Consider the following 451,590-nt stretch of genomic DNA (forward strand, 5'->3'; position numbering starts at 1 on the left):
CGTGAGGCGGTCGGCCTGGTTGAGCGCAACGACCACCACCTCAGCGCGACCCGCGAGGGGCCGCAGAAACCCCTCGTGGAGGGCGGCGTCCGCGTACTTCTGCGGGTCGACCACCCAGACCAGCAGGTCGGCGCGCTGCACCAGGCGCTCCGCGCGCATCCGGTGCTCGGTCACTATCGAGTCGTGGTCGGGCAGGTCCAGCAGCACCAGCCCGGTCGTGTCCCCGGCCGGTGTCCGACGGCGGAAGGGCCCGCGCCCGCCGCCGGTCTCGACGGGCTCGGCCTCCGCAGGCTCCGCGCCGACCTCGTGCCGCCGGCTGACCTCGAGCCAGTCGAGGAGGGGGTCGGCGCCCTCCCCCCAGACGGCGGCCATCGGGTGCGACGTCGTCGGTCGCCGTACGCCCGGCTGGGCGATCGCGACGCCCGCCACCGCGTTCAGGACGGACGACTTGCCCGACCCCGTCGACCCCGCCAGCGCGACCACCGTGTGCTCGGCCGACAGCCCGCCGCGCTCGCGCGCCCGGTCCACGACGGCACGGGCCTCGTCAAGGAGGGCGGGCTCGATCCGGCCCTCCGCTGCCTCGACAGCGGTGGCGAGGGCCGTGGTCCGGTCACCCAGGTCGAGCCGGCTCACCGGTCGCCCTCACCGAACAGCCGCTTCCAGAAGCCCTTCCTGGCCGGCTCCTCCGCCAGGTCGGTGCGGCCCTTCGCCAGGTTCTCGCCCGCCGGCCGGGCGTGCACGCCGCGCAGCCCGCTGCTCGGGGTGAGGTCCTCTGCTCCGGCGCCGGGAGCCGTCTCCGCGGCCCGCACCCGGGCACGGCGCTCCGCCGAGGCAGCTGAGGCGACGGCGTCGGCCGCGGCGCGCAGGCGGTCCCCGCCCGCCTCCGCCGAGCCGAGCGCGTCCAGCTGCGCCGTGTACCGCGCGGCCTGCCCGTCCATGACCGCCTGGATGCGGGCGCGCAGCCGGTCGCGTGCCTGCACGGCGAGCCGGCGCACGGCGTCCTCGCCGAACACCGCCTCCAGCACGCGCTGGGCCAGCACCGCCGAGCCGCCCGCGATGCCGACCTCGACACCGGTCAGCCCGCCGGTCGAGGCGAACACGAAGACCATCAGCGCGACGCCGAGACCGTTCACGCCCAGCGAGAGCGCACGCGCGGTGCCGCGCTTGGCCGAGCCCTGCTCGCGTACGAGCTCCAGGACGTCGCCCTGCCAGCCGCGGATCTGGCCGGTCACCTCGCCGCGCAGCGCCGCGGGCGTGCGCGACAGCTCCAGACCCTCCAGGAGCGCCGCACCGGCGGTGTCCCCCCGCCAGCCCTGGTAGGACCGCTCGGCGGCCTCCTCGGCGGCGTCCAGCACCACGGACTCCAGGCCGTGGGCGATCGCCTGCTCGACCTGGGGCGCCGCCTTGGGCTTGCCCCGGAAGAACCCGGCCACCGCGTCCCGGAACCGGCCGATGCCCTCCTCGACCGCGCGGAAGAACTCGCCGGTGCCCACGAAGTCCTGCCAGCGGGCGAGCACCTCGCCGCGCAGCAGCGCACCGTCCGACGTCGCCGCCGTCACCTGCGCCACCGCGTCCGCATACGCGCGGTCGACGACGTGGCGCAGCCGGACGTCCGCCGCCTGCTGCTCGTCGGCGGCGTCGGCGAGGCTGCCGGCCCGCACGACCAGGGAGTCCACCACGCCGTCGCGGGTGGCCGCGATGACGCGACCGCGGGCCTCCGCGTCACCGCCCAGCCCGGTGAGCCAGCGGGAGACGTCCGAGACGCCCTCCTCCGGCAGCATGCCGTCGACCAGCTCTGCCTCGGGGATGACGAACAGCGGGCTGTCGGCCAGGCCGTGCTCGACCATCATGTCGCGCAGGTCGTCGGCAGTGGCCTCCGCCCCGGGGTCCACGCGGTCCAGCACCATCGCCACCTGCGCCTTGCGCCCGGCGGCCTGCAGCAGCAGGTCCCACGGCACCGCGTCGGCGTACCGGGCCGACGTCGTGACGAACAGCCACAGGTCAGCCGCCCCGAGCAGCTGCGCAGCGAGCTCCCGGTTGGCCGTGTCGACCGAGTCGATGTCTGGCGCGTCCAGCAGGGCGAGGCCCTTCGGCAGCGAGTCGCTGGGCACGAGACGCAGGGTGCGGCTCGGCTCGGCCGGCGTGGCTCCGCCGGGCGTCCCGCCGCCGGGTGTGCTCCCCGGCGAGGGGACCTGCGCGGTGTCCTGCGCTGCCGCGGTCCCCGTGCCGCCCGACGTCGTCACCCGTGCCAGGCCCTGCAGCACCCGGTCCGTGGAGAACCAGCGCGCGTCCAGCGGGTGGTGCACCAGCACCGGCGCCCTGGTGGTGGGCCGCAGCACACCCGGCTGCGTCACCCGCTCCCCCAGGATCGAGTTCACGAGCGTCGACTTGCCAGCCCCCGTCGACCCGCCGACGACCACGAGCAGCGGCGCCTTCTGCGACCGCAGCCGCGGCAGCAGGTAGTCGTCGAGCTGGTCCGTGGCCCGACGTAGCTCCGTGCGCGCCGTCTCCGCACCCGAGGTCTCCAACGGCAGCCGCAGCGCGCCGAGCCGGGCACGCAGCACTTCCAGCGCGCCGGTCAGGCCGGACCCGTCGCCCGGCTCGGCCGGCTCGGAGCCGGCCGCCAGATCCGGTGCGCCAGGTGCGGCGTCGTCGGGCTGTTCGGTCATGCCGCACAGTCTGCCGCAACCACCCTGGTCAGGCGCGGCCGTGCGGCAAAGAGGTCAGCCGCCGAGGCGGGCACGCAGCCACTCGAGCGCCGCGTGCGCGACCTCGCGCTGTACGGCGCGGCCGTGCGGCAGGCCCGGCAGGGGCGGCCGCATCGACTCGAGCACGAGCGCTCCGGCCGTGACGGTCACGGCGCAGGTGAGCGCCTCCGGGTCGACGTCGGGCAGGGGGTGGCGGTCCATGACCGCCTCGGGGGGCGGGGCGCCGTCGACCCGCAGGTACGGCAGCAGCAGCACGACGTCGAGGTACGACGCGCCGTGGGACGGCATGAACCAGTCGACCGCGTGGGCACTGGTCGCGTCCCAGCCGTGGTCGGTGATCAGGATCGACTCCCGGCGCAGCGCGCCGTGCACCAGGCTGGTGCCCGACATGGCCTCTCCCGCATAGGTGGCGATCTCGGCGAGATGCTCGACCTTGTCGGACAGCCAGGGTGTGAAGACCGACAGACCGGGCGGCCGCATGGCCGCGATGGTGGCCCACGCGTTCGCGTCGATGAGGTCGAGCACGTCGGGCAGGTTCGCCGGCGCCTCGCTGGTGCCGATCTGGATGGCGAGCTCGACCGCTGCGGCGAGGTCCGCCTCGTCCCATGGGTCGTGCGGCGGGCGGATGGGTTCGTTGCGGTACCCGAGGACGACCCAGCGTCCGGCCCCTGGCAGCACCTCGTCGACGAACCACTCCCGCGGGAGGGTCGGGATGTCGTCGGGCAGCGCGGAAATGGAGACCGCCTCTGCGGCCATCCGGTCCTGCGTCAGCGGGGCCTCCGGCCCCACCGCGCGCACGATCGACCGGCCCGCCGCCGTCTGGAGCACCTCGAGGGTGCCGGACGACTCGGTCCCGCTCATCGGAGCGGACCCGATCACACGTCCGCCCATGGTCTCGCTCACGCGGGAACGGACAGAGGGGGGGAGATCGGACCACGCCGGCCGCCGGACAGCACTCATGGCCGGAGTGTGCCCAACGGAAGTTCACCCTGCAAACCACAAACAGTGGTGGCGACCTGCGACGGGTCAGAAGCCCAGGCGAGTCTGCAGCCAGGACACCGCGGTCCGGGCCAGCCGGTGCTGGTAGGAACGCAGCTCGGGCAGGTCGAAGGACGGTGGGTCCATCGAGGCTTTCAGGTAGTGGCCGGCGAGCACCGCGATCCAGCAGGTCACGGCGTCCGGCTCCGTCCCGGGCGGCAGCCCGTACCTGCGCAGCGTTGCCTCTGGCGGCGGGCCGTCGTTGGTCCGCACGTGCATCAGCATCGAGACCAGGTCGAGGTACGGCGCACCCACGCTACCCCGGATCCAGTCGGTGATCAGCGGCTTCTCCCCCGGCACAGCGGGAAGCAGGACGTTCTGCACGCGGAGCGTGCCGTGCTGCAGACTCTTGCCCGCTATCGCCTCAGGGGCGTGCGACGCGATCTCCGCGAGGCCTTCCAGCCGGCCGGCCAGCCAGGGTGAGTGCTGCGCGAGTCCAGCGGGTCGCTTGTCGGCGAGGGTCGCCCAGGAGTTCGAGGGAAACTCGCTCTCCTCGGGGACGAACATCGGGTCGTCGGGCGCCTCGACCTCCCCGACCGAACGCACCACCCTGACCAGCGTGGCGACGTCGTCCTCCGGCCAGGTGAGGTCGATCGGCCGTACCTTGTCGCGCATCGAGTAGCCGACGGCCACCCAGGTGCCGAGGTTCGGCAGGATCTCGTCGAGCGACCACAGCAGCTCCGGGTGGGGCACCGCGGCCGGCAGCAGGGGCGAGAGCGCGATCTCCTGCCGTAGCGACTTCAGCGGGCCGGGCTGCTCCGTGCCGAGCGCCTTGATGAACACGTTGCCCTTCGACGTCTGCACCTGGAACAGCGCGCCAGGGAGCACCCCGGAGTCACCTGGATATCCGGCGGCGAGCACGCGGGCTCCGAGCAGGTTGGTGATGCGGGCGCGCAACGGGGGCGGAAGGTCACGCCACCCGGGTCGTAGGGCAGGGCTCACTGCGGCAGTGTGTCGAACATGTCCCGATGCGGCAAGGATGACCTTTTTGGTCGTAGGTCTTCGCGACGAAAGAGGGCTGTGATCGGCGTTTGGAACGCCGGCCGCAGCCCTCTTCCGTGATCGGTCGCGACGTCAGTCGCGCGTCAGCTTGCGGTACGTCACCCGGTGCGGGCGCGCGGCGTCCGCGCCGAGGCGCTCGATCTTGTTGGCCTCGTACGACTCGAAGTTGCCCTCGAACCAGTACCAGTTCGCGGGGTTCTCCTCCGTGCCCTCGTAGGCCAGGATGTGGGTCACCACGCGGTCGAGGAACCACCGGTCGTGCGAGACCACGACGGCGCAGCCGGGGAACTCCAGCAGGGCGTTCTCCAGGGAGCCGAGGGTCTCGACGTCGAGGTCGTTGGTGGGCTCGTCGAGCAGCAGCAGGTTGCCGCCCTGCTTGAGCGTCAGCGCGAGGTTGAGGCGGTTGCGCTCACCACCGGACAGGACGCCGGCAGGCTTCTGCTGGTCCGGACCCTTGAACCCGAACGAAGCGACATAGGCGCGCGACGGGATCTCGACGTTGCCGACCTTGATGTAGTCGAGCCCGTCCGACACGACCTCCCACAGCGTCTTCTTCGGGTCGATGCCGCCACGCGACTGGTCGACGTAGGAGATCGAGACGGTGTCGCCGATCTTGAGCTCGCCGCCGTCGAGCGGCTCCAGGCCCACGATCGTCTTGAACAGCGTGGTCTTACCGACACCGTTCGGGCCGATGACACCGACGATGCCGTTGCGCGGCAGCGTGAACGACAGACCGTCGATGAGCACGCGGTCGTCGAAGCCCTTCTGCAGGTTCTCGGCCTCCAGCACCAGCGAGCCCATGCGCGGGCCTGCGGGAATCTGGATCTCCTCGAAGTCGAGCTTCTTCGTCCGCTCGGCCTCCGCTGCCATCTCCTCGTAGCGGGCCAGCCGCGCCTTGGACTTGACCTGGCGGCCCTTGGCGTTGGACCGGACCCACTCCAGCTCCTCCTTGAGGCGCTTGGAGAGCTTGGCGTCCTTCTTGCCCTGGACGGCCAGACGCGCCTGCTTCTTCTCGAGGTACGTCGAGTAGTTGCCCTCGTAGGGGTAGAGACGACCCCGGTCGATCTCGCAGATCCACTCGGCGACGTGGTCGAGGAAGTACCGGTCGTGCGTCACGGCGAGGACGGCGCCCGCGTAGCCGGCGAGGTGCTGTTCGAGCCAGAGCACCGACTCGGCGTCGAGGTGGTTGGTGGGCTCGTCGAGGAGCAGCAGGTCGGGCTTCTCCAGGAGCAGCTTGCAGAGCGCGACGCGGCGGCGCTCACCACCGGAGAGCACCGTGACGTCGGCGTCCGGCGGCGGGCAGCGGAGCGCGTCCATCGCCTGCTCGAGCTGGGAGTCGAGGTCCCACGCGTCGGCGGCGTCGATGTCCTCCTGCAGCGTGCCCATCTCGGCGAGCAGCGCGTCGAAGTCGGCGTCGGGCTCTGCCATGAGGGCGGAGATCTCGTCGAACCGGGCCTTCTTGGCCAGGATCGGGCCGACCGCCTCCTGGACGTTGCCGAGGACCGTCTTCTCCTCGTTCAGCGGCGGCTCCTGCTGGAGGATGCCCACCGAGAAGCCGGGCGACAGCCGCGCCTCGCCGTTGCTCGGCGTGTCCAGTCCGGCCATGATCTTGAGGATCGTGGACTTACCCGCACCGTTCGGCCCGACGACGCCGATCTTCGCGCCGGGCAGGAAGTTCAGCGACACATCATCGAGGATGACCTTGTCGCCGTGCGCCTTACGCGCTTTATACATGGAGTAGATGTACTCAGCCACTGCCTGTGTTCCACCGTTCACAGTAGGTACTTCGGATGGGGGCGCTCACACGGCGCGGGTGCCAGGGTGTCCGCGCCGGGATTCCCCAGCACCCGCGGACCGCAGAGCACGACTGGGCCAAGCCTACGCGTTCACCAGCTCGGGGGTCCGGGAGCCGGCCTCCGCGCCGTGGTCGGTCTCGTCACGCGGAGCGTCGACCCCGAACGGGTCGGCGGCACCCGGACGTACCGCGGCCAGTCCGCCGCCACCTCCTGGGGCGCCAGGGACCCCCTCTGGCACCGTGTCGTGGTGCACCGTTCGCGAGAACTCCACCTGGCCACGGGTGGCGTCCACGCCGACCGCCGTCGCGTTGATCACCAGGCCCGTCCGCTGCGCGCCGTCGGGGCCGGTCCACTCGTCGACCTCGAGACGGCCGGTGACCACCACCGGTACGCCCTTGCGCACCGACCTGATCACGTTCAGCGCGGCGGTGCGCCAGGCCTTGACCGTGAACCACAGCGTCGCGCCGTCGGTCCAGTCGCCGCTCTCGTTCAGGTAGCGCCGGGTGCTGGCCACGCGGAACGTGGTCCACTCCAGGTCCTTTGCCACGTCCTTCGAGACGTGCAGCGCGGGGGTGTTGCCGGCGAAGCCCGACACGGTCACCGTGACGTCGTTCATAGAGCCCTCCTGGGTTCACGGACCGGCCCCAGCGGCCGGTCCGTACCCAGCATCAGGCGCGAACGGTGCCCAGGTCCGTGAGCCGGACGGAACCTGTGGACGTAGCCCTGATCGAGCCGCCTGTGGTCGCGTTCTCCTCCAGGCGGAGCGGTGCGGCGGGTCCGTCGTCGCGCGCACTCTGTGCGAGCTCACGCACCGCACGGTGCTCGTCGAGCAGCCGCTGGGTGGGCGCGCCGAGGGTCTGCTGCAGCACTCTCTCGAGCGCGGCCCGGCCCGACGCGATGATGCCCTGCGCCCGCCGCGAGGCAAGGGCGCGTCGCATCTGCATCGCCACGAGGAACACCACGAGCGCGGTCACCGCCGCCACGACGGCGAGCACCCCGAGCACCGTCGTCCAGGTCTCCCCTGCCGGCAGCACCCCCATCGACGCCAGCACCGTCGCGATGCCGAGCAGCACGGCGACCAGCACCGCCCCGAGCGCGAGCCGGCGGGTGAGGCGTTGCGTCGTCGGGCCCCTGGTGTCGAGGGTGACGCCCTGCAGCGCGGTCCCCACCGCCGTCGCGACCTCCTGGGTGCTCGCCACGCTCGCCGCCAGCGACCGCTGCCAGCCGTGCTTGAGCGACTCACCCGAGCCGGTGAGCCACCGTGACCTGGACAGGGCTATCGAGTCTGGGTCGGGGCTGCGGAACTCCGGTGACCCGTACCCGTTGCGTACTGCGGCGCCGACCTGCGCGGCGACCGACTCCAGCCCGGCTGCCCGCGCCAGCGCGTCCACCTCGCGCTCGAGCACCGTGTCGATGTGCCACGGCACCTCGGCCGGCGTCTGGCTCAGCAGGAGGGTCGCCGCGGCGTCGAGCTCGCCAGCGGCCCGGCCCGCCGAGACCGACCGGCGCGCCACCGTCTGCTCGAGAAGCCCGCGCAGGTCCGCGATGCCGATGTCCGTCTTGGTCGACGCAGCGACCACCGGGACGTTGTCCAGCCCGTCGTCGCGCAGCAGCCGCTTGACGTCGTTGACCAGGTTGTCGCGCTGACCCACCGGGACGGTGTCGATCTGGTTGAGCACCACGACCGTGGACGCCTGCATGCCCGACGAATCGCGCAGGTAGCCCGTGTGCAGGGCGTCGTCGGCATACTTCTGCGGGTCCACCACCCACACGAGGAGGTCGACGAGCGGCAGCACCTTGTCCACGACCTCCCGGTGCCCCGGGGCGACGGAGTCGTGGTCGGGCAGGTCCAGCAGCACCAGTCCAGAGAGGCTCGCCTCGTCGGCCGCGTCGAGCTCGCTGGCTCGCGTGATCCGGCGCTCGCGCTCCACGCCGAGCCAGTCGAGCAGCGTCCCGGCGTCGTCGCTCCACGAGCAGGCCGTGACCTTGGCCGTGGTGGGTCGCTTGACGCCGACGTCGGCGAACGTGAGGCGGGAGATCTTGTTGAACGTGCTCGACTTCCCCGAACCGGTGCCGCCTGCGAGCGCCACGACGGTGTGGTCGACCCCGAGGGCGAGCCGTTCGCGCACACCGGCGACGGAGCTGGCGACCTTGCCGAAGACTGCGTCGTCGAGGCGTGATCCGGCGATCTGGAGCGCCCGGCCGAGGTCCTCGGTGCGTGCGCTCAGTGTCGCGTCATGGCTCGTCATGTCAGCCTCCTGAGCTCGGCCAGCCGCACGCGGAGCGGAGCGGCCGCGTCGTCGGCTAAGGCGGGGACGTCAAGGGCACTCTGGACAGAACGGGCCTCTTCCGCAACCGCTAGCGCTACCTTGTCGGCAATTTCGCCCTGTAGCTCCTCGATGGCTTCGCTCGCAGCCTCGCCGAGCACCCGGTCGACGAGCCGTGCGGAGTCGTCGTTCCCGAGCGCGGTGGCCAGCAGGAGGGTCGCGAGGCCGGCGTCGCCGAACGCCTTGCGGGCCCCCACCGCCCGCGCCGGCGCATCGGGTTCGGTGCCCTCGGTGGCTGACCCGTCCATGCGCGCGACGAGGTCGTCGGCCAACCGGGACCACTCGGTGGCTTGCGCCTGCCCCCAGGCGAGGCGCTCCGCGGCACGGTCGGTGCTGTCCGGCAGGATCGTCTCTCCTGCGGGCGGTGCGCCGGGCCCTGCGAGGACGGCCCGCAGGCTCTCCTCCGTGCGGACCCCTGACGCGACGAGGGCACGGGCAGCGGTGGCCTCGACCTCCTCGCGCAGCCCGGCGAGCGCAGCCTCCCGGTTCTTGCCCGCGCGCTTGGTCGTCCGCGCGATGCCGTCGCGGACCGTGACCCTGGAGATGTGCTTGGTGCTGGCCAGCTCGGCGAACCGTGCGGCCACCGTGCCCTCGCCCGCCGCGCCGGACAGCACGGCGGTGCGTGCCGCCAGCTGCTCGTCCGGGACGACCGAGTCGATGGCGTTGCGCAGGTCGAACGCGGTGGTTCCCTGCTCCTCCACCGCGGCGACCAGGCCCATCACCCAATCGGGGAGCGCGCCGAGCGCGCCCTTGAGCGTGCGCAGGATGATCGTGCGCGACCGCTCCGGTCCGGCCATCAGGCCGAGCCAGCGCTGGATGGGTTCCACCAGCTTGGGCTCCAGCAGGCCCTCGTGCGGCCCGACGTCGGGCACGATGAACAGCGGGACGTCCTTCATGCCCCGCTCTTTCATGCGCGAGTTGAGGTCCGCGCGGACCGTCGCCAGGTTCTCCTTCGGCACCCGGTTGAGCACCATCGCGACGCTCGCGCCGCGCTCCTTCGCGCGGTCCAGCGCCTGCCAGGGCAGGGCGTCGCCGTAGCGGGCCGCGGTGGTGACGAACAGCCAGAGGTCTGCCGCCTCGAGCAGCTGGTGCGCCGTGGAGCGGTTCTCGAGCAGGAACGAGTCGAGGTCGGGCGCGTCCATCAGCGCGGTGCCGCGCGGTACGCCCTCATGCTTGACGAGCCGGGCCAGCTCGGTGACCGGGCCGGACGTGAGCGTGTCGACGTCGCGCGGATGGACGCCCACCACTGGCTCGCGGGTGGTGGGGCGCAGCACCCCTGCCTCGGAGACTTCCTCGCGCAGCAGACTGTTGAACAGCGTGGACTTGCCGGCTCCGGTGGAGCCCGCCAGCACGACGACGGCGGGGCTGGACAGCTCGGCGAGGCGCGGCAGCAGGTGCTCGTCGAGCTGCGCCAAGAGACGCATCCGGGAGGCTTCGGCCTCTTCGGCACTGTCGATGGGAAGGGGCAAGGTCGCGGCGGCGACGTCGCGACGCAGATCTCGTACGACGTCGTGCACCGTGAAGCCGAGCTGCTCCGCAACGTTCGGGTCCACACCACCCCGACGGCCGAGCACTGCGGAGCGTGTTCCTGGAGTCACGGCTTCATCCTGATAGGTCAAGATCGTTCTGCCAACCGTGCCGCGCGGTTTGGTGGGCAGAAACACAGGTGTCGGTCGACCCGCCGGAGTGAGCTACGCACACTCCCAAGCGGCAGTTTGGTGCCCCCGGCAGGATTCGAACCCGCGACCTAGTCATTAGAAGGGACCCGCTCTATCCAACTGAGCTACGGAGGCAAGTGGTGCCGAGTTTAGCCTAGGTGAAGCAGGCCTTGACCATGCCAAACAGAGAACGACCCGCACAACAGCGGAGCTGCGCGAGTCGACGTGCCCTAGAACCCTTGCCCTTCCCCACACCCGTGCATATGGTCATGTTTCCGACTTCCATCGATTGAGGTGTCAAAGATGACCAAAGATCTTCAGAAGTTGAGTCGCCGTCACCTGCTCCAGGCCGCCGGAGCAGCCGCGCTCGCCGTGACGTCCGGTGCCACCGTCGCGTCAGCCGCCATACCGGCCGCCGTCCCGACCAGCCAGGGCGCACGCCCCGTGCCGCCCGGCAAGATCGGGTTCGGCCTGTATACGGTGCGCGCGATGCTGGCGGAGGACCCCGAAGGAACCCTCGCGATGCTCGCCCAGGCGGGCTACAGCGAGATCGAGCCGGCGTACGACTACGGCAACCGAACCCCCACCCAGTTCCGGGCGATCGCGGATGACAACGGGCTCCGCGTCATCGGCAGCCACCACAACCCGAGCGACTTCCGCGGCGATCAGGCCGAGGTGACCCTCGAGCGGGCGGTGACACTCGGCCAGCAGTACGTCGGGGTGTCCTACATGGACGGCGCGCAGACGGCGGACGGCTACCGCCGGATGGCCGACGAGATGAACCAGTGGGGCGAGGTGGCGCAGAGCTACGGGCTGCGCTGGTACGCACACCTGCACGACAACGAGTTCCACACGGACCCGGTGACGGGGGAGATCTTGTTCGACATCTGGCTCGACCGCACGGACCAGCAGCTGGTCTGGTTCGAGATGGACCTCTACTGGATCCTCCGGGCCGGCGTGGACCCGGGACCGTACCTTGATGCCTACGAGAGGCGGTTCCCGCTTCTCCACCTGAAGGACGGGACGCCTACCGAAGGCATCGAGACCGATCTCGGCGACGGCACCGTCGACTTCCCGGGGATCCTCTCCCACCTGCGGCACCCGGGCGCGCACAGCTACATCATCGAGCGCGACGAGCAGCCGCATCCCGTACGGACAGCCAACGTCTCGTACGACTATCTCCGCAGCGTGCGCTTCACACCATTGCCGTAACACGGTTGCCGTCACCCAGCTGGCCACGACCCCTCGGCATCCTCAAGGGTGTCGAGGAGCCGTGGCCAGCTTCCGAAAGTAGTCGCTCGCGAAGTCGGCCAGCCGCTGGGCCGCGACGGAGAAGTAGGTGTCCGCGCGCCGGACCAGCGCCAGGCTGCGGTGACAGTCGGGCACGTCCAGACGCAGCATCTCGCCTGGGCTGTGCGGGTCGGCAGCACGGGCCATCGCGGGGACCAGCCCGACGCCGAGGCCCGCACTGATCAGGTATCCCGTGGCGCCGGGCTCGTCGCTCTCGCAGACGTAGCGCGGTGGTATCCCCGCCTCGGCGAACAACCGGTCCGCCATCGCCCGGGGCCAGTAGCCGGGCCGGGTCGTGACGAACGGTTCGCCCGCCAGGTCGTCCATGCGCACGCACTCCCGTCTCGCGAGCCGGTGCCCCGCCGGCACCGCGAGCATGACCCGCTCGCGGGCCAGCTCCCGCGTGGTCAGCTCAAGACCGGTCAGTGGCTGAGAGGCGAGGCAGAGGTCGACGTCGCCGGCCCGCAGCTGGCTCGCCATGGTCGCGGCGGAGGACTGGTAGAGCCGGAAGTCGGCGCCGGGGTGCGCGCCACGGAACTCGCTCATCAGCCCGGTGAGCGTCAGCAGGGTCTCCGCTGCGACGGCGATGTTGCCGTGCTCAAGGCCTGCGGCGTCGGTGAGTTCGCGGCGCGCGTCGTCCACCTCGCGGAGGATGTGGTCGACGCGGCGGAGAAACCCCGCGCCGAACCTGTTCAGCCGCAGCCCACGGCCTGCCCTGTCGAACAGCGGCACGCCGAGATCGTCCTCCAGCACGCCCCCGGCTGGATGACGTCGAGATCTGGCGCTTCGTGGCGGACCTGCACCATCCGATCCACCTGCACCTGGTGAACTTCCGCGTGCTGTCCCGCGGCGGGCACGAACCCGGACCGTACGACGCGGGCCTCAAGGACACGGTCGACCTGCGGCCGGGCGAGGCGGTCGAGGTCATCGCCCGGTTCGACGGCTACCGCGGCCGGTACATGTACCACTGCCACAACGTCGAGCACGAGGACATGGGCATGATGGGCGACTTCGAGGTCGTCTGACTCCCGCCGCGCATCAGGCGTCCTCCAGGGTCCCGAGCTGCTGCTGCTCCGCCCGGTCGAGCCGATCCAGGAGATGCTCGCGCGCCTCGTCCACCTTTCGGTCGAGCACGAGCGCGAGGAACACCTGGTGGTGGTTCCGCAGCTCGACCGTGTCGTAGTGCGAGGACGCGACCACCTGCGCGATGGCAAGCTGCAGCTTGGTGAGCAGCCGTTCGTAGAACTCGGTCAGATCCGCCGAGCCGGTGATCGCCACCGTCGCCACATGGCAGGCGATGTCGGCCCGTGCCACGCCCGGCCGGTCGTCGGCGTCGACGGCGGTCACGAGCTGTTCGGTGGCGCTGACGAGCGGCGCGAGCGCGGCATCACCGACCCGGGCCGCCGCCTCCACGCCCCCGACCTCGAGCAGGCGCCGGGCGATGTAGATCTCGCGGATCGCCTGCGCGCTGATCCGCGTGACGTGCAGGATGCGGGTCTTCGGGCTGCGGGTCAGCAGACCTTCGCCGACGAGGGTGCTGAGCACCTCCCGCATGGTGGGGCGGGAGATGCCGATGTCGCGGGCCATGGCCTCCTCGGTGACGAGGTCACCAGGCCGGAGCGTGCCGTCGAGCATCTGGCTGCGCAGGATCTGCAGGCTCTGTTCGGCGACGGTCTCCCGGCGCAGCTTCATGGCGTCCCCCACCTCCAAAGGATCGCATACGGCTACTGCTCTCCGGGCCTCCGCGGCGCGACGACCGGCTCGTACGCTGCGTCGACGTGGAACCGTTCCGGCCGGAACTCGGCAAAGGCCGGAACCTGCTCACCGTAGATCTCCGAGGCGACGCCGTCGCCCAGGTAGGGCGCGAGGGTGACGCCGCTGTGCGTCGCGACGACGTACAGCCACGGCACCCGCGCGGTCCGGCCGACGATCGTCCGCCCGTCACCGGGCAGCGCCCGCTGTCCGACCACCAGTCGCTCGATCCGGGCGCCCTCTGCCCCTGGGAGGACGTCGCGCAGCCTGCGCAGGAACTCCTCCGCGAGCGGCGACGCCGGTCCGGGCACGTCGGTCGGGTCGGCGGTGGTGTCGAGGTCGAGCGCCTGCAGCAGCAGGCGTCCGCCGCCGGCCGGCCGGACGTTGAGCCACGGGCTGGTGACGAGCCGGTCCAGGCGGACGGGTACCGGTCCGGTCTCCGCGAGGTACCCGACGGTGGGATCCCCTGGCGACGCGAACGTCTGCATCGGCACGTCGGCGCCCGCGAGCGCCGCCAGCTCACCGGTCCAGCGTCCGACGGCGGAGACGATCGTGCTCCCGGCGAGCAGCGTCCCGTCGTCGAGCAGCACCTCACCGCCCCCCGAGGCCGACGGCCGTAGGCCGGTCACCGTGGCGCCGGTCAGCACCCTGACCCCCGCTGCGCGTGCCCGGCCGAGCATGTGGGCGAGATAGAGCGTCGGGTACGCGTAGGCCTCTCGCGTGAAGTGCACGATCAGCTGGGCGGCGTCGGGCACGCGCACGTCGGGCAGCAGGGCGGCCGCGCGTTCGTGCGTGACCACCTCCGCCCCGTAGCCGAGCTCGGTCAGTCGGGCGAGCCGGCCGGCGAGGTGGTCCCTGTGGGTGTCGTCGACGGCGATCTCGACGTGCCCACCCGTGCCGAGCCACGACCCCCGGCCGGTCGCCAGGTTGCCGGCGGACATCGCGCGGTGGGCCTCGAGGCCCGCCAGGTTGAGGTCGTAATAAGGCTGCGGTTCCTTGCCGTTGGCATTGACCCAGGCGTAGGAGGTGCTAGTTGTCCCGCCCCCTGGCGCGCCCTGGTCCACGACCGTGACGGACGCCCCGCGCTCCGCGAGCCGGGCGGCGATGCTCACCCCGACGACGCCGGCACCGATGACCACTGTCTGCATGCGCCTACCTCTCGTCACAAGACCCTGCTGATGAAGTTCTGCGTGCGCGGGTGCTGGGGGTTGACCAGCACCTCCTGCGGCGTCCCCGCCTCGACCACCACGCCGTCGTCCATGAAGACGACGGAGTCGGCGACCTCGCGGGCGAAGCCGATCTCGTGGGTGACGACGACCATCGTCATGCCCGACCGGGCGAGGTCCTTCATGACCTCGAGGACCTCGCCGACGAGCTCCGGATCGAGCGCCGAGGTGGGCTCGTCGAAGAGCATGAGCCGCGGCTCCATCGCGAGCGCCCGTGCGATGGCGACCCGCTGCTGCTGGCCCCCGGAGAGCGTCGAGGGGTAGGCGTCGCGCTTGTCGACCAGGCCTACCCGGTCGAGCAGTGTCTCGGCCCGCTCCCGGACCTGGTCCCGTGGCTGCCGCAGGACGCCGATCGGCGCCTCCATGATGTTCTGCAGCACGGTCATGTGCGGGAACAGGTTGAAGCGCTGGAAGACCATGCCGATCCGGGCCCGCATGGCGGCGATCTCGTGCTCCCGCAGCTCGTACAGCTTGTTCTGCGCGCGCCGGTAGCCCACAAGCTCTCCGTCGACGGAGAGCTGGCCCGCGCTGAGGGTCTCGAGGTGGTTGATGAGCCGGAGGAAGGTCGACTTGCCCGAGCCCGAGGGGCCGAGCAGCGTCATCACCTCGCCGGAGCGCACGTCGAGCGTGATGCCCTTGAGCACCTCCAGGCTGCCGAACGACTTGTGGACGTTCTTGGCGCGCACCATGTAGCCGGACTCGGCCGCGCTCGCGTCGACGGTGGTCATGAGGCCGTCCCCCGTCCGTAGTACCGCTCGACGTAGTGCTGTCCCACGGTGAGGACAGAGGTGACCAGCAGGTACCAGATCGAGGCGGTGATCAGCAGTGGCACCGTCAGGAAGTTCTCCGAGTAGATGAGCTGCGCCGAGTACAGGAGCTCGGGGAACGCGAGGACGCTCACGAGCGACGTGGACTTCAGCATCGAGATGGTGTTGTTGGCCATCGGCGGCACGATCACCCGCATCGCCTGCGGCAGGACGATCCGCCGCAGGATCCGTGCGCGCTTCATCCCCAGCGCCTGCGACGCCTCGATCTGTCCCTTGTCGACGGCTTCGACGCCGGCCCGGACGATCTCGCCCATGTACGCGCCCTCGTTCAGGCCGAGGCCGAGGATGGCGGCGGCCACGGGCGTGATGAGGAGGTTGGTGTCGAACGCGACGAGCTCCGGCCCGAACGGGATGCCGACGGAGAGCCGCGGGTACAGGGCAGAGATGTACCCCCAGAAGAGCAGCTGGACGAACACCGGGGTGCCCCGGAAGAACCAGGTGTAGGCCATGGAGACGGACCAGAGCATCGGGTTGCGGGAGAGCCGCATGACCGCCAGCACGACGCCGAGGACGATCCCCACGCCCATGGCCAGGACCGTGAGCCAGAGCGTCGCCAGGAGCCCGTTCAGGATCCGCGACGAGAAGAAGTACGCCGCGACGACCGGCCATCCATAGTTCTGGTTGGTCACCAGGGAGCTGACCAGCATCGCGACGAGCACCCCGACGACCACGTAGCTGACCCAGCGCCAGGGATGGCGCAGCTTGACGACCTCGAGCGTCTCGACGTCGTCGCTCGACGTCGCGAGGGTGGCGCTCGTCATTCGACCGCCCCGTTGAGCTCGGACTGCTCGACGGCGATGTCGCTCAGGCCCCAGCGCTCGAGGACCTCGCCGTAGGTGCCGTCCTGGATCAGGACGTCGACGGCGCCGCGGACGGGCTCGGCGAGCGCGCTGTCCTTCGGGAAGGCGACGCCGCCCGGGTTCGGGTTGCGCAGCAGCGGCCCGGCGGCCTCGAACCCGTCGTTCTTCGTCTCCGCGTCGAGCACCGGCGGGGCGTCGGCCATGACGCCGTCGATCCGGTTGCTCTGCAGCGCGAGGATCGCCTGGGCGACGTCCTGGTACGCGCTCGATGTCGGTGGCGCCTCGCCGGCGTCCTCGCAGCGTTCGGTGTGTGCCGGGAGGAACGTGTTCTGCTGCAGGCTGCCCCGAACGACCCCGACCCGCGCGTCGCAGGCCAGCTCCGGCGTGAGGCCGAGCGGGTTGCCCTCGTCGACGAGGACGAGCGTCCCGTTCCAGTAGTAGGTGGCGAAGTCGACCACTGCCTCGCGCTCGACGGTGTCCCCGATGGAGGACATCGCCATGTCGACGTCGCCCGCCTGGAGCGCGGGGATGATCGCGTCGAACGACGTCGGCACGAACTCGATCTCGAGGCCGAGCACACCGCCGATGGCATGGGCGAGGTCGGGGTCGAGGCCCACGATCGTGCCGTCGGCCTGCGTGCTCTCGAAGGGCGGGTACGACGGCGTGATCGCCATGCGGATCACGCCCGCGTCCCGGACCTCCACAGGGACGGACTCTGCCAACTTCTCGTCGACGACGTGGCCGCCCGCTGAGGGCGCCGCGGCGGCCGGGTCGCCACCACCGGTGACGCCGTCCTCGTTCGTCGGCACCATCGCCGAGCACGCGGACAAGGTCAGCACGCCGGCGAGCGCCAGGGCGCTGACGGTGGACTTGCGTCGAATGGCGGACATCGAGATCCCCCTCTGCTTGGCTGTCTGACAGTCTTACAGTGGTGGCATGTCTCACCCGGGTCAAGGTCAAACGTTGTAAAACCCTTGTTACGGCTGAGGTGGTTCCGTGGCTCAACGGCCGCCGCCCGACCAGTGTCAGAGACGCCACGTAGCCTTCCCGCATGCCCTCCGGAACGATCGAGCTCTCCCCCGCAGCCGCGCGCCGGCTTCGCCTGCGCACGCAGGGCCTCACCTTGCCCGACGGCGGCGCGGGCACCCCGGACCTGTCCCCCGCCGACGTCGTCCGCCGGATGGTCTCGCTCCAGGGACAGGACCTGCCGGCCGTGCTGCGGGCGATCGCCGTCCGGTCCCGTCAGGGCACCACACTGGACGACGTCCGTGCCGCGTTCGACGCCGGCGAGCTCGTGCGCGGGTGGACCCAGCGCGGCACCCTCTTCGCGACCACGCCTGGCGACCTCGCTGCGCTCCTCTCGCTGACGGGCGAGCGGATGCTCCGGACTGGCCGGAAGACCCGCGAGACCGAGGGCCTGGACGACGACGTAGTAGCCCGTGCCGAGGAGGTCGCGCGGGAGGCGCTCGACGCGTCACCCGCCGACGGCGGCGTCTCGCGCACCGCGATGATCGACCTGTGGCAGCGGGCCGGGGTGCCCATCGAGGGACAGCGTGGCTATCACCTGATCGCCACCCTCGGGGTCAAGGGAGTGCTGCACTGGGGTCCGTTCGCGGGGGCGCAGCAGCTGATGGTCGAGTCACCGGACGCCAGGCTCGGCGACGTCCCGGCCGAGGAACCGGGCGTGGCGCTGCGCCGCATCGCGCGCTCCTACTTCGCCAGCCGCGGACCCGCAACCCCCGAGGATCTCGCGTGGTGGCTCGGCCTGCCCAAGGTGCCGGTGCGCACCGCCGTCGCCGAGCTGCGTGCGGAACAGCCGGAGGCTGTCGTCGAGGTGCTCGTCGACGGGAAGGTCATGCTCGTCGGGCAGGGAGCGAGCGACCTGGGCGCCGACTCGGCGCCCGGCCCCTGCACCGATCTCGCCGAACCGTCCGGCGTGGTGCTCGTGCCGGGGTTCGACGAGATCGTCCTGGGCTACCAGGACCGCGAGCTGGTCGCGGACTCCGAGGCGATGCGCACCGTCGTCCCGTTCGTCAACGGGATCTTCCGCCCGGCAGTCCTGCTGGACGGGCGCGTGGTCGGGACGTGGCGCCGCGCACCCAAGTCGGGCGAGGCACCGTTCGAGCTCGTGCCGGGGATCCAGCCAGATACCCGCGCCGTGATCGAGGCTGCAGTGGCTGCCTGGCCCCTGGGCTGACGTTCGCGACCGTCACTGCTGACGACCGTACGCACGCACGGCGAGTGGGCAGAACACCACGAAGAGCGCCGCGCACCAGATGAGCGTCGTGGCGATGGTGTCGCCGACAGGAGTGCCGTTGAGCAGAGCCCGGCAGGCGTCCATGACATGGGTGACAGGGTTGATCTCCGCCCAGGACCGCAGCCAGCCGGGCAGGGTCTCGACGGGAGCGGCGAGGCTGGTGCCGAGCTGCAACGGCAGGAAGCTGATGAAGCTGATCGCCAGGACGGTCTCGGCGCTCCTGACCAGGACACCGACGAGCACGGTGACCCAGCTCAGGCAGAAACCGAACAGGATGGCAAGGCCGGCCGCGGCGAGGGCGCCGGTGAGCCCGCCGTGCACGCGGAAGCCGAGCAGCGCGCCGATGGCGAAGAGGATGGCGACGGCGAGCAGGTAGCGGACGATGTCGGCGAGCACGGAGCCGAGCAGTGGCGCGAGGCGGCTGATCGGCAGGCTCCGGAACCGGTCGGTCACACCGTTCTTGAGGTCGAGGTTGATGGCACTGCCGGTCGAGACCATCCCGGCGAGCCCAGCACCCATGACGAGGATGCCGGGGAAGAGGTACTGGAGGTAGGCGGTCGTGGAACCGGCGACCGACCCGCCGAACAGGTACACGAACAGCACCATGAACAGGGCCGGAGTAACCACCCCGTTGATGATGGGGCCGGGGTTGCGGGTCGTCTTGGCGAGGCTGCGGCCGGCGAGCACGAGGCTGTGGCGGAGCCACGGGAGCGGTCGGGTGGGCGGCTGTTCGGTGGTGGGCGCAGCGGCGGGGGCAGTGGTGGTCATCAGGCGGCCTTCGTTGATTCGGCGGCGTTCTCGGTGGCGGTGGTCGGTGCTCCGGTCAGGGCGAGGAACACCTCGTCGAGGCTGGGCAGGCGCAAGGACAGCTCCGAGACGCCGATGCGCTGCTCGCGCAGCCGTGCGGCGATCTCGAAGAAGGCCTCGTCACCGGTCACCGGCACGACGAGCTCGTGCCGGGTGGAACGCTCCGGCGCCTGGCCCGCGACGCCTGCCAGGACGGCGGCGGCCGCGTCTGTGTCGGTCGGGTCGTTCGGCCGCACGGTGATGGTCTGCCCACCGACCTGGCTCTTGAGCTCGGCGGGGGTGCCGGATGCGATGACCCGGCCGTGGTCGATGACGGCGATGGCATCGGCGAGGGCGTCGGCCTCCTCGAGGTACTGGGTGGTCAGGAGGACCGTGACGCCGTCGGCGCTCAGCCCCCGGATCATCTGCCACAGCTCGTCCCGCTTGCCCGGGTCCAGCCCGACCGAGGGCTCGTCGAGAAAAACCACCTCGGGCCGCCCGACGAGGCTCGCCGCCAGGTCGAGGCGTCGCCGCATGCCGCCGGAGTAGCCGGCCACCGGCCTCTTCGCCGCGTCCTCCAGCCCGAAGCGGGCCAGCAGATCCCCGGCGCGCCGGGCCGCCTGCGTCCGGGGCAGGTCGAGCAGCCGGCCGATCATGACGAGGTTCGCCGAGCCGGTCAGCTCCTCGTCGACACTGGTGTGCTGGCCCGACAGCGCGATCCGCCGTCGAACCTGTCCCGGCTGCCGCACGACGTCGAACCCTGCCACCGACGCCGATCCGCTGTCAGGGCGCAGCAGGGTCGCCAGGATCCGGATCACTGTGGTCTTGCCCGCCCCGTTGGGCCCCAACAGGCTCAGCACCTGGCCGCGCGGGACGGCCAGGCCGACGCCGTCGAGCGCGGCGACCTTGCCGAATCTCTTGGTCAACCCTTCGGCCTCGAACCCATGCTCTGACATCGACAGCACCCTTCGTCTCGGATTCAGATGATGTGATCATCTGAATTTCCACAGTATCTTAACGACACGAGGTCGAGGAAGGGAGCCGCGATGGTCCGGCTGACTCGGGTCCAGCAGCAGGAGCGCACTCGCGCGGCGGTGCTCGCCGCGGCGCGCGAGGAGTTCGTAGAGCAGGGTTATGCCCTGGCGAAGATCGACCGGATCGCCGACCGAGCCGAGCTGACGCGCGGTGCGGTCTACTCGAACTTTCCGGGCAAGCGCGCGCTGTACCTGGCGGTGCTCGTCGAGATGGTCCGGAGCGCCGGGACACAGGGGGCGCCGGAGGCGCCGGGATCTCTCGCCGAGGCGCTGGGCGCGTTCGCCCGGACGTGGCTGGAGCGCCTGCCGCTGGCCGACGACACGGCCTCCGGCGGCCGCCTGCAGCTGCGCTCGCTCGTGGGCGTCGTCGACGACCGGGGCCGGACCGTGCTGGCACAGCTCGCCCGGCTGGAGGCGCTGCTGCTCGCCATCGGGCTGGAGTCCTGCGAGCCTGACCGCGGGCGCAGGCCGGATGGTCAGCCGGCGCGCCGGGTGCGGCTGGCCGAGCTGGTGCTGACGATGCTGGGTGGCTCGGGTCTGCTGGCCGAGCTGGCGCCGGGGTTCGGCGACCCGTTCGACCGGGCGCGCGCATGCGAGCATCTGGCCGGGATCGATCTGGCCGACACGTGGGCGCCGTCGTACCTGCCCCACGTCGAGCCCGCCGAGCCGGTTCAGGACGAGTGGACCCCGCCCACGGGGCTGGTGGACCAGATCATGGGCGGCCCGGTCGATCTCGGCGCCGACGGCCTGGTCACGGTGCTGGGCGCCCACCGGCTGGGTGCCGCCGAGGAGACCGTTCGTTCGATCCGACCCGGCGAACGGGCCACGCTGGTTGTCGTCACGAGCGATCCTGCCGAGACCGGGAATCTCGTGCGGCTCAGGGTCAGCGACCTCGCCGGTGCCCTGCGCCGCGTGTTCGGCCCCGAGGCCTGGCAGCACGTTCGGCTGGTGATCGACGACGATGCGGTAGCGGCGTCGGCCATCGGACTTGCCGGCGTCGACGACGACACCCAGGCAGCCGTACGCGTCCAGGGCGGCGCGATCACCGCCCGAGCCCAGGGGCTGGGCGCTGCGCACGCGGCGGCGACGGCCGGCGCAGGTACGGGTGCGAAGCGGGGAACGCGGTCCGGGAGAGCCACGGCGTGAGCTAGTGCCGACGCTACGCCGCCGCCGCGCCGCAGGTCGGCCTACACCGTCGAGGTCGTCGATCTGGCCGCGGCCGGCGACTACCTACGCGACGAGGGCGTAGAGCTCCGGCGGTCCGCGGACGGTCGGCCCTTCATCCCGGCCAAGGCCGCCTTCGGGGCTGCGATCGTCCTCGCACAGGCCAGGCGAGCTACGCGAAGTAGGCGGCGCTCTCCGCATCCGCCGGGTAGTACGACTCGATAGCTACCTCGTCCAGCGTGATGTCCATCGGGGTGCCGAACGTGGTGATCGTCGAGAAGAGCCGCAGCTCGCGCCCGTCGATGCGAATGATCATCGGGATGACAACGTCGGACTCCGGCTCGATCGATCCACCCGCCTCGTCTTCGGCGCCCGGCGCCAGCAGCTCTTCGTAGAGCGCCGTCAGCTCGGCGTCGGGGAAGGCGGCGAGCTGGCGCCTGACCCGGGAGCGGAACACCGCTCGCACGTCGGCGAGATTGACGACCAGCGGTGCAAGCCCTCGCGGGTCAAGCCCCAACCGCACCAGGTTGACCGGCGGCCGCAGCAGGTCGGGCGCGACGCCGGCGAAGAACCGGTCGACGGCGCGGTTGGTGATCAGGATGTTCCACCGGCGGTCGAAGACCAGCGCAGGATACGGCTCGTGCGCGCGGAGCACCCTTCCGACTGCGTCCCGGGCGGCCGAGAGCGCGTCGCCGTCGAGCGGGCGCTCGGTGTACCGGGGCGCGAAGCCGGCAGCGAGCAGCAGCCGGTTCCGGTCCCGCAGCGGTACGTCGAGCTGGTCCGCGAGCCGGAGGACCATGTCGGCGCTCGGCCTGGACCTGCCCGTCTCGACCAGGCTGACATGGCGGGCCGAGACGTCGGCGGCAATCGCGAGATCGAGCTGGCTGAGCCGACGACGGTGCCGCCACTGCCGCAACAGCTCCCCCACGGTTCCCATGGCAGCGAGTGTCGCTCAACGTGCGACCGAGCGCCATGAACTCCCAGTTCATCGACAATCACCGCAGTCACGGAAACACTGCCGTCATGACCACAAAAAGCACGAGCACAGACAACAGGAGCATCGTCGCGGCCGCGTTCGGGGGACTCGTCGACACGGGGGACGTAGCCTCGGTCGAGCAGGTGCTGAGCGACGGATTCGTCCACCACCGGCCGGACTCGACCTCATCGACCAAGGCGGAATGGCTCGTCTCGATTCGGGCGTCGCTGGAGAACATCGCGGGCATGCAGGTCGAGATCAAGCACATGTTGGCCGACGGCGACCACGTCATGCTGCACTCGCGGCGGCGGCTTCCCTCCGGGCCGGAGATCACGGTCGTCGACATCATGCGGTTCGAGGACGGGCTGATCGCGGAGGCGTGGGAGACCATCGAGCCCGCCGCCGAGGCGGCGGGCCACCTGGAGTGGTGGGCAGCCGGGCACCGCTGACCGCATTGCCCCCGCAACCACATCGGCTCAGGAGCGGTCTGCTCGAAGGCGCGTCAAGATGGAGCATGCTCCTCGCCGAGGTCGCCGCCACGTCCGACGCCGTCGCCGCCACGCGCTCGCGCCTGGCCAAGCGGGCGGCCATCGCTGACCTGCTGCGCCGCACGGCCGCTCGTGGCCCTGCAGCAGGTGATCCACCGGCAGGCGACCTGGCCACAGCCGGCGAAGAGATCGCGGCCGACATCGAGATCGTCGTCGCCTACCTCGCCGGTGCGCTGCGACAGCGGCGCACCGGTCTCGGCTGGGCCGCGCTGCGCGACCTCCCGCCGCCGGTCACCGAGCCGACGCTCACCGTGCAGGACGTCGACGCGGCGTTCGCCGAGATGGCGGCACTCGAAGGCACCGGGTCCGCGCAGGCCCGCGCCTCCGCCGCCGCCGTGCTCTTCGGCACCGCGACCGAGCGCGAACAGGCTCTTCTACGCGGCCTCGTCGCGGGCGAGCTGCGGCAGGGCGCCCTGGACTCGGTGGTCGTCGACGCCGTCGCCGAGGCCGCAGGCACCCCGGCCGACGCCGTCCGCCGGGCCGTCATGATGCGCGGCGCGACCGGCCCGGTGGCGAGCGCCGTGCTCCTCGCCGACGACCCGGTCGCCGAGCTCGCGACGTTCACGCTCGAGGTCGGACGGCCCGTCCGGCCCATGCTCGCCCAGTCCGCACCGGATATCGCTGCCGCCTTCGAGAAGCTCGGCTCCCCTGGCGAACCGACCGAGCTGTGCGTCGACGTCAAGCTCGACGGCATCCGCATCCAGGTGCACCGGCTCGGCGACGACGTGCGCGTCGTCACGCGCTCGCTGGACGACATCACCGACCGCGTACCGGAGATCGTCGAGGCCGTGCGAGCGCTCCCCTCCGACCGGATGGTGCTCGACGGCGAGGCGCTCGCCGTCGGGCCCGACGGCGTACCCCGGCCCTTCCAGGAGACCGCGGCACGGTCGGCGACCCGGGAGACGACGCCCGAGGCGGAGCTGGCGGCCCAGCTCCAGCTCTCCCCGTTCTTCTTCGACGTGCTGCACGCCGACGGGCGCGACCTGGTCGATGCCACGCTCCGCGAGCGCCTCGGGGTGCTCGACGAGGTCGCGGCACCTCGGGCGGTGCGCCGGCTGCTGACCTCGGACCCTGATGCCGCCGCCGAGTTCTTCGCGGGCGCGCTGCGCGAGGGCCAGGAGGGTGTGGTGGTGAAGTCGCTCGACGCGCCGTACGCGGCCGGACGGCGGGGTGCGGGCTGGGTCAAGGTCAAGCCGCGCCAGACGCTCGATCTCGTGGTGCTGGCGGTCGAGCGGGGCTCGGGCCGCCGGCAGGGCTGGCTGTCGAACATCCACCTCGGTGCGCGCGATCCTGAGGGCGGTTTCGTGATGCTGGGGAAGACCTTCAAAGGGATGACCGACGAGATGCTGGAGTGGCAGACGGCGCGCTTCACCGATCTCATGACGGACGACGACGGCTGGGTCGTGACCGTTCGCCCCGAGCAGGTCGTGGAGATCGCCTTCGACGGGCTGCAGCGCTCCACCCGCTACCCGGGCGGGCTGGCCCTGCGTTTCGCGCGGGTGCTGCGCTACCGCGACGACAAGAGCGCGGCGGAGGCGGACACGATCGAGACGGTCCGGACGCTCGCGGGTTTCTAGCCCGTGCCGCACGGGCAGTGACACGGCCCGCCGGCTGAGCCCTGACCGGTGACCGCGCGGGCGCCGCCGTGCCGCGACCGGGGCTTGGCACCCGCGCCGCTTCTCCGTAGGTTATGACCGGCTCGTGGCGTTTCCGGTGGCGCGAGACCAGCACTGTTCCGATCCGCGCGATGGTGAGCGAGGGAGCCGCATGAGCGACGTCCGGCAGGTCCGCGGGTGGTTCGACGGCACAGCGTTCCGGCAGGATCTCCGGGCGGCGTGGCTCGACGCGTCGATCGCGCTCCTCATCACCCTGGCGATCTTCGCGTGGCTCACGTGGCGCGTGCACGCGGGGACGTCGCCGACGATCGACGTCATACCCACCTTTGCCGACGGCGCCGGCGTCTACTGGATGTACTGGATGAGCCAGGCGTTCGGCTGGTCCGGCCTGCTCTGGGCGTGGATCACCGTGCTGCTCGGCCTGGTGCGCTCCAGCCGTCCGCAGCCGTGGCTCCCGCTGACGCCCGCGACCGTCGAGCGGCTGCACCGCACCACCAGCCTGACGACGATCGTGCTGATGTTCGCGCACGCGTTCTGGTTCTTCGCCGAGGAGGTGCGCGGCAACGCGGAGGGGCTCGACCCCGTCGGCCGGGTCTGGTCCGCGTTCCTCAACGTGTTCGTCCCGGGGGTCTACCCGAGCGGCACCGGCGTGATCGCGATCCTCATCGGTCTGCTGGCCCTGTACCTCTCGATCCCGTTGGGCCTGGCCTATTACGCACGGCGGCGGATCGGCCCCCGGGCCTGGCGGGTGCTGCACTCCTCGATCATCGTCGTCTATGTGCTGAGCGTCTGGCACACGCTCCTGTACGGCACGAACGTCTGGTTCGACGGCTGGTTCCGCACCACGATGTGGCTGCTGCAGCTACCCGTCGCCGCGTTGCTGCTGGTCCGGCTGCTCGCACCGGCGTACAAGCCGGCCCGCGGCGCCCTGGAGACGGCCGGCCGCTGGGCCGCTCGCACTGCCGTGGCGGCCACGGTCGTCGTCCTGCTGGCCGTCGCGGCGACCGGACGCGACGGCGGCCGGACCCCCGGCGTCGACGGCGCCCCGCTCAACGTCACCACCGTCATGGTCTGGACCGGCCTTGCCGTGTTCGTCGTCGTCGTGAGCGTCGCGGTTGCACGGGCCCACCGCGTGGCCGCACGGCAGCGCGCCGTGCGCGCGTCGGCCGACGCCGGCTGAGTCCGTACCGATCGCCGGAACCAGACGGATTTCATCCAGGACATATCTCGACAGACACGCACATATCCGGCAAAGATTGGGCCGAACCAACCGACCTGTACCCGACCCAGACGGGCACACGATGAGCTCGACCACGATGGACGGTATCGCCGGCACCGGTGACACCGTCAGCGGTGATCCCGCCCACCGCCCCTTGAAGCTCGACGACCCGGCGACGGTCACGTCCGTCGCCGGGCTGATCGCGTCGCACGACGCGGGCGCCGGGCACGCACGGCTTCGCGAGGAGTGGGGCGACCTCGCTCCCGTCGAGCTGGAGCCCGGCGCACGCGCCTGGCTCGTGACGGAGTACCGGACCATCGTCGCGATGGCCAGGGACCAGTTCCCTCTCACGACCACGACCGGTGCGTGGAGCGGGCACGAGCACCGGACCCCGTCCCCGGAATCGGCCCTGCTCCGACCGCTGGCGGCGGCCGACCGCCCGACGGTGGAACAGGTGGACGGGAGCGTGCACGGCAGGCTCCGCGCCCCGCTCGACGAGGTGCTCGGCGTGATCGACGATGCCGACGTCGCCAGGACCACGCGCCTCAGGTGCGACGAGCTCATCGACGGGTTCGCCGCGACCGGTGTGGCCGACCTGGTGCGCGAGTACGTGGCGCAGGTGCCGCACCTGACGCTCGGCGCGGTCCTCGGGTTCGACGCCGGGACCGCGCAGCAGGTGTTCGAGGCCGCCACGCGCCGGGCCGCGGAGCGGGACGCCGCGTCTGCGGTGCACGAGGTGAGCTTCCTGCTCTCCGGGCAGACGGTGGCCCGCAGGCCGGACGGCACGCCGACCCCGGCAGGCCGGCTCGCGCGGCACGCCGCCTATGAGAGCACGGCGGAGGCGGCGCTCAGCCTCCTGTCGCTCACCGCCACCGCGGCGCTCGGTCTACGGGCCTGGCTGGCCCAGACGCTCTACCTCTCCCTGACCGACGAGCAGTTCGCCAGGCGGCTCGCCGGCGGACGGCTCGGCACCGACGAAGCCCTCGACGAGGTGCTGTGGACCGCGTCGCCGGTGAGCACGCTGGCACCGCGGATCGCCATCGAGGACTTCCTGCTCGACGGCAAGCTCGTGCAGCGTGGGGACGCAGTGCTGCTCGCGGTCGGTGCGGTCGGCTCGGACCCGAGCATCCGCGGCGAGAACCCCTGGGACGGGTCAGGCAGCAGGGCCCACCTCACGTTCGGGGTCGGCGCCCACGCGTGCCCTGCGCCGCACCTGGCCAGGCTGATCGTCCGGACGGCGGCAGAGACGTTGCACCGCCGCCTCACGCCACAGCTCGCGCTGACGGTGGACGAGCTCCGGTGGGCACCCGACTTCCGTTTTCGCCTGCTGGAGACGCTCCCGGTCGTCTTCCGCCCCGAGCAGCACCCCCCGCCGTTCGTCCCGTGAATCTCGCGGACGCCGCGCGACCCGCCACGCCGATCGCTAGAGAAGGGACACCGTGAGCCGTACTACGCGAGCCTCCAAGGTTCTCAACACCGTCTTCGCCCCCGTCATCCGAGGGCGCGAGGACCCCACGACAGCCTGGGCGAAGTCCGTCGCCCAGGTCGAGAGGGAAGCAGGTACGCAGGACCGGGCGTTCGCCGACGGCCTCGGCGTCGTGTTCGCGAGCATCGCCGCCGAGCCCCGCCTGACGCCGCTCGGCTGGACCTTCGTGCTCAACTCGATCAAGGACCGGTACGCCAACCGGCTGCGCATCAACAGCCTGCTGGCCGAGCGCCCCGAGATCGCCGACGAGCCCATCACCGACCCGGTGTTCGTGCTGGGTCTGCCGCGCACCGCGACCACACTCACCCATCGGGTGCTCGCCGCGTCCCCGGCCCATCGCGGCCCGCTCATGTGGGAGATGTCCTACACCGGTCTCGAGGACCCGGCCGTCGCAGCGCGCGAGATCAAGAAGTTCGACCAGGGCAGCCAGCTCGTCACCGGCCTGTTCGCGCCGGGGCTGAAGCACATGCACCCGAGCCGCGCCGAGCAGCCGGAGGAGTCGATGATGCTCCTGCCGCACGGCACCTACTGGGCGCTGCTGCACGGCGCCATCCCGTCCTACCGCGGCTGGTACGCGCGGCGCAGCGCGACGGAACTGGCCCGCGACTACGCGTACCTGAAGCAGGGCCTGCAGGTGCTGCAGCACGGACGTGAGCACAAGCGCTGGATCGTCAAGTACCCCGGACACCTCAAGGACATGGCGGCGATCAAGGAGGTGTTCCCGGACGCCACCTTCGTGTGGACGCACCGCGATCCGGCCACCGTCCTCGGCTCGACCTGCAGTCTCGTCGAGACGATGTGGGCGATGTACCAGAAGGACCCCGACCCGCTGGAGGTCGGGCAGCTCGTGCTGGACACCATGGTCACGTGGGTGAACAGCGCGCTGGAGTCGCGGCTCAGCCTGCCGCCGTCGGCCATCGTCGACGTGCCGTACCACACGCTGAGCGCCGACCCGCATGCGGAGGTGCCGCGGCTGTACTCGGCGATCGGGGCGACGTGGTCGAAGAGTGACGAGGCGCAGCTCGACCAGGTGCTCGCCCGGCCTGCGGGGATGCGGCCGCACCAGTACGACATGACGCGCTACGGGCTGCAGCCGGATCAGGTCGAGGAATCGTTCGCGGCCTACCTGCGCCTGCTGAACACCTTCGACGAGCTGGACGCGGAGCCGAAGGCCGAGATGTGACGTCGGCCGGCTCCGGCCGGCTCACCGGAAGGCGGTCGGCGACGACTCCCGCAGCAGCCGCGCGTACGGGTGCTGCGGGTCGTCGAAGACGGTCGCCGCCGGTCCCGACGCGACGATCCGGCCCTCCTGCAGCACCGCGAGATCGTCGCTCATGTGCAGCGCGACCCCGAGGTCGTGGGTGATGAGGAGATAGGCGAGGTTCCGCTCACGCTGGAGCCGGTCGAGCAGGTCGAGCACCTGGGCCTGGACCGACACGTCGAGCGCCGAGACGGGCTCGTCGAGGATCAGCACCCGGGGGTCGGCCGCGAGCGCCCGCGCGACGGAGACCCGCTGGCGCTGCCCGCCGGACAGGTGGAGCGGCCGGCGCGTGGCCACGGCCGGGTCGAGACCAACGGTGTCCAGCAGCTCCGTGATCTCGGCGCGTACTGGTCCTGGCCGGACCGTCCGGCCGCGGGTGAGGGCGTCCGCGAGGACGGCGCCGACGGTCCAGCGTGGGTCGAAGGAGCTGAGCGCATCCTGGAACACCGCACTGACGAGCGAGCGGCGCGGACGCCGTCGGGCCTCCGGGAGCCGGCTCCACGGCTCGCCGAGCAGGGTGACCTCGCCGGCGTCGGGCCGTTCGAGCCCGAGGAGGAGCCGTGCGGTGGTGGACTTGCCGGAGCCGGACTCGCCGACCAGGCCAAGGGTCCGGCCTGCGCGGAGGACGAACGACACGTCGTCGGCGGCGACGATCTCTCGCCCGCCCACATGGAACGTCCGGGCCAGCCCCGATGCCTCCAGCAGCGCATCGTCGAGCGCAGGCCTGGTCGCTTCAGGAGCGGCCGTGCCGCTGCTGCTCCTCTCGTCGACGGAGGCGGCAGCCGGGGCCGGGGCGACCGGCGCCGAGGCCGGGGCCGACAGCGGGGCGCCCCGGGGGCGGCCGGCCGGGACGGCGGCCACGAGCTTGCGGGTGTAGGCGTGCCGGGGGCGTTCGAACACCTCGGCCGGTGTCCCCTCCTCGACCACGACGCCGTCGGTCATGACGAGCACCCGGTCGGCGATGCCCCGCACGACCGACAGGTCGTGGCTGATGAGCAGCACGCCGGTGCCGTCGTCGCGCAGCTGACCCAGCAGCCGGAGCACGCCGGCCTGGACCGGCTGGTCGAGCGCCGTGGTCGGCTCGTCGGCGATGACGAGCTCCGGTTCGCCCGCGATGCCGGAGGCGATGAGGGCGCGCTGGCGTTGCCCGCCGGAGAGCTGGCCGGGGCGCTGGCGCGCGCGCAGCTCGGCGTCGGGCAGGCCGACGCGGTCGAGGAGCTCGAGGGTGCGCGCGTGCCGCCCGGCGGCGTCGAGGCCGGTGTGCAGGGCGAGCGTGTCGCCGATCTCCCGGCCGACGGGGCGCAGCGGGTCGAGGGAGACGAGAGCGTCCTGCGCGATCAGGCCGACGGTGCCGCCGCGCAGCCTGCGCAGGGCGCGCCCGGACAGCGCCAGCACGTCCTGCCCGGCAACCGTCAGCTCAGCGGCCGAGACCCGAGCGCCCTCCCCCGCGAGGCCGACGATGCTGCGCGCGGTGACGCTCTTGCCCGAGCCGGACTCGCCGACGATCGCCACGCACTCGCCGGCCGCCACGTGGAAGCTGACGCCGTCGACGACGCGACGCTCGCCACGGCGACCCCCGCCGCGCCGCTCGGGGAACGCGACGACCAGGTCCCGCACGTTCAGCACGCGCTGCGTGGGCACCGACCCGGTCGGCTCCGGCCCTCCCGGCTGCCCGGTCATCCGGCGCTCCTGTTCCGCTTCTGGATACCGCGCCCGATGACGGTGGCAGCGGCGGCACTGGCGACGATCGCGAGGCCGGGGAAGAACGTCATCCACCAGAAGTTCGCGATGTAGGTGCGACCGGCGGCGAGCATCGCGCCCCACTCCGCGGCGGGCGGTACGGCGCCCAGGCCGAGGTAGCTCAGGGACGACACCCAGATGATCGCCTGCCCGAGCCCGAGGGTCGCGAGCACGAACAGCGCGGCGGTCACGTTCGGCAGCACGTGGCGGGTCACGATCCAGAGCCTGCCGCGCCCCAGCACACGCGCAGCCTCGACGAACTCGGCGGCCGCCGTGCGCCGCACCTGGGAGCGGATGATCCGCGCGTACCCGGGCGCGGTGGCCAGGCCGACGGCGATGGTCGAGCTCAGCACGCCCGGCCCCGTGACGACGATGAACAGCAACGCGAGCAGCAGACCGGGGAACGCGAAGAGCACCTCGACCACCCGGGTCGTGCCGAAGTCGAGCCAGCGCGGCCCGAGCCCGGCGAGGAAGCCGAGGACGATCGCCAGGCCGATGCCGATCGCCGTCGCCAGGGCGCCGATCAGGAGCGACTCGGATGCGCCGTGGACCACGCGGGTGTAGATGTCGCGGCCGGACTCGTCGGTCCCGAACAGGTGCGCGGGAGACGGGGCCTCGAAGGCGTCGGCGGGCGAGGTCGCGAGCGGGTCGCCAGGGGCGAGCAGGCCCGGCCAGAGCGCCGCGACGAGGAGGAGGACCAGGACCACGCCCGCGAGCGCCTCGCCGACGGTGGGCCGGAACGCCGGGGCGCCGACGACGGCGGAGCGCGGGCCGCTCATTGCGTCACCGCCCGTCCGCGCGGGTCGATGGCCCGGTCGGCGAGGTCGGTGACCAGCGTCATGACCGTGTAGGCGAGCGCGACGACGAGCACGATGCCGGTCACCAGGGTGACGTCGCGCAGCTGGACCGCCGACAGGAGGCTGCGGCCGAGGCCCTGGCGGGCGAATACGGCTTCGACGACGACCGCGCCGCTGATCAGCGACCCGAACGCCCAGCCGGAGAGTCCGACGGCGGGGATCGCAGCGTGCCGCAGCGTGTGCCGCCAGAAGATGCGGACCTCGCTCTCGCCGCGGGCTCGGGCGGTGGTGACGAACGGCGACTCCATGGCGGTCAGGAGGGACTCGCGCATGACCTGGCCGAGGAACCCGGCCAGCGGGATCGCCAGGGTGAGCGCCGGCAGCACGATGCCGAGCGGGCCCGGCACGCTGACCGGGGGCAGGACGCCGAGGGTGAGGCTGAAGAACAGGATCAGGACCGTCGCGAGCCAGAAGTGCGGCACGGCGGCCGCCACCAGCTCGAGCCCTGAGCCGATGGCCCAGGCGACCCGCCCGCCCCGTACGCTCCAGGCGGCCAGGGCGCACGCGAGCGCCCAGGCGAGCGCGAGGGAGCAGAGGGCGAGGGTGAGGGTGGCTCCGAACTGCTCACCGATCGCCGTCGCGACCGGCTTGTGCAGCGAGTACGACTGCCCGAGGTCGCCGGTCAGCAGGCGTCCGAGGTAGGTGAGGTACTGCACCACGAGCGGCTGGTCGAGGCCGTACTCCCGGCGGACCTGCTCGAGCGCCTCGGGTCCCGCCTGGGAACCGGGTCCCCCGAGGATCGCCTGGGCGGGGTCGCCAGGGATGAGCCGGAGCGCGAAGAACGTGATGGTCGCGGCGGCCCAGAGCACGAACACGACCCCACCCGCACGCAGGAGGAGCCAGCGCCGGTTGCCCGGCGCCGGTCTCCTGCGTGCCCCGGTGGTGGGGACGGGAAGGGTCAAGACGCCAGCCAGGCCCCGGCGAACGTCGGCGTCGACACCGTGGGCATCGCCCGCAGACCCTGCACGGTCGACGAGTAGAGGAAGTGGTTCTGCTGGTCGTACAGCGGCAGGATGTAGTAGCCCTCGAGGATGATTCGCTGGGCCTGCTCGTACAGGCTCTCGCGGTCGTCGGGGTTGCTCGTGGTGGAGGCCCTGGTGAGCAGGTCGTCGACCGCGGGGTCGTCCACCTGCGCGAGGTTCGCGAAGTAGCCGCTCGGCGCGGGCTCGATGCTGGCGGAGTGGTAGAGGATCCGCAGCACGTCGGGGCCGACCTTCGTGTACGGGGCGCTCACGAGGTCGTAGTCGTTCTCGGCGAGCGCGCCGTACCAGCTGGACAGGTCGAGCGGGTGGAGCGTGACCTCGAAGCCTGCCGTCCTCGCGTCCGCCTGGATCTGCTCGAACAGGGACTGCTCGGCGGGGATGGACTGGTTGGTGCTCACGGGGAAGTCGAGCGTGAGGCGCTTGCCGTCCTTGATGCGGTAGCCGTCGGCGTCCCGCTCGGCCCAGCCCGCCTCGTCCAGGAGGCTCGCCGCGGCGTCGGTGTCGACGGAGAACAGCTCGGGCAGGCCCAGGCCGAGCGGCTCGACGCTGGACAGCGGCGAGTACGAGCGCTCGGCGGTGCCGAAGAACAGGCCCTCGATGCCGTCGTCCACGTTCACCGAGCGGATGAACGCCTCGCGGACGCGCTCGTCGTCGAACGGCGCCTTGCTCGAGTTGAGCTCGATCCGGTTGGCGGCGCCGGGGCGGGGCGCGTCGAGCTCTTCGATCGCCTCGTCCGAGGCGGCCGACTGGATGGTGTCGGGCTGCGCGTTGTCGATGACCTGCACCTCACCGGACTGGAGCGCGGCGTAGCGGCTCGCGGAGTCGGGGATGAACCGCCACACGATCGAGTCGAGGTACGGGAGGCCGGTGCCTTCGGCGTCGGCGGGCACATCGGCCGGCGGCGAGCTGTAGTCGTCGTTCCGGACGAGCGTCACCGACTCCTGGCGCTCCCACCCGTCGACGACGAAGGGGCCGGTGCCGACCGGTGCGGCGCAGTTCTCGTCCTGGCTGCGCTCCAAGGCCTTCGGTGACTCCATGGCCACCCAGACCTGCGAGAGCGACTCCAGCAGCGCGCTGTCGGGAGCGCTCAGCTCCAGCCGGACCGTGTGGTCGTCGACGGCCACGACGTCCTTGACCTTCGCCAGGGCGAGGTAGCCCGTCGACGACGCCGTCGCGGGGTCCTGCACGTGCGCGATGTTGGCGGCCACGGCCTCGGCGTCGAACGGCGTGCCGTCGGTGAACGTGACGTCCTCACGCAGGGAGAACTCCCAGCTGAGCCCGTCGTCGCCCTCCTGCCACTCGGTGGCGAGCCACGGGATGACCTCGCCGTCGTCGGAGAGCGAGACGAGCGACTCGAGGTACTGGGTGGCGATGAGCGCCTGCGGATAGTTGCCGCCGACGTGGGGGTCGAGGCACGAGGGTTCCGCGTCGCCCGAGGCATAGGTGAGGGTTCCGCCTGCGACGGGCTCGCTGGAGGGCTCACCTGTCGTTCCTCCCTCGGGAGAGCAGGCGGCGAGCAAGAGGGCGACCGCGGCCGTGACGACGACGGCGGCACGCGGACGGGAGTACCGGCGCGAAGGCATGGCTACGTGTGCATCCTGTCTGGAAGGCTGTACGGAACGACTCCGTTCATGCTCCCAAACCCGCTGTGCCTGCGGCGATATTCCGCCCGCTGGCCCCACGTGAGGCGCACCACACCCAGGGCGTTCGGTCAGGCTGCGGAATAGCGCTCGGAAGCCCGCGTCTCAGAACGTGTCTGTGAACTTGGCATGTGACCTTGCTTGGTTCGATGTCAGAGTCTCGGTCTAGCGTTCTGGGTATGGCTCGGCACACCGCTTTCCGGTTCTGTCTCGACCCGACGGTCGAGCAGTCGGTGGCGCTCGCCCGCCATGCAGGGGCGGCGAGGTTTGCTTTCAACCAGTGTCTGCGGCTGCACCTGGACGCCCGCGACCACCGCCGGGCCCTCGTTCGTCGCGGTGCTGACGCGGAGGCCGTGGACCGGGCCCGGGATGGGGTGCCGTGGTCACGGTTCAGCCTGATCAACGCATACAACTCCTGGAAGCGGTCCGAGGCGGCCGGACGACGCTTCCTGGTCACGAGTGACGGGGTCGCCGAGGTGGAGGTGACCGGGCTGGTCTGGCGCGGTGAGGTGTCCTCGCAGGTGTCCGAGGAAGCCGCCGTCGACCTCGGCCGCGGCCTGGCCGCGTGGATCGACTCCCGGTCCGGGAAGCGTAAGGGCCGCCCGGTAAGGCACCCTCGCTTCAAGAAGAAGAGTCCGACTGGTGGGTCGTTCCGGATGCGGAACAAGACCACCAGCGGGCGTGCGTCGATCCAGGTCGGGACCGGCGTCCATCTGCGGTCGGTGAGCCTGCCGAGACTCGGCAGCATCCGGGTTCGCGAGGACACCCGTCGCCTGCGCCGGATGATCACCACCGGTCGCGCCCGGATCCTGCAGGCCACCATCACCCGCGGCGTCCGCCACTGGTGGGTATCGATCACCGTCGAGGCGGCCGACCTGCACCCCGCCGTCCAGCACCCACCCGTCCAGTCGACGACACGACGGGGTGGGTCGGCGTCGACCGCGGGCTGCATGCCCTGGTCGTCGCGGGCACCCGGGACGGGACCGAGACCCTGCGCGTCCAGGCGCCGAAAGTCCTGGCCGCGGGGTTGCGTCGGCAGCGGCGTCTGGCACGCTCCGTCTCGCGCAAGAAGCGCGGGTCGGCGAGCCGCCGCAAGGCCAGCAGACGTCTGGCGAAGCATCATGTCCGGGTGCGGGACACTCGGCAGCACTTCCTGCACCAGGTCTCCAACCAGCTGGTCAAGACTCACGACCGGCTGGTGCTGGAAGACCTGAACATCACCGGCATCATGTCCAACCGCCGGCTCGCCCGGGCCGTCGGTGACGCCGCGTGGGGTGAGCTGGCCCGCCAGCTCACCTACAAACAGCACTGGCGTGGTGGGCAGGTCATGGTCGCGGACCGGTGGTTCGCCTCCTCGAAGACCTGCTCGTCCTGCGGGCAGATCACGTCCGACCTCACCCTCAGCGACCGCATGTACACGTGCGGTCGCTGCGGGCATGTCATGGACCGTGACCTGAACGCTGCCGCCAACCTCGCCGCCTGGGCCGAGGATCACACCCCACCGCAGCGAGCGGTGCGGGGAGTGGTGAAGCCCGGGTCGGGGACCGTCAAGCAGCCGGCCCCGTGAACAAAGCTTGCCGACGGGACGGCACTGACCCACACACCCGTGTGCGTGAAACCAGCCCGGACGACGCAGGAACCCCAGCTCAGACCGTACCCGCGGCCTGAACCAAAGGACGCCCGAGAAGGGCGGTGCCTGCGAACACCACAGTTCACAGACACGCTGTCAGTAGCTGTTCGGCGCCTGGACGGACTGCCAGTGCCACGGCTCGGGGTTGCGCCCGGACGGCTCCGCGAACGGCGGGTGCACCCAGCCGTAGGCCTCCGCGTTGGCCTTGAGCCACTCGTACTGGGCGGACCCGAACGCCTGCACGCCCCCGCCGATGTCGATCGCCAGGCCCGTGCCGTGGTTGGAGCACCCTGGCGGGGCGGCGGTCTTGGACGACGGGTCGTACAGCGACTCCTGCTGCGCGTAGGTGCGGTAGGAGGAGTTGATGGTCATGCTCACGCCGAACTCGGCCGCGTACGCCTCGTTCAGCTCGGCCAGGCCGCCGACGACGTCCGCCCGCACGTAGTGGCCAGGCGAGAACGGGATCGACGCCAGTTCCGACGACGACAGGTGGCCGTTCTCCGCGGTCCACACCTGGTCGGGTTCCGGGCAGGTACCGGCCGTGGTGTCCGTGCCGGCAGTGCCGGCGTCCGCTCCGGTGTCCGGGTCGCCGGCGGCGGCGTCCGCCGGGTCCTCGGCGGCCTCCGCCTCGACCTCCACCGCTTCGTCCGGCGTCGTGGCCAGCACCGTGGCGGTGGCGTCCTCGACCTGGGCGGTCGTGGTGGCCAGCGCGGTGGCCAGCTTCCCGGCCTGGGCGAGAAGCTCTGGCACTGCGCTCCCCTGGGCGGCCGCGCCATCCTGGGGTGGCGCCGACGCGGCGGTCCCGGTCGCGGCAGTCTGAGCGGCTGCCGCCTTCTCCAGGAGCGCGCCCGCCTGGGCGTCCAGGTCGGCAGCCTGGTCCAGCGCCGCGCGCAGGCCCTCCAGGTCCGGCACACCGGCGCTCTGCGCCGACTCCGCAACGGCCTGCTCGCCCACGGCCACGCTCTCCCGCAGCCCGGCCCGCGCGTCCTCCAGCCCTGTCATGGCTCGTTCGAGCCGGAGCTGTCGGCCCGACTCGACCACCAGCCGGGTCGCCTCCCGCAGGGCGTCGGCTGCCGCTCGGGCGTCGGCGCGCAGCGTGCCCACCTGGCCCAGCAGTGCGGTGGCCTGTTGCTCCGTGCCCGACGGCGACCAGGTCGCCCCATCCAGCGCCGTCATCAACCGCCGGGCGTCGTCGAGAGCCGTGTCGAGTGCCTGGCGTTCCGCCTTCGGAGCGGCCTGCCCGTCCGGCCCCTCGAGGACGCTCTGCGCCGCCTTCACCTCGACGGCCAGCTGCTCACGGAGCGTCGCGGCGTCGTCGGCGGCCGCCTGCGCGTCCACCACGGCGGACGACGACTCGGCGGCCACCGGGGCCGGGTCGAAGAGCCCGAGCGCGTACGCACCACCGGACACCGACCCCAGGCCGAGGACGACGGCGACGACGACCCACCGCGTGCGCCTGCCGCGACGGGCCCGGCGCTCGGCAGCCCGCCTGGCGCGCGGCGAGGACGGCGCCTGGTGCGGCGTCGGTAGCTCCGGCCACAGCGGCGTCTCGGTGAGCACCGAAGAAATCTACGCCTCTTGCTGGTGCGAGAAGGTCTCGGAACGGGTGAAATTCCGGCCCGGGGCGCGGCCGACCCGTTCCGAGAAGCCGGGTCAACCCTTCCGCCCGATCGTGACGCACCGCTCGGACTCACCATAGGCAGTCCACGCGCCGACGTTGCCGGCGTTGTCGACGCCGCGAGCCGACCAGCACGTCGTCGATCCCTGCGGACTCGTGACGTCGGCGGTGTCGCCCGGTAGGACGACATAGTCGCCGAAGGTGTCCTCATGGACCCGCTTCTGCCGGTAACGGAGCTCCACCCGGGCGACTCCGCTCGGACGGAAGTAGACGTCACCATCGTCGGACGCCGACGCCACCACCGTGTAGTCCGGATCCGACGCGTGCCCTGGCATGCCGCTGATCCACTCGGCGCCGATGCTGAAACCGTCCACCCGCGGAGCGCGGCCGTCCATCGGCTCGGTCTCCACCGGCGATGCGATCGAGGTCAGATCCACGGCTCGCACGTCATCGGCGGTGTCGACATAGGCGACCGTCGTACCGGCGTCGTCCAGATCAAACTCCGGCGGGTTGGTGTTGGCTTCGGAAGGAACAGCGAGCGCCCCGCTGACGCCGCCGAAGACCCCTTCTGCTGCCGTGCCGTACCCGTAGTCGTACGAGAACTCGCCCACCACGAGACCAGGACCGAGCTGCACCGGAACGCGAGTCGACACCCCACCGGCGCGCTCGAGGACCGCGTAGTCGAGGTAGATCTCCTCGAGGTCGAGCAACATCCCGCCTTCGCGACACGCCACCATCGTGAAGCGTTCGTCCGCGTCATGGACGATGGCGAAGCGGTCGCGCCACGCCGGGCAGATGTCCGGCCGCTGCTCGAGGACCCCGCCGGTCACGATGTCGTACCGCGTCAGGGTGAACTGGTCGTCCAGCACGACGACGTCGTCACCAGCGACAGCGACTCCCCGGCTGTCCCCTTCGAACGAGGCCGGGACCGTGAGCGTGTCCGTCGCCGTGGTGACGGGCTGCACGACCGCGGACGACCCCTGGCGCACGGCCAGGTACTGGCCGCCGGCACCGAGAGTCGTACCCGTCGAGGTGCTCCGGCTCCCACCGCCGTCACGCGCCCAGGCGATCAGGTCCGTGTCGCCCTGGTCGATCTGTACGACGTCGACCTCTGCCGCAACCAGCTCGCCGGCGAGCGGCGACCCACCGAGCTCCGAGCTCCACACCGCCGCCGGGTCCGCGCGGTCACGCCAGATGACCTGCGTCCCGGACGCGGACCGGACCTCGACGAAGAGGTAGTCGTCGGTCAGCGCGACCTCTGTCGGGGTACCGAAGGTGCTGACCTCTTCGGCGGTGACGATGACGGTGCTCGGTTCGGGGTCGGCCTGTGCGGGCCCACGGGGAGAGCCCCACCGGGTGAAATGGGACATTCCACTCCCTTTCGGCGGGACCGCCGGCCGTGCCGACCGCCCGACGGGAACTCTCCCCGTCGCCCCCTCGTTCTCACCCCGCCGGGCAGCGCCTCCGCCCCCAGCGGTGATGGCCCGCGGCATATACTCGCCGCGTTCGGACGCCCTATCTCGCGAGGAGCACCGATGACCGAGCCGATGCCGCTTCAACCGCCCGCCCCCGCCGCCGAGCCCCTCGTGCTCAGCGCACCCGACCCGGTCCAGCCCGTCGCAGCGACCCAGGCGCCCAAGATGGCGCCCAAGGTGGATCCCGCCGCGGCGCCCGCGCTCGACCAGAAGGTCAGCACCTACCTCGACGGGCTCCTCAGCGCCGACACCAAGAGCCCCGAGTTCGCCAAGCGCGCCGACGACGTGCGCACCATGGGCGACCACGACATCCGGCAGGCCGCCGACTCCAGCAACCGGCTGCTCGCCACGCCCGTCCGGGCGCTCAAGGAGGGCGGCCTGGCCGACGGCTCCAAGGTGGGCCAGACCCTCCTGGAGCTGCGCCGCACCGTCGAGGACCTGGACCCGTCCGAGGCGAGTGTGGGACGCAAGTTCCTCGGCGTCATCCCGTTCGGCGACAAGATCCAGGACTACTTCCGCCGGTACGAGTCCGCGCAGGGTCAGCTCAACGCCATCATCCAGTCGCTCTACAACGGGCAGGACGAGCTCCGCAAGGACAACGCGGCCCTCAACCTGGAGAAGCAGAACCTCTGGGACACGATGGCGCGCCTCAACCAGTACATCTACGTGGCCGAGCGGCTCGACGCCCAGCTCGCCACGAAGATCGCCGAGCTCCAGATCGCCGAGCCCGAACGGGCGAAGGCGCTGTCCGAGGACGTCCTGTTCTACGTGCGCCAGAAGCACCAGGACCTGCTCACGCAGCTCGCGGTCTCGATCCAGGGGTACCTCGCGATCGACATCATCATCAAGAACAACATCGAGCTCACCAAGGGCGTCGACCGCGCGACCACCACGACGGTCTCCGCGCTGCGCACCGCCGTGATCGTGGCGCAGGCGCTCGCGAACCAGAAGCTCGTGCTGGACCAGATCGGCGCCCTGAACACCACGACGTCGAACATGATCGCCTCGACCTCCAAGATGCTCGCCGACCAGTCCGCGACCATCCAGGAGCAGGCCGCCAGCTCGACCGTCGGCATCGAGCAGCTGCAGGAGGCGTTCGCGAACATCTACGCCACGATGGACTCCATCAGCGACTTCAAGGTCCGGGCGCTCGACTCGATGTCGCAGACCATCGGCGTGCTGCAGACCGAGACCACCAAGGCCTCTGAGTACGTGGAGCGGGCACGGCGCACCAACACCGACGGCGTGGCGAGCGGTTCTCTCGACCTCAACAACCCGTGACGGCGGGCTCGGAGGCAGGCATGAGCTGGTGGCGGCGACTCTTCGGCGGCGGGCGCGCCGAGGAGGTGGAGCACACCGTCACGATCCCGGCGCCGCCGACGACCGAGCAGATCGTGACGTCGGTCGACGCGGTGCTGGAGCGCGCGTCCGGCAAGGCCCCCGCAGCGGTGACCGCCCGCGTGCAGCGCGTGGCCGAGACCGTGCACGAGATGGCGCCGCGCCTGGACCGGCTCGGCGCCGGCTCCCAGCAGGCCCATACCGTGGTCGCCACCGCGACCAGCTACCTGCCCGAGGCCGTCGATGCCTACCTGCGCCTCCCTCGTGACTTCGCAGACCGGCGGGTGGTGGACCGCGGCAAGACGTCGCTCATGATCCTGTGTGACCAGCTCGACCTGCTCGGCGCCACCATCGACAAGATCTCCGACGCCGTCTCGCGTGCCGACGCCGTCGCCCTCGTCGCGCACGGCCGGTTCCTCGAGGAGAAGTTCGGCACGTCGGGCCTGACGCTCCCCGGCGCGGGCCCCGGCGCCCTCGCACCCCCCGGGTCGACGGGCCCCGAGACCGGGCCGGGTCACCGGCCCCTGGAGGCCCCGTGAGCACGACGGCGTTCGCCGCAGCCCTCGACGCCCTGGCCGCGGCAGGCTCAGCGGCCGGAGTGAACGGCCCGGCCGCGCGCACCGAGGGTGAACGGCTGGCCGCCGCGGTCGCAGAGTCGTCCCCCGGCGCGCCGGCCGACTGGATCGCCGCGACCGCCCGCCCGGCGTCGGGCAGCCTGCAGCCGTTCTTCGACGCCGCGGTGAGCGCCCGCCGCTGGCGTTCGGCCCCGACCGACCTGCTCGACGCCCTCGTCACCAACGGCTCACCCCACGCACAGCAGTACGCAGAAGCCCTGGCCGCCGTCGTGGACGCCGCTGCGGCCCTTGGTGACCCGAGCATCAGCGCGATCGCAGCGGCAGAGGGCACCAAGGCAGTCCACCGCGGCGCGGCAGCAGGCCGCGACAGGGCTCCAACCGCCCTGCCAACCACCCACCCCGCCTTGACGCGGCCAACCCAGCCAAGCGCCCAACCGGCTTTCCCCACCGGAGAAGGCGACGGGACAGGAGAGGCCGACCCGGAACCAGAGAAGACCCTGGAGCAGCTCCTAGAAGAGCTCGACGCACTCATCGGACTAGGACGAGTCAAGGACGAGATCCGCCGCCAGACCGAGCTGCTCCGCATCGAGCGCCTGCGCGGCGAGGCGGGCCTGAGCGCGCCGACGCTGACGCGCCACCTGGTGTTCGTCGGCAACCCGGGCACCGGCAAGACGACGGTGGGCCGGCTCGTCGCCGGGATCTACCGGGCGCTGGGGCTGCTGGACAAGGGGCACCTCGTGGAGGTCGACCGGTCCGAGCTGGTGGCCGGCTACCTTGGCCAGACCGCAGAGAAGACGACGGCGGTCGTGGAGCGCGCCCTCGGTGGCGTGCTGTTCATCGACGAGGCGTACGCCCTTGCCGAGGACCAGTACGGCCGCGAGGCCGTCGACACCCTGGTGAAGGACATGGAGGACCACCGCGACGACCTCGTGGTCGTCGTGGCGGGCTACCCCGGCCCGATGGCCCGGTTCATCGGCACCAACCCGGGTCTGGAGAGCCGGTTCGCCCGCACCATCACGTTCGAGGACTACTCCGCCGACGAGCTGCGGCAGATCTTCGGGTCCATGGCCCGGGCCGCCGACTTCGAGCCGGAGCCGGCCGCGCTGGAGCGGTTCGACCGCCTGGCGGCCGACCAGGCCCGCGGGGAAGGCTTCGGCAACGGGCGGTGGGCACGCAATGTGCTGGATTCCGCAATTGCCCGGCACGCCTGGCGTTTGCGGGACGTTGAACGACCGACGCTCGACCAGCTGCGCACGCTGGTCCCGGAAGACCTGGAGGATGTCGTGGACATCGGGACTGACAGCGAGGCCACCACGTGACCGCACCGCTGACGACGACGACCCCTGGCGTGCCCGAGCCGGACCTCGTGGCCGGCGCCGCACCGGCACCAACCACCCCGGGCTCCCGGTTCGCGGCGGGCCTCGCCACCACGCCGGGGCGGCTGGCCCTTGCCACCACCGTGGCCGTGGTGGCGTGCCTGCTGCTGGGCGTGACCGGCTTCCTCGCGGGCAACGGCCAGTCAGCAGCCCTGCGCGACGCACAGCGCGACGCGGCCCAGCTGGTGGGCACGCAGGAGCTGCGCAACGACCTGGTGTCCGCCGACGCGACGGCGACCAACGCGTTCCTCGTGGGCGGGCTGGAGCCCACGGAGGCGCGCGCCCGCTACGAGGCGAGCCTGTCCGAGGCCGCGCAGGCCGTCCCGTCGCTGGCCGCGACCGCACGGGGCGACGGAGAAGCGGCGGACCTCGCCGCGGTGTCCGACTCGGTGCAGCGCTACGCCGGCCTGGTCGAGTCGGCCCGGGCGAACAACCGGCAGGGCTTCCCCGTCGGCGCGGCCTACCTGGACCAGGCGTCGTCGGCGCTGCGCGACGAGGTGCTGCCGACGATCGACGAGGTGGCGGTCTCGACGTCCCAGCGGGTCGACGCCGACATGGGTTCGGTCTCGCTCGCCCAGGCGCTGCTGCTGTTCGTGCTGCTGGCACTGGTGGCGCTGGGCGCCGTCCAGCTCTGGCTCGCGCGGCGTACGCACCGGGTCCTGAACACCGGGCTGGCGGCCGCGAGCGTCGCTCTCCTGGTCGGCGGCGTGGTGGCGACGGCCGCAGTGCTGGGCGGCAACGGCGTGGCCCGGTCGGTCGCGAGCGGCCCGTACGCGGCGACCGTCGCGACGTCGGAGGCCCTGTCGCTGGCTACGGACGCCAAGTCGATGGAGTCGTTCACGCTGATCAAGCGCGGCTCGGGCGGCGAGTTCGAGGAGTCGTACCAGGCGTCGATCGCCGGAGCGCGGGACCTGCTGGGCGAGGCTGAGGACGCGACGGCCGGCGGCTCCGGCGCCACCGACTCCCTGGCGCTCCTGGACGCGTGGGACGAGAAGCACACCGAGATCCGCGCGCTGGACGACGGCAACGACTGGGAAGCCGCCGTCGAGGCCGCGACGTCCCGGGCCGACGACTCGGCGGGCGCTGCCTTCGCCGCGTTCTCCGACCGGGCCCACACCGAGGTCGAGGCCACGAGCAAGGATGCGGTGGACCGGCTCGGCTCAGCGGCGACCACCGCGCAGGTCGCCGCCTGGATCGCCCTCGTGCTCGGCGTCGCGGGGGCCGTTGCCGCCGCCGCCGGGATGAACGTCCGTCTGAAGGAGTACCGATGAGCACGCGTGCAGCCCGCAGACCGATCGTCACAGCCCTCGTCGCGCTCGCCCTGGTCGGCACGACGGCGGCGTGTGCGCCCGAGACGACCACGCACCTGCTCACCGGCGCGGCCGGGATGGGCTCGACGACGCAGGAGTCCGTGCAGGAGTCCGCCCCGCAGGCGCCGAGCGGCGCCGCGGCGTCCGGGACCGCCACAGCGGCCCAGGACTGCGGTGACGGGCAGCCTGCGGTCGCGTCGCTGGACCCCGGCGGCAGCCCGGAGGTGACGTCCGGCTCCACGATGGCCGACATCCGCGAGCGTGGCTTCCTCCGCGTGGCCGTCTCTGCGGACACCCTGCTCATGGGGTCCCGTGACCCGTTCACGAGCGACATCGAGGGCTTCGACATCGACGTGGCCCACCAGGTGGCGGACGCGATCTTCGGCGACCCTGACAAGATCCAGTTCCGCGTGATCACGTCGGGCGACCGCGAGACCGTCCTGGCCGACCACGAGGTCGACATCGTCGTGCGGGCCTTCACCATCAACTGCGAGCGCTGGGAGAACATCGCGTTCTCGGCGGAGTACTACCACGCGGGCCAGAAGCTGCTGGTCCCGTCGACGTCGGACGTCGCGGGCGTCGACGACCTCTCCGGGCAGCGGGTCTGCGCGCCGGAGGGCACCACGACCCTGGAGCGGCTCGGCGAGTGGGAGGGCGTCGAGGCGGTGCCTGCCGCCACCCACACGACGTGCCTCGTCCTGTTCCAGCAGGGCGCGGTGGACGCCATCACCGGCGACGACACGGTCCTCGCAGGCTTCGCCGCCCAGGACCCGTACGCGAAGGTCGTCGGCGACCCCGTGAGCGACGAGCCCTACGGCGTCGGCATCCCCGCCGACCAGCTGGACATGGTCCGGTTCGTGAACGGCGTGCTGGAGGACATGGTCGACGGCGGTCAGTGGGAGCAGTCCTACGAGCGCTGGCTGGGTGAGGCGCTCGGCCCCGCGCCCTCGGCGCCCAAGCCGGTGTACGGGCGGACGCCGTGAGCAGAGCCCAACGCGCACCGGCGCCGCCCGGCGCCCTTGGCGTGGCGGCCGAGCCCGCTGCCCTCCTGACCTACCTGTCCGACCTCCAGGCGTGGCTCGACGCGCGCCGCGCCGACCTGGACCGGCTGGACGCCACGGCCCGCCACTCCGGCGAGAACGCCGTGACGGCCGACGTCGTGCTGGCCCTTACCCTGTGGCAGGCGGTGCGCACCCGCACGGACGAGCTGGTCACGGTGTGGGACTCCGGCCGAGCGGACGCCGTCGCGCGCGAGCGCATGTCCCAGCTGATCTGGGGCCGCCTCGGCGGCGACCCCGCCACGTCGCTGCTGTCCCTCGTCGACGCGGCGCGCCTGTGCGACGCCCAGGCCGACCAGCTCGCCACCCGCCTCTCGTTCGACCCGCACGCCGCCGACGTCACCGCCCGCCTGCGGGCCCTGGCCGGCGGCATCGTCCGGGCGGAGGACGCCGCCCACGCGTCCGCCGACACCGAGGACGACGCCGTCGTCGCCCGCCTGCGCGACCGGCTCGCCCGTCTCAAGTCCGACGCCGCCCGCGGAGCCGACATCACCGGGCCGCTCGGTGCGCTCGAGGACGACGTCGCCCGCACCGAGCGGGACCTCATCGTGGCGACCGCCCGGCGCCGGTCGCTCGCCAAGGACAGGGAGCGCGCCGTCGCGCTGCGCACCACCCTGGCGGACCGGACCCCCGTGCTCACCCAGGTGGCGGAACGCTGCCGCAGGGAGATCACCGACCCGCCGCGGCTCGCGATCCCTGACGTGACCCGACTCGGTGACGTCCCCGACGAGCCCGACCGGCTCACGACCTACGTCCAGCGGCTGGGCGCCGTCGAACGTGCCATGGAGCGGGTGGAGGACGCCTACACCGCCCCCCTGCGCGAACGCGCCGAGCTGCGCTACCGCGTCAAGAACCTGATGACGAAGGCCCAGGGCAACGGCCGGGCCGCGTCGTCCACCGTGAAGGCGGGCGAGGACGAGGCGCGCGAAGCGCTGGACGCCGCGCCCTGCGACCTCGCCATGGCACGGCACTTCACCGAGCAGCTCGAGATGCTCGTGCGCGATCTTCCGAAGGGGAACCGATGACGACACAGGCGTGCGCCGAGCCGGGCTGCCGCGGCACTATCGAGGACGGCTACTGCAACGTGTGCGGGGCGCCCGCCGGCGGCAACCCCGCAGGCGGTGCGCTCGCGGCCGTCGCGGCCTCGTGGGGGGCCGACGACACGACGGTGCGCGCCTCCGGCGGGCTGCCCGGGGCCATGGAGCAGCCCTCCACCGGGCGCACCAGCTCGTCCCGCCTCGCGTCGACGGCGCTGGGCTCCGCGCGCGTGGCGCCAGGCACCTACCAGACCCGACGGGTGGGCACCGGCTCGACGCGGCTGCGCGGGCACCGGCTCGGCGCCGGCCTCACCACGGTGCCGCACACCCCGGTGGCCGACCCGCTGCAGGCTGTCATGGCCACGCCGGAGCTCGCGGAGAGCAAGCGGTACTGCCCCACGTGCGGGCAGCCCGTCGGACGGACCAGGGAGGGCGTGCCCGGCCGCATCGCCGGGTTCTGCGGCCACTGCGGCGCACGGTACGACTTCGCCCCGGCGCTCAAGGCAGGTGACCTCGTGGCCCGCCAGTACGAGGTGGTCGGCTGCCTCGCCCACGGCGGCCTCGGCTGGATCTACCTGGCCCGCGACCGCAACGTCAGCGGCCGCTGGGTGGTCCTCAAGGGCCTGCTCAACTCGGGTGACAAGGAAGCCTACGAGGCCGCCGTCGCCGAGCGCCAGTACCTCGCGGAGGTCGAGCACCCGCTGATCGTCGAGATCTTCAACTTCGTGCTCCACGAGGGCCTCGGCTACACCGTCATGGAGTTCGTGGGCGGCAAGTCCCTCAAGGACGTGCTCAAGGAGCGCCGCGACCTGGGTGCTGGGCAGGCACGGCCGCTGCCGGTCGACCAGGCGATCGCGTACATCCTCGAGGTGCTGCCGGCGTTCAGCTACCTGCACGACCGCGGCCTGCTCTACTGCGACTTCAAGCCGGACAACATCATCGCCCAGGGCGACGGCGTCAAGCTGATCGACATGGGCGGCGTGCGCCGCGTCGACGACCTCCAGTCCGCGATCTACGGCACCATCGGCTACCAGGCCCCGGAGGTCGCCGAGATCGGGCCGTCCGTCGCGTCCGACATCTTCACGCTCGGCCGCACCCTTGCCTCCCTCGTGCTGGACTTCCGCGGCAACACCACGGTGTACCAGGCGTCCTTCCCGCCGGTCGCCGAGACGCCCGTCTTCCAGAAGTACGACTCGTTCTACCGCTGGCTGGCCAAGGCGTGCGCGCCCGAGCCCGCCGACCGGTTCGCGTCGGTCGACGAGGCCCGCGTCCAGCTCCTCGGAGTGCTCCGCGAGGTCGTCGCCACCGACAAGGGCCCCGGGTACACGGCAACGACGTCGGCGGAGTCCGTCCTGTTCGGCGTGCCGCCGCTCGACGGCGCCGAGGGTGCCCTCGGCTGGCACGAGCTGCCCCTGCTGAAGGTGGACTCCACCGACCCGATGGCGTCCTGGCTGGCCGGGGTGAACGTCGCCGACCCGACCGCCCGCATGGTGGCGCTCGCCGGCGCCGCGGAGGCCACCGTCGAGGTGCGGCTCGCCCTGGCGCGCGCCGCCATCGAGGCCGACGACATCGACCGGCTGCGCGCCACCGTCGCACAGATCCTCGAGCACGACCCCTGGGAGTGGCGCGCCGCCTGGATGGAGGGCCTCGGGCACCTCTCGACCGGCGACCCGGCCACGGCCCGCGCGTCCTTCAACGCCGTCTACGGGCAGGTCCCCGGCGAGCCGGCACCGAAGCTCGCGCTCGCCACCGTCTGCGAGGTCTCGGACGAACCCGGCGTCGCGGAGCAGCTGTACAGCACCATCGCGCGAGCCGACGCCAACTACACCGGTGCCGCAGCGTTCGGCCTCGCGCGCGTCCGGTCGTCGGGCGGCGACCTCGACGGCGCCCTCGGCGCCCTCGACCTGGTGGGCCCCACCCGAGGCTCCTTCCCCGACGCCCGCCTGCGGCGGGCCAGGCTCCTGGTCGGCGCACGGCGCACCCTTGTCGACCTGTCCGACGCCGTCGCGGGGCTCGACGCCGCCCACGTGCCCGACCGTCCCAGGGCCGCCGTCACCGTCGACGCCCTCTCCGGCGCGCTCGGCCTGGTCACACGCGGCGGACCCGACCCGGGCGTGCGGGTGGCCGGAGCTGAGGCCACCGAGCCGGAGCTGCGGGACCGCCTCGAGGTCGCCCTGCGCGACCTCGCCCACCTCACCGACGACCGCTCGGAGCGCGTAGCGCTCGTCGACCGGGCAAACTCCGTACGGCGGTGGACGATGCGTTGAGCGGTACGCCCGACCTGGAGTCCGGCGCAACGAGAACCGCCGAACGGTGAACCGATCCTGGTGATCCGCTGAAAGACAGTCGCGGGGTGCGAGCCCTGACGGACGCAAGGAGACCGACCCAGACATGAGTGCCGACGACAGTAGCCTCGCCCGCTGCCCGAACTGCGGAGAGAACGCGGCGCCCCGCGCCAGATTCTGCGAGAACTGCGGCACGCCGCTGCCCGGCGCCGAAGGGACCCTGCCCACAGAGGTCACCCTCCAGCCGGCTCCCACCGTCGTGGACCCCGACCCCGCCACGGGCGACTCCTCTGCGCGCCGGTCCTGCGCCGCCTGCGGCGGCACCATCGCACCGGACGGGTACTGCGCCGACTGCGGCACGCCCGGCCAGTCCGAGCGGGACCACTTCGAGGAGCGCCCGGCCGACTGGGTCGCCGGCGTCTGCGACCGCGGCGTGCGGCACGCCCGCAACGAGGACGCGATGGCGCTCGCCGCCGGTGGCACCTTCGCTGCCCTCGTGGTGTGCGACGGCGTGTCGAGCGCACCCGACTCCGACGTCGCGTCGCTCGCAGCGAGCCGGGCCGCGCGAGACGTGCTCGTGGCCTACGGGCCGGAGGGGTCGAGCTCCGTCGAGGGCGCGACCAGCCGCCGCATCGCCGGGTGGACCGACGCCATGGTCGCCGCCTCGCGCGCGGCGGGCCAGGCCGTGCGGGGCGCGGCGGAACAGCTCGCCGCGACGAAGGGGAAGGACGTGACGGACGACCCGCCGTCGTGCACCTTCGTGGCAGCGGTCGTGGACCAGGGCCTCGTCGTCGCCGGCTGGCTGGGCGACTCCCGCGTGTACTGGCTGCCGGACTCCGGCCAGGCGGAGCAGCTCAGCGTCGACGACTCGTGGGCCCAGGAGATGATCGCGGCGGGCGTGCCGCGGGCGCAGGCGGAGACGTCGCCGCAGGCGCACGCCATCACGCGGTGGCTCGGCCCGGACGCCCCGGACACCGACGCCCGCTGCGCCGCGACGGTCCCTTCGGGGCCGGGCTGGCTGCTGGTCTGCTCCGACGGCCTGTGGAACTACTGCTCCGACGCGCACGAGATGAGTGATCTCGTGCAGCGGTTCGCCGGCTCCGGCGACCCGCACACCACGGCCGCGGCGCTCGTGCGCTGGGCCAACGCACAGGGCGGGCGGGACAACATCACCGCAGCGCTCGCCCGTGTCTCCCCCACTGTCACCGAGCAGCGATAGCCTGCCGTTACCGAGAGGAGCCACCGTGGCCGAGTTCTCCGCCGAGGTCTTCCAGAACGAGTTCCTGTCCGACGGCGCCACCGACGTGCACGCAGTCGTGTCCGTGACCTGCACGGGCGCCGGAACCACCCAGCGCGCAGCCCCCGGTGCGGACGCGGGCTCGGGCGGCGTCGCCGAGATCGTCGCCGTCGACACCTCCGGGTCCATGCAGGGCCGCAACATGGAGGCCGCCAAGCATGCCGCGGCGGTGGCCGTCGACCAGATCCCTGACGGCACGCTGTTCGCGATCATCGGCGGCTCGCACGTGGCGTCCCGGATCTTCCCGTACCCCAATGCGCGGGTACCGATGGTGGCCATGGAGCCCGGCGCCCGCGCCGAGGCAAAGCGGGCCATCTCCACCATGGCGGCGGGCGGCGGCACCGCCATCTCGTCCTGGCTCCGCCTCGCCGACGACCTGTTCGCCACGGTCCCGGTGGCCCAGAAGCACCTGATCCTGCTGACGGACGGCAAGAACGAGTCCGAGCCGTCCGCGCACCTGAACCAGATGATCGCGGACGTCACCGGACACTTCCAGTGCGACGCCCGGGGCGTCGGGGACCGCTGGGTGGTCGAGGAGCTGCGCAAGATCTCGACCGCCCTGCTCGGCACCGTCGACCTCATCGCCCGGCCGGAGGACATCGCCGACGACTTCGCCGCCCTGGTGCGCAAGTCCATGGCCCGGGGTGTCGCAGCGGTGGACCTCCGCGTGTGGGCCCCGCAGGGGTCGCAGGTCCTGTTCGTCAGGCAGGTCGCACCGGAGGTCGACGACCTCACCGGCCGCCGGACCGAGGTGAACGCCCTGACCAGCGCGTACCCGACGGGCGCGTGGGCCGACGAGACCCGCGAGTACCACGTGGCGGTCCGCGTGCCCTCGAAGCCGGTGGGCTCCGAGCAGCTCGCGGCCCGGGTCCAGGTCGCCGTCGGGGCCGACGTGGCGGCATCTGGCCTGGTCAAGGCCAAGTGGTCGGACGACTCCACGCTCACCGCCCGGATCAGCCCCGAGGTGGCGCACTACACGGGCCAGGCAGAGCTTGCCTCGGCCATCCAGGAGGGCCTGGCAGCCAAGGCCGCCGGTGACGAGGCGACAGCGACCGTGAAGCTCGGCCGCGCCGTCCAGCTCGCCGCCGAGACCGGCAACGACGACGCCACCTCGCGTCTGCGCAAGATCGTGGAGGTGGAGAACGTGGAGGAGGGCACCGTGCGGCTCAAGCGGAATACCGCCAAGCTGGACGAGATGGCACTCGACACCGCATCCACCAAGACGACCCGGGTACGGCGCGCATGACGGTCACCTGCCCGGAAGGCCACGTCAGCCAGGCAACGGACTACTGCGACGTGTGCGGCACGCCGATCCCGGCTGCGCCGTCGGTGGGCGAGCCCGCGCAACCGGCGGGGGAGCCTGCCGAGGCCTCGTCCGCCGAGGCGTCGACCGGCGGGCCGGTGACCTGCCCCAACTGTGGCGACCTCTCCCCCGCCGGCTCGCTGTTCTGCGAGAACTGCGGGTACGACTTCACCACCGGCACGCCGGCCGCGCCCGCGCCACCGCCGCCGTCCGTCCTGGACCTTGGTCCTGCCCCGCCGGCTGGACCAGCCCCGTCGGCGGGAACGCCCGCAGCCCCTCCGTCGTCGAGCGTGCCCGCTCCGGTGTCTCGCCCCGCGGCACCAGCGCAGGGCTCGGGTCTCGACGGGCTCGACCAGCGGTCGGGTGGGACGGCGCCGCCGTCGTCGGGCGGTGCGCCCGCGCCGTCGTCGGGCAGCGCACCCGCGCCGGCGCCGGGCGGTGGCGGCCTCACCGCGCCTCCGGTGCCGGGCGACGACACCTGGGTGGCGGAGATCTGGGTCGATCCCGACTGGTACGCGCACGAGCGGCCCGAGGACCCGATGCCGTCGGCCGGCCTGCCCGGCCTGGTCACGCTGCGGCAGCGCAGCCTCCTGGTGGGGCGGCCGTCGCAGTCCCGCGGCATCCGGCCCGACGTCGACTGCGGCAGCGATCCCGGAGTGTCCCGGCGTCACTGCCAGCTGACCACCGACGGACTGCGCTGGTGGGTCGAGGACCTCGGGTCGTCGAACGGCACCTTCGTGGCCGCGACGGGCGACCCGCTGCCGGACACCCCGCTCACCCAGGGCGTCCGCAAGGAGATCGAGGAGGGAGACCGGATCTTCATCGGCGCCTGGACGCGACTGGTCATCCGCAAGGCACTCCCGGGTGAGGCGTAGCTGTGCTGTTCCGGGAGGTTCTTCGGTAGCGGCTGGCTTGCGGTTCGTGTGCAGGACCCCCGGCTGCGCGTCTCGTGGAACGCTCCGGGGGTGCCGACCCGCACGCGGCGCGTCTGGGGCGCTGTGGGGTTGTCGAACCGCAGACTGCACGTGACGTGGGCCGCCCGGGGTGTCCGGGGTGTCGAACCGCAACTTACGCGTCCGGCGGGCCGATCCGGAGGGCCGAACCGCAACCTACGCGTCCGGCGGGCCGATCCGGAGGGCCGAACCGCAACCTACGCGTCCGGCGGGCCGATCCGGGGTGTCGAACCGCAACCTACGCGTCCGGGTAGGGCACCAGCCGAAGGTTACGAGTCCATACGGGGTCCGATGGACGTGTTCCTTGCGGCTCGGCCCCGTCAGTGACTCGTAACCTGCGGCTCGGCGCCGCGAGCGACTCGTAACCTGCGGCTCGGCGCTCCCGGACGACCAACGTCGCGCGTAGGTTGCGGCTCGGCGCCCCCTGGAGCGTTCACCAGGCGTGCAAGTTGCGGTTCGGCCCCAGCCCCAGCCCCAGCCCCAGCGAACAGTCTCCCTTCGGTGCCGAATAAAGCCGTGCGCCATCCGAGTGTTACCTGGGAGGCTCAAGGCACACCGCGGTGACGTCCGTCCGGTCCCATACCGGGCGGTGGACAGGGTCCGGCCAGACCCTCGTCGGGAGACCGACATCCAGCGTCACGAAAGGCACTCACGTGCATACCGAGTACGACCTGGCGCTCTCGCTTCACCGGGACCGCCTCCGCGACGCCGAGGAATTTCGGCGTTCACGCATGCTCCGTCAGGAGCGGAAGCGACGCAAGGCCGAGGCCGGCGCCGCACACCGGACCGGCGACCGCGTCAAGGCACCCGCCCTGCGCGCACGTTCGGCATGACCCCCACGAACGCCGGAGCAGAGCGCGAGTCCCGCACCCGCTCTGCTCCGGCGCCGTCCGTTCGGCGCCCGGCGCCGTCCGTTCAGTGGCCCACGTCACGGCGTTGAGCAAGAAACACAGGAATCCGTCTCGCGAGAGGCGGCAAAGCCCGGAATGGTGCCGCAGATCACCACTGTCCACCTTGCGCGGGATTTCCGAAATCTGGGATGATGTAACACGACGGAAACAGTGTGGGACACCAGCCGCGACCCGGCCGGTGAGCTCCCCCGGCACCGTCCATCTCTCCCCACCCCTCGGAAGGAACCCCAGACATGCATGCCCAGACCGCGTACTACATCGGCCGCGCCCAGGTTGCTGAGATCGCGCGTCGCGCGGAGATCGCCGGTGCGCAGGAGCGCGCACTGCGTGAGCGCCCCGAGCGCCACACCAACAAGCGCGTCAAGCGACTCCGCCTGATCTGACCGACAGCTGACCGGCCCGGAGCAGCACCTCCGGCGTCGAACATCCTGGCCCTTCCTCGGACGACTCCGGTCGCCCTGCGGGAGGGCCTTTCCGTTGCCCACGCGGCACGACCGGGGCCGGATCTCCTGTGCTGCGCCGGGCCGCCGTGCCCCGCGTACCACGGCCCGCGTCATCCCCTCGGCGCCGGACGGAATAGGCTGAGCGGCGTGAGCCTTCCCAACCCCAACGAGCGCATCGTCTGGATCGACTGCGAGATGACGGGCCTGGACCTGCGCGCTGACGCGCTCGTCGAGGTCGCGGCGATCGTCACGGACTCCGACCTCAACGTCCTGGGCACCGGTGTCGATGTCCTCGTGAAACCTCCGGCCGAGGCCCTGGCGCAGATGAACGACTTCGTGCGCGCCATGCACACCACGTCCGGCCTGCTCGACGAGCTCGACGGGGGGCTGACCCTCCAGGAGGCGCAGGAGCAGATCCTTGCCTACGTCCGCGAGTGGGTGCCCGAACCCCGCAAGGCACCACTGGCCGGCAACTCCGTCGGCACGGACAAGACCTTCCTCGACCTGCACATGCCCGAGCTGGTGGAGCACCTGCACTACCGGATCGTCGACGTGTCGTCGATCAAGGAGCTGGCCCGCCGCTGGTATCCGCGCGTCTACTTCGCGTCGCCGAAGAAGGGCGGCGGGCACCGCGCGCTGGCCGACATCCTCGAGTCGATCGACGAGCTGCGCTACTACCGCGAGGTCCTGTTCCCCGCTCAGCCCGGCCCGGATACGGCGACCGCGCGCGCCGCGGCGGGGCGGGTAGCCGAGACGTCCGTCACGAAGCAGCTCGCCCCGTAGTTTTCAGTTCGGTCGGGGGCCTCCGACCATGTATGCTTTTCGACGGTCGCCGGTCCAGATCGGCGAGCATGGTGGGCGTAGCTCAGCTGGTAGAGCATCGCGTTGTGGTCGCGAGGGCCGCGGGTTCAAGTCCCGTCGCTCACCCCGATGAAAGAGGTCCGGACCTCGACCAAGAATTCGTTCTTGGTCGAGGTCCGGACCTCTTTCCCGTTGCACCGGCAGGTGCGCGGGAGGCACCTGGAGAACCCGGTTCTGGTCTCCACCCTGCGAGGAAGAGACCGCGTGGGTCAGCCGAGCAGCTTGACCACCGCGTCGGCGAGCTTGCCCTCGACACCCGACCCGTACTTCATCCACAGCGACGGCTCGGTGAGCTCCAGCTCGATGACCATGGGCACGCCGTCGTCGCCGGAGACCAGGTCGACGCGCGCGTAGGTGAGGTCCGCCCCGGTGGCCTCCCTGGCCACGGCGAGCGCACGCCGCGCCACCTCGACCTGGGCCGGCGTGGCTTCGAAGGCGGACATCTCCTCGGCGGCGTACAGCTCCTCCGAGTCCTCGGCCGGGCCGGTGAGCAGCGCGTTCTTGCGCACCGCGTGGGTGAGCTCACCGTCGATGAAGATCAGGCAGGTCTCGCCCGCCGTGTCCACGGAGGTGACGTAGGGCTGGATCATGACCCAGCGGCCCTCGTCGAGCAGCCGGACGGCGTGCATGATGGCGCGCCCACGCGACTCGGCCGAGACGGGCTGGTACCGGCCGGTGTCCCGCGCGCCGGCGCTGACGACCGGCTTGACCACGAAGTCACCGAACGCCGGCATGCGGGTGTGCACGGCGCGCTTGGACAGGTGCCGCGCGGGGTCGAGCCAGATCGTCGGGATCACCGGGATGCCCGCGGCGTCGAGCTCGCGCAGGTACCGCTTGTCGGTGTTCCACTCGATGACGTCCGCCGAGTTGGCCACCTTGGGCAGGGCGCGCGCCCACGCGAGGAACTCGTCGTGGCGCGGCGAGTAGTCCCAGGTGGAGCGGACCAGGACGAGGTCGTACCCCGACCAGTCCACTGCGGGGTCGTCCCACACCGCCGGCTCGGCGGTCACGCCGCGCTCGGCCAGCGCCGCGATCAGCGGCACGTCGTCCTTGTGGAGGTCGGGCAGCTGGGAGCAGGTCGCGAGGGCTACACGGGCGTTGGTCACGCACCGAGACTATCGCCGACCGCCTCCCCGGCGTCCCGGCCTGACGATCCGCGAAACGCGGCGTCCGTCACACTGCCGGTTCGCGCCCGGGCTCGTCCTCGACGGCGTCCTCGACCACGCCCTGGACGTCGGCGGCGCCCGGGTCCGCCGCAGCGGCGTCGGCGGCCCGGCGCAGCGCGCCGAGGATCCCGTCGGCGGTGAGCGACCCGACGACGTCGCCGGACTCCCCCACGACAGGCACCCGGCCCATCGCCGCTCCGGGCAGCGCCGCCACCGCCTCGAACGCGTCGGTGAGGCGCGCGCCGAGCCGTACGGGCGCCGGTGCGGGCTGGACTATCCGGTCCGCGCTCTCCAGATCGCTCGGCTCGACGCGGGCGAGGGCGAGCATGCGCGAGGCGGACCCGTCGCCGATGAAGTCCCGGACCCGTTCCGACGCCGGGTGCGCCAGCACCGCGAGCGGGCTCGCCACCTGCTCGAGCCGTCCGCCGCGCGACAGCACGGCGATCCGGTCACCGAGCCGCGCCGCCTCGTCGATGTCGTGCGTGACGAGGATCACGGTGGTCCCCGTCTCGACCTGGATCCGGGCGAACTCCGTCTGCAGGTGCCTGCGGAACTCAGGGTCGACGGCGCCGAACGGCTCGTCCATCAGCAGCACCGGTGGGTCCGTGGCCAGGGCCCTGGCCACACCGATGCGCTGCCGTTCGCCGCCGGACAGCTCGTGCGGGTACCGCTTCGCGTAGGTCGCGGCGGGCAGACCCACCAGGTCCAGGAGCTCGGTGACGCGCGCACGCGTGCGCCTGCGGTCCCAGCCGAGCAGGGCAGGCACCGTCGAGATGTTCGCCTCGACCGTGCGGTGCGGGAACAGCCCGACGTTCTGGATCACGTACCCGATCCGGCGGCGCAGGACCACTGGATCGGCGGCCGTCACGTCCTCGCCGTTCAGCAGGATGCGGCCCGACGTGGGCTCCACCAGCCGGTTCACCATGCGCAGCGTCGTGGACTTGCCGCAGCCCGACGGTCCGACCAGTGCGAGCACCTCGTGCTCGTGGACGGCGAGGCTCAGCCCCTCCACGGCGACGGTGCCGTCTCCGTACGCCTTGCGAACGGAATCCAGCTCGATCACGGTTCGGGCAGCCATGTCTCCGAACCTACCGGGTCACGCACGGTAGGTTCGGAGGCATGCCCGGCAATCCCTGGTTCTCCTGGTCCTACGTGGTGGACAACGCAGCGCTGCTGTGGCAGCGCACCGTCGAGCACGCAGGGCTCACCATCGAGGCCGTCGCGATCTCCGCCGCCATCGCCGTCCCGCTGGGCGTCCTGATCTCCCGGTCCCGGTGGCTGTCCGGGCCGGTGCTCGGCACGGTCGCCGTCCTGTACACGGTGCCGTCCCTGGCCCTGTTCGCGATCCTGGCGCCGCTGCTCGGGATCGGCCGCACACCCGTGCTGGTCGGCCTGGTGGTCTACGCGCTGCTCATCATCCTGCGCAACACGGTGGCCGGGCTGGCGACCGTGGACCCCGCCGTCATCGACGCAGCTCGCGGGCTGGGCTACGGGCCGGGCCGACTGCTCGTCCAGGTCGCCATGCCGAGCGCGCTGCCCAGCATCATCGCCGGCCTGCGGCTGGCCACCGTGTCCACCGTCGCGCTGGTGACCGTCGGCGTCATCGTCGGATACGGCGGCCTGGGGCAGCTCATGTTCCAGGGCTTCCGCAACAACTTCTACCGGGCCGAGATCATGACTGCCACGCTGGCGACGATCCTGCTCGCCCTGGTGCTCGACCTCGCCCTCTGGGCGGCCGGCAGAGCCGTGACCCCCTGGCTCCGCAGGAGGGCCCAATGAGCGCCACCACCGGCGTCGTCGACGAAGCCATCGTGTGGCTCAACGACCCGCTGACCTGGACCGAGCCCGGCGGGGTGCTGGAGCTGACCGGCGAGCACCTGCTCATGACCGCGGCAGCCACCGCGGCGGCCGCTGCCGTGGCGATCCCGCTCGGCGCCTGGCTGGGGCACAGCGGGCGAGGCGCCGGCCTCGTCGTCTGGCTCACCAACGCCTCCCGTGCACTGCCGACGCTCGGCATCATCCTGCTCCTCGCCGCCGGTGGGCTGTTCGGCAACACCGCCACCGTCATCGCCGCCGCGTTCTTCGCCGTGCCGGTGCTGCTTGTCAACACCTACGAGGGCGTGCGCGGCGCCGACCCCGACGCCCGCGACGCCGCCCGTGGCATGGGCATGAGCGGCGGCCGCATCCTGCTGCAGGTCGAGCTGCCGCTCGCCACCACGCTCGTCTCCGCCGGGTTGCGGACCACCATCGTGCAGGTCGTCGCCACCATCCCGCTCGCGGCGCTCGCCGGGGGAGGTGGACTGGGTCAGATCATCGCGTTCGGCATGGGCACCCAGCGGTACGGCGAGGTGCTCGCCGGGGGCGTGCTGGTCGCGGGCCTGTGCCTCCTGATCGACGCCGTGCTGGCCATCGGGCAGCGCCTGGCGACGCCGGCCCCGCTGCGCGTCGGCGCGCGCTAGCTGCGTCGGGCGCGCGCGGCGGCGTCGGTCCCGGACGGCAGCGTCAGGCGCGGACGGCGGCGACGGCGGCGTCGAACAGGTCGACGGGGTCAGCCGTACCGCCCGACTCGCGCCAGGCCTCGACGGCGATGTCGAGACATGCGAGCGCCGCGGCGATCACGGCGCGGGCGCGTGGGTCCACCGTGGCGGCGGGGGCGATGCCGAGACGGCGCTCTACGTCGGGGGCCAACAGCTCCTGCCAGCGCAGATGCTTCTCGAGATGCCGCGCGCGGAGTGACGGTGCGTCGGCGTACATGCCGGCGATCTGCAGCTCGGTCGCCGCGTCGGTGTCGGGGCCCTGCAAGGTCATGAGCGCTGCGCGCAGCGCCTCCCAGGCCGTCTCGGTCGCGGGGCGCGCCTCGAGCGCGTCGCGCACCCGGAGCCCGAGCGCCTCCAGGTCCCCGAGGACGACGTCCTCCTTGCTCCCGAAGTAGTGGAAGAACGACCGCCGGGATATTCCGGCGGCCGCCGCGATCTGGTCCACGGTGGTCGCATCGAAGCCCTGCTCGGCGAACAGTCGCAGCGCCGTGTCCGTGATCTCGGCGTGGACGGCCCTGCGCGTTCGCTCACGCAGGGTCGGGGTCCCAGGCGTCGCGTCCATGGGGCGATCCTACCCTCGGTGCGAATGCTTGCACCTAGTGCAACATTCTGCCTACAGTGCAGCATGGCCGACATCGACTTCACCGCGCAGACCACCATCGTCACCGGCGCCAGCTCCGGGATCGGGACCGCCTTCGCACGAGCCCTCGCGCAGCGCGGGTCCGACGTGATCCTGGTCGCCCGCCGCCTCGACCGCCTCCAAGAGCTCGCGAGCGAGCTCGAACGCGAGCACGGTGTGCGCGCCACCCCTGTCGCGCTGGACCTCAGCGAGCGCGGCGCCGGCCAGGCCCTCGCCAGGGAGGTCGCGGCGCGCGGCCTCGCCGTCACCGGCCTCGTCAACAACGCGGGCTTCGGCACCGACGGCCCGTTCCACGAGGAGGACCCCGACCGCCTGCAGGAGGAGATCGCCGTCGACGTGGCGAACCTCGTCGACCTCTCCCGCGCGTTCATCGAGCCCCTGCGGCAGTCCGGGCGCGGCATCCTGGTCAACGTCGCGAGCATGGCCGCCTACCTGCCCGGGCCCGACATGGCCGTCTACTCGGCCGCCAAGGCCTTCGTCCTGAGCTTCACCGAGGCGCTGTGGTACGAGTCGCGGTCGAGCGGGCTGCGCGTGCTGTCGCTCGCCCCCGGCCTGACCCGCACCGAGTTCTTCGACGACCTGGCGGGCGGCGCCTACGACGGCAGGTACCAGACACCCGAGCAGGTCGTCGAGACGGGCCTGCGCTCGCTGGACCGCGGCAACCGCCGGCCCAGCATCGTCTCGGGCCGGGGCAACGCGATCGCCGTGGAGCTCGGGCGCTTCTTCACCCGACGTCGCGCCGTGCTGCTCTCCGGCGCGTTCGGCGCCCGCTCGCGCAACGCCGCCGCGGTGCCCGCTCCGACGCCGGCTCCGGCGGGCCGACAAATGTAACGACCTTCTCACGAGCGGGTTTATCTCTTGCCATAGCCCGCTCGCCGGGGTCGAATGGGACCGATCAAAGCCGTAGAACAGTTGTACGTCACCCACGTTCGGAGACATTCGATGAAGTTCCCCCGTACGCATGTGTCCTTGCCCAGGGCGCTCGGCGCCGCGGCAGCCGTCGTCAGCCTCTCCCTCCTGACCGCCTGCGGCGAACCGGGCTCGGCCGGTGGGGGCGGCGGCGGTACCGCGACCAGCGGCGAGAGCGTTGCCGCGTGCGAGGCGGTCCCCGGCGACGAGCTCGTGGTGCTCGAGGACGACAAGCAGCTGCAGACCGTCGACAACATCATCCCGGCGGTCAACGCGGCGGCCGTGGAGGGTGACGACACCCTGATCCCGCTCCTCGACACGGTCTCGGCGGCTCTCGACACCGACACCCTCATCGGCCTGAACAAGGCGGTGGACGTCGAGCGCCGCACCTCGAAGGAGGTCGCGGAGGAGTTCGTGGCCGACGCGGGCCTCGACGAACCCGAGCAGAGCGGCAGCGGCAAGATCGTCATCGGCGCCGCCGACTTCGCGGAGAGCGCCACGCTCGGCACGATCTACGCGACGGTGCTGAACTCGGCCGGCTACGAGGCAGAGGTCACCACCATCGGTAACCGCGAGGCCTACCTCCCCGCCCTGGAGAAGGGCGACCAGGTCCAGGTGATCCCGGAGTACGTGGGCACTCTGACGGAGTTCATCAACAAGGACGTCAACGGGGCCGAGGCCGCCGCGGTGGCCAGCAGCGACCTCGACGCCACCGTCGAGGCGCTGACCGGTCTGGGCGAGGAGATCGGCCTCGTGTTCGGCGAGCCCTCCCCCGCACAGGACCAGAACGCGTTCGCCGTGACCAAGGCTTTCGCCGACGAGCACGGTGTCGCCACGCTCAGCGAGCTCGCCGAGGCCTGTGGCGGCCTCGTGCTCGGCGGGCCGCCGGAGTGCACGGAGCGCCCGTTCTGCCAGCCGGGCCTCGAGGAGACCTACGGCCTGGAGTTCGCGGAGTTCCGTTCGCTCGACGCCGGCGGCCCGCTGACCAAGTCGGCGCTGCAGCAGGGCGAGGCCACCCTCGGCCTGGTCTTCAGCTCGGACGGCTCGCTCACCCCGTCGGAGTAGCCACCCGTCGAGTGCTGGATATTTGCGCTGAAGAGACGCTCGGCAGCGCAGATATCCAGCACTCGACGTCCGGTCAGAGGCCGTAGGACTCCAGGAAGCGGAGCCATACCTCGCTGACCGTCGGGTACGCGGGGACCGCGTGCCACAACCGGTCCAGCGGCACCTCGCCGACGACGGCGATGGTCGCTGCGTGCAACATCTCCCCGGCATCGGGGCCCACGAAGGTGGCGCCGACGAGAACCCGCCGCTGCGTGTCGACCAGCACCTGGGCCCGGCCCGAGTAGCCGGGCGACTCCACGCTCGCACCGGCCACCCAGGACAGGTCGTACGACACGGCCTCGACGGGCAGCCCCGCCGCGCGGGCCTGGCGCTCCGTCGGCCCCACCCAGCTCACCTGCGGCCGGGTGAACACCACCTGCACCCGGGCGGTGTGGTCGGCGGTCGCCGCGTACCGTGACCAGGCCTTGCCCTCCTGCCCGACGGCGGGCTCCGGGTCGCCGCTCGTGGGGCTGCGGTCCCCCACCTCCGTGCCGTACCGCGCGGCCACCACGTCCCCGACGACACGCGCCTGGTACTTGCCCTGGTGGGTGGTCGGCGCACGGCCCGTCACGTCACCGCATGCGTACAGCCAGCCGCCCGGGACGCCGCTGACCTGCATGGACTCGTCGACGACCAGGGCCCCGCCGCGGCCGAGCGCCGACCCGTCCAGGCCCACGCTCTCCACGCCGAGGTCGCCCGTGCGTGGCACGCGGCCGGTCGCCACAAGGATCTCGGCCGCGGTGATCTTCCCGCCGTCGGACAGGGTGACGGTCACCGGACCCGGCGCGCCGCCCTCGAGCCCTGCACCGGGCCGCTCGACGGACTTGACGTCGACGCCGGTACGGACGTCGACGCCCAGCCCGCTCAGCGAGTCGGCGACCATCTCACCGGCGAACGGCTCGGCGCCCGACAGGAGCCCACCGCGCGACAGCAGTGTCACCTGCGCGCCGAGGTCCGCGTACGCGTTCGCCATCTCGACGCCGACCACGCCGCCGCCGACGACCACCAGCGACTCGGGGACCGCGTCCGCCGACGTCGCCTCGCGGCTCGACCAGGGCGACGCCTCCGCCACCCCCGGGGTGTCCGGCAGCACCGGCACGCTGCCGGTCGCGACGATCACCGCGTGCCGAGCCCGGAGCAGGCGGGTCACCGGGGTCTGACCGGTCTCGGCCTCCCCGAGGCCGCTCTCGGAGCTGACCGCGCTCTCCGGCACCGTGACCTCGACGAGCCGCTCGCCGGCCAGCCGGCCGTGCCCGCGTACCGGCGTCAGCCCGGCGCCCTCGACCCAGGAGACCTGGCCGGCGTCGTCCCAGCCGCTGGTGATCTCGTCGCGCCGGGCGAGGACGGCGGCGACGTCGGGCGCACCCGGGTCCCGCAGGCCGGGCGTCTCACGCGCGAGAGCGCGGACCGCACCCGCACGCAGCAGCACCTTGGACGGCATACAGGCCCAGTACGAGCACTCACCGCCCAGCAGCTCGGACTCGACCAGGGCCACGGACAGTCCGGTGCGCGAGGCGCGGTCAGCCGCGTTCTCGCCCACCGCCCCTCCGCCGATCACAACGACGTCGAACGTCTCTTCAGAAAGGCTCATGCCGTCATCGTGGCCCCCCGGCGGACCAACCGCCAGGGGGCCCGGCGGGTCAGGCCAGACCGGCCTTGCGCAGCGCGTCCGCCATCGCGGTGTCAGCGGGTGCCGGGCGCCCACGGCCGCCCTGGCCCTGACCGCCCTGACCGCGCCCGTTCCGGCCGCGGTTCTCGCCGCCGCCCTGGCGTCCGCCGCGCTGACCACCGCCGCCCTGACCGTCCGGCCGGGAGCCCTGTCCGCCGGCGCGGGAACCGCCGGACGTCCGACCGCCGGTGCCCGCGCCGATCTCGTCGTCCAGGCGCAGCGTGAGGGCTACCCGCTTCCGCTGCAGGTCCACGTCCATCACCTTGACCTTGACGATGTCCCCGGACTTCACCACTTCCCGCGGGTCGCTGACGAAGTTCTTGGACATCGCCGAGACGTGCACGAGCCCGTCCTGGTGCACCCCGATGTCCACGAAGGCCCCGAACGCGGCGACGTTCGTGACCTGGCCTTCGAGCACCATGCCTGGCACCAGGTCGCCGAGCGTCTCGACACCCTCGGCGAAGGACGCGGTGGTGAATGCCGGGCGCGGGTCGCGGCCGGGCTTCTCCAGCTCGGTGAAGATGTCGGTGACGGTGGGCAGCCCGAACGTCTCGTCGACGAAGTCGGTGGGCCGCAGGGTACGCAGGGCACCGCCGTTGCCGATCAGCGCCTGCACGTCGGCGCCCGACGCCGTCACGATGCGCCGCGCCAGCGGGTACGCCTCAGGGTGCACCGACGACGAGTCCAGCGGTTCTGCGCCGCCCGAGACCTTCAGGAAGCCCGCGCACTGCTCGAACGCCTTGGGCCCGAGCCGCGGCACCTTCTTCAGCCCCGCGCGCGACGAGTACGGCCCGTTGGCGTCGCGGAACGACACGATGTTCTCCGCGAGCGTCGACGTGATGCCCGAGACGCGCGACAGCAGCGGCACGGAGGCGGTGTTGAGGTCGACCCCCACACCGTTCACGCAGTCCTCCACCACGGCGTCCAGCGACCGCGACAGCTTGGTCTCGGTGATGTCGTGCTGGTACTGGCCGACGCCGATCGACTTGGGGTCGATCTTCACGAGCTCGGCGAGCGGGTCCTGCAGCCGGCGCGCGATGGAGACAGCACCCCGGATGGACACATCGAGGTCGGGCAGCTCCGCGCTCGCATACGCGGAGGCCGAGTACACCGACGCCCCTGCCTCGGACACGATGGCCTTGGTCAGGTTGAGCTCCGGCGCCTTCTTCATGAGGTCGGCGGCCAGGCGCTCGGTCTCGCGCGACCCCGTCCCGTTGCCGATCGCCACGAGGTCGACGTCGTGCTTCTTGGCGAGCTTCGCCAGCGTGGCGAGCGACTCGTCCCAGCGGTTCGCCGGCACGTGGGGGTAGATCGTCGCGTGCTCGACGACCTTGCCCGTCGCGTCCACCACGGCGACCTTCACGCCCGTGCGCAGCCCCGGGTCGAGGCCCATCGTCGCCCGCGTGCCTGCGGGCGCCGCGAGCAGCAGGTCGCGCAGGTTGGCCGCGAACACGCGCACGGCCTCGTCCTCGGCCTCCGAGCGCAGCCGCAGCCGCACGTCGATACCGAGGTGCACCAGGATCTTGGTGCGCCACGCCCAGCGGACCGCGTCGTTGAGCCAGCGGTCGGCGGGACGCCCCTGGTTCGCGATGCCGAACTGGTGCGCGATCGTGGCCTCGTACGACGTCGGCACGCCGGCCTCGATGCCCTCCTCCGGCTCGATCGTCAGGTCCAGCACGTCCTCCTTCTCGCCCCGGAAGAGGGCGAGCACCCGGTGCGACGGCAGGCTGGACAGTGCCTCGGCGAACTCGAAGTAGTCGGAGAACTTGGCGCCCTTGTCCTGGGCGCCGTCGCGGACGGCGGACAGCATGCGCCCGCGCTTCCAGAGCCGCTCACGCAGCGTGCCGATCAGGTCGGCGTCCTCGCCCATGCGCTCCACGAGGATCGCGCGGGCGCCGTCGAGCGCCGCGGCGGTGTCGGCGACACCCTTGTCGGCGTCGACGTACGGGCCGGCGGCCGTCGCGGGGTCGAGCGACGGGTCGTCGAGCAGCGCGAGGGCGAGCGGCTCCAGGCCGGCCTCACGCGCGACCTGCGCCTTGGTGCGCCGCTTCGGCTTGTACGGGAGGTAGATGTCCTCCAGGCGCGACTTGGTCTCCGCCGACAGGATCTGAGCACGCAGCTCGTCCGTGAGCTTGCCCTGCTCCTCGACCGACGACAGGATCGCCGCGCGCCGTTCCTCCAGCTCGCGCAGGTACCGCAGCCGCTCCTCGAGGGTGCGCAGCTGCGCGTCGTCGAGCGTGCCAGTGACCTCCTTGCGGTAGCGGGCGATGAACGGCACCGTGGCGCCGCCGTCGAGCAGGTCGACCGCCGCCGTCACCTGCCCTTCCCGAACACCCAGCTCCTCGGCGATCCGCCGGTTGATACTTGCCACTTGTCCCTTACCTCACTTCTAGAAGGTCGGGACAGATTGTGCCTGCCGCCACTGACACTTGTCGCATCAAGCGGTGCGTGTTCGCGTGCAAGTCCGAGGCGGGTCGCCACACAAACGGGTCAAACCCAGCGCAGGCACCCGCAGGAACCCCGAGGAGGAACCACAGTGCAGCGTCGCCACTCCGCCCCTCGCGCCTCCCACCGCCGGACGACGGCGCTCGCGGCGGTGGTCGGGACAGCGGCTCTCGCCGTGACAGCCTGCTCCGGCCTCGACCCCGCCGAGGGCCTGGAACGGTCGGACGCGGAGCGCCACGTCGTGAATCTCGCCGACGCCTCCGCGAGCGCCGACGCTGTCGCCGCTACCGAGGACCTTGGCCTCCTCGCGCTGCGCGCGACCGCCGCGCCGGAGGAGAACGCCGTGGTCTCTCCTGCGTCGCTCGCCTTCGCCCTTGCACTGCTCGCCGAGGGTGCGCGTGGCGAGACCGCTGCCTCGCTGGACGCAGCGCTCGGTGCCTCCGGCGAGGACCGCACCGCCGCGTACAACGCCCTCCAGGGTGCGCTGGCGGCCCACGACGGCGACCCGGGCGTCGTGCAGGACGACGAGCTCCCCGACCGCCCGGTGCTGCACCTGGCGAACCAGGCGGTGCTCGACGACGAGCTCACGGCCGAGCAGGACTACCTCGACGCACTCGCATCCGCGTTCGATGCCGGTGTCCAGCGCACCGACCTGGGCAGCGGCGAGGGCAAGCAGGTCCTGGACGCCTGGGTCGACCACCACACGGGTGGCCTGATCGAGGAGTCGGCCATCCAGCCCGACCCCGCGCTGCGCCTGGTGCTGCAGAACGCGATCCTGCTCGCGGCGCGCTGGGAGACGCCGTTCCAGGAGCACGCCACGAGCGACGAGGACTTCACCGGGCCGGCCGGCACGAAGCCCACCGAGATGCTGCACGGCGCGCAGCCCTGGGCCTACGCGGAGAATGGCGGGTGGGCCGCCGTCCGACTGCCCTATGTCGACGCGTTCAACGCGGACGTGCTCCTGCCCCCTGCGGGCACGGACCCGGCGGAGGTCTCGCCCGAGATCCTGACCGCCCTCATCGATGCCCTCGGAACCGCCGGGCCGCGGACCGTCGAGCTCGCCATGCCGACCCTGGAGCTGGAACCGCCCATCCTGGACCTCGCTCCCGCGCTGGCGGAGGCCGGGCTGGGCGGCCTCTACGCCGGCCCGGACCTGTCCGGCATCACGACCACGGAGCCGCTGGAGGTGAGCCAGGCGTTCCAGCAGGCCTACCTGAGCCTGGACGAGGAGGGCACCGTCGCGGCCGCCGTGACTGAGATCGGCCTCGAGGCCAGCGCGGCCATGCCGACCGAGCCAGCGGTCCGGATGACCGTCGACCGCCCCTACCTGGTCCGGATCGCCCACACGGAGACCGGCCTCCCCCTGTTCCTTGCGGCAGTGCGCAGCCCGCAGCACTGACCTCGCCGGTCGGCGGGGTGCGGGCGCCGTCGACCATTGACCCGAGCATCCGGTGCCCAGTAGCGTGCGCGCAAAACGGGTGAAACCGCATTCCGCGCGGCAGGATCCCCCGAGCACGAGGAGGTGCTCCGTGGCGTTGTCGTTCCTCGACCGCGAGCACACGGTAGCCAAGCCCGGTTACAGCAGGTGGCTCATCCCCCCGGCAGCGCTCGCCATCCACCTGTGCATCGGCCAGGCGTATGCCACCAGCGTCTACAAGAACGCCCTGGTCAACCACTTCGAGTCGAGCCTGACGGCGATCGGCGTCATCTTCTCCATCGCCATCGTCATGCTCGGCCTGTCGGCGGCGGTGCTCGGCACCTGGGTGGAACGCGCCGGACCCCGCGCGGCCATGTTCGCGTCCGCCTGCTTCTGGGCCTCCGGGTTCCTGATCGGCGCGCTCGGCATCGCGACGTCGCAGCTGTGGCTGGTCTACCTCGGGTACGGCTTCTTCGGCGGGATCGGGCTCGGGATCGGCTACATCTCGCCGGTGTCCACGCTGATCAAGTGGTTCCCCGACCGCCCCGGCCTGGCCACCGGCATGGCGATCATGGGGTTCGGCGGTGGTGCGCTCGTCGCCTCGCCCCTGTCCCGCCAGCTCATGGCCTTCTACGACAGCGGCTACGACCCGTCCGATCCCACCTCCGTAGCCTCCGGCAGCGCCGTCACCTCGCTCTTCGTCACCCTCGGCATCGGGTACTTCCTCGTGATGATGCTCGGCGTGTTCACGGTGAAGGTCCCGCCGCCCGGCTGGACGCCCGCCGGTTTCGACGCCGGTGCGGTGGCGGCCAAGCCCATGGTGTCGGCCGCCGACGTCTCGGCGGCGAACGCCATCAGGACCCCGCAGTTCTGGTTCCTCTGGATCGTCCTGTTCTGCAACGTGACGGCGGGCATCGGCATCCTGGAGCAGGCCGCACCGATGATCCAGGACTTCTTCCGGAGCGGCGGCATGTCCTCGGTCGCGCCGACGACGGCGGCCGGTTTCGTCGCGTTCCTGTCCCTGTTCAACATGGCCGGCCGCTTCGTGTGGTCGTCGACGTCGGACTACATCGGCCGCAAGCCGACGTACGTCATGTACCTGGGCGTCGGGATGGTGCTGTACGTGCTCCTGGCCACCGTGGGACACCTGTCCACCATGATCTTCGTGCTCGTCGCCGCCGTGATCATCTCCTTCTACGGCGGCGGGTTCGCCACAGCGCCCGCCTACCTGCGCGACCTGTTCGGCACGTTCCAGGTGGGGGCCATCCACGGCCGCCTGCTCACCGCCTGGTCCGCCGCCGGCATCGCGGGCCCGCTGATCATCAACGGGTTCCTCGACGCGCAGGGGACGCCGGGTGAGCTCGTCGCTGCCGACTACCGGCCCGCGTTGTTCACCATGGTCGGCGTGCTCGCGGTCGGGTTCCTGGCCAACATCCTGATCCGGCCGGTCGCGGCTCGGTTCCACGAGGCGCCCCGCCGTGCCGACGCGTTCACCGAAGGGAAGGTGTGACCATGCCGGAGCAGACCCTGGAGCCGGGCGCGCAGCCCGAGCCGGCCTCGAACCAGGTCGCGCGGCTCGTCGTCACCTGGCTGGTGGTGACAGTGCCGCTTGCCTACGGGCTCTTCCAGACGGTCAGGAGCGTCATCCCGCTCTTCGCGGGCTGACCGCCGCCTGCACCCGACGGTCACCTGGCTCACCTCGCGCCCGACTCCAGCGCGCCGCGCACCTCCGCGAGCACGCGAGCGAGGTGCGCCAGGTCGCCGTCGGGCACGCCTGTGCCGCCCAGCACCGCCGCCACCTCGCGGTCGAGGGTCGGCAGCACCTCGTCCAGGACCTGCCGACCGTCCGGAGTGAGGGCGAGCAGCGAGGAGCGGCCGTCCTCGGGGTTGGCGTGCCGACGCACCAGACCGTCGCGCACCTGGCGCTCGACCCCCTTGCTCGCCGCGCCGACGGTGATGCCGAGACGCCGGACCACGTCCGAGACCCGGCAGCCCGGAACGTCCGCGATCGCGCGGAGCAGGTCGAGCCGGCCGAGCCCGTGGCCGTGCCGCTCGCGCAACCGGGCGTCCAGCAGGGTATAGAGCCGCACCTCGACGCGGACCAGATCGTCGAGCAGCCGGGCGTGCTCGAACCCCGCGCCCGCCGGAATAGATTCCCTAGAATCTTGTTTGGCTTCCATGGAATCTATCCTCGGGCATGGAGGAGAAACATGGACCAGAGATCGCTCGCCGAGCTCCGCAACTTCTACGCGTCGTTCGGTCTGCTGCCGCTACCGGACGGCACCAACGTGTCGGAGACCGCCCTCGGTGGCGTCCCGGCCCTGGAGGTCGCGGTGCCCTCGGCCGACGCCGACGCCGGCACGCTGCTCTACCTGCACGGCGGCGGCTACGTGATCGGGACCGCCCGCACCGGCGTCCCCCTCACCGCTGCGCTCGCCGCTGGTACAGGGCTGCGCGCGCTCTCGCTCGACTACCGCCTCGCCCCCGAGCACGTGTTCCCCGCTGCGGTGGACGACGCGCTGGCCGCCTACCGAGCACTGGTCGACGACACCGACCCGGCGCGCGTCGTCCTCGCCGGCGACTCTGCCGGCGGCGGCCTCGCCCTGGCGACGCTCCTGGCCGCCCGCGACGCCGGGCTCCCGCAGCCCGCCGGGGTGGTCACCTTCTCCGGCTGGTTCGACCTGACCCTGTCCGGCGCCAGCCTCACCGGCAAGGAGAGCGTGGACCCCGTCTTCGACGCCGCTGACATCCGTGAGTACGCCGACGCGTACCTGCCGGACGGAGCCGGCGCCGGGGGCCTTCTCGCGAGTCCCCTGCTGGCCGACCTGCGCGGCCTGCCGCCGCTCCTGCTCCAGGTCGGATCGCACGAGGTGCTGCTCGACGACTCGACGGGCCTCGCCGCCCGCGCCGCTGCCGCGGACGTCGAGGTCGCCCTGGAGGTCTACCCGGGCAGCGCGCACGTGTTCCAGCACCAGCACGCGACGGAGCCGACGGCGGCGCGAGCCCTGGCCCGTGCGGCGGCGTTCCTCGTACACCGGCTCGAGCAGGACCCCGGTCCGGCGGATCAGACCACCCGGTCCGCCCACGTGTAGACGTTCATCGAGTCGCCACGCACGAAGCCGAGCAGGGTCAGACCGCACTCGTCGGCGAGGTCCACGGCCAGCGTGGACGGCGCCGAGATGGCGGACAGCACCGGGATACCGGCCCGCGCGGCCTTCTGCACCAGCTCGAACGACGCCCGCCCGCTGACCTGGAGGATCGTCCCGGCAGCGGGCAGTGCGCCGTCGCGCAGCGCCGCACCGACCACCTTGTCGACGGCGTTGTGCCGGCCGACGTCCTCGCGGACGTACAGGGGCTCGCCGTCGGCGGTGAACAGACCCGCTGCGTGCAGGCCGCCCGTCCGGTCGAAGGCGCGCTGGCGCTCGCGCAGCAGGTCGGGCAGTGCGGCGATCACATCCGAGCCGACGGTGACCGGGTCACGCGCGACCGGCCAGCGAAGCCCGGCCCGCACCTCCACGACGGTGTCCGACCCGCAGACCCCGCAAGCGCTGGTCGTTGCGAATGCCCGCTGCCGCGGGGGCTCGACGCCGCACGCGAGCGCCACCTCGACGGTGTTGTCCTCGTCGGGGCACAACCGCATGCCCACGATGTCCTCCGGCGCCGCCACTGCGCCCTCGGAGACCAGCCAGCCGGCCACGAGGTCGAAGTCGTGCCCCGGCGTCCGCATGGTCACGGTCAGCGCTTCGCTGGCCGACGACGGGCTGCCGCCCGACATCGCACCGATCACCGCCGCCGGTCCACCGGCCGGTCCCGCACCGCCGCCGGCTGCCGGCCCACGGGCCGGTCCCGCACCGACGAACGCCGCCGACCCACCGGTCGGACCCGTACCGACGACCAGCCGGACCATGAGCGGTTCCTCGACGGCAAGCGTGTCCGGGCGTGCCGTACGCGCGCCGTCGCGGACGCGGACGACGCGCCGTCGGTCGGTGACGACTCCCATGCCGCCAGTCTCCCACCCGCAGCGGCCGAAATGTCCATGCCGTGAGTCTGGTCCCGGCACTGGCTGGCTCCGGGCTCCGGGCTCCGGGCTCCGGGCTCCGGGCTCCGGGCTCCGGGCCTAGCTCTAGCTCTAGCTCTAGCTCAAGGCCTGGGCCTGGGCCTGGGCCTGCACCCCACCCCACCCCACCCCGGCCCACCCCACCCCACCCCGGCCCGGCCACCTGGCACCCGCCGACTGCAGAGTTGGTGCACCGCAAGGTTTCGAGTGCAGAGATCGTCGCGGTTGTGACCTCTGAGACCGCAACCAACTCTGCAGTCGGCGCAGGTGGCCGCAACCAACTCTGCACTCGGCGCGCCGACCCTTCCTCACCCCCAGCATCAGCCCGGGCCACCAGCTTCGCCCACCCCGGACTGCCCGAATCTGGCCCGCCATTGTGCCCACCGACGACCACAGTCACCCGCCACCGCCAACCACCACCCACCGATACCCGCCAACCGCCAACCACAGAGCGCCGACTGCAGAGTTAGTGCGCCTCCCGCAGACCGAGTGCAGACATGGTTGCGGTCAGAGGCCATGCATCCGCTACGAAGTCTGCAGTCGGCGCGGGTGACCGCAACCAACTCTGCACTCGGCGCACCGGCCAGCTCCGTGGTGACTCCAGGGCCAGCCCGCCCCAACCTGCCGGCCCGCCCCAACCGCCCACCACCCACCACCCAGCACCCAGCACCCAGCACCCCACACGTGCTCGCACCAGCACCGACCGATATGTCCAGGCCCTCCACACGGGGTGAAGTCCGGCGTAGGGTCGAACCGTGACAGACGTGAGCGACGAAGCCCGCACCGAGACCCCCGAGCAGACCCTGCGCGTCGGCCCGCCGAAGACCAGCGCCGCCGGCGTTCCTGGGGTGGTGCACGGACTCGCGCACGTCTTCGACGAGGCGGGCGTGGCGCGCGGCCTGCGCACGCTCCCCCTGATCAACCAGCACCGCGGCTTCGACTGCCCCGGGTGCGCCTGGCCGGAGCCCGGCAAGCCGCACCTCGCGGAGTTCTGCGAGAACGGCGCCAAGGCGGTCGCAGAGGAGTCCACCCGCAAGCGCGCGGACGCGGCGTTCTTCGCCGAGCACCCGATCTCCGAGCTGGCGACCTGGACCGACCACCGGCTGGGCAAGTCCGGGCGCCTCACGGAGCCGATGCTGCGCGAGGAGGGCTCCGACCACTACCGCCCGGTGCCCTGGGACGAGGCCATGGACCTGGTCGCCACCGAGCTGCGCGGCCTCGACTCGCCGGACCAGGCCGCGTTCTACACCTCCGGTCGCACCAGCAACGAGGCGGCGTTCCTCTATCAGCTCCTCGCCCGCAAGCTGGGCACGAACAACCTGCCGGACTGCTCGAACATGTGCCACGAGTCGTCGGGCAGCGCGCTGACCGAGACGCTGGGCATCGGCAAGGGCAGCGTGTCCCTCGAGGACATCACCGACCACGCGGACCTGATCGTCGTCGTCGGGCAGAATCCGGGGACCAACCACCCGCGGATGCTCACGGCGCTCGAGGAGGCCAAGGACCGCGGGGCGCGGATCGTCGCGATCAACCCCCTGCCCGAGGCCGGCCTGCAGACCTTCAAGAACCCGCAGCGGGTGCGCGGCGTGGTCGGGCAGGGCACCAAGCTCGCCGACCGGTTCCTCCAGATCCGCCTCGCCGGCGACCTCGCCCTGTTCCAGGCGGTCAACCGCCTGCTCCTGGAGGCGGACGACGACGCCCGCACCGCCGGGCACCCTGGCGTGCTGGACCACGAGTTCATCGCGGAGCACACCTCGGGGTTCCCCGAGGCCGCTGCCGCGTGGCGCGCGGTGGACCGCGCCGACGTCGAACTGGCCACCGGGCTGGAGTGGTCCGAGATCGAGGACTTCGTGGGCGACGTCCTGGCCGCCGAGAAGGTCATCGTCTGCTGGGCGATGGGCCTGACCCAGCACAAGCAGGCCGTAGCGACCATCCGCGAGGTCGTGAGCTTCCTGCTGCTGCGGGGGAACGTCGGCCGACCTGGCGCGGGCGCCTGCCCCGTGCGAGGGCACAGCAACGTGCAGGGCGACCGCACCATGGGCATCTGGGAGCGTCCCACCGAGGGGTTCCTCGATGCGCTGGCCACCGAGTTCGACTTCGAGCCGCCGCGCGCCCCCGGGCTCGACGTCGTCGACACCGTCAGGGCCCTGCGCGACGGACATCTCCGGGTCTTCATGGCCGTGGGCGGCAACTTCGCCGCTGCCACGCCCGACAGCGCGGTCACCGAGGCCGCCCTGCGGGAGGTACCGCTCACGGTGCACGTCTCGACCAAGCTCAACCGCTCGCACGTCCTGCCAGGCAAGCGGTCGCTGGTCCTGCCGTGCCTCGGCCGCACCGAGCGGGACCTCACGGGCGGCCGCGAGCAGGTGGTGACCGTCGAGGACTCGATGAGCGTGGTGCACACGTCACGAGGACAGCTGGCCCCGGCGTCGGGCCACCTGCGCAGCGAGACGGCCATCCTCTGCGACCTGGCCCGGCGCGCGCTCGGGCCAGAGGACGAGACGCCGTGGGAGGAGTTCGCCGACGACTACTCGCGCATCCGGGACTCGATCTCCCGCGTGATCCCCGGCTTCGAGGACTTCGAGCGGCGGGTGGCGGAGCCCGGCGGGTTCGTGCTGCCGCACCCGCCGCGCGACGCCCGCCTGTTCCCGACGGCGACCGGCAAGGCCAACTTCACGGTGAACGAGCTCGAGGTGGTCCACGTGCCGGAGGGCCGCCTGCTGCTGCAGACGGTCCGCTCCCACGACCAGTTCAACACCACCGTCTACGGCCTCGACGACCGGTACCGCGGGGTGAAGGGCGGGCGGCGCGTCGTGTTCGTGCGCCCGGAGGACCTGACGGCGCTCGGTCTCGCCGACGGCGACACGGTGGACCTGGTCAGCGAGTGGTCCGGGCGGGACGGGAGCACGGAGGAACGCCGGGCCCCCGGGTTCCGCATCATCGCGTTCCCGACGGCGCGCGGGTGCGCCGCCGCGTACTTCCCGGAGACCAACGTGCTGGTGCCGCTGGACCACACGGCCGAGGGCAGCAACACCCCGGCTTCCAAGTCGGTGGTCATCCGCCTCGAGCCCGCCGGCTGAGTACTGGCTATCTGCGGGTCTGGGCGCCGCAGACCAACACAGACCAAGCACCCGACGGGGGTCAGGTGAGGCGGAAGATCGGCCAGGCCAGCTCCGTGCGCCAGGCCGCCCGGTCCGGGGTGTCCGACGGGGCCACCAGGTAGGTCTCGTGGACCGGGCCGTCCACCGCCAGGGCGTGGTCGACCACCCACGCGCCGAGCCGGCCGTAGGTGACGTCGATGTCGTCGTGTCCGCCGTGGTGAACGACGGTCGCGAGCTCAGCGGCCGGCAGCTCGACCGGCCGCACCCGCCCCCGCTCGGGTGGGTCCGCCACAGGCCGGTACACGAGCACGGACCCGCGCCCGTCGCTGAACAGCTCGTTCGCGTAGTGCCCGCCCGGCGGCCCGAGCCGCTCGTGGCCGACCACGGCGGCGTCCAGCTCGGTCATGGCCGCCGCGTACCAGTCCAGGACGTCCCCCTGCTCGACCACGCCCGTGATCCCAGCGACCACGCGCGCCGGCGCTGAGCGCAGCGCCACCTCGGGCGGTGTGCCAGGGGTGAGCAGCTGCCGCAACGAGGCGACGGCGCCCCGCGTCCGGTCGAGCTCCGCCTCGAGCCGCCGCAGGTGTCCGGCAACGAGCTCGGACCGTGTCGCTGCGTCGGGCGTGGCCAGGATCTGCCGCACCTCCGCCAGCGGTACGTCGAGCTCGCGCAGCCGGTGGATCACCTGGGCGGGCGGGATCTGCGCGCTCGTGTAGTACCGGTAGCCGCTTGCCGGATCCACCCGCTCGGGCTCCAGCAGTCGGGACTCGTGGTAGCGGCGCAGGGTCCGCACGCTCAGGTGGGTGAGCTCGGCGAACTCACCGATGGTCAGGCCTCGGGTCACCGCACCACTGTGCACCCTCCCGCCGGGGGAGACTCCACGAACGCGCGCAGGCGTTGACTCTCTCCCTGCGGGAGGCCCCAGCGTGGGGCCATGCACACCTCCGACAACGCCGGCCCGCCGGCCGTGACCATCAGCGACCGCCTCGACGGTCGCCGCGCCCTCGTGACCGGCGCCAGCAAGGGCACCGGCGCCGCCATCGCAGCGCGGCTGCGCGAGGCAGGCGCGACGGTGCTGGGCGTCGCGCGCTCCGCACCCGACCCGCATCCCGGCCCGCTCGGCTTCGTCGCGGCCGACCTGACCTCGCCCGACGGGGTCGACCTGGTGGCCGCGCACGTGGCCGAGCATCTCGGCGGCGTCGACATCCTGGTGCACACGCTCGGCGGGTCCCGGTCGCCGTCGGGCGGCTTCGCGGCCCTCACCGACGAGCACTGGGCCGACGAGCTGGGCCTCAACCTGCTCTCGGCGGTCCGGCTCGACCGTGCGCTGGTTTCCGGCATGAGCGCGATGCGCCGCGGGACCGTGGTGCACGTCTCGTCCATCCAGCGCCGGCAGCCGCTGCACGCGGCCACGCTCGGCTACGCCGCCGCCAAGGCCGCGCTGACCACGTACAGCAAGGGCCTGGCCAACGAGGTGGGGCCCCACGGCGTCCGGGTCAACGTGGTCTCCCCCGGTTTCATCCGGTCGTCGGGCGCCGACGGCCTCGTCGAGCGCCTGTCGACCGGTCAGGGCATCACCCGCGACGAGGCCCTCGGCCAGGTCATGGACTCGCTCGGTGGCATCCCGCTCGGGCGCCCGAGCGAGCCCGCCGAGGTCGCGGAGCTCGTCGCGTTCCTCGTCGGCGACCGCTCGGCGGCCATCACGGGGGCCGAGCACACGATCGACGGCGGGACGGTCCCGACGGTCGGCTGACGACGCCGTCCGACACAAGGAGAGGAAGACAGTCATGAACGCAGCACAGGAAGGCACCACCCGGAGCGACGCCACCGAGGGCAGTGCGCTGCCCGACGTCGTCGCCGCGCACCTCGCCGCGCACGAGGCCCGCGACGCCGACCGGGAGCTGGTCTGCTACGCCGACGACGCCGTCGTCAGCGACGACGGGCAGACCTATCGCGGCCGTGCCGAGATCCGTGCCTGGCTCAGCCGCGCGGCCGGCGAGTACACCTACACCAGCACCCTCACCGGCGTCCGCCAGGAGGACGCCGACCACTGGACGGCCGTACGACACCTCGAGGGCGACTTCCCCGGCGGCGTCGTCGACCTGCGCTACCGCTACACGCTCGCCGCCGGCCGGATCACGAGCCTCGTCATCGCCCCGTGACACGCGTCGAGTGCTGGATGTTCGTCCTCGAGACGGCTTCGGGAGGGCAGATATCCAGCACTCGACGGTGTCACCTCACCGGGTCAGTGCGCGGTCGCCTTCTCCGCGCCCGCGCCCGTGAGGGAGCGGACCTCCATCTCCGCGTACTTCTCCGGGTGCGAGCGCTCCTTGCTCAGGTACGTGCCGACGATGCCGAGCACGAACGCGAGCGGGATCGTCACGATGCCCGGGTTGTCGAGCGGGAAGAAGTGGAAGTCGATGCTCGGATCGCTGATCATCGACGTGCTGAGCCCGGTGACCGGGTCGGCGGGCTTGCCCGACACGACCGGCGAGAAGATGATCAGCAGGATCGTCGAGCTCAGGCCGCCGTAGATGCTCCACAGCGCGCCGGAGGTGTTGAACCGCTTCCAGAACAGCGAGTAGATGATCGTGGGCAGGTTCGCCGACGCCGCCACACAGAAGGCCAGCGCCACGAGGAACGCGATGTTCTGCCCGTTGGCGAAGATCCCGCCGACGATCGCGACGATACCGATCACCACGACCGTCCAGCGGGCCACCTTGACCTCGCCGTCCGGCGCCACCTGGCCCTTCTTGATGATCGAGGCGTAGATGTCGTGGGAGAAGCTCGCCGCAGCGGTGATCGTGAGGCCGGCCACCACGGCGAGGATGGTCGCGAACGCGACGGCCGCGATGATGCCGAGCAGGATCTCGCCGCCGAGCTCGAAAGCGAGCAGCGGTGCGGCGGAGTTGGCCCCGCCCGGCGCCGCCAGGATCGCCTCCGGCCCGACCAGGGCCGCGGCACCGTAACCGAGCACCAGGGTGAACAGGTAGAAGATACCGATCAGCCAGATCGCCACGACCACGGACTTCCGGGCCTCCTTGGCCGACGGCACCGTGTAGAAGCGCATGAGCACGTGCGGCAGACCCGCGGTACCGAGCACCAGGGCCAGGGCAAGGGAGAGGAAGTCGAGCTGCGACAGCGCCGTGGCGCCGTACTGCAGACCCGGCTCGAGGATGGCCTCGCCGTTCTCGCCGGCCATGTCCACGGCGCCCTGCATGACGCCCGACAGGTTGAAGTCGAAGAGGGCGAGCACCCAGACGGTCATGACTGCCGCGCCGGCGATGAGCAGCGTGGCCTTGATGATCTGCACCCATGTGGTGCCCTTCATGCCGCCCACCAGCACGTACAGGATCATGAGGGCACCGACCACCGCGATGACGACACCCTGGCCGGCCTTGTCGGTGATGCCGAGCAGGAGCGCGACCAGACCGCCCGCACCCGCCATCTGGGCCAGCAGGTAGAAGAAGACCACGGCGAGCGTCGAGATCGCTGCGGCCAGGCGGATCGGGCGCTGCTTCAGCCGGAACGACAGCACGTCCGCCATCGTGAACTTGCCGGTGTTCCGCAGCAGCTCTGCGACCAGCAGCAGCGCCACGAGCCAGGCCACGAGGAAGCCGATCGAGTACAGGAAGCCGTCGTACCCGTTGACGGCGATGGCGCCCGCGATGCCGAGAAAGCTGGCGGCGGACAGGTAGTCACCCGCGATCGCGGTGCCGTTCTGCGTGCCCGTGAAGTTGCGGCCGCCGGCGTAGAAGTCCGCGGCGCTCTTGTTCTGCCGGGACACCCGGAAGACCACGATCAGGGTGACCACGACGAACGCCGCGAAGATGCCGATGTTGATCCAGATGTTGCCGACGTTGGTGGCCGCCGCTGCCATGACGGTCCCGTTCACAGCTGGCCCTCCTCGATCTCTTCGCGCATGGCCTGCGCGCGGGCGTCGAACTTGTTGTTCGCCCACCGCGCGTAGAGCGTGGTGATCACGAACGTGGACACGAACTGCAGGAGCCCGAAGATCAGGCCGACCGTGAACGTCCCACCGACCCGGATGCTCATGAACTCGTGCGCGTAGGTGCTCAGGACCGCATACAGCAGATACCACACGAGGAACAGCGCGGTCATCGGGAAGACGAAGTTCCGGAAGGCCTTGCGCAGGCTCTGGAACTCGTCCGATCTCTCGACGCGTTGGTAATCGGTTTCAACTGGCCCTGGGGCCGGTACGTCACTCATGACGCCTCCATTGGCTCATGGGGACACGCGCAGCGCCCGCGACCCGGTGCGCCCTTCGCACCGCGACCAATGTTCCGCATCTCGCATGCCCGAGGCAAATAAATCTCCCGGCGGTTTTCCGACTTGACCAAGTCGTTACATTCCGCGAGAGCCGGGTGCAAGAAACCGGGGTCGCCGCAGGTCAGCGGCCCGTAGGCCGCTCGTCAGCCGGCCCGTCAGCGGCCCGTCAGCCGCTCGTCAGCGGCCCTCGGGCGCCCGTCCGCCGCCTGTCAGCGGCGGAGGTACGCCAGGTCCGCGATGGCGCGCCCGGCGTCCCGCGCCTTGCGCTCGAACCCGGTCAGGACCCGCCGCTCGAAGCGGGGAGCCACGTTCCCGGCACCGTGCACGTTGGTGAGCTCGGCGTCCGCCTCCAGCACCTCGATCATCTGCTCTGCGTACTCGGCCCAGTCGGTGGCAAGACGCAGCGTCCCGCCCGGTCGCAGGACGCGGGCCGCGAGCGCCGCGAACTCCGCGGTGACGAGGCGGCGCTTGTGGTGGCGGGCCTTGTGCCAGGGGTCGGGGAAGAAGACCCAGAGCTCGTCCACGGTACCTGGCGTCATCGTGGTCTCCAGCAGCTCCGCCGCGTTGGCCTGCACGAGGCGGAGGTTGGGCAGTCCTTCCTGGCCGAGGGCTGCGCCGGCCCGCTCGGCGCGCGCGATCGTGTGCGCGAGCCCGGGCTGGTAGACCTCGACGGCGAGGTAGTCCCGCCCGGGGTCGGTGGTGGCTGCTTCGACGACGGCGTCGCCGAGACCGGAGCCGACCTCCACGACCAGCGGTGCCCGGCGACCGAAGACGGACTCCGGGTCGAGCACGAAACCCGGGTCCACCGAGGTGCGCGCGATCGCCCGCGGCACGTCCACGAGGTACGTGGAGTGGAGCTCGGTCCACATCCGCTTCTGCTTGTCCGTGAGCCTGCCGGACCGGCGCACGAACGAGACCGGCTTGGTCCGGAACCCCGAGAGCTCGGGGCGGTCGGCGGCGTCGGGTCGGGGCGAAACGGGGTGGCTCACACCGAAGAGCGTACGAGGTGCCGGCGGCGCATTGCGTATCCGCAAGGATTCGGGCCTCGCCGCGCACCCCGGTGGCCGCACCCGGCAGGCTGGGCGCAGACGCCGGACCACGAGCGAACCCAGGAGCCGAGCATGCGCGCCATCGCACCACCCATCGATCTACCCCTTGACGTATGGCAGTCGTACCATACGGGCATGGGGCTGAAGCGGACCACCGTCTATCTCGACGAGAACGACCTGCGCGACCTCAAGATCGCCGCCGCACGCCGCGGTGTCAGCGAGGCCGAGATCATACGTGAGGGTGTGCGGCACGCGCTTCTCCGCAACCGCGTGTGGGACGAGCCGGTCAGGTTCCCGACGGTCTCGAGCGGCGATCCGACGTTTGCCTCCCGGTCGGACGAGATCCTCAGGTCGATGCGTTCGGAGCCCGGCTCCGAATGATCGTCGTGGCCGACACCTCAGGGATCATCGCCTCGATCGACACCGACGCTCCCGAGCACGCCGGCGCGCGCAGGGTGCTCGACCGCGCGAGCGCCGTCCTCGTTCCGCCGGTCGTCCTTGCGGAGCTCGACCATCTCGTCACGGGACGGTTCGGCCGTCGTGTCGCGGGGACGCTGCTGGACACGATCATCCGGCAGACCGCGTCAGGACGATTCATCGTCACTCAGCTCGCCGCCGAGAACCTGCGCGCTGCGCGCGCCGTGCAGACCCAGTACGACGATCTCGATCTTGACCTCGCCGACGCCGTCATCGCCGTCACCGCCGGGGATTACTCCACGAACGCGATCCTGACCCTCGACCGTCGGACCTTCCGGACCATCCGCCCGCTCACCGAGGAGAAGGCGTTCCGCGTTCTCCCGGACGACAGCTGAGCGAGGACCCATGGCCGATCGCAATGCCTGCTCGCGCGTCGAGCTGGACGGCCGCCGGATCGTCGTCGACCTGTCCGACGCCGACCTGGCGCGGCTCACCGCGACGGCGCTCGGACGCGGCGTGGACGGGACCCGGCTCGTCCACGAGTGGATCCGGCGCGGGCTGCGTGGCGACGACGCCTGGGCCCCGCCGGACGAGCGGCCCGGCCGGGCGAACCGAGTGGACCGAGTAAACCGGGACATCGAGGTCGCGCAGCAGTCCGAGAGCCTCTTCACGGACCTGCTCGGCGGCCCGTACGACCCCGGCTGAGCCGCCCTCAGACCAGGTCGACCTCTGCTTCGAGCATGGCGACGGCCTCGGCCGGTTCGAGGTCCCTGACCAGGACCCGAAGGGTCAGACCGTCGGCCAGGGCGAGCAGCCGCCGGGCCTTCGCCAGGGCCGCCTGCTCCGGCGCGGCCTGCTCCGGCGCCGTCTGCTCCGGCCCGGCCAGGCCTGCGCCCCCGCCCGAGGCCTCACGAGCGGCGCGGATCAGCCGCACGCACTCCTCCTCGGCACCTCGCCGCGCCTCGGCCAGCACCTGGCGGACGGCGGCGTGGTTGATCGACTTCGCCACGTAGGCGTACCAGACGCTGACGCCCATGCGGCCGCCGTCGTCCTGGGGAATCTGCTGGCTCACGACGTGCAGCAGCCGGTCGCGCGGCGCGGCGTCGGCGGTCTCGAGGTAGCCGCCGTACGCGCTCTGGACGAGCGCGGTGCAGCCCGCGAGGACGAGGGACTCCTTGGTGCCGAAGTAGTGCTGGATCCGGCCCATCGAGACGCCGGCCTCCGCGGCCACGTGGCGCAGGCTGACGCCCTCGATCCCGTGCTGGGCGATCACCAGCCACAGCGCGAAGACGATCTGCTGGCGGCGCTCTTCGTGGTCGACGACTCTCGGCATGCGCACAGCGTAGCAATACAGTCGCATCGCAACCTGTTACGATGCGACTGTATTGCAACAACGTCACCCACCCCGAGAGGAACCTCGATGCGCGAGAACAAGACCGGGCGCAAGCCCCGCCGGTGGCCGATCGTGCTGCTCGCCGCCGTCGCCGCGGTCTCCACCAGCGGACTGCTGCTGCTCGTCGCGACCGGCGGGCCGGGCGTCGGCCACTTCCGCACGCCGGAGGCCCGCCTGGCCTACGAGGACGCGTACGCCGAGGCGTTCGGCCAACTGCCCGACCCCACCGAGACCCACGACGTCGAGACGAGCTTCGGCACGGTACGCGTCTACTCCTGGGTCGCGGAGGGGCAGCCCGACGCCGCCCCCGTCGTCCTGCTGCCCGGCCGGTCGGCCGCCGTCCCGATGTGGGCCGACAACCTGCCGCACTACCTCGAGCACCGCACGGTGTACGCGTTCGACGTCCTCGGCGACACGGGCCTGTCCGAGCAGACCGTCCCGCTGCGCGACATCGGCGACGCCGCCCAGTGGGTCGACGAGGCCATGGCCGGCCTGAGCATCGAGCGCGCCCACCTCGTGGGCCACTCGCAGGGCGGCGGGCTGGCCGCCGCCGTCGCGGTGCGCCACCCGGAGCGTCTGGCCAGCCTGACCCTGATCGAGCCGATCCTCACCCTTGGCACGCTGCCGCTCTCGGTGGTGCTCGCGAGCATCCCGGTCTCGCTGCCCTTCCTGCCGGAGTCCTGGCGGGAGGCGGGACTCAATGCGATCGGCGGCGTCGAGGACGAAGAGGTCGACCCGAACGACCCTCTCGCCAGGATGATCAACCTCGGCGCCGAGAGCTACAACTCGTCCGGACTGCCCAACCCCAGCCAGCTGACCGACGCCGAGCTGAAGGACCTGCCGATGCCGGTCTACGTGGCGATCGCGAGCGACTCGTCGCTGGCGGGCGGCGAGGCCGCAGCCGAGAAGGCACAGCTGATCCCCGACGCCCAGGTCAAGATCTGGCCCGACACCACGCACTCGCTCCCCATGCAGGTCGCCCGGCCTCTTGACACCGAGCTGGAGACGTTCTGGTCGGCGCACCCCTGAGGCCAGGCCGGGCTCCCGGGTCACCAGGTCTCGGCGAGCCGCTCCACCACCCAGTAGAGCGCGACCGCGACGATCCCCGCCGTCGCCGCCCCGAGCACCCACCGGGCGGTCCGCGGGGCCCGCACGCGGAGCACTACCAGGAGCGGGAACACCACGGCGATGATCCCGAGCTGCACCGCCTCGATGCCCACGTTGAACGACAGCAGCGACCACAGCAGCGTCCACGACCACGCAGCGGAGATGCCGAGCGCACCGGCGAACCCGACGCCGTGCACCAGCCCGAAGGCGAACACGACGGGCAGCCGCCACCGGTCCCAGGCCGTCAGAGCGCCCCGCTCTCCCGCGTCGACCCGCCAGCGCAGACCGTCGCGTACGGTGCCCGACGGCGGAGCGGCCCGCCCTCGCCAGATCAGGTACAGGTCCACTGCCGCCACCACCGCGATGGACGCCGCGATCACCGGTTCGACCACCGCAGCGGGCACCGAGACCACGCCGAGGGCCGCGAGCAGGAAGGTCACCGAGTGCGCGACCGTGAAGGCAGTGGCGGTCCAGACGATGTCGCGCAGCCTGCGGGCACCGATCAGCAGCGCCAGCAGGAACAGCACGTGGTCCAGCCCGAACAGCAGGTGCTCGCCGCCCAGCACGAAGAACTCGCCCACCTGCTTGAGCAGGCGGTTCTCCCCCGTGGTGAGGGTCGGCGACGCCGCAGTGAGCACGGCGGAGCCGTCCTCCTCGTCGAGCGTGTACCGGATGATCGTCTCGGTGGAGTGCACGAACGACTCGGCGTCCGGGAAGAGGGCGCTGGACACCTCGTGCACGCCCTCCGGCTCGCCCGCGCAGGCGAACGAGTAGGTCAGGGACGCGTAGGGGCGCTCACCGCGCTCCACGATGTCGGCGGCGGACAGCGTCGGGGCGCACGGCTCGCCGTCGTAGGTGACGGCGAACCGGTCGGTGACGTACCCGTCCACGGCCCGCTCGTGCCGGTCGAGCTGCACGAGCTGGTCGTCCCGGCCCGTCGCCTCGTACGCCTCGGACCGCAGCCACGCGGACTTCATCAGCAGGTCGTACTCGAGGTCGAGCACTGCCGTGACGTCCGCCGTCGTGCCGCCGTCCGACGCCGGGATCACCTCCGCGTAGACGTCGCTGGTGGCGTCGTGGGCCCACGCGGTCTGCCCGACGGCGGGGCTGCTCAGCACTGCGAGCAGCCCCGCCAGGGCCACGGTGCGTCCGAACCTCAACGACGCGCCGTGGTGAAGTACGCCGGCGAAGCCGTCGTGGTGCCGCCCCCGGAGGTGCGGGCCGTGACGAACCAGGCGTAGGTGCGGTCCGGCTTGAGACCGTCCCACCGGACCGAGGCGACCTCACCCGAGGTCACCGTGTCCTCGCCGATCTGGTGCACCGGGTCGTACAGGACCACGGACTCGGTGCTGAAGGACGTGGTGCGGGAGGTCAGGTCGACCGGCAGCACCATGTTGTCCTCGAGGCCGTTGTACCGCTGGTCCTCGTCGTACTCCGTCGCGCCGAACTCGCCGAGCAGCGGCGAGTAGGTGTCGATGGACACCTCGCCGCGGTCGACGTCGAACTGGAGCATGCGGAAGAACGAGGCACCGAACCGGAGCCGGTCTGCCGGGTCGTACCCACCGAGCTCGGTGAGGCCGAGCTGGTCCGCGGACACCGTGTAGAACTGGTAGTCCGCGAGCAGCTCGACCACGCCACCGCCGATGTCGCCGATCACGGGCGGGCGCACGTTGGTGCCCACGCCGTGCCGGTGCCCGGCCAGGACCATGAACACGTTCGGGTTGTCCTTGACGAGCAGGTTGTACAGCAGCGGCCCGTCCGACCCGCCGAAGTTCGCCCCGCGCCCGTCGGGCGACGTTGACGGCTCCAGGTAGTCGTGCGTGAGCAGGATCCCGTTGCGGTCGGAGTAGCGGTCGAAGATCGACGCTGCCCACTCGGCCTCGTCCCTGGTCACACCGTAGGACAGGCCCACGACCACGAAGTCGAGGCCACCGGCCGAGAACAGGTCGTAGTGGTTCTCGTTCGAGCCCGGCTTCATGGAGCCGCCGTAGGACGCGTTCTCCCAGCCCTCTGCGAGCTCCTTGTAACGGTCCGGCCCGAAGTGCTGGTCGAACAGCTCTGGGTTGGTCCCCGACTGGTTGTCGTGGTTGCCCGCGACGACGCCGTTCGGGATACCCGCCGCGTCGATCCGGCCCTGGGCCTCCGACGCGAACTCGAACTCGCCCGCCACCTGCTCCTCGAGCTCCGGCGAGAGCGACCGGATGTTGTTCTCGATGATGTCGCCGGTGTGCGCGACGTACGCGATCTTGCGTTCCTCGGCGTTGTCGACGATCCAGTCCATGACGCCCGTGTAGGCCTTGCCCCACACGGCCCGCTCCTCAGCGGTCTCCTGCTCGACGGCGCCCTCTGCCAGGTACTGCGTGTCCGTGTAGTGGACCATCGAGAAGTCGTAGTCGTCAGGGTTCGCGAACCGGTCGCCGTCGCCGGCGTCCATGTCGTCCGCGAAGGGGTCCTCGCCCGTGACCATGGCGTGGACCTTGCCGCGGTCCACGTAGTCGCGGGTCACGGAGCCCTCGAGCACCGTGCGGCCGTCGACGGCGCCGCGCGCCGAGGCGACGACGTCCCAGGCGGACGTGTCCGGGTTCCAGGCCCGGAGGCTGACCAGGCGCGCCGGGTCGGCGGTGCCCTCCCAGCGCAGCACCGGCGCCTCGACCTTGCCGCGGACCGGCACGTCGAACCGCTGGTAGGTCACGTCGCTCGACGTCGGCGAGTCCGCGGACCTGCCGTCGCCGGGCTCCAGCGCCCCGGTGCTCAGCTTCTGCTGGCCGGGCACGCGCAGGCCGGTCGGCACATCGTCGCTCTCGCCCTGCCAGGCGTTGGTCGGGGTGAGGATCTCGGCGCTGGAGAAGGTGGTGGTGACCTTGCCGCCGTCCGGCTCCGCGACCTTGGCGCTCAGCGTCGCCGTGCGGCCCACGTCCGAGGCGCCCGACGCCGGTGCGACGTCGGCGGGCACGTCCGGGATCCCCGCGCTGACGAAGGGGATCTCGTGGGTCACCTGGTTGCCGAGGCCGTCGGTCGCGGAGACCGCCAGGGTGTGGTCGCCGGCAGAGAGGCCTGGACCGACCGGGTCGCCGACGGCGATCTCCTCGCCGTCGAGCGTGATGTCAGGGCCCTGCACCACACCGGAAGCGTCGTCGACGGAGACCTCGAGCGGCACGCTCGAGGTGAGCCGGTCGCCGCCGGCGGGGGTGGCCGTGACGAGCTCCGGGCCGGTGTTGTCCGTGAACAGCGCCCGGTGGGCGGTCTCGCCCGTGGTGGAGGTGGCGGAGAGCTCGTGCTCGCCGTCGGGCAGCGTGGCCGTGTCGACCTGCGCGAGCAGGCCGCGCGCCGGAGCGTCGACGTGGAACACCAGGTCGACCTCGACCTCGGGGTTCACGTTGCTCCCGCAGTTGCCGTCCCCGATGTTGTGGCTCGCGCGCATGCTGACGTGCGTCGCCGTGCCCTCGGCAGGGGTGAGCACGGGGTCCGTCAGCGTGTAGTCGTCGCGGTTGTCGCCGCACGAGCTCCCGTACAGCGTGCCCGCGACCAGGTCGATCCGGTTCCAGCCGGCCAGGAGCCACTCGTTCGGCACCGTGATCTCGGCCCGCTCGGACACGTAGTCCCGGTCGTCCATGGTGAGCTTGTGCCCGTTGATCTGCAGGTACGAGTGGTAGCGCGCCTCCATCGAGTTGGACCCGACGTCGAACGCGAGCACGGCGTCCCCCGCACCCAGCGACTCGTGCAGGGTGACCGCCGGGGCGTCGACGGTGTAGGTGAGGGCGACCTCGCGCAGGCCGTCACCGCTCCCGCAGTTCCCGTCGCCCATGGCGTAGGAGTCGGCGATGTCGTGGCCGGTGACCGTGGCGCCGTCGAGCTCGAGGTCCAGGCCGGAGATGGTGAAGTCGTCACGGTTGGTGCCGCACGACGACGCGTAGTCGCCCGTGACGACCTCGATCGTGTTCTCGCCCGGGACGAGCAGGCTCGCCGGGATCGTGACGTCGACGCGCTCGTTCGCCCAGTCGCCGCCGAGCTCGACGCGCGACCCGTTGACCAGGAGGAAGTTGTGGTAGGCGTCGTCGATCGAGTTGGAGCCGACGTCGAACGAGAACGTGGCCGCGCCGTTGCCGAGAGTGGGCAGCGCCGCCGGCTCCTCGCCGTCGAGCAGGAGCTCTGCGACCCCGCCGTCCTCGCCCGCCGGGCGGGCGGCGGCGACGGCCACCGTGCCGTTGGTGAGGGTGCCGTCGGCCGGGGTGAGGCGGGGCGCACCGGTCGGCGCGTTGTTCACGCGGACCGTGTGTGCCGTCGTGTCGCCCGACGTGGTGCGTGCCTCGATCGTGTGCTCGCCGTTGGCCAGCGTCGTGGTGTCGAGGTCGGCGCTGAGGCCTGTGGTGCCCTGCGGGTCGCCCTGCAGGAAGAACGACAGCTCGGCGCGGCGCAGCAGCGTCGAGTTGGTGCCGCAGCTGCCGTCGCCGAACGCGTAGGTGTACTCGTTCTCCTCGCCGTCGGCCATCTCGCCGAGCGGCTCCAGCGTGAAGTCGGACAGCACGAAGTCGTCGTGGTTGGCGCCGCAGCTCGTCTCGAACGTCCCTGCGACCACCTCGACGGTGTTCTCGCCGGTCACGAGGTACTCGTTGGGGATCTCCAGCTCGACGCGCTCGTTCACGGCGTCGGGCAGGTGGATCGGCTCCGACCCGTTGACGGACACGTAGTTCTGGTAGCGCGCCTCGGTCGAGTTGCTTCCGACGTCGTAGCCGAGGATCGACGTGCCGAGCGTCTCGGTGGCGCCGGGCACGTCGGTGCCGTCGACGGTGAGGCTCTCGACGTCGTCGCCGGGCGCGACGGGCACTGCCGCGACCGCTGCGGTGCCCTCGAGGAACTCGCCGTCGGCGGGCGTGAGGATCGGGCCGTCCGACGCCGGTGCCGCCGGCTCGCGCGGTGCCGTCGCGGGCGTGCTCCCCGCAGGGCGCTCGGTGTCCGCGGGGGCGGCGGACGACGACGTCGCGACCCACCCCGTCATGACGAGCGTGGCCGCCGTGACCGCTGCGACGAGACCGGCTTGCTGCCGACCTCGCTGTTTCCTGATGGCTGGCCGCATGGCCGTCCTCTCTGTGGTCCGACAAAGCTGTGGTCCGTCAAAAGCTGTGGTCCGTCAAGCTGGGCGGCGCTGAGCACGCCCGGAGGTCAACCTGACCTGGGCTGATGAACGGAACGGGAGCATCAGGCAACCTCCGGACAAACTGGAAGGAACCTGGATGAGTTGCCTGGTCAGGGGGCCGGGCGGAGCGGGTGAAGTTTGCTCACGCCGGGCCGGGACCTGGGCTGGGACCCGGGTGGATCCGGGAACGACGAAGGCCCCCACCGTGGTGGGGGCCTTCGTCAGGGTTGTGCGCCATCTAGGACTTGAACCTAGAACCCGCTGATTAAGAGTCAGCTGCTCTGCCAATTGAGCTAATGGCGCCTGCGACGGAAAGATTACCAGGGCCTGGACCCTCTGGCGCACCTTTTTGCTCCGCCTCGCGACTGCCCTCGGCACCGCCCCGAGAGGGGGGTGCTGAACCGCCGCGTTGGTGCGCCATCTAGGACTTGAACCTAGAACCCGCTGATTAAGAGTCAGCTGCTCTGCCAATTGAGCTAATGGCGCGCAACGGAGTGAAACACTACCAGGACCAGCAACGTCACCGGTAACCGAACGCGCGGCCCGGAGCTGTGAACTGCGCGACAGCCCGACCGGCCACGTCCCCGGCTACAGGTACAGCCCGGTCGCGCCGTCCGCCTCGTCGCGCTCGGCCACGCCGTGCACGTCGCGCTCCCGCAGGAGCACGTAGTCCCGGCCCGCGAGGTCGACCTCCGCACGCTCCTCCGGGTCGTACAGGACACGGTCGCCCACGTCGACCTGCCGCACGTGCTCGCCCTTGGCCACGACGGTCGCCCACGCGAGCCGCTTGGGCCCGACGGCGGTCGCCGGAATCACCAGGCCGGCCGTCGACTGCCGCTCCGCCGAGTCCGTCTCGGGCTCGACCAGCAGCCGGTCGTGCAGCATGCGGATCGGGAGGGTGCCTGGCTTGGTCGCGGAATCAGGTACAGCAGGAGTACTCACGGGTCCAACGCTACGCGACTCGGCGGGGCGGATTACCTGGGCCCGGCGGTCTGCGCACGAGAAGATACCGTTACCGGCATGACCACTCGTCTCGAATCCGGGGACAAGGCTCCCGACTTCAACCTGCCCACCGCCGACGGCGCCACCGTCCGCCTCGCCGACCTGGCGAGCGGCACCGACAAGGGCGTCATCGTGTACTTCTACCCTGCCGCTGCGACGCCCGGCTGCACCAAGGAGGCCTGCGACTTCCGGGACTCCCTCGCCTCGCTGCAGGGCGCCGGCTACGCCGTCGTCGGCATCTCCCCCGACAAGGTGGCGAAGCTGGCGAAGTTCGCGGACGCCGAGGCGCTGACCTTCCCGCTCGCGTCCGACGAGGACCACGCGACGCTGGAGGCGTACGGCGCCTGGGGCGAGAAGCAGAACTACGGCAAGACGTACGTGGGCGTCATCCGCTCCACGTTCGTGGTGAACCCCGACCTGACCGTGGCCGAGTCCTTCTACAACGTCAAGGCGACCGGACACGTGGCCCGGATCCGCAAGGTCCTCGGGCTTGACTGAGCCGACGATGAGCTCGCCCGCCGACCTGCTCGACCTCGACTCCGAGCTGAGCGACGCCGAGCTGGCCACGCGCGACCGGGTGCGCGAGTTCGTGGACCGGCGGGTCCGGCCGGACATCGCCCGCTGGTTCGCCGACGCGCACTTCCCGCGCGAGCTCGTTCCCGAGCTCGGTGAGCTGGGCCTGCTCGGCATGCACCTGGAGGGGTACGGCTGCGCCGGGCGGTCCGCCGTCGAGTACGGGCTGGCGGTACAGGAGCTGGAGGCGGGCGACTCCGGCATCCGCACCTTCGTGTCCGTGCAGGGCTCGCTGGCGATGTCGGCGATCCACAAGCACGGTTCCGAGGCCCAGAAGCAGCGGTGGCTGCCCGGCATGGCGACCGGCGAGGTGGTCGGCTGCTTCGGGCTCACGGAGCCGGGGGCGGGCTCCGACCCGGCGAGCATGACCACGCGTGCCCGGTTCGAGCCCGGCAGCGAGGGCGGCGACGCCGGCGGCGAGTGGGTCCTGGACGGCGCCAAGCGGTGGATCGGCATGGCCTCGTTCGCTGACCTCGCGATCATCTGGGCCAAGGTCGCCGAGCCGTCCGAGCGCGGCGGCGTGCGGGACAGGGTGCGCGGGTTCATCGTGCCGACGTCGGCGGAGGGGTTCACGGCCGTCCCGATCGAACCGAAGCTGTCGATGCGGGCGTCGGTGCAGTGCGACATCGCGCTCGAGGGCGTCCGGGTGCCCGCTGACGCCCTCCTGCCGGAGCATCCCGGCCTCGCGGGGCCGTTCGCCTGCCTGGACGAGGCCCGGTACGGCATCGTGTGGGGCACCGTCGGCGCAGCGCGCGACGCGTTCGAGGCCGCGCTGGCCTATGCCAAGGGGCGCGAGCAGTTCGGCACGCCGATCGCGGGCTTCCAGCTCACCCAGGCCAAGCTCGTGGACATGGCGCTGGAGATCACCAAGGCGCAGCTCCTCGCGCTGCGCCTCGGCCGGCTCAAGGACGCCGGGCGCCTGGAGGGGCACATGATCTCGGCGGGCAAGCTGAACAACGCGCGCATCGCCATCGAGGTCTGCCGGGAGGCACGCACCGTCCTCGGCGGCAACGGCGTCACGCTGGACCACTCGCCCATGCGGCACGCGAACAACCTGGAGTCCGTGCGCACCTACGAGGGCACGGACGAGGTGCACACCCTGGTGCTGGGCAGGCACATCACGGGACTCGCCGCATTCCGCTGACCTGCCCGCAAGCCCGTAGACTGACCGCCGCGCGCGAGTGGCGTAATTGGCAGCCGCGCCAGGTTTAGGTCCTGGTGTCTTCGGACGTGCGGGTTCGAGTCCCGCCTCGCGCACCCTGCGGACATCGCTGGTCAACGGGAGCCCGGCCTGTCGGCCGGGCTCCCGTTCGTCCCACCGCCGGCGGTGCTGGAAGGTCCGCCTCGACCATGCGATCTGGCATGCTCCAGGGCGCTGAACCATGCCTGACTGCATTCTGGAAGCGGACCTTCGCGCCGGACCGCGGCCGGTGCTCTGCGCGCGTCAGTTCTGCTGTGCGGCGAGGTCCTTCTTCACGGCCTCCATGTCGAGACCGCGCACGGCCTCGACGACCTCGGCGAGGCCCTTGGCGGGCAGCGCGCCCGCCTGACGGAAGACCAGCACGCCGTCGCGGAACGCCATCAGCGTGGGGATCGACGTGACCTGCGCGGCGGAGGAGATGCCGGGGTTGGCATCCGTGTCGACCTTGGCGTGCACGATGTCGGTGTTCTTGTCCGAGGATGCCTCGAAGACAGGTCCGAACATCTTGCACGGCGGGCACCAGGTGGCCCAGAAGTCGACGAGGACGATCTCGCTGTCGCTGACGGTCTTCTCGAACGTGGCGTCGGTGATGTCGACGGTGGCCATATCTAGTTTCCTCTCGTTGGACGTCTCCTTGGTGAAGCACAGCGGCGCCCTCTGCTATTCCACGCCCGGCGCGGGGTGCGGCACCGCTCGGCCCGACCTGGTAGAACGGACCCGTGACGGACACTGCCGACTACCCATCCGACGACGACTTCTACCGCGACCCCTCCCAGGTGTCGGGGTGGCTCACCGACGAGGACCTCGCGGTCGTGCGGGCGCAGCTTCCGCTCGTGTACGTCGACGCCGTCCCGGTCCGGGTCGACGACTCGGGCGACGTGGTCGCCGTCGGGCTGCTCCTGCGGGCGAACACGCAGGGCACGATGACGCGCGCGCTGGTCTCGGGGCGCGTCATGTACCACGAGCGGATCCGGGACGCGCTGCTGCGGCACATCGAGAAGGACCTCGGCCCGGTGGCGCTGCCGCAGGTCCCGCCGTCCCCGCAGCCGTTCACCGTGGCCGAGTACTTCCCGACCCCGGGTATCACGCCGTTCCACGACCCGCGCCAGCACGCGGTCTCGCTCGCCTACGTGGTGCCCGTCACGGGCGACTGCCGCCCGCAGCAGAACGCCCTGGACCTCGCCTGGCTGACGCCGGAGGAGGCGTGCGCCGACGACGTGCAGGCCGAGATGATGAACGGCCAGGGCATGCTCATCAAGCAGGCGATGGGGCACGTAGGCCGACTTCCGTGAGGTAGCTCCCGAGCCGACTGGACGTCGCGGGCCCGGTGGTGGGCCGGCGTCCCCCGCACGGGGGACCGGAACCGTTCGCTCGGGTGATGGATGCGGCCATGCGGCGGCCGAGAGTGGAGACATGCCACTTCGTCGCGTGACACTGCCTCTTCTCGGTTCCGTCGCCCTGCTCGCCGTCGCCGCCGTCAGCCTCCTCGGCGGTCACAACGTCCTCGCCGACGCCTCCGACAACGTCGGTCAACCGTTGCTGTTCCTGGGCGAGACGTTCGCCGACGTGTGGTGCGTGGTGGCCGGTGCCGCCCTGCTCCTCGGTGCGCTCGTCCTGCTCGCTCCACCCGGGTCCTGGCCTGAACGCCAGCGGGTCCGCCTGCTGGTGTCGCTGGCCGTGGTCGCCCTGCTCACGCTCGACCACACCATCATCATGGTGTCCGGCTACCTGCCGATGTTCCTCGTGCGCCTGGTGACCGAGGGGCCGGAGACCGCTGCAGTCCTGGTCTCACCGGGGCTGGGTGTGCAGATCCTCACCCTGGCTGGTGCAGCCGCGCTGTTCCTCGCCGCTCGCGACGAGCAGGCTCTCCGGCCCGCGGACGCGACGTCCGAATCGCTCGACCAGGCCACCCGGGCCACCCGGCGATGGGTCCTGGTCGCCATCGAGGCGCCGGTGCTCTACGCCCTGAGCCGGGTCCTGATGGCGCTGCACGTGCCGGGGTTCCGCTCCCCCGAGTTCACCGACGAGCTGCTGCTCGCCGGCCTGGGGCTCGGGGCCGCCGCCTGTGGCGGAGCCGTCCTCACCTGGGGCCTCATGGCCCCCTGGGGCGAACGCTTTCCCCGGTGGATGATCGGTCTGGCCGGGAAGCCCGTCCCGATCAAGATGGCGGTCGTCCCCGCGCTGGTGGTCGCGATGCTGGTCCTGTGCGCCAGCCGGGCGATCCTGGTCGGTGGCTTCGCCTCGGGGGAAGAGAACTGGGCCAACCAGCTAGAGCTCCCACTGATCCTCCTGCCGCAGCTGTTGTGGCCGGTGTGGTCGGTGGCCCTTGCCAAGGCGGCACTGGCCTACGAACGGCGCCGGCGCATCTCGGAGATGCTCCCGTGAGCACGGTTCCCGCCGCGGCCGATACCCGGACCGACGGTCCATCAGCTCAGGTCCAGCACCGGCCAGTCCTCCAGGTCCGCCCGCATGCGGCGGTCGTGGGTGGCCACCACCACGGCGCACGGCGTGACCTGCAGGGCACGGGTCAGCTCGTCGACGAGGTCGATCGACAGGTGGTTCGTCGGCTCGTCCAGCAGCAGCAGGTGCGGTGCGTGCAGCAGTGCGCGCGCCAGCTCGAACCGGCGCCGCTGCCCTGCGGACAGCTCGGCGAGCGGCCGGTCCAGGTCCTCCTCGCTGAGCAGGCCGAGCCCCGCGACGGGCACCACGTGGTCCGGGTCCAGCTCCCCGGAGGAGAGCAGCCGCAGCGCCTCGTCGGCGTAGGTCTCGAAGCCGGTCCGCAGGCGCGCCTTGCCCGTGATGGGCAGGCTCTCCTGCCCCACGACGCCGATGCGCGCACCCGGCGCGAGCGACCGGCTTCCCCGGTCCAGCTCCAGGGTTCCGGCCAGCGCCCCGAGCAGCGTCGACTTGCCGGTGCCGTTCGGCCCGACGATGAGGAGCCGGCCCGACGGCGGGATCGCTATCCGGGTGCCCGGCAGGTCCACGCGGGCGCCGCCGTCGTCCCCGACCCGCGGCGAGCGGACCTCCACGACCGGTTGGCTCGGGTCCCAGCCAGGGGACATCGCAGGCAGGTCGGGGAAGCCGAGCTCCACCGGCGGCACCGGCACCTCGATGGCCTCCGCCTCGAGCTTCTGGACGAGCCGGTCGGCGGCCTTGACGTGGATGCGGGCGTGCGTGGCACGGCGGTGTTTCTGCGAGCCCTTCTCGGGGCGCCACTCGTCGGACAGCCCCTCGTACGACTCGTCCAGCCGCTCCGCGAGCGCCGCCGCCCGCTTGCGCTCGGCGCGGTAGCGCTGCCGCCAGCGGTGCAGCGACTGGTTCTTCGCGAACCGGTAGGCCAGGTAGCCCGGCTGCCCGTACAGCACCGGCTTGCCGTCCCAGGAGGGGTCGAGGTCGAGGATCGCCGTGGCGACGTCGTCCAGCAGCTCACGGTCGTGGGTGACCAGCACGACGCCGCCGCGCCATGCGACGAGCTCGCCCGTGAGGAACTCGATGGCGGAGTCGTCCAGGTGGTTGGTGGGCTCGTCGAGCAGGAGCAGGTCGGACCGCTCCGCCAGGCGGCACGCGAGGCGGACCCGGAACCGCTCCCCCACGCTGAGCTGGTCGAGCCGGCGGGCAGGGTCGCGCGGGGCGCCCAGCCGCGTGAGGGCGACCTCGACGCGCCGGTCGGCGTCCCAGGCGGCGAGGTGCTCGGCCAGCGAGAGGGTGCGCTCCAGCACCGCGAGGTCGCCCGACCCGTGGTCGAACGCGGCGGCAGCGGCCTCCAGCTCGGCGGCCGCCGCCCGCAGACCGTCGAGGGTTCCGGCGACGACGTCGCCGATGGTCTGCCCTGGCGTGGGGTGCAGCTCCTGCTCGACGAGGGCGACGGTGCCCTGCCGGCGCACCGCGCCAGACCGTGGCTGCAGGTCGCCCGCCAGGAGGTGCAGGAACGTGGACTTGCCGGACCCGTTCTCCCCCACGACGCCGAGCCGCGTGCCGTCGTTCACGGTGACGCTCACCCCGGCCAGCACGTCCCGCCCCGGGTACGCGAAGGCTAGGTCCTGGGCGACGAGGTGCATCCGCCAAGCCTACGGGCCGTTCGGGACCGGGCGGTCAAGGCAAGGGCGGTGCCCGACGCCGGGCGGCGTCGGGCACCGGGGGGAAGCTGTGGGTACGCAGCGGGGGGATCCAGGGGCGGATGTACTACGTACCCACAGCGAGGTGCTCAGGCAGGGGTCTCCGTCCGACGGGTCACGGCGGGGTACCTGATGTTCTCGACCATCTCCTGGATCTCGTGCGACGGAGGCTTGGTCGCCAGCGACACGACGACCGTGACCACCAGGTTCACGACCGCCCCGATGGCGCCGATGCCCTCGGGGCTCACCCCGAGGATGTGGTCGTTGGCCTGCGTGCCGAACACCTCGAGCGTGTAGATCATGTAGGTCGAGGTGAAGACGAGGCCCGCGAGCATGCCGGAGACTGCTCCCGCCGCGTTCGTCCTCTTCCAGAAGATCCCGAGCAGCAGGATCGGGAAGAAGGTGGACGCGGCGAGCCCGAAGGCGAAGGCGACCACCTGGGCCACGAACGCCGGCGGGTTGATGCCGAAGTAGATCGAGACCAGGACGGCCACTCCCATGGCGATCCGGCTGACGAGCAGTCGGCGGCTCTCCGAGGCGTTCTTGTCCAGGTACCGGAAGTACAGGTCGTGGGACGCCGACGACGAGATGACCAGAAGAAGGCCGGCCGCCGTCGACATGGCGGCCGCGAGGCCACCTGCCGCGACGAGCCCGACGATCGGCGCGGGGAGACCCGCGATCTCCGGGCTGGCGAGCACCAGGATGTCGTTGTTGATGATCAGGTCGGCACCAGAGGTCGGGTCGTTGCTGACCGTACCGATCGTGTCGACCCCGTCGCCGACGGTGACCAGCCCGGTCGCCATCCAGTTCTGCACCCAGGACGGCAGGGCGTCCACGGCGGCGCCCTGCACGCCCGAGAGCAGGTTGAGCTTGGTGAACGCGCCGACGGCCGGGGCCGTCGTGTAGAGCATGCCGATGAAGATCAGCGCCCACAGGGCCGAGTAGCGCGCCCCGCGGACCGTCTTGGTCGTGTAGAACCGGATGATCACGTGCGGCAGGCCGGCGGTGCCGATCATGAGCGACAGGGTCACCAGGAAGACGTCGATCTGCGGGCGGGCGGTGAACGCCTCCGTGTACACCGGCAGCCCGAACTCGGCGCCGATCCGGTTCAGCTCGGCCAGGATCTCGCCGAAGGAGACCTGCGGGACCGGGAAGCCGGTCATCGTGTGCGCGACGGCCCAGGCCGGGATCAGGTAGGCGGTGATCAGCACCGTGTACTGGGCCACCTGGGTCCAGGTGATGCCCTTCATGCCGCCGAACACCGCGTACGCGAAGATGACGGTCGCCGCGATAGCGACCCCGGCCCCCTGCTCCACCTGGAGGAACCGGGAGAAGACGATGCCGCCGCCCGCCATCTGCCCCACCACGTAGGTGAACGACACGATGATGGCGACGACGGCGGACACCGACCGCACCGTCTCGGAGAACCGGTCGCCGACGAACTCGGGGACCGTGAACTTGCCCCACTTGCGCAGGTATGGCGCGAGGAGCAGGGCGAGCAGCACGAAGCCGCCCGTCCAGCCCATCAGGTAGATGGAGCCGTCCGACCCCAGGAAGGCGATGAGGCCGGCCATCGAGATGAAGGACGCAGCGGACATCCAGTCCGCCGCGACGGCCGCACCGTTCGCGACCGCGGGGATGTTCTGCTCGGCGACGAAGAAGCCCTTGGTCTCCTTCACCCGGCTGCGCCAGGCGATGAAGATGTACAGCGCGAACGACGCCCCGACGAAGATGAGCGCCCAGGTCTGGATGTCACTCATGACCGGCTCCCGTCGTCGTTGCGCTCGCTGACGCCGTACTGGTCGTCAAGCTTGTCCATGCGCAGGGCGTAGATGAGGATCAGCAGGATGAAGGTGTAGATCGAACCCTGCTGCGCGAACCAGAAGCCGAGGGGGAAGCCGCCGACCACGATCTCGTTGAGCTGCTCGACGAACAGGATCCCTGCGCCGAACGAGACCACGAACCAGACGACGAGCAGCGCCACCATCAGGCGGAGGTTCTTCTTCCAGTAGTCCTTGCGCCAGCCGTTCTCCGGCAGCGCGGCTCCCCCGCCGCCCGACGGTGGTGCACCACCGGGGGGACTCTCGTTCGTGTCGGCCATTTCTCGACGCTCCTTTGCGTGTCGTGGTGCGACCCCGGCGGCAGCCCCAGCTGCACTGCCGGGACGCGCTGTGGTGCGGATCACAGTCGCCCCCTGAGCCTGAGCCAAGGGCAGACACCCCCGCGGCGCAAGAGCCGACCGGCCGGACGGCGGCAGCGACCCCGCGAGCGGTCGCTCTGGGCGGCGAACGGTGCCTGGCAACTTCACCCGACCGCTCGGGAGACGTTCTTGACCGTTCGTGGAGCTCGACCGGCCGTTCGGCAGAGCGGAGCCCTGGCGGGGTCCCCGGAGGCGCCCGACAGCCCTACGATCGCCCTATGTCCTCGACGTCGAGCACTTCCGGTACCGCCGTGCGCCGCGCGTTCCATCCCGGCAGTCTGGCGATGGCGATCGGAGGGCTGTGCGTCATGATCGGGTCGGTCCTGCCCTGGATCAGTACGCCGCTGGGGCACATCCCCGGCCACGCGAGCTACCTCGGCTGGGCGACGATGGCCGTGGCTCCCCTCGCGTTCGCCGGCGCGGTGCTGCCGTTCCGACGGGTAGCCATCGGTCACTGCCTCGTCGTCGCGGTACCGGGAGCGGTCGCCGTCGTGTGGAGCGTCGTGCAGATGGTGCAGGTCAGCGTGACCACCGACTCCTGGGGCAAGATGTGGCCGGGCATGGGCCTGGTGATGATCGCCGGCGGCACGGTGATCATGCTGCGCACCGCCTGGCGCCTGCGCCGGGCGGACGCCGCTTAGTCTCGTCCCATGGAGCACGACGACGACGACGTCGACGAGCACGACACCCCGGCCGAGGTCGACGCGACGTTTCGCACGTTGCGACGCGTCGCGATCACCCACTTCGTGCTGTTCCTCGCCGCTGTGATGGGGGTTCCCGCCCTGTCGCTCACGCTCGACTGGTGGTCGGGCGGGCGCCTGGCCGGCGGGATGAGCCCCGGCTTCGCCATGGCGGCGTTCGGGCTGTACGCGTTCTTCCTGGTGATCGGGCTGGCGGCGGCCACGCTCTCGTCGGCGGTCGAGGCGCGCATGCTCGGCGGCAGGAACGACGAGGACGACGAGTACGCGGGCGACGGCTACCCGAGCGAGGGCGAGTTCCCGTGACGGCCACCAGTGCCGGCACGCTGGCGATCCTCATCGCGGCCGTCGCCCTGGTCACGCTGGTCATGCGGCCGCGCGGCGTCTCCACCGTGGACTTCTACCTGGCCGGGCAGCGGGTCGGCGTGGCCACGAACGCGCTGGCCATCTGCGGGGACTACTTCTCCGCCGCGTCGTTCCTCGGTGTCGCGGCCGCTGTCTACGTCTCCGGACTCGACGGAGTCTGGTACGCGGTCGGGTTCGCCGCGGGATTCGTGCCGGTGCTGCTGTTCGTCGCCGCGCCGCTGCGCCGGTTCGGCGAGTTCTCGATCCCCGACTTCCTGGGGCGGCGGCTGGCGTCCGAACGCGTGCGCCTCGTCGCCGTCGGTGTGGTCCAGATCGTCATCCTGTCCTACCTGGTGCCGCAGGCGGTGGGCAGCGGCATCACGTGGCAGCTCCTGGTGGGGCACGGCCTGCCCGGCCTCTCCGCGTACGCGACGGGCGTGGTGCTCTCGACGGCGGTGGTGGCGGCGCTCGTCGCGTTCGGCGGCATGCGCGGCACCACGTGGACCCAGGCCATCCAGTTCCTCCTGCTGCTCGGCGCCCTAGTCTGGCTCGCCGTCGCCGTCGCCGGGTCGGGGTTCCACTACTCCGAGGCGGTCGCCGACCTGTCCGCCGAACCGCTGGCCAACCCGGTGCACGACGACGCGGGGTGGCACCTGCAGCCGGAGAGCAACCAGCTCGACCCGACGGAGCCCGCGACGTTCGGCCAGCCCGGCGCCGCCTACGGACCGCTGGCGCAGTTCGCCCTGATCCTGACGCTCGTCATGGGCACCGCCGGCCTGCCACACGTCATGAACCGGTACTTCACCAGCCCCACCGGCACGGCGGCCCGCACGACGACGGTGTGGGTGCTCGGCCTGGCCGGGCTGTTCTACGCCCTCGCCGTCATGCTCGGCACCGCCGCCCGGCAGCAGATCGCCGCGGCCGTCGAGCACAACCCCTGGCTCGAGGAGCTCACCGTCGACGGCGTGCTGCGCATACCGGAGCACGCCCTGCCCGTGCTGGGCCGCATCTACGGCGGCGACTCAGGGCTCGCCGTCGTCGCCGCCGGAGCCCTGGTCGCCGTGATGTCCACGATCGCGGGCCTCCTGCTCGCTGCCGCCGCGTCGTGGGGGCACGACGTCTACGAGCGGCACATCAACCCGCGCGCGACCCAGCGCCAGGCCGTCTGGGCGGGCCGCACGAGCACCGTGGTCGCGGCCATCGCGGCCGGCGCGCTCGCCATCGCCATGCAGCCGGAGGACATCACGCCCGGCGTCCCTTCGATCGTCGCAGCCATGGTGACCTGGTCGTTCGCCATCGCCGGGTCGGCGCTGACGCCCGTGTTCGTGCTGGCGATCTGGTGGCGCGGCACGACGGCGGCCGGAGCCACCGCCGGCATGGTGGTCGGCGGCCTGGTGTCGGTGACCATGTTCGTGGTGGGTGCCCTGCCGATCGGACCCGGTCTCGGGGAGATGCTGATGACCCCCACCCTCGTGGCGGCACCGCTGGCCGCGCTGGTGACGTGGCTCGTGTCACGGGCGACGACCCCGCCGGACGACGTCGAACGGCAGTGGCTGGTGCTGCACGGCACCGCCGCGGACCGGCACGCCGAACGACTGGCGCGGCTCACCCTCGCGAGCGCCGGGTCGAAGCCACGCCGGCGCGGCCGCTGGACCCGGCGCACGGGAGGACGAGATGCGGACAGGTAGCGCTCTCCTTGCCGGCACCATCGGCGTCACCTGGGCGGTGGTGTACCTGGTGACCCAGGTGTTCGTGTCGCCGCCGCTCGGGGTGGGCACCACCGTGGCAGCGGGGACGGTGGCGTCGGTGCTGCTCGTTTTCGGTTATCCCTCCGCGCTGCGCGGACCGCGCGGGGCCGGGACCCTCCGGCGGTGGTCCCGGTCGCGGGGCGGGCCCGACACCCGGCCGGGGCCAGAGGAGCGCGGCCTCGGGGGCCGCGGCGTCGAGCGCTCCCGGCGTCGGATCGTGGCAGGCGGACGCCGCATGCCGCTCCGCTCCGGCCTGACCGCCGACGCCGCGCGCCGCACCGCCGAGCTGCTGCGCCCGCTGCTCGGCGGCGACGCCGTGGTGATCACCGACCGGGAGCTGAACCTGGCCTTCGTCGGGCCCGGCTCCGACCACCACAAGGCGGGCGGACCTGTGCGGGCCACCACCGTGCGGAGCGCCATCGCCAAGGGGCGCACCGTCGTGTCCCGCCGTGCGTCGAGCATGGGGTGCGACGACCCGGACTGCCCGCTGCGCAGCGGTGTCGTCGTGCCGCTCGTCGTGGGCTCTCGCGTGGTGGGCACCATCGGCGTGTTCCGCACGCACGACCAGCCGACGCCCCGGGACCAGGTCGAGGACATGGCGAGCATCCTGTCGCTGCACCTCGAGCTCGCCGAGGCGGACCGCGAGCGCAAGCTGGCCTCGGACGCCCGGCTGGACGCCCTGCGGGCCCAGATCAACCCGCACTTCCTGTTCAACATCCTGAACACGATCGCGTCGAAGTCGCGGACGGACCCGGACGAGTCGCGCCAGCTCCTGCTGCGCCTGTCGGACTTCTTCCGGTATGCCGTGCGGCAGGAGGGGCAGCTCGCGGAGTTCGCGCAGGAGTACTTCTTCGTGCGCACGTACCTGTCGCTGGAACAGGCCCGGTTCGGGGACCGCCTGCGCGTGCGGTACGACATCGACCCGCAGGTCCTCACGGCGCACGTTCCGGTGCTGACCATCCAGCCGCTGGTCGAGAACGCCGTGAAGCACGGCCTGGCGGACAAGGTGGAGGGTGGCACGGTCACGCTGAGGGCCCGCGTGGACCCCCTGACGCGCACGACGTCGATCCGGGTGACCGACGACGGCGTCGGCATGACCGCGGACGTGCTCGACGGGCTCGGGACCGGTGCCGGCGCGGCGCGTGCGACCGAGGGCGCGAGCGGCGAGGAGGGCGCCCGCGGCGGCGTGGGCCTGCAGAACATCTCCGAGCGGCTCACCACGCTGTTCGGCGAGCGGTTCACCCTGGACATCCAGTCGACGGCGGGCGAGGGAACGGTCGTGGAGGTGCGGGTCCCGCTACGCTGACCGGATGCGCCCCCGCGCCCTGATCGTCGACGATGAGGCCCCGGCCCGTACCGAGCTGCGCTATCTGCTGGAGGAGCTCGGGCAGGTCCAGGTGGTCGGTGAGGCCGCGAACGGTGAGGAGGCACTCCTCCTCCTGCGGTCCCTTCCCTATGACCTGGTGCTGCTGGACATCCGTATGCCCGGCGGCAGCGGCCTCGAGGTCGCTGCCGCGCTGCGCGACCTGCCGCATCCGCCCAAGGTCATCTTCACCACTGCCTACCCTGACCACGCCGTCGAGGCCTTCGACCTCGCCGCGGCGGACTACCTGGTCAAGCCGTTCGACTCCGATCGCCTGTGCCGTGCGGTGGCGCGCGCGCTGGAGCACTCGGGCACCGACGACGCGCAGGAGAGCCCGTCGGGGTCGGGCAGCCCGGCCGGCACGGGGTCGGGCAGCTCGCCGAACGGTGGCTCTGCGGGACGGCGCGGCGACGAGCCGGAGCCGCTCGCCCGGGTCCCCGTCCAGCGCGACGGCCGCACGGTGCTGGTGGACCAGTCGGCGATCGTGTACGCGAGCGCCGCGCGCGGCTACTCGTACCTCAAGCTGGCCGACGAGCGCCTGCTGGTCACCTTCTCCCTGAACGAGCTGGAGCGGCGGTTGCACGGGCACTTCTTCCGGTCCCACCGGTCGTACCTGGTGAACCTGAACCATGTGCGCGAGCTGGTCCCGGACTTCAAGGGCGCGCTCGTGGTGGTCATGAACGACCGGCAGCGCAGCCGGGTCGAGGTGTCCCGCCGTCAGGCCCGCGAGCTGCGCAGGCGGCTGGGCGTCTGACCACGCGGTCGCGGCACGGTCGCGGCGCGGTCTCTCGCCGGGGCGGCCGGGCGGACGATCACGCCCACACCAGGTCTGGTTGGATGTACCGGTGAGTAGTGCTCGAGTTCTGGTCTGGCCTGCTGTCCTGGCCGACGCCGCCTGCGTCCTGGTCTTCGCGGTCGTCGGCATCGCGTCGCACGAAGGATCGATGCCTGCCGCCCTCGGCCGCGTGGTGTGGCCGTTCGCGCTGGCCGCCGTGCTCGGCTGGGTCCTGACCCGCGCCTGGCGCGAACCGACCCGTATCTGGCCGACCGGCGTGCTCATCTGGCTCGTGACCGTGCTCGGCGGGCTGCTGCTGCGCGGCGTATCGGGCCAGGGCCTGGCGTGGACGTTTGCACTGGTCACGACACTGTTTCTCGCCCTGGCCATGCTCGGCTGGCGCGGCGTGGTGGCGGCTCTGCGCCGCGGCCGGACGCGCAACCCCGCCTGAGGGCCCCTGGCACACCAAGGGACCGAACTGAGCGAGTTCGGTCGCATGGGATGAGATCGGTCGGTTGACCGACCGATCTCATCCCATCGGACCGAACTCAGCGGGATCGGTCCCCTGGGTCAGTGGGAGCCGGTGCCCAGGACCTCGAGGATCACGGGCGCCAGCGCGCGGAACGCCTTGCCCCGGTGCGAGATCGCGTTCTTCTCCTCCGGGTCGAGCTCCGCGGCGGTCCGACGGCGACCGCCGTCGGCGTCCGCATCGCCGCCTGCCCCGGGCGCCCCGGGCGCGGTCCCGTCCGGCACACTCCCGTCCGGCGCAGTCTCGTCCGGGACCAGGATCGGGTCGTACCCGAATCCGTTGCTCCCGCGCGGCGCGGTCGCCAGTACGCCCCGCATCTCACCGATCCGCACCTCCTCGCGCCCGTCCGGCGTGACCAGGGCGGCTGCGCACACGAACCCGGCCTGGCGGTGCTCGGGGCGCACGTCCCCGAGCTGGCCGAGCAGCAGGTCAAGGTTCGCCACGTCGTCACCGTGCTTGCCTGCCCAGCGCGCGGAGAAGATCCCGGGGGCGCCGCCCAGCACGTCCACGGCCAGCCCCGAGTCGTCGGCGACCGCGGGCAGCCCGGTCGCCGCGCACACCGCCCGCGCCTTGATGAGCGCGTTCTCCGCGAACGTCACGCCGTCCTCGACCGGCTCGGGCGCGCCGACCTCGCCCGAGGTGACCAGGCCGCCGTCGGGCAGCTCCAGACCGGCCGCGGCAAGGATCGCCCGCAGCTCACCGACCTTCTTGGCGTTGTGCGTCGCGAGAACGATCCGGGCGGCGGCCGGCACCATCGAGGAGTCCATGCCCCGATCATGCCAGCCGCCGCCCACCCAGAAGGTCCTCAGGCAGACGCACCCACGAGGGCCGGCTCCGGCTGCCCGACGGCGGCGTCCGCGACCGGCTCCCCACCGGCCGCACGCTGGTCCTCGTCGGCCGCACCGTCCAGGTAGTGCCGGCTCATGGTCCGGTACTGGCGGCTGGCGAGCGCCGCCGCCGTGAGGCCCAGGCCGAGCACCGCGAGGAGCATGAGCACCAGAGCGATCCCCCGGGCGGGCCCGGTACCGAACCAGCCGCCGATCAGGTTCGCGCCGGCGCCGTCGGTCATGAACGGCTGGAACACGAACTCGGTGAGCGGGCTGATGAGGAACGCCGTCAGCGGCGCCGCCACCATCTCGACGCTGTGCGCGAACCCGACCACCCGCCCCTGGCGCTCGTACGGCACCACCTTCTGCAGCACCGTCTGCTCGGCCGCCTCAGCGAAGGGCATCACGAACAGGTACACCGCGAACCCGGTCACCAGCAGCACCACGCTGTGCTGGATCGGCAGGACGAACGTGGCCGCCCACATGGTCAGGTTGACGACGAGCAGCGTCCGCAGCGGGTTGCGCCCCACGCCACGCTTGGCGACGACGAGCCCGCCCAGGATCATGAACACACTGATCCCGCCCCATGCGAACCCCCAGGCCTGGACCGACATCAGCGACAGCCCGTACGGGTCGGCCAGCGCCATCAGGCCGCCGCCGAGCAGGTTGTTCAGCAGCGTGAAGCCGATCAGCGCCCACATGCCGGGGATCTGGCTCACCAGCCGAAGTGTCCCGCGCAGGTCGACCTTCTTGGGCTCGCCCGCGGCCGCTGCCTCCGCGAGAGACTCCGGCACCTGCAGACGGTGCAGGTGCACGACGGCGGCGGCCAGCACGACCACCGCGATGATCAGCACGCCGAGCATCCCGCTCGACGCGACCAGCAGCCCGCTGATCACCGACGTCACGAGGTGGGAGATGCCCGACGTCGTGCCGACCAGACCGTTGGCCCGGTCGCGGCGCGACTCGTCGAACAGTGCCGTGACGACGGTCGTCATCGCGATGCCGCGCACGTTGCCTGCCATGACGCCGGCCATCACGAGCAGCACGAGCGCCCAGAGCCGGACGTTCGCCGGTTCGGTCCAGACCGCGGCAGGCGTGGTCACGTAGAGCCCGAGCGCCGCCGCATAGAACGCCAGCGACACGGCCGCCGACGCCTGCATCACGGTCTTCTTGCGGTGGTGGTCCACCAGCGACCCGAACCACACACCGGTCGAGACCATCGCGACCAGGAAGATGCCGGAGATGACACCGGCAGCGAAGACCGATCCGGTCTCCAGGTACACCCAGAACGTGACCGCGAACCAGACGGTGAAGTTGACCACCGACACCAGGCTCACGTTCACCAGGAGGTGCGCGAAGGTACGCACCTCGGGGTCCTGCATGCGCAGCCTCGCCACGCCGTCCGACGCCGTCTGTGTCTCGTTCGCGCTCATCTCTCTGCTCCTCGAAGCTCCCGGGTCCTTGTGAACCCTCGATCACTTCACTACGATCTTCGTAGTGATCATGAAGGGATGACGGAGCGGGCCGCGGGGATTCATCGGTCCGGCGCCGACGAGTTTTCCGGGGCCGGGAACGTCAGTCGGTCAGGAAGCAAAGGGCCCGAGCACGGCGAGGGCACCGGACGGGAGGGCACGATGAAGCGGGCGAGCGGCAAGTCCACCTGTCCGGTGAACTTCGGGCTGGAGGCGTTCGGCGACCCGTGGTCCCTGCTCGTGGTCCGCGACGTCGTCTATTTCGGCAAGCACACGTTCAACGAGTTCCTGGGGTCCGACGAGGCCATCTCGCCGAGCGTGCTCTCCGCCCGCCTCGACTCGCTGACCGACGCCGGGATCCTGCGCCGGTCCGCCGACCCCGCGGACCGGCGTCGCGTGCGCTACGACCTCACCGAGCGTGGCCTCGGCTTGATCCCGGTCCTGGTCGAGATCGCCGAGTGGAGCGCGACCCACGACCCCGACACAGGCGCTCCGGCGGACTGGATCGCCCTCGTCCGCGACAACAAGGCGGAGATGCTCCGCCGCTACGCCGACACCGTGCGCGACGGCGGCAGCGTGTTCGTCGGCGAGAACAGCGTCCTCGCGCAGGTCCAGGCTGCGCAGGCCGGGCCGGCGCAGGCCCGGCCACCGCAGGCTCAGACGGCGCACGCAGTGCCACAGCCCGCCTGAGCCACGCGGCCTCGCTCAGAGCTCCTTGGCGAGCGCTTCCTGCTGGATCTTGGCGAGCTCAGCCGTGCCGCCGACGGCGAGGTCGAGCAGCGAGTCGAGCTCGGCGCGGTCGAACGGCGCGTGCTCTGCGGTGCCCTGCACCTCGATGAACGTGCCTGAGCCGGTGACCACCACGTTCATGTCGGTCTCCGCTCGCACGTCCTCCACGTAGGGCAGGTCGAGCATCGGGGTGCCGTCGATGATGCCGACGGACACGGCGGCCACCGAGTCGGCGAGCACCTGCTTGCCACCCTTGATGTGCCCGTGCCGCCGGCCCCACGCGATCGCGTCGACGAGGGCCACGTACGCGCCGGTGATCGCGGCGGTGCGCGTGCCGCCGTCGGCCTGGAGCACGTCGCAGTCCAGCACGATGGAGTTCTCGCCGAGCGCGCTCATGTCGACGACGGCGCGCAGCGAACGGCCGATGAGCCGCGAGATCTCGTGCGTACGGCCACCGATCTTGCCCTTCACGGACTCACGCGCGCTGCGCTCGTTGGTGGCGCGCGGCAGCATCGCGTACTCGGCGGTGACCCAGCCCTCGCCGGAGCCCTTGCGCCAGCGCGGCACGCCCTCGGTGAACGACGCGACGCACAGCACGCGGGTGCGCCCGAACTCCACGAGGACCGATCCCTCGGCCTCGTCGAGCCATCCCCGGGTGATCTTCACGGAGCGGAGCTGGTCGGTGGCGCGCCCGTCGGCGCGGACGATCGTGTTGGTGCTGGAGGTCATGCGACCACCCTAACGACCCGCCCGATCTGCCGGACGTCCGGTCGCCCGGGTGACCCGAGCGCCCGACACGTCACAGCTCGTAGAGCGTGCCCGGTTCCGCGACGTCGACCGGGCCGGCGAACGTCCCGCGCGCCTCCGCCAGGGAGTCGGCGGGGTCGTTCCACACGGGCAGGTGCGTGAGCAGCAGCCGGCGCGCACCGGCGTCGGTCGCCACCTGGCCCGCGCGGCGGCCGGTGAGGTGGATGCCTGGCTCGACGCCGTCGTCGCGGCCCTCGAGGAACGCGGCCTCGCTGAGCAGCAGGTCCACGTCGCGTGCCAGCTCCACCACGGACTCGCACGCATCGGTGTCACCCGTGTACGCAAGGGTCGCAGTGCCGCCCGACGCCGACGGGCCGGTCACCCGCACGCCGTACGTCTCGACCGGGTGGAACACGCGGTGCGGCTCGATGGTCAGCGGCCCGATCGTGACCGACGGGTACTCAGCCCACGACCGGAAGTCGAAGTCGTTCTCCATGGACTCCCCCTCGCTCAGCCCGTAGGACAGCGCGACGTGCCGCTCGGCGGTCGACGGACCGAAGACCGGCAGGGGGGTGTCCCGAGGGCCCGTCCGCAGCGAACCGCGCTCGGGGTGGTACCGCAGGTACACGTACAGACCCGAGAGGTCTGCGCAGTGGTCGGGATGCAGGTGCGAGATCGACACGGCGTCGAGCTCCATGGGGTCCATGAACCGCTGCAGGGCGCCGAACGCGCCGTTGCCGAGGTCGAGCAGGACGTTCCAGTCGCGAGCCTCGTGGCCCGCGGCGGCGGCTTCCGCTGCCGGCACCCGCACCACGTACGACGAAGCGGGCGTCGCGGGCCCGGGGAACGAACCGGAGACCCCGATCGGGATCAGGCGCATCAGACGGCCTCCACGAGGGACACCTCGGGGCCGAGGAACCGGCCGGCGAGCTGCCCGAAGGGCGCTGGGTCACCGGTGGTCAGGAACCGGTGCACCGGCGCACCGGCGTCGGGCGCGCGCTCCAAGTCGTGGGCCACCAGGGTGCGGTACACGTCCTTCGCGGTCTCGTCGGCGCTGGACACCAGCGTGACCTCCTCGCCCATGACGTAGGAGATGGCGCCCGCGAGCAGCGGGTAGTGCGTGCAGCCCAGCACCAGCGTGTCGACCCCGGCGGCCTTCACCGGGTCGAGGTACTCGTGCGCGAACTTCTGCACCTCGGGGCCGGACGTCCTGCCCTCTTCGACGAAGCGCACGAACTCCGGGCAGGCCTGGCTGGTGATCGTCAGGCCGGGGGTGACGTGGAAGGCGTCGTCGTACGCACGGGACTGCACGGTGGTGCGCGTGCCGATGACACCGATCCGGCCCGTCCGCGTGGCGGTCACCGCGGCGCGGGCGGCGGGCAGGATGACCTCGACCACGGGGATGCCGTGCCGCTGCGTGTACCGTTCGCGGGCGTCGCGCATCATCGCCGACGACGCCGTGTTGCACGCGATGACCAGCATCTTCACGCCATCGGCCACGAGCCGGTCCATGGCGTCCAGCGCCATGGCGCGCACTGCGGCGATCGGCTTGGGTCCGTAAGGGCTGTTGACGGTGTCGCCGAGGTACCTGACCTGCTCGTTGGGCAGCTGGTCAAGGATGGCCCGCGCGACCGTGAGGCCGCCGAGGCCGGAGTCGAAGATCCCGATGGGCGCGTCGTTCACGGGGTGAAGCCTAGCGACGACAACGTAGGGTCACCCTTGCTCGTGAGCCGTGCCACGCGTGACGCGCGACACGTTCCGGCAGGTCAGCGCATCGACCGACGTCACTCGGAGGCAGCAGCCGGGCCGGGCGGACGCCGCCCACGCAGCTCCCCGAGCATCACGTCCATCAGGGTCTCCTGTGCGTACCCCGCTGCGACGAACACCCCGGACCAGAAGCGCCGGGCCGCGCGCCCGTCGGTCGCCACGGGGATCTCGCGGCCGGCCTGCCGGTCCCACATGATCTCGTCGGTGAGCTGCATGACCTGGTCGTCCGACTTCAGGCCGAGCCGCTCGGCGATCACGAGCCGCACGTCGGTGAGCGCCCCCGCGAACTGCTCGGCGTCCTCGCGCGGCACCCGCACCGGCGGCGGAGCGCCGTGCCGGCCCAGCGGGGAGGGGGCGTCCTCGCCCGTCGGCAGGTCGAGCAGCGCGGCGAACGCCTCGAGGCGGTCCACCTTCGCCTGGGCCACGTCGTTCTGCGTGAGCCGGCGGAACTCGTCGGCCATCTCGGCGTCGTCCTTGCTCGCGTCCGGCAGGAGCCGCCGCGCCGCAGGGTCCGTCGGGATGCGTCCGACACCGGTGACGCCCGTGAGCCGTGCCAGGTCGGCGTCGGTCAGCTCGTCCGGGGCGAGCAGGCCGTTGGCCCACGCCTGCCCCTTGCCGGGGCCGGGATGCGTCGAGAACCCGAGCTCGCCGATGTCGGGGAGCAGGTCCAGGCCGGCCTCGTCGCGCAGCATGTCCGCGACGTCGCGCGCCACCCGGGCCAGGACGACCCGTTCCACCGGCTCGAACCTGGCCTCGTAGCCCCGCCGCATGGCGCGGAACGGAGTCATGCGGCTCCTCGCGCGCCCGACTCCTGCAGCGTCGCCCACAGGCCGAACCCGTGCATCGCCTGCACGTCCACCTCCATGCGTTCGCGTCCGCCGCTGGACACGACCGCCCGACCGTCCTTGTGCACCTGGGTCATGAGCCGCTCCGCCTTGACGCGCGGGTACCCGAAGTAGCTCTCGAAGACGTACGTCACGTACGACATCAGGTTCACGGGGTCGTTCCAGACGATCGTCACCCACGGGTCGGCAACCCCCGAGGCGATGTCCACCTCGGTGTCCTCCTCGACGGCCGTCCCGGCTGACCCCATGGGCTTGAGCAGCGGCGGTGGGGAAGAAGTCACAGGTCTCACTCTAGGCGGTTTCGTCCCTCCCCTGGACACCCTTGTCCGCAATTTTCGCGAAGTTGTCGCCGGGCTGTGACCTGCGTCAATCGAGGAGGTCGTCGAGGCGCAGGTCCACCGTCGGGATCGCCGGGTCGCCGTCGGACAGCCTGCGTGCGCCACGCGGCAGCTCGGCGCGCACCATACCGTGGTTGATCGCCGCGTTCGCCACCCCGTAGGGGCCCACCCAGCGCGAGTCGACGGCGCCGTCGACCACCATCGGGGCGAGCAGCGGGCGCAGGTCGTCGCTCTGCGGCGTCCACTCGGCCACCGCGGTGTCCGGGCCCGTCACCATGATCTCCTCGACGGCGTGCCCGTCGCGCCCGTACCGTCGCGCGGCGGCCTTGCGACCGCCCACCGACGCCTTGTTGGCCGACGCCTTCGCCACCGGCTGGAGCACGCCCGACGAGTCGGCTCGCGCTACGAGCTTGTAGACCATGCCGCAGGTCGGCGCACCCGACCCGGTCACGACCGACGTCCCGACGCCGTACACGTCCACCGGCGCGGCGGCCAGGGACGCTATCGCGTACTCGTCGAGGTCGGACGTGACGACGATCTTCGTGTCCCGGGCGCCGAGCTCGTCGAGCTGCTTGCGCACCTCCTGCGCCAGACCGCCGAGGTCACCGGAGTCGAGGCGCACGGCGCCCAGCCCGGTGCCCGCCACCTCGACGGCGGTCGCCACGCCGTGCCGCACGTCGTACGTGTCGACCAGCAGCGTGGTGCCGGGGCCCAGCGAGGCGACCTGCGAGGCGAAGGCGTCCCGCTCGGTGTCGTGCAGCAGCGTGAAGGAGTGCGCGGCGGTGCCGATCGTGTCCAGCCCGTACCGCATCCCGGCCTCGAGGTTGGACGTGCCGGCGAAGCCACCGATCACGGCGGCCCGGGCCGCCGCGACGGCGGCCTGCTCGCTCGCCCTGCGCGAGCCCATCTCCAGCACGGGACGTCCGCCCGCCGCGCTGGTCATGCGCGACGCCGCAGAGGCCACCGCCGAGTCGTAGTTCAGGATCGACAGGATCAGGGTCTCCAGCAGGACGGCCTCGGCGAACGTGCCCTCGACCTGCAGCACGGGCGAGCCGGGGAAGAACACCTCGCCCTCGACGTAGCCCTGGATGGTGCCGGAGAACCGGTAGTTCGCGAGGTAGTCGAGGGTCCGGCGGTCCACGATGCCGTTCTCCTCGAGGTACGCCAGCTCCGCGTCCTCGAACACGAAGTGTGGCAGCGCTTCCAGGACACGGCCGGTCCCCGCCAGGACGCCGTAGCGGCGACCCGGTGGTAGGCGCCGGGTGAACACCTCGAACACGCAGTGCCGATGCGCCGTGCCGTCCGCGAGCGCCGCCTGGAGCATGGTCAGCTCATAGCGGTCGGTCAGGAGCGCGACCGACGGGCGTACCGCCGGCAGGGGTGCTGCAGGGAGCGGCTGCGGTTCTTCGACACCGTTGTCGAACGCAGGCCACGAGTCTGTGAGCGAGGCGCCGATGCCCCGAAGCTCGTCGGTCATGCACTCACGGTAGGCCAGTGCGGCCAGCTGGGGGACGTGAACAGGGTCATGGCAGCCTCTTGTCTCAACATGCGGATCGTCGTGCTCCTGAAAACTTCTTCGGTCCGGGCTACTTCTGGCCGACGAACCAGCGTCGGACCTGGGCCACGCGTGCCGCGAGCTGGTCGGCGGTCGCGAGCGGCACCTCGGGCCCTCCGCACGTGCGGCGCAGCTCGGTGTGGACCATGCCGTGCGGCTGGCCGCTGCGCTTGGCCCACGCCGAGACGAGCTTGGACAGCTCCTTGCGCAGCTCGGCCGCGCGGCGGTGCTCCTGTTCCGACCGCTCGTTCTCGACGTCGCGGGCCGACGGCGCTCCCCCGCGGGCCTTGAGGTGGTCCGCCTGCCGTTGGCGCAGCAGGGTCGCCACCTGGTCGGGCTCCAGGAGCCCTGGCAGGCCGAGGAAGTCGAGCTCCTCCGCGGAGCCGGGGTCGGCGCTCGTGCCGAACTCGCCGCCGTCGAAGAGGACGCGGTCGAACGTGGCCTGCGCGTCCAGCGCCTGGAACGAGCCGAGCAGCTCGCTCGACGCCTTCTCCTCCTTGTTCGCCTCCGCGACCAGCGCGGCCTCCGGGTCGTACTCGATGCCCTGCTCCTCGGCCGTGCGCGGCCGGTCGAGCGCGTGGTCGCGCTCCTGCTCCATCGAGTTGGCCAGGTTCAGCAGCGGTGCGACGCTCGGCAGGAAGATCGACGCCGTCTCGCCCCGCTTGCGGGCCCGCACGAACCGGCCGATCGCCTGTGCGAAGTACAGCGGCGTGGAGGCGCTCGTCGCGTAGACGCCCACGGCGAGGCGCGGCACGTCGACACCCTCCGACACCATCCGCACCGCCACCATCCAGCGGTCCTCGCTCTGCGCGAACTCCTCGATGCGGCCGGACGCGCCCTCGTCGTCGGACAGGACGACGGTGGGGCGCTTGCCCGTGATGTCCTGCAGGTGGGTGGCGTAGGCGCGCGCGTTGTCCTGGTCGGTGGCGATGACCAGGCCGCCGGCGTCCGGGACCGTGCGGCGCACCTCGGCGAGGCGCTTGTCCGCCGCCGAGAGCACCGACGGGATCCACTGCCCCTCCGGGTCGAGCGCGGTGCGCCAGGCCTGCCCGGTCATGTCCTTGGTCATGGCCTCGCCGAGGCGGGCGCTGACCTCGTCGCCCATCTTGGTGCGCCAGCGCATGTCGCCCGCGTAGGACATGAACAGGACGGGCCGGACCACGTGGTCGCGCAGGGCCTCGCCGTAGCCGTAGGTGTAGTCGGCCTTCGAGCGGCGGATGCCCTCTGCGTCGGCCTCGTACTCCACGAACGGGATCGCTGACGTGTCGCTGCGGAACGGGGTGCCGGTGAGCGCCAGGCGGCGGTCCGCCACCTCGAACGCCTCGCGGACGGCGTCGCCCCAGCTCAGGGCGTCGCCACCGTGGTGGACCTCGTCGAGGATCACCAGGGTGCGTGCGGCCTCCGTGCGGGCGCGGTGCAGCGCCGGCTTGGCGGCGACCTGGGCATAGGTGAGCGCGACGCCGTCGTAGTGGGAGCCGTGCCTGCCCTGCGAGTTCTTGAAGTGCGGGTCGATGCGGATACCGACGCGGGCTGCGGCGTCGGCCCACTGGGTCTTCAGGTGCTCGGTGGGCGCCACGACCGTGACCCGTCGGACCACGCCCTGCTCGAGGAGCTCGGTGGCGATGCGGAGCGCGAACGTCGTCTTGCCAGCGCCGGGGGTGGCGACGGCCAGGAAGTCCCGCGGGTTCTTCTCGCGGTACAGCTCAAGGGCCTCCGCCTGCCAGGCGCGCAGACTCGACGCCGTGCCCCAGGGGGCGCGACGTGGAAAGGCAGGGCTGAGCGACGAAGCGGCCGCAGACGACGGTGTGTGGGGCAGCTGCTGCGGCTGGCTCGTCACTTCGAAGAGTCGCCCTCGCCGCCGTCCTGCGGTTCACGGAGGCCCTCGTAGATCTCCTTGCACCGGGGGCACACCGGGAACTTCTTCGGGTCCCGGCCCGGGACCCAGACCTTGCCGCAGAGCGCGATCACGGGCTTGCCGCTCATGGCGGACTGCATGATCTTCTCCTTGCGCACGTAGTGCGCAAAGCGTTCGTGGTCACCGGGTTCGGTCTCGTCCCGGGTCTCCTCGCGCTCGAGGACGCTCGTACCGCCCTGCGTACTGGGCTCGTCCTGCGGGTTCGAGAGTGGTTCGGTCATGGCGAGAAGTCTACGCGGGACCACCGACGCTCACTCCGACGGGACACGCCCTGAGGTCTGTCCCGGGGCAGGTCCGGGGCCCTTCCCGGGGATCAGGGCGCGGAATGGCTTGCGGTGGTGTCGGTGACCACAGATATAACTGACGCATGTCACATCCCCACCCCGAGAGGAGCCTCACTCTGCCCGACGACGGCGCCGCCTCCCCAGCCGACCTCGCCGACACCCTGTCCACCACTCTCTCCACCGACCTGACCGACGACCTGGCGGACGATCTGGCGGACGACCTGGCCCGAGACCTGTCGGACGGCCTGCCCGAGCCCGACTGGCCCGACTTCGGTGACAACGACGAGGCCGCCCGCCGTGCGGTGGCCGCGGTGGCCGCCATGCTCGGCCGCCCCATCCCGGAGCGCCCCAAGGACCCCCGCTCGTCGAGCGAGTGGCTCGCCCGTCAGTGGGACGTCGAGGAGAGTGCGCTGGTCAACGTCTCGCGCGACATGTCGCGCACGTTGCAGCGGCTGCACGCCTACGCGCTCCAGCGCTGGGTCGAGCGGCACCCGGACGACGTCGCGGTGTTCGGCCCCGGCGGAGCGCCGCAGCGCGCCGCCCTCGATCTCGGCAACGGCACCTCCGTGAGCGTGCCCGCCGTGGCCACCGTCCTGTTCCGCGCCGGGTCCGCGTACGAGACGCCGGTGGCCGTTGAGGTGGCCTACCGGTACGGGACGCCCACGGTCACCGCCTTCACCCCGCCGGGCGGCCTCGCCCTCGCCGAGCAGGTGCTCGCTGACCTGACCCGCACGCTGGAGGTCGACCACCCGTACCGCGGTGGTGTCCTGTCCGCACGGGCGCCGAGCGGCTCCGTCGAGCTGACGCCGGTCAAGCACACAGTGCAGGTGCGCGGCGACGTCGTGCTGCCCGCCGAGCTGTGGCACGAGGTCGACCTGTTCTGCTCCAGCGTCACCACGCGCCGCGACGCCCTGCGCGCACTCGGTCACACGACGTCGCGCGGCCTGCTGCTCGCCGGCAAGCCCGGGGTCGGCAAGACCAAGCTCACCCGGGTGATCGCGACGGAGCTCGCGGGACCGCTCACGGTCGTGCTCGTCACGGCAGAGGTGCTGCGCACCTGGATGACCGAGCTCTACGAGGAGATCCGCGGCCTTGGCCCCTGCCTGGTGGTGCTGGAGGAGATCGACTCGGTGGCGTCGAAGGGCTCGCGCGGCGAGACCTCGTTCGCCGAGTTCCTCGACGCTCTCGACGGCACCCGCAGCTCCGACGACGTGCTGACCGTCGCCACCACGAACGACCCCGACTCCCTCGACCCGGCCGTGAAGCGGCCCGGCCGCTTCGACACGATCATCGAGGTGCCGCCGCCGGACCAGGCAGGGCGCACGGAGATCCTGCGGTTGTTCCTGCCCCCGGACTCCGCCGTCGACGTCGCCCAGGTGGCCTCCTACCTGGACGGCGCCACGGGCGCGGACCTGCGCGAGGTCGCCCGCCGCTCGATCCTCGAGCACGGCCCGGAAGGCCTGACGACGGACCGGGTCACCGACGTCGCGACGTCGGGCCGGTGGAAGCCCGCGCCGGTGGCGGGCAACTACCTCTGATCCGCTAGAGCCCTTGCCAGTCGGGCTTGCCCGCGTAGGTCTGGCGGTAGTAGTCGGCGAGCTGGAGCCGGGAGGCCGCAGCGTCGTCCACCAGGACCGTGGCATGCGGGTGCATCTGCATGATCGTGGCGGGCCACATCGCCGAGATCGGTCCCTCCACCAGCTGGTGGACCGCCTCGGCCTTGGCCCGCCCCGACGCCAGCAGCACCAGGTGCCGTGCCGACATGACCGTCGCCAGCCCCTGGGTCAGACAGTGCCGCGGCACGTCCTCGACCGACCCGCCGAAGAACCGCGCGTTGTCCTCACGGGTCTGCTTCGTCAGCGTCTTGATCCGGGTCCGTGACGCGAGCGAGGAACCCGGCTCGTTGAACGCGATGTGCCCGTCCGTACCGATACCCAGCAGCTGCAGGTCCACACCCCCCGCGTCCGTGATCGCCGCCTCGTACGCCGCGCACGCCGCCGGGAGGTCCGCCGCCAGACCGTCCGGGCCCTGCACCGCACCCGGGGCGATGTCGACCCGCGCGGCGAACTCCTTCTCGATCACGGTGCGGTACCGCTCGGGATGGGCAGCGGGCAGGCCCACGTACTCGTCGAGCATGAACGCCCGCGCCCGCGCGAACGACAACCCCTCCTCGGCATGACGGCGAGCCAGCTCGTCGTACACCGCGAGCGGTGAGGACCCGGTCGCCAGCCCCAGCACCGCCCCGGGCCGGGCCACCAACAGCTCCTGCACAGCATCCGCCGCCAACCGCGCGAGCTCACCCGCCGGGGCAATCACAACCTCCATCAGCTTCTCCTTCCCAGGACCGCCGCGCCCACCGCGGCGACCGGAACGTGGGTCGGCGCGAGCTGCACGCGGTCCGCCAGCTTGAGCGACCCGAGGAACGGCGACACCTTGGCCTGCTCCCGCAGCGCGTCCTGCACGGCGTCCAGGAGCTCTGTACCGAGCTGTGCCACGCCTCCGCCGAGCACCACGTGGCGCACGTCGGTGGTCAGCACGAGCAGCCGTACCGCCGAGGCCGTGGCATCGGCGAACCGGTCCTTCACGGCTATCGCCTCCTGGTCACCCCTGCGGGCGGCCTCGAACAGCTCCACCGGCGCAGGCTTGCCGTGCCGGGACGGCCACGCCGCCTCCAGCGCCTTGCCCGACGCGAACCGCTCCAGGCAGCCGCGCTGACCGCACGTGCACTCCGGCCCCAGCGGGTCGACGGGGATGTGCCCGATCTCGCCCGCCGCACCGCTCACGCCGCGGCGCAGCTGCCCCTCGAGCACGAGGCCTGACGCGAGCCCGGTGCCGAGCGCCAGGAACGCCAGGTCCTCGTGCTCCGGTTCGCCACCCGCGCGCTCCAGCACGTGCGCCGCGCCGACGGCGGCCACGTTGAGGTCGTTCTCGACCACCACGGGCACCCCGCCCAGCTCGGCGGACAGCAGCTCGGCGAGCGGCAGCTCGTCGTCGTGCACACCGAGGTTGACCGCGTGCTTCACCGTGCCGGAGCGGTGGTCGACGATGCCGGGGATACCCAGCCCCACGCCGGCCACGTCCCCGAGCTCCACGCCTCCGGACGCGACGACGTCACGCACCGCCTGCGCCGCACCCGCCACGAGCCCGTCGGCGCCGTGCACCGTCGTCCGGCGCACCGTACCGACTACCTCGCCCTCCGGGTCGAGGAGCGCGCCGAGGATCTTCGTCCCGCCGATGTCGAGGCCGACCGTGTACGCGGGCTCCCGCCCCGTCTCGGACCGGGCGCTCCCCTTCCGCTTGCCGACCTTTCCCATCCCGACCTTTCGCTTGCTGGGTTCGCCCTGGTCGGACGCACCCGTACCGGACCTGCTGTCCATCAGCCCTTCACCGCGCCGGAAACCAGGCCACCGGTCATCCTGCCCTGCACGATCAGGAAGAAGATCACCGCGGGGATCGCGATGAGCACCGACGCCGCCATGACCGCACCCCAGTTGGTGGCCTGGGTGGCCTGCACGAACGTGCGCAGCCAGAGCGGCAGGGTCATCGCCTCGGGCCGCTGCATGATCACCAGCGCCGTGACGAACTCGTTCCACGCCTGGATGAAGGCGAACACGCCGGTGGCGACCAGCCCAGGGGCGAGCAGCGGGAAGGTGACCCGCCAGAACGCACCGGCCCGGGAGCACCCGTCGATCATCGCCGCCTCCTCCAGCTCCTTGGGTACACCGTTGACGAAGCCACGCAACGTCCAGATGGTGAACGGCAGGACTCCCGCCGCGTACACGAGCGTCAGACCGATGATCGTGTTGAGCAGCTGCCAGCCGTCGATGATCCGGAACAACGAGATGATCATCGCCTCTCCGGGGATCATCTGGACAACGAGGACCATGACGATGAACGTCCGGCGGCCCTTGAACTGGAACCGGGTGAGGGCGAGCGCGGCCACGAACCCGACGACCACAGCGATCACCAGTGTCAGGAACGTGACACCGATCGAGTTCAGCACGGCGGGCGGGAACGGCGCTCGCGCGTTGAAGATCGCCGCGCGGTAGTTGTCCAGCGTGAACACGTCCGGCGTCGGGAAGAACGCGAGGTTCTCGCCCCGGATCCGGTTGTTCGGCAGGAACGACGTGCTGACCATCCAGTACACCGGGAACGCGGAGAACACGAAGACGGCGATGGCGAGGGCACCGAACCCGGTGTCGGCGAGTCGCTTGCGGATGTTGATCACAGCTCTTCCTCCCGCAGCGTGCGCCGCACATAGGGGTAGGCGATGGCCAGCATCACGATCACGAAGATGACGCCGATCGCGCTCGCCAGGCCGTAGTGCCCCTGGGCCATGCCCGTCTGGTAGATGTAGACGCCGATCGTGCTGGTCAGTTCGCGGTCACCGCCGATGTCCTGCAGCACGAAGACCTGCGTGAAGAGCTTCAGGTCCCAGATCATCGACAGCACCACGAGCACCGTGACGATGGTGCGCACGTAGGGCAGCTGGATGAGCCGGAAGCGCTGGAACGCGCTCGCGCCGTCGAGCTGTGCGGCCTCGATGACCTCTTCCGGGATCTGCGTCAGGCCCGCGTACAGCGTGAACGCGACGAACGGCACGGCGCCCCACACGACGATGCACGCCACGATCACGAAGAAGGACAACGGGTCGAGCAGCCAGGAGTAGCCGAACCACCGGTCCCCGGTGATCGCGGTGAGCACATTGTTGATCACGCCGTACTGCGTGTCGAAGAGCCAGCCCCACACCGTCGTCGCCGCCAGCGACGGCATGGCCCAGGCCAGCAGCAGGCCTACCGACATGAGGAGCCGCAGGCCCTTGCCGACCCGCATCATGAGCAGGGCCACGAGCATGCCGAGCACGATCGTGACGGCCACCAGCACGACCATGAGCACGAAGCTGCGGGCCAGCACGGTCCAGAAGCCGTCGACGTCGGTCAGGATCGTCGTGTAGTTGTCGAGCCCGACCCACGTGGCGGGCTGGCCCATCAGCTGGGCCCGCTCGTACTCCTGGAACGACATCAGGACCAGGCGGACGAGGGGGAAGCCGGTCAGCACGCCGAGGATGACCATGGCGGCCGAGAGCAGGAGCCACGGCAGGAAGGGCTTCCGGGTCGGCTGCCGGATCTCTTGGCGGGGTGTCTTCGGAGGCGCGGGAAGGTCCGCGAGAAGGCTCATGTCGTCGTCCTCAGGGATCGGGCGGTGGCGCGCCCAGCGGGCAGTGGTGTCCCGTCCCGCCCGGGCTTTCTGGGGTCGCACCGGGCGGGACGGGAAGTAGTGCTGACTTGGCGATCAGCTGTTGAGGATCTCCTCGATGTCCGCGTCGAGCTGCTCGGCCACGGTCTTCACGTCCTCGCCGGAGGCGATCTTCGTGAAGGCGCTCTGCAGCAGCATCTTCGACTCGACGTCTGCCCACTTCGGGGAGGCGGGGGTCAGCTTGGCGTTGGCGGCTGCCTCAGCGGCGGCCTTGCCGATCGAGTTGCTCTGGTCGACCTTCTCGAAGAGCGAGGTCTTGGCCGGGAAGAGGCCGATGCCCGCGAGGATCGACTGGTACTCGTCGCTGAGCAGGATCTCGTAGGCGCTCATCGCGAGGTCCGGACGGGCCGACTTCTGCGCGATGGCGATGTTCGAGCCGCCGGCGAACACCTGCGCGGCGCCGCCGTCCTTGCCGGGCAGGGCCAGACCCTCGAGGTCCTTGCCGTACGTGGAGGCGCAGCCCGGCACGCCCTCGGGGTCCTCCGGCTCCTCGGGAGCGTTGATGGACCACTGGATCCAGCTCGGCGCGGAGAGGAAGGCGACCTTGCCCTCGCAGAACGGCACCTGCAGGTCGGTCTCCTGGGCGTCGGACGGGGCGTTGTTGCCCTTGGTCATGATGGTCTGGACCTGCTCAAGACCGGCGAGGCCACCCTCGGAGGAGAAGCCGGCGTCCCACGTGCCGTCCTCGGCCTGCTCGGCGATGTAGCCGCCGTTCTCCCAGATGAAGGGCAGGGCGTTGTACCAGTCCTGGCCGGGCCAGTAGACGCCGGACAGGTCGTCGGTCTTCAGGTCGACGGCGGTCTCGACGTACTCGTCGAGACTCGTCGGCACCGGTGTGTCACCCAGGATCTGCTTCGAGTAGAAGACGACGCGCGAACCCGAGTAGTACGGCAGGGCGTAGTGCTTGCCCTCCCAGTCGCCGGCCTCGACGAAGCCCGGGATCAGGTCCGAGCCGCCCAGGGTCTCGAACTCGTCCCCGGTGATCTCGCGGAAGTAGCCCGCCGAGGTGAACGCGGCGGCCTGGGTGTTGCCGATCTCGACCACGTCGGGCGCGTCCGAGCCGGCCAGCGCCGTCGTGTACTTGTCGACCAGGCCGTCCCAGGCCTGCTCCTCGATGACGAGGGTGCTGCCCTCGTTCTGCTCCTCGAAGGTCTTCTTCAGGTAGTCGCGTGCCTCTGGCGGCGTGTCGGTGCCGACGAGCCAGACCCGGACCTCGCCGGGGCCGGTCTCTTCGGCGGTCGCGGCGCCGCCCGCGTTACCGCACGCGCTGAGCGCGAGGGTCAGGGTGATCGCCGACGCCGCAGCGCCGACGAGACGGTTTCTGTTCACGTTTGTGTTCCTCCCGGGATACGACTTTGTGTCGCGGTGCGTGGTGATGACTCGAGTGGAAGCTCGATGAGACGCCTGCCGCCGACACGTGCGCACGGATGCTCACGAGACCCCCAGCTGGGCGGAAAGCACGAGGACGGCGGCACCCGCCAGCACCACGTCCTCGTCGAGTGCGGCCATCCGCAGCTGCAGGCCCGAGTTGATGGCCGGCATCGTGCGCTGACGGATGGTGTCCAGCGCGGCCTCGCGCAGGGCGCCGTCGAGCAGGCCACGGGGACCGCTCAGCAACACCTCCGTGAGGTTGAGCGCGCTGACGACCGGGGCGAGGGTCACACCAAGCACCCGGCCTGCCGACGCCAGAGCGACGTCGGAATCTTCGCGGTTCTTGTGCGCGATCGCGCGCCGCAGCGCGGGCACGGACAGCACGGTCTCGAGGCAGCCGGTACGGCCGCAGGCGCAGTCGTCTCCGTCGTCGACGACGGTGACGTGGCCGATCTCGCCGGCGGCGTCGCCCTGGCCGTGCACCCGCACGCCGTCGACCACCACACCGGCACCGACGCCCGCACCGACCGTGACCACGAGCATGCCGGAGCTGCCGCCGCCGTAGGTGAACTCCCCGAGCGCCGCCGTGTTGGCGTCGTTCGCGACGTGCACGGGCAGGCCGAGGCGCTCGCCGAGGATCTCGGCGAGCGGCACGTCGTACCAGCCGCGGTTGGGGGCCTCGACCACGCGCCCGTCCAGGCCGACGATGCCGGGCGAGCCGACGCCGACGCCGATCACCGGGTGGTTCGCAGCGGCCACGAGCCGGCGGATGAAGCGGGTGAGCAGGTCGACCAGCTCGTCGCCGGTCCGGCCGTCGATGTCGAGCTGACGGCGCACCACGATCTCGCCGGTGAGGCTGAGCACGGCACCGCGCATGCGGCCGTACTCGGTGAGGTCGACGGCCACGATCTGGTAGGCGTCGGTCCGCAGGCCCACCAGGATCGCGGGCTTGCCGACGCGCTGACCGGGCCGCGTGCCGAGCTCCTCCACCAGGCCCTCGGTGATGAGCACCGAGACCAGGTCCGAGATGGTGACGCGGGTGAGCGAGGTTGCCCGGGCAAGGTCGGCCCGGGAGGTGGGTCCCTCGTGGAAGAGGTGCTGCAGCACGAGGGACCGGTTGTGTGCCCTTGCGTGCTCGGGGAGCACCTTGGACGTGGCGCGCAAGCGTGCGCCGAGCCCTCGCCCGGTGCCGTTCCGCTCTGTCGTCGTCGCCATGTTTGTTAGTAGACCTCCTTAACAGAGTCTCTGTCCATCACCCGGTATGACCCGTAACAAGACTGTTACGTGGGTCACCTTGCACCGGAGTTCTGGACGCACCCTGCCGCCGTCTTCGGATTACTTCACGTACCTGACGAATCCGAGACTGCCGCACCTTGGCGCCGTCGGCACAGCGTGACCGCAGCGTGATCAAAAACAGCGCAAAACCGATGAAAAATCGGGTCACCGGGCCCACAAGTTCACAAAGGGATCACAGTTCTCAGGTGGGGCGGGTTCCGGCCCTGTCGGCCTCATACGCTCGTCCCATGAAGCGCAACCGGTCAGCCAGGGGGGACGTGGGCATGCCCGCTCGCCGACTCGCCCATAATCTCCTGGCGGCGGTCGTCGGGGCGGCCCTCGCGGTCACCCTCGCGGCCTGCTCGGGAGGTGGCGCGAGCGAGTCCGGCGGCGGGGCCGACGCGGCCTCCGACGGCGACGGTGCGCGCAGCGAGGCGGTGGCGCCGGGCTCGGCCGAGGACGCGGTCACCGGTGCGGCGGGCGCCGTCGGCCTCGCCGAGGCCCCTGAGGAAGCGGTCAACCGGGAGCTCATCACCACCGGCAACGCGACACTCGCCGTCGAGGACCCGTTCGAAGCGGCGGAGCAGATCGCCGACCTGGTCGAGGCGGCCGGCGGCCGCGTGGAGGCGCGCGACGAACGTGCGGGGACCGACGACGAGCCCGGCACCGCGTCAATGACCCTCCGCATCCCCGCCGACCGGGTGTCGGCCACGCTGGACGCCCTCGACGAGCTCGGCGACGTGCGCGACCGCCACGTCGAGACGGTGGACGTCACCGGCACCGCACAGGACCTCGACGCCCGGATCGCTGCGCTGCGCACGTCGACCGACCGGCTGCGCGAGCTCATGGCGGACGCCGACCGCACCGCCGACCTCATCGAGATCGAGGCAGAGCTCGCGACGCGGCAGGCCGAGCTGGACTCCCGCGTGTCCGAGCGCAGCCGGCTCTCGGACGAGGTGGCCATGTCCACCCTGAACGTCGAGATCGTCGCGGAAGGCACGCCGGCGGCCCAGGCCCAGCCGGGCGGCTTCCTCGGTGGCCTGTCCGCGGGCTGGAGCGCCCTGGTGAGCACGTTCAACGTGGTCGTCCTGGTGCTCGGTGCGATCATCCCGTGGCTCGCGCTGGGCGGGCTGGTGCTGCTCGTGGTGGTCGGCGTGCGCAGGCAGCTCGCCAAGGGCGACGACGGCCCGGCGCCGGTCACCGCCGAGCCGGAGCCCGTCGAGCCCTGACCTCGGGCTCGGTCGGCTCACCCGCCCGTCGTCCTACGGAGCGGCGAACCGGGCCTCGATCTGCGCGAGCGCCTGCAGCTGCTGTTCGTTGAGCAGGTCCGCCGTGTGCTCGCTGACGAGATCGGCGGAGCCGAGGTCGAGCAGGTCCTGCTCGGCGAACTCGGTGACCAGCCCGTGGAACGTCGTCGTGAAGCTGTCGACGACGGACGAGATCTCCTGGTCGGTGCTGTCAGCGCCCAGCCGGCTGAACCGTCCGACGACGGCGCTGACCAGCGGGACCATCGTGGGATCGCTGATCCGTTGGTAGAAGCGAGTCAGGTGCGGCATCGCCGCCTCACCGGCCAGGTGGGCCAGGAGCACCGTCTGGTCCCGGTCGAACCGCATCAGCTCCGGCGGGAGGTCGGCTGCCGCGAACATGGCGACGAACGGTGCCAGCTCCGGCGGGAGGTCCGGCGCGACACGGTGTTCACGCAGGTGGGCGATCAGTGCCCGTTGGCTGGTCAGCCGGTCGATCTGCTCGGCAAGCTCCGCGTCCAGCTCGTCCATGAGAGCCCCCGTGTCGCCGGGCGAGTCGTCGAGCAGGTCCGGCATCCGTTCGAGCGGTATGCCGACGGCCGCCAGGCGCTTGATGCGCAGGAGCCGGACGAGGTCGTGCATGTCGTAGTTGCGGTAGTCGTTGCTGTCCCGCCGGGGCTCGGGGAGCACCCCCACCTCGTGGTAGTGCCGCAGCGCCCGCACCGTGACTCCGGCGAGGCGGGCCAGCTCGCCGCTACGCACGTGCCGCCACCACCTTCGCGTCGTCCGTCGTCGCCGCAGGCTCCGGTTCCAGGTGGCGCAGCGACCGCGCGAACAGGCCGACGGCGACGGCGATCAGCCACACGCCGGCGAGCGCGACCGCCGCGACCTCGACGCTGATGTACTCGGTCAGCACGGCGGCGGCAAGCAGCCCGACCGGCGGAGCAGCAGTCATGACCGCATTCTGCGTGCCCATGATCCGTCCGCGCATCCGCTCGGGGATGCGCTCGATCATGAGCACCCCCATCAGGCTGCCGAACAGCCCGCTGGCGAGCCCGACCACGAAGGCGCCCGCGAAGACCACCCACACCGAGGACAGCGTGACGATGACGCCGAACCCGACCGTCGTCCCGCCGAGCCCGGTGAGGAACCACGTCCTGCGTGTCCCGCGCGTACCGGCACCCGCATAGAGCCCAGCGCCCACGAGCATCCCGGCCGCGAGGGCGGTGAGGACGAAGCCCAGCATCCCTGGCTGGCCGACCTGGGTGAACCAGACCGGCAGCACCAGGCCCTGCAGGGACGCCAGCACCAGCACCGAGACCACGCTGAGCGCCGTCGTGGCAATCAGGAACGGGCTGCGCAGCAGCACCCGCCAGCCGTCGCGGAGCTGTGTCCAGCCGTTGTCCGTCGGCGCGAGATCACGACCGACGGCGACCGCTCCCACCCGGTGCGGGATCAGCAGGGTCAGCAGGGCAGCCAGCAGCGACGTCGCGGCGGTGATCCACAGGACGGTCGAGCCGTCGAAGAGCACCATCAGGGTTCCGGCCGCCGCCGGACCCAGCAGCAGCGCGATCGCACCGAGCCCTTCCCTGATACCCACCAGCCGTTCGGAGCTGATCCCGCCATGGCGCACGATCGCGGGCAGCAGGGCATCACGAGCCGTCATCCCGGGCACGTCGCCGAGCGACCCGATGATCCCGAACAGGACGAACCAGCCGAGGCTCAGGCCAGAGACCATGTCGACGACCGGCAGCGCGGCGACCGAGGCTGCCGACACCAGGTCCGTGACGACGGACGAGGTGCGGCGGTTGATCCGGTCGATCACGACGCCCATGACCAGGCCGGCGAGCACGGCGGGCACGGCGGTCGCCGCGGCCACCGTGCCGGCGCCGAGGGCACTCCCGGTGATCTGGAGGACGATCAGCGGGAACGCGACTCCCGCGATGGAGTTACCCAGCAGCGACAGCAGGTAGGACGACAGGTACGCGATGGGAATCAGCCTCATGGAGACAGTCAGAACCATCACGTAGGGGCGGGGTCAAGCCCCGCCGGCCGCGCTCAGTCGGTGATCGCCAGCGCGTCGATCTCGACCAGCATCTCCTCGCGCGGCAGGCCCACGAACACGGTGGTCCGGCTCGGCAGCACGCCGCTCGGGCAGTGCTTCGTCACGAACTCGCCGTAGGCCTCGTTCATCGGCGCGAAGTCCTCGCGCTCGAGGAGGTAGACGCGCAGCATCACGACGTCGTCGAACGTCGCGCCGCCGGCCTCGACGATGGCCCGCACGTTCTCCAGCGTGCGCGTGGTCTGCGCGGCCACGTCACCGAGGTGCACGTACTCCCCCGTCGCCGGGTCCGTCGGCCCCTGCCCCGACACCTGGACGAACGGCCCCTTGCGGACGCCCTGGTGGAACGTGTGCGCCGGTGCAGGGGCGTCCGGGGTGGAGATGGCGGTCTTGGCGGTCATGGGGTTCTCCTTGCTCTGGTCATGCGGTGGGTCGGGTACGTCAGGTGGTCAGGTACGTCAGGTGGGCCCCGCCGGCTCAGAAATCGAGGGTGACCTGCTCGGTGACCTCGTCGCCGCGGGTCACCAGGGCGGTGCGGTACTTGTCGAACGTCGTGCACGGGTGCGAGATGCCGAACCCGATGACGTCGCCCGGCCGCAGCCCGCCCTCGCTCACCGGCTCGACGGAGAGGTAGGCGTGCTGGTCGTTGAGCGCGGTCACCTGCACGCCCGCCAGCTCCCGGGCCTCGCCGAGGCGGCCGGCGCCGTCGGCGGGGCGCACGACGAGCGGCGTCGGCAGGTCGATGTCGAACGACACGTCCCTGCGCCCCATGCCGCAGATGACGAGGCCAGGCTCCGGCGCGGACAGCACGGAGGCCCAGACCGTGATCGCTGGGCGCAGCGCCGGCGCACCCAGCCGCGTCCACGGGTCGGTACGCAGGTAGTGCCCGTGGTCGTGGGTCACGTACGCGCCGGACCGCACGACCGCCCGGGTCGGCACGGTCTCGCCTGCCGCGTCCTGGACCGGCACGGCCAGACGCCGGGTGACGACGTCGGCGAACGCGCTGCCGCCCGCGCTCAGCACGACCGGCCCTGTCACGAGGCCGGCGATCCCGGTCGCCACCTCGCGCAGCTGATCGCACCAGCGGCCGACGGCGGTCAGCTCGTCGGGGCTGGTGCCGCCCGCCACCGGGCCCTCGTAGCCGGCGACGCCGACCAGGCGCAGGCCGGCGTCGTGCACCAGGCCGGCGAGGGCCACGGCGTCGGACACCGTGCGCACCCCGGTGCGTCCGCCGGGCACGCCGAGCTCGACGAGCACGCCCAGCCGGGCGGCGTCGTCGGGTGCGGCGCCCGCGAAGCCCTCGGCGAGCAGGTCGATCCCGCGGGCGGAGTCCACGTACACCCAGACCTCGTCGGCGGCCCGGTCGGCGGTGCCGTCGGTGAGTGCCGCGCGCAGCCAGGCGATGTCGCGGGGGTCGACCAGCTCGTTGGCGAGGAAGGCGCGGCGTCCGGGGCCCGCGACGCCCCAGCCGAGCGCCGTCCGGAGCTGTGCGGGCGTCGCGACGGTGGCGCCCCACGCCCCGGCGGCGGCCTGCCGCTGCCAGATCTCGCGGGACATGTGCGTCTTCACGTGCGGAGCGTGCTCCACACCGCCCTCGTCGAGCGCGCGCGCCACGGTGGCGATGTTGTGGTCCAGCGCCGCCTCGTCGAGGGTCAGCAGGGGCCAGGTGAACGTGGGGTCGTCGATGCGCAGCACACCCACATCCTGCCGTGTCTCCGGCCGTGCGCGCACGCGCCGCCCGTCAGCCAGCGGTCCGGGTCGCGGATCCGGCGGGTGCCGGACGCAGGCCGTGCCCCGGCGTCGCACCGGTGAGCCGTCCGGCGGCCAGCACGGGCACCCCGCCGACGAGCACGTCCTCGATGCCCGACGCCGGCGTGCGCGGCTCCTCGTAGGTCGCTTCGTCGCGGACCCGGCCGGGGTCGACGAGCGCGATGTCGGCGACGGCACCCGTCGCGATCTCCCCGCGGCCGGTCAGCGCGAACCGGCGCGCGGCGCGCGCCGACAGGTGCTCGGCCGCATCCCACCAGGTCCACGACCCACGGCGCACGTGCTCGTCGAGCAGCCGGGCGAAGGCACCCCAGCCGCGCGGGTGCGGCCGCCCGCCCCAGTAGATGGCGTCCGAGCCCGCGAGGTGCGCCTCGTGCCCCGCCAGCGTGCGGACGGACTCCGGTGAGTTGGTCGGTGGCTGCGCGAACACGCAGCTCGCGCGGAGCGCGGTCGTCGTGAGCACCTCGACCACCGTGTCGGGGGCCGAGCGCCCGAGCCGCGCGGCGACGTCGAGCAGGGTCATGCCCTCCGCCCACTCCAGGCCGGGGACGGACGCGAACGTGATGCGCGGCCAGAGCTCGGTCAGGCCGGCGAAGTGTTCGCCGAGGCGGGCGGCCGTGGCGGGGTCGCGCAGGGCGTCGATGGTCGCGGCGGCGTCGGCAAGGGGCAGCCACGTCGGCAGGGCGACCATCGAGAGGATCGAGCATCCCCGCAGGTACGGGTAGGAGTCGTAGGTGACGTCGTGGCCACCCGCGCGCGCTGCCCCGACGCGCTCCAGCAGCTCCCCCGCCGGGCCGTGCAGGTGGGAGACGTGCGTCGCGACGCCGGACGCGCGCGCGACCCGCATCAGCTCGTCGAGCGCCTCGACGCCCCGGTCCTCGTACCCGCGCATGTGGCTCACGTGCGGCAGCCCTCGCACAGCCACGACCTTCGCGAGCGCCGCCAGCTCCCGCTCGTCGGCGTAGGCGGCGGGCACGTACTCGAGACCGGTCGAGAACCCGCAGGCACCGTCGTCCAGCGCCTGCTCCAGCAGGCCGACCATCGCCGCAACCTCCTCGTCCGACGCCGGACGCTGCGCGGCCCCCATGACCCGGTACCGCAGGGTGCCGTGCGGGGCGAGGTACGCGACGTTCACGGGGACCGTGCGGTGGTAGGTGCTGAGCAGCTCGCCGACGGAGCCGCCCGTGAACGTGGGGTGCCGTCCGTCGATGGCGGCGAAGTAGGTGCTCGCCCAGTCGTAGGTCGCCTCGTCGGTCGGGGCGAAGGAGACTCCGTCCTGCCCGGTCACGACCGTGGTGATCCCCTGGCGCAGCATGGCGAGCTGCACGTCCGGCTCGAAGACGGCGGCTTCCGCGTGCGTGTGCGCGTCCACGAACCCCGGCATCGCCACCCTGCCCTGCGCGTCGAGCGTCCGGACGTCGGGCTCCAGGACGTCCTGCCCGACGGCGGGGCGCGCACCCGGACGCGTGATCGCGGCGACCCTGCCGCGTGCGACGTGCAGGTCCACCGGCTCGGACAGGGTGCCGTCGGGCTGCGGCACGCGGGCATCGCGAACCAGGATCGTGCCGGTCATGCGTCACCCTCAGGGGTCTCGGGGCCGCTGCCCTCGGTGGCCAGGTTCTCCGCCCCGCCGTCCTCGCGCCAGCCGCCCATCCCGGCCCAGCCGCCGACGGCGGTCTCCGCCGCCAGGTCGCGCGGGTAGCCCTCGACGCCGGGGCGGGTCTGCCACGGGTGCGGCCCGGTGAGCGGCCGGTACTCGACGCCGTACGCGTCGAGGCGAGGCAGGTGCCGCCGCTCCAGGCGGTCCAGGAACTCCTTCGACGCAGCGGAACCCGGCGCCCGGTCGGCCCGCTGCGACCAGGCGACCTCCGCGAATGCCGCCAGCCGGGGATAGGTCGCGTAGTCGACGCGCCGCGCGTTGTCGAGGTGCTCGGTCCAGACCTGAGCCTGCGTGCCGAGCAGGCGCCCCGGCACTGTGGCCGGGCCCGACCCGCCCGTGGCTGCGCCCGTGGTCGAGGCCCGGTTCTCGACATGCTCCGCCAGCGGGGCGGGGAGCGGCTCGAAGCCGTACACGTCCTCGACGGTCCGCAGAAAACCGACCGGGATCGGCTCCGCCGGGTGCTCACCGGCGCGGTGGTCGAGGTAGACGGCCTGCTCTGGTGCCATGACAACGTCGTACCCGGTCTCGAGCGCCGCCGCACCCTGGGCGTAGCCGCGCCACGACGTGACGATCGCGTCGCGCGGCAGCATCGGCGACATCGCCTCGTCCCAGACCACGGCACGGCGGCCGGCGTCGGACACGTGCTCGGCGAGGCGGGCGACGAACCAGCCGTGCAGCCGCGCGACGTCCGGGGCGCCGTCGGACCCGACCAGCCCCAGCGACCTCGCGCGCTCGACGATCTGGGGCGACTCGCGCCACAGGGTGGGCGGCACCTCGTCGCCCCCGAGGCCGATCCATGGCGTGTCGAAGACGTCGAAGACCTCGTCCAGCACGTGCCGGAAGAACGCGAGGGACCCCTCGGACGGATCGAGCACGTCCTGGCTGATGCCCCACGTGGTGCGGACCCCGCTGCGGTCCTTGCGCGTGCCGAGCTCCGGGTAGGCGGCGACGGCCGCCTCGACATGGCCGGGGACGTCGATCTCGGGGACCACGGTGATGTCCCGGTCGCGGGCGAAGGCCACGATCTCGCGCAGGTCGTCCTGCGTGTAGAACCCGCCGTGGGGGCGTCCGTCCCGCGAGCCGGTGCGCCAGGTGCCGACCGTCGACTCGCGGCGCCAGGCACCGGTCCTGGTCAGCTCCGGGTAGCGGTTGACCTGCAGCCGCCAGCCCTGGTCGTCGGTGAGGTGCAGCTGCAGGACATTCAGCCGGTGGGCGGCAGCGAGGTCGATGAACCGCAGCACGTCGTGCTTGGGCAGGAAGTGGCGTGCGACGTCGAGCAGCACGCCGCGCCACTCGAAGCGCGGGTGGTCCTCGATGCGCACGACCGGCAGCTCGAGCGGTCGGGTGCCGCTCCGTCGGTAGGCCGCCGGACCGGCGAGCTGGCGCAGGGTCTGGGCCGCGGCGTGCGCGCCGGCCAGGTCCGCTGCCTCGACCTGGACCGAGCCGGCCACCGGCCCGGCGGGCGCTGGACGTCGCGCTGCTGGGCGCACCTCGATGCGGTACCCGCGGGGTGGCAGGTCGGGGGCGACGGCGAAGACGACGCCGGGCTCGCGGTCGATCGCCGAGGGGACGAGGTCGAGGCCGAATGCCTCCTCCGTGACCCGGCGCCACCAGCGCGCGGCGGGCCTCAGCACGGGGTCGGTCCCGACCCGCGCACCGTCCTCGATCAGTACCGAGCCGCCCGGCAGCTGCGTCGACGCAGGCTCGGGGACGAGGCCAGGGTCTCCGGGGTAGTGCACGGCGCCACACTAGCGCGGCGCCCTGTTCACGCGGGGACCTTCGGCGCCGTGGTGGCCCCCGTCCGCAGCGGAGAGAGCGCGCGGTCCCGAGGACCGCGCGCTCCCGCTACGCCAGACCTGTCAGCCCGCTCGGCAGGAGACGTCGCGCTTGGGCATCTCCCCCTCGACCAGGAAGGTCGTGCCGACGTTCAGGGCGCACGCGTTGGTGCCGAGCGCGTACACGCCGTGGCCGCTGCCGTCGACGGTCACCAGCCGGGACCGGTCACCGAACTTCTCGTGCAGCCGCTCGCCACCGGCCAGCGGGGTGACCGGGTCGCGACGGTTCTGCAGGATCAGCACGCTGTGGGGACCCTCGTCGGCGATCTGCACCGGCGGCTCGACCGGCTCGGACCAGTAGGCGCAGGGCAGGATGTTGGCCGACGCCGCGCCGAACATGGGGAACTTCTTGCGGTCCTCTGCCACCGCCTGGCGGTAGGCGTTGACGTCCTCGGGCCACTCGCTGTCGTTGCAGGTCGAGGCGATGAACACCGACAGGGCGTTGGAGAGCGGCGACACCTCGTCGGCCGCCACGCCGTCCTGCGCGGCAGCGGTCGCGGCGACGCCGTCCGACAGGACACCGTCGAGGAGGGTGGCGTCCAGCAGGCTCTGGGCGCCAGAGGCGTCGCCGTCCAGCAGCGACTGCCAGGTCTGCGCCGTCCGGCCGTAGGTCAGCTCGCTGTAGAGCCCTCCGAAGACGACCTGGCGGAACAGGCTGCCGTCGACCCCCTGCACGGGGTTGCGGTCCAGCCGCTCGGCGGTCTCGAAGTAGTGGGCACGCACCTGTGCCGGCGTCCGGCCCAGCCCGTAGGCGGTGTGCCGCTTGGCCGCCCACCTCGCGAAGTCGGGGAACGTCTGCTCGACCCCCTGGGCGAACCTGCGCAGCCCTTCCTGGTCGAGGTGCGTGTCGCCGACGTTGCTGTCGAGCACCACCCGGTCGACGGTCTCGGGGAACATCGACGCGTAGGCGGCGCCCAGCGCGGAACCGTAGGAGTAGCCGAGGAAGCTGGCCTTCTCCTCGCCCAGTGCCGCGCGGACGCTGTCCAGGTCACGGGCCATGTTCGCCGTCGACACGTGGCGGAGCAGGCCGTTCCCGTCGTTGGCGGCGCACTGCTCGGCAGCGGCCTCGACGACCTCCGCTCGTTGGACGACCGCCGCGTCGTCGACCGCGTACGGCGGGACGTTGCCGAAGTAGTCGCCGCCGATGGTGAACTCGCAGTCGATCCGGGTCGAGTGGCCGACCCCGCGGGTGTCCATGCCGATCAGGTCGTAGGCGTCCAGCACGGTGTCGGGCAGCCCTCTCGACATCAGGAGCGAGGACTGCGCGAGCCCGGAACCGCCCGGGCCGCCCGGGTTGAGCAGGAGCACTCCACGCCGCTTGGCCGGGTTGTCGCTGGCCAGGCGGGACACCTGGAGCTCGATCTGCTCGCCGTCGGGGTGGGAGTAGTCCAGCGGCACGGGCACCTTTGCACAGGTCAGGACGTACGGTGCGGCCTCTGCCGCGACATCGGCGGGGCACGGGCCCCACTCCACCTGCGCGGCGGGCCCACCCCCTGGCTCGACGTCGTCCGGACGGACGTCCGCTGCGGCGGGCACAGCGAGCGCACCGGCCAGGCCCAGCACGGTCAGCAGGGCCATGCCCCGGCCCCGTGCTCGTCGTGGCCGGCCGCGACGCCGCACGCTGTCGGACGCACCGTGCCGGGGTGCGTCGGTCGGGACCGGATGGGAGGAACCGAACTGGATTCGCTTCATGCACCCACCCTCCGCCGCCGCACGCGCGCCGGGCAGTGCCACCGATCACCAGCTCGCCCGGGATCCGCACGGGTCGGGGCATGACAGATGTCACCAGCCGACGTCACCGAGCCGAGCGTCGGCAGCGCCGGGACCGGGCGCCCGGCTCACTCCCGCCGCAGCACGGGCTCCAGCGCCTCCAGCACCGCCAGGTCCTCGATCGTCGACGGCACCTGGGGGTGCTCGCCGTCGGCGAGCTGCCGCATCGTGCGCCGCAGGATCTTGCCCGAGCGGGTCTTCGGCAGTCCTGCGACCACCTGGACGTCCTTGAAGGCCGCGACGGGGCCGATCTCCTCGCGCACCGCCGCGACGAGCTCCGCCGCCACGCCGCTGGGATCGACCCCCGCCTTGAGCACGACGAGCCCGCGCGGGACCTGCCCCTTGAGCGGGTCGGCGACCCCGATCACCGCGCACTCCGCCACGGCGGGGTGCGCCGCGAGCACACCTTCGATCGCGCCGGTGGACAGGCGGTGCCCCGCGACGTTGATGACGTCGTCGGTGCGGCCCATGACGTAGACGTACCCGTCGTCGTCGATGTAGCCGCCGTCGCCGGAGAGGTAGTACCCGTCGTAGGCGGCGAGGTACGAGGACACGTACCGCTCGTCGTCACGCCACAGCGTCTGCAGGGTGCCAGGCGGCAGCGGGAGGCGGATCGCGAGGCTGCCCTCCTGCCCTGGCCGAGCGACCGTGCCGTCAGGGAGCAGCACCTGCACGTCGAAGCCGGGCACCGGGACCGACGGCGATCCCGGCCGGGTCGGCATCGGGGCCAGCCCTCGCAGGTTGGCGACGACCGCCCACCCCGTCTCGGTCTGCCACCAGTGGTCGATCACCGGCACACCGAGGGCTCGTCCCGCCCACTCGTAGGTGCCGGGGTCGAGCCGCTCCCCCGCGAGGAACAGGTGCCGCAGGGACGAGGTGTCGTGCTCGGCCAGGAGGATCCCCTCCGGGTCCTCCTTCTTGATCGCGCGGATCGCGGTCGGTGCGGTGAACAGCGCCTCGACACCGTGCTCTGCGACCACCCGCCAGAACGCCCCGGCGTCCGGCGTGCCTACCGGCTTGCCCTCGTACAGCACGGAGGTCGCGCCCACGATGAGCGGCCCGTAGACGATGTACGAGTGGCCGACCACCCAGCCGACGTCGGACGCCGTCCACCAGACCTGGCCCGGCCCGATGTCGTAGACGTTGCGCATGGACCAGGCCAGGGCCACGGCGTGGCCGCCGTTGTCGCGCAGGATCCCCTTGGGCTTTCCCGTGGTGCCCGACGTGTACAGGATGTACAGCGGGTCGGTCGCCGCGACCTCTTCGCACGGCGCGGGGTTCGTGCGTCCGGCGTGCAGCACCGTGGCCCAGTCGACGTCCCGCCCGTCGACCATGGTCGCCGTGGCCTGGGGCCGCTGCAGCACCACGCACGACGCCGGCTCGTGGTCGGCCAGCTCGAGCGCCTTGTCGAGCAGCGGTTTGTACTCCACGATCCGCGTGGGTTCGACGCCGCACGACGCCGACACGACCACCTTCGGCTGGGCGTCGTCGATCCGGAGGGCGACCTCGTTCGCGGCGAACCCGCCGAACACCACCGAGTGCACGGCGCCGAGCCGGGCGCAGGCCAGCATCGCGACGACCGCCTCCGGCACCATCGGCATGTAGAGCACCACGCGGTCGCCCGGCCCGACGCCGAGGTCGCGCAGGCCGCCGGCGAACGCGGCGACGTCCTGCAGCAGCGACGCGTAGGTGATGGTCGTCGAGGCCCCGGTCACCGGGCTGTCGTAGATCAGCGCCGCCTGGTCCCCGCGACCCGCGATGACGTGCCGGTCCAACGCGTTGTAGCAGGTGTTGAGCCTGCCGTCGGGGAACCAGCGGTAGAACGGCGGGCTGTCGTCGTCGAGCGCGCGGGTGGGCTTACGGAACCAGGAGACAAGGGCTGCCTGCTCACCCCAGAATCCCTCCGGGTCCGCGAGGCTGCGCCGGTAGACGTCCGCGTAGTCGGCCATGTGGTGCCCTTCCGCTCCGGCTCACGGACCTCGGTGTCCGCGCCGTTGTCAGTGTGCCTCGCACGTGCGGCGACGTCGAGCGGCCGGGCCCTCCCGGTCACGTATCACAGCAGCCGGGCGAGCTCCTCGGCATGCTCTGCCGTCCAGGCTGCCTGCTGCCGGACGGCGTGGGGTACGCCGAGCTCGGCGAGCCGGACCATGGCGGGTTCACCGGCCCGGGCGCCGGCGTCGATGCCGTCGGCGCACCGGTGCTGCCACCAGAGCGCCGTGGGCACTAGCTCGGACCGGTCCAGCGGCCCGTAGGCGTCGCGGACCGTCACGAGCGCCCTTGCTGCCCTGCTGACGTCGGTGCCCGGGCCCAGCGGGACGAACTGCCAGACCAGGTGTGCCACGTCCTCGATCCGCCGGCCCGGTCCGGCGATGTCCCAGTCGATGAACGCAACCGGATCGACACCGCTCACGCCGCGGCGGAAGACGGTGTTGCGCGGGTCGAGATCGTGATGGCACACCACCTCCGCGTCTCCCGCGAGCTCGGTGCCTGCCGTCAGGTCGTGCAGCTCGCGCACGAGCCGGGCGACCCCGGCCAGGCACAGCGGCGCGGCGGCCGCCCGCCGGACGACGTCGTCCGCGCCGCTGAGACCGTCGACATAGCTGACCACCTCCGTCGCCGGAGGCTCGACGCGGAGCAGCCGGGGTGCGCCGCGCCAGCCGCGCTCCGCGAGGTAGCGCAGGAGCTCGTGCACGTACTCGTGCCGCTCCCCCATCGAGCGGAACACCTCGTCGCCCCGCCGCGTCACGGTCGAGACGAACCCACCGGACAGGACTTGTTCGTCGTTGTGCTGCACGGTCCGAGTCTCTCGTGATCGGCGGCCGACGCAAGGAGGGTGCCGGTGGGGTCCAGGCAGCTCGAGCGGTGGCCGATCAGGGTGTATGTGCCCAGGCGAGATCGGGGCGGGACCGTCGCGAGGACCGGCGCCCGGCTGGCCCGCGCCGCACGGGCGGGCGGTAGGCGATCACGTCACGACGGCGCGGTGCCGTGCACCTGATGCTGTACCGGGAGCGTGGGACGCGTCCGTTGCCTGGGTTCCCCATGCCGACGGCCGGGGTCCACCCCGGTACCGGTTGACCTGCACGGTTCGGCTGGCCTGCCCGGTTCGGTTGACCGGCAGAGCCCGCGTCCTGACGTCTCACGGGCTCCGGTGGCCGGGGCACGACCGAGACAGCGATGTGTCCCGTCGGTGTGACCGTCTCGACCGCGTGCCTGCCGTCGACCGTGGTGGCCTTCTGCCCCCACCCGGGTGCCTGCTTCGCATGGTTGCACCGGGCGCACAGGCCCTGCCCGTTCTCCAGGCTGGTCCGCCCACCCTCGACGAACGGCGTGATGTGGTCGATATGCCGCACCGAGGCGTCGCACCACGACGTGCCGCAGACGCCCTGCTCCCTCGCGCGCAGCAACACGGCCAGACCGGGCGGGTGGAACCGGGACGTCGAGGTTGTGGCCAGCAGCCGGCCACGCGGGTCGACATAGATCGCGCGGAGCCACGCCGTGTCGGCATCGATCCCGTGCGCCGCAAGATTCCGAGCCACCAGGGCCGGGACCGTGCCGGCCCCCGCAGACATACCCTCCGGCACCACACCGGGCTCGTCACCACCGGCCAGCAGCGTCTGGTCGGAGACCAGCAGGTTGATCGTCACCGGCACCTCCTCCGCCTTACCCGGCTCACGGCCCGTGACCCGCTCGATCAGGGTGTCAGCCATGATCTGCCCGACACCCCGCTCGTCACCGGCAGCCTTGGTGGCATCGGCGTGCGCCTTGAGCTGCGCATAGGCCTGCACCCCCTGCTGCATCGGGACCAGCGCGGTCAGGTAGACCATCAGATCCGGAGCCGGACGCACCGAGACCCGCCGCTCCGCCACAGCCTTCACGTTCCGCTTCACACACGCATGCACGTCCAGCTGCGCAGCGAGCGCCTTGACCCTGGCGACCAACCGCTTGGTCCCCAGCCGGGCCAGCTCCGCCAGACCCGCAGGCCCGCAGATCTCCTCATCGATCCGGGCCCGGTGCTCCGGCGTGAGGTGCGACGTCTCCCGCACCATCAGCGTCGCCCGCCACGACGAGAGCACACCCGTGCGCAAGGCGTCGAAGGTGTACGGCATCTGCGTCACCCACGCCCGGGCCGTGCCAAGGAACGTAGCGCCCGCGTGCGGGCTGACCTGCATCGCCGCACCAACCTGGTTCGACACCCCACGACCCCGCCGCTCGACCCGGATCCCCTGCACGGCCTCATCGGCCCGAGTCGCCTCCTCCAGCGCCACCGCCAACCGGCCCTGCGCCGCGGCCACGGTGTTCTTCACCGCCTCCAGCTCACCAAGCAGGTCCACCCACTCCGCCTGCACCTGCTTCGCCGCCGGGCCGTCCGTGTCAGTACCCGCTGGCAGGATCATCCCGGCCAAGCGCTCGCGCAGCGCCCGAACGTCCGCCGCGCGCCACACCGCACCGCCAGCAGGGGGCAGCACCGAACCGCAGGGCTGGTCGCCCGCTCCAGGTGCACCTCCGGCTGATGTCATGCTATCAACCTATGGCACACGCGTTCGCACTGCTCGTCGAACGCGGGCCCTACGCCGACAGCAGAACAACCAGTCCCTGAAGAACGCCCGCCACCGGCCGGACCGGACCGGGCGATGCCATCGAGTCCTCCGCAGCCGGGTTCAAGGGGCCCGCAAGGACCCTCGCCCTGACGACGTATGCCAGGCATGAACCCGCTACGAGCACCACGCCGGCTCCTCGGCACGGGCCTGGCAGGCCTGCTGCTCCCTGGGCGGCGTCGCCGCACCACTCTCGCCCCAGTGCGGCGGTCCCGAGGTCGCCGGATGGGACTGGGACGCGATCGAGGGCGACTCGGCCCAGGACACCACCTGGGGCAAGTACACGGTGGAGGGCACCTGGGACGGCGAGACCTTCCACCTCCCCGAGGCGGCCGCTGCGCCGTCCGAATGGCCCACGCTGCCCGAGGACCCCCGGCTCGATCCGGGCAATGCGGGATCGGTCGACCCGGACACATCGGAGTCCGAGGCCCAATAGGCCTGCCCACGGCAGGCTGACAAGCAGCCGGGCAAGCAGCCGGACAGGCCCGGGCACAACGAAGGCCCCGCCGAGATCGGCGAGGCCTTCTACACAGGGCTGTGGAGCTGCCGGGAATCGAACCCGGGTCCGGTGACGCTTTTCGAGTACTTCTCCGGGCGCAGTCTGCTATGGATTTTCTCGGCCCCCGCACTCGCGCAGACACGTTCGCGGACAGGCCCAGTCACCTAAATGTTCCCGCAGCCCCGATGACGAGAGCTACGAGCAGTGGCTTCCTAGATGACGCCGGCTACTGGGACGGAAGCATTTCCCAGGCCGACGGAGTTCGGGCTCGCTCAGGCGGCGAGGGCGAACTCGTTGCGCGAGTTATCGGCAACTATGTGTTTGCAGACATCGTTTACGAGATAAGTCTGCATCCTCGGCCCGCTTCTCCTCGAAGCACGACCACCGTCGAAACCGATCAGCCCCTATGTTGTTGTCAACCGCCCCGCCCGGGCTGCGCCCGTGCGGAACATCTCCATCCTAGGCGACAACAGCGCAGACGGGAACGTTATTTCCGTTACAGCGAACGGGCGCCGTCAGCCGCGACGGGTCAGCGGAGCTCCTTCTGCCGCATCGCCCGCTGTGCCTCACGCATGTCCTGCTGCTCGCGCAGGGTCTGGCGCTTGTCGTACTCCTTCTTACCGCGGGCCAAGGCGATCTCGACCTTGGCCCGGCCGTCCAGGAAGTACAGCGACAGCGGGATCAGGGTGTGCCCCTTCTCCCGTGACTTCGACTCCAGCCGGAGGATCTCCTCGCGGTGCAGCAGCAGCTTGCGCCGACGCCGAGGCGCGTGGTTGTTCCACGTGCCCTGGAAGTACGCGGGGATGTGCACGTTCTCGAGCCACGCCTCGCCACGGTCGATGTTGGCGTAGCCGTCCGTGAGCGAGGCACGCCCCATCCGCAGCGCCTTGACCTCGGTACCCGAGAGCACGAGCCCGGCCTCGAAGACGTCCTCGATCACGTAGTCATGACGGGCCTTCTTGTTGTTCGCCACGATCTTGCGCGGATCGTCCTTCTTGGCCATGGTCTCCCTCCGGGATCTGCTGGTGCGACCTGCCCCGTGCGGGCAGCGCGACGTCCCAGTTTACGCACCCGGCCTGGGTGGACCAGGCTTTTACAGCCAGGTCATCGGGTCGACGGTCGAGCCGTTGATGTACACCTCGAAGTGCAGGTGGCAGGCCGTGGACGTGCCGGTGGTCCCGGAGTAGCCGATCACCTGTCCGCGTGAGACCTGCTGGCCGGCCGAGACGGCGAACGACGTGAGGTGGTTCGAGCTCGTCATCACGCTGCTGCCGCCGGACGAGTAGCCGTGATTGATCAGCACCTGGTTGCCCAGGCCGTCGAGGTAGCGCGCGTACTGCACGGTGCCGTCGGCGGGGGCCAGGATCGGCGTGCCGCAGTACGCCCGGAAGTCGGTGCCCGCGTGCAGCCGGTTGTACTGCAGCACCGGGTGGAACCGCATGCCGTACGAGGAGGTGACGACGGGGCTCGCCGTCGGGTAGCCGAGGAACGACACGGTCCCGACGCTGCCGCCACCGCCGGACGAACCCCCGCCGGACGAACCCCCGCCGGACGAGCCGCCGTCCGACGACCCGCCCCCCGCTGACCCGCCGCGAGATGCGTTCTCCTGCGCCTCCCGGGCCTCGCGCTCTGCCTGCTCCTGGGCCAGCCGCTCGTCCCGCGCCTCCTGCTTGCGGATGATCTCCTTGAGATCGGACTCGATGGAGCTGAGCTCCTGCTCGTTGTCCCGCATGTTCGCCACCGCTACGTGCTTGCGGCGCTCGATGCGGTTCTTGAGCCGTTCCTGCTCCGCGATGAGGCGCTCGATCTCCGCCTTGCGGTCCACCGCCGCCTGCTTGGCCTGCTCCTTCGACTGCACGTTCTCGTCAGCCAGGCGCTTGAGCTCGGTGACGATCTCGCGGATGGCGGACAGCCGCGCCTCCAGGTTACGGGCGGTCGCCTCGGCGTCCTGCAGCTCGGCGAGCGTCCGCGCCCGGATCCGCGCGGCCGACGACGACACCGAGTAGCCGTCGATGAACTCCTCGGTGCTCTGCGCTCCGGTCACGAGCCCGATCGTGGAGTTGTCACCGGAACCGCGAAACTCCTCGCGCGCCATCTGCGCGATGTCGTCACGCGCCCCGTCGACCTTGCCCGAGCCGTCCTGGAGCTGCTGGCTGACCTTCGCCTCCTCGAGCTCGGCGTCGGCCAGGCGCTGCGCGAGGATCGCGGCCTCCCGCTCCGCTCGCTCCAGCTCGGCCTCCGCGACGGCCAGCTCTGCCTCGGCGACGGGCAGCCGCCCCTCGACCTGGTTCAGCTCCAGCACGGCGTCGGCCAGCTGGGTGTCGGTGTGCTCCAGCTCGGCCTCGAGGCCCTCGCGTTCGTCCTCCTTGGCCTGCTGCTCCCGCTCTGCGGCGGCGCGGCGGTCGTCGAGGTCGTCCGCGTGGACGGCCGTCGCGCCGCCCAGCAGGAGGACGAGCGCGAGCGCGGCGGCGACCGGCCCGCGGCCGCGGACCCTCGAGGGCAGGTTTCGGGGAGTGAACATCAGATCCTCGTGTACCGGTTCAGGGTGAAGAACGACGAGAGCGCGGCCAGGGCGACAGCCATGATCACCAGCAGCGGCGCGACGCGGAGCACGTCGACCTCCGAGACGTAGGCCACCCAGTCGACCGACCGTTCGAGCCAGTCGCTGACCATGAACCGCACCGCCAGCCAGAGCCCACCCCCGGCGAGCAACGAGCCCAGCACGGCGGCCAACGCCCCCTCCAGGAGGAACGGGAGCTGGATGAACAGGTTGGACGCGCCCACCAGGCGCATGATCTCGGTCTCCTTGCGCCGCGAGACGGCACTGAGCCGGATGGTGGTGGTGATCAGGAGCACCGCGGCAAGGAGCATCACGCCGGCCAGCCCGGCCGCGAGCAGGGTGGCGACGTTGAGCGTGCGGAACAGCGGCTCGAAGACGGCGCGCTGGTCCTCCACGATCTCCACGCCGTCACGCCCGGAGAGCACGTCGCTGACGACGGCGAACTGCTCGGCGTCGGACAGCTTGAGGCGCAGCGAGGCCTGCATGTCGTCAGCCGTCAGCTGCGTGCCCTGGTAGCCGTCCGGGTAGCGCTCGCTGAACGCCTCGAACGCCTGCTCCTTCGACTCGTAGTAGACGCGGCTGACCTCGTCGGACAGCTCGGTGTCGATGACCTGGCGCACGGCGTCCACCTGGGCGTCCGTCGCCTCGCCGGTGGCGCACGTCGGCGACACCGAGCCCTGCGGGCAGAGGAACACGGATACCTCGACGAGGTCGTACCAGTCGTCCTTGAGCTTGCCGATCTGGGCCTGGAGGAGCGCGGCGGCCCCGACGAACGTCAGCGACACGAAGGTCACGAGCACCACGGCCACGACCATCGTCGTGTTCCTGCGCAGGCCGGAGAGGACCTCGCCCAGCACGAACTGGAAGCGCACGGTCAGCCTCCCCGCACCGTCTGGACCGGCGCGCGGGTGCCGCTGCCCGGGGCGTCGAGCACCGGCGAGGCGCCGACGTCGGGCAGGATCGACTCGCGCTCGCCGTAGCCGCCGCGGGCCTCGTCACGAACCACGACGCCGTCGGACAGCTCCACCACGCGGCGCCGCATCTCGTTGACGATCTCGTCGTCGTGCGTCGCCATGACGACGGTGGTGCCCGTCCGGTTGATGCGGTCGAGCAGGCGCATGATGCCCAGCGAGGTGGTGGGGTCGAGGTTGCCGGTCGGCTCGTCGGCCAGCAGGATCTGCGGCCGGTTCACGATGGCGCGGGCGATCGCGGCCCGCTGCTGCTCACCGCCCGACAGCTCCGTCGGCATCCGTTTGCCCTTGCCTGCGAGGCCCACCATGTCCAGCACCTCTGGCACGGTGTCCCGGATGACGTGGCGCGGCTTGCCGATCACCTGCAGGGCGAACGCCACGTTCTCGTGGACCGTCTTGTTCTGCAGCAGGCGGAAGTCCTGGAACACGACCCCGAGCTGACGGCGCAGCGTCGGCACGCGCCACCCGGAGAGGTTCGCGACGTCCCTGCCCGCCACGTAGACGCGGCCGCGCGTGGGCCGCTGCTCGCGCAGCACCAGCGACAGAAACGTCGACTTGCCTGAGCCCGAGGCCCCCACGAGGAACACGAACTCGCCACGCTCGACGTCCACGGAGACCTGGTCGAGGGCAGGTCGTGCGCCGCGCGCGTAGACCTTCGACACGTTCTCGAACCTGATCACGAGCCCGAGACTAGGGGGGTGAAGTGGTGGCGTGTCGGGGAGACACGCCGACGGCACCCACCCGGTTGCCCATCGAGGACGCAAAATATCGGGCAAACCAGGTCGCACATGGCATTTCAGCCAGAGCTATGCGGCCCTGCGAGCGAGTCAGCTCGGCGAGGTACCCCGGCGCCAGCGGATGCCGGCCTCGATGAAGTCGTCGATCGCGCCGTCGAACACCGCCTGCGGGTTGCCCGACTCGTGCTCGGTGCGCAGGTCCTTGACCATCTGGTACGGCTGCAGCACGTAGGAGCGCATCTGGTCGCCCCAGCTGGCCTTGATGTCGCCGGCCATCTCCTTCCGCGTGGCCGCCTCCTCCGCCTTGCGCAGGAGCAGCAGGCGCGACTGCAGCACCCGGTAGGCGGCAGCGCGGTTCTGGATCTGCGACTTCTCGTTCTGCATCGCGACGACGACGCCGGTGGGGATGTGCGTCATGCGCACCGCGGAGTCGGTGGTGTTCACGGACTGCCCGCCCGGGCCCGACGAGCGGTACACGTCGATCTTGAGCTCGGAGTCCGGGATGTCGATGTGGTCGGTCTGCTCGATGAGCGGGATCACCTCGACCGCCGCGAACGACGTCTGCCTGCGGCCCTGGTTGTCGAACGGCGAGATGCGCACCAGGCGGTGGGTGCCTGCCTCGACGGACAGGTTCCCGAAGGCGTACGGCACGTTGACCTCGAAGGTCGCGGACTTGAGGCCCGCCTCTTCCGCGTAGGAGGTGTCGCCGACCTTGGTGGGGTAGCCGTGGCGCTCGGCCCAGCGCAGGTACATGCGCATCAGCATCTCCGCGAAGTCGGCGGCGTCGACGCCGCCTGCACCCGCACGGATGGTCACGACGGCCTCACGGGAGTCGTACTCACCGTTCAGCAGCGTGCGGACCTCGAGCGCCGCGAGATCCTTGCGGATCTTCACGACCTCCTCCTCGGCCTCGGTGATCGAGTCGGCGTCGTCCATCTCCAGACCCAGCTCGACGAGCGTCTCGACGTCGTCGATGCGGGCGGCGAGCTTCTCCACCCGGCTGAGCTCTGCCTGCGCCGCCGACAGCGCGGAGGACACCCGCTGCCCTTCCTCGGGGTCGTCCCACAGGTTCGGCGCCGACGCCTGCTCCGACAGCTCGGCGATCTTCGCCTGGAGCGCGGTGGGGTCGCTCACGGCCTCGATGGACTCGAGGGTGGCGCGGAGCGCCTTGATCTCTGCGGGAAAGTCGTTGGATGCCACGGTGTTCAAGGCTACCCGCGCATCGTGGTGTCCGACGCCGGAAAATGCGCCGTCGGCTCAGCGGTTGCCCAGCGACTGCTCAGGGCGCCCCGGGCTCCGGCAGCTCACGGCCGAACATCTGCGCCGTCTCGCGGGCGCTCGGGGTACCCGCGTCGACGTCCGCGCCGTGCTCGATGAGCACCCGGATCACGTCCGACTCGTTCTTGAAGACCGCCCCGGCAAGCGGTGCCTGGTTCTTGCCGTTCAGCCGGTTCACGTCGGCGCCCCGCTCGGCGAGGCCCTCCGTGAGCTCCGCGTGCCCGTGGTAGGCGGCGAGCATCAGGAGCGTGTTGTCGGACTCGTCGGCCAGGTCGACCGGCAGGCCTGCGTCGACGAGGTCCAGCAGCACGTCGGCGCCCTGCCGGGCGAGGTCGAAGACCTGGTGCGGCTCGAGCCGCGTGCCGCCCTGCTCGTCTCCGCTTTCCTGGGGAGGCTCCTGCTCGCTCATATCCACAATCTAGCTGGTTGGGTCCGGTGGGTGGTCGGTCGGGTGGTCGGTCATCGGCAGGCCGGTCATCGGCAGGCCGGTCGGCCCAGGCCTCCAGCCCCAGCCCTCGGACCTCGGACCTCGGACCTCGGACCGACTGCAGACTTCGTCGACATCTCGCTCGCCGACCGCAGACTTCGTCGCGGTTGGAGCCCTCAGAACCGCGACCAAGTCTGCAGTGGGCAGATGCGACAGCAGCCAACTCTGCAGTCGAGCAACGACGGCTCCAGGCGCTGGCTCACCACGCCCGTGCCGTTGACGACACCGAGACCCTGACACCGCCGCCGAACGCGTCGGTGAACCAGCGCAGCAGCGGCGGCTGCGACACGCCCGCCAGCGTGACCCGGGCCGACCGGCCGTCCGGCGACGACGCCTCGGCTACCGCCACGGGGATCCCCGGCGGGTGCTCGACGAGGTACTGCTCGACGGCGGCGTGCACGTCGGCGTCGGACAGCGTGAGCGGGGCGCCGTCGGCGGGCACGCCGGCCCCCGCGTAGAAGGCGTCGGGAGACATCGCACTCGCGGCGTCGGCCGCTGCGAGGTCCGCGACGTCGTAGAGCGCCTTGCGGTCGAGGTGAACAGCGCTCGCCGACGCGACCACCGCGATCAGCATCAGCGCGAAGGCGACGAAGGCCGAGGTCAGCAGCATGATCCGGCCGCTCTCGTCGTTCTCCGGCTCCCTGCGGCACGTCGGAGGGAACGTGCGCGAGTGTTCACCATAGGCCAGTGCGTCGTTGCGTGTTCTTGGCCTGCCTGGGCGCCTCATGTCCACAGTATGTGTCGGGCAGTGACCTCGCGCTCGGCCAGCTGAACGCCCACTGGACAATGTCCGGACAAACCTAAACGTTTCAACCTTTGAAAACGTTTAGCAGAACCTCTTGACAGGCGGTCTGCCGTATAGAAATCCTTTTCCACGTTCGACGGGCCAAGGACGGCACGTCCCACACGAAGGGATCAACGATGACCCGAACGCTCACCCCACCGCGCCCCCGGCGCAGGCTGCGAGCCATCTCGCTCGCCACGCTCACCGCCGTGGTGCTCACCGCAGGCGTTGCGGCCACCTCGGCGCAGGCCGCAGGCAGCACCCTGCAGGCCGCCGCCGCGGAGTCCGGTCGGTACTTCGGCACCGCGATCGCCGCGAACAAGCTCTCCGAGTCGGCCTACACGACCATCGCGAACCGCGAGTTCAACATGATCACCGCGGAGAACGAGATGAAGCTCGACGCGACAGAGCCGAACCAGAACCAGTTCAACTTCACCAACGGCGACCGCATCGTGAGCTGGGCACGCAGCAACGGCAAGCAGGTACGTGGGCACACCCTGGCGTGGCACTCCCAGCAGCCTGGCTGGATGCAGAACATGAGCGGCTCGGCGCTGCGGTCCGCGATGCTCAACCACGTCACCCAGGTCGCCACCCACTATCGCGGCCAGATCCACTCCTGGGACGTGGTGAACGAGGCGTTCCAGGACGGCTCCTCCGGCGCGCGCCGCGACTCGAACCTCCAGCGCACCGGCAACGACTGGATCGAGGCGGCGTTCCGCGCCGCCCGGGCAGCCGACCCCAACGCCAAGCTCTGCTACAACGACTACAACACGGACGACTGGACGCACGCCAAGACGCAGGCCGTGTACAACCTGGTCCGCGACTTCAAGGCCCGGGGCGTGCCGATCGACTGCGTGGGGCTCCAGTCCCACTTCAACTCGCAGAGCCCCGTGCCGAGCAACTACCAGACCACGCTGTCGAGCTTCGCGGCGCTGGGCGTCGACGTCCAGATCACCGAGCTCGACATCGAGGGTTCCGGCAGCGCGCAGGCCGACAACTACCGCAGGGTCGTCGAGGCCTGCCTCGCCGTCTCCCGCTGCACCGGCATCAGTGTCTGGGGCGTCCGCGACACCGACTCGTGGCGGGCCAGCGGCACCCCGCTCCTCTTCGACGGCAACGGCAACAAGAAGGCCGCCTACACGTCCACGCTCAACGCACTCAACGGCGGCGGCTCGACGGACCCCGGCCCCGGCCCCGGCCCCGGCCCCGGCGACGGCTGCACGGTCACCGTCAGCAGGGCGAACGAGTGGTCCGACCGGTTCAACGTCTCGCTCGCCGTCTCCGGCAGCTCGTCGTGGCGGGTCTCGATCGGGCTGCAGGGCGCACAGAGCCTGCAGAACTCGTGGAACGCCACGGTCTCGGGCACCACCGGCACCCTGACGGCGACACCGAACGGGTCCGGCAACTCCTTCGGCATCACGCTCTACAAGAACGGCAGCACCAGCCTCCCGACGGCAACCTGCTCGGTCCCCTGACGGGCTGACCGGCCAGGCACCACGGCGGCGGTCCGTACCTTCCCCGCGGAAGGTGCGGGCCGCCGCCACGCGCCCGGGTCCGGCGTCGGCAGGCTGCGGGTCTCTCCTGGACGCCTCACGACCGGGCGCCCTCACGACCATGAGGCCGCCTCACGACCGTTCCTGCGCGTACCGGTCGACGGTCCCCGTGCGTGCCGCCTCGACCGGGACGGTCCACGGCGCCCAGCCGCGCGCGACGTCCGGCAGCAGGGGCAGAGGTACCTCGACCCGCACGACGGCGCCCACCGCGGCACCCGGCGTGAGGCACGGTGAGGCGGAGCACTCCAGGGACAGGGAGCCGTCGGCACGTGCGAAGCCCTGGTCGGACAGGGCGATCCCGACTGCGGTCTCCGCGCGGACCGCACCGGCCGACGACGACTCGGCGGTGACCATCGCACGGACGGCCTCCCGAGCCGCGCCCTCTGCCGCGAACGCACCCGCCTGGACCCGGCCCAGCGTCACCACGAGGTAGACCAGGGGGATCAGCAGGATCAGGGCGACGCCGAGGAACTCCACCATCGCGGAGCCGCGCTCGCGCTCCCCCGGCGTGGGCCGGCCCGGCTGGTGTCCCGGCGGGGGCTGTCCGGGTGCCGGACCGTCCGGTGTCACGGCGCCTCCTCCAGCGCGTGGCCCCGGACGGTCAAGGTCCCGCCGGGACCGAGCAGCCCGACCACGGGCAGCGGCGCACGCACCGTCACCTCCGTCACGGCGGCACCGTCGAGCGTGGTGCGGCCCGCGGTCACGTCACGGGCGTAGTCCGCGGTCAGGGCGTCGGCCAGGAGCGCACGGGTGCGCGCGACGCCGTCGGCCGGCCCCCGGTCCACGCGGGCCGCCACGCGCGCACCCTCGGCCGCCGCGTCGGTGGCGAGCGAACGTACGTGGACCGCGAGCGCCACCTGGACCACACCGAGCAGCAGTGCCAGGACCAGCACGGACACCAGGAGGAACTCGGCAGCCGCGGAGCCGCGCTCCGGCCCGCCGGAGGTCACCCCTGGCCCGTGACGCTGCTGATCGCCTGCCGGAACGCGTTCTCCAGCAGCGGCCCTGCGACGGCCCAGAGGGCGACCACAAGTCCTGCGGTCATGAGGGTCACCAGGACCCAGCCGGGTACGTCGCCCCGGTCGCCGTCGTCCGCACACCTGGGCTCGTGGTCGTCGCGCATGGCGCTTCCTTTCGTCGGCAGACCCGTTCGCAGAGTCATGTCAGAGCCCGATCCGAAGGGTGGCCAGGCTGGGGAAAACAGCGAAGACGACGGTGACCGGAAGCACCAGGAACACGACCGGGACCATCATCAGGATCTCCTTGCGACCGCCCGCCTCCAGGAGGGACCGGCGGCCGGCCTCACGGACGTCGTCGGCCTGCGCACGGAGTACTTCGGCCAGCGGCGTGCCGCGTTCGAGCGCCACCACGACGCCCTCGGCGAAGCGCGACAGGGGTGGCAGGCCCGACCGGTCCGCGAGCGCTGTGAGGGCCGCGGTCACGGGCGCGCCCGCCCGAACCTCTGCGACCATCCGCCTGATCTCGCCGGCCAGCTCACCGCGTGCCGTCGAGGCCACCCGTTCGAGCGCCGCCGGCGGGCTCTCCCCCGCTGCGACGGCCAGGGCCAGCAGCTCTGCGATGGTCGGCAGCTCTGCCAGCAGGCGCTCCTCGCGCCGCCGGACTCGGGCGGTGAGGGCCTGGTCGCATGCCACGTATCCGCATCCGCCCGCGACGACGACCAGCATCACCAGCGGGATCACCGCCGCTCCGCGCGTCGCCGCGAGCAGCAGCGCGAGGCCGAGCCCCGCGGCCAGGCCCGCGACCGTCCACACGACCTGCCGGGCCCGGAAATGGTCCGCCGACTCGGCGGACCCAGCGCGGTCGAGCCTGCGCCGCAGCTCCTCACGCGGTGAGCCGAACCGCTCGAGGCGCGCGCCGACGTCGTGCAGGCCGAGCAGGCGGACCACCGCCGAGGTGCGGCTGACCTCCCGCAGCAGGGTCGAGGTGGCCGAGCGCGGACGCAGGTACGGCGCGAGCCGCTCGTCGAGGGTGACGGCACGCGCCCGCAGCCGGGCCAGCACGATGAGCAGCCCGAGCGCGACGCCGAGGCCGGCGAGGGCCCCTGCCGCCCATCCCGTCACCGCAGAACCCTTCGCTCGGCGGGCAGCCTGCCGATCCGCAGCATCACCCGGTAGGCGACCAGTGCGCAGAGCCCACCGGTGACCAGCACAGCGATGCCGGTGGGCGAGTCGTAGGCGTTGGCCGTCTCCGGACGCGTCGAGAGCAGGGCGAGCACCACCCACGGTCCGGCCACCGCGACGCGGGCGCCGTTCACCGTCCAGCTCTGGCGTGCCTCCAGCTCGCCGCGCGTGGCGGCGTCCTCCCGCAGAAACCCGCTGAGGGTGCGCAGCAAGCGGCCGAGGTCCTGCCCGCCGACCTCGCGGGTGAGGCGCAGGGCCTCCACGATGCGGTCGGCCACCGGGTCGGCGAGCCGTTCCTTGAGCGCGTCGAGCGCGTCCCCGAACCGGCCGCCGGCCCGGTAGTCCTGCGCGAACCGGCTGAACGGCTCGCGCAGCTCCGCCGGGCCGCGATACCCGAGCTGCGCGACAGCCTCCGGCAGGGACAGCCCGGCTCGCACGCCGGAGGCGAGGTGGTCCACCACCTCGGGCCACACGTCCCGCAGCGCGCGACGGCGGCGCCGTGCCCGGGCGCGCACCAGCACGACGGGCCCCGGCGCGGCCAGCACGGCGAAGCACGCCGCGATGGCCGGCGAACGGGTCAGCGCGAGGCCGAGCAGCAGGGTCACCACGCCGAGTGCTGCACAGGCTCCGACGAGCATCCCCGGCGTGACGGAGGGCGCGCCGGCCTGGGTCAGCAGGTCGCTGGTGCGCATCTGCCAGGTCACCCGTCCCGCCGTCCGCGGCGTCGGGGTCCAGAACGACCACCAGACGCAGAACGCGCCGACGCCCAGGAGCAGGCCTACCACCACGCCCATCAGCGAGCCGTCCAGGGGCCGGCGCCCGCGCGGGGGCCAGCACCCGCCCAGGGGCCGACGGGAGCCGGACGGGTTCCGACCGGGACGGCCCGTGGGTCCGCGAGCAGCGCCCGCACGTCGAACCCTGCTCGCTCGAACCGGTCCTCGCCGGGCGGCATCCCGTCGCCGCGCCGCAGGTCGCCGTCGGCGTCCCGGTCGAAGATCCCGGCCGTCTCGATGCGGCCCTCCTCGACGCGGCCGGTCACCGCCACGATCTCGCGCACCTGGCGCCGCACGACCCCGTCGGCGGTGCGGCTCAGGCCGAGGTGCACCACGAGGTCCACCGCCGAGGCGACGGTGGGGACCACGAACCGGTCGGACACGTTCTCACCTGCCAGCAGCGGAAGCGTGGTCATCTTTGCCACCGCCTCGCGCGCCGTGTTGGCGTGCAGCGTGCACATGCCGGGGATTCCGCTGTTCAGCGCGATGAGCAGGTCGAACGCCTCTGCTTCGCGGACCTCGCCGATCACTATCCGGTCCGGACGCATCCGCAGTGCCTCCTTGACCAGGCGGCGCAGCGGTACCTCCCCGGTGCCCTCGAGGCTCGGCGGGCGGGTCTGGAGCGCCACGTGGTCGCGGACCGGGAGACGCAGCTCCCAGACCTCCTCGGCCGAGATGACCCGCTCCGACCCGGGGATCGACCCCGCCAGGGCGTTCAGCATCGTCGTCTTGCCCGCCTGGGTCTGGCCGGACACCAGCACGTTCAGCCCCGCCCGCACCGCCGCGTCGAGGAACGTAGCGGCCTGGGCGGTCAGCGAGCCGAGCCGCACCATGTCCGCGAGCGAGTGCGCTCGCACCACGTGCTTGCGGATGTTCACCGCAAAGTGATTCCGCGTGATGTCAGGGATGACGACGTGCAGCCGTTCCCCTCCGGGCAGGCGGGCGTCGACGAACGGGCTGGACAGGTCGAGCCGCCGCCCGGAGGTCTTGAGCATCCGCTCCACCAGGTCGCGGACCTGCTCGGCGGTCAGGACCGTGCTGGTCAGCTCCGGTACACCCCGCCGCGCGACGTACACATGGGTCGGAGCGTTGAGCCAGACCTCCTCGATGTCCGGGTCGTCGAGGTAGGGCTGCAGCGGGCCGAAGCCGCCGACGGCGTCCGTCACCGCCCGGACCGCGGCGGCCGGATCCGCGAGCGGCGGCACCACGCCGACGCTCGCCCGCGTCGCGTAGTCGCCCACCGCGTCGGTGACCAGGCTCGACAATCCCGCCCGGTCACCGATCGGGTCCAAACCCCTGCGCCGCACCAGCTCGCGCACCTCGCGCTCGAGGATGCGCGCCCCCTCTTCGCCCATGGCCGACAACGCTATGGCCAAATGTTCACCTTCGCAGAGCGCCCTGTGGATAACTTTCCCCAAGGGCCGGAGTTATCCACCACATCCACAGGGTTGTCCACAAACGCGCAGGTAAAGAGGGTTGTCCGGGATGCCTGAGATGAACTCCCGGTGGACGCGCGATGGATATCGTCGTCCCCATGAGCTCCCTCCATTCACCCGGCCGCGGCCGGGACCGCTGGCAGGACACCGCGAGCGCGGCGGGCCTCCTCGCCGACGACGGCGGTGTCGCCGTCACGATCTTCGCCGAGATGTCGGCCTTCGCCGCTCGCACGGGTGCGATCAACCTCGGCCAGGGGTTTCCCGACGTCGACGGCCCTGAGTACATCAAGCAGGCCGCGATCCGGGCCATCGAGGAGGGACGCAACCAGTACGCGCCGGGCGACGGCGTGCCGGAGCTGCGCTTGGCGATCGCGGACCACCAGAAGCGGCACTACGGACTGGACGTCGACCCGGACACCGAGGTGCTCGTGACCACCGGCGCCACCGAGGCGTTGACCGCCTCCGTCCTGGCACTGACCAGGGCGGGCGACGAGGTGCTCACGCTGGAGCCGTACTACGACTCCCACGCGGCCGCGATCGGCATGTCCGGGGCTACGCACGTCACGGCGCCGCTGCTGCCCGGCCCTGACGGGTTCCGGCTCGACGTCGACGCGCTCCGGGCGGCCGCCTCACCCCGCCTGCGGATGATCCTGCTCAACTCCCCGCACAACCCGACCGGGGCCGTGCTCACCCGGGACGAGCTCGCTGCCGTCGCCGCCGTCGCCAAGGAGCGCGACGCGATAGTCGTCACCGACGAGGTCTACGAGCGCCTCACGTTCGGCGCCGAGCACATCCCGATCGCCACGCTCCCGGGTATGGCCGAGCGGACGCTGACCATCTCGTCGTCGGGCAAGACGTTCTCGTTCACCGGCTGGAAGGTGGGCTGGTTGCACGGGCCCGCCGAGCTGGTCACTGCGGTGCGGGCCGTCAAGCAGTTCCTCACCTACACCTCGGGGGCGCCGTTCCAGCCCGCCATCGCGCAGGCCCTGGCCGACGACGACACCCCGCGCGCCCTGGCCGCATCCCTCACCGGTCGCCGGGACCTCCTGTGCGAGGGCCTGGAGGCAGCGGGCTTCACGGTCACCCGCCCGGCCGGCACCTACTTCGTGATGGCCGACAGCTCCGCCCTGCTCGGCCGGCTCGGCCTGCGCGACGGCGTGGAGCTCTCCCGACGGCTGCCCGAGCTGGCCGGCGTGGTGGCGATCCCCGCGTCGGCGTTCTGCCGCGCGGGCTCGCCGACGGCAGCGGCGCTGGCGGGACATCTGCGCTTCACGTTCGTGAAGCGCGAGGAGGTGCTGCGCGAGGCCGTCGGGCGGCTGGCCGGCCTCCGCGGCTGATCCAGTCGCTACCCCGCGAGCAGCGAGACCGCCACGGCGAGCATGATCAGGGCGATCACACCGTCGAGCACCCGCCAGGCGTTCGGGCGCCGCAGCACGGGGGCGAGCAGTCGCGCGCCGTACGCCAGGGCGGCGAACCACGCGACGCTCGAGATCATCGCGCCGGCGGTGAACCACCAGCGGGCGTCCCCGTACGTGGCGGCGACCGAGCCCTGCAGCACCACCGTGTCGAGGTACACGTGCGGGTTGAGCCAGGTGAGCGCGAGCGTGGTGAGCACCACGGGCTTGAGCCTGCGGCCCGGGCTGTCGCCCAGCGCGCCGTCCTCGGCCGCCGCGAGCGCCGTGGAGCCCCGTACGGCGCGTACGGCGGACATCGCCCCGTACCCGAGCACGACGGCGGCACCTAGCCAGCGGAGCACCACCACGGCGTCGGGCCACCGCTCGACGAGAGGACCGAATCCCGCGCCGCCCGCCGCGTACAGCACGGCGTCGGACACCGCGCAGATCACCGCGACGACCCCCAGGTGCTCACGGCGGAGGCCCTGTCGCAGCACGAAGGCGTTCTGTGCGCCGATGGCGACGATGAGCGAGAGGCCGAATCCGAGTCCGGCGAGCAGAGCGAGCATGGCCTCACGCTAGGCAGCGCAGTGTCCTGAAGACCAGTTCATGTTTCTGACCCTGCGTAAGCAGAACTGAAGATCGGCCACACTGGACTCATGCGATGGGACTCCCGCCAGCTCGAGGCGTTGGCCGCCGTGGTCACCGAGGGCTCGTTCGACGCAGCGGCCCGGACACTGCACGTGACCCCGTCGGCGGTCAGCCAGCGCATCCGCGCGCTGGAGAACGCGGCGGGCAGCGTGCTGGTGCGGCGCGCCCGACCGGTGGTCGCCACGGCGCCCGGCCAGGCCCTGCTACGGCTCGCCCGGCAGACGGACCTGCTCGGCGCCGAGGTCGCCGTGGAGCTCGGGGCGGACGACGCCGGGGCGCCGGACGGCCTCGTCACGGTGCCGCTGGCGGTCAGCGCGGACTCGCTGGCCACGTGGGTGCTGCCCGCCCTGGCTCAGGTCGACGGTGCCACCTTCGACCTGCACCGCGCCGACGACACCCGCACCGCCGACCTGCTTCGCGAGGGGGTCGTGATGGCGGCGGTCACCTCGCAGACCGCACAGGTGCAGGGGTGCCGCAGCACGCCGCTCGGGATCATGCGGTACCGCCCGGCCTGCACCCGCGCCTTCGCGCGGCGCTGGTTCCCCGACGGCCCGACGCCGGCGGCCCTTGGCGCGGCGCCCGTCGTCGTCTTCGACCGGACCGACGACCTGCAGGACATGTACCTGCGCGAGCACGCACCACGGGCGAGGCCGCCGAGGCACCACGTCCCGAGCACCGTCGAGTACGAGGAGACCATCCGGCTCGGCCTCGGCTGGGGCATGCTGCTGGACCGCCCCACGATCGGCGGGCTCGAGGAGGGGACCGGCGGCGGCATCGCGCTGCTGGAGCCCGATGCCGTCCTCGACATCCCGCTCCACCTGCAGCAGTGGAAGCTCCGCTCCACCGTGCTCGACCGGGTGACGGCCGCGCTGCGAAAAGAAGCAACACGGAGGCTGCTGCCCGCGTGAAATATGGACATACCCCCATCATTAACCCTGATTCAGTCCTCCCGCACTTCCGAATCATGAAGCGGACATCCGCTGTCCGACTTCCTACCGTTCAGTCATGCTTTCCGCCCTTGCCGGCATGGCCTTCGGCCTCTCGCTCATCGTCGCCGTCGGGGCGCAGAACATCTTCGTCCTTCGCCAGGGACTGCGCCGGGAGCACGTGGGGCTGGTGGCCGGCATCTGCGCCGTCAGCGACTTCGTGCTCATCTCGGCGGGGGTCGGCGGGCTCGGCACCCTGATCCAGAGCGCGCCGCTCGTGGTCGAGATCGCGCGGTGGGCGGGCGCCGCCGTCGTGCTGGTCTACGGCGGCATGGCGGGATACCGCGCCGTGAAGGGCCAGCGCGTGGTCATGGGGCGCCACAGCATGACCAACCGCACGGTGGGCGCCGCCGTCGCGACGACCCTCACCCTGACCTGGCTGAACCCCCACGTCTACCTCGACACCGTCGTCCTGGTGGGCGGGCTCGCCGCGACGCACGGCGACGACCGGTGGTGGTTCGGGCTCGGCGCGTGCGTCGCCAGCACCACGTGGTTCGTCGCGCTCGGCTACGGGGCGCGCTACCTCGCGCCCCTGCTCGAGAAGCCCGGTGCGTGGCGGGTCCTCGACTCGGTCGTCGCGCTGACCATGCTGCTCGTGGCGGCATCACTGATCCTCGGCGGCGCCTGAGAGTCGGTCAGGCGCAGACGCCGTCGAGCAGCACCTCCGGGCTCGGGCTCGGCTTCGGCTTCGCCGGCTCCTCCGCGGTGCCGCCGTCGGCCGTGCCGGCCTCGTCCGCGGCCTCCCCGGTCTCGTCGGTCGCCGCGCCGGTGTCACCGGTACCCGCGTCGCCCTCGCCCTCTGCGCCGGCACCCTCGTCGCTCGCCTCGGTGCCCTCGTCGGCCGAGCCCTCCTGAGGCTGCCCGCTTCCGCTGGGTGCGTTCGACGGCTCCGCATCGGGCAGCACCACGCTGTCCGGCGGGGTGTCCGTCGCCATGCGCTCGAAGATCTCGGTGGCCTCCGGCTGCCACGCGAGGCCGCTCGCGGTGCCCTCTGTGGTGTCGTACACCGGGACCTTCGACATGATGATGTTCCGCTGGTTGATCTCCCGCAGCGACCACGCGAGTCCCGCGACCTTGCCCGGGTTGGCGATGTCCGGGTCAGCGCTCAGCGAGCCGAGCGCCGCGTTGATCAGCCGGAAGGTCTTGGTCGGGTCGGCGAGCGTCTCGGCGGACAGGATCTGCCGCAGCGTCGCGTTGATGAACGCCTGCTGCCGCTCCATCCGCGTGATGTCGCTGCCCATCTCGAGCCCCATACCTGTGCCCTTGCGCACCCGGAGGAACTGGATGGCGGTCTTGCCGTCGAGCCGGCTCTCGCCGGCCGGCAGGTCGATACGGGCTGACGCGGGGTCCCCGTGCAGTGGCTCGGGCAGGCACAGCTTCACGCCGTTGATGGCGTCGACGACGTCGATCACCCCGTTCATCTTCACCACCGCGTGGTTCGTCACCGTCACGCCGGTCATGGCGTTGACCGTGTTGATGGTGCACGCGGCAGCATGCTTCATCGACGTGCCGCCACTGCCGACCTCGAAGGACGCGTTGAACTTGTCGCGGTAGGGCGACGACTGGCTGCCGTCGGGGAGCGTGCAGGACGGTACGTCGACGAACGTGTCACGGGGGATGGAGGCGATCTCGATCCACTGCCGGTCCGCCGAGATGTGCACGAGCATCGTCGTGTCCGACCGCATGCCGCTGACCGACCCGCCGATGTCGGCGTTCGTGCCGTCTCGGATGTCCGTGCCCATCAGCAGCAGGTTGACCGGCTCGTCCTTGAACGGGTCCGACGGGTCCTTCGGCTCGACCTGCTCGGCCACCAGCCCGTCCAGGTCCTGGATCTCGATCTGCGAGATGGCGTTGTGATACGCCGTCGCCGCCGCGGCGGAGCCGAAGGCCATCGCGCCGACGACACCCATCGTGATGCCACGGAACAAGAACATCTTGCGCCAGCTGCGGACGTGACGGGGCTGCCGTTCGCCCGATCGCGCGTGCCGGGGTACGCCTCGCAGTACCTCGCCGACAGGTCGGACCGCCGTCCAGAAGTCAGTCGCCACGCACCGGAGACTAGGGCCTCATTGCGTCAATCGTGTAACTAAGTCCAGCCGTTCCCAGGCGATATTCAGGCCACGTTTCGGGTTCAGTCCGCGCAGACGCCCGGCAGCCGCGACGGCGACGGAGACGCGTCGGCGGTGCTCGACGGCGCAGTGCCGCCCTCCGTGCCAGTCTCCACGTCCCCCTCGGCGCCGCCGGCCGGCGCCGGCGAGTCTCCCGACGATTCACCCGCTCCCTGACCGCTCCCGCTGCCCGACGGCGACGCCGACGACTCGTCTTCCGGCGGGGGCTCGTCGGCCGCCATCCGCTCCCAGATCGCCGCCGCGTCCTCGGTCCAGACCACCCGGTTGGCGTCGGTCGGGGCGGCGGCCACCGGCAGCTCGGTGAACACGATCTCGGCCGGGTCGATGTTCCGGATGCTGTAGGCAAGGCCGGCGAGCGCCGCCGGGTCGGCGAGGCCGGGGTCGGCGGAGATGGCGCGCAGGACCGCCTGGATGGTGCGGTACAGCCGCGGCGAGCTGGTCAGGACGTTCTGGTCCAGCACCTGGCGCACCAGCGCGTCCACGAACGCCTGCTGTCGTGCGATGCGTGTCAGGTCGCTGCCCTGCTCGAGACCCAGGCCGGTGCCGTGCCGGGCCCGCAGGAAGCTGATGGCCTCGCGGCCGTCGAGGGTCTGCTCGCCGGCCGGCAGCTCGAACCGCCCGTATGCCGGGTCCTGCACGAGCGGCTCGGGCAGGCACATGCGCACCCCGCCGAGCGCGTCGACCACGTCGACCACGCCGTCCATCTGCACCACCATGTGGTTGGTGACGGGGACGCCGGTGAGGCTCTGCACCGCCGAGATCGTGCACGCGGCGGCATAGGTGAGGTCCTCCTGTGCGCCGCCGCCGATCGTGAACGCGCTGTTGAACATTCCGGAGGTGGCGCCGGACTCGGTGCCGTCGGGCAGCTTGCAGGACGGGATCTCGACGAGCGAGTCGCGCGGGATGGAGACCACCTCGATCCGCGACCGGTCCCCCGAGATGTGCACCAGCATCGTGGTGTCGGAGCGCATCCCACCGTCGCCTGCGCCGGCGATCTCGGTGTTCTCGCCGCCACGCAGGTCGGTACCGAGCACGAGGATGTTGAGGCTGCGGCCGGTGAAGGGGTCGTCCGGGTCCGCCGACGGCGTCGGGCCCTGGACGAGGCCGGACACGTCGCTCACCCCGATCTGCTGCTTCAGGTCGAGGTAGGCGACGGCGCCACCGGCGGCCACGAGGGCGAGCACGCCGACGACGAAGAGCGCCGCGGCTCGCGCGACGCGATGACTTCGCTGGGTATGGACGTGCCGGGGCACATGCGGAGCATAGGCACGTACCCCGGCCCGGGGCCTCTTAAGAACTCGCTGGTCAGCTCACCGCGGCGACGCCGAGGTCCGGGTTGTCCGTGAAGAAGCCGTCCAGGCCCGCCTCCATGAACACCTGCACCTCGCCCACCATGTCGCCGATCCCGTTCGGGTCGTTCGACGAGCGGAAGTCCGCCGCGAGGAACTGGTTCTCCCGCCGGAACGTCCAGGTGTGCACCTCGAGGCCGACGTCGTGCGCGTCGGCGATCACGGGGCTCGGGGCGGCCAGCGTGCCGTCGGCGTTGCGCGGGATCAGCACGTTCTTCTCGGCGCCGATGCCGTCGGCGTAGGCAGCGACGTCGGCGAGACCCTCGGCGGTGACCATGTCCGCGTAGGTGCGCGGGTCGCCGTCGGCCACGAAGTCGTAGGGCGCGCCGCTGTTGCTGACGAGCTGGCCGAGTCGCACGTCCGTCATCGTGTCGAGGTCCTGCAGGTTGCTCACCTCGAAGGACTGGACGATCACGGGGGCGTCCGCGTGGTCGAAGCCGTTCCGCCGCAGCTCGGCGACCAGCGGCTCCTCCAGGGACAGGCCCACGCCGTCGAAGTAGGTGGGGTGCTTGGTCTCCGGGTAGACGCCGACGGGCGCCCCGTCGCAGGTGCGGCTGTTGCGGGCCAGGTCGAGGACCTCGTCGAGCGTCGGGATCTGGTAGAGCCCGTCGAACGGCGTGTTCTGGGGGCGGACCTGCGGCAGGCGCTCCTTGGCCCGCAGGGTGCGGAGCTCGGCGAGCGTGAAGTCCTCGGTGAACCAGCCTGTGATCCGCGTGCCGTCGATCGTCTTGGTGGCGCGGCGGTCCGCGAACTCCGGGTGGGCGGCGACGTCCGTCGTGCCGCCGATCTCGTTCTCGTGGCGGGCGACCAGCACGCCGTCCTTGGTGGAGACCACGTCCGGCTCGATGTAGTCGACGCACTGGTTGATGGCGGTCTCGTACGCGGCGAGCGTGTGCTCCGGCCGGTAGCCGGACGCCCCACGGTGCCCGACGACGGTGACGCCGTCGTCGGTGACGCGCTTCTTCTTCAGGTCCACGAGGGCCATCTCGGTGTCGTCCGGCGTGCCGGTGACCCGCGCGTCGTTGCCAGGGTAGTTGTTGTCGTTGCCGATCAGCAGCGTGTCGCGGTCGACGAACAGGACGGTCTCGAAGGACTGCACCGGCAGGCTGAACGTGTCGCCGAGACCGTAGCCCTCCCCTGCGTCGATGCCGCGGGGGTTCTCGATCCGCAGCGCGTCCACGACGAGCTCCTTGCGGACGTAGCCGTCCCGGTCCGTGCGGCTCAGGTCGATCTCGTACACCCGCTTGATCACCGACTGGTCGCCCTCGAAGTCGTCCCGCTCGATGAGCAGCATCGAGTCGCGGCCGGTGGCGAAGGCATCGCCGATCACGTCGGCCTCGCGGTCCGTCTGGTACGCCCAGCGCTGGCCCGTGTACTCGCCCTTGCGGGTGTCGAACTGGTAGATCCAGCGGCGACGGGGGTCGTCGTCGTCCGCCAGCGCGCCCTCGACCACCGGGTAGAGGTACCGGCCGCTGCCCGCCATGGCCTCGAAGCCGCGGCTGCTGCCGACGTTGGGCGTCTCGCCCGGCTCCAGGTAGGGGTTGGCGGGCGACCTGCCGTCGGGGAACTCGTACGGGGCCTCCAGCAGCGTGCCGTCGGCGTCGAAGTGCAGCAGGAACGGGCCGAACTCCTCGCCCACCCACAGCGTGCCGTCCTTGGCCCGGACCACCGACTCGATGTCGAAGTCGGCTCCCGTCAGGAGCCGGTCCTCGGTGTCCTCGTTGACGATGTCGAAGTCGAGCACGTCGTCGCGGTCGTTGTACTCGATGAAGTCGAGCACCTTGATGTCGCCGGAGCCCTTGCGGCCGGTGTCCCACTGCGGGCGCACCAGGTAGTTGCGCAGCAGGAAGTCGGCGGAGTTGCCCTTGGCCCCGAAGCCGTTGTCCGGCTGGGCCCAGAAGGTCCCGTCGTGGTTGTCGATCATCGCGGAGAAGCCGGGGATCACCTGGCCGTCCCACGGCCCCTGCCGCCCGTTGCCGGGGCTCGCCGCGGCGCCCGACGGCGGACCGTCGGCCAGGTAGTCGGCCGACAGCGTGGCGCGACCGGCCAGGGTGGCGGCGAGGTGGGAGCCGCCGTGGTGCTCAGGCCCCTGGCCGGGACCGTGCTGGGGCGCTGCGACGGCGACGGCCGCGGGGAGCAGCAGCGCTGCTGCTGCCGCGGCGGCCACCGCGCGCGAGGCGCGGGTACGCATGGGTGTGCTCATGCGTGCGAGCAAAGACCGCGGAGCCGACATCCCGGTGAATCCAGCCCGAAGCACGGGTGAACACTCAGATCGGCGTGTGCCAGCCGCCCTTGCGGTAGGCCGGGGTGGCCGAGGCGAGCACGACGAACGCGGTCACGCCGGCGCCGAGCATCACCGACGACATGGCGACCGTGTCGCTGCCGAGCAGGCCGACGATCGGCGAGACCAGGCCGGCCAGCAGCGACTGCACCGCACCGATCATCGCGGCCGACGTGCCGGCGATCTCGCCGTGCCGGGACAGCGCGAGGGCCGAGGCGTTGGCGGGGATGAGGCCCTGGAACGCGAGCACGAGCCACAGCGCGACCAGCAGGCCGATCAGGCCACCGAGCTGCGTCACCGCGACCACGACCAGCAGCACGGACATCACCACCTGCGCCACGAGGGCGCTACGCAGCAGCCGGATGGGCGCGACCCGCCGGACCAGCGACGCGTTGACCTGCGCGGACAGCACGAGACCGAGCCCGTTGACGGCGAACAGGAGCGAGAACTGCCCGTGCGTGAGGCCGTAGCCCTGCTGGAACACGAACGGGGAGCCCACCACGTAGCTCATGACCACGCCCATGCCGAGGCCGGGGATCAGCGCGAGCGCCATGAAGTGCCGGTCACGGAGCAGCGTGCGGTAGCCGCGGAGCACCGAGGACGCCCCGCCGGTCGTGCGGCGGGCCACCGGGTTGGTCTCCGGCATCACGAAGAACACGATGACCGCGAGCGCGGCACCGATCAGGGCGAGCACCACGAAGATCCAGCGCCAGGCGAACGCTTCCAGCACGATCGAGCCGAGGGACGGCGCGAGCATCGGCGCCACGCCGATCACGAGCATGAGGCGCGAGAGGATGCGGGCGGCCTCCGCGCCGACGAAGCGGTCGCGCACGGTGGCCATCGCTGCGACGCTCGCCGCCGAGTTGAAGAAACCCTGCACGAGGCGCAGCCCGATGAGCATGTACATGTCGTCGACGACGGCGCACGCGAGGGAGACCAGGACGTGCATCCCGATGCCGATCATCAGCGGCAGACGGCGGCCGAAGCGGTCCGTCAGCGGGCCGATGACGAGCTGGCCGAGCGCACCACCGACGAGCATGCAGGAGACGGTGAGCTGGGCGAGCGCGTCGGACCCACCGAGGTCTGCGGCGACCTGCGGGAGCGCGGGGAGATACATGTCGACGGTGAGGGCGGGCAGGCACGCCAGCGCACCGAGCATGATCACCCACTTGAGGGCCGATCGAGGCGACGGAGCGCGGCGTCCGGGCGTGGCTGAGGGCACGCCCGACGGCGCTTCGGATGGCATGGGCACGATCCTATCGAATCGATACGACGGTGGACAGGGTGATTTGGGTCTCTCACGATAAATTTTGCCCCTGTTCACCGTCGCCCGCGGTTCGGGGTCGACCGCGAGTGTCGGTGGCTCGGGGCATGCTGGTCCCATGTGCGGACGCTTCGCCTCCTTCACGGAGACCCAGGACCTCGCCGACCAGCTCGCCATCGCCGAGCTCGCCGAGGACGCGCGGTTGCTGCCACCGTCGTGGAACGTGGCACCGACCGACCCGGTACGGATCGTCGTCGAGCGGGCGGCGCGCGACTCCGCAGAGGTGACCCGATCGATGCGGCTGGCTCGCTGGGGGCTCGTGCCGTCCTGGGCCAAGGATCCCGGGGTGGGGGCCCGCATGATCAACGCACGTTCCGAGACGCTCCTCGACAAGCCGGCGTTCGCCAAGCCGTTCGCGGCACGCCGCTGCCTCGTGCTCGCCGACGGCTATTACGAGTGGCGCAAGCTGGCGCTGCCCGCCGCCGGCTCGACGAAGGTCGCGAAGCAGCCGTACTGGATCCACCCCTCGGACTCCGGCGTGGCGGCCTTCGCCGGCCTCTACGAGTTCTGGCGCAACCCGGCGGCGAGCGAGACCGACCCCGACCGCTGGCTGGTGACGGCCACGGTGGTGACCCGCCCGGCGTCGGACCGCATGGCCCCCATCCACGACCGCATGCCGCTCGTGCTGCCGCGGGAGACCTGGGACGCATGGCTGGATCCGGCCGTCCGGGACGCGTCGGACCTGCTTCAGGTCGACCATGCGCCGCTGACGACGCGTCCGGTGGGCGACGCCGTCGGCTCGGTCCGGAACGACGGGCCGGAGCTCATCGAGGCGGACCCGGAGCCGAGAGACCCGGAGCCGGTGCTGGTTTGATAGGCACAGAAAGGGCCGATCGGTCCCAGGTCGTTGCGTATACGCAATGTAGCGAGCACATGCCAGGGTTCCTCTATACGCTTGACCTATGACCATTGAGACCGACGATGCCGGTGTGCCCAAGGGCTACAACGAGTTCATCGCGGACCTGAAGCAGCGGGTCCGGACCACACAATTCCGCGCGGTGCGCGCCGCCAACACCCAGGTGCTGCGGTTGTACTGGTCCGTCGGCCGCGACATTCTCGACCGCCAGAAGGACGAGGGCTGGGGCGCCAAGGTGGTGGACCAGATCTCGACTGATATGCGACGTGAGTTCCCGGACCAGAGAGGGTGGACCCGCCGCAACCTCATGTACATGAAGGCACTTGCGTCTGCCTGGCCGACGGTTGACGAGTTTGTGCCACAGGCTGTGGCACAAATTCCTTGGGGACACGTCCGGGTCATCCTCGACAAGCTCACGACCCGCCAGGACAGGGAGTGGTACGCCGCCAAGGCAGTCGAGAACGGCTGGTCCCGTGCCAGCCTCGAGTTCGAGATCAAGATGGACCTGAAGAGCCGTCTGGGCTCCGCTCCGTCCAACTTCTCGACGACTCTCGAAACTGCCGACTCCGACCTCGCGCAGCAGGCCGTCAAGGACTCCTACGTCTTCGAGCACCTGGATCCCGGGAAACAGATCGCGGAACGTGACCGCGAGCAGGCGCTCATGGATCGCATACAGGCCACGCTGCTGGAGCTCGGTCGCGATATGGCGTTCGTCGGGCGGCAGTTCCGGATCGAGGTGGGCGGTGACGAGTTCTTCGTCGACCTGCTCTTCTTCCACGTCACCCAGCTGCGCTACGTCGTCGTCGAGCTGAAGGTCGGCAAGTTCCAGCCCGCCCACATGGGCCAGATCGGCACCTATGTCGCGATGGTCGACGGCGAGGTCCGTGACCCGAACGTGCATGCCAAGACCGTCGGCATCCTGCTGTGCACCGAGCGCAACGGAGCCACACTCGACTACGCGCTCGCGAGCACCGCCTCCCCCGTCGCAGTGGCACTCTACGAGGGCCTGACGCCGCAGCAACGCGCCGGGCTACCTCAGCCGGAGGAGCTGGAAGCCGTCATCGACGAGGAGATCCGGGCCCACGAACCACTTGTCACGGCGCTTCCGGTGGGCGACGCCGTCGGCTCGGTCCGGAACGACGGGCCGGAGCTCATCGAGGCGGACCCGGAGCCGAGAGACCCGGAGCCGGTGGATGTCCGGTAGGCCTCAGCGGGCGCCGTGCCGCGCTTCGCGGACGGCGGCGGCAGCGAGCAGTGCGACAGCGGCCGCAGCACCGACGGCGGCCACAGGTGGTCCGGCGAGCTGGTCGCCCTGTCGGACGACGCCCATGACGTCGGCGGCGGCGATCCCGTTGACCATCAGGTACCAGAGGGCCACGTAGACCACCTGGAACGGCCGCGGACTCCGGCTCAGGGTGCCCAGCCCGATGGCGAGGGCGGGGATGAAGCCGACGGCTCCCAGCCAAGCGCCCGTGCCGAGCACGTCCCCGGCCAGGACCAGGTGGATCAGTGGCCCGAGCCCGCACAGGGCGGTGACCACCACCCCGGCGCCCCACTCGGCGACGAGCCGGCGACGCCGAGCAGGCAGAGCGGTCAGCAGCGGCCCCATGTCGTGCTCGGTCGCGAAGCTGCCCAGCCGGGACCAGATCAGCACAGGCCAGATCCACGCGAGGAGCAGGGTGCCGCGCGCGTCGATGCCGGCGCCGAGGAGGGCGACCACCGTGATCCCCGCCAGCCCGAGCCACCACCACAGCGGTTGGCCGGTGAGCAGGAGGCGCGTCTCGCCGACCACGAGGCGCAGGGTCCCGCCGCCGCGGACGGCCGGCGGGGTGAGTCTGGCGCTCCGCGCGAACATCGGTGCAGGGACGGCAGCCGGAAGCTCGGGCGGGGCCGGGACCGCTCTGCTGCGGTGGAGCGACCGCGACGGGTCGAAGCGACCGAACCACAGCGCGGGGACGAGCGCCACGGCGAGCGCGACGAGGAGGAAGCCTGCCTGCTGACCGAACAGCTCACCGGAGGCGTGGTTCCCGGTCCAGGTGAAGATCCCCAGGCCGTTCTCCTCCCCGGTGACCCCGATCGAGACCTCGGTACCCGCGCCAGGGTGCTGTGCTGCGACATCGGCCCGCATGCTGTCGGTGACCCCGGCCAGCCCCGCGGAGAACCAGCCCACGAACAGGGCGCCGAACCCGAAGAACCAGGCGATGTTGCCGAGGCCGCCACGCAGGAAGCCGATCGTCTCGAAGAGCAGCGCTGCCGCGGCACTGACGGCGAGCACCGGCAGGCACAGCAGGAGGAACGGGGCCCATAGCGCCAGCAGGTCGACGGAGGCGGACTCGCCGCGGATCAGCTGCATGACGGGCGCGGTCAGCGCCAGTGCTCCGGCCATCGCGAACAGGAACATCAGGTTCGCCACGAACTTGCCGGCCAGGTAGGCGGTGGTACGAAGGCGAGTGGTCGCCAGCAGCTCACCGACACCGCTGGTCGAGTCCCGCGCCACCGCCGTCCGCACGGCGTAGAACCCGATCCAGGACAGCCACAGGGCGCCCACCATGGCCATCATGGTGCCGAGGTACGCACTGTCGTAGAGGCCGCGGAACGCCCCGACCTTGACCATCGTGTAGCCGGCCGCCGCCGGGGGCGCGGCCAGGTACCCGACGCCGACAGCGACCAGGAGGCAGACGGTGAACACCGGCCGGCGGGCCCGGTCCCTGAAGTCGGCAACGGCGACCGACCAGACCGTGCGCGGGCTCACCGGGCCACCGCGGACGTCGCGATACGCCCGGCGGACCGCACGATCCGGACGTAGGCGTCCTCCAGGTCGGGCGGCACCGCGACGGCCCCGTGCGCCGGTGCCTCGGGATGCAGCACACGGACCCGGACCCCGTCGGGGGTGCGGACCGCGCGCGTGACCTCGTATCGGTCTCGTAGCGCGGACAGGTCCGCCGCCTGGACCACGAGCTCCCACACCTGACCGTCCGCCGCACGGACCAGGTCACCGGGTGGGCCCCGGTGCAGGAGCCTCCCGCCGGCGAGGATCGCGAGGTCGTCGGCGACAGCCTCGACGTCGGGCACGATGTGCGTGGACAGGATGACGACCCGGTCGGAGCCGAGGTCACCCAGGAGGTTGCGGAACCGCATGCGCTCCTCGGGGTCCAGGCCGACGGTCGGCTCGTCGACGATGAGCAGCAGGGGGTCGTTGAGCAGGGCCTGCGCGATGCCGACCCGCTGGCGCATCCCACCGGAGAACTTCCCCAGCGGACGCCTGCCCACATCGGCGAGGTTGACCAGGTTCAGCAGCTCCTGCACACGCGCCCGGGCCGACCGGCCCGACAGCCCCTTGGCGGCGGCCAGGTAGTGCAGGAACTCGGGCGCCGACAGGTTGGGGTAGACCCCGAAGTCCTGCGGCAGGTAGCCGAGGACGCGGCGCAGACCGTCGGGGTGCCGCGCGACGTCGACGCCGTCCCAGGTGACGGTGCCCGCAGTGGGCCGGGTGATCGTGGCGAGGACCCGCATGAGGGACGACTTCCCGGCGCCGTTCGGACCGAGTAGGCCCAGGACGCCGGGACCCACCCGGAGGCTCACGTCGTCCACGGCGCGATGCCCTTCGCGGTAGGTCTTGATGACGCGGTTGATGTCGAGCTGCACGAGGGACTCCAGTCGGACGAAGGCGTTGCGCACCAGCCAACAGGGGGCTGCGGCCCCGGTCACGACCACCAGCGGGCACATCGGGGGTAGGCGTAGCACTACCGCGGCACTATGGGTGGACCGCTGGGCCGGGCCCGGCCCGGCGCCCTACCGTTGGGGCGTGCCGCCCCCCTCACCCAGGTCCGTCCTGCAGGCGGTCACGAGCCGCCGGTTCCTCGTCTCGGCCTGGCCGTGGCGAGCTCTCGCGTACGCCCTGACGACGCCGCTGGTCGTGGCGTCGGCGGCGGTGCCGATCGGCCTGGTCACCCTGCCGTGGCTGGTGCTCGTCGCGCAGGTCGCGGGCGGTGCTGCGCCGTCCTGGCCAGCTGCGCTGGCGTTCTTCCTGTCCGGTGCCGCGCTGACCGCTGCGCTGGGTCCGCTCATCGCGCTCCCGCTCGCGAACCTCGAGCGCGCCCGGCTGCGCCTGGTGGCCGACGACGTCCCGGCCGGCGGGCACCGCCAGCTCCCCCGGGCAGCGCCGAGCGAGTGGCTGCGCGCGCGGTACGCCGAGCCCGCCGCCTGGCGCGAGCTCGTGTACGCGGCGCTCTCCGTCACCCTTGTCCCCTGCCTCTACGTGGCGACGGCGGTGCTGACCACCGGTGCGGCCGTCATGACGGTGAGCCCTGCGCTGGCCGCGAGCGGCGACCAGGTGGCACTCGGCTTCGTCACCGTCACGACGCCGACGGCGGCGATCCCGTACGCGCTGCTCGGACTCGTGCTGCTGGTCACGACCCCCTACCAGCTGGCGGTCGTGACCGGTGCACACTGCATGCTCGCCCGCGCGCTGCTGTGCGGACCCGAGCCGGAGGTCCTGCGCGCCCGCCTGGTCGAGGTCACGCGCTCCCGCGCCCGGCTGGTGGACGCCTTCGAGGCCGAACGCATCCGCATCGAGCGTGACCTGCACGACGGCGCGCAGGCGCGGGTCGTGAGCCTGGCGATGAAGCTCGGCACCGCCCGCATGGACCTGCCGCAGGGATCGCCGGCCGCCCAGTCCGTGGCAGAGGCGCACGAACAGGCCAAGGAGCTCATGAGCGAGCTGCGCCGTTTCGTCCGGGGCATCCACCCACGGGTGCTGGCGGACCGTGGCCTTGCACCGGCGCTCGACGAGCTGGCCGACGACGCCGCGGTGCCGGTCGAACTGACGACGCACCTGCACGGCCACCTCCCCGCACAGGTGGAGGCGGCCGCGTACTTCGCAGCGGCGGAGGCGCTGACCAACATCGCCAAGCACGCCCACGCCACCACGGCGACCCTGACCGCGCGGGTAACAGACGGGCTGCTGGTGCTCGAGACCACCGACGACGGCAGGGGCGGGGCCGACCCGGCCAACGGCTCCGGCCTGGCGGGTCTGGCCGACCGGGTGGCGGCCGTGGAGGGCAGAATGCTCCTGTCCAGCCCCGTCGGCGGACCGACCGTCATCCGAGTGGAGATCCCGTGCAGCCCGTCCGAGTAGTCCTCGCCGAGGACGGCGTGCTGCTGCGCGAGGGCCTCCTCGATCTCCTCACCCGGCTCGGGTTCGACGTGGTCGCCGCGGTCGGGGACGCCGACTCGCTCGTCGCCGCGACCACGAAGCATCGGCCCGACCTGGTCGTGACCGACGTCCGGATGCCCCCCGGGCACTCCGACGAGGGCCTGCGCGCCGCCGTCTCGCTCCGCAGGGCGCTGCCTGGCCTCGCCGTCGTCGCCCTGAGCCAGTACGTCGAGTACGGTTACGCGGGCGACCTCCTCGACTCGGGCGACGGACGCCACGTCGGCTACCTCCTGAAGGACCGTGTCGTGGACGTCGAGGAGTTCGCGGCCACGTTGCGGCACATCGTCGACGGAGGCACCGTGGTCGACCCCGAGGTGGTGCGCCGTCTGGTCCGCCGCCGGCGCGACCCGCTGACACGCCTCACACCCCGGGAGCGCGAGGTGCTCGGTCTGATCGCGGAGGGCCGGTCCAACAACGCCATCGCCGCGCGCCTCGTCATCACGGAGGCCGCCGTCGGCAAGCACGTCGGCAGCATCCTCGCCAAGCTCGACCTGCCACCGGACGACGACTCCAACCGACGCGTGCTGGCGGTCCTCACCTACCTCCGCGCCGCCGCCACGTAGCGCTGTCCCCCTGCGCCACCGAACGAGCGCTGCACGTCGGCGAGCACGGTGTGGAAGGTCGGGAAGGTCTTCTTCACGCACTGCGGGTCGTCCAGCGTCGTACCCGGGGTCCGCAGCCCTGCGACCGCGAACGCCATCGCGATCCGGTGGTCGCCGAAGCAACGCACCTCTGCGGGGCGCGGGGTGCCCGGCTGGATCTCGATCCAGTCGGGCCCGGTGTCGACCTGCACGCCCATGGCCCGGAGGTTCGTCGCGCACGCGTCGAGACGGTCGCACTCCTTGACCCGGGTATTGGCGACGTCGACGATCCGCGTGGGGCCGTCGGCGAAGGGCGCGATCGCCGCGAGCGTCGGCATGGTGTCCGAGACGTCGCGCATGTTGACCGTGATCCCGCTCAGCTTCCCCGTCCCGGTCACCGTCGTCGAGCCCGCCCGCTTCTCGACGTGGGCGCCCATGCGGGCGAGGACGTCGACGAAGGCGAAGTCGCCCTGCAACACCCCCGGTCCGAGCCCCGGCACCGTGATCGACTCCCCGAGAAGTGCCGCCGCCGCGAAGAAGTAGCTCGCGGAGGACGCGTCCGGCTCGATCTCGTAGCGTCCGGCCCGGTAGGTGCCCGGCTCGACCCGATAGGTTCGCCCCTCCTGGACGACGTCGATCCCGAACGCGTGCATCATCGCGGTCGTGATCGCGACATATGGCTCCGACACGAGGTCGGTCACCTCGACCGTCAACCCGTCACGCATGAGGGGACCGGCCAGGAGCAGCGCCGTGAGGAACTGCGAGGACGTCCCGGCGTCGAGGCGAACCCGTCCGCCGGCGAGACCCGTGGCGTGCACGGTCATGGGGTGGTGGTCGCCCTCGCCACCGAACTCCAGGACCGACCCCAGCTCGCGCAGCGCCCGGGTGAGCGGGGCCATCGGACGGCGCCGCATCTGCGCCGAGGAGTCGAACCCGTAGCGGCCGCTACCAGTGGCCGCGAGGACCGGCAGGAAGCGCGATGTCGTCGCACCGTCCCGGGTGAACACGTCGGCGAGCTCGAACGGCGGGCCTGCGGGTGCACCGTCGATGCTCCACTCCGAGGTTCCCTGCTCGACCCGGTACCCGAGCGCACCGAGCCCTTCGACGAAGGCCTCCGTGTCGTCGGAGGCCAGGGGTCTCACCAGGGTGGAACGCCCGTGCGCTGCTGCCGCGAGGAACAGCGCCCGCGCGGTGATCGACTTCGAACCGGGGATCTCGACGACAGTCACGTGCCGACCGTAGCGACCCACCGCGCCGTGGGCGCGGCACGGTCACCCAGCGAACGGGCTACGTCGCGGGCAGCAGCTCGTCCAGCGTCCGGATCCGGCGTTCGACCTCCGGGTACCGGTCGTGTCGGTCCAGCAGCACGGCGCCCAGTCCGGCGTCGAGCGGGCCCTGGTAGTCCTTCTCCACGTCGTTCCCCACCATCAGCACGTCGCCCGGCGCGACGCCGAGGATCTCGCACGCGGCGGCGTACGCGCGGGGGTCGGGCTTGCCCGCAGGTAGGTCGTCGGACGCGACGACGACGTCGAGGTGCTCGGCCAGGCCCGTGCGGTCGAGCTTGAGCCGCTGGTGGGCGGCGTCGCCGTTGGTCAGCAGCGCGACGACGAGGCCGGCGTCGCGCACCCGGCGCAGGGCGGGCACGGCGTCGTCGAACGCGGTCCAGGCGCGCTCGTAGCGCGTCAGGTACCCGGTGAAGAGCTCGTCGGCCTCGTCGTCGGTGGCGTCGGCGCCCAGGAACTCACGCACCCGGACCCGCCGCTGCCCGGCGAACGTGATCTCGCGCCGCTGGTAGCGCCCGTAGGCGTCCTCCGCGATGATGCCCCACGCGGTGACCAGCTCATCCAGGTCGTCGAGGTCAAGACCCAGCTCGGGCAACCAGCCGAGGAGCGCCGCGCGCGAGGCGCCCTCCTGGTCCACGAGTGTGTCGTCGAGATCGAAGAGAACGACTTTCAGCACGTTCGCATCGTGTCATACACCTACGCCCCCGCCCGTCAGCCCGACCACCTGACCGTTGACGGCGGTGTTGGCCACCGAGCCGAGCCAGACGACGGCGGTCGCCACCTCGGACGCGTCCAGCAGCCGGCCGAGCGGTGACCGATCCGCGTACAGCGCTCCCACCTGGTCGACGATGTGGGTGTTGGTGGCCGTCCTGGTCAGCCCCAGCAGCGCCACGTTGGAGAGCAGGTCGCCGTCCCGCCCGAGCGAGTGCGCGACCGACCGGCTGAAGCCGTGCAGTGCCGCCTTCGCCGCTGTGTAGTACTCGCCGCCTGCCACGCCGTCGGTCACGAGCGGATCAGGGCGGTCCACTCCTCGTCGGGCACGGTGTCGAAGGGCTGTATGTCGCCCCAGGCCACGGCGTTGTTGACCAGCACGTCCACGCGGCCGGTGGCTTCGATGGCGGCCACGACGAGCACCTCGGCGCACTGGCCGACGCGGTCCGGCTGGCCGCCGACGAACGCTTCCTCCTGCTCCGTGCCAGCAAGGGCACGAACGCTGCCTGTTCCGTCGACCCGCCCGCCGACTCGGTGCGGCCGCCCGTCCGAGCGCTCCTCGACCGGCTGGAGCCCTCGCGGCCGTGCTGCTCAACCGCGTGGGCGACGTCCTCGCCGCCACGAGCGCGTACCGGCGCCTGTTCGAGCCGTTCGGCCTGTTCGACGACGGCCACCCGAACCTGCTCCGGTTCGTCCTGACCGAGCCCCGAGCCCGGTCCGTGTTCCTGGACTGGGGGCACGTCGCGGACCGGCAGGTCGCGGCGCTCCGGATGGAGTCGCTCCCCGGCGACCCGCACGTCGCGGAGCTTGCCGAGGCCATGTCCGTGCTGGCCGGAGCAGAGTTCAGCGGCCGGTTCACCGCGCCGCTCGCGACGCCCTACCGCACGGGCACGGAGCGGCTGCGGCACCCGGACGCCGGGGACCTCCGGCTGAATCCCCGCCAGGGTGCTCTAGGCGACCAATAGGGGGTGAAGTCCGTCAGCAGCACAACCATCCAGCGAGCTCGAGCGTCCCTAGGTGCGACAGTTCCTGTCCTGTCCACGTCCAGCTGGGGGATTCATGACCGAACGCCGCTTGTCCCGTCCATCGCCTCGCCTGCTCACCATGGGTGTGGTCACCGTGCTGGCCCTCGGACTGCTCGGAGAGGGAGGTGCGACCGAGGTCGCATCCGCAGCACCATCGACAACCGCCGAGACCACCGCGAGCGAGCCTTCCGCGCAGCGCGGCCTCCGCTTCGCTCCGGCGGCCAAGACCGTCGAGGCCTATGGCTACGACGGCTACGTGTACTTCGACTCAGCCGTCTGGATGGCCGCCTACGGTGAGGGCTACGAGTTCTGGGCCAAGCGCGACAAGGCCTCCGCCCCGGTCACGCTCACCAAGACCGTGATCCGCGGCGACGAGCGCACCACCACGAAGGCTCCCGCCGCGATCGTCGACGGGCTCAACGGCTTCAAGAAGGGGCTCACGGTCAAGGTCGTCGACGCAAAGGGCAACGTCCTGATCACGAGGACCCGCAGCCTGTGCCTGGGCGAGTCGGACCGCCAGCGCGTCGAGCCGACCGGCCACACCGAGCCCGTCTACCCCTCGTTCTGTGGCGGGAGCTGGTTCACGAAGTCCTCGGTGTTCGGGATCGAGCAGGGCTGGGCGGCCATGCTGGACACGTTCTTCGAGCTGAAGACCGCCCGCAAGAACCTCCGGATGACCGTGACCATCAGCGATCCCGTCGCGGACTTCCTCGGCCTCCCCGCCGACGGCCGCTCGGTGTCGCAGCGGGTCAAGGTGGTCGACGAGTGCGAGATGTGGGAGTGCGCCGAGGTAGGGCGAGAGCTCATGGGCGAGCCCGCAGAGGGCTTCAGCACCCTGGCCGAGGGAGAGCCGTCGGCCCAGGACGAGCGCCGGCAGGCGCACAGCGGCAGCACCCACACGGGCCACGGGGACGCAGCGGAGTCCACGCACCGCACGAACCTCTTCACGCTCGGCGACGAGGGCCAGGAGCACGGCGGCGACCACCCCGCGCTCGGCCAGGAGGGATCGAAGCCCTCGAACAAGAAGCCTGCCAAGGAGACGCTCCCCGACCTGGTGTCGGTGCCCGCGTGGCAGATCGGGACCGAGAAGGACGGCCGCGTCACCCGCCTCACCTTCAACGCCCACGAGTGGAACGCCGGACCTGGCCCGCTCGTCGTCGAGGGCTTCCGTCGAGGCTCCTCGGAGACCATGGACGCCTACCAGTTCTTCTACCGGGACGGCAAGGAGATCGGCAGCACCAAGACCGGGACGATGGAGTACCACGCCGCACCCGAGCACGATCACTGGCACTTCCTGGACTTCGCGCTGTACGAGCTCGTCAAGCCCGACGGCTCCCTGGTGACGACGAGCGGCAAGCAGTCCTGGTGCCTCGCGCCGACCGACCCCGTCGACCTCACGGTGCCTGGCGCCACCTGGCGCCCTGAGGCCACCGGTCTGGACAGCACGTGCGGCGACAGGTCCGCCCTGTGGCTGCGCGAGGTCCTGCCCGTCGGCTGGGGCGACACGTACAGCCAGTACCAGACCCAGGCGTTCAACCTGGCGGGCGTCCGCAACGGGACCTACCAGATCAGGATCACGGTGAACCCGAACGGCAACCTGCACGAGCGGACGAAGTCCAACAACGTCAGCCTGCGCACCGTCGTCATCGGCGGCAAGCCCGGCGCGCGCACGGTGCAGGTCCCGCGGTACGAGGGAGTCGACACGGAGGTACCGATCGACGGCCGGTGGTGACGAGTCTCCCGCTCGCACCACCGCGTTCCTGACGGCCGGCCGTGCGTAGGCTGCGCCCCATGAGCGCCAGCACTCCGCCGTCGGCGGTCCCGTCCCAGAGCCGCATCACGTGCCACGTCTCGGACGGGATCGCCGACGTCCGCCTCGACCGGCCCGACAAGCTCAACGCACTGTCGATCGACATGCTCGGCCGGCTCAGGGCTACCGCGCGCACGCTCCGGCACACACCGGGGCTGCGCGCGGTGGTCGTCTCCGGCAACGGCCGGTCGTTCTGCGCGGGGCTCGACCTCGGCGCGGCGGCCCGCAACCCGGCAGCGGTGGCACGGGCGTTCGTGCCGACGCCGCGCGGCACCAACCTCTTCCAGGAGGCCTGCTGGGCGTGGCGGAGGGTGCCCGTCCCGGTGATCGCTGCGGTGCACGGCCACGTGTTCGGTGCGGGCGTGCAGATCGCCCTCGCCGCCGACCTGCGCCTCACGGCTCCCGATGCCCGGTGGTCGATCAAGGAGGTCGAGCGCGGGCTGGTCCCCGACATGTCGGGGATCCGCGCCCTGACCCAGCTGGTCGGCATCGAGACGGCGAAGCGCCTCACCTTCACGGCCGAGGAGTTCACAGGGGCCGACGCCGGCCGGCTCGGCCTGGCCGGGACCGTCACCGACACCCCGCTGGAGGAGGCGTTCGCGCTGGCCGGTCAGATCGCCGAGCGCCGCACGGAAGCCGTGGCTGCCGCCAAGCGGCTGTTCGACCGGCAGTGGTCGGCGGGCGACCGGCGCACGTTCGCCGCCGAGCGCAGGGCACAGCTGAGGCTGCTCCCCGGCGCGATGCGCACCCTGCGGAAGCCCCGGTGAGGCGTCAGCCGCGGTAGGCGCGCTGGAGGCGGACCGGCGCCATCGGACCGATGCCGGGGACGTCCCGGACCGGCTGTGCGGTGAGCGCGTAGCGCGAGCTCGTGGCGAGCTTGGCGGCGGTCTCCTTGTCGACAAGAACGGTCGAGGGATCGGACTGCTCGGTGAGGCGCGAGGCCAGGTTGACGGTCGGGCCGAAGATGTCGCCGAACCGGGACAGCACCCGCCCCCACACGAGCCCGACGCGCACCGGGATCTCTGGGTCCCCGGGGGCGGCGGTCCCCAGCGCCGCGCCGGAGGTCTCTGCAAGGCCGAGCGCCACCTCTGCGCCGGTCGAGATGTCGTCGGTCACGAACAGGACCGCATCGCCGATCGTCTTGACCACGCGGCCACCGGCATTGACGATCACGTCGCGCGCACCGGCCTCGAACCGCTGCACGAACTCCGCCAGCTCCTCCGAGCCGAGCCCTGCCGTGCGCTTCGTGAAGGACACGATGTCCGCGAACCCGACCGCCCGCACCAGTGGCAGCTGATGGGTGTCGTTGCGGTCGTCGCCACGGGAGCCGGCGAACTCGATGGCGGTGCGTCCCGTCAGGGCCGCGAGCTGCCGCCGCCAGGCGTGCTCGAGCTGCCGGCTGAGCATCTCGGACATCTCGGGGAGCCGGTCGAGGGCGAGCAGCCGGGCCGAGGTCTCGTCGAGCTCGTAGCGCCGCGCCAGGTGCTCGACGAGCGCCTCGACCTGCCACAGCGCCAGCCGCTCAGTGGTGTGGCCGACGGACCGGATGAAGGTCATCTGGGCGCGCTCGTCCATCTGCTCGGCGGAGAACAGGCCGGCCGCGTCCTTGAGCGCCTCGACGTCGGCGTCGGTGAACCACGTCTCCGTCGGGTGCGTGACCGGCAGACCGATCCAGCGCCAGTAGCGGGTCACGAACTGCTCGTCGAGCCCCGTCCGCTCCACCACCTGCGACAACGTGTACCGACGGGCGCCGCCCAGCAGCGTCTCGTCGAGCCGCGCCGCGGTGTCAGCACCCGGTGTGTCGTGGTGGCTGTGGGAGGTTTCGGAATTGTGGAGCACGTCACCACTGTAGGCGCGCACACCTCATGCACCCGCATACATCCGCTGGACGGGCCAGCGGGATCAGCCCCAGAACGTCAGAGCAAGAGGGATCCCCATGAGCACGAGCAGCATCCCGACCACGGTGACGACGTTCCACAGCCCGAGCCGTACGCCGCGCCCGCCGTCGTCGCGGTAGAGCAGGGCCCAGACGACCAGGAGCCACGCGATCCCTGCTGCGATCAGGCCCGCCGTCGGGGTCCCGTCCGTCTGCACGACGCCCCGGTCCAGCCGGACGGTGCTGATCAGATAGACCGTGACTATCGCCGCGGCACACACGATCGCCTTGGCCACTCCGACCGTGGCTCGACCTGCCTCCATCGGCATCTCCCGCCGTCGCACGCCCGCTCGGCGCCCGTCTTCGCTGCCCTCGCTTGCGTCGGAGATTAACGCAGGTCAGGCATCTTGCGGCAGAGTCTGCCGCCGAGTTCACCCGCCCGGAGAGGGCAGTTCACCCGCACGCGGCCCGCGTCACCGGAGGTGCCAGACGTCGCCTGCGGTGACCGTGCGCTCCTCGCCCGACTCCAGGCGCACCACCAGCGCCCCCGACTCGTCCAGGCCGACCGCCACCCCCTCCAGCTCACCGGCTCCCCCGGCGAGCTCGGCACGCACGCGGGTGCCGAGCGTCGAGGACACCGCCGTGTACTCGTCCAGCAGGCCGGCCGCGCCGACGTCACCGCCGGCCTGCTCCCACCGCCGGACGACGGCGTGCACCTCACCGAGCAGCCGCACCAGCACGTCGGTCCGGTCCGGGCGGGGGTGACCGGCGAGCGCCAGCGACGTCGCCGTCGGCACGGGGAGCTCGGCCGCTGACTGGGACACGTTGAGCCCGATCCCGAGCACCACTGCCGGAGCTGCTCGGCCCGCGGCAGGCGCCTCCGGCACCACCTCGGAGAGGATGCCCGCCACCTTGCGGTAGCTGCCCAGCCCTGCGACGGTGTCGACGGCGGGCAGCAGGACGTCGTTGGGCCACTTCACCGCGGCGGGGACACCGCCGTCGGACACCGCGCGCACCACCGCGAGCCCGGCCAGCAGCGGGAGCCAGCCCAGGGCCTCTGCCGGGACCCGCGGGCGCAACAGCACGGACACGGTGAGGCCCGCGCGGGCCGGCATCTCCCAGGACCGCCCTGCCCGACCCTTCCCGGCGGTCTGGTGCTCGGCGATCAGGGCCGCCGGCGCCGGCCAGGCGGCAGGGTCGGACCGGACGGCCGCGGCGAGCTCTGCGTTGGTGGAGGGCGAGGTCTCGACCACCTCGACCCGTGCGAACCCGGGGACGGTGAGCTTGTCGAGGGCCAGGGGCTGGTGCACACCTCATCCTCTCCCCTCGGCGCCACACGTGCCCTTGGAGGAAACCCACAAGGCGACGGCGTGACCCGCTGGACGGTCACGCATCGAACCGGAGGCATCCGACAACTACGCTCGAACTGTGAACGACGCCATCACGACCCTCACCGGCACGCGCGCCAAGCTCGACGACCTCGACGCCCGCCGGGCAGCCGCCATCGACATCCCGGAGGAGACGGCCAAGGAGAAGCAGCACAAGCGGGGCAAGAAGACCGCGCGCGAGCGCGTCGACGCGCTCCTGGACGAGGGCAGCTTCACCGAGCTGGACGCGCTCGCCATGCACAGGAGCCGCAACTTCGGGCTGGAGAAGAAGCGGATCGCCGGCGACGGCGTGGTGACCGGCTACGGCACGATCGACGGCCGTCAGGTGTGCGTCTACGCCCAGGACTTCACCGCGTTCGGCGGGAGCCTCGGCGAGGTGCACGGCCAGAAGATCACCAAGGTGCAGGACCTCGCGCTACGGACCGGGGTGCCGCTCATCGGCATCAGCGACGGCGGTGGCGCCCGCATCCAGGAGGGTGTGGCGGCTCTGACGCAGTTCGCGGAGATGTTCCGGCGCAACGTCGCCGCCTCGGGCGTGATCCCGCAGATCTCGCTGATCCTCGGCCCGAGCGCCGGCGGTGCGGTGTACTCCCCCGCCCTGACGGACTTCATCGTGATGGCCGACCAGACGTCGAACATGTTCATCACCGGCCCGGACGTGATCCGCACGGTGACGGGCGAGGACGTCGACTTCGAGACCCTTGGCGGCGCCCGGACGCACAACTCGAAGTCGGGCGTGGCGCACTACATGGGCCAGGACGAGGACGACGCGCTGGACTACGTGCGCCACCTGGTGAGCTACCTGCCGCAGAACAACCTCTCGGACGCGCCGGCCTTCCCGCCCGAGGACGAGACCGTGCTGGAGGTCACCGCGGAGGACGAGGTCCTCGACGAGCTCATCCCCGACAGCGACAACCAGCCCTACGACATGCGCGAGGCGATCGAGGCGGTCCTCGACCCCGAGTCGTTCCTCGAGGTGCAGCCGATGTTCGCGACCAACGTGCTGGTCGGGTTCGGGCACGTGGAGGGCCAGTCGGTCGGCATCGTCGCCAACCAGCCGCAGTCCATGGCGGGCACGCTCGACATCGACGCCGCCGAGAAGGCCGCGCGGTTCGTGCGCACCTGCGACGCCTTCAACATCCCCGTGGTGACGTTCGTCGACGTGCCGGGCTTCCTCCCGGGCGTCGGGCAGGAGCACCAGGGCATCATCCGGCGCGGCGCGAAGCTGATCTACGCGTACGCGGAGGCCACGGTCCCGCTCATCACCATCATCACGCGCAAGGCGTACGGCGGCGCCTACATCGTGATGGGCTCCAAGCAGCTCGGCGCGGACGTCAACCTGGCCTGGCCGACGGCGCAGATCGCGGTCATGGGGGCGAGCGGTGCCGTGAACATCCTGCAGCGCGGGGCCCTGCGGACCGTCCAGGAGGCCGGCGGCGACGTCGAGACCGAACGGGCCCGGCTGACCGCCGAGTACGAGGACGCCATCGTCAACCCGTGGGACGCCGCCGAGCGCGGCTACGTCGACGCGGTCATCCGCCCGTCCGAGACACGCGTGCAAGTGGTCCGTGCGCTTCGCGCATTGCGCACCAAGCGATCTACGCTTCCTCCGAAGAAGCACGGCAACATCCCGCTCTGATGGTGGGAGGACCGAGCAGGTAGTCCGGAACAGGATGAGGAACTACATGAGTCACGAGGACGCCACCCACGGCCCGGCGCCGATGGGCCGCGTCGACGCGGAGCCCATGCACCGTGCGGTCGACGCGCTGGCGGCTGCACTGCACGACTACGTGGGGACGGCCGTAGGTGTCCGCGCCGAGTTCGGCGCAGCCGAGGCGGACGAGGACCCGCGGGTACTGGCCCTCGAGTCGACGGTGGGGCACCTGAACGCCGCCCTGTTCGACACGCTCCACGGCTCGCTCGGCATGCACCCGGACCTCACGTCGTCCGTGTGGGAGCCGGCGGACGAGTCCGAGATCGACGAGATCATCGAGTCAGAGCTGCCAGAGGGCGGCGAGTCGTTCTACCTGGGCTTCGTCGTCGCCGCGCGCGGCGGCGACGCCACCCTGGACGGCGTGATCGACCTGCTCGACGCCGCCGGCGAGTCCGTGGCGACGCACCTCACCGAGGGCGGCTACGACATCGCCGAGTGGGCGGCGTCGCGCGGCGAGGCGCCCGGTTTCGGTTTCTACGAGGAGGACGACGAGTGAGCTCCCAGGTCCGCGTGGTGCGCGGCGAGCCGGACGACGTCGAGGTGGCCGCCCTGGTCGCCGGCCTCGCCGCTGTCGCAGCGGCAGGCCCGGAGCCCGATGACGCCGCGCCGCTCGACGAGTGGATCAACCACGCCCGCGTGCTGCGCGGGAACGGTGCGGCGACGGCAAAGAACTTCGGCGGCCGCTCCGGCCGGCACAACGCGGACGCGTGGCGCTGGAGCCTGCGGTCATGAACAGGGCGCCCCGTCCCGGGGACACCGACGTCGTCCTGTTCGTCCGATCGCTCGGCCACCGCATCGCCGGCGGCACCCGCGCCGTGCTGGCGCGCGCCAACCTCTACGCGGGCCTCGGCTACCGCACCAGCCTCGTCGTGACGGGCCTCCTGGACGACGACGGCGCGTGGGCCCGCAGCCAGGGCCTGCTGCACCCCGACGTCCGCCTGCTGGTCCTGTGGCGCGACGGGCCCGACGCGGTCGACCGGGCACGTGCCGGCGAGCTGGCACCGATCGAGGTGCCCCGGATCCCGGACGGGCCGGGGGTGCGGCGACGCCGTCGGACCGTCGACGACGTGGTCCAGGTGCGCACCTTCGTGGACGACGCGCTGCGCACGATCGAGCTGCTGGACCGGGACACCGAGGTCACCCGCCAGCTCATCGTCCTGCGCGAGGACGGCTCACGAGCGGCGCAGTGGATGTTCGCCCACGGCGCGCTCGTCGCCGTCGACCACCTGGTGCCGGGCGGCGGTGGGCGCCGGCGCGAGCTCGTCGTGGACGGCCGGACGGTCTGGCTCGAGGCCGAGATCACCGGGCACGTCGGCGAGGGCGACGCCCGGCTGCGCCTGCGGGACGAACCGGTCGGGGACTATGCGGGCGCGATCGCCCGGTGGCTCGACACCACGTTCGCGTCGGCGGAGCACCTCGTCGTCTTCGCCGACGGTGAGAACGTGTGGCAGCGCAGCCTGCGCCTCATGCGCCATCCGCGCCTGCGAGGCGTCTCGGTGCTGCACAACTCGCACCTCGCGGCGCCGTATACCGCCGCGGCGCCCACGCACTCGGGCTGGAAGGGCTTCTTCTCGGACACCACGAACGTCGACGTCATGGTCTGCCTCACCCAGCGGCAGCACACCGACCTCCTGGCCCGGTACCCCGGGCTGCCGCTCCGGGTGCTGCGGCACGCCGCCCCCCGGCCGAAGGTCCGCGGCGTGCGACGGGACCCGGACTCCGTGGTGTTCATCGGCCGGCTGGCTCCGCAGAAGCAGCTCGACCACCTGCTGCGCGCGTTCGTGCTGGTGCACGAGCGCGTGCCGAGGGCGCACCTCGACGTCTACGGGACCGGCAAGGACGAGGCGTCCCTGAAGGAGCTCACCGCCGAGCTCGGCCTGGAGCCCGGCGTCGACGTCCGGTTCCACGGCGGCACGGCGCAGGCGCTGCACGCGTTCGCCGGCTCGCGGGTGGCAGCGATGTCGTCCCTCCACGAGGGCCTGCCCCTCACCCTCACCGAGGCCATGTCCGTCGGAACGCCCTTCGTGGCGTACGACTGCAACTACGGCCCCGCCGAGGTGATCCGAGACGGCGAGAACGGGTTCCTGGTGCCGCGCGACGACGTGGGGGCTCTCGCCGACCGGCTGGTTCAGGTCCTCACGGACGACAGGCTCGCCCGCCGGCTCAGCCGCGGCGCGAGGCGCGTGACCAGGAGCTTCTCGGCGCGCCGGTACAGGGACTCCTGGCGGGACCTGCTCGCCGAGGTAGCAGGACTGGAGTCGAGCAGCTCGCAGACCATCGCGAGGAGCTGACCCCGGTCGAGCCGGAGGTTCTCCAGGTGAGGGCGGACGTCGTTGCTGCCGCGACGCTCGCCCTCGCTCGCCGCCTCGCCGAAGATGGTCACCGGCACGGGGCGGCCCTCCGCCTCCCGTGCCCCCGGCCTGCGCTCGGGCGACACGTCACCGAGCGACGCCGGTGCGTACACGATGCCGGGGGCGTCGCTGAACCAGCCGACCTTGTGCTGGCTCGTCCCGTTCGGCGCGATGTAGACGTCCGTGGCCTCGGCCCAGAGCACCGCCTCCCGCAGGGAGCTACCCACGAGGTCGATCACCTGGTCCTCGCGCCGCACGTTGCCCTTGATCGCTCGGGCGACCGCGTGCAGCTCGCCGATGCTGCTCTGCCACCGCTCGGACACGAGGTCGTTGCTCATCGGGTACGAGTAGCCGTCCAGCAGGACGAGCGCCCGCGGGTAGCGCAGATGCAGCGCGTCGACGAACCGGGCGACCTCACGCTCCTGGTCCGCCCACGCACGGCTCCGCACGCGCAGCCCGATCCAGACGACGGGTCCCGGCAGCGGCCCGTCACCGGCCGACGGCGGCTGTGGGTAGCCCGGCGTGGGCTCCGCCCGTGCGACGCGCTCCCGGATCCGGTGCACGAGCGACCGGCGGATGAAGTACCCGCCGATCGAGAGCACCAGATGATCGTGGGAGAAGGGATACGGGTCGCGCACGCCGCGGCGCGGCTCGTCGACGAACCGCGCCCCCGAGAACTCCGGGAAGAGCTCCTGGAACGTGCCGAAGAAGTGGGTGCCAGACGTGCGCACCTCGGCGATGTTGCCGGCCACGCCGTGGTCGATCAGGGCCTCCACGCCCGGGTAGAAGTTCCACACGTGGTGGGCGAAGTTCTCCGGCACCGCCATCTCGAGCACGAGGGTGCGCTCCGCCCCGGGGGCCGGCCGGCTTGCCACGGCGGCAGCGTACCGGTCCCGCTGTGCCACCACCCGGTCGAGCAGGCTCAAGCAGAGGTTGACCCTCTTGTGCGGCGGGAAGATCGGCCGGCCGACCGCCGTGCCCAGGTACGTCGCCTCGAGGTCGAGGACGATGCCGCGCGCCGGCAGAAAGATGTAGGCGGCTTTGAAGCCGGCCCCGAGACTGAGCAGCATCGCGTGCTCACGGTCCCCGAAAGAGTAGACGGCCTTGCCGAACGACACGAGCGCGTCGAACGGCGCGCACTCCGCACCGGTCAGTGGATCGCGCAGCACCATTCGCCGGTCGCGGACCGCGCGGGTCTGGTGGGCGAGGCGCGGGTCGTCGGCGTAGACGATCTCCCGATGCGCGAGGGTGACGAACTCGCGGTCGTCCGGCTGCGGCACGTCCGGGCTGAGGAAGTCCTCGCGCCACCACTCGATCGCGTCGGCGGAGAGCGGCACCCCCTCCTGCACCATCTCTTCCGGCGTCATGATCCGGGGCACGCTCACGAGGAAGAACAGGGCCTTGACGACTCCCGGCAACGCGGCCACCCGGTCGGCGTCCGCCTCCGGGAGCGGCTCGAGCGCGCCGTAGGCCGCCCAGACACGTGCGCAGGCCTGGGCGTCGTCACCGGCGAGGAACGTCGCGAGCGCCGCGGCGTGCACCTGGCGCGTCGTGTCCGCCGTCGGCCCTCGGAGCAGCTCGCGGAGCACGAAGGGGAGAGGACTCTCGGTACCCGCCTGGAGCGCGGAGAGCCGTTCCACGAACGGCACGTCGTCCGGGCCGCGCTCCACCTCGCGCCACTCGCCGAGAGCGGTCCGGTCCGTCGGACCGTCCCGCAGGACGCGGGCGTAGGCGTCGTCCACCTCCGCGGTGGACGCGCCTGCCGCCACGAGCGCCCGCGCGAGGCGCCTGGCCGTACGGCGGTCGTTACCCGTACCGCGTTCCAGAGCCCTGCGCAGGTGCGGCACCGCCAAGGCGGGCTGTCCGGTGGCCTCCAGCGCTCCGGCGCAGGCAAGGAGAATCCGCACGCGGCCGGCGAACCGGTCCGACGCAGCCTCGGCGAGCTCGGCAGCGAGGGCCGGGTCCCCGGCCTCGCCGACCCGCTTGAGGCACCGGAGCACCTCGAGCGTCGGGACCTTCTGTCGTCCGTGCAGAGCGCGGACGAGGTCCCGCACCTCACGATGCAGGGCCTCGTCCATGTGCACCACCTCTGTCACGCGCCGACGCGGCGGGTCTCGACGAACTCGGTCCCCTTGTCCCACAGGTCGCGGTACTTGACATACAGGTCCTGGTTCCAGGGCTTGAGCCAGCCGGCCCAGTGCACGATGCTCGGGTCGGTCACCGTCTCCTGGGTCGGCCAGTTGTTCCAGGCCGGCTCGATCTTGCGGTACCGGGAGCCCGCGTAGCAGTTCAGGATCTCCTGGTCGTTGAGCCCGTAGCTCTCGACGTACGCGACGTACTCGGCGGTGAAGCGCTCCGACCGCATCTGCGCGAGGTCCATGAGCAGGATGCCCGCGTTGAAGCCGTCGAAGTCCTTCGGGTGCCGCTGGTACATCGCACGGAAGAACTCGTTGGCGACCTCCGGCTCCTCCGTCAGGCGACGACCCTGCTTCAGGATGTTGCCGAGACCGCTGCGCACGCCGTGACCAACCGACGGGCGGGCGGCGAGCGGCGAGCCGCCGAGGTCGACGTCGTACAGGTTCGCGATGTCCTTGACGGTCAGCGCGTCGATGTCGTGGTAGACCACGCGGTCCAGGTCGGGCAGCAGCTCCGGCAGGAGCAGGCGGTCCATGGTCGAGACCGTGATGTGCTTGAGCATGCCGAGCACGGGGCCGTAGTCGATGTCGTCGCAGGCGATCCACTCGAAGGCGACCTCGGGGAACAGGCCGGCGAGCCGGTCGTGGTCCTCCGTCGTGTGGTCGCGCGTGAGCGCCACGACGTGCAGGGGGCGGTCGGAGTGCTGGACCAGCCCGCCGATGACCACCTCCATCTCCTGCTTGAGGTTGCCGTCGAGCGCGACCGCCACGTGCACGGTCTCGCCGGTGCGCGGCGCGGTGGCGGGCGTCACGACGCGCGAGGCGCGCGCCGTCCGGCACGCCTCGTCGACGTCGAAGGACGCCGTCAGGCTCTTGGTGGGCGCGGAGAACCGGGCCTCGGCCAGCGCGACCTCCGGCGCGACGGTCTTCTGCCACTCGGCATGGACCTCCTCGCGCGACTTGCCCTGCAGCACGAGCGCCATGGCCGGAGCGAGCAGACGACGGATGCGCTCGCGCATCGCATCGAGGTCGTTCTCGTCCGCGTCGAGCAGGCCGGCGAACCGCACGTCCGCGCGGTTCTTGGGCGTGAACTTCACGTTCGCGCCGATCGACCACGACGGCAGGTAGCAGTGCAGGCGCGAGGTGACGACCTGGCCGTACTCCGAGCGGTAGCTCTCCAGCAGGCCGAGGGCCTCGCGGACGTTCGGCCCCATCGAGGTCCAGCGGACGTCCTCGTGCATCTGGGTGATCTGGATCGCGTCGTCCGTCGGCGCCGGCGTGTCGACGTAGGCCGTCGGGCCGTTGGCGGGGACGGGTGCGGCGGCGTCGGGGAAGACGGTGCTGATCGTCGTGGTCAGGCAGCCGGAGAAGAAGGCAGGCACGCCACGGGCGAGGAGCAGGTAGACCGTGTTCCAGTCGCGGCAGCCGATCGGGCCGTTCGCCTTGAGGTACTCGATCGCCTCGGGCGTGAGCATGCTCGGCCGGTTCACGTGGAACGAGATGAACAGCGGGTTCACGTTCGGGTTGAACGGGAAGTCGTAGGCCAGCCCGAAGATGTCCTGCATGTACCAGCCGAACGCGATCGCCCACGTGTTCTCCGGGACGGCGTCGTAGCTCGAGGAGTCCCGGTTCAGCGTCATGAGCTGGACGTCGGCGCCAGGGCCGTCGATCTGCAGCTCCGGGCGCACGCGGTCCTGGAGCTCCGAGACGACCTCGACCAGCTCGTCGTCGCCGTGCAGGCGCAGGCCGGCGTGGCGCACCAGGTGGCCGAGGCTCGCGATCGTCTGCACGTAGTCGCCCACGTTGGACGACGTCGTGCCCTCGTCCGGCTGCTTGTAGTCGATGACGCCGAACGAGACGCGCCCCTCGGGGACCGTCGCCGTCCGCGGCTCGACGGCGCGGTCCGTGAAGTCGGCGAGCAGCTCGATGCGTCGGGCGAGCGCCTCGTCGGCGTCCCCAGCGGCACGCGCTGCGTCGATCGCGCGGGACACCGCCGGGTACTCCTTGACGGCGAAGAAGATGGACGCCATGGCGAACAGGTCCTTCGCACCCCGCACGAGGCCCTGGTCGATCCACTTGACGCACACGTCGACGACACCGAGCTGGTTCACCTGGGCCGCGGTACGGAGGAACTCGACCGGCGTGTTCCGGGCCACGACGTCGCGCGGCACCTCGGAGAACAGGTCCCAGGCGAGGTCGTAGCTGCCGGCGTGCCGCGCGACGAGCGCACCGCCGAGGGCGCCGGCGACACGCGTGTCCGGCTGGTCGTAGAGCGAATGGCACAGCGCGCGGGCACTCACGAGGACCTCGGAGTTCAGCTTGCGCGTGAACCGGCCGCGGATCATCTTGACCACGCCGTCCGTCAGGGGGACACCGGAGCGCAGGATGCGTGCGAGCTCGGCGTCCGCGGCCGTGCGCTTGGCCGCGTGGACGTACTCACGCTTCGCGCGGACCTCTTCCTCCGGAAGACCGCCGGGCTCCAGCCCGAGGGCGACCTCGACCATCTGCCGGTACGACGACCGCAGCCGCGTCACGGCCTTCTCGTTCACCGTGGGCTTGGCCGGCGTCGACGAGGTCGACGGCCTCGCGGGTGCCTTGGCCGGCGGCGCAGCGGGCTTCTTCTGCTGCGACGCACCTGCACCGGCCCAGCGGTCGGCCGTGCGGGCGATCTTGCGAAGTGCGCGGTGGCGCAGGCTCCGGCGTCGAACGTTCATGCAAGCACCTTTCTCGGGATCGGCGAGCTCGGCGCTCAAGCCGGTGACGATCGTACCGTCCAGGTCGATCCTGGTGCCCCATGGAACAGCGCACCGGGGGTTAAATTTGCCGGTATGTCGGGCCTGGGCAGCCCGGCTCGGACCGTCTTGACCAGTCCGATCACTGACGACTACCTGACCCGTGAAGTGCTTGAGGAGATTGTGACGTGGGCGGCGGAGGTCATCCCCCTCAGCACGCTCCCTTCGACGGGAGGAAGCCGAGGTTCTCGACGCCTCGACCGGCGGATAATTCTCTCCCCGGTCTCATCGGGCCAGCCGTAGGCTCGCCCCCATGACCAGCCCCGCACGCACACCCACGCAGATCGACGCCGTCGCCGACGACTACGTCACGCGGCTCACCGAGCTCGTCCCGCTCTCGGCAACGGCCATGGGCCTGCCAGGGCACGACCACGAGATCGGCGACCTCTCGCCGGCCGGCCACGACGCCGTCGCGCAGGCCGGCCGGGACGTCCTGGCCAAGCTGGCCGGGCTCGAGCCGGCGGACGACGTCGACCGGGTCACGCTGTCCGCGATGCGCGAGCGCGTGGGACTCGACCTCGAGCTGCACGAGGCCGGCGAGGACCTGCGCACCCTGAACAACATCGAGTCGCCGGTGCAGCAGCTGCGCGACGTGTTCGACATCATGGCCACCGACTCCGTCGAGGCCTGGGAGAACATCGCCTCGCGTCTGAGCGGGCTGCCCGGCGCCGTCGACGGGTACATCGAGTCCCTCACCGCGGCGGCGGCCAAGGGCGACGTCGCCGCCGTCCGCCAGGTGCGCGAGTGCGTCACGCAGGCACGGGAGCTGGCGGCGGGCGACTCCTTCTTCACGTCCTTCGTGACGGGTGAGGCGGCCACGGCCACCCTCGGCGAGGGGCACACGCTGGCCGGCGACCTGAAGCGCGCAGCGCAGGACGCGCAGGCGGCGTACGGCAAGCTCGCCGACTTCCTCGAGCGGGACCTCGCACCGCAGGCGCCGGAGGCCGACGCCGTGGGTCGTGAGCGCTACACCCTGTGGTCCCGCTACTTCCTGGGGGCCAAGGTCGACCTCGACGAGACGTACCAGTGGGGCGTGGAGGAGCTTGCCCGCATCGTCGCGGAGCAGGAGCAGGTCGCCGCGACCATCGCGGGTCCCGGCGCCACGGTCGAGGAGGCGGTGGCCGCTCTCGACGCCGACCCGGCGCGCAAGCTGCTCGGCGCGGCGGCCCTGAAGGCGTGGATGCAGGAGACGTCCGACGCCGCGATCACGGCCCTGAACGGCACCCACTTCGACGTGCCAGAGCCCGTGCTCGACCTGGAGTGCATGATCGCGCCGACCCAGTCGGGCGGCATCTACTACACCCCGCCCAGCGACGACTGGTCCCGGCCGGGCCGCATGTGGTGGGCCGTGCCGGAGGGCGTCACCGAGTTCAACACCTGGCGCGAGAAGACGACGGTCTACCACGAGGGCGTCCCGGGCCACCACCTGCAGTGCGGCCAGGCCGTTTTCGCACGTGCGACGCTGAACAGCTGGCGCAGGCTGGCCTGCTGGGTGTCCGGCCACGGCGAGGGCTGGGCTCTGTACGCGGAGCGGCTCATGGCCGAGCTCGGCTACATGGAGGACCCGGGCGACCGTCTCGGCATGCTCGATGCCCAGCGTCTGCGCGCGGCGCGCGTCGTGTTCGACATCGGCGTGCACCTCGGCCTCGAGGCCCCGGAGCAATGGGGCGGTGGCACCTGGACGGCGGAGAAGGGCTGGCCGTTCCTGCTGGCCAACGTGAACATGCCGGAGCAGTTCGTGCGCTTCGAGTTCAACCGGTACCTCGGGTGGCCGGGCCAGGCGCCGTCGTACAAGGTGGGGCAGCGCCTGTGGGAGCAGACGCGGGACGCCGCGCGGGGTGCCGCAGCCGCGGGCGGCCAGCAGTTCGACGCCAAGGCGTTCCACGCCCGGGCCCTGAACCTGGGCTCGGTGGGCCTTGACACCCTCCGCGAGGCGCTGGCCTGACGCACCGTCCCGCCGCGGGTCGGACGCCCGGGTCGCTCGGCCGACCTGAGCCTGACCCGCGGACGGTAGGCGTCGAGTGACGTGGGTCACGTCCGGCGGATCGCGGTTTCGCTGTTTGACGAGGCCGCGCACTCGGTACCGTGGCGCGCGTGCCACGCCTGGTCCTCGCCTCACAGTCCCCCGCCCGACTCGCGACGTTGAAGTCTGCCGGAGTCACCCCGCACGTCGTCGTGTCCGGCGTGGACGAGGACAAGGTCCTCGCCGACGCCGCCGACCGGTTCGGCGAGCTCGATCCGGCCGACGCCGTGCTCGTCCTCGCCCAGGCCAAGGCCGAGGAGGTCGCGTCCCGGCTGGAGGCCGGGGACACCGCCGATCCGGACGTGCCGGCCGACGCCGTCGTCGTCGGCTGCGACTCCATGCTCGAGATCGACGGCACCATCGTGGGCAAGCCCGCCGACGCCGGGACCGCACGCGAGCGCTGGCGTGCGATGCGGGGGGCCAAGGGTGTGCTGCACACCGGCCACTGGCTGGTGGACCTGCGCGACGACGCCGACGGCGGCACGGGCGGCACCCTCGGCTCGACCAGCTCGACCACCGTCTGGTTCGCCGACATCGACGACGACGAGATCGACGCCTACGTCGCCACCGGTGAGCCGCTGCACGTGGCGGGCGCCTTCACCATCGACGGCCTCGGCGGCCCGTACGTCGAGCGCATCGAGGGCGACCACCACGGCGTCGTGGGGATCAGCCTGCCCCTGCTGCGCGAGCTGCTCGGGGAGCTGGGCGTGGCCTGGCGCACCCTCCGCACACCCTGACCCCGGCCCTGGCCCCGTCCGCCGAACGTAGGCCTGCTCGCTCTAAGCCGTCGAGCGTAGGAGTTGTCGCTTCATGGGCGCTCCTGACGCGACAACTCCTACGTTCGGCGCCGCCTCGCCTGGTCCAGGTCTATCGACCGGCCGATCGAGGCGCCGGGGCGCCAGCTCAGCACCTTCAGGCGGTCGGCCATCTCCGCGCCGACGCTGAACGCGCCACCGGCCAGGGCTCTGGCCGCCGGGAACCTGAGGACGATCAGCCTGCCGGTGGCGACGAGCCCGTTCTGACGTGCCGCGTCGTCGGCGAGCATCGCGTCCCCCGAGTGGAACGCACGCCCGTCGATCTCGACCACCACGTAGCGGCCGTCGGGCAGCTTCCAGACGAAGTCGACCCGGGCCAGGACGACACCGCCGGCGACGATCGTGACCTGTTGCCCGTCCGGCGGTACGCCGTGCTCGATGAAGGACAGCCGCGCACGTGTCTCGGCGGTCGATCCGTCGCGGCCCTCGGCCAGGTCCAGCAGGCAGTACACCTGCGCGGCACCTCGTCGTCCCCTGAGGTGCTCGCGGACGCGCTGGAGCCCTGCCGCGTCGAGGCGTCCCTCCCGCAGGGCGTCGCTCAGCACTGCCACCGCGTGGTGTCGGGTCAGGTACGGGAGCGCCTGCGCCAGTGCGGGAACCAGGGCGGCGACACGGCGCCCCCGGTAGGGCCGGTCCGCGAAGCCCCTGTACCGGCGCAGCACGATCCCATCGCCGACAGCCGCGTACATACCTCCCGGCCGAGCCGCTTCCGGCACCAGGTCAGCGGGCAGCCCGCCGATCCCGGACAGCGCCAGCGCGCAGGCACCGGTGGCGATCCCGTCGGGCACCGCGAGCATGCCCACCCAGGCCGCCCGACGCCGGACGTGGTCGTGCTGATCGTTTCGCAGCCGCCGCTCGGTCGGTTCCGCATCGGTGTCATAGACCCCTCGGGCGACGCGACCCCACCGACCCTTCCTGATCAGCAGCGCGACGGCGTCCTTGTCGACTCCCGCCACGTCGCACTGGGCCTTGCTCACCAGCCCTTCCTGCGCGGCGGCAACCGACAGCAGCTGCTGCGGCAGGGTCCGCACGGGTCTCATGTCGCTGATCCCACCCTGATGGCGGTCGCCACGAGGACCGCCGCCGCGGCATTGTGGACAACAGCGCCAGACCGGCAGCTGTGGTCGCGCTCGTCGCCCGTAACCGCCGTCGCCGCCCCACCATGACTGGAGGACTAAGCACCTCGTTCCCGCTGCTCCCGCGGCTCCGGGGCCGCCGAACGTAGGCTTCGTCGCACTGAGCCGTCGAACGTAGACATGGTCGGCGTATTGGTACCTATGAGGCGACTACTCCTACGTTCGACGCCCTCGGCCGGGGGCGGGGGGCGGGGGGCGGGGGGCGGGGCGGGGGCGGGGGGTAGAGCGTGGGTCTGCCGGATGTGCACAATCAACGCGTCCGGATCCGACGCCTCTGGGCCGACGCCATGTCCGAACCCTCCAAACGGCCCACGCCGGGGTTGGTCTGGGCTCCAGACTTTTCACCGGGTGTCCGGAGGCGGTACGTCGGCCCGGTACCACCGGGTTACGGTGAGCCGTGCCCAGTTCCAGCCTGCCCCGAACCATCTCGAAGGTGCTCATCGCCAACCGTGGTGAGATCGCCGTCCGCGTGGCCCGTGGATGCGCCGACGCGGGGCTGACTTCCGTCGCCGTCTACGCCGACCAGGACCGCGAGGCGCTGCACGTCCGCCTCGCCGACGAGGCGTTCGCGCTCGGCGGCGCCCGTGCCGCGGACACGTACCTGGACCCGGCCAAGCTGCTCGACGTCGCCCGCCGCTCCGGCGCCGACGCCGTGCACCCTGGCTACGGCTTCCTGTCCGAGAACGCCGAGTTCGCCCAGGCGGTGATGGACGCGGGGCTCACCTGGATCGGGCCGCCGCCGTCGGCCATCGAGGCGCTCGGCGACAAGGTGAGCGCGCGCCACATCGCGCAGCGCGCAGGCGCCCCGCTGGTCCCCGGCACGCCCGACCCGGTCAAGGACAGCAGCGAGGTCAAGGCCTTCGCCGAGCAGTACGGCCTGCCCATCGCCATCAAGGCGGCGTTCGGCGGCGGCGGTCGCGGCCTGAAGGTCGCGCGCACGTACGAAGAGATCGACGAGATGTTCGACTCGGCGGTCCGCGAGGCCGTGGCGGCGTTCGGCCGGGGCGAGTGCTTCGTGGAGCGCTACCTCGACAAGCCGCGACACGTGGAGACGCAGTGCCTCGCGGACTCCCACGGCAACGTCGTCGTGGTCTCGACCCGGGACTGCTCGCTGCAGCGTCGCCACCAGAAGCTGGTGGAGGAGGCGCCGGCGCCGTTCCTCACGCCGGAGCAGGAGAAGGCCCTGTACGCGGCGTCGGAGGCGATCCTCCGCGAGGCCGGCTACGTCGGCGCGGGCACCTGCGAGTTCCTCGTCGGGGTGGACGGCACCATCTCCTTCCTCGAGGTGAACACGCGACTCCAGGTGGAGCACCCGGTGACCGAGGAGGTCACGGGCATCGACCTGGTGCGCGAGCAGCTGCGGATCGCGGCCGGCGAGAAGCTCGGGTACCACTCCCCCGCCGTGCGGGGGCACTCCATCGAGTTCCGCATCAACGGCGAGGACCCTGCGATGGGGTTCCTCCCGGCGCCGGGGCGCCTGCACACCATCGCGTGGCCGTCGGGCCCTGGGGTGCGCGTCGACACGGGTGTCGTCGCGGGCGACACCGTCTCCGGCGCGTTCGACTCGATGATCGCCAAGCTCATCGTCACGGGCGCCACGCGGACCCAGGCGGTCGAGCGGGCCAGGCGTGCGCTGCGTGAGCTCGTGGTCGAGGGCATCCCCACGGTGGTCCCGTTCCACAAGGCGGTCCTCGAGGCCGACGCGTTCGTCCCCGCCGACGGCTCCGCCTTCCGCGTGCACACCCGCTGGATCGAGACGGAGTTCGCCGACACGCTCAAGACGCTTGCCCCGGCGGCGCCCGCACCGGCCACCGAGGCCGATGAGGAAGAGGTCACCGCCGAACGGGTGGTCGTCGAGGTGGGCGGACGCCGGCTCGAGGTCGTGCTGCCCGCAGGTCTCGGTGTCGCCGCCGGTCGCGCGCGTTCGGCGAACGCCGCTCGCCGACCTGCTCGACGCACCGCAGGCGCCAAGACGTCGAGCGGTTCCACCGGAAACACGCTGGCCTCCCCCATGCAGGGCACCATCGTCAAGGTCGCGGTCGAGGACGGCACGCAGGTGGCCGAGGGCGACCTCGTCGTCGTGCTGGAGGCCATGAAGATGGAGCAGCCGATCCTGGCCCACCGCGCGGGCACCGTGCGTTCCCTGACGGCCGCTCCCGGCGCCGGGGTGACGGCAGGCGCTCCGATCTGCGAGATCGTCGACTGAGCCGGAGCAGGGACCGCCACCTGTTGGGTGAATTTGCGACTAACACGGGTGAAAAGTGCCCTATCGGCCCGAATCCGCACGGAAAGGGCGAAGACGGCAGCCTTTGATCCGCTAAGTTCTGCGACGTGACACACGTCGTAGTACTCAGCCCAGAAGAGGCCATCGCCCTCGTCCGTCCCCGCAAGTCCCTTCCGTCGTTCGTCAGCGAGCTGACCTGCGACGACGGCGTCATCTCCGTGACAGCGGACCTGCGTCGCCTGACCTATGCCCCGCTGCCCGTCAAGATCGCGGCCAAGGCCGTCCCGGTCGTGCACGCGTCGGCGAAGCTCACGTCCTTCTGGCAGAACATCGCGGTGCTCCAGGTCGACGCCGACGCGGCCGGCCTGCCCGCCACCAAGCTGCTCCCGCTCGCCTCCGGCACCGTCGCCAAGATGGCGCACAAGAGCGGGCTGCCGGACCACGCCGTGCAGCTCCGCAAGGACGGCACCGTCTCGCTCGACGTGCTCGCCCTGATGCGTGGCACGTTCACCGAGGTGACGGGTTTCCGGTTCGAGGGCGGCAAGGTCATCGTCGAAGGTGTCGCCAGGGAAGCCTGAGCAGGGCACCGCGCTGCCCCGCCTCCGACCCGCCACGGCGAGGGCGGCGGCGGGGCACTGTTCTGTCACCTCCACCCGCCGACATCGCAGGCCAAGACCTGACAGACTGGCGCTGTGCCGAATGCGACAGTGCCCCCGACCGACCTGCACCGGCACGGCGGCGACGGCTGGGTGACGTGCGGGGACCACCGGCACTGGGGGCTGTTCGGCGCTGCCGGGCTGCTCCTCGTCCGCAGGGACCCCGACGGGAAGCCCTCGCACCTGGTCCTCCAGCACCGCGCGCTGTGGTCGCACATGGGCGGCACCTGGGGCATCCCCGGCGGTGCCCTCGCGCCGGACGAGAAGCCTGCGGCCGGTGCGCTGCGCGAGGCTGCCGAGGAGGCCGCGATCGACCCGGCCGCCGTGCACGTCGTGGGCACGCACGTGCTGGAGCACCCGGCCTGGACCTACACGACGGTGGTGGCCGACGTCGCCCCTGGGTACCGCGTCGAGCCGCGCGCCGCCGACCCGGAGAGCCTCGAGGTGCGCTGGACGGGGCTCGACGACCTGGGCTCGTTGACCCTGCTGCCCGCGTTCGGCGAGGCACTACCCCGACTGCTCACGATGCTGGGTTAGGGTCGAATCGTGCATATCCGGATCGCTCCCGAAGAGGTGCTCGGCCTGGCGCGGATCGCCAAGCAGGCGCCGCCCGTCATCACGTCCGTCGTCGGCGACGGGGACGTGATTCGCGTGGTCGCGGACCTGCGCCGCCTGGAGACCCTGCCCGGTCCGCTCAAGCTTGCCGTGAAGATCGCTCCGATCGTGCGCGCGGACGTGAAGCTGGCCTCCTTCGAGCGCGGCGTCGCCACCCTCACGGTCGAGGTGAACGCCGCGGGTCTGCCGGCCCACCGGCTGCTCAGCCTCGCCGCAGCGCCCATCGAGCAGGAGGTCGCCAAGCAGGGACTGCCGCCGGGGGTCGTGGACGTGCAGCCGGACGCCCGGATCGCCGTCGACGTCGAGCGCCTGCTGGAGGCGAAGGTTCCTGGCATCACGGTCTCGAACGCGAGGGTCGAGGGCGGCCAGATCGTCCTGGACGCCTCCGTCGCCTGAGCGGGACCGCAGGCTCGGGCGACAGACAGGTAGGGCCTGAGCCGTCAGCGGATCCGGCACCCGTGGGGGCACGGGGAGAGCCTACGAATTCGGGGTGGGTTGCTCCGCGTAGACAATGTCGACGCAGCGCAACCCACCCCGAATTCCTGGTGTCACCCCCGGCGCCACGGTCCGGCTCGCGGCCGTCCCACGCGCTCCAGCCCGGCTTCCGGCTGCCGACCTGGCCTAATTGCCTACCCGCGCGTCGAGCACCCTCGCACCCTCGGCGATCGAGCCCGACAGTGACGGGTAGATGGTGAACGCGGAGGCGACGTCCTCCACCGTGAGCCGGTGCTGCACGGCGAGCGTGATCGGGAAGATCAGCTCGGACGCGCGCGGCGCGACGACCACGCCGCCGAGCACCACGCCGGCTTCCGGGTGCGCGAAGAGCTTCACGAACCCGTCCTTGACGCCGAGCATCTTGGCGCGCGGGTTCCGGGCGAGCGGCAGCGTAGTCGTGATGAAGCGGGAGTTCTGCGAGCGCAGCTTCTCCTCGCTGTAGCCGACGGTGGCGATCTCCGGCGCGGTGAAGATGTTCGAGGCGACGGTGCGGAGCGCGAGCGGCTGCACGGCGTCACCGAGGGCGTGCGCCACCGCGATCCGACCCTGCATGGCGGCAACGGACGCGAGCGGTAGCACGCCGGTGCAGTCGCCCGACGCGTAGATGCCGCGCACCGAGGTCCGCGAGACGCGGTCGACGACGATGTGCCCCGTCTCCGACAGCCGCACCCCCGCCTCCTCGAGCCCCAGGCCGGACGTCGCGGGCACCCCGCCGACCGCCACGAGGACGTGCGAGCCGTGCACCACGCGCCCGTCGGACAGCGTCACCTCGACGCCGTCGTCCGTCCGCACGGCCGACGCGGCACGCGAGCGCGACAGCACGGTCATGCCCCGGGAGCGGAAGACCCCCTCCAGCAGCTCCGCGGCGTCCTCGTCCTCCCCTGGCAGCACGCGGTCACGGCTGGAGACGAGCACCACGTCCGACCCGAGGGCGTTGTAGGCGCCGGCGAACTCGGCGCCGGTGACACCCGAGCCGACGACGATCAGCCGCTCGGGCAGCTCACGCAGGTTGTACACCTGTGTCCAGGTGAGGATCCGCTCGCCGTCGGGCACCGCGGTGGGCAGGGTGCGCGGGGTGGCGCCGAGCGCGAGGAGGATCGACTCAGCCTCCAGCACCTCTGTCGTACCGTCGGCCAGCTCTGCGACCACGCGGGCCGGCCCGTCCAGGCGCCCCTTGCCCGCGATGATCCGGATGCCCTCGCGCTCCAGGCGGCCGCGGATGTCCGCGCTCTGCGCCCGCGCGAGCGCGAGCACGCGCTTGTTGACGGCCTGGAGGTCCACGAAGTGCTTGCGCTTCTCCTCCGCGGTCCCTGCGGCGGACGCCGCAGCCTGCACGCCCGCGCCGCCCAGGGCCGGGGCCCCGTAGGCGGAGACCACGGGGATGCCCCCAGTCGCCAGCGAGACGTCGACGTCGGACAGCGGGTCCACGACGTCGTCGGGCATCCGGATGCCGAGCTCGGGGGCCCGGTCGGCGATGGTCATCCACTCGGCGGTGGCGATGAGTGTCTTGGAGGGGACGACGTCGGTCAGGACCGCCGCACCGCCCAGCCCCTGCTGCTCCACCAGGGTGACCTGCGCGCCGTGGCTGCGCGCGACGAGCGCCGCCTCGTAGCCACCTGGCCCACCTCCCACGACGACGACGTGGGGCGGGACAGCTGTGGAGTCGAGGGGGGTCACGGTCCCATTCTCGCATCGTCGGCGAGTGTCCAGAATCCCGAGCGCTCGTGGGCGCGTGCCAGGGGGAAAGTGGCGTTAACCTCGGACCATGAGCACGGAGCCAGATCTTGACGACCCGACGACCGACCCGTTCGACGTCGCTGCAGCGGCCGCGGAGTACATCGCGGCCAAGACGGGGGTGCCAGGGCACGACGTCGCGCTCGTCCTCGGCTCCGGATGGGGCGGTGCCGCCGAGCTGATCGGCGACGTGGTGGCGGAGATCCCCACGGCGGAGATCCCCGGCTTCGTCAAGCCGGCGGTCGACGGGCACCGGTCCACGACTCGCTCGATCCGCATCGAGCGGGCCGACGGCTCGGTCCGGCACGCACTCGTCCTCGGCTCCCGCACGCACCTCTACGAGGGCATCGGGGTGCGCCGCGTGGCCCACGGTGTCCGCACCGCCGCGGCCGCGGGCTGCGAGACCGCGATCCTCACGAACGGCTGCGGCAGCGTGCACATCGGCTGGCGTCCTGGACAGGTGGTGCTCATCAAGGACCACCTGAACTTCACGGGGCAGACCCCGCTCGAGGGCGCCAAGTTCGCCGACATGACGGACATCTACACGCCGCGCCTGCGCGACGTCGCCCGGAGCGTCGACCCCGACCTGCCCGAGGGTGTGTACGCGCAGTTCCACGGCCCCCAGTACGAGACACCGGCCGAGGTGAAGATGGCGAGCCTCCTGGGCGCCGACCTCGTCGGCATGTCGACGGCGCTGGAGGCCGTCGCCGCCCGCCACTGCCGCATGGACGTGCTCGGCCTCTCGCTGGCGACGAACCTCGCGGCAGGGATCAGCCCCCACCCGCTCTCCCACGAGGAGGTGCTGGAGGCGGGGCAGAAGGCCGGTCCGCGCATCAGCGACCTGCTCGCCCGGGTCATCAAGCAGATCTGATGAACGTGTCCGCCAACCAGCCGACCACCACCGGGGCACCCGCCACACCCGACCTCGTCGCGCGCGCGGAGGCCTGGATGGCCGCCGACGTCGACGCGGATGACATCGACGAGCTGCGGGCGCTGGTCGCCAGGACGACCGGCAGCGGCATCCGGGCGCGGGCCGTCGACGAGCTCGCCGACCGGTTCTCCGGCACCCTGCAGTTCGGCACGGCCGGGCTGCGCGGCGCCATGGCCGCCGGGCCGAACCGGATGAACCGTGCGGTGGTGATCGCGGCCGCCGCCGGGCTGGCCGCCTTCCTCAAGGCGGAAGCCGCGGGAGTCGCACCGCGCGTCGTCGTCGGGTTCGACGCGCGGCACCGCTCGGCCGACTTCGCCCGCGACACGGCGGCCGTGCTCGTCGCCGCGGGGGCCGAGGTGCAGCTCATGCCTGCACCGGGGCCCACCCCTGTGCTCGCCTTCGCGGTGCGCCACCTGTCGGCCGACGCCGGCGTCATGGTCACAGCCAGCCACAACCCTGCCGCCGACAACGGCTACAAGGTGTACCTGGGTGGGCGCGTCGTCGCCGGCGCGGGCCAGGGCGCGCAGATCGTCCCGCCGGCCGACGCCCGGATCGCCGAGGAGATCGCCCGGGTGGGCGCTGCGAAGGACGTGCCGCGTGCGGAGTCCGGCTGGACCGTGCTCGGGCCGGAGATCACCGACCAGTACCACGCCGCCGTCGCGGGCCTGCACGACGGCGAGCCGCGCACCAAGCTCCGCATCGTGACCACGTCCCTGCACGGCGTGGGTGGCGCCGCCGTCGCGCGCGTGCTGGCCGAGGCGGGCTTCACCGACGTCGTCCCGGTGGAGGAGCAGGCCGAGCCGGACCCGGACTTCCCGACCGTCGCGTTCCCCAACCCCGAGGAGCCCGGGGCGATCGACATGGCCCTCGCCCTGGCGCAGGACGCCCACGCGGACCTCGTCATCGCGAACGACCCCGACGCGGACCGGTGCGCCGTCGCGGTGCTCGACCCGCAGTACGGGACGTACCAGGGCGCGGAGACCGCGTTCTCGCAGGGTTGGCGCATGCTGCACGGCGACGAGGCCGGCATGCTGCTCGGCTGGGACGCTGCCGAACGAGCCGCGCGCGCCGGTACGGGTGGCACGCTGGCCTGCTCGATCGTGTCGTCGCGCGCGCTGGCGGCGATCGCGGCGCGGCACGGGCTGGAGCACGCCACCACGCTCACGGGCTTCAAGTGGATCTCGCGCACCCCTGGCCTCGTGTTCGGGTACGAGGAGGCCCTCGGCTACTGCGTGGACCCCGAGCACGTCCGGGACAAGGACGGGCTGTCGGCAGCGGTCGCCGTGGCACAGCTGGCGAACCGGCTGGCGGCAGAGGGCCGCACCCTCCTCGACCGGCTCGACGACGTCGTACGTGCCTGCGGGCTGCACATCACCGGCCAGGTGTCGGCGCGGTTCGACGACCTCGCCGAGATCGAGTCGACCATGGCGTCGCTCCGCACGTCGCCGCCGACGATCCTTGCGGGATCGCCCGTCGACTCGGTACGCGACCTCGCCGAGGGCCTGGACGGGCTGCCGCCTACCGACGGCGTGGTGCTGCTGACCGCCGACGACACCCGCGTGATCGTGCGCCCCAGCGGCACGGAGCCCAAGGTCAAGTGCTACATCGAGGTCGTCTCGCCGGTCGACCCGGACGCGTCCGCCGGCTCCCTGTCCGCGGCCCGGGTCGCCGCGCGGGACCGCCTGGCCCAGGTCCAGGCCGACCTCCGGGCGGCGCTAGGACTCTGACGACGGTCCCGCTGCCCGACGGGCGGCGGGACCGGTCGGAGCCCGAGCGTCCTACTGGACGACCGCGGGCAGCACGTCCATGCCGTCCGGGTTGGTGGCAAGGAACTTCGGCACCTCGTCCTTCGCCACGGACTTCATGAGCGGGTCGAACGCCGCGCGGTCGAGCACCACGATCGACTGGCCGTCGGCGCTGCGTCCGGTGCCCGAGTAGGGCGCGGTCATGAACGTGATGTCGTTCGTCGAGATGTCCCCGGCCCCCGTGAACAGCTCCTGGATGCGGTCGAGCGTCAGCTCCTTGTCCACCGCCACCGAGCTGGTGACGGCCTCGAGGAAGCGCGCGAGCTTCATCGGGTCGCTGCGGCTGTTGTTGGCCTTGGCGACGATCGCCCGCATCCAGGCCTGCTGCCGCTGAACGCGGCCGAAGTCGCCGTTGGACAGGGCGTAACGCTCCCGCGTGAAGGACAGCGCCTGCTCACCGGTCATCGCCTGCCGCACGGAACCACCGTCGCCGTCGGGCACCGTGATCTCGACCCCGTCCAGGGAGTCGGTGAGGGCCATGAACGACTCGAAGTCGGTCACCGCGAAGTGGTCGATGCGCACGCCCGTCAGGTCCTCGACCGTCTGGATCATCAGGGGCGGGCCGCCGTACGAGAACGCCGCGTTGATCTTCGCCTCGCCGTACCCAGGGATCGGTACCCAGGAGTCACGGGGGATCGAGATCGCCGCCGCCGACTGCCGGTCGGCGGACAGGTGCACCAGCATGATCGCGTCCGTGCGCTGCGCACCGGCCTCCCAGGCGTTCGGGTCGCCGGCCGAGATCCGGCTGTCCGAGCCGAGCACCAGGATGTTCACGGGTGCGGTCGGTCCCTCCACCGGCTCCGCGCTGGGGCGGGTCGAGGGGTCGATCTCGGCGAACGGATCGATCCGCTCCATGTTGTTGTCGAGCGACATGCGGTAGCCGAAGTAGGCCGCGGCCCCGCCACCACCCACGAGCAGGAGCGCCCCGACGACGAGCCCGGCGACGAATCCCCTGCTCCGACGACGGCGGCGTGCGTGACGTACATCTCCGTCGACGGGATTAGGGACAGCGAGAAGATCGTTCATTCGATCGGGTGCGGCCATAGGTCGTGATCCTAGTGTTGTTTTGGGCTACTACCCTTATGCCTGCACCGCAACCGGAAGGCGCCCTTCGGGGCGTATTTCGGTGAGCCCTGGCGGGACGCCTGACAGAGAGGAGAGTCGCCGTGATCGCTCGCGTGAAACACTCGCAGAACCGCGCGATTCTCCTGGTCACACACCATTTTGCGCCCGAGTCGGGGGCTCCCCAGCGGCGCTGGGGGGCCCTCGCCGGCCACCTGGTACCAGCCGGATATCCACTTACCGTTCTGACGCCACCACCGCACTACCCTTCTGGAAAGATCACCCATTTTTCACCCGACTACCTGCCTGGATCGGTCAGTTCAGGAACCCACGGGGAAAAGATCATCCGGGTGAATTACCGCGAGCATTCTCATGGGCTCGGTTCGCGTGCCGCCGACCAGGTGGTCGCCGCCGTCAGCTCGGTGCTGCGCGGGGTCCGGCCGGCTGCCGGACGACCGGCCGTCGTCATCGCGACGGTGCCGGGGATCCCGAGCGTCGTCGCCGGCTGGGCGCTCGCCCGCTGGCACCGGGCTCGCTTCGTCGTGGAGATGCGCGACGCCTGGCCGGACCTGATCCAGCCGAGCGGCATCCTGCTGCGCCGCGGACGGAGCGGCGGCCTGCGTCGTGGGATGCGCGACCTTGCGGCGCGCATGGTGCACCGCACCGTCACCCGGCTCCAGGCCCGGGCGGACCTCGTGGTCACGACCACCGCGGCGTTCGCAGAGGTGCTGCGGTCACGGGGCGTCCGCAACGTGGCGGTGGTGCGCAACGGGACCGCGTTCGCACCCGTTCGTGAGAACGCTCCCGTCGCCCTGGCGGGCCGTCCGCTGCGCGTCGTCTACGCGGGCACCGTCGGCCGGTCGCAGGGCCTGGACGTCGCGGTGCGCGCGGCTGCCCTGGTCCAGGCGCGCGGCCACGCGCTCGACGTACGCATCGTCGGGCACGGCAACGAGCTGGAACCGCTGCGGCTCCTGGCGGCCGAGCTGGGCGCACCGGTCCGCGTCGAGCCCTCCGTGCCGTCCACCGAGGTGCGCGACCTGTACGCGTGGGCCGACACCGTGGTCGTCTCCCTGCGGGACTGGGAACCGTTCGAGTGGACCGTCCCGTCCAAGCTGTACGAGGTCATGGCGTCCGGCGTCGCCGCATCGGCGTGCCTCGCCGGTGAGGCCGCCAGCCTGGTCTCGGCGAACGGCGCGGGCGCCGTCGTGCGCCCCGGCGACGTCGAGGGCCTCGCCGACCTGTGGTCCGGCTGGCTGTCCGACGGCGTCGTGCCAGCCGCCTCGCCCGACGCCGCCGCTTGGGTCTCCGAGCACGCGAGCGACGCCGTGCTGGGCCACCGCTACTCCGAGCTGCTCGACGAGCTGCTCCCCCACCCGCTGACGGCTGAGGGCGCCGGCCGAGGGGCACGGTACTGATGGCGCCACCTCTGCGGCGCGCGGGCGAGCTCGCGCGCAACCTGCGCTTCACCACGTCCTTTGTCACCAGGACCCTCGTCGAGGACCCGCTCTGGCTCGCCGTCCAGGCTGCCCGGCGTGCCCCCGAGCCGCTGCGCCGGCCGCTCGTGCGTGCCCTCGGGCTCGCACCGGCGCCGTCCGCCCCGCACGCGCTGGGCCGGATGCTCGCCGGCGACACCGTCCGCGCAGCGGACGAGGCGCAGCAGCTGCTCGCGCGCCGCGACGGCCGTGGCCTGCGGGTCGCTGCCGAGGTCGCCGTCGCGGTGGGCCGACCCGATCTGCTCGACGGTATCGAGGGTGCCGGACCCGCGCGCTACCGCGCGGCCTGGCTCCTCGGCGATGCCGAGGCGATCGGGCCGGACGCGCCCGCCGGCCTGCGTACGCAGGTGGCGTTGCTGCAGCCGGAGCCGCCGGACGACGCCCACGGCACGGCGCCGGCAGCGGCCAGGCCCACGGACTCGGACCGCATCACGGTGCTGCACCACCTCACCAACTCGCTGCCTCACACGCAGAGCGGATACACGCTCCGTTCGCACGCGATCCTGGTGGCGCAGCGCGCCGGCGGGCTGCGCGCGTCCGCGACGACACGGCCGGGCTACCCGCTGACCATCGGGTCGCTCACGGCGCGCGGGACCGACGTCGTGGACGGGGTCGCCTATCGCCGCCTGGTCGCGAGCCGCGTGCTGCCCGACGTCACGCGGCGGACCGCGCAGGAGGCGGAGCTGCTGACCGAGGCCGCTCGTGAGGCGGGTGCCTCCGTTCTGCACACCACGACGCCGTCGGCCAACGGGGTGCTGGCCCGCACGGCGGCGCGGCAGCTCGGGATCCCCTGGGTCTACGAGGTGCGCGGCCTGCCCGAGGAGACCTGGGTGGCTTCGCACGGCACGCCGGAGGGCCGCGCCCGCGCTGCGGCGTCGCGCCGTCGCGCCCTGATGCAGGCCAAGGAGACCGAGCTCGCGCTCGCCGCCGACGCCGTGGTGACGCTCAGCGGCACCATGCGCGACGCGCTCGTGGCGCGGGGCGTGCCCGCGGAGCGCATCACGGTGGTGCCGAACGCTGTGTCAGAAGCCCTGCTCACCACCGAGCACCCGACACCGGAGGCCGCGCGGGCCGTGCTGGGCCTGCCTGCTGGACCTGCGATCGGCACCGTGAGCAGCCTGGTCGACTACGAGGGCCTGGAGACGGTGGTCCGCACGGTGGCGACGTTGCGCGCCCGGGGCCAGGACGTGACCGGCGTGCTGGTGGGTGACGGTGTCTCGCGGCCCGGGCTGGCGCGCCTCGCGCGCGAGCTGGGCGTGGCCGACCACGTGGTGCTTCCCGGGCGCGTGCCGTCCGACGTCGCACTGACGTGGCTGGCCGCGCTGGACGTCGTGCTGGTGCCCCGGCGTGACCACGAGGTCACGCGCCTGGTGACGCCGCTCAAGCCCGTCGAGGCCATGGCGGTGGGCCGCCCGGTGGTCGCGAGCGCGCTGCCGGCACTCGTCGAGGCAGCGGGCGGCGCCGGGCTGCACGTCGATGCCGACGACATGGAGGGGTGGGCCACGTCGGTCGGCGCCCTCCTCGAAGACGCGGGACGGCGCGCCGAGCTGGTCGAGCGCGGCCGAGTGGTAGCAGCCGAGAGGACATGGGTGCGCAACGCGGAGACGTATCTGGGGATCTACCGAGCCTGCCTGGGGGTGACGGCATGAGCGGTCCCGAGACCGGGTCGTACTCGGCCCTGTTCGACGCGTCGCCGATGACCACGAAGCTGGTCACGCTCGGCAACCTGTCGCGGGTCGGCGCCCGGCCGCCGCTGGGGCAGTACATCGGGCTGCTGTGGGAGCGGCGGCACTTCCTGTGGGCGGATGCCCGGGCGAAGGTGGCCAGCGGGACGCGGCAGAGCCTGCTGGGCAAGGCGTGGCTCGTGCTGAACCCGCTGATCGACGGTGCGGTGTACTTCCTCATCTTTGGCCTACTGATGAAGAACGCACGCGACATCGAGAACTTCGTCGGGTACCTGTTGATCGGCGTGTTCCTTTTCCAGTTCACGACGCAGTCGATCAACGGTGGCGCGCGCTCCGTGCAGCAGGGCAAGAACCTGATCCGGGCGTTCACGTTCCCGCGGGCGGCGCTGCCGATCTCCGTGGTGCTGCGCAACCTGCTCAACTTGGGCCCCACGCTGGTGACGCTGGCCGCGCTCATCTACTTCATGCCGCCTGCCGAGGAGTACACCTGGCGCATCGCCCTGGTGGCGGGCGCCCTTGCGCTGCAGGTCATGTTCACCACAGGGCTGTCGCTCCTGGTGGCCCGGTGGGCGGCGGCCCTGCCAGATGTCACCAACCTCATCGGCATGGTGATGCGCGTGTGGTTGTACGCGTCGGCGGTGTTCTTCTCGTTCGACAACCTCCTCGCCGACAATCCCGACCTGCAGGTCTGGCTCGAGGCGAACCCGATGTTCATCGTCCTGGACATCGTGCGGGACTGTGTGCTCTACGCCACGACGCCCGACCCGATGCGCTGGGTGTGGCTCGGCGGCTGGGCCGTGGGCACGCTGCTGGTCGGATTCATCACCTTCTGGAGCGCGGAGGAGAGCTATGGCCGCTGACCTCGACTATCCGATGCCGACGCAGCTCGGTCAGGGCGGTCCCATGTCGATGCCGGTACCGGCCCAGGGACCGTTCTCGGGAGCGACTCCAATGTCGGTACAGGCCCCGCCGCACACGGGGCAGATCGCCGCCGTCGCACCGCGGTCCGGGAGCACTCCCGTGCTGTGGCCCACGGTGGCCGTGCAGGGCCTGCGGATGTTCTACCGGACACCGTCGACCGACACGACCCTCGGCCGCCGCGCCAAGCTGAAGCGCGCCGCGCTCAACGCCCTCGGCCAGGAACCCAAGGTGACGGTGCGTGCGCTGACGGACATCTCGTTCGTCGCGAACTCCGGTGAGCAGATCGGCATCGTCGGCCAGAACGGCTCGGGCAAGAGCACCCTCCTGCGGATCATCGCCGGCCTGGAGAAGCCGACCAAGGGCCAGGTGCTGGCCGAGAGCACGCCCGTGCTCATCGGCGTGAACGCCGCCCTGGTGCCTGACCTTCCGGGCGAGGAGAACGTGCGCCTCGGCTGCCTGGCCATGGGGCTAACCCCTGCCGAAGCACAGGCCGCCATACCCGACGTCATCGAGCTCGCCGGCCTCGGCAAGTCGATCTACCTGCCCATGCGCACGTACTCCTCTGGCATGGCGGCGCGTCTGCGCTTCGCCATCGCCACGGCAGCACGCCCGCACATCCTGCTCATCGACGAGGCACTGGCCACGGGTGACGCGGCGTTCAAGGAACGCAGCGAGGTGCGCATGGAGCGGCTACGCAAGGAGGCCGGCACGGTGTTCCTGGTAAGCCACGCGGCCCAGACCATCGAGGAGTCGTGTACCCGGGCCATCTGGCTGCACCACGGCCGCCTGGTGCTCGACGGCGAGGCGCAGGACGTCGCGGTGCGGTACCGCAAGTGGGCGTGGGCCTTCGCGAAGGACAAGCCGGACGAGGCCAAGCAGATCCTCGAGGAAGCGTTCGCAGAACGACGGGAGACGCAGGTGCGGTTCGACACGCCCGAACCGCCCAAGGGGCGGGTCCGGGAGCGGCACGCCCGGCCGACGGGGCGCGACGCCAAGCAGGCCAAGGCCAGCGCTGCACGAGCTGCCGCTCAGTGGGCCAGAAAGGACAACCTGTGACCCGGCCCCTCGTCATGACGATCTACGGGACTCGCCCCGAAGCCATCAAGGTCGCGCCGGTCATCACGGCCCTGGAGGCCGACGACCGGTTCGACTCGCTGACCGTCGTCACGGGCCAGCACCGAGAGATGCTCGACCAGGTCAACGACGTCTTCGGCATCGTGCCGGACTATGACCTGGACATCATGAGCCACGGTCAGACGCTCACCGAGATCTTCGCCCGTGTCATGGACCAGCTGGACCCGATCCTCTCCGAGGTGCGTCCCGACGCCGTCATCGTCCAGGGCGACACGTCGACCTCGACCGCCGCCGCCCTGGCCGCCTTCTACCGGCAGATCCCGGTGATCCACCTGGAGGCCGGGCTGCGCAGCGGCGACATCATGTCGCCGTTCCCGGAGGAGGCGAACCGGAAGATCACGTCGCAGATCGCGTCCCTCCACCTCGCTCCCACCCTGCGGAGCCTCGCCAACCTGGTGGCAGAAGGCGTACAGCTCGACGACATCGTCGTGACCGGCAACACCGTCATCGACGCCCTCTACCTGGCCGTGGAGCGGCGCACGGCCTTCACGGACCCGGCGCTCGCCGGCGTCGCGGCGTCGGGTCGCCGGATCGTGCTGGTGACGACTCATCGCCGGGAGAACTGGGGCGATGCCATGGAGGGTGTGGGCCGTGCGCTGGCGCGGATCGCGCGGCGGTTCCCCGATGTCGAGATCGTCCTGCCCGTGCACCGCAACCCAGTGGTGCGCGACGCGGTGCTGCCGCACCTCGAAGGGCTGCCGAACGTGACGGTCACCGAGCCGCTCGGCTACGGCGAGTTCACGCACCTCCTGTCGCTGTCCACCCTGGTGCTCACCGACTCCGGCGGACTCCAGGAGGAGGCTCCGAGCCTGGGCAAGCCCGTGCTGGTGATGCGGGACAACACCGAACGCCCCGAAGCGGTCGAGGCCGGCACCGCCCGGCTGATCGGTACCGCCGAGGAGCGCATCGTCGGCGAGGTGAACCGGCTGCTGACGAACGAGAGGGCCTATGCCGCCATGGCACAGGCCGTCAACCCATACGGGGACGGGCACAGCGCAGGGCGGGTGCTGGACGCGACGGCACGGATGCTCGCGCCCGTGCTTCCCGATGTGCTGCCCGACTTCGATCTGGTGGACGAACAATTCACGGTAGTTTCCGCAGAGGGTGGGGCATGAGCAAGACCAGGGTCTTTATCTACGGCTCGTGCGTGTCACGAGACACGTTCGAGCATTTCGATCCCGAGCGGTTCGAGCTCGTGGAGTACGTCGCACGGCAGTCGGTGCTCAGCGCCTACACCAAGCCGGTGGAGCTCATGGCTCCGCCGACGCTCAAGTCGCGGTTCCAGCAGAGGATGATCACCGGCGACTTCTCGTCCAGCCTCCGTTCGCAACTGGCAACCCACGCCTCCGCCACGGACTTCGTGCTCGTGGACCTGACCGACGAGCGGCTCGGGGCGTACCTGCTGCCCGACGGTTCGATCGTGACCCGCTCGGTGGAGCTCATCGAGTCGGGCGGGGAGCAGTACCTGCCACAGGGCACCCAGCACATCGCGTTCGGCACCCAGCAGCATTTCGACTACTGGACCGCCGCGGTGGAGTACATCGGTGAGCAGATGCGGAACCAGATGTCGCAGGCCACGGTGGTGCTGCTCGACATCCCGTGGGCGGAATGGTCCGAGACCGGAGCCCAGACCCCGGGCAGCTTTGGAATGCGGGCCGCGGACGCCAACCCGGTCTTCCGGTCGTACGCCCGGTTGGCGGCGCAGGCTCTGGGGGCTCACGTGATCTCGATGGAGCCGTCGGAGGTGGTCTCCAGTCCCGACCATCCGTGGGGGGACGCTCCGTTCCACTATGCCGAGAAGGTGTACCTGGAGATAGTCCGACGGCTGACCGGTGCCGAGGGTCGGGTGGTGTGGGGGCCCGGCGCGGTGGCTCCGGCAACGCAGGATGTCAATCCCACAGCCAGTCCTGGCGAACTCAGGCATGGCCTGATGATTGACGACGTGCTCTCCACTACATGGAAGATGCAGCGCGACGACGGGAGCCACGCCACGTCGCCGATCCGGCTGAACCGCGACGGTACTGTCTGGGGCACCAAGCACCAGAACGAGAGCCGCTGGATCATCAGCGATGGCTGTATAGCCTTCGCTACCGCCACCGGCGAAGCCAGTACCAGGTTCCACACCGTGTCCAGGGATGGACAGACGCTCTTTCTGAAGGGTGAGTACCTACTTGACCCCAAATCAAAGATTGTTCATGTCCTCGAGTCAGTTCCGTTCGACGCCTCAATACAGGACAAGCATCCGGCTCTCACAAAACTAAAACTCAAGAGCTTGATCAAAGAGAATGGCTGGAATGTCGGCGACCATACATTTGGGGAGCCCACCGTCCTGGAGAATAAGGACGTGACGCTCGCCATCGGAAAATTCTGCACAATCGAGCCAGGCGTAACGATCCGGCTGGCCGAACCACCAAACGATGGTGCAGCTTCCTATGCGTTTCGTGCCATGACCGACTCTTGGCCTTCAGTACATGAGTCCCAGCCGATGCACACGAACGGCCCGGTCGACATCGGCAACGACGTCTGGATCGGCGCTGGCGCCATCATTTGCTCGGGGGTCACCATCGGCAACGGGGCAATAATCGAACCAGGCGCCGTCGTGATGACAAACGTTGCACCCTACGGTGTCGTGGCCGGAGCGCCTGCACGCGAGATCGGCAAACGCTTTAGCGATGCCCAGATCGTACGGCTCCAAGAACTGCGTTGGTGGGACTGGTCTTGGGACAGGATTGACAGTTCAATCCACCTACTGACGCACCCGGACGTAGAAGCCCTCCTACAGCGCGACTAAGGGCGTTATTCCTACGGCTTGCTGGCAAGACGTGAGGCGGGACAGTAATTCCAATAGCCCTGTCGCACGTCTGGCCGGTGCTCGGGCCGTGCATGCAGGATGGGCGGCCGTCTCGAGCAGATCCAGCGCTAGTCAGCCGTACCGGGGTCGGGTAGCAGGTGAGGTTTTCACCCCAGCTACCCGACCCCGGTCGTCGTGTCGCACCAAGCACCGTCGTCACCATCCGGACCTGCGGAGCCACGACCAGCATTCGATGACAGCCCTCTTGCACGTTTCGCATCATCCGCTGAGCAAAACCACAGCCAAAGCCGCAGATGGCGGGAGACCCCAGCTTGATAAGGGTCAGGTCCTAGCACGCCGCTCTGAGCGAGCGGCAGCCTATCTCACAGTTCGGCGAGCCAGCGATCCAATGACTCACCGTCGCGCTCGAAATTGAACGTGTAGTTCGAGAAGTACGCCTCGCTCGACCATCCTCCATCCGGCTGTTCCACCACCGGATCACAGAAGAAGTAGCGAATCGGGTCGTCGTACAGAGCCGCTAGGAGATACTCTGTCGTCGCAGTGTACGACCGTGAACCGATCACGAACCAAGTGGTCTTCGCCGAGGAGTAGACCATGTTGAACATCGCCGAGCCGGCATAACCCGCAACCACTTCTGCCTCCCGGAACATCTTGATCTGGTCAGCAATGTCGAATTGCTCCGGAAGAATGATTTCAAAGCCGGCGTCACGGAACACCTGCTCGACGTCCTGTCCGTTGATACACCGTCGGGGCAGTCCATCGCCCCGAGAGACAAACAGGCGCTTGGGCGCTTGAACCGTGGACTTCGCTGCGACCTCGGCCCCGATCCGCTGCCAGATGTCCTTGCAGCGCGGGCTCACAAAGTACGGGTTCTGCAGCCCGAACGTGGCGTTGATCAGTCGTTCCACCCGAACGGGACCACGCAGAAGGGTGACCCGATCTCGCGTGATCCCGAAAGCCGCGAGCAGGCGGTACTGGAACTCGTTGAGATCACTCTTGCCAACTGGAGGGCTGAGCAGAACTCGGCAGTCTGGATCGTAATATAGCGCCGACTCCCAGGCCCATAGCTTGGTCAAATCCTGGCTTGTCACGTGCCCGAAATGACCCGGGTATTCGTTGTCGAGGTGGAAATACGTCCCGCTGAGCTTGGCTACGTCCTCGCCCGGGGACACTGGAAACTCCGCGTAGTCGTCCCCGTCGTCGATGAGCGAGCGGTTATACATGGGCTGAACTCGTGGTTGCATCGACGACTCCGGGAGCAGAAGACCGTCGACACTGATGATCTGCCGTGGCGCACAAAGCGCATCCCGAATCACCCTCGCCACCAACGGGCGCACATCGTAGCGACGCTTGAACCGCTTCATCGCAAGGTCCGGATTGTTGGTGCGGAGGTCAGTCTCGACCTCAAGGGCCTCAGCGGGGATCGTGGCGATTCTCTCGACCGCGCGTGCGCCCGCGCGGCGCTGCACAGCGGTTTCCAATCGCGACTCGCCGTCGGGCCTGTGGAGGAGATTGTAGATCTTCATGAGGTGCTGGCCGGACTTCCGAACTACGACCGAGCCATTGTTCACCGTCACCGACGAGATGGCCTCGCCAATTGCCTGCTCGACACTGCGCCGCCGCGGTCGGCGGTCATCGCTCCCCGCTACCTCGCGCTCGACACGTCCACGAAGCCAGTCCCAGACGACACTTGTGTCGCGGACTTCTCCACCGGGCCGGGCGAATATGTAGGCGCCTTCGTCATTCAATGCCAAGAACAGGCGCCCAAAGGCGCCCGAGCGTCGCGGATCGAGACTCTCCAAAGCCTCGATGATGACGTCCGGCGCCGGTCCGGACGCAATCGCGTTGAACATGTCTCGGACACTCGTCACGGGCGTCACTACGATTGTCGGGCTACGTAGGTCGGTCGGGACCGCTGTGGAAGTCATCAGTCTCACTCGCACTGCGCGCGCGGAGGACTCCACGGCGCGTGCCAGGTCCATCGGTGCGGCGCTGTCTGTGATGACGACCACGTGACGATCGGTCAGATCGACATCGGGAATGTCCGTCTGGTTCCAGGCACCCGCGTGCCCAGGCAACTGCAGTGCAGATGCAGAAGTGCGCGTCATGCCTCGACGCCCCCGCTCTCAATGACCTCGCCCTTGCCGTAGTGCGGCGCAAGCTTGTTGTCCACCATCGACAGTGCAGCACCGATGGCCATGTGCATGTCGAGGTACTTGTACGTGCCCAGCCGCCCGCCGAACAGGACGTCCTTCTCGTTCGCGGCGAGGTCACGATACTTGAGCAAGCGCTCACGGTCCTCGGCAGTGTTCACCGGGTAGTACGGCTCGTCCGAACGCTCGGCGAAGCGTGAGAACTCGCGCATGATGACCGTCTTGTCGGTCGGGTAGTCCCGCTCCGGGTGGAAGTGCCGGAACTCGTGGATCCGTGTGTACGGCACGTCAGCGTCCGCATAGTTCATCACTGGGGTCCCCTGATAGTCACCGATCTCGAGCACTTCCTCCTCGAAGTCAAGGGTGCGCCACGACATCTCACCCTCTGCATAGTCGAAGTACCGGTCGACGGGCCCCGTGTACACGACCGGCACGTTCCCGACCACGTTGCCCTTGCTCGCCGGCTGAGTCTCGTCGAAGAAGTCGACGCCCAGGCGGACCTCGATGTTCTTGTGGTCCGCAATCCGCTCGATCCACCGGGTGTAGCCGTCAACCGGCAGGCCCTCGTGGGTGTCGTTGAAGTAGCGGTTGTCGTACGTGTAGCGCACGGGCAGGCGCGAGATGATCGAGGCGGGCAGTTCGGTCGGGTCTGTCTGCCACTGCTTGGCCGTGTACTCACGGATGAACGCCTCGTACAGCGGGCGCCCGATCAGTGAGACACCCTGCTCGTCGAGGTTCTCCGGCTTCTTGCCTGCGAGCTCGGCCGCCTGATCCTTGATCAGCGCGCGCGCGGCCTCGGGCCCGTGAGCGGATCGGAAGAACTGGTTCACGGTACCGAGGTTGATCGGCATCGGGAACACCTCGCCCTTGTGCGTGGTGTACACACGGTGCACGTAGTTCGTGAATGCGGTGAACCGGTTTACGTACTCCCACACCCGCTCGTTCGATGTGTGGAACAGGTGGGCGCCGTAACGGTGCACCTCGATTCCGGTGCTCTTCTCCGCTTCGCTGTAGGCGTTACCACCGATATGCGGGCGCCGATCGATCACAAGGACCTTCCGGCCGTACTCCTCGGCGACCCGTTCGGCGACGGTGAGGCCGAAGAATCCCGACCCGACGACAACAAGATCAGCGTTCATGTGGATCCCCTGTTCAGCGCTTGAAGAAGTCGGCAATCAGCCGAGGTACGACGGTGACTGCCTGACCGACCCGCCAAGTCTCTGACGTGCGGATCTGCACGATCCTGCGCTGCTCGAGCGCGACCTCGCGCTCAAGCCGCCGGACCCGCTGGTCCACGTCCGGATCGACCGCACCGTTGCCCAGGGCGGAATAGACCCGCTTGAGCTCCGCGCGGTGCTCGGTGTCTGTATCGAGGAACGCCAGATCCCAGTACGACCCGGTCCCGTGCTCCTGCGTGTACCGGATCATGCCCAGGATCGCCCGCTCCTTCGGCTGCGTGAAGAAGTCCAGCGGTTGCTCGGACACACCCAGCTCGGGGAACCAGTCAGTGACCAGGGTCTTGTAGAAGTCCTCACGCGCATCTGTCGGCAGGTTGTTGAGGTGCCAGAGCAGAAGGTGCAGGGCGTAGTTGACGAACTTGCGCTCCAGTGGCGGGTAGATACCACTGCGCACGAGCTGGTCACGGATCGCCAGGAGTGCGAGGTGAGCGTTGTCCGGCGACTTCGACGTCGAGTTCGAGATCGAGGTACCCACGTTCCTGCGGTGGGAGATGAGCTCCTCGTCCAGGATCGTGATCCGGTCGCACAACAGCAGTGCCGAATAGACGAAGTAGGCGTCGTTCGTCGAGGTCAACGGCTGGAACCGAAGCCCCGTGTTCTGCAGGTAGGTACGCAGGAACAACTTGTCCCAGGGCCACCCCACAAAACTGAAGAACGGGTTGTGGGTGATCGCCGTGCTCGAGAAAGGTCGGTGCTTCGGTAGCTGGTTGATCTTGACGGCGTGTGCGATCGGGCTGGTACGCCCGGTCGCCGAGTCGAGGTTGCGCGACCGGAACACGCAAACGGCCGCTTGGTCCGCCTTAGCCTTGCCGTAAGCACGGCCCAGCATTCCTTTGTCGAAGACGTCGTCGGCGTCCAGGAATGCCACATACTCCCCCTGGGCATGATCAAGCCCCAAGTTGCGCGCGGCACCGGCTCCCTGATGCTCCTGCGTCAGCAGGATGACGCGGTCGAGGGGATCGGACTCAGCAAAATCCCGGAGTACCTCGAGGGACTCGTCTGTCGAACCGTCGTCGACAAGAATGACTTCGAAGTTGCGGAGCGACTGGGCCTTCAGCGACGCCAGACACGCCTTGAGGTGGGGCATCCCGTTGTACACCGGCATGACGACGGACACCTTCACCCGAGATGCCTCGTGCTGGTAGTAATACTCGTCGGGGTCGCGCATGATCCACTGGACGCGGTTCCACTCGCCGACGCCGAAGGCGGACTGGATCAGGACGCCACGCTCGAGGTCCCTCTTCAGCACGTCAGACACCATGCGGCAGAACTCCCTACGCAGGTCTGGCGCCAGCCTATTCATCGTGAAGTCGATGTTGTGCCACCGCTTGAGCCCGTAGACCCCCGTGAAGGCCTCGGCAAGCTCAGGTCGTTCCAAGAGCCACTCGCGGATCCAGTCGTACTCCTGGAGCGCGACATCTGCCTTGCCCGTCGACTTCACCGAGGAGTTGGGGTTGTCGCGGCGGTTCTCGTAGAAGATCTCGTTGACGTACATGACACGGCGTGCCTGGCACATCGTCTGGAAGAAGAATCCGTTGTCCTGATAGGACGCACCCGGCGTCTCGTGGTGCCAGATGTCGTTCTCGACGAGAAACTCGCGGCGGTAGATACCGCACCAGGTGTTCATCGGGTAGCGGAAGATGCCGACCTGCTGGGCTGGATCGAGGACCTGGCCGTAGACCGCCGGGTTCGACGCCGACGGCACGATCACCTCGGTGCGGTGCTCCCCAACGCCCCGGAAGCGCAGGTAGTCCGCCTTGACGATGTCGAGGTCGTGCTCCCGGCCGGCGCGCCAGAGCGTCTCGAACATGGTGGGCCGAACGACATCGTCCGGTTCAAGGATCCCGATGTACTCGCCGGTCGCGTGCCGGAGGGCCACGTTCATGGCCACGCCGTAGCCCGCGTTGGCCTGGGTGATGACCTTGAGGCGGTCCGAATGCTCCTGCGCGTAACGCGCCAGGATCTCCGGGCTCGAATCGGTCGAACCGTCGTCGACGCAGATGATTTCCAGGTCCGTCAACGTCTGGTGGATCAAGCTGTCCAGCGCAGCCTCAAGATACTGCTCGACGTTGAAGGTAGGAACCAGCACCGAAACACTCGGCCTGCCGGAATCGGTATTTGCGGTAGGCGTGAAGTTATCGGTCATTGCGCTTGGCGTTCCTATCGTCATGGCGTTTGCCAGAATCAAGATTGAAGAAGTTCAATGCACTGCCATTCATTTCGTGGCGAGGCTGACGATGGCTTCTGCCGCGTTCGGCGCACCCTGCTCGCTCAGGCTCTCGCGCATTGCAATGCGCAATTCGTCGGTGTGCCGTCCCGCGATCAGATCTGCGACAGAGCCAGCAATCCCGTCCACGTCGTCTGCCGTGATGCCGAGACCTGCTCCGGCAAGCGCCCGCGCACGCTTCTCCTGGTCGTCCCTCAGCGTCACCGCGCTCGGCAGGTAGACCCCCGGCGTGCAGGTGTGCAGGTTCTCGTGCACGGAGTTGTACCCCGCGCCGGTTATCGTGAACTCCCACGCGCCGGCCAGGTCGACCAGGGGGAAGCGTGCATCGATAGTCGCCGCGCCGTGCACGACCGCGGAGGACAGCAGCGGCGACCTCACCACGACCGGGATGATGTCCCCGGCGTCGTGAACGGCCTGCACGGCAGCAGCCGTGGCCGACCCGTCGCCGTTGCCGCCGGAGAGCTGCACGAGCGCATACTGCCGCTCCGGGTCGAGCCCGAGTGAGGCGAGTGCCTTCTCCCGTGGCATGAGCGAGGCTGGTGCGAGGGACACCGGGTCCACCCATGTCGCGTCCTGGAAGATCTCCGGCGCGGTCTCCCGCGTCTCGGCAATGTCACCGGGCACGATCACCGAGGTCACATGGTCACGCCAGCTCTTCACCTGTGTCAGGTCGGTGCTCTCGCGCCACAGCCCACGGCGCAGCCACACCAGAGGCAGGCCCACCAGGTCGGTGACGTCCGTCAGCGAGGGGTACACCCACGTGCCGTCGAAGACGATCGCCTCCGGGCGGTATGCAGCGATCTCGTCGAGGAGGCGGCGCGTGAACTGCCGGCGCCATCGGTCATGGCTGACACCGGCCGTGGTGTGGCTGGGAAAATACGTGACGTCGTAACCTGCGGCAGCGACCGTCGAGGCCGCCGTCGAGAGTGTGAGGATCCGGCCGTCGAGCGCACGGTCCGCGTGTCGCAGCACCGCGGCGCACCGGGCGATGTGCCCCATGCCGCCACCGTTGCTCGTTACGAACAGCACGCGCGGCACCGCGCCCACAGCCTGCGCCTCGCCCACAGGAGAGAACTCCCGCAATGCGGCCCACGCCAGGTGCGAGATCCCGGTCGCCGCCTCACGGCTCGTCCACTCGATCCGCTCGAGCGCCTTCTCCTGCACCCACTCGTGCCGCGAAGCCTTCAGGCGCGTGTCCTGCACTGTCGCCTCGAGCCGATCGATCCGGCGACGCAGCCGCGCTTCGGTCCGCACGGTCACCCACCACACGGCCACGGCCACGGGGAGGCCGACCGACACCAGCACGCCCAGCACACCCGCGAACACCAGCCATGCGCTCGGTCGCGTCGTGACCAGGCCTAGCGTCAGCACGGCCGCGGAAACGACGACGAGTGCTGCCATCACAGCAACGGCCACCCATCGACGGCGGAACCGGGCGAGACGGCTCAACGCAGCATCCCCCGCGTATCCACCACGCGCCTGCCCGCCAGAGGGCCTGCAAGCGCACGGAACTGTGCATGGTCAACCAGCAGCACGTGCACCTGGCCGTCCGCGAGCGCCTCCTCGGTCCCCGCCAGCCGGACGTTCACCAGGTCGGCGAGCTGCGCCGGAACCTTCTCGACATGCGGCTCCACGGCCAGCACCGTCGCGTGCGGAAACGTCCGCGCGATCTCGGTGGTGATCTCCAGGGCCGGCGACTCCCGCAGGTCGTCGATGTTCGGCTTGAACGCCAGCCCGTAGGTGGCAATCACCGGGTTCGCCACGCCGAGGTCCGCGACCGCGTCGACCACCTTGTGCAGCACCCAGCGCGGCTTGGCATCGTTCACCTCGCGCGCTGTCCGGATCAATCGCGCTTCGTCGGGTGCCGCGTCCACGATGAACCAGGGGTCCACCGCGATGCAGTGCCCGCCCACGCCCGGCCCCGGCTGCAGGATGTTCACGCGTGGGTGGTGGTTGGCCAGCCGGATGAGTTCCCACACGTCGATACCCAGCTTGTCCGCAACGAACGACAGCTCGTTGGCGAAGGCGATGTTCACGTCGCGGAACGAGTTCTCGACGAGCTTCGCCGTCTCCGCGGTCACCGCGTCGGTCAGCAGGATCTCGCCCTGGCAGAAGACCTGGTAGAGGTCGCGGGCCCGCTGCGCTGCCTCGGGGGTCAGGCCACCCACGATGCGGTCGTTCGTCACCAGCTCGACCATGACCTTGCCAGGCAGAACCCGCTCGGGGCAGTGCGCAAAGTAGACGGCGGGCCGACCATCGGAGCCATCAACGCTCAGGTCGGGTCGTAGCGCCAGGATCCAGTCCGCCATGCGCTGTGTCGTGCCGGGCGGCGACGTGGACTCGAGGATCACCAGCTCGCCGCCACGAAGTACCGGCGCGAGCGCCTCGGCGGCAGATCGGATGTAGGTGAGGTCAGGCTTGTGGTCTCCCGTGAACGGCGTGGGCACGGCGACGATGTAGGCGTCGGCAGGCTCGGGCACCAGGCTTGCTCGCAGCTTGCCGGAAGACACACCCCCGGCCACATAGCCCGCCAGGTCCGGCTCCACGAACGGCACCTCACCGCGGCTCACTGCGTCGACCGTCTCCGGGTTCACATCGACCCCGGTCACCGCCACACCGTTCGCCGCAAGGATCGCCGCGGTCGGTAGCCCGATGTACCCCAGCCCGATCACGCCGACAGTGCTGATCCCCATGTTCCCCGCCTCAGAAGAAGACGTGCGTCGCCGCACGCCCGTAGTGCTTGACCTCGCCGCTCGCAAGCAGTTCGGCCTCGGTCGCGTCCCAGGAGTGCCCGCCTACGGCGGACCGCACCTGGACGAAGTTGAATCGGTCGGCGGAATACAGCGTCCCGCCGGCCTCGACAAGGTCCTCGAGGAACGCCGTGTCCTCGCCCCGCGGCAGCGTCCGGAACCGGACGCTGGAAGCGGTCTCACGCGCAGCGACGATCGTCGGCCCCATCACGCGGTCGGTGTACCGGTGCTCACGGTCCGCGAACCGCAGGATCGTCGCGTCGGCGCCCTCGAGATGCATGTAGTGCGCCTGCTTGCCCACCACGTCCGCGCCGGAGTACGCCATCGCGTACAGCTGGTCGGACAGGTATTGGGGCCCATACAGGTCGTCGTCGTCGATCTTGGCCACGACGTCGCCGTCGGCGGCCTCGAGCAGCAGGTTCAGGCAGGAGCCCAGCGGCACGTCGGCCGGTGCCGACAGCAGCTCAAGGCGCTCGATCCCGGCTTCCTTGGCCCGCGCCCGCAGATCTGCGTCGTCCACCTCGAACCCGTGCGAGAGCAGCGCGACCTGCAGGTCAACACCCTCCTGCGCACCGAGCGCGGCCAGCACGTGGTCCAGCTGGTGCGGGCGGTTCGTCGAGACCAGCGCGGTCACGCTGGGTCGCGGGACAACGGCAGAGTCGACCAGCCCCACCTCGTGCAGGACCTTCTGCGACCGTGCGCCGTAGGTGTGCTCGCGCCAGATGCGGCGCTGCCCCTTGTGCACGGCGCGGTCGCGCAGCTCCGGAGAGCGCACGAGCGCACGGATCGTGTGCGCGGCGGTCTCCCGGGTTCCCGCGACGAAGACCTCGTCCGAGGGGAAGTACTCCCCCACCGCGGCGCTCGGCGTGGAGACGACGGGCGTGCCGCTGGCGGTGATCTCGAAGATCCGCCGCGCGCACATCGACGGCGACCCGACCACCGAGTTCACGTTGAGGAAGACCTTGTACTCGCGGTAGGCGGTCAGCATGCGGTCGTAGTCGAGCGATCCGACGACGCGCCCGTCCAGCGGGGCCGGGAACTGGTACTTCTGGTCCTTGCCGCGGAACCGGCTGAAGATCTCGAGGCCGTGCTCCATCTTCGGCGAGACGTCCAGCGCCGCACCGAGGAGCAGGTCCATCTGTTCGCGTCGCTCCGGGTACTTGTGCGCGAAGTACATGCCGGCGAACGCGACGTCGCGCTCCGGCCCCCGGCCGTGCACCCGCACCGGGTTGTGGATTGCCGGCTGCGCGGCGAACTCCAGCACGCCCACCTGCTCGTGCCCCAGCGCGTCCTCGTAGGCGGGCAGCCGGTCGACGTCGGTCGTGTAGACGCGGTCGAACAGCCGGGCCGCGTCCAGGAAGTCCTCGAAGTGGACCGGGTCTTCCTTGTTCCAGAACACCGTGGGCACGCCTGCGGCACGGGAGGCGTCGACGAGCTCGACGAACGCCGGCCGCGGGGCCGACGTCCCCGTCAGGTGGTACTGCCACGCACCGCCGTTGCCGTTCCAGGCGGACTCCACGAACAGCAGGTCCAGGCCCGCCGCCAGCTCGTCGCGCCAGGTCGCGGGTGTCAGGTCCACCTGGTCCCACTCGGAGGCGAACGCCAGCCGCGAGAAGTCGTCCAGGATGACGCCGACCCTGAGGTCCCGCCGGCCGGACGCACCGGCCCCCGCGGTCGCGATCCCGGACGCCGGACGAGCCGGCCAGGGGTCGAACGTCAGGCCGTTCTTCGTCAGCCGCGCCCCACCGGTCTGCGCCGCCATGGGGACCCGCTGCCGCCGCAGATAGGTACGCAGCTGCTGGGGGCCGCCCTGACGGAGGTGCCAGGCCGCGCGACGTAGCTGACGCACCACGCCCGGCGCACGATCCTTCACGGCACAAATGTCCTTGTCTGCTTGAGAGCAATAAGTCAGAAAGGGCATCCCGCCGGGCGCGATACGCGTGTGACGGAGGTACAGGATGCGCTATTGATCGGCTCATGCTACAAGCGGCTTATGTGCCCGATCGTCTATAACGGGTGAAAAACTCTCAGGTTCACCCGGTCAGGCCGTGAACCGTTACCCGCCCGTATCGGTGCGGTCACCTCGACGGCGGCTGTCCCTACTCCACGACGTCCGGCAGCTGGTCCATGGCGTCGGGGTGGGCAGCGAGGAAGGCCGGCAGCTCGTCCTTTGCCACCGCCTGCATGAGCGGGTCGAACCCGGCGCGGTCGAGCAGCACGATCGACTGCCCGTCCTCGCTGCGCCCGGTGCCGGCATAGGGAACGGTCATGAAGGCGATGTCCCCGGTGGAGAGGTCCTTGGCACTGACGGCCAGCTCCAGCATCTTGTCCATGGTGAATCCCTCGTCGACCGCCACGGACCCGACTGCCGCCTCGAGGAACCGGGACATCTTCAGCAGGTCACCCCGGTCCTCTGTGGCTTTCGCGGCGATCGCCCGCATCCACGCCTGCTGTCGCTGCACCCGGCCGAAGTCGCCGTTCGCCAGCGCGTAACGCTCGCGCGTGAACTCAAGCGCTTCGTCCCCCGTCATCGCCTGCCTCACCGAGCCGCCGGCGCCGTCGGGCACCGTGATCTCCACGCCACCGAGGGTGTCGGTAAGCGTCGTGAACGACTCGAAGTCGCTCACCGCGAAGTGGTCGATGCGCACGCCCGTCAGGTCCTCGACCGTCTGGATCATGAGGCTGGGGCCGCCGTAGGAGAACGCTGCGTTGATCTTCGCCTCGCCGTAGCCAGGGATGTTCACCCAGGAGTCCCGCGGGATCGAGATCACGGCTGCCGACTTCCGGTCTGCGGACAGGTGCAGAAGCAGGATCGCGTCGGTGCGCTGCGCGCCGAACTCCCAGGCGTTCGGGTCGCCGGCCGAGATCCGGCTGTCCGAGCCGAGCGCGAGGATGTTCACGGGTGCGGCAGCGCCCTCGACGGGCGCCGGATCCGGGCGGTCCGCCGGGTCCAGATCGGCGAACGGGTCCTCGATACGTTCGATCTTCTCGTCGAGCGAGATCCGATAGCTGAAGTAGGCCATGGCTCCGCTGGCACAGACGAGCACAAGGGCGCCGGCGACGACCGCCGCGACGAAGCCCTTGCGACGACGGCCGCGCCGCGGAGGGCGGTGCCGAGGGTCGGCCGGGGGCGATTCAGAGCCGGCAGGGTCTGCCGCAACAAGCAGCTCGCCGATTCCATCAGGTGCGGACATAGTCTGTGCCTACAGTTCCGACGGCCGTCAGCGCATCACCCCGGGAGGAACATCACCCGTCGTTCACCCGCATTCTGGGCCATTGCTCGATCGGGCCGAAAAGATCATCTGGGTGAATTCTTCGCGTGCAGTCCCCAGGTGAGTGAAGGCGCCGCGACAAGACGAGGCGAAGTCGCTGCCAACAGCCTCGGAACGTCGCTCTCGGCGTTCGAGGGCGTGAGAAGATCCGCCCCATGCGCGGAATCATTCTCGCCGGTGGCTCCGGCACAAGGTTGCACCCGATCACCCAGGGCATCAGCAAGCAGCTCGTACCGGTCTACGACAAGCCGATGATCTACTACCCGTTGTCCACACTGATCCTGGCCGGGATCAGCGATGTGCTCGTCATCACCACGCCACACGACGCCGACCAGTTCCAGCGACTGCTCGGAGACGGCTCGCAGTTCGGCATCTCGATCAGCTACACGACGCAGCCGACACCCAACGGGCTGGCACAGGCCTTCGTGCTCGGCGAAGAGTTTCTCGGAAACGAGTCCGCGGCTCTCGTCCTGGGGGACAACATCTTCTACGGCCCTGGCTTGGGCTCCCGGCTGACCCGCTTCGCCGACATCGACGGCGGCGCGGTGTTCGCCTACCGTGTCGCCAATCCCACCGCGTACGGAGTGGTCGAGTTCGACGAGCGCGGCCGCGCTCTGTCGCTGGAGGAGAAGCCCTCCCAGCCCAAGTCGAACTATGCGGTGCCGGGTTTGTACTTCTACGACAACGATGTGGTCACCATCGCGAAGGACCTCAAGCCTTCGGCCCGCGGGGAGTACGAGATCACCGACGTCAACGCCGAGTACCTGCGCCAGGGACGGCTTCAGGTCGAGGTGCTGCCGCGAGGTACGGCTTGGCTGGACACCGGGACCTTCGACTCGCTGCTGGAGGCCTCCGACTACGTCCGCACGGTTGAGCTCCGCCAGGGTCTGAAGATCGGTTCTCCCGAGGAGGTCTCCTGGCGGCGCGGATTCCTGACCGACGACGACCTGCGCGCCCGCGCCGAGGCCCTCACCAAGTCGGGCTACGGCAGCTACCTGCTGAGCCTGCTGGACGACTGAACCCTGCGGTCGATCGAACTGTCCTAGGCAGCGCTAAGCCCGGCTCACCAACCGTCCGGATGGCTGCCGGGCTCACTTCTCGGAGCTCCTGCCCCTCGCGCGATCGACAGTACTACGGAGTTCCCAGCACCGTCGGCGCCGCCACCTTCCAGCGTTCGGCCCAGTCGCCGATCGGCTCGACGCCGACCGCGCGGAGCCGGTCGTGCCCGAGCACCGAGTAGGCCGGGCGCGGCGCGGGCAGCTGGTACGCGGCGCTCGTCGTCGGGTCGACGGGCGTCGCGTGACCGGCCGCCACCACCACCTCGCGCGCGAAGCCGTACCAGGTCACCTGTCCCGACGACGTGCCGTGGTAGATGCCGCCCGGAGCGTCAGCGCCGACGAGCCGCACGATGAGGTCGGCCAGGTCACCGGTCCAGGTGGGCTGTCCGGTCTGGTCGTCCACCACGCTCAGCCGGTCCCGCTCGCCGGCGACGCGCGCGATGGTCTTGGGGAAGCAACGCCCACCCGCCCCGTACAGCCACGCGGTCCGCACCACGACGGCGTCCGGCGCCTCCGCACGCACAGCCCATTCACCAGCAGCCTTGGTCCGGCCGTACGCCGAGCGCGGCTGGACCGGCGCGCCCTCCGGATAGGGCTCGGTCGCACCGCCGTCGAACACGTAGTCCGTGGACACGTGGACCAGCCGGGCGCCTGCTGCCGCGGCGGCGCGGGCCAGGTTCGCGGCGCCCGTGGCATTGACGGCGAAGGCCTCGGGCTCGTGCGTCTCCGCGTCGTCGACGGCGGTCCAGGCGGCGCAGTTGACGACGACGTCGTAGCCCGCCACCGCAGCGCGCGCCGCCGCGGCGTCAGTGATGTCCAGCTCGCCCCGCCCGATGCCGGTCACCTGGTGCCCGGCCTCCACGGCCGTCGTCACCACGTCCTGCCCTAGCATTCCAGCGGCACCCACGACGAGCCATCGCCGCGCCGTACCCTGCGTCTTGGTCACTCCGAGATCCTCAGCCACCCTAGGATCCTATGGCCACATCCGATCCCCAGAGGAGCCTCATGAAGTACCGCGAGCTGACCGTGCCCGGCGCATTCGAGATCACCCCCCAACAGTTCGGCGACCCGCGCGGCCTGTTCTTCGAGGCGTTCAAGGCCGGCCCGTTCGCCGACGCCGTCGGACACTCGTTCGACCTGCAGCAGGCCAACTGCTCCGTGTCGGCCGCCGGGGTGCTCCGCGGCATCCACTTCGCGGACGTGCCGCCCAGCCAGGCCAAGTACGTCATGTGCGCCAAGGGGGCCGTGCTCGACGTCGTCGTGGACATCCGCGTGGGATCGCCCACCTTCGGCACGTGGGACGCCGTGCTGCTGGACGACGTCGACCGGCGGGCCGTCTACCTGTCCGAGGGCCTCGGCCACGCGTTCATGTCGCTCGAGGACGGCTCGACGGTGCTGTACCTGTGCTCGTCCGGCTACGCGCCGGGACGTGAGCACGGCATCCACCCGCTCGACCCGGAGCTCGGCATCGAGTGGCCCACCACCGCCCGTGACGGCAGCCCGCTGGCCCCGCTCCTGTCGGAGAAGGACGAGGTGGCTCCCACCCTCGCCGAGGCAAAGGCCCAGAACCTCCTCCCCACCATGGAAGCAGTCACCAGCTACCTAGCGACCAGGCGCTGACCGAGGAAAAGTACACCCGCCCTGGGCAGCCGGACGGCGAAGGTCGGGGCGAGGGTGATGTGTGCGCCGCCGTCAAGCCGTAGCGGAGGGCCCCCTGGGGCCCGTGAGCGAGGCGGCGCACACATCACCCTCGCCCCGACCGGACCCAGCCCAAATACTCACTGCCCAGAGCGAGCGTACTTCGCCTCCGTCAGCGCCTTCGCACCCCTCCACCAGGCTTCGTGCTCGCGGTACCAGTCGACCGTCGCCGCCAGCCCCTCGCGGAAGTCCGTGTACCGCGGCGCCCAACCGAGCTCCGTGCGCAGGCGCGACGCGTCGATCGCGTAGCGCAGGTCGTGCCCGGCGCGGTCGGTCACGTGGTCGAAGTCGTCCGCGTCCCGCCCGAAGATCTCCAGCAGGGTCCGCACGACGTCGAGGTTGCTGGCCTCGCCGTCGGCCCCGATGAGGTAGGTCTCGCCGACCTGACCCTTCTCGATGATGCTCCAGACTGCCGAGTTGTGGTCCTCGACGTGGATCCAGTCCCGCACGTTGAGGCCCGCGCCGTACAGCCGGGGTCGCACGCCGTCGATCAGGTTGGTGACCTGGCGCGGGATGAACTTCTCGATGTGCTGGTACGGCCCGTAGTTGTTCGAGCAGTTCGAGATCGTCGCCTGCACGCCGAAGGACCGCACCCAGGCGCGGACCAGCAGGTCGGAGCCCGCCTTCGTCGACGAGTACGGCGACGACGGGTTGTAGGGGGTCTCGGGGGTGAACCGCTCAGGGGTGTCCAGCGGGAGGTCGCCGTAGACCTCGTCCGTCGAGATGTGGTGGAACCGCACCCCGTGCTTGCGCACCGCCTCCAGCAGCGTGAACGTGCCCACCAGGTTGGTCTGCACGAACGGCGACGGGTCGTTCAGGGAGTTGTCGTTGTGCGACTCCGCCGCGAAGTGGACCACCAGGTCCGACTCCCCCACGAGCCGGTCCACGAGCGGCGCGTCGGTGATCGAGCCCTCCACCAGCTCCACACGGTCGGCGACGGCGTCCAGCGAGGAGCGGTCACCCGCGTACGTGAGCGCGTCGAGCACCGTCACCCGAACGTCGGGACGCTCCCGCACCGTCTGCTGGACGAAGTTCGCACCGATGAAACCGGCACCGCCGGTGACCAGGACCTGCATAGCCATCTCCTTGAGGTAGGACACCGATTCAGTCGCGACCGTAGATGTCGCGCGTGTAGACCTTGTCGGCGACGTCGTCGAGCGCCTCCGTACGGCGGTTCGCGATGATGACGTCGGCCCTGGACTTGAGCTCGTCGAGGTCCCGCACCACCTCGGAGTTGAAGAACTGGTCCTCGTCCAGGGTGGGCTCGTACACGATGACCTCGACGCCCTTGGCCTTGATGCGCTTCATGATGCCCTGGATGCTGGAGGCCCGGAAGTTGTCCGACCCGGACTTCATGACCAGCCGGTACACGCCGACGGTCTTCGGGTTGCGGCGCAGGATGTCGGCGGCCACGAAGTCCTTGCGGGTCGTGTTCGCGTCGACCACCGCGTTGATCAGGTTCTGCGGCACGTCCGCGTAGTTCGCCAGGAGCTGCCGGGTGTCCTTGGGCAGGCAGTAGCCGCCGTAGCCGAAGGACGGGTTGTTGTAGTGCGACCCGATCCGCGGGTCCAGGCCTACCGCCTCGATGATCTGCGCCGTATCCAGGCCGCGCGTCACCGCGTAGGTGTCGAGCTCGTTGAAGTACGCCACACGGAGTGCCAGGTAGGTATTGGCGAACAGCTTGATCGCCTCGGCCTCGGTCGGGTCGGTCATGAGCACAGGGACGTCCTTGGTGATGGCCCCCTCCAGCAGCAGGTCGGCGAACTGCTTGCCCCGCTCGGACCGGTCGCCCACCACGATGCGCGACGGGTGCAGGTTGTCGTACAGGGCCCGGCCCTCGCGGAGGAACTCCGGGGAGAAGAAGATCGCAGCGCCCTCGTGCTCCTGCTGCATCCGCTCGGTGAAGCCCACCGGGATGGTCGACTTCACCACGATCGTCGCCTCGGGCGCCCGTACCAGCACGCTCTCGATCACCGACTCCACGGACGACGTGTCGAAGAAGTTCGTCACCTCGTCGTAGTTCGTGGGCGTCGCCACGATCACCACCGCGGCCCCCGCGTACGCCTCGTCCTTGTCGAGCGTGGCGGTCAGATTCAGCCCCGTGCCCGCGAGGTACTCCTCGAGCTCGGCATCGGCGACCGGCGAGATCCCGTCGTTCACCTGCGCCACCTTGACCGGGTCGAGGTCCAGCGCCCAGACCTCGTGGTTCTGCGCCAGGAGCACCGCGTTGGACAGACCCACATAACCCGTGCCGGCAACAGCGATCTTCACGACGGGAGCTCCTGACAGAAAGTGGTCGATGACGGACCCCAATGCTAGGCGGGCGGCAGGGGCCCGCCGGCACCTCCGGTGTCAGCCCGGGAAGGTTTCAGCCAGTGACGCACGCCACACCCACGCCCCGCCACCCCGGAGGTTAGGCTTACCTCACAATGTCGCAGACCACGAACGCACCGAACGGCAAGCCCCGCAAGGGGGTCCGCACCACGGCGACCGTGACCGCAGTCCGGCAGCTGACACCGCACATGATCCGGGTGACGATCGGTGGCGAGGCCCTGGCGGCCGTCGACCCGACGCCGCTGACGGACCGCTACATCAAGCTCGTCATGGCCGAGTCCCCTGAGCCGGAGGGCCGGCCCGTGCTCCGCACCTACACGGTCCGCAACGTCGCCGAGGCGAGCTGGGACATCGACATCGTCACCCACGGCGCCGTCGGCTACGGCGGGCCATGGGCACAGAACGTCCAGCCGGGTGACGAGGTCTCCTTCATGGGCCCTGGGGGCGACTACGCACCCTCCCCCGACGCTCCGTGGCACCTCATGGTCGGCGACGAGTCCGCCCTGCCTGCCATCGCCGCCGCGTGCGAGGCCCTGCCCGGGGACGCGGTCGCCCGCGTCTTCGTTGAGGTCGCCGACGCATCGGAGGAGCAGGAGATCACCAGCCCCGCCGACGTCCGCATCACGTGGGTGCACCGGTCCACGGGCGCCCACGTGGCCGACGTCGTCGAGGCCGCCGAGCTGCCCGACGGTGTGCCGCACGCGTTCCTGCACGGCGAGGCCGGCTGTGTCCGCGACCTGCGCCGCTGGGCGCGCGGGACGCTGGGGGTGCCGCGCGAGCTGCTGTCGGCGTCCGGCTACTGGCGCCGGGGCCGCGACGACGAGCACTGGCGGGCCGAGAAGGCCGAGTGGCGCGCCGCGGTGGAGCAGGACGACCTGGTCCTCACCGGGTCCTGAGGCCGCGACGCGCTCACAGCGCGTCGAGCACCGCGAACCAGCGCGCCGCCGTCGGGCCGTCGTAGGGCGGCTCGCCGGCGCGGACGGTGGCGAGCAGGGCGTCGGCGTCCGCGCGGACGCGGGCCACGACGTCGGGCGGGTACCCGTACTTCACCGTGTGCTCGGCGAACTCGTCCTCGTCGTCGACGAACGACTCGCCGCGTGTCCTGGCCCGCTTGCTCCCCGGATCCTGGGCCAGCACGTCGAGGTCCATGTCGACCGCTGAGACCTCGAACGCCGGCCCGTCGCCGGCGTCGGGCACCGCACGCCACTCCGGGATCGTGGTGAGGTCGATGTACAGGCGGGCGCCCCTGGGGTGCCCACGGTAGATGTCCGCGACCCACCCGACGTCGCCGAAGAGCATGAGGCCAGGGTTCTTGGTGTGAAACTGGCGGCCAGGCCTGCTGAACAGGGTTCCGGTGCGGTAGCCGACCCAGAGTCCGTGCTCGTCGCGACCCAGGTACGCGCCGTCGTACCGCCAGTGCGGAGCGCCGTCCCACTTACGCATCCGACCGCCGACGACGGTGCCGGGCTCGGTGGGCTGTGACGGCGAAACGCCCTGGTCAACGCGTTGTTGCAGAGACATGTCCGGGAGCCTACCGAGGCGTCGCCGGGGCGTAACCCGGTGGCACTACGCTCGGGCCACCGTCGGAGACCCGCGCACGCTCGACCGCTCGCTGGGACGACGGTGCTCGCCATGCCCCGCCACCCCACGAGGAGCCTTCATGTCCCCTGCAAGCCGCCGTCTCACCGCGTCCGGTGAGGCTGCGCACCAGGTCCATACCGCTGACGAGATGATCGCCGAGGCGCTGCTCACCGCCACCGCGATTCCCCTCCACAACCCGCATCATGACCGGCCCGGCCCGGTACCCGATGCCCGCCCGCTGCCCGCGCCCGACCAGGAGACCTGGACGGCCGCGAAGGAAGCGAACCGTCAGCCGCGTGAGGTGTGGTCGGCCCCCGACCGCGCCGCGGACCGCCCCTTCCAGGAACGACCAGAGCCGCTCTCCGGCGATGCCGTGCTCACCGCCGCCCTCCGCCGTGGCCTGCCCATCGACGAGGCGGTCACCACGTCCATCCGCACGACCCGAAGCCTGGACACGGCCCAGTGGCGCTCGTTGTGCCACTCGCTCATGGCGCACCCCGAGACGCGCCGTGCGGGCGTCGCCGGTGCGGCACTGATCGCCCAGCGGGTCGGCCTGCGCGAGCTCGCCTGGGACCTGCTGCGCCAGCTCGGGCCCGACGACGCCGCCCGCCTCGCTCCCGCGGAATACCTCCGGGCGGGCCTCGCCATGGCCAGCCCCGACGTCGCGCGGACCGCCACCACCTGGGTGCGGCACGGATTCGTCGTGGACGCCGCTGTGCTGCTCGAGATCGCGAAGCTCCTGTTCATCGGGGACGAGCCCGAGGCGGCGGCCGAGGCGCTCGACGCCGCAGGGCACGACGCAGGCCGGAGTGCTCGGGTCCAGGCGTCGATCGACCACCTGGCGCCGTGGATCGACAAGGTCCTACGCCCGGCCGCGCCCGCGCGAGTGCCCTCAGGCCAGGTGTCGTTCGCCGTCCTCGACTACAAGGCGCCCGACGAGAAGGTCGCGTCCAGCAACATCGGCGACACGGTGCAGACCGTCGCGAGCCTCGGCCACCTGCTGCGGCACGAAGGCGTTCGGCTGCACGGTGACGACGCCGTCACCGAGCCCGTCGGCTTCCTCGCCGGCCGGGTACGCCCCGAGCAGGTGGTGCCAGGACCGGGCGCCGACGTGCACCTGACGCTCGTGCAGCGCGACATGTCGCGCCTGGACGCCGTCCCGGAGAACACGTGGATGCTCGCGTTCGGCTGGTACATGCACAGCCAGTTCGACCTGCGCTTCGACTTCCCGTTCCACGAGAACCTCCAGCCGCTGTTCGTCTCGTTCCACGTCAACAAGCACGCCATCCTGACGCCCGCCGCGGTCGACTACCTCAGGGCCAACGGGCCCATCGGCTGCCGTGACTGGACCACCGTGCACCTGCTCCTCAACGCGGGCGTGCCTGCCTTCTTCAGCGGCTGCCTCACCACGACCATCGACACGGTGTTCCCTGCGGACTTCACGCCCGCACCGGCGGGCGCGCCGACCGTGTACGTGGACACGCCGGTCCCGGAGCACGACAGAGGCGGCGAGCTGGTCACCCACCTGCACCCCTCGGTGCGCGGCAACGACCTCGCCCGGAACCTGTACACCGCCGTCGACCTGCTGGAGGCCTACCGGACCCGCTTCTCCCGCGTGGTCACGTCGCGCCTGCACGCCTTCCTCCCGTCGTGGGCCATCGGGGCGGACGTCGACTTCCGGCCCAGGAACGATGCCGACATCCGGTTCTCCGGCCTGCTCGACGCGGACGAGGCCGACCGGCGTGCCATGCGGGAGCACATCCGGGCCGTGCTCGCGCCCGCGATGGCCAAGATCCTCGCCGGCGCCTCCCGCGACGAGGTCTACGCCACCTGGCGCGCGACGGTGGCCGACGACGTGGAGCGGGCGCTGGCGGTGCACAACGCGCCGGTGCCTGCGCCGTCGGGCACCTCACCGGTCGACGAGGTCGTGGCCGGGGTGCGCGCCACGCGCGTCCTGGTCGAGGCGGCCGAGCCGCGTGCGCTGTCCGCGGCCGGCCGCACGGGCGCGCCGGTGCCGGCAGGTACGGGGACCATCACCGTGGCCGTGGCCCTGGACGGGAACCTGCGCTCACAGATGGAGGTGGTCGTCGCGGGAGTGGTGCGGCACACGGACCGGCCGGTGCGCGTGATCGCCCTCACGCGGGACCACACCCCCGCCGACCACCGCCGGCTCGCCGACCTGTTCCCCGAGGTCACGTTCGAGTGGTACGCCTGCGACGGCATCGACTACGGGGCGGTGCTCGGCATGCTGGGGCACATCACGGTCGCCACGATGGACCGCCTGCTGCTGCCAGAGCTGCTGCCGCATCTCGACCGCGTGATCTACCACGACCTGGACGCGCTGTCCGTGGTGGACCTGGCCGGGCTGTTCGACGCCGACCTCGGCGGGGCGCCGCTGGCGGCCCGTCCGTCGATCTCGTACAACTACCGCCACGGCATCGGCAACGTCATCCGGTCCACGCGGCTGCTGGCGCACGACCCCCTGGCCGCGCGCGAGCTGGTGCGGGCCATGACCCAACGGCACCGGTACGGGTACCGGGGCTTCAACGCGGGCATCCTGCTGCTCGACCTGGCGGTCATGCGCGCCGACCGGTTCACCCACGAGTTCATGCCGTACGCCGAGCGGTACGGGCTGAACGACCAGGACGTGCTCAACGCCTATGCCGGGTCGCGCTACCAGCAGCTCGATGCGCGGTGGAACGCGTGGCCGACGCAGGAGATCGTCGCGGAGCCCTGGCTGATCCACTGGGCCGGGCCGGTCAAGCCGTGGCACGAGACCCAGTACGTGCTCCTCAAGGAGCACTGGACGGCGACGGAGGCGTGGCTCTCGACCCGCCGCTGATCCGTTGAGTACTGGGTATCCGTGGGGAGACCTGCGTCTGGACCACACATACCCAGCACTCGACGGAGACGGTCAGTAGGTGTCGGTGGACGGCGCGGGTGCGGCAGCACCCGCGTCGAAACCGGCCAGGACCGACGCCGTGCCCGACAGGCCCAGGCGGGTGGCGCCCGCCTCGATCATGGCGAGCGCCGCGTCGAGGTCCCGGATCCCGCCGGAGGCCTTCACGCCGAGCCTGCCCCCGCCGGCCGCGCCAACGGTGCGCGACATCAGCGACACCGCGTGCACCGAGGCGCCGCCGGCCGGGTGGAAGCCCGTCGACGTCTTCACGAAGTTGGCACCTGCGGCCTCGGCCGCCTTGCACGCGCCCACGATCTGCTCGTCGGTGAGCGCCGCCGACTCGATGATCACCTTCAGGACCCGGTCGCCCGGCACCGCGGCGCGGACTGCCGAGATGTCGGCCTGCACCACGTCGAACCGGCCGGAGCGTGCGGTCCCGATGTCGATCACCATGTCGATCTCGTCCGCCTCGTCGGACACGGCGCGGGCCGCCTCGAAGGCCTTCACGTCGCCCATGTGCTTGCCCGACGGGAACCCGCAGACCGTCGCGACAGCGAGCCGCCCGGCCGCCACCTCGACCGCGAGGGACACGAACGACGGCGACACGCACACCGAGAACACGCCGAGCTCCGCGCCCTCCTCGACGAGCGTGGCGACGTCGCTCGCCGTGGCCTCCGGCTTGAGCAGGGTGTGGTCGACGAACGCGGCGAGCGCCGCCTTGTCGTGCGGCACGGCCGGGGGCCGTGGTGCTTCAGGCTGAGCGGTCATACGAGGGCACCTTCGACTTTCTGGATTGCGGGCAGGAGTACCTGCTCCACGAGGTCGCGCCGTTCGTCGTGGTGCATGAACGCACCCCAGGCGGCGGTGACTGTCACGTCGACGAGGTCGTCGAGCGTCCAGCCGGCCTCGTCGACGAGCAGCTTCATCTCGTGCGTCATCGACGTGCGAGACATCAGGCGGTTGTCCGTGTTGAGCGTGACGGCGAAGTCCAGCTCCTTGAGACGGGTGATCGGGTGCTTCGCTATCGACTCGGCGGCACCGGTCTGCAGGTTCGAGACCGGGCACAGCTCGAGCGGGATCTGGTGGTCGCGCACCCAGTGCGCGAGGCGGCCGAGATCGGCGGCCCCGCCGCGCCCGTCGCCCGACAGGCCGCTCTCGGCGGGGTCGCCGTTCGCCACGAAGGCGATGTCGTCGATGATCCGGGCGCCGTGGCCGAGCCGGTCGGCGTGCCCGAGGTGCACGGCCTGGCCGATGGAGTCGAGACCGTCGGCCTCTCCTGCGTGGATCGTCACGGGCACGTCGTGCTCGGCGAGGAAGCGCCAGATGCTGAGGTGCCGGGACGGCGGGTACCCGGCCTCGGGCCCCGCGATGTCGAACCCGACCACGCCGAGGTCCCGGTAGGTGACGGCGAGCTCCGCGATCTCCTGCCAGCGGTCCTGGTGCCGCAGGGCGGTGACGAGCTGGCCCACGCGGATGATGTGCCCGTCGCCCGCCGCCGCGGCGATGCCGTCGTCGATCCCCGCCTGTACCGCCTCGACGGTCTCGGCGAGCGACAGCCCGCCGGCCAGGTGCTGCTCCGGCGCCCAGCGCTGCTCTGCGTACACGACGCCGTCGGCGGCGAGGTCCAGCACGGCCTCGCGCGCGACGCGGGCCAGGTTGTCGGCCGTCTGCATGACGGCGACCGTGTGCTCGAAGGTCTTCAGGTACCGGACCAGCGAACCGGAGTCGGAGGAGTCACGGAACCAGTCCGCGAGGGACTCGGCGTCGGTGGCGGGCAGCGGGTGTCCGGCGGCGTCCGCGAGCTCGAGGACGGTCTGCGGCCGCAGCCCTCCGTCGAGGTGGTCGTGCAGCACAACCTTGGGCAGGGCGCGTATCAGCGCCTCACCGGGGCGTGCCCCGGGGTCTTGCGTGGTCATGCTGACAACCTACCGTCTGGCTCAGTCCGCGTCGGGGCTCGGTTCTTCGTCGTCGTCCGCAGGGACGTCGAGGGCCTGCTCCACGACGTCCGCCTCCTCGGCGGCGCCGTCGTTGTCGGGACGCGGCGCGTCCGGGACGTACTCGTCGGGCTCGTGCGTGGTGTCGACCTCGGCATCCTCGGGAGGGTCCAGGCCGGCGTCACGCCAGGAGTCCGGGCCAGGGAGCGTGCTCATCGGGGCCTCCTCGTCAGGTGGCTTCCATCGTCACCCGCGCGTCGTCAGCGTGCCACCGGCCGGCACGCTCCGGTAGCAGCACCCACGCGATGTGCGGCCACCCGCCGAGCGCGGCGGTCAGGGCCTTGCGCACCCGCGCGGCGGTGCGCTCGCCCGTGGACTGCGACATCTCCGCCCCGCCCGACGGCGCCGGTGGCGGGTCGAGCAGCGCGGCGACGGGGACGGTGTGCAGCCCTGCGCCCGACGGCTCGTACAGGACCGCGCTGCCGTCGGTACCCTCGCCGTCGGCCAGGGTGAGCAGCACGACGTGGCGCGGGACCGCCGAGCCCCAGCCGCCCGTGACGTCGCCGCCGGTGTACAGGGGTACCGGGATGCCTGCGCGTGCGCTCGCGACGGCGGCTTCCAGCAGGGCGCGGGAGCCGGCCACCCGGTGGGTGTAGCGCACGCCGCCGTAGCTGGCGAAGCGAGCGGCGCCCCAGGGCGGTGTGCCGTAGGTGCGCGGCCAGCCCGCGACGATCAGTCCGCGCCGGTTGGTCGCCGCCTGGACCGCGTGCTGCAGGCGCACGAACCGGCTCGCCGGGTCCTCGCCGGCGAGCCGCAGTGCCGCCCGTGGGTCCCCGGCGAGGCCGAGCATCGCCAGGACCGCCGATCCGCAGGTGGTCTCGTCGACCTGCACGGCTGCAGCAGTGGTCCCGTCGAGCGACGGCAGGTTCAGCCGCCGCGGGAAGCCGACGGTTCCGGTGCCACGCTCCCGAGCCAGCGGGTCCAGCACCGAGCGCCGGGCCCTGGTCGTCGCCGACTCCAGGTGCCGCTCGACGTCCTCCGGCACGGCGGGCCGCTCGAAGCGCCCCGGCGGTGGCGGCGTCGGTATCGGCCCGGTGAACGCACGCATACCGCCAAGCAGGGACGAAAGGCGCAATGTCGACGGCACGTCGCCAATCTAAGCCGGGTCCGAGCGACTCGCCGGTTCGCCACGCTGGCGCGCGTGGGCGATCCGGGCTCTCACTCGCCGGGCTGCGGCCGTACGGTCGGCCCCGCAGGTCAGACGATGCGGTCGAGCACCACCGACTGGTCCGACGCCAGGGCGGCCCCCACGAGGGCGCCCGCACCCACGTCGACGGTCGCCATCGCACTCGCGGCTCCCGCCAGCGCGCCGCCGAGGACGCCGCCGCCGACGCCCTCCGGCTCGACCGTCCAGCCACCCTCGAGCGCCGCGCGGGCCCGGGCGAACCGCTCCGGGGTGTCGGTGTGCAGGGTGAACACGGGCTGACCGGCGGCGACCGGCTCCCCCGGCTTCACGTGGATCTCGATGCCGGCGGACGCCTGCACCGAGTCCTCCTTGCGCGCGCGGCCCGCACCGAGGCGCCGGACGGCGACGCCCACCGCGTAGGCATCGAGCGAGACCATCGTCCCGGACTCCGGCGCCACCACGGTCTCTGACTCCTTCGCGACCGGCAGCGGAGCGGAGACGTCGCCGCCCTGCGCCGCGATCATGGCGCGCCACTTGTCCATGGCCCGGCCGTCGGCCAGGGCCGCGCGGACGTCCGCCTCCGCGGCGGGTCGGTCGGCCGCTGCGAGCATCTCCACGGCGAGCGCCACCGTCAGGTCGACGACGTCGGACGGCCCGCCGCCCGCGAGGACCTCGAGAGACTCGCGGACCTCCAGGGCGTTGCCTGCGGTGCGTCCCAGCGGCACCGACATGTCGGTGACCAGGGCGACGGTGCGCATCCCTGCGTCGGTCCCGAGGTCGACCATGGTGCGGGCGAGCTCGCGCGCACTCTCCAGGGTCTTCATGAACGCGCCGGACCCGACCTTGACGTCGAGCACCAGGGCACGAGTGCCCTCCGCGATCTTCTTGGACATGATCGAGCTCGCGATGAGGGGGATCGACTCGACGGTGCCGGTGACGTCGCGCAGCGCGTACAGCTTGCGGTCGGCGGGCGCGAGGCCGGCGCCGGCGGCGCAGATGACGGCGCCGACCGACTCGAGCTGCGCCATCAGCTCGTCGTTCGTCAGCGAGGCCCGCCAGCCCGGGATGGCCTCGAGCTTGTCGAGCGTGCCGCCCGTGTGGCCGAGACCCCTGCCGGACAGCTGCGGCACGGCCACGTCGAACGCGGCGACGAGCGGGGCGAGGGGCAGGGTGATCTTGTCGCCCACGCCGCCGGTGGAGTGCTTGTCAGCGGTCGGCCGGGAGAGCTTGGCGAACGACATGCGCTCGCCGGACTCGATCATCGCGTGCGTCCACCGGGAGATCTCGGCGCGGGACATGCCGTTCAGCAGGATGGCCATGGTCATCGCGGACATCTGCTCGTCGGCCACCGCGCCGCGCGTGTAGGCGTCGATCAGCCAGTCGATCTGCGCGTCGCCGAGGGCCTCCTGGTCGCGCTTGGCGCGGATGATGTCGACGGCGTCGAACTGCTCGGTCATCGGGTTGCCTTCCGCACGTGGTCCAGGTCGCCCGGCCCGAAGGCCTGGGGCAGTACTTCTGTCATCGGCTGAATGCCGAGAGGGGTGTCCACCAGCAGCTCCGGCCCGCCGTGCTCCCACAGGATCTGACGGCACCGGCCGCACGGCATGATCGTCTCACCGAGCGCGTTCACGCACGTGAACGCAGTGAACCGCCCGCCTCCCGACATCACGAGGGCGCTGGCGAGGGAGCACTCGGCGCACAGCGTCACCCCGTACGCGGCGTTCTCGATGTTGGCGCCGGTGAGCAGGCGTCCGTCGTCGGCGAACGCCGCGGCACCCACCGGGTACTGGGAGTACGGCACGTACGCCTTGTCGAGCGCACTGCGGGCTGCCGCCCGCAGGCCGTCCCAGTCCACGTCGCCGGCCGGTTCCACAGGGTCCACGTCGATCATCCTCATCCCTTGATGTACGGCTCGCCCGAGGCGGCCGGCGGACGCGACCGCCCGACCAGGCCCGCCACGGCGAGCAGGGTGACGACGTACGGCACCATGAGCATGAACTGGCTCGGCACGGGCGAGCCCACGACGGACAGCACGTTCTGCAGGTTGGAGGCGAACCCGAACAGCAGGCCGGCGAAGGCGGCCCGCACCGGGTCCCACTTGCCGAAGATCACGGCGGCGAGCGCGATGTAGCCCGCGCCGCCGGTCATGTTCTCGCCGAACTGGCTGAGGTAGACGGTCGTGTAGAACGCGCCGCCCAGCCCGGCCACCGCGCCGGCGACGAGCACCGCGTTGTAGCGGGTCCGCACCACGTCGATGCCGACGGTGTCGGCGGCCTTCGGGTGCTCGCCGACGGCCCGCAGGCGCAGGCCCCAGCGGGTCCGGTTCAGTGCGTACCAGACGGCGGGGACGGCGAGGAACATCAGGTAGATCAGCAGCGGCTGGTCGAACAGGACCGGGCCGAGCACGGGGATGTCCGACAGCACCGGGATCGGGATCGACGAGAACCGCGTGGTCGAGTTGAGCGTCGCGGCGTCGGCCTGCAGCACCTGCGAGTACAGGAAGCTCGTCAGCCCGACGACCAGCACGTTCAGCACCACACCCACGATCACCTGGTTCACGTGGTACGTGATGGCGAACAGGCCGAGCACGAGCGAGACGAGCGCGCCGGCGAGCACGGCGGCGGCCAGGCCGATCAGTGCGCTGTTCGTGACCGAGGAGACGATGCCGGCCGTGAACGCAGCACCGAGCAGCTGCGCCTCGATCGCGATGTTGACGACGCCGGCACGCTCGCCGATCACGCCGCCCAGCGCGCCGTACACGAACGGCACCGACCACAGGACGGCACCGCCGAGCAGGCCCACCACCGACAGGTCGCGCGGGCTGCCTGCTCCGGCCCAGGCCAGGAAGCCGGTGAGACCGGCGAAGGCGAACACCGCCACGACCCACAGCGGGGTCCTCGACCCGCGCGCGGTGCGCAGGACGACGAACGCCGTCGCCGCGAGCATGACGGCGCCGCACGCCCAGGCCAGCGGTGCCGCCGGGAGCACGATCACGGGGATCTGGAAGAAGTCCCCGCGCTGCGACAGGAGGAACCGGGTGTCACCCGAGTGCGGGACCGCGACGAGCAGCAGCGCGTACAGCAGGGTGACGGCGAGCAGCACGCCCGCGGACTTCCACGACACCAGCGTGACGGTCCGCGTCGTCTCCGACAGCGGTGCGTCGAGCTGGGTCGTCATCTGGTCGGCGGTCATGCTGCCGCCTCCTTCCGGGCCCGGGTCGCCTTCGTCTTCTTCGGTGTCCGACGCCGGTTCGGGTCCGGCAGCCGGAAGATCGCCCGGATCAGCGGCGGCGCGGCGATGAACAGCACGATGAGGGACTGGACGACGAGGACGATGTCGCTCGGGATGCCCTGCGAAGCCTGCATGGTGGACCCACCCGCCTTGAACGCGCCGAACAGGATGCCGGCGGCGAGCACGCCCCACGGGTTGGACCCACCGAGGAGCGCGACGGTGATGGCGTCGAACCCGATACCCGCGTCGATGTCGGAGCTGAAGCCCGTGGTGACGCCACCCAGCACCTGCGAAGCACCCGCAAGGCCGACGAGCCCGCCGGCCACGAGCATCGAGTTCACCGTGGCGCGGCCCGTGTCGATACCGGCCACCCTGGCGGCGCGCGGGTTCTCCCCGACGGCGCGGAACGCGAAGCCCGCGGACGACCTGCTCAGCAGCCACCACACGAACACGACGGCGAGCAGCGCCAGCACGAAGCCCCAGTGGAGGTTGAAGCGGTCGCCGATGAGCGGCGGGAGCTGTGCGGACTCCGCCGTCGGCGGCGTCTTCGGGTTGGACGACCCCGGCGCCTGCAGCAGGCCCGGCGTCGCCAGCAGGTAGGAGATCAGGTAGAACGCCACGTAGTTGAGCATGATCGTGACGATCACCTCGTGCGCACCGGTGCGTGCCTTGAGCAGGCCCGCCAGTCCTGCCCACAGCGCACCCGCTGCCATACCGGCCACGAGCGCCATCAGCAGGTGCAGCGGGAACGGCACGCCGCTCACGCCGAAGCCGACCCAGCCGGCCGCAGCGGCCGCCACGAGCATCTGCCCCTGGCCACCGATGTTGAACAGGCCGGCCCGGAACGCGAGCGCCACGCCGAGGCCCGCCGCGATGAGCGGGGTCGCGTAGTTGAGCGTCTCGGTGAGCGGCCGGATCGCGGTCACGAAGTCCGGCGCCTGGAGGTTGACCACCGAGCCGCGGAACAGCGCCGAATAGGCACCGCCGATCGCCTGGCCGAGGGCGACGAAGGTATCGGCGGGCCGGGCGAAGAAGTACGCGGAGGCAGCCTTCACCTCCTCGTCCGTGAAGGCGATCATGATGGAGCCCGCCACGATGGCGAGCACCACGGCGCCGACGGACACGGTCCAGGGGCTGCTCATCGTCTGGTGGAGGGCCTTGGCCAAGCGGCTCGCCGTGTCGGGCGCCGCGTCGCCCACCGGTCCGGTGGCCTCGCGGGCCCGCTCCTGCTCCAGCTCCTCGGCAGTGCCTGGATCCAGCGTGCCTGGATCCTGGCCGGCTTCCTGCTCGGAGTTCGACTCGGAACTCGACTCGGGCGCGTTCACGCGACCGCTCCCTTCGCGTCCTCCGGGGAGATCCCCGCCATCATCAGGCCCAGCACGTCACGCGGGGTGTCGGCGGGCACGATGCCCACCACCTTGCCGCGGTACATCACCATGATCCGGTCGGCCAGGGCCACCGCCTCGTCCAGCTCGGTGGAGACCACGACCACGGGTACGCCCGCGTCACGCGTGGCGACCACCCGCTTGTGGATGAACTCGATGGAGCCGACGTCCACGCCGCGCGTCGGCTGCGCCGCGACGAACAGGCGCAGGTCGCGCGAGAGCTCGCGCGCGAGCACCACCTTCTGCTGGTTGCCGCCCGACAGGCGGCCCACCGGCGTGGTGATGCCCTGCGTGCGGACGTCGAACTCCGCGATCTTCTCGCGGGCGAACCGGTCGCGGTAGGCGCGCTGCAGCGCGCCACGACGGACGAACGGCGGACCGTCGGAGCGGTCGAGCATCAGGTTCTCCGCGATGGTGAACTCGGCGACCAGCCCGTCGTACGTGCGGTCCTCCGGGACGAACCCGACGCCGTCGTCGAGGATGCTGCGGACCGAGCGGCCGACGATCTCCTTGCCGTCGAGCGTGATGCTGCCGGACACCTCGTCCTGCAGGCCCAGCAGAGCCTCCGTCAGCTCCGTCTGGCCGTTGCCCTGGACGCCCGCGACGACGAGCACCTCGCCACCGCGCACCTCGAAGCTCACGCCGTCGACGGCCACGGTGCCTGACGACTGGGTGATGACCAGGTCGGTGACCTTGAGGCCGTTGTCGCGCAGGGTGGGCGCGTCCTTCTGCACCGTGAGCTCGACGGAGCGGCCCACCATGAGCGAGGCGAGCTCGCTGTCCGACGCCGTCGGCAGGGCCTCGCCCACGACCTTGCCGTGGCGGATCACCGTGATGCGGTCGGCGACCTCCCGGACCTCGCGCAGCTTGTGGGTGATGAACACGATCGCCGAGCCCTCGTCGCGCAGCTGGCGCATGATCGCCATCAGCTCGTCGGTCTCCTGCGGCGTGAGGACCGCCGTCGGCTCGTCGAAGACCAGCACGTCGGCGTTCCGGGAGAGCGCCTTGATGATCTCGACGCGCTGCTGGACGCCTACCGGCAGGTCCTCGACCACGGCGTCGGGGTCCACGTGGAACCCGAACCGCGCCGAGATCTCCCGCACCTGCGCGCGGGCGGCCTCCAGGTCGAGCCTGCCGCCGCCGCGGGTCTGCTCGTGGCCGAGCATGACGTTCTCCGCCACGGTGAAGACGGGCACGAGCATGAAGTGCTGGTGCACCATGCCGATGCCTGCGCCCATCGCGTCGCCGGGGCCGGAGAAGTGCTGGACGACGTCGTCCAGCAGGATCTCGCCCTCGTCCGCCTGGTACAGGCCGTAGAGCACGTTCATCAGGGTGGACTTGCCCGCCCCGTTCTCGCCGAGGAGCGAGTGCACCTCACCTGGCTGGACCACCAGGTCGATGTGGTCGTTCGCGACGAGCGCGCCGAAGCGCTTGGTGATGCCGCGCAGCTCGAGCCGCATGATTGTCCTTCCCGAGGGGGGTCCTGCTCATAACAGGTCCCGGGGCACACGGTTCTACCCGTGCCCCCCGGGACCATCTTGCGTCACGTCTCGGTCATCGACCGATACGGCTCACTCGGCGAGGTAGGACTCCACCTCGACCTCACCCGCGATGATCGACTCCTTGAGCGCCTGGGTCTCTTCCCACAGCGCAGGGTCGACCTTGTCCTCGAAGTTGTGCAGCGGCGCGAGGTCCACCCCACCGTTCTCGAGGGTGCCGATGTACGGCGTCGGGTCGAACTCTTCGTTGCCGGAGGCGACGACAGCCTCCTCCGCCGAGACGTCCATCCGCTTCAGGACCGACGTGAGGACCACGTTCTGCGTGGTGGGGTCGGTCTCGAAGAAGTCGGCGTCCGCACCGATGATGGCGACGTCCTTGCCGGAGTCGGCGATCGCGTCCATGGCGCCCTGGTAGATCGGGCCGCCCACCGGGAACAGGACGTCGACGCCCTGGTCCAGGATGTTCTGCGCGGTGGTCTTCGCCGCAGGGTCGGCCGCGAAGCTGCCGGTGAACGAGCCCTTCTTGCCGTCCCAGCCGACGAGCTCGACCTTCTCGCCCTTGGTCTCGTTGTAGTAGTCGATGCCCTGCTTGAAGCCGTCCATGAAGATGGTGACGGTCGGGAACTCCTGACCGCCGTACGTGCCGACCTTGCCCGCCTCGGAGTAGCCGGCGGCCAGGTAGCCCGCGAGGAACGCACCCTGCGCGGTGTCGTACAGGATCGGCTTGATGTTCTCGGAGTCGGCCTGGCCGTCGAAGTCGGCGTCCGCTGCGTCGTCGATGATGATGTAGTCGATCTCGGGGTTGGCCGCCGCCGACTCGATGGTCGTCGCCGACAGGGCGAAGCCGACCGTGACGATCGCGTTGCAGCCCTCGGCGACGAGCGACTCGACGTTGCCCTTGTAGTCGCTCTCGGACGCCGACTCGACCTCGTGCGGTGTCGTGCCCAGCTTCTCGGCGGCAGCGGTGACGCCCTCGTAGCTGAGCTGGTTGAAGCTCTTGTCGTCGAACCCGCCCTGGTCCGAGACGATGCAGGGCTTGAAGTCACTGGCGGCGGGCTCGCCACCACCAGTGGTCTCCTCAGGGGCGGCGCCGCAGGCCGCGAGCGCGAGCGCCGCTGCTCCCGCGAGGGCGGTAAGCCGAACAGCCTTCTTCACTGGTGCTCCTTCGATGGTCCAGACGGGCCCCATCCAAACAGATCTGGGCCCTATACCGCACCGAGGGTAGCCAGCGCATCCTGCATTTCGCGTTTCGAGACGGTAACCGGAGTAAGTCGTTACCGAAGCGTCATAGACAGGAACATCCAGCGGTCAGCTCGCCGCAAACTGGGCAAGCGCCCGCACGCCGACGCCGATCGCGCGCTCGTCCACGACGAGGTCGCCCTGGTGCAGGTCGTAGGTGCGGCCGCCGGGAGTGCGCACCCCGAGGCGGGCCATGGTGCCGGGCACCTTGCGCAGGAACCAGGCGAAGTCCTCGCCACCCATCGACTGCTCGGTCAGCTGGACGGCGTCGGAGCCCACTGCGTCCCGGACCGCGTCCTCGAGATCGCACGTGGCAGCTGCCTGGTTCTCGACCGGCGGCACGCCGTGCGTCACGGTCACCGACACGCTGACCTGGTACGGGGCCACGATCTGCTCGACCGCCTCGCGGACCAGCTCGCCCGCCTTCTCCCATGCCCGCACGTCGAGGCAGCGCAGCGTGCCCTTGACGACGCCGGTGGACGGGATCGCATTGGGTGTCGAGCCCGCCTGGACCGCGCCCCACGTCAGGTTGACGCCGGAGCGCGGGTCGAGCCGGCGGCCCAGCACGCCCGGCGTCTGGGTGATGACCTGGCCGAGCGCGAACACGACGTCGCCGGTGAGGTGCGGGCGGGACGTGTGCCCGCCGGGCGACGAGATGGTCACCATCACGGAGTCGCTGGCCGAGGTGATCGGCCCGATGCGGGTGCCGACGTGCCCGACGTCGAACTTCGGGTCGCAGTGCAGCGCCGCCATCCGGTCGACGCCGTCGAGCTCGGAGGTGCGGTTGATGATGTCCTCGGCGCCGCCGGGGAACACCTCCTCGGCCGGCTGGAAGAACAGCCGGACGCCGCGCCGCAGCCGCCCTTCCTCCGCGAGCCGCGCGAGCACCAGGCCGGCGCCGAGCACCACTGTCGTGTGCACGTCGTGCCCGCAGGCGTGGGCGACGCCCGGCTCGGTCGACGTGAACTCCACCCCGCTGGTCTCCTGCAGCGGGAGGGCGTCGAGGTCGGCGCGCAGGCCGACCCGGCCCTCGCCGTCCGGACCACGGTCGGGGCCGATGTCGCAGACCAGGCCGGAACCGATCGGCAGCAGGCGCGGCTCGAGGCCGGCAGCCCGGAGCCGCTCGGCGACGGCGTGGGTCGTGCGTGTCTCCTTGCGGGACAGCTCGGGGTGGGCGTGCACGTCGCGGCGGAACGCGATGAGCTCGGGGTCGAGGATCTCGGCCAGCTCACCGACGCGAGCGGCCAGGCCTGCGACGACCTCCGTGGCGTTCCCTCCGGGCACGTCGCCCACCGGCATCTGGTCGTTCGAAACGATCAGATCGAAGTCGGCGAGATTGACGGGCGGCTGGGTCGGGTTCACCCGACCACGGTATCGCTGTCCGGCCCGCGAGACACGATGGTGGACCATCCGTCCCACCATACGGACGCCCGTGAGACCCGTACTCCCACGTGTCAGACATAACAGGTCAACCCGGTGACCTCAGAGCAGGTCCTCCCGGCCGAGCGCCCGCACCGCCTCCACCACGTTCTTCACCTGCTGGGCACGGGCACGGGTCGTGACGAGCAGCGCGTCAGGCGTGTCGACGACGACGACGTCGTCCAGCCCGAGCACCGTCACCAGCCGGCCCGACGCAGGGACCACCACCGAGCCCGCGCTGTCGATGCGGAGCACGTCGGCGGGGTTGCCGAGCACCTTGGCGCCGCTGTCGTCGTCGGACGGCAGGAGGACGGCGAGCGAGTTGTAGTCCCCGACGTCGTCCCAGCCGAACGTCCCCGGCACGACGGCGACGCCGCCCGCCGCCGCCACCGGCTCGGCCACCGCGTGGTCGATGGCGATCTTCTCCAGGCCTGGCCACACGTCCGCGAGCACCGCCGCGCGCCGCGAGGTGTCCCACGCGTCCGCGACGAGCCGCAGCGAGTCGTGCAGCTCCGGCCGCTGCTCGGCGAGGTGCCCCAGCAGCACCGAGGTGCGCGAGACGAACATGCCCGCGTTCCACCGGTATTCGCCCGACGCCAGGTAGAGCCGCGCCGTCGCGGCGTCCGGCTTCTCCGTGAACCCGCGCACGTGCAGGGTGTGCGGGGCGCCCTCCACCCCGAGCGGCTCTCCCGAGCGCACGTACCCGAACGCCACCGACGGCCGGGAGGCGGCGATCCCGACGGTCGTCACGTAGCCGGCACGCGCTGCGGCCACCGCCTCGCGGACCGCCAGGTCGAACGCCCGAGTGCCATGAATCACATGGTCGGCGGCGAAGGACCCGATGACGACGTCGCCGTGCCGCTTCTCCAGCACCGCGGCGGCCAGGCCGATCGCCGCCATGGACTCGCGCGGCGACGGCTCGGCGAGCACGGCCGATTCAGACAGCCCAGGGAGCTGGGCGCGGCAGGCGGCCACGTGCTGCTCACCGGTGACCAGGATGACGCCGTCCGGCCCGGCGAGCGGGCGCAGCCGGTGCTCCGTCGCCTGCAGCAACGACATGCCGGAGCCGACGAGGTCGTGCAGGAACTTGGGCTCCCCGCCGCGCGAGAGCGGCCAGAGCCGGGTGCCGGACCCACCGGCGGGAACCACTGCGAAGAAGTCGTCGATCGGGGACGATGGAGCGGCGGCCGAAGTCATGCCCCGCAGGATGCCAGTAGGACGACCTTCCCGCAGCGATAGCCCGCCGAGCTCAGGCCAGGCGAGCGGCGGGCTCCCGTAGCAACGCGCGAGCAACCTGACGGGTGCCGGAAGCGACGACATCTCCCCTGTGGGATCAGTCACAAATGCCGTGTCTTGATGCCCGTAAGCGCCGCTGGGCGGCGATCGAGGCGACCAGTTGTCATTACAGTGGGTGCCAGCCACCCCCTGCCGTTTCAGCCATAGGAGGCTCCCGAAGTGCCCACCGCACCAGCAGGCACGTTATACCGCGGCCGTGAAGGCATGTGGTCATGGGTCGCGCACCGCGTGACCGGCGTGCTGATCTTCTTCTTCTTGCTCGTGCACGTGCTCGACACAGCGCTGGTGCGCGTGTCTCCCGAGGCGTACAACGCAGCAATCGGCACGTACCAGACACCGATCATGGGGATCGGCGAGGCAGGCCTCGTGGCCGCGATCGTCTTCCACGCATTCAACGGCATCCGCATCCTCCTGGTGGACTTCTGGGCCAAGGGCCCCAAGTACCAGAAGACGATGCTCTGGGTGGTCGCCGGTCTCTTCGTCGTGACCATGGCGGGCTTCCTGCCGCGGCACCTCATCAACGTCTTCACCGGGGGTCACTGATGGCGAACGGAACCGCAGCGGTGGCAAAGGTCGCGTCCCCCCGCTCCCCCTACGTGCGCCGCAAGACGACGCGCGGCAACTACGAGCTGTACTCCTGGGTCTTCATGCGGGCGTCCGGCGTCGTGCTGCTCGTCCTCATCTTCGGCCACCTCTTCGTGAACCTGATGGTCGGCGAGGGCGTGCACGCCATCGACTTCGCCTTCGTGGGCGGCAAGTGGTCGAACCCCATGTGGCAGGTCTGGGACCTCCTCATGCTGTGGCTCGCCATGATCCACGGCACCAACGGCGTGCGCACCATCATCAACGACTACGCCACCCGGGACCTGACGCGCGGCATCCTCAAGGGCCTGCTCCTCCTGGCGTTCACCGTCGTGGTCGTGCTCGGCACCCTGGTGATCTTCACGTTCGACGCGTGCCCGGCCGACGCTCCCGCGCACCTGCTCGCCTCCTTCTGCACGGCATAGCACCCCCGCACGTCCCCCAGCCCCACACTCCGAAACTCTTCAGCAGGAGGCATCGAGCCCGATGCAGACCCATCAGTACGACGTTGTCATCGTCGGCGCCGGCGGCGCAGGCATGCGTGCCGCCCTCGAGTCGTCGAAGGAGGCCCGCACCGCGGTGATCTCCAAGCTGTACCCCACCCGCTCCCACACCGGTGCCGCCCAGGGCGGTATGGCGGCAGCCCTCGCGAACGTCGAGGACGACAACTGGGAGTGGCACACGTTCGACACGGTCAAGGGCGGCGACTACCTCGTCGACCAGGACGCGGCGGAGATCCTCGCCAAGGAGGCCATCGAGTCGGTCCTCGACCTGGAGCGGATGGGCCTCCCGTTCAACCGCACCCCCGAGGGCAAGATCGACCAGCGCCGCTTCGGCGGGCACACCCGTGACCACGGCCAGTCCGCCGTGCGCCGCGCGTGCTACGCCGCCGACCGCACCGGTCACATGATCCTCCAGACGCTCTACCAGAACTGCGTCAAGCAGGAGGTGGAGTTCTTCAACGAGTTCTACGTCCTTGACCTCATCACGGACCACGACCTCACCACCGAGGAGATCGCGGCGGGCGAGGAGGTCAACGCGACCGGCGTCGTCGCCTACGACCTGGCCACCGGTGAGCTCCACGTGTTCCAGGCCAAGTCGATCATCTTCGCCACCGGCGGTGCCGGCAAGATCTTCAAGACCACCTCGAACGCGCACACCCTGACCGGTGACGGCATGGCCCTGGCGTACCGCCGCGGCCTGCCGCTGGAGGACATGGAGTTCTTCCAGTTCCACCCGACAGGTCTCGCGGGCCTCGGCATCCTCCTGTCGGAGGCCGCCCGCGGCGAGGGCGGGATCCTGCGCAACTCCGAGGGCGAGCGCTTCATGGAGCGCTACGCCCCCACCATCAAGGACCTCGCGCCGCGCGACATCGTGGCCCGGTCCATGGCGAACGAGGTGCGCGAGGGACGTGGCGCCGGTCCGAACAAGGACTACGTGCTCCTCGACCTGACGCACCTTGAGCCCGCGCACATCGACGCGAAGCTCCCGGACATCACCGAGTTCGCACGCACCTACCTCGGCATCGAGCCCTACACGGAGCCCGTGCCGGTGTACCCGACGGCGCACTACGCCATGGGCGGCGTGCCGACCAACGTCAAGGGCGAGGTGCTCCGCGACGGCGTCAACGTGGTCAAGGGCCTCTACGCCGCCGGCGAGGTCGCGTGCGTGTCCGTGCACGGCTCCAACCGGCTCGGTACCAACTCGCTGCTCGACATCAACGTGTTCGGCAAGCGCTCGGGTCGAGCGGCCGCCGAGTACGCGAAGACCGCGTCGTTCCACGAGCTGCCGGAGGACCCGACGGTCCGCGTGATCGCGCAGCTCGACGAGATGCGCAACCGGCCCGACGGCGAGCGCGTCGCGGACATCCGCAAGGCGCTCCAGGACACCATGGACCTCAACGCCCAGGTGTTCCGCACGGGCGACTCGCTGAACGAGGCCCTCACCGACATCCGTGCGCTGCAGAAGCGGTACCGCAACGCGTCGGTGCAGGACAAGGGCAAGCTGTTCAACACGGACCTCCTCGAGGCCATCGAGCTGGGCTTCCTGCTCGACATCGCCGAGGTCACCGTGGTCGCGGCCATCAACCGCAAGGAGTCCCGCGGCGGTCACTACCGCGAGGACTACCCGAACCGCGACGACGCCCACTACATGCTGCACACGATGGCCTACCGTCGTCCGCCCGAGGCGTCGGACCAGGCCGAAGGCCACATCGAGGGCTACTTCGACCACGTCGAGGAGTTCGACGGCTACAAGGTCGTCCTGGGCTCCAAGCCCGTTATCCAGACCCGGTACGAGCCGATGGAGCGTAAGTACTGATGACTGCAACTCTCGAAGCCGCCGCACCGTCATCCGCGGGCGAGATCCCCTCGTTCACGGTCACGCTGCGGGTCCGGCGGTTCAACCCCGAGGTGTCCGAGGAGCCGACCTGGGAGGACTTCACGGTCGAGGCCCACGGCACCGACCGGGTGCTCGACGCCCTGCACAAGATCAAGTGGGACATGGACGGTTCGCTCACGTTCCGCCGGTCCTGTGCGCACGGTGTCTGCGGCTCGGACGCGGTGCGGATCAACGGCCGCAACCGTCTGGCCTGCAAGACGCTGCTCAAGGACGTCAACCCGGACAAGCCGATCACCGTCGAGCCCATCAAGGGCCTGCCAGTGATCAAGGACCTCGTCGTCGACATGGAGCCGTTCTTCGCCTCCTACCGCGAGATCATGCCGTTCCTCATCACCACGGGGAACGAGCCCTCCAAGGAGCGCTACCAGTCCCCCGAGGACCGCGCCCGGTTCGACGACACCACCAAGTGCATCCTGTGCGCCGCGTGCACGTCGTCCTGCCCGGTGTTCTGGACGGACGGCCAGTACTTCGGCCCGGCCGCGATCGTGAACGCGCACCGCTTCATCTTCGACAGCCGTGACGAGGGCGGGTCGCAGCGCCTGGAGATCCTCAACGACAAGGAGGGCGTGTGGCGGTGCCGCACGACCTTCAACTGCACCGAGGCGTGCCCGCGGGGCATCGAGGTCACGAAGGCAATCCAGGAGGTCAAGCGCGCCATGGTTACTCGCGCGTTCTGAGCTCTTCCTCGCTCGCTCCCGCCGAGGGCGGGGACAGTGGCGGCCGGCCTCGCTCACGCGCCCCAGGGGGCGCTCCGCTACGGCTTGACGGCCGGCCGCCACTGTCCCCGCCCTCGGCTCTGCTGTCGGCTTGCCTCAGCCGTCGCTCGCCGGGGCAGGGGACGTTGGTGCGGGGGCGGCGGAGGCGGCGGGGGTGTCGGTCTCCGGGCGGGTCTCGGCGTCGGTCAGGGCCTTGGACTGGGACATCCAGGCGGTGGCCAGGAGGAGGACTCGTGCCAGGAGGTTGACCAGGACCAGGACCGTGACGACCACCGCGAAGGAAGCCAGCAGGGCGTTGCGGGCTGCCGCCGTCGTGATGATCTCGGTACCGAGATAGCGGAGCACGCCTGCAACGATGCCGACGGCGAGCGATCCGGTCAGCAGGTCCCGCAGAGGCACGTGCATCCCGCCCACGTAGCGCACGACGGCGGCGACGACCGCCGCGTCGAGCGCGAGGGTGACCAGGGCTCCGCCGGCCCGCACGCCGAACGACACCGCAGGGCCCTCCAGCCCGAGACTCTCGAGCGTCCATGGGACCGCGACCGAGACCGCGACGCTCGCGGCCGCCGTGACCAGCACGCCGACGCCGAGCAGCACGAAGCCAAGGAGCTGACGCAGGCGCTCGGTCACCGGGTTGCTGCCGTTCTCGGTCAGCCCGAACATCGCCCGCACCGAGGTGCGCAGAGCCCCCATGAAGTTCGTGGCGGACCAGAGCAGCACCGCGACGGCGACCACGGACGTCCAGCTCAGGCCGGTGGAGAGCACCAGGTCGGACGGCGAGAGCACGCCTCCCTCGCCGGTGTCCACGAGCCCAGGTATCCAGGTGTCCACCTGGGTGAGCACTGCTTCCCGCAGCTCGGCGTTGCCGCCGAGAACTCGCACGAACAGCGTGTAACCGATGGTGAGGGCGGCGAAGAGGGAGAACAGCGCGGCGTACGCCATGCCGCCACAGAGCACGGCCCCGTTCGCGAGGTCGTACCGGGCCAGCGCACGGCCGGCGCGTGTCGCCTCCCAGCGGGCCCAGGCTGCCTGCCCGACCTCGATCAACCGTCTCATTGCGCAGAGCCTATGCGGCGAGCCCGCTCTCGGCCGTTGGCGAGCGACGTCGCCGGCGTCGGGAGCGAACCAGGCGCGGCCGAGCAGCGACACCGGCGTAAACACCAGATGACGGCTCCCGGCGGCGCGCCACGCCGCAGGCGCGCCAAATCACCCGCGCGTTAGCATCTATCGACGCTGGTCAGGCCAGCGGCGACGTCGGCGGCCCACGTGGGGGACGAATGGAGCTCTGCCATGCGCGTCAGGATCCTGGGACCTGTGGAGATCAGCGACGGCCGGGCCTGGTACCCGGTGACCGGCCGGGGAGGCGCTGTGCTCGGCAGCCTCGTCGCCCGAGCGCCTCGCCCCGTGACCGTCGACGAGATCATCGACGACGTCTGGGAGGGCCGGGCGCCGAAGTCCGCGCCGACCCAGGTCTACGGCAGCGTGCACAAGCTCCGGCAGGTCCTCCACGACGGTGACGACGGCGCGGCGCTGCGGCGGTCGGACAAGGGCTACCTGCTGTCGGTCGGGCCCCTCGGCGTGGATGCCGGCCGGTTCACCTCCGGTGTCGAGGCGGGGCTCGACATGTTCCGGACGGGCAGGCTCGAAGAGTCCGCCGAGGCGCTGGGCGAGGCGCTGTCGGTGTGGCGCGGAGACCCGTTCGACGGCCTGCCGCCGGGCGGCGCCGCGACGGCCCTGTCCCTCCGCCTGGAGAACCTGCGGGCGACCGCGGTGCAGCACCGGCTGGAGGCTCGCATCGAGTGCGGCGAGCACGCCGACGTCATCGGCGAGCTGCACGAGCAGGTCGACCGGCACCCGTTCCGGGAAGACCTGTGGCGTCACCTGCTGGTCGCCCTCTACCGCTCCGGGCGGGAGGCCGAGGCCCTCCAGGAGTACGGCAGGCTGCGCCAGACCCTGACCGACGAGCTGGGGACCGACCCGAGCCGGACCACCCAGGCGGTGTACCAGCAGATCCTGGACCGGAAGCTGCCGCCGGCGACGTCGTCGGCGGGTGCGGTGACCACGGCGCAGGCTCCCGCCCCGTCCGACCCGCCGGACCCGGAGCCCACGCCGGCGACGCCGGTCCGCCAGCTCCCGCCGGGCGTGGCGGACTTCGCGGGACGCACCCGGGAGATGCTGGCCCTCGAGTCCTTCGTCGACGAGCACGACTCCCCCGACGCGCCCCTCGTCGTGGTGGTGAACGGTGCGCCGGGGACCGGCAAGTCGACGCTGGCCGTGCACCTGGCCCGGTCGGTCCGCCACCGGTACCCCGACACGCAGCTCTACCTCGACCTCGCCGGGACGTCCCCGAGCCCCCGCGAGCCGGACGAGCTCCTGGCGACGATGCTGCACTCGCTCGGCAGATTCGGACACCCGCTGCCTGGCTCGGTGGCCGCGCGCTCGGCCCTGCTCCGGTCGATGCTCGCCGAGCGCCGCACGCTCCTCGTGCTCGACGACGCGGCGACCGCCGCCCAGGTGGTTCCCCTGCTCCCGCCGAACGGCGCATCGACGGTGATCGTCACGGGCCGCTCCGCGCTCACCGACCTGCCCGGCGCCCGCCACCTGCACATCGACACGCTGCAGCCCGACGACGCCGAGCGGCTCCTCGCCCGGATCGTCGGCCGGGACCGGGTCGACCTGGAGCCGGCAGAGGCGCGCTCCATCGTGCGGCTGTGCGGCTACCTCCCGCTGTCGATCCGGATCATCGGCGGCAGGCTGCTCGGACGGCCGTCCTGGCCGCTGCGCCAGCTCCGCCTCCGGCTCTCCGACGAGTCGCGGCGCCTGGCCGAGATGCGGCTGGGCGACCTCGACCTCCGGGCCAGCCTCGACCTCTCCCTCACCTCGCTGCCCCCGGAAGCCCTGCTCGCGTTCGACCTCTTCGGGCTCCTCGGCCCGCACGACGTGCCCGGCTGGGTGCTGGGCGCGCTCCTGGACCGGCCCGACCACGAACGCCTGCTGGACCTCCTGGTCGACGCAGGCCTGCTGCAACCGGCCCGACAGGACGGCGTGGGCCAGGCGCGCTACCGGATGCACGACCTCGTGCGGGCGCACGCGCGCCAACGAGCGCTCGACCGCGGGGACGGGACGTGCCGAGCGGCGGTCCGGCGTGTGGTGCGCACCTGGGAACGACTCGTCCGGCACCAGCGCACCGGCCGCCCGCCGAGCCTGTTCGACCCGCTCGACGCCGACCCGCTCGACGAGCCCGGCGCGCACGGCGCCTCCCCGGTTGCGCTGCTCGCGCGGCAGCTCGACGGCGACGCACCGGCCTGGCTCGCCGCGGAGCGCCAGGCCCTGCTGGCGGCCGTGCGGCTCGCTCGGGAGTGGGAGCTGGCCGGCCCGGGACGGCGCCTCGTCAGCGCCCTCGCCTGCTTCTACGACGAGCAGGCGCTCTACGACGACTGGCGCACCGGTCACGAGGTCATGCTGACGTGCCCAGGCCTGGACCCTGCGGACCGTGGAGAGCTGCTGCGCGGGCTGGGCCAGGTGCTGGTCTACACGGGCGACCTCGAAGCGGCCGCCGGACACTTCCAGGGCTCGGTCACCTCCCACCGGTCCGCCGGTCAGACGATGGGCGCCGCGCTCGCCCTGGCGAGCCTCGGCACGATCCACCGCCTTCGCGGGCGCCTCGCCCAGGCGGAGGACAGCGTGCGCGCGGCACTCGCCGTCGTGGTCGAGACCGGCGACGCTCCGAAGGAATCCTTGCTGCGCGGGTCCATCGGCAGGGTGCTGGCGGCGCAGGGCAGGCCTGCCCAGGCGCGACCGTGGTACGACGAGGCGCTGCGGCTCGCCAGGGAGTGCGGCGACGTGCACCGGGAGGCAGTCACCCTGCGGGACCTCGGCTCACTCGAGCACGAGTCGGGCCGGCCTGGTCCGGCAGCCGCGTATCTGGAGCGGTCTCTCGCGCTCTTCCGCGATCTCGGCGACGAGCGCTGCACCGCCATGACCCTGCTGCGGCGCGGGCCGGTACTCGTCGACCTGGCCGACGTGTCGGGCGCCAGGTTCGCGCTGACCGAGGCGGCCCGGCTCTTCCACCTGGCCGGTCTGTGGGACGAGGAGGACCGCTGTCGGTCGCTCCTGAGCGATCTCGACGTCGAGCTGCTCATCCCGCCCGCACCGTGATGGTGCGGAAACCCTCCCCGACATAGGTCGGAGATAGATCGAAGCAAGAAGCAGAGCGCACACTCTTGCCCGTATCCCCCGTGATCCGTATGGAACGAGCAAGGGAGCGACATGGAACAGGTGAGGAACCGTATGGCCACGGCGTTCGTCGTGGTCCTGACACTGCTGGGCAGCCTCCTGGTGGGCACCCTGACCGCCGCGCCGGCGCAGGCTGCCACCCGGGACGGCGTCTGCGACACCGGCGAGATCTGCTTCTACTACAACAGCGACAACGTCGGGTCGATCTCCGACCACGGCAAGGCCGACCTCGGCAACTACGGCACGGACCCGGCGACGTGCTACGCGTTCCGCACGGCAGGCAGGGCCGGCTACAACCAGTGCATCAAGAACAACGTCGCTTCCGTGTGGAACCGCACGGGCGTCCAGGTCCGGGTGCACTTCAACTCGGGCTTCGGCGGCACGTGGGACACCGTCGCGGCGGGCGCCAAGCGGGACCTGACCGCCGCCGTCAAGAACAACAACGCCTCCCACGACGTCACCCCGCTGCGCACCGCCGGCACCTTCCAGGTGCCGTTCCCGTGCGGTGAGACCTGGTCCGCCCAGACCCGTACCAACCACAGCCCTCAGCTCTCCGTCGACTTCAACCACAGCCCGGACGAGGGCTGGAAGGTCTACTCGTCGGCCCCCGGCGAGGTGACCACGGTGCGTGACCTCGGCGGCAGCTCCTACGGCAAGTACATCGTGATCACCCACGCCGGCGGCTACCAGACCCTGTACGCCCACCTGCAGAGCTTCAACGTCTCGGTGGGCCAGGAGGTCACCGCCACGTCGTGGATCGGACGGGTCGGCTCGACCGGCGGCTCCACCGGACCGCACCTGCACTACGAGCAGAAGAAGGACGGCGCCGTCATCCGCGCCACGTTCGCCAGCGGCAACCCGATCTACTACGGCACCAGGAACCTGGCCCGTACCAGCAGCTGCCCCACCTCCTGACCCCACCGGACCAGAGAGCGAGACGAGCATGCAACAGCTGAGAAGGCGTCTCACCACCGGGTTCGTGGTGATCCTCACCATGCTGGGGAGCCTCCTGGTGGGCACCCTGACCGCCGCGCCGGCGCAGGCCGCCACCCGGGACGGCGTCTGCGACACCGGCGAGATCTGCTTCTACTACAACAGCGACAACAGCGGGTCGATCTCCGACCACGGCACGGCCGACCTCGCCGACTACGGCACCGACCCAGCCACCTGCTACGTCTTCCGCACGGTAGGCAGGGCCGGGCACGACCAGTGCATCAAGAACAACGCCGCGTCCGTGTGGAACCGCACCGGCGTCCAGGTCCGCGTCCACTACAACTCCGACTTCGGCGGGACCTGGGACACCGTCGCGGCGGGCGCCAAGCGCAACCTGACCGCCGCCGTCAAGAACAACAACGCCTCCCATGACGTCACCCCGCTGCGGACGGAGACCTGCAAGAACTCCTTCGGCAACCCGCGGAGCTGTGCGGGCGCGGTGACCTGGGCCAACAACCAGGTCGGCGCGACGGGATGGGGCGGCTACTGCGACCGGTTCGTCGCGAACGCCTACGGCCACGCCAACAGCGGTTCCACGAGCGCCATCGTGCACTGGGGCCAGATTCCCTCCACGCACCGGAACGCCGGTGACAGGAGCGTCCCCGCCGGCGGGCTGGCGTTCTTCCGGGGCGGCGAGTACGGCCACGTGATGATCTCGGTGGGCGGCGGAACGTTCGTCTCCAACGACATCGACGGCTACAACAAGATCTCCGACGCCACGATCGCGGAGGTCGAGAACGAGTGGGGATACACCTACCTGGGCTGGGCGCAGCCCTGGTTCCAGGTCAACCACTGACCTGACACCGACAGGCTGACGCGATCCAGGTTCCTGGCCCGTCCGGGCGGCAGGGACCTGGATCGCCTCAGTCTCCGAGGTGGAACGCTGCCTGGGGGCGCCAGATGCCGTCGTCCCCGTGCTCGTACTGGTAGAAACGGTCGACGTCGAACTCGCAGGAGTAGTCCGACATCGCGTCGAACGCCTTGTCGAGGGCCGCGTCGGGCACCTCGTGCGCGATGGTGACGTGCGGGTGGTAGTTGAACCGCAGCTCCCCGCCGAGGATCCCCGACCGCACGCTCGACTCGAGCTGCTCGCACTCGGAGATGCCCTGCGCCAGCGCGACGAACACCACCGGCGAGATCGGCCGGAACGTGGCCGTGCCGCGCAGCTGCACGGTGAACGGCGGCGCGGCGGCGGCGACGGCGGCCAGGTGGTCCCGCGCCTCGGCGAGCTGGTGCACGTCGAGCAGCGTCGGCCCCAGCAGCGTGATGTGCGGGGGGATGAAGTCTGCGAGCGGGTCTTCGGCGGCCACCCGCGCCGCGCTCAGCTCAGCGGCGTAGGGCTCCGGGATCTCGATGGCGATCCCGATGCGGACCTGACCGGGTCCCCGCTCGGGGAGGTTCACCGGACGCCTCGTGCGGGGAGCAGCCCGAACCGTTCGTACATCCGGTCCAGCACCGGGCTCGCGATCGCGCGCGCCCGGTCGGCGCCGTCGGCCAGCACGCGGTCCAGCTCGGCCGGGTCCGCGAGGTAGGTGTTGGCCCGGGCCTGGAACGGCTCGAGGAAGGCGACGACGGCGTCGGCCAGGTCCACCTTGAGGTAGCCGTAGCCGCGGCCGTCGTACTCCTTGGCGATCTCGTCGATGTCGCGGCCTGTCACGGCCGAGAAGATCGTCAGGAGGTTCGAGATGCCAGGCTTCTCCGCGGGGTCGAACCGCACGCCGTACGACTCGTCGGCGTCGGTGACGGCCGACTTGATGGCCTTGACCGCCTTCTTCGGGTCCTCCAGCAGCCAGACGACGCCCTTGCCGCCCGCGCTGGACTTGCTCATCTTGGCGCTCGGGTCCTGCAGGTCCTGGATCTTCGCCACGGCCTTGACGATGTGCGCGTCCGGCACGACGGCGGTGCCCGAACCGAAACGCGTGTTCAGCCGCTCCGCGAGGTCGCGCGTGAGCTCCAGGTGCTGACGCTGGTCCTCGCCGACGGGGACGAGGCCCGCGTCGTACAGCATGATGTCGGCCGCCATCAGCACCGGGTACGTGAAGAGCCCGACGGTGGTGCCCTCGCTGCCCTGCTTCGCCGACTTGTCCTTGAACTGCGTCATGCGACCGGCCTCGCCGAACCCCGTCTGGCAGCTCAGCAGCCACGCCAGCTCGGCGTGCGCGGCCACGTGGGACTGCACGAACAGGATCGACCGCTCGGGGTCGATACCCCCGGCGAGGTACTGCGCGGCGGTGCTCCGGGTGCGCTCACGCAGCAGTGCCGGGTCAGGGCTCACCGTGAGCGCGTGCAGGTCGACGACGCAGTAGAGCGCGTCGTAGGAGTCCTGCAGCGCGATCCACTGAGACAGCGCGCCGATGTAGTTACCCAGGTGGAGTGACCCGTCGGTGGGCTGCATCCCGGAAAATATGCGCTTCCGGGTGGGGCGGTCGGCAGATGTCTCTGTGCCCACCGCGGTCGAGGTTTCGGACGACATGGCGAACATTCTGGCAGGTCCATGCGCGCTCACCGAATCGTCAGGTCGCTTCGTCGTCGTACGGCGCCTTCCCTGGTTCCGCGGACGCCCCGGCCGGCGCAGGGGGCGTGCCGTTCCGCTCGGCGGCCCGCTCCGAGGCCGACCCCTTGTACGAGGAGGGCGGGCTGTCGTCGAGGAGAGCGTCCCTGACGATCTTGCGCGGGTCGTACTGGCGCGGGTCGAGCTTGGACCAGTCGACGTCGTTGAACTCCGGCCCGAGCTCGTCGTCCACGCGCGACTTGGCGTTCTGGAGCAGGTCGCGGCCCCGCCGCACGAGGGAGCCCAGCTGCTCCGCGTAGACGGGTAACCGTTCCGGGCCGATGACGAGCATCGCGACCACCAGAATGATCACGAGCTCCCAGCCATTGATGCCGAACACGCTCAGAGCCTACTCGTGTCGCGGGACCGCCCGGAGAACACCCGATGAACCCGGCTCACTGGCCGCTCGACTGCTCTTGGAGAACCACGCGGACGTCGCGCTCGTCGCCACCGGATCGCACGTTGAGCGTGACCGGTTCACCGGGGGCCTTGGCCCGGATGGCGACGATGAGCTCGTCGGCCACCGAGACCGGCCGGCCGTCGATCGAGAGGATCACGTCGCCCGCCTCGATGCCCGCCTCGTCGGCCGGGCCGCCCGGCGTGACGGCCGGCGTGCCCTGCTGCGGCTCCTTGGACACCTGCACACCCTCGCCCTGGTAGCTGGGATCGAGCAGCACGCCGATGATCGGGAACGTCGCGGTGCCCGTCTCGATGAGCTGCTCGGCGGTGTGCCGCGCCTGGTTGGACGGGATGGCGAAGCCGAGCCCGATGTTGCCGGTGGCCGCTGTGGTGCCCGGCCCCTGCGCGATGGCCGAGTTGATGCCGATCACCTCGCCGGCGGAGTTCACGAGCGGCCCGCCCGAGTTACCGGGGTTGATGGCGGCGTCCGTCTGGATGGCGTCGATGAAGGCGGCCTCTGCGGCCTCGCCGGCCTTCACCGGGCGATGCAGCGCGCTGACGATCCCGGTGGTGACAGTGGCCTCGAGGCCGAGCGGTGAGCCGACGGCGAGCACCGCGTCGCCGACCACGACGTCGTCGGAGTCACCGAGGATGAGCGGCTCCAGCCCTTCCTCCTCGACCCGGATCACCGCGAGGTCGTAGTCGGGCGTCGCACCGACGAGCTCGGCCGGCTGCTCGTGGCCGTCGGAGAACGTGACGGTGACGTCCGCACCGGACTCCGCCTCAGCGACCACGTGGTTGTTCGTCAGGATGTAGCCGTTGGCCTTGAGGATCATCCCCGATCCCGTCGCGACGCCCTGCTGGGCCCGCACCTCGATCGAGACCACGCTGGGCAGCGCGGCCGCGGCGATGGCGGCGACGGAGCCCTCGGGACGCTGCACCGGGTCGGCGCCGCCTGCGGGCACGGGCAGCGCGGCGTCCGCCGGGCGAGCCCCGCTCTGTCCGTCCAGCAGGCTGAAGGCGGCGACACCGCCGCCCGCACCCGCGATCAGCCCCAGCAGCACGACGGCGGAGACCGCGCGCGCGCCGAACCTGCTGCGCCTGGTCCGGCCAGCCGGCTGCGTGGCATGCGGCTCGGAGGCGTGCGGCTCGGCGTGCGGGGTCGGGTGGAGTCCGTAGGGGTCCGGCGGCTGCGTCCCCGGGGACGGAGCGGGCAGGGTGGTCAGGTAGCCCGACGCAGGGAGCTGCTCGGTGCGCTGGTCGGCAGATCCCTCCGCGGACGGCCCGGCCTCAGCCTCGACGTCGGGCGCTGGTTCGGGTCGTGGAGCCGCGGCCGGCGTCTTCGGCTCGTTCGCGGACGGCACTGCTGCACGCGGCGTGGGCGGCGCGAACGGGTTCTCGTCGGTCATGGGCTTTCGATGGCTCCTGTCACGGTGTGCCACCCGCGGGCGATGCGGGGCAGGACCCCGGCATCGTAGCCATGCTCACCGAACGATGCCACGAGGTCGGTGAGCACCTCCTCCGGCGCGTCTGCCACGACGTCGACCACCATGTCTTCCGACTGCCAGGCCACATGGGCCGGTTCGGAGGCCAGCACCTGGACCTCGCCGAGGGCGGCAGAGCCGTTCGGGGCCAGCTGGCCCGGGCGTTCGCGGACCACCGCGTGGCCCGACGGGCCGACGAGGTCGATCTCCAGCGTCTGGCCCTGGTCGCCCACCAGGCGCATGGCCGAGACCGTGTACCCGTCGGGCAGGTCGGCGGGCGCCGCCCAGCCGTTGTCCGCGGCCCAGTCGAGCGCGGCAGGCGTGAGCTGCTCGGGAGCGACGTCGAGCGTGGCGAGCACGTCCTGGCCCGCCGCCGTCGCGTCCGGGCCCGTGCGCCCCAGCATGGTCATGCTGGTCTGCGCGGAGAGCTGCGGGGACACCACGGGGACGTCGCCGAGCGTGAAGAGGGCCAGCCCCAGCACGCCCGCCCCACCGACACCGAGCGCGGTGAACCGCACGGCCCGACGGCGGCGCGCGGGCCGGTCGAGCCGGCCGTCGAACCCGTCCCCTCCGTCGAACGCCGCGTTCTGCCACACCGGTACGGACAGCGGGTCCGGGCCGAGGAACGGACGGCGCAGCGGGTCGTCGGAGGTGGGCGGGATGCTCGCCTGGAGGGCCATCAGCCGCGCGGTGAGCGCCGGGTCCGGCACCACGTCGGCCGCCGACGAGAGCGCGCGCCGGGCCGCACGAGCGGAGTCCAGCTCACGGGCGCACAGTCGGCACATCGTCACGTGGGAGAGTGCCCGCTCCGTCTCGGCAGGCGAGAGCTGGCCGTCCGCCAGCGCACTGACCAGGTCCCCGAGGTGGCTCATCGCACGCCTCCGCGCGTGGGCGCCAGGTGCTCCAATGCGTCGCGGAGCTGGGCGCGGGCCCGGTGGATGCGGGAACGCACTGTTCCTAGCTTGACGCCAAGAGTCACAGCGATCTCCTCGTAGCTCAGGCCCTCGATGTCGCACAGCACGACGGCGGCGCGGTACTCGGGTCGCAGGGCGTCGAGCGCCCGCTGCACGTCCTGGTCCAGGTTGGCGTGCTCGTACCCACGCTCCGGTCGACCGAAGTCACCCGTGTCGGCGACGTGACCGTCGTCGTCGCCCATCGCCTCCATGCGGATGCGCTTCTTGCGGCGCGCGCCGTCCAGGAACAGGTTGGTGGTGATGCGGTGCAGCCAACCCTCGAACGTGCCCGGCGTGTAGCTGGACAACGAGCGGAACACCCGGATGAAGGTCTCCTGCGTGAGGTCCTCTGCATCCTGTTTGTTGCCGGTCAGCCGGTAGGCAAGCCGATAGACGCGAGCTGAGTGCTCGCGCACGATCTCTTCCCAGGTCGGCGGCTGCCACGGCAGGTCGGCTGCGCCGGCACCCGAAGGTACCGACGTACTTGCGTCTGCTGCTGCACGAGTGCTCACAGAAGTCATCGTCCTCTCAACGCGCACTGAAGCCCAGTCGTTCCCACGGGCTGTACCCTGACGCCGCACGTGATGCACACATCTGTCCAGCTCCTTCCGGAGGAAGCCATCAGCACAGCGGAGCCGTCCGGCCACGGCAAGGTCGCGGCCTGGGTCTACAGCGAGGCCTTCGTCCCTGAGGACGAGGTGCTCCTGCGCGCCCGCGAACGCGCCTCCGAGCTGGGTTGTCCGGCGGTCCTCCCCGGTGTCGGCGCGGTGCTGCGGGTCCTCGCCGCCGCCACGAACGCGCACGCCGTAGTGGAGGTGGGCACCGGCGCCGGCGTGGCTGCCCTCTGGTTGCTGCGGGGTATGCCGCTCGACGGCCAGCTCACCACGATCGACCGGGAGGTGGAGCACCAGCGGGCCGCGCGCACCGCGTTCGCCGAGGACCGAGTGGCTCCCCAGCGCACCCGGATCATCCCCGGGCGCCCGGGAGACGTGCTGCCACGGCTCGCGGACGGCGCCTACGACCTGGTGCTGGTGGCGAGCGACCCGCTCGGCTACCCCGAGTACGTCAACGAGGCCCTGCGCCTGCTGCGACCGGGCGGCGTGCTCGCCGTCGACGGCGCCCTGCTGCGGGACCGGGTGGCGGATCCCGCGCGCCGCGACGAGCTCACCACCGTGGTGCGCGAGGTGGGCCGGACGTTGCGGAACGACGAGCGGGTACTGCCTGCCATGCTGCCCAGCGGAGACGGGTTGCTGCTGGCCGTCCGCCGCTGACCCGCCGACTGGCCGGTTCGCGCGACGGACGGCCCGGGAGGGCTCAGCCTCTATGGGTATCGGCCGAGCCTGCGGAGACCCACCAGGCGCGTGCCCCGTCCTTGCGCCGCGTCCCGCACCCTGTGCTGCGCCTCCGGCTCAGCCGACGACGGTCTGGAGAGCGTCGCCGAGCTCGCTTGCCTCGGTCGCGTTGAGCTCGACGACGAGCCGACCGCCGCCCTCGAGCGGCACACGCATGACGATGCCGCGCCCCTCCTTGGTGACCTCGAGCGGTCCGTCACCCGTTCGCGGCTTCATCGCAGCCATGTGTGGCTCTCCCATTCCGTTGTCCGGTGTGTAGCAGCATTCATGTTCCCGGCGAACGCCGAGGGCACAGACACATTCTAGTTCAATTGGCGCCCCTTACTTTCCACGCGCCAATTCGTCGCCCTTCGTCGGATCAGGCAAGACCACGCAGCGCTACGGCCGGTGGCGCCTCGTCACGGACCGCCGCCACGAGGTCGAGAACCCGTCGGGTCGCGGCCACGTCGTGGGTTCGGAAGACCCGTGCGCCGAGCCACGCGGCCACCGCCGTCGCGCCCAGCGTTCCCTCCAGGCGTTGCTCCGGCGGAAGGTCCAGGGTCTCCCCCACGAAGTCTTTGCGGGAAAGCGCCATGAGCAGCGGAAATCCGAGCCCCGCCAGCGTGCTGGTGCGGCGCAGCAGGTGCAGGGAGTGCCAGGTGTTCTTGCCGAAGTCGTGCGTCGGGTCCACGAGCACCGACGAGCGCGGTACCCCGCAGTCGACGGCCCGCTCCGCGGCGGCCCTGAGGGTCGCCACGACGTCGGCAAGGAGCCCGTCGCGCCCGTCCCCAGCCCCCGTTCCGTCCGACAGGTCGGGATACTCCACGCGGTACGGGTCCGTGCGCGGCACGGCTCCCCCCGTGTGGGAGCAGACGACGCCGACGCCGGCCGCTCCCGCCACCTCGACGAGGCCCGGGTCGTGCCCGGCCCAGGTGTCGTTGATCAGGTCGGCCCCCGCGTCGATCGCCGCCCTCGCCACGCCCGCGCGCCAGGTGTCGACCGAGACCAGAAGGTCCGGCACCGTGCGGCGGACCGCCGCGACGAAGGGTACGACGCGGCGGATCTCCTCCGCCTCGTCCACCGGCGAGCCGTTGCCTGCCCGCACGCCCCCGACGTCGAGGATCTCCGCGCCCGCCTCGAACGCGCGCTCCGCCGCGGCCAGCGCAGCGGCGTCGTCCGGCACACGGGCGGGGGCGTAGAACGAGTCGGTGGTGCGGTTCAGGACCGCCATCACCACGGGGCGCACCGCGCGCCCCTCTCGACCGACCTCGCGCCCGCGCAGCACCAACGGTGCGGAAGCCTGCGGAACGCTCTGGCCGAGGACGTCGGAACCGTTCACCTAGGCGCCGCCAAGGGTGCTCGGCAGCCCGGGCCCCTCGAGCGCCGCCTCCTCCGTGGCGCGCTCGGCGGCGACCGCAGCCTGGAGCGCGGCCTGCTCCGCGGCGATCTGGTGGGCACGTTCGACGACGTGCCGCACCGCCTCCGCCGGGTCGTCGGTGAGGTACATGATGTCGAGGTCGGCCTGGCTGATGGTGCCGTGCGTCAGCGCGGTGGACCGGATCCACTCCAGAAGTCCGCCCCAGTAGTCCTTGCCCACGAGGACGAGCGGGAACTGCGTCACCTTGTGCGTCTGAACGAGAGTGACCGCCTCGAAGAGCTCGTCGAACGTACCGAATCCCCCGGGCATCACGATGAATCCCTGTGCGTACTTCAGGAACATCGTCTTTCGCGCGAAGAAGTACCGGAAGTTGATGCCGAGATTCACGAACTCGTTGACGCCCTGTTCGAAGGGCAGCTCGATACCGAGACCCACCGAGGTACCGCCGGCCTCGGATGCGCCCTTGTTCGCTGCCTCCATGACGCCGGGCCCGCCGCCCGTGATGACGGAGTAGCCCGCCTCCACCAGGAGCCTGCCGACCGTCTCCCCTGCCCGGTAGTCCTCGTGGTCCGGCTTGGTCCGTGCCGAGCCGAACACCGACACCGCCGGCCCGAGCTCCGCGAGGGCGCCGAAGCCCTCGACGAACTCGCTCTGGATGCGCATCACGCGCCACGGGTCGCTGTGCAGCCAGTCGGTCTCCTGGTCGGGCGCCAGGAGTCGTTGGTCCGTGGTGGTCTTCGGGATCTGGTTCCCGCGGAGCAGTACCGGACCGCGGCGGTATCCGCGGCCGGACTGGGGTATGCCGTCGTCGCTCATGCGCCCAAACTATCCGCCGAGGAGCCAAGCTCGCAGCGCGTCGCGGCACTGCGCGAGCTGCCCCACGGGAAGGTGCTCGTCGTCCTTGTGCGCGAGCAGCGGGTCGCCGGGGCCGAAGTTCACCGCAGGGACGCCCAGCTCGGAGAACCGGGCGACGTCCGTCCACCCGTACTTCGGTGCGGGCGCACCGCCCGTGGTGGCGAGCACCGACTTCACGAACTGGGCGGCCAGCGGGTCGTCGAGGCCCGGCCGGGCGCCCCCTGCTGCGTCGGTCACCACCAGGTCGAACCCCTCGAAGACCTCGCGCAGGTGCGTCTCGGCCTCCTGCACGGAGCGCGACGGAGCGAACCGGTAGTTCACCTCGACGGTGCACGCGTCCGGGATGACGTTGCCAGCGATGCCGCCGTCGATCCGCACCGCGTTGAGGCCCTCGCGGTAGACCAGCCCGTCGACCTCGACCTCGCGCGGCTCGTACGCGGCGAGCCGTGCCAGCACCGGGGCGGCCGCGTGGATCGCGTTCTCGCCGATCCAGGCCCGCGCCGAGTGCGCGGCGATGCCGCGGGTGCGCAGCTCGACGCGCATCGTGCCGTTGCAGCCGCCCTCGATCCCCGCGTTCGACGGCTCACCAAGGATGGCGAAGTCGCCCCGCAGCAGGTCCGGGTGGTTGCGCGCGAGCCGGCCGAGCCCGTTCAGCGCCGAGTCGACCTCCTCGTGGTCGTAGAAGATCCACGTGAGGTCGTGCGCGGGCTCGCTGCCCGGTGCCCCGAGCTCGGTGGCCAGCGCGAGCGCCACGGCCACCCCGCCCAGCATGTCGACGGTGCCACGGCCCCACAGCACGGCGTCGCTCCCAGCGCCCACCAGGCGGGTGGGCAGGTTGTCCGCGACGGGCACCGTGTCGATGTGGCCGGCCACCACCACACGCCGGTCCCTGCCCAGGTTCGTGCGGGCGACCAGCGCGTCGCCGTCGCGCAGCACCTCGAGGTGCGGGTAGCCGCGCAGGAGGGCCTCGATCGCGTCGGCGAGGGCCGTCTCAGCACCGCTGACCGACGGGATGTCGCAGATCGTCCGGGTGAGGGCGACCAGGTCGGACTCCGGGCCGGACGGGTCGAGCAGGGCAGGGTCGATCACGGTATCCACAGGGCAACACTATGGGCTCCGAGCGGCCGTTAGGCTGGAGCCATGACGACCGCATGGGGTTTCGGCCTTGCCACGATCGCCGACGACGGCACCACCCTCGACACCTGGTACCCCGAGCCCGCCCTCGGCGAGGCCTCCGCAGGCGTCACCCCGCCAGAGGCCCTCGCGGCGCTCGCCGGCGCGGACGAGGCGCGGCGTGTCCGGCTCGAGGTCGTGACCACGCAGATCGACCTCGCCGACCCGCCGAAGGACGTCTCCGACGCCTACCTGCGGCTTCACCTGCTCTCCGCCCGCGTGGTGCGCCCCCACGGGCTCAACCTGGACGGCATCTTCGGCGTGCTGACGAACGTCGTGTGGACCAGCGCAGGCCCGTGCGCGGTCGAGGGCTTCGAGGAGACACGCCTTCGCCTGCGCGCCAGGGGCCACCTCACGGTCTTCGGCGTCGACAAGTTCCCGCGCATGGTCGACTACCTGGTCCCGTCGGGCATCCGCGTCGCCGACGCGGACCGGGTCCGCCTCGGCGCGCACCTCGCCCCCGGCACCACCGTGATGCACGAGGGCTTCGTCAACTACAACGCAGGCACGCTCGGCGCCTCCATGGTCGAGGGCCGTATCTCGGCCGGAGTCACCGTGGGCGACGGGTCCGACGTCGGTGGTGGTGCCTCGATCATGGGCACGCTGTCCGGCGGGGGCAAGGAAGTGGTGTCGCTCGGCGAGCGCTGCCTGCTGGGCGCCAACGCGGGCCTCGGCATTCCCCTTGGCGACGACTGCGTGGTCGAGGCCGGCCTGTACGTCACTGCGGGCACCAAGGTCACCGTGCTGGGCGCCGCGGTGGACCCGACCGGTGACGGCACCGCCACCGTCAAGGCGCGTGACCTCGCGGGACGCAGCAACCTGCTCTTCCGCCGGAACTCCACCACCGGTGCGGTCGAGGTGCTCGACCGGACCGGCGTCGGGATCGAGCTCAATGAGGCCCTGCACGCGAACTGACCGGAACGACAGGGAACACGTATGGCACTCGTGGCCGAGGCCGGCTCACCGGTCCCGCCGCCCGCCGACGACTCACCACCGCGTCGTCCGGTGAGACGCGCCCTCAAGTACGTGGTGGCCATCGGGTCGGTGTGCGCGGTCGCGACCGTCGGCGTCGTCGTGGGGCTGAACCGCCTGACGGACGCCGGTCCGGTCACGGAGCGGTGCACCGCCGAGCTCGACGGCTCGGACTGGTACCTGTCGCCCGACCAGGCGGACAACGCGGCCCTCGTGGCCGGCACCGCCGTCGCCCGTGGCCTGCCCGCACGGGCCGCGACCATCGGGCTGGCCACGGCGCTGCAGGAGTCGAAGCTCATCAACATCGACTACGGCGACCGCGACTCCGTCGGGCTGTTCCAGCAGCGCCCGTCGCAGGGCTGGGGCAGCGTCGAGGAGATCCTCGACCCCGTGTACTCGACCAACGCGTTCTACGACGTGCTGGTCAAGGTCGAGGGGTACGAGGACATGGCGGTGACGGACGCCGCACAGACCGTCCAGCGGTCGGGCTACCCCGACGCGTACGCGCAGCACGAGATGCGGTCGCGCGCCTGGGCCTCTGCCCTCACCGGCAACTCCCCCGGGGTGCTGTCCTGCGAGCTCGGCCCGGTGGCTGACGGCGACCAGGTGGCGCCCGACGCCGCCCGCGACGTGATCGCCGGACGGCTCGGCCGCGACCTGGGGCTCGCCCCCGCGACCGGCGCGGCGGACCCGAACCGGCAGGACCCCGCGTCGTCGACGGTGACGGTGGACGCGACGCCGCTCACGCCGGACGACCCCGAGCGCGGCGCCTGGGCGACCGGCCAGTGGGCAGTCGCGACGGCCCAGGCCACGCAGGTGGTCGAGGTGCACGTGGCCGACCGGGTGTGGCTGCGCGACGAGGCCGCCTGGGTCCAGGCCGAGTCCCGGCTCGGCCGGGGCGAGGTCCGCATCACGGCCGACGCCGCCGAATAACCCTCCGCGTTTTGCTGTGGGCGCGATCATTGCGCCTAAAACGGGCGTGTAGTCACATCAATCGCGCCCACAGCAAACGGGGTCAGAGGCCGCCCAGGCCCGAGGCGTTGCCACCCTCGTCCTGCCGCGGCTCCGGACGTTCGTGGCCCGCGTCGACGCGCAGCTCCGCGACCTCGTCGCCCAGCTGTGCCAGCAGGGCGTGCCGCGCCTCGCGCCGGCGACGCTGCTCCAGCGGCTCCGGCACGGGCGCGGCGGCGAGGAGGCGCTGCGTGTACTCCTCGCGAGGGTTGTGCAGGACCTCCTCGCGCGCCCCCTGCTCCACGATCCTGCCGTTCTGCAGCACCACCACCCGGTGGGCGAGCAGGTCGATCACCGCCAGGTCGTGGCTCACGAAGAGGCAGGCGAACTTGTAGCGCTCCTGCAGCGCCGTGAACATCTTCAGCACGTTCGCCTGCACGGACACGTCCAGCGCCGACGTCGGCTCGTCCGCGACCAGCAGCTCGGGGTCGAGCGTGAGGGCGCGCGCGATGCTGACGCGCTGGCGCTGGCCGCCGGAGAGCTCGTGCGGGTAGCGGTTGTAGGCGCTGCGGGGCAGCTCGACGGCGTCGAGCAGCTCCAGCACGCGGTTCCGCCGCGAACGGTCGTCGCCCTCCTTGTGCACCACCAGCGGCTCAGCGATCACGTCACCGATCGGCAGCCGGGGGTTGAGGGACGACGCCGGGTCCTGGAACACGACGCCGATGCGCTTGCGCAGCGTCTTGAGCTCCTTGCCGCGGAGCTTCGTGAGGTCGCGCCCGAGGATCGACACGGAGCCCGAGGCGGCAGGGATGAGCCCCAGCGCGCACTTCGCGATGGTGGACTTGCCGGAGCCCGACTCGCCCACCAGGCCCACGATCTCGCCCTGGGCCACCGACACCGACACGTCGTCGACGGCCCGGAAGGTCGGCTTGCCGATCCGGTGGTACTCGATGACGAGGCTGCTCAGCTCGAGCGCGGGCAGGTCGCCCGCCGCCGCCTGCACCGGCGCGACGTCGCCGAACTGGCCCGGGCCGGACCCCAGGTGGGGCACGGCGGCCAGCAGGCGCTTCGTGTAGTCGTGCCGCGGGTGGTTCAGCACCTGGTCGGCCGTGCCGGTCTCGACGATGTCGCCCTTGAGCATGACGGCGACGCGGTCGGCCATGTCCGCGACGACGCCCATGTTGTGGGTGATCAGCAGGATGCCGGTGTCGAGCTTGTCCTTGAGCGAGCGCAGCAGGTCGAGGATGTCCGCCTGCACCGTCACGTCGAGGGCGGTGGTCGGCTCGTCGGCGATGATCACCTTGGGGTCGCAGGCGATGGCCATGGCGATGACCACGCGCTGGCGCTGACCGCCGGAGAGCTCGTGCGGGTACTGCTTGAGCCGGCGCTCCGGCTCGGGGATGCCGACCATGTCGAGCAGCTCGGCGGCCCGCTCCATGGCCTTCCGGCCGTAGGCGAGGCCGTGCAGCTGCAGGCCCTCCGTGAGCTGGTCGCCGATGGTGAGCACCGGGTTCAGCGCGGTCATGGGCTCCTGGAACACCATGGCCACGTCGTTGCCGCGCATGGTGCGCAGGCCCCTGCCGTCGAGGCCGCCCACCACCTTGTCACCCACGCGGATGGTGCCGCTGACGCGCGCGTTGCGCGGCAGCAGGCCGAGCGCCGTCATGGAGGTGACGGACTTGCCCGAACCGGACTCGCCCACGAGGGCGACGACCTCGCCGGGACGCACCTCCAGGTCGATGCCCTTGACGGCGTGCACGTCGCCGAACTCGGTCTTGAACGTCACGTCGAGGCCCTCGAACGCGAGGACGGCGTCGCCGGCCGCCGAGACGGGACCGGGAGCACTGATGTCGAGAGTAGTCATGCTCAGTCCTTGCTCCGGTTCTGGCGGGGATCGAACGCGTCACGCAGGCCGTCGCCGATGAAGTTCACGCACAGGGCGATCGTCAGGATCATCAGGCCCGGCCACCAGAACAGCCACGGCCGCGTCGCGAAGGCCGACTGGTACTCGTTGATGAGCGTGCCCAGCGACGTGTCCGGCGCCTGCACGCCGAACCCGAGGAAGCTGAGCGAGGTCTCGAGCAGGATGGCGGTGGAGATCGACAGCGTCGCCGACACGATGATGACGCCGATCGCGTTGGGCAGCACGTGCCGGGTGATGATGCGCCACGCACCGGTGCCGACCGCCTGGGCGGCGAGCACGAAGTCGCGCTCGCGCAGCGAGAGCACCTCACCGCGCACCAGTCGCGCCAGGCTGGTCCAGGTGACCAGGCCGAGCACGAAGGCCAGGCCCCAGATGCCGGACTCGCCGGCCATCCGGCCGAGCACCGCGGCAACGGCGAGCAGCGGGATCACGATGAAGACGTCGGTCATGCGCATGAGGATCGACTCGAGCCAGCCGCGGTAGAACCCGGCCAGAGCGCCGACCACGGTGCCGACGAGCGTCGAGATGATGCCGACGGCGAACGCGATGATGAGCGAGAACTGGGTGCCGCGCATGACGAGGGCGAAGTAGTCCTTGCCGCCGGTGTCCTGGCCGAACGGGTACTCCCAGGTGGGGGCGCCGTCGCCGATCTTGTCGTACTGGAGCGTGTACTCCTTGGGCCACCAGCCCGGGACGGGACCGACGCCGATCGAGGTGAACGCCACGACGACGATGATCCCGAGCACGATCATCGCGGTGAGCGCACCCCGGTGCCGGAAGAAGCGGCGCGCGACGAGCTGGCCCTGGCTGTACGACTTGTCCTCGCCGGGCAGCGGGGCGGCTGACCCGCCGGCCGCGAGGCCGACCGCGTCGGTGCCGGTGGCCGACACCTGGGGCTCGTAGTCCTCGCCGCCTGGATTGCTGTTCCTGATGTCACTCATGTCTGTGTCTCCTGCCTTCGCCCGCGCTCAGCGCCGGATCCGGGGGTCGAGGGCCGCGTACGCGATGTCTGCCAGCAGGTTCATCAGCACGGCTGCGATGCCGGTGACGAGGAAGAACGCCATGACCGGTGCCGGGTCGACGGCGTTGAGGCCGTCCTGGAACAGGGCGCCCATGCCCTTCCAGCCAAAGACCTCTTCCGTGATGATCGCGCCGCCGATGAGGGCGGCGAAGTCGAACGCGACGATGGTCGTGATCGGGATCAGCGCGTTGCGGAAGGCGTGCTTGACGATGACCTCGCGCTCGGACAGGCCCTTCGACCGGGCCGTCCGCACGTAGTCCTGGTTCAGGGTCTCCAGCATGGACGACCGCGTGTAGCGGGAGTGCGTCGCCACGGAGACCAGGGTGAGCAGGATGGTCGGCAGCAGGATCTGGGTGCCCATGTCGAGCGCGCGCTCCCAGAACTCGCCGTTGAAGTTCGGCGTCTGCGAGCCGATGGTCGAGATGGGGCGCGACTTGATCCCCAGGAAGCCGCTCCAGTGCGCGATGAGGATGTCCGCGACAACCATGAAGCTGGTGATGACTCCCGTGATGCCGGTGACCAGCATGGCCTGCTTGCGCGCGTACCCACCCCAGGCGGCGCCGACGGCCACCGAGACCACCACGGCGACCACGAAGAGGCCGATGAGGAGCAGCCAGGTCGGTTCGTCGACGAGGAGCGGGGCGGTGAACCAGTAGGCGACCACGCCGACGACGGCGGTGGTGAGCGCCGCGTAGAGCACCCGTCGGTTGCGCAGCCCGGCGGTCAGTGCCGTCACGAGCACGCCCGCAGCGGCCGAGACCAGGAGCACGCCGCCGATGCCGAACATCGGGTTGCGCCACCAGTCGAGCGCGTTGAAGACGAAGAGCATGACCGTGACGAAGCCGAACACCCCGACGGCCGTGGCCAGCCGGCGTCTCGTGGACCCGCCGAGGACCGCCTGGAGCAGGAACCCCGCTAACGCCGCGACGATCACTATGGTCCATGGCGCGTACTGGCCGACGGCGATCCAGTTGTTGTACTGGATGGCCGCGAACTCCTTGAGCAGCGTCGCCGCCCAGAACACGGGCAGCGAGAAGAAGAGGAAGGCACTGAACGTCACCGTGTAGTCGAACCCGGAGTACTGGCGGATCGCGGTGAGGATCCCGAGCGCTACACCGACGACGATGGCGAGCAGCGTGGAGAGTGTGATGAGCCGCAGCGTGGAGGACGCCGCCTGCTGCGTGAGGCCGAGCACGTCGATGCCGTTGATGGTGACGCCGAGGTCGCAGTTGCCGGTGAAGCAGCCTCCGACACCCGTGAGCCAGTCCCAGTACCGCTCCCAGGGCGAGTCGTCGAGCCGCAACCGCTCGGTTCGCTCGGCCATGAGCTGGTCGCGGTTCGGGTCGTTCGACTCCCGAAGGTCCTTCAGCGGGTCGCCCGAGTTGATGGTCAGGAAGAACATGAGCAATGAGGCGCCGAGCAGGACGAGCGCCGAGGCGCCGATGCGCCGGAGGATGAACTTGAGCACGGATTGGCCCTTCGAGGCGGACGCAGCACGGCGTCTGCTGGGGAAAGCGATCAGCGTGTCACTATAGGACACCGGATGAAAATTGCCGCCGTTCGCCCAGGTCAGGCCGGGAAATAATCCTGAACGGCGGCAGACAGCCCTGCGGGGAAGGGAACAGACGCTCCCTTCCCCGCAGGTCTTACGTCAGGCTCGCGTCAGGAAGGGCGCGACCACTGCTCGCCGTTCCACATCACGCCGTCCTGCGCGGCGGTGTTCCGCACGTTCTGCAGGTCGGAGGTGCTGGCGATGACACCCGGGTGCGCAAACAGCGGGATACCGAAGAGCGTGTCCCACAGCTGCTTCTCGATGATCACGGTCTGCTCCTGGTGCACCGCCTCGTCGACGGACGAGGCCAGCGTCTTCCAGGCCTCGTCGACGGTCTCGTCGGAGTACTCGCCGTAGTTCTGCGTGCCCGGCGTCGAGTAGATGTTCTCGCCCGAGGCGATCTGGCCGGAGCCCGCCCACGCGAACATGGCGACCTCGTAGTCACCGTTCGGCAGTGCCTTGTCGAAGAAGTCCGGCGCGGCGGTGTCGACGACGTCGAAGCCGACCTGGTCGCACGAGGACTTGATGGCCTCGACCTGGGCCGCACGACGCGGGTTCGGAGCGGCGTAGCCGATGCGGACCTTGACGCCCTCCTCGAGGCCGGCGGCCTCGAACTTCTCCTTGGCGGCGTCGAGGTCGACCTCGTCGTACCGGCCGTCATAGGAGCCGGACACGACGTCCTCGTAGTTGTCCTGGAACGGGAAGACCTCGCGGGCGTTCATGACCGTCGCCTCGGGGGCGATCGGCTTGATCAGGTCGTCCACCATCTTCTGGCGCGGCACGCAGTGCGCGAACGCCTCACGGGCCTCCAGGCTCTCGGCGAAGAGGGCCTTGTCGCGGAAGTTGAAGTCGAGGTGCTCCCAGGTCAGGCCCTGGTCGGTGTCGACGTTGACGGCGTCACCGAGCTGCTCGAGCTGCGTCACGGTGTCGACGGTCGGGCCGTTCGGCTGGATGACGTCGAGGTCACCGTTGGCGAGCGCCTGGATCTGCGCGTCGGCGGCGACGAAGCGGAACGTGAGCTCCTTCGTGGCGGCCGGCGTGCCCCAGTACTCGGGGTTGGCCTCGAGGGTGATGTACTGCCCGCCCTCCCAGCCGTCGGCCTTGAAGGTGTACGGGCCGGTGACGGGAGCGACTGCCGGGTCGGGAACCTGGCCAGGCTGCGAGAGCCAGCCCTCGTTCCAGAACTTGGCGGCCTTCTTCAGGACCGGCAGGTCACGCTCCTGGATGGCGGTGACGAGCTCCTCGGTGGAGACGCCCGCCTGCTCCGCGGCGACGTGCGCGGGCAGGGGCGGGTACGAGTGGATCTTCCAGTCGGCGTACACGCGCTCGTAGTCGTACGTGAAGGTCTTGGCGTCCACGGAGTCCGCCTGCGGGCCCTCGGGAACGTAGTCACCCAGCGACAGGCCGTCGATGTGGTTGAAGAGGGGCTTCTCGGTGCCGTCCTCGGTCACCTCGCCGTCGACGGTGATCGCGCGGGCGGCCCAGTCGAGCATGTAGTCCGCGTACGTGACCGGCGTGCCGTCCGACCAAGCAGCCTCGTCGTTGAGGGTGTACTCGACCTGCAGCGGGTCCTCCGAGATGGCCTCGTAGGTGCCGTAGGACTCGTCCGGGCAGATCGTGCCGTCGGTGCCGAAGTAGTAGAACTTGCTGAACAGGCGGTCGGTGACCGCGCTGTTGTACGTGGAGTAGGTCTCCGGGGTCAACGAGTTGTAGCCGAGGAACTCGTCCTCGACGGACACCTTGATCTCGCCGTCGGCGGTCTCGACCTCACCGAGGTCGGCCTTGCACGGGCCGTCGGCCTCTGCCGATGACGCGGTGGACTCGCCGTCCGCCGGGTCGTCGCTGCCAGCAGGGCTCGTGCACGCCGAGAACAGCAGCGCACCCGTGGCGGCCACTGCGACGGCGGCGCTCAGTCGCCTGATCTTCAATGTTCCTCCTCAAAAGGATGCCGGCGACGGAATTTTGGCAGCGCGCCGTAGCGCGCGCCAGGGTGAGACGTCCGTCACCGTCATGGTTTCCGGCCACGCTACTCACGCGATGGGAGGGTTTGCCCTACTTCGCCGTTTGCCCGATCTGATCGTTACCGACCTGATATCGCCCCGTAGCGGCACCGTCGCCGCGCATCAGAGATGGAAACAGGGCGTTAACACCGGGGAACGAAGCTCACACCCAGCCGTGCGAGCGCGCCACCGCGACGAACACGCCTCGGGTCGCGAGCACCTGCTCGGCGGTGAGGCTGGGCACCCCCGCGAGGAGCACCTCGGTGACCTCCGCCGCGAGCTCTCGCTCGGACGGCGCGTCGCCGTCGGGCCTCGACCCGGGGTCGGGCAGCGGCGGGAGGAAGGCCGGGGCGGGCGCGGACGGCGCTCCCGCGCCGACTGCAGCCGTCGCCAGCGCCGGGGCCGGTGCGACCAGGGTGACCGTCGAGGCCTTCAGGCCCCTGTCACCGTCCTCGACCGCGAAGTCCACCACGGCGCCCACCGCGAGATGGCGCTTGTCGAACTCGAGGTCGTTGACGTGGATGAACACGTCGTCGCCGCCCGTGTCCGGCGCAACGAACCCATAGCCACGAACCTCATCGAACCTGATGACCTTGCCTTGAACCACGACACACACTCCGCCTCGTAAGAATCCCTGCTTCGTCGAGTCTAGGACGCTTGTCCAACTCCGCCTCGTCAAACGCGCGTCGTGTCGCCCTGGTTCCCCCGAAGAACCTTCGGCGCGTAGCGTGTCGGTCGTTTGTGCCGCACCACCGTCGCCGAGGAGATCGACCGCTGAGCACCGAGGTCTGGTACGTGAGCTACGGGTCCAACATGTCCAGGACCCGGCTGGCCTGCTATCTGGCGGGCGGGCGGCCTGCGGGTGCGCAGCGGCACCACGAGGGCGCACGCGACCGCACCCTCCCGCGGGAGGACCGGGCGGTCCACCTGCCCGGACGCCTCTGGTTCGCCGGTGAGTCGTCCGTATGGGGTGGCGGCATGGCGTTCTACGACCACGACGCGGTCGGCCCGACGCCGGCCCGCGCCTACCGCATCACCGCCGCCCAGCTCGCCGACGTCGCGGCGCAGGAGATGCACCGCGCCCCCGCTCCGGACGACCCGCTGGAGGCCGTGCTCCGCGCGGGCATCGACGGCCGGCACGCCGCAGGGCCGGGGCGCTACGAGACCCTGGTCGCCGTCGGGCACCTGGACGGGCTGCCCATGCTCACGTTCACCGCGCCGCACGGGCACACGGAGCTGCCCCACGCGGCGCCGTCGGCCGCCTACGTGGCGATGATCGGGGCGGGTCTGCGGGAGGCGCACGGCTGGTCCGAGACCGAGGTGGCTGCCTACCTGGCGACCGTCGTCCCTCGCGCCGACCCGGGCGGACGGCGCTAGCGTGCCGATATGACGATCCGCACGTTGGCGACCTCAGAGGTGCTGCGGCGCGCCGACGAGATAGCCAGGATCTACCAGCGCGCCTTCGACTACTCGGACGAGCGCCGCGACCACTTCCGGGACACCCGGATCGCCTACCTTCCGCTGTACGACGGGGCACTGACCTTCGGCGCGTTCGACGGCGAGACCCTGGTGGGGTTCGTGTACGGGTTCGACTACCAGCCGGAGCACTGGTGGCCGCAACAGGTCGGACCGGCTCTCGACCGGGCCGGGCACGCCGCGTGGACGAGGGACGCGTTCGAGCTCAACGAGCTGGAGATCCTGCCGGAGCACCAGGGCAGAGGGCTCGGGACCGCGCTGCTGCGCGCGCTGCTCGACCGGACGCCGCAGCGGCACACGCTGCTGTCCACCACCGCCGACCCGTCCGACCGCGCGAAGCTGCTCTACCGCCGGCTGGGTTTCGTCGACCTGGTGCCGGGGTTCCGCTACGCGGGCATCACCGAGCCGGCGAACATCATGGGGCGACGGCGGGCGGAGTGAGCGTCGTCGGGTCGCCCCGCCTGCCGGCGCCGCCGGCTGCCGGGGCGGTCAGCGCTCCCAGGCGTAGGGCGTCGTCGTGGACACCTTGACGAAGCCGTACCGCTCGAGGATGGGGCGGGAGTACTCGGTCGAGTCGCTGTGGATCAGCGTCTTGCCAAGGGCCAGTGCCGAGCGCGCGCGGGCCGCCGTCAGCGCCCGGTAGATGCCGCGCCCGCGCCACTCCGGCCGCGAGCAGCCACCCCAGACCCCGGCGAACTCGGTGTCGGGCACCGGCTCCAGCCGGCCCGCCGTGACGATCTCGCCGTCGGCCTCCGCGACCCAGAGCTCCATGCCGTCGTCCAGCCCCAGGCGGTGCAGGAGCTGGTTGGCGTGCTTGTCCGACACCGGGTCACCGAACACCTCGTCCGCCATCGTCGACATCGCGCGGACGTCGGGCTCCTCGGTGATGCGCCGCAGGGTGACGCCGTCCGGCAGCGGCACGTCCACCGCGAGCGCCGCGGCCTCGCCGATCATGATCGACTCCGGCTCCTCGGGGACGAACCCGTGCTCGAGCAGCGCCTCGTGGAGGCCGGGGGCGTGGTCGTGGCCACGTGTCTTCCACTCGACGCTCGTGATGCCGCCGTCGGCGCGGAAGTGCGCGACGGCCTGGTCGACCAGCGTGCGGACCCCGGCGTCGTCGGCGCCGCCGAGGTCGCGGTAGGTGACGAAACCGCGGCCGCCGAGGAAGGTCACCAGTCGCAGCGGTCCGAGACGCGTGACGGAGATGGCGCTCGGGGTCTCGGCGTCGGTGCGGAGCTGCTCGTCGTAGGCCTGGAGCAGGCGGGAGGTGTCGGTCATAGGCACACGGTCGTTGGTCGGAGCGGGCCTGGCAACGGATTATGCGGCGCCGCCCGCCCGGAACATGACGGACGTGCAGGTCACCGCGGTGACCTGCACGTCAGACAGCCGCGCGCGGATCAGTCCTTGGTGACCGACCCCTCGACGACGGGCACCCCGTTGCTCGGGGTCGAGGGCGTGTCCTCCTCGGTGGCCGAGGCCGACGTGGAGAGCTCGAACGGCTCTCCGTCGTGCTTCTCGACGCCGGAGTCGACCGTCTCGCGCAGCACCTGGACGGCGAGCTCGCCCTTGAGGACGAGCGGGTCGCGCGAGAGGTCCTTCCACAGCGCGACGCAGAGCACGAGCATCACCACGACGAACGGCAGCGCCGAGACGATGGTGATGTTCTTGAGCCCGTTCAGGGCGCTGGCCGGGTCGCTACCACCGGCCAGCAGCATCGCTGCGGCGACGGCTCCGGTGCTCACACCCCAGAAGACCACGGCCTTCCTGCTCGGGTGCTCGGCGCCGTTCTCGGAGAGACCGCCCATGATGATGGAGGCGGAGTCCGCTCCGGTGACGAAGAAGATCGCCACGAGGACGACCGCGAGGCCCATCAGGACGAGCCCGACCCAGCCGGGGACCGACAAGGCGCCGAGGGTCTGGAACAGGATGAGGTCGAAGTTGATGTCGGCCCCGGCCTCGCCGATGGCGGCGAGCGCCGTACCGGCGTCCTCCGCCTGCTCCGCCCGTTCCTGCAGGCCGATGGCGCCGCCGCCGAAGATCGCGAACCAGACCGTCGAGACGATGGAGGGGACCAGCAGCACGCCGACGACGAACTGGCGCACGGTGCGCCCACGCGAGATGCGCGCGATGAACGGGCCGACGAACGGGGTCCAGGACACCCACCAGGCCCAGTAGAAGATCGTCCAGGTGCCCATCCAGTCGGACAGGGACTGGTCGCCGGAGGCCGCTGTGCGGGAGGCCATCTCGGGCAGGTCGCCGACGAAGGCACCGAGGGAGGCGGGCAGCACGTTCAGGATGAACAGGGTGGGCCCGCCGACGAACACGATGATCGCGAGCACCAGGGCGAGCCACATGTTGGCGTTGGACAGCCACTGGATACCGCGCTCGATGCCGGAGACCGCCGAGATGACGAAGAGGGCGGTCAGGATCGCGATGATGACCACGAGCCCGGCGGTGCCGACGTTGCCGAGGAAGCCGGAGTGCTGCAGGCCGCCGCCGATCTGCAGGGCGCCGAGGCCCAGCGAGCAGGCGGAGCCGAACAGCGTGGCGAGGATCGCCAGGATGTTGATGACCCGCCCGCCGACGCCGTTGACCGCCTTGCGGCCGAAGAGCGACGTGAACATCGAGCTGAAGAGCTGGGCGCGGCCCAGGCGGTAGGTGCCGTAGGCCATGCCGAGGCCGACGATCGCGTACATGGCCCACGGGTACAGCGTCCAGTGGAACAGGGTGGTGCCCATGGCGGTGGCGGCGGCTTCCGGCGTGGAGCCCTCGACCGTTCCTGGCGGCGGGGACATGTAGAAGTACAGCGGCTCGCCCACGCCGTAGAACATGAGGCCGATGCCCATGCCGGTCGCGAACATCATCGCGATCCAGGAGGACGTCTTGTACTGCGGCTTCTCACCGTCCTGGCCGAGCGTGATCTTGCCGAACCGGCCCATCGCGACGACGAGCACGAACACGGTGAACACCGTGGCGGCGATCACGAACAGCCAGCCGAAGTTCTTCAGCACGCCGTTGAGGGCCGCCGTCGAGACCGAGCCCAGCGTCTCGGGGCTGGCGAAGCCCCACGCGATGAACCCGACTGCGATCAGCCCCGCGACGCCGAAGACGATCCTGTCCGTGCCGACTCGTTGCCCGGACGGGCCGAGGGCCGCACGCTCGACACGATGTGCGGCGCGCTGGACCTGGCCCAGCAGGGACTTCGTGGCTTCTGAAGTACTCATCACGACGGCACCCCACTCACCCGGGTCACCGAGGTGTCACACAGGGGTGCCAGAACTCCTTTACATATGATGCGGCGATTACAAGGCGCTTCACGTTAACACTCCATCGAATTTTCACCCTGGCAGACCCTGGCTCCGGCCCGGGCGGGCGCCCCCGCTGCTCCCAGGACGGATGAGCAGGACGACGCCCCGCCGCACTCAGCCCTTGAGCCCACTGTGCGCCAGCCCCTGGACGAACTGCTTCTGCGCCACGAGGAACACGGCCAGGACGGGCAGCACCGTGAGCGTGGTGGCGGCGAGCTGCACGTTCCACATCGGACCACCGTAGGCATCGACGTACTGCGTCAGCGCCTGCGGCAGCGTGAAGCTCTCCTTGCTGGACAGGTAGACGATGGGTTCGAGGTAGAGGTTCCAGGACTTGAGGAACGTGAAGATGGCGACGGCCCCGAGCGCCGACCGCGACAGTGGGAGCGCGATGCGCCAGAAGATCCCCCAGCGCCCGAGCCCGTCGATCCGGCCGGCCTCCTCCAGCTCCTCCGGGAGCGCCAGGAAGAACTGGCGCATGATGAACACGGCGAGCACGGCAGGCGCCCCGAGCATCGGGATGACGATCAGCGGCCAGTGCGTGTTGATGAGCCCGAGGCCGTTCACGATCCGGAACAGCGGGACGATCGTCACCTCCGACGGCACGAGCAGCCCCACGAGCACCAGGACGAACAGTGCGTTGGCCCCGGGGAACCGGATCCGCGCGAACGCGTAGCCGGCCATGGCTGCCACGAGCATGGTGCCGATCGTGACCAGCGCCGCGATGTACAGGGAGTTCCAGTACTGCTGCGCGAACGGCTGAAGGGCGAACACCTGGCCGTACGCGTCGAGCGACGGGTCCTGCGGCCAGATCGTCGGGACCCGGCGCAGGATCTCGCTCATCGGCTTGAGGCTGGACGTCGCCATCCACCAGGTCGGGAAGACGAACGGCACGCTCAGCAGGCACAGGAGCAGGACGAGCAGCCACTGCTTCCAGCGTCGGCGGGCTCGGGCGCCGGACCGGCGGGACCGGGGCGGCGCCGCGGCGGCCCGCCGCGGGTCGCCGGGTCGCCCCGCCGGAGCGTCCGGCTCCGGCGGGCCCGACGTCGTCACGGGTATCACGTCAGACTTCATGGAAGACCCACCTCTTGCGCGACTGCCACTGCAGGAGCGTCAGTGCGAGAACGATGACGAACAGGAGGACCGCGAGGGCGCTGGCGTACCCGAAGTCGTTGAACTGGAACGCCTGCTGGTACAGGTAGTAGACGAGGACGGTCGTGGAGTTCCCCGGGCCGCCGCCCGTGAGGACGTCGATCTGCGCGAAGACCTCCAGCGAGCCGACGATCGTGATGATCGAGACGAGCAGGATCGTCGGGCTGATCAGCGGCAGGGTGATCGACCGGAACCGGCGCCAGGCGCCGGCCCCGTCCAGCCGGGCCGCCTCCTGCAGCTCCTCCGGCACGCCCTGCAGCGCCGCGAGGAACAGGATCATGTTGAGCCCGACGTTCTTGAACACCTGGACGACGATCACCGAGACCATGGCCGTCGTCGGGTGCCGCAGCCAGTTCGGCCCGTCGACGCCGAGCACCGCGAGGAAGCCGTTGATGCCGCCGTCGGCCTGCAGCAGAAAGCTCCACACGATCGTCCATGCGACCAGCGACACGACGACGGGCGAGAAGAAGAACGTCCGGAACGTGGTGGTGCCGGGCAGCCGCTGGTTGAGCAGGACGGCGAGCAGCAGCGCCAGCACGATGTTCAGGACGACGAGCCCGATCGAGAACCAGAGGCTCGCCAGGAGCGCGTCCCCGAGCCCGTCGTCGGACGCGAGGCGCTGGTAGTTGTCCGCGCCGGCGAACGTGAAGGTGCCTGCCAGGACGTTCCACTCGTGCAGGGAGTACCAGACCACCATGCCGAGCGGCAGGACGACGAAGGCGAGCGCGCCAAGGACCACGGGCGCCACCATCGCGTACCCGACGAGCCAGTCACGACGCACTGCCGCTGACACGGTTGCCACGGTCACTCCTCCATCAGCGGCCCGATCGCCGAGCAGGTGTCCGTGAGGACCGCCTCGACGTCGGCGTCCGCCGTCCACAGCGCGTCGAGCTCGGCGCGCACGGTCTGCGACAGCTTGGCGAAGTTCTTGTGCGCCGGCTTCGTCACGGCGTCCTCGACGCCGTCGACGACCACTGCCTGCAGCTGCTCCGCGCTCAGGCTCGGGTTGGCCGCCGCGAGGGTCTCCGCGTTCAGGAGCGACTCGCGGGGCGGCGGGAAGTAGGCGGCGAGCTCCTCGGCGTTCTCCGGGCTGGTGAAGTACGCGAGGAAGTCGGCGGCGACGTCGGGGTGCTCGCCGGCGGCGAAGACGCCGATCCCGGCCTGGCCGACGACGTTCTGCTGGCCGGCCGGTCCTGCCGGCATCGGTAGGACGTCCCATTCGAACGAGCCGTCGAGCGACGACGCCCGGCTGATCTGGGTGATCGTCATCGCGGCGTCACCCGCGAAGAAGTCGGCGGTCGTGCCGGGGCCAGGCATCGCCTCGTCCTTGAACGCGGCGTCGTGGATCCAGGTCATGGCGTCGACCATCTCTGGCTCGGTCAGGGTGCACTGCGTGCCGTCCTCGCTCCAGGGTGCGGCGCCCCAGCCGGACCACACCGTGGCCAGGTTCTCCCACGCCTGGTAGTCGAAGTCCCGCACCACCAGCCCCTGCTTGCCGGTCTCCTCCGCGGTGGCCGCCGAGATGTCCCGTGCGGCGTCGAACGTCCAGTCACCGGACTCGACCAGGTCGGCCGGGTCGGGCTGGCCGGCGGCGGCGAGCTGGTCGGTGTTGACGAACATCGCGAACGGGCTGTTCGAGAACGGGTAGGCGTACAGCCCCTCCCCGTCCTCCCAGAGCCCGAGCGAGCTGGGCACGATGTCGTCCAGTGCGTAGCCCTCCGTGCTCTCCAGCAGCGGGCGCAGGTCGACGAGCGCCCCGCTGGAGACGAACTCCGGGGCGTTGCTCTCGAAGATCCAGGCCAGGTCCGGGGCGTTGCCGCCGGCGAGCTGGGTGGTCAGTGCCGTCGTGTAGTCCTCGAACGGGATGGTCTCGAACGTCACGCTCGACACGAGCTCGGGGTTCTGGGCGACGTAGTCGTCGGCGATGTCCTGGAAGAGGCCGAGCTGGGTCTCGTCGGCGGTCCAGACGGTCATCCGCAGATCGACCGGTTCGGACGGGGCCTCCGGCTCACCGACGGGAGCGTCGGTCCCCCCGCCGCACGAGGTGAGGGCGAGCGCGGCCCCGAGGGCGGCCGCGACTCCCGCGGCCCGACGGGGGGTTGTGTGCTGTGCAGACATCAGTTCTCCTTTGGACTGATCAGCGACGGAGTGTCGCTGGGAAGGTCAGTACGGGTGGACGCCGTCCGGCCAGCGCAGCTCGACACCAGCGGCGACCAGCTCGGCCTGGTAGTCGGCGAGCAGGTCCGGCTTGGCCTGGACCGCATGAGGGGTCCGGCCGGTGGCGAGGCAGTGCGCGGCGAGGTGGCCGGCGGCCTCTCCGACGTTCCACTCGACCGGGTGCAGTCGGTAGCACCCGTTGGTGATGTGGGTGGTGCCGATGTTCTTGTTCCCCGCGAGCAGGTTGGTCGTCCGCTGCGGCAGCAGGGCACCGAGCGGGATCTCGAACGGCGTCGACGGCACGTCGATGTACGTGTCCCCGCCCGTGGACGGGTGCAGGTCGATCCGGTACATGCCCACGCCGACGGAGTCCTCGTACCGGGTGGCGCCCCGGTCGCCGCGCACGGCGTAGGAGACGTCGTTCTCCGTGATCGTCGTCACCGCCTGGATCCGCCGGGACTCCCGGTGGTACGCGGCCTGGGCCAGCCCGTCCGCGCTGCCCATGACGTCCGGGCGGAGCCGCAGCCCGGGGAACCCCGTACCGCCGTCGGCCCGCGGTGCCTCGGTCTGCATCCAGTAGAGCATCGACAGGCTGAGCTGCCGGGCGTCGGCGATCCGGGCTTCCTCGACCTCGCGGGGCACGTCGAGGACGTGGTCGAGGAAGTAGTCGATGCTCGGCCAGTTCACCAGGCACAGGTCGCCGGCGTAGAACCCCGGCTCGTGGAGGTCACGCGCCGCGATGCGCCGGAACAGCCACAGGTTGCCGTCACCGGCGTTCTTCGACTGGTCGGCGTCGACGGCAAGCGGGTCGTCGCCCGGGTTGGGCGTGAACGATCGCTCGTCGAGCGCGAGGGTGCGCGGGTTGGGCGCTGTCCACGAGAGCATCCGCTCGCCGCCCCATGCCGCTGGCGCGTACGAGCGCCAGAAGTCGTAGCGGTCGGGCCTGTCGATCGTGTGGTCCCCGTCGACGTGCTCGACGGCGAAGCACACGCTGAGGGCCTGGACGTTGTCCGGCTGCGCGTCGGAGGGAGCGCTCGGCTCGCCCGTCACGTGCGCCGACTCGAACCCCGTGACGTACTCCGTGCCGGTCAGCGGGAGCAGCTCGCCGGTCTCTGTGGCGTCGATCGTGTACGCGGCGCTCACCGTCACGTCCGGCCGGCCGACGACGGAGGTGAGCGTCACCGACGTCACCCGGTCGCCGTCCGTGGTGGCCGCGATCGGACGGACCCGCTCCAGGAGCCGGATGCGGCCGGCCGAGCGGTGCGGTGCGAGCATCTCCTCCAGCACGCCCACGGCGACCCGCGGCTCGTGGCACAGCTTCGAGACCCATCCGGCGCCCGGGTTGAGCTCCGGCCACGCCCGTGCGGCCGGAGTCAGCGGGTAACGGCGCCGGTAGACGTCCCGGATCCCGTCGCGCAGCGCGCGGTAGCGGGCGGTCACGCCGAACTGCTCCACCCAGGGGTGCTCGTCGGGCGGCACCGCCTGCGAGGTCAGCTGCCCCCCGATCCAGGGGTGCTCCTCGGTGAGGACGACGCGAGCGCCCCGGTCGGCGGCCGCGAGCGCCGCGGCGATGCCGCCGAGCCCAGCGCCCACCACGAGGACGTCGGTCTGCAGGTCTTGATGGGTCACGCGGGGTCCGTCCTGTTGTCGGTCTCTGGCTGGGGTTCGCGGGCCGGTGCGGCGGTGCCGCCCTCCACGTCCGGGCACACGAGGATCTGGTGGAGCTCGACGTCGGCTGCCGTGGCGGTGCGGCCGGTCTCGCGGTCTCGCTTGGGGCCGTCGTCGGCGACGAGGCGGGACAGCAGGTACAGCGCCCGGGCGCCCATCTCCTCGCGGGGGACGGAGAACCCGGACCAGGGCCTGCCGCCGCGGCGCGGGTGGTGCGGCTGTCCGAGCAGCAGCACCGACACGTCGTCCGGCACCTGCTTGCCGCGCCGTTCGAGCTCGTCCGCGAGCTCCTCCGGGTGGTTCTCCGGGGCCACGACCACCGCGGTGAAGCGCTGGTCGACGATCTCGGCCGCCGTGGCGGCGACGTCGTCGAGCTCGACGAACCGCGTGGTGAGCCCCTGTGCCTTCATCGCGCTGCGGTACCCGTCGACGCGGTCGAGGGTCGGCTGGTCGGTGCCGCGCATCCCGACGTAGCCGATGCGGCGGTGCCCGAGCGCGACGAGGCGGTCGATCTGCCGCACGGTTCCCCCGACGTAGTCGGCGCCCACGTACGGCAGCCGGCCGCCGTCGCTCCCCCGCTTGCCGATGAAGACGAACGGGTAGTTGGTGTCGAGCAGGTGCTGCAGCTCTCCCCGGTGCTCGTGCTGTCCGAGCAGGAGGCAGCCGTCGGCCACGCCGAGCCGCTGCCAGCCCTCGCGGGTGAGCCTGCGGCGTCCGTCCTGCACGGGGGCGCTCGTGAAGAGCAGCAGGTCGACGCCGAGCCGTTCGGCGGCGTGCTCGATGCCGACCAGGAAGGGTCCGTAGAAGTCCCGGCTGGCGCGCGGGAACGTCGCCTCGTAGGTGAACACGCCGAGGATCTGGGCGAGGCCCCCGCCCGCGAGACGCTGTGCCGCCGGGTTCGCCGTGTAGCCGGTGATCCGGATCGCGTCGAGCACGCGCTGGCGGGTCTCCTCGCTGATGCGTACTCCGGCGGGCGTGCTGCCGTTGAGGACGAACGAGACGGTGGCCTGGCTGACGCCGGCCATCGCGGCGACGTCCGTCTGGGTGATACGACGACGTGGCACGGCTCCTCCTTGAACCTTGTTCCGACCCCGGCGGCTGATGTCAGGAGTGTCACGGGTCGCTCATCGGCCGGTCAATCAGATGATGCGCATTATTAGCAGGTGCTCCGCGCGGGACCTGCCGTGCGGAACTACCTGTCTGGGCGGTCGCACCTGGTGCGATGGGGCGCATTATCAGTCGACCCGTTGCTGGATCTGATTACCTCCCTTGACCCCCGGTGGGCTCCGCCCGAAGGTTGACGCCGTCATGACACCGCGACAAAGGAGTACGCATCATGGCCTTCCTCACGGCCCGCCGCGCCCTCGCGGGCGCCGCCCTCGCCGTCGTCGCCGGGTTGGTCCCCGGGGTGACCCACGCGGCGCCCGTGCCGCACCCCTCCGACGGTGCGCCAGGCACCGAGCTGCCGATCTTCACCTCGACGGGCGAGATCGTCGACCCGTTCGACGCGTCGCTGCCGCACAACCCGAACCAGGAGTTCATCTTCCCGTCGGTGTTCCACGCCGGTGCGCACCTGGAGAACCCGCTCGGCGAGTGGTACGTCTACTACGCGCCGCACGACGACCCGGGCGGCATCAACCTGATGTACGCCGACTCGCTCGACGGGCCGTGGACCCAGCACGAGGCCAGCCCGGTGGTCGCGAACCGGTGGGAGGGCATCTACGACGTCCCGCACGTCTCCTCGCCCGACGTCGTGTGGAACGCCGCCGAGCAGCGGATGTACCTGTACTTCCACGGCGACAACACGGTGACCAGGTACGCCACCTCGACCGACGGGGTGACGTTCGCGTACGGCGGTGAAGCGGTCACGACGGAGATGGTCGACGCCGCACAGCCGGGCAGGCACGCCACCGAGACGTCGTACGCGCGGGTCTTCCGCAACCCGGACCGCTCGTCGGCCCAGCGCTGGGGAATGCTCTTCATGACCAACTACGACACCAACGTGCGGCACATCAACCTGGCCTGGTCACGGGACGGGCGGGAGTGGCAGGTCGAGCCCGAGCCGATCGTGACCCCCGGTCCGGTAGAGGGCACCAACGTGTCGGCCGCGGACCTGTGGCAGTGGAAGGGGCAGCACTACATCGTGTACGGCGCGACCGTCGGCACGATCCTCGCCCGACCCGTCGACCGCACGCTCACCGAGGTGGGCGAGCCCGAGCCGCTCTTCGTCCCCGAGCCGGCCCCGCCAGAGGCAGGGCGCGCGACGTCGCCGCAGATCGTCCGGGCGGACGGGACGCTGCACCTGGTCTACGAGCACGGGGAGCGCTCGCACACCACCATCGCGCACGCCGTCCTCGACCCGGACGGGGTACGGGACCCGCTGAACACCCGGCCGGAGGACCCGATGTACGCGCAGTGCACGGGCGCCGGCTCGGACGAGCTCGACGGCAGCGGCCTGGACCGGTCGCTCTGGTCGACGGCGGTCCGCGGCGACCTGGACCGCTCGGTCGTGGCGGACGGCGCGTGGCAGATCCCGACGTACCCGGGCAACTCGACGTCGGCACCGCTCCTCCTGCAGCCGGTACCTGACGCGCCGTGGGAGGTCACCACGCAGGTCACGCTCGACCCGCAGGTCAACTTCCAGCAGGCAGGCCTGATCGTCCGGCGCGACGACGCCAACTCGGTCCGGATCGACATCTCGCACGTGGACGCGGGCAAGCGGTTCGACTTCGTGTGGCGCAACAACGGCGTCGACCGGAACAACGCGTGGACGGCGGAGGACTCGGCGCTGGCTCCGCCAGAGACGGGTGACACCGTGTGGCTGCGGATCACCCACCACGGCGCGTGGCTGACCGCGTCGTACAGCATCGACGGCGCGACCTTCGTCAACCTGGGCCGCGCCGCGCCCGCCGACCAGCTCGCCGCGACCGACGTCGGGCCGTTCGCCTACCGGGGGCCCGCGGCCACGCCGGAGCTGACCGCTGCGTTCGACTGGATCCGGTTCACCCCGGACGAGGAGGAGCTGGCCGCCTGCTCGTGATCCGGCCCGGCGGTGCAGGTCGCCGGGGCTGTCGGTGGGCGCTGCTACGTTCCGCCCATGACTGCATCGGATGATCTGCTCCGCCGGATCGAGCAGGAGGCCGCGCTCGGGGAGGCGCTCGTGTGGCCCGGCGACTTCGAGGTCGATCGACGGGAACCCGTAGAGCCTCTCGCCCTCCCCACGGGGATCCCGTTGCGGCCGGTAGCCGGCTGTGCCGCCGGCGGCACATACTTCCTGTGCGGAGAGGCCGGGTCCGCTGCGCGGCCCGTCCTGTACGCCGACTCGGAGGGGCAGGCGACGCTGATCGGCCGTGACCTCGTCGAGGCGATCACGCTGGTCGTCGTGCTGCCGTACTGGCGTGACCTGGCGAAGGGGTACTCGGTCGGCGACCTGGGAGCAGCCGTCCGGGCCGACCAGCCCGACTTCGACGCCGAGCGCGACCGCCTCCTGGACGCGCTCGGTCTCGCCCCCGCCTCCGAGGAGGAGGTCGCCGCACGGCTGCTCGCCGTTGCGGCGAGCACGGCGCCGCACTACGTGCCGGAGGTGCCGGACGACGACGACTACGAGCCGTACGAGCTCCTCTTCGAGCGGGACACGGCGTAGCGGTCTCCCCGTGGGCCCGGTCCAACAGGAGCCGGGGCCGCGGGACTCAGTGGGCGCAGAGGCAGAACGGATGGCCCGCCGGGTCCGCGTAGACGCGCCAGTTGGCCTCCGGGTGCAGCTGGTCGGTGCGCTCCAGCACCGTCGCGCCGAGCTCCAGCACCCGCTTCTCGTCCGCCTCGATGTCGTCCACATCGAAGTCGAGATGCATCTGCTGCGGCGACACCTGGCCCGGCCACTGCGGCGCTCGGTAGTCGTCCACCCTCTGGAAGGCCAGGGGTGTGCCCTCGAACCCGCGCACCTCTACCCAGTCCGGGTCGTCGGCGTCCATCTCGACCTGCCCGCCCAGCAGCTCCGCGTAGAACTCCGCGAGCCGGACCGCGTCCGGGCAGTCCACCGCGACCGCCTGCAGCTTACGAATCATCGTCGGTTCTCCTCGGTCTTGGTCTTGGTCTTGGTCTTGGTCTCGGTCTTGGTCTTGGTCTTGGTCTGTCGAGTCTCGCAGACCGCCTCAGCGCCCCTGGTCGTTCTCCGGGTCGAGGCTGGCCCAGACGTCGGCGAGGCTGCGCAGCTGGTCGTCGTCGAGCCGGTCGAAGAAGAGCGCGCGCAGGTCGCCGTACTGCTGACGCCACGCCTTGCGCATGATCTTTCGGCCCTCTGGCGTGAGGACCGCCTCGAAGCCGCGGCCGTCACTGGCGGACCGCCGCCGCTCGATCAGCCCGCGGGCCTCGAGCCGGTCGGCGAGCCGGGTGAACCCGCCACTGGTCATCACACGGCGCTGCGCCAGCTCCGACATCCGCATGCCATGGGGCCCCGCCTCCGCCAGCAGAGCCAGCACGCTGTACTCGGTCATGCTCACGTTCAGCGGCGCCAGCCCTGCCTCGACCTCGCGCCAGATCCGGTCGTGAGTGAGCAGGAACCCCCGCCATGCCTGATCTTCGAGCTCGCTCAGCCTCTCGGTCGCCATGAGCGGCACGGTAGCCGTACCGGGCCGGTCCGACCAACAGGTGCCTGCCTGCACAAGCACCTCCCACAGACGGAATACCTGCGTGCGCAGATAAGTTGTTTGGGGACGGACCACGAGACGGCCGGTCACCGGAGGCAGACCGTCTCCGCCGGCAGAGAGGGAGCTGAGATGGCATTCGAGATCGGGATCATGACGTTCGGCGAGATCACGGAGGATCCCGCCACGGGTGCCCTGCCGTCACCCGCCCAGCGGGTCCGGGAGACGGTCGAGCAGGCGAAGGTCGCCGACGAGGTGGGGCTGGACCTCTTCGGCGTCGGCGAGCACCACCGCACCGACTTCGTCGGGTCGGCACCCACGATCCTGCTGGCGGCCGCCGCCGAGCACACCACGAACATCAAGCTGACCAGCGCGGTCACCGTGCTCAGCTCAGAGGACCCGGTGCGCGTGTGGGAGCAGTTCGCCACGATCGACCTGCTCTCCGAGGGCCGGGCCGAGATCATCGCGGGCCGCGGCTCGTACACCGAGTCGTTCCCCCTGTTCGGGTACGACCTGCGGAACTACGCCGAGCTGTTCCGGGAGAAGCTCGACCTGCTCCTCAAGATCCGCGACCAGAACCCGCTCACCTGGCAGGGGCGCCTCCGCGCCCCCTTGGTCGACGCCGACATCGCGCCCCGCGCCTACGGGGACACCATCCCGATCTGGGTCGGCGTCGGCGGGTCGCCGGCGTCGGCGGTCAGCACCGGCCGCCTCGGCCTGCCGATGGCGATGGCCCTGCTGCTGGGGCCGGTCAACTTCCACCTGGAGACCGTCGAGCTCTACCGGGAGGCCGCCGAACAGGCAGGGCACGACGCCGCGGCGCTGCCGGTCAGCATCGTCGCCGGCGGGCTGGTCGGGCGGACCAGCCAGCAGGCGCGAGACGGCATGTACCCCTATTTCGCGAAGGGCATGCTGGACAACAACCACCAGCGCGGCGCCGGCTTCCTCATCCCCCGCGCCGCGTTCGACGCGCAGGCGTCGCCGCACGGTGGGCTGCTCGTCGGCAGCCCCCAGGAGGTGATCGACAAGCTGCTCACCTACCACGAGGTGTACGGACTCGGCCGCGCGATCATCCAGATGGGCTTCGGCGGGATGCCGAAGATCGAGCACCTCAAGGCCATCGAGCGGCTCGGCACCGAGGTGGCACCGGTGGTGCGCCGCGAGGTGGCGGCGCGCGAGAAGAGCGCGGCATGAGCGCCACCACCGCCGTCGGGGTCGGGATCGAACCCGCGACACGGCCCTCCGGCGGCCGGGCGCTGCGTGTCGTCGTCGTCAACGGGAGCCCGAGCGTGGAGTCCAAGACGGTAGGGCTCGTCGACGTCGTCCTCGACACCCTGCGCACGATGGTCCCGATCGAGTCGTCCAGGATCGACGTCTACAGCCTCGGGCCCGGGTTCGCCCAGGCGACCGAGCGTGCGGAGGTCACGCCCGACGTCGAGGCCACGATCCGCCGCGTCGAGGAAGCCGACCTCCTCCTCGCGGCGGCGCCGGTGTTCCGCGGCTCCTACCCGGGGATGTTCAAGCACTTCTTCGACCTCGTGGACCAGTACGCGCTCACCAACAAGCCCGTCCTGCTCGCCGCCACGGGTGGGACCGACCGGCATGCCCTCGTCCTGGAGCACGCCCTGCGGCCCCTCTTCGCGTTCTTCCAGGCGCTGACCGTTCCCGTGGCGTTCTACGCGTCCGCCGGCGACTTCGACGGCACGACCCTGCTCAACCCCCGCGTCCACGGACGTATCGAGGTGGGGCTGACCGACGTGGTGGACCTGCTGCGGACCCGCGCGACGGGGGTCACCGACGACTGACTGCGGACGACCGCACACCTGCCGCCGGCTACCCGCAGGCAGCCGGCTGCAGGTCTCGCTGCCGGGCCGGCGGAGGAGCGGGGCGGGTGCGCGACACGAGGTCTCGGTCAGAGCTCGCAAAAGTTCGGCGTACAGTCCAGGCAGGAGCTGACCCTGGTTCCCCGATGATGGGAATCCGGATGCCTGACGCCACTCACCCTTCCTTTGCTGCCCCGACCGTGTCGTCGGACGGCTCCTCGCCGAGCGACGACCTGCTCACCCTCGGGCTGCTCGCAGGCTCCTCGATGGAGAACGAGCGGCGGCTGCCGATCCACCCTCGCCACCTGGACCTGATCGACCCGGACCTGCGCGCACGGATGGTCGTCGAGCGCGGCTACGGCGCAGACTTCCGGCTGGAACCCGGTTACCTGGAGTCTCGTGTTGGCCGGGTCGCGGAACGCTCCGAGGTGCTCGAGTCCGCCGACGTGCTGCTGCTACCCAAACCGCAAGCGGTGGACGTGGCGGCAATTCCCGAGGGCCGCGTCCTGTGGGGGTGGCCGCACTGCGTGCAGGATGCCGGAATGACGCAGACGGCGATCGACCGCCGGCTCACGCTGATCGCCTTCGAGGCGATGAACCACTGGACCGGCCGGGGTGACTTCAGCCTGCACGTGTTCCACAAGAACAACGAGCTTGCCGGCTACTCCTCCGTGCTGCACGCCCTGAGCCTGGTCGGCTCGACCGGTGACTACGGACCACGGCTGAGCGCGGTGGTGATCGGCTTCGGCGCGACGGCGCGGGGCGCCGTGACCGCACTGAAGGCGCACGGAATCCATGACATCCAGGTCCTCACACAGCGTGGTGTCGCGGCGGTCGGCTCGCCGATCCACACCGCGCACATCACCCAGCTCAACACCGACGAGGGCGCGACCCACCTCAGCACGGTCCTCACACAGGCCGGCGACGTCCTGCTCCCCGACTTCCTGGCGTCGCACGACATCGTCGTCAACTGCACGCTCCAGGACGTCGCTGCGCCGTTGACCTACCTGAGGACCGAGGACCTGGAGCGTTTCACCTCGGGAAGCCTGATCATCGACGTGTCGTGCGACGAGGGGATGGGATTCGAGTGGGCGAGGCCCACCACGTTCGACGAGCCGATGTTCACGGTCGGCCAGGGGGTCGACTACTACGCCGTCGACCACAGCCCTTCGCACCTGTGGAACTCGGCGACCTGGGAGATCAGCGAGGCGCTCCTGCCGTTCCTTCGCACGGTCATGGAAGGACGAGCCGCGTGGGAGAAGGACCTCACCCTCTCGCGCGCGATCGAGATCGACGACGGAGTGATCAAGAACCCGAGCATCCTGAGCTTTCAGGACCGTGAGGCGGCCTACCCGCACACCCGGACCGCCTGACACCCGAGCCCACCCGGTCCAACGAGATCAAGCGCCGCCGCGAGGGTGCGACCAGGTCCGTGACCCCACCAACTCGCTCGACGGGGCCGGAGCAGGCCTGCAAGAGTTTCACCATGGAGAGCGAAAGCACGGAGCTGCCCTCGGCGAACGCCGCCTTCGACGCGAGCTTCGAGCACCTCGCGACGGTCCGCACCGACTACGACGCCAAGGCGCAGGCCTACGCCGCGTTCATCGGGGACGCGTTCACAGGCAGCCCCCTGAATCATGTGCTGATCCAGGCCTTCGCCGACCTGGTCCAGCAGGCCGGCGGCGGGACCGTGGCCGACGTCGGCTGCGGGCCAGGGCACGTGACCGCCTTCCTGCGAGACCGGGGCGTCGACGCCTTCGGCGTCGACCTCTCGCCCCAGCTGGTAGCGGCAGCCCGCGAAGCCAACCCGGGCACCCGGTTCGACGTCGGCGACATGGGCGCGCTCGACGTCGCGACAGGCAGCCTCGCTGGCGTGCTGGCGAACTACTCGATCATCCACACGCCGCCGGACGCGCTCCCCGCGATCCTCGGTGAGCTGAGCCGGGTCCTGGCGCCCGGCGGCCACCTCTTGCTGTCGTTCCAGGCATTGGCCGACGCCGAGGGAGCGGTTGAGGCCTTCGACCACAAGGTCTCCCCCGCCTGGCGGTACTCGGCCGGCCACGTCGTCAGCCTGCTCGGGCAGACCGGTGTCGACGAGGTCGCCCGCCTGACGATCTCGCCGCGCGAGGACCCGGTGCGTGGCTTCCCACAGGCGCACGTCCTGACGCGCAAGGCGCCCGCGTGAGGCCCGCGGCCCCCGACACGCCGATCGAGGCACGCTCCTCTGACTCATCGCCCGCTCCGGGAGCGCAACCGGCCGATGACTGTCCACACGATCATCCGCGCCATCCGCAGCGGCCCGTACCGCACGCCGGACACGAACGGGGCCTCGCCCCGGAGGGTCGTCTCGGCGCCCCCGTCCACGAAGAGAACCTGACCGGTGGTGAACGCGGCGTCCGGCGAGAGCAGCCAGGCGATGGCTGCGGCGACCGGCTCGACCGGGCCAGGCATCCCGAGGGGCTGCGGGAGGGCGTCCTGGAGCACGCGCACGTTCGTCGCGTCGGCGAGCATCGTCCGGCGGGCGGTCTCGGTCCCGACGATGCCCGGCGCGACGGCGTTGAGAAGGATGCCGGCGCCGGCCCAGTCGTCCCGCCCGGCGTTGCGCCGTAGCCACCGGTTCAGGGCGATCTTCGTCGATCGGTAGATGACGGTCCCGCGCCCGCGCGCGACCAGACGTTCGGCGATCGCCACGGCGCGGGGCTCGTCATCGGCGAGGCAGGCCTCGACCAGGTCGCCATCTCCGGCGGAGAGCGAGGATGCGGAGCTCACGACGACGGCTCGCGGATCGGACCCACGCGCCAGATCGTCGCGCAGTGCGCTGAGCAGTGCGACCGTACCGAAGTAGTTGAGGCCGACGGCGATGCGCCCGTCCGGGCTGCCCGCGACGAGCGCTACGCCGTCTATGCACGCCGGGGCGAGATCGCGGACCCGGTCGACGGCGGAGGCGCGGCCCTCAGGAGTCGTGAGGTCGGCGCGGACGTCGGCCGTCTCCGTGATGCCGCATCGGATGACGCGTGCGCCATCCCTCTCGAGTCGACCGGCGACGGCAGCACCGATCCCCGAGTCGGCGCCGGTGACCACATAGGTCCGGCCGGTGTGCTCTGGCATGGGCGTCTCCTCTTTGATGCACTAGTGCAGCACTACACTAGTGCATAACTTCCCCGCTATGCTCGACGAATGAGCGATCAGCCGGGGATCCGGGAACGCAAGCGGGCCGAGACGCGGAGCGCGGTCGTCCGCGCGGCGACACGGCTGTTCCTCGAGAGAGGGGTCACCGGGACATCGATCGACGACATCGCAGCCGGTGCGGGCATCGCGCGCCGCACGTTCTTCCTCCACTTCCCGTCGAAGGAGGACGTGCTCTTCCACTACCTGGAGGACCACATCGACCGTGCAGCGCGGGCGCTCGAGAGCCTGCCCTCCGGTGCCGACACCAGGCAGGGCGTACGAGCCGTGATGGCGGTGCTCGTCGAGCTCTTCGAGGACCCGAGTGCCGGCACGGACGAGCTCGCGGGCATCCGTGCCGAACTCATCACCGCGTCGCGCGGCCTGCCTGCCTCACTCGTCATTCGGCTGCAGAGAGCGCAGTCCGACCTGGTCGACGCTCTCCGCGAGCGGTTCCCGGACCCGGCCGGCTGGCAGCTGATGTCCGCGCACCTCGGAGCGTGCATGGGTGCTGCGGTCGCGGCGGCGCTCGCCGCCGAGCGGCCCGACCTGCGCGCCGGCGCGATCCGGGACGCCGTGGACCGCGCGAGCGCGGGCTTCGCGGTGCAACGCGCCTGACGATCGAAGCGGCGACCGACGACGGCGGCGTTAGTTCGCCCCTTCGCGGACGTCCTTCCCCAGCTCGGCGAACGCCTTGAAATCCTCCATGTGCTGCTGCGACTGCTTGTGGAAGGCGCCGGGCATGAGCAGCCCCATCAGCCGCATCAGCAGGTTGCTGAACCGGTATTCGCTCTCGCTCACCCAGAGCGTCGTCTCTGGATCGGCGTCGGTCAGCCGGTCGCGCACGACGCTCCACATGCCCGCGCCGACAGTCTCTCGGTCGAAATGAACGACGACCTCTTCGGGGATCGCGTGCAGGTCCGCCGGATCCCGGCGCGTGATCATCTCGGTGAGCTCGATCGTCCGCTTCCCCGACTGCATCACGACCCGCGACGTGGTTCCGAGGTGCCCGTGCACCCCCTTCACGGGCTCGTGCAGCACCATGCCTCGCAGCCACATCGGTAGGTGTGCCGGGTCGGCGAGCAGCTGGGCAACCTTCTCCCGCGGCAGGGCGATCTCGATCGAGTTGGTGTACTTCATGGCGCGCGTGTTCCCTCCAGCTGTCCCGCCGATCGACAGATCCCACCGAGAACGAACCTGGTTCGGCGGTCGTAGTCCGCCCTGGGTGGTCGGCCGCCGTACTTGAGCGCGAGCGCGTTGTCGAGGGTCAGCGCCTGAAAGTCGCCCGGCGTGAACCCGTGAACCAGGACGCCAGCGGCATGGCCTCCTGCGACCAGGTCGTCATGGAAGGCTCCCCCGACGTGACACAGGGCCATGAGCTGCTCGGAGTCCGGGAATTCCTGCAGCAGCACGTCGTTGACCGCCGGCAGCCGGTACTGGAGATCCCGAATCGCACCGACGTAGGAGCAGATTCGTTCTCGAACCTCAGCGACGGACCGTGCATCGTCGATGACGCCCCGCAGCTCTGCTGCGACGACGTCGTCAAGGACGGCGTCGATCAAGCCGATTCTTCCTCCGAGCCTGTTGAAGATGGTCGCCTTGCTCACGTGGGCGGCCGCGGCGACCTCCTCGAGCGGCGCGGAAAGGCCCCGCTCTCGGAACACCTTCACCGCAGCGACGCGGATGCGCTCGACATTACGGCGGGCATCCGTGCGGAGCGTCGGCGAGGACGGGGTACTCGTCACCACCGCCTCCTCCTTCGCTCGACAAGAGAACTTGACCATCCAGGTCAACTTCCCCCACGATAACACCCGACGGAAGTTGACCTCGGTGGTCAAGTTCCGCGTACCGGTTCCCTCCGCGCTGCCCGCACACTCTCCCGGCAGCGCAGGCCCTAGGGGTCGGCTCACGAAAGGACACCATCATGATCATCGTGACCGGAGCGACTGGCGCTCTCAACGGAGCTACGGTCGATCACCTCTTGAAGCAGGTGCCTCCAGCCCGCATCGGCGTCAGCGTCCGCGACCCCGAACGTGCGAAGCATCTGGCCGGCCGAGGGGTTCGCGTGCGCCAAGGGAGCTACGACGATCCCGTGGCTCTGCGCCATTCGTTCGCCGACGCCGATCAGGTGCTCCTCGTCTCCTCCAACGACGTCACTGCCGACGTCGTCACCCAGCACCGGACGGCGATCGATGCTGCGGTCGAGGCCGGGGCCCAACGGATCCTTTACACCAGCGCCCACGGGACGGGCTTCGACACTGCCTATCCGCCGCTCGCGATCCACGCGGCCACCGAGAACCACCTCGCCGCTTCAGGCGTCGCATGGACCGCGTTGCGCAACGGCTTCTACGGAGACCTCGGACAGCTGCTCGGCCCGTGGCAGACGACCGGAGTGATCGCCAAGCCCGCCGACGGTCCGTTCTTCTGGGTCGATCGGCGTGAGGCCGCTGAGGCTGCAGCGGCGATCCTCGTCGGCGACTCCCCGTTCGACGGTCCCGTCGATCTGACGCCGTCCTCGCCGGCCACCCTCGCGGACTTCGCCTCGGTGGCCTCCGAGCTCACCGGTCGCCATGTCGATCGCATCGTCGTCGACGACGAGAAGTGGGTTGCCGACGAGATGGAGAACGGCATTCCGGAGGCGGCCGCACGCTTCACCCTCTCGTGGTTCCAGGCGACACGGAGCGGCCATTTCGCACAGTCCGATCCCACGCTCTCCCGGCTCCTCGGACGGGAGCCGCGCGGCGTCGCTGATCAGCTGGCAGACCACCTCGCGAGCTGAGCCACCTGACCGGTCGGGCTACACGTCAGTCAGCGTCGAGCGTCGGGGTCACGGTGCCCTCGACGAGCCACGCTCGGGAGAACGTGGTTTGCGGGACGAAGCCCTCGCCCCAGGCGATGCGGTCGCCGGCGAGGTTTGCCCTCTCGGTGTCGCCCGGGAACTGGGCCAGGTCCGGTCCGTCGTGCCCGGAGGCCGACGGTGTGGCGCGGTACAGGTAGGCCGGCCCCGCCGGGTTCTCGTCGTCCGCGCTGTTCCACAGGAGCAGGCCGCCCGCGGCCTGCAGGCCGTTGACGCCCCTGTCACCGGCCCGCACGACGCTGTGCGTCCCGCCGCGCCGGTCGAAGACGAAGAGGGTGGTTTCTTGTTCGTCGGACACCGTCGTCCACGCCACGAGGTCGTCCGAGACGGCGACCTCCGAGATCCGGTCCGCCGAGCCGTGATCGATCGAGAGCAGCGCCGTGGTGCTGGCGAGGTTCCCGCCGGCCGGGCCGTCGAACAGCCAGATCGTCGTCGTGCGGGTTCCGCCGGGACCCGGTTCCAGCAGGGCGGCGACGACCTCGTCGTCGTCGGCCGCGAAAGCGGTGACGTGGTCCGCCAGCAACACCCCCGTCCCGGGGTCGTCGATCGGCGCGGTGAGCAGGCTGGGGTTGTCCTCCCCTCCGGCCGTCCACAGTGCGTGGTCGCGGGTGAGGGCGACCTCCCCTACGTACCCCTCGTAGGTGGCGAGCGTCCTCGGCTCCGTACCGGCCCGGAAGGTGCGTATCTGACTGGTGCGCGTGGCGCCCTCCCCACCGGTCGTCTCGCCCCACGTCACTCGGTCGCCCCGCGCGGCGACGTCGTACGGCACCAGCATCACGTCGTTGATCGTGTCGGTGGGGATCGACTCGGTCGGTCCGTCGCTCCGGTGGGCATCGGCCCTGACGAAGGCGCCCTCGACCGTGCCGGCAGGCCCGAACTCCGCTGCGGCGGCCCAGACGACCCCGTTCTCGGCGAGCCCGTCGAGCAACGGCATCTGCTTACCTCCGTCATCGGTCACGGGCACTCCTGTCTGCTCGTCGATACGCCCGGGCGTGACCATCTCGATGTCGACGTCGTAGCAGGTCAACGGGCGTGCGTCGGCGACATCTACCACCACGGATTCGTCCAGCGGGCCTATGTCCTCGCCCGGCTCGGGAGCCCGTGCCGAGATCGGCGCGGGCAGCGCCTCCGGACACGCGAGCGGCGTGCTGCCCGCCAGGTCCACCACCGCAGGCGGCCGAGGCTCCGGCCGCGGGGCAGGTCCGAACCCGTCGGTGGGACCCCCGTCCAGCAGCGGCGCGACCAAGTCCCCGCCCGGGACTACGACCGGCCCGATCCAGGGCAGCGGCACCGGCCCGCGCGTCACCACCCCGAGCACCAGGAGGACCGCTACGCACGCGGCCCCGACCGTCTGCCCTGCCCGGCGCCGGCGCAGCGCGGCCCGGCTCCGGTCGAGCACCGCCTGCTCGTCGTAGTCCACGGGTTCGATCGCCTCCGTCCCCGCGACGAGCAGGTCCCGCAGGCGGGCGAGCCCGCGTGAGTTGGCGCCCTTGACCGTGCCGACGGCGATCCCGAGCTCCCGGGCGACCTCTGCCTCGGGCAGGTCGAGCAGGTGCCGCAGCACCACGACCCGCCGCTGGTTGAGCGGCAGCTGCGCCAGGCCGCGGACCAGCTCGTCGCGCAGCACCACGTGGGAGGCATGGTCCGCTGTGGTCGCGACGGGGATCTTGTCGGCGCCGGGGAACAGCTCGCGGCGCCCGTGCCGCCAGCCGTCGATGCGCTGGTTGACCAGGATCTGGCGCGCGTAGGCGCGCTGCGTGCGTGGCTTGACCTTGGCCCAGGTGCGGTAGACCCGCTCGAACGTCGACTGGACCAGCTCCTCCGCCCGGTGCCGGTCCCCGCACAGCAGGTACGCCGTCCGGTGAAGGTACGGCCCGCACTCCCGCACAAACTCGGTGAACTCCGCGTCACGGGTCCGCGGCACCTCGACCAGCACGTCACGCCCCGCGCCGTCGTCCGCCAGCCTGCCCGCCCCGGACTCGCTCATGATCGCCCCACTCTCCCGCCTCATGCCATCCACTACGGAGAGCGTCAGCCAAAGGTTGCCCCGTTGTGCGACCACAGAGACCGTCGGGTCGTGGGTAGAGGGGTTGCCGCTTGGCTGGCAGCCCGAGATGCCGACGTCAGGTAACCGCTCCGCCAGCACCACCGGGACACGCTCCCATGGACCGCGGCCCAGCTGCTGAGTCCTGGGTTCCTGATTGGTCGTGATGACGTCGAGGGATCGAGCGGCGATAACCGCCGGTAGTGCTCAGACGTTAAATCTGAACTCGACCACGTCGCCGTCCTGCATGACGTAGTCCTTGCCCTCGATGCGAGCCTTCCCGGCGGCCTTCACCGCGGAGACCGAACCGGCCTCGACCAGGTCCCCGTAGGAGATGACCTCCGCCTTGATGAAGCCACGCTCGAAGTCGGTGTGGATCACGCCGGCGGCCTGCGGGGCGGTCCAGCCCTTGTGGATGGTCCAGGCGCGTGCCTCCTTCGGCCCTGCCGTGAGGTAGGTCTGCAGACCGAGCGTCTCGAAGCCGACCTTCGCGAGCTGGTCCAGACCGGACTCCGGCTGGCCCGACTCCGCGAGCATCTCGGCGGCCTCGTCCGGCTCGAGCTCCACGAGCTCGGACTCGAACTTCGCGTCCAGGAAGATCGCCTGGGCCGGCGCTATCACCTTGCGCAGCGCCTCCTGGGACGCGGTGTCCGCCAGGCCGGCGTCGTCGGTGTTGAAGACGTAGATGAACGGCTTGGCCGTCATGAGCTGCAGGCTCGCGATCTCCGCCAGGTCGAGACCGGCGTCCGCGGCGCCCTGGTACAGCGTCACGCCCTTGTCCAAGATCTCCTGCGCCTGCTTCGCGGCCGCGTACAGGACGGGGTCGCCGCGCTTGATCTTGACCTCCTTCTCCATCCTCGGCAGGGCCTTCTCGAGGGTCTGGAGGTCGGCGAGGATGAGCTCGGTGGAGATCGTCTCGATGTCGCCGAGGGCGTCGGACGAACCGTCCACCCGCACGACGTCGGGGTCGTCGAACACGCGGGTGACCTGGCAGATCGCGTCGGCCTCGCGGATGTTGGCGAGGAACTTGTTACCCAGGCCCTCACCCTCGGACGCACCCTTGACGATGCCGGCGATGTCCACGAACGACACCGTGGCCGGCAGGATCTTCTGGCTCCCGAAGATCTCGGCGAGCTTGTTCAGCCGCTCGTCGGGAAGCGAGACCACGCCCACGTTGGGCTCGATCGTCGCGAACGGGTAGTTCGCGGCGAGCACCTGGTTGCGGGTCAGAGCGTTGAAGAGGGTGGACTTGCCGACGTTGGGCAGGCCGACGATGCCGATAGTAAGAGCCACGTCGCGAAATTCTACGTGCCGAGCGCCAATCGCCGTGAGCCGGGTCGTGCTCGGCTCCGATGGGGACGCTCGCGCGGTCTGCTGACGCGGGCCTACCGTGCGTCGCTGCGGCGCTCCAGCTCGTCGAGATCCCGTTCGGCAAACCGGTGATGCTCCCACGACTCGTTGACGATCACGCCGAGGCAGCGCCATACCGGAAGGGTGCGTGTCTCCGGCTCCCACGGCGGCAGCCGACGTGCCGGCGCCTCGAACTCCGCCTGCGTGAGTGAGTCGTACTGCGCACGCACCTGGGCGATGCGGTCGGCGTAGGCCGCCTGCACCTCCTGGTACGACGGCGTGGCCGCGATGTCGACGCCGAGGGCGCCCACCTCGTCGTCATACTCGGAGAACGGGAGGCCGATCGGGCTGAACGCGCCGTCGAGGCCCTGGACCCCGTGGCGCAGCCAGCCGTCGATGGCCAACACCAGGTGTCGCATCGTCTGGGCGAGCGACCACTCGCCGTCGACCTGCTGGTCCACGGTTCCGGCGGGCATGTCCGCAACCCTGTCGAACAGGGCGGACCAGGTCCGCTGCGCCGCCTCGAACGACCCCCGCTGCTCCGCCAGAACCTCGGACCTGGCCAGCGCCCTCCCCGGATACTGGCGGTTCAGCTCGGCCTCGATCAGCGGCAACACCTCGATCCCGTTGACCTTGAGCCCGCCGATCGCCCCGTCGATATCCGCACCGGTCAGGTCGACGCCCCGCATCACGGCGCCCGGCAGGTACGACTGCTCGAACGCCGCACCTTCCAGGTCGGCAAAACGGAACCGGGCACCGGTCAGGTCCGCCGCGACGAACTCGGCGTGCTGCAGGTCGTCGTCGGCCGTGAAGCGAGTCATGACCCCAGGCTAGGTCGGGACACTGACACAACCGCTGACCAGGGACGACGCCACATCGAGCGTCACGGGAACGACTGCACCTGCTGGAGCAGCTCCGGCAGCCGCTTGTCGTACACGCGAGCACCGAACCGCACGGCCAGGACCAGGATCAGCGCGCCGTACAGGACTCCGACCACGACGGTGACCACGCCCCACAGCACGCTGCCCAGCACGATCGCGGTGATACCGACGGCGAGCACCGGCACCGACAGCCCCAGGGTGATCACGAACCCGATGCCCTGCGACACGAAGGTGGCCATCGCGGCGCCCTGCGGGGACTTCAGCGGGCTCTCGCCCGGCTTGGCGACCGGGTAGACGAGCCGCGCCGAGGCGGCGCAGGAGACACCGGTGCTGACCAGCAGCAGGCCGAACGCCAGGCCGAGCAGGGGCAGGGTCAGATGCCACGAGTCCGCCGCCCAGACCGACGCCACCACCGTCGCAGCGCTGACCAGTGGGCCCATCACCAGCATCGGGATCGCCCGGCCCCACCGGTCGGCACGCCCGTCGACGCCCGACGAGACGTGCAGGGCGAACGCCGTGTTGTCGTAGCCGATGTCGTTGGAGATGCTGAAGCCGAGGATCCAGGCCACGAAGGGGCCGGTCGCCAGGAGCATGAAGAAGCTACCGGTGCTCTGGCTCGTGAAGTACATGATGACGGGCAGCAGCGGGATGATCGCGATGGAGCCGGAGTAGCGCGGGTCGCGGAGCCAGTAGGTCGCGGTGCGGGCTGCCACTGCCCAGGTGGGCGAGAACGGCACCCGGCCGAACGGCCCGAGCCCCTTGGCCTTGCCTCCGTTACCGTCGCCGACGGGCGGGCGCTCCAGCGACCGGGCCAGCGCGCGGTCCCAGACCAGCCAGGCCAGCGCGATCGTGGCGAGGGCGACGGCGAGGCGCCCGGCCAGGCCTGCCCAGTCACCGGCGTGCGCGGCGCCCCCGAGCGACCAGGCAGCACCGAACGGCGTCCAGCCGACAACGCTCGCCACCTGCTGGAACAGCGGCAGGAGCTGCGCGCCCGTGCTGACGTCTCCGCCGCCCGTCGCCTCTGCCCCCACCGAAACCTCGACGCCGTTCGCGAGCCAGCCGACGAACGGACCGATCATCACGACGAGCACCAGCGCCACGATCGTCACCACCTCGCGGTACCGCCGGGACTCCAGCACGGGAGCGAGCAGCGTGGTGAGGGCCCGGGAACCGAGGACGCACGTGGCGACCCCGAGCACCGCACCGACGAGCGACACGAGAAGCACCCCCGGCTCCAGCACCCATGCGAACGAGACGCCGAGCGCGAGAAGCACCGTGGCGATGCCGGGCACCGAGACCAGACCGGCCACGGCGAGCCCCGCGAGCAAGGTGCGCCGGGGGATCGCAAACGTCGAGAACCGGTGCGGGTCGAGGGTCGCGTCCACGCCGAAGGCGAAGATCGGGATCAGCCACCAGCCCACGACGGTGAGGACGCCGCCGAGGGTGATCGCCACCGCTGCCCAGGCCGGGTCCCCGGCGACGCCCACGAAGATCATGGCGGCCACGAGCATGCCCACGGTGCCGAGGGCGTACAGGACCGCGACGATCATGCCGATGGTCTGCCAGACGCTCCGGCGGAACGTGTTGCCCATCAGCGTGAGCTTGAGGGTCAGGAACCGCGCAACCATGAGAGCCCTTCCGAGTGCTGGCGGCCGCCGACGAGGTCGACGAACCGGTCTTCCAGGCTCTGCTCGCCTCGCACCTCGTCGATCGTGCCCGCAGCGAGCACCTGGCCCGCCGCCATCACCGCGACGTGGTCGCACATGCGCTGCACCAGGTCCATGACGTGGCTGGAGACGATCACGGTGCCGCCACCCGCCACGTAGCTCTTGAGGATGTCGCGGATGTTCGCGGCGCTCACCGGGTCGACCGCCTCGAACGGCTCGTCCAGCACGAGGGTGCGGGGTGCGTGGATCATGGCGCTGCCCAGCGCGATCTTCTTGGTCATGCCCGCCGAGTAGTCCACAACGAACGTGTCCGCATCCGCGACCAGGTCGAAGGCCTGCAGGAGGTCGTCCGTACGGTCCACCACGGTGGCCCGGTCCATCCCGCGCAGCATGCCCGCGTACGTGAGGAGCTGTCGTCCGGTCAGGCGGTCGAACAGGCGCACGCCGTCGGGCAGCACGCCCAGCGTGGCCTTGGCCTCGTCGGGCCGGGACCACAGGTCCACGCCGTGCACCCAGGACGTACCGAAGTCCGGCCGCAGCAGCCCAGTCGCCATCGAGAGCATCGTGGTCTTGCCTGCCCCGTTCGGACCGACCAGGCCGTAGAACGAGCCGGCGGGAACATCGAGGTTCACGCCGGACACTGCGATCTTCTGCCCGAACCGCTTCCAGAGACCGCGCACGCTGAGCGCGGCCGACGGGTCGTACGGGGGCGGCTCCTGGGTCCCTTGGTTCCCGGGGCTGCCCGGCGGGATCGGGTCGACTGGGGTCGTCATGGCACCCAACGTAGTCGCGCCGTCCGACACCGCGGATCCGCCACGTGGATGAGCCCGGGTGATAGTGCGTCCCCCTACGGACGGATATCCCGCCCTGCGCCGAACCAGGCGATTTCGAACGTGCGGGGTGTCGTCGTCACCGAGTGTCAGTGGGGCGTGGCAGCCTGTCGCACATGGACATCGTCGCAACGATTCTGCTGGCCCTCGGCGCTCTCGTCGTCGGCGTGCTGCTGGGATGGCTCGGCCACGCACAGCGCGTTGCGCCCGCGCTCCGCGAGACCGACCTGGAGGCGGTGCGGCTGCGCACCCAGGCAGAGTCTGCCGCGCAGCAGATCGCCGCCGCGCAGGCACGGGCGGACGAGCAGATCGCCGCGGCACGGGAGCGCGCAGGCGAGCAGATCGCCGCCGCGCGTACCGAGCAGGAGGTCGCACGCCGCCAGTTCCAGGCGCTCGCCGGCGACGCGCTCGACGCCAACAGCAAGCGTTTCCTCGAGCTCGCGGAGGAGCGGCTCAAGCGCTCCGCGTCGGACGGTGAGCAGGCGCTCGCCAAGCGCGAGGAGGCCGTGAAGTCGCTGGTGGACCCCCTGACCAAGGCCGTGGAGCTGGTACGCACCGAGGTGCTGCAGGCGGAGAAGGCCCGCATCGAGGGCCAGGGCGCGCTCGTGGAGCAGATGCGCAACGTCGCCGAGGTGTCGACCGACCTGCGCAACGGCACTGCGGACCTGGTCACGGCGCTGCGCTCGTCGCAGACACGCGGCGCGTGGGGCGAGCTGCAGCTGCGCAAGGTCGTGGAGTCGGCGGGCATGATCAACCGCGTCGACTTCACCGAGCAGGCGCAGGTCACCACGGACGACGGCACGCTCCGCCCGGACATGGTCGTCAACCTCGCGGGTGGCAAGCGTGTGGTCGTCGACTCCAAGGTCGCGTTCCTCGGCTTCCTCGAGGCGCAGCAGTCCGACGACGTCGCGTACCGCGAGCAGCGCCTCGACGCCCACGTGCGGCACATGCGCAAGCACGTGGACGACCTGGCCGGCAAGAAGTACTGGAACCAGTTCGAGCCCGCGCCGGAGTTCGTCGTCATGTTCGTGCCTGCGGAGGCGTTCCTCTCCGCGGCGCTGGAGCGCGCACCGGAGCTGCTGGAGTACGCGGCGCAGAAGAACGTCATCATCGCGACGCCCACCACGATGCTCGCCCTGCTGCGCACGGTCGCGTACGCCTGGCGGCAGGAGGCACTGGCGGAGAACGCGCAGAAGGTGCTCACGGTCGGCAAGGAGCTGTACGCGCGTCTGGTCACCATGACCGGCCACGTCACCCGGACCGGCCGTGCGCTGGAGTCCGCTACGAAGAGCTACAACCAGATGATCGGCTCGCTGGAACGCAACGTGCTCACGTCGGCCCGCCGGATGGTGGAGCTCGACGTGGTCGACGCGAGGGACGCGATCGACGAGGTCAGGGGCATCGAAGAGGTGCCGCGCCCCATCACCAAGCCCGAGCTGCTGGCCGCGGAGGAGGGCGGCGTCGTCGCGATCGACCGCGCACAGGACAACGACGGCGTGCTGGTCCAGCAGCTGGAGGTCACCGAGCTCGCGGTGAGCGACAAGCGCGCCCTGGAAGCGGTCGAGCAGACCGAGAGCGGCGCGGAGAACGGCGCGGCGGCCGGCTGAGCCCGGCCCGTAGCCCGGCGGCACGGGCCGCGGGCCGCGGGCCGCGGGCCGACCGGATGTTCGGATGTTCGGTAAAAAGTCAGGTGATCGGCAACTCGAGTTGCCGATCACCTGACTTTCTACCGAACGTCCGGTCCCGACGGTCCGGCCCTGCCCAGCGGCCCAGCCTCAGGCCTGCGGGAGCTCCTTACGCGCCTCGCGGCGCGGACGCTTGGGCTCCTCGCCGGCGGCCTTGAGCCCGGCGCGCAGCTCGCGCGGCAAGGAGAACATGAGGTCCTCCGTTGCGGTCCGGACCTCGTCGACGGTGCCGAAGCCGTGGTCGGCGAGGTGCGCAAGGACGTCCTCGACCAGGATCTCCGGCACCGAGGCGCCCGAGGTCACGCCCACCGTGGTGACGCCCTCGAGCCACTCGTCCCTGATCTCGGTCTTGCGGTCCACGCGGTAGGAGGCGGTCGCGCCCGCCTGGAGCGCCACCTCGACCAGCCGCACGGAGTTGGACGAGTTGGCCGAGCCCACCACGATGACGAGGTCGCAGTCCGGCGCCAGCTTCTTCACCGCCACCTGGCGGTTCTGCGTGGCGTAGCAGATGTCGTCGCTGGGCGGGTCCTGCAGCGTCGGGAACTTCTGGCGCAGCCGCCGCACGGTCTCCATGGTCTCGTCCACCGAGAGTGTGGTCTGCGAGATCCACACGACCTTCTCGGGGTCACGCACCACTACCTGGTCCACGTCGTCGGGCGAGTTCACGACCTGCACGTGCTCGGGCGCCTCGCCGGCCGTGCCCTCGACCTCCTCGTGACCGGTGTGCCCGATCAGCAGGATGTCGTAGTCGTCCTTCGCGAACCGCACCGCTTCCTTGTGCACCTTGGTGACCAGGGGGCAGGTCGCGTCAATGGTGTCGAGGCTGCGGGCGACGGCCGAGGCGCGCACGGCAGGCGACACGCCGTGCGCCGAGAACACGAGCCGGCCGCCCTCCGGCACCTCGTCGGTCTCGTTGACGAAGATGGCACCACGCTCACGCAGCGTCTCCACCACGTGCTTGTTGTGCACGATCTCCTTGCGCACATAGACAGGTGTGCCGTACGTCTCCAGTGCCTTCTCGACGGCGATGACGGCGCGGTCCACGCCCGCGCAATAACCACGGGGCGCAGCCAGCAGGACGCGCTTGGTCTGGGTCTCAGCAGGACGCTCAGGGCTCGTGACACTCACACCTGCAGTCTAGGGGCGGCGTGCGGAGGGCTTGTGTCGGTGGTGGGTGGCAGGGTTGGACACGTGACGGAACCAACCCAGCGGCACCTCCCCACCGAGCTCCCCCGGAAAGCACTCGACACCACCCCCACCAGCCCCTGGCCGGTTCGTGTGCTCTCGGAGAAGATCAAGGGCTACATCGACAAGATGCCGCCGGTCTGGGTCGAGGGGCAGGTGGTGCAGTTCAACCAGCGCCCAGGCTCCGGCATGCAGTGGCTGACGCTCCGCGACACCGAGGCGGACGCCTCCCTGCCCGTCACCGTCTTCTCACGCGTCCTCAGCACGCTCGCGCAGCCACCGAGCGAGGGTGACCACGTGGTGGTGCACGCCAAGCCCGTGTTCTGGACCAAGCGCGGCACGCTCCAGATGCAGGCCAACGAGATCAAGGCGGTCGGCGTCGGCGAGCTGCTCGCCCGGATCGAGGCTCTGAAGAAGGTCCTCGCTGCCGAGGGCCTGTTCGACCTCACCCGCAAGCGAAAGCTCCCGTTCCTACCCGCCGTGGTGGGGCTCGTGTGCGGTCGCGAGTCCAAGGCCGAGCACGACGTCGTGGTGAACGCCCGTGCCCGCTGGCCCCAGGTGCGGTTCGAGATCCGCGAGGTCGCCGTGCAGGGCGTCAACGCCGTGCGCGAGGTGTCGGCGGCCATCGCAGAGCTCGACCAGGACCCCAGCGTCGACGTCATCGTCGTCGCGCGTGGCGGCGGCTCCGTCGAGGACCTGCTGCCCTTCAGCAACGAGTCGCTGGTGCGTGCGGTCGCACAGGCCCGCACCCCCCTGGTCAGCGCCATCGGCCACGAGACGGACGCGCCGCTGCTGGACCTCGTCGCCGACTACCGCGCCTCCACGCCCACCGACGCCGCCAAGCGGATCGTGCCCGACGTCTCCGAGGAACGCCTGCGCCTCACCCAGGCCCGCGGCCGCATGCGCGGAGCGGTCACGGCGATGCTCGACCGCGAGCAGCACGGGCTCGACGGCGTCCGCTCGCGCCCGGTGCTCGCCGTCCCGCACACGATGCTGGAGTCCCGTGAGCGTGACATCGTCCAGGCGCTCCGCCACAGCCGCAATGCGCTGAACGCGCTGCTGCTGCGCGCGAGCGGCGAGGTCGGGCGGCTCGGCGCCCAGGTCCGGGCGCTCTCCCCCGCATCGACGCTGGAGCGCGGCTACGCCGTCGTGCAGCGTGCGGACGGCCACGTGGTGCGGCGGCCCGGCGACGTCGAGGTCGGCGCGGGTGTACACGTGCGCCTCGCGGAGGGTGCGCTGGACGCCGAGGTCACCGCGGCCATCCCATAGGCCACCACGCCAGGGCCGGCGACGGTGACCGGGCGGACGTACTCGCCCGCGAGTCAGCTCGATCCGGCCGAGCCGCCGCGGCGCGCGGGCCTCACGTCGCGGAGGCACCCCGCGCCGCACGGCGGAACCGTGTCGCGAGGCGATCGAACGCCCTCGCGAGCTCGTCGCCCTCGATCACCTCGATGTCGGCGCCGAGCTGTGCCATCCACAGCGCTATCCGGTTCGGGTCGTCGGAACCCAGCTCGACGCGGCACGTGGACTCGTCGACCACCTCGATGTCGACGGGGACGAAGATCTTCGCGGCGACCTCGGCGGCGGGAGCGTGCACGAGCACCCGGGCGCGGTACGTCGAGGCCCCCTTGCTGACCCGTCCGACGACGTACTCGACGACCTTGTCCTCCGGGATCACGCGCGGCCGGAACCGCGCACCTGTCGGTGGGTGCGCGACCATGCGGTCGACACGGAAGACTCGCCAGTCGTCACGGTCGAGATCCCACGCGAGCAGGTACCAGAGCGGCCTCCAGCTCACCAGCCGTTGCGGTTCGGTGTGCCGCGCCGCTTCGCTGCCCCCGGGCTTCGTGTACCCGAACCGGAGCCGTTCATGGCCGCGGATCGCGGCGGCGACCGAGCCGAGAACCGAAAGATCGAGCGGCGGTTCGGCCCCTGAGACGGCGCTGGTCGCCTCGCGCACCGTCTCGACGCGCCGACGCAGGCGCGAGGGCAGCACCTGCTCGAGCTTCGCGAGCGCCGTGAGCGAGGTCTCCTCGACGCCGAGCCCTCGGGTCGCGACCGCACCCAGCCCGACCGCGACGGCGACGGCCTCGTCGTCGTCGAGCAGCAGCGGGGGCATCGCTGTCCCTGCGACCAGCCGGTAGCCGCCCGTCACGCCGGGGCGCGCGTCCACGGGGTAGCCGAGCGACCGCAGCTTGCTGATGTCGGCGCGAACGGTCCTCGTGCTCACCTCGAGCCGGCCGGCGAGCTCTGAGCTCGTCCAGTCACGCTTGAGCTGGAGCAACGACAGCAGCTCGAGAAGGCGAGCCGAGGTCTCCAACATGTTCTCGATCATTCCAGCAATTGCGGAAGCCAACCTGCCGCATTACCCGGGAACGTGGACGTCATGAACGAGCACAACGCCCTCACACCGTTCCGCATCAACATCCCGCAGGCCGACGTCGACGACCTGCGCGACCGGCTGGCGCACACGCGCTGGCCGATCCCCGTGCCGGGCCGAGAGGACCCCACCGACTTCGGCCGCGGTGTCCCGCTGGGCTACCTGAAAGAGCTCGCCGGGTACTGGCGCGACGGCTTCGACTGGCGCGCACAGGAGGCGCGGCTCAACGAGCACGAACACCTCACGACGGTCGTCGACGGCCAGACGTTCCACGTCGTCCACGCTCGATCGGCGAACCCGGAGGCCACCCCGCTGATCCTGAACAACGGTTGGCCGGGCTCGTTCGTCGAGTACCAGCGACTCGTCCCGCTGCTGACCGACGAGTTCCACGTCGTCATCCCGTCGCTGCCCGGCCTCGGGTTCTCCACCCCGTTGTCAGGAACGGGCTGGGAACTGGCCCGGACGGCGGACGCCTATGCCGAGATCATGACGCGTCTGGGCTACGAGCGGTTCGCGGCCCACGGCACGGACATCGGTGCGGGCACCACCGGGCGCCTCGCGGCGGTCTTCCCGGAGCGGGTCATCGGCACTCACCTCGGCAGCGACCGCGGGTGGCTCGGGTTGGTCGGCGACAAGTTCCCCCACCCCGACGGTCTGTCCGACGACGAGGTCGCCCAGATCGAGGCGCTGCACACCGAGCGCGGCCGAGCGCGGATATATCGGGATGCACAACCACCGGCCCGACACGATCGGCGCGGCACTCACCGACTCGCCGGTCGGTCAGCTCGCGTGGATCGCCGAGAAGTTCAAGCGCAGGACCACCGGCGGCTACCGAGCGCCGGACGTCGACCGCGACCAGCTCCTCACGAACGTCAGCCTGTACTGGTTCACCCGCAGCGGCGCGTCGATCGCGCAGTTCTACTACGAGTCCGAGCACTCCGGAGCCGGCATGTCCATGACCCCGGGGGTGCCCTCCGGATGGGCCGTGTTCGACACCCATCCGCTCATGCGCCGAGCGATGGACCCGTGGAGGGCGATCGGCCACTGGAGCGAGTTCACCGAGGGCGGCCACTTCCCCGCGATGGAGGAGCCGAAGCTGCTCGCGGACGACCTCCGCACCTTCTTCCGCAGCATCTCCTGACTCCGTGCAGGGCCGGCGGGGCGCCCCATAGGGTCGGTGGATGGATCATGAGCCGATGCGGCGCGTCGCCGAGTTCCGCACGATGTTCGACGGTGTGACCGGAGCGGACCGACCAGAGCTGCCGGAGCAGCGCCGGACGCTGCTGACCGAGGAGGCGGAAGAGGCCGCCGAGGCACTCACGGACCTGGCGGCGGCCTTGCGCGCCGGCGACGACCCGGTCAGTGCCTACCGGGCGGTCGCCAAGGAGCTGGCTGACGTGCTCTACGTCACCTACGGGGCCGCGGACGCACTGGGGATCGACCTGCCAGCGGTCTTCGTCGAGGTCCACCGGTCGAACATGAGCAAGATCTCCGCTGACGGCGGCGTCGAGCGCCGAGCCGACGGCAAGGTTCTCAAGGGCCCTGGTTACCAGCCGCCGGTCCTCGACGGCCTCGTCGAGTGGCCATGAAGAGATTCTCAGCGACGGCGGCAATAGAGGCCAGAACCTGTCCGCTTCCCCTGACAGTGTGAGTCTCATGACCGAGCACACCGCACTCATGCCGTTCCGCATCAACATCCCGCAGGCCGACGTCGACGACCTGCGCGACCGGCTCGCCCGCACCCGGCGGCCGCTCCCGGTACCCGGCCGGGACGACCGCACGGACTTCAGCCGCGGGATCCCGCAGGCCTACCTGACGGAGCTCGCCGAGTACTGGCGCGACGGCTTCGACTGGCGCGCGCAGGAGGCGAGGCTCAACGAGGACGAGCAGCTCACGACGGTGGTCGACGGCCAGACGTTCCATGTCGTGCACGTGCGCTCGGCCAACCCCGAGGCCACCCCGATCATCCTGAGCCACGGCTGGCCAGGTTCGTTCGTCGAGTACCAGCGACTCGTCCCGCTGCTGACCGACGAGTTCCACGTCGTCATCCCGTCACTGCCCGGCTTCGGGTTCTCCACCCCGCTGTCGGGAACCGGTTGGGAGGTGGCGCGCACGACCGAGGCATACGCCGAGATCATGACGCGTCTCGGGTACGAACGGTTCGCGGCGCACGGCACCGACATCGGCGCCGGCACCACCGGCCGGCTCGCCGCGCTCCACCCCGAGCGCGTCATCGGCACCCACGTCGGCAGCGACGGCCGGATGCTCGGCATGGTGGGCGACAAGTTCCCGTACCCCGAAGGGCTGTCCGAGGACGAGGTAGCCCAGATCGAGAAGATCCGCGCCGAGGACACCGCCGAACGCGGCTACTTCGAGATGCAGAACCACCGTCCCGACACGATCGGCGCCGCCCTGACCGACTCGCCCGTCGGCCAGCTCGCGTGGATCGCGGAGAAGTTCCAGACCTGGACGAACCGCGCGCACCAGACCCCCGGCGAGGCCGTCGACCGCGACCAGCTGCTCACCAACGTGAGCCTGTACTGGTTCACCCGCAGCGGTGCGTCGAGCGCCCAGTTCTACTACGAGTCCGAGCACGCGGGCCTCGACTGGGCCGGGTCAGCGGACGTGCCGGCCGCGTGGGCGGTGTTCGACACGCACCCCCTCATGCGCCGCGTGATGGACCCGTGGAACGCGACCAGCCACTGGAGCGAGTTCACCGAGGGCGGCCACTTCCCCGCGATGGAGGAGCCCGAGCTGCTGGCGAACGACATCCGCGCGTTCTTCCGCGACCTCACCTGACCCGGCCGGTGCCGTGCCCGACCTCGCTCAGCGCCGGCGGGCCACGAACACCCACTCCAGCCCAGGCCGATCGGGCGCGTCCAGCACCTCGTCGACCTCGAACCCCGCGGTGCGCAGCGACGCCTCGATCTCGTCCCGCTCGCGAAACCGCAGCGTCGAGACCGAGGTAACCACGTCGCCGTCGGGCAGCATGCCGGGCGGGAAGCGGTAGGACCCCTGGAAGGTGACGTAGGGAAGCGCGACCTCCAGGAGGTCGTTCCACATCTCGACCGGTCCGACGCCCGGGATGTCGCGGCGGATCGACCTGTGCTCGCGGGTCCACCCGAGCCAGGCCTGCCGCTGCGGCACCCGGGTCTCGAAGACGAGGCGGCCCCCGGGACGGAGCGCGTCGCGCACCGCCGCGAGCGCCTCCGCCCAGTCGGCGTCCGTGGTGAACACCTGGGCGACGTTGCCGGTCATGGTCGCCAGGTCCGCGGCGAGGCCGAGCCCGGCGACGACTTCGGCCCCGCCCTCGATCCAGGTGACGCTTCCGCCGCCGGCCGGGGTGACGGGCTTGGCCCGGGCGACCTCGAGCGACGCGGCGGCGGGATCGACACCCGTGACGTGCAGGCCGCGCCCGGCCAGCTGGAGGGCGAGCACCCCGGTCCCGCAGCCGACGTCGAGCACCGTGCGTGCGCCGAAGCGTTCGGCGAGCCCGACGTACAGGTCGAGGTCGCCGCGGTCGTCGTCGAAGGCGTCGTAGAGCCGCGCCAGGCGGGGGTCGACGAAGATCGGGTCGGGTGTGGTCATGGCAACATGTTCACCCGCCGCACGGCCGGGCCCAAGTGCATTTCCTCGCGTACGGTCGAGGCAGCATGCCAGGGAGAAGACGATGACAGGTGAGGTCGACACCACGCTGGACGACGCGGCCGCGGTGTTCGCCAGCGCGCGCCGGCGGCTGTTCGGTATCGCGTACCGGATGCTCGGCTCCAGCGCCGAGGCCGAGGACGTGGTGCAGGAGACGTGGGTGCGGTGGCAGACGACGGACCGGTCGGTGGTCCTCAACCCGCAGGCGTTCCTCACGACGGCGACCACGCGCCTGGCGATCAACGTGCTGCAGAGCGCGCGGTCGCGGCGCGAGACGTATATCGGGCCATGGCTGCCGGAGCCGGTGGACACGAGCGAGGACCCGACGCTCGGCGCCGAGCGTGCGGAGGCCCTGGACGTGGCGGTGCTGGCCCTGCTGGAGCGGCTCACGCCCACCGAGCGGGCCGCGTACGTGCTGCGCGAGGCGTTCGACTACGAGTATCCCGAGATCGCGCGCATCGTGGGGGTGTCGCCCACCGCCACCCGGCAGCTGGTGAGCCGGGCGCGCAAGCATCTCGCCTCGGAACCGCGCAACACGGTGAGCACCGCCGAGCGCCGCGCGCTCCTGGAGGCGTTCCTCGCGGCCGCGCGGGTGGGCGACATCGAGCGGCTGGAGCAGCTGTTCGCGGAGAACGTCACCACCCGGGCCGACAGCAACGGGAGGTCGAAGCACGTCGCGCGGGTCACGGTCACCGGCCGGTCCAAGGTGGCGCGGGTCCTGTCCTCGTTCGCCGAGATCTTCTGGGCCGGCGTCACCACGCGGCCGATCGAGGTCAACGGCGAGGAGGGCATGGCGATGGAGCGGGACGGGGAGCTGATCGGCGTCCTGGCCGTCACGGTCTCCTCCGCCGGCCTGCACGAGCTCATGTGGCAGCTGAACCCGGAGAAGATCGCCCCCTTCCGGCGGGCCCGAGCGGGTCGGGCCGCGCCGGAGGGCTCGAACTGATCCGCTACGCCTGCGCCTTCCGCCACTGCTCGTAGCTGACCTCGCCGAGCTGGGCCTCCCCGTGCGGCACCAGCTCGCCGTCCTGCAGCGGCGCGCCGAAGTAGGTGGCGCTCGGGTCGGCGCGGACCTCGCGCGGGTCGTCCTTCGACGCGAGGTAGGTACGGACGATCTCGTCGAAACCGAAGGTCTCCGGCCCGGCGATCTCGATGGTCCCGTTCAGCGGCTCGCCGACGGCCGTCCTGGCCACGAACCGGGCGACGTCGGCGGAGGCGATCGGCTGGAAGCGGACCGGCGCGATGTGGACCACGCCGTCGGCCTCCGCGGTGTCGGCGATCGAGGCGAGGAACTCGAGGAACTGGGTGGAGCGGAGGATCGACCAGCCGGAGCCGGACGCCTTGACGAGGTCCTCCTGCACGAGCTTGGCACGCATGTAGCCGGAGTCGATGCCGTCGGCGCCGACGATCGAGAGGATCACGTGGTGCTGCACGCCGGCCTCCGCCTCGGCGTCGAGCAGGTTCTTCGTCGAGGTCCGGAAGAAGCTGGTGACGTCCTCCTCCGCGAACGAGGGCGAGTTGCTGAGGTCGACCACCGCCTGGGCGCCCTCGAGCACCTCCGCGAGGCCTTCCCCGGTCAGGGTGTTCACGCCGGTCTGCGGCGCGGCGGCCACGGCATCGTGCCCGTGTTCCTCGAGGTTGCTCACCACTTGGCTGCCGACGAGGCCGGTGCCGCCGATGACCACGATCTTCATGGTGTTCTCCTTGGTTGTGTGGTCGTTCTCCCGACGAGCCGAACGGCCCGTCAGGAGTTCGACCGGGAGCACCACGAATCTGTGACCGACGGGTGGATCACGTCGCCGGGCCGGATACGGTTCGTTCGTGACGACGATCCGACACCTCCTTTTCGACGCCGACGGTGTGCTCCAGGGGTTCCCCGGCGGCTTCTACCAGGCCGCCGAGCAGCTCCTCGGCGAGCGCACCCGCGAGATCCTGACCCTCGCGTCCGAGCGGGAGCACCAGCTCCTCGCGGGCAACGACGACTTCCTGCCGGTCCTCGCCGGGGTCCTTCGGGAGTACGACGTCGATGTGCCGGCCGCCGACCTGTACGCGGCGGTGTGGCAGAACATCGAGCCCGCCCCTGCGTCGCTCGACCTGGTTCGGCGGCTGCGCGAGGCCGGCTACGGGGTGCACCTGGGGACCAACCAGATCCGGCGCCGGGCCGACCACATGAGAGCCACGCTGCCGTACGACGACCTGTTCGACGTCAGCCTCTACTCCTGCGACCTGGGCGTGGCCAAGCCGGACCCCGCGTTCTTCCTCAAGGCAGCTACCCGGATCGGGGCCCCTCCTGCCGAGGTCCTTTTCATCGACGACCACTCCCCCAATGTCGAGGGCGCCCGGTCGACGGGCATGGCCGCAGTGCACTGGCGGCTCCAGGAGGGGCACGACGTCCTGCTGGAGCAGCTCGCGGTCCACGGCGTCGCACCGTCGGTGCGCGGCGCCTGAGCCGCGCCGGGCACGCCTACCGCTCGCGCTCCACCCGCCGCTCGTCCCACACGGGCTCGGCGGTCTCCCGCACGACGCCGTCGGAGCCGAAGACGAGGTACCGGTCGAACGACCGCGCGAACCAGCGGTCGTGCGTCACGGCCAGCACGGTCCCGTCGAACGACTCCAGGCCCTCCTGCAGCGCCTCGGCCGACTCGAGGTCGAGGTTGTCGGTGGGCTCGTCGAGCAGCAGCGCCGTCGAGCCGGCCAGCTCGAGCAGCAGGATCTGGAACCGGGCCTGCTGGCCGCCGGACAGCCGGTCGAACGGCCGGTCCGCCGCCTCGGTGAGCTCGTAGCGCCGCAGTCGCGACATCGCCATGCCCTTGTTCTGCGCGTGGTCCTCCCACAGGATGTCGAGCAGCGCGCGCCCGAACAGCTCAGGGTGCGCGTGCGTCTGCGCGAAGTGTCCGGCGACCACCCGCGCCCCGAGCTTCCACGAGCCCGTGTGCGCGACGTCCCCGCCGGCAAGCAGGCGCAGGAAGTGGGACTTGCCCGACCCGTTCGAGCCGAGCACCGCTACCCGCTCGCCGTAGAAGACCTCCAGGTCGAACGGCTGCATCAGCCCGGTGAGCTCCAGCCCCGCACAGGTCACGGCGCGCAGGCCCGTGCGGCCCCCGCGCAGCTTCATCGTGATGTCCTGCTCGCGCGGCGGCTCCGGCGGGGGCCCCGCCTCCTCGTACTTCCTCAGCCGGGTCTGCGCAGCCCGGTACCGCGACGCCATGTCGGGGCTGCTCGCCGCCTGGTTCCGCAGCGTCAGGACCAGCTTCTTGAGCTGCGCGTGCTTCTCGTCCCAGCGCCGGCGCAGCTCCTCGAACCGCGCGAACCGCTCACGCCGCGCCTCGTGGAACGTGGCGAACCCGCCGCCGTGCACCCACGCGTCCGCGCCGGCAGGGCCGGGCTCCAGCGACACGATCCGGTCCGCGGCACGCGAGAGCAGCTCCCGGTCGTGCGACACGAACAGGATGGTCTTCTTGGTGGTCCTCAGCTGGTCCTCCAGCCAGCGCTTGCCCGGCACGTCCAGGTAGTTGTCCGGCTCGTCGAGCAGCAGCACCTCGTCCGTGCCCCGCAGCAGCGCCTCCAGCACGAGCCGCTTCTGCTCGCCGCCCGACATCGTCCGCACCTCGCGGAACTGTGCCCGGTCGTAGGGGATGCCGAGCGCCGCCATGGTGCAGACGTCCCACAGCGTCTCGGCCTCGTACCCGCGTACCTCCGCCCAGTCCGACAGCGCCTGCGCGTAGGCCATCTGGGCGGCCTCGTCGTCGACGGTCAGCATCGCGTGCTCTGCCTCGTCGACGGCACGCGCCACCTCGCGCAGCCGAGGCGCCGAGACGGACACGAGCAGGTCGCGCACCGTGGTCTCGTCGCGCACCGAGCCGACGAACTGGCGCATCACACCGAGCCCGCCGCTCACGGCGACGGAGCCGCCGTGCGGGGTCAGCTCACCGGTGATGATGCGCAGCAGGGTGGTCTTGCCCGCCCCGTTCGGGCCGACGATCGCCGTCGCGCTGCCCTCGCCCACGCGGAACGAGACGTCCCCCAGGAGCGTCCGGCCGTCCGGCAGGTGATATTCGGCGTGCGCTACCTCGAGATGGCCCATGGGTCACCATGGTCCGACGTCGGACCGGTCTGGACCAAACTCTTTCGCGGAGCCGGCGACGAGGCCGCCCGCGAAGGCGCCGAGGTCGTGCCTGTGGACGGAGTCCGCAGATGTCGGTGGCGTGCTGTTGACTGTTCCTGTGAGTACAGACGCTGTGACTGATGCCGGCACGGACCCGGCGAAGGACGCCCCTGACGTTGCGACTCTCAGCTATGAGCAGGCGCGCGACGAGCTCGTGCAGGTAGTCAGCCGCCTAGAGACGGGCGGGGAGCCGCTGGAGGCGTCGCTCGCGCTCTGGGAGCGCGGCGAGGCCCTGGCCACCCGCTGCCAGGAGTGGCTCGACGGCGCCCGCGAGCGCCTCGCCGCCGCCCAGAGCCGGTCCGCCGAGTCGGCGGAGGGCGCCGAGTGAGCGCGTACGTCCTCGCCGTGGGCGAGGCGCTGGTGGACGAGGTACGCCGCCCGGACGGCTCCACCGCCGAGCATCCCGGTGGCAGCATCGCCAACGTGGCACTCACCCTGGGCCGCCTCGGCCGGGAGGTCCGGCTGGCGACCTGGCTCGGCGCCGACGCGCGGGGCGACCTGGTGCGCGGCTGGCTCGCCGAGTCGGGTGTCGAGCTCGTACAGGGCAGCGACGGCGCCGCGCGCACCAGCGTCGCGGTGGCCACGCTGGACGCCGGCGGCTCGGCCACGTACGACTTCGACCTGACCTGGCAGGTGCCGGCCCAGGCGCTGCCGGGCGGGGACACCAGCGCCGAGGCGAGCGCGCAGGTCGGCGGCAGCGAGGCGCTCGCCGTGCACACCGGCTCCATCGCTGCGCTGCTCGAACCGGGTGCCGGCCAGGTGCGGCAGGTCCTCGAGGCCGCGCGGACGACGTCGACCACCACGTACGACCCGAACGCACGGCCCGCGATCATGGGGGCCGCCGAGGACGTGCGCCCGCGCGTCGAAGCACTGGTGGACCTCTCCGACGTGGTCAAGGTCAGCGACGAGGACCTGGCCTGGCTGTACCCGGGGTCCGACCCGGTGGCGGTCGCGCGCGACTGGCAGCGCGGCACCCCCGCGCTGGTGGTGGTCACGTTCGGTGGCAAGGGCGCGGTGGGCGTGTCCGACGTCGGTACGGTCGAGGCAGTGGCTCCGCAGGTCGAGGTGGTCGACACCGTGGGGGCCGGCGACTCGTTCATGGGCGCCCTGATCGACGGGCTGTGGGAGCACGACCTCCTGGGTGCTGACCGGCGGGACGCACTGAACGCCGTCGACCCCGCGACCGTGCAGCAGGTCCTGGACCGCTGCTGCACCGTCGCGGCCATCACCGTGTCCCGCGCCGGGGCCAATCCCCCCAGCCGAGCGGAGGTCGCGTCATGAGCCCGGATCGGGTTCCCACCCAGCTCACGCCGCAGGAGGCCTGGGAACGGCTGCGCTCCGGCAACGACCGGTTCGTCGCGGGCGCGCCCGCGCACCCGTCCCAGAACGCGGACCGGCGCCGCGAGCTGCGCGGCGCGCAGCACCCGCACACCGTGATCTTCGGCTGCTCGGACTCCCGTGTCGCCGCCGAGATCATCTTCGACCAGGGTCTTGGCGACGTGTTCGTGGTCCGCACCGCCGGGCACGTCGTGGACACCACCGTGATCGGCTCGATCGAGTACGGGGTTGACCTGCTCGGTGCGTCCCTCGTGGTCGTGCTGGGTCACGACTCGTGCGGTGCCGTGGCGGCCGCTGCGCACACCCTCGCGACGGGCGAGCAGCCGGGCGGGTTCGTGCGCGCGGTGGTGGACCGGGTGATCCCGTCGATCGTCAACATCACCTCGGGCGACCCGGCCACGGCGATGGCCGCGCTGGCCGACCAGGACGTGCTGCGCCGCGAGCACGTGAAGCACACCGTCGGGATGCTGCACAGCTACTCGGCGGGCTTGACCCGAGCGGTCGAGGAGGGCCGGTGCGCCGTGGTCGGCCTCGAGTACGACCTCGCCGTCGGCAGCGCGCGCATGGTGAACGTGATCGGGGAGGTCGGCGAGCTGCCGCCTCCCGCGTGACGGGAGTCACGCGCTCGGGTGCGTCGGCGGGGCGAGGCTGCGGCACGATAGAACCATGACTGCTGACACCGTCGTCCCGTCGAGCTCTCCCGAGTCCGGCGACACGACCGAATACCGCATCGAGCACGACACCATGGGTGAGGTCCGGGTGCCTGCGAACGCCTTGTACCGCGCACAGACGCAGCGGGCCGTCGAGAACTTCCCCATCTCCGGCACCCCGCTCGAGCGCGCGCACATCGAGGCGCTGGCCCGAGTGAAGAAGGCCGCCGCCACCGCGAACGCGGAGCTGGGCGTGCTCGACAAGGACATCGCCTCCGCCATCGTGGCCGCCGCTGACGAGGTCGCCTCCGGCAAGCACGACAGCCACTTCCCGATCGACGTGTTCCAGACCGGCTCGGGCACGTCGTCGAACATGAACACCAACGAGGTCCTCGCGACGCTCGCCACCGCGTCGCTCGGCCGGGACGTGCACCCGAACGACCACGTCAACGCGTCGCAGTCGTCGAACGACGTGTTCCCCACCTCTGTGCACGTCGCCGCGACGTCCGGCGTCGTGAACGACCTGATTCCCGCGCTGACCCACCTGGCCGACGCCCTCCAGGCGAAGTCCGACGAGTACGCGACGGTGGTGAAGTCCGGCCGCACACACCTCATGGACGCCACCCCGGTCACGCTCGGCCAGGAGTTCGGCGGGTACGCCGCCGCTGTCCGCTACGGCGTGGAGCGCCTGCAGGCGGCACTGCCGCGCGCGGCGGAGGTCCCGCTGGGCGGCACCGCCGTCGGCACCGGGATCAACACCCCTGCAGGGTTCCCGCAGCGCGTCATCGCTCTGCTCGCCGAGGACACCGGGCTGCCGCTGACCGAGGCCCGCGACCACTTCGAGGCGCAGTCCGCCCGGGACGGTCTGGTGGAGCTGTCCGGTGCGCTGCGCACCATCGCGGTCTCCGTGACGAAGATCTGCAACGACCTGCGCTGGATGGGCTCCGGCCCCAACACTGGCCTCGGCGAGATCGCCCTGCCCGACCTGCAGCCGGGCTCCTCGATCATGCCGGGCAAGGTCAACCCGGTCATCCCCGAGGCCGTGCTCATGGTGTGCGCCCGGGTCATCGGCAACGACGCCACGGTGGCGTGGGCCGGCGCGACGGGATCCTTCGAGCTGAACGTGCAGATCCCGGTGATCGCGCAGGGCGTGCTCGAGTCGATCCGCCTGCTGGCGAACTCGTCGCGCGTGCTGGCGGACAAGACCGTCACGGGCATCACCGCGAACGTCGAGCGCGCCCGCGCGCTCGCGGAGTCGTCCCCGTCGATCGTGACACCGCTGAACCGCGTGATCGGCTACGAGGCCGCCGCCAAGGTCGCCAAGACCGCCGTCAAGGAGGGCATCACGGTGCGTCAGGCCGTGCTCGACCTCGGCTTCGTCGAGCGTGGCGAGCTCACGGAGGAGCAGCTCGACACCGCTCTCGACGTGCTGTCGATGACCCGCCCGCCGCAGGCCTGAGCCACGCCGCAGACCTGAGCGCCACAGAAGCGGACAGACACGAGGGCCGCACCCCCTGGGTGCGGCCCTCGTGGCCTCCGGCCGGCAGGTGCCGAGCGGATCAGGTCAGGAGACGGGAGCCTCGACTGCCTCGGTGGCCGGGTCGGCCGTCTTGTCGGCGTCGCTCGACAGGAGGATGAACGCCGCCGCAGCGACACCGACGGTGGCGACGGTGGCGACCGTCGCGGCGATCGCGACCTGGGTCGCGACGGTGGCCACACCCCACTCGCTGCCCGCGATCTCCTCGGCCCGCTCCTCGGCGACCTTGCGCTGCTCCTTGCCGACCAGGCCGGACACCAGGCCGGACCCGTGCAGCAGGGAGATCAGGGTGGCGGTGCGCTCGTCGGGCTCCGCGCCCTCGAGCAGGACCTTCGTGAGGTTGGCGCGCAGCGCGACCTCGTGGCTCGAGTCAGCGGCGGGCCAGCGGGTGATGGGGAGCATCCGGAAGAGCTTGGACTCCTCCTTCTCGAGGATCCCACGCTCGGCGAGGGCCGCCAGCAGGTTGTCCTCCGCCTTGTCGGAGATGGCCTCGACGACCTTCCGGGCCGGCGCCTCGGGGGTGGCGAGCACTGCCTCCAGGGCGGCGTCGAGGGCCAGGTGGCCAGTGGGGGTGTTGTCGGTGACGAGGATGGTGGTGTCCCCGGCCTTCTCGCGCTCCTCCTTGGTCGCGCCGGCCTCCGGCGCGCCCCGCATGAGGGTCTTGTTCGCGGCGGCGAGGTCGGCCAGGAGCGCGCCGGCGAGGCGAACACCCAGGTTGTCGACGGTGGCGGTCTTGCCCGTCTCGTCGTCGACGGCGAGCAGCAGGAAGTCTTCGGCAATCAGCATGCTCCGATGCTATATCCGACAAGCGAGACAAACCCCAATTACGACAGCCACTGAGAAGGCGATACGCAGTCTCCGGGGTAACTTTGGTTAGCCTTACCTCATACTGCTACTGTCGGCGGTGCACGCACGAGAGGCGAGCCGCCGGGCTGCGGGGCTGGGGGGTTTCCGTCCGGCGGCACGCCTCTCCCGTGCCAGGAGTTCACGAACAGGTCAGAAGCTCAGGTCACCGGCGGTGACCTGAGCTTCTGACTGTCGGCAGTGAGAGTCAGACCTCCAGGCGCTCCAGCATGTCGGTCACCAGGGCTGCCACCGGCGAGCGTTCCGACCGGGTCAGGGTGATGTGCGCGAAGAGCGGGTGCCCCTTGAGCGCCTCGATGACGGCGGCGACGCCGTCGTGCCGCCCGACCCGCAGGTTGTCACGCTGCGCGACGTCGTGCGTGAGCACCACGCGCGAGCTCTGGCCGATCCGGGACAGCACCGTCAGCAGGACGTTCCGTTCCAGCGACTGCGCCTCGTCCACGATGACGAACGAGTCGTGCAGGGACCGCCCGCGGATGTGCGTGAGCGGCAGCACCTCGAGCATGTCCCGCTCGATGACCTCGTCCACCACGGCGGGCGAGACGAGCGCGCCGAGCGTGTCGTAGACGGCCTGCGACCACGGGTTCATCTTCTCGGACTCGGAACCGGGCAGGTAGCCCAGCTCCTGCCCGCCCACCGCGTACAGCGGCCGGAACACGACCACCTTGCGGTGCTGCTGGCGCTCCAGCACGGACTCCAGGCCCGCGCACAGGGCGAGCGCCGACTTGCCGGTACCGGCGCGGCCGCCGAGCGAGATGATCCCGATCTCCTGGTCGAGCAGGAGGTCGATCGCCACGCGCTGCTCGGCCGAGCGGCCATGGACCCCGAACACCTCCTGGTCGCCGCGGACCAGCTGCACCCGCTTGTCCGCCGTCACCCGGCCGAGCGCCGATCCGCCCGGCGAGTGCACCACCATCCCGGTGTGCACCAGCAGCGGCGACGCCGCCTCGACGGTCGCCGGGTCAAGGCTCGCGATCTCGACCGCGTCGTTCTCCCAGAGGGATCCCATCTGCTCGTCGGACAGGTCGATCTCACGCATCCCGGTCCAGCCGGAGTCCACCGCGAGCTCGGCCCGGTACTCCTCCGCCGGCAGGCCGACGGCGGACGCCTTCACCCGCATCGGGAGGTCCTTGGAGACCACCGTGACGCTGTTGCCCTCGGCCGCCAGGTTGGCGGCCACGGCGAGGATCCGGGTGTCGTTGTCGCCCAGCCGGAAGCCGGCGGGCAGGACGGTCGGGTCCACGTGGTTGAGCTCCACCCGCAGAGTTCCGTCAGCGTCCCCCACGGGGACCGGTGAGTCGAGGCGGCCGTGCTGCACCCGCAGCCCGTCCAGCATCCGCAGGGCGCTCCGGGCGAAGTACCCGAGCTCGGGGTGGTGACGCTTGGCCTCCAGCTCCGTGATCACGACGATTGGGAGTACGACGTCGTGCTCCGCGAACCGCAACATCGCCTTCGGATCACTCAACAGCACAGACGTGTCGATGACGAAGGTCCTGCGTTCGTCACCGGCCGCGCCGGGAGCGGCGTCGGCACTCTGGTCGGTCGGACGGGTGGTGTGTGCGGAATGGCTCACTGCGGTTCTCCCTCCGGCGCCGAAGCGCCGTGACAGTCACGTCGCTACCTGGCTGGTACCGCCCGTCGGCGGAACCGACCCGGACGAACCGGGGCTGGTGGATGGGCCGGGTGACCGACTCGGTGCGCCGCGGCGTGGCGCAGAGCCGGGACCGGCCCTTCTCCACGGAGCGAGCACTCCATAGGTTGGCCTCCCGAAGGGGCGACTGGGTGCCGTCCCTCAAAGTGGAAACTACGCGCCCTGCCATCCCATGACCAGACCCACGCCCCGGCGGGTCGCAAGTTGTCACGAAGTGTTCACACGCTGGCAATGGCTTGACCCGCACCCCAAGAAATGGCAAAAATCGCAGGGAGGCGCGCCGTAGCGGCAGGATGGGGCGCATGGCTTCCTTCGCTGTCCTGCTCCGCGCCGTCAACGTCGGGCCGAGCCTGCGTGTCACGTCCGCCGACCTGCTCGGCGCCGCCGAGACCGCCGGGCTCGGGTCCGCCCGCACCCTGCTCAACAGCGGCAACCTCGTGGCCACGCCAGGAACCTCCGGCGCAGCCGGACCCGCCGACGCCGCGCGCCTCGTGCAGGACCGGCTCAGCGAGCGGCTGGGCCAGGACGTATCCGCCGTCGGGCTGAGCGGCGCGCAGCTGGACCGGATCGCCCTGGCCAACCCTTTTCCCGCCGCCGCACGGGACCATCCGTCGCAGCTCCAGGTGCACGTGCCGTTCGGCGAGCTGGACGAGGCCGGCATCGCCCGGCTCGATCTGGGCCACCCCGGGCGGGAGATGCTTGCGACCGGCGCGGGCGTGCTGTACGTGCACTACGTGGACGGGATCGCCCGGTCGAAGCTCACGCCGAAGGTGGTCGACAAGGCCGCCGGTGCGCCGACCACTGCCAGGAACTGGAACACGATCACCAAGCTGCGCACGGCGTGCGCGGCACTGGACTCGAGGTAGCTCCGCGGGTAGATCGTGACCCAGGTCTCACCCGAAGCATGCCCTAGGGGCCGTGAGACAAGACCGTGGCACGACTACATGGCAGGTAGGGTAAAACGAAGGTGTGCCGGGAAGTCTGGTCGGCGTGGACCGGGTCGACCGGTCCTTCTCTGACGACCCGCAAAGCCGAGAGGACACGCGTTGAACCCTAACGCCGCCGCACCCACCCGAATCCAGCGCCTGCGAAGCTGGGCCGCCCGAGAGACCACTGGCGGTGCGCTCCTGATCGGGGCTGCGTTCCTTGCCCTCTTGTGGGCCAACTCCCCCTGGCGGGAGACCTATCAGGCGCTGACCGCGACGGTGATCGGCCCGGCCACGCTCGGACCGATCCCGGTGCACCTCGACCTGTCGCTCGGCACCTGGGCAGCCGACGGGCTGCTCGCGATCTTCTTCTTCGTCGTGGGCGTCGAGCTCAAGCAGGAGTTCGTCGCAGGCAGCCTGCGCAACCCCAAAGAGGCCGGCGTCCCGATGATCGCGGCGGTCGGCGGCATGGCCGTGCCCGCGCTGGTCTACGTCGGCGTCGTCCTGGCGCTCGGCGACCCCAGCGCCCTGCACGGCTGGGCCATCCCCAGCGCCACCGACATCGCGTTCGCGGTGGGAGTCCTCGCGATCTTCGGCCGCGGTCTGCCGATAGCGATCCGGACGTTCCTGCTGACGCTCGCCGTGGTGGACGACCTGCTCGCCATCGTCGTCATCGCGATCTTCTACACCAGCGAGATCCACTGGCTCTCCCTGCTCGGCACGCTCGTCTTCATCGGGCTGTTCGCGTGGCACGTCCGGTCGCGCAAGCCCCGGTGGTTCGTCCTGCTGCCGCTCGCCGCAGTGGCCTGGGCCCTGATGCACGCGTCCGGCGTGCACGCGACCATCGCCGGCGTGCTGCTCGGCTTCGCCGTGCCCGCGCTCGCCCTGCACGGCGAGGCGAAGTCTCGCACCACCCAGTACGAGCACCGGATCAAGCCGCTGTCGTCCGGTATCGCGCTGCCCGTGTTCGCGTTCTTCGCCGCGGGCGTCTCGCTGATCGACGGCGACGGGCCGGGTGCCGTCATCGGCCAGCCGGTCGTCGCGGCGATCACCGCCGGCCTCATCCTCGGCAAGCTCATCGGCGTGCTCGGAGCCACGGCGCTCATCACCCGGATCACCCCCCTGCGCCTGCCCGACGGCATCGGCGTACGCGACCTGCTGCCCGTCGGGTTCCTGGCCGGGATCGGGTTCACCGTGTCGCTGCTGATCAGCGAGCTGTCCTTCGGCGACTCGGAGCACACCGACGGGGCGAAGATCGCGATCCTCGGCGCCTCTGTGCTCGCCGCGATCCTCGGCGCGATCTCGCTGCGCTGGGACGCCCGCCGCGCCCGCTCGTCCGACATGAACCTCGACGGCCGGGCCGACGAGGTCCACGAGTACATCGGCGACGCCAAGGACCGCGAGTCCTGACCCTGCGCCCCGGTAGGCAGACAGCGAGGTAGTCACCCGGTCGACGCTGGGTGGCTACCTCGCTGCACGACTGCCTCGGGAAGGTGTCAGTACTCCAGGAGGAGCGCCTCGCCCTGGCCTCCGCCACCACACAGGCCGACGGCGGCCCTGCCGCCCCCGCGCCGCGCCAGCTCGTGCGCCGCGTGCACGGCTATGCGGGCACCGGACGCCCCGACGGGGTGCCCCAGCGCGATCCCGCCGCCATGCACGTTGACGCGGTCCAGCGGGACGCCCAGTGCCTTCGCGGACACGCCGACCACCACGGCGAACGCCTCGTTGATCTCGACGACGTCGAGGTCGTCGGCCGTCCACCCCTGGCGCTCCAGGGCCTGGGCGATCGCCCGGGCCGGCTGGGAGTGCAGCGAGTTGTCCGGACCGGCCACCTGGCCGTGCGCGCGGACCGTCGCGAGCACGGGCACCCCGGCCGACTCCGCACGACCACGGGTCGTGAGCACGAGCGCAGAGGCGCCGTCGGAGATCTGCGACGAGTTACCCGCCGTGAGTGTCCCCTCGCCCGCGAACGCGGGGCGCAGCTTCGCCAGCGACTCGGGCGTCGTGTCGGGCCGGACGCCCTCGTCGGTGCGCACCTCGACCGGCTCGCCACGGCGCTGCGGCACCGACACCGGCGCGAGCTCCGCCTCGAACACACCGTCCTTCGCGGCAACCGCGGCCCGCTGGTGCGAGGCCGCGGCGATCTCGTCCTGCTCCTCGCGGGACACGAACACGGAGCCGGAGTTGTGGTCCTCCGTCGAGATGCCCATGGAGACGCCGTCGAACGCGTCGGTCAGGGCGTCGTGCGCGGTCGCGTCCAGCAGCTCCGCCGAGCCGTAGCCGAACCCGAACCGGGACCCCGGCAACAGGTGCGGTGCGTTCGTCATCGACTCCTGCCCGCCCACGAGCACGACGGCAGCCTCGCCGGTCCGCAACAGCCGTGCGCCATCGATGATCGCCGTCAGCCCGGAGAGGCAGACCTTGTTGACCGTGACCGCCTGCACCTCCCAGGAGACGCCGGCGGCGACCGCCGTCTGCCGGGCCGGGTTCTGCCCGGCGCCCGCCTGGATCACCTGGCCGAAGACGACCTTGTCGACGTCGGCGGCCAGTGCGCCGGCGCCCTCCAGGGCGCGCCGTGCCGCCACGGCGCCCAGCTCGACGGCGCTCAGTGTCGCCAGCGATCCCTTCAGTCGTCCCTGCGGCGTCCGTGCCGCCGAGACGATCACTACATCGTCAGCGCCGTTCTTGTCAGCGCTGTTCTCCGCACCCGGTGCTGCGCTTGTGGCGCTTCCCGGTGTGGTGCTCTGGTCAGTCATGAGACCTCCTTTGGCCGTCGTTCTCCAGCGTATCGCTCGGTGTCGCGCGCCTCGCGGCCCTCACCTCATCGGCTCGACGAGGTCCACGGTGAGGTCCGGCTCCGTCTTCTCGATGACCTCTTCTGCGGTGACTCCCGGCGCGAGCTCCCGCAGGACCAGGCCGGACGGCGTCACGTCGAGCACCGCCAGATCCGTGATGATCCGGTTCACCACGCCCTTGCCGGTCAGCGGCAGCGTGCAGGAGCGCAGGATCTTCGGCGACCCGTCGCGCGCCACGTGCTCCATCAGGATGATCACGCGGCCTGCCCCGTGCACCAGGTCCATGGCGCCGCCCATGCCCTTGACCATCTTGCCCGGGATCATCCAGTTGGCCAGGTCACCCGTGGCGGACACCTGCATGCCGCCAAGGATGGCGGCGTCGATCTTGCCGCCGCGGATCATCCCGAACGATGTCGCGGAGTCGAAGATCGACGAGCCTGGCAGCAGCGTCACCGTCTCCTTTCCCGCGTTGATCAGGTCGGGGTCCACGGCGTCCTCGGCCGGGTACGGCCCCACGCCGAGGATCCCGTTCTCCGACTGCAGCACCAGGTGCCGGCCCTCTGGCACGTAGTTCGGCACGAGCGTGGGCAGCCCGATGCCCAGGTTCACGTACATGCCGTCGGTCAGCTCGCGCGCGGCGCGCGCGGCCATCTCGTGTCGGGTCAGTGCCATGGTTCAGGCCCCCTTCGTGTCCGGCGTGGTGGTCGACGACGGCGCGGCGACCGTACGCCTCTCGATCCGCTTCTCGATGTCGGTGCCGACGTGCACCATGCGATGCACGTAGACCCCTGGCAGGTGCACGGTGTCCGGGTCGATCTCCCCCGGCTCCACGAGCTCCTCGACCTGGGCGATGCACACGCGTCCCGCCATCGCCGCGAGCGGCGAGAAGTTCCGGGCCGACTTGTTGAACACCAGGTTCCCGTGCCGGTCGCCGCGCAGGGCGTGCACCAGCGCGAAGTCGGTGCTGATCGACTCCTCCAGCACGTACTCTGCGGGGTCACCGGTTCCGGTCGTGAAGGTACGCACCTCCTTGGCGGGCGACGCGATCGCGATGCCACCGGCGCCGTCGTACCTGCGCGGGAGGCCGCCGTCGGCCACCTGGGTACCCACGCCCGTGCGGGTGAAGAAGGCGGCGATGCCCGCGCCGCCGGCGCGGAGCTTCTCGGCGAGGGTGCCCTGCGGCGTGAGCTCCAGCTCCAGCTCGCCCGACAGGAACTGCCGCTCGAACTCCTTGTTCTCGCCCACGTACGAGCTGGTCATCTTGCGGATCCGCTGGGCGTTCAGCAGGACGCCGAGCCCCCAGTCGTCGACGCCGCAGTTGTTGCTCACGACGGACAGGCCGGTCGTGCCCTGCGCCAGTAGCGCCTCGATCAGCGCTATCGGGTTGCCGCAGAGCCCGAACCCGCCGACGGCGAGGGAGGCGCCGTCGGGTATGTCGGCTACCGCCTCGGCCGCGCTCGCGACCACCTTGTCGAACCCGCTGCTTATCGCTTCGGTCATCGTCGACTCCATTCCGATCGGGATCAGGTCAGGCCCCGGGCCCGACGATCAGCAGGGTCGCCGCGAAGACGATCCCGGAGGCCAGCAGTGTCACGGTGGTGTATCCAAGGATGTCCCGCACCTTCAGTCCGGCGATAGCCAGCAGTGGCAGCGCCCAGAACGGCTGGATCATGTTGGTCCACTGATCGCCGTACGCCACGGCCATGATCGCGATGGCCGGGTCGACCCCGAGCTGGGTGGCGGCGTCGAGCAGGATCGGCGCCTGGACGGCGAACTGACCGCCGCCCGACGGCACGAAGAAGTTCACGACGCCCGCCGCGACGAATGCCAGCGCTCCGAAGGTCTGCGGTGTCGAGACACTGACGATCGCGTCGCTGAAGATCTGGATGAGGCCCGTCGCCGTCATGATCCCGAGGATGCCCGCGTACAGGGGGAACTGCAGCAGGATGTCGCCGACGTTGGTCGCAGCGTTCTTGACGAGCGCCGCGACCTCGAACGGGCTGCGCACCAGCAGGAGCACGAGCGCGAGAAACGTCCAGTTCACGATGTCGAGGGTCGGCGTGCCGCCGTCGGCGAAGTAGACCACCAGGTAGGCGACGAGGCCCAGCCCCGTCAGGGTGGTCAGGACCCGGCTCGCGTCGAGGCGGTCGGCCGGGGTCACCGGTCGCTCGATCTCGACCTGGGCCGCGCGCGCGTCGACCTCGAGCTCGACCACGCGATCCGTGCCCCGCGGGGCGACCAGGGCCAGGGCCCCTGCGACGACGACCACGGTGACCACTGCCGCGATCATGTTCCACGGCGCGAACGTGGTCTCGGAGACCGGGATGGTCTCGCCCAGCTGCGCCGCGACGAACGAGTCGGCGGTGGCCGCCGTCAGCGGTCCAGAACCGGTGTACCCCATGTGCCAGACGACGAAGCCGGAGAAGCCCGCGGCGACGAGCAGCGGGAAGTGCACGCGCACGCCCTTGGCGCGCATCTGGGCCGCCACCTCCCGGGCGAGCAGACCGCCCGCCACCAGACCGAGCCCCCACTGCACCAGCGACAGCGCCGAGGCGAGGACCGCGACGAACACGTACGCCTGCACCGGGCTCCGGGGCAGCGCGGCAACCAGGGCGAGGCCCCGGCGGACCAGCCGCGTGTTGGCGAGCATGTGCCCCAGCAGCAGGACGAGCGCCATCTGGGTCATGAAGGCGAGCAGCCCGGACAGCCCGTCGCCCCAGCCGGTGAGCACCGCCCTCGGCCCTGCGTCGGTCAGCAGGAGCGCGAGCGCCGCCACGACGAACGTCAGCAGCACGGCGAACACCAGCGCGCTCGGGATGAACCGCTCCACCACGGCGTTCACCGGGCGCATGGCGGCCGCAAAGGGGTTCCTGGCCTTGGTCGTCTCGGTCATCGCAGTACCTCCTGGCGCGATTCCTCGTGTTCCGTTCCGGGCGCGTGCCTCGTTCCTCGGCCCGCACCCTCCGCTGCACCCTTCGTCATCGCGCGCTCCATCCGCCGTCCATCGTCCACGAGCCGCCGGACACCATTGCCCCGTCCGGCCCGGTGAGCCACCCGACCAGCGAGGCGACCTCGTGGGGTTCCACGAGCCGCTTCACTGCGGACTCCGCGAGCATGACCTTAGCCATCACCTCTGACGCCGGGATGCCGTGCACCCTCGCCTGCTCGGCGATCTGCCTCTCCACCAAGGGGGTGCGCACGTAGCCCGGGTTGACGCAGACGCTCGTGACGCCGTGCTCGCCGCCCTCGAGAGCCGTCACCTTCGACAGCCCTTCCAGGCCGTGCTTTGCCGACACGTACGCTGACTTGAACGGCGACGCGACCAGGCCATGCACGGAGGAGATGTTGACGATCCGGCCCCAGCCCCGCTCGTACATGCCGGGCAGCGCCGCACGGACCAGCAGGAACGGGGCCTCCAGCATGATCCGGTGGACCAGGCGGAAGTCCTCGGGGTCGAGGTCCTGGACGGCGCTGACGCGCTGGATGCCCGCGTTGTTCACCAGTACGTCGGTGTCCAGCTCGAACGAGTCGAGCGCTCGGGTGTCCGACAGGTCGACCACCCAGGCCGTACCCCCCACCTCGTCGGCGACGGCCTTGGCCCCGTCACCGTCCAGGTCGGCCACGGTCACGTGCGCGCCGTGCGCCGCGAGCTCCCGCGCGCACGCGGCGCCGATGCCGCTCGCGCCGCCGGTCACGAGTGCCCGCCGGCCCTCGAGCCGGCCACCCTCAGGGGTCGGGTTCATCGTCGATCCTTCTCCTCGGTCGTCCTGTGGCAACTCGTAGCACCTGGTCCTGTGGCCGTTCGTGCCACGGCCGGTCGTCGTCGGCTCAGTCGTCCTGGGCCGCGAGCGCCCGCTCGCGTGCCTGGTCGGCTGCGTCCAGGTCGTGCAGCGAGGCCCCCCTGGTCTCGCGCAGTGCGAGCGCCGCGACCAGGGTGATGGCGGCGGCCACTGCCATGTAGACGGCGGTGGGCCACCAGGACCCGGTGTTCTTGAGCCAGGTGGTGGCCAGGATCGGGGCGAGGGAGCCCGCCACGATGGAGGTGACCTGGTAGCTGATCGAGACGCCGGAGTACCGCATCCGGGTCGGGAACATCTCGGCCATGATCGCCGGCTGCACCGCGTACATCATGGCGTGGAACAGCAGGCCGGCCATGAGGACAACGAGAATCACGCCCGTGTTCCGGGTGTCCATCGCGGGGAACGCGAACCAGCACCAGGTGGCGCCGAGGATCGCGCCGGCCACGTACAGGGGTCTGCGGCCGATGCTGTCGGCGAGGCGTCCGACGACGAGGATCACCACGAAGTGGAACGCGTGGGCGGCTGCGACGACCCCGAGGATCCGGGTGGTGTCCATGCCGAGGGCCGTGCCGAGGTAGACGATCGAGAAGCTCACCACGAGGTAGTACAGGATGTTCTCCGCGAACCGCAGGCCCATACCGGTCAGCACGCCGCGCGGGTACCGCTTGATCACCTCGAGCACGCCGTAGCTCTTGGCGCCCTGGTCGATCTCGGCCTTGGTCTCCTCGTAGATCGGGGCGTCGGAGACCCGGGTGCGGACGTAGTAGCCCACGACGATCACGACGGCCGACAGCCAGAAGGCGACGCGCCAGCCCCAGGCGAGGAACTCGGCCTCGCTCAGGACGCCGGACATCGTGTAGAGCACGACGGTCGCGAGCAGGTTGCCTGCCGGGACCCCGGCTTGGGGCCAGGCTGTCCAGCGGGCCCGCTCGTCGTCCTTGCTGTGCTCCGCCACGAGCAGGACGGCGCCGCCCCACTCGCCGCCGAGCGCGACGCCCTGGACGAAGCGCAGCACCACCAGGAGGGCCGGCGCGAGGTACCCGACCTGCCCGAACGTGGGGAGGCAGCCCATGAGGACGGTCGCTACGCCGATCAGCACGATCGTGAACTGCAGCGTGCTCTTGCGCCCGAGCTTGTCGCCGAGGTGGCCGAAGATCACGCCGCCGAGGGGCCGTGCGAGGAAGCCGACGGCATAGGTGACGAATGCCGCGATGATCGCGTCGTACTCGTTGCCGGTCTCTGGCATGAGGACCTTGTTGAACACGAGCGCTGCGGCGGTCGCGTAGAGAAAGAAGTCGTACCACTCGACGACGGTGCCTGCCATCGAGGCGGCGACGATGCGCCTGATCAGCGACCGGTCGTCCGGTGCTTCGGTGCTCTGCTGTGCAGACATGCTGCTCCTTGGTGTCGACTCTGACACGGGGAGTGGCCGGCCGGTGCGATCCGCACGACCCGCCACTGTGACGTGCCAGAGTGTTCCCGCAAGGCGCTGTGCGGGGCAATGACGAAGTGGGCAGACGCCGTGTGCACGAATGCACACCCGTTGGCCGGCGGCTTGGTAGCGTCACCGCATGCCAGCCCGCAACGACCCGCCGGCCGGCCAGGTCGCAGACCAGCTCCTGGTGCTGCTGGAGGTCGCCCGCACCGGCCGGTACACGACGGCGGCGCAGGCGCTCGGCGTCAACCACACCACCGTCGCCCGCAACATCACCGCGCTGGAGCGCGCCCTCGGCGGTCGCCTCCTGGTGCGTGGCGCGGACGGCTGGGAGCTCACGTCGCTCGGCCGCCGCGCGGCACGGGCGGGCGAGGCCGTGTCGGACGCGGTGGACCGGCTGGTGGCGGGCGACACCGAGGCCGACCCGATCACCGGTGTCGTGCGGATGACGGCGACCGACGGGTTCAGCGCGTACGTCGCCTCCCCCGCGATCGCCCGGCTCCGGGGTGCGCACCCGGAGCTGGCGGTCGAGCTCGTCACGGTCACCCGGGTGGCGACGCACCACCGCTCGGGGGTCGACATCGACGTCGTCGTCGGGGAACCGAGCGTGCAGCGCGCGAAGGCCCTGCGCCTGGGCGAGTACGTGCTCGGCATGTACGGCGCCAGGGACTACCTGGCGCGGCACGGCACACCGACGACGGTCGCCGAGATGTCCCGGCACGGGCTGGTCTACTTCGTCGACTCGATGCTGCAGGTCAACGACCTCGATGCGCCGCGGCGGCTCGTGCCAGGCATGCAGGACGCGCTGGCCTCCACCAACGTGTTCGTGCACGTGGAGGCGACCCGTGCCGGGGCGGGGCTCGGGTTCCTGCCCTGCTTCATGGCCGACCGGCATGACGACCTGGTGCGGCTGCTGCCCGACGAGGTGACCGAGCGGCTGCCCTACTGGGCGGTGATCCGCAGCGAGTCCTGGCGCCGGCCGGCGGTGGCCGCCGTCATGCAGGCGCTGCTGGAGGAGATGGTGCGCCAGCGGGACCGCATGCTGGGCCTCCGCGGACCGTCCGACGCCGGCCCGGGCGGACCGCAGGCCTGACGGTCACCGCACTCGGCGACCACCCGGCGCTCAGACCTCGGGGGCGTGCCGCTCCAGGAACCGGTAGACCTCCGTGGTCTCCACGCCCGGGTACGCGCCCGAGGGCATCGCGGCCAGCATCGAGGCGTGGGGACGCGCAGAGGGCCACGCGAAGTCGCCCCACTTCGCGGACAGCTCTTCCGGCGGACGCCGGCAGCACGACTCGTCGGGGCACAGCGAGGTGTTTCGCTCGGTCGTCTCGCGCCCCTCGAACCACTTGACGTCCGCGAACGGCACGCCGACGGACACGGAGAACGCGCCGTCCGACGTGTTCTCCACCCGTGAGGTGCACCAGTAGGTGCCCGACGGCGTGTCGGTGTACTGCGCGTACGGGTTGAACCGGTCCTCGACGTCGAACACCCGGCGCGCGGTCCACTGCTTGCACACGTGCTGGCCCTCGACGGCCCCGAGGGCGTCCGACGGGAACCGCACGCCGTCGTTCTCGTACGCCTTGTGCAGGATCCCCGACTCGTGGACCTTCATGAAGTGCACCGGGATGCCGAGGTGCCGCGTCGCGAGGTTGGTGAACCGGTGCGCAGCGGTCTCGAACGACACCCCGAACGCGTCGCGCAGGTCCTCGATGGCGATGGACCGCTCGTCCTTGGCGTCGCGGAGGAACTTCACGCCCGGCTTCTCCGGGACCATGAGCGCCGCCGCGAGGTAGTTCGCCTCGACGCGCTGGCGGAGGAACTCGCCGTAGTCGCCGGGCTCGGTGTGGTCGAGCACGTGCGAGGCGAGAGCCTGCAGCAGCGCCGACCGCGTGTTGGAGCGGCCGCGGAATCCCTTGGACGGCAGGTAGAGCCGCCGGTTCCGGGTGTCGATGACGGACCGTGTCGAGTGCGGCAGGTCGCTCACGTAGTGCAGCGTGAAACCGAGGTGCGCGGCGATCTCTGCCGCCATGCGCTGGGGCAACGGTCCGGACGTGTGCCCGACGTCCGCGAGCAGGCCCTTGGCGACCTGCTCGAGCTCGGGCAGGTAGTTGTCCTTGGCGCGCATGTCGCCGCGGAGCTCACCGTTGGCCCTGCGGGCTTCCTCCGGCGTGGCCGCACGCTCGGTGTGCAGCCGCTCCAGCTCGCGGTGCAGCGCCAGGATGGTCGAGAGCGCGTCGTGCGGCAGCGACTTGCCGATGCGCACGCCCTCGATCCCGAGCGACGCGAACAGCGGGCCCCGCTGTACGCGCTCGAGCTCGATCTCCAGCGCGTCTCGCTCCGACGGCGCCTCCGCCGACAGCAGGTCGTCCACGCCGGTGCCGAGAGCGCGGGCGATGGCCTGCAGCTGCGAGAACTTGGGCTCCCGCTTGCCGTTCTCCAGCGTGCTGACCTGAGACGGCGCCCGGTCGATCGCCGAGGCGAGGTCGTCGAGCGTCATCCCCTTGCTGGTCCGCAGGTGCCGGATGCGGCGGCCGATCGTGAGGGCGTCCGGCTCGGCGTCCGCCTGACCCGCGGCCGGCGCCTGGCCAGGAACCTGGCCGAGCGCCTGACCCGGTACCCGCCCGCGAGGCCGGCCAGTTGCCTGCCCTGCGCCGTTCTGCGTAGGACGCGAAGAAGTTGCGTTTCGCGCGGTTCTGCCATTGCCGGTGGTTCCTGCCATGCCCGAGGGTGACATACGAGAAGGCTTCCGTTCAACAGAAGAACTCACTTTCTTCTACTCAGATTTGCTTGAGAAGGGGGTTGCGCAGGGCAGAAGGTCGTAACACGTCACCCGGCAGGCGCGGTGACGACGTTCCACCGAGAAGGAGACCCGCCATGAGCGCACCCACCATCGATTCCACGTCCGAGGCGACCGCGTCCGCGACGACCGCGTCGAAGCCCGTGCGCACCGGCGACCAGGTGCAGACGGCCGCGGAGCTGCAGCAGTCCTGGGACTCCGACCCGCGCTGGGCCGGCATCGAGCGCACCTACACCCCCGAGGACGTCGTCGCGCTGCGCGGTTCGGTCGGCGAGGAGAACACGCTCGCCCGCCGCGGCGCCGAGCGCCTGTGGCGCCAGCTGCACGAGGAGGACTACATCAACGCCCTCGGAGCGCTGACGGGCAACCAGGCGGTGCAGCAGGTCAAGGCGGGACTGCAGGCCGTCTACCTCTCCGGCTGGCAGGTCGCCGGTGACGCGAACCTCTCGGGCCAGACCTACCCCGACCAGTCGCTCTACCCCGCCAACTCGGTGCCGGCCGTGGTCCGCCGCATCAACAACGCGCTCCTGCGCGCCGACCAGATCGACGTCTCGGAGAACGGCACACCCACCCGCGACTGGCTCGCCCCGATCGTGGCCGACGCCGAGGCCGGCTTCGGCGGCCCGCTCAACGCGTACGAGCTGATGAAGTCGATGATCCAGTCGGGTGCGGCGGGTGTGCACTGGGAGGACCAGCTCGCCTCGGAGAAGAAGTGCGGCCACCTGGGCGGCAAGGTGCTCATCCCGACGCAGCAGCACGTGCGGACGCTGAACGCGGCCCGGCTGGCCGCCGACGTCGCCTCCGTTCCATCCATCGTGATCGCCCGGACCGACGCCGAGGCCGCGACGCTGATCACGTCCGACGTGGACGAGCGAGACCTCCCGTTCATCACCGGTGAGCGCACCGCCGAGGGCTTCTACAAGGTGACGAACGGCATCGAGCCGTGCATCGCCCGTGCCAAGGCGTACGCGCCCTACTCCGACCTCATCTGGATGGAGACCGGCACGCCCGACCTCGAGCTCGCGCGCAAGTTCGCCGAGGCCGTCAAGGCCGACTTCCCCGACCAGATGCTGAGCTACAACTGCTCGCCGTCGTTCAACTGGAAGAAGCACCTGGACGACGACACGATCGCGAAGTTCCAGCGCGAGCTGGGCGCGATGGGCTTCAAGTTCCAGTTCATCACCCTGGCCGGCTTCCACGCCCTGAACTACTCGATGTTCGATCTCGCCCACGGCTACGCCCGCGAGCAGATGTCGGCGTACGTGCGGCTGCAGGAGGCGGAGTTCGCCGCCGAGGAGCGCGGCTACACCGCCACGAAGCACCAGCGCGAGGTCGGCACCGGCTACTTCGACCGCGTGGCGACGGCGCTCAACCCCGACTCCGCCACCACCGCCCTGGCCGGTTCTACCGAGGCGGCGCAGTTCTGATGACCGCGACCATCGACACCCGCCCGCAGGGCGCCAACCCCTACGCCCCCGACGCCGGCCTCGCCGGCCTCGGCACCCCGCCGGCCGCGCGCAACGGTTCCCCCTCGACGCCCAGGAGCTCGGCACCGAGCTCGCTGCCGAACGGCGGGGTGGGCGCCTCGCGGACCGGCGCCCGCCGGGGCGTGATCACTGTGACCGGGTCCGTCGGACCACGCTACGGCGAGATCCTGACCACCGACGCGCTCCAGTTCCTGGCTCTGCTCCACGACCGGTTCGACTCCGCCCGCGACGAGCTGATCGCCCAGCGCCAGCTGCGCCGCCAGGACATCGCCGACGGTAGCGACCCCGACTTCCGGGCCTCCACCCGGCCGGTGCGCGACGACCCGCACTGGCGGGTCGCCGGCTCCCGCCGGGCACCCGGCCTGGAGGACCGCCGCGTCGAGATCACGGGCCCCACCGACCCGAAGATGACGATCAACGCGCTCAACTCCGGTGCCCGGTGCTGGCTGGCCGACGCCGAGGACGCGTCCAGCCCCACGTGGCCCAACGTGGTGGAGGGGCAGCTCGCCCTGCGCGACGCGATCCGCGGCACGCTCAGCTTCACGAACGAGGCGGGCAAGGAGTACTCGCTGCGGTCGTCGGACATCGCGGACCTGCCGACCATCGTGTTCCGGCCCCGCGGCTGGCACCTCGACGAGGCCCACCTGCGCTACACGGACGCGAACGGCATCACAAGCAGCGCCCTCGGCAGCCTCGTGGACTTCGGGCTCTACTTCTTCCACAACGCCGCCGAGCTGATCGCACGTGGCCGCGGCCCGTACTTCTACCTGCCGAAGCTCGAGGGCTACAAGGAGGCGCGGCTCTGGAACGAGGTGTTCGAGATCGCACAGGACGCGCTCGGCATCCCGCGCGGGACCATCCGGGCCACCGTGCTCATCGAGACGCTGCCCGCGGCGTTCGAGATGGAGGAGATCCTCTACGAGCTGCGCGACCACTGCGCGGGGCTGAACGCCGGCCGCTGGGACTACCTGTTCTCGGTGATCAAGTGCTTCCGCACTCGCGGTGACTCCTACGTGCTGCCCGACCGCGCACAGGTCACCATGACCGCCCCGTTCATGCGCGCGTACACCGAGCTGCTCGTCGCCACCTGCCACAAGCGGGGGGCACACGCCATCGGCGGCATGAGCGCGTTCATCCCGGACCGGCGCAACCCTGAGGTCACCCGGGAGGCGTTCCAGCGGGTCGCCGCGGACAAGAAGCGCGAGGCCGGCGACGGCTTCGACGGCACCTGGGTGGCGCACCCCGACCTGATCCCCGTGGCCGAGGCCGAGTTTGATGCGGTGCTCGGGGACGCGCCGAACCAGGTCACGCGCCTGCGCGACGACGTGGTGGTGGGCCAGCACGAGCTGCTCGACATCGCGTCGGCCCGCCGGGGCGGGGCCACGGTGACCTCCGCCGGCCTGCGGTCGAACGTCTCGGTGGCCGTCCGCTACCTCGACGCCTGGCTGCGCGGTACAGGTGCCGCGGCGCTCGACAACCTCATGGAGGACGCCGCCACCGCCGAGATCTCGCGGTCACAGGTGTGGCAGTGGATCGCCTCGGGCACCGTGACCGACGACGACCAGCTACCGGTGACGCGCGAGCGGGTCGAGGCCATCCTGCTCGACGTCGTCGCCTCGCTGTCACCCGATCACGGCAACCGCATCGAGGATGCAGCAGAGATCTTCCGCGAGGTCGCCCTCCGTGACGCCTTCCCGCCGTTCCTGACCAACCCTGCCTACCAGGGGCATCTGGTGGGCTCTCCGGCCGACCAGGTCTGAGGTTCGTCCCGCACAAGCTGCCCGACGCCGCGCCGGTCGCCGGTCTCTCTCAGCCCCGCCATCCCTGGGGTGTGACCGGTGCGGCGTCGGGTGTGGGCCTGGTGTCTCAGGCTGTGCGGGCTACCGGTCGTAGGTGGTGGCGTACAGGTTGCCGTACCCGGCACGACAGGGTGGCCGGTCGGTGTCGTGGTGGTGACGGTGCGTCTACCGGTCCCGGGCTCGGTGTCCGTGACCGCGGACCGGCCAAGAGGCTCATAGCCCCGGTTCGCCGATGGGCCGTCCGGGGCAGAACAGAGCCGAAGATCGACGGCCAGCCGACAGGCACACGACACCCGAGGTTCACGCGCGTGCCTCCGGACCGAGCCAACCTGTGGCGTCACCACGCTCTGCCGCAGGAGGAACCATGCCCACCCCGTTCCGCGCCACTGATCTGCCCGCCTGGGCCGACCCGTCGGTCCCCGCCTCGTCGCTGGACCCGCAAGGCGCCTCCCGCCGCACGTTCCTGCGGCTCGGCATGGCCGGTGGACTGGCCCTCACCACCGGCGCGCACGCCGGCACCGCCGCTGCCTCGGGCCGCCCGGGCGACCCGCAGCTCGCGTGGCTCGTCGGCGACCACCACGTGCACACGCGCTACAGCCACGACGCCAAGTACGACTTCGACCAGCTTGCAAAGAAGGGCGCAGAGCTCGGCCTGGACTGGATGGTGTTCACCGAGCACAGCAACCACGGACACCGCGACAAGGGCGCCGCCGCCGAGCACGCGGAGATCATGGCCGCGCGGGCGCGCAACCCGCGCCAGCTCATCTTCCAGGGCCTGGAGTGGTACATCCCCGCCGCCGAGCACGGCACCGTGTTCGCCGCGCCCGGTCCGTACGAGGTCGAGCTGCTGCGCGAGTTCGAGCGCCGGTGGGACGCCAAGCTCAACGGCTGGGACGCCGACCTTCCCGAGAACGAGCAGCGCGCTGTGCAGGCCCTGCGGTGGCTCGCCGCCCAGAAGGCGAACGGCTACGTCGATGACGTCCTGGCGCTGGCCAACCACCCGTCCCGGCTCGGCATCGACTCCCCGCACGAGATCCGGGCGTGGCGCGACGCCGCGCGCGGCGTTCTCATCGGCATGGAGGGCGCGCCGGGCGCCCAGGGCGACGCCGATCCGGCCTGGGTGGCCTACCGCGGCAGCACGCGGGCCCAGCGAGGCGAGTACAACAACGCACCGCGCCCGGACTCCTTCTCCGGCTACCCGATCGAGTCGTATCGCACCTTCGGCGGCTTCGACTGGATGACTGCCACCGTCGGGGGCCTGTGGGACGCGATGCTGGCCGAGGGCACCCTGTTCTCGATCACCTCCAACTCCGACAACCACCGCACGATCTGGGACACCTGGCGCGACGGCGACATGCCGCCCGGGCAGAACTTCGACTCCCTGGGCTGGAAGCCGTCCCCGGTCGACACCGGTACACCTCAGCCGGGGAGCGACTTCTGGCCGGGCGAGTTCAGCCGCACCCACGTCGGTGTGACGCGACACGGCTACCTCGACGTCATGGAGGGCCTGCGGCGCGGCCGGGTCTGGGTGGACCACGGACACCTCGTCGACGGTCTCGACGTCCGCCTCATCGGCGCCCGTGGTGGTCGCGGCAACGGCACCACGCTCGGCGGCCGGCTCGCCGTGGAGCGCGGCACCTCGGTCGAGCTGGTGGTCAAGGTACGCAGCGCCCACCGACCCAACCCGCACGGGATCCTCCCCCGGCTCGCCCACCTCGACGTGATCCGGGGCACCGTCACCGGCCCCGCCACCGACCGAGACGGCTGGCGGGCGCCCGAGACGCGTGTGGTCGAGCAGGTCGACACCAGCAACCGGTCCGGCACCTACACCGTGCGCATCCCGCTCGGCCGCATCACCGAGTCCTGCTACATCCGCCTGCGTGGCAGCGACGGCAACCGCCACGGCGCCGGGTATCTGGGAGCGTCGATCGACCCAGCGGGCCCGCTGCAGCATGCCGACAACGACGGCGACCCGTGGGCCGACACCTGGCTCTACACGAACCCGATCTACGTCGACGTGCGGTAGCAGACCCCGGTTGTTGCATGTCACGTCAGTAGCGCTACCCTAGGCGTTCTCAACGACGGCGTCGGGGCCCCAACCTGCATCGATACACGTATCGACCGGGAACCCAGGCACTGCTGCCGTGGACCTGCCAGGCCTGAGGGGGCGTTTGACCAGTCATGGAAAAGCAGAGCGAGCACAAGCCAGGCGCTGCGTTCGTCCGTGAGCACGGAGCACGCCTCCGCCGAGCGGCGGAGAGCCAACGGGTGCGCCATGCCTGGACCGGGGTGGTCGCTCTGGCCGTGACCGGCGGGGTCCTGGTCAGCGCGTCGGCAAGCGCTGCGACGTCGGGCACCGCGGCACCAGAGACCACGGCCTCCGGCACGACGTCGTCACGCCCGGTCGCGGACGCCGGACGGTCCCCCGCCCGCCCGGGCGGCCAGGGCAACGAGGCCGGCGTCCCGACCGCGCTGGAGGGCGTCACGGTGGGCCAGGTGCTCGCGGTGCTGGACCGCGCCGAGCGCACCCTGCGGCAACACTCGTCGCCCAGCCCACGAGTGGCGCAGGCTGCTGCCGAGCTCGGCATGCTCTACACGACGTACGAGGCCCAGCAGCTGGCCCTCGCGGCGGCGGCCGAACCCCTCCGGGTGGAGACGGCCCCGGTGGCCGGCCGCGCGCGTCCCGCGGCGTCGGGCGACGTACCGTCGGCCGCGCCGGTGTCACGGGTCGTGTCCGAGAAGCAGGGTGTGGCCCAAGAGCCGGTGAAGATCCAGGAGCCGCACCACGACGCCCATCCTCGTGCCACGCAGCAGGCTCCCGGGTATGTCACCTTCGACGAGGTAGCGGTCGCGGCGATGCGGCTCGCGAACATGCTCGATCCCTCGTCGCCCAGCGCGCTGGTCGAGACGCTTCCGCGCGCCGAGTCGTCGCTGCGCCGCAGCCTGCTGGAGACCGTAGCGGCCTACGGCGAGTCCACCGCTGGGTATGCGAACGGCCGCATCCCCGCCGACGTGCTGTGCCCGCTCGAGTTCGCACCGGGGCACATGCTGCGCTGCGACGCCGCCGAGCGGCTGGCGGCGCTCAGTGACGAGTTCGAGAAGGAGTTCGGCTACCCGATCCCGCTCACGGACTCGTACCGCCCGTTTGCCATGCAGGTAGCGGTCAAGGGCACCAAGCCGCACCTCGCGGCGATCCCGGGGACCTCGAACCACGGCTGGGGCCTCGCGATCGACCTGGGCGACCCGATCGCGGGCGGCAGCTCACCCGAGTACGTCTGGCTCCGGCTCCACGCGCCCGACTACGGCTGGGACAACCCGTCCTGGGCTCAGCTCGGCGGCGCCAAGCCGGAGCCCTGGCACTTCGAGTTCTTCGCGGCCGGCTCCATCCCGAACCGCGCCATCGACCCGGCCGATGTCGGCGCGTGGGCGCCCGCGCCATCGACCGACCCAGCCGGGAGCTCCCCGGTCCTGCCTGCGTCCGCGCGCGGGCCGGCGGACACAGGCCGGGCGGACGCTCGCCCGGCGGACAACCGCGGACCGGCCGGCACCAGCGATGCGGCGGATCGCGGCGCGAGCAACGCCGGCGGAGCGGCGGACCGGCCCGGAGACGATTCGCCGCCGAAGCCGTCGGACCAGGCACCGACGACGCCCACCCAGCCGACGCCGGAAGAGCCGGCACCCTCCGAGCCGCCCGCCTCGGAGGAGCCGGACGCGCCGGCCGACACCGGTCTCGTCGAGGACGTGGTCGGGGGCACCGTCGGTGTGGTCGGGGGCGTCGTCGACGGCGTCGTGGGTGGCCTGCTCGGCCCGGGAAGCGGACAGCAGCGCTGACCTGCACCCTCGACTCCGAGCCGCTGCCCGGAGTCGAGGGGAGTCAGCCCAGGTCGAGGCCCAGCAGGTCCGCCTCGGTCTCGCGACGCACCAGCACGCGCGAGGAGCCGTCGGCCACCGCGACGACGGGCGGTCGCGGCAGCATGTTGTAGTTCGACGCCATGGAGCGCCCGTAGGCGCCGGTCGCCGCGACCGCGAGCAGGTCGCCCGCCCGCACGTCGGCGGGGAGCTGGACCTCGTGCACCACGATGTCCCCGGACTCGCAGTGCTTGCCCACCACACGCGCCAGCACCCGCTCAGCCGCGGACGTCCGGCCCACGACCTCCGCGTGATACGCGGCCCCGTAGAGCGCCGGGCGGATGTTGTCGCTCATGCCGCCGTCGACGGACACGTAGGTGCGCGTCAGCTCCGCGCCGTCGTCGCCCGCGACCGTGACCGGCTTGACGGTGCCGACGGTGTAGAGCGTGAGACCTGCAGGCCCGACGATCGCCCGGCCGGGCTCGATCGAGAACCGCGGCAGGCTCGTACCCAGCTCCTGACAGACGGCCGCGACGGACTGGGCGATGTCCTTCGCCACCCGTTCCGGGTCGAGCGCGACGTCGCCAGGCAGATAGGCGATGCCGTAACCACCGCCGAGGTCGACCTCGTCGACCAGAACGCCGGAGCGCTCGGCCAGGTCGGCGCGCAGGCGCAGCACCACGCCCGCTGCGGCCTCGAACCCGTCCGGGTCGATGATCTGCGAGCCGATGTGCGAGTGGATGCCGAGCAGCCTCAGCTCCGGACGCTTCAGCACGTCGAGCAGCGCGGTCATCGCGGGGCTCTCGGAGCGCCCTGCCGGGTTCACCGAGAGACCGAACTTCTGGTCCTCGTGAGCGGTCGCGATGTACTCGTGACCACCCGCGTGCACGCCGGTGGTCACGCGGACCATCACCGGCGCCACGGCCCCGCGCTCTGCCGCGAGGTGCGCGACCCGCTCGATCTCGACCAGCGAGTCCACGATGATGCGGCCAACGCCGGCGTCCAGGGCACGGCGGATCTCGGCGTCGGACTTGTTGTTGCCGTGCAGGCCGATCTCGGCGCCCGGCACCTCCGCGCGCAGCGCGACGGCGAGCTCGCCGCCGGATGCCGTGTCGACCCGCAGGCCTTCCTCACGCGCCCAGCGTGCGACGGCCACCGTGAGCAGCGCCTTCCCGGCGTAGTACACGTCCACGCCGGCCCCGACGGCGCCGAACGCCGCCTCGAACGCGGTCCGGTACGCGTGGGCCCGCCGGCGGAAGTCGCCCTCGTCGAGCACGTACGCGGGCGTGCCGTGCTCAGCGGCCAGGTCACGGACGTCGACACCCGCGACCGCCAGCGCACCGTCCGGCAGGCGCCCGACGCCGGTCGACCAGGGCGCGCCCGTCACATCCGCTCCGGGGCGCTCACGCCCAGCAGGTCCAGGCCGTTGGCGAGGACCGTGCGGACGGCGTCGTTCAGCCACAGGCGTGCCCGGTGGGCGTCCGTGACCTCCTCGTCCTGGTACGGGGTGACGCGCAGCTTCTCGTCGTCGTTGTACCAGGAGTGGAAGTCACCGGCGAGGGCCTCGAGGTAGCGCGCCACGCGGTGCGGCTCACGCAGCTCGGCAGCCTGCGCCACGATCCGCGGGAACTCGGTGAGACGCCCGATCAGCGCCGTCTCCGAGGCGTGCGACAGGTACGACGGGTCGAAGCCGTCCGCGCGGCGCACACCGCGCTCGACTGCCTTCGCCCCGATCTGGACCGTCCGGCTGTGCGCGTACTGCACGTAGAACACCGGGTTGTCGTTGGACTGCTTGATCATGTCCTCGCCCTGGAGCTCCAGCGGCGTGTCAGCCGGGAAGCGGGCCAGCGAGTACCGGACGGCGTCCTTCCCGATCCAGTCGACCAGGTCGCGCAGCTCGATGATGTTGCCTGCCCGCTTGGACAGCTTGGCACCGCCGACGTTGACGAGCTGGCCGATCAGCACCTCGATGTTCGACTCGGGGTTGTCCCCCGCGCAGGCCGCGATGGCCTTGAGCCGGTTGACGTACCCGTGATGGTCGGCGCCGAGCAGGTAGATCTTGCCGGGGAACCCGCGGTCCTTCTTTGACAGGTAGTACGCGGCGTCCGAGGCGAAGTACGTGGGCTCGCCGTTCGCCCGGATCATCACGCGGTCCTTGTCGTCCGTGAAGTCCGTGGTGCGCAGCCAGACCGCGCCGTCCTTCTCGAACACGTGGCCCTGCTCCCGCAGACGGGCCACGGCCTTGTCGACCGCGCCAGAGCTGTGCAGCTCACGCTCCGAGAACCAGACGTCGAAGTGGACGCCGAAGCCCTCGAGCACCTCACGGATCTCGGCGAGCTGGTGCGCGTAGCCGGCCTCGCGGGCGACCGCGATGGCCTCGTCGCGCGGCAGCTCGGGCAGGTCCGGGCGGTCCACGAGCACCTTGGCCGCGAGCTCCTTGACGTACTCGCCGCGGTACCCGCCCTCTGGCACCTCGCCGCCCGTCGCGCGCGCCAGCACGGACTCGCCGAAGCGGTCCATCTGCGCGCCGGCGTCGTTGATGTAGTACTCCGCGGCGACCTCGGCGCCGGCCGCACGCAGGATGCGCCCGAGCGAGTCGCCCAGCGCCGCCCACCGGGTGTGCCCGATGTGCAGCGGGCCGGTCGGGTTGGCGCTGATGTACTCCAGGTTGATCACCTGGCCGGCCAGCGCCTCGCCCCTGCCGTACGTCGCGCCCGCCTCCACGATCGTGCGGGCCAGCTCCCCTGCGGCCGCGGCGTCGAGCGTGATGTTGAGGAAGCCGGGACCTGCGACGCCCACGGACTTGATACCGGGGTTCGCGCCGAGGCGTGCGGCCAGGTCCTCGGCCAGCGCACGCGGCGTGGTGCCAGCCTTCTTCGCGAGCTGCAGGGCTACGTTCGTGGCCCAGTCTCCGTGCTCTCGCTGCCGGGGTCGCTCCACGTGGACCGACGCCGGGACGGCATCGGCGGGCAGGGCGAGTGTGCCGTCGGCTACGGCCGCGGCGAGGGCAGCGCTCAGCGCTTCAGAGAGCTCAGTGGGTGTCACGGACCGATTCTATCGGCCGGGCCAAGTCGGCCGCCCCGCTTTTCCACAGGCCGGGAACCTGCTGTCCGACGCCGGTGGCGCGTCGCCGCACAGCGTCGCCGCACAGTAGAGAGGCGATGCGGGACAGCTCGGGTGACCCGTCTCTCGCGAAGTCGGGATCTCCGTCGATCCACGGCGCACAGACGCACGCGACCGACGGAAGGTTGCCTGGTGAGTGCCGTGATGACATGGGGTTTCGTAGGGTGGTGCCTCACGCACCCGGCGGCGTGGGTCACACCTCTCGATGCGTACTCCGGGCCGCCCACCTGATAGTCTCGTTTCGGCCGTTACGGGAGCAGCAGCACCGCACCCCGCGCGACGGCCTCGCGCCTGTAGCTCAGTGGATAGAGCATCTGCCTCCGGAGCAGAAGGTCGGGGGTTCGAATCCCTTCAGGCGCACCAGGCCCGTAACCAGGCATCGCACCCGGTTGCGGGCCTTTTTTGCGCCCGCAACCGCCGATGCCACGCGATCCTCTGCATGCCACGCCATCCTCTGCGGTCCGACCGGCTGTTCGGTGGAAGATCACATGGCACGCAGACGATGGCGTGCCGGCCGACGAAGGCCCGCGAAGACCCCCGCGCCCCCAGAGGACACCATCAGGCACCGACCCCGGCGTTCACCGGCAACCCTCGACGTTCCCGGCCCGCTCGCCCTGGTTGTGCCGTGGTCCGGAACCCGATCGTGCGCAGCACGCGCCAGAAGTACTCGGCGACCTCCTCGGCCGGCGTGTCGTCCGGATAGTTCGTGAGGTGGACCGCCACGGCACCCGTGAGCAGGGCCTGGACCATCTCGAGGTCCGCGTCCGGGGCCAGCTCGCCGCGCTCCTGGGCGCGAACAACCAGGTCGTGCACGCTCTCGTCGCGCGAGTCGATGCTCGCCTCGCGAAATGCCGCCCACAGCTCTGGGTGGTCCCGCGGCACCGACATCATGCGGCGCAGCAGCCGCCGGGCCCTGGGAACGCTCAGCCCTGCCGACCAGGTGGCGACCAGGTCGGCAGGCCCGGGATGCTCGGGGATCTGGAACGAGACCAGCACCGCTGCCTCGTTCGCCACGAGCGCGGCGATCACGAGGTCGTCGCGAGTCGCGTACCGGCGGTAGACCGTCGTCCGAGCCACGCCCGCCCGCTTCGCCGCCTGCTCGATGCTCACGCCCTCGACGCCGGACTCGGCGATCAGGTCGAGTGCTGCCCCCAGTACCGCGCCGTCGGCTTCGGTGTTCCTCGGTCGGCCCGGCGCACGACTCCGCTCGTCCCTCACCCCTAATACGATACACAGCCGTCTCGTATCGAAATCGAACCGGGCAAGGGCACGCAAAACCCTGGTGAGCCGCCTACCAGGCCGCCTCGACCGCGTCCGCGAAGCTCCGGATGCGGGGACTCTCTCGATCGGTTCGCCACACGAGCGCCAGCGTCGGCTCGGGCAGGCCGTCCACCGGCACGAACCGCAGCGACGGCACTGCTGGTCGTCGTGGCCGGAACGCCCGCGAAGTCGCTGGCGGCGCTCCTGTCCCAGGATCCGGTGCGCAGTACCCCGCGTCAGTAGGTGGGCTGGAGGCGGGCTACCGATTCGTCCTTAGGTGCCGATAGTGTCCCGGTATGCCCAGCGAGTCCGTGGACTTCTATCCGTCCCGTGCGCACGTCCTCACGCTCGCCCTGACCACCCTCGCGCTCGTGGTGCTGTGCGCGGTGGCCGCTCGCCTCGGCTTCGACGCCGCACAGACCACCGGCTCGGCTGCCGCCCTGGCGACCGTGTCCGCGAGCGCCATCGGAGTCCTCGTGTTCACCGGCCTGGGGCTGCTCGTGGTGCGCCGCCTGCTCCTTCCCACCTGGCCGGTGCTCACGCTCGACGACGACGGCCTCACCGACTGGCTGCCCAACCTCGGCGTCGAGCAGGTGCTCTGGTCCGAGGTCACGGGCGTCCGTGAGACCCGGCTGGGACTTCAGCGGGTGCTCGCCGTGGACGTCGCGGACCCGCGGGCCGTGGTCGTGCGTCAGCGGACCGCGCTGAGGCGCGTGGTCGGTACGGCGAACGCCCGCCTGGTGGGCACGCCGGTCGTGCTGAAGCCGGGAAGCATCAACTGCACGATGGCCGACCTGGAGACCGCGTTCGGGCGTTTCACCCGGCCGGACCCCGCCGTAGCGCAGGCCTGACCCCACGCTCTGCACGACCTGGGTAAACTACCCAGATCAGCCGACGCCAGGCACCTGGGGACCCCATGAGCGACGATCGCTTCGACGAACCCGGCCAGGCCGATCCCGACCGCGGCTACGCCGACTTCGAGTTCGAGCGCCGGTTCTTCGTGCGCGAGCTCCCGGCCGAGCTCCGGGACGCGCCGGCCCTCATCGTCCAGTCGTACTTCCTGGCCGACGACGGCTACGCCCTCCGCGTCCGTGTCCAGGCCGGTGACGTCGACGCCGACCTGAGCGGTGAGACCGATCCGGCGGAGATCCTCCGGGCGCACACCCCGGACATCGACTTCGCCGCCGTCACCGTCAAGGGGCCTGCGGTCGGCGGCACCCGCTACGAGGCGGAACGTCAGCTGGACCCGAGCGTCGGCGTCGAGCTGGTCCGTCGCGGCGGGGCACCGATCGTCAAGGTCCGCTATGCCGTGTGGCTCGGGGCGGACGGCTGGTCGATCGACGTGTTCGGTGGAGCCAACCACCCGCTCGTGGTGGCGGAGTGCGAGCGCTCCGGCCCGGTCACGGGCCTGCAGATCCCGGACTTCTGCGTCACCGAGATCACCGACGACCGCCGGTTCTCCAACGAGTCGCTGGCCATGGAGCCCTACAGCGCGTGGGCGCCGTCGTTCGCCGCAGAGCTCGCGAGCGAGGGCCCGGTGTTCCGCCAGGACTTCGGGCCGAACACCCACCTTCGTCTCTGAGGGCTCCCTAGCCCCGCCACTCGCCCTTCTCGCTGACGCCGGACACGAACTCCCAGTGCCACGGCTCGTACTTGCTGCCACCGAGCTGCGCCCAGGAGGGGTTCTGCCAGCCGTAGGTCGGCGCGTTGGCCCAGAGCCACGAGAAGACCTCGCTGTCCCCGGTCTCCTTGGAGCAGAGGTCGATCGCGAGGCCCCAGCCGTGCATGGACGTGCCGGGCGAGGCGGCGTAGTACCCGCGTGAGGCCTTGAGCTCGTACTGGGTGTCGAGGTTGCGGTAGCTCGCCACGAGGCACATCTCCCGGCCGAACGAGGCACGGAACGCCTCGTTGAGCGCGCTGAGCGACATCGCGGCGTCGGGCCGCAGGTACTCCCCCGGCTGCCACAGCTCGCACAGCGAGTGGTCGAGGAGCGCGCCGTTGGTCCCCTCGACGGGTGCGTCGAGGTCGCACTCTGGCAAGGGGCTGCGGTCGAGCGAGCGGCTTGCGGCCGACTCCGGGCGTGTGATCGCCTCGGCACGCACCACCGAGCCGGACGCCTCCGGGCGCTCCACCGGCTGCGTCACGAGGTCCAGCGTGCTCGGGCCGGTGGGCGGCGCCTCGACGTCGAACGGGGACTCACCGGTCTGGTGCATCGCCTGCGTGAGCGGTGCGGCGATGGTCGCGGCGGCGAGCGTGCCGATCACCGTCGCCCGGGAGATGAACCGCTGCCCGGCGGGCACGGAGGACGTCGGCCTGGCGGGCTTCGCCACCGACCCGGTGACCAGCTGGTCGAACGACGTCGTCGCCCGCGTGGACCGGGCTCGTGTCGCGTGAGTGCGCTGCTCCGCCTCGCGCCGGGCACGGCGCGTCGTGAGGGCAGGATGCGTGCTCGTCACAGCCGTGGACTCCACTGGTCCTCCGTCGTCATGTGTGCCGCGGCCCCTCGCGGTGTGTATGTCGCACGAGACACTAACCGGGGTCGGCCCGCCTGCCAACCCCGGCCTGTGCATGGGACGAACCGCACATCACGTGCCCCGTACCTGGTCTGTACCCGGCCAGCAGCCGGTCGGTCGCCGCTCAACGGCGCTGCATCGCGTCCCGCACCTCGCCGACGAGCTCCTCGAGGATGTCCTCGAGGAAGACGACGCCGAGCAGCCCGCCGTCCGCTCCCTCGACCCGCGCGAGGTGCGAGCCGGAACGCTGCATGACCCGCAGCGCGTCCTCGACCTCGTCCTCGGGCCCGACGGCGGCGAGCGCGCGCACCCGCCAGACCGCGACCGGCTCGAACCGGGCCGGGCCCGTCGCGTACAGGACGTCCTTGAGATGCAGGTACCCGACCAGATCGTCGCCCTCCTCCCCGTGGGTCACCACGGGGAAGCGGCTGAAGCCGTGCTTCGACACGAGCCGCTCGACGTCGTCGGGCGTGCTCGTCTCGTCGACGGCCACCAGACCGTCGACCGGCACCATGACGTCGCTCGCGGTGCGGTTGGAGAACTCGATGGCGCCCGTGAGGAGGCCCTGCTCGTCGCGCAGCACTCCCTCGGCCTGCGAGTGCTCGACGATCGACTGCACCTCCTCCGCGGTGAAGGCGGAGGCGACCTCGTCCTTCGGCTCCACGCCGGCCAGCCGCACCGCGTGGTTCGCCACCCAGTTCAGACCGCCGATCACCGGGCGCAGCACCCGGGCGAGCAGCACCAGCGGCGGCCCGAACCACATGACCGCCTTGTCGGGCCCGGACACGGCCAGGTTCTTCGGCACCATCTCGCCGAGCACCACGTGCAGGTACACGACGAGGGACAGCGCGATGACGAGCGCGATCGGGTGGGTGAGGCTGTCGCTCACCCCGATGCTGTGCAGCGGCCCTTCCAGGAGGTGCGCCAGTGCAGGCTCCGCCACGATGCCGAGGCCGGTGGAACAGACGGTCACGCCGAGCTGCGCACAGGCCAGCATGAGCGACACGTGCTCCATCGCCCACAGGACGGTGACGGCCCGCCGGTCGCCCGCCGCGGCGAGGGGTTCGATGGCGCTCCGGCGCGCCGAGATGACGGCGAACTCCGCGCCGACGAAGAATGCGTTGCCGGCGAGCAGCACGAGGCCGATCACGAGTGCGGTGGTCGTGCTCATCGGTTCGCCCCCTTCTCGCTGCGCTGCCGGTCGGCCCTGACCCGGTGGTCATCGGCCCTGCCGCCGTCGTCGTCGGGCAGCGGCCGGACCCGTACCCGCTCGACGCGGCGTCCGTCCATGGCCTCGACGCGCAGCGTCACGCGGGCTACCGCGGTCCCCACGGTGACCTGGTCGCCGACGGCGGGCATCCGGCCGAGCTCCGCCATGACGAGGCCGCCGAGAGTCTCGTAGGCGGCGCCCTCCGGTACATCGATCCCCGTGTACTCGTCGAGCTCGTCGGGGCGCAGCACGCCCGGCACGATCCAGGACCCGTCGGCCGCACGGGCGGCGCCAGCGCGTCGGGGGTCGTGCTCGTCCGCCACGTCGCCCACCAGCTCCTCGACGACGTCCTCCAGCGTCACGACGCCGGAGGTGCCGCCGTACTCGTCGACGACGACGGCCATCTGCAGGCCGAATCCGCGCAGCTCCACGAGCAGCGGGCCCAGCCGCACCGTCTCGGGGACCCTTGGCGCGTCCACCATGAGGGCGGCCGCAGGGACCTCGCCCCTGCGGTCGTGCGGCACGCCGACGGCGCGCCGCAGGTGCACCAGGCCGACGATGTCGTCCCGGTCGTCCCCGATCACCGGGAACCGCGAGTGGCCGGTGCGCCGGGCGAGCGCGACGACGTCCTCCGCCGTCGCGGCCCGGTCCACCACGGACATGCGCAGCCGGTCGGTCATGACGTCGCGGGCGCTGAGGGTGTCGAGCTCGATCGAGTTGGTCAGCAGGGTAGCGACGGACTCCTCGAGCGTGCCCTCCTCGGCCGAGCGGCGCACCAGCGAGGCCAGCTCGGACGCGGACCGGGCCCCGGAGAGCTCCTCCCGCGGCTCCACGCCCATCCGACGCAGCAGCGCGTTGGCCGACCCGTTGAGCACGGTGATCAGCGGCTTGAAGGTGATGGTGAACACCCGCTGCACCGGCACCACCAGCCGCGCGGTGGCCAGGGGCGCCGAGAGCGCGAAGTTCTTGGGGATCAGCTCTCCGCACACCATCGAGAACACGTTCACCAGCACCACGGCGAGGACGCCGGCGAGGCCCGCAGAGACGGCGGTCGGCACGGACGTCGTGCCGAACCCAGCGGACAGCAGGGAGTTCAGCGCCGGCTGGGCGGTATAGCCCAGCAGGATCGTGGTCAGCGTGATGCCGACCTGGGCCGAGCTCAGCTCGGTGGAGAGGTGGCGCAGTGCGGTACGCACGCTGCGGTCCCGGACGCTCTGGCCGAGACCCGGCCGGGCAGCGTTCGAGGCAGTGGGGCGAGAAGTGGAGCGAGAAGTGGAGCGAGAATCAGGCCTGGTCCGGCCGGGTCTGTCTCCCTCCGAGTCGTCGGAGTCGCCGATCACGGCGGGATCGATGGTGACGAGGGAGAACTCCCCCGCCACGAAGACGGCAGTACCTGCGGTGAGGAGAACGCCGACGGCGACCATGATCCAGTCGCCGGTCATCTCGTGCTCCCCATGGCACTGGTGGAGTCCGGTGCATGCCAGGAATTTCGGTCGGGATATCGCTCGGTCATCGTGCGAACGATCGTAGCGGGAACAGCGCGCACCAGGCTGCTGGAGCGCGGCGTCAGCACGGTCCTGAGCACGGCACGGAGGCACTCCCGGTCCGACTCTCAGGCCGGCCTCAGTGTCTTATCAGGTAGGTGCAGGCATGATTGACCTATGTCATCTGGTATCCCCCAGCCGTCTGGGGCCCCGCAGCAGCCCGGTACGGCGTCGGCCGCAGCCTCGACCGGTCAGCAGAGCGCGACCGTGCTCGTAGTGGAGGACGAGCCGACGATCGCCACAGCAATCGCCCAGCGGCTGTCCGCAGAGGGCTGGCGCGTCGAGGTCGCACGCGACGGCCTGTCCGGCGTCGACGCCGCCTCCCGACTACGCCCTGACCTCGTGGTGCTCGACGTGATGCTGCCCGGCATCGACGGGCTCGAGGTCACACGGCGCATCCAGGCCGAGCACCCCACGCCGATCCTCATGCTCACCGCGCGGGACGACGAGACCGACATGCTCGTCGGCCTCGGCGTCGGCGCGGACGACTACATGACCAAGCCGTTCTCGATGCGCGAGCTGGTCGCCCGGATCAAGGCGCTCCTGCGCCGCGTGGACCGTGCGGCGCAGGCCGCTGCGACCACCCCGGCCGACCCGCCCATGATGATGGGCGACGTCACGGTGGACCGGGCCCAGCGCCGCGTCTACCGCGGTGGCGAGGAGGTCCACCTGACCCCCACGGAGTTCGAGCTGCTCGTGATGCTCGCCGGATCGCCCAAGACCGTGCTCACGCGCGAACGCCTGCTCGCAGAGGTCTGGGACTGGGCCGACGCCAGCGGCACGCGCACCGTCGACTCGCACATCAAAGCGCTGCGCCGCAAGCTCGGTCCGGACCTGATCCGCACCGTGCACGGCGTCGGGTACGCGTTCGAGCCGCCCGCGAACCAGTGACCCGATGAGACCGCACGTGCCCCGCGTCCCCGACGTGCGGCCGCTCGATCCGCTGCGCTCCCTGAAGATCAAGCTCGGCGTGCTGGTCGCCGCCACCGTGACGGCGGCCGTCCTCATCACCTGGCTGGGTCTGCAGGCCTCCCTGGGACCCAGCCGCACCTTCCCCCTCGCGATCATCCTGTCGCTGCTGGTCACCCAGGTCCTGGCGCGCGGTATGACGTCGCCGCTCCGGGAGATCACCGAGGCGGTCCAGGCCATGGCCGACGGCGACTACACCCGGCGGGTGCGCGCGACGAGCAGCGACGAGGTAGGTCAGCTCGCGCACGCGTTCAACCGGATGGCCGAGGACCTTGCGTCGGTCGAGCAGACGCGCCGCGACCTGATCGCCAACGTGTCCCACGAGCTGCGCACCCCCGTCGCCGCGCTCAAGGCCCAGCTGGAGAACATGGTCGACGGCGTCGTCGAGCCAACCCCCGGCGCGCTGGAGCAGGCGCACGCGCAGACGGAACGCCTGACACGGCTCGTCACCTACCTGCTGGACCTCTCGCGCATCGAGGCGGGCGCCTCGGCGCTGAACGTCGGCACGATCGCCGTCGGCGACTTCCTCGAGGACTGCGCCGAGGACCTCTCGATGGTCGACGCCGCCAAGGACCTCCACTACGTCGTCGACGTCACGCCGGAGGACCTCTCCATCGAGGGTGACGCCGAACGCCTGCACCAGGTGGTCATCAACCTCCTGCAGAACGCGATCCGGCACTCGCCGCAGGGCGGCGTGATCCGCCTGGACGCCTACCCGGTGGACGGCACCGAGGGGTCCGACGTCGTGTTCGAGGTCAGCGACGAAGGTCCAGGCATCGCAGCGGCCGACCGCGAGCGGATCTTCCAGCGGTTCGTTCGTGGCACCGGGTCGACGGCGGACCGCGGCAGCGACGGCAGGAAGCGCGACGGCAGCCGCAGGGCACGTGAGACCGGCGCGAGCAACGCCCTGTCCGCCGCGGCGGGCAACGCCCCCGGCGGAACCGTCGGGTCGAGCGGTGGGACCGGGATCGGTCTCGCCATCGTCCGCTGGGCGGTCGAGCTGCACGGCGGGTACGTCCAGGTGGTCGACTCCGACCGCGGCGCGACGATGCGGGTAACGCTCCCGGCGCGGGCGCACCCGGCACCGGGTGTCTCGACCACCCACACCGACTGATCCTCCGCCCCGGAGCGGGGCGCTCCCACGGCCGCAACCCGGGAGCGGACCCGCGAGAAACCGAGAAGCCTAGGGGCGCGAGCGGTCAGAACGTGAGACGGAGTCCCGTGATTTCTGTCACACGCGCCAAAGGTTGTCCGCCCGACAACAAAACCCCGTAACGCCACGTTGGCCACTTCGAGGCCCAACGTTGCCCGGGTTTTGCTCTGGGTGCGAGAAACATGACGAACCAACTTCTTTGGCGCCGGAGCGGGCCTCGGTGCCCGCCAGGTCACACCCACCGAGGGGCACGAAGGGCCTACCCTTGGAGGGTCCGAAAACATTCGGGCTGTGCGCGCTCCGGCAAGGGTGGCGCGCTGAGAACGCAACTGTGGTGAAGGTGGGCGATCCGCGCGTGTCAGCTAAGGCTGGTTCAGAGTCGATCAGCGTGGCGAGCTCGTCATTCGGAGCCAACGAATGGCTTGTGGACGAGCTCTACCAGCAGTACCTGAAGGACAAGAACGCGGTAGACCCCGCGTGGTGGGACTTCTTCGCCGACTACACCCCGAGCGAGAACGGTTCCACCAAGGACGGCACTGCTGAGGCCGCCCAGACAGCTCGGGCCGACGCGGCTCCTGCAGACGCAGGCAAGGCCACGGCGAGCCCGGCCTCCGCCCCTGCGGCGCCCCCTCAGGCGGCCCCGGCTCCGGCCGCTCCCGCCCGGCAGGCGGGTCCCCCGGTGACGGGCGGCACCGCCGCATCGGAGGCCGTGCAGCCGGTACGCGAGAAGGTCCTGCCGGCCGACCCGAAGGTCAACCCGGCCAACCCGATCGCCACGCCACCCACCACGCACTACGCGGACACGTTCGAGCGCCCGGTGGCGCACCCGGACGCCGTCGACGACATCCAGAAGCTGCGCGGCCCCGCCGCGCGAGTGGTCACGAACATGGAGGCCTCGCTCGAGGTCCCCACCGCCACCTCCGTGCGCGCCGTGCCCGCCAAGCTGATGGTCGACAACCGCATCGTCATCAACAACCACCTCAAGCGCGGCCGCGGCGGCAAGATCTCGTACACGCACCTCATCGGCTTCGCGCTGATCGAGGCGCTGGCCGACATGCCCGTCATGAACGCGCACTACGAGCCGATCGACGGCAAGCCGGGTGTCAACCAGCCCGCGCACGTGGGATTCGGTCTCGCGATCGACCTCGTCAAGCCGGACGGCTCGCGCCAGCTCCTCGTGCCGAGCATCAAGAAGGCTGAGGAGCTCGACTTCGCCGAGTTCTGGGCCGCCTACGAGGACCTGGTCCGCAAGGCCCGCGGCGGCAAGCTCGGCGTGCCCGACTTCCAGGGCACCACGATCTCGCTGACCAACCCTGGTGGCATCGGCACCGTCCACTCCGTGCCGCGGCTCATGCAGGGCCAGGGCACGATCGTCGGCGTCGGCGCCATGGACTACCCGGCGGAGTTCGCCGGCGCGTCCGAGGAGCAGCTCGCCCGGATGGGCATCTCGAAGGTCATGACGATCACGTCGACCTACGACCACCGGATCATCCAGGGCGCGCAGTCCGGCGAGTTCCTGAAGATCATCTCGGAGAAGCTGCTCGGCCTGGACGGGTTCTACGACCGCGTCTTCGCGGCGCTGCGCGTCCCGTACGAGCCCGTTCGCTGGGTTCGCGACAACACGGTCGACGCCGACGTCGAGGCGGCCAAGCCCGCCAAGATCGCCGAGGTCGTGCAGGCGTACCGTTCGCGTGGCCACCTCATGGCGGACACCGACCCGCTCGCCTACCGCCAGCGCAAGCACCCCGACCTGGACATCCAGACCCACGGCCTGACGCTCTGGGACCTGGACCGCACGTTCCCGACGGCGGGCTTCGGCCCCAAGCCGAAGGCGACGCTCCGCGACGTGCTCGGCCTGCTGCGCGACTCGTACTGCCGCACCATCGGCATCGAGTACATGCACATCGCGGACCCGGTTCAGCGCAAGTGGCTCCAGGAGCGCCTCGAGGCGGGCTACGCCAAGACGCCGCGGGAGGACCAGCTCCGCATCCTGCGCCGGCTCAACTCCGCCGAGGCGTTCGAGACGTTCCTGCAGACCAAGTTCGTCGGGCAGAAGCGCTTCTCGCTCGAGGGTGGCGAGTCCCTGATCCCGCTGCTCGACGCGATCCTGTCGCGTGCCGCGGAGGGCGGGCTCGACGAGGTCGGTATCGGCATGGCCCACCGCGGCCGGCTGAACGTGCTGGCGAACATCGCGGGCAAGAGCTACGGCCAGATCTTCAAGGAGTTCGAGGGCCAGCTCGACCCGAAGAGCGTCCAGGGCTCTGGTGACGTGAAGTACCACCTCGGCACCGAGGGCACGTTCACGTCGGAGTCCGGCGCCACCACGCGCGTCTACCTCGCGGCCAACCCGTCGCACCTCGAGGCCGTTGACCCGGTGCTCGAGGGCATCGTCCGCGCCAAGCAGGACCGCATCGACCTCGGCGGCGACGGCTTCTCCGTGCTGCCGATCCTCGTGCACGGCGACGCGGCGTTCGCCGGCCAGGGCGTGGTTCCCGAGGTGCTCAACCTGTCGCAGCTGCGCGGGTACCGCACCGGCGGCACCATCCACGTGGTCGTGAACAACCAGGTGGGCTTCACCACCGGCCCGACGGCGTCCCGCTCGACCACGTACGCGACCGACGTCGCCAAGGGCTACCAGGTCCCGGTGATGCACGTGAACGGCGACGACCCGGAGGCCGTCGTGCGGACCGCCGAGCTCGCCTTCGCGTTCCGCGAGCAGTTCGGCCAGGACGTCATCATCGACCTCATCTGCTACCGCCGCCGCGGGCACAACGAGGGCGACGACCCGTCGATGACGCAGCCGCTCATGTACAACCTCATCGAGACCAAGCGCTCGGTGCGCAAGCTCTACACCGAGAACCTGGTCGCCCGCGGTGACATCACCGTCGAGGAGGCGGAGGGCGCGCTGCAGGACTACCAGGCGCAGCTCGAGCGGGTCTTCACCGAGACCAAGGGCGGGTTCACCCCGGCGCCGCAGACCGAGCAGATAGCAGGCCTGGAGCGCCCCGAGTCCCAGCGTGAGGACGCCGGGACGATGGTGGGCTGGCAGACGGCGATCTCGCCGGAGATGCTGCAGCGGGTCGGCGACGTGCACACCTCGCCGCCGGAGGGCTTCACCGTCCACCCGAAGCTCGCCCAGCTGCTCGAGAAGCGCCAGCTCATGGCGAAGGAAGGCGGCATCGACTGGGGCTTCGGCGAGCTCGTGGCCTTCGGCTCGCTGCTCGCTGAGGGCACGCCGGTACGCCTCGCCGGCCAGGACTCCCGCCGCGGCACGTTCGTGCAGCGCCACGCGGTCCTGCACGACCGGGAGACCGGTGCCGAGTGGACCCCGATCCTGTACATGTCCGGCGACCAGGCCAAGTTCTGGATCTACGACTCCTCGCTGTCGGAGTACGCGGCGCTCGGCTTCGAGTACGGCTACTCGGTGGAGCGCCCGGACGCCCTGGTGCTCTGGGAGGCGCAGTTCGGCGACTTCGTCAACGGCGCCCAGACCGTGATCGACGAGTTCATCTCGTCCGCAGAGCAGAAGTGGGGCCAGTCGTCCTCGGTCGTCATGCTGCTGCCGCACGGGTACGAGGGGCAGGGCCCTGACCACTCGTCGGCTCGCATCGAGCGGTTCCTGCAGCTCGGCGCCGAGAACAACCTGACGATCGCGCAGCCGTCCACGCCGGCGTCGTACTTCCACCTGCTGCGCCGGCAGGCCTACGCCCGTCCCCGCCGCCCGATGGTGGTGTTCACGCCGAAGCAGCTGCTCCGCCTCAAGGCGGCGGCCTCCTCGGTCGAGGACTTCACCTCAGGCACCTTCCAGGAGGTCATCACCGACCCGACGGCGGTCCCCGCGAAGGTCGACCGGGTGCTGCTGTGCACGGGACGCGTGTACTACGACCTCCTCGCCGAGCGCGCCAAGCGCGGTGACGAGGGCGTGGCCATCGTTCGCCTGGAGCAGCTCTACCCGTTCCCGGAGGCGCAGCTCCGCGAGGAGATCGCCAAGTACGGTGACGCCGAGGTGGTCTGGGTCCAGGACGAGCCGCAGAACCAGGGTGCCTGGGGCTTCATCCACCTGGCGCTGCCGGTGGACGTGCCCTACGTCAAGGTGGTCTCGCGCCCGGCGTCGGCGTCGACCGCCGCCGGTACGGCGAAGCTGCACCAGGCCCAGCAGCAGACGCTCCTGGAGCAGGCCTTCGCGCGCGGCTGACGCGCATGACGAGAGGGGCGGGTGTCCGGACTCGGACACCCGCCCCTCTCGTCGTCTGCACGGGGTGAGCCGGGCTCCCGGCTCACCCCGTCGTCACTCGCCGGAGCTCACCACTTGTCGTGGACGTGCTCCTTGATCATCTCCTCGTAGATCTCGCGCACGCCCGACATGAACAGCGGGCCGAGCGTCGCGGCGTCGCCCGCAGCCGCGTTCGCGCGGGCCTGCTCGACGTTGCGGGCCCCCGGGATCACGGAGGAGACGCCGGGCCGCTGCCACGCCCAGGCAATGGCCGCCTGGGCCGGGGTGAGGGAGTCGCCGACGCGGTCCCTGGCCAGCTCGGTGAACCGGCTCGCGGCCTCGAGACCCACTTCGTAGGGCACACCGGAGAACGTCTCGCCGACGTCGAACGCCGCGCCGTCCCTGTTGAAGGTGCGGTGGTCGTTCTCCGCGAACACCGTCTCCTTCGTGTACCGGCCGGAGAGCAGGCCGGACGCGAGCGGGACCCGCGCGATGATGCCGACACCAGCCGACGAGGCTGCGGGAAGCACCTCCTCGAGCGGCTTGAGCCGGAACGCGTTGAGGATGATCTGCACGGTCGCGACATTGGGCCGGGCAATGGCTTCGAGGGCTTCCGACGACTTCTCGACGCTCACGCCGTACGCGGCGACGGCGCCGTCGGACACCAGCTGGTCGAGCGCGTCGTAGACGGCGTCCGACGAGTAGACGGCTGTCGGCGGGCAGTGGAGCTGCACCAGGTCCAGCCGGTCGACACCGAGGTTCCGCCGGGACCGGTCGGTCCACTCACGGAAGTGCTGCAGCACGTAGTTCTCCGGCACCTGGTCCATGCGCCGGCCCATCTTCGTGGCGACGGTGATACCGGTGTCGGGGTGGTCCTTGAGGAAGGCTCCGATCGCTTGCTCGCTGCGGCCGTCGCCATAGACGTCCGCGGTGTCGAAGAAGGTCACCCCGGCCTCGAGGGAAGCCTCGAGGACGGCGCGGGCGTCGGCCTCGCTGACCTCTCCCCAGTCAGCACCGAGCTGCCAGGTGCCCAGGCCCACAGCCGATACGAGCCGACCGGTCCGTCCGAGTACCTGCTGTTCCATCGTTCCTCCTACTGCTGGGGCGGGCAGGCATGCCCGCGCGGACCCGTCCTCAGGTCCTGTTCGTAGCGGGGCCGTTCGCAGATGTCACGACACGACCCCCCAGTCTGCTGTCTCACGCTACGTGCCGCAGGCGAATATTGCCCTACGGTTACGGTGTGAGTGTGACGACAGAAATTCCTCCCGTTGCCGAGGCCAGGCCCCATCCTTCCGGGGACCAGTTCCGGATCAGCCATGAAGGCCACCGCGCGACGGTCACCCAGGTGGGCGCGGCGCTGAGAGAGTACTCGGTGGACGGGCGCGACGTCGTGGTCCCGTTCAGGGCCGACGAGATCAGCCCCGTGTTCAACTCCGCGGTGCTGATCCCCTGGCCGAACCGGCTCCGCGACGGCTCGTACGAGTACGGCGGCGAGACCCATCAGCTGCCCGTGACCGAGCCGGCGCGCAACACCGCTCTGCACGGGCTGGCGGCGTGGGAGCGCTGGTCGGTCGTCGAGCACTCCCCCTCGGCCGTGGCGCTCAAGCTCGAGCTGGTCCCCCGGCCCGGCTACCCGTTCCAGCTGGTGGCGCAGATCCGCTACGCCCTGTCCGACGCAGGCCTCGAGGTCACGCTCGACGTCACCAACGTGGGAGCGAGCACCGCCCCCTACGGGTGCGGGTTCCACCCCTGGCTGTCCACAGGCGGCGCGAACCTGGACGAGTGCACCGTGCGGCTCGACGCAGGTACCCGCGTCACGACCGACGAGCGGCTCCTGCCGACCGGCACCGAGCCGGCGTCGGGCACCTATGACCTGCGGCAGCCGCGCAGCGCGGCAGGCCTCGACCTCGACGACGCGTACGTGGACGTCGTCCGCGACGCCGACGGCCTGTCCTGGGCGCACCTGGCCGCCCCCGACGGCCGCACGTCCGCGGTCTGGATGGACGAGTCGCAGGACGTCTGGCAGATCTGCACGGGCGACCACATCGCCCCGGACCGACGCAGGCACGGCCTCGCCGCCGAACCGATGACCTGCGCCGCCGACGCGTTCCGCACGCGCGAGCGGCTCGTGCACCTCGCGCCAGGCGAGCGGCACGGTGTCCGCTGGGGGCTGACGCTGCTCTGACGAGCCTGCTCTGATGTCTCTGGTTCTGACGTCGACGGGTCAGCGTCGGCGCGTTGTCACCGATCGGTCACGGTCCGTGCACCACAATGGGGAACCGGCCGTCCGCCAGGCTGCCGGGAACAGGCAAGGAGAGTCCGTTGCAGGATCGCGAGGTGCGCATCTGCGTCGTCGGTGACGAGCTGGCCACGGGTGTCGGAGACGCTCGTGCACTCGGCTGGACCGGTCGCGTCGTCGCGCGCACCCATTTCTCCCGGCCCGCCATGCTCTTCACCCTTGCCGTGCCCGGCGAGACGAGCACGCAGCTCGGCGCGCGCTGGGAGGCGGAGACGGCAGCGCGCTTCGGTCCGGACTCGGAGATCGAGAACCGCCTGGTCGTGGCTCTGGGGCGGCACGACGTCGCCTCGGGGCTCACGGTCGCCCGTTCGCGCCTGAACCTGGCGAACATCCTCGACGTCGCGGACGCCAACCGGACCGCGGCCTTCGTGGTCGGGCCGCCGCCCGGTTCGCCGGCGGAGGGCGACCGGATCGCTGAGCTGTCCGACGCGTTCGCCGACGTCGCCAGTCGGCGGCGGGTGCCGTACGTCGACACCTACACGCCGCTGGCCCAGCACGAGCAGTGGCTGGCCGACCTCGCGCAGGGCGGGGGCACCTACCCCGGCCAGGCCGGGTACGGGCTCATGGCCTGGCTCGTGCTGCACACGGGCTGGCACGCCTGGTTGGGCCTCCCCCAGGACGAGGTCGCCTGAGCCGGAGGTGCAGCGCAGGGTGCGGGCCGAGGGACGAGGCACACGCCCGGAGCGGAACCGCAGGCTCAGGCGAAACAGATAGAGCCTGAGCCGGAGGTGCAGCGCAGGGTGCGGGCCGAGGAACGAGGCACACGCCCTGAGCGGAACCTGCGGCCGTAGAAAACTGTGGCGGGAGTGCTGATCTGCACTCCCGCCACAGTCCTGTCTCGCCACGGTTCTAACGCGGCATCGTCAGCCGCGGGTGATCGTCGCCGTTCCCGAGACGGTGTTGGTCGAGATGTACGCGGCCGCCCCCGGCTCCGCGTGGTCGACGACGACGGTGCGCTGCGCGCTGGACGTCGCCTGCGCGCCGTCGATCATCACCTTGCCCGTCACGCTGCGCGCACGGAGGTTGACCGGGGAGCCCGCGTCGAGCTGCACTGCCGCAGGGCCAGACACCGTCTTGGCGTTGACGAGCGGCGTGGTGCCGATCGCGGTGACGTCCACCGCACCGGACACGGTCTGGATCGACACCCGGCCAAGGGCACCCACCACCGACACCGCGCCGGACACGGTCGAGACCGCCACGTCTCCCGCGTGCTCGGCGACCGTGACCGCTCCCGTGCCCGACTTGGTGGTCACGGACCCGGTGGTGCCGGTGACGGTGATGGCGCCGCCGGCGGTCTTGACGTTGACCCCCGACTGCGACCCGGTCACCACGACCTCGGCACCGACCGTTGCGACGTCGACCACCGACGCTGCCGGGACGGTGACCCGGACCACGGCGCTGTCGTGGTCCTTGAGGCCGCGGAAACGGTCCACGAAGCCCTCGAGGCCCGGGAAGTCGTAGGCGATCCGGAGGTTCCCGTGCTCTGCGAGGATCTGCAGCGGCCGCGCCGACACCTCGAGCACCTCGACGAGGGCTCCGGAGGTGCGGTTCGGGTCGGCCACGATCTCCGCGCGGCCGTTCGTCAGTCGGACGATCAGGGTCGAGGCGCCGCCTACCTCGATGGTCTGGGGGGCGGCCACGCTCCAGGACTCGGTGGTCATCGCTGTGCTCCGTTCATTGGGGACGTTGCGGGGTCGTTCGTGGATGGGTGCATGGGTGCGCTCATGGGGAGTGCGCACCACTCGGGTTCGTGCGTTCTGCACGGCTCGGCGGAGAACTCGTGCTGTGCGGCAGCGTCCCACGGATCGCGGAACGTGCCGAGTCGAGGACGGTACGCAGCGTCTCCACGGTCAGCGCCGACACGGTACCCGCGACGTCCGCCTCGCGCAGGTCGGCCAGCACGTCGTTGCGGAACCGCTGGAGCATCGCCTCGGCGTCGTGCCGCAGCGAGTTGGACTGCGTGCGGCGCGGGTCCGGTGCGGTGTCGGGCCCCGGCCTCGGCCGGGAGCGGGCCTCCTGCGCCGCGGCGGCGAGCTCGGCCCGCAGGCCGCGCATCGTGTCGCGGACGTCCGCCCGCACCTCGTCCGCGAGGCTGCGCACCGTCTCGGCGACGCTGCGTTCCAGCCGCCGGACGTCGTCGAGGCGGGAGTCCAGCTCGGCCCGGCCTGCCGGGGTCAGCTCGTACGTGGCCTTGCGGCCGGCGCCCGACGAGCCGGCGTGCTCCGGCGAAGCCTGCGCACCGGGAACCGAGCGGCGCACCAGGCCTTCCTCCTCGAGCCGGGCCAGGCGCGGGTAGATGGTTCCTGCGCTGGGGCGGTAGGTGCCGCCGAAGCGCCGGGTGAGCTCCGTGATGAGCTCGTACCCGTGTCGGGGGCCGTCCAGGAGCAGCACCAGCAGGTACAGGCGCAGCTCCCCGTGGGCGAACACCGGTGGCATTACAGCTCCACGGGCGCCGTGTCCGCGGGCGCGGCGTCGGCAGGGGCGTCCTGCGGCCCGCCGATCACGGTGACGTCGCCGGAGACGCCGGTCACCCGCAACCGCATGACGCCGGGCCCCGTCGACCGCTCGCCGCCGGAGACCTTCGAGCCACCGCCACCGGTGAACTGCAGACCGCCCAGCGTCACCCGCCCGCTGACGCTCTGCAACGACACCTCGACGGCCCGCTCGTCCGGCACCCGCAGCAGCATGTTCCCGGACACCGTGTTGACCCGGACGGTCCGGGGCTGGTTCACCAGGTCGAAGGTCACGTCGCCCGAGACGGACGACGACGTCACGGCGTCAGCCGATGCGCTCACCACGACGTCGGCGGACACCGTGTTGCTCGTGACGTCACCCACGTGGTCGCGGACCGTCACCTCGCCGGAGACGGTGTTCAGCCTGAGGTCCCCGGCCGTGCGGGAGACCAGGAGAGAACCGGAGACGGTGGACGCCGACGCACCCGCCGTCGTGCCGGCGAGGAGCCCCTCGCCGCGGACGGTGCCGAGCCGCACGGTGGTCCCGGCCGGCACCGCGACGTGGATGTCGGCGCGGGCCTTGCCGCCGAAGTCCGCGAACCGCTTCATGAACGTACCCCAGCCCGACAGGCCGCTCTCGTGCCCGATCACCAGGTGCCCGCCCTCGAGGCGCACCTCGAGGGACCGGCCCTCGACCGAGTGCACCTCCACCCGGGCCACGGGCTCGTCATGGGCGACGATGTCGAGCCGGCCGTCGACGACGTGCGCGTCGACGGTGGTCACACCGTCGAGCTCGATGGTCTGCGGACCGGTGACGGTCCAGCTGTCTGCGCTCATGGTTCCTCCGGTGCTCGGGGCTGGCTCGGACGGTCGGGCGAACACGATATATCGCGTTGACGAGAGTCACGATATATCGCGTTCCCGGGTCCGGCAACCCCTTTTCGGCCGGACGGCCCGGTGATCTGTGGGATCATTGGAGCCATTCAGTCCGTCACCTGGTAGGAGACACAGATGAGCAAGCGCGGTTGCAAGCGCCGTAGCCGTGCCGGCAAGGCAGCGAACCACGGCAAGCGTCCCAACACCTGAGCCGGCTCGAGCGTCCGTCAGGACGATGAGCCGCCCAGCTGGGCACACGAAAGGGCCGGAACCCAATGCCTGGGTCCCGGCCCTTCGTCATGTCCACCGGCGGTCAGCCGGGCACCGTCAGTCGGCGACGGTCATGACCGTCAGCTGCTCGTGGATGCGCACCCGCAGCGTGTCCGGCGCGCGCTCGCTGCACGACCGGCGCACCAGCTGCTTCACGAGGTCCTCGACGCTCAGCTCGGCCAGGCACGGCGAGCAGTGGGCGACGTGCGCCCGCATACGCTGCTCGTCCTCCGGCGTCATCTCGGAGTCCAGGTACTCGTACAGGTGCTTCAGTGCGTGCTCGCACTCGGACTCACCCGCCATGTCGTGCGGGATGGGTTTGATGTTGTTCACTGCGCACCTCCGGGCGCCTGGCTGACGAGTCCTCGCTGAGCGGCATAGTCGGCGAGGAGCTCACGCAGCTGCCGGCGTCCGCGGTGAAGCCGGGACATCACGGTCCCGATCGGAGTTCCCATGATCTCTGCGATCTCCTTGTAGGGGAAGCCCTCGACGTCGGCGTAGTACACGACCATCCGACGGTCCTCCGGGAGCTCGGCGAGCGCCCGCTTCACATCGCTGTCCGGAAGCCGGTCCAGCGCCTCGACCTCCGCCGAGCGCAGGCCGCGCGACGTGTGCGACGCCGCACGCGCGATCTGCCAGTCCTCGACGTCCTCCGTCTGGGACTGCTGCGGCTCGCGCTGCTTCTTGCGGTAGCTGTTGATGAACGTGTTCGTGAGGATGCGGTACAGCCAGGCCTTCAGGTTCGTACCCGGCCGGTACTGGTGGAACGCCGCGAACGCCTTGGCGAACGTCTCCTGCACCAGGTCCTCTGCGTCCGCCGGGTTGCGCGTCATGCGCAGCGCAGCGGAGTACAGCTGGTCGAGGTACTGGAGCGCGTCGCGTTCGAACCGCGCGGCGCGGGCCGCTGCGCTCTCCTCCTGCGGGGAACGCTCGGTGCTCTCGTCCTCGCTGTCCTGACCGGGGGTCTCGGCGCTGGTCTCGGTGGTGCTCTCGGCCGCGGTGGCTCCCGTGGTCCCGACAACACCCTCGCTCGCGTTCGTGTCGGGGCGCGCCCCGGCATCGGCGCCGACCGCGTCGGCGCCCTGGTTCTGCTCGCGGGAATTGTCAGTCATCGCACTTGAGCCTAGCCGCGTCGGCCAACCCGTGTCCGACAGGGCCGCCGCCAGAGCGTCGGCCTTGGACTTCGCACTGGCCAGCGCCCCGTCCACGCCGGGGTCGAGCAGGTGCGCCGGGACCGCTCCGAACATCAGGGGCGCGCCCTGCACGCCCGACGCCGGACCGCTGGTCGCACCCGTCGCCGCGCCTGCCATCGCAGCCGCGGCCTCGCTGGTCACCGTGCTGGTCGCCGTATTCGTCACCGTGTCGATCATCCTGTTCTTCACCGGGTCCTTCTCGTGGCATCGCTCCACCTCGGGTTCAACCTGTGCCCCCGGCGCCGAATTCCCGGGGTGGCTGGGGACCATCCACTTCCCCCGCCGATGCCGCCCGTCGTACGCAGTCCGGTATCGCCATCCTGCTGCATTCGCGGCCGGCATCTGCCAAGGTGGAGGCATGCTGCTTCGACACATCGCGCGACCGCTGCTGGCCTCATCGTTCATCTACGACGGAGTGCAGGCTGCCCGGAAGCCGAGCGACCACGTGGCCACGGCCAAGACCGGGTCCGCCCTGGCCACCCAGGCGCTGGGCGCTGAGCCGCTCAGCGAGAAGCAGGTCACCACGCTCGTGCGCGCGCACGGCATCGCGACCGCCACCGCCGGCACGCTGCTCGCGCTCGGCAAGGCACCCCGCGCGTCGGCCATCGCGCTGGCGCTGCTCACGCTGCCCCTTGCCGTGGTGAACCAGCCCTTCACCGCGCCGAAGGAGGAGCGCGGCCCGCGCACCGAGCGGTTCCTGCGCAACCTCGCTTCCGTCGGCGCGGCGCTCATCGCGGGCGCGGACCTCGAGGGCCGGCCAGGGATGTCCTGGCGCGTCCAGCAGGCGCGCGCGGCACGCGCGGAAGCGAAGGCTGCCGCCGTCGAGGTCTGACCCCCCGTAGTACCCGCTGTCAGACGTCCAGGTCACTCGGGTGGCACCTGGTCCGACACGGGGCCGCTGCTCCGGCGCGGTCCGCGATAATCTCGGCACATGACTTCCTCCACCACCGCGCCCGCACCGACATGGGAGGCACCGCTCGCCGGTGCCCCGCTGGACGCGACGGTCGAGGTACCCGGCAGCAAGTCGCTCACCAACCGGCTCCTGGTGCTCGCTGCCCTCGCCGAGGGCCCAGGCACCCTGCGCGGTGCCCTGCGCAGCCGGGACGCCGACCTCATGATCGGCGCGCTCCGCGCCCTTGGCGCCCACATCGAGGAGGGCGACCACCCGAGCACCCTGCACGTGACGCCGGGCCCCGTCACCGGCGGCACCGACGTGGACACCGGCCTGGCCGGGACCGTGATGCGGTTCCTGCCCCCGTTCGCGGCGCTCGCCGACGGGCCGGTCCGGTTCGACGGCGACCCAGCGGCCCGGGTCCGCCCCATGCTTCCCGTCCTTGCGGCGCTACGCACCCTCGGGATCACCGTGCACGACCCCTCGGACGGCTCCGGGGACTCGGCAGCCCTGCCGACCCACCTCCCGTTCACCGTGGAGGGTCGAGGCAGCGTGCCCGGCGGTGCCGTCGACGTCGACGCCTCCGAGTCCTCGCAGTTCGTCTCCGGCCTCCTGCTCGCCGCGGCCCGCTTCGACCGCGGCCTCACCCTGCGACACATCGGCGCCACGCTGCCGAGCCTGCCGCACATCGAGATGACGGTGGCCACGCTGCGCGACGTCGGCGTCGTGGTCGACGACTCCCGTGACGGCATGTGGGACGTCTCCCCCGGACCGATCGCCGCGCGGGACGTCCGCGTCGAGCCGGACCTGTCCAACGCGGCGCCGTTCCTCGCCTCCGCCCTGGTGGCAGGCGGCACCGTCCGCGTGCCGGGCTGGCCGACGCTGACCACGCAGCCCGGTGCCATGGTGCCCCAGCTGCTGGAGCGCATGGGCGGCTCGTACACCCTGACCGACGGGGTCCTCTCGGTGACGGGAACCGGGGAGCTGCACGGGATCGACGTCGACCTGCACGCCGGCGGCGAGCTCGCACCGACGTTCGCCGCCCTGGCCGCGCTGGCGGACTCCCCGTCCCGGCTGCGCGGGATCGCTCATCTGCGGGGCCACGAGACCGACCGGCTCGCGGCACTGGCCCGCGAGATCACGCGGCTCGGCGGGCAGGCGGAGGAGACTCGCGACGGCCTGGTCATCACGCCCCGCCCGTTGCGCGGCGACGTCGTCCGGACGTATGCCGACCACCGGATGGCGACGTCCGCTGCGCTGCTCGGCCTGCGGGTGCCGGGCGTGCGCGTCGAAGACGTCGCCACCACGGCCAAGACGCTGCCCGACTTCACCGGCATGTGGCTGACCATGCTCGGCTCGGCCGCCTGATGGGCATCTCCTGATGGGGCGTGCCTGATGGGCCGGCGTGACATCGACGAGTCGGACTTCCACTCTCGCCCGTCCAAGCGCGGCTCGCGCCCCCGGACCAAGCAGCGTCCCGAGCACTCCGACGCCGTCACCGGCCTGGTCACCGGCGTGGACCGCGGCCGGTACACGCTCCTGGTCAAGGACGCCGACGACGTCGCCTCCGGGGGCTCCTCCGACGGCACGATCGTGACCGCCATGAAGGCCCGCGAGCTGACCCGTACCCGCGTGGTCGTCGGTGACCGGGTCGACGTCGTCGGCGACGTCTCGGGCGGCGAGGGCTCGCTCGCGCGCATCGTGCGGATCCAGGAGCGCACGTCGACGCTGCGCCGCACCGCCGACGACACGGACCCGTACGAGCGGATCGTCGTCGCCAACGCGGACCAGCTGGTCATCGTCACGGCGCTGGCCCAGCCCGAACCGCGGACCGGCATGATCGACCGTTGCGTCGTCGCCGCCTACGACGCGGGGATGTCGGTGCTGCTCTGCCTGACGAAGGCCGACCTGGCGTCTCCCGACGAGCTGCGCGCCCTCTACGAGCCGCTCGGGGTCGAGGTGGTGGTGACGCAGCGGGCGCCCTCCGGTGGGGCCGGCGGTGAGGACGGCGCGACTGCTGGCGACCTGGTCCTGGCCCCCGAGTCCGTCGAGGAGGTCCGCGGCCGGTTGCGCGGTCTCGTGTCGGTGCTGGTGGGTCACTCCGGCGTGGGCAAGTCGACGCTGATCAACGCCCTGGCACCGGAAGCGAGGCGCGCCGTCGGGGTGGTCAACGACGTCACGGGCCGTGGGCGGCACACGTCGACCTCCGCCGTGGCACTCCCGCTGCCCGTGGCGGTCGTGGAGGGTGGTCCCAACGACACGTTCGACGGCTGGGTGATCGACACCCCTGGCGTCCGTTCGTTCGGCCTGGCCCACGTCGAGGTGGCGCACCTGCTGAACGCGTTCGAGGACCTCGACGACGTCGCACAGGAATGCCCGCGCGGCTGCACCCACCTCGCCGACGCCCCGGACTGCGCCCTCGACGACTGGATCGAGGCCTCACCGGACGAGGAGCGAGCGGCCCGCGCCGCTCGGCTCAGCTCGTTCCGCCGCCTGCTCTCCTCGCGGACCGGCTCGGACGCCTGATCTTGCACCGACCCGCAACCTGTTGCTCGCTCTTCTATCGACCCTGGCCGCCCGTGCCGAGCCGCAAGTTGAACGTCGATCTGGGCGGCTCACGGCGCCCAACCGCAACATGCACGCCCATCCGGGCAACTCACGGCGCCCAACCGCAACATGCACGCCCATCCGGGCGCCGAACCGAAGCCTGCGTGCCCACCAGGCGACTTATCGACGTGCAGGTTGCGATTCGGCGCCCAACCTGACGCCCAAGTTGCGGTTGGACGTCGGGTGGGCACCCGCATCGACGCGCAAGTCTCGGTTCGGCGCTCCACCCGACGTGCAAGTCTCGGTTCGGCGCTCCACCCGACGCGCAAGTTGCGGTTCGGCGCCGATGGCCGCCCCACGGACCAGCAGGTTGCGGTTCGGCGCGAGTCCAGCTCGCGAGCACCCATCCCACTGCCGTCCACGGTCCACGCCCCACGGCGAGCTCTTTCGACGCCAGAATGTGCGGGTGACCGCCGAGCCCGACGCAGCGCAGACCATGCAACACGCCGGAACCACACCGACCGGCGGCGGCCGCTTCGGCGCGGTGGACGTGCAGTACCTGGACGACGGCGGAGCGCGAGCCGAGCTGGTCGTCTTCGCCGACGCCGCGTTCAGCGCGCTGGTCGAGGAACGCACCGTGCTCGTCGACCAGGTGGCCGAGTACCGGCCCGGAAGGTTCTACGAGCGGGAGCTGCCGGCACTGGAGCGGGTCGTGTCCGGCGCAACGCCCCTGGACCTGCTGATCGTCGACGGCTACGTGGACCTCGACCCCGCCGGACGGCCGGGACTGGGCGCCCACGTCGCGGACGCCGGGTTGGCGCCGATCATCCTCGGTGTCGCGAAGACCCGGTTCCAGGCCGCGACGCATGCCGCCGAGGTGCTGCGCGGGCAGTCCACCCGGCCGCTGTACGTCACCGCGTCGGGCATGACGCTCGAGGCCGCAGCGAGCCTCGTGCGCGACATGGCCGGCGACGGGCGGTTCCCGGATGCCCTGCGCCGGGTGGACCGGCTGGCGCGTGGCGCCCTCTCCCCCGGCTGAGCAGCGACGTAACCCGGACGGTCCACCGGCTCACGACTGGAGGAACATCCAGCGGTGGCCCTCCACGTCCTCCGCCCGGTACAACCGGCCGTACGGGGCGTCCTCGATCTCGGAGAGCAGTCCGGCGCCCGCCGCCTTCGCACGGGCGAAGTGGGCATCGACGTCCGCCACGTGGACCAGCACGCCGTCGATCACCCAGGGCGTCGACAACCAGGCGTCCGCCGCGGTGCAGTGCTTGCGGTGCGCCGCGGGGCCCTCGTAGGACGCGAGCTCGGACAGCATCAGGCGCCCGCCTCCGGCGTCGAGCTCGCCGTGGGAGAGGTGGCCGTCGTCGTCCAGCCAGCGTTCCGCCTCCGTGAAGCCGAAGGCTTCGATGAGCCAGTCCATGGCGGTGACACCGTCCTGATAGGACAGCATCGGGATCACTGCGGGTTCGGGAGCAGCTGTGGGTTCAGGCATGACCAGACCTCCTCGTTCTCGAACAAATGTACGAGTGATTCGAGGATCTGTCGAGTGCGCCGGCTAGGTGATCTGGAAGCCGAACAGCTCAACGGCCCACGGGTCCAGCCGGCCGGCGGACGGCCCCCCGTCGTCGGCGCCCTCGCCGCTGAACCCGAAGAACTCCTGCAGCGCCCGGTCCCCCAGGACCAGCGGGTGGAACGGGAACGGATAGCCCGCGCCGGCCGGCGACGGGTGCTTGCCCGCCCAGAACGGCTCCTCGAACGCGAGCCGCTCCCCGGTGTCCTCGAGGACGCCGTCGTCCGGGGACAGGCTCAGCGAGCGCACGAGCACCCCGTCCCGCCACACCGCGAACGCGAACCAGTCCACCGCGCTGTGCATGGCGTGCAGGTACAGGGTGCGGCCCATGCTCGCGCCGATCAGGTGCGCGGGGAGCTGCGAGGGCCGGTCGAGCATGAGCGCCTGGTCGCACAGGACGTCCACCTCCGGCGTCGACAGCGCGCACGCCCTGCCCTGGGGCGGGAACACCGCGTCGCCGAGCTCCCACGGCTCCTCCCCGTCCGGGCGGATCCGCGCAGGCGGCCACAGCAGGCCGAGCAGCTCGGCCGCCCCCGCCTCGTCCGCGAACTCCGCCGCTTCGGTCAGCCCTGCCGCCACGTCCCCGTCCGCGTACACCAGCATCGCGGTCTTGGCACCCATCTCTGTCTCCTACCCTCGGCTGCTACCCCTGCCCTCGGCACCCGCCCCGACGCCGGACACGAGAGTACGGGCACCCACCGACACCGCCACCGGACGCGCACGCACGCGGGTTGCGGCGCTCGCACGGTGCCAGCACACGGCAGACTGGCCCCATGCGCATCTACGTGCCCGCCACGCTCGACGAGCTCGACGCCGTCTCCCACGCCTCCGGTGCCGCCCGCTGGACCGTCGCGCCGCGCCGTGCGCACGCCGTGACGAAGGACCTCGAGGCCGCCCTGCCGGATGATGACGCCGAGGGTCTCGAGTACGTCGCCGCGCTGAACGCCGCGGACGACTCCCTCGCGCTCATCGCCGGTCGCCCCGATGCCCCGCACCAGCGCGTGGTCATCACGGTGGAGGTGCCCGACGCCGCGGTCGGCCCTGCGGGCGCGGGAGCCGCCGGCGACGCGGCCGACGAGAGGGTCGAGTCGGAGGTCGAGGTCACCAGCACCGTCGAGGAGGTGGCGATCGTCTGCGTGCACGTCGACGAGACGGAGGCCGCTACCGACATCGCGGACGTGCTCGCGGCAGCGGACGAGGAGAGCGATGCCGAGTCGACGGCGCAGGTCGGCGAGGAGTCGGAGACCGCCCTCGACGCGGCACTGCAGCGCGTCACCGACCGGGACCTGCTCTGGTACGACTGGAGCGAGATCAAGGACATCCCGCGGGACTGACCGGGCTCGGCAGGCTCAGGCCAGGTAGTCGAGCGCTTCCTTGTGCAGCTTGCCGTTCGTCGCGACCGCGTTGCCGCCCCACGGGCCGGGCGCGCCGTCGAGCGAGGTGAACGTGCCACCCGCCTCGGTGACGATCGGCACGAGTGCCGCCATGTCGTACACCTCGAGCTCCGGCTCGGCCGCGATGTCGACAGCGCCGTCGGCCACCAGCATGTAGGACCAGAAGTCGCCGTACCCACGGGTGCGAGCGCAGGCGCGGGTCAGGTTGAGGAAGCCGTCGAGCGAGCCGCGCTCCTCCCAGCCGCCGAGGGACGCGTAGCTGAACGACGCGTCCGAGACCCGGGACACCCCGGACACGGACATGCGCGTGGCTGCCGCGAGCGACTTGCCGGTCCACGCGCCCGAGCCCTTCGCCGCCCACCAGCGCCGGCCCAGCGCGGGCGCGCTGACCAGCCCGACCACCACCTCGTCGCCGTCGGCCAGGGCGATCAGCGTCGCCCACACGGGCACGCCGCGGACGAAGTTCTTGGTGCCGTCGATCGGGTCGACGATCCAGCGTCGTGCGCCGCTGCCGGCGGAGCCGTATTCCTCACCGACGATCGCGTCGCGCGTGCGGGCGCGTGCGAGCTGCCCGCGGATGAAGTCCTCTGCAGCCCGGTCGGCGTCGGTCACGGGCGTCAGGTCGGGCTTGGTCTCGACCTTGAGGTCCAGCGCCTTGAAGCGCGACATGGTGATGGAGTCGACCTGGTCGGCGATCACGTGCGCCAGACGGAGGTCGTCGGCGTAGTTGTCCTTCGTCATGGCGGCCACGCGCACAACTTAGCGTCGGATGTCACTTTTCTGTCGCCGACCCGCGCCGGGCGGGCGGATCGTTACCCAGGAAAGTCCTCGACAGACCTGCTCACACGGTGGCGGGCACGAGCTCCCGCACCCGCTCCGCGAGCCCGCTGAACCCCGCCCTGGCCGGGGAGGCGGGCGCGCACTCCGCGAGGACGCGGCCCGCCAGCAGCGCCGCGTCGAGGCCCGCCGGGTCGTCGGCCACGAGATGCACGTCGTCGACCCCCGCGTACCGGGCGAGCGCGTCGCGGATCTGGGACTCGGCCCGCCGCCCGATCGCGGAGTCGCGCACCCGGTTGACCACCACCAGGCGCGCCGCCGGCACGGGTACCGCGGCGTCGCGCAGGTCCTCCAGGCCACGCACCAGACGCTGCAGGCCCACCGGATCCGCCCCACCGACGACGACCACGAGGTCCGCGGCCTGCAGCGCGCTCAGGGTCGCCCCGTTGCGCTGCGGTGCGCGCGTGTCGTACATGAGGAGCTCGTCGGCCTCCAGGACCGGACCGCAGTCGACCACGGTCCACGCCGCGAGCTCGCGGCACCGCTGGAACACCACGTCGAGCGAGGTCGCAGGCAGCTCGGGCCAGCGCGACGCACGCGTGATGCCCGTGAGCACCCGCACGCCCGGCAGGACCACCGGGCTGTGCCGGGCGAGCGTCACGACGTCCAGCACACCCTGCCCGGCAGCGCGCGCGGCGGCGGCGAGCCCCGGTGCGTCGTCGAGCAGGCCGAGGCGGGAGGCCACCGACGACGCGTACGTGTCGGCGTCGGCCAGCAGGACGGTGCCCGCCCCGTGGGGCGGTGCAGCGGGCCGGGACCGACGCAGCAGGCCCGATCGGCGCGGCGCCGCTGCACCGACCCCTGCAAGGGCCGCGGCGAGCTCGATGGCGGTGGTGGTCCGGCCCGGCGATCCTGCGGGACCCCACACCGCGACGACGGTGCCGGGCCTGCCCCCGAGGTCTGGGGCCAGGACGGCGGGCGCTGCGACCTCTGGTGCCTCACCCCGCACGGCGGCGACGAGGTTCTCGGCGTCGCCCTCGGCCACCACCACGTCACACCCCAGGCCGGCGAGCCGCTCGGCGGAGGTCGCCGGGTCCTCGATCGCGACCACCCGCAGGCCCGCGCCACGCAGCCGCGCCACGGCCTCCCGGTCCAGGCCGGGCAGGTCCCCCGAGACGACGGCGGCCGTCCCGGCTCCGGCCTCGGCCGCCGCCAGCAGCTCGGTGAGCTCAGCGCACCGGCGTGCCACGTTCACCTGCGGCTGCGAGCCGAGCACGGTGACGGCCGCCGCTTCCTCCTCCGGCGCGCGCACCGCGACCAGCACGGTGACCATCCGCTCCTCGCTCATCGGACCTTGCCAGCCACCGGCACGACGGCGACGGTGCCCGTGTCCGAGAGCGCGGTCAGCACTGTCGGGAGCGAGTCGGTCGCCACGAGCACGTGGAGCGTGACCGTGCCGTCCACGACGATCGCGCCCTCCTCCGCATCGACCTGCTCGACCACCACGCTCTGCGCGAGCGTGCTCGGCTCCGGCTGGTCCCGCTTGCCCGACGCACCGGGCGCAACCGGGGCGTCCGGCACGAACCACAGGTCCACCACCGCGCCCGCGCGGATCCGGTCCGAGAGGCCCGACCCGACCGGAACCGCGACGGACCTGACATCGGCGTCGGCGCCGAGGGCCGTGAGCGGGACCAGCTCGCCGTCGTCCACCACCCGGAGCACCACCAGGTCCTCCGGCAGCGGCACGTCGGCGGGGAGATAGCTGCCCGTGCCCGCACCGAGCCGCACGTCGACCGCACGGAGCGCGTCAGCGGTGAGGTGCGCACCCGGCGTCAGGGCACCGTCCGCTACGAACACCGGGACGGTGCGGCTCGCCGCCGACACCACCCAGGAGCCGAGTGCCACGGAGAGCGCGACGATGACGATGCCGGTCAGGAGCCGCGGGTCGCGCCAGCGCGGGCGGCGCAGCCGGGCGACCACGGGCTCGGGAAGGCCCTGGCCAAGGCTTGGGGGCGCCGGCGCGGCCGGGGCATACGTCATGTCGGACCTTCCGTGTACTTTCGTGGACTTTGGGTGGACCTTCGCGTACAAGTTGAACGTCGATCTGGACGCAATGGCGCGCAGCCCAGGCAGAGCGCCCGAACCATAGTGATCGAACGTCGCCGATCCGGCATCAGATAAACACTTCTTGTGGATAACCCCCTCATGTCGGTGTCTCGTGCCACACTGTTCCCATGGAAAAGCGCTTTCTCTCTCTGGCCGATGTGGTCGAGACCCTGAACATCTCGATGGCTCAGGGCTATGCCCTGGTTCGGACCGGCGACCTTCCCGCCATCCAGGTGGGCCCCAAGAAGGTCTGGCGCGTCGAAGCCGCGGAGCTCGAGTCGTACATCGAGCGCATGTACGCAAAGAGCCGTGAGCGGCTCAAGGGCTCGGCAACCACGGACGCCTGAAAGCCCTCAGCACACACCGACGGGACCGGCGCACTCCATGCGGAGTGGCACCGGTCCCGCTCTCCATTTAGGACATTCTCGGCACGTTCAGGGCGCCTCGCTCACGACCAGCAAGGCCGAGAACGGAACCAGCCGTGTTCCGCGATCATCGGGCGCATCGATGTCCAGATGATCCCTGCCGACCCGAGCTATTCGGCCACCTACGGTCCCACTCAGGGTGCGCACTGTGACCAGCGCACGGTCCCGCTGCAGCGCCCGTAGCACCGGGCCAAGCCCCAGAGCGGCCCACCGCGACGTCGCAGGCACCGCCTGACGGCCCAGCCCGTGCACGCCCGCGATCGCGGCCAGCGGAACGAGGTGCTGGCTCGCCGGCTCGGGCCGGACCCCCTGGACCAGCGCCCACTCGTCCGCCACCTCCCGCACGGTGCCCCGCAGATGGGCGCCGGCCAGCAGCTCCAGCGTGACCACCGCCCCGACGACGGCGCGGAACCGGTCCGCGAGCGTCATCGTCGCGTGCTCGGCGCGCGTCAGCTCGGACACGAGCGCGTCAGCCTCGGCCACCGACTGTGCGCGGGCCTGCGCCTCGAGATCCCCGAACAGCGCCTCCCAGCGGGTGGGACCGGCGGGTTGCATGGATGCCATGGAGACACCCTGCGTTATCCACAGCCATCTCGCCCTCCGGTGGACACCCCGATGGCACAGAGGTTGAATATCGAGCACCGGACAGCATCAACAGTTATCAAAACGAGTGGATCAGCTCGTCTGGCCCGAAATAACGATCGCAGGGGGAAACATGTCCAACCACGCCCTCACTCGTGCATCAGAGGCGTACCGCGTCAAGAACTGCCAGCCGGACCGCGGCGAGGCCCCGCCGCCGGCCGGGTCGGCGCGGTATCGAGCGGCCCCCGAGCGAGCCGAGGGTGCTGGGAGCACCGTGCGTGCTCTGGCCGGCCTGCTGGCCCTCACCAGCGCGCTCGTCGCTGCGTCCGGCGTGCTCGGGGTGCGCACCTGGCACCTCGGCTCGGCCCTTGGCTCAGCGCTCTTTCCGATCGAGGACATCGTCGAGCTCGCGGCGGTGGCCGGCGGCACGGTGCTTGCCGGCTGGTCCGGGCTGCATGCCCTCGTAGCGCTGGCCTGCGTGATCGCGGACCGGCGCGGCGTGCGCTGGGCGGCGGGCGAACGGGCCGTCGCGCGGCACGCACCGGCGGTGGTGCGCCGACTCGCCCGCGCGGCGGCGGGTGCGGGGCTGGGGCTCGCCCTCGCGACGCCGACCGCCATGGCCTTGCCAGACCGTGGCCCCGGCGCCATCACCTCGGCGGGAGACGGTCCGGTCGTCGTGCTGGACCTGGGCTGGCAGCCCACGCACGTGACGGCAGACCAGGACCCTGCCGACAGAGCGCCCGACCGGTCTGCCTCCTCCAGGCCCGGCCCGGCACCCGAGCGGTCGGCACTGGTTAACCGCGGCCTGCGTACCGGGACCACGCGTGAGCCGCTGGTCGTGGTCGAGCCGGGTGACACGCTCTGGGCGATCGCCGCCGACCACCTCGCCGACGAGCGGACCGGTACCGAGTCGTCCGACGCCGAGATCGCAGCGGCCGTCACGCGGTGGCACGACGCCAACCGTCAGGTGCTGGGCGCCGACCCCGACCTGATCCTCCCCGGCACGGTGCTGCACGAGCCGTGACGGATCCGCCCCTGCCCGACCTCGACGTCCCACTGCCCAGCCAGCCCTCGCACTGCACCGCACTGCACCGCACCGCACCAGGAGATCCCGCATGACCACACTTGACGTCCCGCCCGACGCTCCACCCGACGGCGCGCCTCTCGGCACGACCACACCGGTCCGGGACACGGCGAGCCCGGCAGCATCCAGACTGGCAACGCCCAGCCTGACGACGACGGGCCCCGCAGATCCCAGCCCCGCGACGGTGAGCCCGACACCAGCGGCCCCGGCACCAGCAGCCCGGGCGGCAGCTACCCCACCGGTGCGAGCAACCGCCCTGGCCCCTCCGGCCCGGCGGCCTGCCACACCGCGGATCGGGCCGGTCACCGGGCCGGGGATCGGCCGGCGGCTGCGCCGCATGCGCATCGGTGGCACGCCGTACGTCGAGCTGCAGAACGCGGCTGCAGCCCTCGAGGCCGTCGGCGGGCGCCCGTCGCCCGAGCCGGATCCCGCCCTGCCCGACCCCACGGCGCAGGTGTGCCGGGTCGTCCGGGCCGCGGTGGAGGTGCTCCGTGGCGAGCGGCCCGCTGCCCAGCTCGCCCGCTGGGTCACCCCGCAGGTCTACGACCAGCTCCTGGAGCGGGGCCGGCTCATGCGAGAAGCGCGACAGAGCCGGACGCCGCGCCCCAAAGCACACGCCGCGACGATCCGCCGTGTGCGGATGGTCCGCCTGGGCACCTCGTCCGCCGAGGCGACGGTGATCCTCCACGACGAGGGCCGCGTGCGGGCGGCCGCCGTGCGGCTGGAGGCACGGCGGGGAGTCTGGCGGGTGGCTGTCCTCGAGATCGGCTGAGCGCACCCGGCCGGCAACGACGAGTCCCTGCCTCCCTCGGTCAGACCCACTCGACGAGCAGGTCCGCCTCGGCCCGCGTGGCCGCGATGAGGTCCGCGTTTCGCTGGTCGGTGCCGCCTGCCCACTCCTCGGCGTCGGGCAGGGACTTGCCGAACGACCGGTGCCGGGCCACGAGGCGCCGCAGGCGCTCGCCGTCGGGCAGGTCGACGTACCAGACCTCGGCCATGCGGGAGCGGGCGGCCGGCCAGGCGCCGCCTGCCGCGAGGAGGTAGTTGCCCTCCGTGATGACCAGGGGTTCGCCGGTGATCTCGGTGCCCGCTGCGATCGGCTCCTCGATCTCGCGGCGGAACTCCGGCGCGTAGACGGGCGGGCCGCCGGGGACTCGGTCCGCGAGCCGGTCGATCAGGGTGGCGTACCCCGCGTCGTCGAACGTGTCGACGGCGCCCTTGCGGGCGCGGCTGCCATGCGCCTCGAGGACCGCGTTGGACAGGTGGAAGCCGTCCATGCCGACCACCACGGCCGTACCGGGCACCAAGCCGCCCACGAGGGCGGTGGCCAGCGAGGACTTACCGGCGCCCGGCGGGCCGGTGATTCCGAGGATGCGGACCCGGCCGGCCTCGGTGGCCTCAGCAGCGAGCGTCGCGGCTCGCTGGACGAGCTCGGCGGTGGTCAGGCGCACGACAGGTTCTCCAGCCAGGAGCGCGGGCCGATGTACTGCACGCGGAGAGACGCTACCCGCACCGCCTCGTCGATGGCGGCCTCCAGCCCTGCGCCCTGCGCGAGCGCCACGACCAGTGCGCCGTGGAACGCGTCGCCGGCACCGAGCGTGTCGCGCACGTCGACGGTCGGCACGTCGCTGGCCCCGCTCCGGCCGCCCTCGTCGCACCAGGTCACCTGCCCTGCGCCGTGCGTGGCGACCGTGGCACGGGATCGCGGGACACCGGCCGGTGCGCGGAAGTCCGCGGACCGCGCGGTGACGTCGGCCGATCCCATGAGGTCGGCGAAGACGGGCCGCCACCGGCCCGCGTCGAGGACGATCAACGGTCGGGGCACCAGCGCGTTCACATACGCGAGGACGCTCCGCGCCAGGTCGGGGTGGTGCCCGTCGAGCAGGACCACGTCGGGCCGAGGCAGCCTGTCGAGCTCCGCGGGTGTGACGTCGAGCCCGTCGGCGAGCGTGGCGTCGGGTGAGACCACCGACCGGTCGCCGGTCGCGTCGTCGACCAGCACCGCCGAGACCGCCAGCGGGATCTCGCGGCCCTCAGCGGTGTCGTGGATCTCGACACCGTGCCGCTCCAGATCGCCACGCGCGGCCGCACCCACTGGGCCGGCCCCCATGGCGCTGATCAGCAGAGCCCGCGCCCCGAGTGTCGCGGCGGTGACCGCCGCGTTCGCGGCGGGGCCGCCCGCTGAGACGTCCTGGCGGACGGCGGTGATCTTCTGGTCAGGTCCCGGTCGCACGGCGCTGCGGTGGATCACATCGAGCGTCGTGAGACCAGCAAACCAGCAGGTCACGGGCGGTTTTTGGTGGGATTCGGGAGACGCTTCCGGCATGTGCAGAGGCTACCTGTGAAACCGTGTGTCAGTGACCGGCCCTGAGCGTGCGCCCCGGGTCTGACGGCGAGCCACGGCTCGAGTACGAAGTTCCCGAACCGGAGATACCGCCAGTCACCACCATCGCATGGCGCACGGCCCGTGTCGGCCGGTAGCCGTTCGGCCGGCGCGCCCCGGGGCCCGTTCGGGCCACGGACGCGCCGGCCGATGCCGAGCCGTTCGATGCGTGACACCGACCTCCTGCTGCGAGCTCTACCGAGCTCAGGCCTTCACGCCCGGGTAGGCCCGCTCCGCGTAGACGCGCAGCACGTCCCGCACGAACATCGCTCCGTCGGTGCCGCCGTAGTTCGCGGCGAACCGCTCGTCGGCCACGTACAGGTCGGCCAGGCCCAGCAGGTAGTCGCGGTCGGGACGGCCCTCACCGTGACCGGGCGTACCCGGGACGGAGACGAGCCAGGCGGCATGCCGGGCGGCAACGGCCTGCGCCTCGTCAGAGGCCGGGTCCAGCCCGGCCTCCGCCGCGTCGGTCCAGGCCTTGATCAGCTCGTCGAGCCGCGCCTTCCATTCCCGCTGGCCGTCCTCGCCGAGACCTCGCCACCACGCGTCGCCCGTCTGGTACGCGTCGCGGCCCCAGCGCTCGGTGACCTCGTGCTCGTACTGCGTGTGATCGAATCCGTCGAGCATGTCCTTCGCCATGATGGCCTCCTTCTCCTCGGGGTCCTTCTCCAGTGCTGCGATGGTCCGTTCGACCGACGCGATCTGCCGCGCCAGCCGACCCTCCTCGGCCCGCAACGAAGCCAGGTGACCCCGGAGGGCCGTCGCCTCGTCCTGGCCGCTGTCGAGCACCTCGGCGATGTCGGCGAGGCCGAGCCCGAGGTCGCGGAGCAGCAGGATCCGCTGCAGCCGCACCAGTGCGGTGCGGTCGTAGCGGCGTGGGCCGCTCGCCGTCGTACGGCCGGCGGGCAGCAGCCCTACGGCGTCGTAGTGGCGCAGGGTCCGGCTCGTGACGCCGGTCAGCCGTGCGATCTCCTGGATGGACCATTGCATGACCATCACGGTAGAGGTTGACGCCGCGTCAACTTCAACCCTTGTTTCGGACGAGTTCTGGCCCGGGAACGGAGGCAGCCTGTGGATAACTCCGCGAGCCCTGCAGCCAAGCCCCCGATACTGGCTCTATGACCTCATCAAGTGATATTAATCCGGATCAACCGCTGCTCGATGATGCCGCTCTGCTCGCCCTCGCGACGTTCCTGCACGACGGCGTCAGACCGCGCCGCCGCACGCTGTGGTTCGTGATGCTGGACCGCGAGCGCCGTCCGCTGCCGGTGGTCGTGCCGGTCGACCACGTGCCGGACGAGCCGGAGCCGCTCCTGGTGCGCAATCTGGGCCGGGCCTGGCACGAGATCTTGCAGGACGAGCCGGGTGCGTCCCTCCTGCTGATGCTCGAGCGGCCCGGCCCGGCGGCCGGCTCCTTCGACGACCTCGCGTGGCGCGCGGCGCTCCAGGCGGTCGCCGCCGGGCACGGGCTCACGCTCGCCGCGTTCTTCCTCGCGACGGCCGACGGCGTCGCCCCGCTAGGCCCCGACTGAGCAGCCCCGCTCAGTCGCGCAGCAGCTCCCACTCCTCGTCGGTGAACAGCCGGGACCGGATGAGGAACCGCACGCCTTCTGGCGCCTCCACGCTGAACCCGGCGCCGCGGCCGGGGACCACGTCGATGGTGAGGTGGGTGTGCTTCCAGTACTCGAACTGGTTGCGGCTCATCCAGACCGGGACGGTGAACGGGGCGTCGTCGGCCGCGACGGCGAGGTCCCCGAGGTGGATGTCGGCGTCCCCGGTGATGAAGTCGCCGTCGGGGTAGCACATGGGCGACGAGCCGTCGCAGCACCCGCCGGACTGGTGGAACATCAGCTCGCCGTGCTTGTCCCGCAGGCGTGCGAGCAGCGCAGCGGCGGAGTCGGTCACGGCGACCCGTGCGGGCGGTGCGCCGGCCGCACGGGGCGGCAGGACGTCGTCGGACATGGGACCTCCTCGTATCTGTCGCTGTGGTCAGGCGTACGGGTCACCCGGGCGACCCGTACGCCTGACGCCGGGGCCGGGATCCTAGAAGAAGCCCTGCTTGCCCTGCGCGTAGCTCACGAGCAGGTTCTTGGTCTGCTGGTAGTGGTCGAGCATCATCTTGTGGTTCTCACGTCCCACGCCCGACCCCTTGTAGCCGCCGAACGCCGCTGCTGCCGGGTAGGCGTGGTAGCAGTTGGTCCACACCCGGCCGGCCTCGATCGCGCGCCCGGCACGGTAGGCGTCAGCGCCGGACCGGGTCCAGACGCCCGCACCGAGCCCGTACAGGGTGTCGTTGGCGACCTTGATGGCGTCGTCGAAGTCGGCGAACTCGGTCACCGCGACCACGGGCCCGAAGATCTCCTCCTGGAAGATCCGCATGGAGTTCTTCCCCTCGAAGATCGTGGGCGTCACGTAGTACCCGCCCGCGAGGTCGCCCTCCATCTCGGCCCGGTACCCGCCGGTGAGCACCTTGGCGCCCTCCGCCTTGCCGATGTCGAAGTAGCTGAGGATCTTCTCCAGCTGGTCGTTGCTCGCCTGCGCCCCGATCATCGTGTCGGTGTCCAGCGGGTTGCCCTGCAGAACAGCCTCGGTGCGCACGACGGCGTCGGCCAGGAAGGACTGGTAGATGTCCGCCTGGATGAGCGCGCGCGACGGGCACGTGCACACCTCACCCTGGTTGAGGGCGAACATCGTGAAGCCCTCCAGCGCCTTGTCGTAGAACTCGTCGTTCGCCGCCGCGACGTCGCTGAAGAAGATGTTCGGCGACTTGCCACCCAGCTCCAGGGTGACCGGGATGATGTTCTGCGACGCGTACTGCATGATCAGGCGGCCCGTCGTGGTCTCACCGGTGAACGCGATCTTGCGGATCCGGGGCGAGCTCGCCAGCGGCTTGCCCGCCTCCGCGCCGAACCCGTTGACCACGTTCAGGACGCCCGGCGGGATCAGGTCCGCGATGAGCTCCATGAGGTACAGGATCGACGTCGGCGTCTGCTCGGCTGGCTTGAGCACCACCGCGTTGCCCGCCGCGAGCGCCGGCGCCAGCTTCCACACGGCCATGAGGATCGGGAAGTTCCAGGGAATGATCTGCCCGACCACGCCCAGCGGCTCATGGAAGTGGTACGCGATGGTGTCGCCGTCGATCTCGCTGATCGAACCCTCCTGCGCGCGGATCGCACCCGCGAAGTAGCGGAAGTGGTCGATCGCCAGCGGGAGGTCCGCCGCGAGCGTCTCGCGTACCGGCTTGCCGTTCTCCCAGGTCTCGGCGACGGCCAGCTCCTCGAGGTGCTCCTCCATGCGGTCGGCGATCTTGTTCAGGACCCGCGCGCGCTCGGTGACCGACGTGCGCCCCCAGGCGGGGGCGGCGCCGTGCGCGGCGTCGAGGGCCCTGTCGATGTCGTCGGCGTCGCCGCGCGCGACCTCGGTGAAGGTCCGCCCGTTCACGGGGCTGGGGTTCTCGAAGTACTGGCCGTTCGCGGGCGGTACGTACTCGCCCCCGATCCAGTGGTCGTACCGGGGCCGGAAGCTCGCGATGGCACCTTCGGTACCTGGGGCTGCGTACACGGTCATGGTCTGCCTCCTCGCAGGTTCTCGTGCCCGCCGTCAGCTGCCCGACGGCGGAGCCACGCCCCGGGTGCAACGGCGCACCCGGGTGGGGCGAGGGTAGGCAGCAGGGCGTTGCATCGGGGTTGCAACCGGACCGTGACCTTGTCGGGGCAAGGCGGACCGGCTTCGGAACAAATGGACTTCAGAGGACAGAACGCCGGTCCGCGGAAGCACGCCGACCACGACGAGAGGCCAACCCATGACATCCGCACTCCACCGGACCATCCCCGGCGCACGCACTGCGCCGCGGCTGGCCGCCCCGCTCGCAGCCCTGGTGACGGCGACGCTGGCGCTTGCAGGCTGTACCGCCGATGGCGGCGCGACGGAGACCGCCGCCGACGGGGCGAACCTCACGGTCCCGGCGCCCGAGGGGCTCGACGGCATGCCGGCGCCGGTGCCGCCCGGCCCGGAACCGACCGGTCCGGACGAGGAGTACGACGACTCCCCCGAGACGCCGTTCCAGGACGTCGCCACGAGCCCGCTGTCCACGTTCTCCGCCGACGTCGACACCGCGTCGTACTCGAACCTGCGCCGCCAGGTGAATCAGGGCGTCGTGCCGGAGGGCGTGCGGATCGAGGAGCTCGTCAACTACTTCGACTACGACTACCCGGCGCCCGAGCCCGGCGCCGAGCACCCGTTCTCGGTGTCGACAGAGGTGGCGGCGGCGCCGTGGAACCCGGAGCACCAGCTCGCGATGGTCGGGGTGCAGGCGACGGAGGCCGTCCCGACGTCGGAGGGCAACAACATCGTGTTCCTGCTCGACGTGTCCGGTTCGATGGACGAGCCGAACAAGCTGCCGCTGCTCGCCGAGTCGTTCGCGCTGCTCGTTGAACAGCTCGACGATGACGACCGGGTGTCGATCGTGACGTACGCGGGCGACAACCAGGTGGTCGCGGACTCCGTGCCCGGCTCGGAGCACGGGGTGCTGGTGGACCACCTGCGGTCACTGCGGGCCGGTGGTTCCACGGGCGGCGCGGACGGCCTGCGGACGGCGTACGAGCTCGCCGAGAAGAACTTCGTCGAGGGCGGCAACAACCGGGTGGTCCTGGCGACCGACGGCGACTTCAACGTCGGCCCGTCCAGCCCGGAGGAGCTCACCGAGCTGGTCGAGGCCGAGCGCGAGTCCGGCGTCTACGTGTCGGTCCTTGGCTTCGGCATGTACAACCTGAAGGACAACACGATGGAGGCCATCGCCGACCACGGGAACGGCAACTACGCCTACATCGACACCCTGGCCGAGGCGCGCAAGGTCCTCGTGGACGAGTTCGGCTCCACCATGTTCGTGGTGGCCAAGGACCTGAAGCTGCAGGTGGAGCTCAACCCGGCCACCGTCGGCTCCTACCGGCTGATCGGGTACGACAACCGGCGCCTGGAGGACGAGGACTTCGCCGACGACACCAAGGACGCAGGCGACGTCGGCGCAGGGCACTCCGTCACGGCGTTCTACGAGCTCGTGCCGGCCGGCACCGATCCCGACGGCGACGCGGACGACGACGACGGCGACCTGAAGTACACCGACCGGGAGGTCGGCACGAGCGACGACTTCATGACGGTGCACGTGCGCTACAAGGCGCCGGGCGCCGGCGACCCGGGTTCGAGCACCGAGGTCGAGTTCCCCGTCGGCGCGGACGCGTTCACGACCGCCCCGACGGCGGACTTCGCGTTCGCGTCCGCCGTCGCAGAACTCGGGCTGATCGCCACCGGTTCGGAGTACCGGGCAGACGCGAGCCTCGACGCCGTGCGGGAGCGGGCGACGAGCGCCCTCGGTGCCGACCCGTACGGGCTGCGGGCGGAGTTCGTCGACCTCGTGGCGGCCTACCGTGGGCTGGCGTGATCTTTACTGTGCATGAATTGCGCAGCGCAGAAGGAAACGTTCAATGCATAGGTCTGATCGGAAGGTTCGATCAGTGGAATCCCGCGCACCGGCCATTCCCGGAAAACTGCTTTCGACGCCTGGGAAGTGACGGAACTTTAGACCGCCATCAAAGGCCGGCTCAGCTGCGTCAGGAACCTTCGGTGGACGTGAGCACCGTCCGGTCCCCGACCGGGTCCCGGGTGTCCAGGACGCGCTGTGCACCCTGTGACTGCTGGACCATGTCGACAGCGACACGCAGGTCCTCGGTGGCCCAGTCCAGTGAGTTCTCGATGTGCGCCGCCTGGGCAAGGAGGGTACGAGCCTGCGTCACGGACGACGGCGGCGCATCCGTGACGCGCTGCGCAGCGGCAGCCCGGGCGTCGGCGACCGCCTCGGCGAGGACGTCGCGGGTTGCCGGGTCCGCGACCTGGCCGTTCGAGTGTTCGTAGACGCGCTCGGCCGTGTCCAGGACGGCGACGAGGTCGTGCGAACGGGCCGAGGTGGTGCTGACCTGGGTGTCGATCTGGGAGTTGAGGGTCATGAGGTGGCTCGTCTCGTCGGCCCGGACCGACGCCGACCACAGCGCGACGGCGACGACGACCCCGGTGACGATCGCGGCACCGAAGGTCCAGCGCCGGCGGCCGCGCGCACCGGCGAGATCGGCGAGCGGCGGCTCGGCGGAGCCGAGCGGAGGTAGCTCGACCGGGTCGAGCTCGGGCAGCCGGACCGGTCTGTCGCCCGGCTGTTCGTCCGTTCCGGAGAGGCCGGGTTCCGGCTTGGTTAAAGCGATGGTGTTCAACTCTTCCCCCAAAGAGAGATCCCATGAAAACAAAGTGTCGGGCACGTGGCCCATTAACAACCGATGCGAATGACGCTAGGACTAGTTCTAGCGTCTCGCGCGCCGAGGCCGTAATACATCCGTGATCTGTGGAAAACCCGCTCGATGCGGTGGATAACTTGGGGATCGCGGTGGACAACCTGTTGATAACCTTGATCCGGTGCCTACACTTGCCTGGTTCGACGACGACGTCGGAACCAGGTCAGGGGCAGCATGACGCAGGTGCCACACCGAGACGCGCAGTGGGTGCGCGCGGCATACGAGAGCTTCGTCGGTTCCGCCGGCTCGCAGGAGCCCGACGGGATCGACCCCGTCGTCGCGGCCTCGTGGCGGCGAAGCCTGCGCAACGGTGTGGACCCGGACCACCCCGGCGCGGTGGCCGTCGCGGCGTCGGACGACCTGGACGACTACCGCCGCGACCACCCCCTGGCCGCCGCGATGCCCCTCGTGCGCGACCTGGTGGGCGGGGCGACGGGTGACGGCCTGGTGGTCGCGGTGTCGGACGACGTCGGCCGCCTCCTCTGGATCGAGGGCCGCGGCCCGGTCCGCTCCGCGGTGGACCACGTCGGCTTCGTCGAGGGAGCGGTGTGGCGCGAGGAGTCCGTCGGCACCAACGCGCCCGGCACCGCCCTGGCCACCCGGCGGCCCGTCCAGGTGCTCGGGGCCGAGCACTTCGTGCGGCCGGTCCAGCGGCTGAGCTGTACGGCGGCACCGGTGCACGACCCGGCCGGCGGGATCGTCGGCGTCCTCGACCTCACCGGCGGCAGCGCCGCCGGCTCCCACGTCGCCCTCGCTCTGGTCCGGGCCACGGTCGCGATGGTCGAGCGCGAGCTCGCCGCCCGCGCCAGCCGGCTACGGGGGTCCCACGGCGGCGGCTCGGCCTGGGCCGGCGACCTCGCGCCCGAGCTCGGTGCGGCAGGCGCCGCGGCCGAACCGGTCCCCGACCTCACGCTGCTCGGCACACCCTCGCTGCGCGGGCGGCGCCTCTCGCTGCGGCACGCCGAGATCCTGCTGCTGCTCGCCGACCACCCCCGCGGGCTCGGCGCGGAGGAGCTCGCCGTGCTGCTGCACCCCGGCGACCTGTCGCTCGTCGCCGTACGGGCGGAGATCTCCCGCCTGCGCCGGGTGGCCGACGGCGTCCTCGGCGGCCCGCTGCTCGCCGGGTCCCGCCCCTACCGCCTCGCGCACCCCCTGCGGTCCGACGCCGACACGGTGCGCTCCCGGCTGCGCTGCGGTGACGTGCGCGGGGCGCTCGCGGCCTACCCCGAGGCGCTGCTGCGCCGATCGGTCGCACCAGGGGTCGAACGGCTGCGCGAGGAGCTCGAGGCCGAGGTCCGCGAGGCGGTGCACGCCTGCAGCGACGCGGCCGCCGTCGAGCAGTGGACCGCGCGGAGCGAGGGCGCTGACGACCACGCGGCCTGGACACGCCTGGCCCGGCTGGCACCGGCGGGCGGGCCACAGGCGGCGCGAGCGTTGGCGCGGCTGGGGGTGCTGGAGCGGCGGTTGGCGTGAGCCGGGGCTGGTTCGATCAGGCCGTAGCACCACCGAGAGCTCCGCAACTGACGACCAAACTGCGCACGTACCTGGTGCGCCACCGGATCCCGCCGGACGTCACCGACGGCACGTACACCGAACCGGGCTTCGACCACTCCCCGCCCCACCCGAACCCTGCTTAGCTGTCCTCGAGGTCCTCGCCACCGCTGCCCGGGCGAGCCCGCCGCCGAGCATCGCGTCGCGCCATGGACAAACCTCGGCTGCCTCGCGCTTCGCGTGGGACGAACAAGCCCGGCCAAGCGAACTCACGCTCAAGCCACGACCAGACAGTGATCACGAAAAGCGACACACACCACCCCAGAAGTGTTTCTGTCTCGAATCGCCGCCAGAACACCCCGAATAAAAGCCCAGCCAGGCCTGAAACAATCGCGATCGAAAAGAGTGGAACCCTGGTTCGAATCACCGCTGTCGCCTGATCGTGGTCATCCCAGTGCCACTTGACAAACTCATCAATGTCACGGGCTCTGGCTAGCGCTGTCTTTCCGCGAAGCACCCCAACGACACCGAGGACACCTCCCGCCATTGCTATACCGCCACCAACGCCGAGGACAACACGGAAGAGAATCCAGATTGAGAGCGTCCCGACATCCATGCGATTAATCGATCCATTCGTTACGTCGCCTAAACAGTTCTATGCCACTGTTAATGCTCCGTCGCGGCGCCAGCCTTCGCGCCTGTAGCAGTTCCGAATATTCCCCTACTATTGCACCACCGGCCGCGCTTGCCCAGCGCCGACTACGGCAAATGGAGCGCCAGCCGCCACGCCGATTTCGGCGCCAAAGCCGACACCGTTCAACCTATAGAGGGTGCATGGCTGCAGCTGGTCACTCCGACGAGCCAGCATCCAGCGCGCCTCCCCTGGCGATCACTTCGCTTAGAAGCACCTCGCCGCCGATTACGCTCCTCAGGTTGGAGGAACTATTCCCCTGCAATTCCCGAACACAACCCGTGCTGGGGTCGAACACCGAGCCACGGCCCTACGTCTGGACAAAGACCGCCGAAGAGATCTTCGAACTAATCGCCGGACATCTGAACAGAATTTCCCGACTTAAGACACGAGCGTCGAGGAGCATTGACCGCTGCTCAGTCTTCGCGGGAGCTAACATCTCTCTCGAGGAGATCGAAGTCAGGCCGTCACACGGGCGGAGTCAGGATTGGTCCGCCACCCGATCAGCGATCAGCGATCGGCCGATCGCCGATCTGTTTCCAGACCGATCAGCGCCCGACGGCGCCGACGCTCCTCAGGCAACAGGAAATCCTCCCCGGGCGATCTGATCACGTAACCGGTGGCCGGATCTACTTCATTCCTGTCCTTATGATCACCTCGCAACGTGGTGTACCCCTTCGCCCCCTCTCTCCGATCCACCCGCCGAAATGCGATCGCAAGGCTCAGATCTACTACGATAACCAGGCAAATCGCCCCGAATACTGAGGCCAGAACGGGAGACTCGGCGTAACCTGATCCATTTGCGAACATGCCGATGAATAATGTCACCGTCAAGACGAATATCGAAAGATTCAGACCGGTCTGCCAAAGCGCGATCCCAAAAGCTGAAGGACCTTTCTTGATCGGCCCACGTGCGCCTGGCTTCCACTCAGATGCGGTTGTCACCATTTTGCTCCCGTAGCAGATGAAAAACCGGAGACTCCCATTCCGGCAAATCCCATGTACCCCGAGGCGAGATTTCCCACTTCACTCGCGTTTTCGACGTGAACGGCCGGCCCAAGCGCTCTCTGCCCGATCGACGCGGCACGACCAAGGCCGCCGAATGCCAGGCCGATCCCACCGAACATGCAACTTGCGTCGACTCCTCCGCCTGCGCAATCGATTCCGACGCTCGCGGCGCCCATAACCGCACCAAGTGCAAGAATGCCCGCAGGTGCGCCGACTCCCGTTGCAATGAGAGCGACTGCGCCCGCGACAGCTATGGCCGCTGAGAGAACGCCAAGCGCCGCACCCACGTCCTTGCCCGTGTCGGAGTCGGCCCATGTTCTGAAGCCGTTCCATTTCGCCTCTAGCCATCCGCCGACTTGCTGGCCGATTCCAGCCTGCTTCTTATGCGCAGCTTCGGCAGCCGCGTGCTCCCGCGCCCGCTGCTCGGCTGCCGCACGAGCACGCTCCTCCTCCGCCCTAGCCTTCGCTGCCGCGGAAGCCTGCGCACGTGCCTGAGCCGCCACCGGGTCCCGCTGGATCGTCACCGGCGGCGTATACGTCGTACCCGGACGCGCCCACTTCCCCGCCCCACCATTGTTCCAACTACCCGTATAACCCGTGTTGTTCGGCCCGACCTGCCAACCACCCGAACCCGGCTTACCCCTCGTCGGAGCCGTATAAGCACCATCGATCAACGGCCCCAACAACAACCCCGTCGGATCCGAGAACGTCATCGGATTATTGTTCGCATACACGTACGCGTTCCACTGCTGCGGATCAGCCAGATCCATCACCGGATCCACACTGATGAACGCACCCAGCACCGCGTCATACAACCGCGCACCCACCGCCGTCAGACCACTCGAGTCCTCTGGTTTGTCCAAGAACCCACGATCCCCCACCCACGATCCCTCGACCTCATCACCAGCCGGCAACCCCGCAGCACTGTCACGCGGCGCCCCGAACGGATCCATATACCGGCGCACCACCCGGTTCGACACATTCCCGATCTGAATCACACCAGTACCGTGCGGATCACTGAAAACCGACGTCACCGTGTCGAACATGGTCCCCGTCCGCACAGCGACCGTCTGCCCAGCAAACGTGTAATACCGCTTCGCCGACACCGCACCGGTGTCACCGTCCAACGTGATCTCCTGCCCCGGCAGATACACCGTCGTGTCCCCATCCTGAGTCCGCACCAGACGGTCCCCATCAGCCGAGTACACGAACTCATCCGACTCCGACTCCGCGACGGAACCGTCCCCGTTCTCATCGGAGGAGACACTCGCCAACTCACCCTCAGCATCCCAGGTCAGCGCCTGCTCCGACGCTCCCGCCACCGTCCGGCCAGTCATGTTGCCGGCACCGTCATACGTGAACGACGAGACACCCCGCTGAGTCCCCGCACCACTCCTGGCGGTCACCGACGTCACCGCATGCGGCCGTGCCGAATCCACGCCAGAAGCCGGCCGAGCATAGGTACTCGTCACGTCCCCACCCGCCGCAGCCGTGCGGTGGAGCACGCTCGCGGTCCGGTTACCCAGCACGTCGTACGAGTACGACTTCCAGTACGGATCCGCACCCCCAAGCCCCGCCACAGTCCGGTTCGACGACGCACAGTCGCCGTTCTGCGGGGTCCAAGCATTGGTCAGCCGACGTGACCAGTCGTAGGTGAAGCACTGCTGATCGGAGGGCCGTCCACCTAGAGCAGGGTCAGGCGTGTCCTTGACGGACAGCATGTTGCCCGCGTCGTCGTAGCTGGGGGATGGGTGCCGCAGACCACGGGCCTCTTCCACAAGCATGATCGTCGATGTCTGGCTGGCCGGACGAACAAGCACCCCGCCGCTCCTCACAGTTCACAGGTGAATCATCCGCAGTCCGCAGATTCACCTGGACCCTGCCAGGCGTCCGGTTCGCCGATCAACCCTCCGTATCAGGGACACCCGAAAGTTCACCCGAGAACTCGGCGGAGACCTGCGGTGGGGGCACACGGACAGCGCCGGCGCACCGGCGCGACCCTCGGCAACGAGCCCGGGATCTTTTCGGCACAGCGATGTGTTCCTATTCTCGTCAGTGCACGTGCTCTACGAGGAGGCCCCATGCCCGCGCCCATCGACCTGTCGGACAAGATCGCGCAGTACGCCCACCCCGAACGGCTCGTGAGCACCACCTGGCTCGCCGACCACCTGAAGGACCCGGGGGTCGTCGTGGTCGAGTCCGACGAGGACGTCCTGCTCTACGAGACGGGGCACATCCCGGGCGCCGTGAAGGTCGACTGGCACACCGAGCTCCAGCACCCGCAGATGCGTGACTACCTGGACGGCGCCGCCTTCGCCGAGCTCATGGGCAGCAAGGGCATCACGCGCGACACGACGATCGTCCTCTACGGGGACAAGAACAACTGGTGGGCCGCGTACACGGCCTGGGTGTTCACCCTGTTCGGGCACACGGACGTGCGCCTGCTCGACGGCGGCCGCGGGCTGTGGAGCGCGGAGGGCCGCGAGCTCACCACCGACGTCCCGGCACCGGCCCCGGTCGAGTACCCGACCGTCGTGCGCGACGACACCACGATCCGCGCCTTCCGCGAGGACGTCCTGCAGCACCTCGGCACGGGCCCGCTCGTCGACATCCGCTCCCCGCAGGAGTACACGGGCGAGCGCATCGCCATCCCGGACTACCCGGAGGAGGGCGTGCTGCGCGGCGGCCACATCCCCACGGCACACAACGTCCCGTGGGCGACGGCGGTCGCCGAGGACGGCACGTACAAGACGCGCGAGGAGCTCGAGGCGATCTACACGGCCGGCCTTGGCATGAGCGCCGACGACACCGTGATCACCTACTGCCGCATCGGCGAGCGCTCCAGCCACACCTGGTTCGCGCTCACCTTCCTGCTCGGGTACACCAACGTGCGCAACTACGACGGCTCGTGGACCGAGTGGGGCAACGCCGTGCGCGTCCCGGTGGCGACGGGCAGCGAGCCCGGCTCGGTCTGACGCGGAGTGCGCACGTCAGCGGCGCTCCGCCAGGGTCACGCGCGGCCGAACTCCTTGCGCAGCTCGTCCTTGGCGCGCTCCAGCACCTCGCGCTGTTCCGCGTCGAGCTCCTTGCCCGCGCGGTTCACGTAGAACGTGAGCATCGACATCGCCGAGCGGTACGGGGAGCTCTTGCGCCGGTCGCTCGACTCGGCGGACCGCTTGAGCGACCGGGCGATCCGCGCCGGGTCGTCCCACGTGAAGACGCCGTCCTCGAGGTCCAGGGCGTCGCTGCCTTCGGTGACGCCCTGGGACCAGCGTTCGCCGTCCTTGTCAGGTCGCTTGCCCGACCGCTTCTTCTCGGCCATACATCAACCGTACGACGCCGCCCGGTCGCTCGCCCGAGCCCCGCGCGCGGTGGGAGGATGAACAGATGAGCACCAACGACGTCGACCTGCCCGAGGCCCTCGCCGAGCTGCGGGACGCCTTCCTGGAGACGCCCGAGCGGGACCGGCTCCAGCTGCTGCTGGAGGTGTCGCGCGAGCTCCCGCCGCTGCCCGCGAAGTACGCGGACGCGCCGGAACGGCTCGAGCGCGTGCAGGAGTGCCAGTCCCCGGTCTATGCCTTCGCCGAGGTGGACGACGCCGGGGTGGTCGCCTTCCACGCGAGCGCACCGGAGGAGGCGCCCACCACGCGCGGCTTCGCGTCCATCCTCGCGCAGGGCCTGACCGGGCTCACCGCGCAGCAGGTGCTGGACGTACCAGAGGACTACCCGCTCCAGCTCGGCCTCACCAAGGTGGTCAGCCTGCTGCGCCTCAACGGCATGGCGGGCATGCTGACCCGCGCCAAGCGTCAGGTCCGGGAGCAGCTGGCGGCCGCGCAGGTCTGACGACGACGGTCCGCTTCCACCATGCGATCTGGCATGCTTCCGGCGCCCAGACCATGCCTGATCGCATGATGGAAGCGGACCTTTTGCGTCCCGCTCTCGTCTACCCGGCGCGCAGCCGGTCGCGGAGCCACGGGATGCAGGCCTCGGCCTGGATCCGCTGGAACGCGCGCACGTGCGGGATGCCGGGCGGCGGGTCCAGCAGCGAGCTGCGCGTGAAGTAGGCCGTCAGGACCGCCACCCACACGGTGACCGCCTCGGGGTCGACGTCCGCCGGGAGCGGTGTCCGCAGCAGAACCTCCTCCGGGGCCGGCCCGCCGCCCGCGTGCACCGCCGGGAGCATGCCGGTCTGGTTCAGGAACGGCGCGCCCCGCATCGCGTGCGGCCAGTCCACGGCCACCGCCTCCTCCACACCGTCGGCCCGGCGGACGACGAGCGCGTTGTCGGCGCGCAGGTCGCCGTGCACCAGGTGCTGGCCGGCGAACGCCTCGGCCTGCCGCTCGGGTGCCGCAGTCCCCGCGATACGGTCGAGGTTCTCTGCCAGCCACGGGTCGTAGGCCGCCAGACCCGCGGGGCGCTCGTCAGCCAGCAGGGCGGCCTCTGGCCAGGTGTGGTCGGCGAAGGCGGGGTACGCACCACCGTCCGGCACCTCGTGCCGGGCGATGCGGCGGGCGAGGTGCTGCAGCCGGTCGAGGTCGTCGAGGTCCCACGGCTCGGTCCGGAGCTCGCGCCCGCTGACGACGTCGGAGGCGATGACCACCCATGCCGGGTCAGCGCCCTCGGCGTCGGGCAGCTCGAGGATCCAGCGGAAGGCGGGCGCCGGCACCCCGTCGGGCAGGGCCGCCGCGCGTACTGCCTCCCGGCGGTGCAGGCGTGCGGCGACCTCGTGCTCGGTCGAGGCGACCTTCACGAAGACGCTGCCGGCCGCCGATCCCAGGGTGAGCGCCCAGCCGGGCGAGTAGCCGCCGTCGTGCGAGGCCCACCCGGTGACCGGCGCGCCGACCTTCGCGACGATGGCGTCGCGCACGTGCTCAGGGAGGTCGGGCCAGGTGGGTCGCACACGGGTCATGCGGCGATCATGCCAACCGTCCGCAGGACCTGACGAGAGGAATTCCGGGGCCTCACCGGTGACTGCGGGGCCGTGAGACGATATGACTACGCATGACGGGAAGGATCCGCCGTGACCACGGGCATGGTCCGGCACCTTCGATTCTTTCAGGAGTACGTCATGTCCGTGGTCCGCTGGTCCGAGAACGGGGCGCCCCGCTCCGCCCGCTGGCGCTCCGAGAACAGCACCCCCGCACCGGCCCGCGTGGTCGTCGTCGACGACGCCACCACGGCCAAGGCCGCCTACCGCATGGCACACGGCGGCACCGGTCTGCTGTGGCGGGGCGACTTCCACAACGCCCGGCAGCTGCTGCGCGCCATGGACCGCCTGCACGAGCGGTCCCGCTCCGCCCGGACCAGGGGGCGCACGTCGGGCAGCACACGTCGCGACACCGTGGGGAGCGGCACGGCCGCGCTGTTCCACCGCCACCGCGCCGAGCGAGCCGAGCGGGCCCGGCTCCTCGGGAGCCTGCTGGTCCTGCTGGAGCCGGACCACACCCTGGCGCTGCGCCGCGCGCCCGACGTCCGCGAGGCTGCCGACCACGCCTACGGCACAGCCGGCAACGGGATCGACGACGGAGCGGACGCCCAGCCCGACGGCGACACCGGTGGGACGTGCGTCGCGCTCACGGAGCTCGTCGGGGTGCTGAGCGCCTACCAGTGGCACCGGCAGGGCGTCGAGATCGGCGCGCTGGGCGAGCGCATCCACCCCGCGTACGGCGTCTTCTCCCCGGTGCGCGGCGAGTACGTCGACCTGGTCGCGGACGCGCCGTTCCCTGGCGGGGACGCCCCCGTGGTGGCCTTCGACCTCGGTACCGGGACCGGCGTGCTCGCGGCGGTCCTGGCGCGCCGCGGCGCAGGGCTGGTCGTCGCCACCGACATCAATCCCCGGGCCGTGGCCTGCGCCCGTGCGAACCTCCACCGGCTCGGGCTCGCCGAGCGGGCGCGGGTCGTCGAGGCCGACCTGTGGCCGGACGGCGGGGCCGACCTGATCGTCTGCAACCCGCCGTGGCTGCCCGCGCGCCCGACCTCGGCTCTGGAGCTCGGGATCTACGACGCCGGCTCGGACCTGCTCCACCGGTTCCTCGACGGCCTCGCCGAGCACCTCACACCGGCGGGCGAGGGCTGGCTCGTCCTCTCGGACCTGGCCGAGCACCTCGGGCTGCGGACGCGCGACGAGCTCCTCACCCGCATCTCCGACGCCGGGCTGCGGGTCGCCGGCCGGCACGACACGAACCCGCAGCACCCCAGAGCCAGCGACGCCGCCGACGCGCTGCACGAAGCACGGCGGCGCGAGGTCACGTCCCTGTGGCGCCTGGAACGGTACTCCTGACCTGGACGATCGTCCTGTATCACCACTGTGATGTCTGGGTTACGGGTATTCCTGGCGCTCTGCCGCAGAGTTCGATCCTGGAATGTCTTATTTCATTCCTTGAATTCTTCCATGCGTTCCGATTGACAGGGTGAAAGTGGCGTCGGACTCTTCTTCCTGGTGAACACACGCGTGTGCTCCACCGCTGTTTTCAACGGAGCTATTCGAGGGGAAACACCATGATCCGAGGATTCCGTGTAATCAGTCGTGCTGTCGTTACCGCGGCCGTCTCGACGGCCATGGTCTGCGCAGCCACCACAGGTGCGAGCGCACTGGTGATGGCCGAGGGCGACGCGCCGGCGGCCGTCACGGCGGCCGACCCCGTGCCGGACGTCGCAGCCGAGACCCAGACCGAGACCGAGACTGCTCCGGAGGTCGCCACCGAGGTCGAGGCGGAGACCGACGTCGCAGCGGAGGCAGGGCCCGACGTCGCGACCGAGGCAGAGGCAGAGGCCGAAGCAGACGTCGCGACCGAGACCGAGACCGACGTGGCCGCCGAGGCCGACGCCGCGGCAGAGGCGGACGTCGCTACCGAAGCCGATCTCGCGGCCGAGGCCGAGGCCGTCACCGACGTCCCGGCGGACAACCCCGTGCCGGACGTCCCCGTGGAAGGCCTGCCCGACGTCCCCGTGGACAACCCGGTGCCGGACGTCCCCGTGCCCGACGTCCCGGTCCCGGACCTTCCGGTGCCCCTCCCCCTCCCGACCGACGGCCTGCTGGACACCGTGCTCGGTGCGGTCGACGGTCTTCTCGCCGCCGTTCTCGGCCTTCTCGGCGGCGGGGTCCCCGTGCCGCTCCCGGTCCCCCTCCCCGGGACGTGACGAACAGCCCCCTCAACCCGCCGGACGCCGCCAGCACGTCCGGTATCTGACGCCTTTTCCGCCAGCCGTTCGCGAACGGTGGGCTGGTGAAAAAGGGCTACGGCGAGGCCCTTTCCCGGATTTCCAGGAAAGGGCCTCACTGCTGCGTGAATGGCGGTCAAGTATTTCGTCAGAACTCGGCAGAGCGAGCTGTTCACGTCAAACTCCCTGCGCAATCCGCCCCACCGCCTCGCGCAGCCGGTCGGGGGTGTTCGCCGCGTAGCCGATCACCAGGCCCGGCGGTCCTGCGCCCAGTCGGTGCGCCGAGAGGGGCTGCACGCGCACCCCTGCCTCGCCCGCTCGGCGGACCACCGCGACGTCGTCCATGCCGGGCACGGTCACCAGCAGGTGCAGGCCGGCGGCCACCCCGTGGGCGGTGCTGTCGGGCAGGTGGGCAGCGAGCGCCGCGAGCAGGGCATCGCGGCGGGCGCGATGCCGCCGTCGGACCTGGCGGAGGTGCCGTTCGAACCCGCCGGTCGTGATGAAGTGCGCCAGGGCGAGCTGCGGCAGCGCCGGGCTGGCCAGGTCGGTCCAGTAGCGGGCCTCCACCAGCTCGGCCTGCAGCGCAGCCGGCGCGAGCAGCCAGCCGATGCGGATCGCCGGGGCGAGCGACTTGGACACGCTGCCGAGATGGACCACCTGGTCGGGCGCGAGCGCGCGCAGCGCCGGGACGGGTGGCCGGTCGTAGCGGTGCTCGGCGTCGTAGTCGTCCTCGATGACCAGACGTCCGGCCAGGCGGCCAGGCCCCGACGGCGGTGCGGCGCGCGCCCAGGCGATCAGCTCACGGCGGCGCTCCGGGGCGAGCACGACACCCGTGGGGAACTGGTGCGCCGGGGTGACCACCACGGCGTCGACCCCGGTCCGGCGGAGCGCGCCCACGTCCAGCCCGGCACCGTCCACGGGGACGGGCACGGGCTCCAGGCCCCACCGCCGGAGGTGCTCGCGCGCGCCGAAGGAACCCGGGTCCTCGAACCCGATCCGGCGGAGGCCCTGTGCGCCGAGCGCGCGAGCAAGCAGCATGAGGCCCTGGGAGACGCCGTTGACCACGAGGATGCCGTCCGGGTGCGCGCGGATCCCCCGGGTGCGCGCGAGCCAGCCGGCCAGCGCCTCGCGGAGCGCGGGCAGGCCGCGCGGGTCGCCGTAGCCGAGCTCGCTCGACGACAGACCGGTCAGCGCCGACCGTTCCGCGCGGGCCCAGGCTGCGCGGGGGAACGCGGACAGGTCCGGCAGGCCGGGCGACAGGTCGATCAGGTCGGCTCGCGAGTCCCGTGCCGACGCGGCGGTCGGGTCGGGCAGAACGCCCGCCAGGCCCGACGTCGCGGCTGGCCGCGCGCCGTCGTCGGGGCGCGGCTGCCGGGCGGGCGACGGGACCCACGCCGCGCGGACCGTCGTGCCTCCTCCGTGCCGGCCTGCCAGCAGTCCCTCGTCGGTGAGTCGCCGGTAGGCGTCGACCACCACGCCGCGCGAACAGCCGAGCTGATCGGCGAGGACGCGGGTCGCGGGCAGCCGGTCGCCCGGGGCGAGCCGGCCGTCGGACACCGCGGCCCGCACCGCCTCGGCCAGCCACGCGGTCAGGTTCCCGCGGCCGGCCCGCGCCGGATCGAGCTGGAGAAAGTCGGCCCCGGACATCTTGGTCCCCTTGATCGTCGTGATCTTGGCTCTGTCAGATATACCAAACTCGGAGCAGGCTCGCGGACATGACAACCAGTACACAGCCGGCGACCCCGATCGAGCGCACCGGCCGACCGGCGAGACCATGGTCCGGGCCGCTGTACGCAGGTATCGGGATGGCGCTGGTCGGCAGCCAGGTGGCGGTGTCGGGTGTGCTTGCCGACGCCCCGCTCTTCGCGGTGCAGGCGATCCGGTACACGCTGGCCGCCCTGGTGCTGCTCCTGGTCCTGCGGTGCACCGGGCGCTCGGTCCCGGTACCCCGCGGCAGGGAGTGGGCCTGGCTGGCGGGCGTCGCGCTGACCGGGCTGGTGCTGTTCAACGTGGGAGTGGTGCGCGGCGTCGCGCACGCAGAGCCCGCGGTGATCGGCGTCGCCGTCGCGGCGGTGCCCATCCTGCTGGCGCTGGTGGGTCCGCTGCTCGGGCATACCCGGCCGACGCCGGTCGTGGTGGTAGCTGCGGTCGTCGTGACCCTCGGCGCCGTCCTGGTGACCGGCGGTGGGCGCACCGATGCCGCCGGTCTGGGCTACGCGCTGCTGACACTGCTCTGCGAGGCCGGGTTCACGTTGCTGGCAGTGCCCGTGCTGCGCCGGCTCGGGCCGCACGGTGTGTCGCTCCATGCCGTCTGGATCGCGGCCGTGGCGCTCTGGGTGCTCAGCCTGGCGACGGAGGGGGCCGGCGCCGTCCTGACCCTGCGGCCGGAGCACCTGCCTGCCACGCTGCACCTCGCGCTGGGCGTCACGGTCGTGGCGTTCCTGCTCTGGTACACGGCGGTCGGCCGGATCGGGCCAGGGCGGGCAGGGCTCTTCACCGGCGTGGTGCCGGTAGCGTCGGCGGTGGGCGGCGTGCTGCTCGGGGGCCCGGTGCCCGGACCGGTCGTGTGGTCGGGCGTCGCCGTCGTGGTGGTCGGCGTCGTGCTGGGGATGCGGACGGTGAGCGGCTCGGAGTCCGAACCGCCGCAACGCCCCGGACCCAACACGTAGGAATCGGATCGTGTTGCGGAGAGTAGAAGGTGTCTACCCCCCGGTGACACATCCCGATTTCCAGGTGTCGCCCGCGCCCGGTCCGGCCAGATGCCTTGGTCACTGCGAACCTTCGGGAGCCGGCTCCGCCTCGAACCGGTAGCCCGCTCCCGGGTGGGTGAGGATGTGGCGCGGGTGGGACGGGTCCCGCTCCAGCTTGCGCCGCAGCTGCGCCGTGTAGACGCGCAGGTAGTTGGTCTCGGTCGAGTACGCGGGGCCCCAGACCTCGTGCAGCAAGAGCTTGCGGTCCACGAGCCGGCCGCGGTTGCGCACCAGCACCTCCAGCAGCGCCCACTCGGTGGGGCTGAGCCGCACCTCGGCACCGGCCCGGGACACCTGGCGGCGCGCCAGGTCGATCCGCAGCTCGCCCGCCGTGACCACCGGTTCCTCCGACTGGGCCGGCTCCGCCCGGCGGACCGCTGCCCGTAGCCGAGCGAGCAGCTCGTTCATCGCGAACGGCTTGGTCACGTAGTCGTCGGCGCCGGCGTCCAGGGCGTCGACCTTGTCGTCACCGAGCTGGCGCGCGGACAGCACCACGATCGGCACCCGCGTCCAGCCGCGGATCCCCTCGATGACGTCGAGGCCCGGCATGTCGGGCAGGCCGAGGTCGAGCAGCACCACGTCCGGCCGGGCCGACGCGACCGCGTCCAGGGCCGCCGCGCCCGTCGGTGCTGCGGTCACGTCCCAGCCGTGCGCCCGCAGGTTGATGGTCAGCGCGCGGGCCAGCGCCGCGTCGTCGTCCACCACGAGCACCCGGTTGCCCGACGCCGACGCCCGCTCGCCCCCGCCCCCCGGCTCACCGATCACTGGACCATCCCATCACGCTCGGCGTCCCGGGCGCGGGGCACCGTGAGCACCATCGTCAGGCCCCCGCCCGGGGTGTCCTCCGCGGCGATCCGGGCGCCGACGGCGGCCGCGAGGCCCGACGCGACGGCCAGCCCGAGGCCGAGCCCGTCGACACTCGTGTCGTCGAGGCGCTGGAACGGCTCGAACATGGTGGCCTTGCGGTCGTCGGGCACCCCCGGACCGGCGTCGGCGACCCGCACCTGCACCGATTCGCGGACCGCAGAAGCGGTGACCAGGACCTTCGCCCCGGGCGGGGAGTGCCGCACCGCGTTGGAGACCACGTTCGCCACCACCCGCTCGAACAGGCCCGGGTCGGTGTGCACGAGCGGGAGGTCCTCCGGCACGTCGAGCGCCAGCGCGGACAGCCACGGCTCGACGGCGATCGGCACCACCTCCTCCAGCGACGCGGCGCGCAGGGCCGGGCGGACGGCCCCGGTCTGGAGGCGCGACAGGTCGAGGAGGTTGCCGATGAGCCGCTCGAGGCGGTGGGTCGAGTCGGCGATCGTCGCCGTCAGGGTGTCGCGGTCCTCCCGGTCGAGCTCGACGTCGGGCGAGGCGAGCCCGTCCACGGCCGTGCGGATCACGGCCAGCGGGGTGCGCAGGTCGTGGGAGACCGCGGCGAGCAGCGCCGTGCGCGTGCGCTCGGTCTGCTCCAGCACCTCCGCCTGCGCCGCCTGCTCGCGCAGACGCCGGTGCTCCAGGACGATCCCCGCCTGCGCCCCGAACGCCTCGACCACCTGCCGGTCCGTCGCCGGGAGCACCCGGCCGGACAGGAGCAGGCGGTGCCGGTCGTCGATCGCCACCTCGGTCACGGGCCCGTCCGGGAACGGCTCGGCGCCCCGCGACTCGTGCGCGACGACCACCCACGGCGCGCGGTCGTCGGCACGCTCCTCCAGCCGCACGTCGGCCATCGCGAAGGTCTGCGCCAACCGCTGCACGATCGCCTGGGCCGTGTCCTGCCCGGACAGCACCGAGCGCGACAACGCGGCCAGCGTGGACGCCTCTGCACGGGCCCGGTAGGCCTGGGTGGTGCGCCGCGCCGCGAGGTCGACCACGGACGCCACGGCGATGGCGACCACCACGAACACCGCGAGCGCGAGCACGTTCTCCGCCTCTGCGATCGTCCACCGGGTCACCGGGGGCGTGAAGAACCAGTTGAGACAGAGGTTCGACACGATCGCGGCCACGACGGCCGGCCACAGGCCGCCGATCAGGGCCACCCCGACCACGCCGGCCAGCAGCAGCATGGCCTCGGTCGCGAGGGCCACGTCGTCCCGGCCGATCAGCAGCAGGATCGCGGTCAGGAGCGCGGGCACCGCGAGCGCCGACCCCCACCCCGCAGCCCTGCGGCCCGGCGACAGCGACGAGTACCGGGATCCCACCCCCACCCCGACACGGGCCCGCTCGTGCGTCACCAGGTGCACGTCGATGGCGCCGGACAGGCGCGCGATCTCCGCGCCGGAGGAACCGAGCAGCGCCTGTCGCCACACGCTGTGCCTCGACACGCCCACCACGATCATCGTCGCGTTGACCCCGCGCGCGAAGTCCACGACGGCCGACGGCACGTCCTCCCCCACGACCGTGTGGAACGTGCCGCCGAGCGACTCCGCCAGGGCCCGGTGCGCCCCGATGGTGGCCGACGGCGTCGACGGCAGCCCGTCCGTCGGCAGCACGTGCACGGCCAGCAGCTCCGTGCCTGCCGCGCGCTGCGCGATGCGCGCACCCCGGCGCAGCAGCGTCTCCGTCTCGGGGCCCCCGGTGACGGCGACGACGATGCGCTCGCGGGCGGGCCACGTGCCGTCGATCGCGTGGTCGGCGCGGTACCTGGTCAGGGCGTCGTCGACGCGGTCGGCGAGCCAGAGCAGGGCGAGCTCGCGCAGCGCCGTCAGGTTACCGACGCGGAAGTACGACGACATGGACGCGTCGATCTGCTCGGCCCGGTACACGTTGCCGTGGGCGAGCCGGCGCCGGAGCTGCTGGGGCGAGAGGTCGACGAGCTGGATCTGGTCGGCGTCGCGCACCACCTGGTCGGGCACCGTCTCGCGCTGCCGGACGCCGGTGATCGCCTCGACGTCGTCGGTCAGGGACGCGAGGTGCTGCACGTTGACCGTGGTGACCACGTCGATGCCCGCGTCGAGCAGGTCGTGCACGTCCTGCCAGCGCTTGGTGTGCCGGGACCCGGGGGCGTTGGTGTGCGCGAGCTCGTCCACGAGCGCCACCTTGGGGGCGCGGTCCAGCACCGCCGCCACGTCGAGCTCGGTGAGCGTGGTCCCGCGGTGCTCGACGAGCCGCCGCGGAACCATCTCCAGGTCCCTGATCCGGTCGACCGTCGCGGCCCGGCCGTGCGTCTCCACGAGGCCGATCACGACGTCGGTGCCCCGTGCGCGACGACGGCACGCCTCGTCGAGCATGGCGTAGGTCTTGCCCACGCCAGGGGCCGCCCCGAGGTAGACGGTGAGGCGGCCCCGGCGTCCGGTGGTCATGGCCTCAGTGTGCGACATCGAGAGCGAGGTTGAGCTCCAGGACGTTGACCCGTGGCTCGCCGAGCACGCCCAGGTCGCGTCCGGCGGTGTGCTGCGCCACCAGGTGGGCCACGTCGGCGTCGGGCAGGCCGCGCGCCTGGGCGACCCGCGCCACCTGGACCGCCGCGTACTCGGGGCTGACGTGCGGGTCGGCGCCCGAGGCCGACGCCGTGACGGCGTCGGCGGGGACGTCGGCCGGGTCCACGCCGTTGGCCGCTGCGACAGCGGCCTTGCGCTCCTCGATGGAGGCGACCAGGTCGGGGTTGAGCGGGCCGAGGTTGGACCCGCCGGACGCGAGGGTGTCGTACTGGCCTGCGGACGGCCGGGGGTGGAAGTACTGCTCGCCCGTGAAGCCCTGGGCGAGCAGCGCCGAGCCGGCGGCGTCGTCCCGCGAGGTGGTGCGTGCGCCGCCGGACGTCAGGAGCGAGCCGTCGGCCTGCCAGCCGAAGGCCACCTGCCCGACGGCGGTCATCGCGAGCGGATAGGCCAGCCCGGTCACGAGGGTGAAGGCGAGCAGCATGCGCAGCCCGGCCAGCGAGTGACGGGTCAGCGTGGCGAGATCGCTCGCCGCTGTGGTCGTTGCCATGTCAGTTCCTTTCTTCTCCGGGCTACAGGCCCGGGAGCAGCGAGACGACGAGGTCGATGAGCTTGATCCCGACGAACGGGGCGACCAGGCCGCCGAGGCCGTAGATCAGCAGGTTGCGCCGCAGCAGGGCCGACGCCGACGCCGGCCGGTACCGCACGCCGCGCAGAGCCAGCGGGATCAGCACGAGGATGATCAGCGCGTTGAAGATGACGGCCGACAGGATCGCCGAGCCGGGGCTCGCCAGCCGCATGATGTTGAGCACCTCGAGCTGCGGGAACACGGTCATGAACATGGCGGGCAGGATCGCGAAGTACTTCGCGACGTCGTTGGCGACGGAGAACGTCGTCAGGGCGCCGCGCGTGATGAGCAGCTGCTTGCCGATCTCCACGATCTCGATGAGCTTGGTGGGGTCGGAGTCCAGGTCCACCATGTTGCCCGCCTCCTTGGCGGCGGACGTCCCGGTGTTCATCGCGACGCCGACGTCGGACTGGGCGAGCGCGGGAGCGTCGTTGGTGCCGTCCCCCGCCATCGCGACGAGCTTGCCGCCCTCCTGCTCGCGGCGGATCAGGGCGAGCTTGTCCTCGGGGGTCGCCTCGGCCAGGACGTCGTCGATGCCCGCCTCTGCGGCGATCGCCCGCGCGGTCACCGCGTTGTCGCCCGTGACCATGACGGACCGGATGCCCATGGCGCGCAGTTCGTCGAACCGCTCGCGCATGCCCTCCTTGACGACGTCCTTGAGCCGGACGACGCCGAGCACCCGCGCAGGGGCCTCCCCCACCTGCTCGGCGACGACGAGCGGCGTGCCGCCCGCCCGGGACACGGCGTCGACGTGGGCCGCCAGCTCCTCCGCCTGGGCGGGGGCGGGCCGCGCGCCGGTGCTGTGCACCCAGAGCTGCACGGCGCTGCCTGCGCCCTTCCTGATCCGCACCTCCGAGACGTCGGCTGCGTCCGACGCCGGGGCGGGGAGGTCGACCCCCGACATCCGGGTCTGGGCCGAAAAGGCCACCAGCTCGGCTCCGGCAGGTAGCCCCGCCCCACCCTGGGTACGGGTGGGGTCAGCGGGCTCCGACCCCACAGACCGCCCGCGCTCAACCGAGGAGGGGTAGTGGGAGTCGACCAGGTCGACGATGCTGCGCCCCTCCGGGGTCTCGTCCGCCAGCGACGCCAGGCGCGCCGCTGCGGCCAGCTCGTCCGGGGTCACGCCGCCCACCGGCAGCACCTCCGTGGCCCGGCGGTTGCCGTAGGTGATGGTGCCGGTCTTGTCGAGCAGCAGCACATCGACGTCGCCGGCCGCCTCGACCGCGCGGCCCGACATCGCCAGCACGTTGCGCTGCACCAGCCGGTCCATCCCCGCGATGCCGATGGCGCTCAGCAGTGCGCCGATCGTCGTCGGGATCAGGCAGACCAGCAGCGCCACCAGGACCAGCAGCGACTGCCGCGAGCCCGAGTACACCGCGAACGGCTGCAGCGTCGCGACCGCCAGGAGGAACACGATGGTGAGCGACGTGAGCAGGATGTTCAGCGCCACCTCGTTCGGCGTCTTCTGCCGCTCGCTGCCCTCCACCAGCGCGATCATCCGGTCCACGAACGTGGAGCCTGCCGGCGCCGTGATCCGCACGACGATCCGGTCGGACAGCACGACGGTGCCGCCCGTGACCGCCGACCGGTCACCACCGGACTCCCTGATGACAGGGGCCGACTCGCCCGTCACCGCCGACTCGTCCACCGACGCGACGCCCTCGATGACGTCGCCGTCGCCCGGCAGGATCTCGCCCGCGGCGACGACCACGACGTCGCCCACCTGGAGCGCCGAGGACGGCACCTCGACCGTCGGCAGGAGGTCCAGGCGGGAGCCCGACGCCAGCGCGTCCTGCGGCGCGGTGACCTTGCGCGCCGTCGTCTGCTTCTGGGTGGCCCGCAGGGAGGAGGCCTGCGCCTTGCCGCGCGACTCCGCCACCGACTCGGCCAGCGTCGCGAAGAACACGGTCGCCCACAGCCACCCGGCCGTCCAGCCGGCGAACACGCCCGGCTCGAGGATCGCGAGCACCGTCGTGACGAACGCACCCACCTCCACCACGAACATCACCGGCGACGTGTACAGCACGCGCGGGTCGAGCTTCCGCAGCGCACCAGGGAGCGCCGCCCGCAGCTGCGCCCAGGTCAGGGCACGCGGGACCGAACGCTGCGGACGGTGCCGGGTCTCGGCGGGTACTTCCGGGGGAGCCTCAGGGACGCTCCGGGTGTCGATGGTCATGACAGGGACTCCACAACGGGACCGAGGGACAGGACGGGAATGAAGGTGAGCCCGACGACGACGAGCGCCACCGCGGCGAGCAGGCCGGCGAACAGCGGGCGGTGCGTCGGCAGGGTGCCCGACGTCGCAGGGACCGCCGTCTGGCTCGCGAGCCGGCCGGCCAGGGCAAGCACCAGAGCTATCGGGACGAAGCGCCCGGCCAGCATCGCCAGGCCCTGCGCCACCTCGTAGAAGGGCGTGCCCGTGGCCAGGCCGGCGAACGCCGACCCGTTGTTGTTCGCCGCCGACGCGAACGCGTACAACACCTCGGACAGACCGTGCGGGCCCGGGTCCTGGATACCCGCGAGCCCCGGCTCGACGACGACGGCCACCGCCGTGCCGACCAGCACCAGCGCGGGCACCGCCAGCACGTAGAGCGCGACGATCGTCATCTCCGGACGGCCGATCTTCTTGCCCAGGTACTCCGGGGTACGGCCCACCATCAGACCGGCGACGAACACCGCGACCACCGCCAGCAGGAGCATCCCGTACAGGCCTGCCCCCACCCCGCCCGGCGCCACCTCGCCCAGCAGCATGTTGAACAGCAGCATGCCGCCGCCCGGCGCCGTGAACGAGTCGTGCATCGAGTTCACCGACCCCGTCGACGTCGCCGTCGTCGACACCCCGAACAGGGCGCTCGCGGCGAGCCCGAACCGGGACTCCTTGCCCTCCATCGCGGCACCCGCCGCCTGGGGCGCTGCGCCGGGGCCTGCCAGCTCGGCCCAGGTGGTCAGCGCCAGCGACGCCGCCCACAGACCGGCCATGACGCCGAGGATCGCCCAGCCCTGGCGGCGGTCGCCGACCATGATGCCGAACGCCCGCGGCAGGGTGAACGGGATGAGCAGCAGCAGGAAGATCTCGACGAGGTTCGTGAACGGCGTCGGGTTCTCGTAGGGGTGCGCCGAGTTGGCGTTGAAGAATCCGCCGCCGTTGGTGCCGAGGTTCTTGATGGCCTCCTGCGAGGCGACCGGGCCGCCCAGCACGTGCTGGGTGGCGCCCTCCACGGTGCTGATCGCCGTGTGCGGGTCCAGGTTCTGGATGGCGCCGCCCGCCATCAGGACGATCCCCGCGACGACGGAGAGCGGCAGGAGGACGCGGACCACGCCGCGGGTCAGGTCGGACCAGAAGTTGCCGACGCGGGCGTCGGTGCCGGAGCGGGCGAAGCCGCGCACCAGGGCGATCGCGACCGCCATGCCGACGGCCGCAGAGACGAAGTTCTGCACGGCGAGGCCGGACATCTGCAGCAGGTGCCCCGCAGCGGCCTCGCCGGAGTACCACTGCCAGTTCGTGTTGGTGGTGAAGCTGACGGCGGTGTTCCAGGCCCCGCCCGGGTCGAGCCCGGTGAAGCCCAGGTTCCACGGCAGGTACGCCTGGAGCCGGCCGAGCCCGTACAGAAGGAGCACGGAGGCGAGCGAGAAGCCCAGCAGGGACATCAGGTAGGTGGTCCAGCGCTGCTCGGCGTCCGGATCCACACGCACCGCGCGGTACCAGAGGCGCTCGGCCCGCAGGTGGTTCGGGCTGGTGTAGGTGCGCGCAAGGTAGGCGCCGAGCGGCAGGTGGACGGCGGCGAGGGCGGCGACCAGCACGAGGATCTGGGCCACAGCTGCGAGTACCGGGGTCACGGTGATCACCGCGTCCGGTCGGCGCGCAGCAGCGCCACGAAGAGGTATCCGAGCCCAGCCAGCGTGAGCACCAGGCCCACGACGTCGAACGGGTTCACCTCCGCCTCCCCAGGGGGTCGGCGGACGAGCCGTGCGTTTCGGGCTCGTGCGTGGCGGGCTCGTGCGTGGCGGCGCGACGCGCCACCAGGGCCACCGCGGCGAAGAACACCACGGTCAGGAGGATGTAGGCCAGATCGGTCATGACACCGGTCTATGCCCGACGGCGCCCGACGAACCGTTCCCTTGACGGAACGTTGACGCCGCGTGCCGGGACTCTGACAGGCCTCTGACGCCCGGCCCTGGTGCGACTCGGGTTCGGCTGCGCTGCTGGCCCGTTTTCCGCTGTCGGCGACAACCCGTACTTGAACGAGCGCATCGAACGTGCGTGCTATATCTTCATGGCATGACGCGAAACGGTGAGGTGCCATCCCGAAGGGCCGACGGGCCTGACCTGTCCGTGCCGTTCGACGGCGTCACCACCGACGCGGCCAGTATCCGGGCGGTACGCGAGCTGCTGGCGGGCATGATCCTGCCAGGCGGCACCGACACGTCGTCGTCAGTCTCGAAGCAGGTGCAGGCGGAGTGGGTGGACCTGCTCGGTGAGCTGGAGGCGGTGAAGAACACCGTGGCCGCGGCCCAGGCGCGGTTGGCTGTCGCACTGTCGGAGGCGACGAAGTCTGACGAGGCCCGCCAGGGGATCCGGGCCGAGCGGCGGGGTCGTGGGGTGTCGAACCAGGTTGGTGCGGCGATGCAGGTCAGCCCGCACGCGGGTGCGGCGTTCCTTGGCACGGCCCGGGCGTGGGTCACGCAGATGCCGCATACGTTCGACGCCCTGCGCACGGGTGTGCTCTCGCAGTGGCGGGCGACGCTGATGGTGCGGGAGACGTCGCACCTCACGCCGGAGCATCGGGCCCGGATCGATGAGGAGGTCTGTGGTCCTGCGGGTCTGGCGGAGCTGGCTCGGCTGGGGACCAAGCGGTTGGTCGCCAGGGTCAAGGCGCTCGCTGCGCAGCTGGACGTGCATGCGTGTGTGAAGCGGAACGTGAAGGCTGTGGCGGAGCGGCGGGTCTCGGTGCGTCCGGCGCCCGACCTGATGGTCTACCTGACCGCGCTGGTGCCGATGCAGCAGGGGGTGCAGGCCTATGCGCAGCTCAAGGCGCACGCCGATGCCACCAAGGCTGCCGGTGACGGGCGGGGTGTCGGGCAGATCATGGCTGACACCCTGATCGAGCGGGTCACGGGCCGGGAGCCGGGTAAGGCGGAGGAGGTGCCGGTGACGATCAACCTGCTGGTCTCCGACCAGACGCTGCTGGCCGGTGGAGGCGAGCCCGGTGTGGTGCCGGAGGGTATGTCTGCGGGGGCGGGCACGGTCCCGGCCCTGGTGGCTCGGAATCTTGCGGCGCACGGGATCGGCGCCGACACGGCGTGGCTCCGCGCGATCTATGTCGACCCGCGTGGCCGGCTGCTGGCCACAACCTCGACGTCCCGGTTCCACCCGCCCGGTCTGGCCGTGTTGCTCCGGGCCCGGGAGCAGGGCGTCTGCGGCACGTCGTGGTGCGACGCGCCCGTGCGGCACATCGACCACATCCTTCCGCACGCCGAGGGTGGGCGGACCAGCCTCGCGAACGGGCAGGGCCTGTGCGCCCGGTGCAACCACGCGAAGCAGGCACCCGGGTGGGGGCAGCAGGCCACCACGGTCGACGGCCGGCACGCGGTCGAGACGGTCACACCGACGGGACACATCGCTGTCTCGGTCGTGCCCCGGCCACCGGAGCCCGTGAGACGTCAGGACGCGGGCTCTGCCGGTCAACCGAACCGGGCAGGCCAGCCGAACCGTGCAGGTCAACCGGTACCGGCGTGGGCCCCGGCCGTCGGCATGACCGGCCCCGCACCCGGGCGCATACCCCGCAGCCGGTACAGCATCGGCTGCAGCGTCCCGCGCTCCCGCGACACGGTCGCCTACCGCCCGCCCGGGCGGCGCGCGTCGACCCGTCGCAGGCGCCAACGCCGGTCCCGGCCTGATCTCACCTGGGCAGCAGGCGACACGATCTACCGGACGAGGGCCGGGTTCGCGGCGGCTACCGTGCGGGCCACCTCGATCGCGCCGGGCCGGGTGCCGTCGGAGAGCACCGAAAGGGCCACGTGATCAGCCCCGGCGTCCAGGTGTGCCTGCACTCCGGCAGCGATGGCGTCGGCGTCACCGACGGTCGAGACCGCATCGACCAGGTCGTCGCTCAGGTCGGCGATGTCGTCGTCACCGAAACCCATCCGGCGCGCGTTCGCGGCATACCCGCCGACACCCAGCAGGAAGCCGAGCGTTCCGCGCACGGCCTGCCGGGCACGGTCCACGTCGGCGTCCAGCACGACCAGCTGGTGCACCACCAGCGTCGCGTCCGGGCCGAGGATCTCCCGGGCCCATGCTGTGTAGCCGGGCGTCACCAGCATCGTGATGGCGCCCGCCGCGCGCTCGCGGGCGAGCTCCAGCTTGCGCGGACCGAGCGCCGCGACGAGCCGGCGACCGGCAGGCACCGGCACGCCCGTCGTGTCCAGCTCGTCGAGGAACGCACGTAGCCCGGCGAGCGGCCGAGCATTCCGCTGGGAAGCGCCGAAGCCCGCGACGAACCGCGCCGCCTCGCCGTCGTCCAGGAGGTTGACGAGGCGGGCGACGTCCGCGACCCCATGGAGGTCCAGCGGGATGATCCCTGGGGCGACCGCCACCTTCTCCGTCGCGCGCAGCAGCTCGACCAGCGGTTCCAGCGTCTCGAGCTGGCCGCCGGCCAGCCACAGCGTGGAGAAGCCCAGGCGCTCGGCCTCCGCCGCCTCCTTGAGGTGGGCGCGGTCGTCCGCCACGTTCAGCACCAGGCCCAGCGGCCCCAGGTCGAGCTCACTCATCAACGGCTCCCTCGCAGATCGCGGCCGGCGGCCGCTCGTCATGTCCTGCACGACGCTAGAACCTCAACCAAACCTGAGGTCAAGCGCCGCGGCGCGGAAACGCGGAAGTGCGCCGCCACCCACTGGGCAGCAGCGCACTTCCGGTCTGACGACGCGAAGCGTCAGAAGTCGAAGAGGTCCTCCAGGAAGGACTCCTTGCGCTTCTTCTTGTAGCGCGGGTCGTACCGACGGTCGCCGTCATAACGGCGGTCGCCGTCGTAGCGGCGGTCCCGGTCGTAACGGCGGTCGTCGTCCCGCCGACGGTCGTCGTACCTCGGGTCGTAGGCCGGCTGCGGCGAGCCGTACGGGCCTGCCTGCACCGGGTTCGGCACCGGCGGCGCCTGGGGCGCCGGGGCGACGGGAGGGGCCGGTGTCGTCGGCCGGTTCTCGGCGGCGATCTCGTTCTCCACCGAGCGGTCGATGACCTTGTCGAGCTCACCACGGTCGAGCCACACGCCACGACACGTGGGGCAGTAGTCGATCTCGATCCCCTTGCGCTCGGACATGACGAGCGTGGTCTGGTCGATGGGGCACAGCATCGTAAGAGTCTCCTTGCGGTCGTCGTCTGCAGGTCACCAACGGACGGGCCGGACGTGCGGTTCCGCGACGCCAGGATCAGACGCCGGGTTCCACGTAGAGCCCAACGCTCTCACGCGCCGCTGGATCGCCAAAGAGCACGAGCCCCGAGTAGACGACGGTCGTCGCCCCGCCGTCCTGGGACGCCACCACCAGCCACACGATCGCGGCGACCAGAGCCAGTCCGGCGATGACCGCCAGCGTGATCTTCCAGGCGGACCAGGGACGCTCGCCCACCACCTCGGCCGTGCGCGCGTTGACCAGCACCTGGAACGGCTTGCCGCCGTACAGGTACGTCGCGATCCACACCGGCAGCAGCAAGAGCTTGTACGTGATGTCGGAGTAGCCCGTGTCCACGTGGTGCACGCGCTGGACGTCGCCTCCGATGTCCCGCTCGCAGTCGTTCTCGATCACCGGCGCCATCTTCTGCTTCGCCACGTCGAGCCCGGCCTCCGGCTCGACGTCGTACCGCAGCGTCTCGTAGCCGGCCAGGTAGTCGGGCTGGTACTGCGCCGCCTGCTCCAGCGGCCACGGGTTGAGCTTGGCCAGGTGCTCGGGCATGACCCGCCCCGTCCCCGCGACGAGCACGTCGTCGAAGGCCCGCGCCACCGTGCCGGACGCCGGGTACCAGCGGGTCTTCTGCACCTGCCGGGTGTGGGTCTGGCTCCGGCCCTCCGAGTCGGTGGTGGTGTACGTCTCGGTGACCCAGTAGTGCTCGCCGCGCTGCCCCGTGTAGGCGGACCGGGTCTGCGCGTCGAACGTCCAGTGCGGCAGGTAGACGCCGTGCGCCTGCTCAGCGGACACCACCTTCTTCAGGGCCGACGGCGCGAACCACCGCGAGCGCACCCACTTCTGCAGGGCGCTCTGCATCGACAGCCTGTCGACCCCGAAGGGGAGCACCGCCTCCGGCTCGACCAGGCCGAGCGCCTCGACCTCCGCGACCATCGGCGAGCCGCAGAACCCGCACTTCTGCGACAGGTGGTCGCTGGTGGTCATCGCGCCGCACGTGCCGCACCGGTAGTCGTGCGTGGCCGGCGCGGCGGGGCGCGGCGTCGCGGCGAGGCTCGCGAAGTCGTGCTCGCGTACCTCGCCGACGGCGGTGACCTGCTGAGTGTGCCCGCAGTACGGGCAGGTCAGCGTCCCGGTCCCGGCCGCGAACTCGACGCTGGCCCCGCACTGCTCGCAGGGGTAGGCGTGGTGGGCTGTCGTGCCGCCCTCGGTGAGCTCCGCCATCGTCAGGCCTGCGGCGGGAGGGGCGGCGGGGTGGCGCCGAGGTGCTTCGCGACGTCGGGCACCGAGGACGCCGGCTCCCAGGCCGCCATCCCGGCGCGCCAGATGAGCGTCCCGGGCGTCAGGGCGCCTGCGGCTGCCTGGGCGGCCAGCGCGGCGTCGTCGTACGGGCCGGTCTGCGCACCGCCGTTGCCCAGGTACCAGCCGGGCAGCGGCGGCGGACCTGCCGCAGGGGCCGCTGCGGCAGGTGCCGGCTGGGTGGGCGGCACTATCGCGTTCCCGACCGACTGGCCGAGCCCCATGCCGATCACGGCGCCTGCGCTCCCGCCGCCCTCGGCCGCTGCCTCCATCGCGGCGCCCGCCTGGAACTGCTGGAACGCGGCCATGCTGCCGACGGTCCCTGAGGACACGATGCCCATGGACGTGCGCTTGTCGAGCGCCTCCTCGACCTCCGGCGGCAGGGAGATGTTCTCGATGACGAAGTTCGGCACGGAGATGCCCAGCTCAGCGAGCTCGTCGGTGAGCTTGGTCGCGAGCTGGGTGCCGAGCTCCGCGTGGTGGGCGGCGAGGTCGATCACCGGGATCCCTGCGGACGCGAGCGCGCTCGCGAGGTGGCTCACGACGTTCTGGCGCAGGTACTCGTGCACCTCGTCGGTACGGAACTGCGGGTCGGTGCCGACGAGCTCACGCAGCAGCCTCTGCGGGTCGGTGACGCGGGCGGCGAACGCGCCGAAGGCGCGCAGGCGCACCATGCCCAGCTCCGGGTCCCGCATCATGACGGGGTTCTTCGTGCCCCATTTCAGGTCGGTGAACTGGCGGGTGCTGACGAAGTACACCTCTGCCTTGAAGGGCGAGTGGAAGCCGTACTTCCAGCCCTTCAGCGTCGACAGGACGGGCAGGTTCTGGGTCTCGAGGGTGTAGGTGCCCGGCTCGAACACGTCGGCGATCAGGCCCTCGTTGACGAAGACGGCGGCCTGCGACTCGCGCACGACGAGCTGTGCGCCCATCTTGATCTCGTTCTCGTACCGGGGGAACCGCCACACGATGGTGTCCCGTGTGTCGTCGAGCCATTCGACGATGTCGACCAGCTCGCCCTTGATCTTGTCCAGCAGGCCCATGACGTGCTCCTTCGTTCTCAACCGATCCGGCCGCTCGCCCGGACGCTGCAAGCACTCGGACCCTACAAGTCCGGCGGCCCCGGCGAAACGAAAAGGGCACCGTCCGGTGCCGCGACCGTGCGGGCAGGCGTGGCGGCCCGGACGACGGTTCACGTGGCAGCGGACGACTGCCGGACCCCCTGACATGTGAGAGAGTTTCACCAGCAGGGGTGACACCCGGCGAACCTGTCCGGAGGTGCAAGGACCGATGACCGTCCTCGTGGCGTACAACGAGTCGCCCCAGGGTGAGGCCGCGATGCGCGCCGCCGTCACCGAGGCGGTGCGACGCCGGCAAGGGCTGGCAGTCCTCGTCCTCACGCCGCAGGTAGGTGTCAACGTCCCCGCCGCGCTGGCGCACCTGCTCGACACCGTCCCCGGCACCGTCACGGTCGCGCCGATCACCTTCCGGTCGGAGCTGTCCGACGTCGCCGACGCGATCGTCGACCAGGCCGAGGCCGTCGCGGCGGACCTCGTGGTGATCGGCTCCCGCAAGCACTCGACGGTCGGCAAGTTCCTCGTCGGGTCGACGACGCAGCGGGTGCTGCTCGACTCCCCCGCACCGGTCCTGGTGGTCAAGGCCGGCTACGCCTGACTGCGCTTTCTTCAGGTCCCGGAGGGGCGAACGTCCAGCTCTCGACGGGTCAGCCCGGGTGGGCGGCGCGGGTGGCGATCCTGGTGATGACGTCGTCCAGGTGCGGGGTCGGGAGGCCGTGAGACGCCGCCCGGCGGCGCACCGCCCCGCCGATGGCGTCGAGCTCACCCTCGCGGCCGGCCTCGATGTCCGCCTGCAAGGACGACCGCATCGGCGCGGGGAAACCGCCGAGGATGCCCTGCAGGTCCTCGCCCGTGGTCGGCACGCCCTCGGCGGAGGCCGTCGCGGCGATCTCGGCCAGCAGGCCGGACGTCAGGGCGGGGTCGCGGGTCAGGGCGTCGCCGATGCCGGTGGCCCAGGCGGACGTCAGGAGCGCGAGCGGCGCGAGGAAGCGCAACTTCTTCCACAGCACCTCCTCGTCGGTGCCGCCCGTGATCACCTCGATGGGCGTGTCCCGCAGGGCGGCCACGACGACGAGCTCCGTCGCGTCGTCGGGCACGACCGCCCGGAGCAGGGTGCCGCGGTGGCGAACGAGGGCCGGCCCGAAGCCGCCGGCGCCCGTACGCAGCGTCTCGCCGGCGATGGTGGCGCCCACGACACGCACGCCTGGCAGTGCCGCGCGCAGCACTGCCAGGTGGTCCAGGCCGTTGAGCAGGGACAGCACCTCCGTCGGCGCGGTGCCGGCGAGCAGCGCGGCGGCGTCCGCGACGCCCTCCGCCTTGACCGCCACGATCACGCGGGCGCCGTGCGGGACCTCCGTCGTCGCGGCCAGCGGGGCGTGCCACGTCCCGAACTCGTCGGTCGCCACGTCCAGGCCGTGCTCCGTGATCTGCCGGGCCGTCTTCTCCCGAGCGACCACGACGACGTCGTGCCCCGCCTGCTGGAGCATCGCGGCGGTGAGGCCGCCGATCGCGCCCGGGCCGATGATCGCGATGAGGTTGTCAGTCATGGGCCACATCGTAGGCAGCCGTCGATCCACCCCTGGGCCCCACACACGACTCAGCCGCTGCCGACACTGGTCTAGGCTCGGAGCATGGCAGCCGTCACGCTCGGAATCCCGTCGGTCCGAGGCCTGCCGCGGCGCGCTGCCACACCGGCAGGCAAGCCGCGCCCCGACACCCCGCTCCTCGTCGACCGGTACGGACGCGTCGCGCGCGACCTGCGCGTGTCCATCACGACGGCGTGCTCCCTGCGCTGCACCTACTGCATGCCCGCAGAAGGGCTGCCTCTGGTGCCGCAGGACGAGCTGATGACGCCGGAGGAGATCGGTCGGCTCGTCGGCATCGGCGTACGGGACCTCGGCATCCGCGACATCCGCTTCACCGGTGGTGAGCCGCTCATGCGGCGCGACCTGGAGCAGATCATCGGCGCCGCGCGGACGGCGGCCGACGACGCCATGTCGTCCGTCGAGGCAGGACGCACCACCACCCGGGCGACTCCCGAACGCGTCCGCATCGCCATGACCTCGAACGCCCTCGGCCTCGACAAGCGCGTGGGCACGCTGGTCGCGGCCGGACTGGACCGGGTCAACGTCTCGCTCGACACGGTGGACCGGGAGGCGTTCGCGACCCTGACCCGGCGCGACCGCCTGGACGACGTGCTCAAGGGAATCCGCGCGGCCCTCGCCGCGGGGCTGGCGCCGGTCAAGATCAACGCCGTGCTCCTGCCCGAGACCCTCGCGGGCGCCGCGGACCTGCTCGCCTGGGCCGTCGAGCACGGCTGCAACCTCCGCTTCATCGAGGAGATGCCGCTCGACGCGGACGGGCAGTGGACGCGCGACGACGTCGTGAGCGCGGCCGACCTGCTGAGCCGGCTCGAAGAACGGTTCACGCTGACCCCGGCGGGCCGCGAGGACCCCTCAGCCCCGGCCGAGGAGTGGTTGGTGGGCGACGGTCCTGCGACCGTCGGCATCATCGCCTCCGTGACCCGTTCCTTCTGCGGCGCCTGCGACCGTACCCGGCTGACGGCAGAGGGCACCGTCCGGTCGTGCCTGTTCGGGAACGAGGAGACGGACCTGAAGGCGCTGCTGCGCAACGGCGCGACGGACGACGAGGTCGGCGACGCGTGGCGGGCCGCCATGTGGGCGAAGCCCCGCGCGCACGGCAGCGACGCCGTCGAGCTCGCGGCCGACGCCTTCGCCGACACCGAGCGCAGCATGGGTGCGATCGGCGGCTGAGCGTCGGCCGCCTACAGACCGACCCACTCGGACTCGCCGTCGGTGAACTGCTGCTTCTTCCAGATCGGCACCTCGGCCTTGATGCGCTCCACCAGCAGGGAACAGGCCTCGAACGCCTCCTTGCGGTGTCCCGCCGACGCCGACGCCACGAGTGCGACGTCCCCGACCTCGAGGTGCCCGTACCGGTGGGTGGCCGCCACGCGCAGGCCCGTCTCCGCGGCCACCGCCTGACACACTTTTTGTAGAACACCTGTCGCGTCAGGGTGCGCCTCGTAGTCGAGGCTCGTGACGGCGCGGCCGCCGTCGTCGTCGCGCACCACACCGCGGAACGTGACCACCGCACCGCACTCGGGCGCCGCCACCGCTTCCTCGACCGCCCGACCGATCGCATCGTCGAGCACGTCCTGCGTCACCCGCACGACCTCGTTCATCAGTTCTCCCTCGCCGTCGTCGGCCGAACCTGTCACACCCACCGGCGGCGCGCCCTGCGTCACAGCGGCCACACCGTCACCTCTGCACCATCGGACAGCGTGGTCGTGGCGGCGGGGACGTCGATCAGCACGTCCGCAGCCGCCATCGACGCCACGAGGTGCGACCCCGGCCCACCGACCACGGCGACCCGCGCGCCGGCACCGGCGTCGGCGACCCAGCGCCCGCGCAGCAGCTGCCGCTTCCCGTCCGGCGAGCCGACGGCCGCGTCGAGCACCGCCGGAACCGGCTCGACGGGCGGCAGGCTGCTCGCCTGCCGCAGGATGTCGCGGAGGAACACGACGAACGAGACCTGGGCACTGACCGGGTTGCCCGGGAAGGTCAGCACCGGCTTGCCCGCGACCCTCCCGAGGCCCTGCGGCCCGCCGGGCTGCATGGCCACGGAGCGGAAGGTGACGTCCGGCAGTGCCTCCTTGACCACCTCGTACGCCCCCTGGCTCACTCCGCCGGTCGTCAGGACGACGTCGCAGAGCGCCGCCGCCCGCTCCAGGCCCATCCGGACGATCTCCGGCTCGTCGGGAACGGTCAGGCGCAGGCCGACCCGGCCGCCCGCCGCACGGACGGCTGCCGCGAGGGCCGGACCGTTCGCGTCCCAGATCTGGCCGGGGCCCGGCTCGCCGTCCGGCGCGACGAGCTCGCTCCCCGTCGACACGATGGCCACGGAGACCGGCACGCGGACCGTCAGCCGGGCGATGCCGCACGCGGCGGCCGCCGCCACGTGGTGCGGCGCCAGCACCGTGCCTGCGCGCAGCACGACGGCGCCCTCCGGCACGTCGGACCCGGGCTCCCGCACGAACTCCCCGGCGTCCCGGCCGCGCAGCACCTCTACCTTCGTCACGGAGTCGTCGTGGACGCCGTTGAAGGTCACGTGGTCGGTGTCCTCGACGGGGACCACCGCGTCGGCGCCCGCGGGGACGGGCGCGCCGGTCATGATGCGGACCGCGGTACCCGGCTCCAGCGCAGCGGGCTCGCCCGGCGCCGCGGCCACGTCACCCGCGACGGGCAGGGTGACGGGTGTCCCGGGGCCTGCCGAGGCGACGTCGGCCGCACGCACCGCGAACCCGTCCATCTGCGAGTTGCGGAAGCGGGGCAGCGGCACCGGCGCGACGACGTCGCGCGCAAGGACCCGCCCGAGCACCTCCCGGTGGATGGATACCTCTTCCGTCGGCCGGTCTGCGAGCTCCGCGAGGAGCTCCGCGACGTCGGCCCGATGCTGTTCCACGTCAACGCGCTCGCTCATGTCCGCAACCTACCCGGCGTACCGGGGGCAAAGCACACCGGGGCCGGACACGCCCGCGCTATGGCGCCGGAGCCGCGCCGGACGACAGAATCGACCATGCACATCCACGCGCTGAGCAACAACGGGACCACCCCCGACGGCGCTCTCGTGCGCCGGGAGTCGCAGACCCACGACGGCCTGCGGGTGCTCGACTCCGTGCTCGCCATGCGGCCCACCCCCGACGTCGTGCTGCGGGCCAGGCAACGGGTCGAGTTCGACGGCGACGTGCGCCGCTGGGTGCGCTACTCCCTGCAGCGCGAGCCCGGCGGCGTGGACGTGGCGTTCGAACGTGCCGAGCTGCCGCCAGGGGTCGGTGACGGCGTGCCGTCGTTCGCGCGCTACCTGCTGGTGCTGGAGCTCGCGACGGTGGGCGCGTGGGTCGAGTACACCCAGCTCGACGACGCCGACCCCACGCGCACGCAGCACGCTCTGCTGGTGCGCACCGACACCCAGCCGCTCTTGCTGCCGGACGGCGTCTCGACGTCGGCGATGCGCATCGACCAGCTCCTCGACGGCAGCCCTGCGAACGCCTTCTGGTGCGACAACTTCGGCGTGCTCCAGGCCGACTACATCGAGACGTTCCCCGACGGCAGCCAGATCACCGGGGTCTCGTGGCGCACCACGTGGGAGGGCATCGAGCCGTGGCTGGACGCCGAGGTGCGTGCCGCGCTGTGCGCCTCCGGCATCCTTGCGTAGTCCGTGGAGCTACCGGTGGACGTGTGCCTTGTGCCCGACCGCCGCCGAGACGTCCTTCTCCGCCACGGCGAGCAGGCGGTCGGCCAGCCGGCGCAGCGCCCGGCCGGCGGCGAGCTCGTCGCCGATCAGCGGCACCTCAGGGTCCTCCGGTGCCTTCCTGGCGTGCCCGACGCCGCGCAGCGCGTCCGACGGGCCGTTCATCACCGTGGCCTCCGCCGTCGTGCTGCCCCCTGACTCGACCACTGTGATCCGCACGTCCCAGGTGAGCGCGCGCCCCTGCCGCACCTCGCCCGGTCCCGCCGGCTCACCCGGCACACCGAGAGCCGCCCGGGCCGCCGGATCGACGACGGTGTCGGCGCCGGGGTAGACGAGCGTCTCCTCGCCCGTGTCCGACCACCTCACCCGGTAGGGCGGCGTGCCGTCGGCATGGGGGCACTCGGTGATCACGCCGTCGCGCACCGCGCCGCCGACCACACCCGAGGCCGTGACTATCCGGTCGCCCACTGCTGCCTTCATCGGGTCCTCCTCGCGTCGTTGCGAACCCTTCCATCATCGCCCCGGATACCGGTCTGCGGCACCCTCACCGGGACGGCCGGCACGGTGACCATAGGCTCAGGGCATGTCAGCGCACGCACAGACCCGCCTTCCGCCCAGGCTCCGGGCCGGCGACACCCTCCGGGTGGTCGCGCCGGCCATGTCGCGGGCGATGATCATGGAGCACGACAACACCCGGTGGATCGACGAGCGGTTCGCCGCCATGGGTCTCACCCTCACGTTCGGTGCGCACGTCGACGAGGACGACCAGTTCCGCAGCGGCTCGATCGAGCACCGGGTGGCGGACCTGCACGCCGCGTTCGCCGACCCCTCCGTCGCCGGGATCCTCACCGTGATCGGCGGGTTCAACAGCAACGAGCTGCTCCCCCACCTGGACTTCGACCTCATCGCGGCCCACCCGAAGGTCTTCTGCGGGTACTCGGACATCACGGCGCTGCAGAACGCGATCCTCGCCCGCACGGGCCTGGTCACCTACTCGGGCCCGCACTGGTCGAGCTGGGGCATGCGCGACCACTTCGAGCCGACCGGCGACTGGTTCAGGGCCGCGGTCATGGAGGACGCCCCGATCGCCGTCAAACCCGCGCAGGCGTGGACGGACGACCCCTGGTTCATGGACCAGGACACCCGCACGCCCGTCCCGAACGAGGGCTGGTGGCCGCTGTGCCCAGGGCAGGCGTCGGGTCGGGTCGTCGGCGGCAACCTCGCCACGCTCGGCCTGCTGCAGGGCACCGCGTACATGCCGTCTCTCGACGGCGCGCTCCTGTTCGTCGAGGACGACTTCGAGTCGGACGCCGCTCACGTCGCGCGCACCCTCACCTCGCTGCTCCAGCAGCCCGGCGCCGACGGCATCACCGGCCTCGTGATCGGCCGGTTCCAGGGCACCTCCGCGGTGACCCGCGCGGCCCTCGACGAGATCGTCGCGCGCCAGCCGGCGCTGCGGGGCAAGCCAGTGCTGGCCGGCGTGGACTTCGGGCACACGAGCCCGCTGCTCACGCTCCCGGTCGGCGGGACCGCTGAGGTCGCCGTCGCAGGGGACGCGACGAGCCTGACCATCACCCGGCACTGACGGCGGCTGACCGCAGCCCTCGTCCGCCGTCGGCGAACCCGGAAATTGAGTCGGGTCGACTCAGGTTGAACTGATCATCAACCCCATCCGGAGGAGAACATCATGACCGCCGTTCTGACCCGTTCACCGTTCGCCCAGACCTGGCTCCGCGACCCGTGGAGCCCGCAGTCAGCCGTCGCCGAGGGCCCCGTGCCCGCTGCCGACGTCTACCGCGAGGGCGAGGACCTCGTCGCCCGCCTCGACCTGCCGGGTGTCGACCCGGCCACCGACATCACCGTCGAGGTCGAGGGGCGCAAGCTCGTCGTGCGCGGCGAGCGCAAGGACCAGCGTTCGGAGGAGTCCGAGGGCCGCCGCATCTCGGAGGTCCGCTTCGGCTCCTTCCGCCGCACGGTCACGCTGCCGAAGACCGTGGACGGCGACGCCGTCCGCGCGTCCTACGACGCCGGCGTGCTGACGGTCACCGTCCCTGGCGTCTTCGCCGGCACGACGCCGCAGCGCATCGAGGTCACCACCGCCGCCTGATCACGTCAGCGGCACCACGACGGCGTCCGACCGCTCCCCGCGGCCGGGCGCCGTCCGCATGCGCGGGCCACGCCGCCGTGGGACGACCGTGGGGAAAACCCGTATGTGCTGATCAGGCCGTTGTGAACCCGGTATGGCACACCGATACTTTTCGTGAGTACTCGTCGGCTCTCACGCACCGCCGTGGCACACCGGAGTGCACGTGCGACTGCCGCAGTCATGCCTGTCGCGCGGCTCCGTGCGGTGGGGGGAACACGTTCGCGAAGGAGCGTTCGATGCGTAGCACGAGACACCGCACGACCCGCACTGTCCTGACGGCGACCGCCGCCCTGACCCTCGTCCTGTCGGCCTCGCTCGTCGCCTCCGCGGCCACGGCGAAGGCGCCGGACGCCGTGGCGGCACCCGACACGGGCCCTGCCTCGTCAGCGTCCGACACCTCCGCCGCTGCCGCCGCGCTGACCTGGTCGGACGAGTTCGACGGGCCGGCGGGCGCCGCCCCGAACCCCGCCAACTGGAACCTGGAGACCGGCGCGGGCGGCTGGGGCAACAACGAGCTGCAGAACTACACCAGCTCCCGGCAGAACTCGGCGCTCGACGGGAACGGGAACCTCGTCATCACCGCCCGCCAGGACGGCAACGGCGGCTACACCTCGGCGCGGATGACGACCAAGGGCAAGGTCCAGCCGCAGTACGGGCACCTCGAGGCCCGGATCAAGATCCCACGCGGCCAAGGCATCTGGCCCGCGTTCTGGATGCTCGGCGGTCAGTTCCCCGGCACGCCGTGGCCGAACTCCGGCGAGATCGACATCATGGAGAACATCGGCAGGGAGCCCCACCTGGTGCACGGCACCCTGCACGGCCCGGGCTACTCCGGCGGCAACCCGATCACCGGGCAGTACCAGCACCCGCAGGGCTGGTCGTTCGCCGATGACTTCCACACCTTCGCCATCGACTGGAGCCCCAACTCCATCACCTGGCTCGTGGACGGCAACGCCTACCAGACCTTCACCACGGCGAACACCGGCAGCAACCCGTGGGTCTTCAACCAGCCGTTCTTCTTCATCCTGAACGTCGCCGTCGGCGGCAACTGGCCCGGCTACCCCGACGGCACCACCCAGTTCCCGCAGCAGATGGTCGTCGACTACGTCCGCGTCTACGACTCGACGGGCGGCGGTGGCGGCGGCTCTACCGGCACGGTCACCGCGAGCAACGGGATCTGCCTCGACGTCGCAGGGGCGGGAACGGCCAACGGCACGCCCATCCAGCTCGCCCACTGCAACGGCGGCCAGGCCCAGCAGTGGACCGTCGGCTCGGACGGCACCGTCCGCGCGCTCGGCAAGTGTCTCGACGTCGCGGGCGGCGGCACGGCGGCGGGCACAGCGGTCCAGCTCTGGGAGTGCAACGGGACGGGCGCTCAGCAGTGGGCACGCACGAGCGGCACCCAGGCGCTGCGCAACCCGCAGTCCGGGCGCTGCCTGCAACCCGTCGGACGGGTGCAGAACGACGGCACCCGCACCGAGATCGCCAACTGTGACGGGAGCGCCGTCCAGCGCTGGACCCTGCCGTAGCGGACCTCGGCGGCCGAGCGCGTCACCGGCGTGTCGCGGCGGGGACAGCCTACGAACGGGAGGTGTGTTGCTCTGCGTAGAACCTGTCTACGCAGAGAAACACACCCCGCAGACGTGGGCTCACCTCGCCACCGTCAGGCGATCGGTCAGGCCTGTGCCACCAGGGAGTAGAGGTCCTTCGGGTCCGTCGGCTCGGCGATCAGGTCGAGGTGCTGGAGCAGCTCCGGCGCGTTCGCCGTCACGTCCTCGAGCACGAACTTCAGCGCCGTCCAGTCCTCCACGGCGAAGCCGACGGAGTCCCACACGATCAGCTCGTCCTGGCTCCGGCGACCCTGCTCGGCACCGGTGATGACCTCCCACAGCTCGGTGACCGGGAAGTCGGCCGCCTGGCGCTGGATCTCGCCCTCGATGCGGGTCTGCTCAGGCAGCTCCACGAACACGCTCGCGCGTGCAACGATCGCCGGGTCCAGCTCGGTCTTGCCCGGGCAGTCGCCGCCGATCGCGTTGATGAACACCCCGCCGGTGACGTCGGCGTCGTGCAGCACGGTCGCATTCTGCTTGTCGGCGGTGCAGGTGGTGATCACGTCGGCACCACGGGCCGCGTCAGCGGCGTCGTCGGCCAGGACGACGTCGAAGCCGAGCGCCTTGGCGTGCCCCGCCAGCTTCTCCATCGCGTCGCGGTCGACGTCGAAGATCCGCAGCGTCTCGATGCCCAGCTCCGCGCGCATGCCGAGGGCCTGGAACTCGGCCTGCGAGCCGCATCCGATCAGGGCGAGCGTGCGGGACCCGGCCGGCGCGAGGTACCGGGCGGCCAGCGCCGACGTCGCGGCCGTCCGCAGCGCGGTCAGGAGCGTCATCTCGGCGAGGAACGTCGGGTAGCCGTTGCGGACGGAGGCCAGCATGCCGATCGCGGTCACCGTCTGGAACCCGAGAGCCGGGTTCAGCGGGTGCCCGTTGACGAGCTTGAACCCGTAGGTCTCCTCGTCGGAGGTGGGCATGAGCTCGATGACGCCGTCGGTCGAGTGCGACGCGATGCGCGGCCGCTTGTCGAGCTCCGGCCAGCGGGCGAAGTCGCGCTCCAGGGCGTCGGTGAGCGCGGCGATGGCCGCCTCGGGGCCGCGACGGGCCACCCAGCGGGCAGTGGCAGCGACGTCGAGGTACGGAACAGTGGTCATCGCGGGGTCTCCTCTGTGGTGGCGGTCGCGGCAGCGGCGTCGGGACGCAGCTCGAGCGTGCAGCACTTGACCGAGCCGCCGCCCTTGAAGATCTCGGACAGGTCGATACCGACAGGCACGAACCCGCGCTCCTTGAGCGCGTCGGCGTAGTCCCGGGCACGCTCGCTGAGGAACACGTGCAGCCCGTCGGACACGACGTTCAGCCCGAGCACGGCGGCGTCCTCGGCGCCGACGAGGATGGCGTCGGGGAAGAGGCGGCGCAGGGTCTCCTGGGCGGCCGGGCTGAACGCCTCCGGGTGGTAGGCGACGACGGTCTCGCCGGACACGGCGCCGTCGTCGAGCACCGAGAGTGCCGTGTCGAGGTGGTAGTAGCGCGGGTCGACCAGCTCGAGCGGGACCAGCTCGATGCCCTGCTCGGCCAGCTCCAGCCGCTCGGCCACCTCGGCGTGGCCTGCGGGCGTGGTGCGGAAGCCGGTGCCGGCGAGGAGCACCTTGCCGATGAGCAGCAGGTCGCCCTCGCCCTCCATGGTCTCGACGGCCTCGCCGAGCCGGCGGTAGCCCTGAGCGGCGGGAGTGTCGAACCAGCGGTCGTACGCGGGGCCCTCGGCCGCGCGCTCGGGGTAGGTGAACCGGGCCGCGAGCGCCCGTCCACCGACGACGATCCCGCCGTTGGCCGCGTAGACCATGTCGGGCAGGCCTGGCTCGGGCTCGATGACGTCGACCCGGTGCCCGCGTGCCTCGTAGGTGGCGCGGAGCACCTCCCACTGTGCGAGGGCCTTTGCGGTGTCGACCGGCGAGGACGGGTCCATCCAGGGGTTGATGGCATAGACGACGTCGAAGTACGTGGGCGGGCACATGAGGTAGTGCCTCGGTGTGGCGATCCGCTGTGCGGTGGTCTGCGGCTGCGCGGTGGTCTGCGTCATGTCGTGAGGCTACGGCCGCACCGATTCACAACAAGCACGCATCCGTTGCGCATTCAGCCACGGTTTCTTGCGCAATCGTGCGATGTACTGAACGATTCGTTCATGGATGCCGTTAACCGCGCGATCGTCGGAGAACTGCTGCGCGACGGGCGCGCCACGTACCAGGAGGTTGGGGGCGTCGTCGGGCTCTCGGCCCCCGCCGTGAAGCGCCGGGTGGACCTCATGATCGCCCGCGGGGAGATCGCGGGCTTCACCGTGCGCGTGGACCCGCAGGCGATGGGGTGGACCCTCGAGGGGTACGTCGAGATCTTCTGCTCCGGCATCGTGTCCCCGGCCGTGCTCGAGCGGGACTTCGCCCCCATCCCCGAGGTGGTGCGGGTCTCCACCGTGACGGGCGACGCCGACGCGATGGTGCACGTCATGGCGGCGAACATGGAGCAGATCGAGCACGTCGTCGAACGGATCCGGACCGTCACGCACGTGGTCAAGACGCGCACGGCACTGGTGATGTCGAGGGTGGTCGACCGCCCGGGCGCCTGACGGCGGCCACAGGGCGCTCCGGACCGCTTAGGGTGTCCTAACAGGACATCCCTGTCAGGACCGGAGGGCGCCCACGATGATCAGAACCACGGTGTCCGACGACGTGGCCGGCTGGCTCGACGTCCTGGGCCCCCTCACGTTCTACCTCGTGGTCTGGGGCCTCGTGTTCGTCGGGACGGCGTTCTTCGTCGGCGTCTTCATCCCGTTCCTGACCGGCGACGGCCTGCTGTTCGGCGCGGGGATCGTGGCAGGCAGCACGGACCGCATCGACATCTGGGTGCTCGCCATCGGCGTCGGCGTCGCGGCCGTGGCGGGAGACCAGGTGGCGTTCCTGCTGGGCCGCAGGTACGGGCGGCCGTACCTCGAGTCCCGGAAGGGGCGCTGGGTGCAGGGTGCCGTGGCCCGGACCGAGAAGTTCTACGACCTGTTCGGGTGGTGGTCCGTCGTGATCGGCCGCTACATGCCGTGGGCGCGCGTGTTCGTCCCCGTGATCGCTGGCGTGACCCGCATGCCGTACGCGAAGTTCCTCACCGCGAACGTCTTCGGGGCGCTGAGCTGGGCCGTGCTGATCACCGTGCTCGGGTACTTCGCGGCGTCGAACCCGTCGGTGCGGCCCATCGCGTACATCGTGGCTGGCGTGGTCATCGCGGCGTCGGTGGTGGCGGGTGTCCGCGCGTGGCGGCAGGACCGCGCGACCCGAACGTCGACGGACGCGTAGGAGCCGCCGAGAACGGGTCGAGGGCCCAGCGAGCACAACCCCGGTCTCGAGCTTCTTGGCCGACCGATCAACGGGGGGCGTCACGGGATCAACCGGGCGGAGCGGGCGGCGGCCAGGGTGAGGGTATGCCCACCCAGAGCGCCACTGTGCCCGCACAGCCTTCACCACCGAGCCCTGACCTGAGCGCCCCACGCCGCGCGACCTGGGCCCCGGTCGCCGCGCTCTCCTCCGGTATCGCGATCCTGGTCGCGAGCGAGTTCCTGCCCGCGAGCGTCCTGCCGGGCCTCGCGGCCGACATCGGCGTGAGCGAAGGCACGGCGGGCCTCGCCGTGGCCGCGACGGCGATCGCCGGAGCCTTCACCGCGCCGAGCATCGCCGTGCTGCTCCCCCGGGCTGACCGGCGCACGGTGATGCTCGGCCTGCTCGCCGCCGCCGCGGTGTCGAACCTCGCGGTCGCCGTCGCGCCGAGCTTCGCGGTGCTGCTGGTCGGCCGCCTCCTGCTCGGCATCGCGATTGCCGGGTACTGGTCGTTCGCCTTCGGCGTCGGCACCCACGCCGTCCCCGGCAGGGACCGCCTGGTGTCGTCGGCCATCTCGTTCGGCGTCAGCATCGCGACGGTGCTCGGCGTCCCGGTCGGATCGATCGTGGGCGACGCCGTCGGTTGGCGGGCGGCGTTCGGAGGCGCCGCCGTCCTCTGCGCGATCAGTGCGGTCGCGTTCGCCGCTGCCATCCCGTCCGTACCGGCCCACCCGACGGCGGGCCTGCGGATGCTGAAGGAGGCCCTGCGCAACACGCGGCTGATGGCAGGCATCGGTTGCGTGGTGCTGGTCGCATTCGGCAACTTCGCGGCCTACCCGTACATCCGCCTCGCGATCGACCGCATCGATCCCGGCGCCACCACCTGGATGCTGCTGGCGTGGGGCGCCGGCGCCGTCACGGGCACGATCGTGGCCGGGCTGCTCGCGCGCCGGCTGCGCCCGCTGGCCGCTGCCGCACCGATCGCGCTCGGCGTCGCCCTCGTGCTCACCGCGAATGCCTCGTCCGTGCCGGTGCTGACCGTCGCGGTGGTCCTGTGGGGCTTCGCGTTCAACATGATCCCCGTCATCGTCCAGCTCTGGGGCGCACGGGTCGAGCCCCAGCGGACGGAGTCGGCGATGTCACTCAGCGTCACGGCCTTCCAGGTGGCGATCACCGTGGGCTCCGCGCTCGGCGGGTTGCTACTGGACGGGTACGGCGTCCGGCCGCTGCTGCTGGTCGGGGCGGGAGCGGCGGTGGCGGCGGGGCTCGGCTGGGCGTTCCTGCGGATACCCCGCGACTGACGCCCTCGGGATCGCCCGCCACGCGAGCGGCGAGACGCCGTGGTCGGCGGTGAACGCCCGGCTGAACGCGGCGACCGATCCGTACCCCACCTCGAACGCCACCCGGGTGACCGCCAGGCACTGCTTGGTGAGCAGGGTGCGGGCCCGGTTCATGCGCACCTCCCGCAGCATCCGCATGGGGCTGTGCCCGGTCGCGCGGCGGAACCGCTCGGTCAGCGCCGAGCGCGACAGGTGCACCAGGCCGGCCATCCGGTCGAGCGTCCACGGCTCGCCCGGCTCGGCGGCGAGGGCCGCCACCACCTCGGCGACCTGCGCGTCGTCGGCCGGGCGGCGGCCGTCGCCGGCCTGGCCGGCGTGGTCTGCGGGGTGCCACATCGACAGGATCGCCGCCCCGACGAGAGCTGCGTAGGCCGACGCGAACTGGTCCGCCGTGCACTTCGCCGAGAGCGGGCACGTTGTCACGAGGGTGACGACGCCGGGGTGCTCCTCGCCGAACCCGCGCTGGACCAGCGGGCTCGGCAGCGGCGTGGACGGGACGGACCGGCGCAGGTCCCCGTGCACGAGGTCGGTCTCGACGTCGGCAGTGAGCCGGTGCGCCGTCCGCGAGTCGACGAGCACCGCGTCGCCGGGCAGGATCGTCCGGCGGTCACCGGCCGTCTCGAGGGTCACGGCACCGGACAGGACCAGTCCCCAGAGCGCGCCGGGCCGAACCAGGCTCGCCTCAGCAGGCAGCCGCTCGCGCCGCAGCGCCGTCATCTCCCATTCCATACGAACCGGAGCCACGAAGGCGCGCTGCCTATTCCCGGACGACCCGGTCCGGTCGGTGCGAACCCGGCGGCCGTCCGGCGCGCTGAGGAGGTCCCTCCCCTGACATACTGCCGATCACACCCCCGCCTCGAGAAGGAATCCACAGTGCTGGTCGTCGGACTTGTCCTCGCGGGTATCGCGGCTCTGATCCACGTCTACATCTTCTACCTGGAGTCCTTCGCCTGGACGGACCGGAAGACGCTGGCGACGTTCGACATGACGGCGGAGCAGGCCGAGGCGATGCGGCCCATGGCCCTGAACCAGGGCTTCTACAACCTCTTCCTGGCGATCGTCACGGTGGTCGGCATCGTCCTGGCCGCCACCGGGTCGACGGCGGTGGGCGCTGCGCTCGTGCTCTCCGGCGCTGGCTCCATGGTCGCGGCGGCGCTGGTCCTGGTGATCTCGGACCCGTCCAAGCGTGGCGCGGCGCTCAAGCAGGGTCTCGTCCCGCTGCTGGGCGTCATCGCCGTGATCGTCGGCCTGGCGACCGGACCGACGTGGTGGTGGGCGTGACGACCGACGACCTCAGGTGGCGACGTCCATCCGCTGGGTCCCGATGACCGACAGGAGGCGCAGCGCCTCCTCGGACGACGATCCCGGATCGGCCGTGTAGACCACGACCTGCTGGTCCTGTTCGGTGAGGTCGAGCGAGTCGCAGTTCACGGTGACCAGCCCGACCAGCGGGTGCTGGAAGGACTTGCGCAGCGTGCGGGTGGTCTGCACGTTCCCGGCGGCCCAGAGCTCGGCGAACTCCGGGCTGCCCGCGACGAGCTCGTCGACCAGCGCGGTCACCTCGGGGTCGCCCGGGTACCGGGCCGCCGTGACGCGCAGCCTTGCGGTGGCGGAGCGGGCGAACTCGGCGGCGTCGGACACTCCGTACAGCCGGTCGCCCGGGGCCTCCGGTCCGAGGAAGGCCCGCCGCGCGAGGTTGCGCTCGCGCCGGGGCAGCGCCGACCAGTCCTCCATGAGTGCCGCCGCGAGGCCGTTCCAGCCGATCACCTCGAGGGTCGCGGAGGTCACGAACGCCGCGGCCTGCGGCAGTCGGTCCAGCATGAGCTGGATGCTCGGGCGCACCTCGCGCGACGGTCCGGGCGGCGGGCCCGGCGGGACGCCGGCGAGCTGGTGCAGGTAGCTCCGTTCGGCGTCGGAAAGGCGCAGCGCCCGGGCGAGCCCGCCCAAGACCTCGCGCGAGGGATGCGGGCCGCGGGCCTGCTCCAGCCGCGTGTAGTACTCGGTCGAGATGTACGCGAGCTGCGCCACCTCCTCGCGGCGCAGGCCCGGTGTACGACGTCGCTGCCCCGCGGGCAGTCCGACGTCGGCGGGGCTGATCCGCTCGCGCCGGCCGCGCAGGAACGTCGCGAGCTCGGCTCTGTCCATACCCCCGAGTATGGGCGGGCGCCGCGACGGTAGCCAGGTACCCGCGATGCCTGGATAGGTCCCGGGATCCGGCGCAGGCTCGTCGGTATGAGCACACCAACCACCGAAGCGACCACCGCGACGACCGGAGCCGGCCTGCTGGCAGGCAAGGTCGCCTTCATCACCGGTGCCGGCCGCGGCATCGGCGCCGCCGCGGCCCACCTGTTCGCCCGCGAGGGCGCCACCGTGCTGCTCTCGGCCCGCACGGAGTCGCAGCTCAGAACAGTGACCGAAGAGGTCCGGGCGGCGGGCGGCACGGCGGAGTACGTAGTGGCCGACCTGTCCGACGCCGACAGCGTGCGCGCCGCCGTCGACCACGCGGTGGAGCTGTACGGGCGCCTGGACGTCGCGTTCAACAACGGCGCCGCGTTCACCCCGCCCCAGCCGCTGGACGAGGTGTCCGAGGCCGACTTCGACCGCGTCTACGCCGTCAACCTGCGCGGGCCGTGGCTGGCCTTGGTCGCCGAGATCAACGCCATCCGCGCCACGGCGGGCACCGGCGCCATCGTCAACAACACCAGCATCGGCAGCCTGCGGGCCAACCCCGTGCTGCCCGCCTACGGCGCGATGAAGCGAGGCCTGAACAGCCTCACGGAGTCGGCCGCCGTGACCTACGGCCCGGAGGGGATCCGGGTCAACGCGGTATCCCCCGGCGGCACCTACACGGAGATGATCCGGACCTGGGAGGAGCACACTCCGGGGCTGATGGAGCAGATGACGCCCGCGGTCCCGCTGCGCCGCGGGGCACAGCCCGAGGAGATCGCCGAGGCCGCGGCCTGGCTCCTGAGCGACCGCGCCTCGTACGTCACGGGCGCGATCCTCCAGGTGGACGGCGGCGCAGGCGCCTGACCCCCGGCCCGTTGAGCGCTGGCTATGGGTGGGGCGTGTTCCGGAGGCGGCGGAGCATGCGCGGGTCCTGGAAGCCGACGGTCCGGGCCGCGGACTCGACGGTGGCCCCGTGACCGATGAGGTGCTCGGCCCGCTCCAGCCGCAGCAGCTGCTGGTAGCGCAGGGGCGTCACCCCGGCCGCCCGGGTGAACAGCCTCGTCAGGGTGCGCTCGGCGACGCCGGCGTGCCTGGCCAGGTCGGTGAGCGGCAGCGTGCGCGCGAAGTGCGTGTCGATGTGGTTCTGCACGCGGTGGACCGTGTCGTCGACGTGCGACCGGTGCCGCAGCATGGCGCTGGCCTGCGGTTCCGTCCCGTTCCTCCGGGCGTACACGACCATCTCCCGTGCCACCCGCGCGGCGAGCGCCGGGCCGTGCCGCATGGCCAGCAGGTGCAGCGACAGGTCGATGCCGCTGGCGATGCCCGCCGACGTCACCACGCCGCCGTCCGTGGTGAACAGGACGTCCCGCACGACGTGCGCCCGGGGGTACCGGGCCGCGAGGTCGTCCTGGACGGCGTGGTGCGTGGTGCACCGCCGGCCGTCGAGCAGTCCGGCCTGGCCGAGCGCGTCGGCGCCCGCGCACACGCTCGCCGTCGTGCCGCCCGCCGCGTGGTGCTCGCGGAGGCGCTCCCGTACCGGCTCGGTCACGTGCGGCCAGGCCGCCGGGTCGTTCCCCACGCGCCAGCCGGGGACGACGACGAGGTCGTCCGGCCCCAACGTCGGCCAGTCGGTAACCGCGACGAGCGGGAGGCCCTGCGCCGAGGCGACCACGCCGGCGTCGGGCGCGGAGCGGTCGCCTGCCGGTACGCCGGAGACGTACCGCAGGTCGTAGGGGTGGCCGAAGTCGCCCGCCGTGAAGAACGCCTGCGCGGGGCCCGCCAGGTCGAGCAGGTGGACCCCGGGCAGGAGCAGGAGGACGACAGTGGTCACACCGGCGATGGTGCCACCTCAGCACGGGAGGCGGCCTCCGCCTCGAGCGTCGCGACGGTGGCGATCCGCGCGAACCGGTCACGGAGGACCGCCTCGGTGCGCTCCAGGATGTCGGCGGCACTGAACCGGCCCAGCGGGTCCGTGCTGGTCGCGTCGCTGACGAACGTCATGTCGTAGCCGAGGTCCGAGCCGACGCGCGTCGTGGTCTCCACGCACTGCTCGGCCCGGATGCCACAGACCCACAGCTCGCCCACGCCGTGGCTGGTGAGGACCTGCTGCAGGTTGGTCGTGGTGAACGCGTTGTGCGAGGTCTTGCGGAGGACGGGCTCATCGGGGCGGGGCTCGCTCAGCTCCTCGAAGAACCGGACGTGGCCGGACTCGGGGTCGAACGCGTTGCCCGTGCCTGGCTCGGTGTGCAGCACCCACACGATCAGGTCACCGGCCGCGCGAGCGACGCCGACCAGCCGGTTGACGGGCTCGGCGACGGTGGGGTTGAGCGTGTCGGCCCACTGGGGGCGGGCACGGAAGGACTCCTGGACGTCGACGACGATCAGTGCTCGGTTCATGACCCCAGTCTGTGTCCGGCGCCGCGCATGCGGGAGGCCGGATCGGGTCGCAACCCGGACGGATCTGGCCACCCCCGGATACGTGTGTTCGGCAGAAGGTCAGGTGTTCGGCAACCCGGGGCTGCCGAACACCTGACCTTCTGCCGAACACACGCACCGGGCCGGCTGGCTAACTGCCCGCCCGCTCCGCGTCAGGCCTTGACGAACGCCAGGAGCGCCTCGTTGACCTCGGCCGCGTGGGTCCAGAGCAGGCCGTGCGGCGCACCCTCGATCTCGACGTACTCGGCCTCGGGGAACGCCTTGTGGAACGGGCGGGCCGTCGCGTCGATCGGGAGGATGTTGTCCTTGGTCCCGTGCAGGATCAGGGACGGCTTGCCCGCGGCACGGACTGCCTCGACGTCGGCCCGGAAGTCCTCGATCCAGGCCGAGACGACGGCGTACGCCGCGACCGGGGCGCTCCGCGTCGCCGTGTTCCAGCTGGCCGTGACGACCTCCTGGCTGATCCGGCTGCCGAGGTTCTCGTCCAGGTTGTAGAAGTCCTGGTAGAAGTTCGTGAACCAGGCGAAGCGGTCGGCACGGGCCGCCTCCTCGATCCCGTCGAAGACGGACTGCGGCACACCGGTCGGGTTGTCGTCGCCCGCCACGAGGAACGGCTCGAGCGAGGCGAGGAACGCGAGCTTGGCGACCCGCTCGTGCCCATGGTTCTTCACGTACCGGGCCAGCTCGCCGGTACCCATCGAGAAGCCGACCAGGATGACGTCGCGCAGGTCGAGGGTGTTCAGCACGGTGTTCAGGTCGGCGGCGAACGTGTCGTAGTCGTAGCCGGCCCCGGCCTTGCTCGACTGCCCGAACCCGCGGCGGTCGTAGGTGATGACCCGGTAGCCCGCGGCGATCAGCTCGCGGGACTGGCGCTCCCAGCTGTTGCCGTCCAGCGGGTAGCCGTGGATGAGGACGACCGGCTGGCCCGAGCCGTGGTCCTCGTAGTAGAGCTCCGTGGTGGTGCTGTTCTCGGTGTCGACGGTGATGTAACCCATGATCTGCCCCTTCGTGGTCCGCGCCCGGTGGAGAACGGTCGTTCTCTGCCGATATCCGGTACAGTAGAGAACGATCGTTCTCCGCGCAAGTCGTGCGGAGCGAAAGATGGGGTGAGATCGGATGATCGACGAGAAGACCGCACGTGAGGCCGTGATCCGGGCGGCGGACGAGCTCTTCTACACGCGCGGCGTCCAGGCCGTCGGCATGGACGCGGTACGGACGGCGGCAGGCGTGTCGCTCAAACGCATCTACTCGCTCTTCGCGTCCAAGGACGAGCTCATCGTCGCCGTGCTGCACCATCGCACCACGATCTGGGACGCCGGGCTCGCCACCACGTCCGAGCGGGCGACGTCGGCGCGCGAGCGCATCCTGGCCATCTTCGACTTTCTCGACGCCTGGTTCCGGGAGCCGGACTTCCGCGGGTGCGCGTTCATCAACGCCCACGGTGAGCTCGGCGCGTCGTCCTCTGCCGTCGTGGACGCCGTCCGCGAGCAGAAGCGCACGTTCCAGGAGTACGTCGCCCGCCTCGTGGCCGACGCCGGCGCACCCCCTGCCCTGGCGCCCCAGCTTGCGATCCTCGCCGAGGGGGCGCAGACCACCGCCGCCATCTCGGGCAGCCCGGACGCCGCCCACCAGGCGCGGGCCGCCGCGGAGACCCTGATCGACGGCGCCACCGGTCGGCTCGACCGGTGACGACACCCGCACACCGGCGATCGACCGATGGGACGATTGAGTCATGACGACCGACGAATCCGACGGCGCTACGCGAGAAGCAACCCCGTTCCCCCTGCAGAGCGGCCCGCACGACGGCGACTTCGCGTTCCGCTGGGCCTACGGCAATCCCGAGGCACCGTTCACGATCGTGGAGTTCGGCGACTTCGAGTGCCCGTACTGCGGGGCGGCCAAGCCCGTGCTGGCCGATCTCGTCAACGGTTCGGAGGGCCAGGTGCGCCTGGTATGGCGCCACTTCCCCCTGTTCGAGCCGCACCCGTTCGCACTGACCGCTGCCCTCGCGGCAGAGGCAGCGGGGCACCAGGGAGCTTTCTGGCCCATGGCAGGCCTGCTGTTCAAGAACCAGGCCAGCCTCGACGACGCGTCGATAGTCCGCTACGGGGAGCAGCTCGGCCTCGACACCACCGCCCTGGTCGGCGACCCGGCCCAGCGGTTCGCCGATGCCGTCCGGACGGACTACCAGGACGGCATCGACGCAGGCGTGCACGGCACGCCCACGCTGTTCATCAACGGCCAGCCGTACACGGACGGCGTCACGGTCACCGACCTGCGGGACACGATGGGGCTGTCGCGCAAGCGCGCGTCGCGCTTCCGCCGGTAGCGAGCCGGGCTACCGCGCCAGCAGCGCGCGCAGCTGGGCGACCACCTCGTTCGGAGCCTGCTCGGCCATGAAGTGCCCGGCATCCAGGGTGCGGTGCTCGAGATCGGTGGCCCACGCGGACCACAGCCCCGCCGCGTCGTACCCGAGGGCGGCGCCCCAGTCCTGCTGGAGCACCGTGACCGGCATCGCCAGGCGCCGCCCCGCCGCCCGGTCCGCCCGGTCGTGCTCGACGTCGATCCCCGCCGACGCGCGGTAGTCCGCCACGATGGACGGCACCGCCGCACGCGAGGCCCGCAGGTACTCCGCCCGGACCTCGGCGGGGATCGCGTCCGTGCCCGTGCCCCAGGCGTCGAGGAAGAACCCGAAGAAGGCGTCGGCGGAGGCCTCGATCATCCGCTCGGGCAGACCGGGCGGCTGCGCCATCAGGTACAGGTGGAACGCGACGGCCGCGTCCGCACCGTGCAGCACGTCCCACATGTCGAGGGTCGGCAGCACGTCGAGCACCGCCAGGTGGGTGACGCGTTCCGGGTGGTCCAGGCCGGCCCGGACCGCGACGAGCGCGCCGCGGTCGTGGCCGGCGAGCGCGAACGTCTCGTGCCCGAGGGCCGTGGCGAGCTCGACGACGTCCTTGGCCATCGTCCGCTTGGCATAGGTGGACCGGTCGTGCTCCGCGGGCTTGTCGCTCGCACCGTAGCCGCGCAGGTCGGGAACGATGACGGTGTGGTCGCCCGCGAGGTCCGCCGCGACGTGCCGCCACATCAGGTGCGTCTGCGGGAAGCCGTGCAGCAGGACGACCGGGCTGCCCGCCCCGCCGACGGCTACGTTGAGGACGACGTCGCCCACGGCGACGCGCTGGTAGTCGAACTGAGGAATTGTCGGTGTCATGCCCCGAATCTCCAGCACGTGGATGAGCAAGCGATGAGTGCAGAGCCCGGCGGCCGACCCGGCCCGCCCGCCGACGCCCGGCCGGCCCGGCCGGCCCCGGTGCGCGTCGGGGTGCTCGGGCCCGTCACCGCCTGGGTCGACGGCACGGAGGCCGCTCTGGGCGGCCCGCGCCAACGGGCGGTGCTCGCGCGGCTGGTGGTCGCCCGCGGGCGCGTCGTGACCACCGGACGGCTGGTCGAGGATCTGTGGGAGGACCCGCCGCGGGGTGCGCTGGTCACGCTGCGCACGTTCGTCGCTGCTCTGCGCCGAGGTATCGAGCCAGGGCGGACGGCGCGCACCCCGGCCCGGCTGCTCGTGACCGACGGCCCCGGATACGCGCTGCGCGGCGTCGAGGTGGACGCCTGGTCGTTCGAGGCCGCGGTATCCGACGCGCGCGACCTGGCACCCGCTCCCGCGCAGGCCGCCCTCGACCGTGCGTTCGAGATCTGGCGCGGGACTCCTTACGCCGCGCTGGACCAGCCGTGGGCGGTCGCCGAACGGGCCCGGCTGGCCGAGCTGCGGCTCGTCGCCACGGAACGCCGGGCCGAGGCGCGGATCTCGCTCGGTGCCGCTGCCGACGTCGTGCCGGGCCTCGACGCGCACGTGGCCGAGCACCCGTGGCGGGAGGAGTCGTGGCGCCTGCTCGCGCTCGCGCTGTACCGGTCGGGTCGGCAGGCGGAGTCGCTCGCGGTGCTGCGGCGGGCGCGCACGATGCTCGCCGGCGAGCTCGGCGTCGACCCGGGCCGGCGGCTCGCGGAGCTCGAGACCCAGGTGCTGCGGCACCAGGTGGATGCGGGTGCCGCAGCCACGCCGGACGACGTCTGGCGGGACAGCACGACCGCCTACGAGCGCGTCGTCGCGGCCGGCGCGCGCTCCCGGCTGGAGTCCACGGCGACCCTCCTGCGCGCCCTTGCGCTGACCGGTGGTGCCGGTCTTGCCGCGGCCCGGTCCCAGCGGGTGGCCGCCGTCCGCGCCGCGGAGCAGCTCGGCGACCCGGAGCTCACCGCCCGGGTGATCGGCGCGTTCGACGTACCCGGAGCCTGGACCCGGTCCGACGACGCGGAGCTCGCCGCCGAGGTGGTCGCCGCGGCGGAGCGCACGCTGGACGCCCTCCCCGCCGACGCACCCGACGCCGTCCGCTCCAGGCTCCTCGCGACGGTCGCCGTCGAGTCGCGCGGCCTGCCCGGGCCACGCGGTCCGGAGGCTGCCCGCCGGGCCGAGACGCTCGCCAGGCAGTCCGGTGACCCGGCAGCGCTGGCGTTCGCCCTGGCCGGCCGGTACCTGACGGCCTTCGACGGCGCGGGGCCGGCCGGGGACCGCGACGCGATCGGCGCGGAGCTGGTCGACCTGGCCGCCCGGCACGGGCTGTCCACCTTCGAGGTCCTCGGGCACCTGGTGCGGATGCAGGCCCTGTCCGCGCTCGGCCGGTGGGACGCGGCGCAGCAGCACGCGGACGCCGCCGCCGGGCTCGGCCGACGGCACGAGCGGCCCCTGGTCGAGGTGTTCACGCGATGGTTCGCGGCGCTGCGGACGGCGGCGTCCGGCGCCCCGGCGGACGCCGCCGAGCGCGCCTACCGGCAGGCCGCTGCGACCCTCGACGGATCCGGGATGCCGGGGTTCGCGGACGGCCTGCTCCCCCTCGCGGTGCTCGCGCTGCGCGTCTGGCACGGGCTGCCCGCCGACGACGGACACGGGCCGGCCGATGGTGCGGTCGACGGCGGTGGCCGTGCTTCCGATGGCGGCGGCTGGGGCCCCTACGAACCGTGGGCCCGCCCGCACCTGCTCCTGGCCGGCGGGATGGACGCCGAGGCGGCGGCCGCCGTCCGCCATGTCTCCGACCCTCCGCCCGGCCTGCTCACCGAGGTGCTGTGGATCCTGGCCGGGCGGGCGGCCGTCGCGGTGGGTGACCGGCGGATCGCCGAGCGTGCCCGCACAGCGCTCACCCCGGCCGCGGACGAGGTGGCGGCGGGCAGCGGCGTCCTGACGGCTGGGCCGGTCGGAGCTCACCTGCAGGCCCTGACGGAGTTCCTCGCGAACTGACGGATCCCTGCGGGCGGACGAGATCAGTGAGTTCGGTCGGACGTTCGACCGAACTCAGTGAGTTCGGTCCGTTGGTACGAGATCGGTCCATTGATTGACCGATCTCATACCAACGGACCGATCTCACTGATCTGGGAATGCAAGCGACCGAACTCACCTGCGACGTCACGCCGGCTGGCGCCAGGCCCCCTCGGGGAGCGGCGGCGGACCACTGGCCTCGTTCGGCGAGCACAGCGGAAAGCGTTCGCCGAAGTACCGGAGGATCACCACGCCGATGACGCCGGACAGGATCGACCCGACGATGATGCCTACCTTGGCCTCGTTGATCAGCGCGTCGTCGTCGAAGGCGAGCTCGCTGACGAACAGCGCGATGGTGAAGCCGATGCCGCACAGGAACGCGCCGCCGGCGAGGTGCCCGTAACGCACCTGGCCGGGCAGGGTGCCCAGCCCGGTCACGAGCGCGATCATGGCTCCGACGAAGACGCCGATCCCCTTGCCGAGCACCAGGCCCACCAGTACACCGAGCGTGACCGGACTGGTCATGGCGGCGCTGATCGACTCCCCCGACAGCACCACGCCCGCGTTGGCCAGCCCGAACACCGGCACGACGAAGTACGAGCTCACCGGGTGGAGCGCGTCGAGGATGCGGTCGCTCGTGGGGACCGCCGACCGCGCGGCGCTGACGGCGAGGCGCGAGCGGGTGGGATCGAACTCCTCCATGAGCGCACGCCCGTAGAACCCGAGATGTCGCCGCGCCTCCTCGTCGTGCCCGCGCCGGACGGTCGGGACCGAGAGCCCGACGACGACGCCCGCGAGAGTCGGGTGCAGCCCGGACTCGAGCACCGTCACCCACAGGATCAGGCCGACCAGCAGGTACGGGGGAATCTGCCAGACGCCGATCCAGCGCATCGCGAACAGCACTGCCGCGAGCAGCGCAGCGAGCACCAGCGCTCCCACGGAGATCGCGTCGGAGTAGAAGATGCCGAGCAGGGCGATAGCCCCGATGTCGTCGAAGATCGCCAGCGTCAGCAGGAAGACGCGGAGCTGGTCCGGGCAGCGCGGCCCGGCCAGCGCCAGCACGCCGATGACGAACGCCGTGTCCGTGGACATCGGCAGGCCCCAGCCGGACATGTCCGGGCCGGACGGGTTGAGCAGCAGGTACAGCCCGATCGGGACGGCCAGGCCGCCGATCGCCCCGAAGAGCGGCACGGACGCCGCGCGGAAGGTGCGCAGCTCACCGACAGTGAGCTCGCGGTTGACCTCGACGCCGACCACGAAGAAGAACACGGCCATGAGGAAGTCGTTCACCCAGTGGTGCAGGGAGAGATGCAGCTCCCAGGTGCCGACCGTGAGGTTGACCGGCGTCTCCCAGAGGTCGTGGTACGAGCCGCCCGCCACGTTCGCCCAGACCAGGGCGATGGCCGACGCCGCGAGCAGGAGGGTCGCTCCGCCGCCCTCTGTCGCGAAGTAGCTCCGCAGTCCCGGCGACAAGCGCGGGTACGGGACGGCAACCCTGGGCCTAGGCCCCGGCCGGTTGGGCACACCGGTGGGGATCCGATCTGTCACGGGTCAAGAATGACAGAATCGGACGGCATCAGCCGACCGCTCTCGTCGCGGCGATCGTGCCGAGCAGGGCCAGTGACTCGGCGGCAGGCGAGCCGGCAGGCGCGTGGTAGACGACGAGCTCCTGGCCGGGCGCTCCCCTGACGTCGAACACGTGCACGGCCAGCTCCAGGTGGCCGACCTCCGGGTGCCGGAATCGTTTGCTGGTCAGGCGTTTGCCGCGGGCGTCGTGCTGCTCCCACATCCGCGCGAAGTCCGGGCTCTTGACCTGCAGCTCGTCGACGACCCGGCGGATGACCGGGTTGCCCGGGGTGAGCCCGTCGGCCAGGCGGAGTCCGGCGACCGTGTTCTCGGCGACGACGTGCCAGTCGGGATAGAAGGTCCGGGCACCCGGGTCGAGGAAGGTCGTGCGGGTCAGGTTCCGTGAGAACGGGAACCCACCGAAGAGCGCCTCAGCGAGCGGGTTGCTCGCGAGCACGTCGAACGCGCGGCCGAACACGAGCGCCGGGCTGTCCTGCCAGGAGAGCAGGAGCTCCAGCAGCGAGCTGTCCGCCTCTTCGACCGCGGCAGGGGACGCCGGGCGGGGGCTGAGGCCGGCCAGGCGGTACAGGTGCTGCCTGCCGTCGTCGTCCAGGCGCAGCACCTCGCCGAGCGAGTCCAGGACCTGTGGCGACGGGCTCACCTCCCGGCCCTGCTCCAGCCGGACGTAGTAGTCGACGCTGACGCCGGTCAGCATGGCCACCTCTTCACGCCGCAGGCCGACGACGCGGCGCCTCCCGTAGACGGGCAGCCCGAGCGTCTCCGGTGTCAGCTGGGCGCGCCGGCCGCGTAGGTAGTCGCCGAGCGGTGATGCGGTCATGCCTTCGACGCTACCCGCCCCACCGCGCCTGTCCAGGGTGCGCTGCACCCAGGAGGAGGGCGCCCTTCCTTGGCGCGCCGCGGCGCCGCAGCCTGGATCCATGACCACAGAGACGAACACCCGGAACAGCACCGCGAAGATCGTCCTCGTGACCGGTGCGAGCAGCGGCATCGGCGAGGCCACGGCGGTCCGGCTCGCGGCGGAGGGCCATCACGTGGCCCTCGGTGCCCGCCGGACGGACCGCCTCCAGGCACTGGTGGAGAAGATCCGGGCGGACGGCGGCCGGGCGAGCGCCCACCGGCTCGACGTGACCGTCCGCGACGACGTGCATGCCGTCGTGGACCACGTCGTCGAGGAGCACGGGCGCATCGACGTCATGGTGAACAACGCCGGGATCATGCCGCTGTCCCGGCTCGACGCCCTCCTCGTGGACGAGTGGGACCGGATGATCGAGGTCAACGTCAAGGGTCTGCTCCACGGCATCGCCGCGGTGCTGCCGCACCTCCAGCGGCAGGGCGGCGGGCACGTCGTCACGGTCGCGTCGGTCGGTGCGCACGAGGTGGTCCCGACGTCGGCCGTCTACTCCGCCACCAAGTTCGCGGCGTGGGCGATCACCGAGGGCCTCCGGCTCGAGTCGGACCCGAGCATCCGGGCCACCACGATCACGCCGGGCGTGGTCGAGAGCGAGCTCGCCCAGCACATCTCGGACCCCCTCGCACGGGACGCGATGCAGACCTATCGGCGCAATGTGATCCCGGCGGACGCGATCGCCCGCGCCATCTCGTTCGCGATCGGCCAGCCCGCCGATGTCGATGTGAACGAGATCATCGTGCGCCCGGCAGCCCAGCGATGAGGGCGCGGGCCGCCCGTCAGGGTGCGCCGTGGCCACTCACGCGAGGCCGCCGTTGACGAACACCGTCTGCCCGTTGATCCACCGGGCGGGACCGGCGAGGGTCGCGACGACCTCGGCGACGTCCTCGGGCGTGCCGAGCCGCCCCCTCGGGTGGGCGCCGACGATGCGGTCGACGACCTCCTGGGACTTTCCCTCGAAGAACAGCTCCGTCGCGGTCGGTCCAGGAGCGACGGCGTTGACGGTGATGTCGTTGCCGGCGAGCTCCTTCGCCAGGATCGGGACCAGCGCCTCGACGGCGCCCTTGGTGGCGGCGTAGGCGCCGTAGGTCGGCAGGTGGGTGCGGGTCACGGTGGTCGAGAACGCGACGATGGCGCCGCCTGCGCGCACCCTCCTGGCCGCCTGCTGGGCGATGACGAAGGTCCCGCGGACGTTGGTGCGCAGCAGGCGGTCCAGGATGTCGAGGTCGAGCGCGGACACGGGGGCCAGCGGCATGATCCCCGCGGCGTTGATCACGACGTCGATACCGCCGAACCGCTCCTCGACCGACTCGAAGACCCGCTCGATCACGGGCGCGTCGGCGATGTCCGCCTGGTAGGCCCTGCCGGTGCCGCCGACGGCCTCGATCTCCTTGACCGAGGCGACCGCCTCATGGTGGTCGGCGGTGTAGACGATCGCGACGTCGTACCCGTCGGCGGCCAGGCGGCGTGTGACGGCGCGGCCGATGCCGCGCGATCCGCCGGTGACGACGGCGACCCGGGGTGTGCTGCTCATGGTGTGCTCCTTGGTCCGAGGATTGATGAGTCGGTGGCGGTCAGTCGGTGGGGCCGAGCTCGAGCCGGAGGATCCTGTCGTCACCCGGCCTGGCCTCCGTGCCGCCCCACGTCGCGCCGTCGGTGTTGGAGGTGACCAGCCAGAGCGCGCCGTCGGGCGCGACCTCGACGGTGCGGATGCGGCCGTGCTCGCCGGTGTAGTGCTCGATCGGGTCCCCGGTCGCTTCGGGTCCGTCCACGGGCAGCTGCCACAGGCGCTGGCCGCCCAGGGCGCCCATCCAGAGAGCTCCGTCGGCGTAGGCGATGCCCGACGGCGACGCGTCGTCGGGATGGATGGTGAACAGGGGCGGCTCACCGGTGTCCCCTGCGACGCCCTCCGTCTGCGGCCAGCCGTAGTCCGCGCCGGGACGCAGCACGTTGACCTCGTCCCAGGTGCGGTGCCCGAGCTCCGAGGCGTACGCCGTCCCGTCCGGACCGAACGTGATGCCCTGGACGTTGCGGTGGCCCGAGGAGTAGACGGCGGTCCCTGACGGGTTGTCCTCCGGGATCGAGCCGTCGAGCGCGACCCGCAGGATCTTGCCGTTCAGCGACCTGTCGTCCGCGGCGTTCTCAGGCAGGAACGCGTCGCCGGTGCCGATCCAGAGGTGGCCGTCCGGTCCTATCCGCAGGCGGCCGCCGTGGTGCCGGTCGGCGGTCTCGATGCCGTCGAGCAGCACCCGCGAGACGTCCAGCGAGTCGAAGTCAGGCCCGATCTCCAGGGCGACCACCCTGTTGGTCGGCGAGCCGGAGGCGTAGGCGAACACCGTGCGGTCGGTCGCGAAGTCGGGCGACACCACCAGGCCGAGCAGGCCGCCCTCCGAGCTGGTCTCCACGTCGGGGACCACGCCGACCTCCTGCGGCGGTCCACCGTCGGCCGGCACCCGCAGCACCCTGGCCGTCAGCCGCTCGGTGAGCAGGGCCGACCCGTCCGGGAGGAAGGCCAGCCCCCAGGGTGCCTCCAGCCCTGTCGTGAGCTCGGTCAGCTCGCCAGGACCGGCGGCAGGTGCCGCATCCCCCGCCTGGTCCGGCGTCCGCGCCTCGTCGCCGGCCGCGCCTGCCTGACCGGCCTCTCCACCCGGGGCGGACGTCGGTCCACCGCACCCGGCGGTCATCAGAACTGCCAAGGACGCCGTGGCGGCGGCTGCCACCAGGGCGGTACGCGTTGCGTTGAACACGGGCGTTCCCTCCGTCGAAGTGTTATCGCCGGTAACGCTAACTCTGTTATCGCTCGCAAGCAAGTGTCGATATCAAATCTGCGTTATCGTTGATACATGAGCGAGCCCACCAGCACCCGGCAACGGATCCTCGACGCGGCAGCAGGCCTGCTGGAGGAGCACGGGCGCGACGGCGTCACCACGCGCGCGGTGAGTCACGCGGCCGGGGTCCAGCCGCCGACCATCTACCGGCAGTTCACCGACATGAACGGCCTGCTGGAGGCAGTGGCTGCGCAGGGCTTCGACACGTACCTCGCCCAGAAGCACGGCGTCGACCTCACGGACGACCCCGTCCAGGACCTGCGCAACGGCTGGGACCTCCACGTCGAGTTCGGCCTCACCCACCCGGCCCACTACCTGCTCATGTACGGCAAGCGCACTCCGGGCGAGACGTCGGCAGCCGCCCAGCGCTCGGCCGACCGGCTGCACCTGCTCGTCGAGCGCGTCGCCGCGGCGGGCCGCCTGGCGGTCACCGTTCGGACCGCCGCCGCGATGATCCACTCCGCGGGCAGCGGCCTCACCTTCCACCTCATCGGGACGGCGCCCGGCGAGCGCGACCCGGAGCTGCCCGGCCGGCTGCGGGAGGCCGTCCTCCACGCGGTCACGGGTGACGCACCGCCGAGCGCTCCCAGGTATCCGCAGCACGCCACGGCGCTCAAGGCCGCCCTCGGGCAGACCGGCGGGCTGCTGACCGCGGGAGAGCAGGCGCTGCTCGGCGAGCTGCTCGACCGGCTCGGGAACTCACGGGGCGATCGCCGGCCGTCCTGACCCTCAGCCCAGAGCCGGGCTCACCCACCTGCCCCGGCAGGCGCAGGGACGGCCACGGGCGGATGGCCTACGAGACCAACCGCGCACGCGCCTCGCGAGCCGAGCGCGCAGGCTCGACGCCGCCGTCGGGCCGGCTGATCTCGGCCCAGACCGCGTCGAGCGAGAGGCCGAGGACGTCGGCGATCGCCGCGATGGTAGGGAAGGCCGGTGTGGCCACCCGGCCCGACTCGATCTTCCGGAGGGTCTCCGGTGACACGCGTGCGTCGAGCGCGATCTCGAGCATCGAGCGTTCGCCCCGCGCGCGGCGCAGCAGGGCGCCGAGGCGCTGTCCACGTTCGAGTTCGGCGGGGGTGAGGGGCAAGCGGACCATGACCCAATACTAATACCGGGATAACATGGCCGGGATAGTTATTGGTCGCATGAGAGAGGTGCCCGCATGATCGAGATCTTGAACCGCACGGAGCTGGCCCGGGCGAAGGACACGGGCGCCCTGGTCGCGCACATCCTGCAGACCCTGAAGGGCCGCAGTACGGTCGGCACGAACCTCCTGGACATCGACCGGTGGACCAAGGCCATGATCGCCGAGGCCGGCGCGCAGTCGTGCTACGTCGACTACGCGCCGTCCTTCGGCCGCGGGCCGTTCGGCCACTACGTCTGCACGGCCGTCAACGACGCCGTCCTCCACGGGATGCCGCACGACTACGCGCTCGCCGACGGCGACCTGCTGACCCTCGACCTCGCCGTCTCCCAGGGCGGAGTAGCCGCGGACTCCGCCATCAGCTTCATCGTGGGCACCAGCAGGCCCGCGGAGAGCGTGGCCATGATCGACACGACCGAGCGCGCCCTGCGCGCGGGGATCGCCGCCGCCGGCCCCGGGGCGCGCGTCGGCGACATCTCCCATGCCATCGGCACCGTCCTCAGCGAGGCGGGGTACCCGGTCAACACCGAGTTCGGGGGCCACGGCATCGGATCGACGATGCACCAGGACCCGCACATCGCGAACACCGGGCGGCCCGGCCGTGGGTACCGGCTACGCCCCGGGCTCCTGCTCGCGCTGGAGCCGTGGGTCATGGCGGACACCGACGAGCTCGTCACCGACGCCGACGGGTGGACGCTCCGCAGCGCGACCGGCAGCCGGACGGCGCACAGCGAGCACACGATCGCCATCACCGACGACGGAGCCGAGATCCTCACCCTGCCGCGGCAGGTCTGACCGAGGTCTCGGGGCGGCGCTCACGCGATGCCGTCCGCCGCGGCTCGTAGTGCCGCCAGCTCGTCCGGCGCCGAACTCCGGGCGACCGCCGCGATATCGCAGAGGTCCTGGCGCCGGTCTGCTGCGAAGGCCTCGGCGATCTTCGCCGGGTCCTCCAGCAGGACCCGGTAGATCTCCAGGCCGGCGGCGTAGAACAGGTCGACGAGCTTGATCTCGCCGGAGGCGTTCTTCATGACGTTGCCCGGGTTGTGGTCGAGCCCACCCCAGAACGGGATCGACGTCGCCGCTTCGGCGTCGAGCTGTTCGGCCCTCCGGCGGACCTCGCTGATCGGGTCGTCCGGCTGGCCGGCAGCCCACCGCTCGACGACGCCGTCCGCCACGGCCGGGTCGACCGGCAGCAGGAACTCCATCACCGTGAGGCGGCCGCCGCCAGGCAACGGGGCGTCGAAGTCGATCCGCGGCAGCAGCGGATGCCCCTCGAGGCCGCGGCACAGGTTCACGAAGACCTCGTAGGCGGGCTCGAACGGACTGACCCTTGCGACCTGCGTCCCGTCGGGCGAGCGCCAGACCGTCGCCCAGTCCCCGAGGCCGCACACGTTCCAGCCGTCGGCGAGCAGGCGTCCGGCGGCCTCGCGGTGCGGCAGGTGGCGGAAGGTCTCGAAGGGGCTCACGCTTCCGGAGCCTAGGAGAGCTCCCGGACTCGCGGAAGCGAATAGATCGGCCGGGTGACCGTCACCGCGCCATCGCACTACGTCGACCGCCTGAAACCCAGGCATACGAACGCCGATCTCAAGACGTGCGTTGACCGTGCGCCTCAGCGCCTGAGTGCCACCCTCGATCGGCACCATGCCGTTACCGGCCATCGGCTCAAGTACGCGCGGGGCAGCGTGATCGGCAACCACGACGTCGACCGTGTCCCGGTCACGGCGAAACCGGTGCGCCACGGATTCCCGCCGATTGTGCTCGGGCTGAATCTCATAGCCCAGACCGGTCAAGACGTGCGCAGTCGCCCTGGGCCGCCCCCGGCCGGTCTCGACATGGACCACGATGTCGACGTCGTTGGTGGGACGCATGGCGGCAAGCCCACCGTTGATGGCATGCAGCTGCACCATCAGACCACCGATCAGGGTCCAGTGCGGGTGCGGAAGCTCTGCCGCGATCTCGGGCGACGTTCGGCCACGGATACACCCACCCCCCGGCCGGCGTTGCTACGTCTATGACACTCCGCTCGGCGATCACCGGAATCGCGCCAGCGCCAGCTCGACCGCCCGCACGCCGGCCGCCCGCTCCCGGGTGTCCAGGGACGCACCCAGGTCAAGGCCGGCGAGGACATCGCCTCGCTCTGCGATCCGAGAGACGATCTCCAGGTCGAAACCAGTCGCCCGAAGAGTCACGTTTCCGCCCTCGCTCGCGTCATGGAGGCGGTAGCGCGCCATCAGTTGGCCGTACCGAATCGCCGAGACGTAGCCGTCGACCTGTTCACCTGTCGCGGCAGTGAGATCGCCGACCGCCTTGGCGCTGCCAGAACCGATGACCTCACCGTCAAGCCTGCCCACGACAGCACGATGCCCCATGAGGCGATGAACCGTTGCCCGGTTCCGGGTCCGCGCAACGAGCTCTTCGGCGGTGGCCCTTCGAAGCTCACTCTTCAATCGCGAACGCTGCGCCTGGCCGAGCCAGGTCGCCTCGACGCGTTCCAGAAGTGCGACCGCCGCCCAGGCCGTCGCTTCTTCCCATGCTCGCCGCTCGTGCCCCTGACGTGCTGCCTCGTGTCTCAGAACCGACTCCCAGTCGAGCCGGTCCGGACCGATAGGCACGAGGTCGCCCAGCCGCGCGAGCCGCTGGACCTGCCGCACAGACAGGCGCAAGCGATCCGCAGCCTCGGCGACAGTCACGATCTGCATACGGATAGCGTCGCAGTGACGACACTATCCGTCAATTGGAAACGGCGACGACATCAGCCGTCACCGCCGCCGCGGCAGGGGCCTCGGCTCGTCCGGGTCGCCGCCCGCGCCCGCACCGACTCCGGCCGGGGCCAGCGCGGCGGCGAGCTCGGCCTCGTCCGCCGTCGCGCGGCAGTAGACGCGCTTGCCGGTGCCCTTGCACAGCTGGTTCAGCCCGGCGGCGAAGGCGTTCAGGTCCTCCGGGTCCGCGCGGCGGAACCGGCGTGACAGCGACCAGTGCTTGACCACGTCGTCCAGCGTCGTCGGGCGCACCATCCCGAACAGCGACACCAGGTGGTTGGACAGCCGGATCACGAGCCGGGCCCCGTCCGGGCTCTCGGCCACGAGCTGGGCGCTGCGCAGGCCGTCGTCCCCGACCGGGCCACCGAGCAGGCGCTCCAGCTGGCCCAGCACCGAGGCGGGGTCGACGACGTGGGATCCGACGCTGCCGTCGATCTCGCCGCCGTCGATGGTCAGGGCTGCGGTTTCGTCGTCCGGGACTGCGAAATACTCGAACCTCATGCGGGCATCTTTCCGCATGTCAGAGGGTGCTCGGTGCCACGAAGGGCCCGCGGGCCGGCGGCCCGGCCGTGTCCCGGCAGACGGGAATCGACTCCAACGGCGTGCACGCCTCGATCGGCGTGTCCCGTGCCGTCCGTTGGGGTCGTCGGGCCCTTCGTGACTGTTGCGACATTGTGTCCGAGCGTGCACACCTCGAGGCCCCGGGTCAGTCCCGGCGCACGCGCAGTGCCTGCATGCCGCCGTCCACCGCGAGGCTGGTACCGGTCGTCGATCCCGCGAGCGGGCTCGCGAGGTAGGCGACCGCCTCTGCGACCTCCTCGGCGGAGACGAGCCTGCCGTGCGGCTGCCGCGCCTCGAGCGCTGCCCGCTCGGCCGCGGGGTCGCCCGCGCTCGCCAGGAGCCGCCCGATCCACGGCGTGTCGACGGTGCCGGGGTTCACGGCGTTGACCCGGATGCCCTCCGACACGTGGTCAGCGGCCATCGCCTGGCTCAGCGCCAGGACCGCGCCCTTGCTGGCGCTGTACAGCGCGCGCCGGGGTAGCCCCGCGGTCGCGGCGATCGAGCAGGTGTTGACGATCGAGGCGGCCGGCGAGCGCCGCAGCAGCGGCAGCGCGGCCCGGCTCGTGCGGGCGATCCCCACCACGTTCAGGTCGAGGACCCGCAGCCACTCGTCGTCGGGGTTGTCGGCCACGGTGCCCTGCGCACCGGTGCCCGCGTTGTTGACCAGCACGTCCAGCCGCCCGAACCGGGCCTCGACGGCGGCGACGGCGGCGCTGACCGACGCACCGTCGGTCACGTCGACGCCGAGCGCGAGGTCGGCGTCGGCCGCCTCAGGGTCGACGTCGAAGACCGCCACCCGTGCGCCCGCCGAGCGCAGCCGCCGGACCACCGCCGCGCCGATCCCGGAGGACCCGCCCGTGACGACCGCGACCAGTCCGGCGAAGGCGGTCACGCGTGTGCCTCCGCGGCCGGTTCGGCCGCCCAGGCCACGTACTCCTGGCGCTGCCGGCCCAGCCCGTCGATCTCGGTCTCCACGACGTCGCCCGGCCGCAGGTACGGGAAGCGGCCCGACAGCGCTACGCCCTCCGGCGTTCCGGTGAGCAGCACGTCCCCCGGCTCCAGGGCCAGGTACTGGCTCAGCGTGTGCACCAGCACGTCGACGCCGAAGATCAGGTCGGCGGTCGTGGAGTCCTGGCGCGGCTCGCCGTTCACCCACGACCGCAGGCGGAGGCCCGCTACGTCGGCGCCGTCGACCTCGTCCGGTGTGACGAGCCACGGGCCCAGCGGGGTGAACCCCGGCGCGCACTTGCCCTTCGACCACTGGCCGCCGGACTCCTCGAGCTGCCAGGCCCGCTCGGACAGGTCGTTGGCCACGGCGTACCCGGCGATCACCGCGCGGGCCTGCTCGGGCGAGTCGAGGTAGGAGACCCTGCTGCCGATCACCACGGCGAGCTCCACCTCCCAGTCCGTCCTGCGGCTTCCCCGCGGGATGGTGACGGTGTCGTCCGGCCCTGCCACGGTGTTCGGCGTCTTGAGGAAGACGACCGGCGCCTCCGGCGGGGCGGACCCGGACTCGGCCGCGTGCGCCGCGTAGTTCATGCCGACGCACACGATCGCGGACGGCCGGGCCACCGGCGCGGCGAACCGTGCGCCGGCCGTCTCGACTGCGGCGAGCGTCCCTGCCGCGAGCGCCGCCCGGGTTCGTGCGACGCCGTCGGAGGCCAGGAACGCGCCGTCGACGTCGGCGGTCAGTGACCCGAGGTCGTGCCACCCGGCGCCGTCCTGCACCACAGGACGCTCCTGGCCAGGGGTTCCGATCCGGGCGAACCTCATCGCTTCTCCTCTGCGAGGTCGGGGCGCACCGCTTCGGTGATCAGCCGGCGCCGTTCCACGTACGCGGGCAGGATCGTCACGTCGTCGTCGGCGAACCAGTCGAAGGGTGCGGTCGAGGCGACGAGGGCGAAGTTCGCCCACGGCTCGAACGAGCCGGACCGCACCACGACCTTGGCACGCGGGGCCCACTCCGCGATGAGCGCCTCGTGCGTGGTCGCGTGGAAGGTGGCACCGGACCCGGTGAAGATCTCCTGGGTCTCGCCGTAGAGGCGAGGGTGGTGCGTCTTCAGCTCGCCGGCGAGGTGCACCTCCTCGACGAAGATCTCGTCGAGGAGCGTCCGGAGCACCGTCCGGACGTCGATGTGCCCTGGTGTCAGCCCGAGGTCCACCCGGTTCGCCCCTGCGGGGATCGGGAAGCCGGCGTCCGTGACCAGCACGACGTCCGTGTGGCCGAGCGTGGCCAGGTCGCGGGCCAGCTCAGGGTGCAGGATCCGTCCGGCTCTCATCGTCGTGCCTCCGTGCTCGTGGTGGTCGTGGTGGTCGTGGTGGTCGTGGTGCTCGCCGTGGTGGTGGTCAGGTTCGTGGCGAGGTAGGCCTCGACGGTCGTCCGGTCCTGGTAGGACGGGACGGTCTCCCAGTGCTCGCAGCACAGGGCGGCGACCGTGCCGGCGAACCGCGCGGCGTCGGCCAGGTCCCTGCCCTCGCCGAGGGCCACGGCGAGGGCGGCGTTGAAGCTGTCACCGGCACCGTTCGAGTCGACGACGGTGACGCGGACCGGGGGCACCTCCGTGACGCGGTCCGCTGTGACCACCAGGGCGCCGGACTCGCCGAGCGTGACGATCACGGCCCGCGGGCCGAGGTCGAGCAGCCGGCGGCCCAGGTCCTTGGCGGAGACCACGTCGTCGGGTCCGAGGCCGAGTGCGACCTTCGCCTCGTGCTCGTTCGGCGTCAGCACGTCCACGCTGCTGAGGTCGGTGTGCCGGAGGTCGACGGCGGGGGCGGGGTTCAGGATGGTGGTGACCCCTGCGGCGTGCGCCAGCGCGAGGGCGTGCAGGGCGGTCTCGAGCGGGATCTCCAGCTGGGCGAGCGCGACGTCGGCGGTCCGGACGAGCTCGGCCGCGGCGTCGACGTCGGCCGTGGAGAAGCCGGCGTTCGCCCCCGGGTCGACGACGATGACGTTGCGCCCTGCCGTGTCCTTGACGATGAACCCGACACCCGTCGACGTGCCTGGCGCGATGCGCAGGCCGGTCAGGTCCACGCCCTCGTGGGTCAGGAGGTCGCGGAACTCGGCGCCGTAACTGTCGTCACCCACGACGCCGAGGTACGCCACCCCGGCCCCGAGCCGGGCCGCCTGGACCGCCATGTCGGAGCCCTTGCCGCCGAAGGTGCCGCGGAAGTCTCTGCCGATCAAGGTCTCGCCGGGCGCGGGGATGCGGTCCGCCGTCATCACGAGGGCCTTCGCGTAGCTCCCGATCACGGCGACGTCCGGGCGTTCAGTAGGCATCGGGGTCTCCCACGAGCCCGTCGACGATGGCGGGGCCGGAGCTCGTACCGACCAGCTCTGCGCCCGCCGCGAAGAGCGACGCCATCTTCTCCAGGGTGTTGACCTTGCCGGACACCTTCACGCGGCAGGGCGGTTCGATGTTCTGAGCGAGCAGACGCACGTCGTGCTCGGTGGCGGCGAGGCCGCCCTTGCCCCAGCCGGAGGACTGCTTGACCCAGTCGACGCCTGCCTCGTACGCGATGCGGGTGGCCCGCACCTTGAGCTCGTCCGTCTCCAGGAACCCGAACTCCAGCATCGCCTTGACCCGCACGCCCTCTGCGTGGGCCACCCGGACGATCTCGCGCACGTCCTGCGCGTACAGCTCCTCGTCGCCGCCGAGGAGGAGGCCGGGGTGCGGCGGGAAGTCGAACTCGTCCACGCCCTCTGCGACGAGCGCCCGGAGCGCCGCCAGCCGCATCGTCAGGGTGTCGTTGGCCATCGGGAAGTTGAGGGTCGACGCGACCCGCACCTCCGTGCCTGCCAGCACGTCCTTGGCGAGCGACACCCAGTACGGCGCGATCATCGCGGCGTCGAAGCCGTACTCGACGCAGGTCTCGAGGTGCCGCACGACACCCGCCCGTGTCAGGTCCGGGTTGACGTTCGTGTACTGGATCGCCTTGGCGACCTGTTTGGGGTCGGTGAAGTCGACGGTCATCGGGGGTCTCCTTGGTAGGTATGGGTTGCGTGCTGCCGACGTCGTCAGGTCAGCCCTTCACGGCCCCCGCCGAGAGGCCGCCCATGATGTGCCGCTGCATGACCACGAAGATCACCAGGATCGGCACGACGGCGAGCAGCAGGGTGGGGAAGACGATCTCGTAGTTGGTCGTGTACGTGGACACGGCGGCGTACACGCCGGTCGTGATCGTCTTGAACTCCGAGCCGGGCCCGAGGATGAGCTGAGGGCTGACGAAGTCGTTCCACGCGCTCAGGGCGTTGAGGATGAACGCGGTGGCGACGATCGGCCGCATGAGCGGAAAGACGATGGTCCACAGGATGCGCTGCTTGCTCGCGCCGTCGATCGACGCCGCCTCGTCGAGGGACCTGGGCAGCATCCTGATGTAACCGCTGAAGATGAACAGCGTGAACGGGATCATCGTCGAGGCCATGAAGAGCACCAGACCGGGCAGCGTCCCCATGAGGCCTGTCGCCTTGAGCACGAAGATCGCCGGCACGAGGATGATCTGCGCAGGGACGAACATCCCTGCGACGAAGAAGAACAGCAGGAACCGGAACATCGGCCCCGGCGTCCTCGCGATGGCGTACGCGGCGGGGACCGACGTGCCGATCGCCACGACGTTGCAGGCCAGCACCAGGAACAGGGTGACGGCGTAGCCCTCGACCACCGGGAAGCTGGTGTTCTGCCACGCGGCCGCGAGGTGCTCGGTGGTCGCGGTCGCCAGGTCGAGGCCGAGCGGCGACAGCAGGATCTCCTGCTGCGGCTTGAACGCGTTGACCACCATGATGTACATCGGCACGAGCATGGCGACCGAGAGCACGGTCACCACGGCGACGCGGGTCGCCGATCGCACTGCTGTCCTGGTCATCCGACGGCCTCCGCTCCTTCTTCGGCACGCCTGCGCAGCGCGATGATGGTGAACGACAGGATCCCGGCGACCAGGACCAGCAGGACCGCCTGCGCACAGGCGAGCCCCACCTTGTTGTTCGCGAACGAGACCGCGAGGATCTCGTAGGCCCAGGTCTGCGTGGCGTCGCCCGGCCCGCCGTTGGTGAGGCCGAGCACGACGTCGTAGACCTTGAGGAGCGAGAGCACGGACGTCACGATCGTGACCGTGACGGTCGGCGCGAGCGCCGGCCAGGTGACGTGCCGGAACACCTGGACGCCCCCGGCGCCGTCGAGCCGCGCCGCCTCCTGGAGCTCCGGCGACACCGCCTGCAGGCCCGCCAGGTAGAGGACGAGCTGCACGCCGAACTGGGCCCAGACGATCACGGCGATCAGCGTGACGAGCGCCCAGTCCGGGTCGGCGAGGAACGGCAACGAGGACGCCCCCCTGCTCTCGAGCAGGTTGTTCACCGCCCCCTGCGGTCCGAGGATCGCCTGCCACAGGAACCCCACGATCAGCGCGGAGAGCACGTGCGGGTAGAACATCACGACGCGCGCGAACGTGTTGAACGGCGTGGTCCGCCGCAGGAGCAGCGCCAGCCCCAGCGCGGCGCCGTTCACGAGGAACGCCCCCGCCACGGCGATCAGGGTCGTGACCACGACCGCCGGGCGCAGGTCGCCGATCGGGTCCTGGATGATCCGCGCGTAGTTCTCGAACCCGACCCAGGTCGGCGGCTGACTGGGGATCCCGTTGTACTGCGTGAACGAGTAGTAGACGGCGAACCCGACCGGCACCACCGTCAGCCCGGTGTAGACGGCGGCCGCCGGGATCGTCATCAGCCCGTTGACGAGGCCGCTGACGAGCCCGCGCCGGGAGGTAGTGGTGCGAGCCATGTCAGCCGAGCTTCTCCGCCTCGTACCACGCCGTCAGGTCGGCGGCGACGTCCGCAGGCGGCCGGCCCTGCCACAGACCCTGGACGAGCTCGGTGAACTTCGGGTTGAACCCGGCCACCGGCAGCGCGTAGTCACCGACGGTCTGGTTGCCGGGCACCACGTACGACGGCGCGCCGTCCGTCAGCTCCTGCACCTGCCCCGCGTACTCGTTGTCGCTGGGCTCCAGGCCCTCGCGGCTGAAGCTGTCCATCTCGGCCTGCTTCGCGATCGCCTCGTCGGACGTCACGAGGTACTCCACGAGCGCGGTCGCGCCGTCCGGGTTCTCCGTGCCGTTCCAGACCATGTACGGGAAGGCGATGGTCGCTCCCATCGGCCCGGGGGCGTCGGCGGCGTCGTCCACCGGCGGCGCGAAGACGCCCACCTCGAAGTCGGGCGGCGACGCCGCAAGAGTGGTGCTGAACCACGAGCCCATCGGGTAGATGCCGACCTCGCCCGCGATGAAGTTGGCCTCCTGCGTCCCGCTGTCGGTCGCGACGTCGTCGGCGGTCGTGTACCCCGCCTCGACCCAGTCGGCGACGTGCTCGAACACCGGCTGGAACTGGTCGCCGAGGGTCGCCGACCCGTCCGCGACGCTCTGCTGCCAGCCCGGGGTGGTGAGGTTCTGCTGCGGGTGCCAGATCTCCTGGACCTGCACACCGGTCGCCCAGTCCGAGGCGAACGCGATCGGGGTGGCCACCCCTGCGTCGTCGAGCGCGGCCAGGGCGGCGTCGAGCTCGTCCCAGGTGGCCGGAGGCTCGGTGATCCCCGCCTCCTCGAAGAGGTCCGCGTTGTAGAACATGAGCGACTGGGCCTGCATCCCGACGCCGACGACGTTGATCGCGCCGTCCGTCGAGTACAGGTCGGCCATGGGGGTGCCGGAGGCCCAGTCGTACTCCGTGAGGTCGAGGAGCTCAGGCGCCGTGTCGGGGCCCGGCACGATCGACTGGATCACGTCGGGGGCCGTGCCCGCCGCGAGGAGCGCGGGGAACGACTCCGCGACCGACTGGCCGCTCGGCCCCTCGATCTTGACGTCGATCCCGCTCTCGTCCTCGAACGGCTTGACCAGCTCCTCCCACTTGGCCTGCGTGAGGTTGTCCGTGATGTTCACGAGCATGCGCACCGAACCGCCATCGGTGTCGGTGTCGGCGCTCGCGTCACCCGAGCTGCAGGCTGCGAGCGCGAGGACGGGGACGAAGCCGAGGGCCACGGCTCCGCGCGCCCGGCGTCGGAACGAAGTTGACATCTTTGTCTCCCTGCCTTGGGTCCGTGTCGGGTCCGGAAGCGGACCGACCACTTGTCATACATACTACATGTGCAAAGTGCGATGCAAGAGTCCCGGAGGATCACGCGTCCCTGATGTGCCCCCGGTACGGGAGCACCCCGAGCGCCGACACGTCGAGCGCCCGGTCGGAGTCGTCGAGGCGGTAGATCCCGTCGTCGGCCACGAAGAACTGCGGGGCTCCCGGCAGCTCGAGCTCTGCCGGCAACGGCTCCTTGTCCGTCCAGGCGAAGAACGACCGCCCGAACGTGTCCCGGTCCTTGCGGCCGTGGATGCTGAGGTCGCCGGCGGTCGCCGGGCTGAGGATCGCCCAGTGGACGCCGTCCTCGACCCAGTACGCGCGGTCGGACAGCAGCACGGACTGCCGGTCGTGCTCTGCGAACACCGCGTCCCAGAACGACGCGGGCGTCTCCGTGTGCCGCACGAGGAACAACAGGTCGTGCGCGTGCCACGCGGTGCTCGGGGCCACGTCCGCCTCGTTGTGCCACCCCGTGGCGGAGGCGAAGTACCCGGCGGGCGCCTGATAGGCGGCGTACGTCGCGACGCACCGGTCCACGAAGGCGGCCAGCTCCGGGTGGTCCACGTCGGCAAGGACCTCGTCGATGCCGTAGAGGCTCAGCCCCATCCCCGCGACGAGCATGGGAGTGGTGGTCCGCAGCACGGTGGAGTCCCGCACGTACCAGTAGCGGTGGTAGCGGGTACAGCCGCGGTCGTCGACCCAGGCGGACCGGGCGACGTGCAGGCTCAGCCGCACCGCCTCGGCCAGCAGGTCGGGCCGGCCGAACCGCCGCGCACCGAGCACGAGGGGCACGATCATCAGACCGTAGTACTCGGCCGGCTCGAGGATGCCGCCGCCCGCACGGTCCGTCGGCTGCCGGTACGCGCCGGCGCTCTCGGCGTCTGGCACGCCAGGGACGCTGCTGAGCCGGACGAGGTCGTCGAGGTCGTCCGCCAGCTCGTCGTCGTACGTGTCGTCGCCGGACAGCTCGGTGTACCGGAGCTTCGCCCAGACCCTCGCGTACTCCTGGTTCACGGTGCCCTCCGGGGTGGGCCGGCCACCGCCGTACACGCGGCACGCGTCGAGGTTGGCCCGGACCGCCTCCAGCACCTCCGCCTGCTCGGCGGGCTCGAGCAGGTACCCGGCATGCCGCAGGCCTTCGAGCAGCCCGATGCAGCCCACCATGTTGTGGATCAGGCCGGACGTCGCGGACTCCCCCACCTGGAAGCCGATGTGCCGGAACTGACCGTCGGCCTGGACCGTCCGCGCCTGGAAGAGCATCATCCGGCGCCACATCGACAGCCCGCGCGCGTCGGGCCGGCGGGCCAGGGCCTCGGCGAAGGCCGCCGTCGCCGGTGCAGAGAACGCCTGGTGGCCGCTCGTGAAGTCGAGGAAGGTAGCGGGGTTGGTGCCCCACACGCTGTGGTTGTGGAACCCCCTGATCTGCCCCTCCTCACCCACCCAGGTGCGCATCCAGCGGGCGAGCGCAGTGACGTCCGCGCGTTCGGTCATGAGGTGCTCCGTCCTGTGTGCCGGTCCTGCTCGCTGCCCACGCCCGGCACGAGACCGAGGCGGTCGAGCTCGTCCCAGAGCTCGCTGGGGACAGCACTCGTCATCCGAGCGGTGTTCGCCGTGACGTGCGCGGCCGTCCGCATACCGAGCACCACGGACGCCACGGCGTCGTGCCGCAGCGGGTACTGCGCGGCGAGCTCCGGGACGGTGATCCCGAAGGGTTCTGCGACGTCGGCGATCCGGTGCACCCTGTCGAGCACGTCGGCGGGCGCCTGCTCATAGTCGTACCGGGCGTCCGGCCGCGGCCGTGGGCCGGCGAGGAGCCCCGAGTTGTAGACGGCGGCGGCCACGACCGACACGCCGCGATCCAGCGCGGCGGGGAGCAGGTCGGCGAGCGCCGCACGGTCCACGAGGGTGAACCGGCCCGCGCACATCACGACGTCGACGTCGGTCTCGCGGACGAACCACGCGAGCATCGCCGACTGGTTCATCCCGACCCCGACCGCCGAGACGACGCCCTGGTCGCGCAGCTCCACGAGGGTGTCGATCCCGCTGGTGGACGCCTCCGCCCAGTGCGCGTCCGGGTCGTGCAGGTAGACGACGTCGACCCGGTCCGTACCGAGCCGGCCGAGGCTGCCCTCCAGCGACCGCAGGACCCCGTCGCGCGTGAAGTCCCACTCGCGCCGGAACTGCGCGGGCACGTCGAACCCGTCGTCGTCCCGCAGGTGCGCCCGGTCCGGCGTCGGCACCAGGGCGCGCCCCACCTTGGTCGACAGCACGTACTCGTCGCGCGGCCGGTCGGCGAGCGCAGCGCCCAGCCTGCGTTCGGAGAGCCCGAGGCCGTAGTGCGGCGCCGTGTCGAAGTAGCGGATCCCGGCGTCCCAGGCGGCGTCGACGGCGTCGCGCGCCTCCTCGTCCGTGGTGCGGCGGTAGAGGTTGCCGAGCTGGGCGGCGCCGAGGCCCAGCTCGGTCAGCCGGGCTCCGGTCCGCAGCCGGTGCTCATGCATGTCCGGGTCCTTCCGTCGCAGGTGCGGCCGCCGCGGGAGCGCCACCGTCCGTGAGGTCCTCCGGGTGCGCGAACGGCAGACCCTGCGCGAAGCGTTCGGCCTCCGCCGCCACCAGGTCGCCGAGCCGGTGCAGCTCGCCGCCCGCCGACCCCGCGATGTGCGGGGTCAGCACCACGTTGGGCAGGTCCCACAGCTCGCTGTCCGGGACCGGGGGTTCGGGTGCGGTGACGTCGAGGACGGCGTCGATCCGGCCGGTGCGCAGCTCGGCGAGGAGCGCGGGCTCGTCGACCACCGCGCCGCGCGCCGTGTTGATCAGCGTCGCGCCGTCGGGCAGCAGCGCGAGGACGCGCGCGTCGATCTGGCCGACCGTCTCCGGCAGCAGCGGCTGGTGCAGGGACAGCACGTCGCTCTGCGCGGCGACCTCGTCGAGCGTCGCGCAGCGCACGCCGAGCGCGGCGGCGCTCTGCGGCGTCAGCTCGGGGCTGTGCACCACGACGTCGAGGTCGAACGGGCGCAGCAGCTCGATCACCCGACGACCCACCTGCGACGCCCCGACGATCCCGACCGTGCGGCGGTAGTTGCCCAGGCGGGTGGGCTCCCGCTCGCGGTCCGGCAGCCGCCGGTGCGCACGGAACTCCCGTTCGGCCGCGCGGGCGCCCTTGTTGGCCAGCAGGATCGTCGCGAGGGTGTACTCGGCGACGGGGACGGCGTTGGCGGCGCGCGCGTTCGACGCGACGACGCCGCGCGCGGCGTGCGCCCCCGGGTCGGTCAGGCAGGTGCGCGCCACGCCGCCCGCATACAGGACGGCCCGCAGCCGCGGTGCGAGCTCGACCGGGATCTCGGGTGCGCCCCAGCCCGCGATCAGCACCTCGGCGGAGGCGAGCAGCCGGCGCGCCGGGCCGGACGCGACCTCGGTGAGCACCTGGTCGACGTCGACGTCGAGCGCAGCGGCCAGGCGCCCGGCCGCCTCGTGGCTGAAGATCCGGCCCACGAGGGACGCGGGCCCGAACGCCAGGACGGCGCGGGGTTGCTGGGTCTTCATGCTGGTCATCCTCCTGTGCTGCGCCGGAGCGCCCGTCGATCCCACCGTCAGGGGCGACGCGGCGCGAGTCGGAGCCCTGCGTCGGCCGGGCGCACGTGCGGGCCGGCCACGGTCGCCCACGCCCCCGCCTCGCGCAGCGCGCCGATGGCGACCTCGTCGACCTCGATGCCCAGGCCGGGCGCGTCCCCGAGCACGATCCCGCCGTCGGCGATCTCCTGGTCGGCACGCAGGCCGACCGGGAGCTCGAGGTCCTGGACCTCGGTGACGAGGTGGTTCGGGACGGCTGCCGAGGCGTGCGCGAGGGGGTTGACGTCGTAGGCCACCGGGCTGACGGGCAGGTCGTGGCCGAGCGCGAGGACCGACACCCGCAGGAAGTGCGTGATGCCCCATACGCTCCCCGCCTGCACCACACCGACGGCGTCGGCGTCGAGCAGCTGCCGGTACTGCTCGAGGCCGGTGAGGTTCTCTCCCGTCGCCACCGCCCCGTGGATGCCCGTGACGACGGCCCGGTGCCCCGCGACGTCCCAGCGACGCACCGGCTCCTCGATCCAGGTGAGATCGACCTGCTCCTCGACCCGGCGCGCGAGGCGCACCGCCTGGTGGCGGCCCCACGCCTCGTTCACGTCGTACATGATCGCGGGCTGGTCGCTGTTCACGCGCAGCACGTCCCGTACCGCGGCCAGCCGCTTGACGTCCCGGTCGACGTCGAGGCCGCCCTTCACCTTCGCCGCCGTGTAGCCGCGTTCGGCCCACGGCTCGTAGAGGCCGGGCAGCTCGTCGTCGGCGAGCCCGTACTCCAGCCCGGAGGCATAGCCGGGCACGAAGCGGTCGGTGGCACCGAGGGTGCGCCACAGGGGCTCCTCCGCGAGCTTCGCCTTCAGGTCCCACAGCGCCATGTCCAGGGCCCCGATCGTGCCGAAGGTCGCGCCGTGGTGCCCCGACTTGAAGACGAACGCGAGCATCCGGTCGTAGAGCGCGGTCACGGCTCGCGGGTCCTGCCCGTCGAGCGCGGGGAAGACCCTCTCGACGTCCGGGTGGGCCCCGAGGCCCACCCCGGTCAGCCCGCTGTCCGTCTCGATCAGCACGATCGGGACCTCTGTGACGCCACCGGCGACGATGCCGTTGACGTCGCCCACTGGCCGACCCCAACGGTGAACCGTGGTCAGGCTCCGGTAGCCGGTGATTCGCATCGTGCTCCGCATCGTCGAGACAGCACGCTCGCGGGTTCCGCCAGCATGTCATTCATAACTTATGATACGAGTGACGATAGTACAACACTCGGCTACCCTCGGGTTGTCCGGCGGTACCCCGCCGGGTTCGCCCACGATGGAGTCACCCACGACATGAACTCGACACCTGCGGCCGGTGCCGCCGTGCCCCGGCCACAACGGCACCGGCCTCCGCTCGCAGCGGCTGTCATCAAGAGCCTGGTCAGAGCGATCGTCGTCGGCGACTACGCGCCCGGCTCCGCCCTGCCGCCGGCCGGCGTGCTCTGCGAGCAGTACGAGGTCAGCCGCACCGTCATCCGCGAGGCCACCACGACGCTCGCCGAGAAGGGCCTCGTCGCCACCCGCCAGGGCTGGGGCACCGTGGTGCTCGACCAGGAGCAGTGGAGCCTTCTGGACCCCCTGGTCCTGGACGCGCTCTTCCAGCGCGAGGACCGCCTCGTCTACCTGGACAACCTCGTCGAGGTCCGCGCCACGCTGGAGTGCGCCATGGCGGCACGGGCCGCGAGCCGGCTCGACGCAGCGGACCGGACGGCCCTGTCGGCCAAGCTCGACGAGCTCGGCGGGCTGATGGACGACCCGACGGCCTACGCGGCCACCGACGTCGAGCTCCACGAGCTGATCCACCGTGCCTCCCAGGACGCGTTCGGCCGCGCGATCGTGTCGAACATCCAGGGCAAGGCGCTGCACACCCCGCAGTACAGCGGGCAGCCGACGCGCGAGGACATCGAGCACACGCACGCCGGCCACCAGCGCATCGTCGCCGCGCTGCTGAAGGCGGACGCCGACGGCGCAGCTGCCGCCATGCAGGACCACATCACGAGCTCCTGGGCGCGCCGCCGCCCCCAGGAGAGCTGACCCCTCCGTCGAGTGCTGGGCAGGCGCTGGATCTCGTGCGGTGATCCCGCGCCTACCCAGCACTCAACGGGTGGTCACTCGGGCCTGCGCGGCGGGACCGTGCGCTCGAACCGCTCGGTGGCCCGCTCCAGATCGGCGGTCGCCGCGTCCAGGTCCCCCTGGGTAGCGTCCGTCGCGTCGCCGACGGCGGTCGCCGAACGAGTCTCGGCGACCAGCGCCTCGCGCAGCGGGGGTGCGCCCCGCTCGCCCGCGTCGGCCAGCACGCGCTCCGCCCGGTCGACGGCGGCCCAGAGCTCGCCGGCGTCCCCACGTTCCGGACGCCCCGTGCCGTCCGTCGTGACGTGCCGGTTCCAGGTGTCGACCCACGCCTCGCCGTAGGCGGCCGCGACGGCGCCGGACGTCGAGAACTTCAGGGTGTCGGCGTCGAGCCCCGCGTCGGCGACCGAGGCCGGCCGCACGACGTTCGTGTTGATCTTGTCGCTCCACCGCGCCAGGTCGTAGGTCGCGGAGGGTGCTGAGAACGTCGCCGAGCCGGCGCGGTACTCGTCGCCGCCGATCACCACGGAGTGGTCGATCTCGATCCGTGCCGGGGCGTAGAGCGAGTCGGCGCTGTCCCAGACCGTCGCGCGGCTGCACCCGTTGGTGGCGTCCGTCGCGTAGTCGGCGGCCGTGCAGGCCTCGCCCGTCGCGGCGACCCGTGGCACGTACCAGCGGGTGATCTCCGGGTACACGATCGGCGCACCGTCCGAGTAGGTGTGCTCCCCGCTCGTGTAGTGCTCGTGCCAGGCCGCCACCGTCTCCGGCGTCGCGCTGTACTTCTCGCCCTCCCGCACGTCGAGGAAGGCGTTGAAGCGGCTGTGCACCACCCAGGCGTTGGAGATCGGGAGCGACGTCTCCCCCTTCTGGTGATACATCATGTCGTGGCCGGTGCGCTCGACGTCGACGTACACGTTGTCGTTCGCGGTGTTGCTGTGGCCGGACTGGAAGAACACCCCGGAGTGGGCGTCCTGGACCACGTTGTGGTGGAACCGCATCCCGGAGGCGCCGTCGTCCATGTAGAACGCGTCGTTCGAGCCGCCGATCCTCTCGAAGTGGTTGTACGCGACCTCGTTGCCGAGGAACGTGTAGTCACGGCCCGTGTAGACCACTCCCTGGTCGCCGGCGTTCTTGACGAGGTCGTAGAAGTGGTTGTGGTTGACCTTCATGTCGTTGCCCATGATCTGCACGGCCATGTGCGGGGCGTCGTGCACGTAGTTGTGCTCGAAGCTGTTCCCGACGCCGTACAGGTAGCCGGCCGGCGTGTAGGTGGCCAGCTTCGAGAAGCGCGCGATCTCGTTGTGCCGAGCCACGTTGTCGCCGCGCTCCAGCGTGGTTCGGTCGCCTCCGCCGAGCAGCACGCCGCCTCCGCCGAGGTCGTGCAGGTACGAGTTCTGCACCACGTTGCCGCGCCCGCCCTGGAACGTCTCGTAGTCGGGCATGGCGGTGATCGTGTCGGCCGGGCGCCCGATCCGGACGGCGTCCATGCTGACGTTCGAGATCTCGACGCCGTCGATCAGCGTGTCGACGGCGTCGAGGAGCTGCACGCCGCTGACGAGCGAACCGGTCATGGCCAGCCCACGCAGGGTGACCCCCGTGGTGCCCTCCAACCGGAAGAAGTTCTTGTCGAAGGTCATCAGGGAGATGCTCTTGCCCGCGACCGTGCCGCCGTCCGGCACGTAGTAGAGCACGTCGTGACCCTGGTAGCGGTCGATGTAGTACTCGCCGGCCGCGTCCATCTCCGACAGCACGTTGACGACCTTGACCTTGGTCCACTCGTCCTGCGGGATGTACATGGAGGGGTACTTCGCGTAGAGCCGGTCGGCGCTCCAGGAGAGCAGCCGCACCATGTCGTTGGCGTAGTTGTTCCCCAGATAGCCGGACAGCCACGCCTCGGTCTCGTACCGGGAGCTGTCGATGTCCTCGATCCACCGTGGGTCGAGCTGGACGGGCACGTCCGCGTACTCGCCGAGACCGCGGCCGCCCAGGTCGTCGACGACGGGCTCCGCCTCGGGCGCCCACCGCTGGTAGCGGTCGGCCTCGGCCGCGCGGCCGCCCACGGTGAAGATCGACGGTGTCATGGTGCGCATCCGCTCGGACGACCACGAGTCGCGGTCCGCCGGGTCGGGCAGCGTCTGCTTCTTGTCCTCGAACTGCGCACGCGGGGTGGTGCCGCTGCGCTCCCAGTGCCCCTGGGCTCCGAACCGGTCGATCAGGTCGACGTTCATCAGGTCATGAGGCCCGTCCGCCTTCCACTTGTCCCCCGTACCCCACAGGTGGCACGCGGTGTCGGTGGTCTCGCAGGAGCTCCCGTTCGGGTACTCGGCGAGCGTCTCGAGCGAGCCGTCGACCACGAGCTCCGGTGCGAACGGCTGCTGGACCCAGTTGAACCCGTTCTTGTAGAGCGTGCCCGGGTCGACGCCCTGCGCCCCGAGGTCGTACACCCAGGCGCCGTCGCGCAGCGCCGCCGTGTCCAGGCGCTCGTGCGCGGTGTACTGCGGCAGGGCGAGCTCGTCGGCCCCCAGATCGGTCAGCTTGCGCCACCCGTCGGCCGGCAGCTCGTGCGACCCCGTGATGGTCACCTGCTCACCCCGGTACGCCGAGTAGGTGACCCACGAGTGGTCCTCCCCGGCCAGGCTGATCGTGTCGTCGAGGACGTACTCACCGCCACGGACGTACACCGTGCCGCGCGACCGGGCCGACGTCTTGCCCGCCAGCGCGTCACGGGCGGCGGCGATGGTCCGGAGGGGTGCGCCACGGGTCCCGGGGTTCGCGTCGTCACCGTCCGTGTCCGACACGTACACGACCAGGTCTTCGCCGGCGGCCGCGGACGCCGGAGCTCCCGCACCGAGCATCGCGCCGAACGTCAGTGCCAGGGCGGCTGCGGCCGTGCCGAGCCGCGCCGCTGGACGGATCTTTCTCGCCATCGAGATTCTCCCTCGTCGAATGTCGCACTCCCGGGCTGCCCGGCGGACCGCCGTCGATCAACGAGAGCACATGTATGACATATGCACAGTAGAGGGTCGATGGAGCAGACCGCAAGGTTCAGTCGCCGCCGCCCGCCGGCTCCGCGGCCCTGCGGGAGCCCCTGACCAGCACGATCCCCAGTGCCAGCAGAACGGCCGCGGCCAGCCCGACGGACCCGACGGCCGCCCCCGTCGCGGCCAGGTCGGCCGGCCCGCCCCCGGCCTGGGTGCCGCCCGGATCGACGCCCGGCGGCGGGCCTGCCGACGGCCTCGGGGTCAGGCTCGGGACGGGCGAAGCGCTCGGTGCGGGCCCGGCAGCCGCGGTCGGCGTCGGAGCCGGCGTGGCCGTCGGCCCCTGCACGGGCACGTGGGTGACGCCGAAGTTCTCCTCCAGCCAGTGCTCCCCCGCGATGGTCACGGCGACCTGACGTTCGACGACGTCCGCCGCGTACGCTTCGGGCACGGTCAGGGTGATCACGTAGTCGCCCGGCGCCAGGCCGTCGACGAAGTACCGGCCGACGGCGTCCGTCGCCACGGTGAGCTGCCCGCCGAGGCCCGCGACCGTGACCGTCGCACCGGGCAGCGGCTCCCCCGCGCCGTCGGTCACCGTGCCGCCGACCGCGCCAGGGCGGGACAGCGCGAAGTCCACGTCGGCCAGGTCCTCCGCGGCGACCGTGACCTCGCGCTCGGCCGGCCCGTCGGCCTGGTACCCGTCGGGCGGGGTCACGCGCACGGCGTGCGCACCCGGGAGCACGCCGTCGAAGGCATAGCCGCCGTCGGCAGCCGTCGTCGTGCTGACCGTCCCGCCGGGGCCGGTCCGGGTCACGAGGGCCCCCACGACGGGCTCGCCGCCCGCGGTCACCCTGCCGGAGAGCGACGGCGGTGCCCGGACGGCGAAGTCGTTGCCCGTGCTGGGCTCCTCCTGGCCGACCGCCACGGTGATCCCGTCCGGCACCGCGGCCGTGACCTGCCCCTCCGGCAGGTCGCTCAGCGCGAAGGCGTAGTCCTGCGGCCGGTCGCCGCCGGTGTCCCACCCGACGCCGTCGACCAGGTACTCCCCCAGCGAGCTCGTCACGGCGGTGAGCGGGGTGCCCCCGCCGGCCGGCGTGAGCGCGACCGTCGCGCCGGGGACGGGGACGCCGTCGTCGGTCAGCACCGCGCCGCTGACGGCGACCGGGCGGACGGCGCGGGCCGCGAGGTCGACGTC

General features: G+C 71.3%; 408 protein-coding genes, 6 tRNA genes, 1 other RNA gene and 3 pseudogenes (2 of these 418 running past the window's edge). 170 read left to right on the plus strand and 248 right to left on the minus strand.

Features of this window, described 5'->3' with window-relative positions; genetic code table 11:
- The 9 genes from ACFS27_RS23945 to ACFS27_RS23985 form a co-directional block, all read right to left on the minus strand.
- Positions 1-633: the 5' portion of a GTPase family protein gene (locus tag ACFS27_RS23945; RefSeq protein ID WP_377188562.1), read on the minus strand. The gene continues 1,122 nt to the left of window position 1, outside the view; only the first 633 of its 1,755 coding nucleotides appear in the window; the start codon lies at positions 631-633; its stop codon lies beyond the left edge, outside the window.
- Positions 630-2,669 (minus strand): dynamin family protein, encoded by a 2,040-nt coding sequence (locus tag ACFS27_RS23950; protein WP_377188565.1) that lies wholly within the window; start codon positions 2,667-2,669, stop codon positions 630-632. Before ACFS27_RS23950 ends, ACFS27_RS23945 begins: the two co-directional genes overlap by 4 nt.
- Before the next feature lie 54 nt (positions 2,670-2,723).
- Positions 2,724-3,611 (minus strand): hypothetical protein, encoded by an 888-nt coding sequence (locus tag ACFS27_RS23955; RefSeq protein ID WP_377188568.1) that lies wholly within the window; start codon positions 3,609-3,611, stop codon positions 2,724-2,726.
- Positions 3,612-3,734: 123 nt separating this feature from the next.
- Positions 3,735-4,688 (minus strand): phosphotransferase, encoded by a 954-nt coding sequence (locus tag ACFS27_RS23960; protein WP_377188571.1) that lies wholly within the window; start codon positions 4,686-4,688, stop codon positions 3,735-3,737.
- Between the two features lie 132 nt (positions 4,689-4,820).
- Complete coding sequence (gene ettA / locus ACFS27_RS23965) at positions 4,821-6,503, minus strand: energy-dependent translational throttle protein EttA (protein WP_377188574.1); 1,683 nt, start codon at positions 6,501-6,503, stop codon at positions 4,821-4,823.
- 123 nt (positions 6,504-6,626) lie between these two features.
- A complete protein-coding gene (locus tag ACFS27_RS23970) occupies positions 6,627-7,160 on the minus strand; it encodes a single-stranded DNA-binding protein (protein WP_377188577.1) in 534 nt (177 codons plus the stop codon).
- A 52-nt stretch (positions 7,161-7,212) separates the two neighbouring features.
- Complete coding sequence (locus tag ACFS27_RS23975) at positions 7,213-8,793, minus strand: GTP-binding protein (protein ID WP_377188580.1); 1,581 nt, start codon at positions 8,791-8,793, stop codon at positions 7,213-7,215.
- Positions 8,790-10,469, minus strand: coding sequence for a GTPase (locus ACFS27_RS23980; protein ID WP_377188583.1), 1,680 nt, complete (start codon positions 10,467-10,469; stop codon positions 8,790-8,792). The genes ACFS27_RS23975 and ACFS27_RS23980 overlap by 4 nt, the downstream gene beginning before the upstream one ends.
- A gap of 118 nt (positions 10,470-10,587) precedes the next feature.
- A tRNA-Arg gene (locus tag ACFS27_RS23985) sits at positions 10,588-10,664 on the minus strand.
- Positions 10,665-10,832: 168 nt separating this feature from the next.
- Between ACFS27_RS23985 and ACFS27_RS23990 the strand changes: the two genes are divergently transcribed.
- A complete protein-coding gene (locus ACFS27_RS23990) occupies positions 10,833-11,741 on the plus strand; it encodes a sugar phosphate isomerase/epimerase family protein (protein ID WP_377188586.1) in 909 nt (302 codons plus the stop codon).
- 42 nt (positions 11,742-11,783) lie between these two features.
- Here ACFS27_RS23990 and ACFS27_RS23995 read toward each other — a convergent pair whose 3' ends face one another.
- Positions 11,784-12,572: a LysR substrate-binding domain-containing protein gene (locus tag ACFS27_RS23995; protein ID WP_377188589.1), complete on the minus strand. Its 789-nt coding sequence runs from the start codon at positions 12,570-12,572 to the stop codon at positions 11,784-11,786.
- 35 nt (positions 12,573-12,607) lie between these two features.
- Here ACFS27_RS23995 and ACFS27_RS24000 point away from each other — a divergent pair, with 35 nt between their 5' ends.
- Positions 12,608-12,844 carry a multicopper oxidase domain-containing protein gene (locus ACFS27_RS24000; RefSeq protein ID WP_377188592.1) on the plus strand — a complete coding sequence of 79 codons (237 nt, stop codon included), beginning with the start codon at positions 12,608-12,610 and terminating at the stop codon, positions 12,842-12,844.
- Positions 12,845-12,857: 13 nt separating this feature from the next.
- Here the strand turns inward: ACFS27_RS24000 and ACFS27_RS24005 are convergent, their stop codons facing one another.
- The 5 genes from ACFS27_RS24005 to ACFS27_RS24025 are packed head-to-tail and all read right to left on the minus strand — an operon-like array spanning position 12,858 to position 17,314.
- On the minus strand, positions 12,858-13,523 hold the full coding sequence (locus tag ACFS27_RS24005; protein ID WP_377188595.1) for a GntR family transcriptional regulator: 666 nt from the start codon (positions 13,521-13,523) through the stop codon (positions 12,858-12,860).
- Between the two features lie 20 nt (positions 13,524-13,543).
- Positions 13,544-14,719, minus strand: a complete 1,176-nt coding sequence (locus tag ACFS27_RS24010; RefSeq protein WP_377188598.1) for an NAD(P)/FAD-dependent oxidoreductase — start codon at positions 14,717-14,719, stop codon at positions 13,544-13,546.
- A 14-nt stretch (positions 14,720-14,733) separates the two neighbouring features.
- Positions 14,734-15,525: an amino acid ABC transporter ATP-binding protein gene (locus ACFS27_RS24015; RefSeq protein WP_377188601.1), complete on the minus strand. Its 792-nt coding sequence runs from the start codon at positions 15,523-15,525 to the stop codon at positions 14,734-14,736.
- Positions 15,522-16,385 (minus strand): amino acid ABC transporter permease, encoded by an 864-nt coding sequence (locus ACFS27_RS24020; RefSeq protein WP_377188604.1) that lies wholly within the window; start codon positions 16,383-16,385, stop codon positions 15,522-15,524. The genes ACFS27_RS24015 and ACFS27_RS24020 overlap by 4 nt, the downstream gene beginning before the upstream one ends.
- Positions 16,382-17,314, minus strand: coding sequence for an ABC transporter substrate-binding protein (locus tag ACFS27_RS24025; protein ID WP_377188607.1), 933 nt, complete (start codon positions 17,312-17,314; stop codon positions 16,382-16,384). The genes ACFS27_RS24020 and ACFS27_RS24025 overlap by 4 nt, the downstream gene beginning before the upstream one ends.
- A gap of 161 nt (positions 17,315-17,475) precedes the next feature.
- Between ACFS27_RS24025 and ACFS27_RS24030 the strand changes: the two genes are divergently transcribed.
- Positions 17,476-18,621 (plus strand): winged helix DNA-binding domain-containing protein, encoded by a 1,146-nt coding sequence (locus tag ACFS27_RS24030; RefSeq protein WP_377188610.1) that lies wholly within the window; start codon positions 17,476-17,478, stop codon positions 18,619-18,621.
- Positions 18,622-18,633: 12 nt separating this feature from the next.
- Here the strand turns inward: ACFS27_RS24030 and ACFS27_RS24035 are convergent, their stop codons facing one another.
- Both ACFS27_RS24035 and ACFS27_RS24040 read right to left on the minus strand, forming a co-directional pair.
- Entirely contained in the window at positions 18,634-19,449 is an 816-nt protein-coding gene (locus tag ACFS27_RS24035; protein ID WP_377188613.1) for an ABC transporter permease, read from the minus strand.
- On the minus strand, positions 19,449-20,423 hold the full coding sequence (locus tag ACFS27_RS24040) for an ATP-binding cassette domain-containing protein (protein WP_377188616.1): 975 nt from the start codon (positions 20,421-20,423) through the stop codon (positions 19,449-19,451). Before ACFS27_RS24040 ends, ACFS27_RS24035 begins: the two co-directional genes overlap by 1 nt.
- 90 nt (positions 20,424-20,513) lie before the next feature.
- Here ACFS27_RS24040 and ACFS27_RS24045 point away from each other — a divergent pair, with 90 nt between their 5' ends.
- Positions 20,514-21,647 carry a TetR/AcrR family transcriptional regulator gene (locus ACFS27_RS24045; protein ID WP_377188619.1) on the plus strand — a complete coding sequence of 378 codons (1,134 nt, stop codon included), beginning with the start codon at positions 20,514-20,516 and terminating at the stop codon, positions 21,645-21,647.
- 190 nt (positions 21,648-21,837) lie between these two features.
- On the opposite strand, the gene ACFS27_RS24050 is transcribed toward ACFS27_RS24045, so the two are convergent.
- Positions 21,838-22,602 (minus strand): helix-turn-helix domain-containing protein, encoded by a 765-nt coding sequence (locus ACFS27_RS24050; RefSeq protein WP_377188622.1) that lies wholly within the window; start codon positions 22,600-22,602, stop codon positions 21,838-21,840.
- A gap of 86 nt (positions 22,603-22,688) precedes the next feature.
- Between ACFS27_RS24050 and ACFS27_RS24055 the strand changes: the two genes are divergently transcribed.
- From ACFS27_RS24055 to ACFS27_RS24075, 5 genes are all read left to right on the plus strand, one after another.
- A complete protein-coding gene (locus ACFS27_RS24055; protein WP_377188625.1) occupies positions 22,689-23,090 on the plus strand; it encodes a nuclear transport factor 2 family protein in 402 nt (133 codons plus the stop codon).
- A 65-nt stretch (positions 23,091-23,155) separates the two neighbouring features.
- Positions 23,156-24,766 (plus strand): ATP-dependent DNA ligase, encoded by a 1,611-nt coding sequence (locus tag ACFS27_RS24060; protein WP_377188627.1) that lies wholly within the window; start codon positions 23,156-23,158, stop codon positions 24,764-24,766.
- A 190-nt stretch (positions 24,767-24,956) separates the two neighbouring features.
- Positions 24,957-25,985, plus strand: a complete 1,029-nt coding sequence (locus tag ACFS27_RS24065) for a ferric reductase-like transmembrane domain-containing protein (protein ID WP_377188629.1) — start codon at positions 24,957-24,959, stop codon at positions 25,983-25,985.
- A 121-nt stretch (positions 25,986-26,106) separates the two neighbouring features.
- Complete coding sequence (locus ACFS27_RS24070) at positions 26,107-27,411, plus strand: hypothetical protein (RefSeq protein ID WP_377188632.1); 1,305 nt, start codon at positions 26,107-26,109, stop codon at positions 27,409-27,411.
- 52 nt (positions 27,412-27,463) lie between these two features.
- The gene (locus tag ACFS27_RS24075) at positions 27,464-28,693 is read left to right on the plus strand and encodes a sulfotransferase family protein (protein ID WP_377188635.1); all 1,230 of its coding nucleotides are present in this window, start codon (positions 27,464-27,466) and stop codon (positions 28,691-28,693) included.
- Positions 28,694-28,714: 21 nt separating this feature from the next.
- Here the strand turns inward: ACFS27_RS24075 and ACFS27_RS24080 are convergent, their stop codons facing one another.
- The 4 genes from ACFS27_RS24080 to ACFS27_RS24095 are packed head-to-tail and all read right to left on the minus strand — an operon-like array spanning position 28,715 to position 33,934.
- Positions 28,715-30,451, minus strand: a complete 1,737-nt coding sequence (locus tag ACFS27_RS24080; protein ID WP_377188638.1) for a dipeptide ABC transporter ATP-binding protein — start codon at positions 30,449-30,451, stop codon at positions 28,715-28,717.
- Positions 30,448-31,290 (minus strand): ABC transporter permease, encoded by an 843-nt coding sequence (locus ACFS27_RS24085; RefSeq protein ID WP_377188640.1) that lies wholly within the window; start codon positions 31,288-31,290, stop codon positions 30,448-30,450. Before ACFS27_RS24085 ends, ACFS27_RS24080 begins: the two co-directional genes overlap by 4 nt.
- On the minus strand, positions 31,287-32,270 hold the full coding sequence (locus ACFS27_RS24090; RefSeq protein WP_377188643.1) for an ABC transporter permease: 984 nt from the start codon (positions 32,268-32,270) through the stop codon (positions 31,287-31,289). The genes ACFS27_RS24085 and ACFS27_RS24090 overlap by 4 nt, the downstream gene beginning before the upstream one ends.
- Positions 32,267-33,934 carry an ABC transporter substrate-binding protein gene (locus ACFS27_RS24095; protein ID WP_377188646.1) on the minus strand — a complete coding sequence of 556 codons (1,668 nt, stop codon included), beginning with the start codon at positions 33,932-33,934 and terminating at the stop codon, positions 32,267-32,269. The genes ACFS27_RS24090 and ACFS27_RS24095 overlap by 4 nt, the downstream gene beginning before the upstream one ends.
- A gap of 236 nt (positions 33,935-34,170) precedes the next feature.
- Here ACFS27_RS24095 and ACFS27_RS24100 point away from each other — a divergent pair.
- Together ACFS27_RS24100 and ACFS27_RS24105 are read left to right on the plus strand one after the other, a co-directional pair.
- A pseudogene (locus ACFS27_RS24100) lies at positions 34,171-34,287 on the plus strand (helix-turn-helix domain-containing protein); the annotation flags it as partial.
- A 548-nt stretch (positions 34,288-34,835) separates the two neighbouring features.
- Positions 34,836-35,558, plus strand: a complete 723-nt coding sequence (locus ACFS27_RS24105; RefSeq protein WP_377188648.1) for an RNA-guided endonuclease InsQ/TnpB family protein — start codon at positions 34,836-34,838, stop codon at positions 35,556-35,558.
- 159 nt (positions 35,559-35,717) lie between these two features.
- Here ACFS27_RS24105 and ACFS27_RS24110 read toward each other — a convergent pair whose 3' ends face one another.
- Together ACFS27_RS24110 and ACFS27_RS24115 are read right to left on the minus strand one after the other, a co-directional pair.
- Positions 35,718-37,181 carry a M15 family metallopeptidase gene (locus tag ACFS27_RS24110; protein WP_377188651.1) on the minus strand — a complete coding sequence of 488 codons (1,464 nt, stop codon included), beginning with the start codon at positions 37,179-37,181 and terminating at the stop codon, positions 35,718-35,720.
- Between the two features lie 93 nt (positions 37,182-37,274).
- Positions 37,275-38,609, minus strand: a complete 1,335-nt coding sequence (locus ACFS27_RS24115) for a hypothetical protein (RefSeq protein WP_377188654.1) — start codon at positions 38,607-38,609, stop codon at positions 37,275-37,277.
- 165 nt (positions 38,610-38,774) lie between these two features.
- Between ACFS27_RS24115 and ACFS27_RS24120 the strand changes: the two genes are divergently transcribed.
- From ACFS27_RS24120 to ACFS27_RS24180, 13 genes are all read left to right on the plus strand, one after another.
- Positions 38,775-39,995: a toxic anion resistance protein gene (locus ACFS27_RS24120; protein ID WP_377188657.1), complete on the plus strand. Its 1,221-nt coding sequence runs from the start codon at positions 38,775-38,777 to the stop codon at positions 39,993-39,995.
- Positions 39,996-40,015: 20 nt separating this feature from the next.
- Positions 40,016-40,591 carry a hypothetical protein gene (locus ACFS27_RS24125; RefSeq protein ID WP_377188660.1) on the plus strand — a complete coding sequence of 192 codons (576 nt, stop codon included), beginning with the start codon at positions 40,016-40,018 and terminating at the stop codon, positions 40,589-40,591.
- A complete protein-coding gene (locus ACFS27_RS24130; RefSeq protein WP_377188663.1) occupies positions 40,588-41,946 on the plus strand; it encodes an AAA family ATPase in 1,359 nt (452 codons plus the stop codon). The genes ACFS27_RS24125 and ACFS27_RS24130 overlap by 4 nt, the downstream gene beginning before the upstream one ends.
- Positions 41,943-43,274 carry a hypothetical protein gene (locus ACFS27_RS24135; RefSeq protein WP_377188666.1) on the plus strand — a complete coding sequence of 444 codons (1,332 nt, stop codon included), beginning with the start codon at positions 41,943-41,945 and terminating at the stop codon, positions 43,272-43,274. The genes ACFS27_RS24130 and ACFS27_RS24135 overlap by 4 nt, the downstream gene beginning before the upstream one ends.
- The gene (locus ACFS27_RS24140) at positions 43,271-44,296 is read left to right on the plus strand and encodes a glutamate ABC transporter substrate-binding protein (RefSeq protein WP_377188669.1); all 1,026 of its coding nucleotides are present in this window, start codon (positions 43,271-43,273) and stop codon (positions 44,294-44,296) included. The genes ACFS27_RS24135 and ACFS27_RS24140 overlap by 4 nt, the downstream gene beginning before the upstream one ends.
- Positions 44,293-45,396 carry a hypothetical protein gene (locus ACFS27_RS24145; protein ID WP_377188672.1) on the plus strand — a complete coding sequence of 368 codons (1,104 nt, stop codon included), beginning with the start codon at positions 44,293-44,295 and terminating at the stop codon, positions 45,394-45,396. Before ACFS27_RS24140 ends, ACFS27_RS24145 begins: the two co-directional genes overlap by 4 nt.
- Positions 45,393-47,675 (plus strand): serine/threonine-protein kinase, encoded by a 2,283-nt coding sequence (locus ACFS27_RS24150; protein ID WP_377188675.1) that lies wholly within the window; start codon positions 45,393-45,395, stop codon positions 47,673-47,675. The genes ACFS27_RS24145 and ACFS27_RS24150 overlap by 4 nt, the downstream gene beginning before the upstream one ends.
- Positions 47,676-47,799: 124 nt before the next feature.
- Entirely contained in the window at positions 47,800-48,912 is a 1,113-nt protein-coding gene (locus ACFS27_RS24155) for a PP2C family serine/threonine-protein phosphatase (RefSeq protein WP_377188678.1), read from the plus strand.
- Between the two features lie 25 nt (positions 48,913-48,937).
- On the plus strand, positions 48,938-50,236 hold the full coding sequence (locus ACFS27_RS24160; RefSeq protein WP_377188681.1) for a VWA domain-containing protein: 1,299 nt from the start codon (positions 48,938-48,940) through the stop codon (positions 50,234-50,236).
- On the plus strand, positions 50,233-51,168 hold the full coding sequence (locus tag ACFS27_RS24165; RefSeq protein WP_377188684.1) for an FHA domain-containing protein: 936 nt from the start codon (positions 50,233-50,235) through the stop codon (positions 51,166-51,168). Before ACFS27_RS24160 ends, ACFS27_RS24165 begins: the two co-directional genes overlap by 4 nt.
- Positions 51,169-52,390: 1,222 nt before the next feature.
- A complete protein-coding gene (locus tag ACFS27_RS24170) occupies positions 52,391-52,540 on the plus strand; it encodes a hypothetical protein (protein ID WP_377188687.1) in 150 nt (49 codons plus the stop codon).
- A 207-nt stretch (positions 52,541-52,747) separates the two neighbouring features.
- The gene (gene orn / locus ACFS27_RS24175) at positions 52,748-53,383 is read left to right on the plus strand and encodes an oligoribonuclease (RefSeq protein WP_377188691.1); all 636 of its coding nucleotides are present in this window, start codon (positions 52,748-52,750) and stop codon (positions 53,381-53,383) included.
- Positions 53,384-53,454: 71 nt separating this feature from the next.
- Positions 53,455-53,527 (plus strand) — tRNA-His (locus ACFS27_RS24180).
- 143 nt (positions 53,528-53,670) lie between these two features.
- On the opposite strand, the gene ACFS27_RS24185 is transcribed toward ACFS27_RS24180, so the two are convergent.
- Both ACFS27_RS24185 and ACFS27_RS24190 read right to left on the minus strand, forming a co-directional pair.
- Complete coding sequence (locus ACFS27_RS24185) at positions 53,671-54,567, minus strand: ATP-grasp domain-containing protein (protein ID WP_377188694.1); 897 nt, start codon at positions 54,565-54,567, stop codon at positions 53,671-53,673.
- Positions 54,568-54,634: 67 nt separating this feature from the next.
- Complete coding sequence (locus ACFS27_RS24190; RefSeq protein ID WP_377188697.1) at positions 54,635-55,705, minus strand: ABC transporter ATP-binding protein; 1,071 nt, start codon at positions 55,703-55,705, stop codon at positions 54,635-54,637.
- Between the two features lie 41 nt (positions 55,706-55,746).
- Between ACFS27_RS24190 and ACFS27_RS24195 the strand changes: the two genes are divergently transcribed.
- Both ACFS27_RS24195 and ACFS27_RS24200 read left to right on the plus strand, forming a co-directional pair.
- A complete protein-coding gene (locus ACFS27_RS24195) occupies positions 55,747-56,406 on the plus strand; it encodes an ABC transporter permease (RefSeq protein WP_377188700.1) in 660 nt (219 codons plus the stop codon).
- Positions 56,403-57,086 carry an ABC transporter permease gene (locus ACFS27_RS24200; RefSeq protein ID WP_377188703.1) on the plus strand — a complete coding sequence of 228 codons (684 nt, stop codon included), beginning with the start codon at positions 56,403-56,405 and terminating at the stop codon, positions 57,084-57,086. The genes ACFS27_RS24195 and ACFS27_RS24200 overlap by 4 nt, the downstream gene beginning before the upstream one ends.
- 43 nt (positions 57,087-57,129) lie before the next feature.
- On the opposite strand, the gene ACFS27_RS24205 is transcribed toward ACFS27_RS24200, so the two are convergent.
- Positions 57,130-57,726 (minus strand): TetR/AcrR family transcriptional regulator, encoded by a 597-nt coding sequence (locus ACFS27_RS24205; RefSeq protein ID WP_377188706.1) that lies wholly within the window; start codon positions 57,724-57,726, stop codon positions 57,130-57,132.
- 63 nt (positions 57,727-57,789) lie between these two features.
- Here ACFS27_RS24205 and ACFS27_RS24210 point away from each other — a divergent pair, with 63 nt between their 5' ends.
- Positions 57,790-58,635, plus strand: coding sequence for an SDR family NAD(P)-dependent oxidoreductase (locus ACFS27_RS24210; RefSeq protein ID WP_377188709.1), 846 nt, complete (start codon positions 57,790-57,792; stop codon positions 58,633-58,635).
- 111 nt (positions 58,636-58,746) lie between these two features.
- Positions 58,747-59,778, plus strand: a complete 1,032-nt coding sequence (locus tag ACFS27_RS24215) for a glycine betaine ABC transporter substrate-binding protein (protein WP_377188712.1) — start codon at positions 58,747-58,749, stop codon at positions 59,776-59,778.
- A gap of 73 nt (positions 59,779-59,851) precedes the next feature.
- On the opposite strand, the gene ACFS27_RS24220 is transcribed toward ACFS27_RS24215, so the two are convergent.
- Both ACFS27_RS24220 and ACFS27_RS24225 read right to left on the minus strand, forming a co-directional pair.
- Positions 59,852-61,408 (minus strand): dihydrolipoyl dehydrogenase family protein, encoded by a 1,557-nt coding sequence (locus ACFS27_RS24220; RefSeq protein ID WP_377188715.1) that lies wholly within the window; start codon positions 61,406-61,408, stop codon positions 59,852-59,854.
- Positions 61,409-61,457: 49 nt separating this feature from the next.
- The gene (locus ACFS27_RS24225) at positions 61,458-63,857 is read right to left on the minus strand and encodes a Tex family protein (RefSeq protein ID WP_377188718.1); all 2,400 of its coding nucleotides are present in this window, start codon (positions 63,855-63,857) and stop codon (positions 61,458-61,460) included.
- 165 nt (positions 63,858-64,022) lie between these two features.
- Here ACFS27_RS24225 and ACFS27_RS24230 point away from each other — a divergent pair, with 165 nt between their 5' ends.
- The 3 genes from ACFS27_RS24230 to ACFS27_RS24240 all read left to right on the plus strand — a co-directional run bounded on the left by ACFS27_RS24230 (position 64,023) and on the right by ACFS27_RS24240 (position 67,013).
- Complete coding sequence (locus ACFS27_RS24230; RefSeq protein WP_377188721.1) at positions 64,023-65,330, plus strand: serpin family protein; 1,308 nt, start codon at positions 64,023-64,025, stop codon at positions 65,328-65,330.
- Positions 65,331-65,466: 136 nt separating this feature from the next.
- Positions 65,467-66,858: an OFA family MFS transporter gene (locus ACFS27_RS24235; protein ID WP_377191158.1), complete on the plus strand. Its 1,392-nt coding sequence runs from the start codon at positions 65,467-65,469 to the stop codon at positions 66,856-66,858.
- A gap of 2 nt (positions 66,859-66,860) precedes the next feature.
- On the plus strand, positions 66,861-67,013 hold the full coding sequence (locus tag ACFS27_RS24240) for an MFS transporter small subunit (RefSeq protein ID WP_377188724.1): 153 nt from the start codon (positions 66,861-66,863) through the stop codon (positions 67,011-67,013).
- Positions 67,014-67,042: 29 nt separating this feature from the next.
- Here ACFS27_RS24240 and ACFS27_RS24245 read toward each other — a convergent pair whose 3' ends face one another.
- The gene (locus ACFS27_RS24245) at positions 67,043-67,528 is read right to left on the minus strand and encodes a MarR family winged helix-turn-helix transcriptional regulator (RefSeq protein WP_377188726.1); all 486 of its coding nucleotides are present in this window, start codon (positions 67,526-67,528) and stop codon (positions 67,043-67,045) included.
- Between the two features lie 30 nt (positions 67,529-67,558).
- Between ACFS27_RS24245 and ACFS27_RS24250 the strand changes: the two genes are divergently transcribed.
- The gene (locus tag ACFS27_RS24250; RefSeq protein ID WP_377188729.1) at positions 67,559-68,440 is read left to right on the plus strand and encodes an alpha/beta hydrolase; all 882 of its coding nucleotides are present in this window, start codon (positions 67,559-67,561) and stop codon (positions 68,438-68,440) included.
- Here ACFS27_RS24250 and fdhD read toward each other — a convergent pair.
- Positions 68,413-69,348, minus strand: a complete 936-nt coding sequence (gene fdhD, locus ACFS27_RS24255; protein WP_377188732.1) for a formate dehydrogenase accessory sulfurtransferase FdhD — start codon at positions 69,346-69,348, stop codon at positions 68,413-68,415. The two genes, ACFS27_RS24250 and fdhD, sit on opposite strands and share 28 nt — an antisense overlap.
- 812 nt (positions 69,349-70,160) lie before the next feature.
- Between fdhD and ACFS27_RS24260 the strand changes: the two genes are divergently transcribed.
- Entirely contained in the window at positions 70,161-72,485 is a 2,325-nt protein-coding gene (locus tag ACFS27_RS24260; RefSeq protein WP_377188734.1) for an FdhF/YdeP family oxidoreductase, read from the plus strand.
- 61 nt (positions 72,486-72,546) lie between these two features.
- Here the strand turns inward: ACFS27_RS24260 and ACFS27_RS24265 are convergent, their stop codons facing one another.
- Entirely contained in the window at positions 72,547-73,350 is an 804-nt protein-coding gene (locus tag ACFS27_RS24265; protein ID WP_377188737.1) for a MerR family transcriptional regulator, read from the minus strand.
- A gap of 90 nt (positions 73,351-73,440) precedes the next feature.
- Between ACFS27_RS24265 and ACFS27_RS24270 the strand changes: the two genes are divergently transcribed.
- Both ACFS27_RS24270 and ACFS27_RS24275 read left to right on the plus strand, forming a co-directional pair.
- Entirely contained in the window at positions 73,441-74,259 is an 819-nt protein-coding gene (locus ACFS27_RS24270) for an SDR family oxidoreductase (RefSeq protein WP_377188739.1), read from the plus strand.
- Between the two features lie 34 nt (positions 74,260-74,293).
- Positions 74,294-74,668: a nuclear transport factor 2 family protein gene (locus tag ACFS27_RS24275; RefSeq protein ID WP_377188742.1), complete on the plus strand. Its 375-nt coding sequence runs from the start codon at positions 74,294-74,296 to the stop codon at positions 74,666-74,668.
- A gap of 83 nt (positions 74,669-74,751) precedes the next feature.
- Here ACFS27_RS24275 and ACFS27_RS24280 read toward each other — a convergent pair whose 3' ends face one another.
- The 3 genes from ACFS27_RS24280 to trmB all read right to left on the minus strand — a co-directional run bounded on the left by ACFS27_RS24280 (position 74,752) and on the right by trmB (position 77,785).
- The gene (locus ACFS27_RS24280; protein WP_377191160.1) at positions 74,752-76,386 is read right to left on the minus strand and encodes a solute symporter family protein; all 1,635 of its coding nucleotides are present in this window, start codon (positions 76,384-76,386) and stop codon (positions 74,752-74,754) included.
- Positions 76,387-76,397: 11 nt separating this feature from the next.
- Positions 76,398-76,736, minus strand: a complete 339-nt coding sequence (locus ACFS27_RS24285; RefSeq protein WP_377188745.1) for a DUF485 domain-containing protein — start codon at positions 76,734-76,736, stop codon at positions 76,398-76,400.
- Between the two features lie 269 nt (positions 76,737-77,005).
- Entirely contained in the window at positions 77,006-77,785 is a 780-nt protein-coding gene (gene trmB / locus ACFS27_RS24290; protein ID WP_377188748.1) for a tRNA (guanosine(46)-N7)-methyltransferase TrmB, read from the minus strand.
- 132 nt (positions 77,786-77,917) lie between these two features.
- Between trmB and ACFS27_RS24295 the strand changes: the two genes are divergently transcribed.
- From ACFS27_RS24295 to ACFS27_RS24305, 3 genes are read left to right on the plus strand one after another with little or no spacing between them, the layout of a single operon-like run.
- Positions 77,918-78,226 (plus strand): ribbon-helix-helix domain-containing protein, encoded by a 309-nt coding sequence (locus ACFS27_RS24295; RefSeq protein WP_377188751.1) that lies wholly within the window; start codon positions 77,918-77,920, stop codon positions 78,224-78,226.
- A gap of 5 nt (positions 78,227-78,231) precedes the next feature.
- The gene (locus tag ACFS27_RS24300) at positions 78,232-78,657 is read left to right on the plus strand and encodes a PIN domain-containing protein (RefSeq protein WP_377188754.1); all 426 of its coding nucleotides are present in this window, start codon (positions 78,232-78,234) and stop codon (positions 78,655-78,657) included.
- 10 nt (positions 78,658-78,667) lie between these two features.
- Positions 78,668-78,967, plus strand: coding sequence for a hypothetical protein (locus ACFS27_RS24305; RefSeq protein WP_377188757.1), 300 nt, complete (start codon positions 78,668-78,670; stop codon positions 78,965-78,967).
- Between the two features lie 7 nt (positions 78,968-78,974).
- On the opposite strand, the gene ACFS27_RS24310 is transcribed toward ACFS27_RS24305, so the two are convergent.
- Positions 78,975-79,595, minus strand: a complete 621-nt coding sequence (locus ACFS27_RS24310) for a TetR/AcrR family transcriptional regulator (protein ID WP_377188760.1) — start codon at positions 79,593-79,595, stop codon at positions 78,975-78,977.
- Positions 79,596-79,682: 87 nt separating this feature from the next.
- On the opposite strand from ACFS27_RS24310, the gene ACFS27_RS24315 reads away from it, so the two are divergent.
- The gene (locus ACFS27_RS24315; RefSeq protein ID WP_377188763.1) at positions 79,683-80,684 is read left to right on the plus strand and encodes an alpha/beta fold hydrolase; all 1,002 of its coding nucleotides are present in this window, start codon (positions 79,683-79,685) and stop codon (positions 80,682-80,684) included.
- Between the two features lie 20 nt (positions 80,685-80,704).
- Here the strand turns inward: ACFS27_RS24315 and ACFS27_RS24320 are convergent, their stop codons facing one another.
- The 5 genes from ACFS27_RS24320 to ACFS27_RS24340 all read right to left on the minus strand — a co-directional run bounded on the left by ACFS27_RS24320 (position 80,705) and on the right by ACFS27_RS24340 (position 86,781).
- Positions 80,705-81,922: a HupE/UreJ family protein gene (locus ACFS27_RS24320; RefSeq protein WP_377188766.1), complete on the minus strand. Its 1,218-nt coding sequence runs from the start codon at positions 81,920-81,922 to the stop codon at positions 80,705-80,707.
- Positions 81,919-85,836 carry a metallophosphoesterase gene (locus tag ACFS27_RS24325; protein WP_377188769.1) on the minus strand — a complete coding sequence of 1,306 codons (3,918 nt, stop codon included), beginning with the start codon at positions 85,834-85,836 and terminating at the stop codon, positions 81,919-81,921. The genes ACFS27_RS24320 and ACFS27_RS24325 overlap by 4 nt, the downstream gene beginning before the upstream one ends.
- Before the next feature lie 290 nt (positions 85,837-86,126).
- Positions 86,127-86,199, minus strand: a tRNA-Lys gene (locus ACFS27_RS24330).
- A 107-nt stretch (positions 86,200-86,306) separates the two neighbouring features.
- Positions 86,307-86,382 (minus strand) — tRNA-Lys (locus tag ACFS27_RS24335).
- 102 nt (positions 86,383-86,484) lie between these two features.
- Positions 86,485-86,781 carry a GroES family chaperonin gene (locus tag ACFS27_RS24340; protein ID WP_377191162.1) on the minus strand — a complete coding sequence of 99 codons (297 nt, stop codon included), beginning with the start codon at positions 86,779-86,781 and terminating at the stop codon, positions 86,485-86,487.
- Between the two features lie 135 nt (positions 86,782-86,916).
- On the opposite strand from ACFS27_RS24340, the gene bcp reads away from it, so the two are divergent.
- The 3 genes from bcp to ACFS27_RS24355 all read left to right on the plus strand — a co-directional run bounded on the left by bcp (position 86,917) and on the right by ACFS27_RS24355 (position 88,728).
- Positions 86,917-87,396, plus strand: coding sequence for a thioredoxin-dependent thiol peroxidase (gene bcp / locus ACFS27_RS24345; protein WP_377188772.1), 480 nt, complete (start codon positions 86,917-86,919; stop codon positions 87,394-87,396).
- 7 nt (positions 87,397-87,403) lie between these two features.
- A complete protein-coding gene (locus tag ACFS27_RS24350) occupies positions 87,404-88,615 on the plus strand; it encodes an acyl-CoA dehydrogenase family protein (RefSeq protein ID WP_377191164.1) in 1,212 nt (403 codons plus the stop codon).
- Positions 88,616-88,646: 31 nt separating this feature from the next.
- Positions 88,647-88,728: transfer RNA gene (locus ACFS27_RS24355), tRNA-Leu, on the plus strand.
- Positions 88,729-88,915: 187 nt separating this feature from the next.
- On the opposite strand, the gene trxA is transcribed toward ACFS27_RS24355, so the two are convergent.
- Complete coding sequence (trxA, locus tag ACFS27_RS24360; RefSeq protein WP_357465664.1) at positions 88,916-89,278, minus strand: thioredoxin; 363 nt, start codon at positions 89,276-89,278, stop codon at positions 88,916-88,918.
- Positions 89,279-89,391: 113 nt separating this feature from the next.
- Here trxA and ACFS27_RS24365 point away from each other — a divergent pair, with 113 nt between their 5' ends.
- Complete coding sequence (locus ACFS27_RS24365; RefSeq protein ID WP_253869989.1) at positions 89,392-89,964, plus strand: NUDIX hydrolase family protein; 573 nt, start codon at positions 89,392-89,394, stop codon at positions 89,962-89,964.
- 136 nt (positions 89,965-90,100) lie between these two features.
- Positions 90,101-91,057 carry a hypothetical protein gene (locus ACFS27_RS24370; protein ID WP_377188776.1) on the plus strand — a complete coding sequence of 319 codons (957 nt, stop codon included), beginning with the start codon at positions 90,101-90,103 and terminating at the stop codon, positions 91,055-91,057.
- Between the two features lie 41 nt (positions 91,058-91,098).
- Here the strand turns inward: ACFS27_RS24370 and ACFS27_RS24375 are convergent, their stop codons facing one another.
- From ACFS27_RS24375 to ACFS27_RS24385, 3 genes are all read right to left on the minus strand, one after another.
- Positions 91,099-92,730 carry an ABC-F family ATP-binding cassette domain-containing protein gene (locus tag ACFS27_RS24375; RefSeq protein WP_377188779.1) on the minus strand — a complete coding sequence of 544 codons (1,632 nt, stop codon included), beginning with the start codon at positions 92,728-92,730 and terminating at the stop codon, positions 91,099-91,101.
- A gap of 146 nt (positions 92,731-92,876) precedes the next feature.
- Positions 92,877-94,547: a sodium:solute symporter family protein gene (locus ACFS27_RS24380; protein WP_377188782.1), complete on the minus strand. Its 1,671-nt coding sequence runs from the start codon at positions 94,545-94,547 to the stop codon at positions 92,877-92,879.
- Entirely contained in the window at positions 94,544-94,888 is a 345-nt protein-coding gene (locus tag ACFS27_RS24385) for a DUF4212 domain-containing protein (RefSeq protein WP_377188785.1), read from the minus strand. The genes ACFS27_RS24380 and ACFS27_RS24385 overlap by 4 nt, the downstream gene beginning before the upstream one ends.
- Before the next feature lie 317 nt (positions 94,889-95,205).
- Here ACFS27_RS24385 and ACFS27_RS24390 point away from each other — a divergent pair, with 317 nt between their 5' ends.
- The 6 genes from ACFS27_RS24390 to ACFS27_RS24415 all read left to right on the plus strand — a co-directional run bounded on the left by ACFS27_RS24390 (position 95,206) and on the right by ACFS27_RS24415 (position 100,367).
- The gene (locus tag ACFS27_RS24390) at positions 95,206-95,628 is read left to right on the plus strand and encodes a hypothetical protein (protein WP_377188788.1); all 423 of its coding nucleotides are present in this window, start codon (positions 95,206-95,208) and stop codon (positions 95,626-95,628) included.
- Between the two features lie 9 nt (positions 95,629-95,637).
- Positions 95,638-95,991 carry a hypothetical protein gene (locus tag ACFS27_RS24395; RefSeq protein ID WP_377188790.1) on the plus strand — a complete coding sequence of 118 codons (354 nt, stop codon included), beginning with the start codon at positions 95,638-95,640 and terminating at the stop codon, positions 95,989-95,991.
- Positions 95,988-97,718 carry a solute symporter family protein gene (locus tag ACFS27_RS24400; RefSeq protein WP_377188793.1) on the plus strand — a complete coding sequence of 577 codons (1,731 nt, stop codon included), beginning with the start codon at positions 95,988-95,990 and terminating at the stop codon, positions 97,716-97,718. The genes ACFS27_RS24395 and ACFS27_RS24400 overlap by 4 nt, the downstream gene beginning before the upstream one ends.
- On the plus strand, positions 97,705-99,084 hold the full coding sequence (locus ACFS27_RS24405; protein WP_377188796.1) for a histidine kinase: 1,380 nt from the start codon (positions 97,705-97,707) through the stop codon (positions 99,082-99,084). The genes ACFS27_RS24400 and ACFS27_RS24405 overlap by 14 nt, the downstream gene beginning before the upstream one ends.
- Positions 99,085-99,088: 4 nt before the next feature.
- On the plus strand, positions 99,089-99,895 hold the full coding sequence (locus ACFS27_RS24410; protein ID WP_377188799.1) for a LytR/AlgR family response regulator transcription factor: 807 nt from the start codon (positions 99,089-99,091) through the stop codon (positions 99,893-99,895).
- Between the two features lie 91 nt (positions 99,896-99,986).
- Positions 99,987-100,367 carry a DUF3054 domain-containing protein gene (locus ACFS27_RS24415; RefSeq protein ID WP_377188802.1) on the plus strand — a complete coding sequence of 127 codons (381 nt, stop codon included), beginning with the start codon at positions 99,987-99,989 and terminating at the stop codon, positions 100,365-100,367.
- A gap of 119 nt (positions 100,368-100,486) precedes the next feature.
- On the opposite strand, the gene ACFS27_RS24420 is transcribed toward ACFS27_RS24415, so the two are convergent.
- Together ACFS27_RS24420 and ACFS27_RS24425 are read right to left on the minus strand one after the other, a co-directional pair.
- The gene (locus tag ACFS27_RS24420; protein WP_377188805.1) at positions 100,487-101,212 is read right to left on the minus strand and encodes a non-canonical purine NTP pyrophosphatase; all 726 of its coding nucleotides are present in this window, start codon (positions 101,210-101,212) and stop codon (positions 100,487-100,489) included.
- 38 nt (positions 101,213-101,250) lie between these two features.
- Positions 101,251-102,705: an MFS transporter gene (locus tag ACFS27_RS24425; RefSeq protein WP_377188808.1), complete on the minus strand. Its 1,455-nt coding sequence runs from the start codon at positions 102,703-102,705 to the stop codon at positions 101,251-101,253.
- A 201-nt stretch (positions 102,706-102,906) separates the two neighbouring features.
- Between ACFS27_RS24425 and ACFS27_RS24430 the strand changes: the two genes are divergently transcribed.
- Complete coding sequence (locus ACFS27_RS24430) at positions 102,907-103,434, plus strand: winged helix-turn-helix transcriptional regulator (protein WP_377188811.1); 528 nt, start codon at positions 102,907-102,909, stop codon at positions 103,432-103,434.
- A gap of 15 nt (positions 103,435-103,449) precedes the next feature.
- On the opposite strand, the gene rph is transcribed toward ACFS27_RS24430, so the two are convergent.
- The 8 genes from rph to ACFS27_RS24470 form a co-directional block, all read right to left on the minus strand.
- Complete coding sequence (gene rph, locus ACFS27_RS24435; protein WP_377188814.1) at positions 103,450-104,202, minus strand: ribonuclease PH; 753 nt, start codon at positions 104,200-104,202, stop codon at positions 103,450-103,452.
- 70 nt (positions 104,203-104,272) lie between these two features.
- Positions 104,273-105,100: an MBL fold metallo-hydrolase gene (locus ACFS27_RS24440; RefSeq protein ID WP_377188817.1), complete on the minus strand. Its 828-nt coding sequence runs from the start codon at positions 105,098-105,100 to the stop codon at positions 104,273-104,275.
- Entirely contained in the window at positions 105,100-105,903 is an 804-nt protein-coding gene (gene murI, locus ACFS27_RS24445; protein WP_377188820.1) for a glutamate racemase, read from the minus strand. Before murI ends, ACFS27_RS24440 begins: the two co-directional genes overlap by 1 nt.
- Before the next feature lie 101 nt (positions 105,904-106,004).
- Positions 106,005-106,775 carry a DUF2017 family protein gene (locus ACFS27_RS24450; RefSeq protein WP_377188823.1) on the minus strand — a complete coding sequence of 257 codons (771 nt, stop codon included), beginning with the start codon at positions 106,773-106,775 and terminating at the stop codon, positions 106,005-106,007.
- Positions 106,772-107,080, minus strand: coding sequence for an ATP-dependent Clp protease adapter ClpS (gene clpS / locus ACFS27_RS24455; RefSeq protein ID WP_377191166.1), 309 nt, complete (start codon positions 107,078-107,080; stop codon positions 106,772-106,774). The genes ACFS27_RS24450 and clpS overlap by 4 nt, the downstream gene beginning before the upstream one ends.
- A gap of 118 nt (positions 107,081-107,198) precedes the next feature.
- Positions 107,199-108,647: a nicotinate phosphoribosyltransferase gene (locus ACFS27_RS24460; RefSeq protein WP_377188826.1), complete on the minus strand. Its 1,449-nt coding sequence runs from the start codon at positions 108,645-108,647 to the stop codon at positions 107,199-107,201.
- 109 nt (positions 108,648-108,756) lie between these two features.
- On the minus strand, positions 108,757-110,562 hold the full coding sequence (locus ACFS27_RS24465) for a DEAD/DEAH box helicase (RefSeq protein WP_377188828.1): 1,806 nt from the start codon (positions 110,560-110,562) through the stop codon (positions 108,757-108,759).
- On the minus strand, positions 110,559-110,861 hold the full coding sequence (locus tag ACFS27_RS24470) for a DUF3039 domain-containing protein (protein WP_377188831.1): 303 nt from the start codon (positions 110,859-110,861) through the stop codon (positions 110,559-110,561). The genes ACFS27_RS24465 and ACFS27_RS24470 overlap by 4 nt, the downstream gene beginning before the upstream one ends.
- A 146-nt stretch (positions 110,862-111,007) precedes the next feature.
- On the opposite strand from ACFS27_RS24470, the gene ACFS27_RS24475 reads away from it, so the two are divergent.
- Positions 111,008-112,462, plus strand: a complete 1,455-nt coding sequence (locus tag ACFS27_RS24475; RefSeq protein WP_377188834.1) for an AAA family ATPase — start codon at positions 111,008-111,010, stop codon at positions 112,460-112,462.
- 4 nt (positions 112,463-112,466) lie between these two features.
- Here ACFS27_RS24475 and nagB read toward each other — a convergent pair whose 3' ends face one another.
- The 6 genes from nagB to ACFS27_RS24505 form a co-directional block, all read right to left on the minus strand.
- On the minus strand, positions 112,467-113,249 hold the full coding sequence (nagB, locus tag ACFS27_RS24480) for a glucosamine-6-phosphate deaminase (RefSeq protein WP_377188837.1): 783 nt from the start codon (positions 113,247-113,249) through the stop codon (positions 112,467-112,469).
- Positions 113,249-114,301, minus strand: coding sequence for an ROK family protein (locus ACFS27_RS24485; RefSeq protein WP_377188839.1), 1,053 nt, complete (start codon positions 114,299-114,301; stop codon positions 113,249-113,251). The genes nagB and ACFS27_RS24485 overlap by 1 nt, the downstream gene beginning before the upstream one ends.
- Positions 114,301-115,152, minus strand: coding sequence for a carbohydrate ABC transporter permease (locus ACFS27_RS24490; RefSeq protein ID WP_377188842.1), 852 nt, complete (start codon positions 115,150-115,152; stop codon positions 114,301-114,303). The genes ACFS27_RS24485 and ACFS27_RS24490 overlap by 1 nt, the downstream gene beginning before the upstream one ends.
- Positions 115,149-116,102 carry a carbohydrate ABC transporter permease gene (locus ACFS27_RS24495; protein ID WP_377188845.1) on the minus strand — a complete coding sequence of 318 codons (954 nt, stop codon included), beginning with the start codon at positions 116,100-116,102 and terminating at the stop codon, positions 115,149-115,151. Before ACFS27_RS24495 ends, ACFS27_RS24490 begins: the two co-directional genes overlap by 4 nt.
- A gap of 114 nt (positions 116,103-116,216) precedes the next feature.
- Complete coding sequence (locus ACFS27_RS24500; protein ID WP_377188848.1) at positions 116,217-117,509, minus strand: extracellular solute-binding protein; 1,293 nt, start codon at positions 117,507-117,509, stop codon at positions 116,217-116,219.
- A 102-nt stretch (positions 117,510-117,611) separates the two neighbouring features.
- On the minus strand, positions 117,612-118,766 hold the full coding sequence (locus tag ACFS27_RS24505; protein ID WP_377188851.1) for an ROK family transcriptional regulator: 1,155 nt from the start codon (positions 118,764-118,766) through the stop codon (positions 117,612-117,614).
- A 308-nt stretch (positions 118,767-119,074) separates the two neighbouring features.
- On the opposite strand from ACFS27_RS24505, the gene ACFS27_RS24510 reads away from it, so the two are divergent.
- Positions 119,075-120,055: a DUF4349 domain-containing protein gene (locus ACFS27_RS24510; protein WP_377188854.1), complete on the plus strand. Its 981-nt coding sequence runs from the start codon at positions 119,075-119,077 to the stop codon at positions 120,053-120,055.
- A gap of 33 nt (positions 120,056-120,088) precedes the next feature.
- Here the strand turns inward: ACFS27_RS24510 and ACFS27_RS24515 are convergent, their stop codons facing one another.
- The 18 genes from ACFS27_RS24515 to ACFS27_RS24600 form a co-directional block, all read right to left on the minus strand.
- Positions 120,089-120,832 carry a MerR family transcriptional regulator gene (locus ACFS27_RS24515; protein WP_377188856.1) on the minus strand — a complete coding sequence of 248 codons (744 nt, stop codon included), beginning with the start codon at positions 120,830-120,832 and terminating at the stop codon, positions 120,089-120,091.
- Complete coding sequence (locus ACFS27_RS24520) at positions 120,825-122,075, minus strand: MFS transporter (protein ID WP_377188858.1); 1,251 nt, start codon at positions 122,073-122,075, stop codon at positions 120,825-120,827. Before ACFS27_RS24520 ends, ACFS27_RS24515 begins: the two co-directional genes overlap by 8 nt.
- A gap of 53 nt (positions 122,076-122,128) precedes the next feature.
- On the minus strand, positions 122,129-122,533 hold the full coding sequence (locus tag ACFS27_RS24525) for a RidA family protein (protein WP_377188861.1): 405 nt from the start codon (positions 122,531-122,533) through the stop codon (positions 122,129-122,131).
- 76 nt (positions 122,534-122,609) lie between these two features.
- Positions 122,610-123,827, minus strand: coding sequence for an alanine racemase (locus tag ACFS27_RS24530; protein ID WP_377188864.1), 1,218 nt, complete (start codon positions 123,825-123,827; stop codon positions 122,610-122,612).
- Positions 123,828-123,873: 46 nt separating this feature from the next.
- On the minus strand, positions 123,874-125,472 hold the full coding sequence (locus ACFS27_RS24535) for an N-acyl-D-amino-acid deacylase family protein (protein ID WP_377188867.1): 1,599 nt from the start codon (positions 125,470-125,472) through the stop codon (positions 123,874-123,876).
- On the minus strand, positions 125,469-127,298 hold the full coding sequence (locus ACFS27_RS24540) for a beta-N-acetylhexosaminidase (RefSeq protein WP_377188870.1): 1,830 nt from the start codon (positions 127,296-127,298) through the stop codon (positions 125,469-125,471). Before ACFS27_RS24540 ends, ACFS27_RS24535 begins: the two co-directional genes overlap by 4 nt.
- 120 nt (positions 127,299-127,418) lie before the next feature.
- A complete protein-coding gene (locus ACFS27_RS24545; RefSeq protein ID WP_377188872.1) occupies positions 127,419-129,086 on the minus strand; it encodes an alpha/beta hydrolase in 1,668 nt (555 codons plus the stop codon).
- A 146-nt stretch (positions 129,087-129,232) separates the two neighbouring features.
- The gene (locus tag ACFS27_RS24550) at positions 129,233-131,113 is read right to left on the minus strand and encodes a propionyl-CoA synthetase (RefSeq protein WP_377188875.1); all 1,881 of its coding nucleotides are present in this window, start codon (positions 131,111-131,113) and stop codon (positions 129,233-129,235) included.
- Between the two features lie 104 nt (positions 131,114-131,217).
- Entirely contained in the window at positions 131,218-131,958 is a 741-nt protein-coding gene (locus ACFS27_RS24555; RefSeq protein ID WP_377188877.1) for a phosphotransferase, read from the minus strand.
- Between the two features lie 76 nt (positions 131,959-132,034).
- Positions 132,035-133,558, minus strand: a complete 1,524-nt coding sequence (locus ACFS27_RS24560; protein WP_377191168.1) for an HNH endonuclease — start codon at positions 133,556-133,558, stop codon at positions 132,035-132,037.
- A gap of 736 nt (positions 133,559-134,294) precedes the next feature.
- Positions 134,295-134,663: a transfer-messenger RNA gene (gene ssrA, locus ACFS27_RS24565) on the minus strand.
- Positions 134,664-134,787: 124 nt separating this feature from the next.
- The gene (smpB, locus tag ACFS27_RS24570) at positions 134,788-135,261 is read right to left on the minus strand and encodes an SsrA-binding protein SmpB (protein ID WP_377188880.1); all 474 of its coding nucleotides are present in this window, start codon (positions 135,259-135,261) and stop codon (positions 134,788-134,790) included.
- A gap of 90 nt (positions 135,262-135,351) precedes the next feature.
- On the minus strand, positions 135,352-136,779 hold the full coding sequence (locus ACFS27_RS24575) for a peptidoglycan DD-metalloendopeptidase family protein (protein ID WP_377188883.1): 1,428 nt from the start codon (positions 136,777-136,779) through the stop codon (positions 135,352-135,354).
- Complete coding sequence (gene ftsX / locus ACFS27_RS24580) at positions 136,779-137,690, minus strand: permease-like cell division protein FtsX (RefSeq protein WP_377188886.1); 912 nt, start codon at positions 137,688-137,690, stop codon at positions 136,779-136,781. The genes ACFS27_RS24575 and ftsX overlap by 1 nt, the downstream gene beginning before the upstream one ends.
- A gap of 2 nt (positions 137,691-137,692) precedes the next feature.
- Positions 137,693-138,469, minus strand: coding sequence for a cell division ATP-binding protein FtsE (gene ftsE / locus ACFS27_RS24585; RefSeq protein ID WP_377188889.1), 777 nt, complete (start codon positions 138,467-138,469; stop codon positions 137,693-137,695).
- Between the two features lie 147 nt (positions 138,470-138,616).
- Entirely contained in the window at positions 138,617-139,726 is a 1,110-nt protein-coding gene (prfB, locus tag ACFS27_RS24590; RefSeq protein ID WP_377188891.1) for a peptide chain release factor 2, read from the minus strand.
- A 79-nt stretch (positions 139,727-139,805) separates the two neighbouring features.
- Positions 139,806-140,219: an ankyrin repeat domain-containing protein gene (locus ACFS27_RS24595; RefSeq protein WP_377188894.1), complete on the minus strand. Its 414-nt coding sequence runs from the start codon at positions 140,217-140,219 to the stop codon at positions 139,806-139,808.
- A 271-nt stretch (positions 140,220-140,490) separates the two neighbouring features.
- Positions 140,491-141,018 carry a hypothetical protein gene (locus ACFS27_RS24600; protein ID WP_377188897.1) on the minus strand — a complete coding sequence of 176 codons (528 nt, stop codon included), beginning with the start codon at positions 141,016-141,018 and terminating at the stop codon, positions 140,491-140,493.
- 194 nt (positions 141,019-141,212) lie between these two features.
- Between ACFS27_RS24600 and ACFS27_RS24605 the strand changes: the two genes are divergently transcribed.
- A complete protein-coding gene (locus ACFS27_RS24605) occupies positions 141,213-142,550 on the plus strand; it encodes an endo-1,4-beta-xylanase (protein ID WP_377188900.1) in 1,338 nt (445 codons plus the stop codon).
- A gap of 150 nt (positions 142,551-142,700) precedes the next feature.
- Here ACFS27_RS24605 and ACFS27_RS24610 read toward each other — a convergent pair whose 3' ends face one another.
- From ACFS27_RS24610 to ACFS27_RS24635, 6 genes are read right to left on the minus strand one after another with little or no spacing between them, the layout of a single operon-like run.
- Complete coding sequence (locus ACFS27_RS24610; RefSeq protein ID WP_377188903.1) at positions 142,701-143,198, minus strand: pilus assembly protein; 498 nt, start codon at positions 143,196-143,198, stop codon at positions 142,701-142,703.
- On the minus strand, positions 143,195-143,578 hold the full coding sequence (locus ACFS27_RS24615) for a TadE/TadG family type IV pilus assembly protein (RefSeq protein WP_377188906.1): 384 nt from the start codon (positions 143,576-143,578) through the stop codon (positions 143,195-143,197). Before ACFS27_RS24615 ends, ACFS27_RS24610 begins: the two co-directional genes overlap by 4 nt.
- Complete coding sequence (locus ACFS27_RS24620) at positions 143,575-143,751, minus strand: hypothetical protein (protein WP_377188908.1); 177 nt, start codon at positions 143,749-143,751, stop codon at positions 143,575-143,577. Before ACFS27_RS24620 ends, ACFS27_RS24615 begins: the two co-directional genes overlap by 4 nt.
- Before the next feature lie 40 nt (positions 143,752-143,791).
- Complete coding sequence (locus ACFS27_RS24625) at positions 143,792-144,709, minus strand: type II secretion system F family protein (RefSeq protein ID WP_377188909.1); 918 nt, start codon at positions 144,707-144,709, stop codon at positions 143,792-143,794.
- Positions 144,706-145,563 (minus strand): type II secretion system F family protein, encoded by an 858-nt coding sequence (locus ACFS27_RS24630; RefSeq protein ID WP_377188912.1) that lies wholly within the window; start codon positions 145,561-145,563, stop codon positions 144,706-144,708. The genes ACFS27_RS24625 and ACFS27_RS24630 overlap by 4 nt, the downstream gene beginning before the upstream one ends.
- Complete coding sequence (locus tag ACFS27_RS24635) at positions 145,563-146,897, minus strand: CpaF family protein (RefSeq protein ID WP_377188915.1); 1,335 nt, start codon at positions 146,895-146,897, stop codon at positions 145,563-145,565. Before ACFS27_RS24635 ends, ACFS27_RS24630 begins: the two co-directional genes overlap by 1 nt.
- A gap of 179 nt (positions 146,898-147,076) precedes the next feature.
- On the opposite strand from ACFS27_RS24635, the gene ACFS27_RS24640 reads away from it, so the two are divergent.
- Positions 147,077-148,315, plus strand: coding sequence for an aminotransferase class I/II-fold pyridoxal phosphate-dependent enzyme (locus ACFS27_RS24640; RefSeq protein ID WP_377188917.1), 1,239 nt, complete (start codon positions 147,077-147,079; stop codon positions 148,313-148,315).
- A gap of 8 nt (positions 148,316-148,323) precedes the next feature.
- Here the strand turns inward: ACFS27_RS24640 and ACFS27_RS24645 are convergent, their stop codons facing one another.
- Positions 148,324-148,941 carry a LysE/ArgO family amino acid transporter gene (locus ACFS27_RS24645; RefSeq protein WP_377188920.1) on the minus strand — a complete coding sequence of 206 codons (618 nt, stop codon included), beginning with the start codon at positions 148,939-148,941 and terminating at the stop codon, positions 148,324-148,326.
- Positions 148,942-149,031: 90 nt separating this feature from the next.
- On the opposite strand from ACFS27_RS24645, the gene ACFS27_RS24650 reads away from it, so the two are divergent.
- A complete protein-coding gene (locus ACFS27_RS24650; RefSeq protein ID WP_377188923.1) occupies positions 149,032-149,931 on the plus strand; it encodes a LysR family transcriptional regulator ArgP in 900 nt (299 codons plus the stop codon).
- 97 nt (positions 149,932-150,028) lie between these two features.
- The gene (locus ACFS27_RS24655; protein WP_377188926.1) at positions 150,029-150,637 is read left to right on the plus strand and encodes a LysE/ArgO family amino acid transporter; all 609 of its coding nucleotides are present in this window, start codon (positions 150,029-150,031) and stop codon (positions 150,635-150,637) included.
- A gap of 7 nt (positions 150,638-150,644) precedes the next feature.
- Here ACFS27_RS24655 and ACFS27_RS24660 read toward each other — a convergent pair whose 3' ends face one another.
- The 4 genes from ACFS27_RS24660 to ACFS27_RS24675 all read right to left on the minus strand — a co-directional run bounded on the left by ACFS27_RS24660 (position 150,645) and on the right by ACFS27_RS24675 (position 157,014).
- Positions 150,645-152,057, minus strand: coding sequence for an LCP family protein (locus tag ACFS27_RS24660; RefSeq protein WP_377188929.1), 1,413 nt, complete (start codon positions 152,055-152,057; stop codon positions 150,645-150,647).
- Positions 152,058-152,140: 83 nt separating this feature from the next.
- Positions 152,141-153,391, minus strand: a complete 1,251-nt coding sequence (locus ACFS27_RS24665; RefSeq protein WP_377188931.1) for an LCP family protein — start codon at positions 153,389-153,391, stop codon at positions 152,141-152,143.
- A gap of 52 nt (positions 153,392-153,443) precedes the next feature.
- Positions 153,444-155,690, minus strand: a complete 2,247-nt coding sequence (locus ACFS27_RS24670; RefSeq protein WP_377188934.1) for an esterase-like activity of phytase family protein — start codon at positions 155,688-155,690, stop codon at positions 153,444-153,446.
- A 64-nt stretch (positions 155,691-155,754) separates the two neighbouring features.
- Entirely contained in the window at positions 155,755-157,014 is a 1,260-nt protein-coding gene (locus tag ACFS27_RS24675) for a multidrug effflux MFS transporter (RefSeq protein ID WP_377188936.1), read from the minus strand.
- 136 nt (positions 157,015-157,150) lie between these two features.
- Here ACFS27_RS24675 and ACFS27_RS24680 point away from each other — a divergent pair, with 136 nt between their 5' ends.
- Complete coding sequence (locus ACFS27_RS24680) at positions 157,151-157,906, plus strand: SOS response-associated peptidase (protein WP_377188939.1); 756 nt, start codon at positions 157,151-157,153, stop codon at positions 157,904-157,906.
- Between the two features lie 88 nt (positions 157,907-157,994).
- A complete protein-coding gene (locus ACFS27_RS24685; RefSeq protein ID WP_377188942.1) occupies positions 157,995-159,152 on the plus strand; it encodes a PDDEXK nuclease domain-containing protein in 1,158 nt (385 codons plus the stop codon).
- 3 nt (positions 159,153-159,155) lie between these two features.
- Here the strand turns inward: ACFS27_RS24685 and ACFS27_RS24690 are convergent, their stop codons facing one another.
- Both ACFS27_RS24690 and ACFS27_RS24695 read right to left on the minus strand, forming a co-directional pair.
- Positions 159,156-160,700 (minus strand): hypothetical protein, encoded by a 1,545-nt coding sequence (locus ACFS27_RS24690; protein ID WP_377188945.1) that lies wholly within the window; start codon positions 160,698-160,700, stop codon positions 159,156-159,158.
- Positions 160,697-161,626, minus strand: coding sequence for an ABC transporter ATP-binding protein (locus ACFS27_RS24695; protein ID WP_377188948.1), 930 nt, complete (start codon positions 161,624-161,626; stop codon positions 160,697-160,699). The genes ACFS27_RS24690 and ACFS27_RS24695 overlap by 4 nt, the downstream gene beginning before the upstream one ends.
- A gap of 127 nt (positions 161,627-161,753) precedes the next feature.
- Here ACFS27_RS24695 and ACFS27_RS24700 point away from each other — a divergent pair, with 127 nt between their 5' ends.
- Entirely contained in the window at positions 161,754-163,085 is a 1,332-nt protein-coding gene (locus ACFS27_RS24700) for a sensor histidine kinase (RefSeq protein ID WP_377188951.1), read from the plus strand.
- Positions 163,067-163,726, plus strand: a complete 660-nt coding sequence (locus ACFS27_RS24705; protein WP_377188953.1) for a response regulator — start codon at positions 163,067-163,069, stop codon at positions 163,724-163,726. Before ACFS27_RS24700 ends, ACFS27_RS24705 begins: the two co-directional genes overlap by 19 nt.
- On the opposite strand, the gene aroA (ACFS27_RS24710) is transcribed toward ACFS27_RS24705, so the two are convergent.
- From aroA (ACFS27_RS24710) to ACFS27_RS24725, 4 genes are read right to left on the minus strand one after another with little or no spacing between them, the layout of a single operon-like run.
- Positions 163,702-164,973 (minus strand): 3-phosphoshikimate 1-carboxyvinyltransferase, encoded by a 1,272-nt coding sequence (gene aroA, locus ACFS27_RS24710; RefSeq protein ID WP_377188956.1) that lies wholly within the window; start codon positions 164,971-164,973, stop codon positions 163,702-163,704. The genes ACFS27_RS24705 and aroA (ACFS27_RS24710) overlap by 25 nt on opposite strands.
- A gap of 58 nt (positions 164,974-165,031) precedes the next feature.
- Positions 165,032-165,703, minus strand: a complete 672-nt coding sequence (locus ACFS27_RS24715) for an HAD family hydrolase (protein WP_377188959.1) — start codon at positions 165,701-165,703, stop codon at positions 165,032-165,034.
- Positions 165,704-165,715: 12 nt separating this feature from the next.
- On the minus strand, positions 165,716-166,033 hold the full coding sequence (locus ACFS27_RS24720) for an SDR family oxidoreductase (RefSeq protein WP_377188962.1): 318 nt from the start codon (positions 166,031-166,033) through the stop codon (positions 165,716-165,718).
- A complete protein-coding gene (locus ACFS27_RS24725; RefSeq protein WP_377188965.1) occupies positions 166,030-166,152 on the minus strand; it encodes a hypothetical protein in 123 nt (40 codons plus the stop codon). The genes ACFS27_RS24720 and ACFS27_RS24725 overlap by 4 nt, the downstream gene beginning before the upstream one ends.
- Before the next feature lie 170 nt (positions 166,153-166,322).
- On the opposite strand from ACFS27_RS24725, the gene ACFS27_RS24730 reads away from it, so the two are divergent.
- From ACFS27_RS24730 to ACFS27_RS24740, 3 genes are all read left to right on the plus strand, one after another.
- Entirely contained in the window at positions 166,323-166,703 is a 381-nt protein-coding gene (locus tag ACFS27_RS24730; RefSeq protein ID WP_377188968.1) for an MmyB family transcriptional regulator, read from the plus strand.
- 139 nt (positions 166,704-166,842) lie between these two features.
- Complete coding sequence (locus ACFS27_RS24735; RefSeq protein WP_377188971.1) at positions 166,843-168,495, plus strand: lysyl oxidase family protein; 1,653 nt, start codon at positions 166,843-166,845, stop codon at positions 168,493-168,495.
- Between the two features lie 59 nt (positions 168,496-168,554).
- Positions 168,555-169,340 carry a crotonase/enoyl-CoA hydratase family protein gene (locus ACFS27_RS24740; protein ID WP_377188974.1) on the plus strand — a complete coding sequence of 262 codons (786 nt, stop codon included), beginning with the start codon at positions 168,555-168,557 and terminating at the stop codon, positions 169,338-169,340.
- Between the two features lie 4 nt (positions 169,341-169,344).
- Here ACFS27_RS24740 and ACFS27_RS24745 read toward each other — a convergent pair whose 3' ends face one another.
- The 3 genes from ACFS27_RS24745 to ACFS27_RS24755 all read right to left on the minus strand — a co-directional run bounded on the left by ACFS27_RS24745 (position 169,345) and on the right by ACFS27_RS24755 (position 171,759).
- Positions 169,345-170,412: an adenylate/guanylate cyclase domain-containing protein gene (locus ACFS27_RS24745; RefSeq protein ID WP_377188977.1), complete on the minus strand. Its 1,068-nt coding sequence runs from the start codon at positions 170,410-170,412 to the stop codon at positions 169,345-169,347.
- 63 nt (positions 170,413-170,475) lie between these two features.
- Entirely contained in the window at positions 170,476-170,772 is a 297-nt protein-coding gene (locus ACFS27_RS24750) for a hypothetical protein (protein ID WP_377188980.1), read from the minus strand.
- Between the two features lie 150 nt (positions 170,773-170,922).
- Positions 170,923-171,759, minus strand: coding sequence for a biotin--[acetyl-CoA-carboxylase] ligase (locus ACFS27_RS24755; RefSeq protein ID WP_377188983.1), 837 nt, complete (start codon positions 171,757-171,759; stop codon positions 170,923-170,925).
- A 118-nt stretch (positions 171,760-171,877) separates the two neighbouring features.
- On the opposite strand from ACFS27_RS24755, the gene ACFS27_RS24760 reads away from it, so the two are divergent.
- Genes ACFS27_RS24760 through ACFS27_RS24775 form a run of 4 tightly spaced genes read left to right on the plus strand, consistent with a single transcriptional unit; the run spans position 171,878 to position 175,842 of the window.
- Complete coding sequence (locus tag ACFS27_RS24760; protein ID WP_377188986.1) at positions 171,878-173,476, plus strand: acyl-CoA carboxylase subunit beta; 1,599 nt, start codon at positions 171,878-171,880, stop codon at positions 173,474-173,476.
- A gap of 46 nt (positions 173,477-173,522) precedes the next feature.
- A complete protein-coding gene (locus ACFS27_RS24765) occupies positions 173,523-174,047 on the plus strand; it encodes a hypothetical protein (RefSeq protein WP_377188989.1) in 525 nt (174 codons plus the stop codon).
- On the plus strand, positions 174,044-174,283 hold the full coding sequence (locus ACFS27_RS24770) for an acyl-CoA carboxylase epsilon subunit (protein WP_377188991.1): 240 nt from the start codon (positions 174,044-174,046) through the stop codon (positions 174,281-174,283). The genes ACFS27_RS24765 and ACFS27_RS24770 overlap by 4 nt, the downstream gene beginning before the upstream one ends.
- The gene (locus ACFS27_RS24775; protein WP_377188994.1) at positions 174,280-175,842 is read left to right on the plus strand and encodes a glycosyltransferase; all 1,563 of its coding nucleotides are present in this window, start codon (positions 174,280-174,282) and stop codon (positions 175,840-175,842) included. Before ACFS27_RS24770 ends, ACFS27_RS24775 begins: the two co-directional genes overlap by 4 nt.
- 2,152 nt (positions 175,843-177,994) lie before the next feature.
- Here ACFS27_RS24775 and ACFS27_RS24780 read toward each other — a convergent pair.
- Positions 177,995-180,751, minus strand: a complete 2,757-nt coding sequence (locus ACFS27_RS24780; protein ID WP_377188997.1) for a glycosyltransferase family 8 protein — start codon at positions 180,749-180,751, stop codon at positions 177,995-177,997.
- A 331-nt stretch (positions 180,752-181,082) separates the two neighbouring features.
- Here ACFS27_RS24780 and ACFS27_RS24785 point away from each other — a divergent pair, with 331 nt between their 5' ends.
- Both ACFS27_RS24785 and ACFS27_RS24790 read left to right on the plus strand, forming a co-directional pair.
- Positions 181,083-182,774 (plus strand): DUF885 domain-containing protein, encoded by a 1,692-nt coding sequence (locus ACFS27_RS24785; protein WP_377189000.1) that lies wholly within the window; start codon positions 181,083-181,085, stop codon positions 182,772-182,774.
- Positions 182,775-182,923: 149 nt separating this feature from the next.
- The gene (locus ACFS27_RS24790; RefSeq protein WP_377189003.1) at positions 182,924-183,589 is read left to right on the plus strand and encodes a nucleoside triphosphate pyrophosphatase; all 666 of its coding nucleotides are present in this window, start codon (positions 182,924-182,926) and stop codon (positions 183,587-183,589) included.
- 98 nt (positions 183,590-183,687) lie between these two features.
- Here ACFS27_RS24790 and ACFS27_RS24795 read toward each other — a convergent pair whose 3' ends face one another.
- The gene (locus ACFS27_RS24795; protein ID WP_377189006.1) at positions 183,688-184,707 is read right to left on the minus strand and encodes a type IV toxin-antitoxin system AbiEi family antitoxin domain-containing protein; all 1,020 of its coding nucleotides are present in this window, start codon (positions 184,705-184,707) and stop codon (positions 183,688-183,690) included.
- A gap of 493 nt (positions 184,708-185,200) precedes the next feature.
- Between ACFS27_RS24795 and ACFS27_RS24800 the strand changes: the two genes are divergently transcribed.
- The 4 genes from ACFS27_RS24800 to ACFS27_RS24815 all read left to right on the plus strand — a co-directional run bounded on the left by ACFS27_RS24800 (position 185,201) and on the right by ACFS27_RS24815 (position 188,694).
- On the plus strand, positions 185,201-187,009 hold the full coding sequence (locus ACFS27_RS24800; RefSeq protein WP_377189009.1) for an ATP-binding protein: 1,809 nt from the start codon (positions 185,201-185,203) through the stop codon (positions 187,007-187,009).
- A gap of 125 nt (positions 187,010-187,134) precedes the next feature.
- On the plus strand, positions 187,135-187,605 hold the full coding sequence (locus tag ACFS27_RS24805; protein ID WP_377189012.1) for a hypothetical protein: 471 nt from the start codon (positions 187,135-187,137) through the stop codon (positions 187,603-187,605).
- A gap of 114 nt (positions 187,606-187,719) precedes the next feature.
- Complete coding sequence (locus ACFS27_RS24810) at positions 187,720-188,220, plus strand: NUDIX domain-containing protein (protein ID WP_377189015.1); 501 nt, start codon at positions 187,720-187,722, stop codon at positions 188,218-188,220.
- A gap of 9 nt (positions 188,221-188,229) precedes the next feature.
- Complete coding sequence (locus ACFS27_RS24815; RefSeq protein WP_377189018.1) at positions 188,230-188,694, plus strand: hypothetical protein; 465 nt, start codon at positions 188,230-188,232, stop codon at positions 188,692-188,694.
- 225 nt (positions 188,695-188,919) lie between these two features.
- Here the strand turns inward: ACFS27_RS24815 and ACFS27_RS24820 are convergent, their stop codons facing one another.
- On the minus strand, positions 188,920-190,470 hold the full coding sequence (locus ACFS27_RS24820) for an NAD(P)H-quinone dehydrogenase (RefSeq protein ID WP_377189021.1): 1,551 nt from the start codon (positions 190,468-190,470) through the stop codon (positions 188,920-188,922).
- A gap of 88 nt (positions 190,471-190,558) precedes the next feature.
- On the opposite strand from ACFS27_RS24820, the gene ACFS27_RS24825 reads away from it, so the two are divergent.
- Together ACFS27_RS24825 and ACFS27_RS24830 are read left to right on the plus strand one after the other, a co-directional pair.
- Positions 190,559-191,398, plus strand: coding sequence for a purine-nucleoside phosphorylase (locus ACFS27_RS24825; RefSeq protein WP_377189024.1), 840 nt, complete (start codon positions 190,559-190,561; stop codon positions 191,396-191,398).
- Entirely contained in the window at positions 191,398-193,185 is a 1,788-nt protein-coding gene (locus ACFS27_RS24830; protein WP_377189027.1) for a phospho-sugar mutase, read from the plus strand. The genes ACFS27_RS24825 and ACFS27_RS24830 overlap by 1 nt, the downstream gene beginning before the upstream one ends.
- Before the next feature lie 51 nt (positions 193,186-193,236).
- Here the strand turns inward: ACFS27_RS24830 and ACFS27_RS24835 are convergent, their stop codons facing one another.
- The gene (locus ACFS27_RS24835) at positions 193,237-194,307 is read right to left on the minus strand and encodes an LCP family protein (RefSeq protein WP_377189030.1); all 1,071 of its coding nucleotides are present in this window, start codon (positions 194,305-194,307) and stop codon (positions 193,237-193,239) included.
- Between the two features lie 134 nt (positions 194,308-194,441).
- Here ACFS27_RS24835 and ACFS27_RS24840 point away from each other — a divergent pair, with 134 nt between their 5' ends.
- Genes ACFS27_RS24840 through ACFS27_RS24865 form a run of 6 tightly spaced genes read left to right on the plus strand, consistent with a single transcriptional unit; the run spans position 194,442 to position 202,349 of the window.
- Complete coding sequence (locus ACFS27_RS24840) at positions 194,442-195,740, plus strand: glycosyltransferase family 4 protein (RefSeq protein WP_377191170.1); 1,299 nt, start codon at positions 194,442-194,444, stop codon at positions 195,738-195,740.
- Complete coding sequence (locus ACFS27_RS24845; RefSeq protein ID WP_377189033.1) at positions 195,740-197,467, plus strand: glycosyltransferase family 4 protein; 1,728 nt, start codon at positions 195,740-195,742, stop codon at positions 197,465-197,467. Before ACFS27_RS24840 ends, ACFS27_RS24845 begins: the two co-directional genes overlap by 1 nt.
- The gene (locus ACFS27_RS24850) at positions 197,464-198,363 is read left to right on the plus strand and encodes an ABC transporter permease (RefSeq protein ID WP_377189036.1); all 900 of its coding nucleotides are present in this window, start codon (positions 197,464-197,466) and stop codon (positions 198,361-198,363) included. The genes ACFS27_RS24845 and ACFS27_RS24850 overlap by 4 nt, the downstream gene beginning before the upstream one ends.
- Entirely contained in the window at positions 198,353-199,480 is a 1,128-nt protein-coding gene (locus tag ACFS27_RS24855) for an ABC transporter ATP-binding protein (RefSeq protein WP_377189039.1), read from the plus strand. The genes ACFS27_RS24850 and ACFS27_RS24855 overlap by 11 nt, the downstream gene beginning before the upstream one ends.
- A gap of 14 nt (positions 199,481-199,494) precedes the next feature.
- On the plus strand, positions 199,495-200,673 hold the full coding sequence (gene wecB, locus ACFS27_RS24860; protein WP_377191172.1) for a non-hydrolyzing UDP-N-acetylglucosamine 2-epimerase: 1,179 nt from the start codon (positions 199,495-199,497) through the stop codon (positions 200,671-200,673).
- Complete coding sequence (locus tag ACFS27_RS24865) at positions 200,670-202,349, plus strand: DUF6270 domain-containing protein (protein WP_377189042.1); 1,680 nt, start codon at positions 200,670-200,672, stop codon at positions 202,347-202,349. Before wecB ends, ACFS27_RS24865 begins: the two co-directional genes overlap by 4 nt.
- A gap of 383 nt (positions 202,350-202,732) precedes the next feature.
- Here ACFS27_RS24865 and ACFS27_RS24870 read toward each other — a convergent pair whose 3' ends face one another.
- The 7 genes from ACFS27_RS24870 to ACFS27_RS24900 form a co-directional block, all read right to left on the minus strand.
- Positions 202,733-204,478: a glycosyltransferase family 61 protein gene (locus ACFS27_RS24870; RefSeq protein ID WP_377189045.1), complete on the minus strand. Its 1,746-nt coding sequence runs from the start codon at positions 204,476-204,478 to the stop codon at positions 202,733-202,735.
- The gene (glf, locus tag ACFS27_RS24875; protein WP_377189048.1) at positions 204,475-205,662 is read right to left on the minus strand and encodes a UDP-galactopyranose mutase; all 1,188 of its coding nucleotides are present in this window, start codon (positions 205,660-205,662) and stop codon (positions 204,475-204,477) included. The genes ACFS27_RS24870 and glf overlap by 4 nt, the downstream gene beginning before the upstream one ends.
- Before the next feature lie 13 nt (positions 205,663-205,675).
- The gene (locus tag ACFS27_RS24880; RefSeq protein WP_377189051.1) at positions 205,676-207,907 is read right to left on the minus strand and encodes a glycosyltransferase; all 2,232 of its coding nucleotides are present in this window, start codon (positions 207,905-207,907) and stop codon (positions 205,676-205,678) included.
- 69 nt (positions 207,908-207,976) lie between these two features.
- Positions 207,977-209,389 (minus strand): hypothetical protein, encoded by a 1,413-nt coding sequence (locus ACFS27_RS24885; protein WP_377189054.1) that lies wholly within the window; start codon positions 209,387-209,389, stop codon positions 207,977-207,979.
- 44 nt (positions 209,390-209,433) lie between these two features.
- Positions 209,434-210,681, minus strand: a complete 1,248-nt coding sequence (gene wecC / locus ACFS27_RS24890; protein ID WP_377189057.1) for a UDP-N-acetyl-D-mannosamine dehydrogenase — start codon at positions 210,679-210,681, stop codon at positions 209,434-209,436.
- A gap of 10 nt (positions 210,682-210,691) precedes the next feature.
- Positions 210,692-212,611 carry a glycosyltransferase family protein gene (locus ACFS27_RS24895; protein ID WP_377189060.1) on the minus strand — a complete coding sequence of 640 codons (1,920 nt, stop codon included), beginning with the start codon at positions 212,609-212,611 and terminating at the stop codon, positions 210,692-210,694.
- Between the two features lie 226 nt (positions 212,612-212,837).
- Positions 212,838-213,932: an LCP family protein gene (locus ACFS27_RS24900; protein WP_377189063.1), complete on the minus strand. Its 1,095-nt coding sequence runs from the start codon at positions 213,930-213,932 to the stop codon at positions 212,838-212,840.
- A 233-nt stretch (positions 213,933-214,165) separates the two neighbouring features.
- Between ACFS27_RS24900 and rfbA the strand changes: the two genes are divergently transcribed.
- Positions 214,166-215,029, plus strand: a complete 864-nt coding sequence (gene rfbA, locus ACFS27_RS24905) for a glucose-1-phosphate thymidylyltransferase RfbA (protein ID WP_377189066.1) — start codon at positions 214,166-214,168, stop codon at positions 215,027-215,029.
- A 112-nt stretch (positions 215,030-215,141) separates the two neighbouring features.
- On the opposite strand, the gene rfbD is transcribed toward rfbA, so the two are convergent.
- The gene (gene rfbD / locus ACFS27_RS24910) at positions 215,142-216,014 is read right to left on the minus strand and encodes a dTDP-4-dehydrorhamnose reductase (protein WP_377189069.1); all 873 of its coding nucleotides are present in this window, start codon (positions 216,012-216,014) and stop codon (positions 215,142-215,144) included.
- A gap of 59 nt (positions 216,015-216,073) precedes the next feature.
- Between rfbD and ACFS27_RS24915 the strand changes: the two genes are divergently transcribed.
- Entirely contained in the window at positions 216,074-216,688 is a 615-nt protein-coding gene (locus ACFS27_RS24915; RefSeq protein WP_377189071.1) for a dTDP-4-dehydrorhamnose 3,5-epimerase family protein, read from the plus strand.
- A 158-nt stretch (positions 216,689-216,846) separates the two neighbouring features.
- Here the strand turns inward: ACFS27_RS24915 and rfbB are convergent, their stop codons facing one another.
- Together rfbB and ACFS27_RS24925 are read right to left on the minus strand one after the other, a co-directional pair.
- The gene (rfbB, locus tag ACFS27_RS24920; RefSeq protein ID WP_377189074.1) at positions 216,847-217,842 is read right to left on the minus strand and encodes a dTDP-glucose 4,6-dehydratase; all 996 of its coding nucleotides are present in this window, start codon (positions 217,840-217,842) and stop codon (positions 216,847-216,849) included.
- 28 nt (positions 217,843-217,870) lie between these two features.
- Entirely contained in the window at positions 217,871-219,037 is a 1,167-nt protein-coding gene (locus ACFS27_RS24925; RefSeq protein WP_377189076.1) for a nucleotide sugar dehydrogenase, read from the minus strand.
- A gap of 158 nt (positions 219,038-219,195) precedes the next feature.
- Between ACFS27_RS24925 and ACFS27_RS24930 the strand changes: the two genes are divergently transcribed.
- Positions 219,196-219,996, plus strand: coding sequence for a siderophore-interacting protein (locus tag ACFS27_RS24930; protein WP_377189079.1), 801 nt, complete (start codon positions 219,196-219,198; stop codon positions 219,994-219,996).
- A 13-nt stretch (positions 219,997-220,009) separates the two neighbouring features.
- On the opposite strand, the gene ACFS27_RS24935 is transcribed toward ACFS27_RS24930, so the two are convergent.
- Positions 220,010-220,621 carry a DUF402 domain-containing protein gene (locus ACFS27_RS24935; protein WP_377189082.1) on the minus strand — a complete coding sequence of 204 codons (612 nt, stop codon included), beginning with the start codon at positions 220,619-220,621 and terminating at the stop codon, positions 220,010-220,012.
- A gap of 139 nt (positions 220,622-220,760) precedes the next feature.
- Here ACFS27_RS24935 and ACFS27_RS24940 point away from each other — a divergent pair, with 139 nt between their 5' ends.
- A complete protein-coding gene (locus ACFS27_RS24940) occupies positions 220,761-223,523 on the plus strand; it encodes a glycosyltransferase (RefSeq protein WP_377189085.1) in 2,763 nt (920 codons plus the stop codon).
- A 72-nt stretch (positions 223,524-223,595) separates the two neighbouring features.
- Here ACFS27_RS24940 and deoC (ACFS27_RS24945) read toward each other — a convergent pair whose 3' ends face one another.
- The 12 genes from deoC (ACFS27_RS24945) to ACFS27_RS25000 form a co-directional block, all read right to left on the minus strand.
- Positions 223,596-224,348, minus strand: coding sequence for a deoxyribose-phosphate aldolase (deoC, locus tag ACFS27_RS24945; RefSeq protein WP_377189088.1), 753 nt, complete (start codon positions 224,346-224,348; stop codon positions 223,596-223,598).
- Positions 224,345-225,496 carry an adenosine deaminase gene (locus ACFS27_RS24950; protein WP_377189091.1) on the minus strand — a complete coding sequence of 384 codons (1,152 nt, stop codon included), beginning with the start codon at positions 225,494-225,496 and terminating at the stop codon, positions 224,345-224,347. Before ACFS27_RS24950 ends, deoC (ACFS27_RS24945) begins: the two co-directional genes overlap by 4 nt.
- 21 nt (positions 225,497-225,517) lie before the next feature.
- Complete coding sequence (locus tag ACFS27_RS24955; RefSeq protein WP_377189094.1) at positions 225,518-225,730, minus strand: hypothetical protein; 213 nt, start codon at positions 225,728-225,730, stop codon at positions 225,518-225,520.
- 13 nt (positions 225,731-225,743) lie between these two features.
- Positions 225,744-226,622, minus strand: coding sequence for a hypothetical protein (locus ACFS27_RS24960; RefSeq protein WP_377189097.1), 879 nt, complete (start codon positions 226,620-226,622; stop codon positions 225,744-225,746).
- A 149-nt stretch (positions 226,623-226,771) separates the two neighbouring features.
- Complete coding sequence (locus tag ACFS27_RS24965; protein WP_377189100.1) at positions 226,772-228,157, minus strand: thymidine phosphorylase; 1,386 nt, start codon at positions 228,155-228,157, stop codon at positions 226,772-226,774.
- Entirely contained in the window at positions 228,154-228,591 is a 438-nt protein-coding gene (locus ACFS27_RS24970) for a cytidine deaminase (protein WP_377189103.1), read from the minus strand. The genes ACFS27_RS24965 and ACFS27_RS24970 overlap by 4 nt, the downstream gene beginning before the upstream one ends.
- Before the next feature lie 2 nt (positions 228,592-228,593).
- Entirely contained in the window at positions 228,594-229,892 is a 1,299-nt protein-coding gene (locus ACFS27_RS24975) for an ABC transporter permease (protein ID WP_377189106.1), read from the minus strand.
- Positions 229,889-231,256 carry an ABC transporter permease gene (locus tag ACFS27_RS24980; protein WP_377189109.1) on the minus strand — a complete coding sequence of 456 codons (1,368 nt, stop codon included), beginning with the start codon at positions 231,254-231,256 and terminating at the stop codon, positions 229,889-229,891. Before ACFS27_RS24980 ends, ACFS27_RS24975 begins: the two co-directional genes overlap by 4 nt.
- Complete coding sequence (locus ACFS27_RS24985) at positions 231,253-232,776, minus strand: ABC transporter ATP-binding protein (protein WP_377189112.1); 1,524 nt, start codon at positions 232,774-232,776, stop codon at positions 231,253-231,255. Before ACFS27_RS24985 ends, ACFS27_RS24980 begins: the two co-directional genes overlap by 4 nt.
- 111 nt (positions 232,777-232,887) lie before the next feature.
- Positions 232,888-233,970: a BMP family lipoprotein gene (locus ACFS27_RS24990; RefSeq protein WP_377189115.1), complete on the minus strand. Its 1,083-nt coding sequence runs from the start codon at positions 233,968-233,970 to the stop codon at positions 232,888-232,890.
- Between the two features lie 153 nt (positions 233,971-234,123).
- Positions 234,124-235,353, minus strand: a complete 1,230-nt coding sequence (locus tag ACFS27_RS24995; protein WP_377191174.1) for an amidohydrolase — start codon at positions 235,351-235,353, stop codon at positions 234,124-234,126.
- 183 nt (positions 235,354-235,536) lie between these two features.
- A complete protein-coding gene (locus ACFS27_RS25000; RefSeq protein ID WP_377189118.1) occupies positions 235,537-236,670 on the minus strand; it encodes a mannose-1-phosphate guanylyltransferase in 1,134 nt (377 codons plus the stop codon).
- Positions 236,671-236,928: 258 nt separating this feature from the next.
- On the opposite strand from ACFS27_RS25000, the gene sdhC reads away from it, so the two are divergent.
- From sdhC to ACFS27_RS25020, 4 genes are all read left to right on the plus strand, one after another.
- The gene (gene sdhC / locus ACFS27_RS25005) at positions 236,929-237,312 is read left to right on the plus strand and encodes a succinate dehydrogenase, cytochrome b556 subunit (RefSeq protein ID WP_377189120.1); all 384 of its coding nucleotides are present in this window, start codon (positions 236,929-236,931) and stop codon (positions 237,310-237,312) included.
- Positions 237,312-237,776, plus strand: coding sequence for a succinate dehydrogenase hydrophobic membrane anchor subunit (locus tag ACFS27_RS25010; protein ID WP_377189123.1), 465 nt, complete (start codon positions 237,312-237,314; stop codon positions 237,774-237,776). Before sdhC ends, ACFS27_RS25010 begins: the two co-directional genes overlap by 1 nt.
- 61 nt (positions 237,777-237,837) lie before the next feature.
- On the plus strand, positions 237,838-239,670 hold the full coding sequence (gene sdhA, locus ACFS27_RS25015) for a succinate dehydrogenase flavoprotein subunit (protein WP_377189126.1): 1,833 nt from the start codon (positions 237,838-237,840) through the stop codon (positions 239,668-239,670).
- Positions 239,670-240,428 (plus strand): succinate dehydrogenase iron-sulfur subunit, encoded by a 759-nt coding sequence (locus ACFS27_RS25020; protein WP_377189128.1) that lies wholly within the window; start codon positions 239,670-239,672, stop codon positions 240,426-240,428. The genes sdhA and ACFS27_RS25020 overlap by 1 nt, the downstream gene beginning before the upstream one ends.
- 135 nt (positions 240,429-240,563) lie before the next feature.
- On the opposite strand, the gene ACFS27_RS25025 is transcribed toward ACFS27_RS25020, so the two are convergent.
- The gene (locus ACFS27_RS25025; RefSeq protein ID WP_377189131.1) at positions 240,564-241,523 is read right to left on the minus strand and encodes a YihY/virulence factor BrkB family protein; all 960 of its coding nucleotides are present in this window, start codon (positions 241,521-241,523) and stop codon (positions 240,564-240,566) included.
- 234 nt (positions 241,524-241,757) lie between these two features.
- Here ACFS27_RS25025 and ACFS27_RS25030 point away from each other — a divergent pair, with 234 nt between their 5' ends.
- The 3 genes from ACFS27_RS25030 to ACFS27_RS25040 all read left to right on the plus strand — a co-directional run bounded on the left by ACFS27_RS25030 (position 241,758) and on the right by ACFS27_RS25040 (position 246,492).
- Positions 241,758-244,625: an AfsR/SARP family transcriptional regulator gene (locus tag ACFS27_RS25030; protein ID WP_377189134.1), complete on the plus strand. Its 2,868-nt coding sequence runs from the start codon at positions 241,758-241,760 to the stop codon at positions 244,623-244,625.
- Positions 244,626-244,736: 111 nt separating this feature from the next.
- Positions 244,737-245,618 carry a peptidoglycan DD-metalloendopeptidase family protein gene (locus ACFS27_RS25035; RefSeq protein ID WP_377189137.1) on the plus strand — a complete coding sequence of 294 codons (882 nt, stop codon included), beginning with the start codon at positions 244,737-244,739 and terminating at the stop codon, positions 245,616-245,618.
- A 28-nt stretch (positions 245,619-245,646) separates the two neighbouring features.
- Positions 245,647-246,492, plus strand: a complete 846-nt coding sequence (locus ACFS27_RS25040; protein WP_377189140.1) for a peptidase inhibitor family I36 protein — start codon at positions 245,647-245,649, stop codon at positions 246,490-246,492.
- Between the two features lie 67 nt (positions 246,493-246,559).
- Here the strand turns inward: ACFS27_RS25040 and ACFS27_RS25045 are convergent, their stop codons facing one another.
- From ACFS27_RS25045 to sigE, 6 genes are read right to left on the minus strand one after another with little or no spacing between them, the layout of a single operon-like run.
- Positions 246,560-247,099 carry a 2'-5' RNA ligase family protein gene (locus tag ACFS27_RS25045; RefSeq protein WP_377189143.1) on the minus strand — a complete coding sequence of 180 codons (540 nt, stop codon included), beginning with the start codon at positions 247,097-247,099 and terminating at the stop codon, positions 246,560-246,562.
- A complete protein-coding gene (gene trpS / locus ACFS27_RS25050) occupies positions 247,096-248,169 on the minus strand; it encodes a tryptophan--tRNA ligase (RefSeq protein ID WP_377189146.1) in 1,074 nt (357 codons plus the stop codon). Before trpS ends, ACFS27_RS25045 begins: the two co-directional genes overlap by 4 nt.
- A 40-nt stretch (positions 248,170-248,209) precedes the next feature.
- Positions 248,210-248,587 (minus strand): twin-arginine translocase TatA/TatE family subunit, encoded by a 378-nt coding sequence (locus ACFS27_RS25055; RefSeq protein ID WP_377189149.1) that lies wholly within the window; start codon positions 248,585-248,587, stop codon positions 248,210-248,212.
- A gap of 55 nt (positions 248,588-248,642) precedes the next feature.
- Entirely contained in the window at positions 248,643-250,055 is a 1,413-nt protein-coding gene (locus tag ACFS27_RS25060; protein WP_377189152.1) for a S1C family serine protease, read from the minus strand.
- Positions 250,052-251,002: a zf-HC2 domain-containing protein gene (locus ACFS27_RS25065; protein WP_377189155.1), complete on the minus strand. Its 951-nt coding sequence runs from the start codon at positions 251,000-251,002 to the stop codon at positions 250,052-250,054. The genes ACFS27_RS25060 and ACFS27_RS25065 overlap by 4 nt, the downstream gene beginning before the upstream one ends.
- Complete coding sequence (gene sigE, locus ACFS27_RS25070; RefSeq protein WP_377189158.1) at positions 250,999-251,604, minus strand: RNA polymerase sigma factor SigE; 606 nt, start codon at positions 251,602-251,604, stop codon at positions 250,999-251,001. The genes ACFS27_RS25065 and sigE overlap by 4 nt, the downstream gene beginning before the upstream one ends.
- Before the next feature lie 63 nt (positions 251,605-251,667).
- Here sigE and ACFS27_RS25075 point away from each other — a divergent pair, with 63 nt between their 5' ends.
- Entirely contained in the window at positions 251,668-252,354 is a 687-nt protein-coding gene (locus ACFS27_RS25075) for an O-methyltransferase (RefSeq protein ID WP_377191176.1), read from the plus strand.
- 138 nt (positions 252,355-252,492) lie between these two features.
- Here the strand turns inward: ACFS27_RS25075 and ACFS27_RS25080 are convergent, their stop codons facing one another.
- The 4 genes from ACFS27_RS25080 to dapE all read right to left on the minus strand — a co-directional run bounded on the left by ACFS27_RS25080 (position 252,493) and on the right by dapE (position 255,745).
- Positions 252,493-252,660 carry a DUF3117 domain-containing protein gene (locus ACFS27_RS25080; protein ID WP_084467633.1) on the minus strand — a complete coding sequence of 56 codons (168 nt, stop codon included), beginning with the start codon at positions 252,658-252,660 and terminating at the stop codon, positions 252,493-252,495.
- 133 nt (positions 252,661-252,793) lie between these two features.
- Positions 252,794-253,753 carry a dihydropteroate synthase gene (gene folP / locus ACFS27_RS25085; protein ID WP_377189161.1) on the minus strand — a complete coding sequence of 320 codons (960 nt, stop codon included), beginning with the start codon at positions 253,751-253,753 and terminating at the stop codon, positions 252,794-252,796.
- Positions 253,754-254,608, minus strand: coding sequence for an LOG family protein (locus ACFS27_RS25090; protein ID WP_377189164.1), 855 nt, complete (start codon positions 254,606-254,608; stop codon positions 253,754-253,756).
- 9 nt (positions 254,609-254,617) lie between these two features.
- A complete protein-coding gene (dapE, locus tag ACFS27_RS25095; RefSeq protein WP_377189167.1) occupies positions 254,618-255,745 on the minus strand; it encodes a succinyl-diaminopimelate desuccinylase in 1,128 nt (375 codons plus the stop codon).
- Between the two features lie 42 nt (positions 255,746-255,787).
- On the opposite strand from dapE, the gene dapD reads away from it, so the two are divergent.
- Positions 255,788-256,735 (plus strand): 2,3,4,5-tetrahydropyridine-2,6-dicarboxylate N-succinyltransferase, encoded by a 948-nt coding sequence (dapD, locus tag ACFS27_RS25100; RefSeq protein ID WP_377189170.1) that lies wholly within the window; start codon positions 255,788-255,790, stop codon positions 256,733-256,735.
- 21 nt (positions 256,736-256,756) lie between these two features.
- Complete coding sequence (locus tag ACFS27_RS25105; protein ID WP_377189173.1) at positions 256,757-257,725, plus strand: hypothetical protein; 969 nt, start codon at positions 256,757-256,759, stop codon at positions 257,723-257,725.
- 82 nt (positions 257,726-257,807) lie between these two features.
- On the opposite strand, the gene ACFS27_RS25110 is transcribed toward ACFS27_RS25105, so the two are convergent.
- The 5 genes from ACFS27_RS25110 to ACFS27_RS25130 all read right to left on the minus strand — a co-directional run bounded on the left by ACFS27_RS25110 (position 257,808) and on the right by ACFS27_RS25130 (position 264,847).
- The gene (locus ACFS27_RS25110; protein ID WP_377189176.1) at positions 257,808-259,607 is read right to left on the minus strand and encodes an ABC transporter ATP-binding protein; all 1,800 of its coding nucleotides are present in this window, start codon (positions 259,605-259,607) and stop codon (positions 257,808-257,810) included.
- Positions 259,608-259,609: 2 nt separating this feature from the next.
- The gene (locus ACFS27_RS25115) at positions 259,610-260,608 is read right to left on the minus strand and encodes an ABC transporter permease (RefSeq protein WP_377189179.1); all 999 of its coding nucleotides are present in this window, start codon (positions 260,606-260,608) and stop codon (positions 259,610-259,612) included.
- Between the two features lie 27 nt (positions 260,609-260,635).
- The gene (locus ACFS27_RS25120; protein ID WP_377189182.1) at positions 260,636-262,156 is read right to left on the minus strand and encodes an ABC transporter permease; all 1,521 of its coding nucleotides are present in this window, start codon (positions 262,154-262,156) and stop codon (positions 260,636-260,638) included.
- A 194-nt stretch (positions 262,157-262,350) separates the two neighbouring features.
- Positions 262,351-264,168 carry an ABC transporter substrate-binding protein gene (locus ACFS27_RS25125; RefSeq protein ID WP_377189185.1) on the minus strand — a complete coding sequence of 606 codons (1,818 nt, stop codon included), beginning with the start codon at positions 264,166-264,168 and terminating at the stop codon, positions 262,351-262,353.
- 235 nt (positions 264,169-264,403) lie between these two features.
- Positions 264,404-264,847: a cold-shock protein gene (locus ACFS27_RS25130; protein WP_377189188.1), complete on the minus strand. Its 444-nt coding sequence runs from the start codon at positions 264,845-264,847 to the stop codon at positions 264,404-264,406.
- Positions 264,848-265,035: 188 nt separating this feature from the next.
- On the opposite strand from ACFS27_RS25130, the gene ACFS27_RS25135 reads away from it, so the two are divergent.
- Positions 265,036-265,617 carry a histone deacetylase gene (locus ACFS27_RS25135; RefSeq protein ID WP_377189191.1) on the plus strand — a complete coding sequence of 194 codons (582 nt, stop codon included), beginning with the start codon at positions 265,036-265,038 and terminating at the stop codon, positions 265,615-265,617.
- A 9-nt stretch (positions 265,618-265,626) separates the two neighbouring features.
- A complete protein-coding gene (locus ACFS27_RS25140; protein ID WP_377189194.1) occupies positions 265,627-266,157 on the plus strand; it encodes a GNAT family N-acetyltransferase in 531 nt (176 codons plus the stop codon).
- A gap of 48 nt (positions 266,158-266,205) precedes the next feature.
- Here the strand turns inward: ACFS27_RS25140 and ACFS27_RS25145 are convergent, their stop codons facing one another.
- The 7 genes from ACFS27_RS25145 to ACFS27_RS25175 form a co-directional block, all read right to left on the minus strand.
- Positions 266,206-266,994 (minus strand): GNAT family N-acetyltransferase, encoded by a 789-nt coding sequence (locus tag ACFS27_RS25145; protein WP_377189197.1) that lies wholly within the window; start codon positions 266,992-266,994, stop codon positions 266,206-266,208.
- 119 nt (positions 266,995-267,113) lie between these two features.
- Positions 267,114-268,940, minus strand: coding sequence for a BCCT family transporter (locus ACFS27_RS25150; RefSeq protein ID WP_377189200.1), 1,827 nt, complete (start codon positions 268,938-268,940; stop codon positions 267,114-267,116).
- Positions 268,941-269,138: 198 nt separating this feature from the next.
- Complete coding sequence (locus ACFS27_RS25155; RefSeq protein ID WP_377189203.1) at positions 269,139-270,098, minus strand: carbohydrate ABC transporter permease; 960 nt, start codon at positions 270,096-270,098, stop codon at positions 269,139-269,141.
- Positions 270,088-270,978, minus strand: coding sequence for a carbohydrate ABC transporter permease (locus ACFS27_RS25160; protein ID WP_377189206.1), 891 nt, complete (start codon positions 270,976-270,978; stop codon positions 270,088-270,090). The genes ACFS27_RS25155 and ACFS27_RS25160 overlap by 11 nt, the downstream gene beginning before the upstream one ends.
- 2 nt (positions 270,979-270,980) lie before the next feature.
- Positions 270,981-272,294 (minus strand): ABC transporter substrate-binding protein, encoded by a 1,314-nt coding sequence (locus tag ACFS27_RS25165; RefSeq protein WP_377189209.1) that lies wholly within the window; start codon positions 272,292-272,294, stop codon positions 270,981-270,983.
- Positions 272,295-272,339: 45 nt separating this feature from the next.
- The gene (locus tag ACFS27_RS25170) at positions 272,340-273,962 is read right to left on the minus strand and encodes an FAD-dependent oxidoreductase (RefSeq protein WP_377189212.1); all 1,623 of its coding nucleotides are present in this window, start codon (positions 273,960-273,962) and stop codon (positions 272,340-272,342) included.
- Positions 273,959-275,065, minus strand: a complete 1,107-nt coding sequence (locus tag ACFS27_RS25175; RefSeq protein ID WP_377189215.1) for a LacI family DNA-binding transcriptional regulator — start codon at positions 275,063-275,065, stop codon at positions 273,959-273,961. Before ACFS27_RS25175 ends, ACFS27_RS25170 begins: the two co-directional genes overlap by 4 nt.
- A 272-nt stretch (positions 275,066-275,337) precedes the next feature.
- Here ACFS27_RS25175 and ACFS27_RS25180 point away from each other — a divergent pair, with 272 nt between their 5' ends.
- Positions 275,338-277,041, plus strand: coding sequence for a DUF1349 domain-containing protein (locus tag ACFS27_RS25180; RefSeq protein ID WP_377189218.1), 1,704 nt, complete (start codon positions 275,338-275,340; stop codon positions 277,039-277,041).
- Positions 277,042-277,098: 57 nt separating this feature from the next.
- Complete coding sequence (locus ACFS27_RS25185) at positions 277,099-277,644, plus strand: hypothetical protein (protein ID WP_377189221.1); 546 nt, start codon at positions 277,099-277,101, stop codon at positions 277,642-277,644.
- A 46-nt stretch (positions 277,645-277,690) separates the two neighbouring features.
- On the opposite strand, the gene ACFS27_RS25190 is transcribed toward ACFS27_RS25185, so the two are convergent.
- The gene (locus ACFS27_RS25190; protein WP_377189224.1) at positions 277,691-278,065 is read right to left on the minus strand and encodes a VOC family protein; all 375 of its coding nucleotides are present in this window, start codon (positions 278,063-278,065) and stop codon (positions 277,691-277,693) included.
- A gap of 87 nt (positions 278,066-278,152) precedes the next feature.
- Positions 278,153-278,608 (minus strand): MarR family winged helix-turn-helix transcriptional regulator, encoded by a 456-nt coding sequence (locus tag ACFS27_RS25195; protein WP_377189227.1) that lies wholly within the window; start codon positions 278,606-278,608, stop codon positions 278,153-278,155.
- Between the two features lie 168 nt (positions 278,609-278,776).
- Here ACFS27_RS25195 and ACFS27_RS25200 point away from each other — a divergent pair, with 168 nt between their 5' ends.
- From ACFS27_RS25200 to ACFS27_RS25215, 4 genes are all read left to right on the plus strand, one after another.
- Positions 278,777-279,838 carry an LLM class flavin-dependent oxidoreductase gene (locus ACFS27_RS25200; protein WP_377189230.1) on the plus strand — a complete coding sequence of 354 codons (1,062 nt, stop codon included), beginning with the start codon at positions 278,777-278,779 and terminating at the stop codon, positions 279,836-279,838.
- A complete protein-coding gene (locus tag ACFS27_RS25205; protein ID WP_377189233.1) occupies positions 279,835-280,449 on the plus strand; it encodes an NAD(P)H-dependent oxidoreductase in 615 nt (204 codons plus the stop codon). Before ACFS27_RS25200 ends, ACFS27_RS25205 begins: the two co-directional genes overlap by 4 nt.
- A 284-nt stretch (positions 280,450-280,733) precedes the next feature.
- Positions 280,734-281,840, plus strand: a complete 1,107-nt coding sequence (locus tag ACFS27_RS25210; RefSeq protein ID WP_377191178.1) for a N(5)-(carboxyethyl)ornithine synthase — start codon at positions 280,734-280,736, stop codon at positions 281,838-281,840.
- Between the two features lie 113 nt (positions 281,841-281,953).
- The gene (locus ACFS27_RS25215; protein WP_377189236.1) at positions 281,954-282,652 is read left to right on the plus strand and encodes a class I SAM-dependent DNA methyltransferase; all 699 of its coding nucleotides are present in this window, start codon (positions 281,954-281,956) and stop codon (positions 282,650-282,652) included.
- 44 nt (positions 282,653-282,696) lie between these two features.
- Here the strand turns inward: ACFS27_RS25215 and ACFS27_RS25220 are convergent, their stop codons facing one another.
- Positions 282,697-283,575, minus strand: coding sequence for an SDR family oxidoreductase (locus tag ACFS27_RS25220; protein WP_377189239.1), 879 nt, complete (start codon positions 283,573-283,575; stop codon positions 282,697-282,699).
- A 69-nt stretch (positions 283,576-283,644) separates the two neighbouring features.
- Here ACFS27_RS25220 and ACFS27_RS25225 point away from each other — a divergent pair, with 69 nt between their 5' ends.
- A complete protein-coding gene (locus ACFS27_RS25225) occupies positions 283,645-284,250 on the plus strand; it encodes a TetR/AcrR family transcriptional regulator (protein WP_377189242.1) in 606 nt (201 codons plus the stop codon).
- 30 nt (positions 284,251-284,280) lie between these two features.
- Here the strand turns inward: ACFS27_RS25225 and ACFS27_RS25230 are convergent, their stop codons facing one another.
- Together ACFS27_RS25230 and ACFS27_RS25235 are read right to left on the minus strand one after the other, a co-directional pair.
- The gene (locus ACFS27_RS25230; protein ID WP_377189245.1) at positions 284,281-284,772 is read right to left on the minus strand and encodes an SRPBCC family protein; all 492 of its coding nucleotides are present in this window, start codon (positions 284,770-284,772) and stop codon (positions 284,281-284,283) included.
- The gene (locus ACFS27_RS25235; protein WP_377189248.1) at positions 284,769-285,470 is read right to left on the minus strand and encodes a TetR/AcrR family transcriptional regulator; all 702 of its coding nucleotides are present in this window, start codon (positions 285,468-285,470) and stop codon (positions 284,769-284,771) included. The genes ACFS27_RS25230 and ACFS27_RS25235 overlap by 4 nt, the downstream gene beginning before the upstream one ends.
- A gap of 86 nt (positions 285,471-285,556) precedes the next feature.
- On the opposite strand from ACFS27_RS25235, the gene ACFS27_RS25240 reads away from it, so the two are divergent.
- Positions 285,557-286,411, plus strand: a complete 855-nt coding sequence (locus ACFS27_RS25240; protein WP_377189251.1) for an NAD(P)H-binding protein — start codon at positions 285,557-285,559, stop codon at positions 286,409-286,411.
- A 25-nt stretch (positions 286,412-286,436) separates the two neighbouring features.
- Here ACFS27_RS25240 and ACFS27_RS25245 read toward each other — a convergent pair whose 3' ends face one another.
- From ACFS27_RS25245 to ACFS27_RS25265, 5 genes are all read right to left on the minus strand, one after another.
- The gene (locus ACFS27_RS25245; RefSeq protein WP_377189254.1) at positions 286,437-288,500 is read right to left on the minus strand and encodes a SigE family RNA polymerase sigma factor; all 2,064 of its coding nucleotides are present in this window, start codon (positions 288,498-288,500) and stop codon (positions 286,437-286,439) included.
- Positions 288,501-288,740: 240 nt separating this feature from the next.
- The gene (gene ychF, locus ACFS27_RS25250) at positions 288,741-289,826 is read right to left on the minus strand and encodes a redox-regulated ATPase YchF (protein WP_377189257.1); all 1,086 of its coding nucleotides are present in this window, start codon (positions 289,824-289,826) and stop codon (positions 288,741-288,743) included.
- A 92-nt stretch (positions 289,827-289,918) separates the two neighbouring features.
- Complete coding sequence (locus ACFS27_RS25255; RefSeq protein WP_377189260.1) at positions 289,919-290,704, minus strand: DinB family protein; 786 nt, start codon at positions 290,702-290,704, stop codon at positions 289,919-289,921.
- A gap of 62 nt (positions 290,705-290,766) precedes the next feature.
- Positions 290,767-292,392, minus strand: coding sequence for a hypothetical protein (locus tag ACFS27_RS25260; RefSeq protein ID WP_377189263.1), 1,626 nt, complete (start codon positions 292,390-292,392; stop codon positions 290,767-290,769).
- Positions 292,374-293,204, minus strand: a complete 831-nt coding sequence (locus ACFS27_RS25265) for an ABC transporter ATP-binding protein (RefSeq protein ID WP_377189266.1) — start codon at positions 293,202-293,204, stop codon at positions 292,374-292,376. The genes ACFS27_RS25260 and ACFS27_RS25265 overlap by 19 nt, the downstream gene beginning before the upstream one ends.
- Positions 293,205-293,377: 173 nt before the next feature.
- Between ACFS27_RS25265 and ACFS27_RS25270 the strand changes: the two genes are divergently transcribed.
- The gene (locus ACFS27_RS25270) at positions 293,378-294,868 is read left to right on the plus strand and encodes a DNA recombination protein RmuC (RefSeq protein ID WP_377189269.1); all 1,491 of its coding nucleotides are present in this window, start codon (positions 293,378-293,380) and stop codon (positions 294,866-294,868) included.
- 168 nt (positions 294,869-295,036) lie between these two features.
- On the opposite strand, the gene ACFS27_RS25275 is transcribed toward ACFS27_RS25270, so the two are convergent.
- Entirely contained in the window at positions 295,037-296,074 is a 1,038-nt protein-coding gene (locus ACFS27_RS25275) for a 4-hydroxy-3-methylbut-2-enyl diphosphate reductase (protein ID WP_377189272.1), read from the minus strand.
- 63 nt (positions 296,075-296,137) lie between these two features.
- Here ACFS27_RS25275 and xseA point away from each other — a divergent pair, with 63 nt between their 5' ends.
- Positions 296,138-297,400, plus strand: a complete 1,263-nt coding sequence (gene xseA, locus ACFS27_RS25280) for an exodeoxyribonuclease VII large subunit (protein WP_377189275.1) — start codon at positions 296,138-296,140, stop codon at positions 297,398-297,400.
- Positions 297,401-297,491: 91 nt separating this feature from the next.
- Here the strand turns inward: xseA and ACFS27_RS25285 are convergent, their stop codons facing one another.
- A complete protein-coding gene (locus ACFS27_RS25285; RefSeq protein ID WP_377189278.1) occupies positions 297,492-298,454 on the minus strand; it encodes a helix-turn-helix transcriptional regulator in 963 nt (320 codons plus the stop codon).
- A gap of 63 nt (positions 298,455-298,517) precedes the next feature.
- Between ACFS27_RS25285 and ACFS27_RS25290 the strand changes: the two are divergent.
- From ACFS27_RS25290 to ACFS27_RS25305, 4 genes and pseudogenes are all read left to right on the plus strand, one after another.
- A pseudogene (locus tag ACFS27_RS25290) lies at positions 298,518-299,033 on the plus strand (epoxide hydrolase family protein); the annotation flags it as partial.
- A 202-nt stretch (positions 299,034-299,235) separates the two neighbouring features.
- Positions 299,236-299,652 carry a hypothetical protein gene (locus ACFS27_RS25295; RefSeq protein ID WP_377191223.1) on the plus strand — a complete coding sequence of 139 codons (417 nt, stop codon included), beginning with the start codon at positions 299,236-299,238 and terminating at the stop codon, positions 299,650-299,652.
- A gap of 40 nt (positions 299,653-299,692) precedes the next feature.
- Positions 299,693-300,100: a pyrophosphohydrolase domain-containing protein gene (locus ACFS27_RS25300; protein WP_377189281.1), complete on the plus strand. Its 408-nt coding sequence runs from the start codon at positions 299,693-299,695 to the stop codon at positions 300,098-300,100.
- Positions 300,101-300,167: 67 nt separating this feature from the next.
- Positions 300,168-301,310 (plus strand): epoxide hydrolase family protein, encoded by a 1,143-nt coding sequence (locus ACFS27_RS25305; RefSeq protein WP_377189284.1) that lies wholly within the window; start codon positions 300,168-300,170, stop codon positions 301,308-301,310.
- Positions 301,311-301,337: 27 nt separating this feature from the next.
- Here ACFS27_RS25305 and ACFS27_RS25310 read toward each other — a convergent pair whose 3' ends face one another.
- Entirely contained in the window at positions 301,338-302,099 is a 762-nt protein-coding gene (locus ACFS27_RS25310) for a class I SAM-dependent DNA methyltransferase (protein WP_377189287.1), read from the minus strand.
- Positions 302,100-302,181: 82 nt separating this feature from the next.
- Between ACFS27_RS25310 and sigJ the strand changes: the two genes are divergently transcribed.
- On the plus strand, positions 302,182-303,102 hold the full coding sequence (sigJ, locus tag ACFS27_RS25315) for an RNA polymerase sigma factor SigJ (RefSeq protein ID WP_377189290.1): 921 nt from the start codon (positions 302,182-302,184) through the stop codon (positions 303,100-303,102).
- Between the two features lie 4 nt (positions 303,103-303,106).
- Here the strand turns inward: sigJ and ACFS27_RS25320 are convergent, their stop codons facing one another.
- Positions 303,107-303,850 carry an SDR family oxidoreductase gene (locus ACFS27_RS25320; protein ID WP_377189293.1) on the minus strand — a complete coding sequence of 248 codons (744 nt, stop codon included), beginning with the start codon at positions 303,848-303,850 and terminating at the stop codon, positions 303,107-303,109.
- Between the two features lie 127 nt (positions 303,851-303,977).
- Here ACFS27_RS25320 and ACFS27_RS25325 point away from each other — a divergent pair, with 127 nt between their 5' ends.
- Positions 303,978-304,604 carry an HAD family hydrolase gene (locus ACFS27_RS25325; RefSeq protein WP_377189296.1) on the plus strand — a complete coding sequence of 209 codons (627 nt, stop codon included), beginning with the start codon at positions 303,978-303,980 and terminating at the stop codon, positions 304,602-304,604.
- Between the two features lie 16 nt (positions 304,605-304,620).
- Here ACFS27_RS25325 and ACFS27_RS25330 read toward each other — a convergent pair whose 3' ends face one another.
- Positions 304,621-306,240, minus strand: a complete 1,620-nt coding sequence (locus ACFS27_RS25330) for an ABC-F family ATP-binding cassette domain-containing protein (protein ID WP_377189299.1) — start codon at positions 306,238-306,240, stop codon at positions 304,621-304,623.
- Positions 306,241-306,379: 139 nt separating this feature from the next.
- Here ACFS27_RS25330 and ACFS27_RS25335 point away from each other — a divergent pair, with 139 nt between their 5' ends.
- From ACFS27_RS25335 to ACFS27_RS25350, 4 genes are read left to right on the plus strand one after another with little or no spacing between them, the layout of a single operon-like run.
- Positions 306,380-306,649, plus strand: a complete 270-nt coding sequence (locus ACFS27_RS25335) for an exodeoxyribonuclease VII small subunit (protein ID WP_377189302.1) — start codon at positions 306,380-306,382, stop codon at positions 306,647-306,649.
- Positions 306,646-307,602, plus strand: a complete 957-nt coding sequence (locus ACFS27_RS25340; protein WP_377189305.1) for a carbohydrate kinase family protein — start codon at positions 306,646-306,648, stop codon at positions 307,600-307,602. Before ACFS27_RS25335 ends, ACFS27_RS25340 begins: the two co-directional genes overlap by 4 nt.
- Positions 307,599-308,270 (plus strand): carbonic anhydrase, encoded by a 672-nt coding sequence (locus tag ACFS27_RS25345; protein WP_377189308.1) that lies wholly within the window; start codon positions 307,599-307,601, stop codon positions 308,268-308,270. Before ACFS27_RS25340 ends, ACFS27_RS25345 begins: the two co-directional genes overlap by 4 nt.
- A gap of 55 nt (positions 308,271-308,325) precedes the next feature.
- Complete coding sequence (locus tag ACFS27_RS25350) at positions 308,326-309,768, plus strand: class II fumarate hydratase (RefSeq protein WP_377189311.1); 1,443 nt, start codon at positions 308,326-308,328, stop codon at positions 309,766-309,768.
- 105 nt (positions 309,769-309,873) lie between these two features.
- On the opposite strand, the gene ACFS27_RS25355 is transcribed toward ACFS27_RS25350, so the two are convergent.
- Positions 309,874-310,632, minus strand: coding sequence for a GOLPH3/VPS74 family protein (locus tag ACFS27_RS25355; RefSeq protein WP_377189314.1), 759 nt, complete (start codon positions 310,630-310,632; stop codon positions 309,874-309,876).
- Between the two features lie 265 nt (positions 310,633-310,897).
- Positions 310,898-312,157 (minus strand): PhoH family protein, encoded by a 1,260-nt coding sequence (locus tag ACFS27_RS25360; protein WP_377191180.1) that lies wholly within the window; start codon positions 312,155-312,157, stop codon positions 310,898-310,900.
- A 506-nt stretch (positions 312,158-312,663) separates the two neighbouring features.
- Between ACFS27_RS25360 and ACFS27_RS25365 the strand changes: the two genes are divergently transcribed.
- Positions 312,664-313,227 (plus strand): DUF1697 domain-containing protein, encoded by a 564-nt coding sequence (locus tag ACFS27_RS25365; RefSeq protein WP_377189317.1) that lies wholly within the window; start codon positions 312,664-312,666, stop codon positions 313,225-313,227.
- Positions 313,228-313,407: 180 nt separating this feature from the next.
- The gene (gene nhaA, locus ACFS27_RS25370) at positions 313,408-314,697 is read left to right on the plus strand and encodes a Na+/H+ antiporter NhaA (RefSeq protein ID WP_377189320.1); all 1,290 of its coding nucleotides are present in this window, start codon (positions 313,408-313,410) and stop codon (positions 314,695-314,697) included.
- 86 nt (positions 314,698-314,783) lie between these two features.
- On the opposite strand, the gene ACFS27_RS25375 is transcribed toward nhaA (ACFS27_RS25370), so the two are convergent.
- From ACFS27_RS25375 to ACFS27_RS25400, 6 genes are all read right to left on the minus strand, one after another.
- Positions 314,784-316,043: an acetyl-CoA C-acetyltransferase gene (locus ACFS27_RS25375; RefSeq protein WP_377189323.1), complete on the minus strand. Its 1,260-nt coding sequence runs from the start codon at positions 316,041-316,043 to the stop codon at positions 314,784-314,786.
- Between the two features lie 60 nt (positions 316,044-316,103).
- Positions 316,104-316,754, minus strand: a complete 651-nt coding sequence (locus ACFS27_RS25380) for a CoA transferase subunit B (RefSeq protein ID WP_377189326.1) — start codon at positions 316,752-316,754, stop codon at positions 316,104-316,106.
- A 3-nt stretch (positions 316,755-316,757) separates the two neighbouring features.
- Positions 316,758-317,582 carry a CoA transferase subunit A gene (locus tag ACFS27_RS25385; protein ID WP_377189329.1) on the minus strand — a complete coding sequence of 275 codons (825 nt, stop codon included), beginning with the start codon at positions 317,580-317,582 and terminating at the stop codon, positions 316,758-316,760.
- 28 nt (positions 317,583-317,610) lie between these two features.
- Complete coding sequence (locus ACFS27_RS25390; RefSeq protein WP_377189332.1) at positions 317,611-318,975, minus strand: short-chain fatty acid transporter; 1,365 nt, start codon at positions 318,973-318,975, stop codon at positions 317,611-317,613.
- An 85-nt stretch (positions 318,976-319,060) separates the two neighbouring features.
- Positions 319,061-319,825 (minus strand): 3-hydroxybutyrate dehydrogenase, encoded by a 765-nt coding sequence (locus ACFS27_RS25395; protein ID WP_377189334.1) that lies wholly within the window; start codon positions 319,823-319,825, stop codon positions 319,061-319,063.
- Between the two features lie 85 nt (positions 319,826-319,910).
- The gene (locus ACFS27_RS25400) at positions 319,911-321,275 is read right to left on the minus strand and encodes an MFS transporter (protein WP_377189337.1); all 1,365 of its coding nucleotides are present in this window, start codon (positions 321,273-321,275) and stop codon (positions 319,911-319,913) included.
- Positions 321,276-321,453: 178 nt separating this feature from the next.
- On the opposite strand from ACFS27_RS25400, the gene ACFS27_RS25405 reads away from it, so the two are divergent.
- Positions 321,454-322,410: a LysR family transcriptional regulator gene (locus ACFS27_RS25405; RefSeq protein WP_377189340.1), complete on the plus strand. Its 957-nt coding sequence runs from the start codon at positions 321,454-321,456 to the stop codon at positions 322,408-322,410.
- A 30-nt stretch (positions 322,411-322,440) separates the two neighbouring features.
- Here ACFS27_RS25405 and ACFS27_RS25410 read toward each other — a convergent pair whose 3' ends face one another.
- Positions 322,441-323,817 (minus strand): helix-turn-helix domain-containing protein, encoded by a 1,377-nt coding sequence (locus ACFS27_RS25410; RefSeq protein WP_377189343.1) that lies wholly within the window; start codon positions 323,815-323,817, stop codon positions 322,441-322,443.
- 377 nt (positions 323,818-324,194) lie between these two features.
- Between ACFS27_RS25410 and aceA the strand changes: the two genes are divergently transcribed.
- The 4 genes from aceA to ACFS27_RS25430 all read left to right on the plus strand — a co-directional run bounded on the left by aceA (position 324,195) and on the right by ACFS27_RS25430 (position 331,234).
- Complete coding sequence (gene aceA, locus ACFS27_RS25415) at positions 324,195-325,544, plus strand: isocitrate lyase (protein WP_377189346.1); 1,350 nt, start codon at positions 324,195-324,197, stop codon at positions 325,542-325,544.
- Complete coding sequence (gene aceB, locus ACFS27_RS25420) at positions 325,544-327,364, plus strand: malate synthase A (RefSeq protein ID WP_377189349.1); 1,821 nt, start codon at positions 325,544-325,546, stop codon at positions 327,362-327,364. The genes aceA and aceB overlap by 1 nt, the downstream gene beginning before the upstream one ends.
- Positions 327,365-327,767: 403 nt before the next feature.
- Complete coding sequence (locus ACFS27_RS25425; RefSeq protein WP_377189352.1) at positions 327,768-329,429, plus strand: PHP domain-containing protein; 1,662 nt, start codon at positions 327,768-327,770, stop codon at positions 329,427-329,429.
- Between the two features lie 155 nt (positions 329,430-329,584).
- Complete coding sequence (locus ACFS27_RS25430) at positions 329,585-331,234, plus strand: M15 family metallopeptidase (protein ID WP_377189355.1); 1,650 nt, start codon at positions 329,585-329,587, stop codon at positions 331,232-331,234.
- Between the two features lie 43 nt (positions 331,235-331,277).
- Here the strand turns inward: ACFS27_RS25430 and lysA are convergent, their stop codons facing one another.
- Entirely contained in the window at positions 331,278-332,639 is a 1,362-nt protein-coding gene (gene lysA, locus ACFS27_RS25435; protein ID WP_377189358.1) for a diaminopimelate decarboxylase, read from the minus strand.
- Complete coding sequence (argS, locus tag ACFS27_RS25440) at positions 332,636-334,297, minus strand: arginine--tRNA ligase (protein WP_377189361.1); 1,662 nt, start codon at positions 334,295-334,297, stop codon at positions 332,636-332,638. The genes lysA and argS overlap by 4 nt, the downstream gene beginning before the upstream one ends.
- Before the next feature lie 365 nt (positions 334,298-334,662).
- Here argS and ACFS27_RS25445 point away from each other — a divergent pair.
- Positions 334,663-334,738, plus strand: a tRNA-Arg gene (locus tag ACFS27_RS25445).
- A gap of 195 nt (positions 334,739-334,933) precedes the next feature.
- Here ACFS27_RS25445 and ACFS27_RS25450 read toward each other — a convergent pair.
- On the minus strand, positions 334,934-335,593 hold the full coding sequence (locus ACFS27_RS25450) for a TetR/AcrR family transcriptional regulator (RefSeq protein WP_377189363.1): 660 nt from the start codon (positions 335,591-335,593) through the stop codon (positions 334,934-334,936).
- A 338-nt stretch (positions 335,594-335,931) separates the two neighbouring features.
- On the opposite strand from ACFS27_RS25450, the gene ACFS27_RS25455 reads away from it, so the two are divergent.
- Positions 335,932-336,486, plus strand: a complete 555-nt coding sequence (locus tag ACFS27_RS25455; protein WP_377189366.1) for an STM3941 family protein — start codon at positions 335,932-335,934, stop codon at positions 336,484-336,486.
- 65 nt (positions 336,487-336,551) lie between these two features.
- Positions 336,552-337,217, plus strand: coding sequence for a CYTH domain-containing protein (locus ACFS27_RS25460; RefSeq protein WP_377189369.1), 666 nt, complete (start codon positions 336,552-336,554; stop codon positions 337,215-337,217).
- Positions 337,218-337,224: 7 nt separating this feature from the next.
- Here the strand turns inward: ACFS27_RS25460 and ACFS27_RS25465 are convergent, their stop codons facing one another.
- From ACFS27_RS25465 to ACFS27_RS25475, 3 genes are all read right to left on the minus strand, one after another.
- Positions 337,225-338,106 carry a M15 family metallopeptidase gene (locus ACFS27_RS25465; RefSeq protein ID WP_377189372.1) on the minus strand — a complete coding sequence of 294 codons (882 nt, stop codon included), beginning with the start codon at positions 338,104-338,106 and terminating at the stop codon, positions 337,225-337,227.
- 166 nt (positions 338,107-338,272) lie between these two features.
- Positions 338,273-339,319 carry a hemolysin family protein gene (locus ACFS27_RS25470; RefSeq protein ID WP_377189375.1) on the minus strand — a complete coding sequence of 349 codons (1,047 nt, stop codon included), beginning with the start codon at positions 339,317-339,319 and terminating at the stop codon, positions 338,273-338,275.
- A complete protein-coding gene (locus ACFS27_RS25475) occupies positions 339,316-340,800 on the minus strand; it encodes a hemolysin family protein (RefSeq protein ID WP_377189378.1) in 1,485 nt (494 codons plus the stop codon). The genes ACFS27_RS25470 and ACFS27_RS25475 overlap by 4 nt, the downstream gene beginning before the upstream one ends.
- 309 nt (positions 340,801-341,109) lie before the next feature.
- On the opposite strand from ACFS27_RS25475, the gene ACFS27_RS25480 reads away from it, so the two are divergent.
- The 3 genes from ACFS27_RS25480 (at position 341,110) to ACFS27_RS25490 (ending at position 347,219) form a co-directional block, all read left to right on the plus strand.
- On the plus strand, positions 341,110-341,793 hold the full coding sequence (locus tag ACFS27_RS25480) for a response regulator transcription factor (protein WP_116673914.1): 684 nt from the start codon (positions 341,110-341,112) through the stop codon (positions 341,791-341,793).
- 4 nt (positions 341,794-341,797) lie between these two features.
- Entirely contained in the window at positions 341,798-342,985 is a 1,188-nt protein-coding gene (locus tag ACFS27_RS25485; RefSeq protein ID WP_377189381.1) for a sensor histidine kinase, read from the plus strand.
- Between the two features lie 427 nt (positions 342,986-343,412).
- Positions 343,413-347,219, plus strand: coding sequence for a multifunctional oxoglutarate decarboxylase/oxoglutarate dehydrogenase thiamine pyrophosphate-binding subunit/dihydrolipoyllysine-residue succinyltransferase subunit (locus tag ACFS27_RS25490; RefSeq protein WP_377189384.1), 3,807 nt, complete (start codon positions 343,413-343,415; stop codon positions 347,217-347,219).
- 107 nt (positions 347,220-347,326) lie between these two features.
- On the opposite strand, the gene ACFS27_RS25495 is transcribed toward ACFS27_RS25490, so the two are convergent.
- A complete protein-coding gene (locus ACFS27_RS25495; protein ID WP_377189387.1) occupies positions 347,327-348,322 on the minus strand; it encodes an aldo/keto reductase in 996 nt (331 codons plus the stop codon).
- A 161-nt stretch (positions 348,323-348,483) separates the two neighbouring features.
- Here ACFS27_RS25495 and ACFS27_RS25500 point away from each other — a divergent pair, with 161 nt between their 5' ends.
- A complete protein-coding gene (locus ACFS27_RS25500; protein WP_377189390.1) occupies positions 348,484-349,422 on the plus strand; it encodes an aldose 1-epimerase family protein in 939 nt (312 codons plus the stop codon).
- A 152-nt stretch (positions 349,423-349,574) separates the two neighbouring features.
- On the plus strand, positions 349,575-350,168 hold the full coding sequence (locus ACFS27_RS25505) for a GDSL-type esterase/lipase family protein (RefSeq protein WP_377191182.1): 594 nt from the start codon (positions 349,575-349,577) through the stop codon (positions 350,166-350,168).
- Positions 350,169-350,399: 231 nt separating this feature from the next.
- Here ACFS27_RS25505 and ACFS27_RS25510 read toward each other — a convergent pair whose 3' ends face one another.
- From ACFS27_RS25510 to ACFS27_RS25520, 3 genes are all read right to left on the minus strand, one after another.
- The gene (locus ACFS27_RS25510; protein ID WP_377189392.1) at positions 350,400-351,197 is read right to left on the minus strand and encodes a hypothetical protein; all 798 of its coding nucleotides are present in this window, start codon (positions 351,195-351,197) and stop codon (positions 350,400-350,402) included.
- Positions 351,198-351,258: 61 nt separating this feature from the next.
- The gene (locus tag ACFS27_RS25515; protein WP_377189395.1) at positions 351,259-351,972 is read right to left on the minus strand and encodes a PadR family transcriptional regulator; all 714 of its coding nucleotides are present in this window, start codon (positions 351,970-351,972) and stop codon (positions 351,259-351,261) included.
- Complete coding sequence (locus tag ACFS27_RS25520; RefSeq protein ID WP_377189398.1) at positions 351,972-352,826, minus strand: DUF4097 family beta strand repeat-containing protein; 855 nt, start codon at positions 352,824-352,826, stop codon at positions 351,972-351,974. The genes ACFS27_RS25515 and ACFS27_RS25520 overlap by 1 nt, the downstream gene beginning before the upstream one ends.
- A gap of 174 nt (positions 352,827-353,000) precedes the next feature.
- Here ACFS27_RS25520 and ACFS27_RS25525 point away from each other — a divergent pair, with 174 nt between their 5' ends.
- On the plus strand, positions 353,001-353,075 hold the full coding sequence (locus ACFS27_RS25525; protein ID WP_377191184.1) for a 50S ribosomal protein bL37: 75 nt from the start codon (positions 353,001-353,003) through the stop codon (positions 353,073-353,075).
- Between the two features lie 117 nt (positions 353,076-353,192).
- On the opposite strand, the gene rsrA is transcribed toward ACFS27_RS25525, so the two are convergent.
- Both rsrA and ACFS27_RS25535 read right to left on the minus strand, forming a co-directional pair.
- Positions 353,193-353,468: a mycothiol system anti-sigma-R factor gene (gene rsrA, locus ACFS27_RS25530; RefSeq protein ID WP_377189401.1), complete on the minus strand. Its 276-nt coding sequence runs from the start codon at positions 353,466-353,468 to the stop codon at positions 353,193-353,195.
- Positions 353,465-354,247 carry a sigma-70 family RNA polymerase sigma factor gene (locus tag ACFS27_RS25535; protein WP_377191186.1) on the minus strand — a complete coding sequence of 261 codons (783 nt, stop codon included), beginning with the start codon at positions 354,245-354,247 and terminating at the stop codon, positions 353,465-353,467. The genes rsrA and ACFS27_RS25535 overlap by 4 nt, the downstream gene beginning before the upstream one ends.
- A gap of 439 nt (positions 354,248-354,686) precedes the next feature.
- On the opposite strand from ACFS27_RS25535, the gene ACFS27_RS25540 reads away from it, so the two are divergent.
- The 4 genes from ACFS27_RS25540 to ACFS27_RS25555 all read left to right on the plus strand — a co-directional run bounded on the left by ACFS27_RS25540 (position 354,687) and on the right by ACFS27_RS25555 (position 358,806).
- Positions 354,687-355,160 (plus strand): DoxX family membrane protein, encoded by a 474-nt coding sequence (locus ACFS27_RS25540; RefSeq protein WP_377189404.1) that lies wholly within the window; start codon positions 354,687-354,689, stop codon positions 355,158-355,160.
- A gap of 99 nt (positions 355,161-355,259) precedes the next feature.
- The gene (gene aroA / locus ACFS27_RS25545) at positions 355,260-356,588 is read left to right on the plus strand and encodes a 3-phosphoshikimate 1-carboxyvinyltransferase (protein ID WP_377189407.1); all 1,329 of its coding nucleotides are present in this window, start codon (positions 355,260-355,262) and stop codon (positions 356,586-356,588) included.
- Positions 356,589-356,615: 27 nt separating this feature from the next.
- On the plus strand, positions 356,616-357,746 hold the full coding sequence (gene rsgA / locus ACFS27_RS25550; RefSeq protein WP_377189410.1) for a ribosome small subunit-dependent GTPase A: 1,131 nt from the start codon (positions 356,616-356,618) through the stop codon (positions 357,744-357,746).
- Between the two features lie 487 nt (positions 357,747-358,233).
- Positions 358,234-358,806 carry an endonuclease V gene (locus ACFS27_RS25555; protein ID WP_377189413.1) on the plus strand — a complete coding sequence of 191 codons (573 nt, stop codon included), beginning with the start codon at positions 358,234-358,236 and terminating at the stop codon, positions 358,804-358,806.
- Positions 358,807-358,836: 30 nt separating this feature from the next.
- On the opposite strand, the gene ACFS27_RS25560 is transcribed toward ACFS27_RS25555, so the two are convergent.
- On the minus strand, positions 358,837-359,265 hold the full coding sequence (locus ACFS27_RS25560) for a VOC family protein (RefSeq protein WP_377189416.1): 429 nt from the start codon (positions 359,263-359,265) through the stop codon (positions 358,837-358,839).
- A gap of 63 nt (positions 359,266-359,328) precedes the next feature.
- Positions 359,329-359,964: a DUF6928 family protein gene (locus tag ACFS27_RS25565; RefSeq protein ID WP_377189418.1), complete on the minus strand. Its 636-nt coding sequence runs from the start codon at positions 359,962-359,964 to the stop codon at positions 359,329-359,331.
- Positions 359,965-360,116: 152 nt separating this feature from the next.
- On the opposite strand from ACFS27_RS25565, the gene ACFS27_RS25570 reads away from it, so the two are divergent.
- Positions 360,117-360,677: a DUF6912 family protein gene (locus ACFS27_RS25570; RefSeq protein ID WP_377189421.1), complete on the plus strand. Its 561-nt coding sequence runs from the start codon at positions 360,117-360,119 to the stop codon at positions 360,675-360,677.
- Positions 360,678-360,692: 15 nt separating this feature from the next.
- On the opposite strand, the gene hisN is transcribed toward ACFS27_RS25570, so the two are convergent.
- From hisN to ACFS27_RS25585, 3 genes are all read right to left on the minus strand, one after another.
- A complete protein-coding gene (gene hisN, locus ACFS27_RS25575) occupies positions 360,693-361,478 on the minus strand; it encodes a histidinol-phosphatase (RefSeq protein WP_377191188.1) in 786 nt (261 codons plus the stop codon).
- Between the two features lie 100 nt (positions 361,479-361,578).
- On the minus strand, positions 361,579-362,862 hold the full coding sequence (locus ACFS27_RS25580; protein WP_377189423.1) for an AAA family ATPase: 1,284 nt from the start codon (positions 362,860-362,862) through the stop codon (positions 361,579-361,581).
- The gene (locus tag ACFS27_RS25585; protein WP_377189426.1) at positions 362,859-363,554 is read right to left on the minus strand and encodes a hypothetical protein; all 696 of its coding nucleotides are present in this window, start codon (positions 363,552-363,554) and stop codon (positions 362,859-362,861) included. Before ACFS27_RS25585 ends, ACFS27_RS25580 begins: the two co-directional genes overlap by 4 nt.
- Positions 363,555-363,748: 194 nt before the next feature.
- Here ACFS27_RS25585 and ACFS27_RS25590 point away from each other — a divergent pair, with 194 nt between their 5' ends.
- Positions 363,749-363,967 (plus strand): helix-turn-helix transcriptional regulator, encoded by a 219-nt coding sequence (locus tag ACFS27_RS25590; protein WP_253868520.1) that lies wholly within the window; start codon positions 363,749-363,751, stop codon positions 363,965-363,967.
- An 87-nt stretch (positions 363,968-364,054) separates the two neighbouring features.
- Here ACFS27_RS25590 and ACFS27_RS25595 read toward each other — a convergent pair whose 3' ends face one another.
- Entirely contained in the window at positions 364,055-364,609 is a 555-nt protein-coding gene (locus tag ACFS27_RS25595) for a hypothetical protein (protein WP_377189429.1), read from the minus strand.
- Between the two features lie 151 nt (positions 364,610-364,760).
- Between ACFS27_RS25595 and ACFS27_RS25600 the strand changes: the two genes are divergently transcribed.
- Both ACFS27_RS25600 and ACFS27_RS25605 read left to right on the plus strand, forming a co-directional pair.
- Positions 364,761-365,651 carry a LysM peptidoglycan-binding domain-containing protein gene (locus ACFS27_RS25600; protein ID WP_377189432.1) on the plus strand — a complete coding sequence of 297 codons (891 nt, stop codon included), beginning with the start codon at positions 364,761-364,763 and terminating at the stop codon, positions 365,649-365,651.
- Between the two features lie 91 nt (positions 365,652-365,742).
- Positions 365,743-366,483: an Rv3235 family protein gene (locus tag ACFS27_RS25605; protein ID WP_377189435.1), complete on the plus strand. Its 741-nt coding sequence runs from the start codon at positions 365,743-365,745 to the stop codon at positions 366,481-366,483.
- A gap of 40 nt (positions 366,484-366,523) precedes the next feature.
- Here ACFS27_RS25605 and ACFS27_RS25610 read toward each other — a convergent pair whose 3' ends face one another.
- The 3 genes from ACFS27_RS25610 to ACFS27_RS25620 form a co-directional block, all read right to left on the minus strand.
- Complete coding sequence (locus ACFS27_RS25610; RefSeq protein ID WP_377189438.1) at positions 366,524-367,162, minus strand: nucleoside/nucleotide kinase family protein; 639 nt, start codon at positions 367,160-367,162, stop codon at positions 366,524-366,526.
- Entirely contained in the window at positions 367,153-367,998 is an 846-nt protein-coding gene (locus ACFS27_RS25615; protein ID WP_377189441.1) for a PfkB family carbohydrate kinase, read from the minus strand. Before ACFS27_RS25615 ends, ACFS27_RS25610 begins: the two co-directional genes overlap by 10 nt.
- A gap of 300 nt (positions 367,999-368,298) precedes the next feature.
- Positions 368,299-369,084, minus strand: coding sequence for a MerR family transcriptional regulator (locus tag ACFS27_RS25620; RefSeq protein WP_377189443.1), 786 nt, complete (start codon positions 369,082-369,084; stop codon positions 368,299-368,301).
- A 128-nt stretch (positions 369,085-369,212) separates the two neighbouring features.
- Here ACFS27_RS25620 and ACFS27_RS25625 point away from each other — a divergent pair, with 128 nt between their 5' ends.
- Positions 369,213-369,626 carry a hypothetical protein gene (locus tag ACFS27_RS25625; RefSeq protein ID WP_377189446.1) on the plus strand — a complete coding sequence of 138 codons (414 nt, stop codon included), beginning with the start codon at positions 369,213-369,215 and terminating at the stop codon, positions 369,624-369,626.
- A gap of 10 nt (positions 369,627-369,636) precedes the next feature.
- On the opposite strand, the gene ACFS27_RS25630 is transcribed toward ACFS27_RS25625, so the two are convergent.
- Both ACFS27_RS25630 and exaC read right to left on the minus strand, forming a co-directional pair.
- Positions 369,637-370,056, minus strand: coding sequence for a DUF779 domain-containing protein (locus ACFS27_RS25630; RefSeq protein ID WP_377189449.1), 420 nt, complete (start codon positions 370,054-370,056; stop codon positions 369,637-369,639).
- Between the two features lie 81 nt (positions 370,057-370,137).
- On the minus strand, positions 370,138-371,661 hold the full coding sequence (gene exaC / locus ACFS27_RS25635) for an acetaldehyde dehydrogenase ExaC (protein WP_377189452.1): 1,524 nt from the start codon (positions 371,659-371,661) through the stop codon (positions 370,138-370,140).
- Between the two features lie 235 nt (positions 371,662-371,896).
- On the opposite strand from exaC, the gene ACFS27_RS25640 reads away from it, so the two are divergent.
- Positions 371,897-373,531 (plus strand): vWA domain-containing protein, encoded by a 1,635-nt coding sequence (locus ACFS27_RS25640; RefSeq protein WP_377189455.1) that lies wholly within the window; start codon positions 371,897-371,899, stop codon positions 373,529-373,531.
- Positions 373,532-373,700: 169 nt separating this feature from the next.
- On the opposite strand, the gene ACFS27_RS25645 is transcribed toward ACFS27_RS25640, so the two are convergent.
- The gene (locus ACFS27_RS25645; RefSeq protein ID WP_377189458.1) at positions 373,701-374,351 is read right to left on the minus strand and encodes a hypothetical protein; all 651 of its coding nucleotides are present in this window, start codon (positions 374,349-374,351) and stop codon (positions 373,701-373,703) included.
- Between the two features lie 252 nt (positions 374,352-374,603).
- Here ACFS27_RS25645 and ACFS27_RS25650 point away from each other — a divergent pair, with 252 nt between their 5' ends.
- A complete protein-coding gene (locus tag ACFS27_RS25650; protein ID WP_377189461.1) occupies positions 374,604-375,902 on the plus strand; it encodes a transcriptional regulator in 1,299 nt (432 codons plus the stop codon).
- Between the two features lie 441 nt (positions 375,903-376,343).
- Here ACFS27_RS25650 and ACFS27_RS25655 read toward each other — a convergent pair.
- From ACFS27_RS25655 to ACFS27_RS25665, 3 genes and pseudogenes are all read right to left on the minus strand, one after another.
- Positions 376,344-376,406 (minus strand): annotated as a pseudogene (locus tag ACFS27_RS25655) (hypothetical protein); the annotation flags it as partial.
- Positions 376,407-377,121: 715 nt separating this feature from the next.
- Positions 377,122-377,556 (minus strand): hypothetical protein, encoded by a 435-nt coding sequence (locus tag ACFS27_RS25660; protein ID WP_377189464.1) that lies wholly within the window; start codon positions 377,554-377,556, stop codon positions 377,122-377,124.
- Positions 377,553-379,439, minus strand: a complete 1,887-nt coding sequence (locus ACFS27_RS25665) for an RHS repeat-associated core domain-containing protein (RefSeq protein WP_377189467.1) — start codon at positions 379,437-379,439, stop codon at positions 377,553-377,555. The genes ACFS27_RS25660 and ACFS27_RS25665 overlap by 4 nt, the downstream gene beginning before the upstream one ends.
- A gap of 261 nt (positions 379,440-379,700) precedes the next feature.
- Between ACFS27_RS25665 and ACFS27_RS25670 the strand changes: the two genes are divergently transcribed.
- Positions 379,701-380,594 (plus strand): sulfurtransferase, encoded by an 894-nt coding sequence (locus ACFS27_RS25670; protein ID WP_377189470.1) that lies wholly within the window; start codon positions 379,701-379,703, stop codon positions 380,592-380,594.
- Positions 380,595-380,629: 35 nt separating this feature from the next.
- On the opposite strand, the gene ACFS27_RS25675 is transcribed toward ACFS27_RS25670, so the two are convergent.
- Positions 380,630-380,941: a DUF3175 domain-containing protein gene (locus ACFS27_RS25675; protein ID WP_377189473.1), complete on the minus strand. Its 312-nt coding sequence runs from the start codon at positions 380,939-380,941 to the stop codon at positions 380,630-380,632.
- 65 nt (positions 380,942-381,006) lie between these two features.
- On the opposite strand from ACFS27_RS25675, the gene ACFS27_RS25680 reads away from it, so the two are divergent.
- A complete protein-coding gene (locus ACFS27_RS25680; RefSeq protein ID WP_377189476.1) occupies positions 381,007-381,462 on the plus strand; it encodes a SufE family protein in 456 nt (151 codons plus the stop codon).
- Positions 381,463-381,562: 100 nt separating this feature from the next.
- Here the strand turns inward: ACFS27_RS25680 and ACFS27_RS25685 are convergent, their stop codons facing one another.
- Complete coding sequence (locus ACFS27_RS25685) at positions 381,563-382,528, minus strand: hypothetical protein (RefSeq protein WP_377189479.1); 966 nt, start codon at positions 382,526-382,528, stop codon at positions 381,563-381,565.
- A gap of 111 nt (positions 382,529-382,639) precedes the next feature.
- Here ACFS27_RS25685 and ACFS27_RS25690 point away from each other — a divergent pair, with 111 nt between their 5' ends.
- Both ACFS27_RS25690 and ACFS27_RS25695 read left to right on the plus strand, forming a co-directional pair.
- Positions 382,640-383,899: a methyltransferase gene (locus ACFS27_RS25690; protein ID WP_377189482.1), complete on the plus strand. Its 1,260-nt coding sequence runs from the start codon at positions 382,640-382,642 to the stop codon at positions 383,897-383,899.
- Between the two features lie 218 nt (positions 383,900-384,117).
- Positions 384,118-384,759 carry a hypothetical protein gene (locus ACFS27_RS25695; protein WP_377189485.1) on the plus strand — a complete coding sequence of 214 codons (642 nt, stop codon included), beginning with the start codon at positions 384,118-384,120 and terminating at the stop codon, positions 384,757-384,759.
- 198 nt (positions 384,760-384,957) lie between these two features.
- Here the strand turns inward: ACFS27_RS25695 and pdxR are convergent, their stop codons facing one another.
- Positions 384,958-386,427: a MocR-like pyridoxine biosynthesis transcription factor PdxR gene (pdxR, locus tag ACFS27_RS25700; protein WP_377189488.1), complete on the minus strand. Its 1,470-nt coding sequence runs from the start codon at positions 386,425-386,427 to the stop codon at positions 384,958-384,960.
- A 68-nt stretch (positions 386,428-386,495) separates the two neighbouring features.
- Here pdxR and ACFS27_RS25705 point away from each other — a divergent pair, with 68 nt between their 5' ends.
- A complete protein-coding gene (locus ACFS27_RS25705; RefSeq protein WP_377189491.1) occupies positions 386,496-387,449 on the plus strand; it encodes a DMT family transporter in 954 nt (317 codons plus the stop codon).
- Between the two features lie 99 nt (positions 387,450-387,548).
- Here the strand turns inward: ACFS27_RS25705 and ACFS27_RS25710 are convergent, their stop codons facing one another.
- Genes ACFS27_RS25710 through ACFS27_RS25740 form a run of 7 tightly spaced genes read right to left on the minus strand, consistent with a single transcriptional unit; the run spans position 387,549 to position 395,598 of the window.
- Positions 387,549-388,295 (minus strand): response regulator, encoded by a 747-nt coding sequence (locus ACFS27_RS25710; RefSeq protein WP_377189494.1) that lies wholly within the window; start codon positions 388,293-388,295, stop codon positions 387,549-387,551.
- Positions 388,292-390,817, minus strand: a complete 2,526-nt coding sequence (locus ACFS27_RS25715; RefSeq protein WP_377189497.1) for a DUF4118 domain-containing protein — start codon at positions 390,815-390,817, stop codon at positions 388,292-388,294. Before ACFS27_RS25715 ends, ACFS27_RS25710 begins: the two co-directional genes overlap by 4 nt.
- A gap of 4 nt (positions 390,818-390,821) precedes the next feature.
- Entirely contained in the window at positions 390,822-391,442 is a 621-nt protein-coding gene (gene kdpC, locus ACFS27_RS25720) for a potassium-transporting ATPase subunit KdpC (RefSeq protein WP_377189500.1), read from the minus strand.
- Positions 391,443-391,464: 22 nt separating this feature from the next.
- On the minus strand, positions 391,465-393,696 hold the full coding sequence (gene kdpB / locus ACFS27_RS25725) for a potassium-transporting ATPase subunit KdpB (RefSeq protein WP_377189502.1): 2,232 nt from the start codon (positions 393,694-393,696) through the stop codon (positions 391,465-391,467).
- A complete protein-coding gene (gene kdpA, locus ACFS27_RS25730; RefSeq protein ID WP_449302016.1) occupies positions 393,693-395,363 on the minus strand; it encodes a potassium-transporting ATPase subunit KdpA in 1,671 nt (556 codons plus the stop codon). Before kdpA ends, kdpB begins: the two co-directional genes overlap by 4 nt.
- Positions 395,363-395,455 (minus strand): K(+)-transporting ATPase subunit F, encoded by a 93-nt coding sequence (gene kdpF / locus ACFS27_RS25735; RefSeq protein WP_253868547.1) that lies wholly within the window; start codon positions 395,453-395,455, stop codon positions 395,363-395,365. Before kdpF ends, kdpA begins: the two co-directional genes overlap by 1 nt.
- The gene (locus tag ACFS27_RS25740; protein WP_377189508.1) at positions 395,452-395,598 is read right to left on the minus strand and encodes a hypothetical protein; all 147 of its coding nucleotides are present in this window, start codon (positions 395,596-395,598) and stop codon (positions 395,452-395,454) included. Before ACFS27_RS25740 ends, kdpF begins: the two co-directional genes overlap by 4 nt.
- A gap of 321 nt (positions 395,599-395,919) precedes the next feature.
- Between ACFS27_RS25740 and ACFS27_RS25745 the strand changes: the two genes are divergently transcribed.
- Positions 395,920-397,542 (plus strand): HNH endonuclease, encoded by a 1,623-nt coding sequence (locus tag ACFS27_RS25745; protein WP_377191190.1) that lies wholly within the window; start codon positions 395,920-395,922, stop codon positions 397,540-397,542.
- On the opposite strand, the gene ACFS27_RS25750 is transcribed toward ACFS27_RS25745, so the two are convergent.
- The 4 genes from ACFS27_RS25750 to ACFS27_RS25765 form a co-directional block, all read right to left on the minus strand.
- The gene (locus tag ACFS27_RS25750; protein ID WP_377189511.1) at positions 397,446-398,288 is read right to left on the minus strand and encodes a TIGR03620 family F420-dependent LLM class oxidoreductase; all 843 of its coding nucleotides are present in this window, start codon (positions 398,286-398,288) and stop codon (positions 397,446-397,448) included. The two genes, ACFS27_RS25745 and ACFS27_RS25750, sit on opposite strands and share 97 nt — an antisense overlap.
- Before the next feature lie 161 nt (positions 398,289-398,449).
- The gene (locus ACFS27_RS25755) at positions 398,450-398,866 is read right to left on the minus strand and encodes a TFIIB-type zinc ribbon-containing protein (protein WP_377189514.1); all 417 of its coding nucleotides are present in this window, start codon (positions 398,864-398,866) and stop codon (positions 398,450-398,452) included.
- A gap of 76 nt (positions 398,867-398,942) precedes the next feature.
- The gene (locus ACFS27_RS25760; protein ID WP_377189517.1) at positions 398,943-400,136 is read right to left on the minus strand and encodes a hypothetical protein; all 1,194 of its coding nucleotides are present in this window, start codon (positions 400,134-400,136) and stop codon (positions 398,943-398,945) included.
- Positions 400,137-400,138: 2 nt separating this feature from the next.
- Positions 400,139-401,251, minus strand: coding sequence for an SPFH domain-containing protein (locus ACFS27_RS25765; protein ID WP_377189520.1), 1,113 nt, complete (start codon positions 401,249-401,251; stop codon positions 400,139-400,141).
- 247 nt (positions 401,252-401,498) lie between these two features.
- On the opposite strand from ACFS27_RS25765, the gene ACFS27_RS25770 reads away from it, so the two are divergent.
- Positions 401,499-401,882, plus strand: coding sequence for a universal stress protein (locus ACFS27_RS25770; protein WP_377189523.1), 384 nt, complete (start codon positions 401,499-401,501; stop codon positions 401,880-401,882).
- Between the two features lie 49 nt (positions 401,883-401,931).
- Here ACFS27_RS25770 and ACFS27_RS25775 read toward each other — a convergent pair whose 3' ends face one another.
- The gene (locus tag ACFS27_RS25775) at positions 401,932-402,831 is read right to left on the minus strand and encodes a ketopantoate reductase family protein (RefSeq protein ID WP_377189526.1); all 900 of its coding nucleotides are present in this window, start codon (positions 402,829-402,831) and stop codon (positions 401,932-401,934) included.
- An 84-nt stretch (positions 402,832-402,915) separates the two neighbouring features.
- On the opposite strand from ACFS27_RS25775, the gene moaA reads away from it, so the two are divergent.
- Entirely contained in the window at positions 402,916-404,058 is a 1,143-nt protein-coding gene (gene moaA / locus ACFS27_RS25780; RefSeq protein WP_377189529.1) for a GTP 3',8-cyclase MoaA, read from the plus strand.
- An 11-nt stretch (positions 404,059-404,069) separates the two neighbouring features.
- Here moaA and ACFS27_RS25785 read toward each other — a convergent pair whose 3' ends face one another.
- Together ACFS27_RS25785 and ACFS27_RS25790 are read right to left on the minus strand one after the other, a co-directional pair.
- Positions 404,070-404,489, minus strand: coding sequence for a molybdenum cofactor biosynthesis protein MoaE (locus ACFS27_RS25785; protein ID WP_377191192.1), 420 nt, complete (start codon positions 404,487-404,489; stop codon positions 404,070-404,072).
- A 59-nt stretch (positions 404,490-404,548) separates the two neighbouring features.
- Positions 404,549-405,787: a molybdopterin molybdotransferase MoeA gene (locus tag ACFS27_RS25790; RefSeq protein ID WP_377189532.1), complete on the minus strand. Its 1,239-nt coding sequence runs from the start codon at positions 405,785-405,787 to the stop codon at positions 404,549-404,551.
- Between the two features lie 96 nt (positions 405,788-405,883).
- Here ACFS27_RS25790 and ACFS27_RS25795 point away from each other — a divergent pair, with 96 nt between their 5' ends.
- The gene (locus tag ACFS27_RS25795) at positions 405,884-406,522 is read left to right on the plus strand and encodes a hypothetical protein (protein WP_377189535.1); all 639 of its coding nucleotides are present in this window, start codon (positions 405,884-405,886) and stop codon (positions 406,520-406,522) included.
- Positions 406,523-406,531: 9 nt separating this feature from the next.
- Here ACFS27_RS25795 and ACFS27_RS25800 read toward each other — a convergent pair whose 3' ends face one another.
- On the minus strand, positions 406,532-407,038 hold the full coding sequence (locus ACFS27_RS25800; protein ID WP_377189538.1) for a dsRBD fold-containing protein: 507 nt from the start codon (positions 407,036-407,038) through the stop codon (positions 406,532-406,534).
- A 103-nt stretch (positions 407,039-407,141) separates the two neighbouring features.
- Here ACFS27_RS25800 and ACFS27_RS25805 point away from each other — a divergent pair, with 103 nt between their 5' ends.
- The 3 genes from ACFS27_RS25805 to ACFS27_RS25815 all read left to right on the plus strand — a co-directional run bounded on the left by ACFS27_RS25805 (position 407,142) and on the right by ACFS27_RS25815 (position 410,233).
- Positions 407,142-408,143 (plus strand): S66 family peptidase, encoded by a 1,002-nt coding sequence (locus ACFS27_RS25805; protein ID WP_377189541.1) that lies wholly within the window; start codon positions 407,142-407,144, stop codon positions 408,141-408,143.
- Between the two features lie 102 nt (positions 408,144-408,245).
- The gene (locus ACFS27_RS25810) at positions 408,246-408,665 is read left to right on the plus strand and encodes an Hsp20/alpha crystallin family protein (RefSeq protein WP_377189544.1); all 420 of its coding nucleotides are present in this window, start codon (positions 408,246-408,248) and stop codon (positions 408,663-408,665) included.
- A gap of 275 nt (positions 408,666-408,940) precedes the next feature.
- Entirely contained in the window at positions 408,941-410,233 is a 1,293-nt protein-coding gene (locus ACFS27_RS25815; RefSeq protein WP_377189546.1) for a family 16 glycosylhydrolase, read from the plus strand.
- Between the two features lie 146 nt (positions 410,234-410,379).
- Here ACFS27_RS25815 and ACFS27_RS25820 read toward each other — a convergent pair whose 3' ends face one another.
- Both ACFS27_RS25820 and ddaH read right to left on the minus strand, forming a co-directional pair.
- Positions 410,380-411,408: an ornithine cyclodeaminase gene (locus ACFS27_RS25820; protein ID WP_377189549.1), complete on the minus strand. Its 1,029-nt coding sequence runs from the start codon at positions 411,406-411,408 to the stop codon at positions 410,380-410,382.
- On the minus strand, positions 411,405-412,331 hold the full coding sequence (gene ddaH / locus ACFS27_RS25825) for a dimethylargininase (protein ID WP_377189552.1): 927 nt from the start codon (positions 412,329-412,331) through the stop codon (positions 411,405-411,407). The genes ACFS27_RS25820 and ddaH overlap by 4 nt, the downstream gene beginning before the upstream one ends.
- Positions 412,332-412,433: 102 nt before the next feature.
- Here ddaH and ACFS27_RS25830 point away from each other — a divergent pair, with 102 nt between their 5' ends.
- The 3 genes from ACFS27_RS25830 (at position 412,434) to ACFS27_RS25840 (ending at position 414,908) form a co-directional block, all read left to right on the plus strand.
- Complete coding sequence (locus tag ACFS27_RS25830) at positions 412,434-412,871, plus strand: Lrp/AsnC family transcriptional regulator (RefSeq protein WP_377189555.1); 438 nt, start codon at positions 412,434-412,436, stop codon at positions 412,869-412,871.
- 76 nt (positions 412,872-412,947) lie between these two features.
- Positions 412,948-413,589 carry a DedA family protein gene (locus tag ACFS27_RS25835; RefSeq protein WP_377189558.1) on the plus strand — a complete coding sequence of 214 codons (642 nt, stop codon included), beginning with the start codon at positions 412,948-412,950 and terminating at the stop codon, positions 413,587-413,589.
- A 125-nt stretch (positions 413,590-413,714) separates the two neighbouring features.
- Entirely contained in the window at positions 413,715-414,908 is a 1,194-nt protein-coding gene (locus tag ACFS27_RS25840; protein WP_377189561.1) for an MFS transporter, read from the plus strand.
- Here ACFS27_RS25840 and ACFS27_RS25845 read toward each other — a convergent pair.
- Entirely contained in the window at positions 414,807-415,664 is an 858-nt protein-coding gene (locus ACFS27_RS25845; protein ID WP_377189564.1) for a helix-turn-helix domain-containing protein, read from the minus strand. The genes ACFS27_RS25840 and ACFS27_RS25845 overlap by 102 nt on opposite strands.
- Positions 415,665-415,820: 156 nt before the next feature.
- On the opposite strand from ACFS27_RS25845, the gene ACFS27_RS25850 reads away from it, so the two are divergent.
- Positions 415,821-416,228, plus strand: coding sequence for a DUF1304 domain-containing protein (locus ACFS27_RS25850; protein WP_377189567.1), 408 nt, complete (start codon positions 415,821-415,823; stop codon positions 416,226-416,228).
- A gap of 12 nt (positions 416,229-416,240) precedes the next feature.
- Here ACFS27_RS25850 and ACFS27_RS25855 read toward each other — a convergent pair whose 3' ends face one another.
- On the minus strand, positions 416,241-417,092 hold the full coding sequence (locus tag ACFS27_RS25855) for a helix-turn-helix transcriptional regulator (protein ID WP_377189570.1): 852 nt from the start codon (positions 417,090-417,092) through the stop codon (positions 416,241-416,243).
- An 87-nt stretch (positions 417,093-417,179) separates the two neighbouring features.
- Here ACFS27_RS25855 and ACFS27_RS25860 point away from each other — a divergent pair, with 87 nt between their 5' ends.
- Complete coding sequence (locus tag ACFS27_RS25860) at positions 417,180-417,980, plus strand: SDR family NAD(P)-dependent oxidoreductase (RefSeq protein ID WP_377189573.1); 801 nt, start codon at positions 417,180-417,182, stop codon at positions 417,978-417,980.
- Positions 417,981-418,002: 22 nt separating this feature from the next.
- Here the strand turns inward: ACFS27_RS25860 and ACFS27_RS25865 are convergent, their stop codons facing one another.
- The 3 genes from ACFS27_RS25865 to ACFS27_RS25875 all read right to left on the minus strand — a co-directional run bounded on the left by ACFS27_RS25865 (position 418,003) and on the right by ACFS27_RS25875 (position 420,547).
- Positions 418,003-418,947: a GlxA family transcriptional regulator gene (locus tag ACFS27_RS25865; RefSeq protein WP_377189576.1), complete on the minus strand. Its 945-nt coding sequence runs from the start codon at positions 418,945-418,947 to the stop codon at positions 418,003-418,005.
- Positions 418,944-419,513, minus strand: coding sequence for a cysteine hydrolase family protein (locus ACFS27_RS25870; RefSeq protein ID WP_377189579.1), 570 nt, complete (start codon positions 419,511-419,513; stop codon positions 418,944-418,946). The genes ACFS27_RS25865 and ACFS27_RS25870 overlap by 4 nt, the downstream gene beginning before the upstream one ends.
- Positions 419,514-419,704: 191 nt before the next feature.
- Entirely contained in the window at positions 419,705-420,547 is an 843-nt protein-coding gene (locus tag ACFS27_RS25875; protein WP_377189582.1) for an alpha/beta fold hydrolase, read from the minus strand.
- 121 nt (positions 420,548-420,668) lie between these two features.
- Between ACFS27_RS25875 and ACFS27_RS25880 the strand changes: the two genes are divergently transcribed.
- Positions 420,669-421,241 (plus strand): TetR/AcrR family transcriptional regulator, encoded by a 573-nt coding sequence (locus ACFS27_RS25880; protein WP_377189585.1) that lies wholly within the window; start codon positions 420,669-420,671, stop codon positions 421,239-421,241.
- Positions 421,242-421,284: 43 nt separating this feature from the next.
- Positions 421,285-421,881 carry a DsbA family protein gene (locus ACFS27_RS25885; RefSeq protein WP_377189588.1) on the plus strand — a complete coding sequence of 199 codons (597 nt, stop codon included), beginning with the start codon at positions 421,285-421,287 and terminating at the stop codon, positions 421,879-421,881.
- Between the two features lie 9 nt (positions 421,882-421,890).
- Here ACFS27_RS25885 and ACFS27_RS25890 read toward each other — a convergent pair whose 3' ends face one another.
- Complete coding sequence (locus ACFS27_RS25890) at positions 421,891-422,766, minus strand: alpha/beta fold hydrolase (RefSeq protein ID WP_377189591.1); 876 nt, start codon at positions 422,764-422,766, stop codon at positions 421,891-421,893.
- Positions 422,767-422,799: 33 nt separating this feature from the next.
- Between ACFS27_RS25890 and ACFS27_RS25895 the strand changes: the two genes are divergently transcribed.
- Positions 422,800-424,845 (plus strand): BTAD domain-containing putative transcriptional regulator, encoded by a 2,046-nt coding sequence (locus tag ACFS27_RS25895; RefSeq protein WP_377189594.1) that lies wholly within the window; start codon positions 422,800-422,802, stop codon positions 424,843-424,845.
- 165 nt (positions 424,846-425,010) lie between these two features.
- Here ACFS27_RS25895 and nhaA (ACFS27_RS25900) read toward each other — a convergent pair whose 3' ends face one another.
- Positions 425,011-426,411 (minus strand): Na+/H+ antiporter NhaA, encoded by a 1,401-nt coding sequence (gene nhaA, locus ACFS27_RS25900; protein WP_377189597.1) that lies wholly within the window; start codon positions 426,409-426,411, stop codon positions 425,011-425,013.
- A gap of 28 nt (positions 426,412-426,439) precedes the next feature.
- Positions 426,440-427,267 carry a helix-turn-helix transcriptional regulator gene (locus tag ACFS27_RS25905; protein ID WP_377189600.1) on the minus strand — a complete coding sequence of 276 codons (828 nt, stop codon included), beginning with the start codon at positions 427,265-427,267 and terminating at the stop codon, positions 426,440-426,442.
- A 100-nt stretch (positions 427,268-427,367) separates the two neighbouring features.
- Between ACFS27_RS25905 and ACFS27_RS25910 the strand changes: the two genes are divergently transcribed.
- Complete coding sequence (locus ACFS27_RS25910) at positions 427,368-428,120, plus strand: SDR family oxidoreductase (RefSeq protein ID WP_377189603.1); 753 nt, start codon at positions 427,368-427,370, stop codon at positions 428,118-428,120.
- A 36-nt stretch (positions 428,121-428,156) separates the two neighbouring features.
- On the opposite strand, the gene ACFS27_RS25915 is transcribed toward ACFS27_RS25910, so the two are convergent.
- Entirely contained in the window at positions 428,157-428,891 is a 735-nt protein-coding gene (locus tag ACFS27_RS25915; protein WP_377189606.1) for an SDR family oxidoreductase, read from the minus strand.
- Between the two features lie 40 nt (positions 428,892-428,931).
- Positions 428,932-430,104 (minus strand): PQQ-dependent sugar dehydrogenase, encoded by a 1,173-nt coding sequence (locus tag ACFS27_RS25920; RefSeq protein WP_377189609.1) that lies wholly within the window; start codon positions 430,102-430,104, stop codon positions 428,932-428,934.
- Positions 430,105-430,200: 96 nt separating this feature from the next.
- Between ACFS27_RS25920 and ACFS27_RS25925 the strand changes: the two genes are divergently transcribed.
- Positions 430,201-430,911, plus strand: coding sequence for a TetR/AcrR family transcriptional regulator (locus ACFS27_RS25925; RefSeq protein ID WP_377189612.1), 711 nt, complete (start codon positions 430,201-430,203; stop codon positions 430,909-430,911).
- A 67-nt stretch (positions 430,912-430,978) separates the two neighbouring features.
- Here the strand turns inward: ACFS27_RS25925 and ACFS27_RS25930 are convergent, their stop codons facing one another.
- Positions 430,979-431,281 carry a helix-turn-helix domain-containing protein gene (locus ACFS27_RS25930; protein ID WP_377189615.1) on the minus strand — a complete coding sequence of 101 codons (303 nt, stop codon included), beginning with the start codon at positions 431,279-431,281 and terminating at the stop codon, positions 430,979-430,981.
- Between the two features lie 66 nt (positions 431,282-431,347).
- Here ACFS27_RS25930 and map point away from each other — a divergent pair, with 66 nt between their 5' ends.
- Complete coding sequence (gene map, locus ACFS27_RS25935; protein ID WP_377189618.1) at positions 431,348-432,124, plus strand: type I methionyl aminopeptidase; 777 nt, start codon at positions 431,348-431,350, stop codon at positions 432,122-432,124.
- Positions 432,125-432,144: 20 nt separating this feature from the next.
- Here the strand turns inward: map and ACFS27_RS25940 are convergent, their stop codons facing one another.
- The gene (locus ACFS27_RS25940; RefSeq protein ID WP_377189621.1) at positions 432,145-432,795 is read right to left on the minus strand and encodes a hypothetical protein; all 651 of its coding nucleotides are present in this window, start codon (positions 432,793-432,795) and stop codon (positions 432,145-432,147) included.
- A gap of 54 nt (positions 432,796-432,849) precedes the next feature.
- Between ACFS27_RS25940 and ACFS27_RS25945 the strand changes: the two genes are divergently transcribed.
- Positions 432,850-433,344: a hypothetical protein gene (locus tag ACFS27_RS25945; protein WP_377189624.1), complete on the plus strand. Its 495-nt coding sequence runs from the start codon at positions 432,850-432,852 to the stop codon at positions 433,342-433,344.
- 15 nt (positions 433,345-433,359) lie between these two features.
- Here ACFS27_RS25945 and ACFS27_RS25950 read toward each other — a convergent pair whose 3' ends face one another.
- The 14 genes from ACFS27_RS25950 to ACFS27_RS26015 form a co-directional block, all read right to left on the minus strand.
- Complete coding sequence (locus tag ACFS27_RS25950) at positions 433,360-434,028, minus strand: hypothetical protein (protein ID WP_377189627.1); 669 nt, start codon at positions 434,026-434,028, stop codon at positions 433,360-433,362.
- A 60-nt stretch (positions 434,029-434,088) separates the two neighbouring features.
- The gene (locus tag ACFS27_RS25955; RefSeq protein WP_377189630.1) at positions 434,089-434,589 is read right to left on the minus strand and encodes a hypothetical protein; all 501 of its coding nucleotides are present in this window, start codon (positions 434,587-434,589) and stop codon (positions 434,089-434,091) included.
- Between the two features lie 205 nt (positions 434,590-434,794).
- Positions 434,795-435,541 (minus strand): SDR family NAD(P)-dependent oxidoreductase, encoded by a 747-nt coding sequence (locus tag ACFS27_RS25960; protein WP_377189633.1) that lies wholly within the window; start codon positions 435,539-435,541, stop codon positions 434,795-434,797.
- Positions 435,538-436,422: a fumarylacetoacetate hydrolase family protein gene (locus ACFS27_RS25965; protein WP_377189636.1), complete on the minus strand. Its 885-nt coding sequence runs from the start codon at positions 436,420-436,422 to the stop codon at positions 435,538-435,540. Before ACFS27_RS25965 ends, ACFS27_RS25960 begins: the two co-directional genes overlap by 4 nt.
- Positions 436,419-436,928, minus strand: coding sequence for a D-ribose pyranase (gene rbsD / locus ACFS27_RS25970; RefSeq protein ID WP_377189639.1), 510 nt, complete (start codon positions 436,926-436,928; stop codon positions 436,419-436,421). Before rbsD ends, ACFS27_RS25965 begins: the two co-directional genes overlap by 4 nt.
- Positions 436,925-437,926, minus strand: a complete 1,002-nt coding sequence (locus tag ACFS27_RS25975; protein WP_377189642.1) for a ribokinase — start codon at positions 437,924-437,926, stop codon at positions 436,925-436,927. Before ACFS27_RS25975 ends, rbsD begins: the two co-directional genes overlap by 4 nt.
- Positions 437,916-438,620, minus strand: coding sequence for a deoxyribose-phosphate aldolase (gene deoC / locus ACFS27_RS25980; RefSeq protein WP_377189645.1), 705 nt, complete (start codon positions 438,618-438,620; stop codon positions 437,916-437,918). Before deoC (ACFS27_RS25980) ends, ACFS27_RS25975 begins: the two co-directional genes overlap by 11 nt.
- A 49-nt stretch (positions 438,621-438,669) precedes the next feature.
- Entirely contained in the window at positions 438,670-439,509 is an 840-nt protein-coding gene (locus tag ACFS27_RS25985; RefSeq protein WP_377189648.1) for a carbohydrate ABC transporter permease, read from the minus strand.
- Complete coding sequence (locus tag ACFS27_RS25990; RefSeq protein ID WP_377189651.1) at positions 439,506-440,420, minus strand: carbohydrate ABC transporter permease; 915 nt, start codon at positions 440,418-440,420, stop codon at positions 439,506-439,508. Before ACFS27_RS25990 ends, ACFS27_RS25985 begins: the two co-directional genes overlap by 4 nt.
- Position 440,421: 1 nt before the next feature.
- On the minus strand, positions 440,422-441,702 hold the full coding sequence (locus ACFS27_RS25995) for an ABC transporter substrate-binding protein (protein ID WP_377189654.1): 1,281 nt from the start codon (positions 441,700-441,702) through the stop codon (positions 440,422-440,424).
- Positions 441,703-441,802: 100 nt separating this feature from the next.
- On the minus strand, positions 441,803-443,248 hold the full coding sequence (locus ACFS27_RS26000) for a hypothetical protein (protein ID WP_377189657.1): 1,446 nt from the start codon (positions 443,246-443,248) through the stop codon (positions 441,803-441,805).
- Positions 443,245-444,255, minus strand: coding sequence for an aldo/keto reductase (locus tag ACFS27_RS26005; RefSeq protein ID WP_377189660.1), 1,011 nt, complete (start codon positions 444,253-444,255; stop codon positions 443,245-443,247). The genes ACFS27_RS26000 and ACFS27_RS26005 overlap by 4 nt, the downstream gene beginning before the upstream one ends.
- Positions 444,248-445,297 carry a hydroxyacid dehydrogenase gene (locus tag ACFS27_RS26010; RefSeq protein ID WP_377189663.1) on the minus strand — a complete coding sequence of 350 codons (1,050 nt, stop codon included), beginning with the start codon at positions 445,295-445,297 and terminating at the stop codon, positions 444,248-444,250. Before ACFS27_RS26010 ends, ACFS27_RS26005 begins: the two co-directional genes overlap by 8 nt.
- Positions 445,298-445,344: 47 nt before the next feature.
- A complete protein-coding gene (locus ACFS27_RS26015; protein WP_377189666.1) occupies positions 445,345-446,433 on the minus strand; it encodes a mandelate racemase/muconate lactonizing enzyme family protein in 1,089 nt (362 codons plus the stop codon).
- A gap of 207 nt (positions 446,434-446,640) precedes the next feature.
- On the opposite strand from ACFS27_RS26015, the gene ACFS27_RS26020 reads away from it, so the two are divergent.
- Positions 446,641-447,381, plus strand: coding sequence for a FadR/GntR family transcriptional regulator (locus ACFS27_RS26020; RefSeq protein ID WP_377189669.1), 741 nt, complete (start codon positions 446,641-446,643; stop codon positions 447,379-447,381).
- Between the two features lie 74 nt (positions 447,382-447,455).
- Here ACFS27_RS26020 and ACFS27_RS26025 read toward each other — a convergent pair whose 3' ends face one another.
- Together ACFS27_RS26025 and ACFS27_RS26030 are read right to left on the minus strand one after the other, a co-directional pair.
- Positions 447,456-450,344, minus strand: coding sequence for a right-handed parallel beta-helix repeat-containing protein (locus ACFS27_RS26025; protein WP_377189672.1), 2,889 nt, complete (start codon positions 450,342-450,344; stop codon positions 447,456-447,458).
- Between the two features lie 118 nt (positions 450,345-450,462).
- Positions 450,463-451,590: the 3' portion of an MSCRAMM family protein gene (locus ACFS27_RS26030; protein WP_377189675.1), read on the minus strand. The gene runs 999 nt beyond the window's last position; the window shows 1,128 of its 2,127 coding nt (coding positions 1,000-2,127); the start codon falls outside the window, past its right edge — the gene reads right to left on this strand; the stop codon is at positions 450,463-450,465.

This window comes from Promicromonospora vindobonensis (genome assembly GCF_042685865.1).
GTDB classification, from domain to species: domain Bacteria; phylum Actinomycetota; class Actinomycetes; order Actinomycetales; family Cellulomonadaceae; genus Promicromonospora; species Promicromonospora vindobonensis.

What these genes read in the sequence shown, in the direction of transcription:
- ACFS27_RS25365 (WP_377189317.1), top strand. Translation starts at nt 312,664, where the DNA reads ATGGCTTCCTTCGCTGTCCTGCTCCGCGCCGTCAACGTCGGGCCGAGC.
- ACFS27_RS24535 (WP_377188867.1), bottom strand. Translation starts at nt 125,472, where the DNA reads ATGACCGGCACGATCCTGGTTCGCGATGCCCGCGTGCCGCAGCCCGAC.
- ACFS27_RS24915 (WP_377189071.1), top strand. Translation starts at nt 216,074, where the DNA reads ATGAAGTACCGCGAGCTGACCGTGCCCGGCGCATTCGAGATCACCCCC.
- ACFS27_RS23990 (WP_377188586.1), top strand. Translation starts at nt 10,833, where the DNA reads ATGACCAAAGATCTTCAGAAGTTGAGTCGCCGTCACCTGCTCCAGGCC.
- ACFS27_RS25475 (WP_377189378.1), bottom strand. Translation starts at nt 340,800, where the DNA reads ATGACCGGCGACTGGATCATGGTCGCCGTCGGCGTTCTCCTCACCGCA.
- sigJ (WP_377189290.1), top strand. Translation starts at nt 302,182, where the DNA reads ATGACAGGTGAGGTCGACACCACGCTGGACGACGCGGCCGCGGTGTTC.
- ACFS27_RS25740 (WP_377189508.1), bottom strand. Translation starts at nt 395,598, where the DNA reads ATGACCGATCTGGCCTACATCCTCCTGACCGTGGTGTTCTTCGCCGCG.
- ACFS27_RS25830 (WP_377189555.1), top strand. Translation starts at nt 412,434, where the DNA reads ATGGATGCCGTTAACCGCGCGATCGTCGGAGAACTGCTGCGCGACGGG.
- sdhA (WP_377189126.1), top strand. Translation starts at nt 237,838, where the DNA reads ATGCAGACCCATCAGTACGACGTTGTCATCGTCGGCGCCGGCGGCGCA.
- ACFS27_RS25350 (WP_377189311.1), top strand. Translation starts at nt 308,326, where the DNA reads ATGACTGCTGACACCGTCGTCCCGTCGAGCTCTCCCGAGTCCGGCGAC.
- ACFS27_RS24395 (WP_377188790.1), top strand. Translation starts at nt 95,638, where the DNA reads ATGGAGCACGACGACGACGACGTCGACGAGCACGACACCCCGGCCGAG.
- ACFS27_RS24165 (WP_377188684.1), top strand. Translation starts at nt 50,233, where the DNA reads ATGACGGTCACCTGCCCGGAAGGCCACGTCAGCCAGGCAACGGACTAC.
- ACFS27_RS25225 (WP_377189242.1), top strand. Translation starts at nt 283,645, where the DNA reads ATGAGCGATCAGCCGGGGATCCGGGAACGCAAGCGGGCCGAGACGCGG.
- ACFS27_RS24470 (WP_377188831.1), bottom strand. Translation starts at nt 110,861, where the DNA reads ATGACCGAACCACTCTCGAACCCGCAGGACGAGCCCAGTACGCAGGGC.
- ACFS27_RS25025 (WP_377189131.1), bottom strand. Translation starts at nt 241,523, where the DNA reads ATGAGACGGTTGATCGAGGTCGGGCAGGCAGCCTGGGCCCGCTGGGAG.
- ACFS27_RS25430 (WP_377189355.1), top strand. Translation starts at nt 329,585, where the DNA reads ATGGAAAAGCAGAGCGAGCACAAGCCAGGCGCTGCGTTCGTCCGTGAG.
- ACFS27_RS25065 (WP_377189155.1), bottom strand. Translation starts at nt 251,002, where the DNA reads ATGAGCCACCTCGGGGACCTGGTCAGTGCGCTGGCGGACGGCCAGCTC.
- ACFS27_RS24050 (WP_377188622.1), bottom strand. Translation starts at nt 22,602, where the DNA reads ATGGGAACCGTGGGGGAGCTGTTGCGGCAGTGGCGGCACCGTCGTCGG.
- ACFS27_RS25795 (WP_377189535.1), top strand. Translation starts at nt 405,884, where the DNA reads ATGCACATCCACGCGCTGAGCAACAACGGGACCACCCCCGACGGCGCT.
- ACFS27_RS24675 (WP_377188936.1), bottom strand. Translation starts at nt 157,014, where the DNA reads ATGCCATCCGAAGCGCCGTCGGGCGTGCCCTCAGCCACGCCCGGACGC.
- ACFS27_RS24635 (WP_377188915.1), bottom strand. Translation starts at nt 146,897, where the DNA reads ATGGGCGAAGAGGGGGCGCGCATCCTCGAGCGCGAGGTGCGCGAGCTG.
- ACFS27_RS24220 (WP_377188715.1), bottom strand. Translation starts at nt 61,408, where the DNA reads ATGAGCCTTTCTGAAGAGACGTTCGACGTCGTTGTGATCGGCGGAGGG.
- ACFS27_RS25040 (WP_377189140.1), top strand. Translation starts at nt 245,647, where the DNA reads ATGCAACAGCTGAGAAGGCGTCTCACCACCGGGTTCGTGGTGATCCTC.
- ACFS27_RS25255 (WP_377189260.1), bottom strand. Translation starts at nt 290,704, where the DNA reads ATGACTCGCTTCACGGCCGACGACGACCTGCAGCACGCCGAGTTCGTC.
- ACFS27_RS25195 (WP_377189227.1), bottom strand. Translation starts at nt 278,608, where the DNA reads ATGGCGACCGAGAGGCTGAGCGAGCTCGAAGATCAGGCATGGCGGGGG.
- moaA (WP_377189529.1), top strand. Translation starts at nt 402,916, where the DNA reads ATGGCAGCCGTCACGCTCGGAATCCCGTCGGTCCGAGGCCTGCCGCGG.
- trxA (WP_357465664.1), bottom strand. Translation starts at nt 89,278, where the DNA reads ATGGCCACCGTCGACATCACCGACGCCACGTTCGAGAAGACCGTCAGC.
- ACFS27_RS25240 (WP_377189251.1), top strand. Translation starts at nt 285,557, where the DNA reads ATGATCATCGTGACCGGAGCGACTGGCGCTCTCAACGGAGCTACGGTC.
- ACFS27_RS24900 (WP_377189063.1), bottom strand. Translation starts at nt 213,932, where the DNA reads ATGTCCGCACCTGATGGAATCGGCGAGCTGCTTGTTGCGGCAGACCCT.
- ACFS27_RS25395 (WP_377189334.1), bottom strand. Translation starts at nt 319,825, where the DNA reads ATGAACCCGACCCCTGAGGGTGGCCGGCTCGAGGGCCGGCGGGCACTC.
- bcp (WP_377188772.1), top strand. Translation starts at nt 86,917, where the DNA reads ATGACCACTCGTCTCGAATCCGGGGACAAGGCTCCCGACTTCAACCTG.
- ACFS27_RS25695 (WP_377189485.1), top strand. Translation starts at nt 384,118, where the DNA reads ATGATCCGAGGATTCCGTGTAATCAGTCGTGCTGTCGTTACCGCGGCC.
- ACFS27_RS25075 (WP_377191176.1), top strand. Translation starts at nt 251,668, where the DNA reads ATGCACACATCTGTCCAGCTCCTTCCGGAGGAAGCCATCAGCACAGCG.
- ACFS27_RS24835 (WP_377189030.1), bottom strand. Translation starts at nt 194,307, where the DNA reads ATGGCCGCACCCGATCGAATGAACGATCTTCTCGCTGTCCCTAATCCC.
- ACFS27_RS25495 (WP_377189387.1), bottom strand. Translation starts at nt 348,322, where the DNA reads ATGGAACAGCAGGTACTCGGACGGACCGGTCGGCTCGTATCGGCTGTG.
- ACFS27_RS24205 (WP_377188706.1), bottom strand. Translation starts at nt 57,726, where the DNA reads ATGGACGCGACGCCTGGGACCCCGACCCTGCGTGAGCGAACGCGCAGG.
- ACFS27_RS23975 (WP_377188580.1), bottom strand. Translation starts at nt 8,793, where the DNA reads ATGACGAGCCATGACGCGACACTGAGCGCACGCACCGAGGACCTCGGC.
- ACFS27_RS25750 (WP_377189511.1), bottom strand. Translation starts at nt 398,288, where the DNA reads ATGAGTGAGCTCGACCTGGGGCCGCTGGGCCTGGTGCTGAACGTGGCG.
- ACFS27_RS26010 (WP_377189663.1), bottom strand. Translation starts at nt 445,297, where the DNA reads ATGAAGACCCAGCAACCCCGCGCCGTCCTGGCGTTCGGGCCCGCGTCC.
- ACFS27_RS24850 (WP_377189036.1), top strand. Translation starts at nt 197,464, where the DNA reads ATGAGCGGTCCCGAGACCGGGTCGTACTCGGCCCTGTTCGACGCGTCG.
- ACFS27_RS25650 (WP_377189461.1), top strand. Translation starts at nt 374,604, where the DNA reads ATGACGCAGGTGCCACACCGAGACGCGCAGTGGGTGCGCGCGGCATAC.
- ACFS27_RS25355 (WP_377189314.1), bottom strand. Translation starts at nt 310,632, where the DNA reads ATGCTGATTGCCGAAGACTTCCTGCTGCTCGCCGTCGACGACGAGACG.
- ACFS27_RS25115 (WP_377189179.1), bottom strand. Translation starts at nt 260,608, where the DNA reads ATGAGTGACATCAGGAACAGCAATCCAGGCGGCGAGGACTACGAGCCC.
- ACFS27_RS25295 (WP_377191223.1), top strand. Translation starts at nt 299,236, where the DNA reads ATGCACAACCACCGGCCCGACACGATCGGCGCGGCACTCACCGACTCG.
- ACFS27_RS24380 (WP_377188782.1), bottom strand. Translation starts at nt 94,547, where the DNA reads ATGAGTGACATCCAGACCTGGGCGCTCATCTTCGTCGGGGCGTCGTTC.
- ACFS27_RS24575 (WP_377188883.1), bottom strand. Translation starts at nt 136,779, where the DNA reads ATGTTCACTCCCCGAAACCTGCCCTCGAGGGTCCGCGGCCGCGGGCCG.
- ACFS27_RS25675 (WP_377189473.1), bottom strand. Translation starts at nt 380,941, where the DNA reads ATGGCCGAGAAGAAGCGGTCGGGCAAGCGACCTGACAAGGACGGCGAA.
- ACFS27_RS25220 (WP_377189239.1), bottom strand. Translation starts at nt 283,575, where the DNA reads ATGCCAGAGCACACCGGCCGGACCTATGTGGTCACCGGCGCCGACTCG.
- ACFS27_RS24250 (WP_377188729.1), top strand. Translation starts at nt 67,559, where the DNA reads ATGGACCAGAGATCGCTCGCCGAGCTCCGCAACTTCTACGCGTCGTTC.
- ACFS27_RS25215 (WP_377189236.1), top strand. Translation starts at nt 281,954, where the DNA reads ATGGAGAGCGAAAGCACGGAGCTGCCCTCGGCGAACGCCGCCTTCGAC.
- ACFS27_RS25520 (WP_377189398.1), bottom strand. Translation starts at nt 352,826, where the DNA reads ATGAGCGCAGACAGCTGGACCGTCACCGGTCCGCAGACCATCGAGCTC.
- ACFS27_RS25800 (WP_377189538.1), bottom strand. Translation starts at nt 407,038, where the DNA reads ATGAAGGCAGCAGTGGGCGACCGGATAGTCACGGCCTCGGGTGTGGTC.
- ACFS27_RS24275 (WP_377188742.1), top strand. Translation starts at nt 74,294, where the DNA reads ATGAACGCAGCACAGGAAGGCACCACCCGGAGCGACGCCACCGAGGGC.
- ACFS27_RS25560 (WP_377189416.1), bottom strand. Translation starts at nt 359,265, where the DNA reads ATGCCTGAACCCACAGCTGCTCCCGAACCCGCAGTGATCCCGATGCTG.
- ACFS27_RS24750 (WP_377188980.1), bottom strand. Translation starts at nt 170,772, where the DNA reads ATGGAGGCAGGTCGAGCCACGGTCGGAGTGGCCAAGGCGATCGTGTGT.
- ACFS27_RS25385 (WP_377189329.1), bottom strand. Translation starts at nt 317,582, where the DNA reads ATGACCGAAGCGATAAGCAGCGGGTTCGACAAGGTGGTCGCGAGCGCG.
- ACFS27_RS25975 (WP_377189642.1), bottom strand. Translation starts at nt 437,926, where the DNA reads ATGCCTACTGAACGCCCGGACGTCGCCGTGATCGGGAGCTACGCGAAG.
- ACFS27_RS25930 (WP_377189615.1), bottom strand. Translation starts at nt 431,281, where the DNA reads ATGGTCCGCTTGCCCCTCACCCCCGCCGAACTCGAACGTGGACAGCGC.
- ACFS27_RS25820 (WP_377189549.1), bottom strand. Translation starts at nt 411,408, where the DNA reads ATGACCACTGTTCCGTACCTCGACGTCGCTGCCACTGCCCGCTGGGTG.
- ACFS27_RS25150 (WP_377189200.1), bottom strand. Translation starts at nt 268,940, where the DNA reads ATGAGTACTTCAGAAGCCACGAAGTCCCTGCTGGGCCAGGTCCAGCGC.
- ACFS27_RS24450 (WP_377188823.1), bottom strand. Translation starts at nt 106,775, where the DNA reads ATGACTCCGTTCCGCGCCATGCGGCGGGGCTACGAGGCCAGGTTCGAG.
- ACFS27_RS25305 (WP_377189284.1), top strand. Translation starts at nt 300,168, where the DNA reads ATGACCGAGCACACCGCACTCATGCCGTTCCGCATCAACATCCCGCAG.
- ACFS27_RS25405 (WP_377189340.1), top strand. Translation starts at nt 321,454, where the DNA reads ATGCCAGCCCGCAACGACCCGCCGGCCGGCCAGGTCGCAGACCAGCTC.
- trpS (WP_377189146.1), bottom strand. Translation starts at nt 248,169, where the DNA reads ATGTCGTCCGAAACCTCGACCGCGGTGGGCACAGAGACATCTGCCGAC.
- ACFS27_RS24385 (WP_377188785.1), bottom strand. Translation starts at nt 94,888, where the DNA reads ATGGCCGACACGAACGAGAGTCCCCCCGGTGGTGCACCACCGTCGGGC.
- clpS (WP_377191166.1), bottom strand. Translation starts at nt 107,080, where the DNA reads ATGGGGTCAGCCGGGACGGCCGTCGAGGAGGACACCGAGGTGGACATC.
- glf (WP_377189048.1), bottom strand. Translation starts at nt 205,662, where the DNA reads ATGAACGCTGATCTTGTTGTCGTCGGGTCGGGATTCTTCGGCCTCACC.
- ACFS27_RS25270 (WP_377189269.1), top strand. Translation starts at nt 293,378, where the DNA reads ATGGACATCGTCGCAACGATTCTGCTGGCCCTCGGCGCTCTCGTCGTC.
- ACFS27_RS24060 (WP_377188627.1), top strand. Translation starts at nt 23,156, where the DNA reads ATGCTCCTCGCCGAGGTCGCCGCCACGTCCGACGCCGTCGCCGCCACG.
- ACFS27_RS25145 (WP_377189197.1), bottom strand. Translation starts at nt 266,994, where the DNA reads ATGACCGACACCTCCCGCCTGCTCCAGGCCTACGACGAGCAGCTCCGC.
- ACFS27_RS25400 (WP_377189337.1), bottom strand. Translation starts at nt 321,275, where the DNA reads ATGTCTGCACAGCAGAGCACCGAAGCACCGGACGACCGGTCGCTGATC.
- ACFS27_RS25785 (WP_377191192.1), bottom strand. Translation starts at nt 404,489, where the DNA reads ATGAACGAGGTCGTGCGGGTGACGCAGGACGTGCTCGACGATGCGATC.
- ACFS27_RS24620 (WP_377188908.1), bottom strand. Translation starts at nt 143,751, where the DNA reads ATGCGCGACGACCACGAGCCCAGGTGTGCGGACGACGGCGACCGGGGC.
- ACFS27_RS25320 (WP_377189293.1), bottom strand. Translation starts at nt 303,850, where the DNA reads ATGAAGATCGTGGTCATCGGCGGCACCGGCCTCGTCGGCAGCCAAGTG.
- ACFS27_RS25990 (WP_377189651.1), bottom strand. Translation starts at nt 440,420, where the DNA reads ATGGCTCGCACCACTACCTCCCGGCGCGGGCTCGTCAGCGGCCTCGTC.
- ACFS27_RS25895 (WP_377189594.1), top strand. Translation starts at nt 422,800, where the DNA reads ATGAGTGCAGAGCCCGGCGGCCGACCCGGCCCGCCCGCCGACGCCCGG.
- ACFS27_RS24645 (WP_377188920.1), bottom strand. Translation starts at nt 148,941, where the DNA reads ATGCTCGCTCTGCTCGCCGGACTCGGATTCGGCCTCTCGCTCATCGTC.
- ACFS27_RS24150 (WP_377188675.1), top strand. Translation starts at nt 45,393, where the DNA reads ATGACGACACAGGCGTGCGCCGAGCCGGGCTGCCGCGGCACTATCGAG.
- ACFS27_RS25020 (WP_377189128.1), top strand. Translation starts at nt 239,670, where the DNA reads ATGACTGCAACTCTCGAAGCCGCCGCACCGTCATCCGCGGGCGAGATC.
- ACFS27_RS24845 (WP_377189033.1), top strand. Translation starts at nt 195,740, where the DNA reads ATGGCGCCACCTCTGCGGCGCGCGGGCGAGCTCGCGCGCAACCTGCGC.
- ACFS27_RS24155 (WP_377188678.1), top strand. Translation starts at nt 47,800, where the DNA reads ATGAGTGCCGACGACAGTAGCCTCGCCCGCTGCCCGAACTGCGGAGAG.
- ACFS27_RS25705 (WP_377189491.1), top strand. Translation starts at nt 386,496, where the DNA reads ATGACAACCAGTACACAGCCGGCGACCCCGATCGAGCGCACCGGCCGA.
- ACFS27_RS24340 (WP_377191162.1), bottom strand. Translation starts at nt 86,781, where the DNA reads ATGCTGCACGACCGGCTGCTGGTCGAGCCCGAGACGGACTCGGCGGAG.
- ACFS27_RS24680 (WP_377188939.1), top strand. Translation starts at nt 157,151, where the DNA reads ATGTGCGGACGCTTCGCCTCCTTCACGGAGACCCAGGACCTCGCCGAC.
- ACFS27_RS24030 (WP_377188610.1), top strand. Translation starts at nt 17,476, where the DNA reads ATGCCCTCCGGAACGATCGAGCTCTCCCCCGCAGCCGCGCGCCGGCTT.
- ACFS27_RS25910 (WP_377189603.1), top strand. Translation starts at nt 427,368, where the DNA reads ATGACCACAGAGACGAACACCCGGAACAGCACCGCGAAGATCGTCCTC.
- ACFS27_RS24670 (WP_377188934.1), bottom strand. Translation starts at nt 155,690, where the DNA reads ATGAGCACACCCATGCGTACCCGCGCCTCGCGCGCGGTGGCCGCCGCG.
- ACFS27_RS25375 (WP_377189323.1), bottom strand. Translation starts at nt 316,043, where the DNA reads ATGACTGACCAGAGCACCACACCGGGAAGCGCCACAAGCGCAGCACCG.
- ACFS27_RS24930 (WP_377189079.1), top strand. Translation starts at nt 219,196, where the DNA reads ATGTCGCAGACCACGAACGCACCGAACGGCAAGCCCCGCAAGGGGGTC.
- ACFS27_RS24560 (WP_377191168.1), bottom strand. Translation starts at nt 133,558, where the DNA reads ATGATCCTGCCAGCGGGTACTGACACGGACGGCCCGGCGGCGAAGCAG.
- ACFS27_RS25640 (WP_377189455.1), top strand. Translation starts at nt 371,897, where the DNA reads ATGACATCCGCACTCCACCGGACCATCCCCGGCGCACGCACTGCGCCG.
- ACFS27_RS24955 (WP_377189094.1), bottom strand. Translation starts at nt 225,730, where the DNA reads ATGAGCACGCTCCCTGGCCCGGACTCCTGGCGTGACGCCGGCCTGGAC.
- ACFS27_RS25810 (WP_377189544.1), top strand. Translation starts at nt 408,246, where the DNA reads ATGACCGCCGTTCTGACCCGTTCACCGTTCGCCCAGACCTGGCTCCGC.
- ACFS27_RS24650 (WP_377188923.1), top strand. Translation starts at nt 149,032, where the DNA reads ATGCGATGGGACTCCCGCCAGCTCGAGGCGTTGGCCGCCGTGGTCACC.
- ACFS27_RS24460 (WP_377188826.1), bottom strand. Translation starts at nt 108,647, where the DNA reads ATGACCGACGAGCTTCGGGGCATCGGCGCCTCGCTCACAGACTCGTGG.
- ACFS27_RS24315 (WP_377188763.1), top strand. Translation starts at nt 79,683, where the DNA reads ATGCGCGAGAACAAGACCGGGCGCAAGCCCCGCCGGTGGCCGATCGTG.
- ACFS27_RS24485 (WP_377188839.1), bottom strand. Translation starts at nt 114,301, where the DNA reads ATGGACAGCAGGTCCGGTACGGGTGCGTCCGACCAGGGCGAACCCAGC.
- ACFS27_RS24215 (WP_377188712.1), top strand. Translation starts at nt 58,747, where the DNA reads ATGAAGTTCCCCCGTACGCATGTGTCCTTGCCCAGGGCGCTCGGCGCC.
- ACFS27_RS25715 (WP_377189497.1), bottom strand. Translation starts at nt 390,817, where the DNA reads ATGACCACCGGACGCCGGGGCCGCCTCACCGTCTACCTCGGGGCGGCC.
- ACFS27_RS25535 (WP_377191186.1), bottom strand. Translation starts at nt 354,247, where the DNA reads ATGACTGACAATTCCCGCGAGCAGAACCAGGGCGCCGACGCGGTCGGC.
- ACFS27_RS25950 (WP_377189627.1), bottom strand. Translation starts at nt 434,028, where the DNA reads ATGCAGATCGTGACTGTCGCCGAGGCTGCGGATCGCTTGCGCCTGTCT.
- ACFS27_RS25580 (WP_377189423.1), bottom strand. Translation starts at nt 362,862, where the DNA reads ATGAGCGAGGAGCGGATGGTCACCGTGCTGGTCGCGGTGCGCGCGCCG.
- ACFS27_RS25905 (WP_377189600.1), bottom strand. Translation starts at nt 427,267, where the DNA reads ATGACCGCATCACCGCTCGGCGACTACCTACGCGGCCGGCGCGCCCAG.
- nagB (WP_377188837.1), bottom strand. Translation starts at nt 113,249, where the DNA reads ATGGAGGTTGTGATTGCCCCGGCGGGTGAGCTCGCGCGGTTGGCGGCG.
- ACFS27_RS25165 (WP_377189209.1), bottom strand. Translation starts at nt 272,294, where the DNA reads ATGTCTGCACAGCACACAACCCCCCGTCGGGCCGCGGGAGTCGCGGCC.
- ACFS27_RS25300 (WP_377189281.1), top strand. Translation starts at nt 299,693, where the DNA reads ATGGATCATGAGCCGATGCGGCGCGTCGCCGAGTTCCGCACGATGTTC.
- ACFS27_RS24880 (WP_377189051.1), bottom strand. Translation starts at nt 207,907, where the DNA reads ATGACCGATAACTTCACGCCTACCGCAAATACCGATTCCGGCAGGCCG.
- ACFS27_RS24305 (WP_377188757.1), top strand. Translation starts at nt 78,668, where the DNA reads ATGGCCGATCGCAATGCCTGCTCGCGCGTCGAGCTGGACGGCCGCCGG.
- ACFS27_RS25210 (WP_377191178.1), top strand. Translation starts at nt 280,734, where the DNA reads ATGGAGAACGAGCGGCGGCTGCCGATCCACCCTCGCCACCTGGACCTG.
- ACFS27_RS24870 (WP_377189045.1), bottom strand. Translation starts at nt 204,478, where the DNA reads ATGACGCGCACTTCTGCATCTGCACTGCAGTTGCCTGGGCACGCGGGT.
- ACFS27_RS24045 (WP_377188619.1), top strand. Translation starts at nt 20,514, where the DNA reads ATGGTCCGGCTGACTCGGGTCCAGCAGCAGGAGCGCACTCGCGCGGCG.
- ACFS27_RS25105 (WP_377189173.1), top strand. Translation starts at nt 256,757, where the DNA reads ATGGCACTCGTGGCCGAGGCCGGCTCACCGGTCCCGCCGCCCGCCGAC.
- ACFS27_RS24140 (WP_377188669.1), top strand. Translation starts at nt 43,271, where the DNA reads ATGAGCACGCGTGCAGCCCGCAGACCGATCGTCACAGCCCTCGTCGCG.
- ACFS27_RS25360 (WP_377191180.1), bottom strand. Translation starts at nt 312,157, where the DNA reads ATGTTGCGGTTCGCGGAGCACGACGTCGTACTCCCAATCGTCGTGATC.
- ACFS27_RS25080 (WP_084467633.1), bottom strand. Translation starts at nt 252,660, where the DNA reads ATGGCTGCGATGAAGCCGCGAACGGGTGACGGACCGCTCGAGGTCACC.
- hisN (WP_377191188.1), bottom strand. Translation starts at nt 361,478, where the DNA reads ATGACGAAGGACAACTACGCCGACGACCTCCGTCTGGCGCACGTGATC.
- ACFS27_RS24495 (WP_377188845.1), bottom strand. Translation starts at nt 116,102, where the DNA reads ATGAGCCTTCTCGCGGACCTTCCCGCGCCTCCGAAGACACCCCGCCAA.
- ACFS27_RS26020 (WP_377189669.1), top strand. Translation starts at nt 446,641, where the DNA reads ATGAACTCGACACCTGCGGCCGGTGCCGCCGTGCCCCGGCCACAACGG.
- ACFS27_RS25745 (WP_377191190.1), top strand. Translation starts at nt 395,920, where the DNA reads ATGATCCTGCCAGGCGGCACCGACACGTCGTCGTCAGTCTCGAAGCAG.
- ACFS27_RS25245 (WP_377189254.1), bottom strand. Translation starts at nt 288,500, where the DNA reads ATGAGGCGGGAGAGTGGGGCGATCATGAGCGAGTCCGGGGCGGGCAGG.
- ACFS27_RS25510 (WP_377189392.1), bottom strand. Translation starts at nt 351,197, where the DNA reads ATGACCACCGAGTCCTGGAGCGTGGCCGCCCCCCAGACCATCGAGGTA.
- ACFS27_RS24510 (WP_377188854.1), top strand. Translation starts at nt 119,075, where the DNA reads ATGAAGCGCAACCGGTCAGCCAGGGGGGACGTGGGCATGCCCGCTCGC.
- ACFS27_RS24630 (WP_377188912.1), bottom strand. Translation starts at nt 145,563, where the DNA reads ATGGGCGTGGTGGTAGGCCTGCTCCTGGGCGTCGGCGCGTTCTGCGTC.
- ACFS27_RS24070 (WP_377188632.1), top strand. Translation starts at nt 26,107, where the DNA reads ATGAGCTCGACCACGATGGACGGTATCGCCGGCACCGGTGACACCGTC.
- ACFS27_RS24605 (WP_377188900.1), top strand. Translation starts at nt 141,213, where the DNA reads ATGACCCGAACGCTCACCCCACCGCGCCCCCGGCGCAGGCTGCGAGCC.
- ACFS27_RS24015 (WP_377188601.1), bottom strand. Translation starts at nt 15,525, where the DNA reads ATGACCACCGTCGACGCGAGCGCGGCCGAGTCCGGCTACATGGTGCGC.
- ACFS27_RS25770 (WP_377189523.1), top strand. Translation starts at nt 401,499, where the DNA reads ATGACCGTCCTCGTGGCGTACAACGAGTCGCCCCAGGGTGAGGCCGCG.
- ACFS27_RS25835 (WP_377189558.1), top strand. Translation starts at nt 412,948, where the DNA reads ATGATCAGAACCACGGTGTCCGACGACGTGGCCGGCTGGCTCGACGTC.
- ACFS27_RS25565 (WP_377189418.1), bottom strand. Translation starts at nt 359,964, where the DNA reads ATGGGTGCCAAGACCGCGATGCTGGTGTACGCGGACGGGGACGTGGCG.
- ACFS27_RS24285 (WP_377188745.1), bottom strand. Translation starts at nt 76,736, where the DNA reads ATGAGTGACGTACCGGCCCCAGGGCCAGTTGAAACCGATTACCAACGC.
- ACFS27_RS24785 (WP_377189000.1), top strand. Translation starts at nt 181,083, where the DNA reads ATGACCAGCCCCGCACGCACACCCACGCAGATCGACGCCGTCGCCGAC.
- ACFS27_RS24735 (WP_377188971.1), top strand. Translation starts at nt 166,843, where the DNA reads ATGGGTGTGGTCACCGTGCTGGCCCTCGGACTGCTCGGAGAGGGAGGT.
- exaC (WP_377189452.1), bottom strand. Translation starts at nt 371,661, where the DNA reads ATGACCGTGTACGCAGCCCCAGGTACCGAAGGTGCCATCGCGAGCTTC.
- ACFS27_RS24505 (WP_377188851.1), bottom strand. Translation starts at nt 118,766, where the DNA reads ATGGCGACGACGACAGAGCGGAACGGCACCGGGCGAGGGCTCGGCGCA.
- ACFS27_RS26005 (WP_377189660.1), bottom strand. Translation starts at nt 444,255, where the DNA reads ATGCATGAGCACCGGCTGCGGACCGGAGCCCGGCTGACCGAGCTGGGC.
- ACFS27_RS24295 (WP_377188751.1), top strand. Translation starts at nt 77,918, where the DNA reads ATGCGCGCCATCGCACCACCCATCGATCTACCCCTTGACGTATGGCAG.
- ACFS27_RS25455 (WP_377189366.1), top strand. Translation starts at nt 335,932, where the DNA reads ATGCCCAGCGAGTCCGTGGACTTCTATCCGTCCCGTGCGCACGTCCTC.
- ACFS27_RS24865 (WP_377189042.1), top strand. Translation starts at nt 200,670, where the DNA reads ATGAGCAAGACCAGGGTCTTTATCTACGGCTCGTGCGTGTCACGAGAC.
- ACFS27_RS23970 (WP_377188577.1), bottom strand. Translation starts at nt 7,160, where the DNA reads ATGAACGACGTCACGGTGACCGTGTCGGGCTTCGCCGGCAACACCCCC.
- rfbB (WP_377189074.1), bottom strand. Translation starts at nt 217,842, where the DNA reads ATGCAGGTCCTGGTCACCGGCGGTGCCGGTTTCATCGGTGCGAACTTC.
- ACFS27_RS25185 (WP_377189221.1), top strand. Translation starts at nt 277,099, where the DNA reads ATGACTGCATCGGATGATCTGCTCCGCCGGATCGAGCAGGAGGCCGCG.
- ACFS27_RS25860 (WP_377189573.1), top strand. Translation starts at nt 417,180, where the DNA reads ATGAGCACACCAACCACCGAAGCGACCACCGCGACGACCGGAGCCGGC.
- ddaH (WP_377189552.1), bottom strand. Translation starts at nt 412,331, where the DNA reads ATGACGCAGACCACCGCGCAGCCGCAGACCACCGCACAGCGGATCGCC.
- ACFS27_RS25760 (WP_377189517.1), bottom strand. Translation starts at nt 400,136, where the DNA reads ATGGCGGAGCTCACCGAGGGCGGCACGACAGCCCACCACGCCTACCCC.
- ACFS27_RS24825 (WP_377189024.1), top strand. Translation starts at nt 190,559, where the DNA reads ATGAGCACGGAGCCAGATCTTGACGACCCGACGACCGACCCGTTCGAC.
- ACFS27_RS26025 (WP_377189672.1), bottom strand. Translation starts at nt 450,344, where the DNA reads ATGGCGAGAAAGATCCGTCCAGCGGCGCGGCTCGGCACGGCCGCAGCC.
- ACFS27_RS24965 (WP_377189100.1), bottom strand. Translation starts at nt 228,157, where the DNA reads ATGACCGAGCAGTTCGACGCCGTCGACATCATCCGCGCCAAGCGCGAC.
- ACFS27_RS24280 (WP_377191160.1), bottom strand. Translation starts at nt 76,386, where the DNA reads ATGGCAGCGGCGGCCACCAACGTCGGCAACATCTGGATCAACATCGGC.
- ACFS27_RS24325 (WP_377188769.1), bottom strand. Translation starts at nt 85,836, where the DNA reads ATGCGGCCAGCCATCAGGAAACAGCGAGGTCGGCAGCAAGCCGGTCTC.
- ACFS27_RS25880 (WP_377189585.1), top strand. Translation starts at nt 420,669, where the DNA reads ATGATCGACGAGAAGACCGCACGTGAGGCCGTGATCCGGGCGGCGGAC.
- ACFS27_RS25180 (WP_377189218.1), top strand. Translation starts at nt 275,338, where the DNA reads ATGGCCTTCCTCACGGCCCGCCGCGCCCTCGCGGGCGCCGCCCTCGCC.
- ACFS27_RS25285 (WP_377189278.1), bottom strand. Translation starts at nt 298,454, where the DNA reads ATGTTGGAGACCTCGGCTCGCCTTCTCGAGCTGCTGTCGTTGCTCCAG.
- ACFS27_RS24310 (WP_377188760.1), bottom strand. Translation starts at nt 79,595, where the DNA reads ATGCCGAGAGTCGTCGACCACGAAGAGCGCCGCCAGCAGATCGTCTTC.
- ACFS27_RS25955 (WP_377189630.1), bottom strand. Translation starts at nt 434,589, where the DNA reads ATGAGGTTCGAGTATTTCGCAGTCCCGGACGACGAAACCGCAGCCCTG.
- ACFS27_RS24885 (WP_377189054.1), bottom strand. Translation starts at nt 209,389, where the DNA reads ATGGCAGCACTCGTCGTCGTTTCCGCGGCCGTGCTGACGCTAGGCCTG.
- ACFS27_RS24210 (WP_377188709.1), top strand. Translation starts at nt 57,790, where the DNA reads ATGGCCGACATCGACTTCACCGCGCAGACCACCATCGTCACCGGCGCC.
- rfbA (WP_377189066.1), top strand. Translation starts at nt 214,166, where the DNA reads ATGCGCGGAATCATTCTCGCCGGTGGCTCCGGCACAAGGTTGCACCCG.
- rph (WP_377188814.1), bottom strand. Translation starts at nt 104,202, where the DNA reads ATGACCTCCAGCACCAACACGATCGTCCGCGCCGACGGGCGCGCCACC.
- ACFS27_RS24520 (WP_377188858.1), bottom strand. Translation starts at nt 122,075, where the DNA reads ATGAGGCTGATTCCCATCGCGTACCTGTCGTCCTACCTGCTGTCGCTG.
- deoC (WP_377189088.1), bottom strand. Translation starts at nt 224,348, where the DNA reads ATGACCGCTCAGCCTGAAGCACCACGGCCCCCGGCCGTGCCGCACGAC.
- ACFS27_RS25190 (WP_377189224.1), bottom strand. Translation starts at nt 278,065, where the DNA reads ATGATTCGTAAGCTGCAGGCGGTCGCGGTGGACTGCCCGGACGCGGTC.
- ACFS27_RS25000 (WP_377189118.1), bottom strand. Translation starts at nt 236,670, where the DNA reads ATGACTTCGGCCGCCGCTCCATCGTCCCCGATCGACGACTTCTTCGCA.
- ACFS27_RS24855 (WP_377189039.1), top strand. Translation starts at nt 198,353, where the DNA reads ATGGCCGCTGACCTCGACTATCCGATGCCGACGCAGCTCGGTCAGGGC.
- ACFS27_RS24640 (WP_377188917.1), top strand. Translation starts at nt 147,077, where the DNA reads ATGAGCTCCCTCCATTCACCCGGCCGCGGCCGGGACCGCTGGCAGGAC.
- ACFS27_RS25425 (WP_377189352.1), top strand. Translation starts at nt 327,768, where the DNA reads ATGCCCACCCCGTTCCGCGCCACTGATCTGCCCGCCTGGGCCGACCCG.
- ACFS27_RS25925 (WP_377189612.1), top strand. Translation starts at nt 430,201, where the DNA reads ATGAGCGAGCCCACCAGCACCCGGCAACGGATCCTCGACGCGGCAGCA.
- ACFS27_RS24425 (WP_377188808.1), bottom strand. Translation starts at nt 102,705, where the DNA reads ATGAGCGCGAACGAGACACAGACGGCGTCGGACGGCGTGGCGAGGCTG.
- ACFS27_RS23950 (WP_377188565.1), bottom strand. Translation starts at nt 2,669, where the DNA reads ATGACCGAACAGCCCGACGACGCCGCACCTGGCGCACCGGATCTGGCG.
- ACFS27_RS24405 (WP_377188796.1), top strand. Translation starts at nt 97,705, where the DNA reads ATGCGGACAGGTAGCGCTCTCCTTGCCGGCACCATCGGCGTCACCTGG.
- ACFS27_RS24950 (WP_377189091.1), bottom strand. Translation starts at nt 225,496, where the DNA reads ATGACCACGCAAGACCCCGGGGCACGCCCCGGTGAGGCGCTGATACGC.
- aceA (WP_377189346.1), top strand. Translation starts at nt 324,195, where the DNA reads ATGAGCGCACCCACCATCGATTCCACGTCCGAGGCGACCGCGTCCGCG.
- ACFS27_RS24975 (WP_377189106.1), bottom strand. Translation starts at nt 229,892, where the DNA reads ATGACCGCCGACCAGATGACGACCCAGCTCGACGCACCGCTGTCGGAG.
- ACFS27_RS25030 (WP_377189134.1), top strand. Translation starts at nt 241,758, where the DNA reads ATGCGCGTCAGGATCCTGGGACCTGTGGAGATCAGCGACGGCCGGGCC.
- ACFS27_RS25605 (WP_377189435.1), top strand. Translation starts at nt 365,743, where the DNA reads ATGACCACACTTGACGTCCCGCCCGACGCTCCACCCGACGGCGCGCCT.
- ACFS27_RS24125 (WP_377188660.1), top strand. Translation starts at nt 40,016, where the DNA reads ATGAGCTGGTGGCGGCGACTCTTCGGCGGCGGGCGCGCCGAGGAGGTG.
- ACFS27_RS24775 (WP_377188994.1), top strand. Translation starts at nt 174,280, where the DNA reads ATGAACAGGGCGCCCCGTCCCGGGGACACCGACGTCGTCCTGTTCGTC.
- ACFS27_RS25485 (WP_377189381.1), top strand. Translation starts at nt 341,798, where the DNA reads ATGAGACCGCACGTGCCCCGCGTCCCCGACGTGCGGCCGCTCGATCCG.
- ACFS27_RS26000 (WP_377189657.1), bottom strand. Translation starts at nt 443,248, where the DNA reads ATGACCGAACGCGCGGACGTCACTGCGCTCGCCCGCTGGATGCGCACC.
- ACFS27_RS25460 (WP_377189369.1), top strand. Translation starts at nt 336,552, where the DNA reads ATGAGCGACGATCGCTTCGACGAACCCGGCCAGGCCGATCCCGACCGC.
- ACFS27_RS25840 (WP_377189561.1), top strand. Translation starts at nt 413,715, where the DNA reads ATGCCCACCCAGAGCGCCACTGTGCCCGCACAGCCTTCACCACCGAGC.
- ACFS27_RS25090 (WP_377189164.1), bottom strand. Translation starts at nt 254,608, where the DNA reads ATGAGCGACGACGGCATACCCCAGTCCGGCCGCGGATACCGCCGCGGT.
- ACFS27_RS24390 (WP_377188788.1), top strand. Translation starts at nt 95,206, where the DNA reads ATGTCCTCGACGTCGAGCACTTCCGGTACCGCCGTGCGCCGCGCGTTC.
- ACFS27_RS24960 (WP_377189097.1), bottom strand. Translation starts at nt 226,622, where the DNA reads ATGCGTGCGTTCACCGGGCCGATACCGACGCCGCCACCGCCGGGGCGC.
- ACFS27_RS24780 (WP_377188997.1), bottom strand. Translation starts at nt 180,751, where the DNA reads ATGAACGTTCGACGCCGGAGCCTGCGCCACCGCGCACTTCGCAAGATC.
- ACFS27_RS24040 (WP_377188616.1), bottom strand. Translation starts at nt 20,423, where the DNA reads ATGTCAGAGCATGGGTTCGAGGCCGAAGGGTTGACCAAGAGATTCGGC.
- ACFS27_RS25110 (WP_377189176.1), bottom strand. Translation starts at nt 259,607, where the DNA reads ATGACTACTCTCGACATCAGTGCTCCCGGTCCCGTCTCGGCGGCCGGC.
- pdxR (WP_377189488.1), bottom strand. Translation starts at nt 386,427, where the DNA reads ATGTCCGGGGCCGACTTTCTCCAGCTCGATCCGGCGCGGGCCGGCCGC.
- ACFS27_RS25410 (WP_377189343.1), bottom strand. Translation starts at nt 323,817, where the DNA reads ATGACGCTCGACGACCTCGCCTCGGCGATCGACCGGGCGCCGTCTCAG.
- ACFS27_RS25060 (WP_377189152.1), bottom strand. Translation starts at nt 250,055, where the DNA reads ATGACCGACGAGAACCCGTTCGCGCCGCCCACGCCGCGTGCAGCAGTG.
- ACFS27_RS25010 (WP_377189123.1), top strand. Translation starts at nt 237,312, where the DNA reads ATGGCGAACGGAACCGCAGCGGTGGCAAAGGTCGCGTCCCCCCGCTCC.
- ACFS27_RS24240 (WP_377188724.1), top strand. Translation starts at nt 66,861, where the DNA reads ATGCCGGAGCAGACCCTGGAGCCGGGCGCGCAGCCCGAGCCGGCCTCG.
- ACFS27_RS25035 (WP_377189137.1), top strand. Translation starts at nt 244,737, where the DNA reads ATGGAACAGGTGAGGAACCGTATGGCCACGGCGTTCGTCGTGGTCCTG.
- ACFS27_RS24410 (WP_377188799.1), top strand. Translation starts at nt 99,089, where the DNA reads ATGCGCCCCCGCGCCCTGATCGTCGACGATGAGGCCCCGGCCCGTACC.
- ACFS27_RS25380 (WP_377189326.1), bottom strand. Translation starts at nt 316,754, where the DNA reads ATGGCACTGACCCGACACGAGATGGCCGCGCGCGCCGCGCGCGAGCTG.
- ACFS27_RS25765 (WP_377189520.1), bottom strand. Translation starts at nt 401,251, where the DNA reads ATGGGCCTGCTGGACAAGATCAAGGGCGAGCTGGTCGACATCGTCGAA.
- ACFS27_RS25630 (WP_377189449.1), bottom strand. Translation starts at nt 370,056, where the DNA reads ATGTCCGACGACGTCCTGCCGCCCCGTGCGGCCGGCGCACCGCCCGCA.
- ACFS27_RS25775 (WP_377189526.1), bottom strand. Translation starts at nt 402,831, where the DNA reads ATGACTGACAACCTCATCGCGATCATCGGCCCGGGCGCGATCGGCGGC.
- aceB (WP_377189349.1), top strand. Translation starts at nt 325,544, where the DNA reads ATGACCGCGACCATCGACACCCGCCCGCAGGGCGCCAACCCCTACGCC.
- wecB (WP_377191172.1), top strand. Translation starts at nt 199,495, where the DNA reads ATGACGATCTACGGGACTCGCCCCGAAGCCATCAAGGTCGCGCCGGTC.
- ACFS27_RS24935 (WP_377189082.1), bottom strand. Translation starts at nt 220,621, where the DNA reads ATGTCTCTGCAACAACGCGTTGACCAGGGCGTTTCGCCGTCACAGCCC.
- ACFS27_RS25985 (WP_377189648.1), bottom strand. Translation starts at nt 439,509, where the DNA reads ATGACCAGGACAGCAGTGCGATCGGCGACCCGCGTCGCCGTGGTGACC.
- ACFS27_RS24350 (WP_377191164.1), top strand. Translation starts at nt 87,404, where the DNA reads ATGAGCTCGCCCGCCGACCTGCTCGACCTCGACTCCGAGCTGAGCGAC.
- ACFS27_RS25345 (WP_377189308.1), top strand. Translation starts at nt 307,599, where the DNA reads ATGAGCCCGGATCGGGTTCCCACCCAGCTCACGCCGCAGGAGGCCTGG.
- ACFS27_RS25390 (WP_377189332.1), bottom strand. Translation starts at nt 318,975, where the DNA reads ATGACCGAGACGACCAAGGCCAGGAACCCCTTTGCGGCCGCCATGCGC.
- ACFS27_RS25140 (WP_377189194.1), top strand. Translation starts at nt 265,627, where the DNA reads ATGACGATCCGCACGTTGGCGACCTCAGAGGTGCTGCGGCGCGCCGAC.
- ACFS27_RS25200 (WP_377189230.1), top strand. Translation starts at nt 278,777, where the DNA reads ATGGCATTCGAGATCGGGATCATGACGTTCGGCGAGATCACGGAGGAT.
- ACFS27_RS24525 (WP_377188861.1), bottom strand. Translation starts at nt 122,533, where the DNA reads ATGACCGCCAAGACCGCCATCTCCACCCCGGACGCCCCTGCACCGGCG.
- sigE (WP_377189158.1), bottom strand. Translation starts at nt 251,604, where the DNA reads ATGACTTCTGTGAGCACTCGTGCAGCAGCAGACGCAAGTACGTCGGTA.
- ACFS27_RS25470 (WP_377189375.1), bottom strand. Translation starts at nt 339,319, where the DNA reads ATGAGCACGACCACCGCACTCGTGATCGGCCTCGTGCTGCTCGCCGGC.
- ACFS27_RS24085 (WP_377188640.1), bottom strand. Translation starts at nt 31,290, where the DNA reads ATGAGCGGCCCGCGCTCCGCCGTCGTCGGCGCCCCGGCGTTCCGGCCC.
- ACFS27_RS24765 (WP_377188989.1), top strand. Translation starts at nt 173,523, where the DNA reads ATGAGTCACGAGGACGCCACCCACGGCCCGGCGCCGATGGGCCGCGTC.
- ACFS27_RS25845 (WP_377189564.1), bottom strand. Translation starts at nt 415,664, where the DNA reads ATGACGGCGCTGCGGCGCGAGCGGCTGCCTGCTGAGGCGAGCCTGGTT.
- ACFS27_RS25815 (WP_377189546.1), top strand. Translation starts at nt 408,941, where the DNA reads ATGCGTAGCACGAGACACCGCACGACCCGCACTGTCCTGACGGCGACC.
- ACFS27_RS24190 (WP_377188697.1), bottom strand. Translation starts at nt 55,705, where the DNA reads ATGGCTGCCCGAACCGTGATCGAGCTGGATTCCGTTCGCAAGGCGTAC.
- ACFS27_RS24740 (WP_377188974.1), top strand. Translation starts at nt 168,555, where the DNA reads ATGAGCGCCAGCACTCCGCCGTCGGCGGTCCCGTCCCAGAGCCGCATC.
- ACFS27_RS25685 (WP_377189479.1), bottom strand. Translation starts at nt 382,528, where the DNA reads ATGACCCGTGTGCGACCCACCTGGCCCGACCTCCCTGAGCACGTGCGC.
- ACFS27_RS24440 (WP_377188817.1), bottom strand. Translation starts at nt 105,100, where the DNA reads ATGCGCCTGATCCCGATCGGGGTCTCCGGTTCGTTCCCCGGGCCCGCG.
- ACFS27_RS25515 (WP_377189395.1), bottom strand. Translation starts at nt 351,972, where the DNA reads ATGCCACCGGTGTTCGCCCACGGGGAGCTGCGCCTGTACCTGCTGGTG.
- ACFS27_RS24420 (WP_377188805.1), bottom strand. Translation starts at nt 101,212, where the DNA reads ATGGACTCCTCGATGGTGCCGGCCGCCGCCCGGATCGTTCTCGCGACG.
- ACFS27_RS24120 (WP_377188657.1), top strand. Translation starts at nt 38,775, where the DNA reads ATGACCGAGCCGATGCCGCTTCAACCGCCCGCCCCCGCCGCCGAGCCC.
- kdpC (WP_377189500.1), bottom strand. Translation starts at nt 391,442, where the DNA reads ATGGCAACGACCACAGCGGCGAGCGATCTCGCCACGCTGACCCGTCAC.
- ACFS27_RS24025 (WP_377188607.1), bottom strand. Translation starts at nt 17,314, where the DNA reads ATGTCCGCCATTCGACGCAAGTCCACCGTCAGCGCCCTGGCGCTCGCC.
- ACFS27_RS25265 (WP_377189266.1), bottom strand. Translation starts at nt 293,204, where the DNA reads ATGACGACCCCAGTCGACCCGATCCCGCCGGGCAGCCCCGGGAACCAA.
- rsgA (WP_377189410.1), top strand. Translation starts at nt 356,616, where the DNA reads ATGGGCCGGCGTGACATCGACGAGTCGGACTTCCACTCTCGCCCGTCC.
- ACFS27_RS25330 (WP_377189299.1), bottom strand. Translation starts at nt 306,240, where the DNA reads ATGGGCCATCTCGAGGTAGCGCACGCCGAATATCACCTGCCGGACGGC.
- ACFS27_RS25155 (WP_377189203.1), bottom strand. Translation starts at nt 270,098, where the DNA reads ATGAAGTCTGACGTGATACCCGTGACGACGTCGGGCCCGCCGGAGCCG.
- ACFS27_RS25590 (WP_253868520.1), top strand. Translation starts at nt 363,749, where the DNA reads ATGGAAAAGCGCTTTCTCTCTCTGGCCGATGTGGTCGAGACCCTGAAC.
- ACFS27_RS24830 (WP_377189027.1), top strand. Translation starts at nt 191,398, where the DNA reads ATGAACGTGTCCGCCAACCAGCCGACCACCACCGGGGCACCCGCCACA.
- ACFS27_RS24685 (WP_377188942.1), top strand. Translation starts at nt 157,995, where the DNA reads ATGACCATTGAGACCGACGATGCCGGTGTGCCCAAGGGCTACAACGAG.
- ACFS27_RS24985 (WP_377189112.1), bottom strand. Translation starts at nt 232,776, where the DNA reads ATGCGGCTCGAGCTGCGCGGCATCACCAAGCGCTTCGGCGCGCTCGTC.
- ACFS27_RS24430 (WP_377188811.1), top strand. Translation starts at nt 102,907, where the DNA reads ATGAAGCGGGCGAGCGGCAAGTCCACCTGTCCGGTGAACTTCGGGCTG.
- ACFS27_RS25875 (WP_377189582.1), bottom strand. Translation starts at nt 420,547, where the DNA reads ATGGGTTACATCACCGTCGACACCGAGAACAGCACCACCACGGAGCTC.
- ACFS27_RS25585 (WP_377189426.1), bottom strand. Translation starts at nt 363,554, where the DNA reads ATGACGTATGCCCCGGCCGCGCCGGCGCCCCCAAGCCTTGGCCAGGGC.
- ACFS27_RS24170 (WP_377188687.1), top strand. Translation starts at nt 52,391, where the DNA reads ATGCATGCCCAGACCGCGTACTACATCGGCCGCGCCCAGGTTGCTGAG.
- map (WP_377189618.1), top strand. Translation starts at nt 431,348, where the DNA reads ATGATCGAGATCTTGAACCGCACGGAGCTGGCCCGGGCGAAGGACACG.
- ACFS27_RS24475 (WP_377188834.1), top strand. Translation starts at nt 111,008, where the DNA reads ATGTCACATCCCCACCCCGAGAGGAGCCTCACTCTGCCCGACGACGGC.
- ACFS27_RS24080 (WP_377188638.1), bottom strand. Translation starts at nt 30,451, where the DNA reads ATGACCGGGCAGCCGGGAGGGCCGGAGCCGACCGGGTCGGTGCCCACG.
- ACFS27_RS25595 (WP_377189429.1), bottom strand. Translation starts at nt 364,609, where the DNA reads ATGGCATCCATGCAACCCGCCGGTCCCACCCGCTGGGAGGCGCTGTTC.
- ACFS27_RS25915 (WP_377189606.1), bottom strand. Translation starts at nt 428,891, where the DNA reads ATGAGCAGCACACCCCGGGTCGCCGTCGTCACCGGCGGATCGCGCGGC.
- ACFS27_RS24115 (WP_377188654.1), bottom strand. Translation starts at nt 38,609, where the DNA reads ATGTCCCATTTCACCCGGTGGGGCTCTCCCCGTGGGCCCGCACAGGCC.
- ACFS27_RS24035 (WP_377188613.1), bottom strand. Translation starts at nt 19,449, where the DNA reads ATGACCACCACTGCCCCCGCCGCTGCGCCCACCACCGAACAGCCGCCC.
- ACFS27_RS24655 (WP_377188926.1), top strand. Translation starts at nt 150,029, where the DNA reads ATGCTTTCCGCCCTTGCCGGCATGGCCTTCGGCCTCTCGCTCATCGTC.
- ACFS27_RS25310 (WP_377189287.1), bottom strand. Translation starts at nt 302,099, where the DNA reads ATGACCACACCCGACCCGATCTTCGTCGACCCCCGCCTGGCGCGGCTC.
- wecC (WP_377189057.1), bottom strand. Translation starts at nt 210,681, where the DNA reads ATGGGGATCAGCACTGTCGGCGTGATCGGGCTGGGGTACATCGGGCTA.
- kdpB (WP_377189502.1), bottom strand. Translation starts at nt 393,696, where the DNA reads ATGACCATCGACACCCGGAGCGTCCCTGAGGCTCCCCCGGAAGTACCC.
- ACFS27_RS24795 (WP_377189006.1), bottom strand. Translation starts at nt 184,707, where the DNA reads ATGAGACCCGTGCGGACCCTGCCGCAGCAGCTGCTGTCGGTTGCCGCC.
- ACFS27_RS25570 (WP_377189421.1), top strand. Translation starts at nt 360,117, where the DNA reads ATGCGCATCTACGTGCCCGCCACGCTCGACGAGCTCGACGCCGTCTCC.
- ACFS27_RS24200 (WP_377188703.1), top strand. Translation starts at nt 56,403, where the DNA reads ATGAGCGCCACCACCGGCGTCGTCGACGAAGCCATCGTGTGGCTCAAC.
- ACFS27_RS24010 (WP_377188598.1), bottom strand. Translation starts at nt 14,719, where the DNA reads ATGCAGACAGTGGTCATCGGTGCCGGCGTCGTCGGGGTGAGCATCGCC.
- ACFS27_RS25855 (WP_377189570.1), bottom strand. Translation starts at nt 417,092, where the DNA reads ATGGACAGAGCCGAGCTCGCGACGTTCCTGCGCGGCCGGCGCGAGCGG.
- aroA (WP_377189407.1), top strand. Translation starts at nt 355,260, where the DNA reads ATGACTTCCTCCACCACCGCGCCCGCACCGACATGGGAGGCACCGCTC.
- ACFS27_RS25885 (WP_377189588.1), top strand. Translation starts at nt 421,285, where the DNA reads ATGACGACCGACGAATCCGACGGCGCTACGCGAGAAGCAACCCCGTTC.
- ACFS27_RS24375 (WP_377188779.1), bottom strand. Translation starts at nt 92,730, where the DNA reads ATGCACCTCGTCGCCCAGGACCTAGCCTTCGCGTACCCGGGGCGGGAC.
- ACFS27_RS25540 (WP_377189404.1), top strand. Translation starts at nt 354,687, where the DNA reads ATGCTGCTTCGACACATCGCGCGACCGCTGCTGGCCTCATCGTTCATC.
- deoC (WP_377189645.1), bottom strand. Translation starts at nt 438,620, where the DNA reads ATGACCGTCGACTTCACCGACCCCAAACAGGTCGCCAAGGCGATCCAG.
- ACFS27_RS25670 (WP_377189470.1), top strand. Translation starts at nt 379,701, where the DNA reads ATGCCCGCGCCCATCGACCTGTCGGACAAGATCGCGCAGTACGCCCAC.
- ACFS27_RS25790 (WP_377189532.1), bottom strand. Translation starts at nt 405,787, where the DNA reads ATGAGCGAGCGCGTTGACGTGGAACAGCATCGGGCCGACGTCGCGGAG.
- ACFS27_RS25870 (WP_377189579.1), bottom strand. Translation starts at nt 419,513, where the DNA reads ATGAACCGAGCACTGATCGTCGTCGACGTCCAGGAGTCCTTCCGTGCC.
- ACFS27_RS25600 (WP_377189432.1), top strand. Translation starts at nt 364,761, where the DNA reads ATGTCCAACCACGCCCTCACTCGTGCATCAGAGGCGTACCGCGTCAAG.
- ACFS27_RS25205 (WP_377189233.1), top strand. Translation starts at nt 279,835, where the DNA reads ATGAGCGCCACCACCGCCGTCGGGGTCGGGATCGAACCCGCGACACGG.
- dapD (WP_377189170.1), top strand. Translation starts at nt 255,788, where the DNA reads ATGACGACCGCATGGGGTTTCGGCCTTGCCACGATCGCCGACGACGGC.
- ACFS27_RS25625 (WP_377189446.1), top strand. Translation starts at nt 369,213, where the DNA reads ATGACCTCATCAAGTGATATTAATCCGGATCAACCGCTGCTCGATGAT.
- ACFS27_RS24095 (WP_377188646.1), bottom strand. Translation starts at nt 33,934, where the DNA reads ATGCCTTCGCGCCGGTACTCCCGTCCGCGTGCCGCCGTCGTCGTCACG.
- ACFS27_RS25995 (WP_377189654.1), bottom strand. Translation starts at nt 441,702, where the DNA reads ATGTCAACTTCGTTCCGACGCCGGGCGCGCGGAGCCGTGGCCCTCGGC.
- smpB (WP_377188880.1), bottom strand. Translation starts at nt 135,261, where the DNA reads ATGGCCAAGAAGGACGATCCGCGCAAGATCGTGGCGAACAACAAGAAG.
- ACFS27_RS24055 (WP_377188625.1), top strand. Translation starts at nt 22,689, where the DNA reads ATGACCACAAAAAGCACGAGCACAGACAACAGGAGCATCGTCGCGGCC.
- ACFS27_RS25890 (WP_377189591.1), bottom strand. Translation starts at nt 422,766, where the DNA reads ATGACACCGACAATTCCTCAGTTCGACTACCAGCGCGTCGCCGTGGGC.
- ACFS27_RS24600 (WP_377188897.1), bottom strand. Translation starts at nt 141,018, where the DNA reads ATGAGGCGCCCAGGCAGGCCAAGAACACGCAACGACGCACTGGCCTAT.
- ACFS27_RS24065 (WP_377188629.1), top strand. Translation starts at nt 24,957, where the DNA reads ATGAGCGACGTCCGGCAGGTCCGCGGGTGGTTCGACGGCACAGCGTTC.
- ACFS27_RS24270 (WP_377188739.1), top strand. Translation starts at nt 73,441, where the DNA reads ATGCACACCTCCGACAACGCCGGCCCGCCGGCCGTGACCATCAGCGAC.
- ACFS27_RS24970 (WP_377189103.1), bottom strand. Translation starts at nt 228,591, where the DNA reads ATGATCGACGTGGACCCTGTGGAACCGGCCGGCGACGTGGACTGGGAC.
- ACFS27_RS25680 (WP_377189476.1), top strand. Translation starts at nt 381,007, where the DNA reads ATGAGCACCAACGACGTCGACCTGCCCGAGGCCCTCGCCGAGCTGCGG.
- ACFS27_RS24995 (WP_377191174.1), bottom strand. Translation starts at nt 235,353, where the DNA reads ATGCCGGTGGGCGACGTGCCCGGAGGGAACGCCACGGAGGTCGTCGCA.
- ACFS27_RS24195 (WP_377188700.1), top strand. Translation starts at nt 55,747, where the DNA reads ATGCCCGGCAATCCCTGGTTCTCCTGGTCCTACGTGGTGGACAACGCA.
- fdhD (WP_377188732.1), bottom strand. Translation starts at nt 69,348, where the DNA reads ATGGGAGTCGTCACCGACCGACGGCGCGTCGTCCGCGTCCGCGACGGC.
- ACFS27_RS25620 (WP_377189443.1), bottom strand. Translation starts at nt 369,084, where the DNA reads ATGCAATGGTCCATCCAGGAGATCGCACGGCTGACCGGCGTCACGAGC.
- ACFS27_RS25755 (WP_377189514.1), bottom strand. Translation starts at nt 398,866, where the DNA reads ATGCTGTGCCCCATCGACCAGACCACGCTCGTCATGTCCGAGCGCAAG.
- ACFS27_RS25805 (WP_377189541.1), top strand. Translation starts at nt 407,142, where the DNA reads ATGTCAGCGCACGCACAGACCCGCCTTCCGCCCAGGCTCCGGGCCGGC.
- ACFS27_RS25230 (WP_377189245.1), bottom strand. Translation starts at nt 284,772, where the DNA reads ATGAAGTACACCAACTCGATCGAGATCGCCCTGCCGCGGGAGAAGGTT.
- ACFS27_RS24245 (WP_377188726.1), bottom strand. Translation starts at nt 67,528, where the DNA reads ATGGAAGCCAAACAAGATTCTAGGGAATCTATTCCGGCGGGCGCGGGG.
- ACFS27_RS24940 (WP_377189085.1), top strand. Translation starts at nt 220,761, where the DNA reads ATGTCCCCTGCAAGCCGCCGTCTCACCGCGTCCGGTGAGGCTGCGCAC.
- ACFS27_RS24020 (WP_377188604.1), bottom strand. Translation starts at nt 16,385, where the DNA reads ATGACGAGCGCCACCCTCGCGACGTCGAGCGACGACGTCGAGACGCTC.
- ACFS27_RS25965 (WP_377189636.1), bottom strand. Translation starts at nt 436,422, where the DNA reads ATGAGGTTCGCCCGGATCGGAACCCCTGGCCAGGAGCGTCCTGTGGTG.
- rbsD (WP_377189639.1), bottom strand. Translation starts at nt 436,928, where the DNA reads ATGAGAGCCGGACGGATCCTGCACCCTGAGCTGGCCCGCGACCTGGCC.
- ACFS27_RS24545 (WP_377188872.1), bottom strand. Translation starts at nt 129,086, where the DNA reads ATGAAGCGAATCCAGTTCGGTTCCTCCCATCCGGTCCCGACCGACGCA.
- ACFS27_RS25260 (WP_377189263.1), bottom strand. Translation starts at nt 292,392, where the DNA reads ATGGTTGCGCGGTTCCTGACCCTCAAGCTCACGCTGATGGGCAACACG.
- ACFS27_RS24550 (WP_377188875.1), bottom strand. Translation starts at nt 131,113, where the DNA reads ATGGCCGACTACGCGGACGTCTACCGGCGCAGCCTCGCGGACCCGGAG.